Origin of the sequence: Dorea sp. AM13-35, from assembly GCF_003473885.1 — a bacterium.
Classification (GTDB): Bacteria; Bacillota; Clostridia; order Lachnospirales; family Lachnospiraceae; genus Dorea_D; species Dorea_D hominis.
Genome location: NZ_QUCZ01000001.1, coordinates 1 through 461,373, shown reverse-complemented (window position 1 = coordinate 461,373; position 461,373 = coordinate 1). Strand labels below are relative to the sequence as shown.

The window sequence follows — 461,373 nt, the reverse complement described above, 5'->3', positions numbered from 1 at the left end:
GCGCGGATCTGATGCGTCCGTCCGGTGATCAGATGCACTTTCAAAAGTGTTATTTCCTGATTCCATGCAACCGGAACATATTCTGTCTCGATTGGAACTGCATCAGCGCCGGCCTGTTTTGAAATTCGCACCTGGTTGGTCGCTTTGTCTTTCTGTAAATAGCCGCAGATATGTGCTCTTTTATCGATTGTTCCTTTCACAAGACAGAGGTAATATTTTTTCAGTGTCCTGTCTTTGAAAAGTTCTGAAAGCTTCTGTAATCCCGCCAGACTTTTTCCGGCAGTAATAAGGCCGCTCGTATTCCGGTCCAACCGGTTGCAGATGGATGGTCTGAATGTCTTAAGTTCATCTTGCCTCAAGGCTTTCGTTTCAAGCAAATGTTCCATTAAATATTCGACAACCGATACATCCGAAGACTTTGCTTTCTGGGATAGCACCCCGGCCGGTTTGTTATAAAAAACAACATCTTCATCTTCGTACACAACAGGCATCTGGATCTTTGGAAGCTTTTTCTTACTATGTGCAGGTTCCTGCTTTCCGGTAAATTTCTCCAGTGTTTCATCAGCAAGAAACAGTTTCACCTGATCCCCTTTTTTTAACTTTTCACTACCTGTTGCCTTTCTGCCGTTCAGCACAATATTCTTCTTACGCAGCATTTTATACAGGAAACTTCCCGGAGCTTCACTTAAATATTTCTTTAAAAATTTATCGAACCGCTGTCCGGATTCATTTTCCTTAATATATATTTCTCTCATACACGATTCCTTATATAAATATTTTACATGGATGTTGTCAGAAGGAGATGCCGTATCCGCCGTTCTCTTCTCCGGTTATCCGGCTTCTCGATTGCTGCAATACTGTTCATTCCCTCCGCACGTGATAAAAACGCAACATAATCATGAAAAACTTTTACAGTAACTTTCTCATATTTATGGTTGTGAAGCATTTCCTTAATATATCTTGCCGCCTTTGTCTCATCCGTTTTTTCATTGCTGGTGTAGCCGCACACCGTATGTCCGGAAATGACGATTGCATCTACCTGCATGACTTTTTCCGGACTTGTAATGACAAGATCATAGACTCTTGTCAGAAGGGGTGCTTTTTCTTCAATCTCTTTGCACTTGTCCGACGCAATGCTCTGATAAGGAGCCATTGTAATATACTCAACAAGCATCTTTGCAGCCGGAAGACATCCGACAACTGCTACTACAGTGAGCAAGTTCATGCGGGAACCACTCTGTACAATACCGATCACAACAAGCGCTATGACCACTGCAAATTCAATGACCGCCCAGAGCAGATATTTTGTTTTGCGGAAACGGATATATCCCGGACGTCCTTTTTCAATCTTCATTTATTATTATCCTTCTTTCCTGTTATTCTATCCTCTTTTATCAATCAGCATGCCTGATACGAATCAGATTCCATTTAACTTACGCATCAAATATGCGCTAAGAACATCCGGCAGCAATTTTCCTGCAATTCTGGCAACTTTCATAGATGTGCCGTATACAGAAACACATCTATGATCCACCGCATCCAGCAATGCTTTTCTGGCAACCGCTTTTGGATCCACTTTTGTAACTTTGTTACTTTTTCCAAGAAGTTCACCGCTGTGTGCAAAAAATTCCGTGTCCACAGGACCCGGGCACACCACTGTCACAGATATCTCCGCCGGTTTCCATTCCTCGCGGATCGCCATGGACAGACGGTAAACATATGATTTTGACGCAGCATATATTGCAAATCCCGGCTGTGGTGCGAATGCCGCTGCACTCGCCAGATTGATCACACGGCTTCCTCTGCCAAGAAACGGCCGGCAGAGCAGAAGCATTCTTGTAAGACTCTGACAATTCAGTTTTACCATGCGAAGTTCTGTATCCTGCTCTCTTTCTCCGAAACAGCCGGACAGTCCGCAGCCCGCGCTGTTAACAAGTATCCGGATCTCTGCATTTTTACGTTCCAGCTCTTTTTCGATTCTTTCATAAATATAATCTCGGTTCAGATCTCCGTCAAAGATCCGTACCGGAACAGAAAATTCCTTTTCCAGTTCCTGCAGGCGCTCTGTTCTTCTTGCCACAAGCCAAATCTCATCCAGATTCCGATACAGTTTTACAATCTGTCTTGCAAATTCTCTGCCAATGCCAGAAGAAGCTCCTGTTACTAATGCAATTTTCATAGGATCATCTGCCTTTCTTTTTGTGTACGTTACGGATTGCTTTCTTTTTATACGGGCGCTTTCCGCCAGAAGCATTTCCACTACCAGATGTATTTCTGTGACCGGAATCATTTCCCCGCTCCGGCGCACGGCTCTTACTATAGGATGTCCCCTGATTCTTCCCACCGTGCCGTTTTGGGCGCAGCAAACAGTGTTTATCATAACCTACCAGATCCATACGTCCCGCTTTCTTAAGCGCTTCCAGCACGATATCATAATTCTGCGGATTGCGATACTGGATCAAAGCACGCTGCATCGCCTTTTCGTGCGGATTCTTCGGAACATACACCGGTTTCATCGTCCTTGGATCCACACCTGTATAATACATACAGGTAGAAATCGTTGACGGTGTCGGATAAAAATCCTGTACCTGTTCCGGCATATACCCAAGGTCTCTCAGATATTCCGCAAGCTCAACAGCTTCTTTTAATGTCGATCCCGGATGGGAAGACATCAGATAGGGCACAAGGTACTGCTTCATACCAAGCTGTTCATTGATTTTTTTATATTTCTCAGTAAATTTCTGATAAACTTCATTCCGCGGCTTACCCATACAGGTAAGTACCGCATCTGAAACATGCTCCGGCGCTACCTTAAGCTGACCGCTCACATGATATTTACACAGCTCTTTAAAAAATGTATCATCCTTATCTGCAAGCACATAATCAAATCGGATTCCCGAACGGATAAAGACTTTTTTTACTTTTGGAATCTTCCGCAGTTTCCTGAGAAGCGATACATAATCTTTGTGATCCGCTTTAAGGTTCTTGCAAGGTGTCGGGAACAAACACTGCCTGTTCTTGCAGACTCCATATTTTAACTGTTTCTCACAGGATGGATGTCTGAAATCAGCCGTTGGTCCGCCCACATCATGGATATAACCTTTAAAATCCTTATCCTGTGTGATATGTTCTGCTTCTTCCAGCAGGGATTCATGACTTCTCGTCTGTATGATGCGTCCCTGATGGAACGTAAGCGCACAGAAATTGCAGCCGCCAAAACATCCTCTGTTGCTGATCAGGCTGAATTTGACTTCCGAAATAGCCGGGACGCCACCATCTTTCTCGTAAGACGGATGATAAGTCCGCATGTAAGGATAGCTGTATGTCTCGTCCATCTCCTGTTGGGAAAGAGGCTTTGAAGGCGGATTCTGTACGATATACATATGTTCGCCGTACGGCTCTACCAGTCTCTTTCCGGTAAATGGATCTGTATTACAATACTGCGTATAAAAACTTCTGGCATAGTTGAGCTTGTCCGCTTTTAAATCCTCAAAAGCCGGCAGCATAACTGCATCATACACACTGTCCAGACTCTTTACTCTGCAGACTGTTCCATCAATAAAAGTAATATCTTTCACATCGATCCCACTGTCCAGAGCCTCAGCGATCTCGATGATCGAACGCTCTCCCATTCCATAAGAAATAAGATCTGCGCCGGAATCTAAGAGTACGGATCGTTTTAATTTATCTGACCAGTAATCATAATGCGCCATACGCCTGAGACTCGCTTCAATTCCCCCCAAAATGATCGGCGTCTTCTTATAGACCTGCCGGATCAGATTACTGTAAACGATTGTCGCATAATCCGGTCTTTTTCCCATTACGCCGCCCGGAGTAAAGGAATCTTTGCTTCTTCGTTTTTTTGATACAGAATAATGATTGACCATCGAATCCATATTGCCCGCAGACACAAGGAAACCAAGCCTTGGTTCTCCATATATCATTATACTGTTTTTATCTTTCCAGTCCGGCTGTGCAATGATCCCGACTTTGTAACCAAAAGCTTCCAGTTCTCTCGTAATAATTGCATGTCCGAAAGACGGATGATCTACGTAAGCATCACCGGAAATATATACAAAATCCACCTGCTCCCATCCACGGTCGATCATGTCTTGTCTGCAGATTGGCAAAAATTGCTGTTTCATTAATCGTTATACCTCTTATCTATCTCTTCTGAGATTCATGTTTTCTCATATTAATTACTAGTTCTCTTACTAAATTATAGGATACTCTTCAATTCGCTGTCTGTAAGTTTCCGGTATTCTCCCGGAGCAAGCTCTTCATCCAGTACAAGTGCACCCATACGTTCCCGTTTCAGATAGACAACTTCCTTACCAACAGCCAGAAACATACGTTTTACCTGATGAAATTTCCCCTCCCGGATTGTCAGCCGGATACGTGAAACCGTGCCTTTTTCCAGAATCTTCAGTTCCGCAGGCATTGTCCACTCTGGTTCTTCCTGAGTACCAATATTGATTCTCTCTTTGAATACACGGACATCATCCTCTGTCACGCCACCGCTGATCTCCGCATAATAGCACTTATCGACATGTTTTTTGGGCGATAACAGTCTATGTGCCAGTGCTCCATCATTTGTTATAAGAAGAAGCCCCTCTGTATCTTTATCCAGACGACCGACCGGAAATAAATCTTTACGTTTTTTCTCTTTTATGAGATCCAGAACTGTTTTATCTCTTTTGTCTTCTGTTGCAGATATCACACCAGCCGGCTTATTCAGCATATAATATTCAAATGTTTCATAAGCAACCGGTGCACCGTCAAACGTAATTTTATCTTCGTCTTCCCGGATCTTATATTCCGGCTTCTTTATAATATCTTCATTTATCTTCACGCGTCCCTGACGGATATATTTCTTTACTTCCTGGCGTGTACCGATACTCATATCTGCCAGATATTTATCCAGTCTGATCATTAGCAAAGCCTCCATCCCGGAAGATATTTATTTTTCAGCGTCTGTCCTGATAATTTACCAAATCCAAGCGGATAGCCGTCTACGCAAACCAGATACCAGCCTTTTTCCTTTGATCCGGTCATATCTTCTACATCCAGTGTCTCCCCTTTCAGATAACGTTTCACGCGCTCATCTGATACCGGGAAATCTAATACTTTTTTGTACTCGTCCTTTTTCAGGCACATAGCAAGCGCCTGACTTGGTTCAAACCGTTTTTTCTTAAGTTCGCCAAGCAACAGCCCTGTTCGCAGGAAACGAATGCCACATACATCCGGCAGATCTTCCGGCATGTAGTAAACCCTTTCTCCATGGACATCCAGCCTTGCTGCATCCAGTTCCCACGTAGTATCCTCAAGGAACACTTCCAGATCTTCCGGTAATTTCTTTTTGCTTTTCTTACCAGGAAGCAGTTTCTTATCGGTTGCAGGGAGTGGCTTTCCTTTTCTCAGAAGCGCAAGGTAGTGTCCTTCCCCTTTCATCTTATGAGGAAAGATACGGACTGTTTTTGCAAATTCTTCAGACTTTGAAGCTGTAAGCTCCGGCATCCCTTTTTCAAATCCTTCGTAGCCTTTTATACCTAATATCTCAAATTCCGGATATTTTTTCAATAAATATTCAATTGTCCCTTCATTCTCCCTGCCATCAAAGGTACAGGTAGAATAGAGCAGCATACCACCAGGTTTTAACATTCTCGCTGCCTGCGTAATAATACTTTTCTGGATATTAGCAAAAAATTCAGGGCCATGTTCTTCCCATGCCTTCACCATTTTTTTATCCTTCCGGAACATACCTTCGCCGGAGCACGGTGCATCGATCAGAATTTTATCAAAATATTCCGCAAAATAATCTTCCAGCTTTCCAGGCTCTTCGCTCAGCACCAGAACATTGCCAATACCAAATACTTCTATATTTTTCAACAATCCTTTTGCTCTGGAATTGCTGATATCATTGGCTATCAGAACTCCCTCTCCTTTTAGCTTTGCACCTAATTCTGTCGCCTTGCCACCCGGAGCTGCACAAACGTCCAGCACCTTATCGCCCGGTTCTACCGGCAGACGATTGGCAGGTGTCATGGCACTTGGTTCCTGAAGGTAATACAATCCAGCAAAATAATATGGGTGTCTGGATGGTGTTACCTTGTCTCCATCGTAATAAAACCCATTTTCAATCCACGGAATCGGCGTGATCTCAAATGGACAGATCTTCTTAAAATCTTCTACAGATATTTTATTTGTATTTACACGCAAGCCGTAATATCTCGGCTCATCATAGCAGGACAAATACTCCGGAAATTCATCTCCTAAAAGTGCCTGCATCTTTTCTTCAAATTTATCGGGCAGTTTCATGTCTTACCTTCCTTATGTTCTTTGCAAAATATACGCATAACATATCGCTGATTCATCATCCGTTTCGCAAATGCCTATACGCTTTTTTAGTATAACATATAACAATACTGATTGCAAAATCGGCACCGTCAAAAATGATATTTAAGCTTTTGTCGTTTGCATTTTTGTAAAATGTAATATGGATTTACACTGATTTCCATTCCTTTATCGTATTTATAAATTCCGACATGCAGATGTACTGGGAATTTTCCTGTTTTCCCCTCTTCCCCATAACCGGAATCCCCCATAAACCCAATCACCTCTCCCGCTATAACTGTATCCCCTCTTTTCTTATTGCCAAAGCTATGCAAATGTGCGTAGTAGTAATAAGTACCACTGTCAGAAGTTACGCCGATTCTATATCCGCCTTTTTCTGTCCACCCAAGATTCGTAATCGTCCCATCCGTCATACTTACAACCGGACGCGTTCCCGCTTTACTGTTCGCAACCATAAGGTCGCAGCCTTCGTGTCCTCTTTTCCCACCATAAGTGCGTTCCAACATCCAGGAGTTTTCAAAAGTGATTTTAAATTTTGCATTATCTACCGGTTCGGGCAGTGGAAAATACACCACTTCTTTTTTTACCTGTTTCGTCCACCTGTGGTATTTTTGCAGGACATCTGTATTTTTGCTACTGGATTTTTCAAGTTTTTCCGACGCGAATCCCGCGCGTATTTCTTCAACAAGCATATTCTTTTCTATGCTTTTATTCGCGCTATTATCATAGGTGGTTTTAATTAGAACCACTATCAGCATTATCAAAATATACATTCCCACTTTTCGGCAGTTATTTCTTTTTGTTTTGAATCTTCGTTTCATTTCGCATTTATTATTAGTTCTTTTTAATACCACTATATGTATTTTAAGCATATCATTATGCCCTGGCGTATCATACAACATAATTCTTTATATAATCTTCTGTTATAGCGACTCTGCTTTCGATTAATGATTGAAAAAGCAAAACACAGGCACTACAGATCGTTATGATCCACAGTGCCCGTGTTTTATTTTTCTTATTCAATTATTAAACTTATTAAACTGCTAATTAAACATCCTTCAGCGTTCTGTATTATTACTCTTCAGATACTGCGTATTATTTTAATTTCGCAAGAATTGCTTTCAGATAATCCCATGTTCTCTCTGTAGAAGCAATATCCAGTTTTTCATTGAAAGAGTGTACATCCAGCATATCCGGTCCCATAGATACGCAATCCAATCCCGGACACTTATCCATGAAGAAACCACATTCCAGCCCACTGTGCGTAGCAAATACAACCGCTTTCTTTCCATACATATCTTCGTATATATCAGACATCAATTTCTGTAATTTAGATTCCGGATTGTACTGCCATGCCGGATACTCTCCGTTGATAACAGCTTCCGCTCCGACTGCTTTACAGCACCGTTCGATTTCTGCACGCATCTCCTGCTTCTTGGATTCGAAAGAGCTTCGCATCTGGTATCTTACTTTTACATGATCTTCATCCGTGCTGACAACACCCATATTCAGGGAAGTCTCTACAAGACCTTTCAGGGAACGGCTGAATTCAACCAATCCGTTTGGCGAAATTATAATATATGTAATAATATGATCTGTTGCTTCATCATCAAAAGCATCCATCGTTGTCTGACCTTTGACTTCTACATCCAGTTCCAATGTTGGTTCTTCACCGACAAATTCAGCTGTCCAGATTTCTCTCATCTGATCTGTACATTTTTTTACTTTCTCAATATCACTCTCAGCTACAAGTAAAACTGCCTCACAATTCCGAGCAATAACATTATCCTTGGATCCTCCATTGATGGATACCATATGGAATTTAACTTCTTTGGAAACGGCATCCAGAAGACGTCCCATCATCTTATTTGCATTACCGCGCTGTTTGTCAATCTCCATACCGGAGTGTCCCCCAAGCAGTCCGTGAACTTTCACCAACACCTCTGTTCCATCCATCTTTTCTCTGTGGAATGGAATTCTTGCTTCAATGTTAATTCCACCTGCACATCCAGTTGTCAGAATGCCTTCAATCTCAGAATCCACATTGATCAGTGTCTTGCCTTTTAAGTTACTGAAATCTAAAGCAATCGCACCATACATGCCTGTTTCTTCATCAATTGTAAAAACTGCTTCGATCGGTGGATGTGGAATATCGTCACTGTCTAATAATGCCATTGCCATCGCAACCGCAATACCATCATCAGCACCAAGCGTTGTATCTTTGGCTTTTACAAAACCATCTTCTACATAAAGCTCCAGTCCATCTTTTTTGAAATCATGTGTACTTCCCGGTCTCTTCTCGCAGACCATATCCAGATGTCCCTGAATGATCACCGGATCGCTGTTCTCATATCCTGCTGTTCCCGGTTTCTTGATAATTACATTGTTCGTGTCGTCCTGAATGTACTCAAGATTTCTTTCTTTTGCAAACTCAACGCAAAAGTCACTGATCTTCTTCGTATCAAATGTTCCCCTCGGAACTTTGCTGATTTCCTCAAAAAAGTGAAATACTTTCTTAGGTTCTAAATTTTCTAATACTGCCATTTTTCTTACCTCTCTTTTCGACAAATTCTATCTATATTATGGTATACAAATCATAAAAAATCAACTTAATTCATAAAATAAATTAAGAATCTTCTTACGAAAGTCTGAATTATGGATTGTTATTTTTTTATCGTAGTTACAATTATCATTTTTTTCCTGATGCTGTTTTTTCCGCAGACTGCGATCTGTGGGGCAAGCCTTGGTCTGATGCTCTGGTTTCAGACAGTCCTTCCTGTATTGCTGCCATTTTTAATACTGACAGCCCTGCTTTTAAAAAGCAACGGATTCTTCTTGATCTCCAGACTTGTCCGTCCCATACTCCGTCCTCTGTTCGGTATCTCCGACTATGGTTCTTTCGCACTGCTTGTCGGTTTCTTATGCGGCTATCCGATGGGAAGTAAAGTCACGGCTGATTTAAAAAGAGAAGGTAAAATCACAGTAAACGAAGCCTCTTATCTGCTTTCTTTCTGCAACCAGACAAGTCCAATGTTTCTGATCAGTTACATTTTCTACATTCATTTAAAGCGTCCGGATCTTCTGTTCCCCGGTATGCTCCTGATCGAGGGCGTTCCTATCCTTATGAGTATTCCGTTCCGCAAAATATACTGCCCCGCTGTCACATCCAGCGCTTCTTCTCCTTCACCTCATTTTACCTGGAATATGCTGGATGACTGCATCATGCAGTCTTTTGAGACAATCACAAAAATTGGCGGTTATATTATTATCTTTTCCGTTTTTCTGCAGTTTGGTAAAGAATTGCCATTTACACATCCGTTGTTGACCTTCCTATTTCTTCCTTCCCTTGAAATTACAAATGGTATTGCTTTAATCTGTAATTCGGGAGTTCCGACAGACCTGGCTTTTGTACTTGCAACCGGACTGGCTTCGTTTGGAGGCTGGTGTTCCGTGGCACAGACGTACAGCATGATCCGTGGAAGCGGTCTTTCTATTGGCGATTACATAGCAAAAAAGCTGATCATCACAGGGATAACCAGCTTGCTTGCTTACATATATATCTTTTGTTTTTAAAACAGGATCTATATTATATTCTGTTTTATACAGAAATTATTCCTTGTATTCAACATTCTCTGCCTCTTCATAGACCGGTTCTTCTACTTCCGGAATCTCTTCCGCCTCTTCGTAGACCGGTTCTTCTTGAACCATATTCTGATCCGGAACTTCTAATTCTTGACGATTGTTATGTACGCGGTCATAACACTCCTGCAGAGAATTGACAAGCCCATCATATTTTGTAGTGTAGCTGTCCAGTGTATGTCCAATAATGCTCTCTGCATTGGCAAGCAGATCATCAGTATAACGGATCGCTCCGATACGGATATCATTCGCATCTCTTGTCGCATTATCCAGAATCTCCTGTGCCTGGTCAGTTGCTGCGGTTACGATTTCATTTGCCTGGGCATATGCCTGCTGCATGATCTCGTGCTCACTGACAAGTTCATTCGTCTGAATGTGCGCTTCCTCGATCATATTGTCTGCTTTGTTCTGTGCATCAGCAAGGATTGCATCTTTATTTGCAATAATCTTCTGATAACGCTTGATCTCTTCCGGCGTACGCATACGCAGTTCACGAAGAAGCTCGTCCATCTGGTCTTTATTTACAATAATCTTCGTTGTAGATAACGGCTGAAATTTACAACTGTCGATATACTCCTCAATTTCTTCAATAATCTGCTCAATACGGCTGCTCATTATTCACACTCTCCTTTTTTCGTGATCTTCGATTTTATTTTCTCCTCAACATGTTCTGGAACAAATTGAGATATATCCCCTCCAAAAGCTGCCACTTCCTTTACTATCGTGGAACTGAGATAAGAATATTCCAGACTTGTTGTTAAAAACACTGTCTCAATATCCTCTGCCAGCTTGTGATTCGTCTGTGCCATCTGCAATTCATATTCAAAATCTGTCACAGCACGCAAGCCACGCACGACCATCTTCGCTGACATCTCTTTCGCAAAATCGATCAGAAGTCCTTCAAATGGTACAATCTTCACTCCCGGCAGTTCTTTTGTAACTTCTTTTAACATTTTAACACGTTCTTCTACGGAAAACAACGGGGTTTTTGCCTTATTATTCAGCACTCCGACAATGAGTTCGTCAACAAGTCCGCTTGCTCTTCTGATCACATCCAGATGTCCGTTCGTCACCGGATCAAAACTTCCCGGATAAATTGCTCTTAACATACCGTTCCTCCTGTTTTCTCCAAAAATACATGTTTATTTGTCTTATATAATTTCTCCTTGATAATCGAATAACCGAGTGCTTCTACATCGTCAAACGTTGTCTCTTTGGACGCTTCTACGATCAGCAGTGTATCTTCATCCACCAGATTTGAATCATTCAGACTCGCAAGTACTTGTTTCTCCAGATTATGGTTATACGGCGGATCCATGAAAATAATGCCAAACGCACTGGTTCCGCGAAGTCTTGCCAGTGCACTTAATACATCTGTTGCCACTACCTGTGCATTGGAATCCAGTTTTGTATATTTTAAATTCTCTTTGATACATGAAACTGCTTTCGGATTTTTCTCAACAAACACGGCTTCCTTCGCGCCACGGCTTAAAGCCTCGATTCCGATACCGCCGCTTCCGGCAAACAGATCCAGAAACCGGCAGTCATAAAGGCTCGGTGTAATCATATTAAATAATGTCTCTTTGATCCGGTCGGTTGTCGGACGTGTGTCCATTCCTTCAATCGTTTTCAGTTGTAATCTTTTGGCAGATCCTGCTATTACTCTCATAACATCCTCACTTGCTTCGCTTATTATATAGTTCTTCTATTAATATTTCTTCTTTCAGCAAAATATCTTTTTCCCGTTCATTATACGTATTTACTATATAAAAGTCAAATCGGCACACAGCATTTTCTGCCATGCGCCGATTTTTCTTTTCCTTATTTACCGGACATCTGTTTTTCCTGTTCTTCGATCATTTTCTTAACCATATAACCACCAACAGATCCGTTCTGTTTTGATGTCAGGTCTCCGTTGTACCCGTCTGATAATGGTACACCAAGTTCACTTGCTACCTCGTATTTGAATTTGTCTAATGCTCCTTTTGCCTCCGGTACGGCGGCTCTGTTTGATGAACGATTTGCCATTTTATACTCCTCCTTTTAATCTCTGTGTTGTTCTGTAACCTTTTGTAATATTTGTTTTGGTTACAATCCTAGTATATGGAGGAATTAAATTATTACACTAGAAGTTCTTTCATAATCTGGAATTTTTTTCAACCATTCCGGATATTCTTCTAAAATCCAGTCTGCCGCTTCATTTGCCATTTGCAAGATTGCCGCATCCTGATAAATATCTCCGATTTTAAAATCCATAAGACCGCTTTGACGGATGCCAAACAGATCACCCGGACCACGAAGCTTCAGATCTTCACTTGCAATTTTGAAACCATCGTTGGAATGATTCAGAATATCCAGTCTTTTTTTCGTCTCTTTTGCATCAGAACCGGTCATAAAAATGCAATAAGACTGATATGCACCTCTTCCGACACGTCCCCGGAGCTGATGGAGCTGGGCAAGTCCAAAACGTTCCGCGTTTTCAATCAGCATAACTGTCGCATTCGGCACATCGATTCCGACTTCAATTACCGTAGTGGATACAAGGATCTGAATCTGATTTTCTGCAAATTGCTGCATGATCTCATCTTTGTATACCTGTTTCATCTTTCCATGCAGGCAGCCCACCTGCACATCTGCGCCCATCTCATCCTGAAGCATCCTGCTGTAGTCCGTGACATTTTCTGCTTCCATGTTCTCACTCTCTTCGACCATCGGACAGATAACATAACACTGTCTTCCTTCTGCGATCTGTTTTTTCATAAACTGATAGGCAGTCTGCCTGTATCCGGTATCTACGACGCAGTTTTTGATCGGGATACGATTTGCCGGAAGCTCATCGATCACCGATATGTCCAGTTCACCGTATAAAATGATTGCAAGCGTGCGCGGAATCGGTGTCGCACTCATAACAAGCACATGCGGTGTACCGCCTTTCTGCGCGAAACTCTCTCTCTGCTTCACGCCAAAACGATGCTGTTCATCGGTCACAACAAGCGCCAGATTATCATAATTTACCGCATCCTGTATAAGCGCATGGGTTCCGATGATAATCTTCGCAAATCCGCACTCTATCCGGTCATAGGCACGCCGTTTTTCCTTTGCGGTCATGGAACCTGTCAGGAGCACTGCTTTCACTGGAATATCATAGGTTTCCAGCATATTACATATTGACGCGTAATGCTGTCTTGCAAGAACTTCTGTCGGAGCCATCATTGCGCCCTGGCATCCTGAAAGCGCTGTATTAAAAAGCGCCAGAACTGCAACGATCGTTTTTCCGGAACCGACATCCCCCTGCACCAGACGTGACATGGTCATCTCTCCCGCCATATCTGCTGCAATCTCTTTCCAGACTTTCTTCTGTGCATTTGTCAGTTTATATGGAAGCTTCGCTATAAATGCATCTATATCCGGGTGTACCGGGATCACATATTCATTTTCCAGTTTTTCATTCTTATCTTTTAATTTTCGGATTGCAAGAATAAACTGAAGAAATTCTTCAAATACAAGACGCTTTCTTGCATGCATGAAAACAGCTTTGTCCTCTGGAAAATGAATTCCCCGGACCGCATAATTGTACTCTGCAAGTTCATAACGCATACGCAGTTCCTTCGGCAGACGTTCTCTGGTCAGATCCATCCCGTCAAGCGCCTGATGCATTGCTTTCATAATGGCATGATTGGAAAGTCCGGCTGTCAGACCATAGATTGGCTGCAGCGTATTTTTTTTCCCGTCATACTGTTCCGGCGGATAAAAGACCTCCGGATGTTCCATGACAAGTTCGTTTCGTTTTCGCACAATCTTACCGCGGAGCGTAACTGCACCGCCTTTTTGAAATGTATTACGAAGATACGGCATCCGGAACCAGATAACCTTAATCGTTCCGGTCAGATCTTTCACATGCATCGTCGTCACCTGCAGGCTGCGGCTCCCGGATACCTGAACACGGCCAAAAATCATGCCGTTTACTGCCACTATCTGTCCTTCTCTTACATCGCTTATCGGCACCGGCTCTTCATATATATCATAGCCTCTCGGATAATAACGGAGCATATCTCCTACCGTAGAAATACCAATCTTCGCAAACAGTTTTTCTGTTTTCTCTCCGATTCCTTTTAATTCTTTAATACTTGTTTCTGTGATCATAACTGCTCCTGCGTAGTAACATCAATAACAAAAAGAGGACCGCTTAAAGTCCCCTTTTATCCTGCTTTTTTTCTATTCAACTGCCAATACGTAATAATAGATCGGCTGTCCACCAAACTGCGCATCAACATCTACATCCGGATATTTCTCCGTTATTTTCTCTGTAAATGCGTCTGCATCTTCTTCTGATACATCAGCTCCATAATACAGGCTGATCAGTGCCGAATCATCATCTACAAGCTGCTCCAGCATATCCAGCGCTGTTGCCTCCACTTCCGTTCCAACAGAAAGGATTCCGCTGTCACCGATTCCCATGATATCTCCTTCATGGATCTCTTTCTCATCAATCTTCGTATCACGGACTGCATATGTGATCTGTCCGGTCTTAACATTCTTAATCTCTTCCAGCATCGTCTCTTCGTTGCTCTTCGCATCTGCGTCCGGCACAAAATTGATCAGTGCTGTGATTCCCTGTGGTACTGTCTTTGTCGGAATTACAATGATCTCTTTATCTTCCACAAGCGCTTTTGCCTGATTTGCAGCAAGGACAATATTCTTATTGTTCGGAAGGATAAATACACTGTCTGCATTCACTGCATCAATTGCCTTGAGCATATCTTCCGTACTCGGATTCATTGTCTGACCGCCTTCGATAATATAATCAGCTCCAAGTTCTTTGAAAATGGAATTCAGTCCTTCACCAATTGATACCGTAATAAATCCCATTGGTTTTCTAGGCTCTTTGGCCTTCTCTTCTTCCTGTGCTGCCGCAAGTTTCTCGGCATCACGGATCAGTTTTTCCTGATGCTCCTCGCGCATATTGTCAATTTTCATGCGGGAGAGCTGTCCGTATGTCAACGCTCTCTGAATCGCAAGTCCCGGATCATTTGTATGCACATGGATCTTCACAACATCGTCATCTGCAACACATACGATAGAATCGCCGATGGATGACAGATATGCTTTAAAATCATGTTCATCTGCTTCTGTAAATTCTTTCTCTGTAAGGATAATGAACTCTGTACAATATCCGAACTTGATATCTGCCGTATCTTCTGCATTCACTTTCGTTACAGTCACACCGCCGGCAGGCTGGATCGCACTGTAATCTACTTCTTTTCCAAGGAATGCATCATATGCTCCTGAAATCACTTCCAGAAGTCCCTGTCCGCCGGAATCTACAACGCCGGCTTCTTTAAGAACCGGAAGCATCTCCGGAGTCTTTGCAAGCACTTCTTTTGCATGTTCGATCACTGCCGGGATGAACTCTTCGAGATCATCTGTCTCCTGTGCCAGCTCAGAAGCCTTCTCAGCAATACCGCTGGCAACTGTAAGAATTGTTCCTTCCTTCGGCTTCATAACTGCTTTATAAGCTGTATCACGCGCTCTTGTGCATGCTGCTGCAAGTGCGATCACGTCAATCTCTTTCTCTTCGCGGATTGACTTGGTAAATCCTCTTAAAAGCTGTGACAGGATAACACCGGAGTTACCTCTTGCGCCACGCAGGGAACCGGATGAGATTGCTTTTGCAAGCTCTTTCATACCCGGATTCTCAAGTGCTGTTACTTCCTTTGCTGCAGACATAATTGTCAGTGACATGTTCGTTCCTGTGTCTCCATCCGGAACCGGAAAAACATTCAGCTCATTGATAAATTCTTTCTTTGCCTCTATATTCTGTGCACCTGCAAGAAACATCTTTGCAAGCATGTCCACATTAATTGTCTTTGTAGCCACTTCTTATGTTCCTCCTTAACTAATCGATGACTCTTACACCTTCGATATAGATATTGATCTTATCAACCGGCATACCTGAAAATTCTTCTACTTTATACTGTACATTGCTGATCAGGTTCTCTGTTACTGCAGAGATACTGACACCATATGCGACGATCGCATGAAAATCAAGACTGATGTGATTGTCATCAGAAATGTGAACCTGAATACCACGTGTCAGGCTCTCTCTTTTAAGCAAATGTACAAAACCATCCTTCATATTAACAGCAGCCATACCAACGATACCAAAGCATTCTACTGCAACGGTTCCGGCATATTTTGCAATAACCTCAGGATCAATTGTAATAATTCCAAGATCTGTACTAACGCATCCCTTCATACTGCAACCTCCACTTCTTCTATTTATCATTTTAAGTATAGTCTAATCTTCTATATTATACCCTGTTTGCTCATTTATTACAAGTCACGCATAGCAGACAGCGCCTGTTCTGTCATAAAAATGTAATTTTTTGTCATATAAAAAACTCAGATTCCAAATCGAACCTGAGTTTTTAATTCCAATCACATTCTTGATTAAGCACGTTCAACTTTGCCTGATTTTAAGCAAGAAGTACAAACATACATTTTCTTTGTAGCTCCGCCTTCTGTCTTAACACGAACTGATTTTACGTTTGATTTCCACATCTTTGGTGATCTTCTATGTGAGTGACTTACATTGTTACCAAAGTGAGCACCCTTTTCACAAATAGCACATTTAGCCATGACTGCACCTCCTAACGCTCATAATAAGTCTGTTCTCCAGACTCGCAACATTGACATTGTAACAGACTTGTTATCTAATTGCAAGTATTTTTTATAAAAATGTAATCTTAAGATGAAAATATGTTTTCAAGGCGGCAAAAGTGTTCTCTCCTGTCTGCACCGCCTGCTAGCAGCAGAACAGATTATACCCTGCCAGTATACATAAAATAATACAGATCACTTCTATAAAAGCATTCGGTAAGATCATAGACAGAATAAGCCCGACAGCAACCCAGAACAAAGCAAATCCGATTACTTTCTTCATAATTCTCACTGCCTTTGTCAATTCTTTTCATATTATTTTATGCAAATTTGCCGGAAAACATTACAAAGTTCTCTGCCTGGTTATTCCTCGTCAAGAATATCCATAACATCTTTCTCCGTCATCTTGTCATCTTTATCGCCGGTAAACTTGTCGATGGCATCCGGAATCATATCCAGGATCTTCGTCATCGTATCCTGATTCTTGATATTTACAAGTTTTGTTTTACCATTCTGGATCACAAGCACCGCACACGGAGACATCTTACCGCCGACACCTCCTGCCCCTTTTTCCTTCTTATCGCCGCTGAATGCGCCGGCTCCGATACCAAAAGAGACATCTACAAGTGGAAGAATGATCGTATCTCCGATGTGAATTGCATCTCCGACAACTGTCTTTGATGAAACAACACTATCCATTCCCCGGAACAATGCTTCTACTGTTCCTTTAAAATTATTGTCTGCCATATTATTTCCTCCTGACTTTATCTTTCATAATTTTTTATATCCCGATAGGTCGTTCTGATATTCCGGTTCCAGAACAATACCCATGCAAGTCTCGCAAGATGATTTAACCGTAAGTTTCCTTTGCAGAGAAGGCTTCCTCCAAATACTGCCTGTTCAAAATCCGGATGCACTTCAAATGCCGACCCAAAGAGCGGATAAAATACACTTAATACAGCCAGCACTTCACCGGTATAAGCCGGATCTTCAAATCCAAATCTTATCTTTCCTTCCAGCTTCTTTGGTTTCCACGCTTTCAGAAAACGGAAAAGCTCTTTTTTAGCTTTTTCAAATGCAGCTTTATGCGTCTCGTCCCGAAGAAAGGACATCAATTGCTCTTTCTTATCCACAACTGTCTGCTTCTGCTCACGCATCTTATCGCGCGTTCTCTTTATCTTCTTTACAATCCTCTGAATGTAAGATTCTTTTTTATCCGGATTCTTCCGTTTAGATTTTTTCTTTTCAGTTTTTTCAGGATCTTCTGAAATTTGTCCAGATTTTTCTTTATCTTCTTCACACTGTACCGTCTGCGGAAGTCTCTTAACATCTTGTGCTTTTTCAGCCACCTGTAATTCTTCTTCCACTTCTGGCTCTTCATACGCTTCAACAGACCTCTTTTTCTCTGGCTCTTCATGCGTTTCATCAGTTTCTTCCACTGCTGTATCCGGTTCTTCGTTAACAGACCGTTCTTTTTCGTCATCTTTCTCATCGGCTTTCTCCTCCTTTATTTCTGCGCTTCGCTTCTTTGCAGATCTTCGTTTCCAGAACACAATCCGTAATTTCCATATCAGATGGCTGTCCTTATACAGCAGATCGATTCTGAACAAATGTAAAAGCCACGTTATGCACACCTTTCCTTTCAAGCTGTCTGTAGTCCCTCTGCATACGCCCTGTGCTTTGTAACGAACAGGAACAAACAGCAGGATCAGAATCAGCAATAGCAGTATTCCCAGTATCACTGCGATTATGATTCCTATTATTTTCAAGATCAACAACAATATATGTAGCATCTTAACCTTCCCGTTCTTTTTCTAAAATATAGGAACGGATATCCGCACCTTTGGTTTCATTATACACTTCCTGTGTGATTCCTTCCACTATTTCCAGCGCATCCTCAAAATCTTTTGTAAGACCCACGACAAGCGGCAGCTCCTCCGGATAATTTTTCTGCCTGCGGATACATGCCGGGAAAATATCCAGCTGGTTCTGATCTGTCGATGCAAGTGTGATCAGATAAACTCCGGGTAATAATTTCCCGTTTTTCAGTTTTTTAATCAGATTTTCTTTTTTCTTCTGCAGGCCTTCCGGCACATATAAATATTTATAAATATGCATATGCCGCCCTCTTTCTTTAATAATAGGCATCAAAAACTTTCCTTGCCACATTAACTGCTTTCGCATTACCGTCTGCTGCTTCGATCACAACGCTGACAACAAGATCCGGATCATCCACGTTCGACATACCGATAAACCAGGAGTGGTCTTTGTTCTTATCCGAACTGTACTCTGCTGTTCCGGTCTTTCCTGCTGTTGTATAACTTGTTCCGCTCATTGCTGATGCTGCTGTTCCGTATTTTGTTACACTGGACATATAATCCTTTAACATGGAAGCTTCTTTCGCTGTCATCAGTTCTGCATATTTTTCCGGTTTCGTCGAGCTTATCACAGCGCCTTTGTAATTTGTCACAGAATCCACAAGGTACGGCTTCATCAATGTTCCGCCATTTGCAATTGCCGAAGTAATGAGTGCCATATGATATGGACTTACCTGTGTCTTTCCCTGTCCGATCGCTGTCATCATACGTTCCGCGATTCCTGCCTGGTCACTTAATGCAAAATGACTTTCTTTATAAGAAATATTCCCCGGAAGTTTTGAATCAAACAGCAGCTTCTTTGTAGTCTTCTTAAAATCCGGGATCTTCAGTCCCTGTCCGATATTACTGAAAGAGGTATTGCAGGAATAAGCAAGGCTGTCTCTGAAACTTACCTGTCCGTGCACTTTTCCGCCAAAGCAGTGGATCGTATTCGATCCAGCTTCGATCTGTCCCTGGCACACATAAGAATAATCATCCGGATTGCCATGTTCTCTTATATACTCCAGTGCTGTTATCACTTTAAATGTAGATCCCGGCGGATACTGTCCCTGTGTTGCACGGTTTAACAGTCTTGCCGATGAATCCGTATTGAGTGTCTGCCATTTGTCTTCCACTGTCTCCGGATTGAAGTCCGGCTTTGATACCATGGCAAGAACTTTGCCTGTCTTCGGATCCATGACAACAACCGCACCCTTTCGGTCTCCCAGCGCATCATACGCTGCTCTCTGTAATTTCACATCCAGTGTTGTGACAACATTGTCTCCCGGATTCTTCTTATCCTGAAATTCATTCGTTAGCTTCTCCAAAAAAAATGCATTTGACGACAGAAGTTCGGAATTCATTCTGGATTCCAGACCGTATTTCCCTTTTGCCGTATACCCGACTACATGGGCAAATTCTCTTCCATACGGATATTCCCTCGTCTCGCTTCCATCTGCGGAAGTTGTCGTCTGAGCAAGTACTTTCCCTCTTTTGTCCAGAATCTTACCTCTTGTAACACGTTTGGCAAGCGTATCTGATCTCCGGTTGTACGGACTGCTTATGAAATCTTTACTTTTTACAACATTAAAATAGGATATATATCCCATCATGACTAAGAAAAGTGTGACAAAAACATATGTTACTCTAGCGAACTCTTTGTTGCGGGCGCGTTTGCGCTTTGCGCGGCGCTTTTCTTCCCTGCGGGCGCGCCTGCGATCTCTGGCGGTCATATGCCGGCGTTCTTCTCTGCGGCGCATGTTCCTGTCTGCTTCTCTTTGCTCGTAACCGTTCCTTCTTCTTTCTTTCAATGTCCTCTTCCTCGTCTTCTCTTAAAATATAAAGTCCCTGAATAATCGCAAACATGATCACTGTACTGAACAGTGAACTACCACCATAGCTGACCAGAGGAATGGTCACACCGGTGGATGGAATAAACTTGGTCACACCTCCGATGGCAAGAAACACCTGGAAAATATAACAGGTTCCAAGCCCCAGCGCTACCAGCTTGTAAAATCCGTTGTGAAGCTGCATTGCAATATTTAAAAACATAATATAACAGCTCACACAGATCAGTATCATACAAAGTCCGTAGATCAGTCCCATCTCTTCACCGATCGCTGCAAAAATGAAATCGGATACTGCAACCGGGATCGTATTCGGCACTCCCTCAAATAAACCAAGTCCGAACCAACTTCCGGTGCCGATTGCAAATAAAGACTGTGCTACCTGCTGTCCGCCATTCGCGTATACAGCAAGCGGATCTTTCCATACGATGACACGCACACGCACATGGTTGAACAGATAATATGCCGCCACGGACGCCAGACTCCCGGCACCCAGTCCGGCAAATATATACAGAGGCTGTCTCGTTGCCACATAGAGCATAACGAGATATACAACAAATATGATGAGTGCCGCACCAAGGTCTTTGGATGCAACCAGAATCAGCACATGGAATGCTGCCAGCGCTGTCGTGATCACAATATTCTTAAATTCCAGTGAAAGCTTAAAACTGGAGGCAACAAAGAATACAAAAACAATCTTCACAAGCTCTGACGGCTGGATATTCGCAACCTTTGTTGAAAATCCAAGCTTTGCACCTCCGGATACGCCTCCCCAGACAACAACTGCCGCCAGTGAAAAGATACCGATCACTGCGTAAAATTTTCTCCATTCTGCCAGAAACTTGAATTTCCGGATGATCACTGGTACAACCAGACTGCATGCAATACCTGCCGCCGCGATCATAAACTGCTTGATCGCATAAGAATAATTCAGCCTCGTCAGCATGATAAATCCAATGCATAACAGCATACACATATTATTGACGACCAGTCTGGACACCTTTGGATATAGCAATGTGTACAAAATGATCGTAGCTCCAAACAATACTACCTGCATCAGATAAAACGCCAGCATTTTGATGTCATCCGTCTGTAAATACATCACTGCAAATGCGATCGCATGCATCAGAAACATTAATATATTCTGTCGGCGCAGAAGATAACGTTTTCTGTCCGGGTCCTGATAACCAAATATGCTGAAACATAAGAATGTGTACATAATGATCAGCAGAATCATCACATATTTGGATAGTTGTACGATTATATTTACCAATCTCTCACCTACTTCACTCCTCGTTTAAAATGTCCTTTTGTATAGGAGGCTTCCGGAAGCTGTGCATTTCTTCCCCGTAAAAATACATCTCCATATACATTTATAATATCCCGCGTTTCTTTTCCGGATTCCATCGTGAAATCCAGCCGCAGTGCCGATGGCTGTAAATTCCGGATCTCTTTATGCTGTTTCATAAGCATAAGCGGAACCGGGTTATAAATAATATTATAGCAGAAACTGCACTCATTCCTTACCGGAAATCTGTTCTGATAACGGTCCGTCAAATATAAAAGTGACGGCTTTCTCTCACAGCTCCTCGTATTCTTCTGTATACAGTTTGCCGTGATCATCACCGGCTGGTATCCGTAAATACTCAGCATACCGCCCAAAAGACCGCAGTCTTTTAATTCTCTGCCATTGAGTTCAACAGATGCCGTAAACCGGGAAATGCCTTCCTGCTTCAGAAAAGCTTTTCCGCTGTGGTTAAATACATACATATTGTAATCTGTCAGAATCTCATCCGTGTAATTTTTCTCTTTCAACCATGCAAGGCTCTCGAAATTGCGGATCATCACGCCATCAAAACTCTTCTTAAGTTCTGCATAGTACTGTTCAAACAGCTTAACTGCACGTTTCCGGAAAATATATGGCATAGCAAGATATAGTTTCTGATCATCAGAGAGCTTCTCTCTGAGATTTTTCCATTCTTTCGCCTCACAAAGTGTACTTTCTGCCAGGATCACTGCAACATCTTCTCTGCCTGCTGCGGCTTCAAACTGTTCCGGTGTGCATACGCGCACTGTAAATCTCTCATCCGCCGGAACATTATTATATTCGTGGCAGATCTCATCCTGTCTCTCAAAAAATGTTTCGACACATTCCGATGACTCTGAAGTTCTGCGATATGGTTCTAATAATTTTTCTTCTAATAATCCCAGACTTTCCCGTCGCAGTTCATTGATTGCCTGCATTGGTAGAAAAATACTGCCTTCCGTATGGATTTCCAACTCATCAAATGTAAATGGCGTCTGACCTGTCTTGCGCATCTGCTTATCAATACGCTTCTCATCTAACGGCTGCTTCAGTGCTTTCTGCACTTCAGCGCCTTCACAAGAAACAGATACCTCCCGACAGCATAAGTCTATTTTAGCACGACTTCCTTCGGAAAGTGTGAAGACTCCCTTAATTTTTTCTTGCTTTTTTGAAAATTCCGGAAGCGTCTCTACCTGTTCTTCTCCTTTTGGCCGTTTTAGTGATAACATCGATCTGCCATTTTCGCATTGATAATAACCCTTCATATAGCCTCTTCTTCTGTAGGCATTCTCCAGAGTTTTAAGATCTTCCGGCTTCACACGGAAACCATCGCGCCCTTTCTGCAAATAAAGATTCACGTATTTGCGGTACATCCGTACAACCGTATAGACATATTCCGGCTGCTTCATCCTGCCTTCAATCTTAAAAGAGTCAATTCCGGCTTCGATCAGATCCGGGATCATCTCTATTGTGCACAGATCCTTAAGGCTCATCAGATCCTGCGGTTTCTTTCCCTCTACTGAATATGGAAGACGGCACGGCTGTGCACACTGTCCCCGGTTACCACTTCTTCCGCCAATCATACTGCTCATCAGACACTGGCCGGAATAACAGTAACACATTGCACCGTGAACAAAGCATTCCATCTCCAGACCTGTTCGTTCTTTCATCCGACGCACTTCCTCAAGACTGATCTCTCTTGCCGGAACAATACGCGTTGCACCCTTTCTGCCGAAAAATTCTGCTCCGTACTCGCCTGTCACTGTCATCTGCGTGCTGACATGCACCGGCAGATCCGGAAAAACCTTACGGATAAACGAAAAAACACCCAAATCCTGAACAATTACGGCATCCAGCCCTTGACGGTAATATGGCAACAGATACTCATACAATTCTGCAAGTTCATAATCCTTCAGCAGCGTATTCACCGTCATATAAATCTTCCTCTGCTGTAAATGTACCTCATCAATGGCACGCAGATACTGCTCTTCATCCAGATTGCCTGCATATGCCCTTGCGCCAAAACGCATCCCGCCGGCATAAATCGCATCCGCTCCGGCGGCAAGTGCCGCAGTCAGACTTTCATAGGAACCTGCCGGTGCCAGTATCTCTATATGATTGTGTCTATTCTCCGCCTCTCTGTTCATCCAACTACTCCTTGTTCTATAATATCTGCCCTGTCAGATACTTCACATCTCATCTGAATATCTCTGGCAGCGAAGTTTCCTTTTAAACAAATAAATTGTGTCCTGGCATATTTCCGCACCGAGCGCGTTGCTGAGCGCCTGCGACGCTCGTTTAGCAACGACCGGAGTGAAACGTAGACAGTTTACAACAATCTACCTCTTCGTGCGAGTGCGCATCCCGCCGGAGGTTTTTCATGTAACAGAAAATGCAATTTCCTGTTACATGAAAAAGGCTGTCACTCGACAGCCCTTACTTATTTTTATTCTCTGTCTCCAACTGAACGATCTTAAGCTGAAGTTCTTTGTTCTCTTCTTTTAACTTATCCATCGCTTTCTCAGCATTCTCAAGCTTGATCTGCACGGATATCAAGTCATGTTTCAGTTCGTACATGTCCTTGTCTTTCTCCTCGATATCGTTTTCCAGTGAAGTCCCCTGCTTCTTTGCTTTGAAATAATCATCCGCAATATTAAGTGCCAGAAGGATACTTCTTGTCTCAGCGTTCTGCTTGCGATATCCGTCGCTTGCTCCGAGCTCGTCCAGTTTATGATTCAGATAAGTAGATACTTTCTGCAGATAGTCTTCGCTCTCAAATCCGCTCAGTGTAAATACCTTTCCTCCGATTAATACTTCTGTAAAATTCTTTGATGATGCCATAAATGCCTCCCGCATACGTTCATAATCTTTTTACCATTATAAACTAATCTGTGCAAAAAACCAACCTTTTTTTCATCTGCTGATTTTTCTGCCGATTTTTCAGACTTCCATATTCATCTCAATGCCAAGATGTATATATGCTTTTTCTGTGACAATTCTTCCCTTCGGAGTACGCTGGATAAATCCATTTTTCAGCAGATACGGTTCGTATACATCCTCGATCGTTCCTGCATCTTCTCCGACAGAAGCTGCCAGTGTGTCCAGCCCTACCGGGCCTCCGGCAAATTTATTCACAATCGTAAGCAAAAGTTCCCTGTCTGTCTGATCAAGACCTTCTTTATCTACATCCAGAAGATCCAGTGCATAGTCTGCAACTTCCTTTGTGATATCTCCGTCATACTTTACCTGTGCAAAATCCCGCACACGCTTTAACAGACGGTTTGCCAGTCTCGGTGTTCCTCTGGAACGTCTCGCCAGCGCCAGAGCGCCCGCTTCATCGATTCCTACTTCCAGTACTCTCGCTGAACGCTTGATGATCGTCATCAGTTCCTCAGTTGTATAATATTCCATCCGGTGTACAACTCCGAAACGGTCCCGGAGCGGCGCTGTCAGCATACCTGCTCTCGTCGTTGCACCTACCAGTGTGAATTTTGGAAGATCCAACCGAATAGATCTTGCAGTTGCGCCCTTTCCGATCATGATATCAATCGCATAATCTTCCATCGCAGGATAAAGTACTTCTTCTACCTGCCGATTCAGCCGATGGATCTCATCTACAAAAAGAACATCCTTCTCCTGCAGATTATTTAAAATTGCTGCCATCTCACCCGGTTTTTCAATTGCCGGTCCGGATGTGATCTTAATATTCACGCCCATCTCATTGGCAATGATCCCGGCAAGTGTTGTCTTTCCAAGTCCCGGCGGGCCATAAAACAGGACATGATCCAGTGCATCTCCTCGCTCTCTCGCCGCACGGATATATACATTCAACATCTCCTTCGCCTTTGCCTGTCCGATATAATCGTCCAGAAGCTGCGGGCGGAGATTGTTCTCGATCTTCGCATCTTCTTCCAGATTCTCTGTTGTTATGATTCTTCTGCTCATCTTTATCGATCCTTTACAGCATCTGTTTCAAAGCCTGTTTTAATACAGCTTCGACATCCATTGCTTCTGTTATTTCTATTTTCTTCACAGCTCTTAAAGCCTCTGTACTGCTGTAGCCAAGCGCTGTCAGCGCCTGAACAGCTTCGCTCTGGACTCCGGACGGATCGCCGCAAGAAATATCCCCGGCGTCTCCGGTCATCGTATGCTCTAACGCATCCTCAAGGCTTAGCTTGTCCTTAAGCTCTAAAATGACCTTTTCTGCTGTCTTCTTGCCGATTCCCGGTGCCGCGCAGATTGCTTTCACATCACCGGATAATACTGCAAAACGCAGATCATCCGGGCTTAATACAGACAGTACTGCCTGACCGCCTTTTGGTCCGATCCCGTTCACACCGATCAACAACTTGAATACCTGCAGATCATCTCTTGTCAGGAATCCAAATAACTGCATCGCGTCTTCTTTTACATTAAGATAAGTATAAATACGCACCTCATTGCCGACCGGCGGCAGCTGGCTGATCGACTCTACCGGCATGAAAATACCATAGCCGACGCCACCGACATCTACGATCACGCGATCTGCTTCCACAACCGCAAGTTCACCTCTGATATATTGAATCATCTGTTCCTCCATTTACCTAAAACTGTATATTCACAAGCCTCTTAAGCATCATCTCCGCAACAATGCCGATCACAAGTCCGGTAAGCAGCCCTGCTACCAGAAGTACCGGGAAATAATAAGTAACGCTGAATGTCTCTACCACAACAGCCGCAACAATAAGCTGTCCGATATTGTGGAAGACGCCGCCTGCAATACTGATTCCCTGCAAGCTGAATCCTCCCCACTTCTTAAGAAGCGCCATTACAGTCAGACTTAAAAGTCCTCCGGCAAGGCTGTATATAATACTGAAATAATTTCCAAAAATAAATCCTGCCAGCAATACACGCACGACAGAAAGAAGATACGCCTCTGAAAGGCGCATCTTATATAAGGCAACAACAATGATCAGATTCGCAAGTCCAAGTTTCACACCGGGAATCCCGAGGTTGACCGGAATCAATGTCTCTACATAACTAAAAATCAATGCCAATGCCGTAAACACTCCAAAATATGCTACTCTGCTCTTCACGTACTCCTTATCTTCCTTCCTGATACAATACCTTAATTTGATACAGCATCAAATTCACTGTTCTCACTGCTCTCAACTTCAACAACTACTTTATTCGGAAGACAGATAATGCTCTCATTGTTTTTTGAAATTGCTTTCTGGTTCACGCAGAGTTGATCCGGGCAGTCTGCCTCTTTCATCTTCGCTCTGTTATTTTTGATCACAAGTGTATTCGTTCCACCATTGATGGAAATCTCCTGATCCTCTCCAAGAGAATAGGTTCCCTCAATCTTCCCGTCTACTTTCACCACAACGCAATTCGCACCTTTGGCGCCAAGAAGGTTATGGAGAAAGAAGGCAAGACCCGCTACAACAATGATAATCGCAATTAAAACCCAGTCTTTTTTCTTCAAATGCATCTTTTCTTTCATATACACCGTTCCTCTCTGCGTTACATTCTAACACAAGAAATCAAACACTGCAATCACATGTTCGATTGCATATCTTATTTTTCATGGTATAATAACTTAAGATTATGACTGCCGACCTGGAGGTGTATTATGAAACTAAAAAAAATCACGGCAGCAGCCATGTGTGTTTCACTTCTTCTGACCGGTTGTTCCGGACTTTCCGGAAAACGCGGGCTAACTTACAGTGACACATTATTTGACACCACAATTAAGGTGCAGATCCTGGATTCTGCCAATACTTCTGTCATCAAGGGCTGCGAAACATTATGTAAGAAATACGACGCTATGTTCTCACCGGACAACAAAAAAGGCGATGTATATAAGATTAATCATGCAAAAGGAAAAGCTGTTACCGTTTCGGACGATACGATCAGTCTGATCAAAAAAGGGCTTTATTATGGAAAGTTCTCGAAAAGTGAATTTGATATTACCATCGGTTCTGTTTCCCGGCTGTGGGATTTCCGTTCCGGCAAGAAAAAGGTACCATCTTCCGCAAAAATCGACAAAAAGCTTTCCCACGTCAATTATCACGATGTAATAATAAATGGCAATGCTGTTACGCTGGCAGACAAACATGCGAAAATTGACCTCGGAGGAATCGCCAAAGGTTATATTGCAGACCGCGTAAAAGACTATCTGAAAAAGAAAGGCGTGAAACACGCGACGATTAATCTCGGCGGCAATGTACAGACGATTGGTACCAAGCCGGATGGTTCGGATTATCACATCGGCATCCAGAAGCCATTTGGAAAAAACGGCGAAGCGATCGCTTCTGTAAAGATTGATGACCAGTCTGTTGTCACCAGTGGCATTTACGAACGATATTTTGAAAAGAACGGAAAGATTTATCATCACGTGCTCTCGCCTTCAACCGGAAAGCCATGCAAGACAGATCTGTACAGTGTATCTGTTATCACAGATTCATCACTAACAGCAGATGCGCTGAGTACCATCTGTCTGATGATGGGATATGACCGCGCACTGAATATGGTAAACCAGTTAGATAATGTTGACGCCATTTTTATTACAAATGATGGCGAACTTCATTATTCGAATAATTTCCAAAAAAATCACTAGTAGCTGGTATTCTTTAGATGTTTCAGCTGACGATCACAGATAATTGAATAAAGCAAAAGAAAGACGATCACTTTACTGCGATCGTCTTTTTATTGCTTTATTCCATTCATATGTGCCACCAAGTATCCGCGAATGGCACATATTGTCGTCCAGTCTTGATTGTCCCAGCTACCTATACTTCTATATATTTACTGCAGGCAACCGCCATTGCTCCAGGACCGATATGACATGCCACGCTCAGAGATAATTTTTCTGTGCGAATCTCATAATCAGGAAATCTCACCTGTAACTCCGCGATCCATTTGTCTTTTTCTTCTTCTGAGCATGTATATGCAGCTTCCAGATGAACCTTTTCTCCTGCGAAACGGGAATGAATATCCTTGTCAATTGCATCCAGCATTGTCTTTTTTGCAGCCTTCCATCCGCGCACTTTTGCAAATGCATCCAGTTTCTCGCCTTGGATCTGGAGTACCGGTTTCAGATTCAGTACCGTTCCGATTGCTGCGGCAGCAGGTGTGATTCTTCCACCTTTTTTCAAATATTTCAAAGTATCAACTGTAATATAAATGCTGGATTCCAGCTTTTCACGCATCAGAACATCGACGATCTCTTCACCGGACATTCCTTTATCGCGCATCATCATGGCGTCTTCCACAGATTGGCGTTGTGTTACGGAAATACGCTGGTTATCCACAACATGTACTTTTCCTTCAAATTCTCTGGCGAGCATGATCGCGTTCTCGCAGGAACTGCTCAGTCCGCTGGACATCGGAATATGAATGACTTCATCATACTCCTCTAGCAGTTCTTCCCACAGTTCCATAACATCTCCCGGTGACGGTTGAGATGTTGAAATATCCGCACCGGTTTCCAGTTTTTCATAAAATTCATCCTGTGTCAGTGTAATATCTTCGTAATACAGTTCCCCATTGATATAAAATGGCATCGGCACAACACGGATTCCCAGTTCCTTTGCTTCTTCCTGTGTAATACCACTGTTGCTGTCTGTTACAATTGCTATTTTTCCCATTACCTATACCTCACTAATTTTTAAAGCTGTGGATCGGTGCCGGAATACGTCCTTTCCTGTTCACAAATGAACTGCAGTCGTATTCGTTTACCGGCATGATCGGTGCATAGCCTAACAACCCACCGAACTGCGCCACATCTCCTACATCTTTTCCAATAACCGGAATGAGACGAACCGCTGTCGTCTTCTGGTTCACCATTCCGATTGCCATCTCATCGGCAATGATCCCGGAAATGGTTGTTGCTTTTGTCTTTCCAGGTATTGCGATCATATCTAACCCAACGGAGCAGACACATGTATATTCGCACCGGCAATATAAGCCGTTACTTTTGCGATAATTCCGACATTGTCTTTTCCAACTACTGTAATGATACATTTCTTCATATGCGAGTCCTCCTTCAAAGCCTGTTCATCTCTTCCTACAGCTGAATAATGTTAGAAACGGATGTTCTTTTTGCAACTGTGATCGGAAGTTCTTCTCCCTTGTACGGATTGTCTCCCATCGTAACTTCCAGTTTCACAGTTTCATAAGCAAGACTTTCATAATTATTTTCCTTGCTCAGATGTCCGAGTACAACTGCGGACATATCATCATGCAGTATATCACAAAGAAGGCGCCCTGACAATTCATTTGATAAATGTCCTTTGTCGCCCATAACTCTTCTTTTCAGAGGATAAGGATATGGACCGACTTCTAGCATATGTATGTCGTGGTTCGCCTCCAGTACAATGCCATTCAGATTTTTAAGGTTCTCAATGGTATAGTCATCATATATTCCAAGGTCTGTTGCAACTGCAGCAGACTTACTGCCATTCTCAATCCGGTAACCGGACGGTTCATTTGCATCATGGGAAATTGCAAAAGGACGGATGTCCATATCTCCCAGACGAAATGTCTGATCTACCTGCACCTCATGCAGAAGACCTTCCGGAAGCCTGCCAATATTTTTATTGGCTTTGATTCCTTCAATCGTTCCATGAGTTGCATAAACAGGAACTGCATATTTTCTGCTGAATACACCCAGTCCCTGAATATGATCGACATGTTCATGTGTAATGAGAATCCCCCATAGTTCATCTCCTTTGATCTCCAGCTCTTTCAAGCCTTCTTCAATTCTCTTCTTGCTGATTCCAGTGTCTACCAGAAGATGCGTAGTATCATCTCCTATGTAAATACAGTTTCCGCTGCTTCCACTGGCAATGCTGCATAATCTCATCTGTTATTTCCACCTGTTCTTTACAATGTTATTTTTTCTATTATGTACCGTCATGCTGTCTTTTAACTGTTACAGATTCTTTACGATCTGATCGATCTGGATCATTGTCTCGGCGAAAACACCATTATTGTCAATAACTCTGTCACATTCCTTCATAAACTGCTCTTTTGTAAGCTGGGAAGCCATGATATCATCAATCTTGGATTCCTTGTATCCTCTGGAATAAAACAGACGGTTCTTACGAACCTCTGTCTTCACATATACATACCAGAGTTCGTCATAGACCTCTTCATAATGATCTTCGATCAGAAGTGCAGATTCCAGAATAAACAGATTCGTATTCTTCCGCTCTTCATGACGGATTTTTTTCTTAATCTCTTCCTTTACAGCCGGATGCACAATTGCATTGAGTGCTTCTAATTTGGCTTTGTCTGTAAATACGATATCCGCAATTTTCTCACGGTCCAGCTCTTTCTTCTCATCCAGGATGTCTTCTCCGAAATAAGCAACAATCTGATCATAACATTCTGTTCCTTTTTTCTGTAAATGCTTTGCGACTTTGTCAGCCTGACAGATGGTTGCACCATATTTGTCATTCAGATATTCCAGAATCTGTGTTTTCCCGGAACCAACGCCACCTGTTAATCCTATTATCTTCATGTCTTTTCACCTCTTATTTTGCTTCGTACCAATTCGTTCCAGTATGCATATCTATCTCAAGCGGTACCCGGAGGTCAGCCGCATGTTCCATCTCTTCTTCCAGGATTTTCTTCACTTCTTCAACTTCCGGTTCGTACGCTTCGATCAAAAGTTCATCGTGTACCTGAAGCACAAGTCTTGATTTTAAATGCTCTTCTTTCAGTCTGCGTCCCACACCGATCATGGCAATCTTCATAATATCTGCCGCTGTTCCCTGGATCGGTGCATTCATCGCCACACGTTCTCCAAATGAGCGCTGCATGAAATTGCTCGATGATAATTCCGGAACCGGACGCCGTCTGCCAAACAATGTTACTACATATCCGTTCTCTTTTGCATGTGCGACTGTATCATCCAGAAACTTTTTGATTCCCGGATATGTCCGGAAATAATCTTCGATGTATTTCGCCGCTTCTTTTCTCGTAATGCTCAGATCCTGGCTGAGGCCAAAGGAACTGATTCCATATACAATACCAAAGTTTACTGCTTTTGCATTTCTTCTCTGCAACGGTGTCACTTCATCGAACGGAATGTGAAATACCTGTGATGCGGTAATTCTGTGAATATCTGCTTCCTCCCTGTATGCCTGGATCAGCTGCTCATCCTGCGAGCAGTGTGCAAGCACACGCAGTTCAATCTGCGAATAATCAGCATCTACAAATACATATCCTTCTTCCGGCACAAATACTTTACGAATCATTCTGCCAAGTTCCACTCTGACCGGTATATTCTGCAGGTTTGGTTCCGCACTGCTCAAACGCCCGGTTGCCGTCACTGTTTGATGAAACTTTCCATGGATCCTTCCATCTTCCTGAATGTACCCCGCCAGCCCGTCTGCATACGTAGACTTAAGCTTCGTAAGCTGTCGGTATTCCAGTACTTTTGATACGACCGGATAATCCGGTGCCAGCTTGTCCAGCACATCCGCCGCAGTTGAATATCCGGTCTTTGTCTTTCTTCCGCCCGGAAGTTCCATTTTTTCAAACAGAATTACTCCAAGCTGCTTCGGTGAATTGATGTTGAACTCTTCTCCCGCAAGCTCGTAGATATCTTTTTCCAGCTCAGTAATCTTACCGACAAGCTGATCTCCGTAAGCTTTCAGCGCTTCTGCTTCCACTTTCACACCATTTTGTTCCATCTCATATAAGGTAAATACAAGTGGCATCTCAATGTTTTCAAAAAGCTCCCAGCTCTTTGTATCTTTTAAACGATTCTCCAGCGGTTCTTTCGCCGCAAATGCTGTATATGCTTCATAGCAGGCTTTCGTTCTCCCGTCTGCTTTCTCATCAATCATAAGTCCGAGCTGTTCTCTTGCGACATCTTCATACATATAATCGCTTTTCAGTGGATTCAGAAGATACGCCGCAACTGTCGCATCAAAACAATTCGCCCTGTTTTCTATCGGCAGTTCAGCTATGACATTTTTCAGATCAAATACAACAAATTGTCCGGCTTTCTGCTGAATCTGCGAGACTTGCTCTAATAACCATTCTGCGGAAATCTCTCCACCTGTAAGAATTAACGCTGTCTTTTCCTGTGATGCACAGAATGCAACTCCTCCAAGAGCTGCCTGCATGGCAAATAATGGCAATACATTTTCTGTATCTTTGTAAACAGCCGCGCCAACAACTTTTGCTTCCTCAAGCTTCTTCAGATATGTTTCTGCTTCCTTCTTTGTCTTGATCGCACAGAAAGTCTCTTCAATCGATGGCGCTTCTGGCTGTACATCAAAACGGGATAACAGGTTCTTAAACTGTAATCTCTGGAAATATGCATAAGCCTCTTCCGTATAGAGATTACCCAGTTTTGCTTCTTCAAAATCATATTCCACATCCGCATGTACTTCAATCGTCGCCAGAGTCTTACTTAATACTGCTAGATCCCAGTGTTCATTTAACGCCTTGGATGCTCGTGGTGGCTTCAGCTCTTCCACATGCTCATGTGCATTCTCAATAGAATGATATTCGGTAATGATCTTCGTCGCTGTCTTCTCACCGATGCTTGGAACTCCCGGAATATTATCGGCAGTGTCACCCATCAGCGCTTTCAGGTCGATAAATTCAACCGGATTCACCTGATAGCGTTCTTTTACATCTGCCGCATAATAATCTTCCACTTCGGTGCGTCCCTGCTTCGTCTTCGGGATTCGAATCTTCACATGCTCTGTCGCAAGCTGCAGAAGATCTCTGTCACCGGAAATCACAGATACTTCCATGCCCTGTTCTTCTGCTCTTCTCGACAGCGTTCCAAGCAGGTCATCTGCCTCCAGTCCCGGCTGCTCGATAATGCGCACTCCCATCGCCTTTAACACTTCTTTGATCACCGGAACCTGCTGACGCAGTTCCTCTGCCATAGGCTTACGCGTTCCTTTGTACGCATCGTACATCTTGTGACGGAACGTCGGTGCATGCACATCAAAGGCCACCGTCAGATACTCCGGCTTCTCTTCTTCTAATATTTTAAACATGATCGTCAGAAAACCATAAATGGCATTCGTATGAAGCCCCTCTGAATTTGTCAGATCCGGAAGCCCATAGAATGCCCTGTTCAATATACTGTGTCCGTCGATCAGAACTATTTTCTCGCTCATAAAAACAACACTCCATGTATTTTTTCGCTACCTTAATACTATACACCAAATCCTTTGATTTTAAAAGTGCTTTTCTTTTTCTTCTTTCTCTTCTTCCTCAGCCTGGATAAACATCAGGACAAATACAACAAAAAGCAGGATACACACGGTATATACAGATTTTGTGCCAACCCCCGTCGTCAATTTTGTACTGATAACTGCGCCGAAGATAAATGCTGCAATAATTCCGTAATACTGAAGACTGTTATTGCGTACTTTCCGGTCTCTGTGCACACCGGAATAAAAAAGATTCTCGGTAGCTGTCCTTAAGTTTCCGGTACACATCGTTGTTGCGTATTTCTTTCCTCCGCCAAAAGCCCTGAAACTCTCTACCTGCATAGAGCAGACGAAAGAAACTGCCGTATTGACCAGATCATTGCAAATGCCTTCCGGGACAAAAGAAACTGCCAGCAGTACAAGAATCTCCAGTGCGATAACGATCTGACGCCAGTGGATCTTTGTGCTGTAGCGGAAATTCAGTTTTACAATTTCCGTAATCATAACTCCGACCATAAACGCAAGGATCGGTAAAGTATACGTTGTTATTTTTTCAAAATTCTGCTGTGCAATATGAATCCCGAGAAGGACGATATTTCCCGTCTGTGCATTGGCAAATACGCCGCCCCGGCTTATATATGTATAGACATCCAGATAGCCTCCTGCAATCGCAAGAAGAAGTCCTATGAAATAAGACTCTGAAACCTGTCTTTTTAACTGTAGCATGAACTTACTTTCACATCCTTTATTTCTCTTTTTTCTGTAAATATGCCGCTCTTCCCTCTTCGTAAAGGTTGTTTCCCTCGCTGTCTATCACGACAACTAACGGCATCTCTTCTACATATAATCTGCGGAGCGCTTCCGCCCCAAGATCTTCATAAGCGATCAATTCTGCTTTTTTGATACATTTTGCAAGAAGTGCTCCGGCGCCTCCGATTGCTCCAAAATACACACCGCTGTATTTCTTCATTGCTTCAACAACTTCCGGAAGTCTGGCACCTTTTCCAATCATGCCTCTTGCACCTACAGACATCATCGTCGGCGCATACGCATCCATACGACCGCTTGTTGTCGGTCCCGCAGAACCGATCACATGTCCCGGTTTTGCGGGTGTCGGTCCGACATAGTAGATCGTTGCGTTTTTGGGATCAAATGGAAGTTCTTCTCCTCTTGCAAGCGCCTCACACATCCGCTTGTGTCCTGCGTCTCTTGATGTATAAATGGTTCCGGTCAGATACACGGTATCTCCGGCATGTAATGTTTTTGCAAGTTCCTCTGTCAAAGGAAGTGTGATATGTTTTTCCATTTTAGATCACCTCCGTTTTATGTCTGGTCACATGGCAGTTGATATTGACTGCACAAGGCATACCTGCGATATGCGTTGGCAATGTCTCGATATTCAGCCCGATTGCTGTCGTACGACCGCCAAATCCCTGTGGTCCGATTCCAAGCTCATTGACCTTTTCAAGCATCTCTTCTTCCAAATCTGCATAGTATGGATCCGAATTTTTGGAATCTACCGGACGCATCAGCGCTTTCTTCGCAAGAAGTGCCGCTTTGTCAAACGTACCTCCGATTCCGACACCGATCACCATTGGCGGACATGGATTCGGTCCTGCTGTCTCAACGACTTCCAGAATAAAATCTTTGATGCCCTGCAGTCCTGCAGATGGCTTGAACATACGGATCTGGCTCATATTTTCACTGCCAAATCCCTTCGGGCCTACTGTGATCTTCACCTGTTCTCCAGGAACGATCTCCGTGTAGAGCATTGCCGGTGTATTATCTCCGGTATTTCCTCTGCGCACAGGATCTTTCACAACAGATTTGCGCAGATAACCCTTGTCATATCCTCTTCTTACGCCTTCATTTACCGCTTCTGTAAGATCACCGCCTGTCAGGTGTACATCCTGTCCGATTTCAAGGAAGACACATGCCATACCGGTATCCTGACAGATCGGTACTTCCTGTGCACCTGCAATCTCATAATTCTCTATAATATTGTCTAACACGCCTTGCGCAATCTCCCAGTCTTCACATGCACGGCACTTCTCGATTGCACCTTTCACATCTTCCGGAAGAAACTGGTTCGCCTGAATGCATAATTTTTCTACAACTTCTGTAATTTTTGCTACATCAATTTCACGCATTATGCAGTACCTCCATTGCATTTTTATTCACTTTTTCTATCATATTCTCTTTTGGCAGATTTTTCAATTCTTTTTTCAGATCATACTGGGTACTCATATGCCAGAAAAATTCTCCTGTAAATAAAACTTTATGCATCCAGTCTTCTTTAAGCCATGCTCCGATCAGCCGTCTCACGGAATAAATCCGTCTGCTGGCATCTATCTGTTCAAGCTGAAGTTCGTACGGTGTCATCTGCTTTGGATAATGTACCGTATTTCCATTATATTTTGCCCAGTTTCTATGTATCAGACGGTCTTTATTTGCCTCATATGCCGGTGTCCCCGGTACAAAATACATGCTCTGGATCAGTACGCCCTGAATATGATTGCGGATCACGAAATCCGCCAGTTCTTTTCCACAACCCTTTTTCTGATTGTCCGACCCAAGAATAAATAATCCACGCACGCTCAGTCCATGTTTCTGGATATTGCGGATAGATTTTTCAATCTCTTTTCTTGTACTCTTTTTGTGATAAGTTTCAAAAGATGCATCATCAATAAACTCGATACCCATATCTAGCTCAAAAAATCCAGCTTTCTTTAACAGCTCTAACATCTCATCATCGAAACCCACTTCATATCTTGCCTGGATATTAAAACGATATTTGATTCCGCTGTCTATGATCGCATGCAGGACTTCCATTGCCCATTTCTGGTCAGCAAAGAAATTATCATCCGTGATCCACAAATCCTGCACAATTCTGTGATTTCCTTTTTCAAAAAAATCAATGGAATATTTAATATCTTCTATAATATTTTCCGGTGTACGTTTTCTGACACATCTGCCAAAATGTTTCACAAGCGCACAGTAGTCGCAGTTATGCGGACATCCTCTAGAGGCATGTACCTGCGGCCAAATCGTCATATGTTTTGTCATCTTCTTATAATTATGAATCAGACTTCTGTCCGGAATCACATCGATATTTTCCGGCGGAACCGGCTTTCCTGTGCTGTAAAATTTTCCCTCTTCCAGCCAGGCGTATCCAGCCGTATCCGGTTTCTTTTTCTCCTGTATCATTTTTATAAGTGGAAGAATCGTCTCATCACCTTCACCCAGCATCACATAGTCGCAATAATTCACTGCTTCTTTCACATTCATGGATGCATGTAACCCACCCATCACAATGGTTGCATTCGTATGCTCCTTCAAATATGTTGCGATCTGATACCCGCGAACCGCCGCATAAGTAAAAATGCTGATAAATATAATATTCGCATCCTGAAGATCCTTCATCGGAATCTTAGAAATCGACTCACTGTACATATAAGTATCCGGATACTCCCGCTTCACAATCGTCGCAAGTGTATTTAAGCCCACCGACGGTGTGCGGATATAGCGGTCATATACGAAATAATTTAAAATTGTGGGTTTATACGGGCGATTGCCCGGCTCAATAAAACGAATTTTCATCTGTTTCTTTCCTCCACCCTGTCTTTTCTCGTTTGCCGTTATTATTATAAGCCTCTTTTCTATTTTTATAAAGAATTTTCTTGACATTCGTTTCAAAATACATTATCATAATTTTGTTGCTTTGAGTAACAAGTATGCGGATATGGCGGAATGGCAGACGCACAAGACTCAAAATCTTGCGAGGGTGACTTCGTGTGGGTTCAAGTCCCACTATCCGCAGGTATTAAGAAAGCAGTAATGATTTTTTGTCATTACTGCTTTTTCTTTACATAAAGGCTTCTTGTTTTTGCATATTCCACTATTTCAAATCATTTCAATAAATCCGCTATCCGAATCTCAAATCCCGGATAAATTCCTACCAGTATCATCTCATCAAAAGAATACTGCATGAAATTCTCCTGCATGCCAAAGGAATGCGAAACAACTTCAACGATCCAGTCCGGCGCTCCATTACATCCCTTATCATCCAGTTTATCCGGATCACATATTACGGATATATCCGGTTCCACATAAGTCGTATCATCTTCGTTCAGGAACACTGCAAATGGAGCTGCATATACTTCGTTTTCCTTCCGGAAGCGCATAAATATCATGAATTGTGTAACCATGCTCTTTTTGTAATGGCATAATCCCCACCGCCTTTCTTATCTACATCGGGAACATTGCCGCATCCAGCGAAGTCAGATCTTTCTCCCGGATGGAATACACGCCATCATCGTCCTTCTCGATCTGGACTTTACGAACTTCCGCTTTCCCATACTCCGGATTTTTAAGCTTATCAGCCATGAGATCATACATTTCCTGCAGCATCAGCTCATTGAGCTTATCGTCTGACGGAATCTTCTTTAACGTCTTCATCTTCGCTTCCAGCTTCTTCGTCAGCTCGTCCTGTAATCCTGAGAAGCACTTAAGCGGTTTCACTTTTACTTTCACCGAGAACCCCTCGTCTGTTTTTTCGGCGCTCTGCACTTTGTAATTCGCGGCTTTTAAAATGTCCTGAAACAGCAGGCGGAACTTCTCTGTCATCTTTTCGGAAGCACCTATACTGTCCAGACCACTGCTCTGCATCATCGTATCAATATTTTCCTGATATAAGTTCTTTACTTCTTTCTCCGTAGCATCTGTCTGCTTCTTGTATTCCTTGAACTTCCCTTTATAACTGGCATCCAGTGTTGCCGTCACATAGGCTTTTGCGTCTTTTTCACGCATCCCGCAGCCGGACAGGAGTCCCACAAGCAGTATGCAGACAATGAAAATACTTCCATATTTTTTAAGAACCATCTTTCTACTCATATCTTTTTCCTCCATTTTCCCGTAAGCTATCGCTTATAGCCTGTCTTTACGATACCTTACAGGATGGAAGTTTTCAATATGTATCCGTTTATTTTACCAGTTTTTTTCCGATATCAAAACAGTCAAATGTCGCAAAATAGTCCTTTGGTGTCTCAGCGCGTCGAATGAGCTGTGCTGTGCCGTCTTCTTTCAGTAACACTTCTGCTGATTTTAATTTGCCATTGTAATTGTATCCCATTGCAAATCCGTGTGCGCCGGTATCATGGATTACAAGCAGGTCTCCAATATCGATCTTCGGGAGCATACGGTCGATTGCAAATTTATCATTATTTTCACAGAGAGAGCCTGTGACATCATATTTGCAGTTGCATGGTTTGTTCTCTTTGCCCATAACTGTAATATGATGATAAGCACCGTACATTGCCGGACGCATTAAGTTTACAGCACATGCATCTACACCAATGTATTCTTTGTATGTATGTTTCTCATGGATTGCTTTTGTAACAAGACAGCCGTACGGTCCCATCATGAAACGTCCAAGCTCTGTGTAAATCTCAACATCTCCCATTCCTGCCGGTGTCAGCACTTCTTCATACACACGTCTTACGCCTTCTCCGATCACACGGATGTCATTTGGCTCCTGATCCGGGTTGTAAGGGATACCGACACCACCGGATAAGTTAATAAATTTAATATGAACGCCTGTTTCTTTCTGTAATTTGACAGCCACTTCAAAAAGAACTTTCGCAAGCATCGGATAATATTCATTCGTAACGGTATTACTTGCCAGGAATGCATGAATACCGAATTCTTTCGCACCTTTTGCTTTCAAAATCTTAAATGCCTCGAAAATCTGCTCCGTTGTCATTCCATACTTGGAATCTCCCGGATTGTCCATGATGTCATTACTGATTTTGAAAAGTCCGCCCGGATTGTATCGGCAGCTGATCGTCTCCGGAATATGTCCGATTGCTTTCTCAAGAAAATCAATATGTGTAATATCATCCAGGTTGATGATCGCACCTAATTCTTCTGCTTTTTTGAACTCTTCTGCCGGTGTATCATTGGACGAAAACATGATGTCATTTCCTCTTGCTCCGATTGCCTCTGATAGCATCAACTCTGTATAAGAGGAACAGTCGCATCCACATCCATATTCTCTCAGAATATTAATCAGGAATGGGTTCGGAGTTGCCTTTACAGCAAAATATTCTTTGTATCCTTGGTTCCATGAAAATGCTTCTTTTAATGCTTTTGCATTCTCGCGGATCCCTTTTTCATCATAAAGATGAAATGGAGTCGGATATTCTTTTACAATCTCATCAAGCTGTTCTTTTGTTACAAATGGTATTTTTTTCATCGCTTCTCATTCTCCTTCTTCATTGCAAGTAATTCTATTTCATTCGCCAGTGTACGTTTATATAACTCAACAAAGTTCTTCTGTCCGGAATAGAGGCATGTATTCATACTGCCTTCCCCATATTCTCCGGTCAGTACATACTTAGAATCTGTGATCACACCGATTGATGTGCCTCGCTGTTCACCGATATAAACCTTTGCCCCTTCGTAGTTGACCGGCTGATCCGTAACGATCACAACTTTTCTCTTCGCATCAATCAGCTCTTCTAACTCTTTTACAAATAGGAGCAGATAGTTACGTGTACAGGATACGTACACCCGTTCTCTGGCATCTTCCAGCAGGTTACGCATCTTATCCAGCACATTTTCCGAACCTTCGATCGTAATATATCCTTCGACATGCTCCTTCTCCAGCGGTCTGTGCTTGCACAGCCACTTCTTGTTCTCTTCCATATGCCGGATACGGTTCTTGCAAAACTCATCCAGCACAACCGGAACATATTTCTTAGTTGTACCTTCTTCAACTAGATATGCCGCACCCTTCTCTGTCATGCTCGCCAGCGAATTGTAAGCATTCGACCGGGAAATTCCAAGCTGTTTCGCGACTTCATATCCGGTTGTTTTGCCTTCTCTGAGCAAGCACTCGTAAATACCGGCCTCCTGTCTGGTCAGTCCAAAATCCATTAATCTTTCAACAAATGATGTATGTTCCATAACTCCACCTTTATTCTTTAGTAGTTCTCCACGGGAACACTATATAGCATATTTTATCGTATGTCAACGGATACTACTGGAAAATTTTATCAAAAAAGGATAAACGATGTCGGTTACTCTGGTTACCGTCATTCGTTTATCCTTTTTCACTTCTACTTCTAAATATTTGTTATCTGAATACTTGCAGATTGCTTCACGCTTTGCTTAACTGCAATTTCCCACTTGTTCACATATAGAATAGAATATAATCTTAATCAATAATTGCAATACGCATCATATTACTGAATCCGCTCTTCTGTGCTCCAACATTTGGAGAAGGGATTCCTGCTGTCAGGATTACGATATCTCCTGTCTCTGCAAGCTGTTTTGCGCATACAAGATCAATCGCCCCTGTACAGATATCTTCTGTTGTCGTTACTTCAATAGATTTCAGTGGCTGTACACCCCAGTAAATCTGCATTCTGCGGAGAGTTGCCTCGTTCGGGCTTACACCGATAATATTTGTCTTTGGTTTGAACTTGGATACCACTCTTGCAGTTGCTCCGGATACAGTCGGAGTAATAATGCATTTCGCTCTTAAGTTCGTTGCTGTTGTAACGGTTGCATGTCCTAATGCGCTGGATGCACTCTTCATACGGTGTTCTTCAGCTTTTCTCAGAATAGAATCGTATTCCAGATGCTCTTCTGTGCTTTCTACAATATGGACCATCATCTGCAATGCCTCAACCGGATATTTACCCTGTGCAGTCTCACCGGATAACATTACTGCATCTGTTCCATCATATACAGCATTGGCAACATCTGTCACTTCCGCTCTTGTCGGACGTGGGTTACGAATCATGGAATCCAGCATCTGTGTTGCAGTAATAACCGGTTTAAAATTATCATTACATTTCTGGATCATCAATTTCTGTAAATACGGAACTTCTTCTGCCGGAATCTCTACACCAAGATCTCCACGGGCAACCATGATTCCATCTGCGCAGCGGATGATCTCATCAATATTCTTAATTCCTTCTGCGTTCTCAATCTTTGCAATGATTGGAATATAAGGTGCATTGCACTGCTTCAATACTGCTTTGATTTCCAAAATACACTCTGCATTTCTTACAAAAGAAGCTGCGATAAAATCAACACCCTGTTCTACACCGAATTTGATATCGTCTCTGTCTTTTTCTGTAATAGCCGGAAGTCTGACCGGTACATTCGGCACGTTGACTCCCTTCTTCTCACCAAGCTCACCACCGTTGATGACTTTACAGACAATCTCATCATTTCCTTTGTCTTTAACTTTCAGTTCGATCAGTCCGTCATCGATCAAAATTGTACTTCCGATCTGCACGTCATTGACAAGTCCTTCGTATGTGATGTAAGTCTTTGTCTCATCTCCAACACATTCTGTTGTTGTCAGAGTAAATGTCTCGCCTTCTTTTAAATGTACTTTCTTACCGTCTTTCAGAACACCGGTACGGATCTCCGGTCCCTTTGTATCCAGGAGGATTGCGATCGGCTTGCCTTCTTCTTCACGGATTCTCTTCAGCATATCCATACGGAACTTCTGCTCTTCATGATCTCCGTGTGAAAAATTAAATCTTGCAATATCCATTCCATTGCGTACAAGTGCACGCATTGTATCTTCGTTATTTGTATTTGGTCCCATTGTGCATACAATCTTTGTTTTCTTCATAATAAACCTCTTCATCCTTTCCCATTTACTTCATTTACTAAATTTACTATTGTTCATTTACTGAACATGTATATGTGTGAACAAATGCTCCTGGCAATATTCATAGTTGCCGTGGCATTTTGAACAATACCGAAATTCAAGATTCGGATCATCTAATTCGGTCCGCCCGCATACTGCACATCTGTGCTTTGCACCACCTGTCGCATACGAATTCTGTGTCGAACGCGCCTGTCTTACATTCTTCTGAAAATCTCTCTTGCGTTTCATCTGCTTCGGGCTGTATGCTCTTGTCTTTCTTGAACTCAAGAAAAACAGCAGGAAGTTAAGAATCGACACAAATGCAGCAAGCGCATTTGCTTTATAATAAATGCCATAACTTGGAATAAACGCCTGTGCAATCCCGTAAAGGAAAAATGCACCGTCAAGCCATGCAAGCCATTTTGCTTTTACCGGAATGACAAACCATACCAGGAACTGTACGTCCGGATACAGAAATGCGAATACAAAAAACAACGACATATTCAGATACGCTGTATCAAGATGCATGGAAATACCCGTAATCAGATAGACAAGGATCGCTGCAATCACATGGAACAGTACTCCCGCAAAGAAATATACATTAAATCGGAACGCTCCCCATGCTGCTTCAAGCTGCTTTCCAATAAAATAATACAGCATTAATGCAAATGCCACCCAGATAAGGCTTGTACTCGGCGGATCAATAATAAATGTAATAACTCTCCACACCTGACCATGTAAGATTGCCGGAGCATCCAGGCTCAGCCATGTAGAATAAAATGTTGGATTCACCATGTCAAGTATAAACCCGAAACCATACAATATTACTATGTAAAGCATCAGATTGTCAATGGCATACCTGCCAAACTTTCTCTCTAATTTATCTAACCAGTTCATAATCTAATCTTCTATACTCCTTTTTCTTATCATGACTCTCATTCTAACGGCTTCAAAAATGTTTGTCAATTCTGTCATATAAGTTTCACAGCTTTTTTACAATTCTATAACATTTGTTAATTGTCTTTTTGATTTTTTTGTCGTATAATGTTACAGTCTATTAAGCTTACATGCATTTAATAAGAAAGAATACATATATTTAACTAGATAAGGAGTACATATTATGAGCCAAAACGAAGTATACACACTGGGGATCGATATTGGTTCTACTACCGTGAAGATTGCTTTGTTAGATTCTGATAATGAAGTAGTCTTTTCTGATTATGAGAGACATTTTGCTAATATCCAGGAGACACTGTCCGATCTGTTAGGACGTGCCATTTATAAAGTCGGACCTGTTTACGCATCCCCGGTCATTACCGGTTCCGGCGGACTGACACTTGCCAAACATCTGAAAGTGCCGTTCGTCCAGGAAGTTATTGCCGTATCTACAGCATTACAGGATTACGCACCACAGACAGACGTTGCGATTGAGCTTGGCGGAGAAGATGCTAAGATTATTTATTTTGAAGGCGGCAATGTAGAGCAGCGTATGAACGGTGTCTGCGCCGGTGGTACCGGTTCTTTCATTGATCAGATGGCTTCTCTGTTACAGACAGATGCTTCTGGTCTTAATGAATATGCAAAGAATTATCAGGCGCTTTACACGATTGCCGCGAGATGCGGTGTATTTGCCAAATCGGATATCCAGCCACTTATTAACGAAGGAGCCTCCAAAGAAGACCTGGCTGCTTCTATTTTTCAGGCTGTTGTCAACCAGACCATCAGTGGTCTTGCCTGCGGAAAGCCGATTCGTGGTCACGTTGCCTTCTTAGGTGGACCGTTACACTTCCTTTCCGAGTTAAAGGAAGCATTTATCCGTACTTTAAAACTGGATGATGAGCATACGATTGCTCCTCACCATTCACATTTATTTGCAGCGATTGGTTCTGCACTGAATTCAAAAAAAGACCTGCACGTTTCCTTACAGGAGATGCAAAAGCGTCTGGAAGGCAAGATCCAGATGGAATTTGAAGTAGAACGTATGGAACCATTATTTGCAACGGAACAGGATTTCAAAGAATTTAAAGAACGTCACGACAAAGACCAGGTACCGATGGGCGACCTTGCCTCTTATAAAGGAAAAGCATTCCTGGGAATCGATGCCGGTTCAACAACTACAAAGGCTGCTCTTGTCGGCGAAGACGGCACACTGCTTTATTCTTTCTATCATAATAACGAAGGAGATCCGCTTGGTACAACAATCCGTGCGATCAAGGATATTTACAGTAAACTGCCGGAAGGTGTTGAGATTGTTCACTCCTGCTCGACCGGATATGGCGAAGCGCTGATCAAAGCTGCTCTTCTGCTGGACGAGGGAGAAGTAGAGACAGTTTCCCACTACTATGCTGCATCCTTTTTTGAGCCGGATGTAGACTGTATCCTTGACATCGGTGGTCAGGATATGAAATGTATTAAGATCAAGAACCATACAGTTGACAGTGTACAGCTCAATGAAGCATGCTCTTCCGGATGCGGTTCTTTCATCGAGACATTTGCAAAATCATTGAACTACAGTGTAGAAGATTTTGCACAGGAAGCATTATTTGCAAGAAATCCGATCGACCTCGGAACCCGCTGTACGGTATTTATGAATTCCAAAGTAAAACAGGCGCAGAAAGAGGGCGCAGAAGTTTCCGATATTTCTGCCGGTCTTGCTTATTCCGTTATCAAAAACGCATTGTTTAAAGTAATCAAAGTTTCCGACGCATCCGAGCTCGGTGAGCATATTGTTGTGCAGGGAGGAACTTTCTATAACAATGCCGTTCTCAGAAGTTTTGAGAAAATCGCAAACTGCAAAGCCGTACGTCCGGATATTGCCGGTATCATGGGAGCATTCGGAGCTGCCCTCATTGCCAGAGAACGTTATGTTGACTGTGAAGGTACTACGATGCTTTCCATTGAGGACATTGAAGCGCTAGAATACTCTACAACAATGACTAAATGTCGAGGATGTACAAATAACTGCCGTCTGACGATCAATCATTTCAGCGGCGGACGCAGATTTATTACAGGAAACCGCTGTGAAAAAGGACTGGGCAAAGAAAAATCAAAAAATAACCTTCCAAACCTTTTTGCTTACAAATTAGAACGTTATTTTAATTATGAACCATTAAAAGCCGAGGATGCAAAACGCGGTACGATCGGTATCCCACGTGTACTGAATATGTATGAGAACTATCCGTTCTGGTTTACATTTTTCAATACATTAGGATTTTCCGTTGTGCTCTCTCCTGCTTCTACACGTAAGATTTATGAACTGGGAATTGAGTCCATACCGAGTGAATCCGAATGTTATCCGGCGAAACTTGCGCACGGACATGTACAGTGGCTGATCAACCAGGGCGTACAGAATATTTTCTATCCAAGTATTCCTTATGAGCGCAATGAGTTTGAAGAAGCAAATAACCACTATAACTGTCCGATCGTAACCTCCTACCCGGAGAATATTAAGAATAATATTGATGCGATCGTCCAGGGCGAAGTGAATTTCATTCATCCGTTCCTCTCCCTGCAAAGCGAAGAGACGATCCGCTATCGTTTAAAAGAAGAACTCTGCGAAAGATTTGATATTTCCGGAGCTGAGATCGACACTGCTGTACATGCAGCATGGGAAGAATTAAAAGCATGTCGTGAAGATATGCGCAGAAAAGGCGAAGAGACAATTAAATTTCTTAAAGAGACCGGCAACCGCGGCATTGTCCTTGCAGGACGTCCATATCACATTGATCCAGAAGTCAACCACGGTATCCCGGAACTGATCAACTCCTATAACATTGCAGTTCTGACAGAAGATTCGATTTCTCATCTGAATCCTGTCGAGCGTCCATTAAATGTTATGGATCAGTGGATGTATCACTCCCGCCTTTATGCAGCCGCAAACTATGTGAAGACAGTAGATAATCTGGATCTCATCCAACTTAACTCTTTCGGCTGTGGACTAGATGCTGTTACGACAGATCAGGTTGCTGAGATCCTTACAAATTCAGATAAGATTTATACTTCTCTGAAGATTGACGAAGTAAATAACTTAGGTGCTGCACGTATCCGTGTCCGCTCTCTGCTGGCTGCGATCCGTGTCAGAGAACAGAGAAAAGACGAAAGACATATCCAGTCTTCCGCGATCAAGAAAGTTTCCTTCACAAAGGAAATGCGTAAAGACTATACGATCCTCTGCCCGCAGATGTCACCAATCCACTTTGAACTTCTGGAGCCTGCATTCCGTGCTTCCGGATATAACATCGAAGTACTTCCGAATGACAACAAACAGGCTGTTGACGTAGGACTTAAATATGTAAATAATGATGCATGTTACCCATCTCTGATGGTTGTCGGACAGATCATGGAGGCAATTCTTTCCGGCAAATACGATACTGAAAAGATTGCTGTGATCATCAGCCAGACCGGTGGTGGATGCCGTGCTTCGAACTATATCGGATTTATCCGCCGTGCCCTTAAGAAAGCCGGTTATGCACATATTCCGGTAATTTCCATCAACTTAAGCGGACTGGAAGGCAACCCTGGATTTAAGATTACACCTTCTCTCGCACTCCGTGGCGTATATGCGGCTATATTTGGAGATATTTTCATGAAATGTACTTACAGACTTCGCCCTTACGAAGCCGAAAAAGGTGCTGTAAATGCCATGCATGAGAAATGGAAGAAAGTCTGCATTGACTTTTTATCTTCCGGATATCCGTCCAGACGCAAATTCAAGAAACTGTGCCGTGAGATCATCGAAGACTTTGACAACAACATTAAACTGTTGGATATTAAGAAACCGCGTGTCGGTGTTGTTGGAGAAATTCTTGTCAAATTCCTTCCGGCGGCAAACAACTATCTTGTAGAACTTCTGGAAAGTGAAGGTGCCGAAGCTGTTGTTCCGGATCTTCTGGACTTCCTGCTTTATTGCTTCTATAACCAGAACTTCAAGGTAGAAAAACTTGGATTTAAGAAATCCAAAGCCACACTCGGCAATCTTGGTATCAAGGCACTGGAGTGGTTTCGTGCACCGGCAACAGAGGCATTCAAAGCAAGTAAACACTTCGATCCACCGGCTAAGATCGAAAATCTTGGCAAGATGGCTTCCAAGATCGTATCTCTCGGAAACCAGACCGGTGAAGGCTGGTTCCTGACCGGCGAGATGTTAGAGTTGATCCACAGTGACGCACCGAACATTGTGTGTACACAGCCGTTTGCCTGCCTGCCAAACCACGTCGTAGGAAAAGGCGTTATCAAGGAACTGCGCAGACGCTACCCACAGTCCAACATTGTCGCTATCGACTTTGATCCGGGCGCCAGTGAAGTAAACCAGCTGAACCGTATCAAACTGATGCTGTCTACGGCTAATAAGAATTTAAATCAGTAATAAAGTTTCAATATAAAAACGACACAGAGAAAAATTACTTTTAATTTATTCTCTGTGTCATTTTTTATTTCCAATTACACCAGAAATTACGGCATCATACATATTTCAGTATATCCGCAACATCTGCCTCTACATAATCGGCTCCTGCCTGTGCAAATTCTTCTTTGTCTCCGAATCCATATAAAATGCCAAGACAGTCTATTCCAATCTTATGCGCGCCGATAACATCATATTCTCTGTCTCCGATCATAAGCACATTTTTCAGATCTGTAATGCCATTTTCACGAAAAGCATATTCTATCACTTCCGCCTTCGTCCCTCTGCCACCATCCAGTTCCATTCCGGCAACGTATGTGAAATACGGCGTAAGCGAGAAATGATCCATAATCTGTTTTGCATATACTTCCGGTTTGGAAGTTACCACCAGAGCTTTTTTTCCTGCTTGTTTAACGGCTTTCAGCACATCAGGTATCCTATCATACAGCTTACACTCAAAAATGCCTTTGTCCTGATAATACTCGCGGTAAGCGTCAACCGCTTTCCAGCTTTCTTCTTCAGAAAATCCATAATATTTTGTAAAAGATTCCGTAAGCGGCGGTCCGATAAACGCATACAGTTTCTCACGTTCCGTCTCCTCGATTCCGAATTTCTTCAACGCATAAATAACTGAATTGATAATCCCTTCTGACGAATCAATTAATGTCCCGTCCAGGTCAAATAAAAATGTGTTATATTCCATGAGCTTCTTCCCCCTGATTTATTTTATCATATAGCGAATCAGACATAGAATCAGCAAATGCACCGGATAAAATATATAGAAAAACCACCGGTTCCACTTTCTGAACTTTGTCATCTGATTTCCATTATAATAGCACAAAAGTATAATCCCGGACAAGGCGATTCCAAGTCCGTTTCCGCAGGCGAGGCATGCCGCTTTAAAAATTCCATGCGCACTTATATAGGTACTGAAATTTAAAATCATAAATAAAATTATCACGATCACATAACTCTTTGCAAGCTCTTTTTTCCTACCACGATAACGGACAAATAAATACACGCCAAGTGGCGCAATTAATTTCCAACAACAAAAGAAACTGGTTGCAAAAATCAGAACCAGAGAAATCCTGTGTTCCCACTCTGCCATCGGGCGTTCTATAAGCTCCGGAACCGCCAGGCATAAAAGCAATGTAAACAGCATATTTAACTGTCCATCCCGAAACGCCATACTATATGGAATCTGCGAAAGGACTGCAAAAACAAGTAATCTTCCTGCATAATTTTTCCGGCTTCTCGTGTAATAATACCCTTCCACAAGAAAATAGCACATGGTCATTGCTGCAAAATATCCGATGTCGCTTAAGCTCTCATATAAAAAATTGCCCGGTGTCAAGAACATCCGGGCAATATGATTGCAAACCATTGTCAGAATTGCAATGTATTTACATGTATCACGGTTCATTATTTCACCAGTAAAGAAGCGCCATTCATCTCTTTTGGCTGCTCCATACCCATTAATTCGATCAGTGTTGGAGCGATATCAGCCAGGCATCCACCTTCTCTTAATTTGTAAGCCGGATCAGCATTTACAAGGATAAACGGTACCGGGTTTGTTGTGTGGGCGGTAAATGGTTCTCCTGTCTCATAATCAATGAGCTGTTCTGCATTTCCGTGATCAGCACAGATGAACATCTGTCCGTTAACTTCTTTCAAAGCTTCCACCGCCTTGCCAACACACTCATCAACTGCTTCCACTGCCTTAATCGCAGCTTCCTGTACTCCGGTATGTCCTACCATATCCGGATTTGCAAAGTTGATGATGATAACATCATACTTATCAGATTTGATCGCAGTTGTTAATTTGTCGCATACTTCGTATGCACTCATCTCCGGTTTCAGATCATAAGTTGCTACTTTTGGAGATTTAACGAGAATTCTGTCTTCGCCCTCATTCGGTTCTTCCACTCCGCCATTGAAAAAGAATGTTACATGTGCATATTTCTCTGTCTCTGCAATACGTGCCTGTTTCAGACCGTGTGCAGCCAGATACTCACCGAATGTATTTGTAATCTCTTCTTTGACAAATGCAACCAGTTTATTTTCGATCGTAACATCATATTCTGTAAAGCATACAAATGTTGTTTTTACTCTGTCGCCTCTCTCAAATCCGTCAAATGCGTCATCACAGAAAGTTCTTGTGATCTCTCTTGCACGATCCGGACGGAAGTTAAAGAAAATAACAGAATCATCATTTTTAATCGTTGCAACCGGTTTCCCGTCTTCAACAACAACGGTCGGCAGAACAAATTCATCTGTTGTATCTTTGTCGTAAGAAGCCTTGATTCCTTCCGGTCCGCTTACTGCCTGCTCGCCTTCACCGCAGACAAGTGCACGGTATGCTTTCTCGACACGATCCCAGCGGTTATCACGATCCATAGCATAGTAACGTCCCATAACCGATGCAACTTTACCTACACCGATTTCTTTCATCTTAGCTTCCAGTTCTTCTACATATTCTTTACCGGATGCCGGTGGTGTGTCACGTCCATCCAGGAAGCAGTGTACATATACTTTCTCGATGCCCTGTCTCTTTGCCAGTTCCAGAAGTCCGTAAATATGTGAATTATGACTGTGTACTCCACCATCAGATACCAGTCCGAAAAGATGCAGTGCGCTGCCATTATTCTTCACATTCTCGCACGCAGCAAGAAGCGCTTTATTTTCAAAGAAGTCTCCATCCTGGATTGCTTTTGTGATCTTTGTCAGATCCTGATATACGATTCTTCCGGCTCCCATATTCAGATGTCCGACTTCTGAGTTACCCATCTGTCCATCCGGAAGACCTACTGCCATTCCGCTTGCATTTCCTTTTACAAAAGGATATTCTGCCATTAATTTATCCATAACCGGTGTGGCTGCCTGCGCGACTGCATTACCGTTTGTATTCTCATTTAATCCATAACCATCCAAAATCATTAAAACTGTTGGTTTTTTACTCATAAAATATTGTATCTCCTTTCTCGTTTTTTGCAATTAAAAACTGCTTCGATTCCTGCATACAGAAATCGAAGCAGTCAAAATACTTATTATTTGTAATTTACAATCTTGCCAAAGTCAGCTTTCAGGGAAGCTCCACCGACAAGACCACCGTCGATATCTGCCTGTGCAAATAATTCAGCAGCATTTCCTGCATTTACAGATCCACCATACTGGATGCGGATTGCTTCTGCTGTTGCCTCGTCATATACTTCAGCGATGCATGCACGGATTCCTGCGCATACTTCTTCAGCCTGCTCTGTTGTAGCTGTCTTACCTGTTCCGATTGCCCAGATTGGCTCATAAGCGATAACTGCTGTCTTAGCCTGATCTGCTGTAACATTCTGGAATCCGACTTTAACCTGCTGGCGAATGAAATCCATTGTTACACCCTGTTCTCTCTGCTCAAGCGTCTCTCCACAACACATGATCGGTGTAAGACCATGTTCAAATGCTTTGAGGACTTTTTTATTAACAGTCTCATTTGTCTCTGCGAAATATTCTCTTCTCTCAGAGTGGCCGAGAACAACATATTTAACACCAGCGTCTGTGAGCATTGCCGGAGAGATTTCTCCTGTGTAAGCTCCGCTTTCTTCAAAATACATATTCTCTGCTCCGACTTCAATGTTGCTTCCTTTACATGCTTCTACAACCGGAATGATATCAATTGCAGGTACGCAGAATACAACATCTACTTCTTCGTTAGCAACTAATGGTTTTAATTCTTCAACCAAAGCAACTGCTTCACTTGGAGTTTTGTTCATTTTCCAGTTTCCTGCTACAATTTTCTTTCTAGCCATTTTTATCTCTCCCTAATTTTATATTTGTAAGTCTTTACTTATCATTTGCAGCTGCAACACCCGGCAGTTCCTTTCCTTCCAGGAACTCTAAGGATGCACCGCCACCAGTAGAGATATGAGTCATCTTATCACCGTATCCAAGCTGGTTAACAGCTGCTGCAGAATCGCCGCCGCCGATAATTGTAGTAGCTTCTGTATCAGCAAGCGCTTTTGCTACTGCTTCTGTTCCTTTTGCAAAGTTCGGCATCTCGAAACATCCCATTGGTCCGTTCCATACAACTGTCTTTGCGTCTTTTACTGCATCACAGAAAATCTTGATCGTTTCTGGTCCGATGTCAAGTCCTTCCCATCCGTCCGGAATCTCGCCACGTTTTACAACTTTGATATTTGCATCGTTAGAGAAATCATCTGCGATTACGTTATCTACAGGAAGAAGAAGTTTTACACCTTTTTCTTCTGCTTTCTTTTTCATGTCCAGTGCATACTGGCAGTAATCTTCTTCCAGAAGGGACTTACCAACTGTACCACCTTCTGCTTTTGCAAATGTATAAGACATTCCACCACCAATGATCAGTGTGTCAACTTTGTCAAGCAGGTTGTTGATTACAGAAATCTTGCTGGATACTTTGGCTCCTCCAAGGATCGCAACAAACGGTCTTGTCGGATTGTTTACTGCATTTCCGAGGAAATCGATCTCTTTCTGCATAAGATATCCTACAACTGCTGTATCCACATATTTTGTAACACCCACATTGGAACAGTGCGCACGATGTGCTGTACCAAATGCATCATTTACAAATACATCGCAAAGAGAAGCGAGTTCTTTGCTGAATGCATCCCCGTTCTTTGTCTCTTCTGCTCTGTAACGGGTATTCTCAAGAAGAATAACATCTCCGTCTTTCATTGCAGCTACTGCTGCTTTTGCATTCTCGCCTACGACTTCTCTGTCTGCTGCAAATTTAACTTCCTGTCCGAGCAGTTCTGATAAGCGTACTGCAACCGGTGCCAGAGACAGCTCCGGTACTGGCTCTCCCTTCGGCTTTCCAAGGTGAGAACAAAGAATAACCTTACCTCCGTCTGCAATCAGCTTCTTGATTGTTGGAAGAGCTGCTACAAGACGATTCTCATCTGTGATCTTACCATCGATAAGCGGTACGTTAAAATCGCATCTTACGAGTACCTTTTTTCCTTTTACGTTGATGTCATCAACTGATTTTTTGTTAAGCATATCGTTTACCTCCTAATATTCAAAAAAAGAGGCCCGGTCCAATAAGACCGGACCCTTTTTTGAGTCATAATTAAGCTAATTCAGAGAAGTATTTGATTGTTCTTACCATCTGGCTTGTGTAAGAATTCTCATTGTCATACCAAGATACAACCTGAACTTCTGTTGTTCCGTTGTCTAATGGCAGAACCATTGTCTGAGTAGCATCAAATAAAGAACCATATCTCATTCCTACGATGTCGCTTGAAACGATCTCATCTGTGTTATATCCGAAAGACTCTGTAGAAGCTGCTTTCATAGCTGCATTTACTTCGTCAACTGTAACTGTTCCGTCAACAACTGCTGTAAGAATTGTTGTAGATCCTGTAGGTGTTGGAACACGCTGAGCAGATCCGATTAATTTTCCATTTAATTCTGGAATAACAAGACCGATTGCTTTTGCAGCACCTGTGCTGTTAGGTACGATATTAACTGCAGCAGCACGGGATCTTCTTAAATCACCTTTTCTCTGCGGTCCGTCAAGTGTCATCTGATCTCCTGTGTAAGCATGGATTGTGCACATGATACCAGATTTGATAGATGCAAGGTCGTTCAATGCTTTAGCCATTGGAGCTAAGCAGTTTGTTGTACAAGAAGCTGCGGAAATAACTGTGTCTTCCGGTTTCAGTTCTGTATGGTTTACATTGTATACGATTGTAGGAAGATCGTTTCCTGCCGGTGCGGAAATAACAACTTTTCTTGCTCCTGCTTTGATGTGTGCAGATGCTTTCTCTTTAGATGTGTAGAAACCTGTACACTCAAGGACAACGTCTACTCCGATTTCTCCCCAAGGAAGTTCCTCAGCGTTAGCCTTTGCATAAATTTTGATTTCTTTTCCGTCAACAATGATGGAATCTTCTGTAGCTTCTACTGTATCAGCCAGTGCATATTTTCCCTGTGATGAATCATATTTTAACAGGTGAGCAAGCATCTTAGGAGATGTTAAGTCGTTGATTGCAACTACTTCATATCCCTCTGCTCCAAACATCTGTCTGAATGCCAGACGTCCAATACGTCCAAAACCATTAATCGCTACTTTTACTGCCATGATCAATTCCTCCTAAAGTTTATTCTAACTGTACTTTATTGTGAACGCTTTAACATTTTAAAGCACTCCCAACTGGCTTAATTGTACTAAATCTGGTACAAAAGTTCAAGTGTCTTCTATATTTTTATGAAAGTTGCTTAAAAACAGGCTTTCTTTGCTTAAATTCTGTATAATATGTAAAACCGCATGCCCGCAAAATGCCATTTGCCTTGTCAAAATCCCATGCAATATGCTCCGGACAGTGTCCGTCTGCACCGACTGTGATGATCTCTCCACCTAACTCCCGGTATCTTTTTAATACATCCGGGTGTGGGTGTGCATATGGAAGTCCATATTTTAATCCTGCCATATTGAGTTCAAGTCCTTTGCCTTTTGCAATGATATTTTTCAGAATCTCATCGATCAGCTCTGCATATTTCAGATACGAATATGCCTGTTCTTTATCTTTTCCATAACGGATCATATAATCCAGATGTCCGAGCACATCATAATCTTCATAAATACGGACATCTTCCAGCATCTCTTCCAGAACTTCCCGGTAAACTTCTTCATCTGTTTTTCCATCAAAGATCTCTCCGTGTGCGATATCCAGTTTATGTGTGGAATGTACGGATCCAATCACAAAATCAAATGGATATTTTTTTACAAATTCTCGGTAAAACGGTTCCAGATAAGGCTGAAGTCCGATTTCTACACCGATCCGTACATCAATCTTATCTTTGTATTTGTCCCGCAGCGGCGGCATTACTTTAAAATATTCTTCCGGCTCAAACACTTCTTCCGGTCCCCATGCAAAATCATCTTTGTCGTGGTGATCCGTAAAACAGACTGCCTGAAGCCCTTTGGCTATCGCACCAAGGATCATCTCCTCCGGTGCGGACTTTGAATCATGTGAAAAATTCGTATGCATATGCACATCTGCCCGCATCATCGCATTTCCTCCTGTCACTGTTTTTCATTTACTGTTTCGTATTCTCTAGCGGTCTCCGATGATCGTTCCACCGCCAAGCACATAATCCTGGTCATAGAGGACAACTGCCTGTCCCGGCGTAATTGCTCTCTGCGGTTCTTCAAATGTACAGAGGATCTCATCTTCCCCTGTTTTCTCTACCATGCACCAGGCGCCTCTGTGATTATAACGGATCTTCGCCCAGACGCGTTTCGGTTCTTTAAGGTTCTCCACAGACATGAAATTAACCGCATTGGCACGGACATAACGCGACATGGACTCTTCATTGGAACCAACTACTACTTCATTCGTCTCCGGTCTGATCTCAAGGACAAATACCGGATATCCGAGAGAAAGTCCGAGACCTTTTCTCTGTCCTACTGTATAATGGATGATTCCTTTATGTCTGCCTACAACAGTTCCATCACTTGTCACGAAATTGCCCGGCTGTATCTTCTCTCCGGTATACTCTTCTATATAAGAAGCATAATCTCCATCCGGAACAAAACAGATATCCTGACTGTCTGGTTTGTGCGCCACCTGAAGTGCGACTTCCGATGCAAGCTCACGGATCTGGTCTTTCGTATATTCCCCGACTGGCATAAGTGTTCTCGCAAGTTGGTCCTGCGTCAGATTATAGAGTGCATAAGTCTGGTCTTTTGCTCCGGTTGCAGATGTATGAAGCGCATAGCGTCCGTTTGGAAGCTGTTCGATCTTCGCATAGTGACCGGTCGCGATATAATCTGCTCCGATATCCAGGCTTCTCTTCAGGAGAGATTCCCATTTTACATATCGATTACAGGCAATACACGGATTCGGTGTCCTTCCGTTTTTATATTCATTTACAAAATAATCAATGACATGTTCTTTGAATTCTTCCTTGAAATTCATAACATAATAAGGGATACCGATTGCTGCTGCTACGCGTCTGGCATCGTCTACGGCGCTTAAACCGCAGCATCCGCCATTCTCTTCCTGGACAAATTCATCTTCATCCTGCCAGATCTGCATCGTTACCCCTACTACATCGTATCCCTGTTTTTTTAAAAGCCAGGCAGCCACGGAGGAGTCAACTCCTCCTGACATGCCTACAACTACCTTCTTTTTATCCATGCTTTTTTCCATGTTTGTCTCCCGGCTTTAATATTCCTCTTCTTCGTCCTCTTCACCTTCGTGAATATCAGACTTTGGTTTCTCTAATCCTTCGATCGTAATACCATTTTTTGTTGCATAGTCCCAGAGTGCTGCATGAATTGCTTCTTCTGCAAGAAGTGAGCAGTGTACTTTTACCGGCGGAAGTCCGTCCAGCGCTTCCATTACGGCTTTATTTGTTACCTCCATTGCTTCCTGGATTGACTTTCCTTTAACTAGTTCTGTCGCCATACTGCTTGTTGCTACAGCAGCTCCGCATCCAAATGTCTTGAATTTGACATCACGCACGATCTGGTTCTCATCGATATCAAGATAAATTCTCATGATATCTCCACATTTTGCATTACCAACTGTTCCTACTCCGCTGGCGTTCTCTATCTCTCCGACATTTCTCGGATGCTGAAAATGATCCATTACTTTTTCTGAATACATATTAAATTCCTCCTGTATCTTATATCTTGTCTGTGTTTTGTTATTTATTTCTGTTTCTTTACAAAATCTTCATATAATGGTGACATATTTCTTAAGTGTGCCACGATCTCTTTCAGATTATCCACAACGTAATCAATGTCTTCTTTTGTGATCTCTTCGTTGATCGTCAGTCTCAAAGAGCCATGTGCGATTTCATGAGGCAGTCCGATTGCAAGTAGTACATGGGAAGGATCAAGAGATCCGGATGTACATGCAGATCCGCTGGATGCACAGATTCCTTTCATATCCAGCATGATCAGAAGAGATTCTCCTTCTACAAACTGGAAACTGAAGTTGGCATTGTTTGGAAGTCTGTCAGTTCTGTGTCCATTTAGACGGCAGTATGGAATTTCTTTCAATACACGATCAATCAGATAATCTCTGACCTCGATCTCTTTTGCCACTCTCTCTTCTCTTGTATTCGCAGCACGTTTTGCAGCTGTTCCGATTCCGACAATTCCCGGAACATTTTCTGTACCTGCACGACGTTTTCTCTCCTGTGCTCCACCATGAACGAATGAACGGATCTTCACACCTTTACGGATATAAAGAAAACCGATTCCTTTCGGTCCGTTAAATTTATGTCCACTTGCACTGAGCATGTCAATATGACACTCGTCTACATTAATTGGAAGCTGTCCATATGCCTGTACTGCATCTGTATGAAATAAAATACCGTGCTCTTTGGCAATCTCACCGATTTCTTTGATCGGCTGGATCGTTCCGATCTCGTTATTTGCAAACATAACAGAAATCAGGATGGTTGTCGGACGGATTGCTGCTTTTAATTCATCCAGTTTTACTTTTCCGTCTTCATCTACATCTACATAAGTAACTTCAAATCCTCTTTTTTCCAGATACTGTGCAGTGTGAAGGATCGCATGATGCTCGATCTTTGTTGTAATAATGTGATTGCCTTTCCCTGCATATGCTTCTGCTGTTGCTTTCAACGCCCAGTTGTCAGATTCTGAACCACCTGCTGTGAAATAAATTTCATTTGCACTGGCTCCAAGTGTATCAGCAATTGCTTCTCTCTGTTTGCTGATCATTTCTTTATTACCGGACGAAAAGCTGTAAACGCTGGAAGGATTTCCATAATGCTCTGTAAAATAAGGAAGCATTGCATCTACGACTTCCGGTGCTGTTTTTGTTGTTGCTGCGTTATCAAGATATAACAGTTTACCCATGATAAATTCCTCCATTTTCTATTCTGAATGAGTACACTTCGTATGATCATATACACCGTGTGGATTCATTTCTTTGCTTTCTTTTACCAGTTCATCTAACATCATCTCATCAACTGCATGATTGATGCTGTCGTTGATCCTCTGCCAGACATATTTGGTTACACAGCCTTCAGAAGCCATACATCCTTCTTCTGAAAAAAAAGCTGCACATTTGACCGGTTCCAGACTTCCTTCGAGTGCCCGCAAAATATCTCCCACTGAAATCTCACTGGAATCTTTTGCCAGTACATACCCGCCGGAGGCTCCCCGGATACTCTTCACCAGACCTGCTTTCTTCATCTTAGCCACGAGCTGCTCCAGATACCGTTCGGAAATTCCCTGTCTCATTGCAATACTTCCAATAGAAACCGGTTCCTCTTCACTGTATCTGGCAAGATCTATCATTGCCCTTAAGCCATATCTGCCTTTCGTGGAGAGCTTCATCTCATCACCTTCTTTAATTCCTACCAATTCAATTCCCACTAAATTACTAGGATTTTTCCTTTTGTAGAATAGCACCCTCTTAAAGTTCTGTCAAGGACTTCATTCAAATATAATATAATAATATTTTCAGCGGTTTTCCGACCGAAAGGAGTCTGTTTATGACAGAGAAACACATCATCCTGAAAGGAACCTTTGTTCTGACCCTTGCCGCTTTTATATCACGATTCCTCGGTTTTTTCTACCGTATGTATTTAAGTCACATCTTCGGCGAAGCAAATGTCGGGCTGTATCAGCTCATTTTCCCGGTCTATACACTGGGAATTGCCATAACATGCGCCGGAATCCAGACTGCGCTTTCCCGACATGTTGCCGGTTACGTTGCTAAAGGGAAAAAAAAAGAAACAGACCTGCTTCTTTTTACTTCTATGATTTATACTGTTTTTCTCTCGGTGATTCTTATGCTTTTTACGCAGCACTATGCACATGACATCGCATGTACGCTGTTGAAAGAACCGGCATGCAAATCCCTGCTGCTCCTGCTCTCTTACTGTTTTCCTTTTGCTGCCATCCACTGCTGTATCCTCGGCTATTATTTCGGTATGAAACAGGCTAAAATTCCCGCCTGGTCTCAACTTCTGGAACAGTCTGTCCGAATTCTTTCTGTATATGCAGTCTATTCTTTTGGCATCCGACACGGGCAGCATTTTTCTGTCTCCGTTGCAGTACTTGGAATGATCGCAGGCGAAGCTGCCGCAGCATGGTATTGTCTCCACAGTTTAAATTCATATTCCGAGACATTATCATCCCGCAAATCAACAGACATCCTTTTTCTCCGAAGGCTGTGCTGTCTGGATAATTTAAAGGCATTTCTTTCACTGCTTCGTTTTTCAATTCCGCTTACCGTAAGCCGGATCATGCTTACACTGCTGCAATGTCTGGAGGCATTCTCCATTCCATGGAATCTACAATATTACGGTCTGGATCGGAATGAATCTCTTCGTATCTACGGTGTACTGACCGGAATGGCACTTCCGTGTGTCCTGTTTCCAAGTGCGCTGACCGGATCTCTTGCAACAATGATCCTGCCATCTGTTGCACAGATTGAAGCAGAAAACAATATCCGAAAATTACGTCGTCTGATACGTAAAGTGACAACTACGTGCATTTTGCTCGGAAGCACATGTTGTATCCTGCTTCTGCTTTCAAGCTCTTTTATAGGAGTATGTCTCTTTCACAGTCCTTTAGCATCCAGATACATTTTTACACTCGCATGGATCTGTCCATTTCTGTATACGAATACAACATTTATCAGTATTTTAAACGGAATCGGTAAAGCTGGCATATCCCTTTTCATCAATATGTTTACAATACTCATCCGTATTGCAAGTATCTATCTCAGCATCCCGGCATACGGAATCCGAGGATACCTGACCGGACTACTGTTAAGCCAGATATTTATGTTTTGTTTCTGTTTCATTTATCTGCATTATCATTACAGATTCAGTGCGAACCGAAGAACAGCTGGGCTCACATAGCATTCCAGGAAAATACCGATAGCAAACAGAATTAACACACCAGTTGTCTTATTTATATTCCAGCGGCTTACAACAGGATAATTCAGTAAATAGATCAATATTGCCACATATGCCGCGACATAGAAAGGCATATGTGGCAACAGTGCCAGCACGCAGATAAATATTCCTTTTATTCCAAGTTGTAAAACTGCTGCGCAGAACAATACGCCTGCCAGAAAACCTGTCCATAGAAAAAACAGTACCGCACTTGTCTTTTTCCATCTTGTTGCCCCTGCAAGCGTAAGAATGCAAAGTGGTAACAGGCGCATACGCACAATATACCATATATATTCCAGTCCAGGTACGCACACTTTCACGCTCTCTGTTAAATGTTTTTCTGCAAATATTCCCATCTGCATGATGGACTCCTGCGCAATCAAATTCGCATACAGGATTCCTGCCATCACTCCCACTGCATATACTGCTACCCAGATTTTTGTATGTTCACGCATTGCCACGCCTCCCGACCTAAAGATAATTTATTATATGTCAGGATTCTTCTTACTAATGACAGTGTTTTTCAAGAGGCTTATCTAAAATAAATACATTTAATGACAGTATTTGGATTCGTATGCCAAAATTGATGCGATTGTCTTGGAATCTTCAATCTTGCCGGTAAAGATCATCTCCCTTAACTCCTCCAATGTATATGCTTTCACCTGGATAAATTCATTCTCATCCAAATGCTGTTTCGCAGGTTTGAGATCCCTTGCTAGAAAAATCTCTACCTTTTCATCACAAAATGCGACCGTTGTACGCAGATCCATAAGCCACTCTATATTCTCCGCCCTGTAGCCGGTCTCTTCTTCCAGTTCTCTTCTTGCGCATTCGATTCCAGGCTCTCCTGGTGCATCCAGCTTTCCTGCCGGGATTTCCAGTGTATCCCGCTCCAGTGCATTACGGTACTGTGTGACCATCAGAATCTTGCCGTCATCCATAACCGGAATTACGGCAGCCGCTCCGTCATGGTGAATAAAATCCCAGTCTTCATGATTGCCATTCGAAAATTCCATACGGTCTTTGTATATTTTTAGAACTGTTCCTGTATAAGCCAGTTCTCTGCTTACTCTCTTTACTTCGTTGCTCATAATTTACCTCCTTGCCATAACAAAAGGCAGAACCGATATTCACCGATTCTGCCTATATTTTATCTTCTACTTGGCATAGTCTGTAACACGTGATTCACGGATTACATTGACTTTGATCTGTCCAGGATATTCGAGTTCAAACTCAATCTGCTTTGCTATATCTCTGGCCATTAATACCATATCTGCATCAGATACTTGTTCTGGAACTACCATAACACGAATCTCTCTACCTGCTTGAATTGCAAAAGATTTATCAACACCCTTGAACTGGTTGGTGATATCTTCTAATTGTTTTAACCTGTTTGTATATGTTTCTAATGTTTCTCTTCTCGCACCCGGTCTTGCAGCAGAAATCGTATCTGCAGCCTGTACAACACATGCAATCAGAGTTTCCGGTTCTACATCTCCATGATGTGCTTCGACAGCATTAATAACCGTTGCAGACTCTTTGTATTTTCTACAAAGATCCACACCAATCTGAATATGCGATCCTTCTACATCATGATCTATAGATTTACCGATGTCGTGCAGAAGTCCTGCTCTCTTAGCAGTACGGACATCCAGTCCGATTTCCCCTGCAAGAAGTCCGGATAACTGTGCAACTTCCATAGAATGTTTCAGCGCATTCTGACCATAACTTGTTCTGAACTTCATACGTCCAAGAAGCTTGATCAGTTCCGGATGGATTCCGTGAACACCGACTTCTAACGCTGCTGCTTCTCCTTCTTCACGAATCATCGTATCGACTTCTTTCTGTGCCTTTTCCACCATCTCCTCAATTCTTGCCGGATGAATACGTCCGTCAACAATTAATTTTTCAAGTGCAATACGTGCAACTTCTCTTCTTATTGGATCAAATCCGGATAAGACAACTGCTTCCGGTGTATCATCAATAATCAGTTCAACACCTGTCATCGTCTCCAGTGTACGAATATTACGTCCCTCTCTACCAATAATTCTGCCCTTCATCTCATCACTTGGAAGCTGTACTACGGAAATCGTAGTCTCAGCAACATGATCCGCGGCACAGCGCTGAATAGCAGTTACTACATATTCCTTTGCTTTCTTGTCCGCTTCTTCCTTTGCCTGGGCTTCCAGTTCTTTTACCATCTTGGCAGTGTCATGTTTCACATCTTCTTCAACAGTTTTCAACAAATATTCTTTTGCTTGTTCGGAGGTAAGTCCTGAGATTCTTTCTAGTTCCTGTACCCTTTGCTTACTCAGCTCGTCTACTTTAGTTTCACGCTGTCTGAGCTGTTCTTCCTTTGCTGCAAATCCTGCTTCACGCTTTTCTATAGCATCTGCTTTCTTGTCCAAAGTCTCTTCCTTGGAAAGTACACGCTTCTCATAACGCTGTAATTCAGCTCTGCGTTCCTTTGTCTCTTTTTCAAGTTCATTCTTGTTCTTGATAGACTCTTCTTTAATTTCCAAGAGAGACTCCTTTTTCTTTGCCTCAGCCGTCTTCACTGCATCATCAATGATCTCACGCGCCTTTGATTCTGCATTTCCGATCTTCGATTCTGCATTCTTACGCAGATTCGAAACTGTAACAAAATGACTGATGATTACACCTGCTATGACAAGCACTACTGTAACAGCAATCATAATTCCGTCCGGCACAGGAGCACCTCCTTATTTAATTTTTATTGTAAAAATACAACGTACAAATACAACACTTAAATTTTATACTGTTTTACCAAAGATGTCAAGCGCTCCCCTCAGAAACTTGTATTACTTGACGTATGTCTTCATAGCGGAATCCTTTTCTCGTCAGATAGCCCAGTATTTTGCGGGTTTGCACATGATCCGCCGTCTCCGGGTCATAATGCTTCTTTGCAAGAAGCGTCATGATCGCATGTCTGGCATCTTCATGCCCGTAACACTCTTCCATCGCCTCGTCAATCTCATCTCTTGCGATTCCCTTCTCTGCCAGCGCCGCATAAATCTCTCTCTTGCTCTTTTTATCCTTCCTGCTGTCGATAAAGCTGCGGGCATAAGCCGCATCATTGATATAGCCGAAAGACTTCACATAAGCAATTACTTCCTTCACGATATCATCCGGATAGCCTCCACGCTTAAGCTTCGTACGGAGTTGCTCCTCCGTTCTCCCCATATCTGTCAGTAAATGCATGGCTCGAAGCTTTGCACGTTTCAGTACAATCTCACTCCGGATCTTCTGATATATGTCTTCTGTTATCTCCCGGCTCTCTGCCAAATGATACCGCTTAACCTCTCCCTGATAGAGAACAAATGCCGGATGTTCATCTATATAGATGCGGAACTTTGTCTTTGTCAGTGGTTCCACTCTGGTGACTGTCATTACTCTTTCTCAGCTTTCTTTGGAGTCTCTGTCTGTTCTTCTTCCTCTTCACCGTCTTCAAATGCATAGTGCTTGCGGATCTTGTGATCCAGTTCCTCCATGATATCCGGGTGTTCTGTCAGATAGTTCTTGGCATTCTCACGTCCCTGCCCGATCTTATCACCATTATACGCAAACCAGGATCCACTCTTGCTTACCAGTCCAAGGTTTACTGCGAGATCAAGGATGTCTCCTTCTTTGGAGATTCCCTTACCAAACATAATATCAAATTCTGCTTCCTTAAACGGAGGCGCAATCTTATTCTTCACAATCTTCACTCTTGTACGGTTACCGATCATCTCACCACTCTGCTTCAATGTCTCAATTCTTCTGACATCCATACGGACAGATGCGTAGAACTTCAGTGCACGTCCGCCGGTAGTTGTCTCCGGATTGCCAAACATAACACCGACTTTTTCACGCAGCTGGTTAATAAAGATCACGACGCAATTGGACTTGCTGATTACAGGCGTCAGTTTACGCAACGCCTGAGACATCAGTCTTGCCTGCAGACCAACGTGTGAATCTCCCATATCTCCTTCGATCTCCTGTCGCGGTACAAGAGCCGCTACCGAATCAATAACAATAATATCCATAGCTCCGGAGCGCACCATCGTCTCCGCAATCTCCAGCGCCTGGTCTCCACTGTCCGGCTGTGAGATATAAAGCTCATCAATATCTACACCGATATTCTTTGCATATACCGGATCCAGCGCATGCTCTGCATCGATAAAACCGGCAATACCGCCCTGCTTCTGCACTTCTGAAATCATATGAAGCGCAACCGTTGTCTTACCACTGGACTCCGGTCCGTAAATTTCTACAATTCGTCCCTTCGGCACACCGCCCATACCGAGCGCGATATCCAGACTCAGAGATCCTGTCGGAATTGTCTCAACTGCAACCTGTGCTGCCGGATCTCCCAGCTTCATAACCGTACCTTTACCGAAATCCTTCTCCAGCTTTGCAATGGCTGCATCTAATGCCTTCTTCTTATTCTCATTCTTTGTATCATTACCTGCCATAAAAGTTATCTCCTTCTCTCGTGACGAACGCATGTTCGTTTTTCTGTTTACAATAGTAGTACACTTGTTCTGTTTTGTCAATATACTTTCGTCTCTCTCTGTGAAATAATCCGGCGAAGTGCCGATGTTGAATTACAGAATGTATTTATATATTCAGCATGCTTAAATACATTTTTACTCTAGCATACTCTCCGGAACAAGTCAAAGAGAATTTCTGATATCGCCACACTTTATTTACACACGTCGATCCATTTCTTACACTGTCCGTATCGCTCCAGTTCCGGAATCGTAAGTTGGATCATGCTGTTGCCGCTTCCTGCTGCCGGATAGACCGTTTTATAAGCTTTGAGTGATTCATCCAGATATACCTCTACGCCTTCATTGACAGCAAACGGACATACGCCGCCGACCGCATGACCTACCAGCAGTTCTACTTCCTCGAATTTCAGCATATGCGCTTTGCTTCCAAACTCTGTACGGTATTTCTTATTGTCAATCTTCTTATCTCCTGCCGTTACGATCAAGATTACTTTTTCATCCAGATGAAAAGACAGTGTCTTAGCGATTCTTCCCGGCTCGCAGCCTAATACATCTGCTGCCTCTTCCACCGTTGCACTGGAACTATCTTTCTCCATGACTCTGTCTTCCATCCCATAATTCTTAAAATATGCTTTTACTTTTTCAATTGCCATGTTTTTATTCCTCGTTTTCGTCTTTTGTCATATGTAAAACATTATACTTTTTTCTTTGCACAAGCGCAACCGTCCCATATGAAATCCTTTTACCTGCAAAACCTGCCACTGATTGCTCCATCCTAATGCTATGGTGACAAAAACAGCTTTTTCATAACAAACGCAAGACATCCTCCCGGTGAACGGGCTTCTACCGTTTCATCTGCAATAACCGGGCAGGCACACACGGCTTTTCCGTTAAGGAAATACTGTACTTCACCAATCTGTTCTCCCTTTTTCACCGGCGCATGCAGATTCTTCGGAATCTTCTTTTTTACTTCCAATTTTTCATCTTTTCTCATCAGGATTTTCTCTGTTTCTTTCTGGATATGTGCCGTCAGATGTTCCCCTTTCTGGTATGGATTTCCTTTATTTACAGCATCCTTTATATATACCTGGATTCCTTCTTCATCCGGAAACTCTGCCTTTTGATAATTTTTCAGTCCATACTCCATCAGTTTTCTCGTATCTTTCCATTTATAAGAACGGTTCCCTGGCCACCCGCAGGCAAGAAGTACCACAATAAATGTCCGGTTATCACTTTTTAACGCTCCGATATAGCAGTATCCTGCTTTCGCTGTAAATCCCGTTTTTCCGCTTAGTGCCCCATCCATCATTTTCAAAAACGCATTATGATTCCGGCAGGAAAATGTCCTTGTCTGCTCGATGTTCTGGAACGAATACATCTCCTTTCGTGTAATCTCAAGAAACTGTTCTCGTTTTGGCGATTCTGTGATGCAATATCGGAAAATCCGTGCAAGATCTTCTGCTGTCGTCCGATGTGCACCTTTTTCATCTGTTCCATCCAGACCGTTCGGTGTCACAAAGTGTGTATCTTTGCATCCAATCTCTTTCGCTTTTTTATTCATTTCCACAGCAAATTCCTGTACACTCCCGGCAACGTTTTCCGCAACCAGCACTGCACTGTCGTTATGGGACTCCAGCATCAGCGAATATAACAGATCTTTCAGTCTGTAATTTTCTCCTTTCCGCACGCCGAGACGGACCTGTGGCTGTCGGCATGCCTTTTCTGATACTTTTACTTCACTGTCTGTTTTTCCTTCTTCCAGTGCCAGAATACACGTCATAATCTTCGTTGTGCTTGCCATCGGGCGCACCGCATTTCCTTCTTTTTCAAATAAAATACGCCCACTATCTGCATCCATCAGGACTGCCGACCGGGCGTATAACTGTTCTGCAAACTGTTCTCCCTCTGCTTTAACTGCAACCGGTTTCCGGCTCCACCAACTCACAAGAAAAACGATAAGCAAAATACATGCTCTGTTTCTTCTATTTTTCATATTGCACCGCCCATACATTACTATCCTAAATGTATGCAGACAGTCCAGAATCTATACATCTAATTTTAGCTGCACTTCTTCTTCCGCTTCTGATTTGAAATGCTCCACCTGTTCCGGATTCAGAACCGGAAGATCATCTACAGACTGGATACTGAATCTGCGCAGAAATTCTTCTGTCGTTCCAAACAAAATCGGTTTACCCGGCGCATCCAGCCTTCCCACTTCACAGGCAAGGTTATATTCCACCAGTTTATTCACTGCATGATCCGACTTCACACCTCTGATCTTTTCAACCTCCAGCTTCGTCACCGGCTGTTTGTACGCAATAATCGACAACGTTTCCAGCAGGACATCTGTAAGCACATACCGTCTCGGCTGTTTGGCGATACGGATCAGATAATCATAATTTTGCTTTTTCGTACATAACTGGAAAGAATCCTCCAGTTCTACGATCTGGATTCCACGGTCTTCTGCCTGGTATTTATCCATCATCTGATGGACGATCTTTCTTGTTGTCTCTTCATCGTGTTCAATGGCAGATGCAATCTTGCCAAGTTCCACAGAGTCTCCCATTGTAAATAAAATTGCTTCTATTGCGCTTTCTAATCTATTGATCTCCACTGTCTCCATACCTTTCTTCTCCTACATGCGAAGTGATCAGAATGTCATCAAACGGCTGTTCCTGACTGATACTGATCTGTCCTTCCTTCATCATCTGCAAAATCGCAAGAAATGTTACCACAACCTGTGTTTTTGAACTTTGCTTTGTCAGAAGACTCCGGAAACTAAAGTTTCTGTGTTCCTTTGCATACTCATAAACATAGCCAAGCTTGTCTGTCAGCGTCACTTCTTCTTTTTCGATTTTACCGAATTTGCTCCGCACCGGATCGACTTTGTCCACCTGACGTCTCATGACATCTTTGAAAATACGGTTCAGTTTTGCCAGCGTAAGATCTCCTAATAGCTTGTCCAGATCGACCGGCTCCACATATTCCATGACTTCTTCCGGAATAGTTGCTTCCTTGTACAGGATTCCTTCCGAATCTGTCTCTCTGTCCTTCAACTCATAGGACATGAATTTATACATCTTATATTCCAGTAACTGTTCTACTAATTCCTGTCTCGGATCTTCCTCTTCCCCGTCTTCCGTCACTTCTTTTGGAAGTAGCATCCGGCACTTAATATCCAGAAGCGTAGCCGCCATAACGAGGAACTCACTCATAATATTCAGATCTTCCCGTTCCATGGCTTTGATGTAGTCCATGTACTGGTTTGTGATCTCTACGATTGGAATATCATAAATATCTATTTTATTTTTGTCTATTAAATGTAAAAGCAGATCCAACGGACCTTCAAACACCTGTAGTTTTACCGGAATTCCCATTTCTCATCCTCACATTATTTTCATATACCGTAACTTATTTATTATACAGAATTTTCCTGTTAATTACAAGTTTTCAAATGCAATACGATAAATTCCGCCGGATTCCACAGACGGATATGAAATGTATGCGTTCCAAGACCTTTGCTTACAACACTGATTTTGTCGCCATCCCGGTACAGATCACCTGAATATTTCGGAAATAGTTCAAATGCCGGAGAAATAACCCCTAAGATTCCCGGTATTCTCACCACACCTCCATGCAGATGTCCGGACAGCACAAGATCCGCCCCCCACTTCTGATATGTCTCCATATAAGTTGGATTATGTGCAAGCAATACCTCGTACGTTGTCTCATCTGGCTGTCCGATCCGTTCGATTATTTCTTCCACAGTAAGCGTACCTTTCCGGAAACGCCGATAACAGGCTAACGGAATCTCCAGCCCGCGAAGTGTGATATTATACTCCGCAAAACGCACTGTTTCATTTTCCAGAAAATGTACTCCGTAAGCCTCCAATACTTCTTTGTATTCCACATAAGAATATTGATAATCTTCCGGGTTCTCTTTCATACGCTGCTCGTGGTTACCACTCGCACAATAAACCGGGCAGATCCCGGTTATTTCTTTTACAAAAGAAAGCGCCGGCGTATAATCGGTATCTTCTTTTCCGATCAACATATCACCGCCAATCCAGATAAAATCCGGATCAGACTCACGGATCGCTTTTACAAGGTTCTCATTATTCTGTCCGTATTGCTGATTATGAAGATCACTTAAAAATACAATTTTCTTTTCTTTCCCTTCCGGAATATTCAGTTTTTCAGATACGATCGCATAATCGGTTCTCTTAAAACAATGTACTTCTCTGTAAATCTCGATTCCGGCAAGAATAGCCAGAACGAGAATAATTTCTGCTATGATCTGCACGGCTTACTCTCCTTTTGCCCTCTTAAATGCCTGCAACAGTGTACGAATATCTGCGAATGCATAATCCGGCATATATTCTGTCTCTTTTAAGTCTTCCGGCTTTGCTTCCCCTGTATAGACGAGTGCCGTCTGCACTCCGGCATTGATGCCACAGGCAATATCCGTATACAAACGGTCTCCGACTACCAGCACTTCTTCCGGCCTGGCATTCACCTGTTCCATACACATCCGTACAATCTCCGGATTCGGTTTCCCGACATAATAAGGCGTCCGGTCAACCGTCACTTTTAACATTTCACAGATTCCACCACAATCCGGCACAAAGCCGAACGCTGTCGGACAACGGTAATCTGGATTTGTACCGATATAATCCACTTCCGTGCGAAGAAGCAATTCACAGGCTGTCTCGATTTTTCCATAATGAAGCGTCCGGTCAAATCCTGCCACAACACAGGCAACATCCGGCTCTACCTGCTCTGTTACAAACAATCCACATTCTTCTACTTCTTTTCTGAAAGATGGTGTACCGAGAACGAAAAGCTTTTTTCCGGCATAGTGCGCTTTCAAATACTCACAGGTTGCATAAGATGCTGTCATAAACTGGGATGCCTCCGCCCGGATCCCCCAGCGGGCAAATTTTTCTATATAATCTTTTCTGCTTTTCACAGAATTATTTGTGATATAAAAGGATTTTCCTCCAATTTCCTCTATATAATCCAGCAGTTCTTTTGTTCCGTCATATAAAGTCTCGTCCACTGCCAATGTTCCGTCTATGTCAAATAAAAAATATCTTTTGTCTTTCAGCATATATGTTCTCCTTCATTTCATTCAGTAACAGTATATAATTAATGTCAGGACTTTGCAAACAGAAAAGAAGACGCAAACTCCCGGATAACATCAAATAATCTCTGTCTGCCGATACTTTCTTTCGATACAACCGGAACAGTTCCAATCGACTTTCCATCCAGTGTATATTCTATTGTTCCCACTTTGTCACCTTTCTTCACCGGTGCATGCAGATTCTTCTTTATATGAAGAGAACGCTTGATTTTGGATATATCTTCTCCCTGTGACAGGACATAGGAAAACCTTTTTTCCGTCATAATTTTAAACATATCTTTTTTGCCGCGTATCAGTTTTATCTCTTTTAATTTCAGATTTTCTTTCTCCCGGTATACTTTGCATGAGCCGAATCCATATTCCAGAAGAGAAATGGCATCTTTCATCCGCTTCTTACTGTCATCTGCCGCCATGATCACTGCGATCAGTTCTACATCGTCTTTTTTTGCAGTCGCAGAAATGCAGAATTTTGCTTTTCCGGTAGAACCTGTTTTCAGTCCGGTTGCATATGCATAATGCCTGATCAGTTTATTCGTATTGCTAAGTCCGAATGTTGTCTTTCCTTTTTTCGTCTCGTGTGTAATGTCTTCCATCCAGATTTTGCAATACTTTTCAATCTGAGGGTGTTTACGCAGCATCTCTCTCGACATTTTTGCAATATCTCTTGCTGTTGTCTCATGTCCGTCTGTATCCAGACCGTTACAGTTCTTAAAATGTGTATGCATCATTCCCAGCTCTTCTGCTCGCTTATTCATCTGTCCGACAAACACTTTCTCACTGCCTCCGACATGTTCTGCCATTGCCACTGCCGCATCATTGGCGCTTGCCACAGCAATACATTTGATCATCGTCTTAACGCTCTGTGTCTCTCCCGGTTCAAGAAATACCTGGGAACCACCCATAGATGCAGCATACTCAGAAACGGTCACCGGATCTTCCAGTTTTATTTTTCCAGCATCCAGTGCGTCAAATACAAGCAGAAGTGTCATAATCTTCGTTACGCTTGCAGGCGGGCGTTTCTCATCTGCATTCTTTTCATACAAAACTTTCCCAGTCGATACTTCCATTAAAAGAGCAGACGGAGCCGATACCATTTCTTTTGTATCCTCTGTCTCCTTCTGCTCTTTTTCTTCATTATCTGTATTTTCTGTAGTTTCCCTTTCTTCTTCCGCCAGACTTAAGATACTGCTCTGGCAGGTCATCATAACAACCGCTAGCAAAAACACTATCCCTCTTTTTATAATCTGTTTCATCCGGCATCCACCAATTTTATGTAGTTACTACTAATATAATAAATGCTTACATAAAATATGAGTAAAATCTATTTTTCCTCCGGGTTCTCCTCTTCATACTTTTCTTTGTTTGCTCTTGCTGTTTCTATCGCTCTCTTGAAATAAATGATACTGCATCTAACCGTTATCACTGTTCCAATACCTGCCGCTGCAATTCCTTCTATACCACCTGCTTTAATTCCATTTATTACAGCACCTGCGCCAACACTACAGATCATCCATGCAGCTCCCATAGTTGCATAAAACAGTTCTACTTTCTTGCTGGAATGTCTGAGATTTTTTTCCGGCAGGTAACGTTCCAGATAGGAACCACACCACATGAACACTATAATAAGACCAATCAACAATATGCTTCGTCCTTTTAGTAGCAATACATTTCCTTCTGGCCAGAACAGTACATTCAACATCCATACCGGATCCCCCCATAATATCGGCAATAATATTAATACATATGGTAAAGTCATCAACAGATAAATAATCAGCTGAAACCTGTGCATCGTATTTTCTCTTACTGTTCCCATAAGCATCTTTTCGGTCTCTTCTTTATAATGCTCCGGTTCTATCTTTTTCCCGGCCAACAGTTCACTTACTTCGATATCCAGCTCTCTGCAAATCTCCTCGATCAGATTCACATCTGGAAAGGACCTTCCGTTTTCCCATTTGGAAACTGCACGGTCTGTTACATTCAGTCTGTCTCCTAATTCTTTCTGTGTCAGATTTTTTTCATGTCTGCACTGTGCTATAAATTTTCCCGTCTTCCGTACATCAATCATATTCTGTACTCCTCTCTGATTCACTGCCCATATCATAACATAATTTCTTATTTTTCTCACCACACTGTCAGTTGAGTTATATTTTCATCCTTCAAATTGTGTATTTCGCATGATTTTTTCTTGAAAATACAAGTTTTTCGTGTCATAATATAACACAATACATCTATAAGGAATGCTTATCATTAGAGGAGGTTTTAACATGCAAAAAAGAAGTAGTTTTTCCGGCAAGCTCGGTTTCGTACTGGCAGCCGCCGGATCTGCGGTAGGACTCGGTAACATCTGGCGATTCCCCTACCTCGCTGCAAAATATGGTGGAGGAACGTTTTTATTTATTTACCTGATCTTGGCAGTCACATTTGGTTTTACACTGATGACCGCAGAGATCGCAATCGGACGTAAGACAGGACTCAGCGCCATTGGTGCTTTCACTATACTTGATAAAAGATTCAAGTTTCTCGGTATTCTGGCATCAGCAGTGCCGATCATTATTTTCCCGTATTATTCCGTTATCGGTGGATGGGTTGTCAAATACTTTTTCGTATTTGTCACTGGTTCCGGTCACGCAGCAGCGGGCGACAGTTATTTTACAGATTTCATTGGCGGAACATTCGAACCGATCGGATGGTTTTTCTTGTTTATTGCAGTTACAGCAGTTATCGTTGGTTTTGGTGTAGAGCAGGGTATCGAAAAGGTCAGCAAATTCATGATGCCGATCCTCGTTCTTCTAACTCTGTTCGTTGCCTTATATGGACTGACGATCGACGGTGCCATGGACGGACTTTCTTACTATCTGAAACCACATATGGCTGACGTATCCGCGAAGACAATCCTTGCAGCTATGGGACAGCTCTTTTATTCCATGTCACTTGCCATGGGTATTATGATCACATATGGTTCCTATATGAAGAAAGAAAATCATCTGGAAAGTTCTGTACGACAGATTGAAATATTCGATACCGGTGTTGCTTTCCTTGCAGGTCTTATGATTATCCCAGCAGTATTCTCATTTTCCGGTGGTGACAGTTCTGCACTGCAGGCAGGTCCGGGGCTAATGTTCATTACACTTCCAAAAGTATTTGGCAATATGAAATTTGGCAATGTTGTCGGAACAGTATTTTTCCTGCTTGTGTTCTTTGCGGCGCTTACTTCCGCAATTTCACTGATGGAGACGATTGTATCAATCTTAAGAGATAAACTTGGCTGGACAAGAAAAGGAACCTGTGTGTTTGTAACAATTCTGGCACTTGTTATGGGTGTTCCGTCTTCTCTCGGATTCGGTCCACTCAGTTTCATTTCCTGGATGGGAATGTCTGTACTTGATATTATGGACTTTGTCAGCAACAGCGTACTAATGCCGATCGTAGCATTCTTCACCTGTATCTTTATCGGTTTTGTAATTAAGCCATCTACGATCGCAGACGAAGTAAAAGTGACAGATGGAACGTTTAAAGGCGAAAAATTATTTGCAGTTATGATCAAATGGATCGCTCCGATCTTCCTTGTGCTGATCCTCTTAAGTTCCGTAGCAAGTGCATTAGGAATCTTTACTCTGTAAGAAGTATATTGCAACTACAGGAATACATTATACACCAACAGCAGAATATGATAATTTGGGACTTTCTTCCCAAGATAAAACGGACAGGATTTCAGTTAATATTTTCTAAAATCCTGTCCGCTGTTTATTTGATTACCAGAAGCTCGTAAAAATCGCCATTGACTGACTGCCTTTTGAATCTTTCCATCCATAGACTGTCTGGCAAGATCTGAGCAGGCTTCTTTGCCTATCTCTTTCCACCCATATGGAATACCGCCAGTACACCCGGACCGGTATGGCTTCCAATCACGGTTCCGATATTATTGATAAGAATATTCTCCACTCCCATCTTCTCACGGACAACTTTTGCCAGATATTCTGCATCTTCCGGGCAGTCTCCATGTGTGATCATGATAATCTCATTATCCCATCCTTTTGAACGCTCTACAGACATATCTACAATCTTCTGGATAGAACGTTTTCTTCCTCTCTCTTTACCGATCACCTGCAGCTTACCTTCGTCATCTACATGGATGATCGGCTTAATCTGTACCATTGTTCCGAGAACTGCCGCTGTCTTTGACACACGCCCGCCTCTCTGCAGATGATGCAGGTCATCTACTGTGACATTGTGGCAGACATGTAATTTATTCTGCTCTACCCAGTCTGCAAGTTCTTCAACGGACATGCCTTCCTTCTTATGTTTCAGTGCATAATACAGAAGAAGTCCTTCTCCCATACAAGCACACAACGTGTCAATCACGATGATCTTACGCTCCGGATATTCTTCTTTCAGCTCTTCTGCCGCAATCCGCATACTGTTATATGTACCGCTGAGTCCGGAAGAAAATGCCAGATGAAGGATATCTTTTCCCTCTCTTACAATCTTCTCCAGACCTTCTTTTGCCTGCTCCGGGTTTACCTGTGTCGTCACAGCCATCTTTCCTTCTCTTAACTTTTGGAAAAATTCCTTTGACGTAAGACCTGACATATCATCATAAGTTTCCTTATCTATCGTATATTTTAACGGAATCACCGGAACAGCTCTCTTCTCAAGCCATTCCTTTGGTAAGTCAACTGTACTGTTGACAGAAATTACATATTCACTCATCTTTCAAATCCTCCTATTTCTTAGGTTGGCTACATTATACCACCTGGAAACAGGATATGCAAAACATAATACTACACCAACTTACACCAAAATTACACCAAAATTATTACGGTTTGTTCACATTTTCCGGCGTATCAGTTTAACCGTATATGCAGATAACTCCACCCGGACAATGTCTTATTAAAACAGATACTACACACCACAACGATACATCCGATCAGAAAACCGATCCAGTTAAAGAGAGCAGTCAATATAAGCAATTGAAGCCGCATAAATTTGAGTGCATAGCCAAGTTCAAAATTCGGCTGGGTGTAATTAGCGACAGCCACAAAAGCCATGTATAACATTACCTCACTGTTAAACCAGCCGGACTTTACAGAAAATTCTCCCATCACAAGACCTGCGATCACACTGAGCGGTGTGCTTAACATACTCGGTGTATTAAGAGCTGCAAGTCTTAATCCGTCAATTGCAATCTCCAGAATCAACAATTGGAAAATAAGCGGAATATTTATCATATCTTTTACTGCCACAAACGCAAACATTTTCGGGAGCCAGTTCAAATTCTGCATAAGCAGAAGAAACACCGGTGTTAAAAAAATCGTCAAAAAGCTAATCAGCCCTCTCGCTGATTTCAGATACACTCTTGTAAGTGTTGGAAAATAATAATCATTTGCTTCCTCTATGACGTCCAGGATCGATGTCGGCAAGATCATCGCTGATGGAGAATTATCTACCAGCAGAACCACTTTTCCTTCAAAAAGACATGCCGCAGCCGTATCCGGTCGTTCTGTAAACTTAAATTTCGGAAATGGATTGTACCACTTTCTCTTCATCAGACATTCTGCAAGACTCTGTTGGTTCATTCTGAGATCATCGGTTCGGATTGAAAGGACTTTCTGTCTTAAATCGCAGAGAATCTCCTTGTTCACCCGGTCTTTCATATAGCAGATGGCAATATCTGTGCGCGAACTGTCGCCAACCTCCTGCATCTCCATTACAAGATGCTCGCTCCTTATCCTTCGTCTTATCATTGCCGTATTGCTGACAACAGTCTCGACAAAACCATCTCTGGAACCACGAAGTGATTTATCTTTATCCGGCTCTTCCACACTTCTTGCTGGATAAGTACGGCAATCGATTGCGATTGCCCCCTCATAGCCATCCACAAAAAGACAGGTAACACCAGAAAACAGATTTTTTAACACCTGGTCAAAATCTTCTATTAGCTCTACTTCCGTATAGGGAATCGCCATTTCCATAAATTGCAGAATCCCTGCCGGCATATCTTCTTTTTTGATCTTTAAAAGTGCATCCATCAGCTTTAACATATCATCGTCTTTATTCAGACCATTGATAAAATAAAAAGAAGCCATCCTTTCGCCGATCATCAGATCGCGCTGAATCAGGTCAAAGCTCTCCCTCATCGGGAGAGTCTGATTCATATAGGATGTGCTTTCTTCTCTTGAAGCGGTAATCTTTTTCCCGTCTTTCATATATGTTCACCCTCCACTGTCTTACTGACAGTTAGGATGTCCTTTTTCTTTTATCTTATTCACTCTTTGTGGTGCTTCCGAATCCTCCGTTGCGTACTTCTTCTACATCATCATCGACGGTAATTCCATATTCAACGAAAATTCCCTGCATAAATCCGGTACCTTCTTTTAATTCGACTTCTTTCCCTTCTTTTCCGTCATTTGTCAGCTTTGCGAAAATATGTCCCTCATTATCGGAGCCATAATAATCGCTGTCAATAATTCCAACTGTATTATTAAGCTGCAGACGGTATTTGAATCCAAGACCACTTCTCGGATAGCATTTCAGTACCCAGTTTTCATCCATCTTCACACGAATTCCTGTCGGAACTTTTAATGTCTCCTGCACTTTTAATGTCTTCGTCACAGGCATGAAGAAATCATATCCTGCCGAACCTGCTGTTGCTCGTCTTGGAAGTTTTATTTTTTCATAAATTCCCCGGATTTCTTCATCCGAAACATCTCCGAATGCATCTTTGTATCCTTCTTTAAACTGTACAAAACTTACTTTTTCAAACTGTGCAATTCTCTTAGCCATATCATAATTCTCCTTATTTTGATCAACTATCATATAGCATACCATTATTTAGTTCCCACATTCAATACTGATTTCATTAAACATTGTAAGAATATCATCAATAGAGGTTGCTTCTTTTTCCTCTTTCTTCTTATCTAAAACAATTTTTCCCTGATGCATCATAAGAAGCCGATTCCCATACTCTACTGCATAACGGAGATTATGTGTTACCATAATCGTTGTAAGATTTTTCTCCTTTACGATTTGATCGGTCAGTTCCATGATAAGGTCTGCCGTCTTTGGATCTAACGCTGCCGTATGCTCATCGAGGATCAGATAATCAATCGGTGTCATCGTTGACATCAGAAGTGCCATCGCCTGTCTCTGACCACCGGACAATACACCGACTTTCACACTCATCTTATCTTCCAGTCCGAGATTCAGTCTGGATAACTGTTCTCTGTAATAAGAAATGCGGTTCTTATTTGTTCCCCGCAAAAGTCCATACATTTTTCCTTTGTTGTCGGCAAGTGCCATATTTTCAAGGATCGTCATGGAAGGACAGGTTCCCATCGCTGGATTCTGGTATACTCTTCCAATCCGGAGATTTCTTTTATATTCTTTTTCTTTTGTAATATCCTTTCCATCCATCAGAATACTGCCTTTTTCCGGTGAAATACTGCCACAGATCAGATTCAGCATAGATGTCTTGCCGGAGCCGTTGCTTCCAACTACGGATACAAATTCACCTTTTCCAATCTGAAGTCCAAAATCATCAAACAGACACATCTCATTGACTGTTCCCGGATTATAATATTTGTGAATTCCTTTTAATTCTAACATCTATTTCACCTTCGTCTTTCTTTCCATACTGATGACCAAAATGATCAGGAATAATACTGCTGTGATCAGCTTCATTGCCTGCGGTTCAAAGTTACGGATTGCAACCGCCACACATGCTTTGTAAATGATCGAACCGATAATGACCGCTGTTGTCGTCTTTACATACGAGATTTTCTTGAAAATACTTGTTCCGATGATTACGCTCGCAAGTCCGATAACGATCGCACCTGTTCCCATGGAGATTTCAAACACACGCTCTTCCTGTGCAAATACACATCCTGCCAGAGATACAAGTCCATTTGCAATTGCAAGTCCTAATATTTTCACATTGCCCTGATCTTTTGCAAGTGCAGTTACGACTGTCTCGTTATCTCCGACTGCCCGGAGCAGGTATCCGGACTTTGTATTCATATAAAAATCCAGAATGATCTTGCATACAACCGCAAGGATGAGTACGACGATCAGCGTCACATAACTTTTCATACTCTCCGGTACAATTCCTGTCAGAAAATCATTTTTAAAAATACTGTCCTGAGAAAAAAGCGGTACATTCGCTGTACCTGCAATGTAAAGATTTACAGTCCACAGTGCCGTCATCATAATAATTCCGGACAGCAGATCTCTTACTTTACATTTCACATGAATCAGTCCGGTGCATACACCTGCCAGCACTCCTGCCAAAAAGGAAACCGGCAGTGTCAGATAAGGATTCATCCCTCTTGTAATGAGAGCAGCCGTTACAGCTGCTCCCAGAGGGAAACTTCCATCTACCGTCAGATCCGGAAAATCCAGTATCTTATAAGTAATATATACACCCAGTGCCAATATTGCATATATCAGCCCCTGTTCTAAAATCGTTACGATAAAATCCATGAAACTTCCTCCCAAAACATTACTTTCTTAATTCTTCTTATTTATCTGTCTTTTTGCTTGCTGTGATCTCGTCAAAACTCTCTACTGCACTCTTGGATAGTTCATCCGGAACTTTGATTCCAAGATTAGAAGCTACTTTTTTATTTACATAGAAACCAGGTTTTTTAATGGTTTCATAGTTCATTTCTTCTGCTTTCTTTTCACCTTTTAATACCTGTGCTGCCATCTTACCTGTCTGCTCTCCAAGTGCAATGTAATCCAGTCCTTCTGCTGCAAGGCATCCGATCTTAACCTGTTCGATCTCACTTCCGAATACCGGGATCTTCTTTGCATTTGCTTTGTCAAGAATTGTCGGCAGGGAAGATACGACCGTGTTGTCTGTCAGGTTTGTGATGCAGTCCACTTTGCTTAACAGATCATCTGCAGCAAGTGAAACATCTGCTGTTGTTGAGATTCCTTTCTTCACAAGTGTAAATCCATAATCTTTTACAAGGCTTTCATATTCTTTGATCGCAGATACAGAATTTGCTTCACTCGTTGTATACATGATTCCGATCTTTTTTGCATCCGGTAACATCTTACGGATCATTTCCAGCTGTTCTTTTATCGGAAGTTTGTCAGATGTTCCGGTTGTATTTCCTACGGCTTCGCCATCTTTGTCTGCAAGTTCAGCACTTACCGGATCGGTAACGGCTGTATAAATAACCGGAATGTCTTTGTCCATTGCTGCATTGTATGCACTCTGTGCACTTGGTGTTGCGATCGCACAGATCAGGTCCACTTTATCTGAAACAAAACTGTCCGAAATCTGTCCGGCAGTTCCCATATCTGCGGCTGCATTCTTATACTTAACTTTCAGATTCTTGCCTTCTTTGATTCCTTCGTCTTCCAGTCCTTTTAAGAAACCTTCCCGGCAGTTGTCCAGTGAACCGTGCTCTGCGAACTGTTCAATACCGATTGTGTAACTATCTTTCTTTGCTTCACTCTTTGTCTCTGACTTTCCACATCCTGCCATCATCGTTGCTGCCATCATTGTTGCTAATACTGCTGCTAATACTCTTTTTTTCATTGTCTTTTTCTCCTTTTTCTGTGTTTATTGATTTTTGTTTCCTGTTAGGAGAGAAAAATGATCGGGACCGACTGACAGATAAGGAAGTCTTATAAAATAAGAAAACCGCCTCAAACCTATCGGTTTGAGACGGTAATATTATTCTGAAATATTATCGCGGTACCACTCAACTTGACGAATCGTCCACTTTTCTCATGTACTAACATACACTCCTGATTGATAACGGGTTCGGTTCCCGACAAGCCCTACTCTCAAAGATTTCAGACTGCCCTCGAAAGGCCATTCAATTATCCATTCCATACGATGTTCCACCACCCATCGCTCTCTGTAATGTCATCAGATAATCTACTACTCTTTCTCAACGGTTTTGCTTATCTACAATCACTACTTTACTTCATTAAAGTATATTTGTCAAGAACAACTTTGATTAATTTTGTAACTCAAATTTTTAACTAATCTTTAATAACCGGAATTGGTGTGTCATCTTTTGCGTCGAGATCGTTGATGTATTTCTTCGTTTCACTGACGATAACATTTGACAACAACAATACTGCCACAAGGTTTGGTATCGCCATCAGCGCATTCAATGTATCTGCGATCAGCCATACAAGATCCAGCGCTACAACCGGTGCGATAACTGCAACTGCCACATACAGGCAACGATACAGTAATAATACTTTTTTGCCGGCAAAATATTCTACACAGCGTTCTCCGTAATATGCCCATCCAAGAACAGTAGAATATGCAAATGAAATAATACCAAGTGTCAGAATGATCGGTCCAAGAACCGGAATCTGACCAAATGCAAGAGATGTCAAGACACCACCATCCGGGATCTCATCTGCATTAATCGATGGGTTCTTCATAATTGTTGTTACAAGTACAAGACCTGTCATTGCACATACAACAACAGTATCCCAGAATGTTCCTGTAGAAGATACCAGAGCCTGACGGACCGGATTCCTTGTCTGTGCTGCCGCTGCTGCGATCGGCGCAGATCCAAGACCGGATTCATTGGAGAAAAGCCCTCTTGCTACACCAAACCGGAGTGCCATCATAATTCCGCTTCCTACCAGACCACCTGCTGCTGCGCCTGGTGTAAATGCAAGCCGACATATGACTCCAAGTGCTGGAATTATGTAATCATAATTCATACAGAGAATCACGATACATCCCAGTACATAGAAAATTGCCATAAATGGAACAAGCTTCTCACATACATTTGCAATCGCTTTGATTCCACCGAAAATAACAATTGCTGTTAATATTGCAACTACCACACCTACCAGCCATCTTGGAATGTGGAAGTTTGTATAGCAGACTGTTGCAATTGCGTTCACCTGCGTTGCACATCCGATACCGAATGAAGCAAATCCTCCGAAAATAGCAAACAGAAGACCTAACCACTTCATATTCAATCCACGCTCCAACGCATACATAGCACCACCCTGCATACGTCCATCGTCTGTCTTTACACGATACTTCACCGCGATCAGTGACTCTGCATATTTTGTTGCGATTCCAAAAACGCCGGTAAGCCAGATCCAGAGAACTGCCCCCGGTCCACCAAGAGCGATTGCTGTTCCTACACCTATAATATTACCAGTTCCGATTGTTGCCGCCAGAGCAGTCGTAAGCGCACCAAACTGTGATACTTCTCCTTCTGCTTCCGGATCCTTTGTTACAGATAACTTGATTCCTTTTGTTACGGACTTCCACTGGATGAATCCTGTCCGGAAAGTCATATAAAGATGAGTTCCAAACAAGAGTATGATCATCGGCCAGCCCCATACAACACCATTAATTGCGGTAACGACAGAATTAATTGCTTCTAACATAATGTGCCCCCTTTTCATGAATTCTCTGTCCTTAAGTTACTGTACATGTACTTTCTATACCGGTTATTTAGTTATTGAATACATTTTAACCGAACTTATTGAACACATCAATAATTGTTATATAATTATCGAACAATTCGGCATTTTATCTAATATTTTTAGAAAATCTTTTTTCAAATAAGTTGTCCTTGCATGTATTCGTCAATACACACTGGTATGTTTTATCCGCTGATTAGCGTTCGAGGATGCACTTGCATAAGTGCGTGTATTTTCCTCTTTGCCATAACAAAAAGACTCCGGGGAAATTCCATCCTTGGAGTCTAATTTTCGCACAACTTGTATTCATTAAACCAATTGACAAAATTATACTACCATATTTGGAATTTGCATGCAAGTATTTTTTGTATATTATATGTTTTAAATATTCCATATATGACTACAATTTAAGAAAAAAGAAGACAGCCAAAGTAGTTTTATTTCCTGTCAATGTCAGTCTGTAAAACAAGGGTTTCCAAACTGATAAATATTATCGCTCTCCAAACTGGCATGGTTATTTTTGCAATAACTGGTTCTTTATTTCAATCCAGTTTCGTTGTAAAGTTTCTACAACAAAACAAAAGAAATGAGGTCTGATAGTTATGAATTCAAATCTGAAAAAAATTGTTATGACAGCTTTATTTGCTGCTTTATCGTGTGTAGCAACCATGTCGATTCACATTCCTACTCCTGGAACCGGCGGATATATCCATCCGGGTGATGCAGTTGTGATTCTCTCCGGTGTGATCCTTGGTCCGGTATACGGACTCCTTGCCGGCGGTATCGGTTCTGCAATGGCTGATTTGATTGGCGGATATTTTATCTATGTACCGATTACATTTGTGATCAAAGGTCTGGTTGCTCTTGTAGCAGGACTGATTTACCAGAAACTTGGACATTCTTCCAAGACAAGATTTACAGCCGTTATCCTTGGCGGAGTTGCTGATATTGTACTTGTTGCCGGCGGCTACTGCCTCTGCGAGATTTTCCTTTATGGTGTATCTGGTGCACTTGCAAGTGTTCCTGCCAACATCATCCAGGGTATCGGAGGACTGGTCATTTCCGCAATCTTATATCCGGCTCTGATCGCTATCCCGGACGTAAGACAGCTTGCCGGGGAACGCGCTCATTCCTAAGTGACATTATCATTTTTGTTCAGATATTTGCCCCTCATAAAAGAACCAGCACATGAAATCATGCGCTGGTTCTTTTTAACTACTTATGTATGTTTTCTTCTTAGACGTTTATATTATATTTTAAACTTTTCACCTTATATTTATAAGATGATTTTGAGTTCTTAACAATTCGGATGAATCTTAAGTTGTTTTTTCTGTCCTTGCACAAGAACGACCTTTTTTGCTGAATCTGCCGACGCAGTTATGCAAGTTCGTCCAGATGCAAGACCTCCCACAACCAATGCAGAGAGCATGACAAGCAGGCAGCTTTGTACGACTTTTCTTTTTGATCTTTTCATTTTTCTTCTCCTTTTTCTACCGAAAATCCGGTGTTCATAACATAATATATCTCCCAATATATTAATCAAATTACTGCTTTTTTACAATCTTTAACTCATATCCTAATGCATTTAATAAATTATTAAATGCCGTTATAGTAGGAACTGTTTCCTTGCGTTCTATCTTTGAAATTGTCTGTTGTCTTTTACCGGATAATTTTGCTAATTCTTTTTGTGTTATATTTTCTTCCTTTCTCAGCATAATCATTTTTTCTATTAATTCATACTCCGCACGAGATTCATCCCATGCTTCTCTAAATTCACTGTCATCCTTTCTTTTTTCTTCAATTTCTTTTTTTATATTTGCTTGTATGAATGGCATATCTTTCACTCCTCTTTTTCTATATTTTTATATAAATTTCTTTCCCAATGCCTTTCCCAATTCTTTTGCTCTCTTTTTTATTATTTTTGAATCTCCCTTTTCCGTTTTGTTTTTTTGCTTTCTGCATGCATGTAATAAATAAATATTGTCACCGTCTGGGATAATATAAAATATGCGATTGTGTTTGTAAAAATATACTTCGTATATTTTTTCTCCCATCTTTTAATATTCAGTTTCTCGAATTCTCCATTCTCCATTTTTTCTCTGACACTATATCCATCAACCATTTCAGGGATTGTCAAAGAATCAATATATTCTTTAATTACATTCCTTCCAGAAGAAGTTTCATAATCATGTAGTATCATAATTACATATTCTCCTTTCTTCTTTTATATTACGCATAATACATCATATATGTTGTATTCATCAATGTAAAACATCTGTTTATATTATTTTTGCATTAAAAAAGGAATGCCTTAATTGGCATTCCCATTTTTTAACAATTTTTCTATTTTTGTACACCTTTTCTACACCATTTTCGTAACAAATCATACTAAATTATAATAAATTATGTGATATATAGGATACTCGTAATCCCCGTAAAATCAACGAAAATCCGGTGTTCCGATCATATCGTACGGCGTTGCCTGATATACGTAATAATTCAACCAGTTTGTATACAGGTTATTCGCAGTCGCTCTCCACTTAAGGAGCGGTGTCTTATCCGGATCATCATCCGGATAATAATTCTTCGGCATTGCAATCTCCAGGCCTTTGGAAAGATCACGTTTGTATTCGCCATCCAGAGTTACCCGGTCATATTCCGGATGTCCCATTACGAAAATCTGTCTGCCGTCATTTGCCATAGCAAGGAAAAGTCCAACTTCATCGGACTCAGCAAGCACAGTAATTCGCTCGTCATCCCTTACTGCATCCATCGGCACTTCTGTATGTCTGGAATGTGGTGCAAGGAAACAGTCATCAAATCCACGGACAAGTGGAATCTTACGGTTGAGTACTTTATGCCAGAATAATCCAAAAGCTTTCTCCGGCAACGGCTTCTTATCAATTCCGAAATGATAATACATACCTGCCTGCGCACCCCAGCACAGATGCAGTGTTGAGGTAACATGCGTCTTTGTCCATTCCATGATCTGCTTTAATTCTTCCCAATAATCTACTTCCTCAAATGGGATCTGCTCTACAGGAGCTCCCGTAATGATAAATCCGTCAAATCTCTCATCCCGAATCTCGCCAAAACGATTATAAAACTGGTTTAAATGACTGGTCGGTGTATTCTTTGCTTCATGACTGGATACCATAACAAACGTTACATCCACCTGCAACGGTGTGTTGGACAGCGACCGGAGGATCTGAAGCTCCGTATCCTCCTTAAGCGGCATCAGATTCAGAAGTCCGATCTTGATCGGACGGATATCCTGATGCATCGCACGGTGTTCATCCATTACAAATATGTTTTCACTCTCTAAGATCTCCTTTACCGGGAGATCATTCTGCACACGAATCGGCATAATTAAATTCCCCTTTATTTGTTATCTTTTTTATGATTCTCTTCCTGATCATCCTTTTTCTTTGGTCTAATTTTTGCATCAAAGGTTTCCATATGACCAAAATGCTCCATATGTACTGCGGAATGTTCCGGATACTTATATTCCTGCGTCGCATGCACATGCTCCTGTGAAGAATGTACATACTGTCCTGCATTGTCTACATAACTGTACTGATCGTAAGCTTCCGTATTTTTAGGAAGCATTTTTTGTTCCAGCTTGCTGCTTACAAGCATCTGAACAATGTAATAGATCACAGCAAATGTCGGCACTCCCATAAGCATACCCGGGAATCCGAACAAACCTCCCCCGAGAAGAATTGCAACGATTACCCAGAATGCAGACAATCCTGTGGAATTTCCAAGGATCTTCGGTCCTAATATATTACCGTCAAACTGTTGCAATACCAGTATAAATATCAGGAAATACAGTCCTTTTATCGGACTATCCAGCATGATCAGGATTGCACTCGGAACAGCTCCAATGTACGGTCCAAAGAACGGGATGACATTCGTCACACCGACGATCACACTTACTAATAACGTATATGGCATATTTAAAATTGACAATCCAAAGAAACACAGTACTCCAATAATTGCAGAATCAATGATCTTTCCAATAATAAATCCACCAAATATCTCATTACTTTTCGTTGTCAGATGCAGGAGCAGATTAGCATGTCTTATTGGCAATACTGCATAAACAATCTTCTTGCACTGTTTTGCAAACAGTTCCTTACTGAATAAAATGTAGATGGATACAATCACTCCGATCAGGAAGTTCACAACTTCACCAAGAAAATTGAGCACTCCGACTGTCAGATTCGACATCAGTTCATTGACCTTTCCAAGAAGGTCGTTGCGCAGCCAGTTCTGAAGCATTGTTGTTCCCTGCTCAATCGCTGTCTTTACAATGGAACCGGTTGTAGAATCATCCATTTTGATATTATTCAGTGATGACACCATATGGTTGAGCTGTCCCGGTAATGTATAGATCATATCACGGATACTAACATATAATTCCGGTATCAGTAGGTTGCATAAAGCAGATATCAATGCGCCCAATATAATCAGCGATGTAAACACACCGACAGATCTGGAAATATTCTGTGCTCTTCCCGGTTTTGTAACCTTTTTCTCTAATACAGGGATCAGCCTCTTGTCTACTCTTTTGACGATTGGGTTCAGCAGATATGCGATCACGGCTCCATAAATAATCGGTTTCAATACGTCGTATACCTTCCACAGCACGTTAAAAATATGCCGGAAACGCAACAGTGCAAAATAAAATGCAAGCGATGCCGCTATCACAAGAAAATATGTCATTCCTCTGTTAAACTGCTGTCTGATTTTCGAAGGACCATTTCCGCCAAGTCTTGGTTTTGAATTGTAATATGTTTCCCGTTCTTTCTTTTCATTTTCACTCATATAATTATTCCTCTTCTTTGCACAAATGCACATAAAATAATTATACTCTCCGATCTTTTATGCGTCAACTATAAAGGCGTAACAGTAAGCAATCAGCGGCACAAAAGAAAACTCCCGGAGCGAGATCTCCGGGAGTTTCCATTGTGCTATGAGAGGCACGCTTATTTTTCTTATCTGCAGCTGCAATCAAATGTTGCACATTCTGTCTGCCCACATGTGCAGGCGTTTCCACCTTCCACGCTGATCTTACCAGCCTGACAGGAACAGTTGTTATTATATTTACATTCTGTTGCCTGGCAGTCTACCTGGCTGACCGGCGATGCCTGTTTTCCTGTGCTGTTTGAATATCCGTCTTTACGTTCTTCAAAACTGTCGCAACAAGTGTCCTTCGGTGCAACTGCGGCGTCTCCGCCCACTGTGATCTTGTCAAGATCACAGTTATAATTCTGATTGTGCTTACATGTCTGTACGGTACACTTTAATTCCGGCATATTATACCCTCCTTTTCTATCCTGTTACCAGATCAAAGTTAGTATATCCGGAAATAAAATTTTTAACCGTTTGATATCATAAAAGTTTTAATCTTCTTTTTCGACTTCGCGGATTGTTTTTGTATCGATCTCTTCTTTCAAAGCATCCATAAATGCTGTCAGATCTTTCTGTCCTTCGTCACCTGCAAAACGACTTCTTACAGATACCACACCTGCTTCTTCCTCTTTTGCTCCCACAACAAGCATGTATGGAATTTTCTGCATCTGTGCTTCACGGATCTTGTATCCAATCTTCTCTGCTCTGGAATCAATTTCTGAGCGGATACCTGCATTGTATAATGTATCCTGTACTTTCTGTGCATAATCCATGTATTTATCGGAAATCGGAAGTACTTTAACCTGTACCGGTGCAAGCCATGTCGGGAATGCTCCTGCAAAATGCTCGATCAAGATACCAATAAATCTTTCGATAGAACCAAATGCAACTCTGTGGATCATGATCGGACGATGTTTCTCTCCGTCAGCTCCTGTATATTCTAATTCGAATCTCTGTGGAAGCTGCATATCAAGCTGGATCGTTCCGCACTGCCATGTTCTTCCGATAGAATCTGTCAAATGGAAATCAATCTTCGGTCCATAGAATGCTCCATCCCCTTCATTTACAACATAATCCAGTCCAAGATCGTCTAATGCTCCTCTTAAACCTTCCGTTGCAAGTTCCCAATCTTCATCGCTTCCCATACTGTTGTCCGGACGGGTAGATAACTCTACATGATATTTGAATCCGAACAGGCTGTATACTTCGTCGATCAGTGCTGCAACACCTTTGATCTCATCACGGATCTGTTCCGGCATCATAAAGATGTGCGCATCATCCTGTGTAAAGCAGCGTACACGCATCAGTCCGTGAAGCTGACCGGATTTTTCATGACGGTGTACCAGTCCAAGTTCACCGACACGGAGCGGAAGATCTTTATAAGAACGAGGCTCTGCTTTATAAACAAGCATTCCACCCGGACAGTTCATTGGTTTTATTGCAAAGTCTTCATCATCGATCACGGTTGTATACATATTTTCTTTATAGTGATCCCAGTGTCCAGATGTCTCCCACAGATGTCTGCTTAAGATGATCGGTGTGGAAACTTCCTGATAACCACAGCGTTTATGCAGTTCTCTCCAGTAATCGAGCAGTGTATTCTTTAATACCATTCCCTTTGGAAGGAAGAACGGGAATCCAGGTCCTTCTTCACACATCATAAAAAGTCCGAGCTCTTTTCCGAGTTTTCTATGGTCACGTTTCTTCGCTTCTTCCATCATATGCAGGTATTCATCTAACTGTGCTTTCTTCGGATAAGCAACACCATAGATTCTTGTCAGCATCTTATTCTTCTCATCTCCACGCCAGTAAGCACCTGCAAGGCTTGTCAGCTTAAATGCTTTTACTGTCTTGGTAGACATCAGATGTGGCCCTGCACAGAGATCTGTAAATTCTCCCTGTTTGTAAAAGCTGATCTCTGCTCCTTCCGGAAGGTCTTTAATCAGTTCTACTTTATATGGTTCCTCCTTTTCTTTGAAAAATGCAATTGCCTCTTCTCTTGATTTTGTAAATCTTTCCAGAGGAAGTGCTTCTTTTACGATTTTTTTCATTTCTTTCTCGATTTTTTCAAGATCTTCTGCTGTAAATGCAGTTTCACGATCCAGATCATAGTAAAAACCGTTAGCAATAGAAGGTCCGATTGCCAGTTTTGTCTCCGGATACAGCCGTTTTACAGCTTGTGCCATAATATGTGCTGCTGTATGATTAAATGCACCATTTCCGTCTTCTGAATCAAAAGTAAGAATTTCCAATTCGCAGTCTTTGTCAAGTACAGTACGAAGATCTACAATATCTCCGTCTACTTTTGCAGATGTTGCTACTCTTGCAAGACCTTCGCTAATTGATTTTGCAACATCAAGAACGGACATTTCCTGTTCAAATTCCATAACAGATCCATCTTTTAATGTGATTTTCATAATGTTTTCTCTCCTTTTATTTTATTATTTCGCTTTTTATTCGCTGGTAAGGGGTTAAATAGAATGTGCGAGTACACATCCTGCCGGAGGCTTTTAAAATAATAGGAAATGCGGTTTTCTATTATTAAAAAAATCCCTTACAGCAATCACTGTAAGGGACGAGTTCTCTCGCGGTTCCACCCTGTTTGAAACGATCATACTTGTATATTAAAAATATCTCTGATCGAAACCACTTCATTCATGATGATAACGGAATCACCGGGCTGTTTTACAGCCACTCCGAGGTAGTCTTCAGAAGGTTCCAAAATAAGAAGCTTGCAGCCGGTGACTTCTCTCTCTGCTATTCCTTTCCCAACTTACTCGTCTCATCTACGCATTTGGCATATGTCTTTCATACACGCTTTATATTATATCACTGTCTTTTTCTTTGTCAAGCCAGAACTTCCACATCGCCGGAACCTCACGCATCATATAATTCAAAAAGAGACTTCCTTTACATCCGGCAGAAATCGGATACACATGTGGATATCCGAGTCTATTTGCAAGAGCACATGACCTGTGTAAATGGAAATTATTTGTCACAATTCCAACCTTTACGATCTCCGGTGTAAATAATGCTTTGGAAAATCTTAAATTCTCTCTCGTCGTTGTCGATGCCGTTTCCTTTAAAATCCGTTCTTTCTCAATGCCATGCTCCCACAGATAAATCTCCATCGCTTCTGCTTCTGTAATATCTTCGCCCTTTCCCTGACCTCCGGAGACGATGACTTTAGTCATCGGATGTGATTTCAGATATTGCTCCGCTTTTCTGATTCTGCGTTCCAGTGAATCACTTGGTACCCTGCCATTCACATGCGCACCCAATATGATCAGATAGTCGCATGCATCATTTTCTTTAACAAACATCGTATACAAAATCGGTATACAGGTCAGTATGATCAATACACAGATTGCCAATATTGCCAGCATCATTACATGTGGCAGACGTCCTCTCCATTCCAGATAGGAAAAAGCCAGTAACAGGATTCCTGCTACTGGCCAGACTCTTGCAAATGTTGAATTCCATCGCCCGGTTGCCAGTCGAATCACTCCATAATAGACCAGGCACAAAACTGCGAGCATTAGCAATATTATTTTCCACAACATTTCTTATACTTCTTTCCTGAACCGCACGGGCACGGATCGTTACGTCCGATCTTCTTGCCTTTGCGGATTGTTGTAGACTCTTTCTGCTCTTTGTATAACTTTTTCAGTTCAGACTCAGAAAAAATCTCTTTCCACTGTGGAAGTTCATACAGCCAGTCGGCTCTCGCTGCAACCATGTTTTTGTAAAGTTTTTCCTTGTCAAACACAAGATTCACAACGGTATCTTCGTCCATTGTATCGATTGGGTTTGGCACAACCAGACTCTCGTCAATACCATCCAGAAATCCTACCATTGTCATGACATCCTGTCCATATCTCTCAGCCAGCTCTTTTACAGTTCCTCTGACTTCTTCATCCGGATTAGAAAGAAGCTTTTCATAAATCTCCTTCTCAATCTGGAAATAGCTTCCCCAGAAGTTCTGAAGCTGTCCTCTGTCAGCAGTCTCATCATAAGCGATGTCTTTCCACTGTTCTAATAATGTACGACTCATATCTATGTTACTCCTTCTTATGTTTCTAGTTCATTTCTCTTATATATACATCTCGGCGAACGCCCATGCAACATTCACAGGAATGGTAGTTTCCATCTTGCTACTGTTCTCAGGGGCATTCTTTTTCTGTCTTTTTCTCTTGTCTAAATACTCTTCCATCGATATCACTTCCTGATATTCTGAAGTAGTTTTCTGATTCATAAGTATACCTCCTTCTCGGTCATTCTTACTCCCGCCTTACTATTATATTCACAGATTGCTCTGTATATGACGTAATTCTTAGCGGTAAAATCATCTTATCAGCAGAATGTGTACATCCTGTGGCAGATTTCTAAAGATAAAATAACACTTTTCTTAAGAGGTATTAAGAATCTTAATTATTTATTACGATAAATAATGTCTTCTCTTCCAGGTCCGTTTGATACCATTGTGATCGGATAACCAATCTGCTCTTCTACGAACTCGATATACTTACGGCAGTTTTCCGGAAGGTCTTCATATTTCTTGATTCCACGGATATCACTGTTCCATCCCGGCAGTCTCTTAAATACCGGTTTTGCTTTCTCAAGAAGATGTGTCGGCGGGAAGTCTGTTGTAACTTCACCGTCAATCTCATATCCTACGCATACCGGAATCTCTTCCAGGTATCCAAGGACATCCAATACTGTAAATGCAACATCTGTTGTTCCCTGCATACGGCATCCATATTTGGAAGCTACACAGTCAAACCATCCCATACGTCTCGGACGTCCGGTTGTTGCTCCGAACTCGCCACCGTCTCCGCCGCGGCGTCTTAACTCGTCTGCTTCTTCTCCGAAGATCTCACTTACAAATGCACCTGCTCCAACTGCACTGGAGTATGCTTTGCATACTGTCACGATCTTCTGGATCTCATACGGTGGAATACCTGCTCCGATTGCTCCGTATCCAGCCAGTGTGGAAGAAGAAGTAACCATTGGATAAATTCCGTGATCCGGATCCTTCAGAGAACCTAACTGTCCTTCTAACAGAATGTTCTTTCCTTCTTTTAATGCATTGTGCAGGAACAGGGATGTATCACATACAAACGGCTCAACTTTTGCTTTGTACTCCATCAGCTCTTCATAGAGATCATCCGGATTGATCAGCGGTTTGTGATACAGATGCTTCAGAAGAACATTCTTCTGCTCTGCAACTCTTACTACTTTTTCTTTTAATAATTCATCATCAAATAACTCGCTTACCTGGAAACCGATCTTTGCATACTTATCTGAATAGAACGGTGCAATTCCGGACTTTGTAGATCCGAAAGACTTGCCTCCGAGTCTCTCTTCTTCATATGCATCAAAATCTTTGTGGTAAGACATTACCATCTGCGCTCTGTCAGATACAAGAATCTTCGGCATCGGAACATTTCTGTCAACGATAGACTGTACTTCCTTGAAAAGTACCGGAATATCTAACGCAACACCATTTCCGATGATACTTGTTGTATGATCATAAAATACCCCTGACGGTAATGTATGAAGGGCAAATTTTCCATAATTATTAACGATTGTATGTCCTGCATTGGCTCCACCCTGGAAACGTACGATAATGTCAGCTTCCTCAGCAAGCATATCTGTAATCTTTCCTTTACCTTCGTCTCCCCAGTTAGCACCTACGACTGCTTTAACCATATCAATTCCTCCTGTGTTATTATCACATATCATTCTTCATTCGGGTGTCCTAAGACACCATTCGTTATTATACTATATTTCCGTGTTTCTGTAAAACAAATTTTGTACATTTTCACTGTTTTTCCATGTTTTTTTCTATTTTTACATAAGCGGCGCTACAAGTTTTAATACCTGTCCGACAATCTTGGTCAGCAGTGACCGATTCTTTACTTCCATCAGCGTCACTTTATGACATTTCTCCAGTGTTTCCTGAAAATCACGTTCAATTCTGTCAATTTCTGAATTATTGTAAATAAAGGCTCCGCATTCAAAATGCAGATACAGACTCCGGTAATCCAGATTGATCGTACCTACACTTGCCGTATCATCGTCTGCCACAAATACCTTTGCATGAACAAACCCCGGCTCGTATTCATAAATCCGGACGCCGCCTTCTATCAGCTCTTTGTAATATGTCTTGGCCACAGCAAAAGCATACCACTTATCCGGAATATGTGGCATGATGATACTGACCTCCACGCCACTTTTTGCCACACGCGTCAACGTCGTGATCATCTCGTTATCCAATATCAGATACGGGGTCATAATATGTACATATTTTCTCGCATGGTTCAGAATATGGAAATAAACCTCTTCGCCTACATTTTCATCATCATACGGACTGTCTGCATAAGGAATTATATAGCCGTATTCCCGGTGCAATTCCCGGCGTTTTGGTGTCAGATAGCGATGATAGTTTTCTGAATATCGCTCATCTACGTTCCACATCTCCAGAAACATCATTGTAAAGCTCTGTACCGCATCCCCTTTTAACATGATTGCTGTATCTTTCCAATGGCCGAACCGTTCTTTCCGGTTAATGTACTCATCTCCAATGTTGATTCCTCCTGTAAATGCTGTTTTTCCGTCTATAACACAGATTTTCCGGTGATCTCTGTTATTCTGTGTTGTAGACAGGAACGGCTTTACTGCATTTGCCATTTTACACTGGATTCCATAGTGTTTTAATTTCTCCGGATAATCATACGGAAGCATGGAAATCGCACACATTCCGTCATACATAAAACGAACTTCCACACCTTCTCTTACTTTCTGGATCAATATCTCCAGAATCTGATCCAACATGTATCCTTCTTCGACAATAAAATATTCCATAAAAATAAATTTTCGTGCTTTCTTAAGCTCCGCAAGCAGGCAACGAAATTTGTCTTCCCCCAATGGGAAATAACGGACCTGCGTATTCCGATATGTCGGAAAGTTCAGCTGGTTTGAAAGATAATGCGACAACCTTGCATTCGCTGATCGGCTTGCCCATAGTGCATCTACTGTATCTTTATCCTGCACCATATACTGGGACATCTCTGTTTTGAGTGTATTAAGTCTGTGCTTCAGAAAGCGTGTCCCCACCTGCAGCTTCACATAAATATAAAACAGCGTTCCTACAACCGGAAACGTGATAATGCACAAAATCCATGTCATCTTAAATGCCGGATTGCCCTCCGAATTGATTACGTAAATGATTACTATAACTCGCATGCAAAGCATGATTCCGCTGATTGCTGTCGAATATGCCTGCAGCCGGGATGTAGTTATCGTAAAGACTCCGATCTGCATGAGAATCAACAGGAGCATAATACCGGAACGACTAAAAACAATACGAAACAATCCTTTTTTTGCTGTTTTTTTTGGTTCATGTTTCTTCATAAACTAACTACCAATCTCCTCTTTTACTACACTTTCTCCAAAAAATATATTTTACAGTGTATCACAATTTTGTCAAGTTTTATAGTATTTTTATAAGTCTATCCCTTTCTTTTTCTTCTGAAAAGTATTACAATACATCTATTAGAACAACACGACGAAAGGAGTATTTACTTATGAATAAATTATGGAAACGTTTATTCGGACTCGCTGCGATCGGCAGTGCTGCCGCAGGTATTTTCTATTACTTTAAGAAGACAAAAGCTGACGACGAGGACGATTTTGACGATGATCTCGACGATATCTTTGAAAATGAAGGCTTTGATCTGGACAATGATCTGAAGCCGGTCTCTGACAGAGGTTATGTACCACTTACACCAAAGACTGACAGCGAAGAAGATGCTGACTCTGATGAGGATAACTCCTCTGATAACAGTACTGAAGCTGATATAACAGAAAACGCTGACACTTCCAGCGAAGGAACTGAAACAGAAAATACTGATCCGGATAAGGAAGAACAGGAATAAATTTTCAAATCAGCATTCATTTAATAATAAACACAGATTTTGTTAAATGAGCAAAAGGGCATTACACAAATTCTAAATTTGTATAACGCCCTTTATTTTATGCCTGTGCTCTATATGCTCACATCTTGTTCATTTCTGCCATGGCAGTAACCGACAGCCGCTGAAGCTTTTTATAACTCTGTCCAGCACTGGTTCAGAAGGTTTACTGCTTCTTTGATATCTTCTTCAGACATATTCGCATATCCAAGAAGAATTGTCGCCGGCTCTTCTGTAGTTTCGATACGGTACTGGGACATTCCATACACACGGACGCCGGCTTCCTTTGCCTTCCGGATCAAAAATTCTTCTGATGTACCATCCTTGAAATTAAGTAGCAGATGCACACCTGCATGTTCCCCGGAGATCCTGCATCTGCCAAGCAGTGGCTTTAATGCCTCAATCAGCACGTCATGCCGGTTCTTATATAACGCTCGCGTCTTGTTCAGATGGCGCTCATAATATCCTTCTTCAATGAATTTCTGCACGATCAGTTGATCCACCTTCGATACGGTAGAATTAATGAACCGGTAATTTTCCCTGTATTTTTTTAGAAGCGGTACCGGCAGAACCATATAGCTCAGTCGGATCGCCGGTGCGATCGACTTTGAAAATGTTCCCAGATAAATAACTTTCTCATCGGAATCATATCCCTGTAATGCCGGAATCGGTTTCCCTTTATACCGGAACTCACTGTCATAATCATCTTCAATAATGAAACGTCCTTCCTTTTCATTTGCCCATCGCAATAATTCTAGACGGCGTTTCAACGGCATGACAATCCCTGTCGGATACTGATGAGACGGCGTTACATAAGCAATATCAGCATTTTCCATTTTCAAAGCATCCACACGCAGACCATTTTTATCTACCGGAGCAGGCACTGTCTCGTATCCCAGACCGGAAAGTACGTGGTATGCCTGTTTATAAGTCGGATCTTCAAAAGCAATCCGGTGATTCTTTCCCAAAATGATACTTAACAACATCAGAATATAATCACTTCCGGCTCCGATCAGAATTTGCTCCGGCGTACAATGCACTCCCCGCGCCTGATACAGGTAATTACAGATTGCATTGCGGAATCCATATTCTCCCTGCGAATCCCCGCTTCGGAATAATTCTGTCCGATCATCAATCAATATATCTTTGGAAAGCTTTCTCCAGACATTATAAGGAAAACTCTTAAGATCTACACCATTTGGTGTAAAATCAAACCGATATTTTTCTTGTTTTTCTTGTTTTTCTTCCACAACTGCAGGCTTTTCTGCCGACAACTGATACAATTCTTCAATCTGTGCTACAAAATAACCGCGGCACGGTTCTGATTCCAGATAACCTTCGGACAATAACTGTTCATAGGCTAGTTCAATCGTGCTGCGGCTGACTTCCAGATGTCTGGACAGCGCTCTCGTAGAAGGAAGCTTCTCCCCATAGGAGAGCTTCCCTCTGCGGATCTCTGTTTTAATATGTTCGTAGATCTGCTCATAAAGCGGAACCTTACTGTGTGTTTTTAGATCAATCGTTAATTCATTCATATCCTTTATTTTGGAAGTTTAAACGAACTCTTCAGTGAAACAATCCGGTTAAATACGAGCTGCTCCGGTGTAGAATCTTTGGAATCTACGCAGAAGTAACCATTTCTTACAAACTGAAAACTGTCAGACGGACCTGCCTCAGCGAAGCTGTCCTCTACATAACATCCCTTGCGGATCTCCAGTGAGTTCGGATTTAAATTAAGAGAACCATCTTCTTTGTTATATACACCCTTCTCTTCATCGATCAGATTCTCATAGAGACGGATCTCTGCCTGTTTCGCAAGAGGTGCATATACCCAGTGGATCGTTCCTTTCACTTTTCGTCCTGTAAATCCGGTTCCACACTTCGTCTCCGGATCATAAGTTGCATGTACAACTGTTACATTGCCATCCTCATCTGTCTCATAACTTGTACAAGTCACAAAATATGCATGCATCAGGCGTACTTCATTACCAGGGAACAAACGGAAATATTTCTTCGGAGGCTCGATCATAAAATCGTTACGCTCAATATATAATTCTCTTCCGAATGGAACTTTACGCATGCCAAGCTCCGGATTCTCCAGATTATTCTCAACATCCAGATATTCTACTTCTCCTTCCGGATAGTTGTCGATTACTAATTTGATCGGATCTAACACTGCCATCATACGTGGTTTCTTCATCTTCAGATCTTCACGGATGCAGTACTCAAGCATTGCATAATCTACAGAGCTCTGGGATTTGGAAACGCCACATAATTCTACGAACTTACGGATAGATTCCGGGGTAAATCCACGTCTGCGCAGAGCTGCAATAGAAACAAGTCTCGGGTCATCCCATCCATCTACGATTCCATCCATAACAAGCTTCTTGATGTAACGTTTTCCCGTTACAACATTTGTCAGGTATAATTTGGAAAATTCGATCTGTCTCGGTGCCGGATCAAATTCACATTCCTTTACAACCCAGTCATATAACGGCCTGTGATCTTCAAACTCCAGTGTGCAGATAGAGTGTGTGATCTTCTCAATCGCATCTTCGATCGGGTGTGCAAAATCATACATCGGATAAATGCACCACTTATCTCCTGTATTGTGGTGTGTCATATGTGCCACACGGTAAATAACCGGATCACGCATGTTGATATTCGGTGATGTCATATCGATCTTCGCACGGAGAACACGTTTTCCGTCTTCAATCTTACCTGCACGCATCTCTTCAAATAACTGTAAGTTCTCTTCTACGGAGCGATCTCTGTACGGGCTATTCTTTCCCGGTTCTGTCAACGTTCCACGGTATTCACGGATCTCTTCCGCACTCAGGTCGCAGACATATGCTTTGCCTTTTTTAATCAGCTTGATCGCGCATTCATACATTGTATCAAAATAATCGGATGCGAAATAGAGATGGTCTCCCCAGTCAGCACCTAACCACTTTACATCTTCTTTGATGGACTCTACAAATTCCATGTCCTCTTTCATCGGGTTCGTATCGTCAAAACGAAGGTGGAATGTTCCTCCATACTCCTTTGCCAGACCGGAATTTAAAATGATGGATTTAGCGTGTCCGATGTGAAGGTATCCGTTCGGTTCCGGTGGAAAACGGGTACATACTTCCTGGTAAACGCCCTCTTTCAGATCTTTATCTATCTCTTGTTCTATAAAATTCTTAGAAACTGTCTCTTCTCCCATGTTCTTCCTCCTAGTGATTATTCTGCCCCTTATCTTACCATAAAACATATGGACGAACAAGGTTTAAAACAAAAGAAAACCTCTGAAAGTCATGACTTCCAGAGGTCTTTATCTTTTGTACAAGCTGCCTAGCGGAATCGAACCGCCGACCTCCGCCTTACCAAGGCGACGCTCTACCGACTGAGCCAAGGCAGCACGCATATGTGCTATGCAACGTTAATACTATACAACACATACGCTATATTTGTCAATATGATTTTTCGTCACTCTTTAAGATTTTTTCGGTCTTATTTTTGATGCGCTGCAGTGCATTATCAATCGTTTTCGGGCTCTTATCCAGAAGCTTTGCAATCGTCTTATAGTCTGTTCCCCGAAGGTGCAGATACAATACTCTGCTTTCCAGATCACTGAGTGCTTCTTCCAGACGGCTCTCAATAAGAGTCGCATATTCCTGGCTGATAAGCAGCTCTTCCGGATTGTTCTGACCTTCCGCTTCTACTGTTTCGATCAATGGATTCTGGTCATCCGCACCGGTCTCATACAGAGAAATGTAAGAATTTAACGGGCTGTGTTTTTTTCTTCTGGATGCCGTTATTGCTGAATACAACTGTCTTGTAATACATAATTTTGCGAAACTGTAAAAGGATGAATTCTGATCCGGTGCATAGTCACGAACAGCCTTAAACAGACCGATCATCCCTTCCTGAATCAGGTCATCTGTCTCACCGCCGAGAAGATACATTGCATTGGCTTCTTTGCGGACAAGATTTTTGTATTTTTCCATAAGAAAATCAATGATCTCTTTCTCACCGCCGCGCAGCTTCTCAATCAGCAGTTCATCTGTCATCTTCTCATATTTCATGCGCTTCCATTCCTTTTGATTCTTATGACATTCTCTGTCTTACGATCTCATAAGCAAGGACACCGGCTGCCACAGACGCGTTCAGTGAATCGATATCACCGTGCATCGGAATGCTTGCTACATAATCGCAGGTTTCTTTTACGAGGCGGCTGACTCCCTCGCCTTCGTTTCCGATCACCAGTCCGATCGGTCCTTTCAGATTAAGATCATACATCTTCTCGCCGCCCATATCGGCACAGACAAACCAAAGACCTTCTTTTTTCAGTTCTTCCATTGTCTTTACCAGATTTGTAACTTTTGCTACCGGTGTATAGTTCAGTGCACCGGCAGATGTTTTTGCCACGGTTGCTGTCAATCCGACTGCTCTTCTCTTCGGGATGATCACTCCGTGTGCACCGGCAAGATTTGCCGTACGGATGATCGCGCCAAGATTGTGCGGATCTTCAATTCCATCCAGAAGAACAAGGAAAGGATCTTCTCCACGCTCTTTTGCAAGCGCTAACATATCCTCTACTTCTGCGTATTCATACGATGCAGTATAAGCAATCACACCCTGATGTCTTCCCGTCTCAGAAAGCTGATGCAGACGCTCTTTTTCTACAAACTGAATGATCGTGTCGTGTTTCCTTGCTTCTCTTATGATCGTGCGCACCGGTCCGTCCTGGCAGCCGTCCAGAACAAATAATTTGTCAACCGGTTTTCCGGAACGAAATGCTTCCAGAACCGCATTTCTTCCCTCGATTTTATTTTCGTTTGTTTTCTTATTATAATCTTCGCTCATGTCCGACTCCTTATTGTTCCTCTTCAAGGCTCTTAAGTCCCATTTTCACCAGTTCCATCATTCTTGCGTAATCCTTTTTCAGATACAGATATCCCATCACTGCTTCAAAACCGGTCGCACGTCTGTAATCGGTCACAGACTGGTTCTTCGCAGGTGATACACTCTTGGAATTCCGTCCCCTTTTGTAAATGCTGTGCTCTTCTTCTGTCAGTTCTTCCTGCAGAACACGCATCATTTTAGACTGTGCTTTTGCCTGCACATAGGTACTGGTTTCTTTGTGCAGTTTCTGTACCGGTTTGTTGCCCTGGTTTACAACTAACGTCTTCATGATCAGATCGTAAATACTGTCACCGATATACGCCAGAGTAAGAGGTGAATATTCTCTTATATCCACCTCTTTTAACCGGAACGTTTCCTGCATGCAGGAGTCAAACTCCCAGTTTATGCTCTTTTCCATTGTACTCCTTCTCTTGTATCTTTTAAAACGATACCTTTTTCTAATAACTCGTCACGGATTGCGTCTGCTCTTGCGAAATCTTTCGCTTTTCTTGCTGCCTGACGCTCTTCGATCAGTTTTTCAATATCTTCATCCAAGATGTCTTCCTTCTTGTCAACGAGCAGTCCAAGTACATCTGTTAATTTTACCAGAAGCTCAAAGAGTTTGCCAAGGTATTCTGCTGAGCTCTCACTGTCTGTATTACTGTTTGCAAATTTAACAAGGTCAAATACTGCTGCGATTGCATCTGCTGTATTGAAATCATCTTCCATTGCCCTCTCAAAATCAGCAACAAATGCATCTGTCTGTGTAAATAACTTGTTCTCTTCCTCTGTCATCTTTTCATCTGCAGCATTTTTCTTTAAGAATTTCAGATTATCTGCCGCATTGACAATACGCTCCAGACCATTCTTGGATGCTTCCATAAGATCTGCGCTGAAGTTCAGCGGACTTCTGTAATGTGCGCTTAACATAAAGAAGCGAAGCACCTGCAGATCATACTGTTCACTGATCTCACGGACAGTGCGGAAGTTTCCTAATGACTTGCTCATCTTGCGATTATCGATATTTAAAAATGCATTGTGCATCCAGTATTTAGCGAATTCTTTTCCGTTGGCAGCTTCACTCTGTGCGATTTCATTCTCATGATGTGGAAATACAAGATCTTCTCCACCGGCGTGAATATCGATCTGCTCACCCAGATATTTTTTAGACATCTCTGAGCACTCAATGTGCCATCCCGGACGTCCCTCGCTCCACGGTGCTTTCCAGAAAGGTTCTCCTTCTTTTTTCGGTTTCCAGAGAACGAAATCCAACGGATCTTCTTTTTCATCTTCGCCGCTTACAAGGAGTGATCTCTCACCGGATCTTAAATCATCCAGATTTTTATGGGAAAGCTTTCCATAGTCTTTGAATTTTCTTGTGCTGTAATATACCGTTCCGTTTTTCTCATAAGCATAGCCTTTGTCGATCAGTGTCTGGATCATCTCGATCATTCCGCTGATCTCTTCTGTTGCAAGCGGATTCTTTGTTGCCGGCTCGATGTTCATTCCATCCATATCTTTCTTACACTCTGCAATATAGCGTTTGGAAATCTCATCGGACGAAACGCCTTCTTCATTAGCTTTCTTAATGATTTTATCATCTACATCTGTGAAGTTGGATACATAATTAACATCGTATCCTTTGTACTCAAAATAACGTCTGACCGTATCAAATACAATCATCGGTCTTGCATTTCCGATATGGATAAAATTATAAACCGTTGGTCCGCAGACATACATCTTAACTTTGCCTTCTTCCAGCGGGGTAAATTCTTCTTTTTGTTTTGACAGTGTGTTATACAGTTTCATCTTTGTCTCTTCCTCTCTTTTCTTATTCTTCTCTGGAACTTTCTATGAATTCCATTTTTTCTATTTCTTTGATCAGTTCCTTCTTATCTTTACGCAGGCATTTCATATTCTTCTCCATTGCACGGATCTCTTCTCTCATGCGGAGATTTTCTTCCTGCAGGTTCTGGATATCTGCGCTGATCGGATCTGGTAAATGTACCTGATCTAGATCCATACGCGGAATCTTCTGGTCATCCATCTTCACAATTCTTCCCGGCACACCGACAACTGTACAGTTCGGCGGTACTTCTTTTAATACAACCGCTCCGGCGCCAATCTTGGAATTTTCTCCGATGGTGAAGGAACCAAGTACTTTTGCGCCGGCACTTACCATGACATTATCTTTAAGTGTCGGATGCCGCTTTCCCTGTTCCTTACCTGTTCCACCCAGGGTGACACCCTGATACAGTGTAATATTATCACCAAGCTCTGCTGTCTCTCCGATGATCACACCGCTTCCGTGGTCGATAAAAAGTCCTTTGCCGATCGTAGCTCCCGGATGGATCTCAATACCGGTTTTGCGCACGGCACGCTGTGACACCCATCTTGCCAGAAAATAATGTTTCTTTAAATATAATTTATGTGCAATTCTGTAATGTAAAATTGCCTTGAAACTGGAATATAAAAAAACTTCCATATTGGATTTGATCGCAGGATCCCGTTCACGAACAACCTGAATCTCCTCTTTTACGTAAGAAATAACTCCCATATCTATCGCTCCTTCATTATAAAAAACGCCTCTTGCTTTCGCAAGAGGCGTATATATCGCGGTTCCACTCTTCTTCCAGAATCAGACCTTCCTGCTGAAATGTCCCCCGCTTAAGGAAAATCTTCTTCTGCTTAAGTACACGTAACGTGTGTAATTCCGTACCCGGCTACCCATCTTATCTGAACGCATCAGACTACGCTCGCCGGATCAACTCCCGAATGCACTTCACGATGCTCTTTTCTGAAAACCGCTTTCAGCCGGTGACGGTTTCTCTCTGACAGTTGCAAGTATCGCTACTCTTTTCGTTCATCGTCTTTTCATATAGAATATACTATATGCGAATTATCGGCATTTGTCAATGGGAGACAAGTGGAAATCTCAATGTTATTTTGAAAAGATCTGCTTCTGTTTCAATATCCAGATGTCCTTTCTGCAATTCTGTAAAACTGCTTACAATGGCAAGTCCCAGTCCGGAACCTTCGGTTTTTCGGGATTCATCTCCCCGCACAAACCGTTCGGTCAGTTCTTCTGGTTTTACATGCAGTTCTTCTCTGGAAACATTCTTCATATACACAACCGCTTCTCCATCTTCTTCACGAATGGAAATATAGGCTCTCGTATGCGGCATCGCATATTTTGTAATATTAACAAGCAGGTTTTCAAAGATCCGGTATGTTTTCTGGCTGTCCAGATGTACGATCAGCCTTTCTTCCGGAAAATCGCAACGGAACTCCACACCGGATTTCCGGATCTGTTCATCCAGTTCCAATTTTACCTGCTTAAACAGATTTACCATATCCAGATCCAGCAGGTTCAGTTTGACAGCCTGGCTGTTCGCTTTGCTCACTTCAAACAAATCTTCGATCAGTACTTTCAGTCGCAGTGATTTTCGTTCCAGAATCTCAATGTACTCTTTCTGTTTTTCTTCATCTTTTTCATTTTTCAAAAGATCCACATAAGTAATGATCGCCGTGAGCGGTGTCTTCAGATCATGCGAAACATTGGTGATCAGCTCTGTCTTCATCCGCTGGCTCTTCACTTCTTCATCCACTGCCTTTTTAAATCCGCTCTGAATCGTTCCTAGCGCGTCACCGATCGGCTGGAACATCCTTAAATCCGTACCTATTTCTGCATCTAGATTGCCGTCTGCGATTGCTTCTGCTGCATTCAAAAGCTGCATGTATCTGCGTCTCATTCTGCGATACCAGATATTTAATACAACAAATAAAAGGACTGCATCACACAGAAGAAACCACAACATATCTCCTTGTCCGACTATAAAACAAGGCACTAATAATATGGAATTAATAAGAACAACCTTTAACATATAACGCTGTCCTCTGTCTCTAAAATCAATCTTTTCCAGCATATAGAGGGTTTTTCTGCCAGCACTTTTCACGGTGCCGCAGATTTTTCCGGAAATATTCTTTATCGTCTGCCGTTTCCTGCAGCACAGTGAATATTCTTTTATATATCCTCTGACTCCACAGGTCCAGATATGTCTGAGATTCGTCACAATCCAGTAATCCACAGCAAATACTGCCGCCCACAAAAGCGTTTCCGTGCCTTCTGACTGCAAACCGTCTGTAACACGTGCCCGGACAAGCGACGGCGCACACGTAAGCAACACAATGAATGCAGGCACAGCTACTTCCACAGGAACCTGGAAAATCCGTTCTTCTCCGGTCTGAAAGCTCTTCACTGACGGATAAACACATGCAAGAAGCGCAACTGCAGCAAGCAGTGCATAGATCATCCTGTCTGCTGAATCCGGTACTTCATCCTGTTCACTGAAATCCATTTCCGTGCTGTCTTTTAAATAAGCTTTCAGATTTTTCTCTGTAATTCCATAACGGAATGTGCAATTCTCCGGATTCTTTAATATCGTATTTGTTTTTCCGTCTGTCTGCGTATCTGCTTCATCATCTTCATAAAGAAACGCCTCATCCGGCTGTGTACTTACATCGTTCAATGCCCGCCTGAGCGCAAGAAGCTGTTTGCTTTTGTTACTTCCGGATAAAATCTGCGCCATTGGTTTTCCATTTTTATCATACTGGATAGTAAATGAAAATGCATATTTCGTCATATCATCTTCCATCGCCTGTTCACCTGTACTGACAGAACTTCTTGCTATGACCTCACCTTTTTCATTTTCCATTTCGTAATCAATATATGGATAGAGCATTTTGTAATTTGTAAGCCATTCCCAGTATGCATCCTGATCCAGCATATCCCGTAACTTCGTGCGTTCTTTTTCCGTTCCGTTTTCATTTGTATACATAATATATCCATTCTGAACGAATGGCATCATAAAATCTTCAGATGACTCGTGGCTTCTTTTTTCCTTTTCTACGTTTGCCGCGGCCTCTCTCTGATAGAGCTGATATCTTCCGACAACCATCGCAGCCGGTATCAGTATCGTAAAAAAGATTAGTATGCACGCCAGTTTATGCCTGTTTTTCAATTTTGTATCCAACTCCCCACACCACCTTCAAATATTTTGGTTCTTTCGGGTTAATTTCTATTTTCTCCCGAATATTTCTCACATGCACCATAATAGTGTCTGTATTCACCGCCTCTTCTTCCCATACCCATTCATAGATTTCATCAGCGGAAAATACTCTGCCTGGATGTTTCATTAACAGCAGAAGAATCTTATACTCTGTCGGTGTCACTTTCACGTCTTCCCCGTCTACGCTCACTGCTTTGCGGTCCTCATTCAGTTCCAGTCCACCGATTGTATAAATATGTTCCTTTTCTTCTTTTTCCTTTAATCTGCCCATAAAATTCCGGTATCTGCGAAGCTGGGAATTAACTCTAGCCAACAGTTCCATCGGTGTAAATGGTTTTGTCACATAATCATCCGCTCCCATATTTAGTCCCATGATCTTGTCTACTTCTTCTGATTTTGCGGATAAGAAGATAACCGGGAAGTCATATTTTTCTCTTAATTTTACCGTCATTGTAATTCCATCCATGCGCGGCATCATAATATCTACGATCGCGAGATGGATTTCTTCTTTTTCTATCACCTCCAGACCTTCGATTCCATCTTCTGCCTGGTACACTTCGTATCCCTGGCTTTTCAGATAGATCTCAATTCCCTGACGGATCTCCTTATCATCTTCAACTACAAGTACGTGATTCATTTCCATTTTCTTTCTCCCTGCTTCTCTCTTAAATATCATGTCGGGATAACCCCGCCCCCGATACCTGCGGACACTTCCGCACTATGTGGTATTCAAAAAAATATGTAGATACATTTTCTTTTAACTTTTGTATCATATCACATTTTCTGATTCAAAGTATAAAGATCTTTTCTTAAGAGCCGCCGGATAGCTTTCTAAAGATTTTCTAAAGAAAATACCCGGAGCATCTTTTCTTGCATACACAATATTTTTCTGTTATTTCTTACAAGAATAACAGTGATAAGCGCGATTGCCACCAACACCTTTCCTATAAAAAGTCTATATTTATTATGATTTTCTATAAATTGTTTCTATGTATTTTCACCTTGACATACAAATAAACTACCGATATAGTAGATTAAGTACTTTCTATATGTACCACAGAAAGGAGGCATTTTCAGATGTCTTTAAATGCGAATAACAGTAAGGAATTACAGAAGAAACAGAATACCATCACTTTCATCAATGCTGCGACAGAGATGATCGCTGAATTAGGGATTGAACATATTTCGATTCGAAAGATTGCAGAAAAAGCCGGATTCCACAACTCAACCATTTATCTTTATTTTAAAGACCTGGATGAACTTCTGCTCCTCGCTTCCATGAAATTTTTTCAGAAATACAGTCACTCTCTCAGTCTTTTGAGCAAGACAGCTACTACATCCGGTGAGACTTTCATTAAGATCTGGGATTATTTCCTGACAACGGTTTTCAAGTGGCCAAATCTGTTCTTTAATTTCTTCTACGGAAAGCGAAGCGACGACCTGACGCCTTATATGAACCATTATTATGAACTCTATCCGGAAGAACGTAACGAATATACGGACGATATCCACAACATGTATTACGGCAAGAATATTGAGGAACGAAGCAGCAACCTGCTCAAAACTGTCCTGAATGAAACAGATAAGGTGACTGCAGATAATATGGATATGGTAAATGAGATTATTGTCAGCTACTGCAAATACAAGCTGGAGCAGAAACGAGCGAATATGGATCTTGACAATACGAAGTTAAAAGACGAATGTCTGCATGTCATCTCCTATGTTACAGGCGTATAAATGCAGTTCATTGTGTAAGCATAAATCTGTACCTGGCTCATCGTATACCTGCAGAACTTGCCATCGGCAGCTTCCTCTGGATGCTATGGCAACACAAAAAAGTCAGCTTTCCCAAACCGGAAGCTGACTTTTTTATTTGTTATGGCGACAAGGAAAATGCGCCCTGCTTGCATGGCAGCATTTGACGACAGCTAATCAGCGATAAAATTCGCAGAGCGCATTTTATCGCTGTTATAGCGTCCGGGAAATAACTCCCTTATTTTTTCAGAATTAATGCTGCAAATACAACATCTTCTTCCCCGTCGTTGCGGATCCCGTGTCCGTCTCCGTCCTTACAGAAGAATACATCTCCCGGTTTTGCCGGAATCTTCGTGCCATTATCTTCGTAAATTCCTTCACCTGACAAAATATAATACGTTTCCGTCTCTCCATGATGTTCATGGTGCCCGAGCTCAGAATGTGGCGGCAGTGTCACTTTACTGAACATCTTACAGTGCGCACCAAGTTCCTCTGCACCAAGCAGTGCCTCCTTCAAAATATATCCTTCTCCACCACTTGGTTTTTCAACTTTTACGATCTCTCTTTCGCCTTCTCTTGTCATTTTCGTTCTGCCTCCTTCTTACGATTGCCTCTGTACCTGCTATGAAAACAGTTTTCTCAAAACTCTATAAAAACAAGATACAACCGCAGAGCCGATCCGTCAATCCACTTTTTATCAAAATACTGCTCCTTTTCACAATTTAATTTACGATCCTGTAATATTCTTTTGCAGTAAGGCTGTATACGATTGCATAAAATACTGCAAACACACCAATTGTTGTAACCGTACATCCCGCAAACAGAGCTCTGTTACTTAAATTCAGTACACGCAGAAGTTTTACCATGATCGGAAATGCCACAATTACATGCAGAATTGCCATAAAAAGCGGCAGGAAAAATACACTTAAGATCTGGCTTCTGATGGAATGACGCACTTCGCGCTTACTCATTCCGACATTCTGCATAATCTGAAATCGTTTTCTGTCTTCAAAGCCTTCGGATATCTGTTTATAATAAATGATCAGCACCGTTGCGATCAGGAACAGGATTCCCAAATAAATTCCAATGAAGAACAATCCGCCATAGAGACCATAGAAACTCTCCCTGCTCGTCTCTCTGCTTTCCATTTCTGTATAAGGAACTTTGTTTAGCCCTTTTTGTAATTTTCCCAGTATCTTTGCATTTTCTGCATTCTTTCCATTCAGGTCAAATGCTGTATAATAGCGGAGCATCTGCTGATTTTTCTTAAAAGCTTCCGGTACATTCTGCCCAGAATAATTCTGCATCTGCAAAATTTTTAAAATCGCATCTGTGTTTTTGAAAACAATATAATAATTACCATATACCGACTGTGTTTTCTCCACCTCTGCTTTCAATTTCCTGATCTGTTTTTTCACATGAAAATTCTCTTTTGCAATTTTCAGATCATAATAATTATATTTTCCATCCGGACAGTACAACAGAATTTCGTTTTCATTTAATGTTTCTGTTTTTCCTTCCATGTGATTATAATCTTCCAGCGGAAGCAAAGTCAGATAGCAGATTTTTGATGAATTATATGCATCCGCATTTATTTCAAACTGTTCGTCTTTCTGTGATGCCATAAGCTGACCGCATCGGTAAGAAATCTGTGATTGTCTCTGTAAATGCAGACGATCACATTCTTTTTCAAGGGCTTCCTGCAATTGATTTCTGGATTCTCTGCTAGTCTGATAATTTGTTACTGCCACTGCTTTCGGGAAACGTGTATGTAAAACGTCCTCCATTCCTGCATACAGTGATGTTGTTGTAGATATCATTACAAGCACCATCGTACTTAAAATACAGATATTTGCAAGCCCGACTGCATTCTGTTTCATCCGGTAGATCATCCCTGATATGGTTGTAAAATGTCCCTGTCTGTAATAATATTTTTTGTTTTTCTTTAAAATCTTCAAAAGCGCAATACTACCTGCTGTAAACAGCGCATAAGTACCGATGATGACAAGAACCACCGCCAGAAAAAAAGTTAATAAAGCTTTTAACGGCTCTTTTGTAGTCAGGGCGATATAGTATCCGCTTCCCAGTGCCAGGACTCCGACAAGGGCGAGCAGCCATCTCGTCTTCGGCTCTTTCTCTCCCTGACTGCTTCCACGCAGAAGTTCCATCGGATTCGCAAGCTGCACCTGCAGAAGGTTGTAAATAAACGTAAGCATGAAAATGATCAGAAATAAAACGAGACAGTCTTTTATTGCCGCCATGCTGACCGCAAACTTCATTTCCACTCCGCTGTGCAGGATTTTAAGCAGGATCAGATACATCATTTTTCCGAATATAATTCCAAGGATCAATCCTCCGATCATGCTGACTCCTGCAATGATCACCGTCTCTACTGCCATCATTTTCGCAATATGCCGTTTTCCCATTCCGAGAACATTGTAAACACCAATTTCATTTTTTCGCTGTTTCATCAGAAAACTGTTTGTATAAAAGAGAAAAATCATAGAAAAAATAACCATCACGCCTGTTGCGTACTGCAGGCAGAGCCGCAGCGTTTCCATTCGCAGGTCTTTGCTTTTTGTCAGTGCATCAAACATATAGAACATCATAACCATCAACATAGAGGTCAATATATATGGCATGTAAGTCTTCCGGTTATTTTTCAGGTTTGTGACGGCAAGTTTTGCATAAATGTTTCTAGCCAATGTGCTCACCTCCCGTTGCAAGAACGCTTAAGGTGTCTGAAATCTTCTGATACATCTCATCTTCGCTCAGATTTCCACGATATAACTGATGAAACACCTCTCCGTCCTTGATGAAAAGCACTCTTTTCGCTGTGCTTGCCGCACGCACACTATGTGTAACCATGACGATCGTCTGTCCGTCCTCATTGATACCGGTAAAGAGATCAAGCAGTGCTTTGGAAGCCCGAGAGTCCAGCGCTCCTGTCGGTTCGTCCGCGAGAAGGAGCTGTGGTTTGGTAACCAGCGCTCTGGCAACTGCCGCACGCTGTTTCTGTCCTCCTGATACCTCATATGGATATTTGTCCAGAAGCTGCGTGATCTCAAGCTGCTTTGCAACCGGCTGCAGCCGCTCTTCCATTTTCCCATATTTCATTCCAGACAATACAAGTGGAAGAAATATGTTGTCTCTTAACGAAAATGTATCCAGAAGATGAAAATCCTGAAATACAAATCCGAGATTCTGTCTTCGGAAAGCTGCCATTTCTTTCTCTTTTATCCCGGAAAGGTTGCGTCCTTTCAAATACACCTTTCCTTTTGTAGGTCTGTCAAGTGCTGCCAGAATATTTAAAAGTGTTGATTTTCCGGAACCGGACTCTCCCATAACTGCTACATATTCTCCCGGTTCAACTGAAAAATTAACGTTTCGCAGCGCCTCTACCTGGTTGCCTCCAAATCTGGTCGTATATACTTTTTTTACATTTCTTACTTCTAATAATGCCATTTGTTTCACCCTTTCCATATCATCTGTTTTACATCTATGATTATAGAAAAAAGGAAAATGTACAGCCATCGATTCAGGTTACATTTTCCTTCCTGTTTCTTACATTTTTGTAAGATATCTCATTTTACTTCCAGATTCTCTTTTGTATCTATTCAACCGGTAATTTTTCTCTGGACAAATCCATGCAGGCTCTTGTTCCTTTCCCCGCTTCCGATTCCAGCCACAATCCATGCTGAAGCTTATCCATTACCGATTTGCATAAATAAAGTCCGATGCCTGTCGATTTCTTATCATTTCTGCCATTATAGCCGGTAAATCCGCGTTCAAAAATCCGTGGCAGATCTTCTTCACGAATACCGATCCCAGTATCTTCCACAACAAGTATCTGACCTTTTTTATAAATATGCACACTTCCGTTTTCTGTATATTTCAAAGCATTGGAAAGCAGCTGCTCCAGAACAAACGACAGCCATTTTTCATCGGTTAATACTGTTTCCTGAATCGGCTCATATACCAGTGTGATTTTCTTTAAAATAAACATCTTGGAATACTTGCGCACTACTTGGCGGATAACCGTATCAAGATCACAGACTGCAAAGGACAGATCCGCTGACATATCTTCCATACGCAGATAAGTTAAGACCATTTCTACATACTGCTGGATTTTAAATAATTCCATCTCCAGTTCTCTTACCAGAACCGGATGCTCCTCTTTTTCTGTCTGAAGCAGGAGATTCATCGCTGCGATCGGAGTCTTGATCTGATGCGCCCACATACTGTAATAATCCAGCATGTCCTGCCGCTCTATTGCCTGTTCCGACTCAGTCTCATTGATCTGCGTATATAATTTCTGTACCAGTTTCTGATAATCCTGTTCCAGAAGTGTGGTTCCTTCTGCAAATTCCAGAATCTGCTCTTTCTCACCTTTTATAACATTCTGCAGTTCTCTGTGCGTTCTTCTGTATCTTACAAATCCAAGAACCGCATAAAGCAGGCTCCACACACCTGACAGTAGAAATGCATATTCCACACATGCCAGATCGATATGATACAGATCAAATATAACGAAAAAGATTCCATACGCACCCAGATACATACAGATCTGCGTCCGATGTTCTTTTATATATGCTCTTAAGATTTTCATAGTTCCACCAAATATCCAATTCCTTTTTTCGTACGGATCACATCTGTCATTCCGATACTTTCCAGTTTTTTACGAAGTCTTGTCACATTAACTGTAAGTGTATTATCGTCCACAAACGAATCATTTTCCCAGAGTCGTTCCATGATCGTATCTCTTGAAACAATCTTTCCCGCATTTTCAAGTAATATCTGTAAAATTCTAAATTCATTTTTTGTCAGCTCGACTCTCTGCTCCTGATAAGTCAGCACTGCATCATTCAGATTCAAAAGAGCACCTTTATATTCTATAGCATTTGTCGTTCCGCCAAAAGAATAGGTTCTTCTAAGCAGTGCCTGTACTTTTGCAGTCAGAACTGTCAGATCAAATGGCTTTTCAATAAACTCGTCCGCACCCATATTCATCGCCATGACAATGTTCATATTGTCATTTGCTGAAGAAAGAAAAACAATCGGTACTTTCGACACTTCACGAATCTTCTGGCACCAGTAAAAGCCATTAAAAAACGGAAGCATAATATCCAGGATCACAAGTTCCGGTTCAAAAGCCAGAAATTCCTGCAATACATTTTTCAAATCTTCTGTCGTTTTTGTTTTGTAATTCCATTTTTCCAAATGCATTGCCACTGTCTGTGCAATCGTCTGGTCGTCTTCTACAATTAAAATCTTATACATCTTTTTCCCCACCTGCCGAGACTATGGTAGCCATCCCGCTCTGATTAGCGGTCGTCAAATGCAGCCATGCAAGCATGGTGCATTTTCCTCGTCGCCATAACAAAATGAGCAGAAACGTCCCGCCTCTGCTCTTACATCCTAATACCTTGTCCGGAAGTTGTCAATTCCAGAAATAAGACTTTTTTGCTCTATCTCTTAGTGGAAATAATGATCACCGATCTTCTTTCCGGAGCCTCCCTGATTAAAATACAGACATCCATTTATCGGATCTTTTCCTTTTAATGCATCCGCTGCTGCTTTCCAGGCGGTTTTGGTATAACTTTTATTCTGCAAAACACGATTCAGCCATCCGCTGCCTGCCGGTCCGAACTGTCCGCGCTGATAGATAACTTCCTTCATAGAATCCGGATAAGTTTTGCTTTTTATCCGGTTTAAAACAACCGCTCCCACAGCAACCTGTCCTTTATACGGCTGATTTCCCGCTTCACAGAATATAAGCGCTGCTAACAGCTCCTGCTGTTTTTTCAGTTTCTTTTGTTCCTGTTTTTTTCTTGCTTCTCTTTTTGCACGGATTTTCTGTCGTCTGATTTCCTGCTCTTTTTCCAATACTGCCTGCTTTAATCTGATCTTTTGTACTCGTATTGTCTCCCTCGTCTGAACTGCAATCGATCTGGAATGTCTGACGTTTCCCTCCACCGATGCCGCTTTCGCTGTAAATCCAGTCATACACACGGTACATATCAAAGCCGCTAAGAATAATACAATCTTTTTACTTCCCTTACCTGCAGAACCTGCCACTGGCAACTTCCTCCGGATGCTATGACAATTCATAAATATAATACCCTCCTATATGTGCCAAACCATTTTCTTTACATAAATCATACTCATTCATTTCAATTTTATTACAAATATTACAAAAATGTTACGCACAACGTCTGGTATCATATCATAATCTGGCTGTTCTGTCAAATATTACTCGAAGAATAGAAAAATCAAATAGGACAACATTCCTAATATGTAAAAAACCTGCTACAGAATCCTGTAGCAGGTTTTATCTTGACATCTTTAAATTGTGGCAATATCGATCAATGTCAGTTTCTTAATATCTGTATTCTCCAGACTGGATACAAGCGCTTTTGCTGTATCAATCGCTGTCAATACATTCACACCTGTCTCAATCGCATTTCTACGGATCACAAAACCATCTCTAGAATGTTCTGCTCCCTGATGCGGTGTATCGATAACAAGGTCGATCTTATGTCCCAAGATAAGATCCATCAGGTTCGGAGATTCCTGCTCGATCTTATTTACTGCATTTGCTTTCACTCCTGCTTCTTTCAGGATATCCGCAGTTCCTCTCGTTGCAAAGATCTTATATCCAAGTTTCTCGAATCTGCGTCCGATATCGATTGCTTCTTCCTTATCTTCATCACGAACAGTCATGATCATATTCTTATGCTTCGGCAGACGGATTCCGGCTCCGATAAATGCCTTATACAATGCTTCGTCAAATGTCTTCGCAATTCCCAGACACTCTCCGGTAGATTTCATCTCAGGTCCTAAGCTGATATCTGCACCACGTATTTTCTCGAAGGAGAATACCGGCATCTTAACAGCAAAATAATCTGCTTCCGGCTGTAATCCTGGTGTGTATCCGAGATCTTTGATCTTTGCTCCGATGATGACTTTTGTTGCAAGCGGAACGATTGGGATACCGGTTACTTTACTGATATATGGAACCGTACGGCTGGAACGAGGGTTTACCTCAATGACGTACACTTCTTCACCACATACAATAAACTGGATATTGATCAGTCCGATAACGTGCAGTGATTTTGCAAGTCTTCTTGTATATTCTGCGATCGTCTGCTTCGTCTTCTCGGAAATGCTCTGTGCCGGATATACGGAAATACTGTCTCCGGAATGGATTCCTGCACGCTCAATATGTTCCATGATTCCTGGGATCAGGATATCTTCGCCATCGCATACTGCATCGACCTCAATCTCTTTACCCTGCAGATATTTATCTACAAGAATTGGATGATCCTGTGCAATCCGGTTGATGATGCCGATAAATTCATCAATATCATGGTCGTTGATCGCAATCTGCATTCCCTGTCCGCCAAGTACATAAGAAGGTCTCACAAGTACCGGATACCCCAGTCTGTTTGCAACTTCTTTTGCTTCTTCTGCTGTAAATACAGTACCACCTGTTGGTCTTGGAATCTTACACTCTTCCAGAATCTCATCAAACAGCTCACGGTCTTCCGCTGCATCTACATTCTCGGCAGAAGTTCCAAGGATTGGAACACCCATTTTCATAAGCGACTCTGTCAGCTTGATCGCTGTCTGTCCACCAAACTGTACAACTGCTCCGTCCGGTTTTTCAAGATCAACAATACTCTCTACATCTTCCGGTGTCAGCGGTTCAAAATACAATTTATCTGCAATGTCAAAGTCTGTACTTACTGTCTCCGGGTTATTATTTACAATGATTGTCTCATAGTCTTCTTTTGCAAATGCCCATGTACAATGCACAGAACAGAAATCGAACTCAATTCCCTGTCCGATACGGATCGGACCTGATCCAAGAACAAGTACTTTCTTCTTGTCATTCGTCTCTTCAACTTCGTTCTCGCTGCCAAATACAGAATAATAGTACGGCGTTTCTGCCGCGAACTCAGCCGCACACGTATCAACCATCTTATATGCTGCCGTAATTCCATATTCATGGCGCATATCGTGAATCTGGCGCTCTGTATTGCCTGTTAATTTTGCAATAACAGAATCTGGAAATTCCATACGTTTTGCTTCTTTTAATGTCTCTGCATTCAATGTTTCATTCTGCAGCTTCTGTTCCATCTCAACAAGAATTGCAATCTTGTCAATAAACCATTTGTCAATCTTTGTGATTGCATGAATCTCATCATAGCTGATTCCCTGGCGGATCGCTTCTGCAATCTTCCAGATTCTTCTGTCATCTACAACTTTTAACTCTTCTAACAGCTCCTCACCTTTCAGATATGAAAAATCGTAAGACATCAGGCTGTCTACATGCTGCTCCAGAGAACGGATTGCTTTCATAAGTGCACCTTCAAAGTTATCACAGATACTCATAACTTCTCCGGTTGCTTTCATCTGTGTTGTCAGTGTACGTTTTGCACTGATAAATTTATCAAATGGAAGTCTCGGGATCTTTACAACGCAATAGTCAAGCATTGGCTCGAAACTTGCATAGGTCTTCTTCGTAACTGCATTCTTAATCTCATCCAGTGTATATCCAAGTGCGATCTTTGCAGCAACTTTCGCAATTGGATATCCGGTTGCTTTGGAAGCCAGTGCAGAAGAACGGCTTACACGCGGATTTACCTCGATAACACAGTACTCAAATGTGTCAGGATTCAACGCATACTGTACGTTACATCCTCCGGTAATATTCAGCTCGCTGATAATGTTCAGCGCGGAAGTTCGCAACATCTGGTACTCCTTATCACCCAGTGTCTGGGAAGGTGCAACTACAATACTGTCACCGGTATGCACACCAACCGGATCAATATTTTCCATATTACATACAGTAATGCAGTTTCCATTGCCGTCACGCATCACTTCATACTCAATCTCTTTCCATCCAGCAATACAACGCTCTACCAGTACCTGTCCGACACGGGAAAGTCTGAGACCATTTTCCAGAATCTCAACTAACTGTGTTCGGTCGTGGGCGATACCACCGCCGCTTCCACCAAGTGTGTAAGCCGGACGAAGTACAACCGGGTATCCGATCTTCTCCGCAAATGCAATACCATCTTCCACATTCTCAACAACGAGAGAAGCTGCACATGGCTCGCCGATCTTCTCCATCGTCTCTTTAAATTCCAGACGGTCCTCTGCTTTCTTGATCGTCTGGGAAGTAGTACCGATCAGGCGTACGTTATGCTCTCTTAAGAAACCATTCTCTTCCATCTCCATGGCAAGGTTCAGTGCTGCCTGTCCACCAAGCGTAGGAAGTACACTGTCCGGTTTTTCCTTTAAAATGAGCTGTTCTACAACTTCAACGGTAAGTGGTTCAATATATACACGGTCAGCAATATCTTTATCTGTCATAATCGTTGCCGGGTTAGAGTTCAGAAGAACAACTTCAAGCCCTTCTTCTTTCAGTGAACGGCATGCCTGGGTACCGGCATAATCGAACTCTGCCGCCTGTCCGATTACAATCGGACCGGAACCGATTACTAATACTTTTTTGATATCTTTAATTCTTGGCATTACTGTACCTCCTTCATCATATCCATGAATCTGTCAAATAAATATCCTGAGTCCTGTGGTCCCGGGCAAGCTTCCGGATGAAACTGTACGGTAAAGATATTCTTTCCGACATAAGACAGACCTTCATTGGTTCCGTCATTGACATTTACAAATGCTTCTGTTGCGATTGATGAATCCAATGTAGAAGCATCTACTGCATATCCATGGTTCTGAGAAGAAATGTACACACGGTTATTACTTAAATCTTTTACCGGGTGATTCCCACCTCTGTGTCCATATTTTAACTTATATGTCTTTCCACCATTTGCGAGTGCCATAAGCTGATGTCCCAGACAGATTGCAAAGATCGGGATATCACTGTCATATAACTTCTTCACTTCTTTAATAATAGAAACACAGGTTTCCGGATCTCCAGGTCCATTTGAGAGCATGATACCATCCGGTTTAGAATCAATGATTTCTTGTGCAGATGTATGTGCCGGATAAATGGTCACTTCACATCCACGCTTATTTAAAGAACGGGCAATGTTATTCTTGGCACCAAAATCCATCAATGCAACTTTTGGTCCATCACCTTCCAAGATATAAGATTTATCACAGGTTACTTCTGATACAACGTCTCCGACTACATATTCTTTTAACTTCGGAAGGATCTCATCCAGATCGTAATTCTCATTCGTTGTGATCATACCGTTCATCGTACCTTTCTCACGAAGAATCTTCGTCAGCGCACGCGTGTCAATTCCTGCAATTCCCGGAATGTCCTGCTTTTCAAGAAAATCCTGAATTGTTCCTTCACATCTGAAATTGCTCGGTACTCTGGAAAGTTCTCTGACGATATAACCTTTTGGCCAGGCTTTCTTCGATTCCATATCCGGTGTAATTCCATAGTTGCCGATCAATGGGTATGTCATAACGACTGCCTGTCCCGCATAAGAAGGGTCAGTTAATACTTCCAAATATCCTGTCATTGAAGTATTAAACACAATCTCGCTGATCATATCTTTTTTAGAGCCTATGCTGGTTCCGGTAAAGACGGTTCCGTCTTCTAATATAAGAAATGCTTTCATATATCCACCTATTCCCTTCCTGATTATCCTATTGTATCCGTGGGTTTCCAAGGTATCTTTTTCCGCCAGAGTTTTAAGCAAACGCATTCCCCGGCTTGTCGCCTCCATAAAAAAAGCAGTCTGCGTATGCACAACTGCTCTGTTATGACACTTGTTCAGACGCCTTCGTCTCCACAAATTGTAAAAATTATACTACATATTTTTTTTAATTTCAACCTCATTCCCGTAAAAATATTCATATTCTTTTTCTTATCTGCATACATTATACATGACAAAGTATTTTGAGGTATGATCCCATGCCAGAAAACGACCGTATAAATACGTCTTTGCCGGACAATTCTGCAAAAGGCAGTCTGAAAGTCAGCCTTACTTCCTCTCTCACTGCCGCCCCGGTTGCAAATGCTAAAGTATCCATCTCTTACACCGGTATACCAGACAGTACTCTGGAAGAACTGATGACTGATTCTTCCGGTCAAACAGAATCTCTTACATTAGATGCACCGCCCCTGGAATACAGTCTTGATCCCGCCTTTGACGAACAGCCTTACTCTGAATACACACTCCGCATAGAAGCCGAAGGATATGCACCAATCAGTGTTGCCGGTGCAGAAGTTCTTGCAGCGACGCTCTCTCTGCAAAATCTTGCGCTTGCACCCCTTGGCGCTGAAAACAATGATTCCGTCTATGTTATTCCTGCTCATACTCTATATGGAGAGTATCCGGCAAAAATTCCGGAAGAAGAAATAAAACCTGTTCAGGAATCCGGGGAAATTGTTTTAAGCCGGGTTGTTGTTCCTGAATATATCGTTGTCCATGATGGAAGTCCGAGAGATTCCACCGCTAAAAACTACTATGTAAAATATAAAGATTACATCAAAAATGTTGCTTCCAGTGAAATCTATGCGACCTGGCCTGCCGCCACGATCCGTGCAAATGTGCTTGCCATCATGTCTTTTACCCTGAACCGTGTCTACACAGAGTGGTACCGCAATCAGGGCTATGACTTTACGATTACTTCCTCTACGGCTTTCGATCACAAATGGATTCCGAACCGGAATATTTTCGATTCCATCTCTGTCGTAGTCGATGAGCTGTTTGCCGACTACCTCTCCAGACCAAATGTCAAACAGCCGATCCTCACGCAATACTGTGATGGGCGTCAGGTACAGTGCCCGAATTGGATGACACAGTGGGGATCTAAATCACTTGGAGATCAGGGTTACACACCAATCGAAATTCTCCGCTATTATTATGGAGATGACATGTATATCAATACTGCTGAAGCAATTTCCGGTGTTCCGGCATCATGGCCGGGGTACGATCTTAGTGTTGGTTCTTCCGGTGACAAAGTACGTCAGATGCAGGAACAACTCAATGTGATTGCCGGTGCCTATCCTGCGCTTCCGAAAGTAGATGCCGATGGAATTTACGGCACAGCTACGGAAAACTCAGTTCGGAAATTCCAGTCCATTTTTAATTTACCCCAAACCGGAGTTGTAGATTATAAAACATGGTATAAAATTTCTGAAATCTATGTCGGAGTCTCCAGAATTGCTGAATTAACATAATTATATTTTCAAAAAGCTGTCCGGGAGCAATATCATTTTCACTTCATGATATTGTTCCGGACAGCTTTCTTTTATCATCCGGGATAATAAGCACTACCTTCCGTCTGTGACGTTCTGCTAATACCGTATAATCCTAGAAGAATATTCTCTTTACATCATTAAACAATACAAACACCATCAAAAGCATCAAAAGCACGAATCCCAGTCCATGCACATAGCCTTCTTTCTCCGGTGGAATCCTCTTTCTCCGGATTGCTTCTACAAAGAGAAACACCAGTCTTCCTCCGTCCAGTGCCGGAAGTGGCAGCAAATTCATAACTCCCAGGTTTGCCGATAATAAAATTCCGATATAGAGAAACTGTTCAATTACAACAATCGCTCCATAGCTCTTCGTCTGTTGGTATGCATCTGCTACAACATTTACAATTCCGACCGGTCCGGATAACTGATCCATTCCTATCTTTCTCATAACTAACATTTTCAGGCTGTCTACCGTCGAACAGATCCAATATTTCACTTCATAAACACCATACTGGAGACTCTCTGCAAAAGAAGCTTTTGTATTACCGGCCCCAGTGATTCCATAACGATAATATCCCAGCTTCTTATCCATCTTCGGAGTCAGCTTTACAGTATAGGTTTTCCCATTTCGCTCATAGGTAACTTTGGCAGCCTCTCCCTGATGAAACTGATTGTAAGAAGTAACTTCACGAAAAATGTGAATCTTTTTATCTCCGATTTTTACAATCTTATCTCCTGCCCGAATGCCTGCCGCAGCAGCTGGATACCCCTGTTCCACAGAAGCCGCTACCGGAGCGTCATATCCTACCATCATAATCAATACTATTGATGCGATAAATGCAAGAATAAAATTAAAAACCGGTCCTGCTGCAATAACAGAAATTCTCGCCCACACAGATTTATTATTAAAGTTTCCCGGTGCATCTGACGCTTCGTCATCTTCTCCCATCATGCACAAGCCGCCAATTGGAAAAAGTTTCAGACAATATCTTGTTCCCTTATACTCTTTTGAAACAAGATTCGGTCCCATTCCGATTGCAAACTCTTCCACATCAATTCCATTTTTTTTTGCCAGTGTGAAATGTCCCAGTTCATGAAAAATTACAATAAAACTGAAGACCAGTATTGCAAATATAATACCTACTATATTACTCAATCTAATTATTACCTCCTGCTTTCGATTCGTTCATACGTCTCTGCTTCGGTCTGGAGAATCTGTTCCAGTGACGGATTCGCTATATTCTTATGTGCATTCATACAGTCTTCGATGATTTCCATAATTTCCAGATATTTGACTTCACGTTTCAGGAACTTGCTTACCGCCAGCTCATTTGCCGCATTGAGCACGGTCGGAAGACTTCCGCCTTCTCTTCCTGCCTTATATGCGAGTTTTAGACCATAAAACGTCTCCATATCCGGCTTTTCAAAATCCAGTTTTCCCATTTCCCAGAAATCCAGTCTGTCACCCGGCAGATATCTACGCTCTGGATAATAAAGCGCATACTGAATCGGCAGTTTCATATCCGGTGTCCCAAGCTGCGCCATTACGGCTCCGTCTTCATATTCAACCATGGAATGGATGACACTCTGTGGCTGTACAACAACCTGGATCTGATCCACATTTACATCAAACAGCCATTTCGCCTCAATCACTTCCAGTCCTTTGTTTACCATTGTAGAAGAATCAATGGTAATTTTCTGTCCCATCGACCAATTTGGATGTTTCAATGCATCTTCCACACGGATATTCAGAAGATCTTCTTCTTTTTTTCCGCGGAATGGACCGCCGGATGCCGTCAGAAGTATCTTGTGGATCGGATTGCCTTTATTTCCCTGAAGAGACTGGAAAATAGCACTGTGTTCACTGTCTACCGGTAAAATACGGACATTATATTCCTTTGCCATCGGCATGATCAGATGTCCGGCTGTTACCATCGTCTCTTTGTTGGCAAGCGCAATGTCTTTTCCTGCCTGTATCGCTGCGATCGTCGGACGCAGTCCGATCATTCCTACAATTGCCGTCACAAGAATCTCTGCCTTTTCAAGCGTTGCGATCTCAATAAGCCCCTCCATTCCTGTTACAACTCTTGTATCTGTATCTGCAATTTTTACTTTTAACTCTTCTGCTTTGCCTTCGCTCCATACAGCAACACACACCGGATGAAACTCCCGGATCTGTTGTTCCAGCAGTTCGATATTCTTACCGGCTGCAAGCCCAAGCACTTCAATATCTTTATTTTCTCTGACTACTTCGAGTGTCTGTGTTCCAATCGATCCGGTGGAACCAAGAATTGCTATTTTCTTCATAAAATCCCTCTCTTTAATCCTATAACCACTGTTTTATTTTACAGATTGCCGGCGAGAAATGTTGTCAGGAAATAAATGACCGGTGCTGTAAAAAGAACACTGTCAAAACGATCCAGAATACCGCCGTGTCCCGGAATCAGCGTACCATAATCTTTAATATCATGATTTCTCTTAATGGCAGAAGCTGCCAGATCTCCAATCTGGGAAATCGCTCCTCCGGCTCCGCAGATGATTGCATAATGCAACACATTTGCCTGTGCTCCGGCAAAATGATTCATTGCAGCTGCAAATATCGCGCCAAGCAACGCTGCACCTACAATTCCTCCGATTCCACCTTCTACCGACTTCTTCGGGCTTAACTTCGGCGCCATCTTATGTTTACCGATCAGCATGCCGACGCAATACGCACAGGTATCACATCCCCAGGAACTCAGGAAAATGAGCCATACTACAATGCCACCATCCTCTAACATTCTTGTCTGATATACATAAGACATCATCATTGCCACATAAAATACTCCAAAAAATACTGTTGCAACCTGATCTGCTACAAATGCAGGATACGAAAATACATAAACTGCCATCAATACGATCATAAATCCCATGATCAGTAGCGGCAAACGATTTAACTGATTCGTATACAGAAGTGCATAATAAGCTACTGCTACCAGATAACCGGCAAATGCAATTGGTTTCTTCTGCACACCCACTACCTTATACAATTCTGTCATACCGATCAGACTGATTACGCCAAGTACGCCAAAGAGTACTTCTCCTCCGCATCCAACTGTAGCGATCAGGATGATCACCAGAACAATTCCACTTAAAAGTCTTGTTTTAAACATCTTTTTTCTGTTCCTCCTTCACGCCTCCGTAGCGGCGGTCTCTTCTATTATATTGCTCAATCGCCTTTTCCAGTTCTGCTTTTGAAAAATCCGGCCACGGAACATCTGTAAAATAAAATTCCGTATATGCAAGCTGCCAGAGCAGATAATTGGATAATCTGAGTTCCCCACTTGTACGGATCAGAAGATCCGGATCCGGGATTCCATGTGTATCCAGATAGCCTGAAATAACTTCTTCTGAAATCTCTCCCGGCTTTAATTTACCTTCTGCACAGTCTGCGGAAATTCTGCGGACTGCACGCATAATCTCATCTCTGCTTCCGTAATTCAATGCAATCTGGAAATTCAGTCCACCGTTATCCTTTGTAGCTTCTTCCAGTTCCTCTATACGATTTCGGATGTCATCATCCAGTCTGGTCTTATCACCGATTACACGGACTTTCATATCATTTTTCGCTGCTGTTTTCAGGCAGGTCTTCATATAACTGCGCAACAGCTTCATCAACGCGTTCACTTCATCTGCCGGACGGTTCCAGTTCTCTGTCGAAAACGCATATACAGTCAGATATTTGATCCCCATTTTCCATGCTTCTTCACAGATTTTCTCAACATTCTTGCTTCCCTGTACATGCCCATAATTACGTGGCATTCCTTTTGCTTTCGCCCAACGTCCGTTTCCATCCAAAATAATCGCAATATGCTGCGGTACATTCATCTGGTTTCTCCTCCCACGAATGGGGGACAGTTACCAAAATCTCTTTGGCTTCTGTCCCCTCATTTATTAAACCGTCATTACTTCTTTTGATTTTGCTTCAACTGCTTTGTCAACTTCTTTGACATATTTGTCTGTCAGTTTCTGAAGATCATCTTCCATATCCTTAATCTCATCTTCAGATACATCAGAACCTTTCAGTTTCTTGAATGCATCATTTCCGTCACGACGAATATTACGGATTGCAACCTTTGCTGCCTCTCCTTTTTTCTTAACATCCTTTACCAGTTCTTTTCTTCGTTCCTCGGTCAGTTCCGGGAATACCAGACGGATACATGTTCCATCGTTTGTCGGATTGATTCCAAGATCAGAAGTCATGATCGCTTTTTCGATTACTTTTACCATCGACTTCTCCCATGGCTGGATCTGGATCATACGCGGCTCCGGTACAGATACGTTTGCAACCTGCTGGATTGGTGTCGGTGTTCCATAATAATCTACCATGATTTTATTCAAAACATTTGGATTGGCACGTCCTGCACGGATTGCTCCGAGCTCTCCATCCAGATTACCCATTGTCTTGGTCATCTTCTCTTCATATGCTTTTAATTTCTCGTTCATAAATATTTCCTCCTATTATTATACAGTTACTTTTGTACCTGTAAATGTTCCTGTCATCGTCTCAACGATACTGTTCTCCTCATTCAGTCCGAATACTAGCATCGGCATCTTATTTTCCAGGCACATGATAGATGCTGTCAGGTCAACTGCCATCAGCTTCTTATCGATGATCTCCTGAATCGAAATCTCATCATACTTCTTCGCATCCGGATTCACCTTCGGATCGCTGTCATAAATTCCATCAATTGCTTTTGCCAGAAGCATTGCATCTGCCTCGATCTCGATCGCACGGAGAACAGCTCCTGTATCTGTTGAGAAATACGGATGTCCTGTACCGCCTGCAAAGAATACAACCTTTCCTTCATTGAGTGCTTCTACTGCTGCATCTTTGGAAAATAGTGATGTAAATGCACCACATACAAATGGTGTGAAAATCTCTGTCTCCATTCCGACATAACGGAAAATATCAGATACATAAATACAGTTCATAACCGTTGCAAGCATACCGATCTGGTCAGCTTTCACACGGTCAATCGTCTCACTGGTTCTTCCTCTCCAGAAATTACCGCCTCCGGTTACGATTGCAACCTGGATGCCATCGTCTACCAGTTTCTTAACCTGCTTTGCAACGCCTACACATGTAGCTTCATCAAATCCGGTTTTTTTATCTCCTGCGAGTGCTTCCCCGCTGAGTTTTAATAATACTCTTTTCATCGGTTTTCAAACTCCTTATCTTTTCTCTTTTTATGTTTTCACATACTTGTTGTAATTATAACATAGGAATTTCAAAAAAGGAATAACTATCGCATTTCTTCTGCTTTTTGTACAACAAAAAGCTTATTTCCTTCTTTTGCTATATAATCCAGATTCCATCCGGTGCTTGCCTTTTCACCTGCTGCTCTGTACAACAACGCTGCATCGTAGCTGTATGCAACCTGATGCAACTTATAAAAAAGACGATTTGGTGCAGTCGCTGCATCCTGCATAAATCCGAACGCTGCATCATAGTCCTTATTTGCCATTGCCCTCCGGAAATTATTGCATGCACACAAATGTGCAAAAAGAGCCTGTCCTTTTTTATTTTTAGAAAGTTTTCTGCGACATGCCTGTTCCAGCTCCGGAACTTGCTGTCCCATGTCTCTCTGAAAATAGATCATGGATAATAACAGATAATAATTCAGTGCGAATTCTCTTTTTAATTTTTCTGGATTAATCGCCATCAGCGTATCATATGCTGCATCTATATTTCCCTGATAGTACCTTGCGACTGCAAGATTACAATTCACACGATCTTTGAAAAATGGCTGCTTTATACGCATTGCACATGCCTCATATAAAAACGGATCACATTCCTCAAATAAAATCTTCTCTATTTCCAGTTTCCCAAATGCTTCCAACAGACATGCCAGAACAGCAATTGCGGCATATGCTGCAAAAACAGCCACATATATCAGGAAAGTTCCAAATATTCCAAATGACCAGGAACATATATCCAGATCCAGTTTGAAAATCACCATGTAAATCAGAAACAAAATATCTATTGCAATGGCTCCATACGAAGCCCACATCTTCTTATGATATTTGTGTAACCTTTTCTGAATCTCGTTTTCTAATTCTATGTCCATCTTAAGTCCTCCATTCTTGTCTTTCTTCTTACTATTATAGAAGATATACCGGAAAATGCACTTAATTTTTTCTGAATATTTTGTGAAATCTGCTTTTTATATTCTTTATTTCCAATGGAAGTGAAACATGAATGAAATTATTCCATAAAATAAAACAACACACAGGGAGCAGTTCGTCCTGATAAACGATACTGCTCCCTGTTCTTTTCCACACAAGCACGAAAAACTCTTCGTAGCCACTTAAAGTCGATTCATAAACCCAATTTTTTTCATGGAATATCCATATTTTTTTAACAAATCGTCATAATAGCTAAATGCATTTTTTACACTTTCGGATGTCTTTGGCCATGCCCACTCTCCCGGCACTCCTTTGTCAGGATCTTCTTCTTCTCTAATAATTTCATAATACGTTAAGTCCAGACCTTTTTTGTTTTCATCACAGTTTTTCTCAACCTTGCCCTGTATGCGGGTAATAATGTCACTGTAACCGTCTTCATATACATATTTTAATTGTCCGGCCTTATCTTTTGAAACATCCAGTTTTATATCCACTCTCGTTAATTCATCCGGTTCTTCCAGATCCTCCTTAAACACAAATTGCATCTGCCATTTTTTCGGATACGCACTTATTATAACTGTACGATAATTTTCTACGTCATACTGTTTTATTTTCATTGATATGCGTCTGACATCCGATGAACCTTTTGCTCCTTTTTGTCTCACAAGCATATATAAATTTCTTCCATAATATTGCTGTTTGGAAACAACTTCCACCTTACACTTTAACTTTTTGCCCTTTACTTTTGCATAAATTGTACATTTTCCCGGCTTAACTGCTTTTACTGTACCTTTTTTACTGACTTTTGCAATTTTTTTATTACTGCTCGACCATTTTACTTTTGCCTTTGTATGATTCACTTTCAACTTTTTGCTCTGCGCCACGTACAACATAACACTTTTTTTATTGAGCTTTGGTTTCGCTGCCGCCTCTACTCTACATCCCTGTACTCCGGAAAATATAAAAATTGCTACCATTGCAACCGCCAAAAAGTTTTTTCTTATACATCTCCATATTTTTTTATCCATACGCTTTCCTTTCCAGTTATCCCTAACTTAAAGAACACATTTTTTAAAACTTCCTTTGCTTCCGGAAGCAATGTCAGAAGCATTACAAGCACGCTCGCAAAATATCTTCGTTTTCTTTCATATTTATCTCCTCCTTTTCCTTGAATTTGTACATAAGATCTCTAATTCTAGTTTCAGTTTAACAGAAGAAAAAATGTATAACATCCCTCAAAAGAGTATGTTTTTATATTTTTTCCCTTTCTAAAATCCCCGTATCACAATTCCGCTTTCTCTTGCCATTACCGCAAGCTGTGTCCGCGTTGTAAAACCAGTTTTCTGTAGCAGTGTTTTTACATATTTTTTTACTGTATGTATTGAGATATGTAATCTTTTTGCAATTTCATCATCCGTATCTCCGCTGGTCAGTTCCCGCAGTACTTCCAGCTCTCTTGCCGTAAATTCTTCGCTTGTTGCAAGTCCGATCTGCAATACAGGCAGTTTATCCGGATAAACAGATTCTCCTCTCATCGTCCGATCCATGACATCCAGCAAATGTTCTGCCGAAGGATCTTTATACCAGAAACTTTCTACTCCACTTTTTCTTGCACGCTCCACGAAATCACACTCCGGCTGACTTGTCACAATAATAATTTTCTTCTTTGGATAAATCTTTTTAATTTTTGCTGCCGCTTCCAATCCACTCGAGCGTAGCGCTGTACAGACATCCATTAAAATCAGATCCACCGTGCTCGTCATACAGTAAAATTCTGCAAGAGATGCACTCTCAATTGCCGCTGTAACTATATATCTGTCACTTTCCTGCAAAATAATCTCAAACAATTTTCTTGCCATTGGATCGTCTTCCACAATCAATACATGTATCATTCTCTCTTCCTTCCCCTGCTTTTGGCAGCCGTATTTTCAAGGAAAATACATTTTCAGCTGTAATTTTCATAGACCCGCCTGCCAGTTCTGTTTTCTGACGAAGCGTTGACAACCCTCCGCCCTCTGTAATTTTTTTCTGTGGAATCACTCCATCATTTGAACAAATAAAATATATTTCTCCCTTTTCGGTTCCTGTCTCAATCCACAAATTGTCCGCCTTTCCATGGCGAACAGCATTTGTCAAAGCTTCCGCCCCCGCTGCCAGAAACAATTCCTGAATACTTCTGTCATCTGGGATTTTTCCTGTTACTTTAAGTTTTATTCCTGCGGATGCTGCTGCATTTTTCAAATAATACAAGGCATCCTCTTGCTCTTCCTTTGTCTCTTGCTGTAAAAGCGAAATGATATGATGCCATTTTTTTAATAATTCATCCGTTTTATCTTTTACAGTTTTGCTTGAAAGAAAATATCTGGTTTCCATAAGTATTTGTCCGAACGTATCATGAATCCGGACTTTTGTATCAAGTCTTTGACGCGCACGCGTAAGTTCTTCTACCCTCTGTGCATACACTTTCAGTCTTTTGTTGATACTTTTCAGTTCTTCATTTTCTTCTTCCTGCCTCTTCAGTAATTGATATAGCATCGTTCTTTCTGAAGCTGTCACCTGTATCATTTTCTTTTTTCTCACATAGATTTCTTCCCGGTCAAATTGCCAGACTGTTTGATCCGCCATTTGAAAAATCATTGGACTCTTCCTGGACAGGCGCTTACATCCTGGCACCAAACTTCCTTCTTCTAAAAACTCCCAGAAATCTTCACCGTTTACAATTGCTTTTCCACGCAATTTATGTCCCAATTGATTCATTCTCTTATTTATAAGCTGAATCTGACCATTTGTATCATAAAAGCATAGTCCCATTGGTAACGTATCTGCAGCTTCACGTATTGTATTATTCGTTATTTCCGTTTTGCTTCTGCAAATTTGCCGGTAATAAACCTTTCCTGCCACTACACTTGCCATAGCAATATAGAGAAATATGTATATTTTCGGAATTCCAAGTACCACATTTTCTATCGCTGAAGTGGTGCTTTTATCTGCCAGCTTCTGTACCCCTGCCGCAAATATAATTAACAATCCCAGATTCAGTAAACTGCTGACTAAAAGACCTGTTCTGACTTCTCGTCTGCTCTTTTCTTTCAAAAATGCATTTGCCTGTAAAAAGAAACAAAGAAACAATAAACTACATATCATTGCGCTCATTTTTTCCTATCTCCTTTCCGGCATACAGTTGTACCTGACATTCCTCATTCTGTATTCTTTTCCTGATTTGTATATTCCCTGCCACTGCAATATCTCTTACATGAGACAGGCATCTGGTATTTCCCGCTATATTCAATTTTAATACCGCCTGCCTATTTGCCGACTGTAAATGTAACAGCACTGCATCCACATCACCAAGGATCTGTTCCATCAGCTTTTCATATGTTTCATATAATGCGATCAAATCTTGTTTTTTCAAAACTCCTTCACATTTTCCGGATAAAGATACTGCTATTTTGCATACTTTCAGATTTTCCACCGACTCCCTCAAGCAATACTCCAATTCTTTTGCCGGCAAAAAATCAGATTCTTCACAAAGTAATATTAAATTACTCATCCGTTTCACATAGGCGGCAAGTACACAGATTTTTTTCAGATTTTCCCATTTCTGTTTCTCATTTTTACTGTTTTCGAGCCAGTATTTAATCTGATCGATCTGATCTTTTGTATACTCTGTAATTTTATTACAAAACTGCATCTGCTCATCCAGTTTGCTTTGTTTTTTCTTTAAATCCACTTCCGCCTGCAAAAGACTGCGGCTGGATTCCAGTTGTTCCGCATTTGCTTCTAATTGTTTTAATACACATCTGATATCTGTTACATCTTCACACCATACAACCGCTCCTCCTCTGACCGGTGCAAGAAGCAATTGTTCTTCCCCAAGATCAATCGGTCTATTTTTTGCCTCTTCCAGTACATTTTCTGATATTTGTTTTGCATTTCCAGATGCAAAACAAACTTCCTTATTCTGATTCAGAATCTGTGCTCCGATTGTAGTTGCTTCAAACAGTTCTTCATATCCTGTATTTGACGGGATCAGACCGCTTTTTATACATCCTTCACAGATAGCAAGGATCACAAGAATCATCATCACCGTCAGATCTCCTGCATAAGTCCGAAGAAACGAAATTCCGGAAAGGTACAATCCTACATATAGAATCCCCACGCCCAACGGAATCATTGGCAACCAGATTCGTTTTTTTCTTCCGGGCACATGACTTTTTATAAACAACAATACAAAAAAGATCAAAACTTCCATACTGAGCCACGCAAGAATCATTTTGTATCCCCATCCGTAATAATAATTTCCATCACTGGAAGGCACCCCATTTTCAAAGCGAAACACACACTGATGGATATGATTCGTCAAAACAAGAAGACAGAGCACAACTGCCGGGAAAACAAGACTATACAAATACTTTGGTAACCTGTAATGCTCTGGCTGTCCAAGGCAGACTGCCAGATATAGTGCAAATAATGGTATAAATAACATCGGTATATAAAATCCATACCAGCACAGACTTTTCAGGAAATCCATATTTCCCAGGAAAAGATACTTTATTGTACGTATAAACAACCAGAAAATAAGAAGGTAACCGATCATCAACAAATATTTCCGAACTGCACTGTACAAGATCCTTTTTTTCACAGATGAAATCCAGTACAGAACCAGTTCCATGTAAATTGCAGAACGTAATACATCCAATCCCATAAAGACATCCCCTGGGAGTAAAATATTCCGTGGGAGCAGGCGAAAGACATATCCGCACAAAATTGCCAAAAAAAATATCACATATGAAAATTCTGCTCTTGTGCTTTTTTCCATCTGTCTCTCCTCCATACAATTTTTCTACATATTTTTATTATAACATGATTCCTGGATACCGTATATGAAAGAAACTTCTTTTCTGGAATGACATATCAGGAACAATCATACAACAAGAGCTATGACACCTGCGGTTTTATCGCCTGCGTCAAAGCTCTTGTCATCCTTTTATAATATAGATATTTTTGCTACCGGAAACCTTTTATCTCACACTTTTTCTCTTCCGAATTACACAGACGCCAGCAAGTCCTGCTGCCCCTGCCATAATTCCGATCAACAGTCCTGTCTGCGCCGGATCACCGGTCTTCGGCAGGATTGTAACTGTTTTTACCGGCTTCTGTGGCTGGTTTGGTTTCTGCGGGTTAGTCGGTTTCTGTGGATTTTGTGGTTCCTGCGGCTTCGTGTACACATTTGTAAATAACACTTCGTCCGGCGTTGTCTCGACCTTCGCCTGATAAGCGCCCTGCTCATTATCCGTCACCGTTATTTTGTACGTGTATACAGAAGTGTCATAGGTAATACCTTTCGCCTGCTCATGCTTCTCATTTACTGTATAAATATACGTGCCCACACGGTTAAATGTTAATTTATCAAATGTCACTCTTCCGGACGCATCATTTTTCACCGTCTGCATAACCGCGCCATTTACGTCTTTTAATTCAAACGTAAATTCTCCTTCTGCGAGCAATCTGCCTTTCAGCACTTTCACAGCGCCCGGAACCACTTCTACCGGCACTGCCTGATACTGATTGGAAAACGTCGGAATATTCACAGCATCTCCAGCATATGCATACGATGTCTCTGCTTTCAGATATCCTCCGGCATCCGTAACCTCCACTGTCACCCCATAAACAGTCTCATCATACGTAACGCCACCGGAAGTTCCTTTTGTTTCTCTCATTGTATAGCGGTAAATTCCTGCTTTTTCATAAGTCATTGCAGGGAATATGACATTTCCGTCTGCCTGGTTCCTGGTTTTTGCAACAACTGTTCCATCTTCATTTAATAGCTCAAACAAAAATTCTCCACTCTTCATATCCCGTCCATGCAACGTTTTTTTAGCGTGAATGATATTCTTTCCTTCCAGTGTTACCGGATTCGGCGCGTACTGGTTGTGGAATTCTGGATACTTTCCTTTCTGTCCGTCCGTATAGACTTCTGCCTGTAATATGCCGTCCTGATCTGTAACGACAACTTTCACAGTTGCAACATGGGAATCGTACGTGTACCCTTCCTTATCCCCCTGAACTTCAGATACCTGATAAATGTACGTTCCCGGATGTGTATAGGTAAGCTCTCCAAAATGAAAACTTCCACCCTGGCTATTTGTAACGGTTTCGTCTACATTTTCTGCCACTGCTTTTCCTGTATCATTTTGCAACTCTTCCTGCACTTCTTCCGGAATATCTTCGCTGATTGATTTCAGCCTGAACTGAAACGTTCCTTCTTCCAGTGTCCTGCCTGTCAGTTCTTTCATTCCCTGTAAAGTAACAAGTACTTTGTCCGGGTTGTATTTGTTCGTAAATAAAATGCTATCCGCTTTTTTCTGTCCTTTTTCATAAGTTACCGTTGCTTCCAATTTGCCGTTCAGATTGTCTTTTACCGTCACGATTACCGTTACCGGAACTCCGTCATAGCTGATTCCGTTTGCATTTTCCTGCTTTTCACGGATTGTATACACATATGTTCCACTTTCTGTGTACCGCATAGTATTTTCAAAACGGAACTGTCCGTCTGCATCATTTTTCACTGTGCGTGCAGCCTCTGACAATGCTTTCACCGGATCTGACTCTGGATTATTTTCAGCAGTTTCCAGTACAAATGTAAATTCTCCGCCTTTCATTGTAAACATATTATTTTCACTTGACTGTACCTGCTTTGTGCCGCGTATACCGGTTTTAAAATCAGCCGGAACAACCGGATCTGCTTTGTAGCGGTTCATAATCTTCAATGGATTTCCGTCCGGATAAATAACTTCTGCCTTTAATGCTCCTTTTCCATCATCCGTTACTTTTACTGTCACTTCGTATTTAACTTTATCATAACGGATACCCGGAATCGGATGCTCCGTGTCCTCCACTTCTTGAATCGTATATTTATAAATCCCTGCCTTCACATAAGACATCTGGAAATGGAACTTTCCGTCTACATCGTTTGTTACAACCGTTTCACCCGGAAGTGGCGCATCATTTTCTGCCTTGATCCGGAAATGGAACGTATCATCTGCTCTTAAGTCTCTGCCCTCCAGCACTTTCTTTCCATGAACAGATGTTTGCACCGGTTTTACTTCGTACCGGTTCGTAAATGTCATCACACGGTCTCCTGTAATCGACACGCCGTTTCCTTCTGTCTGATATCCGGAAGGAAGTGCTTTTGCAGTCAGTGTCCCATCCAGATTATCAGTCACGACCACTGTCACTTTTACATTTCCGTCTGCATAAGTAACACCCGGAAGACTTCCTGTTCTTTCTTTTATAACCAGTTTATAAACTCCCGGCTCTTTAAATACGATATCACCAAAATGCGCTTCCACACCATTTTTTACAGTAATCGCTTCCGGAAGCTTTACATCTTTTGCTGCATCTGGATTGTCTTTATCCCATCCGATTGCAAATGTAAACGCATCATCCGACATCCAGTCCCGTCCGATAAGTTCCTTTTTCACTTTCAGATTTGCTGCGCCCTGAAGTGTCACCGCATCGGTCTCATAGTCATTCTGAATCCTTGCAATCTGATCTGCAACTGCAAGATTTAATTCCGCGCCTTTATCATCCTTTTTCTGCCACATCGTTAATTCCGCATGCAGATTCCCCTTTCCGTCATCTGTCACTTTCACAACAACTTCATAGAGTGCCTGCGAATATTTCACACCACCGGCACGATTATTTTCTGCCGGTATCTGTTCCCGGATCTGATACTTAAATGTACCCGGTCTTGTAAATTTAATTGTTCCGAACCCAATGTTCTGTGCATTTGTTACATTTTTTGTCATGCACCGGACACCGTCTTTTTCTGTCACCTGCGCTCCTTCCGGGAACGGCGCATTTTTCTGGTCACTGCTCAGCACAATATCAAAAGACAGTCCCTGAAATGCTTCCCAGTTCGGGAACTGCTTCTGTACGCAGAAAATTCCGTTTGCAAGTTCTGCCGGATCTGCCCTGTAAACATTATGAAATACTGCTTCCATCGTTTTTCCTGCATTAATTTTTCCATTTTCTCCTGATTTTTCATCCAGCGTATATCCTCCCGGCAGATTCACTTCCTCGATGCTGTATGCCGCATTTGCTTCCAATCCGTAAATGCAGAGAGATTCTCCGTCTTTTAAGACAATGTCTGCTTTTCCATTTGCAAATGTAAGTGATATCAGATTGCCAGACTTCTGTCCATTCTGATATTTCTGCACCTGGAATGTCTGATTCGTTGCAGATGGAATCTGGATTTTAAAATGGAATTCCGTTTCACCGGCTTTTTCCGGTCCTGTAAATCCTTCTGCCACTTCCGCACATTTGCTGATCAGAAGCGCTCCCGGACACACAACCTGTAACTTTCCGTTATTACCGAGTTCTTCTTTTATCTCAGAGGCATCTCCACTTGTCCTCTTTGAACTCCAGACATTTTTTGCGGTTTCTGTCACATTTTCCTGCTTTGTTTCAGTCTCATTCTTCGCCTGCCGGTAATACGGATTTTCAGATGCCGGTGTAAATATGCACGTTGTGTCTCCGTTATCTTCTCCTTTCGTATAAACATTGCTGTAAAATGATACAATTCCATCCTTCTGGTTTTCAGCCAGATAAGACTGCATATTCTCATCCGGAACTGCCATTTTCTCTTCCACACCATCTTTCAGGCTTACACCATAACAGATGGAGATTGGTGATGCTTCTTCCACTGTCACGTTCTCTTTTCCGTTCACTTCGTTCACCTTGAAATTCAAAAGTGGCAGCAGCGATGCCGGAATCTTCACTGTGACAAGATCTCCCGTTTTTAAATCATTTGATTTTTCTACCTGAATGATCAGGTCATCAAGACTGGCATTTTCATATAAAGCATTCGCCGAAACCGTGCCGGAGAAATGATAGACATCCTTATTTCCGCTGGTTGTCTTCTCTTTCAGATCAAATGTTTTTCCTGCACAGACAATATTTGCAAAGCGATCCACTTTCATATAATCCCCAAGCCGATCTGTAAATATAACATAACCGTCTTTACTGCCGTCTGCCTCTCCTAACTCTGTTGGTACACCACTTGTTGACTGGCTGATATCCTGCGCGATTTCATCGAAAATCTTATTCAGTTCCGCCACATTGGATGCCGCCTTGTAATACTGGCTGTCTTTTGCTCTGTTGCCGAGGTTCTGATAACTCTGTGCATCCGGATAGTTACTGGAAACGCCGTGCATATATGCATTAAATGAATTTCGCGTATCTGACGGATCTGCCGAATCGAATACACCAATCGTGTAGATCCTTGTTCCATCCTTTTTCAGATCTTTCGCATAAGAAATCGCCCGATTTGCAACGTATCCGTCAAATCCGCTAAAATGATTCGGTTCTCCGTCCGTAAACAGGATGACGATCTTCTGCGATTTTTTCCGTTCTATCTGATCTATGATCTTTTTTGTATATTCCATTCCATAATCCGCTGCCGTACATCCGCTGGCATTCAGTGCATTTACATCCGCTTTCAATACAGATGCATCATCCGTCAGATTGCTGAGAATCTGCGTATGATTATACTTATAACCATTGGAAGTATATGTGGTATTTCCAATTTTATCGGATTTATTTCCTGCATATTTTACAATTGCAATCTTATGTTTTTTTGATGCATCCGTGATATTTTTATTGACTGCATCTGTTTTATCAATGAAATCATTTACCGCTGTTTTCAGCGCAGAAAGTTTAGAAGTGCTTCCATTCAGATTATCGCTCATAGATCCGGATACATCCAGTGTCAGCACGATATCTAACGGCTTATCCGAAACTGTTTTCCTGTTGGACATAGAAGAAAGTGCAGATAATGCAACGAGGAAATCAGATCCGTCATTTGATACCGTGATCTTCTTTCCTCCGTTTTCTATTTCCAGATTTTCTGTTGTAACTGTTTTGTCTGACCAGATCTTACCGGTATTTTCTATCAAATAGTTCCCGTCTCCATCCGTCAGTGCTTTTTTCCAATTGGCAATACTGGACGCATCTGCCATCGTACCCTCGCTTTGAGATGTCACTCCTGAAAGTGTACCCTCTGATGTCTGTTCTTCCGCCTGTACTGCCATACCAGAAGATAACATTCCCCAGACCAGTGCCATCATCAGCATGATCGTCAGAACTCTTCTGATCGTATTCTTACATCTGCTTCTTCCAAAAAACTGCCTTTTCATTGCTCCACTCCTTTCCAGCTTATTCTTTCTCTGGTGTGGATCATGAAATCTGCTAAAGCAGAGCTTCATTTATCGTGGCAGTCTTTCAAGCTGCTTTTTGTAAAGTACTGTAATTATATACGATTCTTATTATTGTGTCTATATCTCATTCTATTTAATTATATTTTTATTTTAGTCAGATTATTCCATTTTTTGTCAATATTTACACTATCGTCAGCTCTTTTGTCGATTCCTAAGATTTGACGGTATTCCTTTTTATAAAAATAGCTGTCACCACCAAATAAACCGCTCCCAATATCAGAATGCTCGCTGCCATAACAGCAATCATCTCCTGCGTAGAAACAACTTCGCCTCCGAACATCGGACGGCAGTCTAGACTTTTTGCAATCTCTGTGACACTCTGTTTTGGAAATCCATCCTCTTTCATCTGTGCAAACACGCCTCTTAACATATGATTTTTCAGCAGAGATGTTCCATACGTACCCGGAAGGTAAGATAAAAATTTCTGTAATCCGTCTCCGAAATTGGACACCGGCATATACGCACCACAGATAAAACCATATCCTGCGCTGACAATTGTTCCGACTGCTGACATCTGCCCCTGTGTCTTTAACGGATAACAGATAATGCTAGATAACACTGCTCCAAACAATACCAGAAGAAGTACATCCAGAACCATCCACGCAAGATCTGTTGCTGATAAGTACCAACCCATTTTCCTTATATAAAAAAGACACAGAACCAATGCCAGTACATTTACCATTAGGGAATTGAACACAGTTGCGCAGAAATATCCCAGATAGAGAACCGGTCTTTTTACCGGTGACACATCAAAATCTTTTCTTGCGCCACTTGCTTTATCCTGCACCATCGTAAGATTCACGCAAAACGTAACTGTTACACAGCTGACAGCAAGAAGCGCCGCACCAAGCTGGGACGCCACCGCACCATCGATCAGTTTTTCAGATACATGCAGGATCTTCGGCAGGTAAGACGTAAATGAGTCTTTATATACTTTTGCAAGGAACGTAGCATAAAGCACAATCAATATAACTGGTGTAATGAGCGAAGAAAATAACATTCCTCTGTCCCGGAAAAATAATTTTCGGTTACGGTTTATCAATGCCTGTAATGTTTTCATACTTCATCCCCTCCCAGTCTCTTTCCGGTAACTTCCAGAAATACATCATCCATACCGCCTTTTATCACTTCATAATCCTGGAACAGTTCCGGATGTGCCACGATCAGCTCTGTCGCCTCTTTTGTAGACCGCACCATGATCTGATAACCGTCCCGGATTATTCTATACTGTTTTCCAAGAAGCTGCACCTGTTCTTCTGTTACTCCATAAAGTGCTACCACATCATCCGCATACTGATTTTTCAGATCATGCGGTGTTCCTTCCGAAACAATACTTCCACTGTCCAGAATCACTACATAATCCGCACTTGCAGCTTCTTCCATATAATGTGTTGTCAGGAACACGGTCATCTTTTCTTTTTTCCGCAGGTTTTCTATAACATTCCATAATGTCTTACGCGTCTGCGGATCCAGTCCGGTTGTCGGTTCATCAAGGATGAGTATTTCCGGGCGGTGCAAAAGTGCTCTCGCAATATCTATTCTTCGTCTCTGTCCGCCGGAAAGCTTACCAACTGCACGGTCTGTATAATCTGCAAATCCTAACAGTTTCTCTAACTCCTGCAATCTGTTTTCAAAAGCTTTACCTGTAATTCCATATAGTGCTGCCCGGCTTTTCAAATTCTCCCGGACAGTCAGCGGTTTATCTAACACACTGTCCTGAAATACCACTCCCAGCAGATACCTTGTGTCCTGCCCGGCATGCGTCTGGTCTGCCCCGTTAATTCTTACTTCTCCGGCATCCTTAGATAGCTGCCCGCACAAGATGGAAATCGTTGTACTTTTTCCTGCTCCGTTTACACCAAGAAATGCAAACAATTCTCCCCTTTTCACCCGGAAGCTTAAATCCCGGACTGCTTTAACTTTACCAAATGCTTTATGTAAATGGCTGACTTCGATTACATTCTCTTTCATAGTTTTCCTTTCTTCACAATGCTGTTTATAATACGAAAACGGCAGGATAGACGATCTTCCTGTTCTTCTCCCGAATGAAATATATTTTGTCAAAAATTGCACACCCCTGATTTAATACATGCTCTTTAACAAATGCGTTCCCGTTGAAGTACGGAAAATATTTTTGCACGTATTTTCAATTACTTCCTCAGAATATCCGCTTTCATCGGCATTCACCAGAAAATCCGCCTCCAGCAGGATCTGATGATCCGCGCTCTTTACATCTGTATATGTATGATGATGCTCAACCAGCCATCTGATTCGTTCTACCTTCTGCTTCTCAACCGGCAATTCAGCAAAAAATGCGTCTACCAGTGGCGCGCTTTCTTTCTCCTGCATTTTGCCATTTGCATTACCGTATTTTTCTCGGCACAACGGACATGCAATATCATGTACAACAGCCGTTAATTCCAGAATCTTCTGTGTATCCTCATCCAGTCCTTCCTTTTCTCCGATCGTCTTTGCGAACGACCAGACTTTAAGAAAGTGATTGATATCGTGTCTGTTTCCCTTATAAAAATCAATCATTTTTTCAATTGCAGTCGCAACCAGCATTATATTATTTCCTCCCAGCGTATATTTTTACTTGTATGATGTTAGGGTCAAAAGATTCCATACCGTTTTAGGCTTTTGCCCCTGGCATCTTTATATGCTATTATAATATTATCTTCTGCTGTATTGCAAATACGATTTATCACCCTTCTTTTCTCGCCACAACATACGCAACTCCTGCCGGCGCCTCCATCTGACACCCTAGATTGTACTTATTATATTCCGCTGTCTTTTCTAATTCTCTTCACTCTTCCACATCATCGTAAATCCACTTTTCCCATACCCTTGTCTTTTTAATTCCGGAGTAATACAAATCGGTCCCATAGTCATAAACCGGATCATTTCGAAGCTGATGCAATACATAATGTTCATGTTACTTTTTTCAAATTGAAGACTGAACCACAAATATCAGAAAACCGAGGACTGTTCCCCGGTTTTTTTTGCTTAACTATTTATAGTCCTCTTGCAAACTTAACTGCATTTTTTATATCTTCTTCATCTGGATGCCCTTTGGCAATACCACCCACCAGTTTAAATGGACCAAATGTGTCATAACCCTTGCACCCGAATTTTCCTATCACTTTAGAATGCTTCTTGTCTAAAATCTGCTCTATGGATTTATAATTCGCATTCCCACCATAAGTACAGATCAGAAATATCTTTTTGTCATCCGGTAGATTCTTCTCTGCAAATCCCAATATCGACTGATGAAACTTTGAAAAATAGATTCCTGATGCAAACCCAATTATATCATAACTGCTCAGATCTGCATCTGGCTGTTTCACAGCATCAATCAAATCCACCTGACATTCTTCTGCTATCCTCTTTACTAATTTTTCTGTATTTCCGTGATGCACAGATGCGTATACTATCGCTGTTCTCATTTTTCTTCCTTTCTGCCTGTTCCATCAATTAGGTCATAGCTCATATCCAAAAAGTCTAATGTCTTTGCTTCACTGACTGAACCATCCAGTAAAATCGTAATCCAGTGCTGTTTATTCATATGGTATCCTGGTAAAAAACCGTAAGTCTGAATAATCATACTGGTCATTTCCGGATCGCACTTTACGTCCATGATGTCAACCAGATCATTTCCCTCTAATCCCAACTTAGATTTCTCAACTGTCATGAGTACAGCATACCATTTTCCATTTTTATGACGAAGTACAGCACTGTCTGGCGATTTACTCCATAAATATTCCGGAACTGTGCCGTACTGTTTCTGCACATATTCAAAAATTTCTTCTTTCTTCACAATCTATTCAACTCCAGATTCTTCTGATATCCTGCCCATAATCATACCACATTTTCGTATCCCGTACTACCTGCCAAATTCTTTTGCATTTCTCTTATTCTTCTGACTTTAGCTAAATAACTTGTCAGTCGTATAGATTCATAGCTTTAGGTGCATATATAATTGTAAAAAAGTATTGACTCCGACGTTACGTAATAGTTTATGCTTAGAACACAAAGTTAGATAGGAGAAAATATTAATGATGACAGTGCATGAAGTGAGCAAGCTTACCGGAGTGAGTATACGCACTCTACAATATTATGATTGTCAAGATTTTCTTTTTGCTTATATTATCTCTTTTTATAAATCAACAGCTCCGGATTTTTACCATCCTTCTCATATGTACATACGAGAATAAAATCCATACCTGCCAGAATACCGAAGCACCTGTCTCCTCCAAATTCAGACTCCAGTTGATTCCCCAGATAGGTTTTCTGATCATTAAGGAATTTCACTTTTTGACCATTAGGCAGAGTATATTCCAGATTCACATATTTCCCCACAAGTGCATTTAGTTTGTCTACCCTTGGAAGTCCGTCTATATGCAGATCATTAATTTCATTTATCAATTGCTTTTTAAACTCTTCAAACTGCCCATTGTCACTAAGCTCATCATATCTTTTCCAGTAATCTAACTTTGGAAGCATTTCTTTCAGATAAGAACGTGCTTGTTCTTCGGTAAAGTTTTCATTTACCATATTCTTTACACACACATCAATCAATTCATCCATATCATTATATGTGTATGTTCCATCTGCATAGCACCATTTACAATACTCCTCATTTAATGCGCCATCCTTATCACGTCCCAATATGGAATCATCATCAATAGGCATGCCGCAGCACTGACAGATCAGCTTTCTGGGTTCTCCCAAAAGCGTATTGATCGAGACATCAAATTCTTTCGATAAGAGCTTAAGGGTATCAGTATTCGGAACGGTATCTCCATTTTCCCAGCGTGATACCGCCTGCCTTGTTACCATAATTTTATCCGCCAGCTCGTATTGTGACATTCCTCTTTCTGTACGAAGTTTCAAAATAATATTTTTTGTTTCCATAGTCATCACCTCCATAAGCATATCATATAGATAAATTCATGTTCCGAAAAGCAACCTGCTGTTGCCATACCCTGTCTATATGATTTAATTATCACTCTTTGGTCATGACTCTTTTACAATAGAAATTAATCTTGCCATATGATTTCCTTTCCGGCATAAGAAAAACCCTTGAAAACACTGGATTTTCAAGGGTTTTATGGATCTTATTAAAGAGCAGCAAATATCAGATTATTTACCCATCTGAGCTGCAACTTCTGCTGCGAAGTCTTCGTTCTTCTTCTCAAGGCCTTCACCTGTTTCAAAACGAACAAATCTCTTCACGCTTAAGTTAGCTCCGTTCTCTTTTCCAACCTTCTCTACGTATTTAGCTACAGTAAGGTCGCTATCCTGAACGTATGCCTGGTCTAACAGACAAATCTCTTTCATCTCTTTGTTGAGACGTCCGATGATCATCTTTTCGATGATGTTATCCGGTTTATTCGGATTCTCCTGTTTAGCCTGAGCAAGAAGAATCTCTTTCTCATGGTCTAAGAAGGACTGATCTACTTCATCACGGGAAGTATATTTTGGAGACATAGCTGCTACCTGCATAGCTACGTTCTTCAGACAAGTTTTGATCTCGTCATTGATAACATCTGTATCTGCTTCAACAAGAACACCGATACGTCCGCCACCGTGAATATAAGATACTACACATCCGTCAGTAACAACTTTCTCAAATCTTCTGATGTTCAGTTTCTCTCCGATAACAGAAATCTTCTCTGTCAGAGCATCCTGTACAGTCTTAGAAGCATCTTCGTTCCAAGTTTCTGCCATAAATGCTTCCATATCTTTGGACTCAGAAGCGATTGCCTGATTAACAACAGCTTTAACAAATCCCTGGAATTCTGCATTCTTAGCAACGAAGTCTGTCTCTGAGTTAACTTCTACGATTGCTGCAGTCTTATCATCTTTGACATCAGCCATAACAATACCTTCTGCTGCGATACGTCCGGCTTTTTTAACAGCCTTAGCTTCGCCATTCTTTCTCAGATATTCTACTGCCTCGTCCATGTTTCCATCTGTTTCATTAAGAGCTTTTTTGCAGTCCATCATTCCTGCACCAGTCATCTCTCTTAATTCTTTTACCATCTTAGCTGTAACTGCCATTTTTTTATCCTCCATCATTAAAAAGAATGAATCCTACTCTTCTACTGCCTCTGCTTCTTCAGCAACTTCCTCGTATACTTCATCAGCATCAGCTGCTCCCTGATTAGCTTCTACAACAGCGTCTGCCATCTTGGAAACGATCAGTTTTACTGCACGGATAGCATCATCGTTACCCGGAATTACATAATCTAACTCTTCCGGATCACAGTTTGTATCAGCGATTCCGATAAGCGGAATACCAAGTGTATGTGCTTCCTGAACACAGATTCTTTCTTTCTTAGGATCTACTACGAAGATTGCATCCGGAATAGTCTTCATTTCTTTGATTCCGCCAAGGTTCTTCTCAAGTTTCTCCCATTCTTTCTTAAGCTGGATAACTTCTTTTTTCGGTAATACGTCAAATGTTCCATCTTCAGACATTCTCTCGATATCTTTCAGACGAGCGATTCTGCTCTTAATTGTCTTGAAGTTTGTAAGCATTCCTCCAAGCCATCTCTCGTTAACATAGAACATTCCACAACGCTCTGCTTCTACTTTGATAGCATCCTGAGCCTGTTTCTTTGTTCCAACGAACAGAATGTTTCCACCTTCTGCTGCGATATCTGCTACTGCCTGGTAAGCCTCATCAACTTTTCCTACAGATTTCTGTAAGTCGATGATGTAGATACCGTTTCTCTCTGTGTAAATGTACGGAGCCATTTTAGGGTTCCATCTTCTTGTCTGATGTCCAAAGTGAACACCTGCTTCTAAAAGCTGTTTCATTGAAATAACGCTCATGTTTCTTTCCTCCATTTGGTTCTTTACTTCCGCATATATGTAAGTCTTTGAAACCTCCTGTATCAGGCCGGCACCATCTTGGACAAATATATGCGTGTTTTTTGCGACCTTAATAGGATAGCATAAAACCCTTGCTGTTGCAAGGGTTTTCGTAAATTCTGAAATATTTAGAAAACTTCTGATCAGAACTCTTTCTGCCCCATAATTTTAACTGATTTCCGATAAGAAGAGAAATAAATCATTCCCACCACAACTGCAGATAGTAACACAGTACCTAAAAAATGTTGTATAAATATACCTCCAAATGCATCTACAAAGATGGTAATAAATGCTACCAGTATTGCGCCTATTAACATATCAAATGCTGTAAAAAGAATAATAATCCCCATTACAAGCAGCAAAATAATAATTCTTGATTTTGATACATCATATTTCAGTTCTACCGGAAATATAATTGCCTGAAGAACTAATGCAACTGCCAATATTCCAAGAAACGCACTAAAAATTTCCTGATTACTATCTGCCTGATCCGGTGTAAAGAGCATCCCGATTTTAGTAAGAATCATACTTAAAATACCACCAATACATATACTCATAAGACTCAGCAGATACTTTTCCTTCACATATTCCTTTCTTGTAATAGGCAGTGTCATAAGATAAACAATTCCCTGGTCCGCCACATCGTATTGATACATTGTCCGGGCAATCATAGATAACCCAAACATGATATATCCCATCATAAAATACCAGTTTTGAAACAAAACACCAAATAAAACACTTACACCGATGATACTAACCCACAATCTTCTCTCATTTTTTAAAGTTCTTAAATCTTTCATGAGTAATGCTTTCATATTCTCTCTCCTCCTGCCATCAAAAGGATTAATTCGTCCACGCTTCCTTTTTCTATTACAATTTCCGGATTATGCATCTGATAATATGCCTTCTGATCTGTCAGACAGCTCCATCCGAAATTTTCTTTTTTCCGGCAGATAATATGTGACTTATCCATTTTTTTATATACCTCATCTGATACTTTTAATAATCCATATGCATCTAATAGCCGATCCATTTCTTCATGAAATGTAATTGTCCCTTTTTGAATCAGATAAATATCATCACAAAATGTTTCCAGATCTCCTGATAAATGCGAACTGATCAGAATCGCCCGTCCTTCCGTCTCCATATATTCCCGCAACAGTGTCAGCATCTGTTCTCTCGCCACCACATCCAGCCCGCTGGTCGGTTCATCCAAAAGTAATAACTTCGCTTTATGTGTAATTGCTGCAAATATCTGTAATTTTCGTTTCATTCCTGTTGAAAATTCCTTTATTTTCTTATTCATTGGAAGTTTATATTCTTCGCAATACTGTAGAAATTTATCCTTTTCAAATTCCGGATATAAGTCTTCCAGAAATGGGATAATATCATGAATTGTAAAATAACTTCCAAAACCGGTTTCCGCTAACACGACTCCTGTCTGCTGTAATATTTCTTTTTCTGGCTGTTTTCCATCATTACTGCACTCTCGTTTTTTCCCCAGCACTTCCATCTCTCCTGCTTCTTTTCCAATCAGCCCGAGAATAAGTTTAAATGTCGTACTTTTTCCTTCTCCATTCGCTCCGATCAGTCCCGTAATCATTCCAGGATATACTGTCAGAGAGCAATCCATCGAAAAATTCGGATATTTCTTCTGTACATGATTTAGTTTTATCATCACATCTTTCCCCATCTCTAACCCTCCAATACAATTTCAAATAATTCCGTCAAGTCATGATCTGTCAATCCGCAGCTTCTTCCTTTATGGATTGCCGCTTCCAGTTCTGCCTCAACTTCTTTTTTCTTTTCCTCCAGCAGCATATTCTGATTGGCACATGCTACAAAACTTCCCTTTCCATGTACCGTCACAACAAATCCTTCCTCTGTTAATGCGTCATAGGCTTTTTTTACAGTGAGCGCACTGATTTTTAAATCTTTCGCCATTGTACGGACAGACGGAAGCATCATCTCTTCCGAAAATTCTCCATTTATAATCTTCTCTTTAATCTGTTCTACAATCTGTTCATAAATCGGCTGCATGGATGAGTGATTAATAATCAGATACATCTTTCGCCCTCCTTCTTTGTAAACAGTATATAACAGTATATAACTGTTGTCAACTGTTATACACTGTTTATTCACCTATAAAACATGACACCGGCAGACTTTTTCAGGATACTAAACCAATTTTTCTAGTCGCCAAAAAAATCTGTATTTACAGATATACTTTCTATAAATACAGATTTTAAATCTTGATATTGTAATTTTATTTTCAAACGACTATATGCATTTTAAAACACAACATTCAGAAGCATTTTAAATCTCTCTTCTCCGTATACAGCGTGTGGTTTCTTTGCAGGCATGATAATTGTCTCTCCTGCTTTTAGGATATATACGTCTCCCACAATTCTATCATATAAAAAGGACGGGGAATAAATCCCCGCCACATAAAGTCTTTTAAAACTTACTAACTGATGTGTAATTAGCAAACTGTATGGATCCATCCTTCCGGAGCTTCGATGTGTCCCATCTGGATTCCAGTTAATGTATCGTATAGTTTCTTTGTGATCTCACCCATCTCTTCCATTCCGCTTGGGAAGCAAATTTCTTTACCATGATCTACGATCTTGCCTACTGGAGAGATAACTGCTGCTGTTCCGCAAAGTCCACATTCTGCGAAGTCTTTTACTTCATCCAGATATACTTCTCTTTCTTCTACTTCCAATCCAAGATAATGTTCTGCGACATACATCAAAGAACGTCTTGTAATAGAAGGAAGAATTGTGCTTGATTTCGGTGTTACTACTTTCTTATCTTTTGTTACAAAAATAAAGTTAGCTCCACCAGTCTCTTCAACCTTTGTTCTTGTAGCTGCATCCAAATACATGTTTTCATCGTATCCCTGTGCGTGTGCATCTACGATTGCATGTAAGCTCATTGCATAGTTAAGTCCGGCTTTTACATGTCCTGTTCCATGCGGTGCTGCACGATCAAAATCACTAACCCTGATTGTGATTGGTTTTGCTCCGCCTTTGAAGTATGGTCCAACTGGTGTAGTAAATACACGGAACTGATACTCATCTGCCGGTTTTACACCGATAACAGCGTTAGAACCAAACATATACGGACGTACATACAAAGTAGCTCCTGATCCGTATGGTGGTACATAAGCTGCATTTGCTTTTACAACATCATGTACAGCCTGTACAAATTTATCTTCCGGGAATACCGGCATTTCCAGTCTTGCTGCAGAATCAGCAAGTCTCTTTGCATTTAAGTCCGGGCGGAACATTACAATGTGTCCATCTTCTGTCGTATATGCTTTCAGGCCTTCAAAACATGTCTGTGCATACTGCAGTACTCCGGCGCATTCACTGATGACAACCTTATCATCTTCCGTTAATACACCTTCATCCCATGATCCGTCTTTATAATTTGATACGAATCTCTTATCTGTCTTTACATAGCCAAATCCAAGATTACTCCAATCGATATCTTTTTTCTCCATTTTCTATTCCTCCGTCCTTTTACAATTAAATATATTTATGATACCACTTAACACGAAACAATCCGCAGGCATCATAGTTGAGGCTTTTGTCCCAACATCATTGTATGCAAGTATTATAATACTGTCTATATAAAAATTCAAGAGTGCACTCTGTTTTTTATGTGTACAATTTTCACAAAATTATTTATCGCTCCATCATGCTAATCGATTCAATACCGACACTTCCTCCACGGACAACTTCAATACTCTTGTACTCTTCTTTCATAAGTTTGATTACTGCATCATTCTTTGTCGCTGTCTGTACAAATTCAAGAAGCAGACTGTCTTTACCATAATCAATAACTTTTGCTTTAAATGTTTCTGCAATCTGGAACAGTTCTACCTTATCTTCCGGTGTACATTTCTGTACTTTTACATAGAGAATTTCCTTCATTCTGACAAATACATCCGTAAAATCAATGACTTTAATTACTTCTACCAGACGGTTTAACTGTTTTTTAATCTGTTCAAATGTTTCATCGTCGCTGACGGTCGCGATCGTCATTCGTGATACAGTCGGATCTTCCGTTGTTCCAACAGTCAGACTGTCCAGATTGTAAGATTTTCCCGAAAACAGCCCTGAGATTTTAGACAGGACACCGACTTGATTTTCTACATATAAAGAAATCCAGCGTTTTTTCATTTTATTTCCACTCATAATCATTCTCCTTCCTGCTTAACAATCCATGATCATATCTTCTAATGTACCGCCCGGCTGGATCATCGGATATACAAGATCCTCCGGATCAATATCAAATTCAATGATATATGGCGTCTTTTTACTCTGCATTGCTTCTCTGAATGCCGGTTCAATCTCTTCCACTTTTGAAACATGGATTCCCTTCGCTCCATAGGATTCTGCAAGTTTCAGGAAATTCGGTGTATATTCCGGGCATGGAACTTCACCGCATTTTCCCCTGCATGCTGCTCCCGCTCGCAGGCAGGTCATGGAGTAACGTTTTCCATAGAATAATTTCTGCCACTGACGAACCATTCCCAGATTATTATTATTGAAAATACAGGAAATGATCGGAAGTTCTTCCAGCACCGCCGTTGCAAGTTCTTGAATATTCATCTGCATACCACCATCACCGGAAATAGAGATAACCGGTGTATCCGGATTACCGATCTTGGCTCCGATCGCACCTGGAAGTCCGTATCCCATCGTTCCAAGTCCACCGGACATCAGTAATTGTTTCTTATGTGTAATTTCTATAAACTGCGCTGTAAACATCTGATGTTGTCCAACATCCGTTACGATAATTGCTGCATCAAATACCTTGTTGATCGTATCGATTACATCCTGTGGTGTCATGATCGGCTTTCTCTTCATCTTCATCGGATGTTCTTCTTTCCATGTTTCAACCTGTGCACGCCATTTTTCTGTGTCACACTCTGTCACGTACTCTAACATTTTATCGATTGCTTCTTTTGCGTCCGCTACGATTGGAACATCGACCTGTACATTTTTTGAAATGGCAGCTGTATCAATATCGATATGAACAATCTGCGCTTTTGGTGCAAAAGAATGTAACTTACCTGTGATGCGGTCATTGAATCTTGTTCCGATAGAGAACAGCAGATCACATTCATTTACTGACATATTGGACGCATAAGCACCATGCATACCAAGATTTCCAATATAAAGTGGGTGATTTGTTGGAATTGCTCCTCTTCCCATAACCGTTGTTACTACCGGCACATGTGTGCATTCCACAAGTTCTGTAAATGCCTTCTGTGCATGAGCAACATTAACACCTCCTCCGGCAAGAAACAGCGGTCTCTTTGCCTTTCCGAGCATTTTCAGTGCACGTTTTAACTGTCCGATATGTACATGTGTATTCGGTTTGTATCCACGGATATTTACTTCTTCTGGATACTCTGCATCTCCCAGCTCTCCCATAACATCTTTTGGAAGGTCAATTAATACCGGTCCCGGTCTTCCGGTTCTCGCAATATAAAATGCTTCTTTTAAAATACGTCCGAGATCTTCTCTTCTACGTACAGTTACTCCGTATTTTGTAATACTTCTCGTAATACCGACAATATCGACTTCCTGAAATGCATCATTTCCAATAAGATGTCTGGATACCTGTCCGGTAAAACATACAAGTGGTACGCTGTCATAATAAGCAGTCGCGATTCCTGTCACCAGGTTTGTCGCACCCGGTCCGCTTGTTACAAGGCACACCCCAACTTTTCCTGTAGATCTTGCATATGCATCTGCTTCATGCACAAGCGCAACTTCCTGTCTTGGCAGGATCACTTTCGTATAATCCTGTTTGTATAACTCATCACTGATATCAATCGTGCAGGCTCCCGGATAGCCGAATAATGTGTCTACGCCCTCTTCCTTCAAAGCCTTTACTAATAATTTGTTTCCACTGATTTTTTTCATCTGCACAACCTCCTTGGCATTAAAAAAACCCTAAGCTCTATGCTTAGGGCGAATTACTCATCCGTGTTACCACCTAAATTCAGAAACTTTTGTCTCTGCACTCTGCCGATACAGGACTCCTACATCCGATATCGTTCCCATCTAACGCTGGGACTGCGTTGAAGCCTACTTGCTTTCGCTTTCAATTCACTGCTCGGGGGCTACTTCCATAATCACTTCACGAAGATTCACACCAGCCATCTTCTCTCTGTGGATCTGTAAATTATGTACTCCTCCCTGTCATAGCATTTTCACAATTATTTATAAAATCTATCTATTGTTTCACTCATTCAAATAAGTAATACAATTATAACTTTCTGAATATCTTCTGTCAACTGATATATTTTTAACTGCAAAGAACAATATTCATCAAGCTGTATGGCACTATACCAGAACTTTCTCTGCAATTTTTCCCCAGGAGATTCGGCTTACATCAGCCGGTCTGGTACAATTTTCCTCTACACTTTCCTGCAATGATTCTGCAATGCGTTTCTCATAAGCCGGAAGTTCTTCTCTAACTGCTTCATCCACGCGGTTCATCCGTGGAAGTTCTACATATCGGATATCCGCTCCCGGCGCATATGTATCCAGCCATTCGCGGATTCCCGGAAGATCCGACATCACAACACGGTCGCCACAGGCAAGTGCTTCGATCACTGTAAGCGGCAATCCTTCCGAAAAAGATGGTAGTGCAAAGATATCGCATGTATTATATACTTTTGCCAGCTCCATCTGCTCCAGTTTTCCAAGAAAATGAACCGGATATGGTGCCTTCTCTGCCAGTCTGCAGATTCTTGCATACTCTGTCTCATTTCCTGCGCCGCCAGCCAGATATACTTCCAGTTTATCTGCTTCATACGGAAGATAAGCAAGACTTCGGATCAGACTCTCTACGCCTTTCTTCTCTGAGATTTTCCCAGCAAACACAATCTTCGTCTTTCCGGGAACCTTCCGGATATGAAGATCACGGAAAATATGACTGTTATAGCCCATTCCAGATACTTCCACCTGTTCTGCTGTTACATGAAACATCTGGCAGATCTGCGTCTTCTGCTCTTCATGCAAAGCAAAAATCCGGTTTAGCTTCGCAATCTGCGCTTTGATATACTCCTGTTTTAACACATTTTTCTGCAATTGTCTGAGATCTGTATTATGACAGAAACCATATACCGGAAGTTCCGGAAAATGTTCCCGCACCAGTGCTGTAAGCAGATACAGATGATGACTTAAGATCAGATCCGGCTGAAATTCCTTTACTGCCTGCCTGATCTTCGTCAGGAAAACATTTGCAAACTGCCCTGCCATTTCTTCTGTCATATCACAATATCTCGTGCTTTCATAAGGCATCTCATCCGACATTCCCGCAATCGGAAACGGCAGCTCCTCTGACTTGAAAATAACCGGATATACTTTTGTATTTTCCGGAACTTCTGTCTTATCTTCTTTATAAACACCGGCAACTACTGCTTGTTCATGTCCTTTTGCTGCCAATTCCTTTACAAGTTCTGTCAAAAACACGCCACTACCGGTACTGTTTGGCTTCTGTGCCGTAATACTCAGTATTCTCATCTTTCTTTTTAAATCCTCTCATATACCGTAAAATAATACTCCAGATCAAAACATGTCTGTTCTTCACTGATCTTTGTCATCTTCCACTCTGGATCTTCATCCAAACTCGGAAAATAAGTATCTGCATCATACGCATGATCAATCTTTGTAACCAGTGCTGTATCGCAGTACTTTAACATCGCACGGTAAATGCTCTCCCCACCGATTACGAATGTCTCTCCCTCGTACTTCTTCGCTTCTTCCAGTGCTTCTTCTACACTGTGTACAACAACCGCGTCTTTTACTTTGTAATCCGGATTCTTGCTGATTACAATATTCACACGGTTTTTAAGTGGCTGGCTCTGTGGAAAACTTTCCAGTGTTTTCCGTCCCATAATAACAATATTCCCCTTTGTTGTCTCACGGAAAAATTTCATATCTGCCGGAATGCTCCACATCAGGCGGTTGTTTTTTCCAATCGCCCAGTTTTTATCAACTGCAACTATTAATTTCATCTTATCTCGCCCTTTCTTTTTTTAAACTGCAACCGGAATGTTTTTAATCTGCTCATGCGTCTCATAATCGATCAGTTTTACATCATCTCTCGTAAAATCATAGAAATCTTTTACTTTCGGATTCAGCCAGAACTTCGGTGCCGGAAGCGGTTCTCTTGCGATCAGTTCTTCTATTACCGGCACGTGTCTGTCGTAAATATGCGCATCCGCGATCACATGTACCAGTTCTCCGGCTTCCATATCACACACCTGTGCCAGCATATGCACAAGCACCGCATACTGGCAGACATTCCAGTTATTTGCTGTCAGCACGTCATTCGATCTCTGATTTAAAACAGCATTCAATGTCAGCTTATCGTGTCCTTCCTTCTTCGTCACATTAAATGTCATACTGTATGCACAAGGATAGAGATTCATCTCATGAAGATCCTGATGTACATATATATTTGTCATAATTCTGCGGCTGTACGGATTATTTTTTAAGTCATAAATCACACGGTCAACCTGATCAAACAGGCCTTCTTTATACTGATGCTTCACGCCAAGCTGATATCCGTATGCTTTGCCGATTGAGCCATTCTCATCTGCCCAACTGTCCCAGATATGACTGTGCAAGTCATTGATATTATTCGATTTCTTCTGCCAGATCCACAAAAGTTCATCCGTGCAGCTCTTGATCGCTGTTCTCCTGAGCGTCAGAGCCGGAAATTCCCTTGACAAATCATAGCGGTTCACCACTCCAAATCTTTTAATTGTGTAAGCCGGCGTCCCATCCTCCCATTTCGGACGGACCTTTTCTCCCCTGGTATCTGTGCCATTGTCGATGATGTCACGGCACATATCTATAAAAACTTTGTCTGCATAACTCATAAAAATGTATCCTCCTTGCAAGCTGTCTTTTTCATATTAACATGAAAATATTATAAAAAAAAGAGAAACGTCGCAATTTGCGTTCCTCTTTTAAGCCTATACATCTCAGGCTCTTTTATTCCTGATATCCTGCTATATGCTATATATTATATTAACCACAACATTCAACGAGAACATTTTCCAGTGCATTTGCACTTGCACTGTGTGTACGCTCCACACGGATATTGTAACGCTCTGCTTCTTTCAACGCACAGTGTACCATTTTATGTGCCACTGTTGAAGTAAACAAAATGATCAGATCCGGCTGACCGATCTGTGTCTTCAGATTGCCCGCCATTCTGGTAAATACTTTTGCCTTACATTTATATTTCTTGCAGATCTGTTTATACTGATGTTCCATTCTTTCATTTCCGCCTATAATAACAACACTCATCGATTTGTCCCCTTTCTTGCTGTCTTTTGTCTTATGCTACAATTTCCCGAATTGTCTTTCCTGCCAGAAATTCATTTACTGCACAGTCCTTTGCCTTATCGTATGTCCAGAATGTAAGTTTTGCTTTTTCCGGATCATGATATACTTTCCAATATCCACAAAAGAGACTGTCCTGTCCTTTATGCTCAATAAAGCCTCTGACATCTTCCAGTGGATAGTTAAGGAAAATTCCGATTTCATGAGGAAATTCAATCTCATTTTTTGAATGTTCCCGTACTCTTAACGAAAGTCTTTCCAGCACTTTTTCCAGACTGTTTTCTTCATAACCGTAATCAGCAAGGAACGTCTTCACTTCCGGTTGTTTCAGATATGTTTTTAACTGTGCCGGGCGATATAACAACACTAGGTATTTGTCTCTGCAAAATGTAAGTGCACGGTAACAGATTCCCGTTCCATTAAGAAGCAGATGCATATTTCTCATATCCTCTCTGCGGACATTCGTAATACAGGCTACTTTATATCCTTTGAACAATGGGGCACATTGCAGGATTAACTGAAACTGTAATCTCTTCCAACTATTTTTATCTGCTAACATACATGCTACAACTTCCACTGGCATTTTGGAGTTCCCGCCTTTTCTTGTTTGATTTTGATTTTGATTATCATTTACATTTACTAATTTATCATACATGTATTAAAATTACAAGGAGACTTATTCATACCATTTTCTCATTAAGGAGGAACAAAAAGGTCCATGCTTTATTTTTGCATGAACCTTAATAACTTATACTTTATAAAATTTTCTTTCTGCCTCGATTCTTACATTGTCATCTCATCTTTGGGAAGGAAATATTTTAATGCCACTTCATTTGTAGCCGCATCAGCCAGGTTGATACAACTGTTTCCCATACGGTCAATCAAATGAAGAATATTCGTAAATGGTGTTGTCAGACTCGCTTTACATTTTCCTTTGTTGACACGCTGGATATGGGATTTTCGCATCATAATATCCAAATTGACAATCTTGTCTTTGCGCTTCATCAGCTTTTCAAGCTCTACTGTTGTATCACCGCGTAATGCCTTTGTCGCTGAATCAAACATCTTCTCCAGAGTTTTCAGACATTTTGCAAGTTCATCCATCGCTTCCTGTGAATATTTATACTGGTTTGTTTCTTTTTCTTTCATAGATAATGCAATTCCGGCACTTAAATTACCGATTCGTTCCACATCTCCCAGCACATACATCAGTCCCGCTGTCTGGGATGCCTGCTGTTCGGTCAAAAGTCCGGAAGAAAATAATCCTGCCAGATAATCTGTGATTTTATCTGTGAGCTTTGTTACTTTCGCACTCTCCTCCTGTATCTTATCTACACCTTGCATCTGATTTTCTTTTACGACAGTCACCGTATCATGCAGAACTTTTTTCACCTGATCGCTCAGATGTAAAATCTCTTTTGCGACAAGCTGCAGCGCTGCTGCCGGCTGATTTTTCACATTCTCATCCAGATATAATGTCTCAAACGGATCTGATTCGGTCTTCCTTCCATCCGGAATCAGGAACATAACAATCTTCACCATCACTCCAATCAGGCATACCCAGATCAGTGTCATTGTAATATTAAAACAAGTATGCGCATTCGCAATCTGTCTGGAAATCACTTCCACTTCCGGTCCTTTTGGTGAAATAAAACGGATCAGTGTAGCATATGGTTTCACAAACCATATAAATAAAAAACTTCCTGATATATTAAAAATGCAATGCGCCACGGCTGTTCTCTTTGCATCTTTCGTCTGTCCTATACTTGCAAGAAGTGCCGTGATCGTTGTTCCGATATTGTCTCCAAGCAGGATCGGAATCGCACCAGTAAGTCCAAGAATACTTGTCATACCGTCTGGTCCTGCCTGTGCTGCAAAATTCTGTAAGACTGCGATGGTTGCACTACTACTCTGTACGACCAGCGTCATTAATGTACCTACTCCCACTCCAAGAACCGGAATATGTTTTACACTTGCAATAAGTTGTGTAAACATCGGACTGGATGCCAGCGGTTTCATGACGTCTCCCATTGTCTCAATTCCAAGGAATAACAGACCGAATGCAAATATCGTCTGTCCTATACTTTTTGCTTTTTCTGATTTTGCAATAAATGCAATGATAAATCCCACAAAAATAATGATATATATGTAATCGCTGATCTTAAATGCAATAATCTGTGCCGTCATGGTTGTTCCGATATTTGCACCAAATATAATAGAAATTGCCTGTGGCAGGTTCATAAGTCCTGCACTGACAAATCCGATTGCCATGACCGTTGTGGCGCTGCTGCTCTGCAGAACTGCCGTTGTAAGCGCTCCGGCAAGCACACCGAGAACCGGATTCTTTGTCAGTAATGCCAAAATACTTTTCATCTTCTCTCCAGCTGCTTTCTGCAGACACTCGCTCATCATATTCATTCCATAAATAAAGATTGCAAGTCCCCCCAGCAGACCAAATACAATCTGCATATTTTCATTCATATTGATTTCTCTCCTTTTTGCTGTACAATTTACTATCGTTGCTATTTTAGCGAATGCACATGCAAATCAGATGAAATCTATGTTAAATCTATGTAAAGTCAGCTCATGTATTACAGAAAAACAATAAAAAAAGCCGGCCTCTAAGGCTCGGCTATATTATACAGTACACGATCCAGCATCTTTTTCAATGCTTCTACTTCTTTTTTATTCATTCCCAGTGTCAGCATCTTATCCAGTTTCTTCCGGTCTGTTTCCATCCTCCTCTGAATATCATATGCTTTCTCAGTCAGGTAAATGTTCTTGCAACGCTTATCTTCGTTGCTCGGTACTACAAGGATAAATCCTTTTTCATCCAGTCGTTTCATAAGTCCTGTCACAGTCGGATTACGCAGACTCAGCGCTTTTTCAATATCTCTCTGGGTTACATGCTCTTTTCTGCTTGTAAATAAATAATCCAGCACCGCACACTGTGAAGCTGTGATTCCCAGCGTACGTAGTTTGCGGTTAAATTCTTTTTCGTAAATTGTGCTGATCTGCTTAAACAAAAATCCAAGCGTCGTTCTCTCCCGCATCTTATGTTTCCCTCCTCATGAACTTCCCGGCTTTCTTATAAATATATCCGACTTTTAATACTCACGAATCACACTGCTGATTTCCTGTGTCGTATCCATCTCTCTTAAATGCATCAACGCATCCTGCATATGATACTCTTTTACTGCTTCCGTTACGATAACAAGTTCAGCGACTCCGTCTGTAATGACCTTCTGGATCACTTTGGAAATGCTGACTTTGTGCTCACCGAACATGCTGGCGATTCGTGCAAGAACGCCCGGTTTGTTTGTTACCTGCATGCGTACAAAGAATTTATTTTTCACATCATCTGAACTCTTGACCGGTGTATTCTTGTAGCAGGTACAGCTGATTCGTCCGGTACATGAGAACTGGATATCGCGGATAATGTCGATCACATCTCCCATAACAGCACTGGCTGTTGGAAGCTCTCCGGCGCCTCTTCCGTAAAACATCGCATCATCTAATGCATCTCCGTGTACAAAAACCGCATTAAAGGAATCTCTGACAGATGCAAGCGGATGATTCTTCGGCAGCATCATCGGATAAACTGCAACCTCAATACCATCTTCTCTGTTATGTGCCACTCCGAGAAGCTTGATCACACTGCCAAATTCTTTTGCATATGCGACATCCTTCGCAGATATCTTTGTAATTCCTTCTGTGTATACATCGTCAAATACAACTCTGGAATGAAATACAATGGAAGCTAAGATTGCAACTTTTCTTCCAGCATCCAGACCTTCAACATCCGCAGTCGGATCTGCTTCCGCATATCCAAGCTCTGTCGCTTTTGCCAGCGCTTCTGAAAAGTCCATGCCATCCTCAAACATCTTTGTCAGGATGTAGTTTGTTGTTCCGTTCACGATACCGATCACTTCATCAATCTCATTCGCTGCAAGACACTGTTTCAGCGGACGAATGATCGGGATACCGCCTGCAACAGCCGCCTCAAAGAGGAAATCAACCTGATTTTCCTGTGCTGCATCCAGTAATTCTCTTCCGTGCACTGCCACCAGATCTTTATTCGCAGTCACTACATTCTTCCCTGCGCAGAGTGCTTCCAGAATCATCGTCTTCGCCGGTTCGATTCCTCCCATTACTTCAATCACAATAGAAATCTCCGGGTCTTCTACTATTTCTTTCCAGTTATCTGTCAGAAGAGAGGCATCTACGCCTTCTCTTTGTTTGTTCATATTATGTACGAGGATTCTTGTAATCTCAAGATTCGCTCCTGATTTTTTTACCATTTCTTCTTTCTGTCTTTGAACCAGTTTATAAACACCGCCGCCCACGGTTCCTAATCCGAGGAGTGCTGCCTTTATTTTCTTACATTCTGCCATATATCCCTACCCTCATTCTTTCCTGTATTTTTATGACGTCTTTACAGACATCACAATCAATTTTATTATAGCATTATCTGGTGGATATAGTCAAAAATGTTCTATAATAACATCTTTTTATCATTGCATGTTTTATAAGCATTTGCGAAAATTAGAAAATTCAAAAAACTTTTTTTAAAAAAGTGTTGACAAAAACTAATTCACGTAGTATAGTATGTATTGTTCTGAGGAACACATAACACAGAACAACAACTTAAGATATGCGACAGTGGCTCAGTTGGTAGAGTACGACCTTGCCAAGGTCGGGGTCGCGGGTTCGAACCCCGTCTGTCGCTCTTGAAGAGGAATTGCAGTTTGCAGTTCCTTTTTTGCATATACGGTGAACCCAAGTACAGATTTTTGCTTGCACTGTATTTGACGAATGTGCCTCATCGAGCTCGCATTGTCCCGGAGGCTATTATTTATAATAGAAAATACAATTTCTTGTTATATAAAAAACTGCAGCAAGATGTCCATAACCAGACACCTTGCTGCAGTTTTTTATAATTCTGAATATTTACAGAATATCAATATATTCTCCTGCCAGCGCTTTATTCATACTGCGGACTGCGCAGAATTTTCCACACATACTGCATGTATCGCTGTGGTCATCTTCCGGACTTCTGCTGTCACGGATTGCTCTTGCTGTATCAGGATCCAGTGCGCATGCATACTGTGCTTCCCAGTCAAGCTTTCTTCTCGCGTCACCCATCTTATCATCAATATCTCTTGCTCCTCTGACACCTTTGGCAATATCAGCCGCATGTGCTGCGATCTTGGAAGCAATGATTCCCTGTTTTACATCATCAACATTCGGAAGTGCCAGATGTTCTGCCGGTGTTACATAACAGAGGAATGCAGCTCCGTTCATAGCAGCCACAGCGCCACCGATAGCGGCAGTAATATGATCATATCCCGGTGCGATGTCTGTAACGAGAGGTCCTAATACATAGAACGGTGCTCCCATACAAATACTCTTCTGCACCTGCATATTTGCTGCGACCTGATCAAGCGGCACATGTCCCGGTCCCTCTACCATAACCTGGACATTGTGATCCCATGCACGCTTTGTCAGTTCGCCAAGGCGTACCAGTTCTTCGATCTGGCATACATCCGTTGCGTCTGCCAGACATCCCGGTCTGCATGCATCTCCCAGAGAAATTGTAACATCATACTCTTCGCAGATGTCCAGGATCTCATCATAATATTCGTAGAACGGGTTTTCTTCTCCAGTCATGCACATCCACGCAAATACAAGACTTCCACCACGGCTTACAATGTTCATTTTTCTCTTATGCTTTTTGATCTGCTCAATCGTTTTTCTTGTGATTCCGCAATGCAGCGTTACAAAATCTACCCCGTCTTCTGCATGCATACGGATAACATCTACAAAATCTTTTGCTGATAAAGTAGCAAGGTCTCTCTGATAATGGATCACACTGTCATATACCGGAACTGTACCGATCATAACCGGACATTCACTTGTCAGTTTGCGGCGGAATGGCTGCGTATTTCCGTGGCTGGACAGATCCATGATCGCCTCTGCGCCAAGATTTACCGCACTCATGACCTTTTCCATCTCAATGTCATAGTCTTTACAGTCTCTGGAAACGCCAAGATTGACATTAATCTTTGTACGGAGCATACTTCCTACCCCTTCCGGATCCAGACAGGTATGATTCTTGTTTGCACAGATCGCTACCTTTCCTTCAGCAACCAGTTTCTGTAATTCTTCTACTGTCATCTTTTCTTTTTCTGCAACTTTTTCCAGTTCTGGTGTAACAATTCCCTTTCTTGCCGCATCCATCTGTGTTGTGTAATTTCTCATTGGATCATCCTCCTGTAAATAAAATCTTTTTTCTGCCATGTAAGCATGGCGCATTTTCCTATTCCATAAAAAAAACGCTTCTGCCACCGCAAAAAACGTTTTCGTATAAAAAGAGATGCGCAGGCATCTCTTCTCTTCCGTAATTCTTCCCTACGTTGGCATTATCCAAATCAGGTTATAGGTCGAAACAAATTATAGTTTCCTCTCAGCCAGCTTTGTACCAGCTCCCTGTAACATTAAATTGTATATTTAATTATAGTTTTGCTCTCTGTAAATGTCAACCTAAAATATCTTCGTTGTCCATTTGCTCATGTCCCAGACTTCCTGCACGACATCTTTATAAAATTCCGGTTCATGACAGATTAAAAGAATACTTCCGCGGTATTCCTGAAGTGCTTTTTTCAGTGCATCCTTGGCGTCTACGTCCAGATGATTGGTCGGCTCATCCAGAAGCAGAAAATTCGTGTCACGGTTGATCAGTTTACAAAGACGGACTTTCGCCTGTTCTCCACCACTCAGAACACGGACCTGACTTTCGATATGCTTTGTCGTAAGCCCGCATTTTGCAAGCGCAGAACGCACTTCATACTGTGTAAAAGACGGAAATTCTTCCCATAACTCTTCGATACAGGTATTTTTATTCTCCCCTTTTACTTCCTGCTCAAAATATCCAAGTTCCAGATTCTCTCCCAGTTCACATTCCCCTTTCAGAGAAGGAAGCAGTCCGAGAATACTTTTAAGAAGTGTTGTCTTTCCAATTCCGTTCGTTCCGACAAGAGCAATTTTCTGTCCCCGTTCCATCGAAAAATTCAGTTTTTTCGATAATGGTTCATCATAACCGATCACAAGATCTTTTGTCTCAAAAAGCATTTTTCCCGGCGTGCGTCCATAACGGAAATGAAATTCCGGCTTCGGCTTTTCTGCCGCAAGCTCGATCACATCCATTTTATCCAGTTTTTTCTGTCTGGACATTGCCATATTTCTTGTCGATACACGCGCTTTATTCCGTGCCACAAAATCTTTCAACTCACTAATCTCCTGCTGCTGTCTGCGGTATGCTGCTTCCAGCTGTGCCTTCTTTACTGCATAAACTTCCTGAAAATGGTCATAATCGCCCACATAACGGTTCAGTTCCTGATTTTCCATATGATAAATAATATTCACCACATCATTGAGAAATGGGATATCGTGCGAGATCAGTATAAATGCATTTTCATATTCCTGCAAATAGCGTTTCAGCCATGCAATATGTTCTTCATCGAGATAATTAGTTGGCTCATCCAGAAGCAGAATGTCTGGTTTCTCCAGCAATAATTTTGCCAGCAGAACTTTGGTGCGCTGCCCGCCACTTAAGTCTGTAACATCACGGTCTAATCCAAGATCCAGAAGTCCCAGCGCTCTTGCCACTTCTTCTACCTTTGCATCAATTGTATAAAAATCATGCAAAGTCAGCTCATCCTGAATTGTTCCAAGTTCTTCCATTAATTCTGCCATCTGTGCATCATCTGCTGTGCCAAGCAGATCGCATATCTCATTCATGCGGATTTCTTTCTGCAGAAGACTGTCAAATGCAGATTTTAGAACTTCCCGGATTGTCATGCCTTTTTTCAGCACCGCATGCTGATCCAGATATCCTGCATGTACGTTTTTCGACCATTCTACTTTTCCTTCATCCGGCGTCAGTTTTCCAGTCACAATGTTCATGAATGTAGACTTTCCTTCTCCATTGGCTCCTACCAGCCCGATATGTTCACCTTTTAATAACCGAAAAGAAACATCTGAGAAAATGGCTCTGTCTCCAAAGCCATGTGTCAGATGTTCCACGTTTAATATACTCATAGAAAATCTCCTACCCCTCCAGCAGCATTGCAATCGCTGCCGGGTCTTCCTCAGCCGAAGCCTGCACGCACAGCAGTACGTCCTGGACATACGACTGTGCGAAATCAAGCGAGCCGGCAATTTCTATTATTGTTTTGCCTTCTTTATATAATGCAAGAATCTGTTCGATTTCTTTTATCTTCTCTCTGAGTGTTTCATCAGCAATAGATGGATGTTCCATATACTCTCTACTCCTGTTCCTGGGCATTTTCTTCCACTTCAAGTCCCAGCTCATCTAACTGCTTTGCATCAACCGGTGACGGAGCTTCTGTCATAAGATCAGATGCGTCTTTTACTTTCGGAAATGCGATCACATCACGGATGCTGTCCTGCTTTGCCATAAGCATAACAAGACGATCCAGTCCGTATGCCAGTCCTGCGTGCGGCGGAACTCCGTATTTGAATGCTTCAAGCAGGAATCCAAACTGCTCTTGTGCCTGCTCCGGTGTGAACCCGAGAACTTCAAACATCTTGCTCTGAATATCCTGATTGAAGATACGTACACTTCCTCCACCGATCTCGTTACCGTTCAGCACAATATCATATGCCTTTGCACGAACTCTTCCCGGATCACTGTCAATATACTGAAGATCTTCTTCCATCGGCATAGTAAATGGATGATGCATCGCTGTAAAGCGATTCTGTTCATCGTTCCACTCAAGTAATGGGAACTCTGTTACCCAGAGGAATTTGTACTCATTCTTATCCAACAATTCCATCTGACGGGCAAGTTCCAGACGCAGTGCACCAAGAACATCCCATACAACTTTATTTTTATCTGCTGCAAACAGAAGTAAGTCTCCATTCTCTCCACCCATTGCCTGGATCAAAGAAGCCTGCTGCTCTTCTGTCATAAATTTGGCGAATGAGGATTTTACAGTTCCATCTTCGTGGATTGCAATATATGCAAGTCCTTTTGCGCCATAGTCTTTTGCAAAATCAACCAGTTTGTCAATTTTCTTTCTTGCCATGCTACCCTGTCCTTTGGCGTTGATGCCACGGACAGTTCCGCCATTTTCAATCGCACTTTTAAACACAACGAAATCAAAGTCTTTTACAACTTCTGTTACGTTCTGAAGTTCCATTCCGAAACGGATATCCGGCTTATCAGAACCGAAACGATCCATTGCTTCCTGCCATGTCATTCTCTGAATCGGCAGTGATACTTCAACACCAAGAACTTCTTTAAATAATTTTGCGAGAAGACGTTCATTTACTTCAATTACATCATCTACGTCAACAAAAGAAAGCTCCATATCAATTTGTGTAAATTCCGGCTGACGGTCTGCTCTTAAGTCCTCATCACGGAAACATTTTGCAATCTGGAAATAACGGTCACATCCGGAACACATCAAAAGCTGTTTGAAAAGCTGTGGTGACTGCGGGAGTGCATAAAAATGTCCCTGATGCACACGGCTTGGTACAAGATAATCTCTTGCTCCTTCCGGTGTACTCTTGATCAGGATCGGAGTCTCAATCTCCATAAATCCTTCTTCTGCGAGAAACTGACGGGTTAATGTCGCAACTTTGCTTCGCATCATCAGGTTCCTCTGCATATCCGGTCTTCTCAGATCCAGATATCTGTATTTCAGACGAATCTCTTCTTTTGTCTTTGAATTTTCTTCAATCTGGAACGGTGGTGTCTCAGACTCGGAAAGTACACGTAATTCTTCCGGAATGATCTCAATCTCTCCGGTTGCCAGATTTTTATTAACTGCGCCGGAACGTTTTTCCACTTTACCTACAACAGCTACTACATATTCCGAACGAAGCTTCGCGGCCTTTTCGATCAGCGCTGCATCCGTCTTGCCTTCTTCGCATACAACCTGAATGATTCCGGAACGGTCTCTGACGTCAATAAATACGAGACCTCCTTTGTTACGGTTTTTCTGTACCCAGCCCATGATTGTCACAGTTTCACCTGCATTCGCTGCAGATAACTCGGCACATCTATGAGTTCTTTTTAATCCCTGCATTGATTCTGCCATGATCCTTCTCCTTTTCTTCTCTATATTCTACAGACGGTCTGCGTAGCAGTCTACAATATCTGCATAGCCTTCCCCTGTAAGTTGTTCTTTCTGGAACTTCTTGTTTTTCTTCATATTGACGATCAGTACCTGTTTTCCTTCTTCTCTGTCTTTTTTCGCCATTGCAAGTACTTTTAACATACTTTCTTTTGGAAGCTTCTTCTCCAGAAGGTATGCCTTTTTCTCTTTTGCTGCCGGAACTTTGTAGCCATTTTCCAGAAGCAGCATAACGATTCTCTCAAATCCGATAGAGAATCCGCATGCCGGCGTATCCTGTCCGGTAAATTTACCGATCATCCTATCGTATCTTCCGCCACCTGCTACGGAACCTCCGAAGTCATCCATTGTTACTTCAAAGATTGTTCCTGTATAATAAGACTGTCCACGCACCAGTGTAGGTGTAAATTTCAGATTAAATTCGCACTCTTTTGCCTCTTCCACACTTGACATGATCAGTTCCATACTCTGTGCAGTCTCCTCCGGCAGATATTCTCCTAACTTTTCTTTCAGATAATGGATTCCTGTTACATCTGCGCTTACTTCATCAAAAAGTTTCAGATATGTCTCTACGTTTTCTTTTGCATAGCCCATCTCGATCAGCTCATTTTCTACACCTTCTGCACCGATCTTGTCCATCTTATCTAAAATAATGAAAACTTCATCGTAATCTTCCTCTTTGAATCCGCTGTATGCAGCCATTGCTCTTAAAATTCCACGATCATTGATACAAACTGTAAAATTCTTGAAATCCAGCTTGCCAAGCATTGCTGTTGTCGCAAGGATCAACTCGATCTCTGCCAGTGCAGATGCTTCACCTAAAATATCAATATCACACTGCATAAACTGACGAAAACGTCCTTTCTGCGGACGGTCAGCTCTCCATACATTACCGATCTGCAGCGCCTTGAAAGGTGCCGGAAGTTCATTGGAATGGTTAGCATAATATCTTGCAAGCGGAACTGTCAGATCATAACGCAGACCTCCGTCTGCCAGATCATTTTCCTCTTTTGCCTGATCAATCTTTAACTTCTCGCCTCTCTTCATAATCTTGAAGATCAGCTTCTCATTATCTCCGCCCTGCTTGCTGCACAAATTTTCAATATGCTCTACACATGGTGTCTCCATTGACGTAAATCCAAAACTCTTGTAAGTCTTTTTAATAAGACCGATCAGATAATCACGGATCTCCATCTCTGCAGGAAGGATGTCCTTCATGCCGGTAACCGGTTTCTTCTTTAATGCCATAGCCATTCTCCTTTTCGTTCTATCATTTCATCAATCCTCTGGATATACGCGTCGATTGCTTTTACATTCTCCAGCCGAATCAGATTTGTTTCTTTTTTCTTTTTGCTGCCCTGTACCGGCACCGGGTTCTTTAATACGATCTTCGTCGATGCGCCTGCACCTGCAGCGATAATGGATTGTTTTTCTTCCATAATAAGTATATTGTAAATTCCGGCTTTGTCAACCTTTGCATAACCTACATTTTCAAAATTTCCGGCAATATTCTTCTGTCGGTACAAATAATATGGCAAAAGTCCCATCTCTTTTGCCACGCGTCTTGCTTCATCTACCATCTCTTTTGTATCTGGGCCGACAGAAGGTTTTTCATCAGACCGTCCCATCTTTGCAGCACGCTTGATTGCAAGAGAATGTACTGTCAGGCTGTCCGGTTCCAGCTCTTTAATCTGTGAAAGCGTATCTTCCATATCCGCAAGTGTCTCACCCGGAAGTCCTGCGATCAAATCCATATTAATATTGTCAAATCCAAGACTTCTTGCCGTATGATATGCATCACGGATCTGTGAAACAGTATGTTTTCTGCCAATCAGATCCAGCGTTTTCTGCTGCATTGTCTGCGGATTAATAGAAATCCTACTGATTCCATGCTCCGCAATTACCTGTAGCTTTTCCGGTGTAATACTATCCGGTCTGCCAGCCTCTACGGTATATTCCAGAAGATACTCTCTTGAAAAATATGTATCGATACAGTCTAACAGTCTCTTCAACTGTCCGGCAGTTAGTGTAGTCGGTGTACCTCCGCCAATATAAATCGTATTTAATTTCTTCTCCACGGATACCTTTCCGATGTAAGCAAGTTCTTTGCACAGTGCATCTAAATATGCTTCCACACTGTCTTTCCAGTCAAACAGTGCGCCTGAGCTAAAGGAACAGTAGCTACAGACACTTGGGCAAAATGGAATTCCGACATACAGACTGTATCCATTTTCATAATCCAGTCTGTCAAGTAATTCTTTCTCCCGGTTTGCGATTTCCCATGCAAGAATAGTTTTCTCTTCACTCGCCAAATTTTCTTTTTGAAACCACTGGACAAAAGCGCTTTTATCCATTCCTTCCTCCAGTTTTTTCATAGCGATTTTTGTCGGACGCACTCCGGTAAGGACACCCCACGCAAGGGAACGTCCGGTTATTTCTTTCAGTTTTCTGTATAATGCACGATCAAGTTCCTTCTTTGTCAGTTCTTTTTCTCTGGAAATGGCAAGCCTGCTTCCATCCGGGAGAACCGCCTCTACATAATTAGAGGCTTTTTCGTCCACCCGGGCCACCATGTTCCCGGCTGGATAAAAAGCCTTCATAATATGATACGCATTATACGTGTATGATTCGTTACAACATATAATTTCCATCATCTTTTCTCCCATCCATCTTACACATATGGATTGTGTGTTTTCTCATGTCCGATCATCGTCTCTCCCATATGACCCGGGTACACATGTGTCTCATCCGGTAAAAGGAATAATTTTTCTCTTACAGAACGGACGATCGCCGATGTGCTGCTGTTTTCAAAATCTGTACGTCCGACAGAATTCTGGAATAGCGTATCACCGCTGAACAGCACATTCTCAGATTCTACATAGTAACAGCAACATCCCATCGTATGACCCGGTGTGTGGAGCACCCGGAAATCATATCCGGCAAATGTAAGAACGTCTCCGTCCTTCACAGTCTTCGCTCCGGCAAATGTATAACCATTGGTATAAGTCAATGACTGGTTCAGTCTTGCATCCGTCAAAAGATCCGCATCATGTTCTTCTACATAGACAGGAACATCATAAACTTTCTTAAAATCATCAATCCCCATTATATGGTCAAAATGTGCATGTGTCAGCAGAATTGCTTCCACCGTAATATTCTCTTCTTCGATATAATTCTTCAGAGCTCGCGGAAAAGCAGCCAGATCAACAATGACCGCATGCTTTGTCTCTTCATTTATCACAAGATAACAATTCGTGCTGATAATACCTGTTACAAATTTTTCTATTTTCATTCCAGTTTTACCCCGTCGTTCTTTCAATATCGATCACGCCCTCGATCTGGCGCAGTTTCTTCACAATATGCTCTAATTCGTCTCTGCCATGAACAATAAATCCTGTCTCGATCGTCGCAGTTCCCTGCTTGCTTGTACGCACATTCATAGATTTGACATCCACATCTGCCTCTGTAAAGATCTTGGACATCTCCATTAAAAATCCCTGTCTGTCATGTGCATACATCTTGATCTCTGCAAGGTACTGTCCGGTCGCTTCCTGTGTAACGTCACTTTCCCATTCAGCATCAATCAGTCTTGCACGTTCAGATTCTGTCAGATGAATCATATTGATACAGTCTGTCCTGTGGATAGATAATCCTCTTCCACGTGTAACAAAACCAACAATCTCATCACCCGGAACCGGATTACAGCATCTGGAAAAACGAACTGCAACATCATCTATCCCCTTAACCACAATTCCACTCTTGGATTTGGCAATGTGCACTTTATTCTTGGACGCTTCCGCAACCTTCTCCAGTACACTCTCATCGGTAAGCTCCTGCTTGTGTTCCTTGCTGTATTCTTCTACCAGTCGATTTACAACCTGTCCTTCTTTTAGGCCTCCATGACCAATCGCCGCAAGCACAGAATCCCAATCTTTGAAACCATATTTTCTCTGTACCGTCTCCTGGTATTTCATATTCGTAATATGGGAAACATTGATGGATTTGGCTTTACAGTAAGCAACGATCATCTCTTTTCCTTTTATGATATTGCTCTCTTTAAACTCCTTCTTGAACCATTGATTGATCTTGTTCTTCGCCTGTGTACTCTTAACGATATTCAGCCAGTCACGACTCGGTCCTTTGGAGTTCTGGGATGTCAGTATCTCAATACGGTCACCGTTCTGGATCTTATAGTCTATATTTACAAGTTTACCGTTGACTCTGGCACCGACCATCTTATTACCGACAGCACTATGAATCGCATAAGCGAAATCAATCGGTGTTGATCCGTTCGGAAGGTTTTTGACATCTCCCTGCGGTGTAAAGCAATAAACATCTTCCGCAAACAGATCCAGATCTCCTTTGATCAGATTCAAGAACTCTCTGTTATCTGACATATCTCTCTGCCATTCCAGAATCTGACGAAGCCAGCTTAACTTCTCTTCTTCCTGTGCCTCCACACTCTTCTTGCCATCGTTGGATTCCTTATATTTCCAGTGTGCTGCGATACCATACTCTGCTGTCTTATGCATCTCAACCGTACGGATCTGTATCTCAAATGGCTGTCCCACAGAACTCATCAGTGTCGTATGTAGCGACTGGTACATGTTTGGTTTTGGCATTGCAATATAATCCTTGAAACGTCCCGGAATCGGTGTATACATCTCATGGATGACACCAAGCGCCGCATAACAGTCCTTCACAGAATCTACAATAATACGGACTGCAAACAAATCGTAGATCTGATCTACGGTCTTGTCCTGATTGACCATCTTCTTATAAATACTGAAGAAATGCTTGACACGTCCGTTCACTTCACATTTGATATTGGCATTCTTCATATGTGTCGATACTTCCTGAACGATCTGATCTACAAATTCTTCACGTTCTGTTTTTCTTGCATTGATCTGATTCACCAGATCAAAAAAGACTTCCGGCTGTGAATATTTGAGTGCCAGGTCATCCAGCTCAGTCTTGATCTTGGAAATACCAAGTCTCTGGGCGATTGGTGCATATATATCCATCGTCTCTTTTGCTTTTTCCTTCTGCTTTGCAGGAGTCATAAACTGCAGTGTCCGCATGTTATGCAGACGGTCAGCCAATTTGATAATGATAACACGGATGTCTTTTGCCATGGCAAGAAACATCTTACGGAGATTCTCCGCCTGTACTTCCAGTTTATCGGAAGAATAGGATAATCGTCCGAGTTTTGTAACTCCATCTACAAGAAGTGCTACTTCATCTCCAAATTCACGTTTGATATCTTCTTCTGTATATTTTGTATCCTCTACGACATCATGTAACATTCCTGCTGCAATCGTCTCTTTATCCATCTCCAGATTTGCCAGAATGATCGCAACCCAGAGCGGATGCACAATATATGGTTCTCCGGACTTACGGCACTGGTCTCCGTGTGCCTCTTTCGCCAGAGCATATGCTTTTTCAATCATACTGACATCCGTAGACGGATGGTACTTCCGGATACGGGCAATTAACATGTCATACAGCTCGTCCGGGTTCTCATACTCACCCGGCTTCTTAATCCCATGACCATCCACAACATCCAGCCCTTTTGTAAGATCTTTGGTAAGAGTGCTTGCCGCAATCTTATTATCCAATGACTCATACGTTGTCTTTGACATATTAACGCCTCCTTCCTCTGATTTCTCTTTCCTTTATCTGTCTGTTCTACCTTATATTACGGATTACTTGCCCGGATAGCAGATTACAGACTCTACGTCATATCCTTTCAGACGCTCACGGCCTTTGAGTCCTGCCAGTTCCATCAGGAATACTGCTTTCACTACAACACCGCCAAGTCCTTCGACCAGCTTGACCATCGCTTCATTCGTTCCTCCTGTTGCAATAAGATCGTCAATGATCACAACTTTTTGCCCTGGTTTAATCGCATCTCTGTGCATCTCCAGTTCGGCGCTTCCATATTCAAGATCATACTTGATTCCTATGGTCTCGCATGGTAATTTGCCTTTTTTGCGGATTGGCACGAATGGCTTGTGTAAATTATATGCAATCGGAACACCGAAAATAAATCCCCTGGATTCCGGTCCAACAACGATATCAAAATCTAATTCTTTTAACTTCTCCTGCATCAGATCAATTGCCAAATGCAGTCCGTCTGCGTCCTGTAACACACTTGTTACATCACGGAAGATGATACCTTCTTCCGGAAAATCCTCAATACTTCTTACATATTCTTCTATCTGTTTCATAATGCATCTTCTCCGTTTCATGATAAAATACAAAATTAGTATATCATTACTTGATATGATTTTCAAATAATTCTATAGATATTCACCTATGATCCCATTTACCGATAATGCATCACTACAATCTGCAATGTTTTTCTGCCCAGATAATCGTTGATTTCCGGATAAAAGGTTGCCTGGATTGTCATCTGGCTTCTGCCGCCTGTAAGAAGCTCTGTTACTTCCTGTTTTCCATATTTTTCCTCCAGGTAACCGATAAACTTCTCTACTTCACCAAAATAAACCGCATCCAATATGACATGCTCTGCATTTTCCAGACGCATTTTCAATACATTTTTGTTGCGTCCAAGAACCCTCGCGCTGCGTATTACCAGATTTTTTTCTGCAAATACCGGCTTGGTATTACCTTTACCGAATGGCTCCAGCAATTTGATCTCATCGATAAACTTCGGCGATATCTTGGAAAATGGCAATTGCATATCAATTGTTATCTTTTCCGAAAGATCCTTCTCACTCAGCATACATTTCTCATTCAGTTTTCTGCGCAGCTTATCGATATTCTCCACCGGAAGGGACAGTCCCGCCGCCATCTTATGTCCACCATATTTATCCAGAAGTTCTTCACACTCATGAAGTTTCTCATACATATAATAAGCTTCAATCGATCTGCCGGAGCCTTTTGCTCCTTCTTTAGCGTCCGTGATAACAAAGACTGGCCTGTAGTATTTTTCCCGGATCTTTCCTGCCACAATTCCCGCCAGACTCTCATGACATTCCGGCAGATACACTACCAGTACTTTATCTTCTTTTAATGTGGAGTGTTCTATATATTCAATCGCTTCTTTCACGGCTTTCGCAGTCAGATCTTTCCGGCTGTCATTCAGTGCCTTCAGATCTCCTGCCAGAACATCTGCTTCTTTTTTGTTCTTCGCCCGCAAAAGCTCCAGTGCGCGTTTTGCCGTATCCAGCCTTCCTCCGGCATTGAGACACGGTCCGATCACAAAACCGATATGATAGGAATTCAGCCGCTCCTTTTCAATTCCATTGCATTCCATAAGCGAACGCATCCCCGGATTGGCAGTCCGCTTTAGCATTTCAAGACCTTCCCGCACAAAGATCCGGTTTTCATCTTCCAGATCCATCACATCACCAATCGTTGCCATTGCAACATTTTCTATAAGGTAATCGATATCATCCACATCATGTCCTGTCACCTCATACAATGCTTCCATCAACTTGTATGCAACTGTTGCTCCGCAGATCCCCTCATAAGGATAATTGCAGTCCGGCTGTTTCGGGTCAATGACTGCATCTGCCGGCGGAAGAATATATTTTCTTTTACCTTTATAAGTCATTTCCGCAGTCTGATCTTTTTCTTCCTGTTTTTGCTCATCTTCATAAGGCACTTCATGATGATCTGTTACGATCACAGTCATGCCAAGTTCTTTCGCATATGCGATCTCTTTCCTGGCGGCAATGCCATTGTCACAGGTGAGAATCGTATCGACTCCGGCACTTGCCGCCCGCTCGATCAGCTCATTGCTCAGACCGTAGCCATCTGTCATACGGTTTGGAATATCATAATCCACCTCTGCTCCCAGTCCTTCCAGTCCTTCCAGTAAAATATACGTTGCATTCACACCATCGATATCATAATCTCCGATCACACGTATTTTCTTCTTATCCGCAATCTTCTCTGTCAATATGTCAATGGCTCTGTTCATATCTTTTAACAGCATGCCATCATACAGATCTGAAATCGTTCCATGAAGATACTTCTCCATCGCTTCCTCTCCTATGACATTCCGATTTCTGATCAGACTTACCAGTTGTTTACTAATATGAAATTTTTCGCTCAGTTCCTCAAACTTTGCTCCTTTGCGAAGTAATACCCAGCGTTCCATCTGCTTCTCCTTTAGTTCTCTTTTTTATAAACTGCCCTCCGCTTCTGACAGTCAGATGGCAGTAAGGAAACAGCCACAACCATAGGATCTATGGTCATGGCTGCTTATGTTCTTATATCGGAACCGTATTATTTTTTCTTCTTTTTGCCTCCCGTCTGTTTTGCAGGCTGTGCTTTTGCACCGATTTTCATCTTCATGACATACCACAGTGCACCTGTAATACATACAGAAGAGTAAGCCCCCCATGCAACACCTACCATCAGCGGTGCAGCAAATTCCTTAATAGAACTAACACCAAGAATAAACAGGATTGCTACCATAACAAACGTTGTCAGAGAGGTATAAATACTTCTTGTCAAAGTCTGTGTAATGCTCTTGTTTACAAGCATATCCAGATCTGCTGCTTTCTTTCTGCCACGCAGTTCTTCACGGATTCGGTCAAAGATAACGATCGTCGCGTTGATCGAATATCCAACAATTGTAAGCACTGTCGCAATAAATGTATTACCTACAGAAATTCTTACAACACCGTAGAAGATGATTACGATTATTACATCATGTAGCAATGCAAGTACGGCACTGGTTGCAAAGCGGATATCTTTGAATCGGAACCAGATATACAACAGCATACAGATGGCTGCAATAATAACCGCAATAACTGCATCCTGACGCATCTCACTGCTTACAGTAGAGCTGATATTCTCTGCAGTGATCTTAGATTCATCTACTTTAAAGTTATCTACCATCGCTTTGTTCAGCGCTTCACGCTGTTTTAAGCTTAATGTAACGGTCTTGATGATAATCTGTTTTGTTCCGGCAACTTTCTGTGTCTGAACATTGTGATCACCGGTTGTCTTCTCTACAACAGGTACGATCTTCGCATCAATATCATTGATAGAGTAGTCCTCATTAAATGTTACATTCGTAGCTGTACCACCCTGGAAGTCCAAACCATATGCAAATGCTCCGTCTCCTTTTGATGCATGGAATCCCATGATTCCAAGTCCAATTACCATAACAGCAATTGAGAATGTAAAGAAATACTTTTTCTTTGCAAGGAAATCAATAGTCTTTCTTTCCTTCTTCCATGGACGATAGTAGAATTTTTCGTTTCTGATACCGACACCATAGAACGCATATACGATCATACGTGTGATAACAAGTGCTGTAAACATCGATACAATGATACCTATTGCAAGTGTCTGTGCGAATCCTTTTACTGTACCGGAACCCTTAAACCACAGAACTGCTGCTGCAATCAGTGTTGTTACGTTACCGTCAACGATCGCTGACATCGCTTTGTGGAATCCGGTCTTCAGTGAATTCTTCACTCCTCTGCCTGCCGTCATCTCTTCTTTCACACGAGCGAAGATGATAACGTTGGCATCCACCGCCATACCGATACTCAGGATAATACCTGCAATTCCCGGTAACGTCAGTGTAATGTCAAATGCATTCAGGATAACCATTACCAATCCTGTATAAATCAGAAGTGCAAGTCCGGACGCAAGTCCCGGCAAGTAATATACCCATAACATAAACAGGAACACAACCGCAAGTCCGATCGCACCTGCTACTAAACTTGTATGTACTGCCTGCTCTCCGAGCTGTGCTCCCACAACCTGGGAACGGAGTTCTTCCAATTCCAGTTTCAGTCCACCGATACGAATCGTAGAAGCAAGTCCGTCTGCCTCTTCAAATGTCATATTTCCTGAAATCTGTGCAGAACCATCTGTAATCTCATTCTGTACATTCGGCACACTAACAAATGCTCCGTCGTAGTAAATACCGATACTCTCGCGTGCTTTGTAAGCTTTCTTCGTAGCATCTGCAAACTTCTTCGTTCCTGCCTTTGTAAACGTCAGTGATACAATATTCTCTTTTGCTTTTGTTGTCGGATTCTCTGTCGTCTGTGCTTTTGCAGATTTGACATCTGTTCCTGTCAGAACAATAGAGCCGTCTTTCTGCATTTCTTCCAGAGATTTTGAAAGCTTGTAATCTTTCGCAGCATCTCCTGTAGAGCTGACAAGTTTATAATTGGCTTTGCCTTTGCTGTCTGTCTGTGAAATAAAATACAAAGAACCCGGTTGTCCAAGTTCATCCAGAATCTCATTTGCATTGGAAACACCCGGAATCTCAATGTTGATTCTGTCTTTACCTTCCTGGTAAACAGAAGCTTCTGTACTGTACTGTTCTACACGCTTCTGCAACTTGTAGATCGTATCATTCATCTCGCTGTCTGTCGGGTTGTCATCTTTTACTTTATATGTAATACTGACACCGCCTGCCAGATCCAGTCCGAGCTTGATATTCTGTGCCGAACCGGTATGACCTTTTCCGAATCCGACAGCAGTGGTAAATCCCAGAAGTCCAATCAGCACGATCGTCAAGATCAGACTCAGTATACCCTTCCCCTTTTTCATAATTGCTAAACCTTTCCTTTCTTTCCGACTCCATAAACTGCACTGTCTGAAATTATATGCTTTCAGCGTATACAGTCCACTTTGTTAGTTTAGCACAATTTATCCAAATTGAAAACCTTTTCCTTATATTTCACCGAACAATTCACAGGCTGCGGTAAAACATGCTTTGCGAGTTTTATCCGCTGATTAGCGGTCGTCAAATGCTGTCATGTAAGCATGACGCATTTTCCTCGTCGCCATAACAAAAAGCTTCTGATACCATGCTTTTCATCTGATATCAGAGGCTCATTTTTCCTTTATTGTATTCCGTTATCTTACTTCCGTAATTTTTATGAGATCATACCGCCTGTCATGCCGCCACCTGTACAGAGAATCCATGCCGTCAGCATATTAAGCCCATTTCCGGAAAGCGAACGATACAGTATGATCGTAATGACCAGAAGCAGAATAAAATATAAATTTCCCAGAAGGAGTCCCCAGAAAAAGCGTCTGGTTCTGACCAGCTTTCCGATCACAATTCCTCCTACAACCGTTGATAATACATATACTGCCACAATTGCTGCCGAAACAAGATGCTCATTCCATTCAAATTTGTACAACAAAACAGACAACAGCAGCAGACTGATGCCTGTTACTACATAGGAAAAAAGCAATGCCTTCAACAGCCATATGATTTTCTGATTTTTTTCCAGCCTGTTCATCTTCTTCCCTCCTCTTTATCAAAAGTATGAAAAGAAAAGGGCTTTTATTCCTGTTTCTTCCTCATTGTTCCATCTGTCTGCCGAGAAAATCTGCAACGCAGACGGCGACCTGCATTTCCAGATCGGTTAATTTCTTTCGGTTCTTTTCGCCAAGTAAAAGCACACCTCCAATCACGTCCCCTTCACACAAAATCGGGCCGATTGCTTCTCCGGTGAAAGCAGACTCTTCAACATCCACAACATTTATATAAGAAGAATCCTCCTGAAATGCAAGCAGTTTTTTCCTTTTTAACAGTATTTCTTCCAGTTCTTTACTGATAAGCTGCTCGTCCAGTTCTTTTTTACCTCCACCTGCCACCGCAACGATTTGATCCATATCGCAGATTGCTGCCGTGCAGTGCAGGCTCTGCGATAAGCTCTGCACATAATTTCCCGCCAGTGCACTCAATTCGCCGATTGGTGAATATTTCTTCAATACGATTTCACCTTCCCGGTCTGTAAATATCTCTAACGGATCTCCTTCCCGAATGCGGAGTGTTCTGCGGATTTCTTTTGGAACAACGACGCGCCCGAGATCATCTATCCTTCTGACTATTCCTGTGGCTTTCATATTCTCCTCCAATACCCAAGTTATTTTAACTGCTTTTTGATTTATAAGTTTCCTGATTTCTGTAATATTTTCTATATATAATCTGCGCAGTTAGTATATGGAAAATATGTAAAAATATTCTGTATTTCATAAAACCTGCCGAGACTGCCACTGACAGCTCCCAGCCATAGAAATATCAGGAGCTTCATACCCGCCTATGTGCGGTTATGAAGCTCCAGTGCTCTTCGATGTTCTTCTTTCTGGCTATACATACGTTTATCTGCTTCCTGGATCAGCTCATGCACCGATGCTTTCACCGGAAATTCAAAAGAATCAATAATACCAAAGCTGAAATCTTTCAGATATGGACGTTCTACTCTGGTGCGGAAAGCTTCCTGGATCATCTGCATCCGTTCTCTCAGATATGCTTTGTCACATTCTTCAATCGCAATGCAGAATTCGTCTCCACCAATCCTTGCAAACAGATCCTTCTTTCGGATTTGTTCTTGTACTATATCGACAAAATGATTCAGATACCAGTCTCCTTCTTCATGACCATAAGTATCATTGATATATTTTAAATGATCGAGATCACAGTAGCAGAACACAAATTTTTCGCTTTTTTCAAGAAATTCTTTCATCTTTCCAACCAGAAGATTACGGTTACCAATCCCGGTAAGCGCATCCAGATATGCCTTCTCTTCCAGTTTTTCCTCACGTTCCTTTTCTTCCGTGATATCACGTATAATATGTGCGTATGCTTTCTCACCCTGCCACTCCATAAATCCTGTAGCGACATAATAATAGCGATGATCGGACACCTGTTCTTCCCACTCCCATTCACACTCACAGGCATTCTCTTCCGCCTCAACCTCTGCAAGTTTTTCTGCAAGTCTTTCCCGGCAGATCTCGTAAATTTCTCTGTGTTTTGAATCTGACAGACTCTTCCCGCTGCAATACAGTGTTTCCTGTCTGTCTTTACTTAAAACAAGAATGTCTTCTTTGCTTCGCTCGATCAGCTGGATCAAAAGCTGATTGTAACTTTCTACCATATTCGCATGTGTCTTCTCACGTTCTGCTTCCTGCTTCAGATACTGTTCCCGCTCTTTTAACTGCTTTGTCATTGTATTAAACGCTTCCGAAAATTCTCCCAGATAAGAAACACTCTGGGAATAATCTCCTTTGGCAACCTGTTTTGCCTGCCAACTTAAATGGTTCAGATTTGCATGGATATTTTTGAGATTCTTACACAGGAAATTCTCACGCGGCGGCGCTTCCACCGAAAGATTTCCCACAGATATCGCCGCAGAATATTCTTTCATCTCTCGTACCGCCTGTTCCAGATACTGCATTCCTTTTCCAAGTTTCTCAAAAGCAGGTTCCAGATCATCTATCTGCAAAGCATTCACTTTATCGTCATATAAAATACTGCGAAGATATTCAAATAACTGTTCACAATTATCTTTATGTTTCATCTGTCTGTTCCCCGTCTTCTATTACATTTGCATGAAACCGGCATACACGGTCACCAGTAGCCCAGCAGTCTACTTCAATGGCTTCATATGGCCTATCTGTATATACAGATAAAATTCCGGAAATAAATCCTTCATCATAATTACATACAGTCTCGCCAAGAATCGGAAGTCCTGAACAGTCCGCATCTTCCGATACGGTCAATATGATTTTCCCGCTCTTTTCTTCTATACTTTCAATTCTTAAAACACCAATCTTAAATTCTTCCAGTTTTCGCTGTAACTCACTCAGAAATGAATCCAGTGGCTGGTCGAGATTCATCATATTCTTTGCAAAATATTCACCGGATTTGCGTCCTGCTTTCCGAAAAATCTCTATCTGCTTTTCTTTTCCGAAATTATTTACAAGCTCTTCTTTGATCGAATATTCCAACATCCGGTATACTGTTACCGGAAGCATATCCCCAAGATTGCCCCGTCCATTTTCATTAAACTGCAAATATTCTTCAAATGAAATAGGACTGCGGTCCCCCATAAAAATATTATTACTCATTGTCCTTCTGTATTTCCTCTCTAGACTCTGTGCAAATGTACATCCAGATTTAGTATATCATTATCAAAAACAAGATTCAACGTAATGTTGCCAAAAATATCATGTGAAAGATTTTACATAACTCTGGATATTTTCACCGTATTTCTGTATAATGGATAGCAGATTTAAAGAGGAGGAATGAAATATGAGTAAAATCGATGAAGTCCGCGCTGACATGGTAAAAGCTATGAAAGCCGGTGATAAAGAAAGCAAGGAAACCTTATCTATGTTACTCGCAGCTCTTAAGAATAAAGCGATTGACAAACGTTCTGACCTGACCGCCGAGGAAGAAACTCAGGTTATCTTAAAAGAAATTAAACAGACTAAAGAAACTCTGGAAATGACACCTGCCGACCGCACTGAGATCATTGACGAGTGCAACAAACGTCTCGCAGTTTTAGAGCAGTATGCTCCAAAGATGATGGATGAAGCTGAGATCCGCGCTGTCATCGACGCGACACTTTCCGAAGTCGGAATCGAAGCACCTGAAGCAAAAGACAAAGGTAAGATCATGAAAGTTCTGATGCCAAAAGTCAAAGGCAAAGCCGACGGCAAACTGGTCAATGATATTTTAATGACTTATATGAACTAACCTGTCACCTTTTTTCAAATACCGTGACCGTAAAATGATCGGTTCTTAGTTCATCGCCATAATAAAAACAGCAGATACATCCGTACCTGCTGTTTTTTGATGCCAAAGTTAAAAGCCTGAAAAAGTACGAAGTACGAAACCATTTGCATGGCATCTTTTGACTCTGATATCTTTTAATAATCAACATCTGTATTCGTCTGATCGTCCGTCTTCATATGTTCTGTATAAGGCTTCTCTTCTTTCTGCTTGATCCGCACACCGAGATTCGCATAAGAAATCGATCTCCATACTCTTTTGTGTATGCTGATATCCGCTTCCATCAGCCATTCATCTTTCGTCTGCTCATAAATCTTATTCTTTCGCTGTGCAATCAATTTTTTCTTCTTATCCGCTGTTGCTTTTCTGTCTTTCAAGCTGACAAGCTTTGCTACATAACATCCCTCTTCTGTCTCAACCACATCAGTAAGATCTCCCTTGGAAAGTTCATCTGCTGCCTTCACTAGCTTCTTGTCCGGCTTTATAGATGCGGAATCAAATGTCACTTCTTTATAAATCTTCCCGGCATCCTGTGCCGCTTTCTCAAAATCCTTCTTCTCTTTTGCATGTTCCAGAAAAGCTTCTGCATCTGCTTTTGCCTGTCTCTTCTCAGCAGCGGAAAGTTCAAGTCCTTTTCCGGTCTCTTTCGTCTCTTTATAAGGGAACAGAACATATTGCATCCGCTTCTGTTTTGCCTCTTCATTCGTGACTTTCACATCTGCTTTATCTTCTACTGCTTTTTTCACTTTACTCTCTACAGCCATCAGTGTAAGCAGGCGCTTTACTGTCTTTCTTTCACCGGACACCTGATTCTTATTATGAAGCGCATTATCTTCATCAAATTCTCTGGCTGACTTCTCAATCACATCTTTTTCTGCCTGGGAGAGCGTCACCTTATATTCTTTCATATGCTCTTCCGATAACAGCATCGTCTCCAGATCTTCTATCACCTGTTCTTTGACTGCATCTTCATAATTATTGCCCTTTTCAGCACGGGATCCCCACATATCATTTCCCATATATGCCGCATAGTAAGTCTCATATCCCGCCTGGATATATCTTGCATAAAATTCAGCAATATCAGCAGTTACATCAATCCCATTTACCGTTACTGCCGCATCTTTTCCACTCATTGATGAACTGCATCCGGTAAGCGTTGTGACTGCAAGCACTGCTGCGAGTATCACTGCTGTGATTCTTTTCTTCATATCTTATTTCCCTTCTGCATTCTGATCGTTCTCTTAAGTATAGCTTAACATACCAGAATGAGTCAACCGGCTATTCCCGAATGATTATTAAGATTTTATTAGTTTTGTACCAGAATTCTTGCAATACCATCCAGAACCTTTGCTACAATCTCTGTTGGCATCGGTGGTTTTTCTCTTTTATTCCGAATCTTGTGAACATATACAAATGTATAATTCTCTGCACGGAATGTAAGACTCCCCCGGAACAGTTCGATCAGCTTCGGAATCCTCTCTGGCTGTACTTTCGCATGTTCATACATTGTAAAGGTATACATGTCACCTTTCTGTTCAATTGTCGTCACATAAAGCTTATGTGCTCTTGCTTTCAGTGCAGCAACTTCCAGAAGGGTACCAACTTTTTTCGGCGAATCTCCAAAACGGTCGATCAGTTCTTCCTCCATATCTTCCCGTTCTTCGTCCGATTCGATTGCCGCGATCCTTTTATAAATATCCAGTTTCTGGTATTCATTCGGAATATAGGAATCCGGGATAAATGCATCTACATTCAGATCAATGGTTGTCGTAAAATCTTCTTCCTCCATCTCACCTTTTAACTGTTTGACTGCTTCGTTTAACATTTTACAGTACAGATCATAACCGACTGCTTCCATATGCCCATGCTGTTCAGCTCCAAGCAGATTTCCCGCTCCACGGATCTCCAGATCCCTCATGGCAATCTTAAAACCGGAACCCAGATCTGTAAATTCCCGGATCGCCGCCAGTCGTTTTTCTGCTACTTCTTTTAAAAGTTTATTTCTTCTGTACAGTAAAAATGCGTATGCCATGCGGTTCGACCTTCCGACACGTCCACGAAGCTGGTAGAGCTGAGAAAGTCCCAGTCTATCCGCATCATGGATGATCATTGTATTGACATTGGAAATATCCAGTCCTGTTTCAATAATTGTCGTAGATACAAGCACATCGATTTCCCCGTTAATGAAATCATACATGATCTTTTCCAGTTCATGCTCCCGCATCTGTCCATGTGCATATGCCACATTTACATCCGGTACAAGTTTCTGAATCCTACCTGCCACATCTGCAATATCTTCCACCCGATTATATACATAATAAACCTGTCCCTGTCTGGCACATTCACGCTCAATCGCCTCACGTACCATTTCATCATTATATTCCATGACATAAGTCTGGATTGGCATACGCTCTTCCGGAGCTTCTTCCAGTACACTCATATCACGGATACCGATGAGACTCATGTGCAGAGTTCTTGGTATCGGTGTCGCCGTAAGCGTCAGCACATCGACATTTTCTTTCATTTTCTTGATCTTTTCTTTATGCTGCACACCAAAGCGCTGTTCCTCATCAATAATGAGCAATCCGAGATTTTTAAATTCCACATCTTCGCTCAGCACACGGTGTGTACCGATGACAATATCAACAAGCCCTTTTTTCAGATCCTGTATCGTCTTTTTCTGCTGCGACGGTGTACGGAATCGGCACATCAGATCCACACGCACCGGAAATTCTTTCATACGCTGAACAAATGTATTGTAATGCTGCTGTGCAAGAATAGTTGTCGGGACGAGATAGACAACCTGCTTATCTTCCTGTACTGCTTTAAATGCCGCACGGATGGCAACTTCCGTTTTTCCATAGCCAACATCCCCGCAGATCAGACGATCCATGATCTTCTTGCTCTCCATGTCTTTCTTCACTGCTTCGATCGCATGCATCTGATCTTCCGTCTCTTCAAACGGGAACATCTCTTCAAATTCCTGCTGCCATACCGTATCCGGTCCGTACACATAACCTTCCTGGTTCTGTCTTACTGCATACAGTTCTACCAGATCTTTGGCGATAACCTTTACCGCACCGCGGACTCTTTTCTTCGTCTTCACCCATTCCTGGGAGCCGAGACGGTTAAGTTTCGGCTTCTTTGCATCCGCGCTGGCATATTTCTGGATCAGATCAAGCTGTGTTGCCGGAATATAAAGATTGCCGCCCTTGGCATAGGCAATTTTCATGTAATCTTTGGTAATCTTATCAACCTCAATCTTTTCGATTCCCTGATAGATCCCAAGGCCGTGATTCTCATGTACAACGTAATCTCCCGGCTTCAGCTCAGAAAAGTTCTGGATCTTCCGTCCTTCATAAATTTTTCTTTTTTTCTTTTTCTTCGCCTTTCCGAAAATATCACTCTCTGCAATGACTGTAAATTTCAGCATCGGATACTCATATCCTTCTGCAATATGTCCGTATGCTGTCATAATCTCTCCCGGTTTCACAAGCCTGTCCGAATCATCACTGTAATAACTACTCAGATCATAATCTCTTAAGTCTTCGGCAAGACGTTTGGCACGCGTTCTTGAACCGGACAATAATACAACGCGGTATTTTCCTCTTTTCAATCTTTTAAGATCCTGCGTCAGAAGTTCAAAGCTCCGGTTATATGGATTAACGCTCTTTGTCTGTAACTGGTAGGATTCCCGGAGTTCCAGCCCCGGTGCGCGCATTTCCAATGCCATAAATCCGACAGATGCATATCCATTCATCTTTTTTTTCAACTCTTCAACGGTATACATCCGCATCTCTTCATCCGAAACTTTGCAGCCATTCTCTACACGACGCTTCTGCGCTTCTACGAACTCTTCTTCCACGCCTTCGCCTTTTTCCAGAAGTCTTACTGGCTCATCCAGAAACAGGATTGTCTTTTCTTTTTCAAAATAATCAAGAAACGATACGCCTTTTTCTTCGTCAGTCGGATACTCTACTGCCGGATAAATGAACACTTCCGTCAGATTTTCGATTGAACGCTGTGTCTCCACATCGAAACTGCGGACAGAATCCACTTCATCCCCCCACAGTTCGATCCGTACAGGCAGATTCTCTGTAAGTGGATAAATATCAATAATCCCTCCCCGAACGGCAAACTGACCGGGACCTTCAATCTGTACTTCTCTGTCATATCCAATCTTCACCAGTCGGTCTTCCAGTTCCTTCAGATCCAGTGTATCCGTATTCTTTATATGAATCACACGTTCACGGATCGTCTCTTTCGGAAGCAGCACATCCATAAATGCATCAAAACTCGTAACAACCGTCACCTGCTCCTTCTGAATAACCGCCTCCAGCACCTCCATTCGCTGCTTCACCAGCTCTTTACTTCTTATATCTGCCTGATAAAACAGAAAATCCTTTGACGGATACAGATACACATCTTCCGAAAGCATCTTATACTCTTCATATAAAGCTCTCGCTTTTGACTCACCGGAACAGGCGATGACTCTGTAAGCGGAGCCATCGCCAAGTGCGTACATAAAATGTGTTTTCTGAGAAGTAACACACCCCGAAATGCGTATCATCCCGGGGTTTTCTTTTCTTTTTTTATAAATATCTTCAAATTCCGCCAGCTCTCGTAACGGTTCTGTCAGCGCCTTCATACTTTTATGCCTCCTTAGGCTTCACCTTACGGTTAAATTCATTCATAGCCGCTTCCATCTCACCGGCAAGGATCTTCTCCACAGCCTGAATTGCTTTCTGGTAGCCTTCTTCCATCTCTTTCCTCTCCGCCTTTGTAAAATGACTCAGCACATAATCGGCAAGGTCATATTTTTTCGGTTTCTCTCCCACTCCGACCTTAATCCTTGGAAATACCTGGGTTCCCAGATGGGCAATAATATTTTTGATCCCGTTATGTCCTCCGGCACTTCCTTTCTTACGGATACGGATCTGTCCCGGCGACAGACTGATGTCATCATAAATGACGATCAGATCCTGTTCTTCATCTATTTTAAAATAATCAACCAGCCCCCCAATGCTCTCACCGCTCAGATTCATGTAAGTCTGCGGTTTTACAAGGAGTACTTTCTGTCCTTCTATGATTCCTTTACCGATATAGGCTCTGTTCTTACGCCCGTCTACGGATATATTATATTTGTCTGCCAGTGCATCTATGACATCGAACCCGGCATTATGTCTGGTTCCTTCATACTGCATGGTAGGATTACCAAGTCCTGCAATTATATACATATGTTTCTCACCTTCCATTTTCTCTTTTAACATTCTACAGGAACTCTACTCATTTGTCACGGAAAAAATACATGTATATTTTTCCGTTTTTTTTCATACATTATAGAAAGCAAATAGAATCTATAATATACAGGAGGTCGCTGATGAGTTCCAAAACTAAAATAATTGTACTGCATATGAGAGAAATTATATATACAGTCGTATTTGCTGTTCTTGCACTTATACTGATTTTACTTCTTTTCTTTATGTTCGGACCAAAAAAGGAAGAAAAAAAGACTTCCGGCCAGACATATACGCCGGGAACTTATTCTTCTTCCCTCACTTTAAATAATACAGATCTGGAAGTGGAAGTAACCGTTGACAGTTCCAAAATTAGTTCAATCCGATTCACAAACTTAAGCGAATCTGTTACTGCCATGTACCCACTGATACAGCCCACTCTCGAAGAGATTGCCGACCAGGTCTACGAAAAACAGTCTTTAGAAAATATCTCCTACTCCAAAGACAATCCTTACACTTCCCAGATCATTATAAATGCAATACAAGAAGCGTTAGAAAAAGCCGCAGCATCCAAATAGCTGCGGCTTTTCCTATCCTTCTACGATCAAATAACGTCCCCCCGGAAGTACGAATACTTCAGATGCGTCTTCCAGTTCTTCAGAAGACATTCCTTCAACGTCAAGTCCCTCTTCTTCAAGAAATTCACGGACTTCATCAATATTCTCTACGATCGTTGCCATGCATTCCTCCAGAAAAGCTTCTGCTCCTTCCAGCGTCTCTGCCACCGGCTCGTCAAAAAGCTGTGACTGATTCTCCAGAAATGTTTTCAGACATTCCTCATCATACTCATACATGCTCTTTTCCTCCTTCCTCTCATAGACTTTTAAACATATGCAAGAAGATCTGCCGGCTTCGCGATCATATGCTCCGGATCTGCTTCTCTTAATTCCTGTTCGGAACGGAAGCCCCAAGTTACACTAATCGTCTTAAGACCTGCATTCTTTCCCGTTTCTATATCCACTTCAGAATCTCCCACATACAGACATTCCGATGCCTCTGCACCCAGTACCTCCAGAATATGCCATACACCATCCGGCGCGGGTTTTCTCCTAATTCCTTCCTGCTGCCCGGACACGTAATCAAACACTCCGTCACCAAAGATCTTACGCACAACCTTTACCGCCTGTGCATGTGGTTTGTTGGATAATACGGCGAGTTTGATTCCTCTGTCTTTCAATGCTTCAAGCATCTTAACAATTCCTTCGTAAGGTGTTACATGATATGTACAGTTCTCATCAAATATTCTTCCATAAACCTGCATTCCTTCTTCCAGCCGTTCTGCATTCTCATCACCGACAGCTGCCAGCGATTCTTCCATCAGACGTCTGGCACCATTTCCAACAAAAGTTCTGCACTGCTCTTTCGTAATCTCCGGCAATCCCATCTCTCTCAATGTGGCGCGTACGGAATATACAAGCGATTCCAGAGTATCTGTAAGTGTTCCATCTAAATCAAAAATACAAGCTTTCATTTTCTTATGTCCTCCATGCAATTAATATAATAGTATGACCTGTTCTAAAATGCAACTAAAAATTCCTTTCAATCTGCAATCAAAAAGGAACGGAATCATTTTCCGTCCCCAAGATAGCGCCGCATAATACGCAGTGCATTTTTTTCCAGTCTGCTGACCTGTGCCTGTGAAATTCCAATTTCATCCGACACTTCCATCTGTGTTTTTCCTTCAAAAAAGCGCAGATCAATGATATACCTCTCTCTTTCATTTAAACGGTTCATTGCCGCTTCCAGTGACAGATTCTCAATCCATCTGTCTTCTTTATTTTTATGGTCACTGATCTGATCCATCACATAAAGTGCATCTCCGCCATCGTTATACACCGGCTCCTGCAGACTTACCGGTGTCTGGATTGCGTCCATCGCAAAGACAATATCTTCTTTCGATATGCCTACTTCTTTTGCAATTTCCTGCACGGTCGGCTCTTTCTGATACTGTTTCATATAATTTTCCCTTGCGTAAATCGCTTTGTACGCTGTATCTCGCAGGGATCTGCTAACACGGATGGAATTGTTATCCCGCATATAACGACGGATTTCTCCAACGATCATCGGAACTGCATAAGTAGAAAACTTTACGTCCAATTCTGTATTAAAATTATTGATTGCTTTAATAAGACCGATACAGCCGATCTGAAATAAATCATCCGAGTTTTCACTGCTCGCAGAAAAGCGCCGGATCACACTCAGCACCAGCCTTAGATTTCCTTTGATATAAGCATCTTTCGCCTCTTCATCTCCTTCTTTTATACGCGCAAACAAAGCTTCCTTCTCCTTTTCACTCAGGATTGGAAGCTTTGCTGTATTCACTCCACATATTTCTACTTTTCCCTGTGTCATATCGAGATCCTCCTCTACCAGATGTACTTTCTTTTCTAGTAGAAATCATCTCCATATCTACACACGTTATGCGGTCTTAAGATAAAATAAAAAAACTTTTATCCCTTGACATTCTTTTCTATCTGTCCCATTTATCTGCAAGATTCTGGATCTGGGATTCTAATTTTGCAAGCTCTTTATTGGCGAGTCCCTCATTCTTATAAACGACCTCCAGCAGTCTCTTCGCAGCCGCAACCACACGTTCAAATGCGGTATGTTTCCGGATTTTCTCCGGTTTCTCAGATGCTTTCTTCGGCATCCGTATACCTTCACTTATAATCTCTCCGGTCAGCAGATTTACGCTTCCGCCGGAATAAGGTGCAAACGCCGGATAGCCAAATTTTTCCTCAATAAGAGCAGCAAATTCATCTGTTACCTGATCTTCTCCGTGTACGACAAAGACATGCCGGATATCAGAAGTAAACCCACTCATCCAGTATAGCAGTCCGTTCATATCTGCATGGCCACTGATACCTTTCAGCACTTCGATTTTCGCATTGACTTCCACATTTTCACCGAACAGTTTTACAACCTGTGCTCCCTCGATCAACTTTCTTCCCAATGTTCCCACTGCCTGATAGCCTACAAAGCAGATCGTACATTCTTTTCTCCACAGATTGTGTTTCAGATGATGTCTGATACGGCCAGCTTCACACATACCAGATGCTGACAGTATAACTTTTGGTTTTTCATCAAAATTGATCAGTTTTGACTCATCACTTGTAATCGTTGTGCGTAAGCCCGGAAATACAAGCGGGTTGATTCCCTGCTGTATCAGTTTCATTGCATCTTCATCAAAGCAGGACTGTACATTTTTCTGGAATACGTTCGTTGCTTCTATCGCAAGAGGGCTGTCTACATATACTTCAAATCCCGGATATTCCGGAAGCAGATTCTTCTCTTTGATCTCACGGATAAAATACAGGATCTCCTGTGTTCTCCCAACAGCAAAAGACGGAATTACAACATTTCCTCCTTTCGCAAATGTTTCTCGCAGGATTCTTGTAAATTCTCCTACATAATCCGGAATATCTTCTCCATGTGTACGATTACCGTACGTCGATTCGATCACAACATAATCTGCTTCTTTTACTGTTTTTGGGTCTTTGATGATCGGCTGGTTCACATTCCCCACGTCACCGGAAAATACGAGTTTTCTCGTCTCGCCTTCTTCTGTGATCCAGATTTCGATCGCTGCTGATCCAAGCAGATGCCCCACATCTGTAAAACGGATATCAATACCGTCACAGAGTGTGATCCGCTGTTCATAATCACACGGATGCAGAAGTTTGATTGCTGCCATTGCATGCTCCATCGTATATAACGGCTCATATAATGGTTCGCCACTTCGCATTGCCTTCCTGTTTCTCCACTGTGCTTCAAACTCCTGGATATGTGCACTGTCACGAAGCATGATATCGCAGAGGTCTGCTGTTGCAAATGTAGATATGATCTCTCCTCTGAAACCTTCCTTGCACAACAGTGGAATCTTTCCAGAATGATCAATATGTGCGTGTGTCAGAAGCACATAATCGATGTCTCCTGCCTTTACCGGGATTTCCTGATTCTCATACAGATCCGGTCCCTGTTCCATTCCACAGTCTACGAGAATATGTTTTCCGCATGCCTCAATCAAGTGGCAGCTTCCTGTAACTTCATGGTCTGCACCGATAAATATAAGCTTCATATCATCAGCCCCTTTTTTCTTTATTGTACCACTTTTTCATTTCTTTTTCTATATTTTCTGAATATCAGTCATTTTTCGGCATTTTTCACATGCATTAACGATCATCAAGAATACTTCAGCATTTCTTTTTTCAGTCTCTGCATGATCTTCTTTTCCAGCCTCGAAATATAAGACTGGGATATGCCAAGAATATCCGCCACTTCCTTCTGTGTTTTTTCTTCACCTTTCGCATCATTCAATCCGAATCGCATTCGTATGATCGTCTGCTCCCTTGCGCTCAGCCGGTTGATTGCCCCAAACAACACTTTCTTTTCTGCTTCCTGCTCCATATCCCGGTAAATGGTATCTTCATCCGTGCCAAGTATATCTGAAAGCAGCAGCTCATTTCCATCCCAATCCACATTTAACGGCTCATCAATCGATACTTCCATCTTTGTTTTATTATTTCTGCGCAGATACATTAAAATCTCATTTTCAATGCATCTGGATGCATATGTAGCAAGCTTGATTTTTTTCTCCGGATTGAACGTATTGATCGCTTTGATCAGTCCGATCGTTCCGATGGAAATCAGATCTTCCACACCAACTCCCGTATTATCAAATTTCTTTGCTATATACACAACCAGACGAAGATTATGTTCGATCAGAAGCTTTCTTGCTTCATTCGCATCTCCATTCTTAAGACTTCTGATCGTCGCTTCTTCCTTCTCCGGTGAAAGTGGTGCCGGAAGAATCTCCGATCCTCCTATATAATGGATTTCCCGATGATCCGGAAATAAAAATGTACGGATACCCGGAATGATTTTTAATTTGAACTGATTCGGTACTGCAACTTTAATTACCATATGATTTCCTCCTAAAAAATATCAGGATTCAGAATCATCCGACAATCTTCGCATAGGATCTTTTCCTCACTGACCGCAACTAATCCGTTCTTTATGACCATATTTTCCTTCTCTGGAAATATCATTCTTTCTATCCGGAAAGCTTTCATAACACCATTTTCTTTCCCAATACTGTGATATGCGATCTCACGCATCTGTGGAATTTCTTCTTTCAGCAGACATTCCGCTATTTCCGGATCCAGTATATTTACCGGTTCTCCACTGACCGGATCACGCAGACGGTTTCCCGTATCAATCAGTGCTTTTCCATCATAGTTCTGCCCCGCATGCTCCAGACGGATTCTGCATGTTCCGAATTTCTTTCTGAACAACTGCTGTAACATCCAGAGAATTCCACCTGCCAGGTAGTCCCCCGCAATCACACATCCAAAGAAAAGGCTGCCATAACGGATATATTGCCGAAACAGGGACAGAATACCTGCCATAAGCACTGCGCTGATTCCGAGAACGATGAACGCTCTCACAAGCTCTCTGCTTCTTCTGATTCCCAGTCCTGCCTGAATCATAACAACATTTACAAAAGTGTAGAAAAAAAGCAGTTTCAAAATTCCTGGAATACCAGGAATACTCCAGACAATACATGTCAAAAATGCTCCAAGAAATGCTCCCCACAGGATACGCATTTTTCCTACTTTACACGAAAGGATTTTCCCTGTTATCTTAAGGAGCATCCAATCCATAATGGCATTGATCAGGAAAAATACATCTATGTACAGTTCGTACTGCATTTTCCACCTTCTTTTTCCTTTGGAAACTAAATCGATTTGGTCCATGTGCAATTATTATTATAAAGATATGCCCTTTAGAATTTTGTCAGAATCTGGCGTGATTTTGTCAGTTTCTTTCGACGGAAACTGACAGCGATAAAACAAAGAAGCCTGCATCTTCATCTATCGATAAAAATGTAAGCTTCTTTGTTGCTTATGTCTTTATTTTGTTTACAAAAACACTTATTTCTTAAAGAAATCCGGAATCTTGATGGACTGTTCCTTCACCTTGCTCGTAGGTGTTCTCGGTGTCTCAAGAGTCGGTGCTGTTCCTCCCATCGATCTTCTAACCTGCTGTCCGGAAGCGGATGCACTGCTCTTTGCAGATGCCATGCCAGCATCCAGTTTCTGGGATGACTTAGCGTGCTGCTGAATATGAGACTGTGTTCTCACCGGCTGCGCAACTCTCTCTCTTTCGTATTCTCTGTTATATACGGTTCCTGCCTGCGTAGTTCTGTTCTCCAGTCTTGATTTTAACTTAGAAGCGCTTCCTTCTACATTGTGAAGACCGGTAGCGATAACTGTAATCGTTGCTTCATCAGCTCTGGAATCATCATACATAGCACCGAAGATAATATTTGCTTCTTCTCCTGCAAGGTCCTGCACAAATTCTGCCGCATCAGAAGCATCCATCAGCGTAATATCACCAGATACATTAATGATAACATGAGATGCACCCGCGATCGTTGTCTCAAGAAGTGGACTGGCAACTGCCTGTTTCACAGCTTCCAGTGCTTTGTCATCACCACGACCCTGACCGATACCGATATGTGCGATACCCTTGTCTGTCATAACAGTCTGAACATCTGCGAAGTCCAGGTTGATCAGTGAAGGAACATTGATCAGGTCGGTAATACCCTGAATACCCTGCTGCAATACTTCGTCAGCTTTCTTCAGAGCTTCCGGCATAGTTGTGCGTCTGTCAACGATCTCTAACAACTTGTCATTCGGGATAACAATCAGAGTATCTACGCTCTCTTTTAACTTTTCAATTCCGCCAAGAGCATTGCTCATACGTGTCTTGGACTCAAAACGGAATGGCTTTGTTACAACTCCGACAGTTAATGCACCCTGCTCTTTTGCAATTCTTGCCACAACAGGAGTTGCTCCTGTTCCGGTTCCGCCGCCCATACCGCAAGTAACGAATACCATGTCTGCACCTTTCAGTGCTGCGGAAATCTCTTCTGCACTCTCTTCGGCAGCTTTCTCACCTACCTCAGGTCTTGCTCCGGCGCCAAGTCCTTTTGTAATCTTGTCACCAATCTGCATAAGTGTCGGTGCCTTACATAACTGTAAAGCCTGTTTATCTGTATTAATAGCTATAAATTCCACACCGGCAATCTGTTCATCGATCATACGGTTCACGGCGTTATTTCCTCCGCCACCTACTCCAACAACAATTATCTTTGCCGCTGCTTCTGATTCATTTGTCTTAATTTCTAGCAAGGGTTTCTCCTCCTTTGTTATCCTTATTATATATATTATACATCCCATACTCTTCGAGTATCCCGCCGTGCCATCTTCCCCGATCCTGCGGCACTGCGGCACGATGCGTTATACATAAAGCAACACATACAAAAGTACAGCTTGCCATATATATTATATAATATAGGCTTTTGTATAAAATATCAATAGAATTGCGGAATTTTTCTTATTTTTATTTTGATTTTTTTGCTTTTTCAAATGTGATCGTTTCCTGCCCGTCAGCGTAATTTTCCAAATGCAGAGTTCCTTCCTGCCCGCCCAGTTTTTCGATAATTGGCGGGATCTGTGCAATCTTCTCTGCAGAAATGCTCTCTCCAAGATTTACTTTTACATTTGCGATCCGCAAATAGATCCTGTCATTCCTGCAGGTAATCTTGTCCACTGACAGATTATAATTCTGTAATTCCCGGCACGCATCCAGTACTTCCGAAAAAAGTTTTGTATCTGCACATTCCAATACCTTGTACTCACCACTGGAAGTCAACGTGATGCCTTCTACAAGAGGCACCATTTTTTTTACGGCACTTTTATCTACAACAAGTCCTTCTGAATCAAAATAAACATACTGTTCTCCCTCTTTCATACCGGCAACAATTGTCTTTTCCTTTACACGGATCTGCACGGTCCATGGATTTTTCATAGATACCTGCATACTTTCAAAACACGGGAGCACGTTTCCTTTTCCCACCCCATACTGTAATACCAGATACAGGGAATTTGTAGAAAGCCTGCCACTTTTTATGCTCTCTGCCACTTCCCTGTCCGAACAGTATTCATTTCCTTTTACTTCAATCCTCTGTATATGAAACAAAAGCAGGACCGTCATTATAATAATCGCAAGTCCGCTTATCAGAACAACCAGTGCGTAGATTCTCTGCGCATGTTTCTTTTTCTTTGCGTTCTTTCTGCGCCTTGCATTTCTTTCTCTTTCCATCTGTCTGCCTCCTAAAAGCTTTTTTCGCTTTTTTTATCTTACCATTGTTGACACATTCAGCACAAGTCCCATTTCCGCAAGAAGAAACACGATCGACGTTCCCCCATAGCTGACAAACGGCAATGTAATCCCTGTATTTGGAATCGCATTGGTGACAACAGCGATATTCAGTATGACCTGAATCATCAGATGTGCCATCGCACCCGACACGATCAGCGCACCAAACAGATCCTTCGCATGCACCGCAATCACAAAAAAGCGCCACAATAACAGTGAAAATAAAAAAATCAAAAAGCCGGCGCCTGCCAGCCCAAATTCCTCACAAATGATAGAAAAAATCATGTCATTCTGCGCCTCCGGAACAAACCCAAGTTTCTGGATTCCTCTGCCAAGCCCTCTGCCGAACAGTCCTCCGGAACCGATTGCATACAGTCCCTGCACTGTCTGATATCCTTTGGCAAACTGCTCTGGATTACGCCAGATCAGAAGGCGCTCCAGGCGATAGCTCTCAAGCATGAGAAATACCGTCATAAATCCTGTCCCGATCACTCCCATCCAGATGAACTGTACATATTTCGGACTTGCCACAAATACAAGAATCACTCCGATTCCAAGAATGATGATCGCTGTACTCAGATTACTTGCTCCGACCAGCCCTACAATTGGCAGGATACAGAACAGTACCTTGAATAATATCGTAATCTTCTCTATTTTCTTAGCATTTTTATTTACCATCCATGCAAGAAATAAAATCAGTGCGACCTTGGCATATTCAGAAGGCTGAAACGAAAAAGGGCCCAAAGACAACCATCTTTTGGACCCATTGTATTCTTCTCCTGCTAAAAGGACTAAAACGGAAAGAGCCACCGCTCCCACATAGCCAGCTACAGCAGCATATTTCCAGATATGATAATCAATACCTGCTACCAGATACATCACCGCCAGTCCCAGTGCTGTTGCAAATAATTGCTTTTTCAGATAGTACATGGCATCGTGAAACTTCACTTCGCCATTATAGACACTTGTACTGTACAGGATCACAAGTCCCGCCAGAATTAAAAGCATCAGCACAACCAGCAGTGTCAGATCATATTTTTTCACTCTTACCTTGAACGTGGTCAAACTATTTTGCACTCCTTATAAGGAATTTACAATTCTTTTAAATTCATCTCCACGTACTTCATAATTCGGGAACATTCCCCAACTTGCACATGCCGGTGACAGAAGCACTGCATCTCCACTCTCGGCTGTCTTTGCTGCAAGAAGGACTGCCTCTTCAAAAGTATCTGCAAACACATAATCATGGAAACCACATTTTTCTGCATCTGCAGCAATCTTTTCCTTCGTTGCGCCAATCAGGATCAGTTTCTTAACCTTTCCATCAAATGCATTGATCCACTCTGTAAACTCGGAGCCTTTGTCATATCCTCCGCCAAGCAGCACCGTTCTGCGGTTCATTGCCTGGATTCCTTTGATCGCAGCATCTGGATTGGTTCCTTTGGAATCATTATAATAAACAACACCGTTCTTTTCTGTTACATATTCGATACGATGTTCTACACCTTTAAATGCACGGATCACTTTGCGGATAATATCCATCGGCACACCATATACTGCTGCCATCGCAACAGCCGCCATATAATTCTCATAATTGTGCATACCGAGAAGCTGTAATTCATCTACATTGCATACAAGCACTTCTTCCGGGTTCTTATAAATCATATTCCCGTTATCCAGATATATTCCTTTTTCCAACTTCTGTCTGCTGCTGAAATAGATCACCTGTGCATCTATATGTTCTCCGAACTCTCTCGTTCTCTCGTCCTCGTAGTTCAGGATACAGTAATCTTCTGCTGTCTGGTTCTTTGCAATATTCTTCTTTGCATTCACATATGCTTCCATCGTGTGATGACGATTCAGATGATCCGGTGTAAAGTTAAGGATCGCGCTGACCTTCGGACGGAATGTTACGATGCTCTCAAGCTGGAAACTGCTCATCTCTGCAACTGCAACTGCATCTTCTTCCATCTGTCTTGCTGCCACAGTATACGGATTACCGATATTACCTACAACATATGTATGCTCTTTGTATGCTTTCATGATCTCACCGAGAAGCGTTGTTGTTGTCGTCTTACCGTTCGTACCGGTAATTGCTAGCACATCACCTTTTCCAAATGCATACGCAAGCTCTACTTCACCGATCACAGCAACCTTCTTATCACGCATTGCATTTACAACCGGAAGGTCTGTTGGTACTCCTGGGCTCAACACTGCAATATCTAATGTATCAATCAGTTTCTCCGGAAATTCACCAAGGATAATCTCTGCTTTTACTCCATCCCCAAGCTGTTCTTTCATAGCAACTTTATCCAACTTGTCATTTCCATCGTAAAGAATAACCTCTGCTCCATGATCTTCCAATAATTTTACAGCTCCGATTCCGCTGATACCGGAACCGAATACCAGTACTTTCTTTCCTGTTACTTCCATTTTCTCCTCCTACATTGCCATAAGCGCTACGAGACACAACAGAGCCGTAATAATTGAAAATACTGCGACCACACGCGTTTCTGACCATCCACACAGCTCAAAATGATGATGGATCGGCGCCATTTTAAAAATACGTTTTCCTCCAGTTTTCTTAAAATATGTGACTTGGATCATAACCGATAATACTTCTACCAGATAGATCAGTCCTACGATCAGGATGAAGATCGGCATCTGAAGCATATAAGCTGTTGAAGCCACAAAACCGCCAAGGGCAAGAGATCCTGTATCTCCCATAAATACACTTGCCGGATATACATTAAATAATAAAAATCCAAGCAGCGCACCAACAACTGCACATGTTACAGGTTCGATTCCACTTTTCGTTCCGATCGCAACAACCGTAAAAAATGTTGCAACAAGAACGGTTACGCTGGATGCCAGTCCATCCAGACCGTCAGTGAAATTGACACCGTTTACTGTACCGATCACAGCGAAAAACATCAGGACAATTGCCAGCCATCCGATATCCAGATATTTTCCTCCGGAGAACGGAATGAGCATTTTCAGAGATACATCCGTGAATTTTACCACATAAAATGCGAAGATTGCAGTAACTACGATCTGTAACGCCATCTTCTGTTTTGGATATAGACCATCGGAACGCTTCATCACAACTTTCAGATAATCATCCAGAAAACCGATCAGACCAAAGCCAACTGTCACAAACAGGATTGGGATGATCTTCGGATAATCTTTGATATAAAAGATTGAAGTAAGTACCACACTCAAAAGGATGATCACTCCACCCATGGACGGGGTTCCTGCCTTCTTCAGATGGGACTTCACACCATCTTCCCTCTCTGTCTGATTCATCTTCAATTTTCGCAGTACCGGAATAATGATCGGTCCCAGAATCGCACTGAATGCAAAGGCAATCAATACCGGCATAAATACTGTATAATTCATAATCCACCTCTTTTATCTTTTTGTCAGACTGTTAAGTCCTCGACGAACCTAGTATACTTCATTTCCTACTCTTTTTCAATGCCAAGATACGGGAATGTCTCCCGAAAAATGTTTCCGATCACCGGAGCTGCAATCGTTCCCCCGTAATAGATCCCTTTCGGATTATAGATCACACACATGCCCAGAACCTGTGGGTTTTCTGCCGGAGCTAATCCTATAAAGGAAGAAATGTATTTTCCGGCACTTCTTGGCAAAGTCTGGGAAGTCGCTGTTTTGCCTCCAATATGATATCCTTTTACATATGCCTTTTTCCCAGAGCCTTTTGCCACTACTCCTTCCAGCAGTTCCTGCATGGTCTCTGAAGTCTTCGCTGAGAGAATTCTCTTCTTTCTTCCATAAGAAAAGACTTCCGTCTTCTTTTTCTCCGAATCTGTAACTTCTACTCCAAAATGAGGTGTAATTCTCTTTCCTCCATTTATAAGAGAACTGACCGTTGCTGCCATCTGCATCGGTGTAACCTGAAAAGACTGTCCAAAACTCATAGTTGCAAGTTCTACCTGTCCTACACGATTTTTCTTATGCAGGATTGTTCCAGCTTCTCCCGGCAGATCCACACCGGTTGGTGAAAGCAGTCCAAACTTCTGGAAATATTTATAGAAATCATTTACTCCAAGTCTGAGTCCGATGTCAATAAATACCGGATTACAGGAATTCTGAATCCCTTCCACAAAATTTTCCGCACCGTGTCCTCCCACTTTATGGCAGCGGATTTTCCGGTCTTCCACAACTTTATAACCCGGGCAATGAAAATGATCCGAAAGCTTTACCACTCCTTCTTCCAGGCACGCCGATGCCGTAATGATCTTAAATGTAGAACCCGGCTCATATGTATCACTGATACATTCATTACGCCACATCCTGTTAAGTGCATCCTGTTCTTCTTCCGGCGTCAGATTTTTCTTTTCTTCACCTGGAAGCGAAAAAGGATCATTCAGATCAAATTCCGGTACATTAACCATTGCAAATATTTCTCCATTCTGCGGATTCATAAGCAGTATTGCAACTTTTTCCGCCTGTTTTTCTTCCATGACTTTTTCTGCCATCTGCTCTGCATATTTTTGAAGATTTGCATCCAGACTGATTTTCAGCGTGTCGCCTTTTACCGGTTCTTTTCGTCCTTCTGCTTCTTCGTCCAGTTCTATTCCTCTCGCATCTGTGATTGTCAAAATCTGCCCATTTATCCCTTTTAAATAATCTTCATACTGCACTTCCAGGCCAATGATTCCCTGATTATCCCCTCCTGTAAATCCAAGAACCTTTGATGCAAGTTTTCCATAAGGATAATATCGTTTAAAATCTTCGTCTACCTTAACACCATCCAGCCCAAGATTTCGAATCTTATCTCCCGTCTTTTTCTCTACATTTGACGCAATCCTCTCCATAGATGATATTTTTTTCACTTTTTTTCTCACCTGCGCTTCTTCCATGTGAAGTGCTTTTGTCAATATTTTAATTACCTTTTCCGAATCTTTCAGCTGACTGTGTATTACAGAAATTGTGCAGACTGTCCGGTTTGTTGCAAGGATTTTTCCATTCCGGTCAACGATTTCTCCTCTTGCAGCTTTAATATCGCGCTCTCTTTCATGTAACTGCTGTGCTTTCTTTTGATATTCTTCTGCGCGGAAGATCATCAGCCACGCAAGTCTTCCGAATAACAGAATAAGCAGGATGAGCGCGCAGGAGAATACAAAAAATATTTTCTTCTTATTATATGTTCTGTTCTTCAAACAAAAAAACCTCACACAAGCTTTGTAATAATCTATTACTGCTTATGTAAGGTTATTCTGTTAATTCTTGCTGTCTGAGATTTTTTCCACTCCCAGATACGGAAGAATCTCTTTCATAATATCTGCTGAGAGCTGGGTTGCCAGTCCGCTATTCGCCTGGTCACTGACGTTTGGTTCATTGATCACAACATAGACAACAACCTGCGGATTTTTCTGCGGTGCATATCCGATAAAAGATACAAGATATTTTCCATTCCTTCTTGGGAGTTTCTCCGCTGTACCAGTCTTTCCGCCCACATCGTATCCCTTAACGGCTGCCGTCTTTCCGGTTCCGTTTGTAACTACCCCGCGCATGTAATCTTTCACTACATCGCAGGTCTCCTGAGAAATCGTTTTCCGTACAAGCACCGGGTCCTTGCTCTCTGTCACATTTCCATTTTCATCTTTGATCTGTCTTACAACATGCGGTCTGTAATAACTGCCGCCATTGATCAGAGAACTGAATGAAGCTGCAAGCTGAGTCATTGTTACGTTGAAATTCTGTCCAAAAGCATTAGTTGCAAGACTGGCAGAATCCATTTTCTCCGGTGAATACAAAAGGCCTTCTGTACTTGCCTCACCCGGAAGATCTATGCCCGTCGATGTGCCAAATCCAAACAGCTTTTGATAACGGCTGAATTCGTCTTTCCCGATCTGCGCGCCGATCCGCATCATTGCAACGTTACAGGAATTTTCAAGTGTCTGCTTAAGTGTCTGCATTCCATGTCCATTACGGTGACTGCAGTGGATATCGTGTCCGCCTACTCTGAGTACACCGGTACAGTTATAACTTTCATTTCCTGTCAATACACCCAGTTCCAGTCCCGTTGCAACCGTAAATGGTTTGATCGTTGATCCTGGTTCATAAGTATCTGTCACACAAAAATTCTTCCACAGCGCGTTAAGTGTCTTGATCTTCTCTTTATCCGTCATCTTTGCAAGTTCATTTTTTGTATAATATGCTGACAGATCTCTCGGCTTATTCAGATTGTAATTTGGATAAGATGCTTCCGCAAGAATCTCTCCGTTATTTGGATTCATTACAATGACTGCCGTATCCTCACTTCCGGTTCCTTTTCTTGCTTCATTCTGATGTTTTTTATTAAACTCCAGAATATGCTTCTCCACTATACTCTGTACCTGCAAATCAATTGTAGAGACAACTGTCTTTCCATTGACCGGCTCTTTTACGGTCTGTTCAAAAGTAGAGGTTGTATCCTGATAGCCATATTCTCTTCCATCCGTACCATTCAGGACTTCGTTATAAGATGCTTCAATTCCATTGCTTCCTATGTTTCCATCTACGGTAAACCCAAGTGTATCGCTTGCCAGTGAGTTATACGGATATTTCCGTTCATAATCTTCCTCAAGCCAGATTCCCTGTACATTCGAATACTTCTCACTGTTCTTCATTATGTTGAATTTTTTCGCTTCTTTATAGCCGATTCCTTTTTTCAGAACGTTATAACGCCCGGACGGGTTGGTCTTCATCAGTTTTCGGATATCTTCTTCCTTAATATCAAAATATTTCTTCAACGCTTCAATGGTCGGTTCTATATAATCGTCCTTACTGAGCATTGCCTTCATGTCCAGAATAACATTATAAATACGTTCACTTGTCGCCATCTTGGTTCCATTACGGTCTACGATATCTCCCCGTTTAAACGGGATTGTACGGCTGTCATACTGTTGCTGGTCCAGCACCACTTTTGTATATTTGTCACCATTTGATGCATTAATATAAGTAATCCGGCCTGCAAGAAAAACAAAAGCCAGTACAAATCCCATAAAGAGCATGACTAGCTTTTTTTGCATGGCCTTATTAAATTTCCTTTTAAAAGGATTTCTCTTTCTTCTTGCCATTTATTTCTTCACCTGTTATTTACTTTTTTTCGTCTGTACTTTTGTAAGTGCACCTTCCTTTGGAATGCTTTCATATTGCTTTACATAATCCAGAGAAGGTTTTTTATATTCCACGACCTGAGAATCGGAAGCATCTACCATGCCAAGGTCTTTCTTAGCCTTTTTACGCACTTCGTCCAGATTCACAGAATCCACGATTGCATTGTATCTGGTCGTATTCTCTTCTTTCAGAGTTGCCAGTTCTTCTTCCATCGCTGAAATCTTTTTTGCGTGGCTCATATTTGCTGACTGTAAATTAACATACTTGATACATACAAGCAGCATGGCGATTGCTGCAACCGCCATGAATACAACATATCCTCGGTTCATTCGCAGAGCCTGTCTGCGGTTTTTCTTTACCTGTCTGCTTGTCCTTTTCTTTTTGGGTTCCTGCGCGCGTCTTTCCGGTTCGTATGCCGGTTGTCTTACAACATTACCGTAAACATAAGACGCTCTTTGTACATTCTGTCTTCTTCTTGTTGTCATCTGTCTGTATGCCATGCGCGCTCACCCCTTTCCCACTTTTAATTATTACATACTCATGTGTCAGCTCCGCTCAAAAATACGAAGCTTTGCGCTCTTTGCACGACTGTTTTCTTCCATCTCTTCCTTGCTCGGAAGGATTGGTTTTCTAGTGATAATACTCCCTTTTGATATTTTCCCGCATACACATACAGGAAAATCGCTTGGACATGTGCATGGATTTTCATTCTTACGAAATGCACTTTTCACGATCCGGTCTTCCAGTGAGTGGAATGTAATGATGCACAGTCTACCCCCTGGATTCAACAAATCAATCATAGCGTCCAATGAATTTTTTAGCACTTCCAGCTCCTGGTTCAATTCAATACGAATTGCCTGGAAGGTTCTTTTTGCCGGATGTCCGGACTTCTTCTGAAACTTCATCGGGATTGATGCACGTATGATCTCTGTCAGTTGTCCCGTTGTCTCAATCGGTGCTTTCTGACGCGCAGCCACAATATGCTTTGCAATGTTCTTGGCAAACTTATCTTCGCCATAATCACGGATCACACGATAAAGTTCCCGTTCTTCATAGTCATTGACGATGTCTCTCGCTGTCATCTTCTGACGTCTGTCCATCCGCATATCGAGAGGTGCATCTTCGCGATAAGAGAATCCCCGCTCTGCCGTATCTAACTGATAAGATGATACGCCCAGATCGAGCACGATCCCATCGACCTTGTCAATGCCTAACTTACCTAGCTGTGACTTCATATCACAATAGTTACTTCTTACTATTGTGACTTTCTCTCCGAAGTCTTTTAAGCGGATCCCGGCTGCTTCAATTGCAGCGGCATCCTGGTCTATTCCTATAATACTCCCCTTGTCACTGAGACGTCTTGCCACTTCACTGGCATGTCCGCCTCCACCGAGCGTTCCATCTACATAGATGCCGTCCGGTTTAATCTTTAATCCATCAATTGTTTCTTTCAATAATACTGATTTGTGTACGAATTCCATATCTTCTCCCTCTAGATACTGAACCCGCTTGCTTCCATATCGGATGCAATATCCTCAATATTCATTTCCACCTCAGCATTCTTAGCTTCCCATTTTGCCTTATCCCAGATCTCGGCACGCTTCCCCATGCCGACAAATACAACTTCTTTTCCTAGTCCGGCGAAGTCTCTGAGTGGGGCTGAAATAAGAGTTCTGCCTTGTTTGTCAAGGTCGCCGTCAATTGCACTTCCCTGGAAGAAATATGCAAATGCGCGGGCTTTTTTGTCTGTGGTCGTCGGTAAGTTGTTCAGTTTCTCTTCAAAAGCGATCCATTCTGCTTCCGGGTATACATACAGGCAGTTTTCCATTCCTTTTGTTATGACGAAATGCTCCCCTAAATCGTCACGGAACTTAGCCGGAATGATCAGTCGCCCTTTGGCGTCTATGTTATGACTGTATTCTCCTTTTAATCCCCTTAGCATAATGAACTCACCTTCTTTCAAAGTGGTCCACCACTTTCGCACCACTTTTCTCCACTTCTCACCACTTTCTACCACTTGAACTAATTGTAAAACACTTTTTCAGTGATTTCAAGCCTTTTTTGTGTGTTTTTTGTGAAATCAACATAGAATGTGACTTGACTCATCGTATACATATAAAGAGAGTTGACACTCGCAAGCCTACGCTTTTGAATATCAACTCTCTTTGATTCTTATTATTTATTTTATTCTTCTGCTTTATCCAGATTGCTCTGAAAATTCTGCAAAGCACTGTAATCAATCTCTACTTCCGGTCTTGACTGCTTCGCTTCATAAGTATGATACGCCGAATAAGTAATCCAGCCAAGTAAGATCACTCCTACAAATACTACCAGACACTTGCGCATCAGATTATATAATCTGTGCTTCCGGCGTAATCTTCGCCGGTTTGCTTTTTCTTCTTTATAATTATCAACTTTGGTCTGACTCATCAGGTATCTGTCTCCTTCTTATCGAATAACTACCGTTATTCTATCACACCTTTCCGGATTAGACAACCAGAATCACACCACCGTCTGCTGCATACATACTGCTGATCCCTGCCGTATCCAGGACGATGATGTCTTTTACCTTCATCTGTTCCTGAACCATTTTCTTCATGTCTTCAGCACGCTCCGGGCAATTACAGTGTGTAATCGCAAGAATCTTCTCTTCTGGTCGTATCGCATCTTTCTTCACCTGCGCAACCATCTTCTCGATTGCTTTCTTCATGCCTCTTCCCTGACCCAGCTGACAGATACTTCCAATCGGTGTAGAACCCATTACCGGCTTGATATTAAGCGCAGTTGCCATCATCGCTTTAATACCAGTCAGTCTTCCGTTCTTTTTCAATGTCTCCAATGTCTCCAGTACAAAATACGTGTGCTGCTCTTCTATATAAGCATCCACTGTCTTAATAATCTCTTCAAAGCTCATCTGCTTTTCTTCACACTCTGCAATCTTCAGTGCGATTAGAGTCTCTCCAACTGAAGCAGACTTAGAATTAAATACATGGATCTGTTTCTCTCCATATTCTTCTTTATAAAGGTTCTTCCCCAACTCTGCACTATTGTAAGAACCACTCAGCTCAGCCGATAATGTAACTGCATATACATGCTCAGCATCACAGTGATACATCTCCATATAACGTTCCGGTGATGGGCAGGAGGACTTCGGACACTCCGGAGCCGCTGCAACTCTTCTCAAAAAATCCTTCTGATCAAATGTTGCATCGTCAATGATATGATAACCATCTACTTCTATCTCCAGTGATGCGGTCACGAAATGCTCTGACTGTTTCATCTCTTCCGTTAATTCACCACAACTATCTACAACTACTTTATAACTCATGTCTTCCTCCCGGTAAACTTTTTATTTCCATTAAATGTAGTTTTTAATACTACGTTTAATATCATAGCACATTCACGTCGGAAAAGAAAGACTTTTATTCCGTTATTGTTCTATTTTTATTTGTTTTGAAACACTTAGCGCAATTCCCATTTCTATAGAAAGAAACAGAATTGCTGTTCCCCCATAACTGATAAATGGTAATGTAATACCTGTTGTCGGAATCAGATTTGTCACAACTCCCACATTTAAAAATACCTGTAAAGCCATGTGGGCAAATATTCCCGTCACAATCAGTGAACCATACAAATCCGGCGCATTCTGTGCAATAAACAGCAGACGGTATAATAATAAGCCAAACAGTGTCAGAACGAGAATTGCTCCAAACACGCCAAGTTCTTCACATATAATAGAAAGGATCATATCATTCTGCACTTCCGGAATGATTGTCTTCTGTGCGCTGTTCCCAAGACCTTTTCCAAAAAAGCCTCCGGAACCGATCGCATATAACGCCTGCATAATCTGGTATCCGCCTTCTGATGCATAATTTTCCGGATTCAGCCATACAAGAACCCGTCGCATCCGGAAACTCTTACTTGTCGTAAGTACCATACCCAAGATCTTCACGCCCACCAGTATCGCTGCAAGACCGCCACCTGCAGCTGCAAAGAAGATCTTTGTCTTCCGGTGAACAATAAAAATCATAATAATGCTGATGCCCATTACGATAATCGCTGTACTTAAATTATCTGTCAAAAAATATACACATGCTGCGGATAACAGTCCCCAGACCATTACATGGATAAATCCTTCTTTTGTATTAATCTTCTTTCCAAGCTTGCAGATCACTACCGGGATAAATAGTATCACCGCAATCTTTGCAACCTCCGATGGCTGAAACTGTCCGATTCCAGGTAACATGATCCATCTCTTGGCTCCCTTGGCTCCTTTTCCGATTGGGCTTTGTACAAGTGCCATCAGTATTATGGATACCCAATATAGCAGTTTTGCGCGCTTAATGTACCAGTGGTAATCAATAAAGCGGCAGATGAACCACATCACAAAAAAACCAGCCAGACAGAAAATTATCTGTTTCTTCAAATAAAATATACTGCTTTTCTGTCCGGTGATCTTCATGGAACTGTATGCACTGGTGCTGTATAACATTACCAGCCCGAAACATACAAGGCATATAAGAATTGCGACCAGACTATAATCAAAATATGGGATTGTTTTTTTCCTTTGTTCTGTAATTTCTCTTTTCACTGTCCTTGTCATTTTATTTACACTCCAATCGTATTCATTATACTCAGATATGATTCTAAAAACAACTAAAAATTCCGGTCTTTGCACCTCTTTTTGACTTCTTTCATATTATAATAATGCAAATAATTGAAAAGGAAGGTTGCTAAAAATGCCTAATTATCGCTATCAAGCTTCTAATTGCTGCGGCAACTCCATGCGGAACGTTTCCCTTGGTGTTCCTTCAGGCTCCGGCTGTCATGAGCATGCCTGCTCCGATAACACTTCCAATATTTCCATGCAGGTTCTTGCTATGGCATATGTTCCCATCCAGAAATTCCAGTGCCTGTACGATCCGCCAAAAGGGCTGCATGCAGGTACTATTTTTGCCGAACTCGATAAACCATTTCTTGGAACAGGAGGTGTTCTTCGATGAATAATGATAAAAGATTATCCCGTCAAGAACTCTTACAATGGATCAATGCCGTCAGCTTTGCAGTCAATGATGTGACTTTATTTCTTGACACACACCCTGATGACGCAGAAGCATTAGAGTATTTTGAGGAATTTCGTACGCAGCGCACACGCGCGCTTCAGGAATATTCCAGAAATTATGGGCCGCTCACGATCGATACTGCAACTGCCACTCCATGTGAACGCTGGCAGTGGAGCACGCAGAGCTGGCCATGGCAGGAAGGAGGCTGTTAATCTATGTGGAATTATGAAAAGCGTCTGCAACATCCGGTAAAAATCACCCAGACAAATCCAAAGATAGCTCAGGTGATCATATCCCAGTTCGGTGGTCCTGATGGTGAACTGGGTGCATCCATGCGGTATCTCTCCCAGCGATACACAATGCCTTACAACGAGGTCACCGGTATCCTTACGGATATCGGTACGGAAGAACACGCCCAAAAACGTTCTCGCTTATTTTTCTTCCTTATTATAATGCGTTTTTACAGCGTTTCTGCGTATTTACTGGATATCTTAATCCAGCCCTCGCTGGACTTTAATCTGCCATACGGCATCTTCTCCACGGTCTTCGTTTCCGTGATCGTATAGACCGATTCCGGGGCTTTCTTCCCAGTGTAATCTTTGCCAGGACTCTTGTAAATATTAAGTGCCTGTTTGGTCTTTACCTTGAAAGATTTATCCGCAGCTTTCTTCGCTGCCGGCTTCTCTTCTATCTTCTTTCCGATCAGACCTTCCGCAATCGCTCTGGCGCATTTCTTATAATCCCATGCATGATAATCGGTTTTATTGTCAACAAAACAACACTCCACCAGAAGTGCCGGCGCGTTCGTGTGCCGGAGAACATAAAGCTCCGGACGTATCTTCACGCCACGGTCACGGATACCTAATGCTCTGGCAATCTTCGCCGAAATCCGCGTTGCTTCTTTGTATGCTTTGGAATTTTTTGATACAACCAAAACTTCCACTCCGGTACCGCCACCGGAATTTAAGTGGATGCTGACATCCCGCGCTACTGTGTGCGCATTGCATTTCGCTACGATATATCTAAGACAACCGTTCTGGTCCGTCTTCTTATCGCAGGTGCAGTCGTATGCCGTGTGCCCTGCTGCCCGCAGGAGCCGAATCACTTCGCCTTTCACTTTTCTATCTTCTACGGATTCCTTCAAATACCCTACTGCCCCGGAAGCACCTTTGCCCTGTGGGCAGTGTCCTGCGTGTATGTTGTATTTTGCCATGTGTCTACCTCCTAATTTGTATATAAAAAAGAGAGCCTTACGACTCTCTAATCTCTTCCGTATGATCAATAGCTTCTTCTGGTAGCTCCTCCGTCATATCTTCCAGGAATTTCTGAACCCATCTCTTAAGCTTTGGCGGAACTGGAAGCCCGCATAGTGTCATATTCTTCAATACACTGACTGCTTCGTATAAAATGTATAGCAGGCAGAAAAATTCGCAGATGCCTAATTTATGTATTCCGAGCATCTGCACGTATTTATCAGCTACGAAGCTTAGCATATTAATGTTGACGATAATGTCGACCGCCATAAATAGACACACCGACAAGAGCATCGCCGCCTTTCGGATTGCTCCGTCAATGCCTACACAGCTGTTGAACTTGTGCTCTTTCATGGCTCGAAGCACTCCGAGCACGGTGTCTAACGTCACGACAAGCAAGAGAATTTTAAAAAACGAATTGCTTGCCAAAAGATACATGATTCTTTCCATCATTCTAATCATCCTTTCTTTTAATTCGCAGAGAGCTTCTTGCCCTCTGCTTTGAAATTTAGTCCAAGTCGGTTCAAAAAATCGCAAGAAATTGAATTAGTCAACTGAATAGTCAGCTATACGGCTAGAAATTAAACTAACTCGCAAAAACTCGCAAAGGCTTGGATAAACCTTGGCTTCGAAGTTGGTTCAAGTCGACTTATGGTCTACGGCATTGGTGCGCATCCTCCGCATATAAAGGCACTGTATCCCGTTTTTTCGCTTGATGTAAAATCATCGTATTTCACAAACTTGCCGAGATATGCGTTCCCACTCGACATTGCAATCTTGACAGACGGCTTATTATTCGTACTGTCCCACATGAACTTAAGGTACGCACTTAACTGCACCCGAAGAAGCAGCATCGTACCGGCACTGTTTGCATCCCGTTTCTCATTCTCGTCAGCGATACGCTTATTTCGCTCTATGGCATCCTTCTGCTGTCTCTTCTTCTGCTCCTTCAAAAGCCAGACGATATACCCAAGCACGATCGGCAGAACGATTCCATATGTCTGTAAGATGATTTCTTTCACTTTCTATTCCTGCTTTCCTTAAATTATGCAAATAAAATAAGACCGTTACGGTCTTGCTCTTGGGGTGTTCATGTAAAATTCTCCTATGAAAATGTTAAATATCCTGACCATGCAATGCCAATGGCATCATTATTGGTGACGTTAGTTGTGCTGTTGATCGTCATCCTTACTTCTATCCATGACTCTCTGACATAGCATGAATACGAAGCTGGCTTTACAAACGTACTCGCAGATGAACCGTGCGTATATTTACCGCCCTGTCTTCCTCGGAAACCATTGTTCGTAGTTGCCGTTACTGCCGATGCTCCTACAAGCGGCTTGGACAATGGGACTGAAAATATAACCTGTTTACCGCCACCGCTAACGTAACCACCAGTGCTGATCTCACATGGAATTTTATCGCCTTTTGTGTAATATGGTTTAAAGGTATCTCTGGTCGGCGGTCCCAAGTACAGATCTGTCTCATCTGAATACAACTGCCATTTTCTGGCTACTTCATCATGGAGCCCTCGGTTTACTCCTCCGGTTCCAACTCCAACACCTATGGCATTACCAGTTGAATTATGCGAAATAATAGTCACGTCATTCGAGTAGACATGCAAACGCCCATCTGCATTATTTAATAATAGCGCAATCTTATCATTCTCACTCATGACTCCCTGATGACTGATTTGCGATCTCAATAAAATTCCAGAATCCAATACACCTATATAGTTTTGTATCTGCTTACCAACTCCCGTCCCTGATGTGCCGTAATATTCTGTCAGATACTCAAGAAAAGTTACTGCATCATTTTCCGCATTAACCTCCGGGCTCATCAAGGAAAGTATTGATGCTGATGTATCCATTCCATTGTCATTTTCGTAATAATTAGTAGAATCAAGATTTATTGCTACAGGTCCGGACATATTCAGATGTGAAGCTGCATCAATTTCAACTCCATCTGCTCCCTTTATTTTTGAAAATGTTACGCTTTCTCCATCTTTTTCCTGTATAGAAGATACAATCGATGTTGTTCCACCACACATTTCCACCACAGCATCTTTACTATTCTTCCCCAGCTCCACTTTATCTGCCGCATACTTCGCCAGCACCGTATCTCCGTTTCGAATTTCCATAGAATCAGAATCTACCTTTACATTTGCTCCTAATGTATCCGCTTCCATATTTCCTACAATCAAGCCACCATCCGTTCCCTGTATATAATTCGTTGCAACTTTCGCCGCAGCGTCAGCAGCCGTCTGCGCCCGATTTGCCTTATTCCAGGCTTCCTTGGCTGCTTCGTAGCTGCTGGACTTCGATACATCCGAATAGCTGTATGTATCATTGGACATTATAGTCAAAATTACAGTGTATAGGGTGCTTGTTGATCCTGACTCGTATGTGGGTTCCGTTGTCTTCCAATTTCCACCGGGTGGGATTGCTGTCGGTTTGTTTGGCTTGGCGGCAGTTGAGGATTGCAATAAGTAATATGTTGTAACTGCTTTCACGTCTATAATCCTCGATATCGTAATATCTGCCTTTGCTAAAATTGCCATTCTCTCACTCCTTAATCTTCAAGCTGACATGTATATGCCTGTGCATTTGCAACATCTGCTGCCGATATTGTCAGTGTTTTAGCTGTTGCAATTGCTGTGTCGCTTCCCGTTTTATACCATTTGATTGAGCCAAGTGATCCACAAACTCCTGCATCTGTAATGCTCTGCTCTACCGAGCCTTTCCAGACATGGGCTGTAAGCACTGTCGAACCGGAATTGTTTTTAAATACTGTTCCATTAGATGAAGTGATTGTCAAACTGATCGCATCTGCTCCCGCCGCACCTGTGGAGCCCTGTTTTGCCACGCTATACTGCGGATTAGAGGTAGATCCATTTGTATAAGTAAATACCGTCTTCGTCCAAAGATAGTTTCCGGCCGCTACCGATGGTGGTGTGGACTGCCATCCACTGGTCGGTGCAGATGTATTAGATGAAGATGAAGCATAACTAATTTCTGCTTTTGAAACACCATTGCCTGTAGCTCCAGTATTTCCTTTGTCACCCTGAATACCTTTAATGTTTCCGGTATAAACCCATTTAGCAGCAGACGCGGCACCTGCAACTGTACACTTATAGGTATTACCAGTAGATGTATTGAGATACATATCATTAACCCGGGCATTTGCTACACCTGATCCAGAGAAAATTGTCGCAGTCGTTGATGTTCCTGTAATGCCCGTACCTGAATACCATTGGGAACCTGTTGTTCCGGTTGCACCTGTAGAGCCCTGCTTTGCTACACTATAGCTTACAGAAGTCGTATTGTCTGTATAGGTAGTTGTAACTCTTGTCCATAAATACTGCCCCTGCGTTACCGGCGGAATAGTTGTGGACCATCCACTTGTCGGAACTGTTGTATTAGAAGCAGATCCTACATATTCCGCCACCGGCTCACCCTTAATGCCTCTTCCGGCTGCGCCTGTTGCACCTGTCTTCGCAACTGCAAACGAAAACTTCTTATTTACCGTAATACCGTCTACATGAACCGGGATTGTTGCCTCACAGGCAGCACTGATCGTTGCTGTTGTTTTAAATGTAATTTTAACTCTGGATGTACCACTGTTTTCTACTGTAGCACTAATTCCGGTCGGGCATGTAATCTCTGCTGCCACTACCGTCAGCGAAGCACACTGATTTGTTCCACAGAATGCAACTGCTTCTGTAGAACACGTCTGCCCAGGAGTCGCCCCGCTGGTATTTCCGATAAATGTGTATGCTTCCGAAGTCAGCATTACCGAATACGCATCCGTAACATCTAAAATTGTCATTTGATCTGCAGCTTTAATTGCCATAATATTATCCTCCTCGTTTTTAAACAATTAATTCACATAAAAAAGTTACCTTTACATCTACATCATCTGGTGATAATGCAAATGAAAATCCATCGTTTCTGATTCTTGGATCACCGGAAGAGATAATTCCATAAGTCTCTTCCTCTAAGCGCTGCCATTTCCACTGGATATATGCACCGCTTCCAAATGTCTTTCTCAGAGTCTCTGCATCTTCTATCCGCTCCTTTCCGTGATATATAACAACCGACAATACCGTTGACACTGCATTATTCTTAAATACACTGCCCCTCGAGGATTCTATGTGAAGCAATACTGCCGCTTCTCCTTCTTCCCCTTTTACTCTCACCCATTTATACAGTTCTGGATTGGAAATATCCGGATCTCTCACAGTCTGATTCGCGCGTGTTCCGAGATATGATTTTCCAGAAGGGTCCAAGGAAATGCCGGAACCATATTCATCATCTGCGTAAGCAGTCCATGTATACAGTGTTCGATTGGCTGCCAGATTTTTAAAGTTTCCTGCCAGATCCTGCACCTGCTGCGAGATTCCGTTATCTTTGATCAGATAATCTCCAATAGTAACGCTAACGCTTCTGCCCGTTTCTGAAATCTCTGTTTTTAATATCCTTGCCGAAAAATAAACTTCACCGGATTCATCCACAATATTTACAGTATCTCCAATTTTTGTACCCTTTGGCAGTTCAAGCACATCAATCTCATAGTTCACTTCCGGTTCCCGGATCTTTTTCAGTTCTTCTATCGCTTTCTTGCATAAAAGCTCCTGGCTTACCGTATCAAAATTAAACGTTTTTACAATATCTCCTTCGCCCTGCCCGTCTGCGAAAAAACGGCTCCACTTCTGCCATGCCGTTCTGGATTTCAGAAGATTCCCATCAATGTAAAAATCTCCGTCATCGTACTTGTAGTCCCTCAGATTGATTGCAATATCGCTGTCCTCTGGTGTGGATCCATATGGCAGCAATGCTGTGGCAAGATTCGCAATTGATTTCTTTGTTACCATCCTGTCGATATCACGGTCCAAATGAAGCTGTACTCCTGCATCCTGCCCCCGCTTCTGGTAAACATCAATATACTTATGCTTTACAGCCATTCCTTCTACATCAAAGGAAAAGGCGATTTCCGCATCAAACTCTCCGGCAACACCTAATATCCGCTCCGTCACGGTCTGTTCATCATTCCAAGCAAGTTTCTTCGTCCCTGGTACCTCATTAAGCCCAATTTCAAAACCACTGTCTTCTGCAAATTTATTTATATAATAATCAATCTCATATGCCTTATCCGCAGTGTACGGAAGTGCTATTTCATTCAGCAGATCCAGTCCCGCATCTTCTGCATAAACCATAACTTCTCTGCTTTTTGTATCTGCTTCCGTTTCAATGATCGTATAAAAAGATTTTTCATCACCACTCTGGTACAGTAAATAATTTCCTACTGCAGCACATCTTTCCGCTTCTTTTCTCGTAAGCGCATCGTATGTAATATGCAGTTCCAGAACCGATACGCCCGCTTCTATCTCTTCTGTTTTTTCGTCGCCAACAATCAGCAAGCCTTCCGGGAGCGTTGTGCTTGCATTCCCTAATATGTTCATATGACGGTCAGCAAAATACACGATCATAAAAAGACCTCCCTGTATTTCAATTTAAATGTCGGCGCATATGCCTCTTCTACCCACTCTGACCAGCTAAACCCGATCTGGTTCACTCCAGGCATCAGGTAAAATTCTTCCCAGCTATTGCCGAGTGCTCCAAGATCCTGCCTGTCCAGTTCATTCAGCTTTACGGATGCACTTGCGCAGTCAATCGAAAGGACATCGTTTGCATTGAATTTATTCTGTACATCATGCCATTCCAGTACAATCTTATCTATAGTTTCCGTCACCGTCTTCTTATAGTTCTTTACCAGCTTCATTTCATACATGCCATTGTATTTCATGGCTGCCGCCGTGCGCTTCTGGAAGAAACCGGTCGTGATCTTGCTTACGGATTTCGTTGCTACGCTCTCTACTGTAAAGCTTGCTTTTATCCCGCCGAGGTCAAATGAAATTCTTGAACCTTTCTTTGTAATGCAGGATGACTTCGCAGTCTTAATGGCTGTTATTTTTTTCTTCTTATTCTCTGCCCGGTTTTCTCCAAATCTCTTGTTGTGCAATGACAGATCTATCTCTGCTTCTTTCCGGATCTTGCCATCCACGATCATCCGGTACTTTCCTTTCGTTCCGTCACCGGACTTGTAAATGTCAATGCCCGCTACAATTTTCCCGGACGCATCCGATAATATCATCTGAAAACGCCCTTTCTGCCTCTTTCCTGCACTCGTACTATCCACGCACATCTTCTGTGCGTACTGCATCTGGAAATCTGTAGCAGATTCCGAAAGAGAATATGTCGTTACAGCACCGTGCCATCCGGAACCCGAGCCATAACTTGATGCTGTAAGATAATACGTTCCCTCGCTCGTAGAATTCTGCGAATGTTTCTCTCCCATCGTTCCATTTTGTGTCACTGTTCCATACAGCACTCCACTGTTATTTTTATATTTCGTCTTTAATGTATTCCATGCGGATGATTTCTTGAATGAATGATTAACCATCACCTTCGTTGTAGGAACCTGATAAGTATTGGTTTCCTGCTCAACGACCTCAATCTGCTCTTCCGACAATTCCTCTGGATTGCCAAATTGTAATATGTGTTCTTCATCATCGAAGAAAGCTACATAACCGCATCTTCCATTGTCGTTCTCTTCGCCGCTTTCATCATTGTAAAAATCAACTTCAAACTTTGGAAATGCCCGATATGTACCGCCGTATTCAAACACAAATGCATTACCTGTCGGTTCTACCTCGTATTCTTTCACGGAATACTTAAATGGATCAGAACATTTAAAACTGAATGAACCCGTCACGGCATTCTTCCCCGGATCGATATCATCCACCGATTCCATTGTTCCGATATAATACTTGTCGGGTTCATCCATGAAGATTAATTGTGCCTCTTCTACATTCAGAAGTGCATTCAGTTCATTAAATGCCGCACGAAACCGTGCATTATTTCCGGCAATCAATTGAAACGTTACAGTAATCGTTCTTTCCGGATATCTTTTGCTCTGATATCTTGTTCCGTCATTCACAGTGCTGTCCAGTGTAGTGACTTCCGTTTCTAACAATTCCCGTCCGGAGACATGCAGTGTCCGATACTCCGGGATTTCATCCTCGATCAAGGTTCCATTTATCATCAAAGCTTCAGATGGGACATCGCGCCCCACCTGAGAATCTGTCGTATCTACAAAACTATACATACTGCCTCCTTATTTCCTTCCACGCCGTCTGTTCTCGCGGCTCTGTCTCGAATCCAGTTCGCTCTGCATATACGGCGCAGTCGTTCTCGCCACCTCACGTCCATCTACTTCTACCGGAACAACAATCGTATACTTCGCATTGCTGTAATATTCATACTCTGTTGATAGATCGCCAGTGTAATCACCTGCAAGCTTCGGAGATGCAACATCCGGAATCGTCACGATGCTTTGCGCTACATCGGCAATCTTATGCCGCATGGACTCCAACTGGTTTATGTATCCTTTTGCCGTATAAGTTGCCAGAGAAGCGAACACCCTTGACGGACTGTGAATCTTAAGCTTCTTCCGGAATGCTTTTATCACTTCATTTGCCAGTATCCGGCTTTCCTTACTCAGACTCTTTTTCTTGGATGACATTCCTGATACAAATCCACTCATCGCATTTGCGCCAATCGTGGTCATACGTTTTTTCAGTGCCTTCGCTTCTTTCGTCACCTGTGCAGAGAAATCCTTCTTAAGACTACTTAATTTCGGTGCATAGTAATTCGTTGCTGTTTTCTTTGCAGCGTTCTGGAACTTTGTATAGCTTGCACCATAAGCTTTCAGGTTTTTCGTAGACATCTTAAGCAAATTATTCGTATAAGCCAGACCTTCTGCCGTGCTGAGTCCGAGAATTTCTTCCATCAATCCATCCGGTAAAATCTTTTTCAGCTTTTCCAGATTCTTTGCATAAGCGTTGATCTGTTTTGTGCCGACATTAAAATCTTTCAATGCGATATTCCCATAATCATCCGCCGTGTAGAGACTGCTGATATTTCCAAGGTTCTCCATAAAGGACTTTCTGGCATCGATAATTGCATCGTATTTCTTCTGATACTTCTTCCCGAGCTTATCAAATGTGGAATCTGCTGCCTTGATCAGCTTCTTCACTTCAGCTTTATATGATTTTGAAAATGCACTGTTCAGATAGCGTCCGGCTTTCGTATACTTGCTGGAAGCCTTCTTATTATGCTTTTTCAGTGGCTTCACATACGCATTGATCATATTCTTGACAGACTTAAGTGCACTGTCCCGTTTCTTCTCCATCTGCGATTTGAACTTATCGCTGAGTTTTTCACCAAGCGACTCATAATTTCCTTTGTTCTTCGCAGTTTTAAATACTTTCATTGTCTCGCTCACGAGTTTCTTAGCCGCTTTTGTCGCCTCACTGATCTTGCTCAGAATTCCGTTTCCAAATCCCAAACTCATGTATCCACCATGCTTCTTCGTGAGTTTGGAAGGGCTGTGGATCTTCGCTTTTGCCCGGATAGCTGTGTCCGCAGCCGAAACCATTCTGGATGCCGCCGCTTCGATCTGCCCAAGGCAGGAACTCATTCCACTTGCGAAGCCCTGACTAACATATGAACCGGCACTGTATGCACCGGAGCGCCCGGACCGCAATCTCGTATTTACACTTGTAGCTGCCTTCGATGCTGCCGATGCAGCTTTACTAAGACCACTGCGAAGCGCAGACGCATAACCACTTCCCGCATTTCTACCTGCAGATTTCGCGGTAGATGCTACCTTGCTCATGGACTTACTTACAGCGGACAAAGAACTTGCCGCCACTGCTCCCATCGTCCCGAAACTTGCATTTACAGATACAGATGCTGACGCCAGCGTTTTTAACCCGCTTGCCGCCTGTCCTACGCCTGCTCCTTTTTTGGATATTTTTCCGAGTCCGATTGACACTGCTCCGAGAGATTTTGCTATGGATCCGATTGACAACCCTGAGATCATCTTAATCCCACTTGCCACACTCTTAAATCCCTGTCCGGCATTCTTTGCAGATGTTCCGACCGAATTAATCACTTTGGCAATTCCATTCAGCACACTTGTAAGACCGCCACTGATTGCATCCACGACTTTCGTGATTGTATTTCCAATCACCGTAAATCCGGCACTCGCCACAAGAACTGCCGTTCCAAGCACCAGCAATCCAGCTCCGGCTGCCACTGCTCCTGCGCCAACTACTACGAGCCCGGCTCCCAGTACAATACATCCGGCTCCGGCAATCGCTGCGCCCGCACCAAATACAAGCATTGCTGCTCCGAGAGCTGCGATGGATACCGCTCCTGCCGCTCCATACTGGACAACTGCTGGCAGAACACCAACAACAATCTTAAGCGCTGCTCCTGCTATCAATGCACCTGTTGCCGCCAGAACAATCGCTGCTCCAAAAGCGATAAAACCAACTGCTCCAACGGTAAGTGCCGGCGCCAGAACCGCTGCTCCTGCTGCAAGCAAGGCAACCGCTGCTACCATGCCGACCATCACACCAATTGCCACCGGTCCGGCAGATGCCAGATTCGTTGCTGCTGTTGTAAGCAATAACATCCCTGCACCTGCCAGAACAACTGCTGCACCAAAGGCTATGAATCCGGCTGCCCCTGCAGTCAAAGTCGGTGCAACTTCTTTCGCAACGACCAGCAGCCCGCCGATTGCAACAACCATTCCAAGCATGACACCTGCAGCTAAAGGACCAGCTTTTGCAAGATTGATCGCAGACAGCGTAAGCAACGCAAATCCGGCTGCAACCAGTGCGATTCCGGCTCCCATTTTCAGGAATGCCGTAGCAGACTGAACAAGGCTTCCGAAAGACTCCTTGCTTGCCGTTCCTACAGCTTTCTCTCCTGCCGCAACACCGAATAACTTACCAGCTAATGCCGCAATTCCCTTTCCGCCTATTTTCAAAAGCGCACTCGCAAATGTAGTGACTCCCGGAACAAGCGATTGAATGATTTTAAATCCTTTTATTGCCAAAAGAAGCTTCAGGATCTTTGGCGCTGCAGAAGCTATTTCATCTGAGTGATCCGCTACAATCTGTGCAAAATGCGCAATCGCATCTGATATGCCACTTACCACACTTGTAAATGTATCCAGACTGCTCTTCTTCTGTGCCAGTCCACCAAAAGATTTTCCAACAGCCGACACAGCATTTATGATTGCTTTTCTGGCTTTGGAAGTTGCATCTGAAAATGCTTTCCAGTACGGAGATACAACGGATACCGCAGATTCTACTTTCTTTGCCAGCCCGTCCGGATCTACTTTATCCAAACGTCCAATTACTTTTTCAATACCGGAAATCGCAACATCCGATGTCTTATTAAAAGTCGGCATCAGCTTTACACCAAGCGTCTCTTTCAAACCGTCCATAGCCTGTCCCGCAGTTTTGTATGACGTAGCAAGCTTGGTAAAGGACTTGTTTGTTCCGACCTTTGCTATCGCATTAAAGAAATCTTCTGTCTTAACTTTTCCGTCCTGCACATCCTGCACAAGCTGTGATGTCGTTTTCCCCATGCCTTTAGCAACAGCCGCAATACCTGCCGGCGTCTGTTCCAGCATCAATTTAAAGTCCATCCACTGGATCGTTGGCTTTGCAGCCGCCTGTGTTGCCTGCTGGCTTAATGTCTTCATTGCCTGTGTCGGATTTTCAGAAGCTGCAGCTAATCCTCCGAAACCTTTTACCAGTTTCGTACAGTTCTTTGTTCCAACGGCAGCAAGCTGGCTGTAGGTCGTTGCCATATCCGAAGCGGAATAGATTGTCTTTGTAGCAAAATCCTGTAATTCATCTCTTGTCTTCGTGATGGATTTTGTCCCTTTTCCGATCATCTGCATATTTCCGTTAAATGTCTTCCATGCCGCAGATGATTCATTTAACTCCCCTGTCACTCCGGATATTCCACTCGTTATTGCAGAGAATGCTTTCTGACCGATCCCGGTCATGATTCCAAATCCCAGACCGGACGTCAATGTACTTTTCAAACGTTCCGCACTGCTTTGCGCACTCTTGAACGCAGACGAAAATCCACGGTCGCTCGCAGACAATATCGCCTTTACTGAATAACTTTCAGCCATATTGCACCTCCTACTGTTTTTTCAGAAGCTTACCGATTCCAACAAAACGACTGTCCGTCTTATTTTTTCCGAGAACACGGTTCACTTCTTTTTCATAATCGAAGAATTTCTTAAAGTTTGCATATACCGGCCGCAGTTTGTCTTTTCCGGCTTTCTTCTTCGCCTTCGCTTTGAAGTTAAGAAATGCCTGTAAATGCAGCCGATACTCTTCATCCACTCTTCTTAGTTCAACGGATTTCATTAACAGGTTGTATTCGGGAATCGTCAGTTTATTTACTTCCTCGAAGCTTTTCATGCCCAGATAGCGAAAACAGTTTAATGCGATCTCCTTATACTTTTCTCCAAAATCTTCTAATTCTGCATCTCGGCTTCCGCCAGTTCCTTCTCCACCTGTTCCACAAGGAATTTCGTTGCTTTCTTCGTAACATTGGCTCCTAATAAAAAATCCTTCACCTTGTCAAACAGTTCATCGATATCTGTATCCGGATCTTCCACATAGCCTTCCAGAGCCGCCGGTGTGATTCGCGGATTCTGCCCCTTGTTCGCTGTGTTCAAAATCATTACAAGTGCTTCCACGTCACCACCGAGCATCTCTGCCGCATAATAATTGAATCCAACGTCCTTTTTCATGCCCGGAACTTCTTTCACCGGAACTGCGATCATTTTATTCATATCTCTTAAAAAGCCAATACCAAACTTAAACTCATATGTCTGCCCATTGATTACTAATTCTTCCATTGTCTTACTCCTTTCGCGAAAAATGAGGATACCGCAATGTGTATCCTCATGTATATTATCTTACTCATGCATATTACTCGTATATATTACGGACCTGTCTTCTGGGTATCTGCAAATACATAATTTGCAAGCTCCTGCTGTTCCTTCGTAACTGTCGCATAACCAGCTTCGCCTTTTCCGTTACATCCGAATGTAAGTGAAACTTCTACATTGTCTTCTGCATTGGATGTATATTCCAGTTCTGTAAGATACCCCTGGAAATATTTTGCTTTGAATTTTTCTGCATCTGAAGATGTTCCTTTTTCAAGCAAATTCACTTCCCAGATCTCCAGAAGTTCATCGTTGTCCAGCGCCTCTTCCAGCTTATCAATGGTTGTATCCCCTTTTGCCAGAATACTGGTCGCAGTGATTTCAACTTCCAGTGCGCCCGGTGTACGGATCGTTCCATCTTTTGTGGCAGTTGTATCTGCATCCTTGGACTTGGTACGTCCGTTTTCTGTCGTAAATGCGATTCCTTTCGCACTCTCTGTTGCCGCTTCTTTTAACAGACGGTATAAGTAAATGATTTTTTTACCCTGTACCGCCTCTGTGTTACTTTCTGAAAATACCTGCAATCCCTGCATTTCTTTCCTTCTCATTTTCATCATCCTTTCATGAAAAACTAAATTCAAACTCCAGCACACCGTGCAAGAGTGCCTGTTTCGTAGTGGTGTCCGGAAGGATCCTCTGTTCAGCAAGCTTTACTGACCAGCTAAAGTTCCGTGTGTGTTCTAAGCTCCGGCACAACTCTTTTATACTCAGCATGATCTGAGAGACCGTACCGCGCTTCCTTGGATTGTCGTGCCAAACATGGACCGTCTGACTCACCTTCCCGATGATCGCGCCCTTAGTGTCCTGATCAGACTGCATTGTTGAGCCGATGTACACGAATGGATATGCCGTACCTTCCGGCGGGAGAAACGTGTCATACACACCAATCTCCGTATTTTTATATTTTTCTTTCAGCGCAATCAGCAGTGCGCTGAATATTTCCTGCTGCGGATCCATTCTCTCACCTCACCAGTTCATTTAAATCTTTGACAAATTTCTTCTTCTGCTCATCGTAAGCGGGCTTCAGATAAGGCTGTGCTTCCATGAATCGTGTGCCGTATTCAACGTAAGCTGCGTAATCTGCCGTAGGCTCTACTTCCGCAGTCAGACCTCCGTCTGTAATATCCAGTTCAACGCTTCGCTTCAATGTTCCTCCCACGTATCCCGGTATTCCGGTACTTTGTGGAGTTCCCACTGGCGCATTCTCTTGTGCTTTGGTCTGCAGATCTGCGCCGTTCTTTCTTACGACTGTTCGCACTGCTCCAAGATTCATATTCCGTTTAAGCTTTGCCTCCAGCTTGTCAAAGCCGTCTATCCTTACTCCTGCCACTACAATACCTCCGATACGACAAAAGACTGCTTCGTCCGCAGTCTTCTGCTCATGTCAACTGTATAAATCTTCTTTCCAATCCGTATCCTGTCAAACGGATCATGGTAATGATTCTGCAGGTGGACTGTCAGGCTTCCCTGTTTCAGTCCACCGTACACTAACTGCATTGTCTCAGCTCCGGTATCCATCACAGATGCAATCTGTTCAACCTCATCAACGTGTCCGTCTTCATAATCGCCGGTATCCGGATTGTAATCTCCGGATCTGATTGTCTGCATATAAATAGGTGTATCATATCTCACAGAAACCTCACCTTGCCTTTCGTTATCTCTTTCTGGCTGTCCAGATATGAACGAATATCATCCATATATCCGGCAAAATCATTATCAGACCAGGAAAGGCTTTCTCCCTCTACGGTATGAGAAGAAAGCCCTTCTGATCCAATCCGGTTGAATCGTATGATTGCGACATCCAGAATGATATAATTCAGTTCTTCAGGAGGTTCGATCCCGCCAAGCAAAAGTTTCAGCCGGCTCTTTGCTGCATCTAAAATCAACTGCAGCTTTTTGTCCTGGCTTACATCTTCTTCCGGCAGACCGAGCAATGCTTTCAGATTATCCAGCATAGCCTGTCCCTCCAATCTTTACTCGCCTACGTTCACAACTGCATCCCCGGAACGGACTGCCTTGTAATTTTGATCACATTCAACCAGAGTGATGTGATGAGAGGCAGTTGACGCGATCTCAGATTCGCCATCCCATTTAGTCCAGTTCTTCACATCCATTCCGCAAGTTACATTTGTAGCAGATGCCGCATCCTTATATTTCCAGCTATTTCTCGGAGACATCAACTGTTCTTTCACAGACAGCTTTGTCAGTCCTGCTCCTGAACCGGCTTCTGATGTTACATCCAGCGTTCCTAATGTCTGTGTATCAGAGCTACCGACTGAAATATAAGCAATTGCATCCAGATATTCACAGAAAAGACGTAAGCCCATGATTGCAAAGTTATCAGAAATCATACGTCCGTAAGTGCCCTCTGTATGGAATCCGATAAAGCCTGTCTCCGCATCCGTTGTAAATGCAAGGCCGGCTCTTGCGAACTCTGAATCTCCCGGATCAACATAGTATGCAGCAAGGTTGTTGAGCGGTGTCGCAACTACAACATTCTGCGGAATCTCAGATGTAATAAACACAACGTCTGCTCCAAGGAAATCTGTCATATACTTAAATCCAAACGCTGTCTGCAGAGTGATGTCAGCAGCTCCAAGGTATTTATACACATCCAGCGTATTTACCCATACAGCAACACCAGTAGCTGTTCTTTTCATCTCCTGGAACTTCGCCACTACTTTACCGATAGCCATAGCAACAGCCATCTGCCAAGCTGTTTCATGTCCGGTTAAGGATCCCGCCTTTAACTGAGTGTAAAATTTGCTTGTAACTACATTCTGCAGATCAGATTTAAACTCTTCATCTGTATCCTGTACAGCTGCCTCGTATCCCTTTTCAGCGATTGCTTCCAAAGAAACACCCTTTCTGTACTTCTCGATCTTAATTGTATCGAACACAGTTTCCTCTACTTTGTACTGAGACATTGGGATCTCTTCTCCCTCTCCTACGTCTCCGGATTTCAATTCGCCTTTTACGGTCTTCGTTTTTAACGCAGAGCCATTTTCTTTCTTAATCATTCTGGTAATACCAATCACATCCAGTAATGCCTGCAGATTCTTACCAAAAGAAGTAACAAAATCAATCTCTCTTGCCCTCACCTGGATCTGCGCTTCACCTGTCATACCATCCGGCGCTGTAAACACCTGTAATCCTAATTTTCTAATATCATGCATATTTTACACACTCCTTTTACTGAAATAACTCCAGATTCTCAGCGATCAGTCTCTGTCTCTCTGTCGGATTCTTGACCGCTAATATCTGTTCCTTTGTCATTGTTCCTTTTCCTCCGGTTCCGGTCCTTGGTGGATTTCCCTTTAAAGCCTCTTTCACAGCAGCCTGTACTGCGCCTTTGTACATCTTGGAAAATGCTTCAACCGCTTTCTTTGTGCCATCTGCATCTTCTGCAACAAGATTTACCAGAAGCTCATCTGGAATATTGATTTCTTCTTCTGCCAGCATTTTACGCGCTGTTTTCGCCATGTCCGATCTGGCATTCTGACGTTTCAGCTCTTCCAGTTCTTTTTCAAGTTTGCTCGCCTTATATTCCGCTTTCTCTTCTTTGGTCATCTGCGCCAGCTTCTCTGCCTCTGACAGCTTATCATCCGTCAATGCCTTCCACTTTGCCTGCGCATTGGTCACTGCGGTATTCACTGCCTTCTGGACTCTCCGGTCAAACTCTGCCTGATTGCCTTCCCCTTTTAAAAAGTCATCAAATGTTACTGTTCCATCTGCACCGTTGCTTCTTGTTCCGGCTCCGCCATCGTCTCCATCACCTTCCGCAAACAACTGTAGATTCGCCATTGGAATTCTCCAACCGGCATACACATTGTTCATATGTTTCATAATTCGTCCTTTCCTCGCCCCGTTCCATTCTTTGTCGCCCAGACCGTTGCATATCGAATAATTGTAGTTTAACGACATCCCGGTCACATTAAGTTACATGATCCGGACATAATCCGGAAACTCATTGGCAATCATGCAGATCCCAATGAAAAAGGAATCCACCAGAGTCTTTGCTTTCTCTGACAGATTCCCATGCTGTATATCAACCCATCCGGGCGATATTTCATATTTTATTTTATCTTCGGTTAAATCCTTGATGGACTTGATCAGTGTTCGTGCCAAAGCTGTAACTCCGGCGCAGATTATATCCTGCCCGTATGCTGCATAATTTGCATGACCGGATATCGTTATTTCATCCTTGCGGACGGTTACTTCAATCAAATGCATCCATCCCTTCTGAAAAATGAGTATAAAAATAACACGCCTTTCGCGTGCTATTTTTCCTAGGCAGTAAATGTAACCACCGTCTTGCCGTTGCTATTTTTTACTACCAACGTCCCTTTTGAAATAATATCCATTCCTATAACAAAATCAACATCGTGATTTTCCAAAGGAAAACCTGCAATTTTTACATTTCTAAAGACCATTTCAGGAGTCAGAACAATATCAACAATGTAATATGTGATATCCTGTTTTCCTGTTGTACTGACACCTACACCCGTATCGACTGGACGCAAGCCAAGTTTTCTTGCCATTCGTTCAGAGATACACGAACTCGATGCTCCAGTATCCCACAAAGCTTTATTAATCCGAAAGCCTTCTGCTCCATCTGTGCATTCCCGGATGTCTAAGGATGTGATCAGTCGGTTTACAATCCCGTCATGGCGGTTTGTAATGGCACCGTCTGCATACGCTTGTGTGCTTTCAGCCTCAGCTTCTGGTCTGCTTTCGCATGTGTCCAGCAAACCTACGTATACGTTTTGCTTCATCTGTCTTTCCTCCATCGCGTTCTTAAGTAAATGGGATCATGCTAGATCACTGCCTTTTGTTCTGCAAACAACTGATTATCTGTCAGAGCCACTACGCCACTCCCATCTCTTGCTTTGGGAAGATAGGTTGTTGCGACCTTTATTTCTACAGATTGTTGCGGCTTAAGAGAAATAGTAATATCCACTCCCGTTTCAAACTCATAATCCCCTGCAATTTCTTCGGCATTATCAATCAATGATTGTCCACAACTTTTTATCGCCTCTACCCATGTTTCTTGTGTTTTGGGATTTGTTTTCATAGCTTTACCCCCTGAAATGCACATAGAAATACCACCGGTCTCATTTTGACTGGTGGTATTTATTTCCATTCATTTATCATATTCATAATACAAGCATTGTTCCCGTTATACTTCTCTGCTCCCAAAATATCAAGAGCCGCTCTCACAACGTAATTCATTGGAACGTTTAATAAGCAAATTTTATCATCCTTATGTCCTTTTACAGCATTAATAAAACGCTCGTCAGTTATTCTCTTATCGATGCCTGAAAGTATCGCTTGCATTGCAATGCCCGGTGTATCACTTTTCGCATCTTCAATAATTCTTTCGATAAAATTATTGTTCATATTTCTCGACCTCTTCATCACGAAGTTTTTCTAATCTTTTTACAATATCATTATACCCCAGCTCTTTTGCGAAGTCAATTTCTACTTGATACGCTTGCCTTTCTCTGTCTGCACACTTTGCAGGATTCTGAAATATTCTAAATCCTAAGTATCCATCTGCGCGGTCATCGCAGAAATGTTTATATTCATGCATCCACGCACTTATACTTGCGCCTTCTTCAACATTGATATTTCCTACTTTTCCAGCAGAAAGTCCAGGAAAGTATCCCATCGCACCCGCTCGCCTTGTTATATCGACTCCGCTTCGCTCCATATCTTCTTTCATTTCTCTTAACTCCTGCGGATGGGATTTTTCTGCCGCTCCGATATATTCCCTTATCGGATCATCCTTTGTATAAAATGCTTTCTCATATGAATCTGTATTTGCAACTGGGCTTCTCTGCTTCCACTCTTCAAAGCTCATCCCATGCTCTTTATATGTCTCAATCCATTCCTCATACTCTTCACTGTCCATATACGCCGCCACAGAACATCTACAGTTCGGATGCATCGGCGGAGCGTTCTCGCCTGGCATCATCTTATCGATATCGAAGTGCTTCTCATCCAATGCACGGCACGCTTCACAGGCTGTTCCGATCGCCAGAAATGTATACTGCGCAAATCCATTCCGGATAAACGACTGTTTTTGCGCTTCTGTCTGCACTCTTGCGAGTTCTGTCACCATAAGCCGATTGGCATTATAGGCGCTGACTCCGAAACGTTTCTGCAGATGTCTTGCAAGCTCTGTTGGATGCTTCCCCTGAATCAGTCCTGTTTTTAAAAGACTGTCCAGCTCTGCTTTGAGCATGCCTTGATACATCCAGATACGATCTGAATACGTGGCATTTTTGAACGATGCATTTACGACCGCATGTGCTGCCTTTTCATTATTCTGCACCGTTCTTCCTAAGATTCCCGACTGTCTTTTGAACTCATCCATTGTTCGATTCGTGAGCTTTTCTTCAAAATATTTCTGCAGTTCATCAAACCCTGCCACCAGCTCCAAACCGATATTTGCTTTCAGAAGTTCCAACCGGTTAATCTTCATCGTCGCGTTGTAAAGCCGCATCTCATCATTTGCCTGCTTGGAGAAATCCTTTGTTTTGACGTACCTTGCGGCTTTTCGTCCGTATTCCTCGATATCAAGCTTTGATACTTTTCGCTTTGCCTCTGACAAGGTTATTCCTTCTGCCCTTGCATACTTCGCATAGAATCCGTTGATTTCCTTCTGGATCTGATCCAGCATATATTTGTATGTATCATTGATCGCCTTCTCATATTCCGCTTCGGATTTCCTGCTGGCTTTCAGGTTCTCTTCTTCCCGCTTTCGCCAGTAATCGCTACTCTTCGGCACTTCCATCACCGTCACTTCCATCGGCAAACATCTGTGATACAATCGGATCTGTCTTTAACTCTTCCTGTTCCGAATTGATTTTGTCTATCTCATCCTGCGCATTATCTACGATGGACAGAACACTAAGCTGCGTCTCCTGACTGACAATTCCTTCCAGACTTTTTGCGATTTCTGCTTCTTCCTGCAGGTTCGCCGGGAAGTTCGGCGTAAAATGCGGATGTATCTTTACCCAGTCATCTTTCTTCATGCCAGACACGGGATTCGAGAAAATCAAGCGATATCTGCGGTTCATGCCGGATGTAAACTTTCTCTCCTTTGTCTTTTCCAGATTGCTCATTCCCTGCAACTTATATTTCATTGCAATGCCGGAGCTTGTCCCGAAATTTTCATCTGAGATATTTGCTACCATACTGATCTGAAATATCAGCTTCTCCAACCGGTCAATCAAATGCTCCTGCGTTGTATCACCGTTCGGCTTCTGCAGGAAGTCCACGATCAGCTTCTCTGTATCGCCATCGAAGTTAATGATCCGGTCATCCCTTATATGCTTCACATCGTCATTGTCCAGTTTAGAACCAAGTACTTTCAAATAAGCATCCGCAAAGTAATCTACATCATTTGCTTTTTCGCTGATTGCTTTATTGTACGCATCGATCATCGTAAGCACCGGCTCAAAGATGCCGATACGCTCTTTATTTTCCGAATACTCTGTAGCGGGTACACCGTCGAATCCATGTATCTTGCTTTCTTCTTCCCAGATAAGTTTTCCTTTCATGACAAACCAGCGCACTTCTGTTTCATCCGATACGCTGCCGTGTAAGACCTGGTCAGAATCTATATACAGGCGGACAAAGAACCGCTCCCGCTGCAGAACGGAATCATCATAAATCATAAACGCATCCATTGGAGGTAAATACGTGATACCAATATTTCCAAGCTCGTCCACATAGTACATCTCGTACCCTCTGCCATAAATGCTGCATATCTTGGAAAGTTCTGCATTGTTATCGTCTTGATCATTGTACTGATCCACGAACTCAATATACTTCTGGACATCCTCATTTCCATCTTCTACCTGCAACTTAATCGGATGTCCGATAAAGAACCCATTCATTGTATCTACCATATATTTCGCAAAATTCACGGCAATACGGTTGTCCGGCTTCCATTTCGGCTTAATCGGCTCATGGAATATCGGATAATCTGTCTCATATGCATCTTTTAATCTTTGATAGCGGAAAGAACACTCTGCACTGTGCTTCGTTATGAACTCTGTTAGTTTATTGTCTGTCAGTTCTTCCGTTGCCGGTAATCTATATAAGCTGTACACCTATATGCCTCCTTTCACATTCCGGTTCAATCTTGGTCGTACTTTACGCTCTTCCTCAATGGAGTAACGCAACATCGCCATTGCATCATCAAAAAATGGAACTGGCTCTTCCAGATAAGTATTGGTCTTCTCATCCTTCTTCCACTTCCATTGCTGAATTTCCTTTATGGTATTTACACAGGATGGATGGATGTGAATCCTGTGCTGTTTTAAATAATCAATCTGTGCATGGACACTGTTCGTCTCTTTATTGACACCCCTTGCCCGGTATCCGGCTTTCTGCCACATCTTGATTCGGTCCGGCTCGGCGGAGTCGCACCACATCCGGAGCTTCTTGCTGAATTTGCCTTCTGCTTCTCTGATAATCTCGTCTGTATCCATTTCATACACATACAATTCCCGGCACAGAAACAGTTCTCCGTCTTTAAAGCCAACCTCGCCAATGCAATCCGCATGGTTGAATCCGAAGTCCTGTGCATTAACCATGTAATCGAATCTTTCCGGGGAACGGTCAAATTCTTCTACAACATAATTCTTAAGAATCAGTCCGGCAACTTCGCCCCACTCACCAAGACCATAGACTCTGTATCCTTCTGGGTCTACTTCCTTGCGTCGGAGCATACGTCTGTGGTATGCTTCATCGATAAAACGGTTATTCTCATAGGTGGACTGATGCGTCAGTACATCCGGATCGGCACGATCAAAGAACACTTTCTTGATCCAGTGATGCGCCGATACCGGATTGAATGTCAACCGGATCTGATAGAACTGCCCTTCCGGAAGCTCGCCTCTGAGTCGGTCGTCTATGATCTCAAAATCTGACTGCGTAATCTCTGTTGCTTCTTCTATCCAGACATCCGTAAGCTTTCCTCGCTTGAACGTGATTGATTTTAGCTTTTCTCTCTGCTTCTCATCATTGACGCCTCGGAATATGATCTGATTGTGATTGCTCTTACATTCCAGGATCATGTTGGAGCTGTTAATATACCAGTACTTCTTGTGGTGATCGCCGAACATACGAAAAATAGCACTCTGCAATTCCGCAAAAGTGCTATCTCTATTCGTTACATCAGCTTTTCGAACACACAAAAGATTACGTCCCGGATCATTCATCAAACGAATGATATAATTCTGTGCCGTGTCCATGCTCTTTCCAGATCCGGCAGAACCTTTCATCACGATGTACCGTTTTTTACTGCGGTCAACCTCTTTAAAGCATGGATTAGCTTGAATATTTATTTTCACAGGCAATCAGCTTCTTTAAAGGCTTTGAAAAGTTTCGGTGACTGAATAGCAATCCAGTCTGTAATCTCCTCGTTCCGTCCCCAGCTTTCGGCACCGCCACTGTTATTCCATAATCCAGACTCGTACAGAAACGCGTGAATAATTTCATGCCTGAGTACCTTCTTCTTGTACTCTTTCAAATTCCTTAAAGAGTTTCTACTGGATTCTAACTTCGCGATCCTAATCTGATGAATACTCTGATCCATACATCCATCACAACCCTCTGGAAGTTTTTCATCTGGCGCATCAAAATATATCGTATATAACGTTCCTAAAATATTAACTTTCTTCATTGTCATTATCTCCATAATCAATCGTGATGTTCAAATCCATATCAACATCCGTCTCGACTTTATCCGTAAACAGTGCATATCGTTTTCCAAGCAGCTCTGCAGCTTTATTTAAATCACTTACCTTTGTTGGTACCCGAACCAGCTGTGGTACTTCTTTCTCGATAATCACCTTTTTGCCATTCTCGTCATATCTGCTACTACGCTCTTTGCAGGTAACGACCACTGTATCCATCTCCTGCCGGCGCAAAACTCTGGTCAGCGTTTGAAGCACTTCATCCTGCTTCGCAACCAAAGCATCCTCTTTTTCTTCCAATCTTTTTTCGATGTATTCCCGAATCCGAGTATTTCCGAGTAATTTTCTTGCCGCTGCATCCGCAGAACTATTTTTCTTGCAATTAGGATATGCTTCTCTGTAAGCCCGGGTGGCATTACAATCGATCAGATATTCATCACAAAATCTTTTCTGCTTTTCAGTCACTCAGACTCACCTCCACTTCTGGTTTATTCTTAATGGATCATACAGGAATCGAACCTGTGGCATTTCGCTTATGAGGCGAATGTTCTACCATTGAACTAATGATCCTGGGTATTTATTGCATACAAAAAGAGACTCATTGCTGAGTCCCTTCTGGCAATGTCCGGATTTCAACCGGAGCCTCCTCTATCAAGGCGTACTCACCCTATACTACTTGCCCTTTTTATTGTACCATGCTTTCTTAACTCTCTCAACCATTTGCTTTTCCTCTGTTGTCAAATTTGCAGCCCCTTTTGCACTATCTTTTTCGTTATGTAAATATCCATGATGTGTATGTGGTTTCATATTTTTGTGTGAATGCTGCAGGTCAATTTGTTTATTTCGTTTGTTGGCTTTATCATAATATGTTATAGCCGACAAATTATCTCTATTGTCTACGGTGACATACACTCTTCCTTTCGTCATAGTTTCCATTGGCGTCTTTGCAGACTTTGAATCATTATATCTGACATATTTAATATTTCCAGTTGTATATAGCGCGGTGTATTCTGTTCCATATGCTTTCCCTTTTACGCTCTTCCCGCTTGCCGATCCTCTACCACCCATCGCACTTCGCCTCACTGAATTTTTCCTGAAATGCTTTGACTCTAATAATGTTTCCTTTGCACTCTTCCGGTACGTTGCCGTAAAAGATAATGCTTTCCGGCTCTAACCGCCTGATCATCTCCTTGTATCCTTTCAGGAATAACTCTTTATCAATTTTATCTTTCTGTGTTCCAACGCTGGATATCGCAACTGTCCCATGCGTCGGCTCTCCGTCAAAGCACCATTCATACGAATCCGGTGTACTCCATGCGATTGTCGGGATGACATTAATTCCATGCATCTGCATATATGCTCCAATCCAGTGTTTCCGATAATGGTTGTAAATCTGTAATGTCTTTGGAAAATCAGTGTAAACGCTGAAATCTGGCGTCAGTACATACTGATATTCTCTAAGCATAGGCATATACCTGTCTGGATCATTCCACAATCTGGTAAATTGATAATCATCCACGAAGAAATGAATGCTTTTATCTTCTCTCTTCTTGCAGGAGGCAGCATAGTTAAATGGGATAAACTTTGTATTTCCAGAAAATTCAACCGGCTCGATTGTAGGTATGTCATATTCTCCCACGCCTAAAAAATCTGCTCTTTCAATGTTTTCCCATCGTTTTACCATAACCCCACCTCCTGATTTTTTTGCATTAGAAAAGCACCCCGAAGGGTGCCCTATGTTAAATATTATCTTTCTCTTCAATAACAACAATATATTTCTTTTTATTTCCTTCTTTCTGATTTATTGTGTAGTTTTCGTCATTCCAATACAGCAATGTTTTTTTATATCCATATAAAATAATTTGCAACGTAATTACAATTGCAAACACACATACGCCACAGATAAACGCTATTTCTATATTTTTTTTGGTATTTGAAAATAATAAAAAAATCAACGGAATGTAAAATCCCGTTAAAATATTATTAATGGTTTCTCCTTGATATAAATATTTTTCTATTTCCTTTCTATCTTTCCCTTTTTGTCTTCTTTTGGCTACACAGAATACAAAACAGCAACATACAATCGTTATTATCAAGAGCCCTGGCTTTACTTTTAACAAATGCGTTATGCACTTCAAAAATATCCCTCCTTAAATCACCTAAACATCTATAATGATATCCTATTTCTCGACATTACGCAACGAAAAAGACACCTGGCATCACCAAGTGTCCTCTCTCGGTTTTATTAGGTTGTGGGGAAACTAATCGAATGATTTAATATCTGTTCATCAATTCCAGTATAAGGATAACAAACTTGCATACTAAACTTCAATAAACTAACACAAATAAAGATAAATTATGTTGGCAACTTTAAATGTGCCAGCGCTCTTCCATGCAATTTATGTACCCACTGCTCACTATAATCCATTTTCTCTGCAATCTCCCAGAATCTTAAGCCTTTCACATATCGGTAAAACAACACGTCGTTCTCATCCTCGTTCTTTATCTCCTTAATCTGCTTTTCGATAGAAACATAAGATTCAACACAACTTTCCTTTTCTGCCCCAAGTTTTTCTACCAACGAATCAATCCTTGCCAGCTCATCAGATAGATCCTTCTGGTTTCCGTTTCCATGCGGCATGCCCGAATAATCAATTGCCTTCACCGATGCAGCTAATTCTTTCAGTTCAATAATTTCATCATCAATACGGTTGATACGTCTTCTACTGGTTCTGTATCCTCTCAGATATTCTTTCTTCCGGTTATTCTCATTCTTGACATTGTTTTCTTCCAGTCTCTGCTCCACCGGCAACAACCTCCTTATTTACATTTACTCCTATCTTCCGCAGGTAGTCCGTCACCGTATAGCTCTGGTACGGCTTCCTGTGAAATTCTATGCTTGCTTTCTCATCCGGCGGATGTTCTGCCAGCATGTCTCTGTGATTCTGGTTATCCAGTCTCACTTCTTTTCTGTCTCTGCCTCTTCTGCGTTTCAATTATTTATCAGCTCCTTTATACGGATCCGGTAGTGGCATCCATGCGATAACTTCACTATTTAATAATCCTAAATCTCCATACCATTCTTCTTCATCTGTCAATACCAATGGTCTTATGAATTGCTCGTCAGAAAATCTTTTTCCGTGTTGAGCTAATACCGTTACATAATGTTCTGGCAACCGCTCACTGCATGGAATCCACTGACCAAGCCTGTCCTTTTCCTCAGCATCTTCCAGTCTTGCTAACTTCTCCATAGCTTCTGCCAGTTTGTTCTTGTCTTTAATCACTGCTTTTCCAGCATGATATTCTGTGTATCGCATTTCTAAATCTTCTCTTGCTATTCCTGTTAATTTCATAATTCGTGCTCTTCTTTCCATTTCTTCTCACTGAATTCATCCGGTTCCATGTATGTATTTCCGTCACATTCGACAACTCCACGTCCGTATCTGTAAGCACATGACCTACAGAGCGGTCGGAATGCAACGAGTCCTTTATTTTTTCCTTTAGAAAATCGGAATGTTGCCGTGTATGGCATAACCTTGATTCCTGGAACATGAGATTTCATATCCCGTCCACAACACCAACATTTATACTCACGTCTATTCAATTCATGGATTTCTTTACTGTAATCTTTTAAAATTCCACCATACCGAAAAGGCTTATCTGTCAGTGTATTCTTCCCTTTCATACGATTTCTCCTTTTCTTCATCAGTTCCAGGATGCTTCCGGTTCAGCTTCAACCTCAACATCATCATCGTACATATCCATAATATCTGTGATATCGCAGAACGCTCGATCTAACCTCATTATGAAAATGTCAAATTCATCCACATGACTTAATGAATTGATGTCGAGTTCACTTTTAAATCTTACAATACTAAATCTATTGCTTTTTGATTCATACAAATGGATTACTTTTGTCAGTTTCTCATCCTCTTCACACTTAAAAACCAAATCACAAAATCTTCCTCCGAACATGCTAGTTCTTATATCCACAGTCACTTCCGCTGTCACATTCTGATACGCCGGTCTATCATCTGTATAAATTTCAAGTTCGGATGTATCAATATTCTTGCTAACATATTCCTTATATTTCTCAAATACATCTTCCAAACTGATTACATCTTTATCCGGCTCTGTCATAAGGCTTTTGAAGTTTCCTAAGATTTCCTTGTTGTCAACTAAATTCGTACTATTGATAATTTCTGCGAGAACTGCATCAAGTTTTACCACATAATCCTCCAAACTAACTCTTTCGATTGCCGGTGTCATTACTTCTTTTACTTTCTCGTCAATAACCTTTCTTGCATCACCATTCCATCTGAACTGTTCTTCGATACTACTTTTCAATGCTTTAGTCACGGCATCAGATACAAGCTCTTCAACTGTTCCGTCATTCAATTTTTCTGTTACTGCTTTCGCTATTCTTTCTTCAAATGTACTCATAATTCGTTCCTTTCTCCTTAAAAATGCGTAAAAAAATACCAACCACCGAATATTGATGGTTGGTAAGTAATTAAAACATTTTATCAATTTCTTCGTTCGTTATTATTGTCTCTACTCTGTCTTCCAGATTGCTATATGGAGTCAATATATCATTTTTATAAATCACCTTCGATACGATTATTGACATTCCCTTTTCTACTCCAATGATAACAGCTGTGCTTACTATCACAAACAAAAGAATGTAGATTTTACATTCCCCGTTTATACTTCCAAATACAGATAAAATATACCCAATCGCAATGAACAAAAAAGCCATTCTATTATCATAAATTTTTTGAGCACATATTTGTACCCTTTCTTTGTCTAATGTCGCCATATTATTTCCATCGCGCTTAGCAACATTACTGCCTGGGAAGTACTCTTCGATTATTCTTTCTCTTGTCCTTCCCAAATATTTTATAATGAGTAAAACAGCTCCGGCTACTTGAAAAGCCAAGGATAAGACATAGGTAATTACCTCTGCTTTCAATAATTCGCACTCAAACATATAATTTCTATTTCCTCCCCGTATATTTGATACGGAAATTATACCATTCCAACCATCAATATTCAATTGTCAAGGTTCGACACTATTCTACATTTCTATCTTCTTTTCTTTCTCCTCCCAGTATTCAACTATATATTCTTTCTTCCCCTTCGCATTACCTGGAATCGTCCTGTATCCGATCTTAACCGTATATCCCGCCTTCACCAGTAGCCTTGCGATCATCAACCGTTCTTCTTCATTTAAGCCAACCGTCCCGCCACGGACATTATGTATTATCGCCATCGTTTTCTCCTTCCTCTGGAATCAGTTCCGGAAAATCAAATATCGTCATTTGTCCCTCAATATTTTCAGCTTTTCTTTTTTCTTCTTCCATTCGTTTCTTTTTGTATTCGTTGTATTTCATTCGATACTCATAACTCTTTCCGAAGATATTCCATGCTGCCTTTACTACATTCGGCTCATACTTTCGAATCTTTTCAAGATCTTCTACTGCCTTATATGATATTGGACATCCGCAGCATCCTGTTCTGGTCAATCCATATACTTCATATGCATCCGAATATTTTATTTTGTAATACTCCTTATACCATGCCTTATCCTTATCGGATACATAGTAGAGCGGTCTCAACCGATACTGACCATCTGCAGTTTCCGTGAAACAAAGAGCCGTATTATCTTTTCTCGGTACCGATCTCATTCCGCCTTCATCTCTACGCTCTCCGGTTATAATCATCTCATAGCCCTTTTGCACATCATGAGCAAGCTTTTTCTTGCAATAGTAACAACATGTCGCGCTTATCATGAAGTCCGGCGGATATTCGCTAATGAAGTCTCGCATATATTTTGACGAATTGATCACCAACTGTATATTTGGTCTTGGTTCCCCTACAGAATTGCAACAACAAAGAAAATTAATCAGGCTCTCACATTTTGGATATCTTGCTTTTAACTCTTTTCTCTTCGCCGCTTTATCTTCTGCCTGATCGTATTCATCCGCTATAGACAGCGGCACACCCTTCTTTTGCCATTCTGACAAGCCTCCAGACATAATCTTCGACACAAATGGGATTCCATATGTTCTTGATGCCCGGACAATATTAATCTTCGGTCTTCTCTCCTCAATCTTCGCCTCATACTTTTCCGCAACATATTTCACATGATCTTTTGTTGCTTTCATTTCCAAACCTGTATTAAAAAATACATATTTGATTGGCGGCAGTCCAAATATCGATCTAGTCCGCTCAATCAAGTCAATCATAATGTCACTGTCTGATCCGCCAGAATATGAACATATAGCATTTGGATGTTCTCTTAATCTTTTAGCGATAATGCTTTTAATTGCTTCAAACTTTGCCGGCGAATCAAAATCCGCATAATCTGGTCTGTCTGTATAAACTTTACTTACTCCGCTTTTCATTTTCTCAAAAGGAGCCGATGCATCATTACTCCGGCCGGAGCTCCGTCTCCTTTCTGAAATTTACTTTTCTCTTTTTATCATTCTGTGTCTTTTCTTACTCCCAGTAGATCTTTCTCCAATTGCTTCATGTCATAACTACGTTCATGTGCATTGCTGAATCTGGTACTCTTCTTTCCTGTTTTCTTATTACCCTTGTCCTGATTTAGCGGAAATAGACCACTCCATCCATTCATGATCGACTGATCGATAATTGCTATCTGTTCTTCCACATCATCGGACATTTTCCGCAATTTTCCTACTGCAAGCTGTATTGCGCGATCAGTTAACGGTTTCTTGATCTGCTTCCGAAAACAAATATACTCAAAAAAAGCTGTATCAAGGCGCGAGTCGCCCGTATATGATTCGGATTCTGTATTCGGATTCGTATTCGGATTGGATTGGATTACGGGAACATTTGCTTGCATTTGATTACTTGTGTTTACATCTGCATACATATGTTTGCAACTGTTGTCAGATGTAATATCGTTCCCTTCTTCCGGACTTGGATATCTACTCTTCTTTGCACGAATGTTCTGATGCGACTGCCAAGCTGGTAACTGAAGGTACGGTTTTTCTTCTACCTCGTAGTGTCGCACCAAGCCAACCGACACCAACTTATTGAGAGCATCTTCTATATTCTTATTCGTTACATTCTTGAGCGGAAAACAGGTCCCTTTTATAATCGCTACCCTTCCATCAAATCTTCCATAATCATCACAACTTACTATCAACCGGTAAAACAGAACTTCTTCGAACCAACTGAGCTCATTAATGCTGTCGCTCGTCCTGATCGACTCTTTTAATATTCTGTTTGGCACGTTTACACCTCTTCTATTTCTACTTCTATACGCGGGCGCTCTTTGTCCACAAAGAACGCATCCTGAAACCCTGTGATATAGCTCCATCCATCGTCCCGAAGTACTTTTGTCTGCACAAGTGCATCCTGAATCACCTTTCTGCCAAAAGAACTGATATTGTCCAAATCTCTTCTCTTATTTGGCTCATACCATCGATATCTGATTATGACTGGTTTTGTAATCCGCAATCTTCCTAACTGTTCTAAAATAGCCCGGATCACAACCGCCTCGTTCTTTTGTTTCATCTTGGCACCTTTATACTGATTCGTCCGGCACGCCCTTGTATAATCATTCATGTTGTCTAATCTTCCATTAATGGTCAACAGATGCTGCACACTTTCTCCACCCTTCAAACGTCTGTATCATACAGAGTCTTTTTAATTGTATTTCTCTGGCTCTATGTAAATCCTGAGCTGTATATTTATGAAATGCAGCTTCATCCACCGGATCACCAGGAATCGGTCTGAAAATCCCTTCACCTACATTAATAATACAATCTCCATTGTTGTTTGCTTTGTTAATCATGGATCTTAAAGACCTATCAACATTTCTATCATAAGGTCTGGCAATTGCATGCTTATGACCATCCGCAATTCTATTAAAATAGCTTTCTGCTTTTTCTCGAGTCGTCATACTTCTCCTTTCTGCCAGAGCCTGGCTCTCTGGCTGTGATACAACATATTGTGCAAGAACTTCATGTCTTATACGTTACATTTCTTAGTTACAATGCCAGGTGAATCTATAGTTAACTTGTTACATCCAACTTCTTCCAAAAATCTTTATGAAGTCTTCTCTTGTCCCATGATGGCTTTCAAAATGTTCTTGTGCCATCTGTTTTAATTGCAAATCCAGTCCGCGATTCGGATTATCATGAACGGAGTTAATTCCAAATTCATGTAAATAACTTGCTATCGGAATGACGTACCCATATTTCTCCGATAATTCTCTTCTGGAGCCATAAAAAATATGATGTCTGTGCACGTACGGTGTACCAGTAAAATAGCAGTGATCCATATCGTCCGTGAACACGCTCCAAAGTTTTTTAGACATCCACACCATACCTTTCTTTCAGAAGTCTTTTTTCTTCCGGTGTTGCAATTTCGCTATCCGGAATCTGTGCATCCTTACACATAATGATCAAACCTGATATCAGTCGCGCCATTTCTTCTGAATTATATGTGTGACTACCTCGAAGCAGTCGATAAGTCCGATACAGAAGCCCATCTACTCCTTGTCGTACCTGCGATGTTGACTGCAGGTGATAATCCATAGCATTCCGCACTTTATTTTCTGCCTCTTCTGTATCTGGAATTGTAACGAATACAGCTTTATTCTCCATTATTTCCAACTGTCCATATCTTTCCAGACACATATTGTGCATTTCCGGATTGCTCAATTCCAATCTTCTGGCAAGTTTTGTAATCAGCACCCAATAATATGCATTCGCATCCAGGCTTCTTTTTTTACGATATTTCTTGATTTGAATAACAAGTTTCTCACAATCTTTCAGCTCTTGGAATGCATCTCTTGCATCCTCATTTACTTCCAATGAAAGACTCTGTTTTCTTGTAACATAGTCCATCTTTAAACCTTCGAGCTTTCCTGTAAAGTTCATTAATCATCACCATACTTTTTCTTAATCGCATTCAGCATCTTTGCACACTCTGTCTCCGTAAGCGTGTCCATTGTCTTTCCGTTTCCACACACCCAGGCTGCCAGATCAATACCGTGTGCCGTGCACTGTGTTTTCAGTGTTTTCTTTTTAGCTTCTGATGCAAGATTTTCCCCCGTTCCCGGAATTTTTGCTTCCAGTTTGTTGTATTCTTCTTTCAGCCACAAATTAAATCCAAGGCCGGTATGAATAGCCACACACTTCACAAATGCTCTGCACATGCTATTCCATACTCTCTGCTGACTCATCGAATTATCTTTTACTGGATTCGCACCATTCATTACCGGTGTCTGCATCTCGTATTCTTTATCATCGATTACAACTTTGATTCTGGTTTCATAACAACGGTTTGTATTTCCATTTTTATCCGTAAACTCAATATCGGTCTTTCTTAAGCTACTCCCAGTCTGCGGATCAGGAATAGGTTCCCAGTACACTTCAGTTGCACCATTCTTCCTCAATAGCTCAATACATTTTGCCCAGTTTAGATATGTAAATCCATCTCTATCTTCGCAGTATTGGCTTACATCAATCTTTATCAGCTCTTCATAGCTTTTAAGTGCCATCTATTCTTCCTCACTTTCTTTTTTTCGATTAATCGAATATCTGTATTCTCCAATACTATATTTATCAAACATAGAAACAATCTCACTTGCTTCATCTAAACTGTTCACTTCGAAGATCACTTTATCTTCACACTCATACACACCAACAGTCTTATACGTCCTTACAACTTCTATATTCCACATTACAATATCCTCCTGTACATATCATTCATACACACTTCACACAGATTTTCTTCATTGATATGCATATAAATTGAATCTCCTTTATACAAAGGCGCGTCACAATTATCGCAAAATGCAACCGGATCAGGATCATCTGGCGGTGTTGTCTTCCACGAATCATATCCTGGAATATTCTCCATTTGACTAATTTCCTTTCTTCGTTTAAAATACAATTGACTAATTTCTTTTGTGCCGGATTCGGGTTCTTCCCTTTCTGGCACTCTTTTTATATGCTTTTAAAATACTGTGCCTGTCCGGCTTCGACTCTTAATCCGGAAGTTCCGATCTCCAGATTGTACGGACCGGCTGCTGCATCATTGGTATATCCATACACATCACCGTCCAGAATCTGCACCGACACATGCCGGATGCCATGCTTCGCAGCCACTCTCCGGATATCTTTCAGCGCCCGGACTACATTTTCATCTGTAGCAAATCCAAGCCATTTTTCTTTCATGTTCTGCACTTTTTCACCCCTTTCTAGCAAAATGTCATAAAAATCGCCACCCAGAATCCAACTACTGACACGCCGATCAGCGCCACCAGGATTCCGAGAATCCAGCAGAATACTTTGTACGCCATCTGCTTTCTTCTTTTGTATCTTTTAATTCTCTGCTCTCTCATCAATATCCAATAAAGAGCCAGTGGAGAAACATCAATACTGCTGCCGCGTAACAGGACAGACAGATCAGCAGTGCGCTCTGTGTTGCTTCGCTCATTTTTCTCTTCTTCCTCATGCTCTATCCCCTTTCCGATCTTGTGTAGATCTTGTTTAAAAGCTTGTTTTACCTTGTATCACCTTGTTTAAAGCTTGTCTTACTTTAACCGCCTAAGCGGTTTTCTCTTTTAAGTCCTTTAATCTTCCAACGATGAAATCCGAAAAGCTCCGGACAATCCGGTTCACCTCTTCCGGTGTTTTATCCCGGTATGCATCATCGGAGATATGGCAGGTGCAGCCATTGTTGTTCATTGTTTCTACAATCATCTTCCTGCCCTCCTGTGTTCTTATTTCATGTTATGTGGTACAGTTTGTACTTGTTGCGGTTCTCTGGTATAATTTTCCTATCAAATGATGAAAGGAATGATTTCATGTCCGAGAATACTACGAATAATATAGCTTTAATCAACCTTCCTGATATGCCTGAATCCGCTGATAACGCTGTTAAAAATCTAACCGACGCTCCTACTCAGAATATAGGAAAAACCTTTGCTGATATTTGGTATCTCGTCTTTGGCGGAATCAGTCAAAAAGCTGAAAAGAAGCGTCTGCAATATGCGCACGACCTTGAAAAATTTCGCGAACAATTAGACCAATCCATCGACGAAATCCCAGATGATAAAAAGCTGGAGCCATCCCTACAAACAACTGCACAGGCTTTGGAAAACTCAAAGTACTGCGTTTCATCGGAAATCCTAAGAGAGATGTTTACAAAACTTATCAGTGGATCTATGAACTCTGATACCGCTTCTTTGGCACATCCTTCGTTCCCGGAAATATTGAAGCAATTAAGTCCATCTGACGCCTTGTTGTTACAGGATCTTTTTCTTTCCAGTCAGAGCTCTTTTCCAGTTGCTTCAATGGGTGTTAAAATTAGAGGTAATAGTTATCAAATTCTATATGACAATGTTTTTATTCCTCCGAACATATCGCTCGAAAGAGAGCAAATTTCTCTTTCGCTTGACTCATTGGAACGAGCAAATTTGATTTCTATTAACTACAACAAACAAATTTCCGGTGATAACTTTTATAATTCTTTAAAAAGAACGCCTGAATATTCAAATGTTAGTGAGTTCGCCATAGATTATTCCGTTGATCATCCTAACTCCACTTCTTATTTCAAGAAAGGACTTATACAGCTAACTTCTTTAGGCAAAACTTTTTGTTCTATTTGTATAGGAAAGCATTGATGAACTCTCTGGTCTTTTCACACATTTCATCTACATAGCCATCTACTATTTTGAAATAGTGGGTGGCTAGAATTTTTGTAATTAATGCCGAAGTTATTACTGAACAACCTATACAAATTATTATCACTAGCACACTTCTCACCTCACTTCCTGTTGCGCTTCTGTTTCATCTGTTGCGAATAAGTAATCTAATGATTTGTCTGGGAATGATTTACATTCGATTTCCGCTCATCCCATAACATACTGATTACAAATGCATTCATTGACATTCCTCTACTCTTTGCTTCCTTCTTTAATTTCTTATACAGCTTTTCCGGAAAACGGATCGTTGTCTGCACCATCTTTTCACCTCCTGACATCAAAATGATAGCAGTTTATAAGAGGTTTTCTGATGAGCGACAGCTCAGAGGTTTGTCAATACATTTTTCGACACGTTTTATTGTTACTTGCTATTCTTTTATTATTGCGCATCCAGTCACTAAGTGTGACATTTTTCATCAAAAAAAATTTCCTGTACACTTTTTTCATAGTAGTTTGCCAAATTGATTTTGATTCCGTCTCTTGGAATACGCTCACCATTCTCATACATGCTCATTGCGGATGTGCTAACTCCAACGGCTTTTGCTACTTCTTCTCTTGATCGATCTCCTCTCAGCTTCAGCAATCGTTCTCCAATATCTTTCGCATTCATTTTCTCACCTTCCATTCTCCCCGTATAGCCGATAGGACAGCTTTCTTCTTATCTTGTAAACATAATTATAAGTCCGGCAACAATTACTACCAAGACAAGAATTTTGGCAATGAGTTTCATGGTTTCCTTAAAAAGCATAGTTGTATTTCAAATGGATTTATGATAGAGTATCAAATAAGCAAGGGGAATTGCTTCCCCCGCTTATCAATCACATCAGACTTTCTACAACCATCTTTATGACGGCTAAGAGAGTTCCGATGCTTAGGGCGAGCTGAGTAAGTGCTACTACCACTTTCTCAGCTTTTTTAATTGCCCTTATCAAGTCATCCACTTTACTTTCCTCCTTTCCGTGAATCCCTGTTCCCTTGCTACGATTATAGTATATCACTTGTCACGTTACGTGTCAACACTTTTTGTGACATTTCTATTTACTTTTATCACGTTTCGTGTTAATATTATTTTAAATCAATAAGGATGGTAATAAGATATGGGAATATTTAAAACAGTAATAAAATCATTACGTACTTCACACGGATTAACTCAAGACGAGTTATCTAAACAATTAGGAATTTCACGAAGTACAATCGGTATGTACGAAAGTGGAGCTCGTGAGCCAGATTTTGAAACTCTGGAATTAATCGCCGATTATTTCAATGTAGATACAGATTACCTACTTGGACGCACAAATAAAACCACTTATATTCCATCTGCTTTTAAATCAGAAGATGAAAATAATCTACTCCAATCCTATCGCAATCTATCTGATTTAAATAAAAAGAAAAGCGTAACATATATAGAAAATCTTTTGAGCAATCAGCAGTTGGAAGAAGAGCTCGAATTAAACGCAGCACAAGCACGTACCGACATAGATATACCAGAAGGAACAGATACATCAGATGATGACATTATGGATTCCGAAGACTTCTAAGTCCTTTTTATCGAACAGGTGTTTTATTATATTTATCACGGAGGTGTTTATGATGAACGCATATGAAGCACTTTTAGATGAAGCCTGTGATATTGGATTTGAAGTAAAAGAAAAGCCATTGCGATTTAACAACGGTCGAATCAAAGGAAACCGGATTGCAATCCGACAGGATATCGATACAACAACTGAAAAAGGCTGCGTTTTGGCTGAAGAATTGGGACATTATTATACTTCCGTTGGAAACATCATTGACATGGATAGCTCTTCCAACCGGAAACAAGAGCGACAGGCAAGATTATGGGCATATAATAAACAGATCGGACTCAAAGGTCTGGTCAGAGCATACGAACATGGTTGTACTGCCAGCCATGAGATTGCAGAGTATCTGGATGTAACAGAGGAAGCTCTGCAAGAATGCATTGAATTTTATCGGGATAAATACGGGGAATACAAGACAGTTGAACATTACATCATATTTTTTATTCCGCATCTGGCAGTGTTGAAGAAAATATGATTTTATACGTATTTATACATACTTTTATTGACATACGTGTTTATACGTGTTATAATGGAGCCATGATAAGGAAAGGAGATACAGAAGATGCCATTAACACCAAAAGAGATGATTAAGCTTCTTAAGAAGAACGGTTTCATCATAGTCAGTCAGAATGGTTCTCACGTCAAATTGATGAATCCGGAAACTGGTAGGACGGTAATTGTTCCTTATCACTCAAAAGACCTGAAAAAAGGTTTGGAACAGGCAATATTAAAGCAGGCAGGACTAAAGTAGTCCTACCTGTACCACAATAAACATCACGGAGGTATTACGTATGAACAGATTATTTTACCCAGCAATTTTCCATAAAGAAGACGGAGGCTTTTGGATTTCTTTTCCGGATTTTCCAGAATGTTTTTCTGATGGTGATGATATGCAGCAGGCTTATGAGAATGCCGTTGATGCCTTAGGACTTGCAATCACAAGCAGACAGGATGAAAAAGAAGCAATTCCAGAGCCTACAGATATTAGTGAACTCAAAGTCGATGATGGCTTTCTCGTTGTTTTGGAATTCGATTTATACGCATATCTGAAAAAGCACAGTTCAAAGGCTGTTAAGAAAACTCTGACTATTCCTGAATGGTTGAATGAGTCCGCTACCGCTATGGGGCTTAATTTCTCTCAGGTTCTTCAGGAAGCATTATTACAAAAGGTACAGAAGAAACAATAATAATTTTACAAAGGAGAAATTAGAGTATGACATATACAGACGAATTGGCATTACTCAATTTATTAGATAAATTTGAAGTTCCAATTATTCCACAAAATACACATTTTTGGATGATTCGTACAAAAAAAGGTTATTTTTATAATGAATTTCTTTCAAAACGTTTTGTTGCTTTAGCATGGAATAATATCACACATAAAACTGATTTTTCAGAGTCCAATAGAGATTCATTAAAAGATGATGTGTTAATGACATTTAAGGAAATTCATCGTCCTTCAACAGTTATTAATAAATGTTATTCTTTTATTAATGAAATTCAAACCAATGATATACTTGTAATTCCTAGTGTTAAGAGCAGTTACATTACTTTCGCCCTCGCTGGTGAATATTATGAAGATGATTCGAAAACCTTAGAGCTTGAGCAGAATGTTATATATCGTATTGACAATCATGATGTTGATATAAACGATGTTTCTTGTCCCTATAAAAAACGCAGACGCATAACTTTGCTTCGAACAGTAAAGAATGAAGAATTAAATTATTCGTTATGTCGGGCAATTTCAAACTATCACGGACTTTCAAATTTAGATTCATACTCAAAACAGATACTTAATGCTTTATACAATTATTATATGTTTGGCAATGATATGTCTTTTGTTCTTAATGTTCAAAAGCAAACACCTATCGGGCCTCGTTCAATTAACAATGTTTTATACGGAACTACCGAATTATTATCCTCCATTGCTCCTGAAGAATGCATATCAACCCAAGTATCTTTAAATTCACCTGGGGATATTGTATTTTCACTAGTTAACGTTAAAGACCTTTTGGTAAATAACTGGCAATTTATTTTTGGCATGCTTGTATTTCTAGGTGGTGGTAGTGCCCTTACTTTTAAAGTTCCTGGCGCAATTGATATTATAAAAAGTATTCTTTTTGCTAAAGACGACTATCGCATCAAACACGCTGAAGCCGAAAAGGCTGAATTGGAAGTATGGGAAAAGAAAGCAGAACTTTTGCAAAAAATTAAAGACTCTGGAATAGATCCAGAATCTTTAAACGATCCAGTTAATGCATTACTTTCAGGTTGCTCTACTCTAGAAGTAGAGCCAATCATTTTAGATGATGCATCTGCAGCCAATGTTCCAGTGGCAAACGAAGTGCAAGAATCTCAAGATATAGAGGATGAGTAAATTTACCCGCAAAACAAAGTCCCACCATCCAAAGCAACACAATATAGTTATTTTCATTACCTCCAAAAGCAATTGATATTAATTTAAAAAAGATACTTAAAAGAAGGACAAATGAAAAAATAAGAATTAATAAATCTACAATTTTTAGAAACTGTTTTTTCATAACATTACCTCCTCTTTTTCGTATTATATCTGAATTTTTTGTATACAACAATAGGAAAACTTATTGAAAATAACTATATATTTAAAGAAAGGAGTCCCTATGACTACGACATTATTTATCCAATATCTATTGGAGCGTTTTAAAATTGAGCATAAAAAGCGTGATCGTTCCGGAGTTTATGGACTGACGCAACGATTAATGGCTTATAATTCAAACAAGATTGAAGGCAGCACTTTAACCGAAGACCAGACTGCTTCTCTCTTCGACACCGGTATCTTGCCAAAGACAGATGATTACTATCGCGCAAAAGATGTTGAAGAAATGAACGGGCACTTCCTGATGTTTAATAAAATGTTAGAAACTTTAGACCGTGATCTCTCACAGGAGCTGATCAAGCAGTTTCACTATGAATTAAAAAGCGGCGTATTTGAAGATCGCGCTAATGGATATGCTATCGGAGAATATAAGAAACGAGCAAATATGGTTGGGATATACAAAACTGCTTTGCCGAGTCAGGTAAATGATGAAATGGATTCGCTCTTTGCCTGGTACGATGCGCAGAATGTTTCTCTTGATACCCTTGCAGAATTCCATGCACGCTATGAAAGTATCCACCCATTCCAGGACGGAAACGGACGAACAGGGCGTCTGATCTTATTCCGTGAATGCTTGCGTCATGATATTGCTCCTTTCATTATTGAAGACAGCAATCGTCCTGAATATTTAGAAGCATTGAAAGCATTCCGTCAAAACAACTCGACCAAAGAACTGGTAGCATTGTTCGAAAAGGAACAAGATTATTATCGTCAAAGATGCCAGTACTTTTTGGAAGAATAATAGTTCAAAATAAGAAAACCGCCCCTGCTACCAACAGGAACGGCTTTTCATAGGCAATACCGAAGATGGTATCAACCAAACTTTTGACCTACATATTGTATCATCTTCGAACAGCTATCGCAAGCAGAACGCTAGTTCTCTGCTGGCTGTTATTTTTATACTCATTTTTAGTGCGACGTCGCACATATACTAAGGAAAGGTGATACATATGCAATATGAAGAATATCTTATCTATCTCCGGAAGTCCCGAAGTGATGCTTCTCTGGAAGCTATGGGCGTGGATGTCCTGGAACGGCATGAGCAGATCTTACTTGATCTTGCCAAACGAATGAACTTATCCATTGGCGGGATCTACCGTGAAGTCGTTTCCGGAGAGTCTATATCCGCGCGTCCGGAAATGCAGAAGCTTTTATCCGAAGTAGAATCCGGACGTTGGGAAGGTGTACTCGTAATGGAAGTGGAACGTCTGGCAAGAGGTGATACGGTCGATCAGGGAATTGTTCAAAGAGCTTTCCAATATTCCGGAACGAAGATCATCACTCCAACAAAGACCTATAATCCAAATAATGAATTTGACGAAGAATACTTTGAGTTCGGACTCTTCATGAGCCGGAGGGAATACAAGACAATCCGCCGCCGGATGCGCGCCGGTGTGACTGCTGCCGTGAAGGAAGGAAAATGGCCGTTCAATCAGGCACCCTACGGCTGGCAACGCGTGAAGCTCGAACATGGGCGTGGATGGGTTCTCGCTCCGGATCCGGACGAAGCTCCGGTCGTGAAACTTATCTTCCGGCTCTATACCGGTCCCGATCGCATCGGAATTACCCACATCTGCAGATATCTGGATAACCGGGGAATCAAGCCAAGGAACGGAGATACCTGGCTGGAATGCAGCGTTATGGGAATCTTGAGGAACGTTGTTAATGATCAGCGAGTCGGCATTGGGCGAAGAAAGGTTGTAAAGCAAGTCCAGAACGGCTCCGTCAGCAAAGTACGTCCTCATAGTGATTATGATTTCACTGCTCCAGGACTGCAGCCACGATTGATTGATCATGATGTATTCCTCGAAGCGCAGGAATATCTCGCCAAAAACTCTCATAAGCTGCCGGAATCCTATGGAATTAAAAACCCACTCGCCGGAATCCTGGTCTGCTCCTGCTGCGGAAAGAAAATGCAGAGAAGACCGGCTTCCAGGGACGGCTCTTCCGGAAGATGTCCATATGACGTTTTAATGTGCAATACCAGAGGCTGTCCCACCATCGGCTCAACGCTTGAGCTGGTAGAGCGTGAACTCATACAGGCACTATCCGACTGGGTAGCTGGATACCAGTTAGATCCGACTCTGGAAGTTGAGAACAAAGTTCCGGAAAAAGAACAGCTTCTCTCTTCCGCTGTCAACAATCACGATTTATTACTAAAACAAAATGGAAACTTATACGATCTGTTGGAACAGGGAGTCTACACCACCGAGATCTTTCTGGAACGTTCCCACGAATTACAGAAACGTATCAAAGAATCGGAAGCACATATAGAAATTCTGAAAAAAGATCTGAAATATGAAAAAGAGAAAATAGCAAACATAGAGAACTTTATCCCTTCCTGCAAGGAGCTTCTCTCCTGTTACTGGGACTTATCCGCCCAGGACCGGAACAAAGCTCTGAAAATGCTCCTGGAAAGTGTCGAATACACGAAAACCAAGCGAAATCGTAAGGGAGATAAGGATAATCCTACTTTTACACTGAATTTAAAGCCCCGAATCCCGCGTATTTAGGGGCTTTTTCATTAGCGACAACATTTATGGGCGCAAGAACTGGCTCACTTAGAAATCGTCTGTGCTATTGTTTATCAACTTACAAAAAATATGACAATGGAAGAATTAGAAAAATCCGGTTTTGATAAATATTATGTAGATCATACGCTTGCACTCTGGCCACAGTCTGCCGGCGGTGTTCCTTGGAGCGCCACTACTTTCCAGTCCAAAGGTGATCCCATCACCGATTTAAGCGAAGATATGGCTGCGGATGGTGCGATTGTGTAAAGACAACATTTAATGTTTTAAAGATAGTTCCCGAACATCTGGCATACTAGCTGCCAGATATGAGAACTTTAGAAATTCCAATGTATCTCAATAGGTACTTCCTTAGTTACAGGGTCTTTCTTACCGACCAATACATAATCAATCAGCTTTTCAACCGTTTCCCTGTCTAAGTGTTCAAGATTTGTATATTGCTCGATTAACTGTCGTCTGTTATCGCCAATCAGCATTTTTCTTTCAATAACATCAAGCTGTTTCTGCGTATCAATTACCAGTTTTTCGAGCCTTTCTTTTTGTGTTGAGAAGTCTTTAGATAAATCCAAGTAATCAAGTTCGGAAAGAATACCCTTTACCTTATCTAAATATAGTTCACGGATTCCTTTTGTGTATTCCGCAATCTTTTTTTGATAAGCAGCAATCTCCGTTTCCAAAGCTTCTTTTTGACCTCGCAAGTCATTATTGAATTGCACATTTTGTTCAAGCTCATCTTTATCTAGATATTCTGCGGATAACTTATTAAGTTCATCAATCACAGCTTTTTCCAATTTGTCTACTGAAATGAAAGAACCTATACAAGCGTCCTTTGCTACATGGCGGTTAGAACATTGTAAATAATGCTTACCACGATTCTTTGATGAACGCATTGTATAACCACAATTCATACAGCGAGCTTTTCTGGCAAATAAGCCGATTGTGCCAACTGTGAAAGGTTTTGCCTTTTGAGCTACCAATGCTTGAACCCTATCCCATAACTCACGGTCAATAATCGGCTCATGTGTACCCTTAACTCTGTACCACTCGTCTTTTGGTCTGGGTTTGTTTTGCTTTGTCTTATAAGAAACGCTGCCATATTTCCCTTGAACCATATTCCCGATATAGATTTCATTCACCAACATATCTGATATGGCAAAATATTTCCATAGGGTACTGTTTTTCGTTTTAGGCTGCTTGTAACGCAAACCATGAAGTCGTTTGTATTCCGTAGGGTTTGGTATTCCTCTGTCATTCAGCATACGGGCAATGGCGGTCTTTCCATATCCCTGTGAAAACAGTGTAAAAACTTCTCTGACAACTTCCGCAGCTTCTTCATCAATAATCAAATGCCCTTTTACGTCAGGGTCTTTTTTGTAACCATACAGGGCAAAAGCACCGATATGGTGTCCGTTCTTTCTTCTGTCAGTGAGAACGCTTTTAATGTTTTCTGACATATCCTCTAAGTACCACTCATTCACCAGACCATTTATCTGTCTTGATTTCTTATTTCCTTTATTAGCGGTATCTGCATTATCAACAATGCTGATGAAACGAATACCCCAAATAGGGAAAAGACCGTGGATATATTTTTCCACTAATTCTAGTTCTCTGGTAAATCTGGATTGTGTCTTACAAAGGACAATATCAAATTTACGATTCTTTGCGTCCTCCAACAACCTGTTAAATTCTGGTCGTCGTCTGTCAGAACCAGTGTAATCATCATCACTGTATATGTTGTAGACTTCCCAAGCATGCTCTAATGAGTATTGAAGTAACATTGACTTTTGATTCTGAATACTGTTACTGTCGTCTGTTTCTGATTGTTTGTTTCTATCTTCCTCTGATAAGCGGCAATAAATAGCAACTCTTGATTTTGATTCTATCATGCTTCGTTCTCCTTTTAGAGAAGACGAAACAAACTATCTCTACATAATGTTATTATAACATCTTGTAGGATAGTTTGTCTATCATCTGGCAGGAGTTGCCTTTCCTTTATTTTTTTCATATTGATTTATCAACTCTATCCATTTTAGAGTAAATGCTTTTGTAAACGCCGCTCTATCACAATTTTTAAAAACATTCTTGCAAACTACCTTTGCGTCATTTGCCATTGAACCACCTCACTACAATATATTTACAAAGTATGCAAAAATGCTTGTACATTATGAAAGAATTTGTCTATAAATAAGAAGTAATCAGATGGCTTTGGAAAGCTCCACTGGAATTTCACCATTCCCATTCTGATGGGTGAACCGTGTCATACGGGTGTATCATTATTCTGATATACAGGTCATGGCAGCAACTTTTCCAACAGTCGCTTACGGATCACTGGCATGGTCGCTCGCTTCTTTATTCCTCCTTTCGTGGGTCATGGCGTTCCAGTCCGTCGGCTCACCGTATATCAAACGTATCTGATTACTTTATTCATTTTTCAAAGAACACTTGTAAAACGGAGCTGGAATGAGGTGATAGAACACTCCGTATATATTCGCTTATTTCACTCTGACTTCAAAACCTAGAATTACTTTAATAAGAGCAGCTCTGATTCTGCCTTTCAGTTCCATGTCGACCACAATATACATATTTCCGTGTTCATCATAGAACGGGCGTAAACTTGCTTTTGATATGTAAGCGTCATAGTGATTTAATATTTTCTCTATTGCCACTTCGTCGCCATCAGCAGCTAAACTGATTGTGGAGAATAGAGGACACTTTTTTGTAGACTTCATCATGTTATAATTCCTCCTCATACATATCTCTAATGAGCTTTAGTGAACACATTCTGTTTCTATAAACAGAGTTTCTGGAAATATCCAAAATCTCTGCGATTTCTGCGTCTGGTAATTCCAGAAAATAGAACATCAACACAACATTGCGTCGTCTTTCGCTTAATTTTTTGATTGCTTCACATAATTTCTCATCATAGACACGAACTTCTGTACCAAACACATCAAAGGAAGTAAATTCAATCGGGTATTCGTCCGATACACCCAACTGGTTTAATTCCAGCTCTGGTATTTCACAGAAAGATATTTCATGCTTTGCACGTCTGGCAAGTTCTTTGTTGTAGTTCTTTACAGTTCTGCCAATCACCTTACGAGCCAGACAGTCAAATTGAAGTCTTATAGCGTTCTCAAATGAAGAAGGTTTCATAATCTCACCTCCTTTCAAGTTGAAGTTGCTAAAGCGAAAAGGCTTTTTACCTCTTTCCGCACTAACACTCAACACGGAGGGGCGATTTGTAACCCGAATCAGAAAAAAATCAAAAAATTTTTTAAAGTAGCAAAAAAGCACAAGAGCATAAAATGAATGCTGTTCTTGTGCTTTTATAGTTGTTCCTGCTATGTAATGTGAAAAACCATATTCAAGGGTATATGGTACCGCTTTAAAGGCTAAGATTTTTTTGACAATATCGGATATATCAAAGATTGTCGATTATGTAGGTTTCTCAATGCGGCTACCTCCTAAAGCCGCTAACCCCAAACCTATATACTGTTTTTCGGGGATGAAAAAAAGGCGGCTTGTCAACCGCCATCTAAACAAAGAAAATTTTTAACATGCAAAAATGCTACTGACAATAGCGGTTTTTTTTATTTACCGCAATGCAGCACTTTTTTAATGTTCCTTTTACGCAGATAGGAACTTACAAACCATACTATGCGTTTTTCTATACCTGTTAGAAAATCAACAGGAACAGTAAAATGTAGTGAGGTGATTACATATGCGTAAAAAAGAAGATAAGTATGATTTTAGAGCCTTTGGTCTTGCAATCAAAGAAGCTCGCATGAAACAAGGTCTTACCCGTGAACAAGTGGGAGCAATGATTGAGATTGACCCACGCTATTTGACGAATATTGAAAACAAAGGGCAGCACCCAAGTTTACAAGTATTTTATGACCTTGTTCATTTATTGAATGTATCAACAGACGCTTTTTTCTTGCCTGCTTCTGATCTGGTGAAAAGCACCAGAAGAATACAGTTAGAAAAGCAGCTTGATAATCTGTCCGACAAAGATTTAGTTATCATGGAAAGCGTTGTTGACGGAATCATCAAGTCTAAGGAAGTGGAGGAGTAACCCTCTGCTTTTTAGCTTTCCAATAAAATAAGCCGATAACCCAAGATAAAACTATTCTCGGTGTTATCGGCTCTGCGTCTGTGCGTCTGGCTCTTTGATTACTATTATTTGTAGATTTTTGGCTTCTATTAAGGCTTCCTGTTTACATTTCGGACAATAGAGCGGGTAATTTTTTAAAACCGTATCTTCTCTAATTCTGTCACGGGTTTTGTTGCCACAAACAGGGCAGCGTATCCATTCCGTTTTTTTCATCATTACCTCCACTTTGCTATTTCTTTCTGTTTTTCCATGCCTTATAAATCAAATTGGCAATAGGGAACAACACACAAATGACTATAAACCATTCTGGAAAATGTGGCATATCCTATATCCCCTTTCTCTAATGAATTTGCATAAACACAGCTATAAGTATGCTACCTACACCAATTAAAAATCCTATAATAATTCGTTTTACTGAATAACTGTATATTTTGTCTGGCTGGTTTCGGTCATATCGGATAGGAATATGCGTTCCTATCTCGGAGGCAAGAGAAACCTGTATGCGATTTTTTGACACAATCCGCTTGCCATTTACCAGATAGGAAACCTCTGCCAGTTTTGCATTACGCCATTTTTCGTTTGTCGGGTTTGTAGACTTTATTGAAACAATCATTCCATCTGTTTTCATTGTCTTTCCATGTTTCAAGGCAAACAAAATACAATTAAACAAGGCGAAAGTAAACGATACTCCTGCTATCAAATACAAAATAATTACATCATGTTCCATACGATACCTCCTATGCCAAATCGCTCTTTTCAAAAAACTTAATTGACAGAATAGCGGATATTGAAAAAATGATAAGACTAATTACAATACCAAAAATAATGAGCATTGTTGTGGAAACCGTATTTAAGAAATCAAACTTTATCTTATTTTCTGGTTTAAACAGAGCTGCAAACAAAATAGGGGATGCCATAATAACTAAGACAAAGACAAATTTTGTTTTTTCATATCCCAGTTTATATAAAGCAGGAAAATAAACAGATAAAAATACAGTGACCGTAAAAAAAATGATAACCGCCATCCTAATATCAAACGTTCCCAGTTTCGGAAAAATAAGTGTGTCAATTCCAAAAATCAAACAGCATACCACATAAATAACCAGACAAAATAAATATTTTGAAAGTACAATCAGCCTACGGGGATATGGCGTTGCACAAAGCAGAGTAGCTGCGTTCGGATATTGATGTTCCTTTAAGGAAACATATTGTGTCAACATGAAAATACTGAAAATAATAGTAAGTGTGAAACCCATAGCTCCAGCCGCTTCAGGTGTACGCCAAAGCATAATAGGCGGAATTAAAAAGGATACAATAAGCATAATACCCACATATTTCTTTACAATTAGAAAATCTTTTTTTACTAAGCTAAATAACATTCTTTTTTCTCCTTTCCACATTCGCAAGCATAATGTCTTCAATCGTTGGTCGTTCTATAAGAACATCCTGCATACATTCCATAACAACAGAAGCCTGTTTTGTAATTCCCGTAAAATTAAATGCACTTTCTTCTGTGCAAAGAAACATCTTTCGTGTATCTGAATTCAGTTTCTCTGCACTTCCTTTTATAATTCGATAGCTGTCAAGCAACTGGTCTTTTTCTTCTTGAAAAACAATCTGCCCACTATCAATCATAATCAGCATATCTGCAATTTTGTCTAAATCAGAGGTAATATGCGTAGAAAAAAATACACCTTTTCCATCTTTGTTCATATAATCTTTTAATATATCCAAAAGCTGGCTTCGTACCAGTGGGTCAAGTCCGCTTGTCGGTTCGTCCATAATAAGTAGCTCCGCTTTATGTGAAAGAGCTAATGCCAAAGCATATTTCATACGCATACCTTTCGACAGTGTATTGATTTTTTGCTTTGGGTTAAGCTCGAAACGTTCTAAGTAATCAATAAAATCTTGTTCACACCAGTTTTTGTAGGCAGGTGCTATGACGCTTTTCATTTCTGAAATGGTTAATTCATCATAAAAACAACCATCATCAAGCACAATACCGATACGGTCTTTTATTTCGCTTTCATTTCCCTTTATGTCCATACCAAAAAAATTTATTTTCCCCGACACATTGTTGGTAAGCCCTAAAATACTTCGTAGAGTGGTTGTCTTACCTGCCCCGTTAATTCCCACAAATCCAGTGATACATCCCTCTGGTAAATAGAACGAGATGTCCTTCAAGGAAAAATCATCATAACTTTTATTGATTCCAGATACTTCTAAAATATTGTCCATTCAGTTTTCCTCCTCGTATAGAATGTCCATCATGGCATTTAATTCCTCTTTGCTGATATTTAGTGATTTAGCTGTCTGTATCATATCAAGCATTTTTTTCTCTACAAGTCGCCGTTTGGACTCCCTTAATAATTCAATATTACTTGTAGAAACAAAAGTCCCGATACCGACTTGACTTGTAATAAATCCCTCTTTTTCCAATTCATCATATACCCTCCGTATTGTTAGGACGCTGACTTTTAAATCATTTGCAAAGGAACGGATAGACGGAAGGGCGTCGCCCTCCACTAATTCCTCTCTTAAGATAGCGTCTTTTATTTGGTCTTTGATTTGCTGGTAAAGAGGATTTTCAGATGTATTAGATATTACTATCTTCAAATATCTTTCCTCCTTTAGTGTGATGTTTGTACATGCACATTATATACACACATCACTTGTATGTCAATATTCTTTCTGATTTTTCTGGAACTAATCTTCCAAATTAAGAATGGCATTTTTTTGTAGTACAATAAGCAATAGCAGTTGAAAAAATTAAACGTGAATGAAAATGATTAAAGGGGAACGGTTTATAATGTCCATTCCCCATCTTCATTATTTTACAATCTTCCAGTTACTATCTTTTTCCAGTGTCAAATCAAACTGTGAAATCTGTGTTGCCTTTGTCCTCTGGTCGAGATACTTCACTGATACCGATACTTTCACCTGTTCTCCATCTTGTATAAAGATTGGATTTACCAGCTCCGAAAACACATAATTACAATTCACAGGTTCAAGCACATTTCCCGACACATAGTAGGTAAGCTCCTTTTCCGTTGCGGTAGGGTACAGCTTGAAGAATGTTTCCAAAAACTCTGTCACTTCTTCCGTAGTAGCAGCGTCCACCGTTCCGTCTGATTCCTTTGCTTTTGGTTCATAGGTTGATTTTGTCGGTGTGTTACTGATGGTCGGATTCTGCGTGATAACCATATTCCCGTTCCTATCTACATGAACCATTACCATGTAAGCGGAAGTATAACCGATAGAAGTTTCTCCCTCCGTTACCGTTTGTTCTACCGAGTAGACAACGGTAAACTCGTCCGTTCCAGCCGCTTCAACCTCCCAAATCTTAACGTCCGTCACCGTAGAGCTTGTAGGTATATCCATACGGACGGTATCAACATTCAAATCCTGCAAGCTCTTTGTCAGATATTGATTGATGGCTGCTGTTCTTTTCTCAATGGATTCCTGCGTGTTGCTCCAAGAATAGTAGGACTTCGCAAAGGCTTTTACGAAATTCTCTATCTTGTTGGTATCGACAATACGCTGTTCAATGACTTCTTTCTCATGTACCGTGTGCATATCAATAGCAGTGAAATTTTTATATACCCCAAAGCTGACGCTTACAACCAGCACCAGCCATAAGGCAATCACGGTTTTCTTATGTGTGCCGATTTTCATTACAGGCACTTTTTTCTCTTTTTTTGGTTTCGATTCTTTATCCTTTTTCTTAAATAGCATAGCACCATTCCTTTCTTATTTGGTTTTCACCCGTCCAGCACCAATCAAATGTTGCTGCCAGTACGAGCTTGTTAAATCTGCATATCCGATAGGGTCGCCAGCGTGATACATTCTGTTGTTTCCTGCATAGATTCCCACATGGGTAACATACGTTCCTGCGTTATAAGTTGAGTGGAAAAACACCAAATCTCCAGCTTTTGCCTGTGACAGCGGTATGTGCTGCGTAGCGTCATACTGTGCCTGTGCGGTACGGGGCAGGCTGATACCAGCTTTTCCATAGCACCACTGAACCAATCCCGAACAGTCAAAAGAAGTGTTGGGATTGCTGCCACCATACACATACTTCCAGCCTTGATATTTCAATGCTTCATTGAAGATCGCCTGTGCGGTAGCGTCACTGAAACCAGGCACAGCCAGGTACTGATTCACGAGTCGCACATAGAACATATTTCCGTACTTGTAACGCCAGCCGCCATTTTCCTTAATGGAAATCTCATTTTTATAGGTGACTTTGACACCGCCCGATTTATCCCTTGCGAAGCTGACCGCCAGTTCAAAGGTGTACTTTTTCCCATGAATGGAAACGTAATCAATGAAGCTCCCACCATAGTTATAGGCTTGTACCACCGTGTTGACGTCACAGCCTTTCACTTCTGCGGATTTTAAAAGCTCCGAGAAGTATTTACACCCCTGTTTGATGGATTCCTCCGTAGACAGGGAATTAAGCGGCAGACCGAGTGATTCACTGGCTTGCATAACGTCCGTTGTACCAGTGCCGCCAGATTCCACCTGCATAATCGCAAGCAGGCAGTTCACATAGTCAGAAATTCCGTATTCCTTTGCATACTTTTCTACCGTAGGCTGATGTTTCAAGACTTCCGCTGACAGGTTCAATCCGGAAAAATCGAAACTGGAAGTTCCGCTTTCTTCATCATCTGCGGTCACGATAAACAGGAACAGGAGCAGACAGATAACCACTGTGAAAATCCCACCGAACACAGCGAAATGTCTTAGCTTCATTTCTCGCCGCCTTTCTTACTGGTAGATTTTTTCACAGTGGATTGTGTTATATTTTTCTTCTGAACTGTCTTTGTCTGCGATTTTCTCTGTATTGTCTGTCGTGAACCATCTGTAGCAGCTCCCGAATGTTTATTTACTGCTGATGAAGTCTGTTTATCTGCCGGACGGAATTCTCTGACAACCTGCGTTCTCACATTCTCCTGCGATTTTGTCACAGGCTCTTTTGTCTTGCTTGATTGTGGCTGCTCCTTTGTCACCGTGACAGGACGCTCCTTGACGTTCTGCTCTTGTTTTGAAGCTGCCGCCTGTGAATCCGATTTTACAGGAGCAGGCGTTGTGGCTGGTCGCTCATGCACCGGGGCAGCTATCTTTGTTGCTGATCCGCTGCCTTGTTGCTCCTTATCCTTTGATTCCTGCTTGTCCTGTGCCTTATCCACAATCGGACGCTGCGGATTCTGTTTCTCTGACTGAGGCTGTTTCGATACCGATTTTTTATCCACGATTCCACGCTTTGAGGTAGACTGTGATTCCTGCGTATTGCTCTTTGAACTATGTACGGTCTGTGAGGAATCCGTCTGACTTTTCTTATCTGGCAATGCAAGCGGATTCTGTGATTTGGAATTCGGCAGAGCTGGCGGCTTGCTGTTACCTCCACTGTTAGAAGCAGAAGTATTGTGATTTGCTCTGGTATGCGTGTTACCTGTCTGTTTGGTACTGCCTGCCTTTTTCGTAGAAGCAGAAGCCGCTGCCGCACCAGCGACACCGCCAGCAGCACCAGCCGCAACGGTTCTTCCGATTTTACGTTCCAAGCGTCTTGCCCTGCGGTTAAGGAACATATACGGGTGTCGCATGATTCGTCTGCTGACTTGCTGTGTATCAGAAGATTGCAGACTGAACATTGCCATCAAGTCACCGAGCTTGAAGTAGATTCCGGCAAAGGTGACTATCTGTAAAAATGCCACCATGAAAAACGGATAGCCAGAGGAAATGGAGTAAAACATAGTCGAGATACTAAACGCTGTGGTAATAATCAGTGTGATTCCAGCTCTCATCATAACGGTATTGAACAGCTTCGTAAGAGCCTTTTTTGCCATGCCTTCATAGGTCGGTATCATGGACAAAACAAAACTAATCGGCAGAAACATGGCGTAGATGATAAATAACACCTGCGAGAAAATCATCATGCCCGTAAGCAGAAAAACAAACGCCGAGATTCCGATATTGAAGATAAACAGGAACACCACCATACCTAAACGGGTCATGGTCTTTGTGACGCTCAAATAAGCGTTGTCCTTATCTTCGATTTCTTCAATCACAACATCCTCTCTGTCGTCTGTGTCCGGGTTTGCCGATAACAGGCTTTCCACACGGTCAGAGCCGATCGTTTTTATATCCGATTCCCCGTACTGTAAAAGTAGCCACGGTTGTTTCACCTGTATGGAAAACAGGCTATCTCTTATCAAATCCACACTGTCTTTTCCTTTGCTATTGGAATCGGGCAGCACGATTTTTGTTCCGAGCGATAATGCCGAGCTGCTTATATCTGCCGAAAAGTCATTGATTTTGTTGATATAGTTTGGAGCGTAGGCAATAAAGGACGCTGACAGGATAAATACCACAAGAAAGTTAATAACTGCATGAATGGCTTTTGTGGTTTCCCTTTTTAACAGTCCTGTATAGGCGACATAGATACCCATTACCAGAATCAGAAGTAAAAGGAATCCTACATAGAATCCCTGTGTAGAAAAACCGCTGGAAGTGACACCTGCAAGTGTCTGAATGTTCTTTCCGATAGAGCTTGCGGTATCAGAGATAAAGTCTAGCTTGTAGGCTTCCGGTACCACATAGCCTGTCGCATTGGAGATATACAGGCTCACCGTCCAGACAAAGTTTGTGATAGCGTACAAGCCATACTGAATACTTTTCCCGATTCCATCAAGCCAGTTCCACGGTAGCCAATCCCAAGAGCTGTCAACGTAAAAATCAAGCTGGTAGTTTTCCAGTGGATATTGAGAGTAGGCGTTGCTGTCGCTCACCGTATTATCCACCAGTCCAGCCGCATAAGCCACCGTACCTGTGATGGATAAAAACACCAGTACGCCGAGAACCATACATAGAGCGATACCGAAGAATCGTAAGATTTTTCGTTTCCTCATAGGCTTCACCTCGTTTCTTCTGTCTGTACTGGCGGTCTGGTATCAAAGGCATGGAACAGGTCAGAGAATACAGGGTGAATCTGGATAACGCCCACACGCCCGTACAAATCTTGAAACAGGCATTGCCCATTTTCCAAATCCCTAAGTCGTTTCTGGTTTCCCTCGTCCTCCTTATCCACGCCAAAAAATTCAAGGGTATTCTTGATTTCCTTTATGTCTGTGCTTCTAAAAGCAAACTTCAATCCAATATTGTTCTTCATCTTTTCATCGTCCACATCACCAGAGTTTTGCGTGACGAAGTAAACAGCAGCGTTCATGGAACGTCCGGCACGAATCAGCTTGTTAGACAGTGCTTTCCCCTGTGCTACCTGTAGGAACGTCCATGCTTCGTCCAAGTCCACCATTTTAAAAATGCTCCTGTCGGAATGGATAAAATCAAGGGCAAAGGTACTAATGACAATCAGCATAGCCACGGACAATAATTCCATTGTGGTGTATTCTTCAAACTTCGTGTCCTTATCCGGCAGTATAAGGTCTGCCACCTGTATAATGTTGAGCTGCCTGTCTAAACTGATGGACTGCTCCACATCACCGTCCGAGAACAAAAGGTGTGCAAAGTCATAGTCGGTCATGCTCTCGATATGGTCTGCGATATTCTCTGCCACAGGAGAACCGTCTTTCCTTAATTCATCAATGACACGGAGCAGTCCTCTTTTTTTGCTCTGTGTCACAGAACGAATTGCACGCCTTAATACAGGAAACTTCTCACCGTCACGACTGCTGATTCCCGTTAAAAAGGTGAGTATGTCGATTGCCAGACTTTCAGCGTCCTTTGTTCGCTTCATAATCACATACGGGTCAAGAAGTCCTCTGTTTTTGTCCTCACTGGTAAGATTAACTATCTTGATTTCCTGTGCAATGTCGAGTAGCGTTTCCTGCCAGTTGCCACGCTCTGATTTTGGGTCTACAATGACCGCTTTTCCTCCAAACAGCACCGCATAATAGATGATAAGGTTGTTACAGAATGATTTCCCACCACCGAGCGAACCGAGAAAAGCAGCCGCAAGAGCATTTGTTACCGAACCTTTTACGCCCTGTGCCGCAAGGCTAGGTTTCAGATAGACGTTCTTTCCTGTGTCAAGGTTATAGCCGATATAGATACCGTCCGTTTCTCCAAGCTGCTGTGTCGCACCGAATCCAAGTCCGGCGAGAAAGTCAGAAGTCACATACTGGATATAATCATTGATGTAACGCTTGCTGGACGGGATAAACTCACCGTGAAGCCCAAGCATATCTCCGAATGGTCGTACCAGTTTTACATTCAAATCATCATAAAAATCCTTGACTTCATCACAGCGGCGTTTTAATTCTTCCAGATTGTCAGCAGTCACACGGATAACGTAAGACAGCTTATACATGGATTCTTTGGATTGATCTAAATTCGTTTCCAGCTCATTCACCGAATCCAGAGCGTCTATGACGTTACTTCCTGTTTCGTTGTTGGATTCCCACGCATGGTTATCTAAATCTTTCAGTTCTTTCTTTTTATTCCTAACCGTCGTCAAAGCCTTTTTATTAGTGACGATTTCCACATTCATAGAAGTGGAAACAGGGAACGTGAATTGCTGCTGTTGATAATAGAAGATTTCCGAAGATGGGAAGTCCAGCTCACCCACGATATTGTTAATCGTGAAGTAGGCAACATACATTGTCTGATCTTCACGCTCTATCTTTAGGTATCGCTGGTTTTCCTCTATCATGCAGCGTGTCGGTCGGATAAGGTCATATCGCTTCACCAGCGTTTCACGCTTTAATTTTTTTATCGGGAGGTCATAACTGTAATCACTGTAGGCAACGCCCGTATTCCCGTAGATATGTTCCAAGAGATAGCCGAAGTCGTTCTTATCCAGCCTGCGGAACTGAAAGCGGCGTGAGATTTTGCTTTCCAAGAGCTTTTCCATCTTTAGGAAACGGTTGATTTCATCATTGCTCATGGAAATAAAATCACCCATTAGCTTGTGATTGACTTCATAGATAAAGTCTGTAAAGGTCATAGCTGCTGATTTTCGCATACCCTTGAAACTGATTTCTTCCTCATTCACCAGCAGCTTGAAGCCAAGAAAAAAACGGTAGTCAATCTGATTTTCACCAATCATTTCAACCAACGCTTCTGTCTGTTCGTCTACCTTTTTACAGGCAATTTCTTTTAACCTGCCTGTGATTCCTTTTTTGGAACGCTCCTGTACCGCACGCAAGCTGTCCTCTGTGGCAATCTGTAGGGCATGGATTTTTCCGTCACGGTTCTGGGCGATTAGCTGACGGAAGTTGTCATGCACCATATATTTTTCCTCTGGTGACAGGAACGAATAATTGTAGGGTGTCAGCTCATAGTAGGCGAAACACTCACCATCATGGTTGAACACCAGATTGTTTTCTATATACTTAATCGGGAACATACATCACACTCCTAACTGTTGTAATAACGGGATTGAATCTTTCCTTTTTCAGTCTGATGGCTTTTCCGGCATAGGTTACTTTGGGTCGGAGGAAAAAGCTCACACAGGATTTTAGGAATCCAAAAGGCTTTTTTCCGTCAAAGGTCTTTTGCGATACGAACCAAGTGAACGCTACAGGGATTCCAAAGTATTTAAGGAACACCCCGTCAATCATGGAAAGTGGCGGCAGCTCCCCAAAGAGAATCACCACAAACAGCGACAGGACAAACCAAGCCATCTGGCTGAATGTGAGAGGGAACGGGAGCTGAAAGTCGTTGATTGCGTAAATGACTTTTTCCACGCTCCATATGCTTGTATAGCTTTTGATTTTCTTCAATTTTCACAGCTCCTTTCTTTGAAGATTTTTCTTTACATGGAAACAGCAGCCTGTTTTCACAAGCTGCTGCATAAAAATAACCAGTGTCATTTCACTGGCTGATGTTTTGATATTCAGTTGTAATGGTTAATACGGACATTCAAACACGCCATGATTGGTGACGACAAAACGCCCCTCTAAATCAAGGTCTCGCCCGTAGGCTTCATAGTCTATGTAATTGCGGATTCTGTCTGGTATCTCACCCAGACTTTGACATTCATCTATGAAGTAATAGGCAACATCTGTCATATCGTCACAATCGGGATAATGGATAATATCGTCTGCGTGTTCGCATAATTCCTCTATGCTGCTGAAACAGCAGAGAAGTTCTGATAATTCGTCCTGTATATCCTCTGGTAAATCTTCTACCATTTCACAAAGGCGGTTGACTTCCTCAATAGGTGTGTACTCGTCAATCGCAAAGGGCAGCTCATAATCATGAATAGCATATTCCTCGTATTCGTCATTCAAGCCGATACGTTCCGCCATTTCGTCATAATCAATGGGCGGTGTGAACCATGCACCCACAAGCTCACCCTCATTGTATTTACCGAGATTCGCGATATAAACCTGCATTTCTTCGATACTACATCTCCCCTTTACTGATAACGGAATACGCCGCTGGTTGTGAAAAGGTATCTGTCGTCCATTTCCAGCTCGTTTCCGTAGGAATGATAATCAATATGCTTTTGTAATTCGTGAGGAATCTCACCAAAAACATTTTCCTCACAGATAAGGTATTCTGCAAGAGCCGCACCGTCACCCACATCATAATAGCGTATCTCGTCCTTGTGGTCGATAAATTCCTCGAAACTGGAAAACCATTTCTGCTGAATGGCTTTCATTTCATTGCCGATAGGCGTACCCTCCAATTCAAGTACCATGCGGCAGTTGGCGTTGATTTCCCAAAGGGGCATATCACTGTGTATATCAAAGGGCAGCTCATAGTCAGCAATCTCAATCTGTTCTTCATGTTCAACACCGAGCTTCTCTCTGACTTCCTCAAAATCCACAGGACAGTTGAACCAGTCGCCAGAGTAACCGTCGTCCTCGTCATGATAAGGTTTTGTATTGTTTAAAAGGTAGATTCTCATTTCCTGCATGGTCTGTCACTTCCTTTCATTTCCAGTATTCCCATTATAACAGCATAATCTACACCAAATACATAATAAGAAAACTTTTGTAACTGTTCTTTTGGATAATCCAGTGGCGAGTGCTGCTTGATGATTTCCCACACCGCACGTTTGCGGTAGGGCAAGTCGGAAATATTTTCACAGCCAACATGTTCTTTCATATCCTCAAAAATATCTGTTTTCATGTTGTCCTCCAATCTTAAAAATTTGCATAAAAAAAGCAGCAAACCGTTAAGATTTACTGCTTGAATTGTGCTACATGTGATACTCTGGAAAAATATTTCTTATATTCTTTTCCCTCGGTATCTTTTACATATGCATAAATTTTTGTTGAACCGTCAAGTTGCATATCATATATTGCTTTTTTAAAATCATTAATGTCATAATATTGACTTGTTACCTCGCCCTGTCCAAGTATGATTTGACTTTCATGTATTGTATGTGGATTTATATATACATGCTTTTTTATTCGAAATCCAATGTTAGAAATTTTAATTTGCCTGTTTCCTACATTCGTAGCTGTGATATGTAGTCCTATTCCCCCAACACTGATAAATGAGCCACCACTTACTATCAGTTTCTTTTTATAAGGTAATCTTGCTGCATGTATTGAAACTATAATTGCAATTATGCTTACCAAAAGTGTTAAGGCTGACAGCAATATAGTAGCAAATCCATTATTTGAATTACACCAATTAATTATTTCTTTCACCATTCATACTCCTATTCTGGAATAATATCTGCTAATTCATCTTCAACGTCTATACCATATGCTTTTGCAATTTGACCTATCATCACGCCAAAAACACCTCTCAATTCGCCAACAGCAGATGTAAAAATCATGTTGTCAAGCGTTCCAGGTTGACATGCGTGACAACGAAATTCTTTTTTATCTGGACACTTATTTAGAAATTTATTACATGAGCTTCGCATAGCTCTTATATATCCATTTAAATTGGATTTTTCGTCAACATTTGGTAATTCAGAGGTTAAATAATTTTTAATTTCTGTTACAGATGTTATACAAGGGCATAAGGATTCATAATCTAATTCTCGATATAAAACTCGGCGTGGCTCAAGAAAGATAATAATTCTGCGAGCGATAGAACGCTCTGTGTCAACTGGATTCCATGAAATTCCAAAAACAGGGCAACTAATACCAGTTAATCTATTTGCTAATTCTGTAAACTTCATAATATATACTTCCTTTCATTTTTATATATATTATATCAATTTACAGTCCGGCAAGCAATCTTTCTATGCCCCGATAATCTTATTAAATAATTGTAACAGTACGTCTTTTACACCAGCGGCATTGAATACCAAGCCGACAGCGATTAAGGCAATCACCAAGAATCCGATAAGTTTGGAAAATTCACGTTTGAATCCGAGATACACGCCGATAACCGCAATCGCCATCAATACAAGGCTTTGTGCGTTAGATAAAAACCAGTTGTATAAGTTCTGTCCGAAATTCATTATTTTCTGCTCCTTTCCATCATTTCAATTTCTCTATCTGCGACTTTTGCAGTCTGCATAAGACACATAGTAACTACACCGAATCCTGCCCCAAGTGCGAACAGGAATAAATCAAATAAAATATGTTTCATGTTGTCATTCCTCCTTGTTGATGATTTCCTCTGTGGAAGTCGTCTGTTGTTCAATCAGTTTCTTGTGACGCTCCGTGAGCTTCGCATGGTCTAAAATGTCTTTGATATAGGTCGTACCATTGGTATTGTCTATCTGTTGCAAGACTTTCCATGTGGGAGCTACCTGTCTGCTTATCCAGTTGAGCGTCCGAGTGAGCGTGTAAGGTTCTGGTTTGGTCGTCAGTTTCAAACGCCCACGATCAGAACCGATAAAGTACGCCCATTTCTCATTGGTTTTCCATTCGCTGCGTCGCTTCTCCACCTCCTTGTCAGCAAATCGCATATAACGGTTGATAATATCAAAAGCGGTACGCTCTGCGTCATAGTAGGTCAGCAGGTCACGTACCGCATAATAGGCTCGCTCATTTTTAAGTCTTATTTCAAAACGGTTCTTGATTTTCGTATCTTCAATGGCTATGTCATACTTTGCGTATTGTTCATAGTCCTTTTCGTAGATACAGAAATAAACTTCTGATTTGAGCGAACCCACATACAATGTATTTCCCATACCGTATTTATCCTGTTCCATGCTTCTTACCAGCTCACCGCTGCGGTAGCTCTTGAAACTGCGGAATACGGAAATACATTCCTCATGGTTGCATTTCTCTGTCAGCTCTGGAATGTCCAATATTCCTGCCATATCGTTGATAGCAAGGTCAAGACGCTTCATTACACCTCCCTCTATCAGAGCGTCCATAAGAAAGTCATACCAGCTCCTATGCTGTGCCAGCAGGTAACTTTCCATCTGCCGACAGCCTTTGCCTTTCAGCTCCAGCAATGTGCCTTTTTCCTTATCGGGTGAAGCCAGCACGAACACATCACCCAACACATAATGTTCCGCATAGGAGTAGAACCCGTAATCCTCATGTATCATCACATCAAGCCTTAATTTGAGAATATCCTCAACAACGTGCTTAACGTCCTGTGTGGGGAATCGGATTCTGACGTAATCCAAGACCATTTCCAGCGGATTCTCTGGATTCAGTTTTTCCAGAGCGTCCGTGAATTTCACCTTGATTTCTTCCGTCAAGGCTACTTTTCCAGATTCCAAGCGGCTGACATATTCTCGGCTGACACCAGCCATGACCGCTAATCGGTTCTGGGAAACGCCGTACTGCGTCCGTTTTTCTTTAAGGTTGTTTATCCAGTCGGTATCATTCAGTTTCAATCCCTCCAATCGAAAAAGGAATGTGACATTTACCGATTTTGTCACACTCCATTGAATGTTTGAAAAGTTCACTGTTTTAGTGGCTTTTCCGATATTTGATTGACTGTTTCCAGTTAATTTGTGCCCCCCTGTTAGATAATGGGGGCTGATAGTTGGGGCGGCTTACGCCACCCCAACACAGGCTAGTCCGTACCTGCGGTTTTCGCTTCGCACGCCGCCTGTCCGTCCTGCCTGTTTTGTGACAATCTGCCTATTTCTTTTAGGAAATCGTGTCCTTTTGGTACAAGGGGAGTGTAAAACTCGGATATGACACTCGTTCCCGTATCAACGTAGCCACGCCCTTTAATCTGTTTCAGAAAAAAGTCCTTGTCTACTTCACCGAACATCATACTGTACCCAAGTTCCGACATACGCCCCAATGCCACACGGAAATTGAATTGGTCACGGATTCCATCACCGAGATACTTTGCGTCTGGTCGCTGACAGACGAGAATTAGAAAATATCCTGCCTGTCGTCCAAGCATGACTATCTGTTTCAGTTTGTTAAGGACAGCAGCATTTTCCTTTGTTGTCAGCATTTCCATGAACGCCACATATTCATCAAAGATAAGGAAGTGGGGCGATAGTCCTAAATAGGCGTAGTTTTCACCTGTCTTGTAGTTTTCCATTAGCTTCATGGCTTCACTTCTTGCCATCATACCGTCATAGAATCTGTCAATACAGGCGGTTATATCGTCCTTTTTGTAGTAGACTTCTGGCATGACGACAGATAAATCCGCAAGGTCGGCATTTTTAGGGTCTAACACATACATGACCGCATTGCAACGGAGCAGAGCTTCAATGATAGTAAGGATAAAGTAAGTTTTACCGCCGCCAGTGCCGCCAGCAATCAGCATATGGGGGAGCTTGTCATACTCCCACCATACATTTTTCATCAGACGCAGACTGCCATGTTCAGCTTGTACTTCGTCAATGCTGATACGGTTCGCAATCGTATCATAAAGCAGCACATACTCCACATAGCTGTCCTTTAATTCTTTAGAAATCAGCTCACAGTATAAGCCTGTTTCCAGCTTTTTCTCCAAATGTAGGAGCTGGTCTTGATATTTCCCCAACGTGATTTCTATACGGATATACAATAGTCCATTATCCATACGGTAATACAGTTTAGGGAAATAGGTGATTTTTTCTTTTTTCGTGCTTGCTGGTAAATCCTTGAAAAATCCGTTGCCCTGTGTCGTTTCCGATTCATACCAGCCATTTTCAAGTATCATCTTTGCCAGTTTTTGACGGTGAAAGAGCTGCTTCACTCTGTCATACTGGAAATGCTGATAAAAAAGAGCAGCAATCACACAGACCAGAGCTGACACTATGACTGTGACTATCCTATATGGCGTGACCGTAAAATGGACGCTGCCATCTTGAAAAAGAGAGATTGCTTTCCAATCAGTAGTTAGGATTGTCTTTAGATTTAACAGCATAACCACAGTAAGGAATAGCAGAAGCAGCGAACCAGCCGAGAAACAAAAAACCAGTGATTTGTCACTGGCTCTGATACGATTCCCGCGTTTATTGAATTGTGGCATATAAAATCCTCCTTTCCACGAAAAAAGCAGCAAATCTTGTAGATTTACTGCTAATGTTGTATAAGATATTAAGTTAATAGAATTAGTTTTCACTTCCGTTTAATGAATTAATCATCTCACGAATATCTGCAACCCGGTAATTGTTATCTTCTGTTGTCCAAGCAACAGTTCTGTTTAATTTTTTTAGTAATTTAATCAAATGAGTAACATCTTCAGCACTTGCATTTGTGTATAGATATAATTTTCTCAATGTTTTATCCTGTGGTGTACCAACTGATAAGTGCCTATCTCCAATCAATACTGTTTTTTCAGCTTCATCAATTACATTAAGTGTACGGATGATATCTCTATTATTTCTTAGAGTTCTTACTTTTATATCCTGTGTAATTTCCAGAGGAATATTTTCATTAAGCTGATTCAAAAAACAAATGAAATCAAATTCTCCACCATTAGGAATTAATTGCAACTCTTGAATAAATCTGTTTTTAACTTCCTCATTGATAAAAACTTTAAAATCTCCTTTTTTATGATTACCATACATTTTTATTTTTCGCAAAATCCTTGTGTTTCGCATATACACAAAGAGCATATCTTTAGACTCCTTATCTTCATCTGATAAATACATCATAAATAAGAATCTTCCTCTTCCAATTTCTATGTCAAACGCCATGGCTTTATCAAAAGAATGTAATGTCGCAATATACAAATTTTGCAGTCTATTAAAATTAAATTCTATTGCCATATTACCCTCTCCTTATATTTATAATTTTTACAATAATTATAATAGAGAATCATAAAGTATTCAAGATTGCTTGTTACCAGTTTGCTATATTTTCTTCTATAATATTTCTGGATATGAAAAAAGCAGCTAATTTGTAATAAATTAACTGCTTATAGAATGTATCATGTTAAAGAATAATACCTAGAATTGCATATCCATCTGTAATGTATTTACCAAGTGGCATTTTTTCAACCATTTGTCTTACTTCTAATTCTTTTGTTTTTATTCCTAAAGATTCAATATACTTTTTATAATCAAGGAAAATTTCATCGGAAGTAAGATTTGAATTATAGTCTTTATCTCTACCTAAGTACATTATTGTTTGAAGCGCCATAACTTCATCTAACTCCAGATTCATAAGAATCTCTGTTAGTTGGTTATCGTAAGTAACATCATAATCTGATAAGTTAAGATTCGATAATGAAAAAAATCCCTCCTGTTGATTTTGTTCCCTCGTATTCGCTATTGCGACAATTCTTTTTGCTACGTCAATCAAATTTTTATACATAATAATCCTCCATTCAATAAATTATAAGAATACATATATTATATCTCTATTTAATTCGAGTAGCAATCACATAATAAATTACTTTTTCTCCTGCGGCTGCTGGTTATGGTGCTGTGGATTTCCTGCTGACTGACCATTCTTATTCTTCAAAACAATATCATCTGCCTTGATATACCAGTCAACGTCTGCACCTTGAAATGTAGCGGTTGCCACCGTATCAGCCACAGGATTCATGATTTCCACCTCTGCGTTGTAGTCAAATTCCTTTAACGGAACAGAAGCCGGAATACTCACCTGTATCATGCGTCCTTGCTCCTTGCACTTCAAATCGTAAGTGCGTTCCTTGATTTCTTCAGAAACCGTACCGTCCTCATTCTGGATATGTACCTCTCGTCTTAATGCGGAGAATTTCAATACTCCGAAAGTTCTTTCCTTGTCAATAATGATTCCGTTTGCTAATCTCATAATGTTTTTACCTCCTTATGCTTTCACCATATCGTCAGCCGATAAGATATAATTTGTGAATCCTCTTGTACCGATTTTGTAACCCTCTGCGGTGATTTTGGGATTGATAAGTTTCACTTTTTCCTCTGATTCAAAGTTCTTCTCACCAGCAGAAGCAGGCAGCACCACGATAATATCATCTGCCCTCTGTACGTCCGAATAAAGGTTGAAGCTGCGGGAAACGACCGTCATACGTCCGTTGATCCTACGCTGTTCCACCTTATTCTCACCTGCAAATTCCAAAGTTCCGAATGTTTTTTCCATATTTGGGATAACGTGTTTTAATTCCATAAATTGTTTACCTCTTTTCTTTCTATATTTTTAATGATTGATTGTGTCATTCTGCTATCGGGATAATATCTGTCTGCCTGTGAATTATCAAGGGCAAGCGTTGTGCTGCCGCACCCTTGACAATTCCCATTCAGAAAGATAAATGTTAATCAAGCAGAATTTAGTTGAGTTGCCAGCCACGGACTGACTTTTTTATGATGGGAGGTGAACGGGGAGTTGCTTTCATAAGCCGATACCTCCCGTATTATTTAGACTTCTTTACTCTGCGGAATCTCTTATATCCAGCAAAGATAAGACCAGCAGCGGAAATTCCCATCATGGCGAATAATGCGACAAATGGTGTATTATCACCTGTTTTTGGTGAATCGCTTGTCTTTGTCGGCGTACTAGGTTCTTCTGGTGTCGTAGGGGATTCTGGTTTTTCTTTAATCGTCACAGTCTGCCCCTCGTCCTTGATATCCTTATGTTCAGCCACTTTGATAGGCTCATCTGGATTGGACGTATCGTACAATTCTTCAAACGTCACAAGCTCTTTGCCACCAAGTTCCGAAGCATTGAATGTAAATTCAATCTGAACTTCCATCTGACTGTCTGTAGCGGTGAAAGTAAGGTCATTTTCCACACGTTTACCATGCACCAGAAGTTCTGCATTTTCAGACTTCACCATTTCCCAACCTTTAAGAGTATATTTTACGCCTTTTTCCAAACCGTCTAAAGTAACCGTATCGACAATCGTTACTTTGTTGTCCGCTTCAATCGTCTTTTCACCTGTTACCTTGTCTGTGGCGGTTGTGTGCATAGTGATGATACGTTCCGTAATCGTCACCGTTTGCCCCTCGTCCTCAATGTCCTTATGTTCCGCTACCTTTGTAGGCTCGTCTGGATTGGATAAATCGTATAATTCTTCAAATGTCACAAGGTCTTTTCCAGCAAGAGAAGAAGCGTTGAATGTAAAGGCAATCTGAACTTCCATACTGGAATCTTCCGCAGTAAAGGTATAATCACTTTCTACAGGCTTACCATCTACAAGAAGCTGTGCATTTTCAGACTTCACCATCTGCCAGCCTTTGAGCTGATATGTTGTACCTTTTTCCAAGCCATCTAAAGTGACCGTATCAATGACAGTTACTTCTTTACCAGCAACAATCATCTTTTCTCCTGTGACTTTGCCGGCAGCATTGGTATGAATCGTAATCACTCGTTCTTCAATTTTCACGGTCTGTCCGTCGTCCTTAATGTCTTTGTGTTCTGCCACTTTGACAGGCTCATCTGGATTGGATAAATCGTACAATTCCTCGAATGTCACAAGGTCTTTACCGCCAAGAGCAGAAGCATTGAACGTATAGGAAACCTCAACTTCCATTTCTGCTTTTTTCGCAGTGAATGTGTAATCACTTTCCACAGGTTCACCGTCAATCAAAAGCTGTGCATTTTCAGATTTCACCATCTGCCAGCCTTTTAACTGATATTTTGTGCCTTTTGTCAGACCATCTAAAGTGACGGTATCAACGATAGTCACGCTCTTTCCGGCAACGATTGATTTTTCACCTGTCACCTTATCTGTGGCAGTCGTATGGATAATGATTTCTGGTTCATATTCATCTGTGAGTGTACCCAAGTCCACGACTACTTTATTTCTTGACACCACTACATCAAACGCCGGAATCAGCGTCATTCCTTTGTTGGAATCGCAGCGTAATTCTTCGATTGTGTAAGTATCGTAAAGCAATGCACCTTTGCTGTCGTCTGGTGTGGAAGTACCAAACCAGATACCGTCCTCACTGGTCTTTCCGGCGTTGGTATTCTGTTTATGAGATACCCAGTCAGAAGAAGTGGAGAATTGACCGTTTGCGTCCGTAACAATGATATGGCTCTCACCAGTCGTCTTGCTTGTGATCCTAAAGGGAACATTCGTAAGTCGCTTGTGAGTACCGTCACCAATTTTCACACCCTCGATATCCCCACGGATAATCTGGTTGTAGATGGAATGTGCTTCATCTGTTAAATCCATGATTTCACCGTCATTCACAATGTCAAACTCACAGTCAACCGCACCAGTTGTCAAATATCCTGTCGGATTTTTGGATTCTGAAATTTTATAGTGACCGTAAGGAAGTGTATCAGCGTCAGTTGCAGCGATACCGTCAACACCTGTATGGATTGTCTTGACGACTTCATTTTTGTTGTATAGCTTGCCATCTACCAAGACAGCATTATCATTTAAGGAAATGATTGTAAAGGCAGTATCTTTTAAAGTCGCACCGCCTTGTGCTTTCGTATCTTTTGTTTCAAGGTCACGTTTCTGGATTTTGACACCGCCACGGATAACCTTGTCTAATACGGAATACTGGTTGCTGCCGCTTAACGCTACAAGCTCACCATCTTCTGTAATCTGTGCCACATACACGCCTTTTATCTGTTCTGAACTTCCGGTAGCCTGCATATAAGCACCCTCCAATAAGTAACCGTTTGGAGCTGCCTTTTCTTCCATAGTAATAGTACCAAGTGGCAGGCAGATAGTACCGTTTTGTGTATAGAAGCTGTCACCTGATACCTTGTAGGAATCCGCTAATCTTGAGATGTAATGGACTTCATTATTGCTGTCTTTTTCAGCGACTGTCTTTGTCGTCCATGTGCGTGTTGGTTCTGATGGAAGATTGTCTTTTGTGTAGTAACCGTCATAATACTTCCAGACGAACTCTGCACCCTCCAAAGAAGCGTTACCCTGTGGAGTAGCTTTGGAAGTTTCCATATCAATCTTGAAAAGCTCAACCAAAGTGTCTGTGACTTTTGGTGTGTCGCTGACTTTCAATGTGGAAGTTTCGCCAGCCTTGACCGTCATAGTATAGACGTTCTTATCTAACTGGAATCCTTTTGGAGCTTTCGTTTCCTTTACATAGTATGTTGCGGCTCTTAATTCCACAGTATCAGTATTTCCACTGGCATTTGTCGTAAGTGTGGCAACAGATTTCGTGCAGCCTTTATCAGAATAAACACCATAAGTCGCACCAGAGAGGGAATAACAGTCGTTCCCGTTTGTGACTGTAGCATTACTGGAAGATTTCTGAATCTTGCCATTCCCGACAGCCAGCTTCGCCCAGAACTGTCCTAAGTCCTGCCCCTCGCCGACATAGATATAACCGCCGCAATCATAACGGTCTTTATTTTCTTTAGCGAAAGACTTTGCGTTCTCATAAACTTCTGACTGGATTTTTTCTGATACTTCATCATAGGCAGCTCGTACATTGTTATACCCCCAACCTAAGTGTACGCTCAATCTACGCCAGACAACGCATTGTTCCAATAGATAAACCTGCTTGCTGGAAAGACTATGAGTTTTGGAATACTGTTTGACGTATTCCAGATTCAACGCTACATCTGATATTTGGTCGTTACTCATTCTGTCTTTAGCGTCAACACGATTTTTATATCCTGATTTAAAGTCGGTGTTAATATCTACACAATAGGCAATCTGACCGTCAGCGGTCATTATGCTTTCTTCAAAACTTTTAATTTCTGTACCGCCATTATCAACCTTAACGATTGTTCCTGCTTTACCGTCAGTAGTGGTGTAAACAGAATCCGCAGCATGAATCTGCGTGACAGGTAAAGTAGTAAATACGGTTGCAAGGGTAAGGAAACCCGTAAGCAATCGCTTCATAATCTTATTCATATTTCTTGATTCTCCTTTCGTTTTGGGTAAAAAAATAGACGCTCATTTCTGAACGTCTTAGTTGTTGAAACTATTGGAACTATGCAGGATAGTTTGTTTCATCTTCATTTTTCTATGTTTTTGTTCTTATGCAACCGTAGCAGGAAAAAACTTGTCCTATACAAAATGACGTATTTTCAAGGCTTTCCAGCTATGTTGTTCTTACGAGGTCGCACCAGAGCAAAAAGCACGTACAACCTACGATAACATTCTGCGCCTTGTCAAAGATCCGGAAGTCTGCGAACCAATCCGTTTCCTGCGTGAACGCGAAATCGTACACTATCAACGTTTCGGTGAAAGTCTGCGCATCGTACAGGATCATCTGGACAGTAAAAACTTCTATGCGTTTAACCCGGAATTTGACCTCCGGGCATGTTTCAAAAACAAAAACTAAACAGAGAAAGGATTCCCGGAAAAATTCCGGAAATCCTTTTTATTATTTCAATAGCATATATACAATTACTGCTGCTACAACTACGATTGCAATTCCAAGAATGATTACAGGCGCTTTGGAAAGCTTCTCTTCTTCCTCATAAACATCATCGTAATCATAATCTTCTTCTACTCTTGCAGTTTTTTTCTTTTTCTTTCTGCCATCTTCTACTGCTAACAGTTCATCATATGCTTTGCGCATCTCATCTTCACGTTTCTTACGAACGCTCTTTGGTGGAATATTCGAATACTTCTGTTCCTGCTCTTCCTCTTCCTGACGCTGCATAGATGCTTCCTTAATAGATCTGTGCAATGTTTCCTGCGTTGCCGGTTCTCTTCTTTCCGGAGCATGCTTCTGTTCTTTCCTGTTCTGTGGTACTTTGAACTTCTTCTTGCAATTATAACATAACAGGTAATTTGGATCTTTTTTACCCGGCCGGAGCTGTTGGCCGCAAATCGGACACTTCATTGGTATATTTTGCCTCCTCATATCGTAATCTACTTAGCATTATACTACAAATCACAGAAAATGGCAAAAACATTTCTCTTACTGTGTATTTTACTTATTGTGTGCTTTTTCCAAGTGTAACTTTCACGGTACGCTCTTTATAACTTCCATTTGAATTTGGAACCTGGATCGTCACTTTAACTTTCTCGCCAACTTTGTAATACTGCAGTTCTTCTTTTAATGCAGACATACTGTCCACTGTTGTTCCTTCCAGTTCTGTGATTACGCATCCCTTTGTGATCCCTGCATTTTTTGCTCCTCCGCCAGAGATAACATTAGATACATACACACCTGTTGGCATATTATACATCTGCGAACTGTCGGAAGTCACATCCACGCCTTCAATTCCCAGATATCCCTGTTTGCCTTCTGCTACTTTTGTTTTTGTCTTCTGATTCATCAGATTTTTAATTACATCACTTGCGCTGGAAATTGGGATCGCATATCCCATGCCTTCTACTGCATCTGTCGCAACCTTAGCAGTATTAATACCAATCACTTCACCCTTTGCATTCAGAAGTGCGCCACCACTGTTACCCGGATTGATTGCTGCATCTGTCTGGATTAGTTTGCCACTAACTCCATCCAGTGTACGTCCGGTTGCTGATACAATACCTGTTGTCACAGACTGACCGTAACCAAGTGCGTTACCAATTGCAATAGCCGTCTCTCCGACCTGCACTTTTTCTGAATCTGCAAGCGTTGCAACTTTAATTTTATTTAATGTAGAATCTTTGATATCACTGAGCTTTACAGCGATAACTGCAAGGTCTCTGGAAGAATCTGTTCCCTTTACCTGTGCTTCTACACTCTTATTGTCAACAAAAGAAACTGTCAGCGTTTTATTACTTTCCACTACATGGTTGTTCGTTACAATCAGAAGTTCTGAATCTGTCTGGGAAATAATAATACCAGAGCCTACACTCTTGCTTTCCTGCTCCTGCACTCCACCAAAGAAATTCTGAACCTGCTGTACACTTAAATTGGTAATTGATACAACCGATGGCATTACATTACTTGCAACTTTGGAAATATCTGAGCTTGTTGAACTACTGTCTGAACTTGTTGTAATCTTTGCACTGTTTACAGTTGCAACTTCTTTTGTCTTACTGCCTGATGTGCTGAAAACCTTGCCACCCACAAGATTACTTGTCTGAAAAGCCGCACTTGCTGCCACACCAAATGCCAGTCCGAAACATACTGCTTTTACCCAATGTGATGTTTTCTTTTTCGGTGGTTTCTCATCCTGCGGCTGATACTGATAACCTCCCTGTCCATTTTGATTCTGATCATCCTGATCCGGTGTATAATAAGTATATTGATTTTCCATAAATCATTACTCCTTTCACTACTTCGTTTATACTAAGTAGTCTAATCTATAATTGTGTTTAAACTGTGATAAAACTATGTTTAAACCTTAAAAAACAACCTGGATCAAAAACATATATAATGCTGTACCAACACCAATACTTAACAGGTTATTACGTTTCCATACATGAAGTCCTGCCGTCACTGCCACAGCAAGAAATTCTGGTATGCCATGTGGCGATACAAAAACTGGTGTATTCTTTAGGCAGTAAACTACTAACATCCCGATCACCGCCGGAGTCAGTACTTTTCCCAGATACTGGATCACTGGCGGTATTTCTTTTCCTTCTGGAAACAAAAGAAACGGAAATACTCTTGTTCCAAAAGTTGTCAATGCAACTGCCAGAATAATAATTGCTGATAACGCTGCATTTACTGGCATGACAGGTTCACCTCCTTCTGAAGCTGTTTTTTCGATACAAATAAAATCATTACAATTAATAACATGGATGGCAGTACAAATCTGGATGCCCCGAAAATTTGCAATCCAATAAATGCTGCTGCCACTCCGATAATTTCCGGAATCCGGTTCTTTTTATCCAGCCACTGTTCAATAAAAATGACAACAAACAATGCCGTCATTGCAAAATCAATTCCTTCTGAATTAAATGGCAGTACACTTCCCGCCACTGCACCAATGATTGAACCAGCTACCCAGTACACCTGATCCAGTGAAGCAATCGCAAACAGGAATTTTCCTTCATCAATGCCTTCCGGAATCTTCGTCGTACACAAAAGGGAATATGTTTCATCTGTCAGGCTGAAAATCATATACCATTTTTTCTTTCCCATACCATTAAATCGTTCCAATAAGGAAATTCCATAAAAAACATGACGGATGTTAACCATTAATGTCATAAAGACAACCTGGAAAATTGATATTCCGGGAACAAAAAAATTCACAGCAAGATACTGTCCGGAACCTGCATATACAAGAATACTCATAAGCGCAGCCCATAAAAATGAATATCCCTTTTCTGCAAACATAACTCCGAATGCTACTCCGATAAATATATATCCGGTCAAAACCGGAATCGTATATGGGAATGCTTTTTTGTATGCCTCTCTGTATCCTTTCATCTTATTGCTCGCTCCTTTTTTCATCTTATGTATCCAAATGCCGTTTTCTTCGTTGTATAGACACAGGTAAACTTCCGGCACTGTAATGCTATACATAAAAGCCAGATCCTTTTGCAAAGATCTGGCTTCTCGCTCTCTATCAAGAATGATTCAGTGCTTTCTGTAACTCCTTTACCGATTCCGCAAGTAATGCATCCGACTTCAGTGCCGTCTGATACTGTCGGCGGCTCTTTTCAAGCAGTGCTTTCACATCATGTTGTCCGGCAAGCAATTTTATATGGTCAATCTCCTGCCTATCCAGTTGTTTCACCCTGACCTGGAAATTCTTTCCATCCTTTTCCGTAATATACAAGGTTCCTACTCCCGGAAGCTCTGTATAGACCTGCTTAATCTTCATCCGGTACATTACAAATGCTACATATGTATCTGCATATTCTCCATCTTTTATATAAATCTGGAGATGATTGTATGTTTCTACAAAGTCCGTCTTCTCTGCTATACATCTGTAATAATCTCTTACCGCCTGTCTTAATTCCGGCGATCTATTCTTACGCAGAGGATTCAGTTGTTCAACTTTACATCCCATATTTCTTGTTCTGCGCTTTTCTCTTACTATCTTTTGTGCTTTCTTCTGTGTGTTATCTCCCGTAAGTCCGATTCCGGTGCTCAACAAGATCAGGATAAAAAATAAGAAAAGCAGGCATCTTCTGCTTTTTCTCTTCTGAATATTCCTGTCTGTGAAGCCCGCTCCTAACGCACCTTTCATAAGAGTACCTCCACATACTATGCACTTTTAAAATACACACCCGGGCGGATTCGAACCGCCGCTCCCGCCTCCGGAGGGCGGTGCTCTATCCCCTGAGCTACGGGTGCATGACAATTTTCTTCAAACTGCATTATTTATACTACCATATTTTTCTTTTAAAGTAAAGGAAATGCTATAGACATTTCGTACATTTCCTTTACTTTATCATTTCTACTTTTCCTGATTCTTTTTACAATCTCAACAACTAATAAATGTTTTTTTACAGCCAATTTATACATTGGATTCTTTTATGCCTTCATATCAGCATATTGCAAGCCGGTCCTCTATTCTGTCATAATAATAGGCATGATTTTCAAGAATTTCTTCCGGCAGTACACAGGCTGCATTAATGCTTGCAACCATTTCGTTCAGATTCATGCAGTCATCGGTCTCCTTTTCGGGAACAATGATCACTTCATGCACACTGCTTGGCAAGACGTAAAAGTTTTCCTTCAGATATGTACCAATCTGATTTAAACATCCTGGATATATCATAGTTGCTGCCCCGAAACTTTTCTTTTCATTCGTCAGTACATACATTCTTGCAGCTTTATCTACAGCAATTCCTTCTTCGGAAAGCACATTCTGTATTGAATGAAATCTTGCCGGAAGGTGTTTTTTCATATTCATCATTGCAATTGCAAGAAGTTCCTTTTCATCTACGTTCCATTTTTCCATTGTTTCATTGCTGATCTGCATGGAAGCCATGCCGTCTTTGGTTATCTCTAAAAGTATGTAGAAAATAATCTCCAGATCCAGAATCGGCACATGTGGAATTTCTTTCAAAAATTCTTCATTCCTACTTCTCTGGACAAGCCTGAATACGATCTTATTCTTTATCTTTTCATAATTAAAAATCTCCGGCTCTTCCCATGACTGATCAAATTTCACTTTTTCATATACATTTAGAACTTCTTTTGCCAGCTCATCTACCTGGCTTCCAGACTGGTACTGTTCATAATAACCTTCCAGATAAATCGTCGGCGAAACATTCACACGCTGTTCTGAAATCACCAGACCGCTCCGGATGATTCCATTATTCTTTTTATTGTTGCATAATTCGACAGACAAAAGACATCCTGCCATTTCTTTCACACTTTTTTCCAATGCCTCAGTAAATTGATGATAAGTCATATTTCTCCTCTTTGGCCATTGTTGTAGTTATCTTCCGGAAATTGATGCGGGAAAATCCGCTTTTCACATCTTGTAGAAATTTAGAATAAATATTATGGTTTTATCATTATAAAAAAGCCTTGCAGAAAATGCAAGGCTTTTTTAATATTTCTTTTAACTCGAAAAGATTAGTTTGCTCTGGATAAGTACTCTCCGGAACGTGTATCGATCTTAATCTTCTCTCCCTGCTCAACAAATAACGGAACTGCAACCTGTGCACCGGTCTCAACAATAGCCGGTTTGTTTGCTCCCTGAGCTGTGTTACCTTTGAATCCAGGCTCCGTCTCTGTAACAACCAGTTCAACAGTAAGCGGTGGCTCGATTGCGAAAGGTTTCTCCTGATATAAACTTACAGTAACTTCTTCGTTCTCTTTTACGAATTTCAGAGAATCACCAACGTCTTCTGTCCCTACGGCGATTTGGTCAAATGTCTCATTATCCATGAAATAATACAGATCTCCATCATTGTACAGATACTGCATTTTCTTTCTCTCAATATATGCTTCCTGGAAAGACTCTGTAGGACGGAATGTTGTCTCTACTACACCACCGTTGATGATATCTTTTAATTTAACACGAACGAATGCTGCACCTTTTCCCGGTTTAACGTGCATGAAATCAATAACCTGACATACTTTACCATCAATCTCCAGTGTCATACCATTTCTAAATTCACCTGCTGACTTTGTTGCCATACTTTTATCCTCCTTAAATTATGTGTTTTCACACTTTATCAATTCTACTCACTTGTTCCATTCTATAATATCTGAGCGTTTTTTTCAACTATTTTTTATCTGTACAGCCCCATTTTACCGTCCTTTTCGCTCTTTTTGATAAAAATAAAGAACAATTTTCTCCAGGTAACGTTTTAATACAATCTGTATCTCTTCTTTTGGATGGATCGGCTTCACAAGAATATTTCTGATTCCGGCTCTTTTTGCTCCCCAGACATCCGTAAAAAGCTGATCTCCCACAAATACTGTATTGGAAACATCCGTTTCCATAATCTCCATTGCTTTTTTGTAATTTTTCGTTGAAGGCTTATGCGCATCACAGATATAATTCACCTGGATATCCTGATTGAACATCTTCACACGTGGCTCCTGATTGTTGGAGATCAGACAGCACTGATAACCAATCTTTTTAAGTCTCGCAAAAAGTGCTTTCGCACGGTCATCTGCCGGTGCACCATGCGGAACAAGCGTATTGTCAATATCAAAAATTACGGCACGTATTCCTTCTTCATACAGTTTCTCAAAATCTATTACATAAGTAGATGCAACATATGCATCCGGGAAAAATCTATCAAACATGTCTATTCATCCATCTCCATTAATCGTTGTACCAGTTCTTCACAGATCTGCAGAACAGTCTTATTATCTGTCTGGATAACAATATCTGCAGCCGCTTCATATTTCTCACGTCTCTGCTCCATCAGTTCGGAAATGCCTTCAACATTCTTGCGGCCGTTCAGAACCGGACGGTCATTGCTGTCCTTTACACGTTCATAGATTACCTGTGGACTTGCTGTCAGAAGTACAACTCTACCATTCTTCTTCATCTCCTGCACATTATTCTTGCGAAGGGCAGCTCCTCCTCCGCAGGAAATAACTGTATTCTTCTTCTCCTGCATTTCCACAAGAAGATTGGTTTCCAGATTACGGAAATATTCTTCTCCATACGTTTCAAAGATATCCGGAATACTCATCTCTTCTCTCTCTGCGATAACCTGATCCATCTCAACAATTTCCATCGCAAACATCGTACTTAAATAATCTGAGATCGTAGATTTGCCTGCGCCCATAAAACCAATGAGTACAATATTGTAATCAAACAGTTTTCTTGCTTGAATCCGCTTGCTGTTCTTGCGGATACAATGGAAAATGTCACAGATCTCATCCTTGTAACGATTATCTGAAAGCTTTTCTTCCAGTCTTCTTTTCTGCTTTGCTTCCTGTCCCGGCTGAAGAATCGGCATACCATATTCTTCTTTGTATGCCATGATTTTCTCTATGATCATGCTTCTTTCCACAAGGGCATCAATAATTTTATCATCACACAGAGCTAACTGCTCTCTGTACAGTTCCAAGTCGTTCATGCTTGCCTCTCCTGTTTTCCTTACGATTTCTTTCTTAATTATGTATAAATATACATACGCTTATATATTATAGCAATATCACTTTGATTTTTCCAGTGCTTTTTTTACATCTTTCCGGAACTGTTTCCAGGCATTTTCATGTTCTACAAAATATTTCGGACAGTTCTTTCCGGTGACATCATAATGCCGAATAATATCATCCGGTGACAGAGCAAACTTCAGGCAAAGCCAGGCACACAAATGTATCACTGAGCGATAAGTCGCTTTATTAAATTCCCCCGTCTTATCCGGATGGCAACACTCAATCGATACCGTATCTTTATTCCGGTTATTGGAAGCATACGCCACTTCCCATGTCGGCACGCACTGCACGATTTCTCCATCCAGCCCTACAATGAAATTACTGCTCGTTTTTGTCACATGACTGTCTTTGAGCCCCTCAAAGTAGTTTCGGTTTCCCATTGCTGTTGCACCCGGATTTGCTGTATAATGCACAACAATTCCCTTAATCTTACCGGTTTTTATCCCCGGTCTGGAATACGGATTCGGCGTCAGAAGTTTCACTGTAATATCAGGTTTAGATGCATCAACCTGTGCATTGTCTATTTCACTGTATTTTCCAGACAGCCATTCCGGATGTAAAATCCTGATTCCTGCTGCCAGAACCATAACAATCACCAATAAAAGCAGGCCCAGCCGCATCCTGCGCTGAGCCTGTTTTTTCTGTTGTATAGTTGTGAATGATTTTTTTCTGTTTTTAATCTTTTTTGTTCTCTTCATACTACACATTATTCATATGGCATATATTCTATGCCTTTTGTAAATTCTTATTGAATAGAAAACTGATATACCGTTTTGGATGTAAATAGTTCATTCGCCTTGATAACCGGCTGCGCAAACTCCGAATGATGAATGGCATCCGGGAAAAACTGTGTTTCAAAGCAGGCAGCATTGCGGATACGGTATTCAGCTCCGCCTTTGCCTTTCTCATAATCAACATAGTTTGCTGTATACAACTGCATACCCGGAAGATCTGTATATACATCCATATGGATTCCTGTCTTATCAGAATACATGGAGGCAGCTTTGCGGAATCCTTCACCTCTGATCACCCAGTTATGATCGTAACCTTTTCCATCGATCAACGGCTGGTAATCCGCTTCTATATCCTGTCCGATCGCTTTTGCTTCATTAAAATCCATCGGTGTTCCCTTTACAGGTGTCAGTTCACCTGTCGGAATACTCTGGGCATCTGCAAGAGTAAAATAATCTGCACTGATCGTTACTTTCTGATCCAGTACATCGCCACTTCCCTGTCCGGCGAGATTAAAATAACTGTGATTTGTAAGATTCAGCAGTGTATCTGCATCTGCTGTTGATCCATAAACAATTTCCAGTTCATTCTCCGGTGTAACCGTATAAGTTACTGTCAGCTTAAGATTTCCTGGAAATCCCTGGTCTCCATCTGGGCTGTCAAGTGATAAAGTCACGCTGTTATCTGTAGATTCTTCAACTTTCCACATACGCTTATTCATCATATCTCTACCACCGTGTAGTGTATTATCCCCATCATTCTTTGTCAGTTCATAAGTCTTACCATTTAATGTAAATGAACCTCCTGCAATACGGTTTGCCACACGTCCTACAAATGCGCCAAATACACGGTCGCCTTTTTCATAACCACTGACATCGTCATATCCGAGAACAACATCCGTCGGATGTCCTTCCTTATCCGGTACGATCACATTTACAATCGTTGCGCCATAATCGGAAATAGCAACTTCCATCCCTTTTTCATTCTTCAACAGATACAATTCTGCCTTTTCTTTTGTTTTCAATGTTCCAAATGCCCGCTTCATATCTTGCCTCCTGCTGTAATGTCTATTATAACGCCAAATTTCTCTGGTATTATTCTCTTTTACTCATCTACACTGTAGTTTGGAGCTTCTTTCGTAATGTGAATGTCGTGCGGATGACTTTCTTTCAGAGATGCAGATGAGATCTTTACGAACTGTCCTCTCTGTTTGAGTTCTTCAATTGTTGGAGTTCCGCAGTAACCCATACCGGAACGAAGACCTCCCATCAACTGGAATACAGTATCTTCTACAGTTCCTTTGTATGCTACACGTCCTTCTACACCTTCCGGTACTAACTTCTTCGCATCTGTCTGGAAATAACGGTCTTTGCTTCCGTTCTCCATTGCAGCAATCGATCCCATGCCACGGTATACTTTGTATTTTCTTCCCTGATATAATTCAAATGTTCCCGGGCTCTCATCACATCCTGCAAAGATTGATCCCATCATACATACATTCGCACCGGCTGCAATTGCTTTTGTCATATCTCCTGAATATTTGATACCACCATCTGCGATAATCGGAATTCCATATTTGTCTGCCGCTTCATAACAATTCATAACTGCTGTGATCTGTGGAACACCGATACCTGCAACGACACGTGTTGTACAGATAGATCCAGGTCCAATACCAACCTTTACTGCATCTGCTCCTGCTTTGATCAGCGCTTCTGCTGCTGTTCCTGTTGCAACGTTTCCTGCGATAACCTGCAGATCCGGGAATTTGGATTTGACCATATCTACGGTACGGAGTACATTAGCAGAATGTCCATGTGCAGAATCCATAACAACAACGTCTACATGTGCATTCACAAGTTCCCGTGCACGTTCCAGGCAGTTTGCGGTAATTCCAAGTGCTGCACCACAGAGCAGTCTTCCCTGGGAATCTTTAGCTGACAGTGGATATTTGATCTGTTTTTCAATATCTTTAATCGTAATAAGACCTTTCAAATTGAAATCTTTGTCTACGATCGGTAATTTCTCTTTTCTGGCTTTTGCAAGAATCTTCTTTGCATCTTCCAGCGTAATTCCTTCCTGTGCTGTAATAAGTCCCTCAGAAGTCATTGATTCTTTAATCTTCTTCGTAAAATCTTCTTCAAATTTCAGATCACGGTTCGTGATAATGCCTACCAGTTTTCCGTTTTCTGTAATTGGTACACCTGAAATGCGGAATTTTGCCATTAAATTATTGGCATCTTCCAACGTATGTTCCGGAGACAGATAAAATGGATCCGTGATAACACCGTTCTCAGAACGTTTTACTTTATCAACTTCCTCTGCCTGCTGCTCGATCGTCATATTCTTATGAATGATACCAATTCCACCCTGACGAGCCATTGCAATTGCCATACGATGTTCTGTAACCGTATCCATACCTGCACTCATCATCGGTATATTCAATTTAATATTTTTTGTTAAATACGTGGATAAATCTACTTGATTTGGAATCACCTCAGAATATGCCGGTACAAGCAGCACGTCATCAAATGTAATTCCTTCTCCAATAATTTTTCCCATGGTAAACTCCTTTCACTCTTATCCTTATTTATAGCTTATCGGGGTAAAAACTCCGTTTTGCTCTTTCCTATAATTAACTGGTATCATAACGAACTTTGCTATCGTTTGTCAACTTGTTTTTTTATACATACAAAATACATTTTTCTGACTATTTTGCAGATTTGTATGTAACTTTTCCCGGAATCATTCCGGCATACCCGTCTACAATCGTCTGATTCGGTTCAAAAATAATTTTTCTTAATTCTCCTGCCCTGGAAACAACTAGCACATAAGTCTGATCATTGCGTCTGCCCGAGCTATAATCGCTTTTCTTTGCCCGCTGGTACTGTCTGAGTTCACCTGTTCCAAATGGAGCCAGGACCTCTATTTCTTCTAACTTTATTGTACAGATTCGTCTTCTTCTCGACTTATGTATGATCTTGTCAACATCCAGTTCCCCATTCACAAATAAATATTCATATTCCGCATCAAATTCCAGATACAAATATATATCCATTACAAGTAATATAACTGTAAGCACTATAAAAAAAAGACAATGTACGACACCATATACACTCAGTAAAGTCGCTGCAAGCACCATTCCCTCCAGAAACCACTGACCTTTGCTTTTCTTCCTTTTAATAAGCTGTTCTGTACATATGTCATTCATGTCTTACATCCTCCGCTTTTCTCAATGTGTCTATTGTAGCACAAAAACAAGAAAAAAGAAAACTCCCCATACAGGGAGTTTTCTTAACTTTTTCTTACATCATGCCCATTCCGGCACCTGCACCTGCAGGCATAGCCGGTGTCTCTTCTTTGATATTAGCAACAACGGACTCTGTTGTCAGCAGTGTAGATGCAACACTTGTTGCATTCTGCAGAGCACTTCTTGTTACCTTAGCCGGATCAAGGATACCATGTTCAACCATGTCTACATATTCCTCAGCTAATGCATCAAATCCGATTCCTGGTTCTGACTCATATACTTTATTAATGATTACTGCGCCTTCCAGTCCTGCATTTGCAGCGATGCGGAGCAGTGGAGCTTCCAGAGCTTTCAGTACAACATTCGCACCTGTCTTCTCATCACCATCCAAATCAGCAACGATCTTGGCAACTTCTTTTGCACAGTGAATATAAGCAGATCCGCCACCTGCAATGATTCCTTCTTCTACGGCTGCTCTTGTTGCTGCAAGTGCATCTTCCATACGAAGTTTTGCTTCTTTCATCTCAGTCTCAGTTGCAGCACCTACACGGATAACTGCTACACCGCCTGCAAGTTTTGCAAGTCTCTCCTGCAGTTTCTCTCTGTCGAAATCAGATGTTGTCTCTTCAATCTGTGCTTTAATCTGTGCTACACGGTCTGCGATTGCCTGTTTGTCTCCGCATCCGTCAACGATAACTGTATTTTCTTTCTGAACTTTTACAGATTTTGCACGTCCAAGCTGATCCAGTGTTGTATCTTTCAACTCCATACCGAGTTCTTCTGAAATTACCTGACCGCCTGTCAGAATTGCAAGATCTTTTAACATCTCTTTTCTTCTGTCACCATATCCAGGCGCTTTAACACCTACTACATTGAATGTTCCACGCAGTTTGTTTACGATCAGTGTTGTAAGAGCCTCACCTTCAATATCTTCTGCAACGATCAGGAGTCTTGCTCCGGACTGTACGATCTGCTCCAGAACTGGCAGGATCTCCTGAATGTTAGAAATCTTCTTGTCTGTAATCAAGATATATGGATCATCCAGATTTGCTTCCATCTTATCCATATCTGTAGCCATATATGCAGATACATATCCACGGTCAAACTGCATACCTTCTACAAGGTCAAGTTCTGTCTTCATAGTCTTGGATTCTTCAATTGTGATAACCCCGTCATTGGAAACTTTCTCCATTGCATCTGCAACCATCTTTCCAACTTCTTCATCACTTGCAGAAATAGCTGCAACTTTTGCGATCTGATCTTTGTCTTTTACTTTGCTGGACATTTTAGCGATCGTCTCAACTGCTTTGTCTGTTGCTTTCTTCATTCCTTTTCTAAGGATGATCGGGTTTGCTCCTGCTGCCAGGTTCTTCATTCCTTCATGTACCATTGCCTGTGCAAGTACTGTAGCTGTTGTTGTACCATCTCCGGCAACATCATTTGTCTTAGATGCAACTTCTTTGATAAGCTGTGCACCCATATTCTCAAATGCATCTTCTAATTCAATTTCTTTTGCAATTGTAACACCATCATTAGTAATAAGCGGTGCTCCGAAAGATTTGTCAAGAACTACGTTACGTCCTTTTGGTCCTAACGTAACTCTGACTGTATCAGCCAGCTTATTAACTCCTTCTTCTAATGCTGCTCTTGCTTCTGCGCCATATTTAATTTCCTTTGCCATGATCAAATACCTCCTATAATCTTTGTTTCTCTTCTTACATCTACATCTTACTCACAAATTGCAAGGATATCGTCCTGTTTTACGATAATATATTCTTCATCATCAAGCTCTACAGATGTTCCTGCGTATTTAGAATAAATAACTTTCTGTCCTACAGTGACATTCATCTTCACTTCTTTTCCGTCAACTGTTCCACCAGGTCCTACAGCAATGATCTCTGCCTGCTGTGGTTTTTCTTTAGACTGTCCAGGAATTACGATTCCTGATTTTGTTGTCTCTTCTGCAACCAACTGTTTTAATACAACCCTGTCTCCTAATGGTACTAATTTCATATTTATTCCTCCTTAAATGATATACTTATTTATTTTGTTAGCACTCACAAAAAGAGAGTGCTAAGAAACTCTAGATATAAAATAGCACTCTCTTAATATTTTGTCAACCGCCTTTGTTTAGTTTACAGTATTTTTATAAAATCCATTTTCCACATGGAAAACAAGTACTTTTCCTCTCTTATCCCAGTACCGTTCGACAATCTTTCCTCTGCATTTGACCTCTTCTTCCTCATCCGTCATCGTGCACTCATAGATACTGTCCAAAGAAAATTCTGACAGTTCCGTCTTCCCCGTTAACAGATATATGCATTCCTCTTCTTCATTATACTTAATCATCTTACACAGATAGATATTATCGTTAAAATATCCCCCGTCAAGAATCGTTTTTATCATCTCGAGTTTCACCGTATCGTCCTGAAATTTTTCCATTATATCCTCCAGTAAAATTCATCTCATCTTCAATCAAAGAAAAGGGTACCAGTCTCCCGATACCCTTATACTTCATCTTAATTGTTGCGCTCTGCTTTGATCTTATCCAGTTCCGTAAATACATAATCATTCACAACTTTGATATAAGTCCCCTTCATACCGGAAGATCTGGATTCAATAACTCCGGCACTCTCAAACTTGCGAAGCGCATTCACGATCACAGAACGAGTGATTCCTACACGGTCTGCAATCTTGCTTGCAACCAGGATTCCTTCTGTACCATCCAGTTCATCAAAAATATGAATGATCGCTTCCAGTTCAGAATAAGAAAGTGTGCTGATGGCTGACTGTACAATGTGTTCTTTTCTTGTTTCCTCCGCACTTTCTTCATTTACAGAACGAAGCATCTCAAGACCAACAACTGTTGTTCCATATTCACTTAAAATGATATCATCAATCTCATATACTTCGTCTTTCTTATAGATGAATAATGTGCCGAGTCTCTCTCCTGCGATATCGATTGGAGTTATAATAGCCTGATAACCTTTTGAGGCTTCTTCCGAAAATCCAAGAGTCTCAAGATTCACATTTTCCTTTGTCGAAAGAATGCTGAGCAGACGTTCATTTAACATATCATCAATATGTCTGCCTACTTCCTTCTGGATCAGTTCTTCTATATACGGAACACCTGTACATTTGCTTCCTCCGAGAACTTTTCCTTTTTTGCTGACCACCAGTACATTCGATGACAGAATCTCTGTCAGAACTTCACAAATATCATTAAAGACCACTTTACTTGAATTATTGTTGTGAAGTAACTTGTTGATTTTTCTAGTTTTGTCTAATAATTGTACACTCATTTGCACTCCTCCATCCTATGAAGTTATATTATCATACAATTCACTATAATTCAACGAATATTATTGTTATTTATCAGAATTTTTCTTATTTTCTACATATCCGCACTGAGCGTCACTACAACAGATCTTATTTCCCTTTTCGACCATATAATTTCCACATCTCGGACACTTTTTCTGAACCGGTTTCTGCCATGACATAAATTCACAGTCCGGATTGTCTTCACATCCGTAATATTTTCTGCCTTTCTTTGTCTTACGAAGCACAACATCTTTTCCACAAAGCGGACAAGAAACACCGATTTTTTCCAGATAAGGCTTTGTATTTCTACACTCCGGGAATCCTGGACATGCGAGGAATTTTCCGTGTGGACCGTATTTGATGACCATGTTGCGTCCGCACTGTTCACAGACAACGTCAGTCACTTCATCTTCGATCTTGACTGTCTCTAATTCTTTCTGTGCCTTTTCCACTGCGGCTTCAATATCCGGATAGAAGTTCTCGATAATCGTCTTCCATTTTACCTTGCCTTCTGCCACACCATCAAGCAGGCTTTCCATGTTGGCTGTAAAATTCACATCTACAATACTTGGGAAGGACTGTAACATGATATTATCTACAACTTCTCCCAGTTCTGTCAGATACAGATTCTTGTTCTCTTTTGCAACATATCTTCTGGCAATAATCGTTGAAATTGTCGGTGCATACGTGCTTGGACGTCCAATGCCCAGTTCTTCCAGAGCTTTTACAAGTGTTGCTTCTGTATAATGTGCCGGTGGCTGTGTAAAGTGCTGCTTCGTATCAAAACTTTCTTTTGTGAGCTTTGAATCCATATCCAGCCCTTTCATCAATACAGATTTTTCTTCTTTCTCTTCTCCTGCTTCTGTATAAACCAGTCTGAATCCCTGGAATACAATCTTGGAAGCAGCTACTGTAAAACGATATTTTCCTGCACTGATCTTCACAGATGTTGTCTCATATTTTGCCGGCTGCATTCTGCTGGCAAGGAAACGCTTCCAGATAAGCTGATACAAACGGAACTGATCTCTTGTCAGAGATTCTTTGATTGCCGCCGGTGTTCTTGCCGGATCTGTCGGACGGATCGCCTCATGCGCATCCTGGATGATCTTGCCGCCTGTCTTTGCTTTTGTTTCTCCAACTGCAACATACTCTTCTCCGTACTGTTCTCCGATATAAGCACGTACATTTGCATCTGCTTCATCTGAAATACGAGTAGAATCGGTACGCAGATACGTGATCAGACCGACGGTTCCATTTCCTTTGATATCGACACCTTCATACAACTGCTGTGCGATCTGCATCGTTTTTCCTGTAGCAAAATTCAATGCTTTGGATGCTTCCTGCTGTAATGTACTGGTTGTAAATGGAACCGGTGCTTTCTTTGTACGTTCCCCTTTTTTAATCTCAGCGACTTCATAAGATGCACCTTCTAATTCTTTTAAGATCTTATCCAGTTCCTCTTTGGATGAAATCGTCATCTTTTTCTTATCTGTTCCGTAAAACTTGGCATTCAGGAGTTTTCTCTCGCCTTTGACTTTCAGATTCGCATCCAGGCTCCAGTATTCTTCCGGAATAAATGCATTGATCTCTTCTTCACGATCAGCAATGATACGAAGTGCTACAGACTGTACGCGTCCCGCACTTAAACCTCTTTTTACTTTCGCCCAGAGTACCGGGCTGATTTTATATCCAACCACGCGGTCAAGGACACGTCTCGCCTGCTGGGCATCTACCAGATCCATATCAATCTCTCTGGCATTTTTCAGAGATGCTTTGACTGCGTTTTTCGTAATCTCATTAAAACTGATTCGGTACGTTTTCTTGTTTTCCAGTTTCAGTGCTTTGCATAAATGCCAGGAAATCGCTTCTCCTTCGCGGTCCGGGTCAGTTGCAAGATATACTTTATCTGCTTTTTTCACTTCTTTTCGAAGATTTGCAAGAATCTCTCCCTTGCCACGGATTGTTATATACTTTGGTTCATAGTCATTCTCAGGTCCGACACCAAGCTGGCTCTTCGGCAGATCGCGCACATGTCCGTTAGACGCTACGACTACATAATTACTTCCTAAAAATTTTTTAATTGTCTTCACCTTCGTCGGTGACTCCACGATCACAAGATAACGTGCCATATATGATTTCCTCCATAAAATCCGCCCCGCTTTTTAGCGCATTTTCACATAATAATTCTTCGATATTTCTTTGACAAACCCTTGCAGTTCAAGCGTTATCAACTCTTCCATAAGTATCTCCGGAGCCAGTTTTGTCTCCTGCGCAAGCTCCTGAAGTCCCTTTGGAAACAAACCGACACAACTATACACCATATTTTCTGGACTTTCAAGTACTTTTTTCTCCGATGATTTATTTTGTCTGCTTTTTGACAAACAAATCCCCATCGTTTCCATCAGGTCTTCCGGACTTAGCAAAATCCCTGCACCTTGCGCGATCAGCCGGTGACACCCCTGACTTAAAAGGCTTGTTACAGGTCCCGGAAGTGCATAAACTTCCTTCCCCTGTTCCAGCGCCTGGTCTGCCGTAATAAGAGAGCCGCTTTTTTCTTTTGCTTCTATTACAAGTACGATATCTGCCATCCCGCTGATGATACGGTTACGCGCAGGAAAGTACCTGGCAAGAGGCGGGCTTCCCGGACTCTGTTCTGAAATCACACCGCCTTTTTTGATCAGATCCTGATATAGTCCGCGATGTTCTCCCGGATAACAGATATCCACGCCACATCCTAATATACCATATGTCATTCCCCCGGCATTTAATGCACCTCTTTGTCCGGCGCCGTCAATTCCTCTTGCCATCCCGCTGATAATACTAATCCCGTTTTCTGCCAGCTTTTCTCCATATTCTAATGCCATTCTCTCGCCATAATGCGTACAGTTTCTTGCACCCACCAAAGCAGCCGCAAGTCTGTCACTGTCCGGCAGCCTACCTCTCACATAGAGTGCATATGGAGGCGCCGGAATATTCTTAAGGCGCACTGGATATTCTTCCGAAAAATACGGAATAAAACGGATATTTTTCTCTTCCAGCATCTCCCATTTTTCTTTTATATCCTGCTGTTTTTTTGCTTTTATAAGTGCCTGGATTTCTCTGTCCGTCAGTATCCCCAGTTCTGTTAATTTTATTTCTTCTATATAATAAATCATTTCTGCTGTCTTTAAAATTTCACGCAGTTTTTTCTTTTTCATACAGTTAAGCCCGGAAATCCCCGCATACCAATATTCATAAATCATAAGCCTTTCCCCCAGTATTTTTTATCTACCGTACGGTATCCGATTGCCTCTTTAATATGCGCCGGAGTGATCACCTCACTTCCGGCAAGATCTGCGATCGTCCGTGCCACACGCAGAATCTTATGATATGTCCGCGCTGTCAGACCAAGTGTACAGAATGCCTGCTCCATAATCTGTTCCGTCACAGCGTCTAGCACACAGTGTTTTCGGATTTCCTTTGCTCCCAGCCTTGCATTTACCGAAAACGGCAATCCTTCATATCTCTTTTTCTGTATTTCTCTCGCTGCACACACGCGTGCACGTATATCTACTGAGCGTTCCTGCTTCTGTTGTGTATGGAGGGCCGCATAATCCACGCGCGGTGTTTCGATGCAGATATCCAACCGGTCTAAAAACGGCTGACTGATCCTTGCCAGATAATTCTGGATCTGCTGTGGTGTGCATGTACACGTCTGAGCCGGATAATTTCCGCAGGGACATGGGTTCATTGCCGCAACAAGCATGAAATCTGCCGGAAATGTATAATTTGCCTGATTCCTGGCGAGATGGATCTTCTGCTCTTCCAAAGGCTGGCGGAGCACTTCCAGAACAGACTTTTTAAACTCCGCAAGCTCGTCCAGGAAGAGGACGCCTCCATGTGCCAGACTGATCTCTCCCGGAACCGGGTAATTCCCGCCACCGATCAATGCCGCTTTTGTAACCGTATGATGCACCTCCCGGAACGGTCTTCCTAACATCAACGGATGGGTTTCCTCCACTTTTCCAACGACACTGTAGAGACTTGTAACTTCCATCGATTCTTCCAATGAAGGCTTCGGTAAAATGGTTGGAATTCTCTTTGCAGCCATCGTCTTTCCACTTCCCGGTGGTCCAACTAACAGCAGGTTATGTCCACCGGCAACCGCCACTGTCGCAGCTCTTTTTACAATTTCTTGTCCCTGTATCTCACTGTAATCCAAAAGTTCCGAATCCAACAGTCTCCCACATTCTCTGGCATCTTTGCACATCGCCGGTTCCAGCTTTTTTTCTCCTTTCAGATAACTGCACACTTCCTCCAGTGAATTCACACCATATACCGTGATCTTTTCTACCAGTGCACCTTCCGCCGCATTCTGCTCCGGTACAATACAGCACTTAAAGCCTTCTCTTCCTGCTTTCTGTACGATTGGTAAAATTCCGGAGACCTTTTGTACACTTCCGTCCAGCCCCAGTTCACCGGCAACCATTACATCTCGCAATCGTTCTTCTGGAAATATTTCAAGTGCTGCCATAATACTTAATGCAATAGGAAGGTCAAACGCTGTTCCTTTTTTCCTTATTGAGCCGGGCGCCAGATTTACAATGATTTTCTTCGGAGGCAGCACAATACCACTGTTACGGATCGCTGTCCGCACACGTTCTGCTGCCTCCCGTACCTCACCGGACAGATATCCCACCATATGAAACACAGGCAGACCATTGCTGACATCTGCCTCCACCTGTATCATCTTCGCTTCAACACCCTGAATCACTGCTGAATTTACTATACAAACTCCCATGTATCCACCTCTTTCTTCCTGCTTATTCCATGCGTTTACTGCTGTACCTGCAAAACTCCGCCAGCGACAGTTTCCTCCGGCCGCTATAACAGCTAAAAAAATGTACGCAGTTTTTCGATCGCACTTTTCTCAATCCGTGATACATAAGAACGAGAAATTCCAAGCTGTCCGGCAATCTCCCTCTGCGTATACTCCTCTTCCCCATAAAGTCCGTATCGCATTTTCAGAACCAGCCGTTCTCTCTGAGATAATTCCGACTCCATTTTTGCATACAAAATCCGGACCGATTCTTTTAATTCCGCATGTCTGTGCGCATCTTCTTCTTTTGTTTCGATCACATCAAAAAGCTGGATTTCATTGCCTTCCCTGTCTGTCCCGATCGGCTCGTACAGTGAAATTTCCCGGGACATTTTTTTCTTCGCACGCAGATGCATCAATATCTCATTTTCAATGCACCGCGCCGCATATGTTCCCAGACGCACACGTTTTTCCGGATCAAAACTTACAACTGCTTTAATAAGCCCGATTGTCCCGATCGACAAAAGATCTTCCACATCCTCCTCTCTGGATGGATATTTTTTCACAATATGTGCAACAAGGCGCAAATTCCGTTCGATCAGAATATGTTTTGCTTTCAGGTCGCCCTCTGTATACTTTTGCATATAATAAGCTTCTTCTGCTGCAGTGAGGGGTTTCGGAAATGATTTCAAGGAACGCACCTCTCAGGGTATTTGCTTATAGTTTATGTAAGAGTATTCTTTTTTGTGCTTTTCCATCTGTTATGATCTTTTTCTGGTATTTTGTTGGATCGTATCTGTTTATGTCTTTGTTGAAAAATTATAAGATCTGTTTATGAAAACCATCACGCATATGTGACAATTTCAGATTATAGATGTTCCGGTTAAGATCTGCCGGACTCTCTTTCTTATGTGGCTAATAGTATACTGTATCTCTATCGAAAATACAATCATTTTTTATAAAAGCGCTTTAGGACGAAGTTTTCTGGCATAGAAAAGAATGCCAGACAGAGTCCGCATATAATAGGTTTCTCTGTCTGACATCCTATATTCTCAAATCATCTGTTTTTAAGCCTCTATGTCTTCCGCTCTTCTTAAAATATCATACTTCTCTGCTTTTTTATCCAGTTCGATATAGAGAACCTGTTTGGAATGCGGGGCACTCTCCTGTGTTTCCCCGTCTTCATTGATAATCGCCCGGACAACCGTCTCTATGTTTTGTCCATCCGGCTTCATAATCTCAATCGTCTCGCCAACCGAAAATTTATTTCTCTGCTCAATGCGGTATCTTCCGTCTGACTCTTTGCCAATAATTCCAAGATATGTGTATTCTCTTACATAAGTGTTGCTGTCGTAAATCTGACTTGTCTCATCCGGTTTTCCAAAGTAAAATCCGGTTGTAAACTGCCGATATGTGCAATTGGAAATCTGATCCAGATACCACAGCATATGTTCTTCATACAGCTTCGGATCTTTCAGATAGTCATCAATCGCAAGGCGGTATGTTCTTGCAACTGTTGCGACATACAGCGCCGTCTTCATACGTCCTTCAATCTTGAAACTGTCAATTCCTGCTTCGATCATCTCCGGAATGTGCTCGATCATACAAAGATCCTTGGAATTGAAAATGTAAGTTCCTCTTTCATTTTCATATACCGGCATATACTGTCCCGGCCTTTTTTCCTCTACAACTGCATATTTCCAACGGCACGGGTGTGTACAGGCTCCCTGATTCGCATCTCTTCCGGTAAAGAAATTGCTGAGTAGACATCTTCCGGAATAAGAAATGCACATTGCACCGTGAATAAAACTTTCAATCTCCATCTCCTCCGGAATATGCTTACGAATCTCAGAAATCTCTTTCAAGGACAGTTCTCTTGCCGAAACTACTCTTTTTGCTCCCTGTTTCCACCAGAAATTGTAAGTGCCATAATTTGTATTATTCGCCTGTGTACTGACATGACGTTCAATGTCCGGGCAGATCTCTTTTGCCATTTCAAAGATTGCCGGATCTGCAATGATCAGCGCATCTGGTTTTAATTCCTTCAATTCGCAGAGATATTCCCGCACGCCTTCCAGATCATCATTATGTGCCAGAATATTTACGGTAACATGCACACGTACACCATGTTCATGCGCAAAACGGATTCCGGCAGCCATATCATCTTTGGAAAAATTCTTTGCTTTTGCACGTAATCCGAATGCCTCTCCTCCGATATAAACAGCATCGGCTCCAAACATAACCGCCACTTTGAGTACTTCCAGATTACTTGCTGGAATTAATAATTCCGGTCGTCTACCATTCATCTTACTTTTCTTCCTCCTTTTTCACACTCAGTGCCACCCCGTCTCCCAGTGGAAGAATGGATGTCTGAAGTCCTTCGTGGTGTTTCAGTTCATACAAGTATTCCCGCATGCGACTGTGAATTGTACGATTCCTTCTTTCAACAGCAAATCTTGACTGTGTTATATCGCCGTCTTGAAGTACATTGTCTGACATCAGTACTCCTTCCGGCGCCAACAGACGCAGTACTTCCGGCATATAATGAATATACTGTCCTTTCGCTGCGTCCATAAAAATAAAATCATACGGTCCTTCCAGCGTTTTCATCACTTCAAGAGCATCTCCCTCCAGCAATGTGATCTTATCTTCTTTCTCCGCCCTGGCAAAATTTGCTCTGGCAACCGGGATTCTTTTCTCATAATTCTCAATCGTGATAATATGTCCATCCTTTGGCATATAATGGCTCATTAAGACAGCCGAAAAACCTACTGCGGTTCCTACTTCCAGAATTCTTTTCGGTTTCTGTATCGTCAATAATACTTTCAGGAAACTCTGTGTCTCTTTTCGGATGATCGGCACATATGCTTCCAGCGCTTCTTTTTCAATCTCTTCGATCACCGGAATATCCGGCATTTCCAGAGAATGTAGGTAGGTTGTAATTCTGTCATCTACGATCACAAAGTCTTCCTCCTTCTGACATAATACAGGACGTAGTAAAGACTGCTCTACTACGTCCTTTTTCTTCTATACGTCCATAATGATCGGAAGGATCATCGGTTTACGTTTTGTTCTCTTCCAGATAAACTCATTCATCGTATCACGGATCACAAGCTTAATCTTGCTCCAGTCCGCATTTCTCTGATGTGTCAGACAATCTTCCACGGCATTTGTCAGAACATTGCGTGCCTCTTCCATCAATCCTTCAGATTCTCTTACATATACAAATCCTCTGGATACAATATCCGGTCCCGCAAGCAACTGATTACTTCCTTTCTCAAGCGTCAGCACAACGATCAAAATTCCGTCTTCAGCAAGGTGCTGACGGTCTCTCAACACAATATTCCCAACATCTCCAACGCCAAGTCCGTCTACAAGGATCTCGCCTGTGTGAACCTTATCCACAACTTTTGCTTCATTCTCACTGACTTCCAGCACATCTCCAGACTGTAACAGAAAAATATTTTCCTTCGGAATACCCAGGGATCTTGCTACTCCCGCATTGGCCTTCAAATGACGGTATTCTCCATGAACCGGAATCGCATATTTCGGTTTTACAAGAGAATAAATAAGCTTCAGTTCTTCCTGGCAGGCATGCCCGGATACATGTGCATCCTGGAAAATAACATTGGCACCTTTGGAAGAAAGCTCATTAATAACCTTGGAAACAGATTTTTCATTTCCAGGAATCGGATTAGAACTGAAAATAACTGTATCACCCGGCATAATTGTAACCTTCTTATGCACATCTGCCGCCATACGTGACAGTGCTGCCATGGATTCTCCCTGACTTCCTGTCGTGATCAGGACCGTCTTCTCCGGTGGATAGTTTTTCAACTGATCAATCTCAATCAATGTCTTGTCCGGTACATTCAGATAACCTAATTCCTGTGCAACCTGAATGATATTTACCATACTTCGTCCTTCTACAACAACCTTACGGTTGTATTTGCATGCAGAGTTAATGATCTGCTGAACACGATCTACATTTGAAGCGAATGTAGCAATAATAATTCTCGTATTCTGATGCTCTGCAAAAATATGGTCAAATGTAATTCCGACTGTACGCTCTGACTGAGTAAATCCCGGTCTCTCTGCATTCGTACTGTCTGACATCAGCGCAAGAACGCCTTTTTTGCCAATCTCTGCGAAACGCTGCAAATCGATTGCATCTCCGAATACAGGCGTATAGTCTACTTTGAAGTCTCCAGTATGCACAACAATACCTGCCGGAGAGTAAATTGCAAGCGCTGCTGCATCCTGAATGCTATGATTTGTTTTAATAAATTCAATCCTGAACTTGCCAAGATTAATAGACTGTCCATGTCTGACTACTTTTCTGCGCGTACTGCGGAGAAGATTATGCTCTGAAAGCTTCTTCTCAATAATTCCCATTGTCAGTTTCGTTGCATAAATCGGAAGATTCATCTCACGAAGTACATAAGATAATGCTCCAATATGATCCTCGTGTCCGTGTGTGATCACAAATCCTTTTACTTTCTGAATGTTCTCTTTCAGATATGTCACATCCGGAATAACGAGATCGATTCCGAGCATATCATCTTCTGGGAATGCAAGACCGCAGTCCACAACAATAATACTGTCTTCAAACTCAAAGGCAGTAATGTTCATTCCGATCTTCTCCAGACCTCCAAGCGGAATGATACGCAATTTTCCGTTGTTTTCTCTTTTCAATTTAACACCTCCATGTGCCTCTCCGTACTACTTTTTCCGGCATTTTTTACACTGTCCGTAGAATTTCAGCTCATGGTCCAACACATGGAATCCTGTCTCTTCCTCAATATGACGTTCTAGTCCGTCCAGCAAATCGTCCCTGAAAGGGAACACTTTTCCACATGTTTTACAGATCAGATGATGGTGATGATGGTGTGGCTCACCCTCTCCGTCATTTGCCTCACCAATCTCATATCGCACACATCCGTCATCCAGATTGATCTTATCCACCAACTGCATCTCGAGCAAAAGCTGCACTGTCCTGTATATCGTCGCCAGTCCAATCTCCGGATAGTCTTCTTTTACAAGTTCATAGATATCCTCCGCAGTCATGTGTCTGTCCCGATGTGCAGCAAGGACTTCCAGAACGAGCAATCTCTGGTTTGTAACTTTCAAACCTTTTTCTTTCAGCATTTGTTTAAACTTTTCCTGACTGATAGACATAAAGTTCTTACCTTTCAATCTCAATATCTTCCAGTAACTCCTCGAACACTTTTAAAATTGCTGACAATTCTTTCTCGTCTTCTACAATCTCATAAATGCTCTCTTTTTCTTCTTCCGCTGATGTATCTTTTAAAATTAAACACTCTGCATCGTCTTCTTCTGAATCCGTCACAAGAATGTAAGACACTCCATTTAATTTCGTCTGTTCCAGCACAAAGAATTCTGTCTCTTCCTGCAGTTCATCCGATGTAAATCTTATTTTTTCCATACAAAAAACACCTCACGACTTTACCGAGTCCAAGTATCCCTGCAAAATAAATACTGCAGCAATTTTATCGATATATTTTTTGCGGTCCTCTCGTCTGATATTGCTTTCGATCAGGGTACGTTCCGCTTCCATTGTTGTAAGTCTTTCGTCCCACATCTGCACTTCCAGACCTGTCCGTCTTTTTAACATCTCTGCGAATTCCATTGACTTCTCAGCTCTGATTCCAATGTCATTGTTCATATGCTTTGGCAACCCGATGACGATCTTCTCCACTTGATACTCTTCGATCAGAGCCTCAATTCTTGCACAGGTCTTACGCAGCTTGTTCTCATCTTTGCGTGTAATTGTCTCAATTCCCTGCGCAGTAATGCCAAGTGGATCGCTGATTGCAACGCCCACCGTCTTCGAGCCGTAATCCAGTCCCATTATTCTCATAGATATTATACCCACTTGTTGTGCTCAATATACGTCTTGAGCATCTCTTCCACCAGTTCGTCCCGCTCCATCTTCATGATCAGGCTTCTGGCTCCGTTATAACTTGTAATATAAGTCGGATCTCCTGACATAATATATCCAACGATCTGGTTGACCGGATTGTATCCCTTCTCAACCAATGCCCGATAGACAATTTCCAGAATATCTTTTGCCTGAATCTGCGGGCCGCTTTCCACCTGGAAAAACTGTGTACTGCTTAAATCTTTCATATACTCACGTCCTTCAAAAATACTTTTCATTTTATTCTAACTTATTAACACCGAAAATTCAATGTATTATTTGCAAACGGCTCTCAATTTCTACATTTATGAGCTGATTTGCCAGATTTTTTTCTGTTTTATATCCAATTTTTACATATTCCTTCGTATGCCCGATCTGCCAGATTCCGTCTTCTCTCTCTATAGCTTCTTCCATCAGCACTTCCTGTGTAGTTCCGATCAGTTCTTCCTCAAAGCGGCTCTGTTTCTCTTCACTTAATGCAATCAGTACTTTGCTTCGCTCTGCCTTAATCTGCTCCGGTACCTGATCCGGCATAACGGCAGCTTTTGTACCTTCTCTTCTAGAATATTTAAAAATATGTGTCTCATAGAAATCCATGCTGTCTACAAACGCCCTGGACTCTTCAAATTCTTCCGGTGTCTCTCCCGGGAATCCAGTGATCACATCGGTTGTAAGTGCCGGATGTGCAAAATATTTGCGCAGGAGCTGACATTTTGCAGCATATTCTTCTGCCGTATATCTACGATTCATTCTGCGAAGTGTCGCATTACATCCGCTTTGCAGAGACAGGTGAAAATGTGGGCACACCTTCGGCAGTGCGGAAATCGTCCGGACAAACTCTTCCGTGATAATCCCCGGTTCCAGTGAGCCAAGACGGATACGGTGGATTCCATCCACTTCGTGTACAGCCAGAATAAGAGAAAGCAGATTATCCTCTATATCTACTCCATAAGAGCTCAGATGGATTCCGGTCAGTACGACTTCCTTATAACCATTTGCAGCAAGTGTCTTTACTTCCTCGATCACATCTTCTTTGGCACGGCTTCGCACTCTTCCTCTTGCATACGGAATAATACAGTAAGAGCAGAACTGATTACATCCGTCCTGTACTTTGATATACGCTCTTGTGTGCTCTCCTGTGCGGCTCAGATGAAGATTCTCATACTCCTTTGTATGTCCGATATCAATAAGATCGGTTGTTCTTTCTCTCTCCTCTTCGTACTGTTTGAGGATCTCCACAATATCTTTCTTTTTATTATTACCAATCACAATATCAATGCAATCGTCCACTTCCTGATTCTCAGTCTGCACATAACAGCCAGTTGCCACTACGATTGCATCCGGATTCATCTTTCTTGCCTTGTGCAGCATCTGTCTGGACTTACGATCCGCAATGTTTGTAACTGTGCATGTATTGACTACATAAACATCTGCACCTTCTTTGAACGGCACGATCTCATAACCGTTTTTTTCCAGAAGCTCCTGCATGGCTTCTGTTTCATATGCATTTACTTTACATCCAAGATTATGCAATGCTGCTTTCTTCATAATTTTCTTTTTCCCTCTCTTTACAAATTATTCCTTGACTTTTTGACTACAAAAAACTAAGATAAACGTGTAGAAAAAAATGAAACCAAGGAGGTATATTCAATGAAAACAGTTAAAATTTCTTTGAATTCCATTGACAAAGTAAAATCTTTCGTAAATGAAATCACAAAATATGATTATGATTTTGATTTAGTATCCGGCAGATACGTGATCGATGCCAAATCCATCATGGGTATCTTCAGTCTGGATTTATCTAAGAGCATTGACCTCAACATCCATGCTGATGACAACGAAATCGACAAGATCCTCGAAACATTAAAACCATACATCGTAGAGTAATTATTTTTAACCTTTAAAAGAATGTGCCGGAGCACATTCTTTTTTGTTTTACGGTGTTACTTCAATCACTTCTACTGTATCGATTGCTTCCTGAACCATAGCATCGATCTTCTCAGCCAATTTCTCCTCTGATCTGCGAATCACTTCTATATTCGGCTTTGTAACCGGATGTTTAGCCACAAAAATCGTACAGCAGTCTTCGTACGGCTGAATCGATGTCTCATAAGTGTCGATCTTCTCTGAAATATCTACAATCTCCTGTTTGTCAAATCCAATGACCGGACGATATACCGGAAGTGTGCATACATCATTTGTCGCTGCAAGGCTATGCATTGTCTGACTTGCGACCTGACCAATGCTCTCTCCTGTGATCATTCCAAGACATCCGTCTGCTTTTGCAAAATGTTCTGCGATCCGCATCATATAACGACGCATAATGATCGTCAGCTCATCATGCGGACACTGATCATAAATATAGAGCTGGATATCTGTAAAGTTTACCACATGAAGCTTGATCGGTCCGGAATATCTTGCTACAATCTTTGCAAGGTCTACAACCTTCTGCTTTGCACGTTCACTTGTATACGGTGGTGCATGGAAATAAGTTGCTTCCAGTCCAACTCCACGTTTGGAGATCATATAACCGGCAACCGGGCTGTCAATGCCGCCTGACAGAAGAAGCATGGCACTTCCATTTGTTCCAACCGGCATTCCACCTGCTCCCGGAATGATCTGTGAATACACATAAATCTCATTACGTACTTCAACATGCAGCATCACATCTGGTTTGTGCACATCTACATGTGTCTCCGGGAATGCATCCAGAATTGCCTCTCCCAGATCACAGTTGATCTCCATGGAAGTCTTCGGGTAAGATTTTCTCGCTCTTCTTGCTTCCACTTTGAAAGAAAGCTTCTTATCCGGATATACTTCATCCATATATGCAACGACATCTTTTTTCAACTGGTCAAAGCCCTGATCTTCCATACGGACAACCGGACAGATACCTACCAGTCCGAACACTCTTTTTAAATGCTCTACTGTATCGTCATAATCATATTCACCTTCACAGTCCACATAAATACGTGCCTGTGATTTATAAACATTGAAAGTTCCTTCTACATCTTTTAAAGCGTAACGCACCTGTCTTACAAGTGCATCTTCAAAAAGATAACGGTTCTTTCCTTTAATTCCAATCTCTCCATATTTTAACAAAAAAGTATGAAATCTCATCTTATGTCTCCTTTTCGCTTCCGGACCGGTTAGTGTCTGGTATATTTTCTAAGCACCGGTACTATATTATAAAGGGTATCCAAAGTATAGTCAATCTCTTCTGATGTAGTAAATTCCGACATACTGAAGCGAAGTGTGGCATCTAAAAATTCCTGCCCTGCTCCGATTCCTTTTAACACGCCGCTCACCTGCGGATGGTTGGAAGCGCAGGCAGATCCGGAGGATACATAGATTCCCTTTTCCTCCAGTGCATGCAGGAGCACTTCGCTTCGGATACCTGCAAATCCGACACTGATAATATGCGGCGCACTCGTCTCATCATAGAGCCCATGGATCGTCGTATTTTCAATCCTGGCAATTCCTTCGATGAAATGCTCTTTCAGCTTACGCATCTTCTGCACTTTTTCATCCAGATCCTCGTAAATTGTCTTCGCTGCAAGAGACAGTCCTGCAATACCCGGAACGTTTTCCGTACCGGAGCGGATATTCTTCTGCTGTTCTCCTCCAAACAGAATTGGTTTGATCTTCACTTTGCTGTCAATATACAGCACTCCCGTTCCTTTCGGTCCATGAATCTTATGACCGCTGATGGAGCAGAGATCTACACCCAGTTTCTTCGGATGGATCCTGTATTTGCCAAATCCCTGTACTGCATCTACATGAAACAGAATATTTTTATTATATGCTTTCACAATACTTGCCGCTTCTGCGACCGGCTGTACAGAACCAACTTCATTATTTACATACATCACAGACACCAGTATCGTTTCATCACAGAGTGCCTCCTTCAATGCCTCTAACTGCACTCTTCCATAACGGTCAACCGGAAGAAATGTAACCCGGAATCCCTGTTCTTCCAGATAGCGCATCGTATTGATGATCGCAGGATGTTCAATTCCTGTCGTGATCAGATGATTACCTGCGCGTCTGTTTGCCATTGCTGTTCCGATCAGAGCCAGATTATCACTCTCTGTTCCTCCAGATGTGAAAAATATTTCTTTTTCCTGTACTTTTAAAAGTCTGGCAAATGTCTCTTTTGCATCTTTTATATATTGTTCTGCTTCAACGCCTTTTCTGTGCAGAGAAGATGGATTGCCATAATCTTCGCACATCACATGCGCAACCAGTTTTCCGACACTGTCGTAAGCTCTGGTTGTTGCTGAATTGTCCAGATAAACTTCTTTCATGTTCTTCTCTCCTGCTTATTTTCACTATTAGCTTATGTATCATTCTTCCAAATGGAACATAAGTACCGACAACGTTGTAAGTCCCGCTGTCTCCGTTCTTAAAATCCTCTTTCCCAGTGTGATCGTATGTGCGCCTGCCGCCAGTGCCTGTTCGATCTCTGCTTCTTCAAATCCGCCTTCCGGTCCGATAAATATCCCAACGCTCTGCCCCGGCCATATTTTCTCAAGAAGTGTTTTTGTCTCTTTCATACCTTCTGCACATTCATACGGTACGAGAATGACATCCAGCTGCTTTGCCTGTTCCAGTGCTTCTTTAAATGTACACACCGGTATAACTTCCGGGATTACACTCCGACCGGACTGCTTTGCCGCACTTCTGGAAATTTCCTGCCATCGTTCCTGCTTCTTTGCTGCCTTTTTCGCATCCAATTTTACAACGCAGCGCTTCATGGAAACCGGAACAATCTGATAAGCTCCAAGTTCTACCGACTTCTGCACGATCCACTCCATCTTTTCCTGCTTTGGCAGTCCCTGGAACAGATAAATTCTGGATGGAAGTTCTGTACTGCTCTCTTCCTGCGATTCTATTTTAAGTACGGCCTCCTTATCTTCATAAGAATCAATCACACACTGGTATGTCTTTCCGGCTCCGTCACTGACTGTCACACGTTTCCCCGCATGCATACGCAGAACGTTCTTCATATGATTCACATCCGAACCATTCAGACGTATCCACTCACCTTCTGCCTGGGACGGTTCAATAAAAAAATGCTGCATCTTTTTTCTCCTGTCTGAGCTGCCTGTTTTTATTTATGCATTTTTACGTGCGACAACAGAAACCCATTCCCCCTGGTGGTTCACTTCCAGGACTTCCAGTCCTGCCGCCTTTACAGCCTCTGTTACAACTGTTTCTTTGTCCTCAATGATACCACTTGTAATATATACAGCTCCCGGTTTCATCTGGTGTACGATTACCGGAGTCAGTGGCTCCAGAACATCCGCAAGGATGTTAGCAAGTACAATGTCGTATTTTTCATATCCGACAGCATCCTGCACGTCTTTATCATCAATAATATTACCGATCATAACTTCATATTGATCTTTTGCTATACCGTTTACTTCCATATTTTCATGGGTGGCATCAAGCGCACACGGATCAAGATCTGTTCCGATGGAATGTCCTGCACCAAACTTCAGTGCAAGCATACCCAGGATACCACTTCCGCATCCTACATCCAAAACAAGATCTCCATTTTTTACATATTTTCTCAGCGCACGGATACAAAGTTGTGTTGTTTCATGCATTCCTGTACCAAAAGCTGTACCCGGATCAATGTGGATCACCAGTTTATCACTGTCTTCTGCTTTTACATCTTCCCAGGATGGAATTACAAGGATATCATCAATATAGAACTGATGGAAATACTGTTTCCAGTTATTTACCCAGTCCACATCTTCTGTCTCGGATTCCTCAATCGTTGCATCTCCTACATCTACATATGCACGCATCTGTTCCATTTCTTCCCTTACCTGTGCAAGGATCGTTCCTGCATCCAGATCCGGGTCAAGATAAAATGTGAGATAGGCAACTCCGTCATCTTCCGGAATATCTGGTAATATATCCACAAACATCTGCTCTTTGTCCTGCTGTGTAAGCGGGATCTTATCTTCAATCTGCACGCCTTCGATTCCAAGATCCGCCAGCATGCTGCTAACAATATCTTCTGCTTCAGTTGTTGTTTTTAATCGGAATTGATTCCATTTCATGATTTTCTCTCCTTCATACAATATATCATCCGTTATATTAACATTGCTCAAAAGCTCCAGCTCTTCCAAACCCAGGAACAGCCAGAGCTTCACAATTAATCAAGGTCAATGAAATCCACCTTAAAGGTATCATCATCTTCCATATGCCCTCTCTTCTTTTTCGGTGTCTCTCCGAGAAGATCATCTAAATCATCAATCGTAAGTTCTTCTCTTGGAGTATATCCGGCAAATACATTTTTATCCAGATTGCCGTAATCATCCTCTTCATAAGTAATTTCTCCGAATTCGTCTTCGTCATAAGCATCGTATTCGTCTTCAAAATCATCTTCGTCATAAGCATCTTCATACGCGTCTTCTGCATCATATGCATCATAATCATCTTCTACATATGCTTCTTCAAATGCATCTCCATCATCTACATTATCAAAATCTTCTCCGTCGTAAGTTTCAAAATCATCTTCATCTGATTGTTTTTTCTTACCAAAACGAGATTCTTTTTTATTCTTCTTTTCTTTTTTGTTTTTTACCGGTACCGGCTCTTCTTCCACATCAATACCGTACTCATCATAAAGCTCATCTAACTCTGCGTTACGGTTATGCAGTTTGATACCAAGAATAATAAGGATCAGTAAAAGAACAATTGCTCCGATTCCTCCTGCAAGAATAATCATCTGTAAATGATCATTTACAAATGCCGGAAGCTTGTTGGAAGTAGTTTTACTGGATGTATCTGTCTTAGAAGTCTCAGACGGATCATCTATTCTCTGGTAAGTATTCTCCTGGGAATCATACTGATAATATCCGGTCTCGCCTTTGTTATTCATTGCATACAGGACATAATAATCTGTACTGTCACTATTCTGCCATACCGGAAATTCTTTATCATTTAAAGTCAGCTTTGCTTCCTGATAATTCGATGGAAGCTTTACTTTGGACGTATCGCTCAGCACAACAATAGATGTACTGTCAGAAATACTGACTTCCTCATATGGAGAAAAAGTTGCATCTTCTTCATTATACATGAAAAAGTCACCTTTTTTATCACTGTCCATCAAATAACCAAGTGTAATGCCACTGTCTTCATTCTTCACCATCTGACGGTCTTCTCCGTCCAGTGAAACAGTCACTCTGGAATATCCCGTCGGAACATCATTATCTGAAAATTCATCTGTCAGCGTATAAGACTTTCCATTTACTTTTACAGTCTTATCTGCTGCATTTCCAGCTTTGCTGCTCTTGGAATCACTTTTTATCTTGGATGGATCACCCGCTGCAATCTTAACTGTTGAATTCCCCTGATCCAGTGTCAGTGTCGTACCGACATCGGACGCAATCGTTGCGCCGGAAACTTCAACCTTGGTGCTTCCTTCTTTTAACGCCTGAAACTTCATTGTAAAAGAAGTTTCTGTAGAGCCGCCGGTTCCTGTATAAGTCAGTGCTCCGCCATTTTCCTTCACACCATCTCCAGATTCAAATTTCAATGAAGCCGTATCATAGCTCAACTTCACTTCCATATTTCCAAGGCTTGAACTTGTGGAGCGTACTACACATTTCACTTCTACTTCATCACCAACTGCTGTGCTTGGATCTGTAAAAGAGATTCTTCCATCTGCTGCATGTGCAACGAAAGAAAAACAAGACACGCACAGACAGAGAGTCAATAAAGCTGCACTGAGTTTCTTAAATGCTTTCATGTTCTTTCTATTCCTCCTAAATCAACTTTTATTCTGTCCCGCCACCAGTTGTATTATTATTACTTTTACTATTTCCGGAGTCACTGGTTGAGTTTGTAATCACCGGTTTATTACTGTTATTGTTATTGTTACTATTACTGTTATTATCTGTATTCGTCTCTTCTTCTGTATTCATATTCGCCGGACGTACAACATTCGTCAGATTGGAAATCTCTGTTGAAATCATCTGCACTGTAGAAGATACCGTTTTTGTCTCGTTCGGGTACAGGAACTTATGCAATTCTTCTACATTCTCAGCCAGTCCAAGCGGTACAACAACATCTCCTGCAGTCCTGTAGATAATTCCATCCGTCTTCTCAAACGGGAAGCCCTGACTGTCACCCAGCTTATAACTTGAGGCACTCGCCGCAAGCGAAAGTACTTCTTTCAGCGAAAAACTCGTAGATACCTGCGGAAATATCTTATCCACAATCTTATTAAGTGTACCAATGTCTGCTTTAATACCTTTCTCGTACAACTTCTTAATCACAAGACGCTGTCTCTCTGTACGCTTGTAATCTCCGCCTTCCAGCTTACGAAGTCTTGCATATGTTACAGCCTGCGGTCCATCCAGTGTATAGACACCACCGCCATTTAACTTATGCGCCTTCTTCTTGGATGCTTTTGCTGTCTCACCGACATACTTATTCAGCATCTTCGCTTCCGGATCGGTTACCTGTATCTTAATTCCGCCAAGCATATCTACCACATCAGACATTGCTTTGAAATCGACGGTTGCATAATCCTGAATATCCAGGTCCAGATTCTTGTTCAGCATGTTGATTGCTGCTTTCGGACCGCCTGAAAAATATGCATGATTCGCTTTATTATAGGTATTATCATCCTGCTGCAGAAGCGTATCTCGGTAAATGGACGCCATACGGATCACACCTTCTTTGTGGTCAAGCGCTACAACTATGATTGTATCCGTGCGCGTACCGGCTTCCAGTTCTCCTTCTCTGGAGTCGCCTCCGAATAACGCTACTGTTGTATATCCTTCCTTCTTCACTCCGGAATTGATTTTAATATCATCTGAGTTAATCTCTACACGCTGGAACTTGTCATACTTCGCCATGACAAAAGCTGTTGCGGACAATGCGAGCAATATGATCACTTCGATTGCCAGTACGATTGCACGCCTTCTTCTTCTGTTCCTTCGCTTTTTTCTGGCCTTGGCAGCCTGCACTGCTTTAAGGTTTCTCTGATTCCTCTTCTTTGCCATATCAAGCCTCACTTTTCTTTTTATACAAAATACTACAATATATTACTATATTTTCGCAAAAAGTGCAACCTAAATTAACTCTTCTTTCGTAACCCGAAGAGCTTCTGCTACGACATGGTGCATATCCATGTATTTATATGTTCCAAGTCTTCCTCCAAAAATGACTTTCTTTTCTTCCTTTGCAAGTTCCTCATAAGAATGATACAGCATATTATTCTTCTCATTATTTACCGGATAGTAAGGCTCATCACCTTTCTTCCATGCTGCAGGATATTCTCTGGATATGACTGTCTTATCCTGTGTGCCAAACTCGAAATGCTTGTGTTCAATGATTCTTGTGTACGGTACTTCGTATTCCGTATAATTTACAACTGCATTTCCCTGATAATTCGGCTGATCCAGTACTTCCGTTTCAAAAGAAACACTGCGGTACTCCAGTTCTCCGAACTGATATCCATAATATGCATCGATCGGGCCGGTATATACTACTTTCTCTGCAAGTGCATCCAGTTCGTCTTTGTGTTCCAGGTAATCCACACCAAGTCTTACTTCTGCCTTTGCAAGCATCTTCTCGATCATAGCTGTATATCCACCAATCGGGATTCCCTGATAAATATCATTAAAATAATTATTATCATAAATATACCGCACCGGTAGACGTTTAATAATCTCCGGTGGAAGCTCTGTTGCGCGATGCCCCCACTGCTTCTCTGTATATCCTTTGATCAGTTTCTCATAAATATCTTTTCCGACCAGGTTGAGTGCCTGTTCTTCCAAATTCGCCGGATGCTCTGTGCGATAAGCTGCTGCCTGTTCTTCAATCTTCGCTTTTGCCTCTGCCGGTGTCACAACACCCCACAGTTTATTGAATGTGTTCATATTAAATGGAAGATTATAGATTTCTCCTTTATAATTCGCTACCGGACTGTTCGTATAACGATTGAACTCTGCAAACTGCTGTACATACTCCCAGACTTCTCTGTTGCTTGTATGGAAAATGTGCGCTCCATACTGGTGAACCTGAATTCCTTCAACTTCTTTTGTATAAATATTTCCACCAATATGATCTCTTTTCTCCACTACCAGACATTGTTTTCCTTTTTTTCCCGCTTCATACGCGAAAATGGATCCGAATAAACCAGATCCGACAATTAAATAATCATACATCGTTTTTCCACCCGTTTTTCTACATTTTTTTGTGTTTATTCTAACAAAAAAAGGATGTACATGTCAATTATGTACACCCTTTCCTTATTATTTTACTTATTCTGCTTCGTTTTCACTGCTTCCGCCTCCGGTATTGCCGTCTCCGGATTCACTGCTTCCGCCTCCGGATTCACTGTTTCCATCTCCGGTGTTACTTCCAGAGTTTCCGCCTGTACTGCCTCCGGTATTTCCACCTGTGTTGCCTCCGGTATTTCCACCTGTGCTGCCTCCGGTATTTCCAGAATGATTTCCCGAATTGTTATTCTTATTGCTGTTGTTATTTTTATTACTGTTTGTACCGCTGTTTCCGTTGTTACGATTACTGTTCGTATTATTATGGTAACTGCTGTTGTTATTCTTATAAGACCTTGTCGGTGTATACTTATTCGACTCCTGTGCCTTATCTTCCGGCGCTGTCTTATATGTCTTACTGTTCAACGTCGAACTGCTTTCTGCCTGTCTCTGTCCGACTCTTGCAACAACTGCATTGCTGATTGTCTTCACTTCACTGGATGTTTTGTAATTTTCATCATCATACAGAAACTTATGCAGTTCTTTTACATTGTTGTCCAGTTTTACCGGAATAACGATACTTCCCAGTCCGGAAATCGTATCTGTCGTTTTTTCAAATGGGAATCCGGATGAGGCACCGATCTTATACTTTGTAAAATCTTTCGCATAAGAGAGGATCTCTGCTGCTGAAAAGTTTGTCTTAATTGTCGGAAGTAATTTATCAATGATCTTGTTGATCGTAGCAAAATCTGATTTCTGTGCCTTCTCAACGATCTTCTGGATAACGAGACGCTGTCTCTCCGTTCGTGTGAAATCCCCGCCCGCTGTTGAACGGATACGTGCATAGGTTGTCGCCTGCACGCCATTGAGATGCTGTTTTCCAGGCTTGGTAACTTTCTTTGCCTTTTTCTTTGCAACTCTGGCTGTCTCACCAACAAACTTATTCAGATACTGGATCTCTTCTTTTTTCACATTTATATCCAGACCACCAAGTAAGTCTATCGTTTCTGAAATAGCTGCAAAATCCACAGTTGCAAACTTTTCAATATCCAGATCCAGATTCTTATTCAGCATATTGATTGCCTGTGTCGGACCACCGAAACTATATGCTGCATTACATTTCTGCAGGTGTCCGTCTTTGATGTCCAGAAGAGTATCTCTGTAAACACTGGACATACGTACTTCTTTTGTCTTATTATTCAGACTTGCTACAATAATACAGTCTGTTCTGGTTCCTTTTTCCAGCTCACCGCTTCTGGAATCGATTCCGAAAAGTGCTACATTCGTATAACCTTCCCCGGTCTCTTCTGCTTCTTTGTTCACCTGAATATCTGCCGCATCGATTTCCTCCGTGTCAAGTTTGCCAAGCTTGGCTGCCACAAATATCACGCCGCTTGCCGCAAGACAAAGCACCAAACTTCCCATACAGAGTGCAATCTTCTTTCCTATGCTTAGACGCGAGAACCAGTTTCCTGCTCTTCTTCTGCGTCTTCTGCGCCTCTTTCCTGCCATGTTGTACCCCATTTCTTCTTAAATTTATCTTGTCATGCCATTCTTCGGATTCGAGTAAAATCCATAAACCTTTTTCGTCCCGTTCTTCTGATATGCACGTATTTTATACTTGTACTTTGTACGCTTTTTCAGTCCTTTATCCGTATAAGAAACAGTTTTTGGATTCGTGAGCGTTTTTATCTTCTTATACGCTTTTTTCTTCGTATTATAACGGACAATCTCATACCCATCCGCACCTATAATCTGTTTCCAGCTTAGTTTTATTTTACTTCTTGAAACAGCCTGTGTCTTAAGAGATGGAAAACCAATGCGTGCTCCCGCACCGGTCTTTATGTAGCTTTTCATTACATATCCCGTCTTCTTCGTTCCGTTCAGCTTCGCTGTAACTTTATACCAGCCGCCGCGTGCTCCTGTTACCGATACTGTTTTTCCTCTTGTAAGAGTTCCCTGGCTCTTATAAGAAGTAGATGGTCCTTTGCGGAAATTCACACTGGAAACGCTGACTCTTCCTGTCTCTGCTTTCTTCGTTACCGCTTTTGCTTCTGTATACCCGCTGTATCCTTTTACGCCACTTACCGATTTATATGCACGAATCCGGTATGTATAGGTCTTAGAAGCATCCAGATCCGCATCTGTATAAGATAACGTCTTCGGACTTGTAACGGTCTTTATCGTAGTATAAGACTTCTTCACAGAATCATAACGCTGTATAATATATCCGCTTGCGTCTGCTGCCTGTTCCCAGCCAAGTGAAATCCGATTCAGTGCTGTTCCTTTTGCTGAAAGTGCGGTGCCGTCAATTCCGGTTACACCTGTAGCTGCCGGTGTGAAAGGACTGTAATCTTCCCCTGCATCTTCCTCTAAAAATGCACGCACTTTATAAGTTCCCGCCTCGCCTTTTCCAAGTCCGGTATCTGTATAAGTTGTTGCATCCGCATCTTCGATCGTTGCAATCTTTACGTATTTATCTGCTGTATTTTTCTTGAAAACTTCATAGCCGGATGCATGCTCGATCGGATCCCACTGCATCGTAATACTGTCCTGTGTTGTCTTTTTTATCTTCAAAGTTTCCTGCTGTTTTACATAACGGAAATTCATATCTACATTATTATCATTGATTCCGCTTATTCTTCCAGTCGGGCTATACTGCCAGTATTCGTATGTTCTTCCATAAGTAACTTTCGTATTATACTGTGCCAGCCAGATCTTATATTTACCATCGATCTGATCTGCATACATATCATTTGTCAGCATCGAACGATTCGCATAAACCATCGGTGTGTAGCCTTTGGATGCAACTCTTGCGCAAAACGCATTGCAGATCTTCGTCTTCTTCGCTCTGCTGAGTTTCGCAGTTGCCAGTCTTCCCAGCGTCGGCGTTACATATTCGTAATCCAGGACAATCGGAAGCTTTAATTTGTATTTGCTGACTTTTGAAATAATATAATCCGCTTCTTCTCTCGCTTCTTTCTCTGTGATCGCCTGTGAGAAAATATAAGCGCCAACCGGGATGCCCGCATTGATCGCTGCCGGAATATAATTATCTACCTGCTTGTCCGGATATAATTTTCCTTCTCCGTAAGAGCGGTATCCCGCACGGATGATCGCAAACTGCACACCGGCAGCCTTTACTTTCTTCCAATCAATATTCCCCTGATGATAAGATACATCAATTCCGGTCTGGATCTCATATCCGTCTTTAAACTTAGACGCATGCTGATATTTCGAATTGTTGATCACTGCTCTTGCTTTTGCCGAAGCAGGTGTATCATAAAATTCCGGTGCAATCTTTCCGTTCAGACGATAATCTCCCGGGTCACCATCTTCAGGTATCTCTGCGGCTTTTGTACAAAACGGAAGCATGGAAATACTTACACACATTGTCAGAAGTGCCGCCAGTATTCTTGTTCTCTTTTTCATTCTCCTTTTATAATCTCCTCATATTCTGGTATTGCCTGTCATTCCATGAAAGTTAAACTAATTTTTAATTTACAATATACTTACATAACTTGTCAACATATAGCCTGTCTTTTTCTTGCCTTTTACAGAAAATGAGATTTTATACCAGCTTCCCTTTGTTCCTATCACCGAAATCTTTGTTCCTTTTGTAAGAGTTGTCACTTTTTTATAAGAAGTTCCCGGACCTTTACGCACATTGACATTCGTTGCATTTACTTTTGCCTGACGCGATGTGATCTTCACATAATCATCTAAAATATAGCCTGTTTTACTCTTTCCGTTTATACTTGCTTTTACTTTATACCAGCTTCCACTCTTCCCAGTCAGAGTAACATTTTTTCCTTTTTTCAACTGCGCGATCTTTGCTTTAGAAATTGATGCGCCTTTACGGAAATTTACATTACTGCCTTTGATTTTTCCGGAAACCGCTTTTTTCGTAGTCGCTTTCACAGCCGAAGTATAGGAACTGTACACTGTTGTTCCGTTTGCTTTCTTATATGCACGGACACGATATTTGTATGTCGTCGCTGCATTTAAACCTGTATGATTGTAGGACACTGTAGAACCATTGCTGATCGTCTTTATTGTCTCGTAGGCTTTTTTTGAGCTATTGTATTTTTGAATCTTATAACCGCTTGCTCCGTTCACTTTACTCCAGGATAATTTTACCGTATAAAAATTCTTTCCGGATGCTTTAAGAGCCGGAGTCTCCAATGTTCCGGATGCTGTTGTGTCTGAAGTATCTTTTTTTATGTAGCGGAAGTTCATATCCACCCTTCCGCTGATTCCATCCACAGCTCCGGCCGCAGAATACTGCCAGAAATTATAATCTCCGGTATACGTCGTTTTAGATGTATAATTGGCAAGCCAGATCATATAGTTTTTGCTGATATCAGATGCATTTAACTTATTTTTCAACATATCAGCATTTGCATATACCATCGGTGTGTAGCCTTTAGATGCCACTCTCGCGCAAAATGCATTGCATATGGCAGTTGCCTTTGATTTGCTTAATTTGGCATCATAGAGACGTCCTTCATTCTTCCCGCTATCACTGTAATATTCAAAATCCATCACCAGTGGCAGTGTAATCTTATATCCTTTTACCTGGGAAATCAGAAGATCTGCTTCTGCTTTTGCCTCTGCTTCCGTCGTTGCCTGTGAAAATATGTATGCCCCTACAGGAATTCCTGCTGCAAGCGCGTTTTTCAGATTTGTCACACCTGTTTCATCGATTCCCATGGATCCGGCAGAGCCATATCCGCGGTAAGCCATACGCACCAGCGCAAACTTAACTCCGGCTTTTTTCGCTCTGCCCCAGTCAATCTTTCCATTCCATTTGGATACATCGACTCCGGTCTGGATTGTATAACCGCTCTTGAACTTATCTGCATGCTCATAGTTCGCCGTTGTTCTTGCCATTGACTGTTCACCAAAAAATTCCGGTGCAATATGTCCGGCTAATCTTCCGGCTCCCGGATCGTCTGCTCCGTTCACATTAGAAGCTTCTGTATTTTCCGTTTCCTGTGTTACTGTTGTTTCTGCCGTCGCATCCTGCGCATATACAGATGCCGGAACTGCGGTCACACAAAGTGCCAGTGCTGTCATCATTGCTACAAGTATATTCCGTTTCTTCATATTTATTATCTCCTGTTCTATTTCCCTACACCCAAATCATCTGCAGAAACTATTTCTAACAATTTCTTTCAGATAATAGCTTTACTAAAACAGAATACCGTAACAATGCGGTTATTGTCAAATTTCAGGAAGCTGTATTGGCATTTTCTATAAAATATTTTAATTATAGGAAAAAGGTGGAATTTATTCTTTTCCACCTTTAAAAACTACAAATCTCTGTCCAAAATAATTCAGTCCCACAAACAGACACATTCCTGCAAACATGGCAATATTATCTTGTATCTTTGTGCCATATCCGCTGAAGATCTGATATACACATGGCTTTGCGATACCATATGCCAGAACATAACAAATTACAATATTTACAGCAAATGTTATCACTTCGCGAAGTGATTTTTCTTTACTCCGGAACGTAAAATGTTTATTCAGAAAATAACTTACAATACTTCCTATAATATAATTGCACGCGGAAGCAATCCAGTATCCGGTATGGAATCCATTATACAGCAAAAACATTACCGCTGATCCCACCAGTGTATTGATCACTCCGACGATCAAAAATTTTATTGTTACCCAATCAATTACTTTCTTCATCTTATTTTCGTTCTTCCCTCTTTTGTTTTCTTTTTCTATTGCCTTTTATTCTCTCTCATTTTACTTTTTATCAGTTCCCATATCCTGCTTGGCATCTGTATCTTTGTAAGTACGCTCACTGATAATGTAACGTGGGCGATGCTTAGTCTCCAGATAAATCTTTCCGATATATTCTCCGATCACACCAAGAAACAGCATCTGGATTCCACCAATAAAACATACAATACAGGTTACACTTGCCCATCCCGGAGTGGTCTCTCCAACCAGCGCACCGATCACTGCCCAAAGGATTCCGATAAAGCTCAGACTTGCGACAAGCAAGCCAAAGGAAGTGATCAATCGAATCGGCTTCACTGACAGACTTGTAATCCCATCAAAGGCAAGCGCAAGCATTTTCTTTAAAGGATAATGGCTTTCTCCGGCGATACGCTCTGCTCTTTCATAATATACAGACGTACTTTTAAAACCAACAAGTGGAACCATGCCACGAAGGAAAATGTTTACTTCTTTATAATTCGCAAATTCCTGTAATACACGACTGGAAATCAGGCGATAATCTGCATGATTATAAACAACCTCTGCTCCCATCCAGTTTAATAACTTATAAAATCCTTCTGCCGTAAACCGCTTAAAAACTGTATCCGTATCTCGTTTTGAACGTACGCCATACACAACTTCACAGCCATCCAGATACGCATCTACCATATGATCCATGGCGTTAATATCATCTTGTCCGTCGCAATCAATCGAAATTGTAATATCACACTGGTCTTTTGCTTCCATAAGACCTGCCAGTACAGCATTCTGATGTCCTCGGTTCCGACTCTGGCAGATTCCAATATAATGCGGATCTTCTGCTGAGAGTTTCCGGATAATATCCCATGTTGAATCTTTTGATCCATCATTTACAAATAATATCCGGCTGTCATCTGTAATCTTTTCTTCTGTTACTAACTGCTGAATCTTTGCCAGAAACTGTTTACTGGTAATCGGCAGTACTTCCTCTTCATTGTAACACGGAATCACAATATAAAGAGTTGGTGTTTTCTCTCTGATATTCTTTATTTCTATATTGTTCTCCATATTTGTTTCTGCCTTCATCTGCTATCGCTCTCCTCTCTCAACATTTTCATTGCAGCGTTTTTTAGGTATTATTACCAGAACAATTGCTGTCCACAGTAAAAAGATTCCTGCTATTACCAGCATCTGTTTTTTGTCACACCACGGCTCTTTTGTCTCTTTATACACTTGCAGATACAAATTTTCAAAATGATTTCTTCCATCTACTTCCAATTTCCCTTTATAACTGTGCATATAAAACTCTTTTCTATACCACACCCGTAATTTGCCTTTATGAGGTTTTTTATTCCAGATTCGTAAATGATAATCCTTATTCTCTTTAGTTGGTGTTACTTTTGGAAATTTAAGTATGACACTTCCATGCTCTCCCACCTTATCAGCCTGTATTTTTCCTCGGTAAATCCGGTTTCCCTTCTCATCTGTTAATTGTACCTGCAAAATATCATTAAACTCTTTTGCACGGTCTCCGGCACTTACGATCAATCCAATTCTGTTAAATGAATGTAATGCCTCAAACTTCTGATTTATATGGACTGTTTTTCCTACATCTTCCATCTTCTTTGCAGATGTTCCATTAATACAGTGCACACTCCACTGATACACAGGAATTTTAGATTTTCTCATCTGTTCTCCACTTACAAGGCAGATACAGATCACACACACAAGAAGCACCAGTTCTGTCCAGCCACATTTATATGCATATTTCTCATCCCTTTTCTGAAATAACTTTTCCTTACTCTCATCAATCCCTGCCATTCCCAATAATAGAAACAGCATCACAAATGGCATACCGTAAGAGCTTTTTATTTCCCAGATACAATAAAAAAGAATTCCACCTAATATAGATACTGCCCAGAATACCTGAAGGATATCTTCTTTTTTCCTTTTCAGCAGTCTCCATAATGCCAGACACAAAAAAGCCATATTAGAGATCCTGAATCCATAGCAGTATGCCCGGAACAGATCGAATCTGCTTCCTAATATCCATGTGTACAGCGGTGTATTCTTCTGATCCTGCGAAATTTTTTCTATCAGGTCTCCTCCATCCGCATAACACCATGAAACCATAAGTTTCTTCTGTTCAAAAGCCATCAGTTCACTGAAACTGTAACTTTTATAATTTTTTATCATCCGGTCAACTGTCGCCTGTGTTTTCTCTTCTTTTGTCCTGAACTGATGTGTATAAGCATAATCTTCTTTATTGTGCTCTCCGTCTCCATGCGACGCCATCATTAACCAATGTGTAATTGGATAATTCTGTGCTGAGACTGTTTCAAAATACGACTGGTTTAATCCCGATATGCCATGCGAAACTACAATTCCTATAAGCAGTACGATTCCAAAGCTCTGTATACTTTCTTTTATTTTCTTTTTTCCAATAAGATAATCCAAAATATAACAGAAAACAAATGCAATCATCGGAATCACTACCGTTGGACGGATATAATAACCGGTTATTCCGAATACAGCAAACAATATTGCAGAAATAACTCTGTCTTTCCATGACTCTTCTTTCAAAAGTCTGACTCCGAAATAGATTACTGCCGCCGTAAAAGGGATGGAAAATGAGCAGGTATATATCCACATTGGCAAAATATAATAAATCGGATTCAACACACATAATGTCAGAATTTTCGCTCCGCCTTTTAAACCTCCGATACGAATTCCTGTCAAATATAAAAATATCGTCGCAATAATCATTCCTGCCACAGATAAAGCTAACAGAGCAAACTGTACTTCTGTGATCCCGACACGGGACAACATATTGATAAATTTTGCAAATATAACAGTCAGGAAATAATTATTGGAAAACATTCCGAAATAAGATGCATGCGGTGCTGTATCAGAAATCGGCTTTTCTCCTGTCTTTGCGAGATACATTGCCATATCCTGCATGTTATATGCATCTGTAGACGAAAATGGAAGAAAATTACTAAGAATAACTCCGAAACCAGCTAATAATATCACAAATAATATACCCGTGTATATCCAGAGTCCCTTTTTTCCCATCTTGTCCAAACATCTGAAAAGGATGAGCAGAGAACTGCCAAGCAACAATGCAACAAGAATTGGAAACAGCAACCGCATTACCGGTGACAAAATATCTGCAAACACCTGGCTTTGTGCTGTCACGATTGTCCCTGCTTCTATAAATACAATAAAAAATAATGTTAATGCCATAACGGCTTTATATAGATTCAATTGTAATTTCATTCTAAAAGTATGCATGTCTTTCTACTCTCGTATTTTATACCTCTATGATTTGTTCTTTTCGTAGTCTAGCACACTTTTTCCATTTATATGTCCATCTTCTGTAAAGCTTCAACAATTCTTAATATTATCTTCAGAAATTGTGGAAAAGGGAGCGACTTAATCGTTCCGCTCCCTTTTTATTACATTTTCATAAAACGAATAATCTGTCGACGGTCTATCAAGATCATATCCTATTATCTCCAGCCACCATATAAATATATGAATTATAATAACCCAATCCATTTGGATGTTCAGGTTTTTCTAATTTATATATCGGCTTCCAGACATAATCTTTTTCTCCCAAATGATCTAACATTATCCGTTTTCTTTCACTTTATTCAGGCATGTTTCCGGGCAACACAAAAATACCATAGATGCAAGCACGCAAAAACATAAGCATATAACAAAAGCCGTTCTTCCAGAACACCATGCTTCCTGCTTTTCCAGATAAACACCCAGATACAGCTTTGACTTCATTTTATCGCCGGAAATTTTCATCACTCCTTTATAACTATGGAGCACACCTTCTTTCCGTTTCCAGATATTTAAATTTCCTGCGTACTCATTTTTCTTCCATATTGTTAATTTATATTTTCTTTTACCTTCTGGTGAAACTTTCGGAATTTTTAATACAACTTCCTGCTGCCTGGAAAGATTTTTTGCTGCAATTTCTCCACGATATAACAATTTTCCGGAAGTGTCCGTCAATTTCACATATATACTTGCATTATTCTCTTTGGCTTTTCCCTTTGCGCCAGCCATGAGAACGATTCTGTTATATGGTCTGTCCGCATAAAAAATCTGCTCCAGACGGAATCGTTTCTGATATCCTTTTATTTTTCTTACAGATCCTATATCTGCACAATGGACTTCCCATTCTTTATGTACCGTTACAGACTGACTGATTTCTGCATACATCATTACTGAAACACTCACGATAAATATAATTATTGTTGTTTTCTGCCAGAAGTTTTTGCCTCCCTCATTTATACAAATACATTTTTTCTTTTTTTCTTTCATCTGCTCTGCTAAATATTCCATTCCATAACTTCCAAGGAGCAAAAGAAACATAAGAAATGGCATTCCATAAGACGCTTTTATTTCCCATATACTGTAAAAACATACACCACCTAAAAATGATAATGTATAAAACACCTGATTTACATCCTGATTTCTTTTTTTCAGCATCTTCCATAATACAAGCAGAACCATCCCTATATTCGCAATACGAAAAGCATAACAATATGTTCGGAATAAATCCGATTTACTTCCAAGAATCCAGTTGTAAATAACTGTATTTTTCCGGTTCTGTGAAACCTTTTCCAAAAGATCATTTCCATCAGCATAGCACCAGGAAATATCTAATTTTTTATTTATAAAATCAAACAGCTCCGATAGCGAATATGCTTCATAATTCTCTTTTAACCGCTTTAAATCAGCCTTCTGTTTCTCCTCTTTTGACGGAAACTGTATCGTATATTTATAATCTGCAATATCAAGTTCACCAGTTCCATGAGATGCCATCATCATCCAGTGTGTAATTGGAATATTCTGATCAGATACCTTCGAAAAATATCTGTGATTTATCTTTGAAATTCCACCCATTGTAATCGCTGAAACCACGATTACAATTCCAACACATTCTCCTACCTCTTTCCACTGACGTTTTCCTGCAATCAGCTCTACAATAAGGCATATTAAAAAAGCAATAGCCGGTATCACAACGGTCGGTCGTATATAATATCCAACTGCAAGACTTCCTGCAAATAAAGCTGCAGATATACCTCTGCCCTTTCTTCCCTTTTCATGCAACAGACGAATAGCAAAGTATACTGTAGCAGCAGTAAATGGTACTGAAAGTGCATTTGTATATGCCCACAGCGGCAATATATAATATAGTGGATTACCTGCACAAAGTGCCAAAATCTCTGCTCCACCACGAATTCCCTTCACATATACTCCTGTCAAATACAAGAACATTGTTCCAACAAGCATCCCTCCAATTGTTAATATATATAATGGAATATATATATCCTGAATTCCAAGCCACAACAAAATCCTGAAATATTTTGCTAATAAAATTGTTAAAAAATAATTATTAGCATAATATCCAAAATATTCCATTGCATGAGGCGCATCCGCAGACACTCGATGTTTCCCGGTCTTCGCCAAATAAAGTGCAAGATCCTGTACATTATAAGCATCCGATGAAGCAAATGGCTGAATATTATACAGAATTATTCCATACACAAGTAACATCATGAATACAATTACCAGCGTAGCTATTATAATTGACTTTTTTGAAGCATTTTGAAAAAAACGGAACAATAAAACATAACTGCCTATAACCGTCAAAATTAATATTATTAAAAATGCTATCCTTACCGCTGGCTGTAAAACAAACATAAACACACTGTTATGAGCATGAAAAATCGTTCCACTCCCTATCATCAACAACACGCAAAATGTTATAATCGTAATTATTTTATAAACACTCATACAAAATATTTTTTTATAATTACTCATTCCACTTTTCCTTTCTCCTAAAACATCCATTGTAGCATTTTAACACAAACCCTCTATATATTTTTTGATTTTCAGAAAATATTAAGAATAATATTTTCTGTTAGTATATTCTGACATATTTTTATTCTCATTTTGTGGTTATAACCTACAGAACCTGCCAATGGCAGCTTCCTCCGGATGCTATGACAAAAAAGACTTTTTGGACAATTAATTTTCGTCAAAAAGTCTTTCGTAATTCTCAAGCTATTTTTTTTGTAAACTCAGAAGTACTCTTTTCTCCATGAAAAGATCCAAATACTTCAAGGCAACTGCAAGAACAAATGAAATTAAAAGCATACTTACTTCATATTTTAATCGATATGTAGGATAATCCAAAGTCTTAAATACTTTTCTGAATGCAACATGTATCAAATAAATCTCTATCGTATATTTACCAAACCAGTTTAATATTGCCAAAATACCATTTCTCAACTTTAAAATCACAGAAGATTTATTCTCTGTCCATTCAAAGAGCAACATTAGAATCTCGCAGATTGTCAAATTCATCAATGCAAGTAAATATACTCCCATTATCTTTTTGTTATATAGCTGCAATGGAATCATCATCCAACATAAAAGTATCAGCTGTAACCAGACGCTCCATATGGGTTTTCCCTTCTTTTCCCAGGCTAATTTTCCAATATATACACCGATTATAAATGCCGGAACCCTCTTTGTTGCAATACTGATATTCATATACAGATCTTTTGCATACAATTGCAGCATCATTGTAACAATTGTAGCTGTCAGGCACAATACAAGTACACGCATCTTTGCTTCTGTATGATCCCGGACTTTCTCAATCACATCGAATATATATGGAAAAATAAGGTAACAAAAACCACATAATAATATATACCAGAACCATTTATTTTCTCCAGCAAAGAATGTAAGAAAAAATAGATCCGAAAACATCTGTACTAATCCATTATGTTCTTCAATCAGATCCAGCCATATCCATGCCGGTACCGCAACCAGAAAATATGGAATCAGTATTTTTACAAATCTCCTCTGATAAAACGATTTCAGCTCTGCCCTCTTCTTCCAGGAATAATAAAGTCCTAAACCTGATACCAGAAGAAATATATCTACTCCGGAACTTTTAACATAATTATAAAACCAGTAAACTATACCAGAATATCTGACGTTATATCCCTTGCAATCTTCTGTAAAATGGAAAAACACAATCAATAAAATCTGTATTCCCATAATTGCTCCCCTGTATTTCGAGAACATTTCATATGCAAAATAATGTTTTTTCATAATACACACCTGTTACTTTCGCATTTTGTCTATATCAATCTGTTTCTGACTCTTCATTATCTCTTTGTAAATTCTCTTACAGTTATTATGATCTTTATATACAAAGAAATCATCTGCGCGCTTTACATATTTTTCTTTCATAACACAATTGTTTTGCATATATTCACACAGCAGGTCCACAAGCTGTTCTGTCTTCGTACAAATCTCACCGAATCCCATTGTATCGTAGAAGAAGATTCCATCTTCGTAATGTGGTGGCAGTTCTTCCGGGTGGAAATAAACAATCGGCTTTCTCATGTAAGCGAAATCAAACTGAACTCCTGAATAATCCGTAACCATCAAACTAGATTCTGTCAATATCTTTTCATAGCTTAAATCTCCAACAGATGGAATTACTTCTACTTCTTCATTCGGTGTAAAATCATCTGCCTGTGAACTCAAAATCGGATGCAGTAAGAATTTAATCTTATATCCTGTCTTCTTTGCACAGTCAATCAATCGTTTATGATTGATCAGATTATTATACACCTGGTAATATGTAGAGTTTTTAAACTCCGGATTATATCCCCTCTGATCACCTTCACTCGTTGTTACCGGAAGCGCATTGTACATTCTCCAGGTTGGTGAAAGCAAAATCTGTTTCTGGTCATTACTGATCAATCCATCATATCGTCCGATTCCTGTTAATTTCAACACATCAAAATTCTGATATCCATATGCATGTTTGGAGAGATTTTCATATTCATATTTCGATGCCAGGAAATATCCTGTCGTATTATCAATAATCCTTCTCTGTGCCATTGCACACTTCTGCACAGATAATCCGTGCTGCAGACACATAGATGAAAAATTGCAAAGTCCTCTGAAATATTTGGACTTTTCTTTACGGAATCCATTAAACGGGAACAAATGTGAATTTGTGATCAATACAAGATCTGCATTTAAAAATGCAAGCTGATGCATCAGCGAATTTGTTGCCAATGGCTTATATCCGTCTTTTTTCAATTTTTTATAATCCGGCGTTTTCTTATCAATTACATAATATCTTGTAACACCATCTTCTAATTTTGCCGAATAGCGGTACAGATATTCGCAACTGTCTCCTCCTTTGTATAATTTGTCTAACATCAACCAGATTTTTTTCTTTTTAAAATATGGTCTTGTAATCCAATATAACCACCGGAGCACCAATGCATGGCGGCTGTATTTAGAATTGATCTTCAGCAGATTCAACTGGAACTGTATCTCTCTTTTCAAAACATTTACAATATTTGCTTTTTTAAATACAATCGAATTTTCCGCATGATGGCATAAATATTTATTAAAATGCCAGTAGGAATATCTTGGTATTTTACTTAATTTCGCCCAGTGATCCGAAAATGTAATTCTCAACTGATATTTGTCATTTTTATCTTTTGCATAAAACCGTACTGCCTGATTTTTCTTATTTGGATTCAACGGCAATTCCAGATGATAAGTAATTCTTCTGTAAGCCGGAACTCCAAAATATTTTGTAAGGGAATAAGAATCTGTATCCTCTACCTTTATCATCTTTCCGTTAAATTCAGCATAAAAATCAATTCCCCCTTGCGCAAATATGCTGATCAGAGAACCATCCAGCCAGACTTTGCCATCTACATAATTCATCATACCGATTGAAAAATAATGACTATTCACAGAAGAAATCCTGTTTCCATTAAAGTACATCACAAGATCCTTTTCCTCTGTCTCCGGATCAATCTCCTGTCGATACTCATATTTCACATTATCAATTCCATATTTGATTCGAAGGAACATACATAAAATCTGCGGATTTTTTGATAAATATTTATGCAGATCCTGATTCGTAAGATAATAATCATCAACAAATTCGAAAATTTCTTTTACTACCTCTAAGTATTTATCAAACTTCTTTCCAAGAAGCTGTTTTTTATTACGATTGTCAAGATTACATAAGAATCGATTCAGGATATAATATACTGCATAATTTTGTATAAACAGACTATCTTCTGAATCCCTTAATAATGGTAATAAATATTTTTCTGCCGATTCTTCATACCACTGTGGATAATGTGCCGGAATATGATATAATACCTGATTCTCCTTCGGATCAAAATAATAATACTCTGCCCTGTCTGTTACCAGATATTTTTTTTCATTATTCAAAATGCGCAGCAACACATCCGTGTCATATTCAAACATGATTTCAGTATTAAAGGTATATGTTTTTAAACATACTGTCCGTATTACCGCACCTGGCAAAGCAGTTTGCAGTGCCCAGTAATTCTTTGTAATATCTACTCCATAAGTTCCTTTAATTACTTTTTTACTTAAAATATGTTTTTTAGGCTTTTCAGAAACCAGCAGATTATCACAATACTGTACAGGGAGCAGAACAGATACTTCTCCCGGATTCATAATTTCGTTCTGTAATACTACACCTTTCGTCTTATGTTCTTCCTCATGTTCATCCTCTGATTCAATTTGTGACTCTGATTCCGCTTCCGGTTCTTCTATCTGCTGTTCTTTTTCATCTTCCATTACACTGGCTGCATGTTTCAGAAACCCTTCACCCAGCCAGTCTCCTTCTTTCATGAAAATTGTATACTGTGACTCACTTTCTCTCACACATTCATTATAAGCATCCGCAACGGTGGCTGTCTGTTTGAATGTAATCTGTTTTTTATATTTCTTAATCTCTTTTAATGATTTTATCTGTTCCAGATTACCGGTTCCAACAATTATAATTCTGTCATTCTCTAATATCTGATTTTCACAGCTTTGTACCGTTTTCTTTAATTTATCTGCATTTTCAAGAAATGTGATAATTATTTCATATCTTATTTCGTTCATAAAGCATCTCCTGTTATTTCTATAATTATTTCTCATTAGAAATGATTCTGCACATACTTTTGTATTATAATATAAATGGCTACAAACTTTCAATAGTCTGTAGCCATTTTCATATTCTTCTTTGATTCTTTTAGTGGCATCCACGAGCTTTACATTTGCTTCTTGCTGTCGGATCTGTCGGATCCCATGTATGCCATGATGCAAGTTTTGCTGCTTTCGGTTTTCCAAACGGACCAACCGAAGAGCTGTTATAAATAATTACCTTTGTTCTCAACCGGCAGTTATCATAAATCCATTTTGCATCTCCCGCTCTTAATCTTACACATCCATGCGAACAGGTTGTTCCCAGTTTATTATAAGCATTCACACTTAATGTAGAATTGCTTCTTGTACTGTAGAACACTGAATGGAATAATACACCGCCATGAATTCTTGTACACCACTGTCCATAGCATGGTCCCATCAACGTCTGCCAGCGATATTTTGCCGGTGTATAGAATGTACCTACCGGTGTTGCCGCACCGCCTGAACATACAAATGATTTTACCGGAATAATATAGCCGTTATCTCCGTCTTTTGCATAAACAGTAACAACATTCATCTTTTTATTAACTTTGATCACATAAGAGGACTGTTTTCCGATAATCTTGCTGACATCTTTTACAAGTTTTCCCTGCGCATCATAATATAATTTTAATCCGTTTATATATTTCCATCCTGCCGTTCCTTTACGGAAACGATTAGAATATCCGCCATATAATTTCTTGCCATCTACTGTACGATATGCACGAATCTTATAGTAATAATACTGTCCTTTTTTCAGGCCCGAATTAGTCCATTTTACAGTACGTCCACTTTTAATATTCTTTACAAGTGTATATTTCCCTGATTTTGACGTAGATCTGTAAATCTCATATCCACTCGCGCCATATACTTTTACCCACTTTAAATTAACCTTTGTCTGAAAGCACTCAGAACTTGCCTTAATCGTTGTTGTTCCCGGAAGTGCACGACCGGATTTTGCTTTTGATAAATCACCGTAACATTTTGTCTTTCCTGAAAGACGATATGCACGCACCTTATAGTAATAAGTAGTTCCACATGTTGTTGTCTTATCTGTATATGAGGTTGCATTTGCTACAACTTTTAATGCCTTGTAAGTTCCATTTACAGATGTACTTCTATATACTTTATAGCCATTTGCACCATTGACTTTACTCCACTTTACAGTAACTGCATTGTAAGATGTCGTAGATGCAGATGCAGTACGCTTTACTGAAGAAGTTCCTACTTTTACTTTCTGCTTCGAAACTGGTGAATACTCTCCAAATACTGCTTTATCTCCAACTATACGATATGCACGCACTTTATAATAATACGTCTGATTAAAAGTAACCTTCGTATCATTATAATTTACTGTTGCTCCGGATTTAACTGTTTTTATCGCTTTATATCCACTGTCTTTTGATGTACTGCGGTAGATTTTGTATCCGGAAGCTCCTGTAACCTTTCCCCACGAAAGACTAACCTTATTGTATACAGAACTTGTCTTGATATCAGAAGTTCCAACTACAATCGAAAATGTCGCTTTGGCAGTATCTGTATAATTACCGATTCCGGTTACGGTTATCTCCGCAGTTCCGACATTCTTATTATTCGCATAAGACACTTTATAATCGGTATTTTCTTTTAACACTTTACCACCAAGTTCTACTGTAACTGCAGGCTTCACGGCTGTTCCTGTGTATGTAGCTGACTTGTTTGCCACTGTAACCGCTGCATCTTTCAAAGATGCCGGAGAAATTGTAAATTCTTTTGTTAATTCTCCGGTAACGCCTTCATTTTCCTTTCCCTTTACAGTAACTTTGGCAGTTCCTGCATTCACATTATCAGAATATGCAGTCTCATATTTGTTCTCATCAAGAACTGTTTCTTCTTTTGATTCATCTGTTCTCACAACTTTAATCGCCGGTGTGACTTCTTTACCAGTATATGTGATACTGGCGGAATCAGCAATCTGAATCTCATATCCATCAGATTTGATATCCATCAGTGCGCTACTTTCGCCATCTGCGGCGTGTACCTGTGTAGACACTATGAAAGTGAACGCCATAACAAACGCTAAAATACGTTTTAATTGTTTTTTCATCTGCATCTTTTCTTCTCCTTTTTAATAATTTATGCACATTACTATGATTATACCATAATCTCATCTGTATTCCACACCAACTTTATGAATTATATATTAAGATACATTAGAAAATCAAAAATGACAAAGGATTTTTGGTTTCAGTCCTCTGTCATTTCTTTTTCTACTTTTTTAATAAGATAGCATCAATTGCCTTATCTGCCGCATGACCGTCATATTCATCATAGTTATCTTTTACAAACTGATGTACCTTTTCAATCTCATAATCCTTATTTCGAAGTGCGCGCATCATTTCTTCAAATGTATCACACACTTTTCCAGGTGCGCATTCCTTTACACTTCTGTGCACACCGCGTGACAATTCATAAACTTCTCTGTCCGGTGTGTAAAACAAAATCGGGCGCTCCATTAAAGAATATTCAAAATAGTTCGAAGAATAATCTGTGATCAGAATCTCCGTCACATAATACAGATCGTTAATATTCGGATAAGATGCAAAATCCATGATTCGTTTCTGATATTCCTGCGGAATCTGAATCGGATCGTCTACAAACGGGTGCATCTTTACTAAAAATACATATTCTTCTCCACAAAAATCATAAATCTCTTTCAAATCCAGCCAGTCATAATTATAATTTGCTGTTTTCTGTCCGTCGCCACGATATGTCGGTGCAAACAGAATAATTTTCTTACTCTGCAGATTTGGATATTCTTTATAAAATTCATTTTTGAAATTCTGGATTTTATTTTCATCTAAAAATCCGTCCAGCCTCGGCATTCCAACCGGGAGAAAACGATTTTCCGGAAGTCCAAATACCTCCGCATATACCTCAACCAGTTTTGGAGCACCTACCAGTACATAATCATATTGCTTATGGCAGGAACCTGCCGGAAACGGTGTGCCACTTTTACCAAAGCGGCTGTACCCAACTGATTTGAAACCTACACCTGCATGCCACACCTGAATCAACTTCGTTTTCTTACATAATTTCAAGAAACCGAATACCGGTACATAATCATCAACAAAAATATAATCCTGTTTTGCGATCTTGAATATCAGCCCTGCCCAGCTAAGTATGCTCATATGGGATCCAACAGCTCTTCTGAATGAATACGAAATATGAAATTGCTTATCCAGTCCTCTTGCATGCAGCCTTTCATCTATTGACTTCAGGTTGCCCCACAAATAATCTTTCGTTTCACTCATCAACAGAATATTTTTTCCACGTTTTGGAAAGATATGCGACCATACAACGTAAAAAGCCCGCATCAGAACAATCGCAGTATACATATTCAAACGCTTGAATTTTCCCTTTAAAGTCATCGCTTCCTGCACATAACGGCGGGTTTTCCAATGCTTATTCTGTATCATAAAATAAGAATTCATCAAAAACCAGAAATTCTTTTCGTCCTCCAAAGAGCTGAACGAAATATTATATGCATACTTTCCTTTTCCATAACGGAATATTCTCGAATAATCGTCTAAAAGATACCCCGTTTTATGAGACGTAACACATACATAATCACTATCTGCTGTATGCGCCACGATTCTCCATTTTCCATTATTGAGAAATGCATTGTCATTCATCGCGGAAATATTCAAGAAAAAATAATAACGTCCATTCTCTTTCTTTTCATAGGAAACCGGGATTTTTTCCAGAACCTCCGCACGGACACTCTCTGTGCCTTCCTGTTCTTCATGTATAATTTTTCCAATTCTTTCCAGACTGAATGTAGCATTATCCTTACAATTTGTCTGCACTTCAAGTGACAGGAAAATTCTTTCCCATTTTAAATTACAAATTTCAAAAAATACATCTGGCTTATTCATTTTCTTTTCCTTTCGCAGGACGAACCAGCTTCTTAACTTTATGCCAGCATTTTGCTGAAACAGACGGTTGCCAGATAGATTCAAATACAACAACACTTACATTTCCTGCCGGAATGTATGGAATCTTTGACTCTTCTTTAAATATATAACGTTCACCTGTTTCCGGCGTTCCTGGCTCAATTAATTTTAAAGAACCATCTGCCATGTACCAATACCATTTATCATTATCCTTTATTCGCATCTTTCTGCCTAAACATTTATAATGTGGGATAGAATAATGTTCATTAAGGAGTTCTGATGTACCATCATTAATGCCTGCTTCTGACATTCGATATTCAACAGAAAGATCATTTCTGGCAAATACTGTTCCTTTTGACTCATCGAACTGATATTGTAATTTTCGAGATTTCCTGCCTCCGTTATAAACAACATCAAAAGAATTCATTCCTTCATCCCAGATTGCCTCTGCTACAATTCCCTTTATTCCATTAAGTGGGATAAACGGAATCCGTTCACCTTCTCTGAAAATTTTTAATGGACTATATTTTTCATTATTTTCACTATATTCCGTTCTTTCAACATACGTATGATCTTCTAAGTACCAATACCAGCGTTTTCCTATTCGGAAACGAATCCTCCATCCTGCCGGAATGTGATTATGATATCCGAATCCATTGAAAAGTAATTTAAACATTCCATCATTCTCTGCATATCTTTCAGGAGTAAATTCTGTACTTCCCGACGAAAATCTCCTGGTTTTTCCCGGTACCGAAGCAAATGTACCAACTTTTACTTCATCTTTTACGCCGCTGTTATAATGAATTGGATATGTTTGTCTGCGCTTCCACCATCCATAATCTTTTTTTTGCTTTTCTTTATTCTCCATCGCATGAATTGCATTTAAAATAAATTCAGATGATTCTTTTCTCTTTTCAGCCATGATTTTTTTTACTTTTTCGTAATCTGTCTTAGGCAGTGGATTATTAATCAAATCACTTTCCCTTTCAAATTTACGTTCTAACATGTCAAACATTTCTAATACATGCGTAACTTTATCTCCCATACGAAAGCCAACGAAAAGTTCTTTCTCAAACAAAATACTAAAACAACAGCAATGGAATGAATTTGTAAACACGGCATCTGCATAGCGGATGTACCCCAGCCATTCTTCAATTCCCATGTCATAATTATAAATAACTTCTACATCAGTATACTGCTGAAGACGTCCACCTTTAATTGGACGATCTGTAATTTCGACAATCTTTAAATTATGTGCTCTGGCATATTTTACAGCCTGTTCAATCGTAGCCTCTGCTTTTTCCTGTACATAATATAAGAACAAATAATGTTCTTCTTCCGGTTTTTTCATAAAATCATAATAAAATTCTTTTTCATGTAATAGTACTGGATCCAGCACTTCCGTAACATCCTGGCTTATATTCTTTCTTAAATATTCTGCCAGAAATTTTTCACGGACGGAAACAGCATCAATGTCGTCAATATAATGAAGAAATGTCTTTTCATCCTCTTCATTTTCACTATGATATACACCTCTGCTCGCCGCATAGGAGATTTTCCATTTATTTTCCAAAGAAGAACACGCCAAAAAGAAACCGCGATCAAAACCAAAACCCGGCTCTTTCTTCCAGATAACATCTGTACAGCAGATATAACAATCAAATCCCGGATCTTCCACTTCTAACAAATCTGCATCATAAATTTTATCTGTTTTAATATAATTGGTATCAATAAAATTCTGAAATTTATCATATCTTCTTTCACGTTCATTATATAGCGCCTGATATTCGTCCCTTAATTCAGTAAAACGCTGCCAATTATCCGGATCCAATTCTTTTTTTCCGTTTTTTTCCATATTATCGCATATTTTTTTATAATACTCATATGGATGTCTGAGATTAAAATCATTAAAATATACAGGTGTATAACTGATAATTGTATTATCAATTTTATTTTTTAACAAAAACTGCTGAAAAGCAAAATTATGCAAAGGGCAAGCAAAATTTAATCCCTTCGAGAACATATTAATCGAAATAATACCTATCTTCATTTCTTCCTACTCCTACACTCCATTTTCCATGTAAATAACACAGATAAAATTACCCAAAAAGTCTGTCAAATAATCCTGGCTTTCTGTCTTTTATAATACGTTCCTTAAACTTTTCATCTCGCTCTGCTTTTTTTTGTGCCTTTGTAAGTGTATTATAAGTTTCAATGTATTCAGCATAATGTTCACACACTGTGTCAATGTCACCATATTCTCTCATTTTTCCACCTTCCAACCACATTGCTGAATCACAAAATTCCTGCACTTGTGGAAGTGAATGTGAAATAAATACAATTGTCTTTCCATCTTCTTTTAATTCCTGCATACGATCCAGACATTTTTTAGCAAAAGATTTATCACCAACAGACAATGCTTCGTCTATAATCATAATCTCTGGATTCAGACAAAGGTTAATTGAAAATCCAAGTCTGGATTTCATACCACTGGAATATTTCTTGACAGGCTGGTATAAGAAATCTCCAATCTCCGCGAATTCAATTACTCCATCTACAATTTCCTGCACTCTTTTTTTTGATAAACCAAGCAAAGCACCTTTCAGTTCTATATTTTCCAGACCTGTAAGCTGCTTATTAAGTCCTGTATTAATGGCGACCAGTGCCTGTTCACCATTGACAATGATCTCTCCTTCATCCGGAGATGCAATTCCGGATAAAACAAGTGCCATTGTAGATTTTCCGGAACCGTTCGTTCCCAGTATACCGAGAACCTGTCCTTTTTTTACCTGAAAAGACAAGTCCTTCAATGCATAGAAGAACTGTGTCTTTTCATTCTTTTTTACTTCTTTATCTTTTCGTTTTAATTTATATATTTTTGATACATTTTTAAATTCAATTGCAATATCCTGCTGTCCCATCACTTATATTCTCCTCGTAAATTAGATCAGATCAATAAAACGTGTTTTAAATTTATACATCATATAGCTTCCAAAAAAGAAGAGCACTAAAGTAATTCCCCAGAACCATCCCATAGACCAACTATATGCCATAATACCTTTGTGGTAGAAAAAGCAGTCTCTGAATCCTTGTACTACATAATAAATTGGATTACACGTCATCAGTTTCATCAAACGTCCATGTCCTAATTTGTCAATATCCCATAAAATAGGGGTTAAATACAAGAGCAGACGCATACATGCAAGAATCAGTTTTCTCGTGTCACGTGCAAGCATATTTAATACAGATGTCGTCAATGAAAGCGATACTGCAAATATAATCGCACACAGCAGATAATAAATCAGCCCGATCCAGTGCCAGGTTGGATAATAACCATATAATACAAATACTACAATCAGTATAATCATCAGGCAAAAATGATCAAACAATTTCTGTAATACAACTGTCATCGGCAGAACACTGACCGGAAACTTCATCTTCGTAATTACATCTATCTTTTTAAAGACTGCATTACATCCATCTGTAATACACGGACTGATGAAAAACCATACAACCATTCCACCAAGCATCCATACCAGATATGGAATATGTCCTACACTTTTTCTATTAAATACATAACCAAACACAAACCAATAAGTCATTACCTGAATCGCCGGATTGGCAAAATTCCAGAACCATCCAAGCTTACTGTCACGCATATCTGCCAGCAGCTCATATTTTGCGATAGAAAAAATACGATACATATTCTGCGTATTCTCTCTTATCACGTATCTAACACTTGTAAACACCGTTTTCCCTCCTAGATATTTAGACCCTATTTTCGTTTTCATGTCACTGTGCTTTTTACGCACACCTCACCTATTATAATCAAACAGGTATCGTTTGTCAAAACTTTCTTTATTTCTTTAATCCGGATGGAACTTCTCTGTTGGCAAATCCGAAAATCTGTTCGGACTCTCTGTACTGGATCATTGCGCGGAATGTGTACAGATCTTCCGGTGTTGTAACTTTGATATTACCTCTTGGTCCGGCTACAAGTGCTACCTTCTTTCCAAGCATCTTCATCATACTGCATGTATCTACGACGCCTTCATATCCCGGGTTATTCACACGCATCTGTGCATGTGCTTCCAGCACATCACCCAGATAAAAGCACTGTGGTGCCTGGGCTGTATAGAATTTGGAACGCGGTGGAACTTCATCTACTGTTTTTCCATCCTCGCTGATGACCGGTGTCTCAAATAACGGTGTACATGTAATCGCATTTCCGTGTTCTTTTACGCATGCCAGGTCATCATCAATGACTTCCTTTGAAATACATGGACGTACACCATCATGGATGAGTACAATTGAATCCGGTGTATTGTTCTCTCTTGCTGCCTGTAATGCATTGTAGATGGAATCCTGTCCGGTTGCGCCGCCCGGAACGATTTTTTTCACTTTGTCGATCATATGGCGCTGTACCATCTTCTGTAATTTGCGAATATACTCTTCTTTACATGCCACATAAATCTCGTCAATGTCCGGATGCTCTTCAAAAATATCCAGTGTATGGATAATGATTGGTTTTCCGTTTACTTCGATAAACTGTTTCGGAAGTCCGGAACCCATTCTGGCTCCCACTCCACCTGCGAATACAATTGCAATATTTTTACTCATGTCTTTTCTCCTTATTTTACCTGTTGTTTTTCTTTTTGTTCTATATTAACTATTCAACGTTTTCCAGTTCCAGATATTCCAGAGTTCTCTTGAATCCATCTTTTACAGAATACTTCGGATTCCATCCAAGTTTTCTGAGCTTCTCACTGCTTAAGATTCCCAGTGTATATGGCGCAGTTCCCTTTGTTCCGCCCTCCGGAATATCAAATACAAGTTTCAGTCCTCTCTCCGGATAAATGCTTACAAGAATCTCTGCCAGATCACGGATGGAAACTTTTCCTGCTTCATTACCAATATTATAAACAATATCTTCCGAATCTAACAGAATCCGGTACATACCTGCGATAGCATCCGCAATATAAGTATAAGTTCTGACTGCTGTTCCTTCACTCTTCAATACAATGTCTTCATTATGATATACATTTTTCAGGAAATCTGCCTGTACACGTCCATCGTAAATAGACATTCCCGGTCCGTATGTGTGTGCCAGTCTGGCAATCTTTGTATTCAGTCCATACTCTTCATGGAAGCATACGCACATCGTCTCTGCTGCTTTCTTTCCTTCGGAATAGCAGGATCTTGGATTCAACTGGTCTACAAATCCGTAAGTATTCTCATAGAAGAATTCCTGTCCTTCATCCGGCTGTCCGTAGATCTCTCTGGAGGAAATAAAGAGATATCCTTCTGCATTTTTCTCTTTTGCAAGCTCCAGTGTTTTAAATGTTCCAATTGTGTTTGCAGCAATTGTCTCTACCGGCTGGTTCTGCATAATGAGCGGACTTGCCGGACTTGCTGCATGGATAATATAATCAATATCTCCGACATCCGGGATATCTTTTGTTACATCAGCTACTACAACATTCACATCTTCACGGTTTCTGATCTCTTCCGGAAGTTTATTTACATTTCTCATAACAGCATCTACTTTAATGCCATAATGCTTCTCATCGTTGAGCATCAGGAGTACATATAACATATAAGAACCTACCATACCGCTTGCACCGGTAATCATTACGGTTTTATTTTTCAGTTTCTCCCATGAAAGATCTTCTGCAATAATTGTCTTTAAATCGTCTTCTAAAACTCTGTTCATCTTCGTTCCTCCGTTTATTTAATAAATCGAAATATAAAATCTGCAATGTCTTTTGTTGCATGTTCTGTTGGTGTTACATATTTATCTGCAAACTGCTTTAAGGCTTTCTTATCATAAGAGTCTTCTTCGATCGCACGCACGATCTCAGCTGCATCTTCGGATATCACACCCGGCAGTTCGTTTTCATAGTCAATCGCAAGTCCTCTGCCATTTTTATAAAAATCCATGTCGAAATCATAGAAATACAGCGGAATGCCGAGTACTGCTGCTTCGTATATAATACAGGAATAATCACTGACTACATAATCTGCTACAGACAGCATCTCAAAACTTGAAAATCCGTCAGCGCTCATGGTCTCATCCTGAAGCTTCATCTTCGACAGCGGATGTAATTTCACAACCAGATTATATCTGTCTGTATCGACTGCATGAATCAATTTTTCAAGTGCCGGACCAAATGCTGTCTCATCTTTCCGAAATGTCGGAATGTATAAAATCACCGGCTTCTCTTTCAGTTTCGGATATTTTGCATGTATCTTCTCTTTTGTCTTTTCCTGATAAGACCTGCTGTTTAGCAGATCCAGTCTTGGAAGCGGCATAGTGACGATTTTTTCAATCTCACAGCGGAATCCTTTTGCCAGATGATCCTTGTACGCATCTGCACTCGCAAATACATAATCATAATTCTGATGCATCTTCATCGCTTCGGCAATCTCCCGTCTGCTGCCTTCTGCTGTATCCAGTGCTGTATAGCCGAATTTTTTCATTGTTCCCATGGAATGCCACATCTGGATAACCGTCAGCGAATTTTTATGTTTTAGCAGGCTGACCGGAATACAGTAAGTATCCAGCACCGCTACCTGTGCGGTTGCAAGATGGTACATCTGCGTCAGCATATGGAAACCATAACGAATCTTTCCGACAAGGCTGGAATCCACGCCCCCATCCAGTGTTTTACACAGCAACACAACCTTAACACCTTTGTTTTGTTTTAAGAGTTCATGTTCCACCATACGGAATTCGTCCGACGGCTCATTACTCTGCCGGCTGAGCATGACAATTTTTTTCTGTGTCGGCAATAATTTCATACCATTATATAAAAGCTGCAGCCCTGCCGTACCTATTTTAATTATTTTTACCATGTTTTTTTTCTTTCCATTTTTCAAATTTATACGGACAGTGTTTGTTGTTCTTATCAAACGCCTCTGTACTGTCTGATTTCAGTAATACAATTGCCGTCTGGAAAATAAGTTGGATATCTTTCAGTATACTGAACTGTTCAATATACATCATATCCATGATCAGCTTATCTTTCGGTGTCGTATTATACTTGCCTCGGATCTGCGCATACCCGGTCAAACCGGCCTTCATGCGGAGACGGTACTCAAATTCCGGAAGTTCTTCGGTATATTCCTTTACATTTTTGATCATCTCTGGTCTCGGACCAACAAATGTCATATCACCTTTTAATACATTTAAAAGCTGTGGAAGTTCATCAATTCTTGTTCTGCGAAGAAACTTGCCCGGCTTCGTGATACGGTCATCATCCTTTGTAACGGAATGGTTATCATTATTCGGCTTCATGGTGCGAAGCTTATACACTTCAAAACGCTTGCCGTGAATGGTCGCTCTCTCCTGTTTAAAAAGAACCGGCCCTCCATCATTAAGTTTCACTGCAAGACTTCCAAGGATCCAGAACGGGGAAGATAAAATTCCCAGCACAAGCGACAGAACAATATCCATGCTCCGTTTTACAATTCTCTGCTCCATAGTAAGTGCTTTTACATTCTTGTTCAGCAGATATACATCATTCAACACATATTGTTCCGCATTCAGTTCCATAATATCTTCGATCTCCGGATTGAAATAAAGATTCACATTGTACTGATAGCACCAGCGCATAATATCTGTACGTGCTTCTACCGGCACATCATATACGAATACAGTCTGTGCTTCTTTGATATATTTTCGCTTATCCGGATTGCGATAGTCCACAACAGACGCAATCTGATATTGCTTTTTAAATTTCTGCATAGAAAATACAAGCTCGTCCAGCCTGCGCTGTGAAGATGTGATCACGCAACACTGTTCCGGCTTGTGGATCAGGAAAAACAACCAGTTTCCCGCATATGAAAAAAAGATAATGAGAACAAGCTGTACACAAAGAGCGAGTCCTAAAAGTCCCAGACTGTTCAGGCGGAATTGCCATACGCTCGGTACATTGGTTCTCATGATCATTAACTGCAGATAAGTAACAATATCTGTACAGATTACGGCAAGTGTCAGTGAATAGATGATCGGCTTACTCTTTCTGCGCCCCACATCATATTTCCCGTATACAGACAGGAACAGCAATCCAACAATCGCGAATGTTGATACGGTAATTCCAAGTGTACGGGACAATCTGGTCAGTCCGATACTCTCTCTTCCCATGATACGGACAAACGCCATCATTAAAGATATATAGAAAATAAATTTTATAAATAACCACAATGTTGTCTCAAATTTATGCAAATGCTTTTTCATTCAGCCACCTCAAAATACGCATATATTTAATATACCTGTAACATTATATACGAATATGTACGATATTTCAAGGTTTATCGGCACGACAAACGGCACCGCGCTCTCCCATGGGATTACACGATGCCGTTTCATTCCTTATTTTATGTAAATATTTTTATGCTTTTTTCAAATACTTTGACGCAATGTAATAGTTTTTGCTATTCATTTTAAAGCGATACCACGTATATCCATCTGCCTTTTTGGAATAGCCGTTTTTTACGTTAATCTTCTGTCCTTTTTTCAAAGTTCCTTTCGTCGCATACTTCGTTCCGGCTCCTGTCCGGTAATTGACACTTGTTGTTGTCACATATTTTGTATATGTTTTCTTTGCCACTGTTACCTTTTTCAGGTATTTTGAAGCAGCATAATATTTTTTACCGTTCATCTTAAAGCGATACCATGTATAACCGTTCACCTTTTTGGAATAGCCGTTTTCTATACTGATCTTTTGTCCTTTTTTCAGTGTTCCTTTCGTCGCATACTTTGTTCCGGCTCCTGTCCGGTAGTTAACGTTTGTTGTCGTCTGATATGTTGTATATGTTTTCGTCTGTGCCGGCTTTGGATCTGGTTTTGGCGCTGGTTTGTCATTCGAAGAACTGCTCTTTTTCGTCACTTCAATTCCAATAACATCAACTGCTTTTCCGGAACTTGTCACTGCATAAATCATACATTTTCCTGCTTTTTTTCCTGTGACTTTACCACTGTCATTCACAGTTGCCACTGCCGGATTGCTTGTCTCATAATAAATCTTTCCTGCTTTTGAAGATTTTGCGCTAAGCTGTTTTGTATTACCTGCCACAATCTTCGTGTTCGTATTCATCTGCAGATAACGGCTGGATACATAACCTGTCTTTCCGGCATACGTTACTTTCATCCAGTACGGATTTGCCTCCTGCGTGGAAACCGCCAGACTCTTGTCCGTATATTTTCCGCCACTGACTGTCACTTTCTTTCCTTTCGGTATCGTGCCAAGTGAAGACGTACTGGACGAAACGCCTTTGCGTAGCGTGACATTCGTTGTAACAATTCCACTCTTCACAGATTTGGAAATCGTCACGGTCGCTCCCTGTGACGGCATATTTTTATAAACCGGAATGTAAAATACATAAGCATCATTGACAATATTCATATTGTTATATGTATTATAAGTAGAATTTGCTTCCGCTGCCGCTCCCGTCAGATTCTGCATATACTGATGGCTGTAATATGGTTTTACAATTGTATTAAAGCGTTCATAATAAATCGTATTCTGTCCGCGCTTGATGAATTTTTCTGCGATCCATTGCGCCCCTCCGGTAATGGAACTGACCGGAGACATCCACGGTCTTGTATAGGAAGTGTTCTTCCCGCTCGATCCGCCCTTTGCAAAAATAAGACCATTGGCAACCGCTGAACCGGTAGCTCCTCCCGGCACTGCACCTATATTATAGTAATTATAATATCCCCGGTAAGATTTCCCGCCATAGAAATATTTTCCGGAAATACTCCCATTTGTCAGCTTAGCTCCTGTCTCCTGCCGGATCTTGGATGTCAGGAACAGTGGACTGACGCCCGCATTTGCACCGGCAGCAAGAATCGTCTCGCCATACGTCCGTTTCAAATTAAATGTTTTTCCTTTTTTGTCCAGATAACTGATCTTCTTTTTATAAAGATCTGTCCCTTTTAAAATATTTTCCACACCAGTCAATGTATGATATTTGGAATTATAATTCAACGCTTCAAACATGAAAATATATCGATCCGTCAGAAAATTCCTTGGATCTGCATAATAAGCAACTGCCGGTCTGCTTGCCGATACCCAGTTTGGTCCATCCTTTCCTATGTAGACTCCTGTAGAAGCATTATAATCTGTACTCTTTTTACTGAGCAGAAGGCTTCCTGCTGTCTTCGGCAGAAGGCTGTTATTCGTGCTGCTCTTTCCACCGGAAATACTTTCCTTAGCCACGACTTCATTCCAGTCCTGCCCTGTATTTTTCGCAATAAACACCCACTTTGGATGTGCTTTATGAAGTGTGGCAAGCAGCTCCTGATAATCAGCCGGAAATTTCTTCAGTTCACTGCTGTAAGTTCCTGTCACCGCTCTTGCTTTGTTCTCCTTGAGCCAGCCTGTATACTCCTGTACCAGCTCTTTTGTCTCCTCATCCTGCTTCGCAGGCTCTTCCGTTTTTTCTGATGTTTCCGTCTTTGCCGAATCCGGGCTCTGCATTTCCGCAGTTTCCGCCGTTTCTGTATTTTCTGCGGGCTCTGCCGCACAGACCGGCAAAGTACACAGCATCACACCTGTTAATGTCATTGCAAACATCTGTCTTATTTTCTTATTTTTCATTGCAAAGCCCTCCTCATTTTCTTTTTAATTTTTGACACAGAACTTTCATATGGAACAGTTACATATAACGCTTTTCCTTTATAAGAATAGCAATACTGTTTTCCGCTGGAATCTCCTTCCGCCGCCACAGACTGAACATCCCAGCCTTTCATTGTGCCAAGCTGCATGCGGATCAGCGACTTGATCTGATTCTCAGACATATTCGTATCTGCGCTTCCTGCCACGCTGTTGATTATACTGTTTGCATGTAAGATGATTTCCGGAGACATCGCTTCATGAATCAGTGCAGTCAGAAGCGCCTGCTGGTTTTTCCCCCTCTGATTATCTCCCGCTGCCAGGGCATGTCGTTCTCTTACAAACGCCAGCGCCTGCTTTCCATTAAAATGATTCGTTCCTTTTTTTACATCCACTACTGTTCCGGATTCTTTTCCTGTTGTAAATGCCAGTTTGGATTCTACATCTACTCCTCCCATAATATCCACGATATTTTCTACCGAAGAAAAGTTTACACGTACAAAAAACGGAATCTCTATATCATATAGATTTTCCAAAGTTGCAATCGATGTGTCGATTCCATATACTCCTGCATGCGTAAGCTTGTCCTTTTGTGTTCCGGACACCCCCGGAATCGTCACATAATAATCCCTCGGTGTTGTCGTAAGAAGAATCTTATGTGTCTGTGGATTCACAGTTGCAATCAGATTCACATCACTACGGCTCTTTTTATTAATATTACCATAAACATCAATACCGCTGATATAAACGTTGAACGGCTTTTGTATTACATCAATTGATTTTTCTTCCGTGTATTTACCGCTTTCTTCACCAATTGCGATCGTATCCAGCGCCGAATTAACTTTTAATCCATAAAAGCAGAGAATACACATCAACGCCGCCGTCACAAGAGAAATCCATTTTCCGGTTGATTTCTTTTTCCATCTGCCATTCACTCTGCGTTTCCCGTAACGCACAGCCCGCATCTGCATAATCTTAACGATACATGCAAATATCAGCAATATCGCTGCAAATCCCACCATATATGGCACCGGTAAAATTCCAAGAATAATCATGGAACCAAAAGCTGCAATGGAAGCAAGAACCTGCAGAATCCACAACAAATGAGAAACTGCACCAATCTTTACCGGTCTCCAGTCATCCCGGCGTTTTTTACGTTTTCTTCTCTTCTGATTACCGGATCTTGCTGTATACGGATCTGCATCACGGTATCTCCGTCCTGTTGTATACGGATCCGTATCGCAATATCTCTGTTTTCCAGACCGTCTGCTATATTCATCATACAGATCCTGACTGTAGAAATCATCATACAGATCTTCACTGTATCCTTTCCTGCTTCTCTTGTATTTTCGTTCCTGATTTGGCAAATGATCTAATTCATTATACAATTCATCTATATCCTTAGCCATTATTTATCTCCCTTCTGTATATCCGAGTTCCTTAACAAAAAACAGTTTTTCCTGTTGGAAAAACTGTTTTTACTTTTACTCTCCCAATCCGTCTTCTACAGCGCTGACCATCGCTTTCATTGCATCAGCTTCGTCTTCGCCGTCGCAGATTAAGACAATCTTATCCCCTTTTTTTATACATGCTCCAAGCACACTCAGCACACTTTTTGCATTTGCTACTGTCTCTTCATGTTGAAACAGCACTTTGCAGTTATAATAGCTCGCCGTATTACAGAATACCCCCGCAGGTCTCAGATGAAGCCCCGTCGGATTACTGATCGTTACTTCCTGCTTTAACATATTGTTGCCTTTCTCTTAATTGTTTTCTTTCGTTTTTTCTTCGTCCTTGACATTCGCCTTCGCTTTATTTTCAAGCACTACTTTAATGCTCATACTCTTCTCCAACGTACAATGTTCCGGAAGTGATACCTGAATTGGAACATTATAAGTTCCGGGTTCCGTATATTTTGCCAGATCAATACTTACACTTTCATCGATATCTATCTTATTGAGCGCATCTTCCGGTCCACGAATCTGAATATCCAGTGCATCTGCGGATTCATAATTGATAGACAAATCACTGTCAAGATTCAGAACCGATACAGAACCTACTGATATTTCGAAAGATTTTGTTCCGTCCTTTTCTATCAGGATCGTTACTGCCACAGAATTTGCATTCTCATCAGCCAGTACGATTCCATCCGGAAGATACTCCGAAACATCTATAACCTTTTCTGTCTTTTCTTTCAGATTTTCCATTGCCAGCGCTGACGCCGGAATCTGAATCTCTGATAGCTGCTGAAGCTTATCAACATCTCCTGACACACTGATCTCTTTCGGTTCGTATTTAATATTTGAAAATTCATAACCATTTGCTGCCTGGATCGCTGAAGTGTCAAAATTCAACGGTACGTTTTTTGTACGAAGCAGTTCAACGTGAATGTCTACACCTTCTGTACCAAGATTATTGCTCAAGAGATTCTGGTCAATCTCATTGTTATCTTCATCATATAGTTTCAGCTCAGATTCCAGCGTTGATGTCTTGGATAAACCAGACACACTGACTGTAGCTTCTACTTTACTGATCTTATCAATTACGGATTTCGGTCCACGGATCGATACTTTCTCCGGCATAGCCTCAATCTGTCCTAAAACATATCCATCACGTACCGTACCTGTTGTCTTTGGAACGATTGGGAATTTCTTTGTCTCCTCATCTTCCAGTTTCACCTGCATATTGCGTGGTGTCGCATATGCATCCGCTACTTTATAATTTTTCACCGTAACTTCAATCGGTATCTGTGTCTCCAATGTAAGTTCCTTCATATCAGCAACAGCAGTGATATCATTTGCACTTAATTTACTCAAAACAGAACGTTTTGCCTTTACCGTAACTGTAACATTCTGTGTATCATCCAGAATCTGATACGTCTTTGGAGAATCCTCTGAAGCAAGCACTTCTGTATTGATCACTGTTACAGGAATGTTACTGAAATTCTGATCCATGATCGGATCATCAATATTAACCACTATAAGCCACAACAAACCTGCAGCCAGAAAGGCTAATATCTTAAGACTAAAATTATTCGACAGTCTTGTTCTCATTCTTACGCCTTCCTTTCCGCAAAGAATACCATTTACCGGACTCCACCTTGCGGTTCTGGATCTGTTCCAGACTCGCTCTTAATTCCTCTCGTGTAATATCACGAAGAAGTTTTCCACTGTGCGCAACTGAAACAGCACCTGTTTCCTCAGAAACAACAATGATCACTGCATCACTGACTTCGCTCATCCCCACAGCTGCACGATGTCTTGTTCCCAGATCTTTGCTAAGTTCCATGTTGTCCGACAACGGCAGATAACAGGTTGCCGACACAATTCTGTCTCCACGCACAATAATCGCACCGTCATGAAGTGGTGTATTATGTTCAAAAATCTGTTCCAGAACCTGTTTGGAAATCAGGCAGTCCAAATGAATTCCTGTACTCTCGTACTCTGTCAGACGGATTGCCTGCTCTACTACGATCAGCGCACCTGTCTTCACACTTCCCATACTATAAGAAGCTTCTACAATACTTGTGATCGTATCCTCGCTGAACCGCACTCTGTCTCTTGTCGTATCAAACGGAACCATAGAAGAAAGTACACTTTTTTCTCCCAGCTTTTCCAAAGCTCTACGAAGTTCCGGCTGGAAAACGACAACTGCTGCCGTCGCCATAACCGTAACTGCGTTCTTGGCAAGGAACAAAATCGTATGCATCTGGAAAATTGCGGCAACAAGAATAAACACAGCCAGCACAAGGATTCCTTTCATCAGCATCCATGCCTTTGTATTCTTTACCCAGATCATCAACTGATAGATCAGAAATGTAAGAATCAATACTTCTACAATATCTGTAATCCTTATATTAGGAAAATACACCTCTGTTACATATTTCTGCAAAAAATGAGAAATACGCTGTTCCATTCTGTCACCTCCTTCTTTTTTTATCGCATTCTTTATTTCATATTAAGATCTTTTTTCAAACTCTGTGTCAAAAGCAGTTTATTTACTTCATCAATATCATGTTTCTTTGCAGAAGGACCTTTTTTAGCTGTCGGTCTCTTCCGTCCCTGATTGCTCTGCCTCTGATTCGGATGTACTTTTTCAGCTCTGTCATTCTTAGGCTGTCTGTTCTTGCGGATCTTATTTGTATCCATGATCTCCGTTCCATGTCTTTCATTGATCCGTTTTACGGTCTTCTCCGGTGTTGCCACTGAAAGCTTCGGAACTGCTTTTACATAATAATAGTATTCGTCATCTTCATATTGCAAATTCTCACTTTTTGCATAATCCACAGAGAAGAAAAACAATTCAAGAATCAGTCCAATGATCACCGCAAATATATTGCCAAAGATCAAACCTACATAAGAAGTATGAACTCCCAGTGCCACATCTCCGATTGCAATCACGATAATATTCGCTACTGCTCCGGCAGCAATTGCAATCTTCCATGCATGATCTGCCGCCTGACGGTGAATCGTATATACAAGGAACAAACAGATGATAAATGCTGCAATTGCAATCCACATTTCCTTATTCTGAAACACCTGCTTTACATAAGCAGTAATCTCTGTCATCATTTTTGCTTTCCCGGAACTTTCCATTCCCGGAGCTGCTTTCTTCACATATGCCATCATATAATATACAATCGTTCCACAAATTACAGCTACCAGACTGATCGGTGTTGCAACCAGACCTAATGCGATTGGAATAATGTATGGAATATTGAACGCAAATGCGATTGGTGTCAGCAATACTACAATTGCCATTTTCGGTGTCAGGCGTAAATAAAAAATATACATAACAAGAAAAATCAACGCTGTAACTGCCAGTGCCGAAACGGATGCTGCAAACATATGTACCAGAATCAGCGCTGTAGCAAGAAGTACCGTGATGATCATCGGGAAGAATGTACAGATCACAGCAAGAGCCAGCGTTGCTACCGGTGATGCCGCCGCTTTCATAAAGCCGACATTACCATTGATCAGATAAAACGTCACCAGTGCGAGCACAAATTGTATTCCCTTATCGAATACTCTGGAATGTGCTGCATACAGTTCCCGCATTTTTTCTCGTATTACAAACAGATTATCCATATTATTGTTTCTCCTTTTCATACAGTTTAAGCAGTTTTATCAGATCATGATTATACATCTTCACTCTCTGTCTTGCATCCTTATGTTTCTGATTATACACATGGCTTGTCACACCGGCATATATCGCCAGTATCACAACATATCCTACTACTGCAACAAGCATCATAATGAGCATTAACAGCAATGACATATGACCTACGATCAGGTCAAATCCCGCCAACAGTATCAGCATCCACACACAGATATATCCAACCGTAACCCACAAAAATGAGCAGATTGAATGTAAGCCGACATAATCTTTTCTATAGTATTCACTGATCTTAAAATCTTCTTTTCCCTGTGTCTGTTCATATAAAGCAAGTTTTGTCATCAACTTCACTTTGCTTCTATCTAACATAATCCACCTCAAACTTCTATTTTCTACTTTTAAACATCATTTTAAGTATAACAAATATCAGTATCCTTGTCCAATACTTATAGTTAAAAAATAGACTTTTTCAGCGCCTGCTTTTTTCAGCAGAAATGATACTGCATCGATCGTATTTCCGGTTGTATAAATATCATCTACAACAACAATCGTACAGCCTTTCCGGAAGCGGTATTTTAGTCCAAATGCCTGTTTCAGGTTCTGCTTTCTTCCTCTGTGTCCCTGGTTTTTTTGTGGCTTTGTATTCTTTGTGCGGACTACAAGATCTGTTTCCACAGGCAGGTTCATAAGTCTGCCGATCTCTGCAGCAAGAAGTTCTGCCTGATTATAGCCTCTCTTCTTTTTTCTCTTTTTATGTAACGGAACCGGTATGAGTACATCCGGATTCCATCTTCGGATCTCTTTTTCAAATTGTCCGACCAGTACTTTTGCGTATTCTTTAGCGAATGCTCTTTGATTATGATATTTAAATTGATATATAGAATTGCTCACCGGTTCTTTATGCACCCACACTGCACTTCCGGCATCAAAATAGTGCTGTCCCTCTGCACAGTCATAGCAGTATTCTTTTTCAGATACATGCAGTTTCTTTCCGCACTGTACACATCTTGGTTCAGTCACAAAAAGTGGCTTAAGCTTCTTCTGGCATTCAGGGCAGATCCCCGTTCTGTATGCCCTCATGCAGAATGGACACCTCTCCGGCCATAAAAGTTTTAACAGCCACTTCCATATTTTTTCTTTATTATCTGCTTTACTATTGCTGTCTTTATTCTTAATCAATAAACTCCTGGATTCGTTCTGCCAGGCTCGTATTCCTGTTCTGTTCGTGTGTATTACGAATCATTTCCTGAAATACGGTTTCACTCCCCACAAGTGTCACACATTGTTTTGCCCGTGTCACTGCTGTATACAAAAGATTTCTCGTATAAAGTTGTCTTGGTCCCTGCAAAAGCGGAATGACAACCGCCGGATATTCACTTCCCTGCGCTTTATGAATCGTGATTGCATATGCAAGTTCCAGTTCATCTAACAGCTGATACGGATATTTGACTTTCCGCTGTTCATCAAACTCTACCGTCACAGTTTCTTCGTATGTATTAATCTCACGGATAATTCCGGTATCTCCATTAAAAACGCCCTGCCCTTTGTCTATGGTCATTCCATATTTTGTAGATACTTCCCATTCCAGTTGATAATTATTTTTAATCTGCATAACTTTATCACCTTCACGGAAAAGCCGTTCTCCATATTCTTTTTCCTTTTTATTCTTCTGTGACGGATTCAGATATTCCTGTAAAATCCGATTCAGCCGTTCCACTCCAAGAAGACCTTTGCGCATCGGTGTCAGGACCTGGATATCATATGGTTTTGCGTGTACATATTTGGGCATCTTCTGTTGGACAAGTGTAATTGCAATACTAATGATCACATTCGGATCCTGTCTTTTCAGGAAGAAAAAATCCATACTCTTATTATCCAGTACAATCGGTTCTCCCTGATTGATCTTATGCGCATTCACTACAATATCGCTTTCTCCCGCCTGTCTGAAAATCTTTGTCAGCATAACGACCGGAAAACATTTCGAAGCTATAATGTCTTTTAAGACACTTCCCGGACCTACACTTGGAAGCTGATTCCGGTCACCCACAAGGATCAGACGGGTTCCCGGAACAATCGCACCAAGCAGTGCATACATCAGTGGCAGATCCACCATCGACATCTCATCTATGATAATTGCATCTGTTTCCAGCGGATTCTCCGCATTTCTTCCAAATCCGGATGGGGTGTCTTCCTCCTCCGGATTTCCATTCACTTCCAGCAAACGATGAATCGTCTGTGCCTCATATCCGGTTGTCTCTGTCATTCTTTTTGCAGCACGTCCGGTAGGCGCAGCCAGCGCAATCTCCATTCCTTCGCTTTCAAAAAAATGAATCATTGCATTGATGGTTGTTGTCTTTCCTGTACCCGGGCCTCCGGTCAGCACCATAATCCCGTTTCTCGCCGCCTCCATGACCGCTTTTTGCTGCATTTCATCCAACTGCATCCCTGTATTTTTTTCAATTTCATGAATGCGGTGGAGAAGGACTACATCTGCAATTTCATCCCTTGTATTCAGATCATGCAGCATCTTTGCTGTATTCAGTTCCATATAATAATAATGCGAAGCATAGATTCTGTCTTCTTTTACAACGATTTTCTTTTCCATAGAAAGATCCATCAGATATGGCTCCAGATCTGTAATTCGTACGCCAAGCAGTTCGCCCGCGCGATACAGCAGTTCCTTCTTATGCAGGTAAATATGTCCTTCCATGACACTTTCCTGCAAAGTATAAAAAATACCGCTGCGGATCCGGAAATCGGAATCTGTATGGATTCCAACTTTTGATGCGATCTCATCAGCAGTTTTAAAGCCAACACCCGGCACATGATCTGCAATCTGATATGGATTATTTTCTATCACACGGTAAACATTCTGCCCGTAATGCTGATAAATCTTTGCTGCAAGAGTCGTAGATATTCCATAATTCTGCAGGTAGATCATTGCCTCCCGCATTTCTTTTTTCTCTTCTACCTGAACAGCAATCTCTCTTGCCTTCCGCTCGCTGATTCCCTTGACTTCTGCCAGACGTTCCGGCTCTTCTTCAATGATCCGGAATGTCTCTTCCTTAAACTTCTTGACAATACGTCCCGCAAGTGCCGCTCCCACGCCTTTAATTGCGCCTGAGCCAAGATATCTCTCAATGGAAATCAGATCTTCCGGCGCACATACTCGTGAAGCCGATACCTGAAGCTGTGTTCCATACAGCTTATGTACCGTATATTCGCCTTCAAGCTCCAGAAGTTCGCCTTCTTCTATATAATGAAACTTTCCTACACAGGTCAGTTCACCATCTTCATTATTTAAATTAAAAACTGTATAACCATTTTCTTCATTCCGGTATACAATGTGTTCTACATAACCTTTTATCTCTTCCATATGTGCTTCTTCGTATTTGTATTTTAATATTCTTTCTGTCCACTCATAAATTCAACATACTGTCCGGTTCCAATAGCAACTACCTGCATCGGTTCATCAGCAGTCATTGTATTAATACCGGTACGCTCTTCAATCAGCTCTTCCAGCCCGCGGAGCATTGCTCCTCCACCGGTCAGAACAATGCCACGCTCCAAAATATCTGCTGACAGCTCCGGCGGAGTTCTCTCCAATACGTTCATAATTGATTCTACGATCTGTCCCGTTGTCTCCCTTAATGCCTGCTCCGTCTCCGACGAAGAAATTGTTACGACTTTTGGTAATCCGGTTACAAGATTACGGCCTTTCACTTCCATCACTTCGTCTTCCATCATCTGATAGGTCGTTCCGATCTTAATCTTAATATCTTCTGCTGTTCGTTCACCAATCAGAAGATTGTGTTTTTTCTTCATGTAACGGACAATGGCTTCATCAAAATCATCTCCTGCAAGTTTCAGTGAGGCACTCACAACTGTTCCCCCCAGAGAGATCACAGCTACATCTGTTGTTCCTCCACCGATATCTACGAGTAATGTGCCACATGGCTTGGAAATGTCAATTCCGGCACCAATCGCTGCCGCAACCGGTTCCTCGATCAGTTTCACATCTCTCGCACCTGCCGCATAAGTAGCTTCTTCTACCGCTTTACGCTCCACTTCTGTCACACCGCTTGGTACACAGATACTGATACGTGGCTTTTTAAATGAACGCTTTCCCATTGCTTTCTGTACAAAATATTTGATCATCTTTTCCGTCACAGTATAATCTGAAATCACACCATGGCGCAGCGGACGGATCGCTACAACGTTTCCCGGTGTTCTCCCGAGCATCAGTCTTGCTTCTTCTCCGATCGCTCTTATTATATTTGAATCTCTGTCAAAAGCCACAACAGATGGCTCTTTTAAGATAACTCCCTTTCCTTTTACATATACCAGAACACTGGCAGTGCCTAAATCAATCCCAATATCGACCGACATGTTCAATCCCCTTTCATTTCTGCATCTGGTTTTCATGCATGTATCATTATAATCAAATTCCTCTAAAATAGAAAGCCCTTTTTCCTTAATTATTTGTGAAGCAAACGTGTATCCTGTCGAATGGAACTATTATTTATCTAACACCTGTCGGATATATCTGCCTGTGTAGGAAACCGGATTGTCAGCCACCTGTTCCGGTGTTCCCTGCGCAATAACAGTTCCGCCCTTATCTCCGCCTTCCGGGCCCATATCAATGATATAATCCGCAGTCTTAATAACATCCAGATTATGTTCGATCACAAGAACGGTATTTCCATCTGCGGAAAGTCTGCGCAAAATTTCCGTAAGTTTGTGCACATCTGCAAAATGCAGTCCGGTTGTCGGTTCATCCAGAATATAGATGGTCTTTCCTGTACTTCTCTTACTCAGTTCTGTTGCAAGTTTGATTCTCTGCGCTTCTCCTCCCGAGAGCTGTGTCGAAGGCTGTCCCAAGCGGATATAAGAAAGTCCTACATCGTACAGAGTTTCCATTTTTCTGCGGATACTTGGTACATTTTCAAAAAAATGCAATGCTTCTTCCACCGTCATATTCAGCACATCATAAATACTCTTACCCTTGTATTTTACCTCCAGAGTTTCTCTGTTATACCTCTTTCCGTGACAAACTTCACAAGGCACATATACGTCTGGCAGGAAATGCATCTCTATTTTTAAAATACCGTCTCCACTGCAGGCTTCACATCGTCCGCCCTTCACATTGAAACTGAATCTTCCTTTTTTATAGCCTCTTGCTTTGGCATCCGCTGTTGACGCAAAAAGATCACGGATCAGATCAAAGACGCCGGTATACGTGGCAGGATTTGACCTCGGTGTACGCCCAATTGGAGACTGGTCAATGGCAATTACTTTGTCAAGCTGTTCCAGTCCTTCAATATTCTTGTGCTTTCCCGGAATTGTTCTGGCACGGTTCAAATCCCTGGCAAGTCTTTTATATAAAATTTCATTTACAAGAGAACTTTTCCCCGAACCTGAGACACCGGTTACACAAGTCATAATGCCAAGCGGAATCTCCACATCGATCCCTTTTAAATTGTTCTCTTCTGCATCGGTAATTTTCAGCCAGCCTGATGGCTTCTCCCGCACTTCCGGCACCGGTATCTTCTTCTTGCCACTTAAATATGCTCCTGTTATCGAATCCGGATTCGCCATGATTTCTTCAGCAGTTCCCTCTGCTACAACTTTTCCACCATGTTCTCCCGCTCCCGGTCCAATATCAACAATATAATCTGCTTCCCGCATTGTATCTTCATCATGCTCTACTACAAGAACTGAATTGCCCAGATCACGCAGATGTTTCAGCGTATTTAATAATTTATCATTATCTCTCTGATGAAGTCCGATGCTCGGCTCATCCAGAATATATGCCACACCTACCAGGCCGGAACCGATCTGTGTTGCAAGCCGGATTCTCTGCGCTTCCCCTCCGGATAACGAACCGGTTGCTCTTCCAAGTGTCAGATAATCCAGCCCAACATCCAGAAGAAACCGGATTCTTGCACGGATTTCCTTTAAAATCTGTCCCCCGATCAACATCTGCTGTTTGTCTAATTCCAATGTTTCCAGGAACTGATGCAGTTTTTCAATAGAGAGGTCTGTCAGTTCGGCAATATTGCATCCTCCGACAGTTACTGCCAGCGCTTCCGGTTTTAGCCTCTGCCCTTTGCAGGCACTGCACGGCGTAATCCTCATGAATTCTTCATATTCTGCTTTCATTGTCTGGGAACCCGTCTCTCGGTATCTGCGTTCCACGTTGCGGAGCAGCCCTTCGAAAGCGACATCATACACACCTTCTCCACGCTGACCTTTGTAATAGACTTTCACTTCTTTTCCATCCGTTCCATGGATCAATATATCGTGGATTTTTTTCGGATATTCCTCAAAAGGTGTATCCAGTGAAAATTTGTACTCCTTGCTTAAAGCATCGAGAATCGCATAGGTAAAACTCTTCTTATCGGTACACGACTGCCATCCCAGTACCGTAATCGCACCTTCGGCGATGCTCAGTTTCTTATCCGGAATCATCAGATCTTCATCAAATTCCATTTTATAACCCAGTCCGAAACATTCCGGGCACGCACCAAACGGATTATTGAAAGAAAAGCTTCTTGGTTCGATCTCATCAATACTGATTCCGCAATCCGGACATGAAAAGCTCTGACTGAAATTCATCGTTTCTCCGTCAATAATATCTACCATCATCAGGCCCTCTGCCAGGTGTAACACATTCTCCACCGAATCTGTCAGTCGTTTTTCGATTCCAGGTTTTACAACGAGACGGTCTACGACAATTTCAATGTTATGTTTGATATTCTTATCTAATTTGATCTCTTCCGAGAGTTCATACAGATTCCCGTCAATCCGCACACGGACATATCCACTCTTCTTTGCACGGTCTAAAAGTTTCTCATGGCGTCCTTTTCTGCCACGGACTACAGGCGCAAGAAGCTGGATCTTCGTCCGTTCCGGAAGTGCCATAATCTGGTCTACCATTTGATCGACCGTCTGTCTTCTGATCTCTCTTCCACACTTTGGACAATGCGGGATTCCGATTCTTGCATATAATAATCGGAAATAATCATAAATCTCCGTTACCGTTCCAACCGTAGATCTCGGATTCCGGTTCGTAGATTTCTGGTCAATAGAAATTGCTGGTGAAAGTCCCTCAATGCTCTCTACGTCCGGTTTTTCCATCTGTCCCAAAAACTGTCTTGCATAAGAAGACAGCGATTCCATGTATCGTCTCTGTCCTTCCGCATAAATGGTATCGAACGCCAAAGAAGACTTTCCCGAACCACTAAGTCCTGTAAGGACAACCAGTTTATCTCTTGGAATATCCAAATCTACATTCTTCAGATTATGCTCATTGGCTCCCCGTATTCTTATATATCGATTGTTCTCTTTTCTATCCACCGTTTTTTATGCCCCTTTATTTTAATTGTTTCTGCAACTGCTGCATTTTTTATTCTATCTGGCTTTTTATCTGCCATTTTTCTTTATTCTTCCTTCTGTAGCTTCTTTAATTCTATTAATTTATCACGCAACTCTGCTGCCGCTTCGAAATTCAGCTCTGCTGCCGCTTTCTTCATCTGCTTTGTCACATCTGCGATCAGCTTCTCCAGTTCCTTTGCACTCATAGACTCCGGATCTTTTTCCATCTTCATCTCAGATGCAGCAACTTTCTTTGAAATACTGATCAGATCACGGACGCTCTTCTGTATCGTCTTTGGTGTGATTCCATGTTCTTCATTATATTTCATCTGGATTTCACGTCTCCTTGACGTCTCATCCATCGCTTTCTGCATAGATTCCGTGATCGTATCCGCGTACATGATAACATGTCCTTCCACATTACGCGCAGCACGGCCGATCGTCTGTACCAGTGACGTCTCTGAACGTAAGAATCCTTCTTTATCCGCGTCAAGAATTGCCACAAGTGTAATCTCCGGAATATCCAGACCTTCACGCAAAAGATTGATTCCGACAAGCACATCGAAGACATCCAGTCGCATATCACGGACAATCTCTGTACGCTCCAGCGTATCAATATCCGAATGTAAATATCTTACACGGATGCCTACTTCCCGCATATAATCGGTCAGATCCTCTGCCATTCGTTTCGTAAGTGTTGTAATCAGTACTTTATTCTTTTTTGCGATCTCTTTATTCACTTCACCAATCAGATCATCAATCTGTCCTTCTACCGGACGCACTACAATCTCAGGATCCAGAAGCCCGGTCGGCCGGATTACCTGCTCTGCCCGGAGAAGTTCATGCTCTTCTTCGTAAGTGCCTGGCGTAGCCGAAACAAAAAGTACCTGGTCAATCTTATTTTCAAATTCATCAAAACTAAGCGGACGGTTATCCAGTGCCGATGGCAGACGGAAACCATATTCCACCAGGGTATGTTTTCTCGATTGGTCTCCATGATACATTCCACCAATCTGCGGAACTGTCTTATGCGACTCATCAATCATCATTACAAAATCGTCCGGGAAATAATTCAGCAGCGTATTCGGCGGCTGTCCCGGAAGCAGTCCTGCCAGATGTCTGGAATAGTTTTCAATTCCGGAACAGAAGCCAGTTTCCCTCATCATCTCAATATCAAAATTTGTCCGTTCCGCAATACGTTGTGCTTCCAGAAGCTTTCCTTCGCCTTTGAAATATTTCACCTGGCCTTCCAATTCAAGCTCAATATCATGAATTGCTTTCTCCATACGTTCCTTTGGAACGACATAATGAGAAGCCGGAAATATTGCAATGTGATTCAATGTATTTTTAATCTCACCGGTAAGCATATCAATCTCTGAAATCCGATCGATCTCATCCCCGAAAAACTCAACTCTGATCGCAGTATCCCCACGGTCTGCCGGCACAATCTCTACTGTATCTCCCCGCACACGAAACGTTCCTCGCTTGAAATCCATATCATTTCTGTCATATTGAATATCTATCAGCTGACGCAGTACTTCATCCCGGTCTTTCTCCATTCCCGGTCTTAATGATACCATCATCTGCTCAAAGTTCTCCGGTTCGCCCAAACCATAAATACAGGATACACTGGCAATTACGATTACATCTCTCCGTTCGATCAACGCCGCTGTTGCCGACAGTCTTAATTTATCAATCTCTTCATTTACAGAAGAATCCTTCGCAATGTAAGTGTCGGATGACGGAACGTAGGCTTCCGGCTGGTAATAATCATAGTAGGAAACAAAATATTCCACTGCGTTCTCGGGGAACATCTCCTTGAACTCTCCGTATAACTGAGCTGCTAACGTCTTATTATGAGCGATGACAAGCGTCGGCTTCTGTAATTGCTGAATCACATTTGCCATCGTAAAAGTTTTTCCAGAACCCGTAACCCCTAGTAAAGTCTGGCATTGATTACCTTCCTTGAACCCTTTCACAAGCTCTGCAATCGCCTGTGGCTGGTCTCCGGTTGGCTCATATGGGGCTTTTAATTTAAAAGCATGTCCACCCTGCGGGCTGCTTTTATGAGCAAATAGCTGACTATTGTCAGCGGATTGCGAATGTCCTTTTTCTGCATTCATGGTAAATCCCTCCATTCATGCTTATTGAACTACTAATGTTCAATAAGATGTGACTTTTAATCGCATTTATGCGATTGAAAAAGTTCTGTGAACTTTTTTACTATGATCATTATCAGCCAAAAATTCGTATCCGGATTCGTAACGAAAAGCTCATTTTTATAGTGAATAGATGTCCTTTTCACCTCGTTACGAATAAAAGTCACAAAACTGATTTTTACGGATAAAACAGCACTCGGAAATACCTGATGATACCAGGCTCCGGTTCTGTCATATTTTTACTGTTTGTTCTTGTAACAGTCCCTATTATATCAGACATTTTTTTGAAAGTATATAGATGAAGGTAAGAAAAAAGTACAAATGTTCGATTCTTATTTGTACTTTTCTCTCTTACTACTATTCTATTTTTTATCATGCTGCGTTGAAATATTCCTCCAGGATTAAGTCTATTTCAATCACTTCTGAATAATCATAATACTAATCTTTCCGCTCTTTTGGAATAACTTCTTCAATAACAACAAATATAATTCCAGTCCCGGAACTCTTTTGATCTGCGTCTGCGGTTCTTCTCATAAGTTTTCCGTTCTTCCAGAATTGCTTTAAATACATAATCCGATATTGGAAGTTCACGCACACCAGCAGGTGTTTTTGTTTTAATTTCCTGCTTTGTCAGCATCTTAGGTGCACAGTCTTCTGCTTTACTGTTTGGCTTAAGATGTTTCATCTTCTAAGTGCTAATAACCTACGCAACAATAGAACAATTTGAAAAGTTATCCCGCTTTTGCTTACCATATTATTTCCTTAAATTAACATTCATGTGACGCCCAATATTACGCAAATTCATAGGGTCCTCTACAAACTGAAGTTCATCCCAATATGCAGGCCTTTGATTATACACGCTTATAAATTATTGGTTCATCATATCCAAAAGTTCTCTTTCCATTAACTTCCATGCTTTCCGATACTTCCAGAAAATTGTTGGAAAACTTTTCCCAAAGTTTGAATGTCATTACCGGAGAGAACTGGCTTGTGCTGCCTCCCTCCCAGATTCCGTCCTTTTCATGATAAAGTGCCGGATTAAATTTTTCAGATTTTTCTAGTTTAGAGTAATCAACATTCTTCATAGAATCATATGAAAATGTATTTTTATCTTCTCCTTTTGGAATTTCATAAGAAGAAAGTAAAATTCCCTGTTCTATTTCCGTGATAAGGAAAAGATGTGGAGATGCATGACGTTTTCCATTAATTTCATAATAACTCTCTTCAACAACAAATTTTCCTTTGAAATCTTCAGGAAGGTTATTTATTTTGTCATTACAGATTGTATTTACATGTTCCGCATATGGATATGTTTTCCCTTCTGCCTGCATCTTATTAAATTGATCCTTATTATCAAAATGTCCTGTCATCATTCCTACAAAATTATCAAGTTTCATCATATACTTTACCTCCTGGTATTTGCCTAATCACACTATTCCTCTTTTGCTTTTGCCATACTGGCGATATCTCCCACTTCATTCAATACCATTGTCGGAAGATAAGCATAAGTTTTGAGTGTTTCTTTAGAATACACCTTGCTCTTTTCATAATAAAATAAAGCGCTATTTTTTACAAATATTTTTATATTATATCATCCACACATAAAATCAAATACATAGTACTGTGAAATCAAAGTAAATATTTCTATCAACAGAACCTTTTATGACAACATCTCTTTCACACAAATACTCCGATAATCACTCGGTGATATTTTATATTTTTCTTTAAATACTCGGTTAAATGTTCTCTGACTTTCAAATCCACTATCCAGACAAATATTTGTAATAGAATCACTCGTATTTTCCAAACGATGGCATGCATAGTTCAGCCTTGCATCGTTAAGATATTGATTAAAGTTTCTATGGAATGTTTTGGAAAAGAGTCTGGATAAAACATATTTGCTCACCCCTAGATCTTTTGCCATCTCTTCCAGCGAAAATTTCTTCTTAAAATTTGCTGATATATAGGAAACTGTCTGGTAAATAAGATCGTTGCTCCCCACATTACTCTTTTCTACCAAATTTAATTTTCCTATGCAGCGTGCCAACACAATTTGAAGATATGCCTGTGCAACAGTAATATCCGACTGTTCTGTCTCTAAAATTGCATTTATAACCCTATATACCTCCGGTTCAACCTTTTCCGCTTTGATGATTGGGTATTCAGGAGCCATGGATTGCATGACATCTGCAAATTTGGCTATCGTAAATGGCGATGCAATCAGATAAGTCGCTTTCGAAGATAACTCATTAAGTTTACCTTCTTCGCGATAAATCGCTTGGATCTGCTTGATTACCAGAAAGGCATAGATCATTATAGACAAGTTCTATTCCCGGAACTGATCTATACTTATAAATGCTCTCGTCTGCGTTATGTATAATTGATATTTAAATTTCTGGCAAGCAGCGTCAATAAAAAGATACCCGGAAACTTTTACATTTCCGGATATCCTGTCTTATATCTTATATTATTTTACATCTTAGCCGAAAGACTGCTCTGTACGGTTGATGATCTCATCCTGTAACGGTTTGCTTAAGTTACGGAAGAAGTCACTGTATCCGGCTACACGAACGATCAGGTCGCGGTAGTCATCCGGATGTTTCTGTGCTTCGATCAATGTCTGTCTGTCAATGACATTGAACTGGATATGATGTCCGTCCATTGCGAAATAGCTACGGATCAGGCTGGACATGTTCTCAAGTCCTTTTTCTCCTGCTACAACATCCGGAGTAAATTTCTGGTTCAGAAGAGTTCCTGCTGTTGCAAGGTGATCCATCTTTGAGCAGGATTTGATAACTGCTGTAGGACCGTTTGTATCAGCGGATTTCTCCGGTGAGATACCTTCAGATACCGGAACATTTGCTTTTCTTCCGTTAGCAGTTGCTCCGATTACTTCTCCGAAGTAAACGTGGCATGTTGTCGGGAGCATATCTACTCCGTATTTTCCGCCTCTCATAGTCGGACGTCCTGTAATCAAATCATGGTACAGGTTAAATACATCCTGCATGATAGAATCTGCATAGTCATCATCATTACCATACTTCGGTGTCTTATCATGTACCATACGATAAATTGCATCGTATCCTTCAAAGTTATGATCCATCGCTTCGATCAGTTCTTCCATTGTGAAGTTTTTCTTATCGAATACGTTATATTTAATTGCTGTGATACAATCTGTAACAGTTCCGATACCTACACCCTGGATATAGTTTGTATTGTATCTTGCTCCACCTGCATTGTAATCTTTTGCATTGCTGATACAGTCGTTTGTTACAACTGAAAGGCACGGTGCAGGCATGTTCTCTGCATATAATTTCTCGATTACATTATTTCCACGTACTTTGATATCGATGAAATGTTTCAGCTGTTTCTGAAATGCATCCCATAATTCTTCATATGTCTTGAAGTCTTTTGCATAACCAAGTTTCAGACCGAGCTGTTTGCCGGATTCATTGTCAAATCCATTGTAAAGTGTAAGTTGGAATACTTTCGGGATGTTCAGATATCCGGTCAGGATATATGCTTCACTTCCCCATGCTCCTGTCTCAACGCATCCTGAAGATCCGCCGCGACGTGCATCTTCCAGTGATTTACCTGCATTGATAAGCTCCATTGTCTGTGCTTCTGTATTGTAGAATGCCGGCTGTCCCCATCCTTTTCTTGAGATCTCGCATGCTCTCTTTAAGAAACGTGCCGGTGTCTTCTTGCTGATTGTTACGTTAGAGTTTGGCTGAACCAGTTTCATCTCGTCCATACAGTCAAGGATCAGATAGCTGACTGCGTTAACTCCATCGCGTCCGTCCGGCGTCACACCACCTGTATTGATATTTGCAAAATCTGTGTATGTAGCACTTTCTTTTAGTGTGATACCTACTTTTACCGGTGCCGGCTGGTTGTAGAATTTCACCCATAAGCACTCTAACAGCTCTTTTGCTCTATCATCATCCAGAATTCCTGCTTCCGTATCTGCCTCGTAGTATTTGATCAGATGCTGGTCAAGACGTCCCGGGCTGAATGCATCCCATGGGTTCAGCTCTGTTGTAACTGCCAGATGTGTGAACCAGTATAACTGGATTGCCTGCCAGTATGTCTTTGGTGCATGTGCAGGAACAACTTCCAAGTTGGCTGCGATCTGTTTTAATTCTTCTTTACGAACCGGATCATCTTCTTTCTCAGCCATCTCCAGTGCTAATTCATGATATCTCTCGCCAAGGATGATCACTGCGTCGCAGGAAATATCCATAGCTTTTAACTCTTCCATCTTGTCGTATGCTTCCGGATCATTTAAGAAATCAAGCGAATCCATTGTCTTCTTGATTTTCTCTTTGTAATCCATATATCCGGTTGTAAATACCTGTTCTCCACCACATGTATGTCCCGGTCCTCTCTGCTCCATGAACTCGGTGAACATACCTGCTGAATAACAGTCATTCCACTCCGGAGTCATAGTTGCAAGAAGTTTTTCTCTCATGCTGCGTCCCTGCCAGAATGGGATGATCTCCTCTGCCTGAAGCTTTCTGTCTTCTTCTGTTGTATGGAAAGATACAAGGTCACGCTCGCTCATAACTGTCATATCTTCTACGCTGTGGCAACAAAGTTCCGGGAATGTCGGAGATGCCTGCGGGTCTTTTCCTTTTTCACCTACGATCAGTTCTCCATCACCCAGATATAATGTCTTCTTGGAGAAATACTCTTTTAATACCATAGATCTCATTACAGGAATAGAATATTTTCCATCATTCTCTCTGTAAAAATCTGTCTCGATCTTCGCTCTCTCCAAGTCGATATGTACCGGTGTTGTTACACTCAGTTCTCTCAGTTTCTGAATTCTTTCATTCATGCCTCTTTTTGCCATTGTTTTAACCTCCTATTCTGGTATTTGAGAAGCCTTCATCCTGGAAAAGTTTTACAAAACCTTCCATCTCTTCATTTGTTGGTGCCGTTAAATCAGTTCCTTTATATTCCATATCCAGTTTTGGATACTTGCTGCTTCCTGTATTATGGTACGGCAACAAATTCACCTGTGCCGGATGGATATTGTGTTCTTTTAAGAACTGAATGGTTGCCTTCATATTCTCATCATTGCCATTCACTTCTTTGACTGTCGGAATACGGATGTAAATCCTTGCTCCTGCATCCGATAATTTCACAAGGTTCTCAAGAATCAGTCTGTTATCTACGCCTATGTACTTCTTGTGAAGCTCCGGATTCATCACTTTCACATCATATAAAAATGTATCTACATACGGTAAAACCGCTTCAAATTTATCATACGGCACATATCCGCACGTATCAATTGTTAAAGAAATCTCTTCCTTCTTAAGTGCTTTGGCAATTTCCAGCACATACTCCGTAGACATTGCCATAACTTCTCCGCCGGAAAGAGTAACACCGCCGCCGGATTGCTCGTAGAACATCAGATCCTTCATCAGTTCTTTTACCAGTTCTTTTACCGGATACTCTTCTCCCACTGTCTCACGGATTCCTTCCGGGCAGTAATTCTCACACTTTCCGCAAAGATTACACAGAGATTTGTCAAGAACCGGCTTTCCCTCCGTCATTGAAATCGCGCTCTGCGGACAGACTTTTGCACAGGCTCCGCATCCAATGCATTTTTCCTTATCGTACTGAAGTTCTCTTTCAAATCGCTGCGTCTCCGGATTGTGACACCAGACACATTTCAGTGGGCATCCCTTAAAAAAAACGGTAGTACGAATTCCATCTCCGTCATGAATAGAATACTTCTGGATATTCGTAATATAATTCATGATCTTACTCCTTCCCGTTACTTTTGTTTTACTGTTAGACTTTTGTTTGTACTTTAGTCTAATAATAGCAAAAAAAGAGAAGTTTGTCAATCTGTTATCAAACTTCTCTTTCCTTATTCTCTTATTCTCTTATTCTCTTATTCTTCGCGCTGTCTCCATGCCGTTTAATTCTTTCATGTAGGTATCAAGAAACAGCAGTTCCATAGCAGTACTGTATTCAAAAGGTTTCTTTCAATCTCTACATCTTCACAGATGACAATTTCTCTCATCCATTACTTCTCTTCATTCTTCTCCATAAATTCCGTCTCAACCAGCTCCCATATCTCATCTCTTCCCTGCTTCGTCACAGATGAAAATGGAATAACAATTGTTCCCGGAAGCAGATTTAATCCTTGGCGAATTGCTTTGATCTGCTTTTGTACCTGGCTGCGCTTGATCTTATCTAATTTAGTCGCGATAATGATCGGATTGAATCCCTGCTCCACGATCCAACTGTACATCAGTTTGTCGTTCGCAGACGGATCATGCCGGATATCAATCAGAAGAAAGACTGCCTTCAACTGTTCCGATCCATGGAGATACCGCTCAATGAGCTGACCCCATTTTGCTTTTTCCTGCTCAGATACTTTTGCATATCCATATCCCGGAAGATCTACCAGATATAATTCTTCATTAATATTGTAAAAATTAATCGTCTGTGTCTTTCCTGGTGTCGCGGAAATACGCGCAAATGATTTCCGATTCATGAGAGCATTAATGAGGGATGATTTTCCAACATTTGATTTTCCTGCAAATGCAATTTCCGGATGTTCATTTTCCGGTAATTTACTTGTAATTCCACATACTGTTTCCAGATTCAGGCTTCTTATAACCATATTCTTTTCCCCCTTTTAACGCTTTAGTGCAAGCTTCAATACTTCATCCATATGAGAAACCGGAATGATCTCCAGTCCTTTTGTAATCTCTGTTGATATCTCTTCTACATCCGCTTTATTTTCCTTTGGAACAAGAACTGTCAGGATTCCCGCATTTTTAGCAGCGAGAAGCTTTTCTTTCAGACCTCCGATTGGAAGAACCCTTCCACGCAGCGTAATTTCTCCGGTCATTGCCAGATCTGCACGGACTTTTTTCCCTGTAACAGCCGAAAAGATTGCTGTTGCCATTGTAATTCCCGCCGACGGACCATCTTTTGGCACTGCACCTTCCGGTATATGTATATGAATATCATGCTCTTTGAAAAATTTCTCGTCAATCTTATGCTCCGAGCTGACGGAGCGGATATAACTGATACCTGTACGCGCGGATTCTTTCATCACATCTCCGAGCTGACCGGTCAGCAGGATTTCGCCTTCTCCCGGCATGACATTTACTTCAATCTGAAGCGTATCGCCGCCAACACTTGTCCATGCAAGTCCCCGCACAATACCAACTTCATCCTTGTCATTTTTCATCTGATAGCTGAACAGCTCTCTTCCGAGATAATGTTCCAGATTCCTTTCTGTCACGCGTACGGCTTTCTTCTTATCTTCCAAAATCTCTCTTGCTGTTTTGCGGCAGATATCAGCAATTTTACGTTCCATCTGCCTGACTCCGGCTTCTTTTGTATAATTTCTTGCAATCTTCCACAGAGCTTTCTTGCTGATCGACAGTTGTTTTTCTTTTAAACCGTGCTTTTTCAGCTGTTTCGGGATCAGGTGTTCTCTTGCAATATGAAGTTTTTCATTTTCCGTATAACTGCTGATCTCAATCACTTCCATACGATCTAAAAGCGGTCTTGGAATCGTCTGTAATGTATTCGCTGTTGTCACGAATAATACTTCCGAAAGATCCAGCGGAACCTCCAGGTAATGATCTCTAAAATTCTTGTTCTGCTCCGCATCCAGTACTTCCAGAAGTGCTGAAAATGTATCCCCTTTATAATCATTGCTGACTTTGTCGATCTCATCCAGAAGGAGCAGTGGGTTCTTCACTCCGGCATTCTTCAAAGCCGCTGCAATTCTTCCCGGCATCGCTCCGACATAAGTTTTTCTGTGACCGCGGATCTCTGCCTCATCTCGTACGCCTCCGAGTGAAATACGCACATACGGCTTCTTCAAAGCATGCGCCAGTGATTTTGCAATGGATGTCTTACCGGTTCCCGGAGGTCCAACCAGGCAAAGGATTGGTGCATCTGTATTCTTCGTCAGAGCGCGTACCGCGAGAAATTCAAGCACACGTTCCTTTACTTTGTCCAGTCCATAATGATCTTCGTCCAGAATCTTTTTGGCATATGCAATATCTTTGTGTTCTTTGCACATGTGATCCCACGGCATATCCAGCATCGTTTCGATATAAGTACGGATAACTCCCGACTCTGCCGGATTATTCATGGAATTACGGAATCTCCGTATCTCTTTGGAAATCTTCTCTTTTACTTCATCCGGTGCCTCCAGCGCATCACACTTCTGCTGAAATTCATCCGCATCCGATAACTGATTTTCATCTCCAAGTTCTTCACGAATCAGTTTGAGTTCTTCACGCAGAATATATTCCCGCTGATTTTTATCCACACGTTCTTTAATCTTTTCCTGTAATTCTTCTTTAATATTAAGTACCTGAATCTCATTCACAAGCTTATAGGCAAGTTTGTCATACCGTTTCATAAGATTCGTTTCTTCCAGAAATTCCTGATATTCCGGATAAGACATCGGAACATTGGCATTGATCACATTTACCATTTTCTTAAGATCTGTAATCTGATCGATCTGATCTGAAAATTCCTTCGCAATCTTTGGATTCTTTGCCATGTATTCTTTGAAAATATCCCGGAGTCCCTGCACCATTGCTTCCAGATTGAGCGGTGACTGTTCTGCTCCGGTATCTTCCCATGAAGTATCCACATCCTCTCGCACTGCAACCGTTCCGCGCAGATATGGCTCTTTAAACTCCAGATCAATGAGCTCTGCTCTCTGCTCTCCGCTTACCAGAACACGGCTGATCTTCTTCGGAAGCTTCACAATCTGCTTGATTGTTGCAATACATCCGATTCTGTGTATATCTGTCACATCCGGATCTTCTGTCTCTATCTCATACTGCCCTGTCAGGAAAATCTTCTCTCCTTCTGTCATAGCCTGGTCAATTGCCTGCAGTGATTTTTCACGGCTCACATCAAAATGTGCCACCATTTCCGGCAGGATCGTCATTCCACGCAGTGCCACAACAGGCAGACTTATTCTTTCATTTTCCATATATACTCTCCTGTTTTATCTTCTTGGATCTCTTTCGTGCTTTTCTTATAAAACTGAAAGCTTCTCCGGCTCTTCTCATACAAAGTTGAAAAGCTTCTCCGGCTAATATATAAAAGCAGGCGGGCACAATTACCTGTACCCGCCCCATAATTACGCACTCTCTGAACTTATCGTCTCATGCTCACATACAGGTTCACCAATGCCTTTTACTACATCTTTCGTAATCCTGCACGTCTTCAACGTCTCATCGGAAGGTGCTTTATACATAATATCCATCATGATATTCTCCATAATTGCACGGAGTCCTCTGGCACCTGTTCTTCTCTTAAGTGACGTCTCAGCTATCTCTTCAAGCGCAGCCTTATCAAATGTAAGATCCACACCATCAAATTCCAGCATCTTCTGATATTGTTTCACAATTGCATTCTTTGGTTCTGTTAAAATAGATATCAACGCATCACGGTCTAACATCTCCAGTGTTACATTCACCGGCACACGTCCGACCAGCTCCGGAATCAATCCGAATTTTACAAGATCCTGTGGAAGGACCTGTTTCAGCAGACGATCCACGTCATCTTCATGCTTCTCTGCAATCTCTACATTGAAACCAATAGATTTCTGATCGATACGTTTCTCAATGATCTTCTCAATTCCTTCAAACGCACCACCACAGATAAACAAAATATTCGTAGTGTCGATCTGGATCAGTTCCTGATGTGGATGTTTTCGTCCGCCCTGTGGCGGAACACTTGCCACGGTTCCTTCAATAATCTTCAACAATGCCTGCTGTACACCTTCTCCGGATACGTCTCTTGTAATTGATGGGTTCTCGGATTTTCTAGTAATCTTATCAATCTCATCAATATATATAATTCCATATTCTGCGCGCTCAATATCGCCATCTGCTGCCTGGATGATCTTAAGCAGAATGTTCTCAACATCTTCACCGACATAACCGGCTTCTGTAAGTGCAGTTGCATCCGCAATTGCAAATGGAACATTCAGGATCTTTGCAAGCGACTGTGCCAGAAGCGTCTTGCCACAACCAGTAGGTCCAAGCATCAGAATGTTACTCTTTGAAAGCTCCACACCGTCTCTTCCTGCCATAATCCGTTTATAATGATTATAAACTGCTACGGAAAGAACCTTCTTTGCTTCTTCCTGACCGATCACATACTCATCAAGAAATGCTTTGATTTCTTCTGGCTTTAACAGATTGATATCTGAGAACGGATTCCATCCGGCATTACTGCCCGGATTCATCTCCTCCTCGATAATCTCTGCGCACACTTCAACACAGTCATCACAGATATATACGCCTTCCGGTCCTGCGATCAGCTTACGCACCTGCGACTGTGTCTTATTACAAAACGAACATCTCACCTGATCATCGTTTCTTCCTGCCATTTTCTCACCTCATATCCCGGAGAACCGTCTTAGCGACGTGTAATTACCTCGTCGATCAGACCATACTCCTTTGCTTCCTCAGCCGACATAAAGTTATCACGGTCTGTGTCCCGGCTGATGACTTCTAACGGCTGTCCTGTATTCTCTGCAAGGATCTGATTCAGTTTCTGGCGTGTTTTCAAAATATGATCAGCCGCAATCTGAATCTCTGTAGCCTGTCCCTGCGCACCACCGGATGGCTGATGGATCATAATCTCCGCATTCGGGAGTGCAAGTCTCTTTCCTTTAGTTCCACCGGAGAGAAGGAAAGAACCCATGCTTGCAGCCATACCAATACAGATTGTCTCGATATCACATTTGATATACTGCATGGTATCATAAATTGCCATACCTGCTGTTACAGAGCCTCCCGGACTGTTGATATACAGATGAATATCTTTCTCCGGATCCTCTGCTTCAAGGAATAATAACTGTGCTACGATCACACTTGCGGACACGTCTGTTACTTCTTCCCCTAAAAATATAATTCTGTCTTTTAATAATCTTGAATAGATATCGTAGGAGCGCTCTCCACGGCTTGTCTGTTCAATGACATAAGGTACTAAACTCATGTATATGCCTCCTCAATATAATATCTGCTGTTATTTATTTCTCTACAGCATTTTCTACAAGGAATGTAACAGCTTCCTGAACTGCCATATCCTCTTTCATCTGCTTCTTCTCAGCATCACCCATAAATTCTTTCAGCTTGTCAGCTTCCATCTTATAAGCTTCTGCCATCTTAGCGATCTCTTCGTCCAGTTTCTCATCGCTGATCTCGATGTTCTCAGCTTTTGCAATAGCTTCCAGTACAAGACGAGTCTCGATACGTTTTACAGCCTGTGGCTTGAACTCTTCGTTCATCTTCTCCTCAGTCATTCCTGTGAACTGATAGTACTGCTCCATAGTCAGTCCCTGAGACTGGATTCTCTGTGCAAAATCGTTAGCCATCTGTGAAATCTGTGTATCAACCATAGCATCCGGGATCTCATAAGAAGCATTCTTAATTGCCTGCTCTACAGCCTGATCTTCCTGTTTGCGTTTTCCGTCTGTAGCTTTCTGCTCTTTGATCTTAGCTTTTACGTCTGCTTTGTACTCATCTAATGTATCGAACTCAGAAACTTCTGCCGCGAATTCATCATCGATCTCAGGAAGCTCTTTTGCTTTGATCTCGTGTACTGTGCATTTGAATACAGCTTCTTTTCCCTTCAGCTCTTCTGCATGATAATCTTCCGGGAATGTTACTTTTACTTCTACTTCTTTTTCGGCTTCTGCTCCGACAAGCTGCTCTTCGAATCCCGGGATAAATGATCCGGAACCGATAGTCAGTGGATAGTTCTCACCTTTTCCACCCTCAAATGCTTCTCCGTCTACAAACCCTTCAAAGTCAAGGATTACTTCGTCTCCATCCTGTACTGCACGGTCTTCAACTGTTACAGTTCTTGCGTTCTTTTCAGCTTCTTCCTCGATCTTAGCTTCTACTTCTTTCTGTGTTACACGTGTAGATACTTTGTCTACTTCCAGTCCTTTGTACTCTCCAAGAGTAACTTCCGGTTTTGTAGCTACTTCTGCTGTGAAGATAAACGGTTTTCCCTTCTCAATCTGTACGATGTTGATCTCCGGTCTGGAAACGATCTCAAGCTCGCACTCATCATAAGCATCTGCATATGCTTTTGGAATGATCTCATTTGCAGCATCATCAAAGAAGATCTCTGCTCCGTACATCTTCTCGATCATCTGACGCGGAACTTTTCCTTTACGAAATCCCGGCAGACTGATTTTGTTCTTCTGCTTCTTATACGCACTCTGAAGTGCTTTTTCTAAATCACTGGCAGGTACTTCAATTGTAAGTTTTGCCATGTTCTTTTCTAATTTTTCTACCTGTAAACTCATGTTACAATTTCCTCCTGATTCTATTCTTTAATCGCGCTTTTATGCGCCTGCCCCATACGGGGTAACGATCGCCTGTTACAGGCATATCAAATAACATTCACCACAGAATTATAACACAAACATTTGCAAATATCCACCCTTAGTTTTTATCTGTGGAAAAAACTGTTTTTCCGGGAATTTCTAAACATTTTCTGCAGATATTTCTGCTGCTCCCGGTGCTTTTTATTTTTCATATACAATTGCTTCTGCAATCTCTCTTGACTTGTCTTCTCCAACAAGCACTTCGATTAGTTTCAGAGCAAATGCTATCGCCGTTCCTACTCCCCGGCTTGTAATAATATTGCCATCCACTGCTACCTGTGTGCGAAGCATAACCGCTCCCTGGATCTCTGTCTCCACCCCCGGATAGCAGGTAATTCTCTTTCCTTTTAATAATCCGAGATTACCGAGCACTGTCGGAGCGGCACAGATTGCTGCTATCGGCTTTCCTTCGGCTGCAAAATCCTTTACTACGCGTCTGACACCTTCATGTGCATTAAGATTCGTTGTTCCCGGCATTCCTCCCGGCAACACGATCATATCTGATTCCACAAAGTTCACTTCTTCAAACAGATCTTCTGTCTGTATATTAATACCATGGGCACCATGTACAGTATAATCCTCCATGATAGAAATCGTATCTACATATATCTGTGCTCTTCTGAGCAGATCAACAACGGTCAGCGCTTCGATCTCTTCAAAGCCGTCCGCCAGCAACACACTTACTTTTATCATTCCTTTTTCTTCCTTTCATCGTATTTTTTGCATTTTTCTTCCAATATAAATATTAACACCGTTTACTTTTTGTGTAAACTATATTATCATTAGTACAGAACTGTATGTCGTATCAAAAAAGGGGGACTCCTATTGGAAATCGAGCGCAAATATCTAATCCGACACTTACCGGCACATCTGCGTCTGGATTCTTTTTCTTGTCGAATCATTGAGCAGGGTTATCTAAACACAACCCCCGTCATTCGTATCCGCAAAGACAATGACAAATATGAACTCACTTACAAATCTTCCGGTCTTATGACCAGGGAAGAATACAATCTTCCGCTTACAGAAAAAGCATATCTTCATCTGTTGCCGAAGATTGACGGAAGACTGATTCGCAAGAAGCGGTATATGATTCCTTTATCCGATATTCTGACGATCGAGCTTGATCTCTTCGAAGGAGATCTTGCTCCACTCATCCTTGCTGAAGTAGAATTTCCGGATGAAACAAGTGCCAATACTTTCTGCGCACCTGACTGGTTCGGAAAGGATGTTACCTTCTCCGGTGAATACCACAACAGCAATCTCAGCAAGATGTAGCAGCAACTTTTTGTTTAAAATACACTTTTGAAACATTTCGGTGCAAACAAAGCAATTTTTTTAGTAAATTGCTATACTAACTAACATACACTCAAGCACGGAGGTGATACCATGTCCAATATACAGCTTGCTAATAACTTACGATTTTTAAGGACAAAACACAAACTGACTCAGGATGATCTGAGCAGTCTGCTGAATATCTCCAGACAGGCTTATTCAAATTATGAAACAAGCAAACGAACCCCGGATCTGGATTCGCTGTTACATATATCCAGATTTTATCGGATTTCTATCGATGAACTGGTCCTTGATAATCTTCAGAGTACTTATCACACAAGCGCTTTGAAAACCGGAGAAGAATATATTCCGTATGTAGTTATGGCAAAAGAAAAAAATACCGGCAATTCCATTTATCTTTCCAGAGAAGAGCTTGACTTTATTATTAAATATCGTGCACTCTCTGAAGAAAACAAACAGATTCTTGCCGGTTTTCTTTCAAACAAACCTTAACAGACGATTATTCCGTCATAATGAATCCATCATGTACTGCGTTCATCGCTTTCTCGATGTCTTTCTCATCTACCAGTACAGTAATTCTGATTTCAGAAGTCGAGATCATATTAATATTAACCCTTGAGTTGTAGAGAGATTCAAACATCTTGGCTGCAACTCCCGGGTTACTCATCATTCCAGCTCCAACCACTGATAATTTTGCAACATTCTTATTACAAGTAATCTCCTGAATCGTCAGACGCTCCTTGTTCTCGTTCAGTATTTCAAGTGCACGATCCAGATCATCTGATGCAACCGTAAAGGAAATATCTTTTGTTCCTTCTCTTCCTACAGACTGGAGAATAATATCTACATTAATATTGTTCTTTGCAAGTGTATTAAATATTACAAATGCCGTGCCCGGTTTATCTTCTACACCGATCACTGAAATTCTGGCTGTATTTGCATCTGCTGCGACTCCCGTTACTAACAGTTTTTCCATCTTGGCTGCCTCCTTGACTACTGTTCCTTCTGCCTCTGTCAGGCTGGAACGTACTACTAATTCTACATTATATTTCTTTGCCATCTCTACGGAACGGTTGTGCAATACTTTGGCTCCCAGACTTGCCAGCTCCAGCATCTCGTCATATGTGATGACATCGAGTTTTCTTGCATTCTTTACTACACGTGGATCTGCTGTATAAACACCTTCAACATCTGTATAAATCTCGCATTTATCTGCATGAAGAACTGAAGCCAGCGCAACTGCTGTTGTGTCAGATCCACCACGTCCCAGAGTCGTAATATCATCGTATTTGTTAACTCCCTGAAAACCGGTGACAATAACAATCTTCCGGGAATCCAGTTCATGCTGGATACGCTCTGTATCTACGCGTTTAAAACGAGCATTTCCATATCTGGATGTAGAATGCATCATAACCTGAAATGCATTCAAGGATACCGCCGGAACATCCAGTGCCTGCATCGCCATAGCCATAAGCGATACGGATACCTGCTCTCCGGTTGTCAGAAGCATATCCAGTTCTCGCTTCTTAGCATCCGGATTAATATCATGTGCCATTTCTATCAGATTATCTGTAGTATCTCCCATTGCGGATAATACAACTACTACATCATGTCCTGCTTTATAATCTTCAATGCATCGTCTGGCAACATTGAAAATACGTTCTTTATTCGCAACAGAACTGCCGCCGAATTTCTTTACAATTAACATTCGCTTGCCCTCTTTTCTTATGCTTTCTGATCTTCAATCCTTATCATATGTAAGATCTGATCTTTGTACCGGTTTGCTCTTGTATCATAATCACCTTCCATCATAACCGGCGTTACAATTCCAAATTCACCTTCTAATCCCGGAACTTTCACGATTTCGATCTCTCCAAAGGAATATTCCAGATCTTTCCGCATCTCTTCTTCATCACCTTTCATGCGGATGAAGAATCTGCGTTTGGCATCACCTTTATCTTCCAGCGTCAGTTTTTCCTGTTTCCACATTGTCATAATATTGCGGTTCAGGTGTTTTGCTGCATCTACAACATCTGCTACAACTGCACTTGCTGTCGGCAGTTTACCGGCACCGCTTCCATAAAACATTGCATCACCAAGAACATTACCATGTACAAAAATCGCATTGAACACTCCATTTACATTGTACAGTGGATGTTCCGGATAAAGCATGCAAGGCGCAACGATCGCATGCAGTCTGCTGCCGTCTCTCTTGCTGGAAGCGAGCAGCTTGATCGTTGTTCCCATTGCCTTGGCGTATTTCATATCCTCTGTCGTGATCTTCGTAATTCCTTCACAGTAAATGTCTTCAAAGTCAACCTGATTTCCACTGATCAGAGAAGATAAAATTGCAATTTTACGGCAGGCATCATATCCTTCCACATCCGCTTCCGGATTGCGCTCCGCATAACCATTCGCCTGCGCCTCTTTCAGAACCGTGTCATAATCAGCTCCTTCATAGAACATCTTTGTCAGCATATAATTTGTTGTACCATTTAAAATACCTGTGATCTCTTCAATTTCGTCCGCTGTCAGAGATGAATTGAGCGGACGGATGATCGGGATTCCGCCACCTACGCTTGCTTCAAACAGAAAATTAATGTTCTTTTCTTTTGCAATCGACAACAGCTCTGCACCGTGTTTCGCTACAAGAGCCTTGTTTGAAGTTGCAACGCTTTTTCCTGCCAGAAGACTTCTCTTTACAAATGTATAAGCAGGTTCAATTCCCCCCATCACTTCTACAACAATATTAATCTCTTCATCCTGTATGATCGTCTCAAAATCATGGACAATCTTCTCCTGCACCGGATCTCCCGGAAAATCTTTCAGATCCAGGACATACTTCACCTGAAGTTTCTCACCAATTCTCTGATTAATTCCTGCTCCATTTGTATCAATTACTTCTACGACACCGGAGCCTACGGTTCCATAACCCAAAACTGCAATATTTACCATATATCTCTCCTTTATCTTTCCGCTTTCTGTTTCAGATATGCATTAATAAATGCGTCAATATCCCCATCCAACACCGCATTTACATTACTGTTTTCCTGACCGGTTCTGTGATCCTTGACAAGTGTATACGGCTGCATTACATAAGATCTTATCTGGTTTCCAAATCCAATCTCCTTGATCTCACCACGGATATCTGACACTTTTTCTGCCTGTTCCTGCTCTTTCATAAGCTGAAGCTTTGCTTTCAGCATCTGCATCGCTTTTTCTTTGTTGTGATGCTGCGAGCGTTCGTTCTGGCACTGCACAACAATCCCAGTAGGCAGATGCGTAATACGAATTGCCGAAGATGTCTTATTAACATGCTGACCACCCGCACCGCTGGCACGGTATGTGTCGATCTTCAGATCCTCATCTGCAATGTCAATATCAATATCATCTTCTATGTCTGGAACAACATCACAGGAAGCAAATGATGTCTGCCGTTTCCCAGCCGAATTAAACGGCGAAATACGAACCAGACGGTGTACGCCTTTTTCAGATTTCAAATAGCCATAGGCATTCTCACCATTCACTTCAAACGTTACCGTCTTAATTCCGGTAATATCTCCATCCAGATAATCCAGTACTTTTAACGCGAACCCTCTCTGTTCTGCCCAGCGGTTATACATACGATAGAGCATACCTGCCCAGTCACAGGATTCGGTTCCTCCGGCGCCTGCATGAATCGTCATGATCGCATTGCAGGAATCATATTCACCTGACAACAATGTCTGGATACGAAGTTCTTCAAAAAGCGTTTCGAACTTCTTCCATTCCTGTTCAATTTCTTTCACTACAGAAGGATCCTCTTCTTCATATCCCATTTCCAGAAGAATCGCCACATCTTCATATCCGGTATAAAGCGTGCGGATCTTCTCTGTAAGTTCTTTCAGATCCTTCAGTTCTTTCATAATCTTCTGGGATTCTTCCGGATCATTCCAGAAATCCGGTTCCTCTACCTTGCGCTCCAGCTCTTCGATCCTTTTCTCCTTGCCGGCGACGTCAAAGTGAATCCCTCATCTCGGCAAGAGGTTCTTCGTAAGCATTATAAATGCTCTTAAGCTGATCTAATTCAACCACTTTTGCTTCACCTCTTTCTTTTTTATATTCTCATTTTTGTATTCTGTTTACAGGCTGTGGCTCTTACTTTCTGCCACAACACTGTTTGTATTTCTTACCGCTTCCACACGGACACGGATCGTTTGGATATACCTTTTTCTCTGCTCTCTTCTTCGGAGTATGTGCTGCGGAATCGTCTTTATTCGTTCCTGTAACCTGTGCAACCTGTTCACGTTCTACTTTTTCTTCCAGCCTTACATGGAACAGTGCACGTACGGTGTCAGCAGAGATGCTCTGTGTCATCTCGCCGAACATCTCATATCCGATCATCTTATATTCTACCTTCGGATCTCTTTGTCCATAAGCCTGCAGACCAATTCCCTGACGGAGCTGATCCATATCATCGATATGATCCATCCATTTTGCATCAATAACCTTAAGCAGGATCACACGCTCGATCTCACGTACCTGTTCTGGTTCCTGATACTCCGCCTCTTTTACTTCGTATGCTTTTGCTGCACGCTCTTTTAACAGATGTTTCAGCTTCTTCGGTGACAGTCCCTTAACATCTTCCGGTGCCAGAGGTTCCATTGGAATTGTCTCTAAGATATTGCGGTTCAGTTCTACCAGATTAAACTCTTCATAATCCTGATCCGGACTTACGATCATATCTACGGTATTCTCAATATAATCATTCATCATATGGAAAATAGAATCACGCATGTTGTCTCCATCCAGTACATGTCTTCTCTCTTCATAAATGATCTCTCTCTGCTCATTCATTACCTGATCATACTCTAACAGATTCTTACGGATTCCGAAGTTGTTACTCTCGATCTTCTCCTGTGCTTTCTGAATCGCACTGGATAACATCTTATGCTGTATCTGTTCTCCTTCTTCTACACCAAGTGCATTAAATACACTCATCAGACGTTCAGATCCGAACAAACGCATCAGATCATCTTCCAGTGAAATATAGAATCTGGATTCTCCCGGGTCTCCCTGACGTCCGGAACGTCCACGAAGCTGATTATCAATACGTCTGGATTCATGACGCTCTGTCCCGATAATCTTCAGTCCGCCTGCTTCTCTGGCTTCATCGTCCAGTTTAATATCCGTACCACGACCAGCCATGTTTGTTGCGATCGTAACTGCATCATGGATACCTGCCTGTGCAACAATCTCAGCTTCCAGTTCATGGAATTTCGCATTTAATACATTGTGCTTGATTCCACGACGTTTTAGCATACCACTGAGAAGTTCGGAATTCTCAATTGTAATCGTACCAACCAGTACCGGCTGATGTTTTGCATGCGCTTCTTCAATTGCATCACATACAGCTTTGAATTTTTCCTTTTCTGTCTTGTATACAGCATCTTCCAGATCCTTCCGGATAACCGGTTTATTTGTAGGAATCTCTACAACATCCATTCCGTAAATCTCACGGAACTCCTTCTCCTCTGTCAGAGCAGTACCTGTCATACCGGACTTCTTCTCATATTTGTTAAATAAATTCTGGAACGTAATCGTCGCAAGAGTCTTACTCTCTCTCTTAACTTTTACATGCTCTTTCGCTTCAATCGCCTGATGAAGTCCGTCAGAATAACGACGTCCCGGCATAATACGTCCGGTGAACTCATCAACGATCAGTACTTCATCATCTTTTACAACATAGTCTTTGTCACGAAACATCAGATTGTGTGCACGCAGTGCCAGAATAATATTATGCTGGATCTCCAGGTTTTCTGCATCTGCCAGGTTCTCAATATGGAAGAACTTCTCTACTTTCTTCACACCATCTTCTGTAAGGTTGATGTTCTTTTCTTTCTCGTTAACAATGAAATCTCCGGTCTCTTCAATATCTTCACCAAGGATTGCATTCATTTTGGAGAACTCACCACTCGCTTCACCACGTTCTAACTGACGTGCGAGAATGTCACACGCTTCGTAAAGCTTTGTAGATTTGCCACTCTGTCCGGAAATAATAAGCGGAGTTCTTGCTTCATCGATCAATACCGAGTCAACCTCATCGATAATGGCAAATTTCATACCTCTCTGTACAAGCTGTTCCTTGTAAATTACCATGTTATCTCTCAGATAATCAAAGCCAAGTTCATTGTTCGTTACATATGTGATATCGCAGTTATATGCATCTCTTCGCTCGTCATTGTCCATCTCATTCAGAACTACGCCTACGGTCAGTCCAAGGAACTCATGAACCTGTCCCATCCACTCAGCATCACGCTTTGCCAGATAATCATTGACTGTTACGATCTGCACACCTTCACCGGTCAGCGCATTCAGATATGCCGGCAACGTTGATACAAGTGTCTTTCCTTCACCAGTCTTCATCTCTGCGATACGTCCCTGATGCAGGACAATACCACCGATGATCTGTACTCTGTATGGTTTCATTCCCAGAGTACGGTATGCTGCTTCACGCACAACTGCAAATGCCTCTGGAAGGATATCATCTAATGTTTCTCCGCCAGCAAGTCTGTCTTTGAATTCTTTTGTCTTCGCTCTTAATTCTTCATCTGACAGGCTCTGCATCTGCGGTTCTAACGCTTCAACCGCATCTGCGATCGGATAAATTCTCTTCAGCTCATGTTCACTGTGTGTTCCAAATATTTTCTGTATAAAACCCATGTTGATATATACTCCTTATTTGTAAATTTACTCAAATTTTATTCTAGCACTATCCGAATCTCAATTCAACCAATTTATAAAGTGTTTACAAACTGGTAACACTTCCTTTACGAACGATATTTCCGGACTTTTTCATACTGAAGCGTTCCGCCAAAGAGATCAAGGGCACTGCCGATTGTAAAGTCCAGACATCCTTTTGTCAGATGCGCAAATTGCTCTAAATCCTCCATGCTTCCGATCCCCCCCGCATATGTAACCGGATTGCCATGATATCTACCGAGAAGTTCAGCCAGATGCTTGTCCACACCGGCTGCTTTTCCCTCTACATCCACACCATGCACAAGGAATTCATCACTGTATCCCGCCAGTTCCTTTAATATCTGTTCATTCAGGACAACATCTGTAAATGTCTGCCACCGGTCTGTCACAATGTAATACTGCCTATCTTTTTTCCGGCAGCTTACATCAATGACTACATGTTCTTTTCCTACTTCTCTTTTCAGCTTCTCCATCGCATCCCAGCGGATCTTACCACCTTTAAATACATAAGAAGTTACGATTACATGGCTTGCACCTTTTTCAATATAGCCGGAAGCATTCTCCGCCGTAACCCCACCGCCGATCTGCATCCCGCCGGGATATGCCCGTAATGCTTTTTCTGCCTGTTCCAGTGTCTTCTTATAATATTCGGAAGAAGGCGGATTCAGCAATATGATATGCCCGCCTTTCAAGCCATCTTTCCTATATAAATCTGCGTAATAATCCGCATCCATTTCAGACGTAAAATTTTCTGTTGCCTGATTACCTTCGTCTCTTAAGCTTCCGCCTACGATTTGTTTTACTTTTCCATTATGAATGTCAATACATGGTCTGAATCTCATAAATCTGCGTTACTCCTTCTTTACGATTACACTACTAGTGGATAAAGCCCAACTACATTTAATAATGATACCCACGAATTGTTCCGTGCTGCGCACTCTCACAATTCTGCCCACTATTCGCATATCGTGGGATCACAATCCCACTTTTATGCTCATATTGGGGCAGGTCCCAAGGTCATACAGCCACTTATGAGCAAGCTCATGCGGCTTTCGACCTTTTGACCTTGGTATCATTGCATTATTATAGCACACCGCCTTTTCAAAAAAAAGAAAAGGCGGTGCGCTGTCTCATTATTTCTTATCTTTTTTTGTTGTTTTGTCTGTCTTCTGATCCGTTGTCTTTTTGTCTGTTGCTTTATCTGTCTTCTGATCTGCATTGTTATCTGTGCCGTCAAAGCCATCTTCTACATCATCTTTGATGTCTTCAGCTCCGTCTTCAATATCATCACCAATCTCATCTGCGACTCCATCATCATTTTCCGTATCGTCTGCTGTTCCATTTGTCGCATCATTTGTACGATCACCATTGTAGTCTGTAGCCTTATTATCTGCATTGTCATTTCCACAGCCTGTCAGTGCACCCATCACGCAGACACACAACACTACCAGCATACATCTTCTCAACTGTCTCATATTTTCATTCTCCCTTTCGTTCCTGTATATTTATCTATTTATCAAGTAATACTTGTTATCATGTAATATTTACATTTTTGCAGATTCTATACTTTCACGATTCTGGGATTATTTTACATCTATGTCACAGTTTTACAATCAGCATTGTTTTCACATTACATACGCTCTGTAATCTCACCGCTTCTGTATGCCTGAAGAAGCATTTTCAGATCTTCAATCTGTTCTTTTAACTCCTGACCTATATCCGTATCTCCTACCAGCTTTCTCTCCAGCACACGTTTTACAACAACGCTGTCTGAATGGATGTCGCTTTCTTTTTCAATCGCTGCTTCTGTTGATTCAAACGGTTCATGCGCCGCAAGAATCAGTCCGTAAGAATTATAGATCAGCGTATATCCTGCAATGCCGGTCTGTTTCTGATAGGCTCTGGAAAATCCGCCATCGATCACAAGCACTTTTCCGTTACATTTGATCGGGCTTTCTCCCGTAATCGCTTTCACCGGCACATGCCCGTTAATGATATGTGCACTCTCTTCGGTCAGTCCAAATTCTTTCAGAATCATATTGATTACTTTTTCATTTTCAAGCAAATTATAATATGGGTTTTTCTTTTCTTTATGCGTCTCTTTTTCAGCAAGGAAATAACGTTCAAATGTTGCCATTTTATCTTTTCCAAACAATGGGGAATTTTCACTCAACCAGATATACCACATCATGTCCTTTCCCCGCTCTTTTTCCTTCTTATTTAATGCATAAAATCCTTTTCGCGCATAGCTTTCCAGCACTTCATACAGACTCTTTCCTTTGTAGGATCTGCCGTACAGCCGTACACTTTTCAATGTTCCGTCCTCTTTAAGCGGAACACAGCCATGATAGAGCAGATTTCCATTATAGACTTTGTAGAGTCCACCCTTGTTCAACAGAAAGCGCATATGATCCTGCAGTTTCTCACAGTTTAGAAATGCACTTTCAAGCCGCGACATGATCTCTTCCTCGTCTTTGCTGAGCGCATATGGATGTTTCGGATCGATTGTCGGAAAATTTATATCCAGCATCTCATATTCTTTTCCATCCAGAGTTATAACACCACGTTCATAATCGATCTTGTCTAACAGATTTCGATCCTCCAGATGAAATCCCGGATTCTTTTTGATAATCTGTCCTTCCACTTTAAATTGAATAACCGACATTGCTTTGTGCATCCGCATCTCAAGCTGTTTTTCATTAATGTCTCTATTCTGCTCTCCTTTTAATTTGAAACATTCACACGGATCATCCTTATATACCCGAAGTGCAAATGTCGCAAGCGGAAGCAGGTTGATCCCATATCCATCCTCCAGAATATCCAGATTGCCATATCTTGCGCAGATACGGATCACATTTGCGATACAGCCACGCTGCCCGGCAGCTGCCCCCATCCACAGTACATCATGATTCCCCCACTGAATGTCTACGGAATGATAATTCTTTAATTTGTCCATGATGATGTGTGGTCCCGGACCTCTGTCATATATATCTCCTACAATATGCAGGTGATCCACCGTCAGTCTCTGGATCAGCTCACTAAGCGCCACAATAAAAGGTTCTGCTCTGCCAATTCCGATGATCGTGCTTACAATGGAGTTATAATACGACTCTTTGTCCGAAACTTCCGGACGTACCGTGATCAGCTCCTCGATCACATAAGCAAATTCTTTCGGCAGTGCCTTTCGCACTTTTGATCTTGTGTATTTGCTTGCTGCGCATTTACACACTTCAATTAACCGGTACAATGTAATCTTGTACCAGTCCTCCATACTCTCTTCGGTCTGTCTGATCCGATCCATCTTTTCTTTTGGATAATAAATAAGAGTAGCCAGAGATTGTTTGTCTCTGCTACTCAAAGTATTTCCAAATACATCATCAATTTTACGGCGCACAGAACCTGAGCCGTTCTTCAGCACATGTGAAAACGCCTCATATTCTCCGTGAATATCCGTCAGGAAATGTTCGGTTCCTTTCGGAAGATTCAAAATTGCCTGAAGATTAATAATCTCCGTTGATGCCTTAGCGATGGTCGGGTACAGCTCAGAAAGTCTCTCCAGATAACGTTCTTTTAATTCTTTCATAAACTCCTCCCATAATTAAAACTGAATGACATCCGACATGTCATACAGCCCTGCCGGTTTACCTGCCAGAAATTTGGCAGCTTCCACGGCACCTTTTCCAAAGATTGTCTTGGAATATGCTGTATGCTTAAATTCTATTACTTCATCAGTTCCGGCAAACAGTACTTCATGTTCCCCTACAATCGTACCGCCACGGACTGCTGAAATCCCAATCTCTTTTGTATCACGTTTCTTACGCTCCTGGCTTCTGTCATATACATAATGATATGCTTCATCCATTGCTTCATTCATAGAATCCGCAAGCGCAATTGCTGTTCCGCTCGGTGCGTCCAGCTTCTGGTTGTGATGCTTTTCAACAATCTCCATATCATATCCTGCCGGTGCAAGAACTTTGGTTGCTTCTTTTAATAATTTCATCAGAAGATTGATACCAAGAGACATATTTGCAGATTTTAAAACTGCTGTTTTCTTTGCTGCTTCTGGAATCTTTGCAAGTTGTTCTTCTGAAAGACCTGTCGTACAGAGAACAACCGGCATTTTTTTCTCTTCGCAGTATGTAAGCAGAGCATCTGCTGCTGCCGCGTTAGAAAAATCAATGATCACATCTGCTTCCACGTCGCATTTTTCCAGGCTTTCAAAAACCGGATAATCATTGGCGATTCCTGTATATTTATCAATTCCTGCAACAAGCTCGATTCCTTCGTCGGCTTTAATAAGCCCCGTAATTACCTGTCCCATATGTCCATTGCATCCATGCATGATTGCTCGTACCATTTTATTTCCTCCTGTATGTTCCCACGATTGTCATAGAAAAAGGATATCACAACTGGTGCCAGTAAGCAACCAATGATATCCTTTTCACATATTCTGCACAATATGTATCTTATGCTAATTGAATTCCGAAATCTTTCATTGCTTTTGCCAGCGCCTGTTCATGCTCTTTAGAGATCTCTGTAAGCGGCATGCGAAGCGGTCCACACTCAACTCCCATAAGCTGCATTGCTTTCTTAACCGGAATCGGGTTCACTTCACAGAACAGTTGCTCAATAAGAGGCAGTGCTTTCAGCTGAAGTGCTGCACTCCCTTTTACATCTCCGTTAAAGAACTTCTCGCAAATATCATGTGTTTCCTGCGGCGCAACATTAGACAGCACAGAAATAACACCTTTGGCTCCCAGTGACAACATCGGCACGATCTGGTCATCATTACCGGAATATAAATCAATATTTCCATCTGTCAGAGCCATGATCTTCGCAACCTGTGAAATATTGCCAGACGCTTCTTTTACAGCTACGATATTATCTACATTCTTAACAAGCTCTGCAACCGTTGCCGGTTCAATATTGCATCCGGTTCTGCTTGCAACGCTGTACATGATAATCGGAGCTTTTGCTTCTTTGGCTACTGCTGTATAGTGACCGATCAGTCCTGCCTGTGTTGCCTTATTATAATAAGGTGTTACCAGTAACAGACCATCTGCACCATAATCTGCCGCCTCTTTTGACATGTCGATGGCTGTTCTTGTGCAATTAGAACCAGTTCCGGCAATTACCGGGATTCTGCCTTTCACACGGTCAATAGCAAATTTCACACACTGCATATGCTCTTCTTCCGTCATTGTAGCAGATTCTCCGGTCGTTCCGCAGATAATGATCGCATCCGTACCGTGTGTACAATGATAATCAAGCAATTCATCAAGTTTATTATAATTAATGGTTTCGTCGCTGTTAAATGGTGTAACGATGGCTACACCTGCACCTGTAAAAATAGACATACATATCCTCCTGACTGCATTTCGTTATTAACAGAATTTTATCACCATTCAAATATGATGTCAATGAAACTCTTTCCCCCTTTACAGGTATTTTGTCATTTTCTCTCATTTTCCATCAAATTCCCACACACTCCAGTTTGCTTACCGAAACTTCATATGCTATGCGTTTCTGAGTTTCTGTCTCTGAAAGTTTCTTTACATATTCCCGGCTCTGGATTCTTCCAAGGATCTGCACATGCTCTCCCACTTCAAAAGCAGAGGCAAATCTTGCATTTCTTCCCCAGCAGATACACGGTATGTAATCTGATTTTCCATATGGACGGTTCACCGCAAGCAGAAGATCTGCAATTTCTCTTCCGAGCGGAGTTTTACGGTATACCGGCAGTTTACAGATATAGCCGTCCAGCAAGATATTGTTTGTCCGCGCTCCATCCGGCTCTTCTTCAATAAATGTAACTTCTCTGGCGAACACGGACAGTACAAGTCTGTTTTTCTGTTCCTCATGGCGGTTGTAAGAGCGGAACTGTCCACAGATCATCAGATATTCTCCTTCATAATCCTGGCTCACATCGACCAGTCGTTCCGATACCATTACCGGTATCCGGTCCTTGGAATTGCTCAGACGCTTCACATCAACATCTACCATATAAAAGCCCTCACCGAACACTTCGTGGCTGAATGTAAAGCCTGATACAACTTCTCCCATAATTGTTACCTGATTGTTTTCAATAACCTTATCTGACATAATTTTACATTCTCCTTCCTCTGAATCGTATTTTGAGTCATACCATAATCTATGAAAGTCGGAATGCTTTTAGAACTAAATACTTGTAAATTCTATAAAATATGATAAACTAATAAAGTTGTACAATGAAAAATGGAAAATTATATGTTAATAGGAAGAGAAAAGGAAGGTTCGTATGAAGACAAAACGCGAAGATGTACGTAATATAGCAATCATTGCCCATGTCGATCACGGTAAAACGACATTGGTTGACGAATTATTGAAGCAAAGCGGTGTATTCCGTGAAAATCAGGAAGTGGAAGAACGTGTTATGGATTCCAACGATATTGAACGTGAGCGTGGAATCACAATCCTTTCCAAAAACACAGCAGTCTATTATAAAAATACAAAGATCAACATTATCGACACACCGGGGCATGCTGATTTTGGTGGCGAGGTAGAACGTGTTTTAAAAATGGTAAACGGTGTTGTCCTCGTTGTAGATGCATTTGAAGGTGCTATGCCACAGACCAAATTCGTTCTAAGAAAGGCACTGGAACTGGAACTTCCGGTTATCGTATGTATCAATAAGATCGACCGTCCGGAAGCAAGACCGGATGAAGTTATCGACGAAGTTCTTGAACTGTTCATGGATCTGGATGCTTCTGATGAACAATTAGACTGTCCGTTCGTTTACGCTTCTGCAAAAGCAGGTGTTGCAGTTCTGGATCTCTCTGATGAAGAGAAAGATATGAAGCCTCTTTTTGAGACAATCTTAGAGTATATTCCGGCTCCGGAAGGTGATCCGGAAGCTCCGACGCAGGTACTGATCAGTACAATCGATTACAATGAATATGTCGGAAGAATCGGTGTCGGCAAAGTTGATAACGGTACAATCCGTGTAAATCAAGATATGGTTCTTGTAAACCATCATGATCCTGACAAACAGGAAAAAGTAAAAATCAGCAAACTTTATGAATTTGACGGTCTGAACAAAGTAGAAGTAAAAGAAGCTACGATTGGATCTATCGTTGCAATCTCAGGTATTTCTGATATTTCCATCGGTGATACACTCTGTTCTCCGGAAGCTCCGAACGCAATTCCGTTCCAGAAGATTTCAGAGCCAACGATTTCCATGAACTTCATCGTTAACGACAGTCCGTTTGCCGGACAGGAGGGAAAATACGTTACTTCCCGTCACTTACGTGATCGTCTGTTCCGCGAGCTGAACACAGATGTCAGCCTTCGTGTAGAAGATACCGAGAACATGGACAGCTTCAAAGTATCCGGACGTGGCGAACTTCATTTATCCGTTCTAATTGAGAACATGCGCCGTGAAGGTTATGAATTTGCAGTTAGCAAAGCAGAAGTTCTTTATAAGAAAGACGAAAAAGGTAAATTATTAGAGCCTATGGAGGCAGCTTATATCGATGTGCCGGATGAATTTACCGGAACTGTCATCGACAAATTAAGCCAGCGTAAAGGTGAGCTGCAGAACATGGGTGCAACCGGTGGCGGATATACCCGTCTGGAATTCCGTATTCCGGCACGTGGTCTGATCGGATACCGTGGAGAATTCTTAACAGATACAAAAGGAAATGGTATCATCAATACTGCATTTGACGGCTATGCTCCGTACAAGGGAGACATCACTTACCGTAAGCAGGGCTCTCTGATCGCATTTGAGACAGGCGAATCTGTAACTTACGGACTGTTCAGTGCCCAGGAACGCGGTGTGCTGTTCATCGGTGCCGGCGAAAAAGTATATTCCGGTATGGTTATCGGAGAAAATGCAAAAACAGACGATATCGAAGTCAATGTATGTAAGACCAAACATCTTACCAATACCCGTTCCTCCAGTGCAGACGAAGCACTTCGCCTGACACCTCCGAAAGTATTAAGTCTGGAGCAGGCACTGGACTTCATCGACACAGACGAATTACTGGAAGTAACTCCGAAAAACTTAAGAATCCGTAAAAAGATTCTGGATCCAAAGATGAGAAAAAGAGGGAATCGATCATGATCTTTTTGTGGCAATTAGAAAATATTCGAACACCGTTTTTCAACGAAATCATGCAATTTGTCACTTATTTTGGTCAGGAACTATTAATCATAGCGGTTATCTGCGCACTGTACTGGTGCGCGGATAAGCGCTTTGCTTATTATCTGGGCTTTACTTATTTCACAGCAGGATTCTGCGTGCAGGCGTTAAAGATCACTTTCCGGATTCCAAGACCGTGGATTCTGGATCCAGAATTTAAAGCTGTAAAAAGTGCAATTCCTGCCGCCACCGGATATTCCTTCCCAAGCGGACATACTCAAGGGGCTACATGTCTCTTCTTCCCGTTAGCTCTCCGTGCCAAAAAAGCATGGGCAAAAATACTGTTTATACTCGCATTTTTATGTGTTGGTTTTTCCAGAATGTATCTCGGATGTCACACACCAAAGGATGTTTTCGTATCTATGGGTCTGTCCATTATCATTGCATCCGTTTTCTGGCATTTCCGTTCAAAACTTGAAAATGTTACTACTTGCACCGCACAGATTTCTGTCCTGCTCGGTATACTCGCATTCGCTCTCGCCGGCTATGCATGGTATTTATATCATGGACAGATGATTGCTTTGAAATACGCAATGGACTGCTTCAAAGCTGCCGGAGCCGGATTGGGTTTTGCCCTTGGCTGGTATCTTGAACGCACACATCTGGACTTTCAGCCGGATAGCTGCTCCGGAAAGGGTCAGATTTTGAAATTTATCATTGGTATACTACTGACACTTTGCGTAAAACTCATCATCTCTTTTATTTTCGGCTCTTCTATCTTGGCAAAATCCGCCGAATATTTTATACTGCTGTTATGGATCATTTATTTTTATCCTTATCTGTTTACCAAATACAGCAAACACTAAGAGGAGAATTTTATGCGAACAATCATTGCCAATTTTTTAAAACGACTGACCGAAATTCTGGAACTTTTCATTGCTTTGATGCTGGCTGCCGGTATTATTTTATTATGCGTGCGGATCGCCACATCACTTGCCAATGTTCCGGATCTGAATACGTGGCCAAACTATGACGATCTGCTGGAAACCTGTTTTAATCTGATCATCGGAGTGGAGCTTATCCGCATGGTTTATTATCATACACCGGCGACTGTATTTGAAGTTCTGATCTTTGCGATTGCAAGACAGATCATCATCGATCACTCTTCCAGCTATTCTAGCCTGATCGGCGTATGTGCGATTGCTGTTTTATTTGCAACAAGGAAATATCTGTTCTGTGAATTTGATATTCCAAACGAAACTATTTTGCGCGCAACGACGAAAGTAAAACTTGCTAATAAACTTCTGGGTATCTCGCTTCCTTACGAAGAAGATACTGCCACACTTCGAGATATTCTGGAAGAAAGCCTGAAAAAAGGAGAAACCGATATCGGTGTCGGTGCCTGCGCCTACTATTCAAACTGCGGACTTCGTGTTGCAAAAATGCATAATGGAAAAATTTCCAGAATTGAAGTAATTCATGCTATACAATAGTCAACAAACATGTTATACTAAATATATCAGATATATTTCTTTCTGTGTAGAAATTGTCAGATTTTATATATCTGAAAAATGTCAAAAAGGAGTTGAGCATCATGAAGTTTATCATTATCGGAAAAAACATCGATGTAACACCAGGCTTAAAACAAGCTGTAGAAAGTAAGTTAGGAAAATTAGAAAGGTACTTCACTCCAGAGACGGAAATTCACGTAACCTTAAGCGTACAGAAAGAACATCAAAAAATTGAAGTTACAATCCCTGTAAAAGGTACAATTATCCGTTCCGAACAAGTCAGCAGTGACATGTATGTATCCATCGATCTTGTCGAAGAGGTTATTGAACGCCAGCTTCGCAAATATAAGAACAAACTTGTTGCCAGACAGCAGGAAGGCGGCAACTTTAAACAGGAATTTTTCGATACCGCAGAGAATACAGATGAAGACGAGATCAAGATCGTCCGCACAAAGAAATTCGGCATCAAACCAATGTATCCGGAAGATGCATGCATCCAGATGGAACTGCTCGGACACGATTTCTACGTATTCTGCAACGCAGAGACCGAAGAAGTCAACGTAGTCTACAAACGCAAAAACGGCTCTTTCGGATTGATAGAACCAGAGTTTTCATAAAGCTACGAGCAAGACATAAGAATAAGGGAAGCGGGTGGTAATGTTCACATTACCACCCGCTTCCCTTATTCTTATGTATGGCGACAGCCATGACCGAGGAAACACCGCAGGTGGTTTCGAGGTTCTTGCTCGTTGCTTTCACTACTTCTATGCATGGCGACAGCCATGACCGAGGAAACTTTTCCCACTACTCAAGCACCTGCTCTTTTCCGTCAACTTCCGCAAAGAAACATGCCTCTCCCACTTCCATCTTTGCCTGCCCGGAAGTTCCTTCTGTAATCTCCGCCTGCACCGGCGCCAGCTGCTCATCGGACAGTAGCACTTCCAGCACAACCTGATCCGTATACTGCGTATCCAGAATCTGAATTCCGTTCTCTCCTAATATGTACTGGATTTTACCAAGTCCGGTATAATCCGTTGTAATCTGAAGTTTAGATCCTGAAATTCTGGTTACAATCTGGGAAGAAGCCAGTCCTGCCTGCACCGAAGACGAATATGCCCGTACCAGTCCTCCTGTTCCAAGAAGTGTTCCTCCGAAATATCTTGTAACAACTACTACAACCTGATGAAGTCCCGCACCAGTCAGCACATCCAGCATCGGCTTACCGGCTGTACCATTCGGCTCCCCATCATCACTGCACCGCATCAGTTCCTGCTGCTCTCCAACAATATAGGCAAAACAATTGTGTCTGGCATTCCAGTATTTTTTCTTTGTGGCTTCGATAAAAGCAAGCGCTTCCTCTTCTGTCTTCACCGGACTTACAGTTGCAATAAAACGGGATTTCTTTTCTACAATTTCGGCTTCACCGCCGGTATATACAATTTTATATTCTAATGCCATTATTTTTGTTCCTTTCTTTCCTGCACGAGCTGATAATACTTTCCTTTTACATCAGGCAGTCACTCATGATAAAACAACCCGAAAAATACACTTACTTATTATAATACCGAATTTCTTAAGATTTTCCTACCAAAATATGAAGTTTTCATTTTTTTCTTTATTTCAAAGACTATCTTTGCTATAATGACGTGGTATGAAGGAGGCAAAAACTCATGAATTATGGTAAAAGAAAGGCTGCCAGGCAGCAGAAACGAATAACATCCAAATCTGCCATGCAAGGGAAACGCGTCGGCGTCCGCCTGTTCAAAGCTTTGCTACTCTGTATTGTGCTGGTCGGAGTGATTGGTATCATCGGCGGCGGATTATTTGTAAAACGTATCATAAACAATGCGCCTGAGGTATCCCCTTCCGATGTCAAACCGCAGGGATTTACAACTTTTGTTTATGCAGATGACGGTAAAACGGAAACACACCGTTTTGTAGCTTCCGGTTCAAACCGTGTTTACAAAACAATTGATGATATTCCGGATAATCTGGCTCACGCATTTGTTGCAATTGAGGATGAACGTTTTTACAAACATAATGGTATCGACTTACAGGGTATCGCCCGTGCAGCAGTTTCCACACTGACCGGTTCCGAACAAGGTGCCAGTACACTGACACAGCAGCTCATCAAGAATAATGTTTTCCCGAACTTTGTAGACGAGAAGACATTTGCAGACAAATTAGAGCGTAAGTTCCAGGAGCAGTATCTTGCTTTACAGATTGAGAAGCAGATGAGCAAGAATGAGATTCTGGAAAGTTATATGAATACGATCAACCTTGGACAGAACTGTCTTGGTGTACAGTCCGCATCCATGCGTTATTTTGGAAAAGATGTGTCCAAGCTTACATTATCTGAATGTGCGGTTATTGCCGGGATCACTCAGAATCCATCCGGCTACAATCCGGTAACACATCCGGATGCCAATGCCAAGAGACGAGACAACGTTCTGAAAAACATGCTTGAACAGGGTTATATTTCAAAAAAAGAATATAACAAGGCAAAGAAAGACAAAGTTTATGCACGTATTCAGAAAGCCAACAAGAAAAACAGTGATAATAATAACGCTGCCAGCTATTTTGTAGATGCACTTTCTGACCAGGTTATCCACGATCTGAAAGAACAGCTCGGATACACAGATGCACAGGCATACAATGCTCTCTACAGTGGCGGCTTAAGCATCTATTCTACCCAAAACAAAAAGATGCAGAAGATCTGTGATGAAGAGATGAACAAAGACTCTAACTATCCTGGACTTAAGGAATACGGTCTGGATTATGCTCTTACCGTAACCCGTGCTGACGGTTCTGTTAAGAATTACAGCTCTGGCCATGTAAAAAAATACGTCCAGAAGAAATACGGCAAATCACAGGGGCTTTTATACTCCAGCAAAGAAGAAGCCAAGCGTATGGTAAAAGAATGGAAGAAGACCATCGCCAAAAAAGGAGACAAATATAACGAAGTAATGAACATTACTCCACAGCCTCAGGCCTCCGTTACTCTGATGGATCAGAGCAACGGCGAGATCAAAGCTATGGTAGGCGGACGTGGTGCCAAAGGTTCCAGCCTCAGTCTGAACCGTGCTTACAAGGGTGCAAAACGTCAGCCTGGATCTACATTCAAGGTTCTGGCAGCTTATGCACCTGCAATTGATGCATGTGGCAAGACACTTTCTTCTACCGTTGTTGATGAGCCTTACAGTTATAAAAATGGCAAAAGCGTGCGAAATGCCAGCCGTTCTTACAAAGGAACTGTTACTTATCGTACTGCTATCGCCAATTCCATCAATGTCTGTGCAGTCAAGGTCAGTGATGAGATCACACAACAGCTGGGGTATGAATACTGTAAAGACAAATTTGGAATCAGTACACTTGTTAAGAACAAAGAAATCAACGGAAAAATTTTCAGTGATGTTAACCAGACACTTGCACTTGGTGGTATCACAGAAGGTGTTTACAACTATCAGCTCTGCGCTGCATATGCTTCCATTGCTAACGGCGGTGAATATAACACACCTACCCTTTACACGAAAATCGTAGATCATGATGGGAATGTTCTGTTAGAGAATCCGGGTTCATCCCACAGAGCAGTCAAAGAAAGCACTGCTTCTCTTCTTACAAGCGCATTACAAAGTGTTGTTAAAGAAGGTACAGGACGTTCCTGCCAATTAGACAATATGGCAACTGCCGGTAAAACCGGTACAACAACTTCCAACAAGGACTTATGGTTCTGTGGCTTCACTCCTTATTACACCTGTGCAGTATGGGGTGGATATGATGACAACAAGGAATGCGGCTATGACACAAGCTTTCGTTTCCGTCTCTGGAAAGGAATTATGAGCCGTATCCATGAGAATCTTGAATCAAAAGATTTTGATACAAACGCAGGACTGGAAAAAGTATCTGTCTGTAGCATTACTGGTAAGCTTCCGCGTTCTGGATGTCCGACCGAGACAGAATACTTCACGGAAGACACCGTACCTACAGAGACCTGTCCGGGACATTCCAGCTACGACAGTGGATCCAATTATAACAATGATAATAACAGCAATAACGGTAACACCGGTGATACGAACAATGGTAATACCGGCAACAACTCTGGCGGTAATACTGGCGGTAACTCTGGCGGCAACTCCGGTGGCAACACTGGTGGCAACTCTGGCGGTAACTCTGGTGGCAACTCTGGCGGTAACTCTGGTGGCAACTCTGGCGGTAACTCTGGTGGCAACTCTGGCGGTAATACCGGTGGCAACACTGGTGGCAATACTGGCGGTAACTCCGGTGGTGATACTGGTGGTAACTCCGGTGACAACACTGGTGGCGGCACTGGTGGCGGCACCGGCGGACATGGTAATTAATCATCAATAAATGAATAGTAAAAAAGCATTGGGTTTGTAGAACCGAATGCTTTTTCATTTGCTCAGCTATTTTTTTATTTTATAATCTCTGCAATTTTAATTCTGCAATTTTAGTCAAGGATTAGTTTTGCAGCTCCGCATATTCCTGCATCATTTCCTAATTCTGCAAGTTTAAACTGTACATCCTGATTTGCAAAGAATGCATTTGCTCTGTAGTTCTTGACAATATAGTCAAGAAGGATCTCTCCTGCCTTTGATACACCTCCACCAATTACGATTACTGCCGGATCAACAACAACTGCAATGTTAGCAAGTGCATGTCCAAGATATTTTCCAAATTCTTCTACAATCTCTTCTGCAATTTCATCCTGTGCCTTTAATGCATCAAATACTGCTTTTGCATCTACATGTTCCTGACTGCGTAACAGGCTGGACTTTGCATCCTTTGCGAGACGCAGTGCTGCAAGTCTTGCAATACCTGTAGCGGAAGCATACTGCTCCAGGCATCCTTTTTTTCCACAGCCACAGGTTTCTGTCTCTGTTTCATTCACACAGATATGACCGATCTCCCCACCGGCACCATTCGTACCAACCAGAGGATGTCCTTCCAGGATTACGCCACCGCCTACACCTGTTCCCAGCGTAACCATGACGATATTCTTCTCACCTTTTCCAGCCCCAAGCCACATCTCGCCAAGGGCTGCTACATTGGCATCATTTCCCAGTCTGACTTTCAGACCGGTCAGCTCTTCCATTTCTTTTTTAACTTCCTTATAACCCCATCCGAGATTCGCTGTATTCTGTACAATACCCACTTCCGTCACCGGAGCCGGAACACCGATTCCTACTCCTTCGATCTGATCCTTTGCAATCTTCTTTTTCTCACAAAGTTCCTCTATAGAAGCGGCAACATCCGGAAGGATCGCAGCGCCTTCGTTTTCTGTGTGGGATGGAATCTCCCATTTTTCCAGAAGTACACCATCGATCTGGAACAATCCCATCTTCACAGTTGTTCCGCCAATATCTACACCAAAACAATATTTCATGATTATTCTCCCTGTTTCTTAGCCATATTTTCCTGCACACGTTTGTATAATTCCTGTGCAGCATTATATCCCATACTTTTCTGTCTGTGGTTGATTGCCGCAGTCTCAACAATGATAGCGAGATTACGTCCCGGACGGATCGGTAACTGATGACATACAACTTTATTGCCAAGAAATTCTGTATATTCTTCTTCCAGTCCCAGTCTGTCATATTCTTTATCACGATTCCAATCTTCTAATGTGATAACAAGATCGATATTCTGTGTCTCTCTTACACTCTGTACACCAAACAGCATCTTCACATCTACAATGCCGATTCCTCTTAACTCAATAAAATGTCTCGTAATATCCGGCGCCTTACCTACCAGTGTATCATCACTGACCTTGCGGATTTCTACAACGTCATCGCTTACAAGACGATGTCCACGCTTGATCAGCTCAAGCGCCGCCTCACTCTTACCGATTCCACTCTCTCCCATGATCAGCACACCGACACCATATACATCAACAAGTACACCATGAATCGAAATGCAAGGCGCCAGTTCTACATTTAACCAGCGGATGATCTCAGCCGTAAATGTAGATGTATTGACCCCTGTAGAAAATACCGGAATATTTGCCTTATTTGCTTTCTCAAGAAGCATTGGTTCCGGTTTTAAACCACGGCAGTATACAATACACGGAATCTCATAAGACAATAACATGTCATAGATTTTCTCTTTTTTCTCTTCTTCTATATTCTCAAGATATGTGTATTCTACATATCCGATAATCTGCACACGTTCTGATGCAAAATGTTCGAAAAATCCAGTAAGCTGCAATGCCGGACGGTTTACATCCGGAACGGAAACTCCTGTTTTTGTATAATCTACATCCGGAGTCAGATTCTTTAGGTCAAACCGCTCTACAATCTGACTTAATTTCACTTGATTTACCATACTGTTTCCTCCACCCTTTCTTTCCAGTATTTCTTAATTGTGCAAAAAATAACACACAATATTATATCATATCAATGAAAGAATTTGTATACATCTTCTGCTGATTTTTTATTCATTGATGGCAGTTTCTGAAGCTCTTCTACAGATGCTTGTTTTATTGCATCTATACTTTCAAAATGCTTCATCAGTTCTTTTCTTCTTGCCGGCCCTACTCCCGGAATGTCGTCCAGAATCGAACGTACCTGTCCTTTTCCTCTCAGTTGTCTGTGGAAGGTAATAGCAAAACGGTGTGCTTCATCCTGAATTCTGGTGATCAGCCGGAATGCTTCTGAATGTATGTCGATCGGAAGCTCCACATTTTTATAATACAGCCCTCTTGTGCGGTGATGATCGTCTTTTACCATTCCACATACCGGGATCGAAATGTCAAGTTTTTGCAATACCTCTTCTGCAATATTTACCTGTCCGCGTCCACCATCCATCAGTATAAGATCTGGAAATACCGTAAATCCTCCCAGCTTTTTTCCTTCTTCCTGTTCTCTGAGACCATGGGTAAATCTGCGCGTCAGCACCTCTTCCATACTGGCATAATCATCCGGTCCCTGTACGTTCTTGATACGGAACTTACGGTAATCGTTTTTCTTTGGCTTGCCCCGCTCGTACACAACCATGGAGCCTACCGAAGCAAAACCACTTGTATTGGAAATATCAAATGCCTCCATTCTGGAAATGCCTGACAGTCCGAGTATTTTTTCCAACTCTTTGACAGCTCCGATCGTCCGTCCTTCTTCTCTTTTCAGCCGTTCCTTGTCCTTTTGTAATACCATGGCGGCATTCTTTTCAGCCAGTTCAACAAGTTTCTCTTTCTGCCCTTTTTTCGGAATGATCAGGTGGACTCTCCGTTCCTTTTTCTTGCTCAGCCACTCTTCCAGAAGTTCCTGGTCTTCCACTTCCTGCGGAAGCATAAGCTGCGAAGGAATATACGGTGTTCCTGCATAAAATTGTTTGATAAAGCTGGTCAGTGTTTCTTTTTCTGTCTCTCCCGGCGCTGTTTTTAAATAAAAATGATCTCTTCCGATCAGTCTGCCTCCACGGATAAAAAAAACCTGCACGACCGCATCTGCATATTCTGTCGCCATAGCAATAACGTCTCTGTCTTCTCCTGCTGTGTCCGTGATCTTCTGCTTCTGCGCAATCTTCTGCACACTGAACAATAGCTCCCTGTATTCTGCTGCCTTCTCAAATTCCAGTACTTCTGCCGCATCCTGCATCTGTTTTTCCAATCTCTTTAATATAATGTCATAATTCCCATTCAGAAAATGCAGTACCTCCTGCACGGACTTCTGATACGCTTCCTGGCTTATATATCCCTGACAGGGCGCATCGCACTGATGAATGTGATAATTCAGGCATGGGCGTTCTTTTCCCGTATCCCTTGGCAGTTTACGATTGCAGCTCCGGATATGATATAATTTGCGGATCAGTTCGATCGTATCTTTTACTGCACCGGCACTTGTATATGGTCCAAAATATTTCGCTTTGTCTTTTATCATCTTTCGCGCCAGCATTATTCTTGGATATGCTTCATCCGCTGTCACTTTGATAAATGGATACGCCTTATCATCCATAAGCATCGTATTATACTTTGGATGGTGTTCCTTGATCAGATTACATTCCAGAACAAGCGCTTCCAGTTCAGAATCCGTAACGATATACTCAAATCTCCGGATATGCGTTACCATCTGCTCAATCTTTGCGCCTTTATTCCTGCTGCTCTGGAAATACTGACGCACCCGATTTTTAAGGCTGATCGCTTTTCCGACATATATGATCATATCTGTCTCATCATGCATGATATATACTCCCGGTTTTCCCGGAAGTTTTTTTAACTCTTCAGGTATATCAAACATTTGTCTTCCCTTTCTTTTTCTGATTCACATCGTAATTATTGTATCGGAAAAAAGGTCTGTAAGCAAGGTCTTGCAGAAGGCTTTTCATTATAACAGAAATCATATTTTCTCTATACAAGTAAAAAAGAGTACACAGATAAGAAAAATGGAGCAGATAAAATCTGCCCCATTTTGTATACTTACAATCTCTTATACTTCTTTCATTGCAATTCGTTCTTCGCCGGATGCCTTCTTCTCTTCCGGATCGGTTCCTTCCACTTCATGTAATATCTGCATAAATTCCTTACCTGTAATGGTCTCTTTCTCGATCAGGAATGCAGCAATCTTATCCAACGTTTCTCTGTGTGCCTGTAATAATGTCTTCGCCTGCTCGTAAGCCTCTTTTAGCATCTTCATGACTTCTTTGTCAATCTCAGATTCTGTCTCTGCTCCGCAGTTGGAAACCGGTCTTCCGTTCAGGTATCTGTTCTGTACCGATTCCAGTCCGATCAGTCCGAATTTCTCACTCATACCATACTGCGTGATCATCGCTCTTGCTACCTGTGTTGCTTTCTCGATATCGTTTGAAGCACCTGTCGTAACCGTATCAAATACAATCTCTTCTGCAGCACGTCCGGCAAGCATACCAACTAACATTGCTTCCAGTTCTTTCTTCGTATTCAAATACTTCTCTTCCTCCGGAGTCTGCATAACATAACCGAGTGCTCCCATCGTACGTGGTACGATCGTAATCTTCTGTACCGGCTCTGCATCCTTCTGAAGTGCGCTCACCAATGCATGTCCGACTTCGTGGTAGGAAACGATTCTTCGTTCCTCCTGACTCATAATACGGTCTTTCTTCTCCTTGCCGACCAGTACAACTTCTACAGCCTCAAACAGATCTGCCTGCGATACCGCATGTCTGCCATGTTTGACTGCATTAATCGCAGCTTCATTGATCATATTGGCAAGATCTGATCCGACAGCACCGGAAGTTGCCAGTGCGATCTCTTCCAGATCAACCGTCTCATCCATACGGACATCTTTGGAATGAACCTTTAATACTTCCACACGTCCTTTTAAATCAGGTTTTTCAACAATGATACGTCTGTCAAATCGTCCCGGTCTTAACAGCGCCGGATCCAAGATCTCCGGACGGTTCGTTGCCGCCAACAGAACAAGTCCTTTATTGCTCTCAAATCCGTCCATCTCTGCAAGGAGCTGGTTTAGTGTCTGTTCTCTCTCATCGTTACTTCCCATCTGGTTGTCACGGCTCTTACCGATTGCATCGATCTCATCAATGAAAATGATACACGGTGCCATCTGCTGTGCCTGTTTGAACAGATCTCGTACACGGGAAGCTCCAACACCCACATACATCTCAACAAAAGCCGAACCGCTGAGTGAGAAGAACGGTACTTTCGCTTCTCCGGCGACCGCTTTTGCAAGTAATGTCTTACCAGTTCCCGGAGGTCCGACTAACAGTGCACCTTTCGGAAGTTTCGCACCAACGCTTGTATATTTTCCCGGATTATGCAGAAAATCTACGACTTCCTGCAGAGATTCTTTTGCTTCATCCTGTCCTGCTACATCCTTAAATGTAACTCCGGTCTGCTTCTCCACATACATCTTGGCATTGCTCTTGCCGATTCCCATCATGCCGCCACCCTTAGACATACGCTTTGTCGTCCAAATGATCAGTGCCACCAGACATGCCACCGGAAGGAATGTGCCGAGAAGCTGGAGCATGACTGCGGATGTTGTATCCGGTATCTTTGCGTTATATTCTACATGCGCTTTATACAGTTTGTCAGACAGCTGATCGTCCTTGACAACTCCTGTATAATACTTCTTCGCAATCCGGTCTCCGGATTCTTTCTTCATTGTGATGATCAGTTTATCACTGTCGATCTCAACTTTGTCTACTTTTCCTGCATCGACATATTTTAAAAACTTGTCGTAGCTGATCTCTGTCTCGGATCCTTGTCCCTGAAACTGGTAAAGTGCCAGCACGAGTATCGTCGTGATCAGAGTCACTAAAATGACAAATGAAAAGCCCTGTCGGTTATTCTTTTTAGGATCTTGATTTTTCTTATTCTGGTTGTCCATATTCTTCCTCCTATTACATTACATAATTATAAGGACAGCCCACCCGGAAATCAATAAAAGATTTATGAAAAGATTGTAAACTTCCCATATCCTGTAGTATACTTGGATAGAAAATAGTTCATACAGAAATTTACACTTTTATGAAATATTTTTAATATAACGTTATTAAGAGGATTGAATAATGAACATAGGATTTGACAACGAAAAATACTTACAGATGCAGTCCGCTCATATCCGGGAACGTATCGCCCAGTTCGACAACAAACTTTACCTGGAATTTGGCGGCAAATTATTTGATGACTTTCACGCATCCCGTGTACTTCCGGGATTCCGGCCAGACTCCAAGATGCGTATGCTGATGCAGCTAAGCGATCAGGCAGAGATCGTCATTGTCATCAGTGCCGAAGACATTGAGAAAAACAAAGTCCGCGGAGACCTTGGCATTACTTATGATGTAGATGTTATGCGCCTCATGTCTATTTTCAAAGGCCACGGACTGTATGTCGGCAGTGTCGTAATTACCAAATACAGTGGACAGCAGAGTGCTGCTTTATTTAAGAACAAACTGGAAAAACTCGGCATCAAAGTTTACAACCACTATCCGATCGACGGCTATCCTTCCAATATTCCACACATTGTAAGTGACGAAGGCTATGGCAAAAATGATTATATCGAAACTTCCCGCCCGCTGATCGTCGTAACAGCGCCGGGACCTGGAAGCGGCAAGATGGCTGTCTGCCTGTCACAGCTCTACCATGAACACAAACGCGGGATCTGTGCCGGTTATGCCAAATTTGAAACATTTCCAATCTGGAATATCCCGCTCAAGCATCCGGTCAACCTCGCTTACGAGGCGGCAACAGCCGATCTCAACGACATCAATATGATTGATCCGTTCCATCTGGAAGCATATGGAAAGACAACCGTCAACTACAACCGTGACGTGGAGATCTTCCCTGTCCTGAATGCGATGTTTGAACAAATCTATGGAAAGAGTCCATACAAATCACCGACAGATATGGGCGTCAACATGGCAGGTAACTGTATCTGTGATGATGAGGCATGCAAAGAAGCTTCCAATCAGGAGATCATCCGCCGTTACTATGATTCCAGAAGACGTGCCCTTGCCGGTGCATGTTCGGATGAAGAAGTATACAAGATCGAGATGCTGATGAACCAGGCAGGCATCACCGTTCATGACCGTCCGGTTGTTGACGCTGCAATGAAACGTGCCGAAGAAACAGGTGCTCCGGCTGCTGCAATGGAACTGCATGATGGTCGTATGGTCACAGGCAAGACTTCCGATCTGCTCGGCGCATGCGCTGCTCTTCTTTTAAATGCTTTAAAAGAGCTTGCCGGCATTCCACATGATCGTCCGGTTATTTCTCCGGCAGCAATTGAACCGATCCAGACTTTAAAGACTCAGTATCTTGGAAGCAAGAACCCACGTCTTCACACAGACGAAGTGCTTATTGCGCTGTCTGTCAGTGCAGCTTCCGATCCGGATGCACAGAAAGCACTGGAACAGCTTCCGAATCTGAAGGGCTGCCAGGCTCATACTTCCGTAATGGTAGGTGATGTTGACCGCAAGCAGTTTATGAAACTTTCGGTTCAAGCAACTTTTGAAGCAAAATATGAAAATAATTCTGTATTTTTTCCGAAAAAGGGTGTATAATTTTTAAGTATTTTTTTGGAGCATACTTATTTATTTGAACGTGAAGGAGGAAATTATGGCAGTAAAATATGTATTTGTAACAGGTGGAGTAGTATCAGGACTCGGAAAAGGAATTACAGCCGCATCACTCGGAAGACTTCTGAAAGCACGCGGCTACACAGTGACCATGCAGAAATTCGATCCTTATATCAATATTGATCCGGGTACTATGAATCCGGTACAGCACGGAGAAGTTTTCGTCACAGACGATGGTGCTGAGACAGACCTTGACCTTGGTCACTACGAGCGTTTTATCGACGAAAGTCTGACAAAGAATTCCAACGTCACAACCGGTAAGATCTATTGGTCCGTATTGCAGAAAGAACGTCGTGGAGATTTCGGCGGAGGAACTGTACAGGTTATCCCGCACATCACAAACGAGATCAAGTCCCGTTTCTATCGCAATCCATCTGCTGAAAATACAGAAATTGCCATTATTGAAGTAGGCGGAACCGTCGGAGATATCGAAAGCCAGCCTTTCCTTGAGGCGATTCGTCAGTTCCAGCACGAGAAAGGACGCGAGAACGTTGTTCTGATCCATGTAACTTTAATTCCTTACCTTCGCGCTTCACAGGAGATGAAAACAAAGCCAACACAGGCAAGTGTCAAAGATTTACAGGGAATGGGAATCCAGCCGGATATCCTCGTATGTCGTTCTGAGCATCCTCTGGATGATGGCATCAAAGACAAAATCGCACTTTTCTGTAATGTACCATCTAACCATGTACTCCAGAATCTGGATGTGGAATATCTTTATGAAGCACCGCTTGCAATGGAGAAAGAACATCTTGCAGAAGTAGTATGTGAGTCACTTCATCTGGACTGCCCGACACCGGATCTCAAAGACTGGACAGAGATGGTTGAATATCTGAAGACACCAAATACAGAAGTAACTGTTGCTATTGTCGGTAAATATATCCAGCTTCATGATGCTTACATCAGTGTCGTAGAAGCATTAAAACATGGTGGTATCTTCAGCCGTGCTACTGTAAATATCAAATGGATCGATTCCGAGACGGTTACTGCTGAAAATGTAGATGAACAGTTGAAAGACGTCAGCGGTATCTTGGTTCCGGGCGGATTCGGACAGCGTGGTATTGACGGAAAACTGCAAGCTATCAAATACGCACGTACCAATAAGATTCCGTTCCTCGGTCTGTGCCTGGGCATGCAGCTTGCAATCGTTGAATTTGCAAGAAATGTCATCGGTTACCGTGATGCACACAGTGCAGAACTTGATCCGGATACAACACATCCGGTTATTCATATCATGCCGGAACAGCTTGGCATTGAGGACATCGGTGGTACTTTAAGACTTGGATCTTATCCATGTGTTCTTGATAAGACTTCTACAGCATACAAATTATATGGCACAGAAGAGATTCATGAACGTCATCGTCATCGTTATGAAGTCAACAACGACTATCGTGATGCTCTGACAGCCAACGGCATGAAATTATCTGGTCTCTCACCGGACGGACGTATTGTCGAGATGATCGAGATTCCGGAACATCCTTGGTTTGTCGCAACACAGGCACATCCGGAATTAAAGTCCAGACCGAACAGACCGCATCCGTTATTCCGTGGCTTCGTAGAAGCAGCTTTAAAATATCAGGATGATAAGGCTACAAAATAATCCTGTTTCTTCAAGCGTTTCATAAATAAGTGAATATATAAAGAATATAATTTTATATTCTGATATAGTAAAAATGTGTAAGTTCCTATGCTCAGAAACTTACACATTTTTTTATTTACTCATTTCTTAATTATCTCTTTTCTATTATCTTATCTCTATTATCTTATCTCTATGCCCAGTCGATCCTGCTTCCTTTCGCCGTTTTCTTTACGACAAGCTTCGTATCAATCTGTTCTTTTAATTCATTGACATGAGAAATAATTCCCACAAGCCGGTTTTCCCCAGCCAGTTCTACCAGCACACGGACCGCCTGTTCTCTTGTACTGTCATCGAGAGAGCCAAATCCCTCATCAATAAACATCGTATCCAAACGGATTCCTCCGACACTACTTTGTATTGTATCTGCAAGCCCCAACGCCATCGATAACGCTGCCATAAAGGATTCTCCACCGGATAGCGTACGCACATCCCTCACTGCGTCATTTACCATGCTGTACACGTCCAGATCCAATCCTGACTGTCCCTGGCTTCCCATATGCGACAAATCCTTGCACTGCAGGATAAAAGAGCCATCCGTCATCTTAATCAAACGTCGATTCGCCGCCTGAATAATCTGTTTAAAATACTGTCGCTGTACATATGTTTCAAAATCCATCTTCACATTGCCGGTCAATGTACCATTCGCAGTCTTGCTCAGATTTGAAATCCACTCGTATTTCTTCTGCTGCTCACCGATTTTTTCAAAAAAATGTTCCAGGCGCTTTTTCGTTTCCTCGTGACTCTGCACAAGATTCGTTATCAATATCTGTTCTTTTGTAAGCTTTTCTTCTTCACTGCGTCTGCTTTCCAGTTTTTTCAAAAGTTCAGAAATATCCGGGCGCTCTTCCCCCTCCAGACGTTCCCGCAGACTCTTTAATACCCCTGTATTTTCACTGACTTGTTTTTCGTATTCCCGCAGCTTGTTCTCCAAGCCCGGAAGCCTTTCTATTTGCGTACAAAACTCTGAAAACTGCTCTTCTGTCAAACTGTATTTTTCCAATGTCTCTCTATATGATTTTTCATTTTCCAGACATTGCACTTCCTGCTCTTTCTCATTTTGAAGTTCGCTTTCCAGCTTTCCTTCCCGCTGTTTCTGGTTCGCAATCTCTTCCTGAAGTATTTTCTCTGTTCTGTCAGTTTCTTCCTGCAGTCTGTTTTTCCGGCTTGTCTTTTTCTTAAGTTCCTCTTTTGCAGCCTCTCCGGACTCCCACGGCAAAGCATCTTTTCTCGTCTCATACTCCGCTTTCAAGCTTTGTCTCTCAAGGTCCAGTGCTGCTTTTTCCTTCTCTGTTTCTTCCAGTTCCCTGCTTTTTTTTCTCAGCTCCTCCTGCTTTACTGGGAGCTTTTCCACCAGTGCTTTTGCATGTGTAAGCTGTTCTTTATTCTGCTCTGCATTCTGTTCCAGTTTCTTTCGTTCTTCCCGGACTCCGGCCAGTTTCTCTTTTAACATTTTTTCCGCTTCCACCAGATCAACTACATCGGTTTCCGGGAACTCATCTTCTCCAAGAAGTTTTCTGCAGTTATCCCAGAATACCGACCGGCTGCTTTCAAATGCATTCCATTTCTCCCGATACAGGTCTGCCGCCTGATCTCTGACTTTTTCTGCTTTGTCTCGCATCTTCTTTGCGCTCTCGACTTCCTGTTCCGAAACTGCATGCAGTGATAGCTGCCTTGGATGCGGATGTTCTGTAGATCCACAGACCGGACATGGTCTTCCTGTCTCAAGTCCCGCTGCCAGGATTCCTGCCTGCTCTTCAAAAAACAGGCTGTATTTCTGTTCATAATCCTCAAAAACAGATCGGTAATTTTTCACTGCACTCTCCATCTTTTTCTGCAGTTCTTCACAGGCTTTCTTTTGAGTATCCAGCTTAGGGATCTGTGCCGTAAGGGTTATCACCCAGGATTCTTCTTCCGTTTTCTGCTCTTTTAACTGCCCGAGAAGCCTTCCGTTTTCTTCCCATCCTGCAATAGATTTCTCTGCTTTCTCCGTATTCTCTATCCATTTCTTCAATTCCGTATGAACAGCTTCTGCCTTTTCTTTCCGCACTTCGTTCTTACGGATTTCCGCTTCTGCCTCTTCCATCTTTTTCTTAAGGGCTTCCAACATTTCATACTGTTTCAGTCCTTCTGTAAGCTTCACAATCTCTCCCGATAATACAGGTTCTTCTCTCTTCAGACATTCCAGGGCAGATCTGGCGGTCTCTGTCTTCTCAGACACCCTATCCATGCCGGTTTCCAGCTCCTTTTTCAGCATTTCTATCGTCTGTCTGATCTTTAAAAGTCTCTTCGTTCCATTTGCCATATTTTCAAAAATCGGTCTGACATTTGCCGCCGCACGAATGTGCTCCGTCTGTTCTTTTTCTTCCTGATACAGTACTTTTCCCACTTCTAATTCTTCTGACTTTTTTTTCGCTTTCTCACAGTCATCAAAAAGCGCAAGCAGAAATTTGGCATTCTTCACTTCACTGTTTAACCGCTCCACTGCTTTTCTTTCCTCAGCCGCCAATTTTGTATAACTTTGCTTCTTTTCCTGCTCTGCGAAAATAATCTCCTTTAACACCTGCAGCGTCTCATCCCGCGCCGGAAATTCCTGTCCTTTTAACAGTTTCCAGTGACTGAAAAGTTCTTTCCCTGCCAGATCTGCAAGAGACTCTTCTTTCACACGTTCCATTTCCATTTGCAGATTTCTCCGGCTCTCCTGCATATCCTGCTGCATTTTCAACGCTCTCTGTCTTAAAATTTCCTGTACCTGTGCATATATTTTCGTATGGAAAATACGGGAAAAGATTTTCTTACGGTCTTTGGAATCGGCAAGCAGTAACTTCAGGAAATCGCCCTGCGCGATCATCGCCATCTGCGTAAACTGTCCGGCATCCATCCCCATGATCTCTGTGATCTTCTGCTCTGTCTCACGCTTTCTTCCCGGGAATACACTGCCATCCGGCATTGTAAGTTCTACTTTTGCGCTCTCTTTTACAAGACGTACAGAACCGTCCGACGCCTTTCTCTTTCCTGCACGCATATACTCCGGATTCCGGCGCACTTCATACCTCTCTCCATGATAATCAAACACCAGTTTGACATAAGTTTCCACGTCTTCGGATGCATACTGGCTGCGCATCATATTTCCTTCCCTGTTGCCACCGCTGGTCTGGCCGTAAAGCGCATACACAATAGCATCAAACACCGTCGTCTTTCCTGCTCCTGTATCTCCTGTGATCAAAAATAAACCTTGTCTTACACCTGTAAAATCAACCACTGTCTTACCTGCATAGGAGCCAAACGCTGACATTTCTATTGTAATCGGACGCATCTTACTCATCCTCCCTTGCTTCTTCTAATATCTGCAGGATCAATGTTTCTTCTTCCGGATCCATCGTTCTTCCCTGCATTTTTTCAAAGAAATCTGCAAAATTTTCTTCCGGTGTTTTCAGGACCAGCTCTTCAGCTTCCATCCATTTCGTTCGGGTTCTTGTATTATCAATCCTCACTTCCAGTATTTTGGAAAATACGGTTTCTAACTGTTCTTTCGGATGATAGGGATCTGTCTCATCAGTCAATGTAATACTGACATAATCTTCCGGGCTGCGTTCTTCTTTTAAAATCTCCTTAAGTTTCCCTGTGATCTTACGGACATCCCTGAGAGGATGCAGCGGATACTCTTCTATTTTCACAGATTTCCCTTTTTCTCCGAGCGTTACAACTGTCAAAGCTTTCGTATGAGAGGCTTCACTGACCGAATATTTTAAAGGTGTTCCACAATAACGGATATGCTCATCTTTTACTTTCTGCTTTCCATGCAAATGTCCCAGTGCAACATAATCAAACGGCTCCACGCCTGTTATGTCTATCTGATCAAGCCCGCCAATCGAAATCGTTTCCGAATCACAGGTTTCCGGCAGGTAGCTTCCCATATAAAACTGGTGGGATATCAACACATTTCTCTCATCCTTAAAATTAATATTTTCCCTCTTGATCAGACGGTTCACCGCATCACTGTATGTCTCCGGTGGATTCTCTTCAAATAATCTGCGCACATATGCCGGTTTTAAAAAAGGGAGCAGGAAGAAGTTCACTTCTCCCCACTCATCCTTCAATGCAACCTTTTCTATATGCTCTTCTTCCTTCTGCGGCACACTGCCAGCCAGGTATATCTTCTCTTCTTTCAAAATACCTGCTGCATACCTCAGACGATCCGCAGAATCATGATTTCCACTGATGATCATAACCGGAATCTGCGGACGTATCTTTGCTAATCTTGTAAGAAAATCATCAAATAATGTTACTGCCTCTGCAGACGGCACCGGCTTATCGTAGATATCTCCAGCGATCACAACCGCATCCGGATGTAATTTCCCGGCATATTCAATAATCTCTCCAAGAATATGTTCCTGATCTTCCTTTAGGCTGTAATGATGTAACTGTTTGCCGATATGAAGATCGGACAAATGAAAAAATCGCATATCGTCTTACACCCCTTTACATGGAAATCCATCCAAATGCATTTGCAACCGAACTTGCCAGAATAATCATAGTGAAAATCGGGCATAAGTATTTGATCATCACAACAAAAATCTTCTTTCTGCGGAAACTGTTTTCCCCATGTCTGATCTCTTCCTCAATCCGGTCAATTCCAACGACTCTTGAAACTAATAAACTTGTCATCAGCGCTGCAATCGGCATCATAACTGAATTTGTCAGAAAATCAAAGAAATCCAGGAACTGCATACCGATGATCTTTACGAACGCAAGCGGTCCATATCCCAGACAGGATAAAGTACCCAGTAAGAGCATAATTACACCTGCAACCACTGTTGCTTTCTGTCTGCTCCATCCAATCTCATCCTCGAATGTCGACACTGCACTTTCCGTCAGCGCAATCGAACTTGTAACAGCAGCAAAAAGCACCAGTAAAAAGAACAGGATACCGATAGCTGTTCCAAATCCCATATTCTGGAAAACCTTTGGAATGGTAATAAACATCAGCGACGGTCCTGCCTGAAGCGTATTCGGATCCCCGCCGGAAAATGCAAAGACTGCCGGAATGATCATAAGTCCCGCCATCATTGCGATTGCTGTATCAAAAATCTCAACATTTCTTGTAGAGTCTTCGATTGATGTTTCTTTCTTCATATAAGAACCAAATGTAACCAAAATACCCATCGCAATTGACAGGGAATAGAACATCTGTCCCATAGCTGCAACAACTGACATCCATGAGAAATTCTTAAAATTCGGTATCAGGAAATACTTCACTCCTGCCATTGCTCCCGGTCTTGTCACGGAATAAATGGCGATAATTACCGATAATACAATCAGTACCGGCATCATCAACTTGGATACACGTTCAATTCCGTTCCGCACTCCTGCATAAATAATCACCAGCGTAAACATACAGAAAACTACAAAACAGATCTCTGTAGATACTCCATTTGAAATAAAGCCGGAAAAGTACCCATCGGCTGCCAAATCTTTTCCATTTCCCATAATATATTCTTTCAGATACTTGAGTACCCATCCACCAATTACAGAATAATATGGCACGATCAGTATCGGAATGATCGCATTGATCCAGCCACCAAAAGACAACCAACCTGCTTTTTCAAATGACTTGAATGCCCCAACCGGACTTTTTCTTGTCATGCGTCCGAGTGCCGATTCTGCAACGATCATCGTATACCCGAATGTTAACGCAAGTATAACATAAATGAGAAGGAACATTCCTCCTCCGTACTTTGCTGCCAGATATGGAAATCTCCATATATTTCCCAGACCGACAGAGGCACCTGCCGCTGCCAGTACATACCCCAGTTTCCCTGAAAATGAACTTCTGTGATTCTTCATGACTTTTCCTCTCTTTTTCATTCGTTTTGCACATCGTAACATTTATTCTATCATTTTTCTCATCAAAAGTCACTACAGAGTTCCAAATATGAAAGAATCACAAATCAAAATTTCATCTTTTCATTTTATCAGTCAGTCCCAGATTAGATCGCCAGCAGATTTTTCAAAGCTTCCATATACATCAGCACTGCCTCTTCCATGTCTGAAATGCGGATAAACTCATCTGCACCATGAATACGATAATCGATCTCCGTCTTTTCCGGTCCAAATGCAATTACATTCTTCAGATATTTTGCATATGTTCCACCTCCGATTACGATCGGCTGATTCTTCGTATCACCTGTCACGTCTACATACGATCTATAGATTGCTTCTACAAGCGGAGACTCTCTTGGATAGAACAACGGCTCACCGAGCTTCTCAATCTCCATCCTGCCGTTTTCATCTTCTAATTTACCTTCACACATTTTGCGAACATCCTCCGGATGTAACGTCACAGGCACACGCACATCAATAGTACAAATAATTGTGCCATTTTCTGTCCGGACGGTTCCGTTGCACAAAGTCAGCACTCCGAATTCATCCTCAAATTTCAGACCAATCCCGGAGCCATCGCATGCCGTACCGATATGGGAATTATAATATGTAACAAAATCATCTTCGAATCCCGCTTCTGCAAGGCACGCACATGTAACACCTGCCGCATTTACTCCCTGTGTCGGCATACTTGCATGTGCCGGTACTCCTTTCGCGTAAATATGAAGTTCTCCATTTTCTTCCGTTACTTTGTACTCCGGAAGTCCAGATTCTGAAAACGCTTTTTCCAGACGTTCTTTCAGGCCTTCCTCTGCCGGAACTACCGTTGTACAAGTGTCACATACTGCATTGAATACAAATCCACCATTCATAGAAATGATCTTTGTATGTTTGGAGTAGGCATTTAACGCCATCTGTCCCATCTCTCCGTGAATACATGGGAAATCTGCGTCCGGGGTAAATCCATAGGACAGCTCTTCTGCGACTTTGTTGTAGTGTTTCATACACTCGGAGCCATTTTCCTCATTGCATCCCATAATCAGGCGCACTCTTTTATTCAGTTTTACACCGGAATCACGGAGCATCTTCATAGCATACAATCCTTCTACAACCGGTCCTTTATCATCTGTTGTTCCACGCCCGTATACATAATCGCCATCCCTTGTAAGCGCAAATGGCTCATATGTCCATCCGTCTCCTTCCGGTACAACATCCAGGTGTGCCGCAATACCTATGATTTCTTCGCCTTCACCCATCTCGGCATAACCGCAATAATTATCCAGATTCACGGTCTTAAAGCCAAGCTCGTCTGCGATCCGAAGTCCCTCTTCCAATGCTTTCGCCGGTGCTTCACCAAATGGTTTTCCTTCTATTGGTTCGCCTTCTATGGACGGAATAACTACCAGTCTTTCTAATTTTTCCAGCATTTCATCTGATAATGCGTGAATTTCTTCTTTTATATTCATTTCTCTGCCTCCTCTTCCTGCCTGGTTTCTATTATACTGCGACTCATTTTCCTAATCAATGCGCAGAATATCTCCTATCATATTCATCTTATCTTTTTTTCAGACACATATTTATATAATTGTAAAACAGAATCAACAAAATTACAAATCCCAGATATCCGATAACTGGATACAACACGCTGACAATTACAGAAAAACCAAAGTGGCTTCCGGCAAGCCCGACAAGCGACATCACCAGTACGCGGAACCAGTTCGTATTCACAATTGATTTTTTCTGCACTTTCCACTCTTCTGCTCTGGAAAGAACCGCATACATACAACCACATGCCGCTGCCCAGATGCAGATTACCATCATAATTGCATAAACCGTACCGGCAGCCGGATGCAGCTTACGCGCCATCACAAGCGTCGGAAGTTCAGCCTGATAAACATTTCCATAATTACGGATAATCGCGATCACACAGACACATATCATTGCCGCAAGTGCTCCCGCACCGAGGATTCCTCCTCGGATAATCTTCCGATTGTCTTTCGCTTTCTGCCCTAACGGAACTACAACTGCAATTCCCACCGTTGTATTATAAGAGAAATATAAAAGTGCCGCCAGAAACCAGTTTTTCATCAATCCGTTTGTCACCTGCAGACTCTGGAAATCAATTGCTTTTGCCTGCGGCTGCATACATACGCAGAGGCAGATCACAACTCCTGCAATTACAACAAATGGGATAAAAGCTGACATGGATTTTGTAAATCCTTCGGTTCCAAATAATACCGGAACTGCCACAAAACAGGTATAAACAATCGCTGCAACCTGAAAATTCATTCCAAACTGCTGTTCCAGAACCGTTGCTCCAACCGCTGTCATTGCCGGTATACATGCAATCATAAATCCAAGTGTGACAACCATGGAGAAAAGGCGGAGAAGTTTACTAAAGAAACCATCTCCCATTGGAGAAACCACTTTATCAAAATAAGGTGTATCCATTTTCTGCGCCAGACGCATCGCCATAATCACTGTAACCGCAACCAGTGTTTCACAGACAAGAACGCCTGCAACTCCAATATATCCGAAATTTCCAAAAAACTGCATTAATTCATTGCCGGATGAAAATCCCGGTCCAACCATACTCCCGATTAAAGCTGTCGCAATTCCGAGGGTTGTGATCCGTACAGATTCATTTTTTTCTTTTGTTTTCATGTTATTCTCCTAAAATTGCTTTAATATCCGCAAGATTTTCCGCGAAATAAATCTGTTTCTGCCGTTCTTCTGTCGATAATCCCATCTCAATCATATGGAAAAGCAATGCTTTCAATCCATCATAATAACCGTTCAGATTATATAAAATACATGATGCATCCAACTGCTCCAGTGCTGTCTGCGATATCACTTCTGCGATTTCTTCCAGTGTACCGGTCCCACCGGGAAATGCAATAAATGCATCGCCAAGCTCGATCATCTTACGCTTCCGCTCCGGAAAATCTTTTGTAACGATCAGCTCGGTCACGCCATCATACTGTACTTCACTTTGTATGAACATCTCCGGCTCTACACCGGTCACTTTTCCACCGGATTCCACTGCGCCTTCCGCCAGAATCCCCATAAGTCCGGTTTTTGATCCTCCATAGACGAGTGCATGTCCACTGTCGCCAATCCACTGCCCCAGTTCTTTTGCGGCTCTCTCCAAAGAATCGTCATTTCCTTTGTTCGCTCCTAAGTATACTGTAATATTCATCTCTTATGTTCCTGCCTTTTTCATTTATCTGCTATTTTTACACACATTCACCTACTACTATCTCTCGACACTCACTTATCAGTCAAACATTGTCTGCCAGTTCTCATTCTCATTTGCTTCAAAACACATCAGAATCTGTCCATTTACTCATGATTTTTTCTCCTATTGTCTTTGTCATTTTTTTGTTAGAGCCAATAGATACTATTTTATTATATAACAACCAGCCGGCACATGAACAGCTTTTATAGCAATAAAATATGCAGATAGCCTGTTTCCAGACTGTCTGCATGTGTCATATCAGAATTTCTTCTGTTCTTATTTTGTTTTAACAGACTTCTTTGCTGACCAGGAAGAATATACTTTATGATCTAAATAGTTATTGTATGCACGAACTCTTACATAGTATCTCTTCTTTGCTTTTAATCCTTTGACTGTATAAGAAGTTGAACCAAATGTCTTTGTCTTGCTTCCTTTGAAGTTGCTCTTCTCTGAATACTGTACCTGATAACCTTTTGCGGTTACTTTCTTTGCAGTTACTTTAAAGCTCTTTTTGCCACTGCTCAGTTTTGTAACGGATGTAGCTTTCGGTCTTGCAGCTTTTTCATCATTGATACGGAAATTGTATCCGCCATGTCCCTTTCCGGAGATTTTTATGTAGTAAGTACCTTTCCCAAGGGAATCCAGCCACCAATTATCGATATGGTCTCCATTGCTGTTATAAACATCCTTAGACGCCTCGCCGGAATATACCAATGCTCCTTTGGATACTACCGTAAATTTAAACCAGTCTACATCGGATCCGATTCCATTAAATCCATAATATGTCTTATTCAGACCAACTGTTCTGGCATCATATTTTTCCTCTACCTGATTTACGAAGTTTTCCGGAAAAGTCTCTTTATATCCTTTAAACTGGAAAGTAACGTTATACGGATTACTGCTTGTATCTGAGACACTGTTCTTTACCTCGATCAGATAGGTTGCTCCTTTACTCAGAGAATAGGTTTGCGTGTATTCCTGGCTTGTACTCCACCGGTCTGCCCAATTACTCAGTACATCATCAGAGAACTCTTCTACCAGACGTAAGTTTACAGCTGCTGTTTTCGCTTTTACAATTGTTTTTAAATCGCCTGCTGTTTTCGGTGTGAAACGATAACAATGTACTGCATCCTTACTGAGATTTTTCTTTGAATATTTTGCTCTTCCATTCGAATCCAGTTTGATGGTTCCCTGTGTACTTTCCGTTGCATAGGTTGCGATAGAATTATCTGCCGCCTGTACGGTTGCCGGTGACAAAGCAGCAAATCCCATTGCCGCTGTTAATAAGAATGTGATCATTTTCTTTTTCATAGTATGTCTCCTTTTCTTTTGCCTTCGCGTAATTAAAAAATTACGCTTACATTTTTGTATTATACTATATAGACAGGTCGAGTTTGAAAAAAGTTTTAAAAATTTGAAAAAAATTTTTATTTTTTTATCTTTACTTCAAAACCTGCAATCCGCTTTGATCTGTAATGCTTTTCCAGGATACTTCCTGATTGCTGTTTTCAAACTCAGAAGTCGCCGTGTCATCGATACGGAATGTCTGTTCTGCTGAACCATATACCAGTATTTTGTTCTTTACTGTAATCCGGTGAACCTCACACATTCCAGTTCCCTGTGTGATCAGATTCATGAGCAGTCCATTGCCATCTGCCGCTATATGCAGATCTTCCACATTCTCTTCACCCTGAATTGTCACCAGCTCATACCCGTTCGCTGTCTGTTCACAGGAAAACAAGCGCAGATCATAGATTTCCATCGGTGCCGCGTCCTGTTTCGGACCGACTCCCAGTTCCGGGATCTGGTCTCCATCGATATCAGTGACAAAATAATAATAGTCTGTATTATTCTCCATCTGCGTAAATTCGTATTTTCCATTCTGCACATCAGTCAGCACCTGCTCGTATAAATTCCGTATCTCTGTCTGATCTGATTGTTTTTTATCTTGTTTCTTATCCTGTTGCTGTTTGTTTTCTTTCTTTTGATGATTTTTTGTATCTGTTGTTGTATCCGTATCTTCTGTCATCTGTGCGGTTGTCGCTGCCTTGGAAAGCCGGTCTGCCATGTGATTTTCGTTATTCAACTGATACACTCCGTAACTGCCTGCTCCGACTATGCACGTTGCAACAACTGCCGCTGCGATTTTCCCGGCTGCGATCTTTCCTGCAGTGGATGCAGTGCCTTTCGCTGCTGTTTTTCCTGCCGCGGATGCAGTGCCTTTCGCTGCTGCTTTTCCTGCCGCCGAGGTACTGCTCTTCGCTGCTGTATTTCCTGCGATCGTAGAAGCTTTAGCCGTAGCTTTTTTCAAAACAACTGCTTCTACTTTTTCTCCTGCCATACGAAATGCCGGCTCTGCTGCCATGACCTTCTGATCGGTACTCAGTAAATATAACAAAAGCGGAATCGGCGCCACACTGTACAGCCGGTATCCTTTTTTCTGCATTTCCTCTGCTTTACTCTTCAGATTTTTTCTTCCATAATTTAATCTGGATTTGACTGTATTCTCTGAACAGTCCATTGTCCGGGCAATCTCGGAAATGGATATATTTTCAATATGAAACATCAGAATACACATCCGCTGTTCTTCCGAAAGCGTATCCATCATCTCATGCACCAGTTCTTTCGTCTCTTCCTGTGTATAGGCAAGTTCCGGCTGATTTTCTGGATTGTCATCCTCTACATCATACACATATTCTTCGCCTTCCCCATCCACAGCAAGCTCTGAAAACAACATCGGATTCTTCTTTGCCAGCATATTTTTCGCCGTATTTGCCACGATCATTCCAAGCCAGCCTTCAAATGCTTCTGGGTTCTGAAGCGTTGGCAGTTTCTGAAATGCTTTCAAATACGCTTCCTGCAGCACATCTTCTGCTGCCTCTTTGTTCTTCATATACTGTAAGGCCAGATAATATTTTTTCTGACAGGTCTGTTCATATAGATAGGCGAATCCTCTCTCATCGCCTTTTACTGCCTGTGCAATTGCTGTCTTAAGATCCATATTTACCCTCTTCTTAGTCGTAATTTCCTTTTATTTCGCAGATTTTAAATATTCTTCCGTCAGCTCTACTGCATCTGCGATACACTGCGGGCAGCTGCACAGGACTTTCCCTGTATCCACACCTTTTAATTCACGACAGACGCAGGAACCATTTTTCTCTTTAAACTTCTGGACATAAGTTTTAATTTTCTTATAGGTATCTCCTTTTGACGGGGAACCTTCTTCTACATTTCCTTTACTGTTATCCAGCCCAATGATCATTGCCATTCCGGAAAGCGCACCGCACATCTCCATCACGCCCATGCCAAGTCCAAAACCTTCCGCGATCCGGAACATTTCCTGCTCGTCAATTCCAAATTCTTTGCAAAATGTACAGGCTACTGCCTGTGCACAGTTGCATCCATTTTTATGTAATTTTACTGCATATTCTGTTTTTGCGCTCATTTTGTCTTCCTCCTGGTCTTTGTTGTAAGTGATTTTGCCCATTTTTCAATTTCCTGTTTATTTGCACGGTTCAGAAGCAACTCTCTTTGTTGTTCCACTTGCACTGAAATATGCAACCAGTTTCTTTGCCATTGTAATTACCTCCTTAAATTTTACATTAAAAAATGTGTAAGACTTTCTTTTTATCGTACACATTTATTATAGTTCTCTTTTTGTATTATGACTAATACTTATGTCTCCGTAGCTTTTGTAAAGTTTTGTTCTTGCGCTACGGTTAAAAAATACCGGAATACCCGAAGTTCCATAAATGTAATTCTTTCCTTTGTGTCACTACTTTATTTTCATTTATCTGTATTGGCCATTTTTGTTATATACGATTAAATCATCTGTATTTTTCTCACATATATACACCATAACGAATTACTTTTCACAAGTCAATTCGTTTTTTCCTTTTCTTCCAATCAAAAACGCTGCTATAAACGCAGTAACCGGCACTGTCAGAACAACTCCAAGGCTTCCGGACAAGCCCTGCATGATCTCGATTCCAATCACATAAGAATTTGCCAGCTGCAAATAACTCAGATCATATGCGTAATTAAGAACAAGTGTTGTCATTGCGCCACCGACATATGCAAAGATCAGTGTGTTCGTCATTGTTCCCATCATGTCCCGTCCAACATTGATGCCGGAAAGGAACAACTGCTTCATCGATAACGTCTTATCTGTCTCATATATTTCCTGTATGGTTGATGCGATAGACATTCCAACGTCCATGACTGCTCCCAGTGCTGAAATAATAATACCGGCGAAAAGCAATTCTCCAATTTTAATTTTCGTATTTTGTCCGACATAATTGAGTGCCTCTATATCTGATACATTAAAGCCTGTAATTCCTGCCGCTTTTCCAAAGATGATCGCCGCCACTGCCGCAATAATCACTCCAATGGCTGTGCCTAGAATTGCCGCCACTGTTTTCTCTGAAATTCCTCCAAGTAGCCCCAATGTTATGATTGTCGTAAGCACCGCAACAATGATTGTCAGGAAAATCGGAGAAATTCCTTGATACATAAGCGGAAACATCAGCCAGATAATGCATATAAATGCAAATACCAGACTCAGTACTGCATAAATTCCTTTTTTGCCTCCGACCAGGCATACTACCAGTGCAAAAATAAATGCAAACACATAAATCGACATTGTACGGTCCTTGCTGTATACAGTAAATCCCGCATTGTCTCCACTCTTATTCACGATCACAATAATTTTCATTCCTACTTTACAGTCCGCACCAAATAAAGTTCCACTCGGATTGATGGCTTCTTTTTTCTGTCCCTTGAATGTCCCGGATATCATTTTCACCTGGACTTTCTGCGTTCCATAACGATTTCCATCCTCTGCAAGATTATCTTCCACAATTTTTGTGACAACACCTCTTTCATAAGTCTGTCCTTTATAAGATGCCAGAGTCGCTTTTTGAAAATCATTACATTTATATAGAATCATTCCAAATATAAGAACTGTAATCCCAAGGATTACAAGTTTTTTCCATGTCATTGTTTTTTTCATTTTCTATTTTTTCATCCTTTTCTATGTAGCAAAGAAAACCCATACTTGAATCCGGTTCAAGTACAGGCTCCCTTTTTTGTAATGTTATTTGATTGTTGCTTTCTTGACTGAGCTGAATGCTCCGTAGATTTGTTTTCCAGCCACTGTCTTATAAGCACGTGCTTTTACATAATAGGTTTTTCCTGTTTTCAGTTTCTTCACTGTATAAGTTGTCGCATTTGATTTTCTTACTGTTTTTGCTTTTTTGAAGTTTTTGTTATCAGCATATACGAATTCGTATCCGGAAACCTTTTTATTTTTATCCCATTTTACGGTCAGCTGTGCTGCCTTTTTATTGTTCAGAGCAATCCTCTGTTTCTTCGGTGCAACAGTAATTGTGATTTTCTTCGTTGCTGCCTTATAAGTATCTGTTGCAGCTGCCTTCACTGTGATGGTTGTCTTACCAGGAGCTTTCACGGTTACTTTTCCATTTGCATCGACTGCTGCTACAGATTTATTAGATGTCTGGTAAGTCAGTTTACCATTTCCATTTGTCTTTGCGTTTAACTTGAATGCTTTTGAAGTCTCTGTTTTTGTATAAGAAGCTGTTGCAGTAATCTTCTGGTCTTTTGCTTCCACAACGTCTTTTTTTACAATTTTGTAAGAAGATGATCCATCCAGTTTATTTCCTGTATCTGCATCATAGACTTCTACTTCAAATGTATCATCTGTTACATTTACTACTGAATAACTTGGTGTCCATGTCTGGCTTCTCTCAGAGATGTAATCCTGTTTTGCTGTGATCAGATTGTAATATTTAGATCCGGTTGCTGAATTTGCTTCCAGATAAACCGTTCCTTCTGGATTTACAACTGTACCGCTCTGGGTTTTGTTTACAATCTCATAGCAGTTATTTTCTTTTGAATAATTTGCCGTATCTTCTGTCTTAAAGAATTTGTCGTGTGTTTTTCCATCACCCTGTAACTGATAAGTTCTGGAATAAGTATGGTCATGTCCCTGCATTACTACATCGATGTCATATTTATCCATAAGCGGTGTAAGCTGTGTTCTGAGAACCATACCGTCAGAATCAGAGTGATCATATCCTGATCCGTAAATATCATGGTGGAACATTACTACTTTCCATTTCATATCTGGATTTTCCTTAATCGCTTTGCGCATTACATTTTCATGTGTTGCACAGTTGTAATTGTTTGTGTCCAGCACGATGAATAATGTATTTCCATATGTATAGTAATAATCTGTTCCCGCTGCCGTGTGTCCTTCTGTGTACTGGGTTTTGTTTTTATAACCACTTGTATCAAATGCATTCGGGTTATTATAATGCATGCTGTACTGAGCAGAAGCAGAATCATGGTTACCGATAGTTGTTGCTACCGGAAGTGACCGGAGTGCGTCTGCGCCAAGATATGCCGCATATTGTACTTCATTATTGTTGGTATTCACCTGATCACCTGCGGAAGCGACAAAACTTAACTGTGGATTACGTTTTACTGCATTATTTAACACATTGTTCCAGTTGTATCCGTCATTTCTTGCAGCAAGATTATTATTTTTCATAACTTCGCCATCTGTACTTGTCTGTCCGGAAGAAGCTCCGATCTGTGGATCTCCTACATATAAGAAGGAATACTTTTGGAAAGACTTCGTTGCATACTTTTGTGCGTCCTGATATTTGCCATCCTGAAATACCTGATAATAATAAGTTGTATTCTCTTTTAATCCTTCTACCGTTGCTTTATTAGAATAATACTGCTCTCCATCGATCTGCACTGCCTCTGTCTGAGCGCCTTCCACTTCTTTCGCATCAGTCATATCTTTATTTGTGGCAATTTTTACTTTTGGTGTTTCTGCTGTTTTGCTATAGTAAGCAAAATTGAGCTGTGTCTCATCTGCACCAGGTGTTAAAGATACATTCTCATAATTTTTACTATATTTATCCCAGTTTTCTTTCCATAAATTCCAACTTTCAGATTTAGAAGCTGATGCATCGTTCCAGTGTTCGGTTGCCGCCTGTACGTTTGATAATGTGGATGGACATGCCATCATAACTCCACCTGCCAGCATCATAGCTGAAACTGCTGCCTTCATTGCACGTTTTTTTGCGTTTCTCTCTACGCTTCTTCGAATCTTTCTCACAATAGATTCCTCCTTTATAGTTGATCATTTTCGATGTCGAGATTCACTATAAAGGAGGATTGTAAAAATTTGATATTGAAAATCGGGAAATTTAAGTTAAAAGATTGTAAGTTTACGATATTAAAACAGATCCAGCATATTGTCCAGATAAATTTCTTCCCTGACCTTAAGCTGGTATTCCGGCTTTGTCATGTAATACAGCAGAAATTCCAGGATCAGGGCACTGCCAAGGCTTCGTCCTTCAATTTTAAAATTAGAAAATCCCATTGGCAGATATCTCTTCTGAATATCCTGGATACCAATAAATCCCTGATTCTTCATGGCTTTTGAAAATCGATACCCGCCTTCTGAATCCGGTGCATTGCAATGGAAATCGTTGCAGTCTTCCCCCAAATTTCTGCGGCTGACCGTTTCATAACACTCTTTTCTGTCTTTGCAGCCAAAATAGCAACATTCATTACAGAGAAATTCTATTTTATCCTTCTGTCCGGCAGACAGCGTATCTAACTTATCAAATGCTTTATTCAGCCGGAAATCCGGCACAACAAACTGAAATTCATCTCTTATTACTTCCTCATGCAGCTGTATGAAATCTTTCAGAACCTTTGTTGTCGAAGATACCAGGTAAAGGTCCGGATAATTTCTGCGCAGATGATCCACCAGCAAGTCTGCGTAAACGATCACTCCATTTTTCACAGCGCTGTCATGTGCAAACAATGCACAGAGTGCATTACATTTTTTATCTGTAAGATGCTCTTCTTTAAGCAGGGAATTGCTAAATGTCAAACGGGCGGATATTCCGTATTCCTTCATCAACGCCAGTACATCCTGTGGACTCCCATCTCCGAATCCGGCACGTCCACCACCCCAGAGACAGTCAGCAGGTGCCCCGTAGATGGAACCAATCTCGCACCAGTTGTAAAAATATTCTCTGTGTTCACGAAATAACGGCAGAAATACACGATAAAATTCATAAAACTCGAACAATCCCGGAAGATGATAATATGCTGTATCTTTTTTCATTTTATATGTTCCTCAACTCACTTATTTATCTGCTATTCCAACATTGTTTTTTTTGTTCATACAGATATAGTAGACCGCACTCATAACAACTCCCACCGTTGTATATACTGGTACAGCCAGTCCAATCATTGTCAGGCTTGCATTTGGTGGATACTCTTCACATATGCAAACGGCAGATGTATTTCACGGCAACTTCTTTTATTTGTTCTTCATCTGACTTTCTTCTGCAAGTTTTTTTCCCTGTGCCAGCATTTATATCTATATGTTCTAACTCAAGCAGCGCAATTTTCTTATCAATTCCTCCGGCATATCCTGTCAGACTGCCATTTGTTCCCACTACACGATGACAGGGAATGATAACAGAAATTTCATTATGTCCGACTGCACCGCCTACTGCCTGTGCAGACATATAGGAAGTATTTTTCATCTCAGCCACTTTACGGGCAATTTCTCCGTATGTGATTGTCTGTCCATATGGAATCTGCAATAAGATCTGCCATACATTATGTCTGAATTCTGTTCCTTCTGGATTAAGAGGCGGTGTAAATTCTGGTTCTTTCCCGGAAAAATAGATATCCAGCCATTTTTTTGCCTCTGTAAGAATCTTCGTTTCCTGTGAAATATGCTCATCCGAAAGTGTATTTGCAAAATGTTTCTGCCCTTCAAACCACAAACCGGTAAGACCGATTTCATCAGCTGCTAAAAGAATGTTGCCAATTGGTGACTTATATTTGCAAGTATATATCATATCAATGCTTCTCCTTTTTCGTTATTTTGAAAGCCGACATTTCAATGTTCAGGTCTGTCCTCCGGAGTTCCGTTTTTAGGACGTCCTCTAAATTTTTCTTGACTTCGTGTTGCACGAACTTGTTAGGATAAATATAGCACAGAGAGTTACTCCGAGTAAATACAATAGTGGAGGATTGAACATGGAATATTTAGCTTTAAATAACGGCATTCAAATGCCACTTGCAGGTTTCGGTACATTTATGCTTAACAAAGAAACCTGTACAAATGCAGTCACAGCAACCATCGAAACTGGCTATCGAATGACCGACACTGCTGAACAGACGGTCATGCAATCGCTTTCAAATCTTCAGACAGACTATATTGACCTGCTGCTCCTGCACTGGCCACATCACCTTTTCAACTCTGCGGAATATACTATACATCATAGAACTTATTTCATAGGGAGGAATATATGAAAAAGCATATTTCCGCATTTCTTCTGCTTCTTGCAGTATCTGTCACTACCATTTTCGGATGTGCTTCCACAAAAGAAACAACTTCAGATTCAACCAAAAGCGAAAAAACATCAACAGAAATGACTCCGGTTACTTTAAACGAAGTTGCTCATTCCATCTTTTACGCACCGATGTATGTTGCCATCGAGAAAGGTTATTTCAAAGATGAAGGAATTGCCCTTACGCTCCAGACCGGTTTTGGTGCTGACAAGACAATGACTGCTGTCATTTCCGGAAGTGCTGATATCGGATTCATGGGATCTGAAGCTTCCATCTATACCTACAACGAAGGAGCAAATGATTATGTTGTCAACTTTGCACAGTTGACACAGCGCGCAGGAAATTTCCTTGTAGCCAGAGAAAAACTGGATAATTTTAAATGGGAAGACTTAAAAGGCAAGAAAGTACTTGGCGGAAGAAAAGGTGGAATGCCGGAAATGGTATTTGAGTATACCTTAAAGAAAAATGGCATTGATCCGTCCAAAGATCTGTCCATCAATCAGAACATTGATTTTGGTTCAACTGCTGCCGCTTTCGCTGAAAAAAAGACACCGGCTGACTTTACTGTAGAATTTGAACCAGGTGCAACCAACCTCGAAAAAGAAGGCAAAGGTTACGTTGTCGCTTCTCTTGGCACTGACAGCGGCTATGTTCCATATACTGCATTCTGTGCAAAACAGTCTTATATCAAAAAGAACGCCTCTGTCATCCAAAACTTTACAAACGCACTGCAAAAAGGTATGGATTATGTACAGTCCCATTCCCCGGAAGAAATCGCAAGCGTTATCGCCCCTCAATTTAAAGAAACAGATCATGGCACCATCACTACAATCCTTACCCGCTACTATAATCAGGATACATGGAAAGATAATCTGATTTTTGAAAAGAAAAGCTTTGACCTCTTACAGGATATCCTGGAAAGCTCCGGTGAACTCACAAAACGCGCTCCATATGATGACCTTGTAACAACCACTTATGCCGAAAAAGCAGCTGAAAGATAAAATTTGTTGTCAAATACTGCATGTAAGCATAGCGCATTTTTCTCTCTGCCATAATTTGCATAACCTGCCATTGGATTCTATGACAACAGAGGCAAAATAAGCAGGAACAGTCAGAAATACTCTACTCCTTCTGACCGTTCCTGCTCTTTGAAATTATAATCATCCCCATATAAATACCAATTACAATTCTTCTCGAATTATGCTCCCTTCATCTGGCTGCTTAAGTATCCTTTCACCTCTTCACGACTCATCTCCAGCGCCACCGCCAGCTCGCCGCAGAGAAATTTCTCCGCAATTCCAAGATACCTGTCATCCACATGTGTAACTTTCTTTCCTCTGGAAAGCCGCTCCATCTTTCTTTCATAAGAGGTTTTAATAATAACGATCCATTCTCTGCACTGATTTTTCAACATTGCTTCTTTGTAAAGTCCTTCACGTTTCTTCTCATCTGTCACAGTCAGTTGTTCAATATCACCCAGCTGTGCGATCAACGTCTCCGCTTCCTGTTTTGTAATAACTTCCCGAATCTGGTTCTTCTTGTTCTCCACCGGGGTATATACCGTTCCGTCTTTATCATAAATTGGCTTTAACGTATAATACTCTTTCTCGTTGTCAGAACAACTCAAACTGATTTTTCCAATATCTACAACCTGACACACACCTTCTTTATAATGTGCTACATAATCACCTATTTTAAACATATCTTCCTCCATCTCATCATCTGACAAACTACAGCACATTTTCCCTCTTATAATACAATTATAGCAATTTTTTTCATATTATGTAAGATTTTTTTACTATTATTCATAAAATTTCTGTCTATGGCATATATCTTAATAATCAATCGGACTTTTGGAGACTCTCTATGAAAAAAACACTTTTGAAATTTGCCGGAATCGGACTCTTATTTGTCTACTCCTTCTTCTCCGGAAGATATCTCGCTTCTCTTTTCTCTCTTCCTTCTTCATCTACCGAAACTGCTGCATCATCCGAAGCTATAGAAAACTGGGGTCTCGGATTCCAGAAAGATGGAACCCGTCCCACTGCAAATGCAACTATCGATGAACTGAAAAAATATAATGCCCACTACGCAGCAGACACCAATAAAAAGAAAATCTATCTGACTTTTGATTGTGGTTATGAAAATGGAAATACAGGCAAGATCCTTGATACACTGAAAAACCATCACGCCAAAGCAACCTTCTTTGTTGTCGGTAACTTTATTACTTCCAATCCGGAGCTTGTAAAAAGAATCCATAAAGAAGGACATATTGTCGGCAATCACACGTATCACCATCCCGATATGTCTAAAATTGCCACAAAAGAGGCTTTTGAAAAAGAATTAAAAGATGTGGAAACTGCTTATAAGCAGCTCACCGGTGAGAAAATGACTCGCTTCTACCGGCCACCACAGGGCAAATACAGCATCTCTAATCTTAAGATGGCAAAGGAAACAGGTTATCATACTTTCTTCTGGAGTCTTGCCTATGTGGACTGGTATGCCGATAAACAGCCAACAAAAGAAGAAGCTTTTAAAAAGCTTCTTCCTCGTATTCATCCCGGTGCTATTGTTTTATTACATAATACTTCTTCTACCAACGGTTCCATTCTTGACGAACTGCTTACACGCTGGGAAGATATGGGATATCATTTTTATTCTTTAGAAGAATTTGCCGCTTCCTGAATCTGTTCATTCAGATCATTCAGATAAACCCACCGGTCCATTTTCTCGTCCAGCTGCTGGCTCACTTCTTCCTTTTTCTCGAGAAGTTCATTTAACTTCACAGAATTGGAGGCGTTTTCCAGCATCTGGGCATCCAGAACTTCAATCTTCTCTTCCAGTGCAGTGATCTCCTCATCGATCGTCTCAAATTCCCGCTGTTCTTTGTAGGAGAATTTTAATTTCTTATCATGTTTTTTCCATGTTACACGACTGTCCTCAGCGCTATTCTCACTTCCGGACTTCTCCGTCTGTGCTGCGGAACCGACTCCCATACTTTTAACTGTCATATCCGGCAGTCCTTCCAGTTCTTTACGAATCAGATAGTCAGAATATCCTCCTTCATACTGGCGGATCGCCCCTTCTCCCTCAAATGCAAAGATTCTTCTTACTGTCCGGTCAAGGAAGTAGCGGTCATGCGATACGACAATGATGATTCCATCAAAACCGTCCAGATAATTTTCAAGAATTGTAAGTGTCTGGATATCCAGATCGTTGGTCGGCTCATCCAGGATCAGCACATTCGGCGCACTCATCAGAATCCGCAGAAGATACAGTCTCCTCTTCTCACCACCGGAAAGCTTCTCAATCTTTGACCACTGGATCGCTCCCTCAAACAGGAAACGCTCTAGCATCTGTGATGCTGTGATTCTTCCATCCGAAGTCTGAATATACTCTCCCGCTTCTTTCACATAGTCGATGACTTTCATTGAATCATCCATGTATTCATTCTCCTGAGAAAAATAGCCGATCCGTATTGTCTGCCCGATTTCTATCGTTCCGGTATCCGGTTTCACAATTCCATTGATGATCTTAAGTAACGTTGTCTTTCCACATCCGTTCGGTCCGATAATTCCAATCCGGTCATTTTTCAGAAAAATATAATTATAATCCCGGATCAGCAGATGATTCCCATAGGATTTGGAAATATCAGAAAGTTCAATTGTTTTATTTCCCATCCGTGATGCGGTAGACGTGAGCAGTACCTGCTTTTCTTCCTGAATATCCTTCATCTCCTGCATTGCCTGAATACGGTCAATATGTGCTTTCTGTTTCGTGCTTCGTGCACGTGCGCCACGGTGCAGCCATTCAAGCTCTGTCCGAAGCAGGCTTTTTCTCTTGCGTTCTGTTGCAAGTGCCATATTCTGACGCTCTTCTTTCAGTTCCACAAACTTCGCATAATTTCCCGGATAACTGTACAGCTTTCCTTTGTCCACTTCTACAATCCTGGTTGCGATACGGTCAAGGAAATAGCGGTCATGTGTAACCATCAGAACCGCACCGCGAAATGAGATCAGATAATTTTCCAGCCACTCTGACATCGCATTGTCCAAATGGTTGGTCGGCTCATCCAAGATCAGAATGTCCGCAGGCGTCAGAAGCGCGTTGACTAACGCAACACGCTTCTTCTGTCCGCCGGACATATGCTCTACTTTTTCTTCATAATCCGCAAAACCGAGCTGGTTCAGCATGGATCTTGCATCCGCTTCTATCGTCCAGCGGTTCCATTCTTCCATATTTCCGCCGACCGCAGCCTGCAAAATCGTTGTTCCAGGTGTAAATACCGGTGTCTGCGGAAGATAGCAGATCTTCACCTGATTACCCATACTGATCTTTCCGGCATCTGCTTCTTCAATCCCTGCAACCACTTTCAACAGAGTTGATTTCCCCATTCCGTTTACACCGATCACACCGATTTTTTCATTTTCATTAATACTAAATCCTACATCATCCAGAAGTATCCGGTCTGTGTATGATTTTGTAATATTTTCCATTGTAAATAAATTCATGCTAAATCCAGCCTTTCTTTTACAGGAAGATATATTTTAATACAAATAAAACTGCAAGCACATACATCAGTGCACTGATTTTCTTCTCTTTTGCCTTACCTGTCAGAAGATTTAATACTACATATGTGATAACCCCCATAGAGATTCCTTCGGAAATGCTGTAGAAGAACGGCATAGCTCCGATACAGATGTAACATGGAATTGCTTCAGAAACATCTGAGAAATCAATATTTACAACGTTTGTCAGCATATAGAATCCAACGATGACAAGTGCCGGTGCTGTTGCAAAGGATGGGATGGCAAGGAAGATCGGTGACAGGAACAGTGACAGTCCGAAAAGGATTGCTGTTGTAACTGCTGTGAGTCCGGTTCTTCCGCCTTCTGTAACACCGGATGCACTTTCAACGAAAGTTGTTGTTGTAGAAGTACCAAGAACAGCTCCTGCTGTTGTTGCTACCGCATCTGCCATTAATGCCCCTTTGATATGTGGCAGTTTTCCATCTTCATCCAGCATGTTTGCTTTGGAAGATACACCAATCAGAGTTCCGATCGTATCAAACATATCTACAAACAGGAAGGCAAATACAACCACAATAAAGTTCAGTGAAAACATAGAATGGAAATCCAGCTTTGCAAATACCGGAGCAATACTTGGAATAGAAAGTCCGTTGCTGAAATCAGGAAGCAGACTGTAGAATCCAACATCCGGATTCGGTACATAGATTCCTGCGAACTGACATCCGATTCCTAACAGCCATGTGATCAAGATTCCCCATAAAATATTTCCCTTGATATTTCTTATAACTAAGATTCCTGTGATCAGAATACCGATAATTGCAAGAAGTACTGTGATTCCTACATCATGGAAAGTAGCTTTTACGCCATTTGCCGCATTGTAGTTATCCAGTGAATATAACTGAAGCAGTGTAGATCCTCCGATTACAATCTTAGCATTTTGTAAACCGATAAATGCGATGAACAGACCGATACCTACGCTGACTGCAGCTTTTAAGTTCTTCGGAATTGCATTGAAAATTGCTTCACGGACATTTGTTGCAGACAGAATAATAAAGATAATACCTTCTGCAAATACTGCTGTTAATGCAACTTTCCAGCTGTATCCGTAGACGCCTACAACTGTATATGCAAAATATGCATTCAGTCCCATACCTGGTGCAAGTGCAAACGGATAGTTTGCAAATACCGCCATCAGGACTGTGCCAAGTAATGCTGCCAGTGCTGTTGCTGTAAAGACTGCACCTGAATCCATACCTGCTGCTGACATAATACTTGGATTAACTGCAAGAATATATGCCATTGTCATAAATGTTGTGATTCCGGCAATAACTTCTGTCTTCACATCTGTGCCGTTCTCACGTAGTTTGAAAACTTTTTCTAACATGTGTTTTCCTCCTTGTCCTCTCATTAATTTACAAACATAGTTTCCCAGGTAACAATAACAGTTTCATTCTAACAAAATAGAGCCATAAAGTAAATGGCTCTATTTCTTGAAAACACTTTTTCATCTATATTATTTTTAGGAGGGGTTTATATTTTTTTATTTTGCTTCTAATCTGCTTCTCTTATTCGTTTGCGGAGCGGGAGAATCATTCCCGGTGCAACGGATAATTCATCAATTCCCATCTCAAGGAATGTCTCTGTCAGACTTAAGTCTGCTCCGAGTTCTCCGCAGATTCCAATCCATTTTCCTTCTGCATGTGCATTTTCTGCTGCCATACGGATCATAGATAATACTGCCGGATGATGGGAATCATAAAACGGTTCCAGCTTCTGATTCTGACGGTCGATCGCCAATGTATACTGTGTCAGGTCATTTGTTCCGACACTAAAGAAATCCACTTCTTTTGCAAGGTCACGACTTACCATGACTGCTGCCGGTGTCTCGATCATAACACCAAGTTCAACATTCTCGCGGAAATCAATTCCTTCTTCCTTAAGTTCCTGCTTTACTTCCTCAATAATCTTTTTGATCTGCTTTACTTCATCTACAGATATGATCATTGGGAACATGATTGCAATCTGACCGTAAGCCGATGCACGATACAGCGCACGGAGCTGTGTCTTAAAAATCTCCTGTCTTGTCAGGCAGATACGAATCGCACGATATCCAAGTGCCGGATTTTCTTCTTTATCCAGTCCGAAATAATCTACCTGCTTGTCGGCTCCTATATCAAGCGTACGGATAATGACACGTTTTCCTGCCATATTTTCCGCAACCTGTTTGTATACCTTAAACTGCTCTTCCTCAGTCGGGAAAGTTTCACTTTCCAGATATAAGAACTCACTTCGGAACAGCCCAATACCGCCTGCATCGTTTTTAAGAACAGCACCAACATCTGAAAGATTTCCGATATTGGCATATACCATTACTTTCTGACCGCTTTTCGTAATATTTTCTTTACCCTTAAGCTGCTCCAATAGTGCTTTCTGCTCCTGATCTTCTTTTTGTTTCTCGCGCATACGCGTAAATGTCTCTTTATCCGGATCGATGTAGATTACACCTTCCATTCCGTCTACGATTGCTTCTTTTCCGTCATATTCCTTTTTCAGGTCTTCTCCGATGCCAATCACTGCCGGAATGTTCATCGTTCTTGCCAAAATTGCAGTATGTGAATTTGCAGAACCGAACATTGTAATAAAAGAAAGAACTTTTTCTTTATCCAGCTGTACTGTCTCGCTTGGGACAAGATCATCTGCTGCAATGATCACCGGTTCATTCATTTCCATGGATGCACTGTTCTGGTCACTTAAAACCTGGATCAGACGTTCGGATACATCTTTTACATCCGCTGCACGTCCCTGCATATATGCATCATCCATCGCCGCAAACATTGCCGCAAAATTATCGGCTGTTGTCGCAACTGCATATTCTGCATTCACTTCCTGAGAAGTAATAATATTTACAATAGACTCTACATAGTCTAGATCTTCCAGCATCATCTGGTGAATTTCAAAAATCATGGCATTTGTCTCGCCAACGTCATCCAGGGCCTTGTCATGTAATTCCTGAAGCTGTGAGACTGCTTTTTCTTTTGCAGCCTCAAAACGCTTCACTTCCTGTTCGGTATCTTCTACACGGCTCCGCTTGATCTGGATTTCATTTCTTTTGTAAAATGCGATTTTTCCAATCGCAATTCCTCCAAATACACTTTTTCCTGATAAAGTAATCATAGCCTTCTACCTCTTCTTACAGGTTCTCTTTGAAAAACTGTTCCATTCCTTCGATTGCTTCTGCTTCGTCAGCACCTTCTGCTGTCATGAAGATTTCTTCTCCGTTTTTCACTCCAAGTCCCATAACACCGAAGATTCTCTTAGCGTCTGCGCTCTTTTCACCTTTGCCGATCATAATTGTTGATGCATAGGAGGCTGCCTTCTTTACTAAAAGTCCTGCCGGTCTTGCATGGATTCCTTCTGGATCTGTGATTACATACTTAAATTCTTTCATTTTTTTGTTCTCCTTTTCTCTTTATTATAATTTTTTGTTACTTACAACTAAAATACTTCTATATCAATTAATTAACTTATTTTGTCTGATCTGTCAATGGTTTCTTCAACAGTACAATTCCTGCCATCGTTATAATAGAGCCAATAACAAGTGCCAGTAAAAACATCGGTGCATGTTCCATAATACCAACTACGAAAATTCCTCCGTGAGGTGCTCGGGAACCGCATCCAAATGCCATAGATAATGCTCCTGCTACAGCAGAACCGACTACGCAAGGTGGGATGATACGAAGCGGATCGGATGCTGCAAATGGAATGGCACCTTCTGTAATAAAGGATAATCCCATGATGTAGTTTGTAATACTTGTCTGCTGTTCGCTCTTTGTAAATCTGCTCTTGAAAAATGTTGTTGCAAGTGCGATTCCGATTGGCGGAGTCATTCCTCCGATCATAACCGCTGCCATAATATCAAACTGTCCGCTTCCGATCGCCGCAGTACCAAATACATACGCTGCTTTGTTAAACGGCCCTCCGAAATCAATGGACATCATTCCTCCGAGAAGTGCTCCCAAAAGAACTTTGCTGGATTCTCCCATTCCTGCCAGTCCGTTGTAAAGCCATGTGTTAAATGCTCCAACCGGCGGATTTACGAGAAAGATCATGATTGCACCCATTGCCAGAATTCCAAAGAATGGATATAACAGAACCGGTTTGGTCCCTTCCAGTGCTTTTGGAAGTTTCTCCAGCAGTTTTTTAATCAGCAACATCAGATATCCTGCTACAAAACCTGCGATCAGTGCTCCGAAAAATCCGGATGAGATCCATTTCTCTTCCGGAAGGAAGATAGAGGTTCCTGCTTTTGCGAGCAGACCACCGACAATACCTGGCATTAGTGCCGGTCTGTCTCCGATCGCCATTGCGATATATCCCGCAAGTACCGGGAACATCATTCCAAAGGATGTATTTCCTACTGTATTCAGGAAATGTGCCAATGGAGTTCCGTTACCAAAGGTATCTGTTCCGGCGTTTCCGGCATCTACCAGGAAAGAAAGTGCGATCAGAATACCGCCGCCGATGACGAACGGAAGCATATGGGAGACACCATTCATCAAACTCTTGTAGATCTTACGTCCAAGGCTCTCACCTTCACTGCTCATGGAAGCTTCTTCGCCACCTTTGTTGTGATAAACCGGAACTCCGCCACTCATTGCCTTTGTGATAAGCTCTTCTGCTTTGCTGATTCCGTTTGCTACCTTCGTCATGATTACCGGTTTACCAGCGAATCTTGCCATTCTGACATCTTTATCTGCTGCAATGATGATACAGTCACATGCTGCGATTTCTTCTGCAGTCAACACGTTCTTATCTCCACCGGAACCATTTGTCTCAACTTTGATCGTATACCCCATCTCTTTTGCTTTATTCTCCAGACTCTCCGCTGCCATGTATGTGTGTGCGATTCCAGTCGGACATGCCGTAACTGCAAGGATCTGGTAGCCTGTTTTTTCTGCCGGTTTTTCTTCCCGCTTTTCTTCCTGTTCTGCTTCATCCGGAAATTTTGCTTTTTCTGCTGCATCAATATATCCAAGAAATTCCTCTACTGACTCTGCACTCTGCAGATTCGCGCGGAAGTCATCATCCATCAGAAGCATGGACAGACGACTCAGTACTTCCAGATGTACATTATCTTCTGTGTTCGGTGCCGCGATCAGGAAAATAAGATGTACCGGTTCTCCGTCCAGCGAATCATAATCCACACCATCTTTTACAACCATTGCTGCAAGTCCGGGCTTCGCTACTGCATCTGTCTTCGCATGCGGAATCGCAATTCCTTCACCGATACCGGTTGTTCCTTCTTCTTCTCTTAAGAAAACTCCTTCCTTATAACGCTCCACATCTGTGATGTTTCCTCCAGCTGCCATCAGAGAAACCATTTTCTCAATCGTCTCTTTCTTATCTGAGACAGTTCCGTTCAGATCAATACTTTCTTTTTTCAGCAAGTCTACGATCTTCATCTTTCTTCCTCCTATAATCCATAAGTTTCTGGTTTATCTTCCATCAATGCAACGATATCTTCTTTTGTCGCCAGCCAGTATTGAAAAGCTGTCGCACTTCCAGTCACAACACCAAGCCGGAATGCTTTTTCATATTCTCCGGTATTCAAATATCCGGTCAAAAATCCTGCCACCATAGAATCTCCTGCTCCCACTGAGTTCAGAACTTTTCCTTTTGGTGGTTTTGCTTTATATATAATGCCATCTTCTGTCAAGAGAATGGCGCCGTCACCTGCCATGGATACGAGTACATTTTCTGCTCCCATCTCCTGCAGTTTCTTCGCATAAGCCACAATCTCGTCCCTGGTCTTTAATGTCACTCCGAACATTTCGCCAAGTTCATGATTGTTTGGCTTGATCAGGAACGGATGATACTTTAATACTTTCAGGAGAAGATCCTTCGTCGCATCCACAACAAAATGAATTCCTCTTCCCTGTAAATGTTCCAGGATCCGTTCATAAATATCTGACGGAAGTGTATTCGGGATACTTCCCGCAAGTACGAGTATATCTTCTTCTTTTAATGCATCCAGCTGTTCAAACAATGCACTCTGCGCTTCTTCTGTGATCACCGGCCCCTGTCCGTTGATCTCTGTCTCTTCGCCTGCATTAATCTTCACATTGATTCTTGTGGAACCTTCCGGGAGTCTTATAAATGCAGTATCACATCCAAATTCCTTCAGCATATTTTCTAATGCCTCTCCTGTAAAACCAGCGGTAAAGCCAAGCACTTTACTGGAGTGTCCCAGATTCGACAGGATTACGGAAACATTATTTCCTTTGCCCCCCGGATAAACAGCCTCATGTGTTGTCCGGTTGATCTCACCCGGCACAAGCTTATCCACCTGGATCACATAATCCAGAGAGGGGTTAAAAGTAACTGTGTAAATCATGCCTCAACCTCCATAATATTTTTATATTTTTTATATTTTTCATCTGCTATTCCTATTGTGAGCAGCTTTGCGTCTTCAAATGCAGAAAAAGTAACCGATGAGATCTGATTGATCTTCGTCGCGTCCGCAAGAACAAAACATTCACGGCACTGCTCCATTGCTTTTTCTTTTACCATTGCTTCAGCAATATCCGGTGTGGTATATCCTGCATCCGGATGTACACCGTTTGTTCCGAAGAAACCTTTCGTAAAATTATATTTACGAAGTCCGGAAATGGCATCGGCTCCGACGATTGCTTCTGTTATCGCTTTCAGCTCTCCACCGATCAGAATGACACGAAAGCCTTTCTGCAGCAGCTTTTGTGCATGGCCAATGGAATTCGTTACATAGACTGCATCTGCCTGTGTCAGATAATCAATCATTATATCCACGCTACTTCCGGCATCCAGGTATACAAAATCATCTGCCTGAACAAGTGTCGCCGCATATTTGCCAATTTTCTGCTTTACTTCACGGTTCAGGTCTCTTCGTACAGACAACGCCGCATCCTTTGTTGTATATCCAGATTCTACTGCGGTTGCGCCACCATGTACTTTCACCAGCTCGCCCCGCTTATGAAGTGTTGCCAGATCTCTTCGTATTGTAGATTCCGAAGTGTCCAGAAGTTCTGTCAGTTCCTGGACTGTAACCGCATGTTCTTCATTTACAACACGAAGGATTTCGCTATATCTTTCTTCTGCAAGCATTCTCTTCATCCTTTCATTTTCAATCACTTTCATTCATCTTCATTCATCTTTATGCTTATACTACAATCATTTTCAGTCAAAGTCAATCATTTTCAGTCAAAAATAATCATCAAAAAAGGACCTTTATCTTCGTACAAACTGCACAAAAAACAAAAATCCTTTTATAACATCTATATATTTTTAACTGCTACGCTCCTGGCAATCATAAACTACTGGATCTCGCGGATCTTCTTACGAAGCGCCAGTACCTGCCCCGGTGCTACTGATAATTCATCAATGCCAATCTGCAGGAAAAATTCTGTCAATGACAGATCTGCCGCCATATCTCCGCAGATACTGATTGGCTTTTCTTCCAGATGAACGTTATTAGCTACAATACGCAGCATCTTAAGTATCGCCGGATGGTGCGGATCAAAATATTTCTCCATCCGCTCATTCTCACGATCCATTCCGAGTGTGAATTGCAGCAGATCATTCGTTCCGATACTAAAGAAATCAACCTCTCTTGCAAGTTCTCCGCTAATCATGACTGCCGCCGGTGTCTCTATCATTACGCCGACCTGGATTTCTTTATTATAAGCGGTCTTCTCGGCACTCAGCTCTTTTTTCGCTCTCTCTAACAGAAGCTTTGCACTTCTTACTTCTTCCACAGTAGAGATCATTGGAAACATAATTGCAACATTACCATATACAGAAGCTCTTAAAATTGCACGGAGCTGCGTCTTAAACATATCTTCTTTCTCCAGCGATACTCTGATTCCACGGTAACCCATGGACGGATTCTTCTCCGGTCCGATTTCAAAGCATGCCGCCTGCTTCTCTCCGCCAAGATCTGCTGTACGGATCACAACTCGCTTGATCCCCATTGATTCTGCTGCCAGCTTATATGTCTGGAACTGCTGCTCTTCTGTTGGCAGCTTTCCACCATTCTCCATATACAGGAACTCACTTCTGAACAGCCCGATTCCACCGGCGTCACTTCGGATTACATTCTCAATATCCTCTCTGTTACCGATATTCGCACAGATATCAATTTTCTGACCGCTCTGTGTAATATTCTCTTTTCCTTTCAGCCGTTCCAGATTCCGCGTCTTCTCATGGTTGGCGTCCTGTCGCTTCTTCATCTGCGTGATCGTTGTATAATCCGGCTCGATGTAAACCTTTCCTTCAAATCCGTCAATGATGATCGTCTTTCCATCGTACTCTTTCTTCAGCGCATCACCCAGTCCGATGACTGCCGGGATTCCTTTTGTACGGGCAATCACTGCCGTATGGGAATTGATCGTTCCATAACGCGTCACAAAACCAAGTACCTTGGACTTCTCTAACTGCATTGCCTCACTTGGATAAAGCTCTGATGCAGCCAGAATAAATGGTTCATCTGAAAGCAGACGATCCTTCCAGCTTCTGGACAGAATCCGGATCAGGCGGATCGCCACATCGCGAATATCTGCATCATGCCCTTTCAGGTAATTCTTATCTTCTTCCGGTCCGTTCTTGATCAGTTCTTCAGCTGCATGGGAGACTGCAAATTCTGCATTCAGCTTCTCTTCCAGAATGATATTCGTAATCTTTCCGACAAATTCCTCGTCCTCTAAAATCTGCTGCTGCATTTCGAAAATAGCTGCATTCGCCTCTCCCACTTCTTTGATAGAAGAAGTATGCATCACTTTCAGTTCCATAAATGCCTTATCTTTGGCTTTTTGAAAACGGGCAACTTCTTTTTCAATATCTTTTACATAAATCCGTTTGATTTCTTTAATATCACGTTTATATAAAGAAAGCTTTCCGATTGCGATCCCTTCTGAAATTTTCTTCCCCGTTAATGTAATCATACTATTATATCCTCACTTCTTCGAAATATTTGCGTAAAATCTCCTAAATATACTTTACACGTTCCATACTCTTTCGTCAAGGAAAGGATACCGGCAAATGTCGAAACGCGCTGTTGCTTTTGTGTAAAATCGCCAAAAGCCCTTTCGTTTTTGTTGACTTCTTTATCAAAACATGTTAAAGTAACGGAGTGTAATCTTGGCTGACATCAGATTACACTGGATCTATTATTTTTCATTTTATGGAGGTATCATCATGAAAGGTACAGTAAAATGGTTTAACAACCAAAAAGGCTATGGTTTCATCTCTGATGAATCCGGCAAAGACGTTTTCGTACACTACTCAGGACTGAACATGGAAGGCTTCAAGTCTCTTGAAGAAGGACAGGAAGTTGAGTTTGATGTAACAGAAGGCGCCAAGGGACCTCAGGCAGTGAACGTAACGAAGCTCTAAGAGCCAGATTTAATCGAAATTTAGATGTACCTTTTAACTATATAAAGTAACTGGATTTTAGATATTTAAAAGTAATACACGAAAAATGAGATTAAGACAGCGAAGGCGGACAGTTTCCACTGTCCGCCTTTTTGTTGCCATAGCATCCGAAAGAATCTGCCAGTGGCAGGTTCTGTAGGTTATGTCATCATTTATTCTTCTTCACTTGCTGTAGATTTTGAAATATCAAGCAGCACATTTACTCCAAATGGATTGATCGCTACACCTTCCATCCCATCCGGGAGCTGCTTTGCTACCGTCTCTGCATCCATGATCAATGCTCTGTATTTCTGTTCCTTATCAAACTTTACAAATTCCATCAGATCTGTAAAGATTGGCTGATATACTTTTCCACTTGTTCTGCGAAGTGCCGGAATCTGATTGTCTTCCTGTACTGCAACCAGATATTTTCCTTCATAGAAATGCGCCATCATCTCTTCATTCAACGCATCCATCTCTTCTGTCATCTCTTCCGGATTTCGGCGAAGCTCCTGTACAAAATAAAGCGCTGTCAGGTGAAGTTCCGGATTCTCAATTCTCGGTTCATCCTCCGGAAGATCCTCTTCTGCTGTTCTTATAACCAGATCATTTAACTGTACCTGCACTTTCTCTTCACCGGTACAAACCAGAATACAGTTTACTCCCATCGGAAACAGACCTGTGAAAAATTCCAGTCTGTGTTCCTTCTTCACATTTACAAGTCTTACCGGAATTTTGGCATCCAACATTCTGTCTGCCTGTTTTTTTGCTTCTTCTTCACTATCAAATAAGATCACTTCATCATCATAAGTCTCCGGATCACAGTAGACAAATGGCATATTCGTACAAGCCGAATATATGACATATATATCTTCTGCCTCTCTTAACATCTCCAGCACGTCCATCTTTTCCATTTTTTATTTCCTCTTCCTTTCTTCCGCCTCTTTTAAAACGATCTGACTTTCGGTCGATAGCGCATATCTGCCACTGTGTAAACCGTAACAAAAGCTTCCGGATCTTTGTGGATAATGTAATTCATTAGTTTCTGATACTCGTTTTTATCCACAATTGTAATGATTTCTCTGTATTTTTCCATATTATATGCACCGATTGCTTCATAGAATGTCGCACCACTGTGCAATTCATGCAGGATAAACTCCCGCACTTCCTGTTCATATTTTGTAATGATGCAAACACGACGTTTCACATTCTGTCCAAATATAAAATGATCCAGCACAATTCCGTTGAAGTATGTACCCAGTATACTCAAAACAACTGCTTTCTTATCATAGATCAGCGCTGAAGAAAGCGCTACACACATCCCGGAAATGGACATTGCCTTTCCCAGTTCAATATGCAGATACTTGTTCATCATCTTCGCTACGATATCCAATCCACCGGAAGATGCATTCATATTGAACAAAATGCCGAGTCCGATACTTACAACTAAAATATAACATAACACATCCAGTTCCGTACTTTCTGTCAGAGACTGAAAATCCGGAAAAATTTTCTCAAAGACTGCCAAATAAAGCGGCAGTAAAATACTGGTATATACTGTCTTCGCGCCAAATTCTTTCCCACAGGTCAGAAATCCGATCACCAGCAGAACTACATTCAGGATCATGGTAACACTCGATACCGGAAGCGGCACATAATGCGCAAGAATGATCGCCAGCGCCGATATACTGCTGATTGATGTCCGGCTCGGAATCAGGAAAAAGTAAACAGCCGATGCAATGATTCCCACGGCAACCGACATAACTGCAACTTCTTTCACATTCTCAAACGTGCAGCATATTTTCTTTTTTTCGTTCATACTCTTATCCCCACTTTTTTGAAAACTCCTCATCAAGCATACAAAAAAACAGAGAAGAAAGCAATCCTTTTATCGAAAATATTTTGTCAACCCATTGTCCTTAAAAAACACGACAACTTCTTTGTCATGAAGTCCGGTTCCTTTATCAACATAAATCTTATTTCCGTCTATGTTAATATTGATATCCAGATTCTGTCCAAAAGACTCTTCATAAATAACAGTTATTGACACCACATCCGAAGATTCTCCGTTCTTCCGGTAATTCTTCTCAAGCTTTCTCTGCTCGTTTTCAGAAACCGGTTTTAACTGTTTACATAAGCGGATGATCTCTTTCGTTTCATTTTCATCGTATTTTTCATTTAATTTTTCATCGGATGTTTTATAGAAAAAATGATCCAGCACCGCTCTGTCTTCCATGGCAGATGCCGTAAAATTACAATTTACAAAATATCCTGCAACAATCAAAGCCGTAAGGCATCCCCCTACAGCCAGCGCTGATACTGTTTTCTTAAAATCTGTTCTTTTAATAAGAAGCCGAATCGTTATCACCAGAGTCAGTACCAGCACCGTGAAAGCAAGATTCATATAACTGACCGGCTGATTTGCCGAACTGACAAACGGATTCCCATATCTCAGCATAAAACGTCCAAAAGTATCCGATAACAGATAGGAACAACTATATACAACCAAAAATGTAAGCGTCAAAAAAGTAATCTGCTCTTTTTTATTCTCTCTTTCTCGTATCATACTTTCTCCTACAGTTTCCGGAATTCCGGAATATCACCGGATATCTTATACTGTTTTACATAGTTTGCAAATTTCTTATCTACATGATAAATTGTAATGTCATTTATCACAATATAACATTTTTGCGGATTTACATAAGCATCTGTAAATCTTGTCTTATTCCCCATAATAAGCCCGATTTCTATCTCATCCTCATAATTTCTTGTGATTCTCGGATCCTTTTTCAGACCTTTCTGTAAACTATCTTTCAAAGTTTGCGCTGATTTTCCCGAAAATTCCTCACTGATCATCTGGGAACTCTGAAATACAAATGTATTGATGCCTTTCAGCTCTCCACAATCACTGACTGCCTTTTTATTAATGCCATAAGTCAGACAGATCAGCATTGCGATCACAATAATATTTCCATAAAGAAAGTGTGTATATCTCTGCAACGTAAATATTTTCTTATCTCCTGTAAAATACGCAAAGGACCCCACCAGAAATAAACCAATCAGCATAGGTGTGATCCATCTTGCCATCCCTGTGGCAATCAGACTGTGTGGAAAAAAATCCGTATTCAGATTCGCCAGAGTCTCTTCTGCGTCTGCCGCATCTGTTCCAATCATAAACTGATAGATTGCTTCACTGATCTTGTATGGAAGCCCCAGTATTCCTTTTGTTATAAAAAATGTATCTTTCTCATAAAGGTGGCTGAATAATCCGATCAGAACTCCTGCTGTACAGAAAAGCGCTACTCGGTTCGATCCCTTTTTGCCACTTATTATCTGCTGCATCTTTTCTCCCTTCTTTATGTATCCATTTTACTGGATAAACATCGCATCCCCAAACGAAAAAAATCGATATCTCTCTTTCACTGCCTCTTCATATGCCGCAAGGACATGCTCTCTTCCGGCAAGTGCTGATACAAGCATTACCAGCGTAGACTCCGGCAAATGGAAATTCGTGATCAGGCAGTCTAAAACCTTGAACTTATATCCCGGATAGATAAAAATCTCTGTCCAGCCGCTACATGCTTTTAAATGCCCGTCTTCATCTGCCGCGGATTCGATCGTACGGCAACTTGTCGTTCCGACACAAATTACTCTTCCGCCGTTTTCTTTTGCATGATTGATCTTCTGTGCTGCTTCTTCTGTAATCTGGAAAAATTCCGAATGCATATGATGTTCTGTGATCTCATCTACCTTCACCGGTCGGAAAGTTCCAAGCCCGACATGCAATGTCACACTTGCGATATCCACGCCTTTCTTCTTAATCGCTTCCAGAAGCTCCGGTGTAAAATGCAGTCCTGCTGTCGGCGCTGCTGCCGAGCCGTTATGCTTCGCATAAACAGTCTGATAACGATTCTTATCCTCCAGTTGATGTGTGATGTAAGGAGGAAGCGGCATCTGGCCAAGCTGGTCAAGGATCTCTTCAAAAATCCCGTCATAAGTAAACCGGATCAGACGATTTCCCTCCTCTACAATATCTACAACTTCTCCGATCAAAAGTCCGTCACCGAAGCTGATCTTCGCTCCGACTTTTGCCTTTTTCCCCGGTTTTACAAGTGTCTCCCAGGTGTTGTCGCTTTTTCTTTTTAATAATAAAATCTCAATCTTTGCATTTGTTCCTACTTTGGAACCAATCAGCCTTGCCGGAATTACCTTCGTGTCATTGATAACCAGACAGTCTCCCTCATGCAGATAGTCAATAATCTCTTTAAATACATGATGGGAAACAGCCCCAGACTTCTTGTCAAGGACAAGCAGCCTGGAGCTGGAACGATCCTCAAGCGGATCCTGTGCAATCAATTCTTCCGGCAGATCATAATAAAAATCCTGTGTTTTCATTTTCTATATGAATCTCCTTTATTTTCTTTGCATATACAACTCTCGTATCACTGAGTCTGTCATGCAGTCCACATTTCTGCTGATCCAATCCTGCCAGCAGATAGCCAAATCCTAACGATACGTGGCACAGAAATCGTCCTATGGTCTCTCTGTACACAATATCGAACAGACCTAATCTTTCTTCTTTTGCACTTACAACCTTAAGATGGAATATGCGCTTTCCAAAAGTTGTTCCGGTTTCGTAAGTACATATAATAAAATATAACACCTGACAAATATAAAGTGCAATATCTTTTAAGGAATATTGAAACAAAACATTCGTATTCAATATGTTAATCTCAAGAAGCCCTAATACAAATGAAGCAAGCGCCAATACCAGACGGACTCCGATAAGTCCAAAAAAGATAATCATATGATCCAGCACATATGCAGCAAACCTTACCCAGAATCCTGCGTATTCCAGATTTTCACTATTGCAATCCCTCTGCATAATACATCAATCCTCCGCTTTTACATTCTTCGGCAGTCTCTTTCAATACCTGTGCCTCTGACTTTGGAACCAGACTTCCTGCTTTCGCAAATAGTTCATCCAGCAGGTTCGTCTTACGCTCCGGCTCATAGAATTCATCCGTCTTAAGTTTGTCACTCATTTCATCCTGCATCTCATCATAACTGCTGATTTTATCGATCAGACCATTATTTTTTGCCTGCGTTGCTGTGTAAGTTCTTCCATCAGCCAGCTTTTTCACCTGTTCTTTGGACATTTTTCTTCCGTCAGCTACTTTGGATACAAACGCTTCGTAACACTCATCTACCTGTGACTGGTATATCTTCACCTGCTCTTTTGTCAGTCTGCTGGAATCTTTATTCTTACCGCTCGTAATACTCACATAGCGGATGCCCAGTTTCTTGTATAAGCCTGTCAGGTCATAACCGGACATAATAACTCCGATGGAACCGGTCACTGTATTCTTATTTGCATAGATTTTATCTGATGATACAGAAGCCATATAACCTCCCGAAGCAGCATAATGTGCCATATAAGTCCAGATTGGCTGTTTGGTTATCTTCTTGTATTCCATCAGTTTGTCATACAATTCTTCCGATTCGTAGACTGCTCCACCCGGCGAATCTACATAAAGCAAAATTCCTTTATTATTTTCGTCATCCATAAGTTCATCCAGATACTCCATTGTCGTATCATGCTGATAACCACTGTTCTGTCCGCTCAGAATATCTGTCGTGTCTGATGCCTGTTCCTGAATCGTTCCCTGCACTTTCACAACTGCAATGTAATCGTCATCCGGTGGATCAAAATTACTGCCACCTGCAAGGATCTCTTCTGCTGCATCCCCTATAATACTTTCTGCCGCTGTATTTACAAATACACTGATCACTCCGATCACAGCGAACAGAAGACCTGCTATAAGCAGGCCTATGATCTGTTTCTTTTTCATTTTGGAAATTACCTTTCCTTTCTGTGAATGAACTGTTTATTTACGAAGTTCGATTCCAAGCGCTTCCAGTCCTTCCAAAATCTTGTTCATAGCACTTGTAATCTCTGCCTCTTCCAGTGTCTTATCCTTTGCACGGAATACGATAGAATATGCTACGGACTTAAAGCCTTTCTTAATCTGTTCTCCTTCGTAAATATCAAACAGTGCATAGCTCTCCAAATAAGCGCCACCCTTCTTCTCGATAACTTCTTCTACCTGTCCGACAAGAATCTCTTTCGGCATTACCATACTAATATCTCTGGTAACTGCCGGGAATTTGGCAATTCCCGTATATTTTCTGTCAAAGGTTGCCTTCTTCACAATCTCCGGCATATCAATAACAGCAATGTAAGCTCTTGTTCCGATTCCGTAATTGTCTGCAACATCCGGATGTACTTCTCCTAAATATCCGACAACTGTTCCATCATAAATGATATTTGCCTGACGTCCCGGATGCAGATATGTCTTTCCGGCATTCGGATCGTAAGTTTCTTTTTTATGAAGTCCTACTTTTTCAAAGAACTCTTCTACAACACCTTTCATGCTGAAGAAATCTCCGTCTCCATACATTCCAAGTGTAAACTGCATACGCTCTTCCGGCAGTTCTGTAAGTGGCAGAGCCTTTGGCAGATATACATTACCAAGCTCATATAATCTTACATTTTTATTTCTTCTGTTGTAGTTTGTTGCAAGAGAAGTCAGCATACCATTTAAGGATGTTGTTCTCATTACGCTGTAATCTTCTCCCAGCGGATTCACAATGTCAACTGTCTGGCGAAGCGGTGAATCCTCCGGCAACAGTAATTTATCAAATACCTTCGGGCTTTCAAATGAATAAGTCATTCCCTGGCTGAATCCACAGAACTCCGCGATATCACGCGCAATCTCTTCCACTCTCAGCTTGAATGATAATTTACCTGTTGTTGCCTCTCCTCTCGGAAGTGTTGTCGGGATATTATCATATCCATAGAATCTTGCAACTTCTTCTGCAAGGTCAGCCATGCGGAACAGGTCATGACGGAAAGTCGGAGCGATCACTTCTCTCTTCTCTTTGTCATATTCCAGATCAATCTTCTTGAAGTATCCGAGCATATCTTCTTCTGCGATCTCTGTTCCAAGCAGATTGTTGATTGCTTCCGGATCAAATGGCACACGTACCGGCTCTTTCTTCTTTCCATATACATCTACCATACCGCCGACAACTTCTCCGGCTCCCATCTCTTCAATGAGCTGGCATGCACGGTCGATTGCAGCCTGTGCATTGTTCGGATCCAGACCTTTTTCGAATTTACCGGAAGCATCTGTACGAAGTCCGACTCTCTTGCTTGATTTGCGGATGTTTGTTCCGTCAAAACATGCTGCTTCAAAAAGCATTGTCTTTACATTGTCTGTGATCATGGAGTTCTCACCACCCATGATTCCGGCAATACCGATAGATTTCTCGCCGTCGCAAATCATCAGAACGTCTTCATCCATCTGTCTTTCCTGTCCATCCAGTGTTGTAAATTTCTCATCTGCTTCTGCAGTACGGACAATAATCTCATGATTGGCAATCGTGTCCAGATCATAAGCATGCATTGGCTGTCCGTATTCTTCCATTACATAGTTTGTAATATCTACGAGGTTATTGATCGGACGGATTCCTACGGAAGCCAGTCTTCTCTGCATCCATTCCGGTGACGGTGCAATCTTAATATTCTTTACAACTCTTGCACAGTATCTCGGGCAGAGGTCTGTATTTTTTACAGTAACTTTGATGTAATCATTGACATCTTCGTCATTTCCTGTTGCTATTACAACCGGCGGGCAAAATTCTTTGCGGAAAGTTGCTGCCGCTTCTCTTGCAATACCAACAACACTGTAGCAGTCTACACGGTTTGATGTGATCTCATATTCAAATACAACATCGTGCAGTCCCAGTACTTCAATGGCATCTGCTCCGACTTCTGTATCTTCCGGGAAAATATAGATTCCGTATTCCGGTGCATCCGGATACATGTCACGGTTTGATCCCAGCTCTTCGATCGAGCACATCATACCGTTACTCTCTACCCCACGTAATTTGCCTTTTTTGATCTTGATTCCACCGGCAACTCTCTGTCCCGGCTCATGTCCGCCTGCAACACGTCCGCCGTCCAGAACAACCGGTACTTTGTCACCTTCTTTTACATTCGGTGCACCCGTTACGATCTGAATGGATTCTGTTCCGATATTTACCTGACAGATAATCAGCTTGTCAGCATCCGGATGCTTCTCGATCTTATCAATCTGTCCGACTACGATCTTGTCCAGATCTGCATCCATCTTTTCAAATCCTTCTACTTTTGTTCCGGTCAGTGTCATTGCATCGGTATATTCCTGTGCTGTCACGTCAAGATCCGGAACATATGCTTTTATCCATGATAATGATGTATTCATCTTATTACTCCTTTCGCGTCCTTCATCTATCGTTTAAAACTGTTTTAAGAATCGGATATCATTTTCATATAACAGTCTCATGTCATCAATTTCGTATTTTAACAGTGCAATACGTTCCAGACCTACACCAAATGCAAATCCTGTATATTCATCCGGATCAATTCCACACATTTCCAGTACATGTGGATGTACCATACCACAGCCAAGAATCTCAATCCATCCGGATCCTTTACAGAAACGGCATCCTTTTCCGCCGCATTTGAAGCAGGTAACATCAACTTCTGCACTTGGCTCTGTAAATGGAAAATGATGCGGACGGAATTTCGTCTTTGTCTCTGGTCCGAATAACTCTTTTGCAAATACTTCCAGTGTACCTTTCAGGTCTGCGAAAGAAATATTTTTGTCAATAACAAGTCCTTCGATCTGATGGAAAGAAGGAGAATGTGTTGCATCTACTTCGTCAGAACGGAATACACGTCCCGGTGCGATCATACGGATTGGGAGTTTTCCCTGTTCCATTACTCGTGCCTGTACCGGCGATGTCTGGGTACGAAGTACGATATCTTTATTAATATAGAATGTATCCTGCTCATCTTTTGCCGGATGATCTGCCGGAATATTCAGTTTTTCAAAGTTGTACAGATCGTATTCTACTTCCGGTCCTTCTACAACTTCATATCCCATACCAACGAAAATTCTCTCTACTTCTTCCAGTGCAATCGTGTTCGGATGTCTGTGTCCGACCATATTCTTCTTGGACGGCAGTGTTACATCGATTACTTCCTGTTTCATCTTCTCTTCACGGATCGCACGCTCCATTTTGCTCTTGCTTTCCTCTAATATCTTCTCAATTGCTTCTCTTGTCTCATTGACCATCTGACCAACCTTCGGTCTGTCTTCTTTGGCAACATCTTTCATACTCTTTAATACGGCTGTCAGCTCTCCCTTTTTACCAAGGAATTTTACGCGGACATCATTCAGTTTTTCAGGCATATCTGCCTGTTCGATTGCTTTTAATGCTTCTTCTCTGATGGCTTTAAGCTTCTCCTGCATCTCTTTTCTCCCTTTCTTCATCAATATATCTGTCCATATTCAGACACCTGCAGAACCTGCCGACGGCAACTTCATCCAGATGCTGTGGCAATAAAAAAAGAACTTCATCCCCTAGGGACGAGGTTCTACCCGTGGTACCACCCTGATTCCTGCAGCATATTACTTGCGGCAGGCACTTATCTTCTGCGTAACGTGCAGGTTACGTTTTCTCTTACTTACAGATTATCTCCGTTTCAAAGAAACAGCTTACGTGGGAAATTCAATCCTTATCTGAACCGAAGAAGACTTCCAGCCTGCGATCTTCTCTCTCTGTCGGAAAATAATTCTCTACTTACACGGTCATTGCTTTTTCCAAAAATAGATTGAGTTCTAATACTTCATTATTGTATCATACAGCCCGGAGATGTCAAGTTCTATTCTCCAAAAATCTCATCTGATACCATCACATTCACTACACCGCCAAGCAGAATCGTATACATACAAAAATACATCCAAAGCATAATCAACACGATTGTTGTCAGACTTCCGTACATATCCGAAAATCCCTGAAATACATCTACATACACAGAAAAAATCCAGGATATGATCATCCAGCCGATTGCTGCAAATACCGCACCCGGAATCTGTCTTTTTAAATTTGTCCTGCGGTTTGGCAGAAACTTATAGATCAAAAGGAAGAATATCATCAATGTGATAGGCGTAATGATCGTACGCGTCTTAATCAGCCAGTCAGCAATCTGTTTCATGATCGTTACATGATTTGTGATAAATATATTTATTGTATTACCAAACACAGACAACAGCAGCAGGAATATGATCACGATCAGGAACATCACTGTATAGATCGTTGCCCGCAGACGGAGATAAAAATAGTTACGTGTCTCATGGCATTTGTAAATGCAGTTCAGTCCGGAAGACATCGCAAGTACACCTTTTCCTGCTGACCAGAGCGCTACAACTACCGTGATCGGGATGATGCTCATTGACTGGTTGTAAACCTGATTCACGATCGATGTGATCAGTGTCTCCACAGATGACGGGAACACCTGGATCACTGCCGCCATAACATCTGCTTTCGTCACTGGTGTATAACGCACCAGTGTCAGAAGAAGCAGAATGATCGGAATCAGACACAGCATAAAAAAGTATGCCGACTGTGCAGCATACGCACCTACATGATCATGGGATATATCTGTTGTTATCTGTATTATTTTTGAACTGATTTCTTTTATTTTCTTCATAGTTCTCTCCTGACATTCGCACCCCATTTTAACTGATTTCATGCGCTTTGTCTACGATTATCTGTCTTTTATCGTACCGGCAGACATTTTCTTAGATGTTTTTCTTCATATTATTAATTTTCTACCGTAATGTCAGAATAAAACAGTTTCAATATTTCTTTGTAAGTTTTCCCCTGTTTTGCCATTTCATTGGCTCCTGTCTGGCTCATTCCGATTCCATGTCCGAATCCGCCTCCCCGGATGTGGATCTGGCTCTTTTTTTTCGTAATTGTAATAAACGCACTTGGAAGCAATGTTCGAAACTTCACCTTACTTCCGTCCTGCTTCCGGATATCATAATCTCCCGCAAGCGCTGACCGGATTTTATTCTCTGTTTTTATAGTCAGATTTCCTTTGTCTCCCTTTACTTTAAGTTCCAGCGCTACTTTTCCCGGACCTCTTTTTGAAATATATATCTTGCGGATACTTCCGACATCTTTTCCGGTATTTTTATAAAGAATCGTTGACAATCTTGCTGCCGTTACGTCCACTGTCCACCGGTACCATGGAAGATTTTTCTCATAATCCCCATTTTTTCCACTGACTCTGACGGATTTCAGATAGCCGGTAGCTGCTGATGAAGTGCTTCCCCACGCTGCAGTTGTCGTCGTTCTTCCGGAAGATGTCGAATAATAGTATGTTGTTGCAATTTTCCCTTTATACTTTGCAGTTTCTCCGGCTGTCTGCCTGACCGCTTTCACAGCAGAATCCGCCTGCTTTGAATTGCCATATACCTGATAATCTGTACTGTCATTGACATGCGCCCGGTATTTCGGATAAGCATAGTTCTCCATCTGCCGGTAAGCATAGCTTCTCGCGCAGACAGCCTGCGCTTTTAATGCTTCCAGTTTATATGACACCGGCATCTCGCTCGGAACAACCGCACAGAGATAATCTTCTACCGTAAGTTCATTGATCAGTGCGATCTTCTTTCCGGCAGGCTTAAGTTCCAGTGTCCCGCTGTAAGACGGCGTTCCATAACCTCTTCGTATGCTCTTAACCTGTACCGTACCTTTTCTTGCACGAATTTTTATTGTATGTTTTTTCAGTCGCCGATTTGAAGCTTTTATCGTCACAGTTTTTCCGGCAGGTACGGAAACTTTTTTCGCTCCTATTCTTAATATCAAGCCTTCTTTTCCCGAAACTTTCACTTCCGTATGAAACGCCCGGGTATATCCTGTTGTCATCAGGAGAACACGGATCTTTGGATTCTTTTTCGCTATTTTCGTATTATCCGTCTGTTTTTTTGACACATCTTTTTCATATGTATTGTTGTATGTCTGTTTCTGCCTGTCACTTTCACGTACTTGTCTTCTCCTCGCTACTTCCGGCAGTTTTCCACTGAGTAACACAATAAAAAAAGCGGCAATGAGAATACAGCCACACAAACGAATACTCTTTTGATGTTTTCTGTTTTTCTGACATTTCAACTGAATCCCTCCATATACATTCGTAACATTCGTAAAGCCACACGTTTCTTGTACTTTTCGCTGCATTAACAGCTCCTTTTTGTTCACATATGGATAAAAAGAAGATGCCGCATCGGATTATCACTAATCGTTCTGCGGCATCTGCCTTATCTTCTGTATTCCCCAAAATGCCGGTTTCTGTATTTTGACTCCTAGCCATCCGCTAGGTGGGTGTCCGCATCTGCTTTTCTGCCTTCCCCTGCATAAATGAGGGCTTGACATATTACAGAGATAATAAGAGTCCCGTTTAAAGTATTGTAGGTTCAAAATAACAGAAGTTATCGAACATTTCAGGTTTCCAACTGAGATTATTATACTCCAATAATCTCTATTTTACAACTGTTTTCTTATAACTGTGGTCCGGCAGATACAAGTGCCTTACCATCTTCGTTACCTTCATATTTAGCAAAGTTCTTAACAAATCTTCCTGCGAGGTCTTTTGCCTTTGTCTCCCACTCTGTTGCATCGGCATAAGTATCTCTTGGATCAAGGATTCCTGTATCAACGCCCGGAAGCTCTGTCGGAACTTCGAAGTTGAAGTATGGAATTGTCTTTGTCGGTGCATTCTTAATATCTCCGCTTAAGATTGCATCAATGATTCCACGAGTATCTTTGATAGAGATACGTTTTCCTGTTCCATTCCATCCTGTATTAACAAGATATGCTTTTGCTCCGTTAGCTTTCATCTTTTTAACTAATTCGTGAGCATATTTTGTCGGATGCAACTCCAAGAATGCCTGTCCGAAACAAGCTGAGAATGTCGGTGTAGGCTCTGTGATTCCACGCTCTGTTCCTGCAAGTTTTGCTGTAAATCCTGACAGGAAGTAATATTCTGTCTGTTCCGGAGTTAATACAGATACCGGAGGAAGTACTCCAAATGCATCTGCTGACAGGAAGATTACATTCTTAGCTGCCGGTGCTGCTGATATCGGACGTACGATCTTCTCAATGTGATCGATTGGGTAAGATACACGCGTATTCTCTGTCACGCTCTTATCTGCGAAATCAATCTTACCATCTTTGTCCAGTGTGACATTTTCAAGAAGTGCGTTACGTTTGATTGCATTGTAAATGTCCGGCTCAGACTCTTTATCCAGGTTGATAACTTTTGCGTAACATCCACCTTCAAAGTTAAATACTCCATTATCATCCCATCCGTGCTCGTCATCACCGATCAGAAGTCTCTTCGGATCAGTAGAAAGCGTTGTCTTACCTGTTCCGGAAAGTCCGAAGAAGATTGCTGTATTCTCTCCGTTCATATCTGTGTTTGCTGAGCAGTGCATAGATGCAATACCTTTTAATGGCAGATAGTAGTTCATCATAGAGAACATACCTTTCTTCATCTCTCCACCATACCATGTATTGATGATTACCTGCTCACGGCTTGTGATGTTGAATACTACTGCTGTCTCAGAATTCAGTCCTAATTCTTTGTAGTTCTCAACTTTTGCTTTTGACGCATTGTAAACAACGAAGTCCGGCTCAAAATCCTTCAGTTCTTCTTCTGTTGGTTTGATAAACATATTTGTTACAAAATGTGCCTGCCATGCAACTTCTACGATAAAGCGGATTGCCATACGTGTATCTTTGTTTGCACCGCAGAATGCATCTACAACATAAAGTTTCTTGTCGGAAAGTTCTTTCTGTGCAATCTCTTTTACAGCTTTCCATGTCTCTTCTGATGCCGGGTGGTTATCATTTTTATACTCATCAGAGGTCCACCATACCGTATCTTTGGAATTTTCATCCATTACGATATATTTATCTTTTGGCGAACGACCGGTATAGATACCTGTCATTACATTCACTGCTCCGAGTTCGCTCTCCTGTCCTTTTTCATAACCTTCAAGTTCAGGTTTTGTTTCTTCTTCAAATAACATCTCATAAGAAGGATTATAAACAATCTCTGTAGTTCCTGTAATTCCATACTTGCTTAAATCGATTTTTGCCATTTTACATTAACCTCTTTTCTTCATTATTTACATTGTCCTGTCTGTGCACGACAACATTTGCTCCTATTATCTCATTTATTTCAAAAAAAGTCAAGACTTTAACAATCTTTTTTCGAAAGTTTTAGACATTTTTTATGCATTTATCTTCCTTTTTTCGTTAAATCCTTGTCTATGGTATTCAAAAAATGCAAGATTGCATGCGCAATCTTGCATTTCCTTATGCTTTAAAATATTTATTATTGATTTTTTTAATCATTACAGCGTAAATCACAAGCGCAACGATCGTAATGGTCATGAAAACATAAAATACCGTCTTCGCTTCTCCGATATAAGTGTTATAAAGATCGGAAGCACCATATAAAGTTGCTGCAATACCAAGTATTAAAAGTGGCGGCAATGCCTCCTTACAGTATCCATCCAGATCTTTGCACTTTTTAATATTCACGTTTTTCGGAAGTAAGATCGTCCGGTTGATCTCATGTTTGAATCTCAGCATGTAACATCCATACAGACAATACAATCCGAGTCCCAGACCTATTACTCCAAATACACCTTCCATTCTTCGTTATCCTCCGTATCTCCTGTATTTCTCTTCTTTTGACTAACGGTTCAGAATCTGTTTTACAGTCTCTTCCATCTGATCTACATCACATTCGATATTATGCAGGACATTTGCATCCAGAATGTCTTTGATTGCCTGCGGCATATCGACCTGTGAAAGCTCCTGCAATTTCGGAAGCAGTGCAAATTCATCTTCTTCTGCATATTTTGCATCAATTGCTGTCATAACGCTCTTCACGAATTTGTATGGGCTTGCTGTGGACGCGATCAGATATTTCTTGCCTGTCTTTTCTGACTGTTCATACCGGCTGCATACATAAGATGCAACTGCTGTATGTGTATCCATCACATAACCGGTCTTATCATAGACATCATGGATCTGCTCTGCCGTCTCGTCCTCTGTGGCATATCCTGCAGCAAAATCAGACAGTTTTGCTTTCATATCTTCCGAAACCGTATACGTTCCATCTTTTTTCAAAGCTTCCATCAGTTCTTTTGTCTTATCGCTGTCCTCTCCTGCAATTACATAGATCAGACGCTCCAGATTGCTGGAAATCAGGATATCCATAGATGGCGATGTTGTCAGCACAAATTCACGGTTCTTATCATAAGTTCCTGTCTGGAAGAAATCAAACAATACTTTATTTTCATTCGATGCACAGATCAGTTTACCAATCGGCACACCCATCTGTTTTGCATAGTAAGCTGCAAGAATATTTCCAAAATTACCTGTCGGAACGACAACTTGTAATTCTTCTCCGTTCGCAAGTTCTTCATTTTCCAGAAGTTTTGCATATGCATATACATAATAAACAACCTGCGGAACCAGGCGTCCGATATTAATAGAGTTGGCTGATGAAAACTGATATCCCTTGCCGGCAAGTTCTTCTGCAAGTTCTTTGTCTTCAAACATTGCTTTGACACCGCTCTGCGCATTGTCAAAATTGCCGTGGATCGCAACAACATCTACATTGCTTCCCTTCTGCGTTACCATCTGAAGTTCCTGTACTTTACTGACACCGTTCTTCGGATAGAACACGATGATCTGTGTTCCTTCCACATCTGCAAATCCTGCCATTGCAGCTTTTCCGGTATCTCCGGATGTCGCTGTCAGGATCACGATCTTATTCTCTACGTGATTCTTCTTCGCAGAAGTCGTAAGGAGATGTGGCAGAATGGAAAGTGCCATATCTTTAAATGCGATGGTTGCACCGTGGAATAACTCCAGATAGTAAGTATCCGATACCTTTACCAAAGATGCAATCTCTTCCGTATCAAACTTGCTGTCATATGCTTTCTCAATGCACCCTTTCAGTTCTCCCTCTGTAAAATCGGCCAGAAACAGCTTCATTACTTCATAAGCAATCTCCTGATAGCTCATACTTTTTAACTGCTCCATAGAAACATCCAGTTTTGGAATCTCTTCAGGTACAAATAAACCGCCATCCGGAGCAAGCCCTTTTAAAATTGCTTCAGATGCAGTTACCTTTAACTCGGAATTCCGGGTACTTTTGTAATGTAGACTCATATTTCCACCTTTCCTTTGGTCTTTCTTGCTATTATTTCTTCTTGCTGTTTGTATATTTTACAAGACCGCCTGCTGCAATCAATTTCTGCATGAATTCCGGGAATGGCTGTCCCTGGAATTCTGTTCCTTTTGTACGGTTGTAAATCTTACCACTGTCGAAATCTACTTCCACTTCATCGCCTGCTTCGATTCCTCTTGCAGCTTCCGGACATTCGATGATCGGCAGTCCGATATTAATAGAATTACGGTAAAAAATTCTTGCAAATGTCTCTGCGATCACGCAGCTTACTCCTGCAGTCTTAAGACAGAGCGGTGCATGCTCTCTGGATGAGCCACATCCGAAGTTCTTATTTGCCACGATCAGATCTCCCGGTTTTACTTTATTCACAAAGTCCGGATCAATGTCTGCCATTGCATGACTTGCCAGCTCCTGCGCGTCAAATGAATTCAGGTATCTTGCCGGAATGATTACATCTGTGTCTACGTTGTCTCCATATTTAAATACATGTCCTAATGCCTTCATTATCTGTCACCCACTTTCTCCGGATTTGCAATACATCCTGCGATCGCACTTGCTGCTGCTACTTCCGGCGATGCAAGATAAATCAAGGAATCTACATGTCCCATTCTTCCTACAAAATTACGGTTTGTTGTAGATACACACTTTTCTCCTGCTGCCATAACGCCCATATGTCCGCCCATACACGGTCCACAGCTTGGTGTGTTCACGGCACAGCCCGCATCTACGAAAATATCAAGAAGTCCTTCTTTGATACACTGTTTGTAAATTTTCTGTGTTGCCGGAATTACCATTACACGCACATCTTCATGTACTTTATGTCCTTTTAAAATAGCTGCTGCCTTACGCATGTCTTCCATACGTCCATTTGTACAGGATCCGATTACAACCTGATCGATCTTGATCGGTTCCATTGCTTCAATCTCATCGATTGTCTTAGCATTACCCGGAAGGTGTGGGAATGCAACGGTCGGACGTACTTCGGAAAGATTGATCTCAATCACTTCGTCATACTCTGCATCCTCATCCGCTTCATAGACCTGATATGCTTTCTTCGTATGCTCATTAAGATAAGCTTTTGTCTGATCATCTACCGGGAAGATTCCGTTCTTTGCGCCTGCTTCAATCGCCATATTCGCCATTGTAAAACGGTCATCCATGGAAAGAGCTGCAATTCCTTCACCTGTGAATTCCATAGATTTGTAAAGCGCTCCGTCCACACCGATCTTACCAATGATATGAATAATAATATCTTTACCGCTCACATAAGGTCCCGGCTGTCCTTTCAGGACAAATTTTAATGCACTTGGCACTTTGAACCAGAGTTCTCCGGTTGCCATACCTGTTGCAATATCAGTTGTTCCGACACCGGTAGAAAATGCACCCAGTGCTCCATATGTACAGGTATGTGAATCTGCACCGATAATACATTCACCTGCTGCTACAACACCTGCTTCCGGAAGAATCGCATGCTCTACACCGGATTTTCCCTGTTCAAAATACCAGGAAAGTCCTTGATCTTTTGCAAATTCGCGGATTGATTTTGAATTCTCTGCGGATTTAATATCTTTATTCGGCGTAAAATGATCCGGTACAAGTACTACTTTATCTTTGTCAAATACCTTCTCTGCCATCTGTCTGAAAATCGGCAGTGCCATTGGCCCGGTAATATCATTTGCCATAACTACGTCTAACTTCGCTTCTATCAACTGTCCTGCCACAACATGATCAAGACCTGCATGGGCAGCTAATATTTTCTGCGTCATTGTCATTCCCATCACGACAACCTCCTATTCTTCTACTTAGTCTTACGAGCTATTCTACCACAGGTAAATATTACAGTGCAAGAAAGAATACATAAGACCGTAAGAAGTATCAAATCTTGTTCGTCTCCGGTTTTTACAATCTCTTTCTTCTTCACTAACGGTTTTTCTGCCTTTTTCTCTACTTTCACAATCTCAGGTTTCTTCTTTTCTGCCGGTTTTTCCGGTTTCTCCGGTTTCTCCGGTTTTTCTGGTTTCTCTGGTTTTTCCGATTCTTCCACAGTCACGATTTCCGTATCATCCACATCTTCCGCATTATCGGCACGGACGATTACTTCATTTTCAATCTCTTTTCCGAGCAGTTTCTCATCCAGAATTTCCACCTGATAAGTCACTGTGTATTTGTCACCGGAATGAATACTTTCCAGAAAATGTTTTGTTTCAATTGTATATGTGTTCTCTTTTACAGAAATAACCGCGTCAGATACAACGCTTTGATCTTTGTCATACAGAATAATAGAATCCGGAAGAAGTCTCACTCCTTCCGTTAGAATCCGGTCTGTGATCGTAACGCCTGAGGCAACCGCCTTCTCAATCTGCTGCGTCACATCAACCGTATATGTAATCCTGTCACCAACTTTATATTTTTTATCTTCCCGGTCAGCGCTCTTTTCCACTTTAAGTTCCGGCTTTTCAATCCATTGCACCGCAAGACTGGTTGGAATATTATCCGCACTTACCAGTTCCCCGACTCCCAGGTGCTGTCCGCCTGCTCCGGTATTAATCACCAGACTTCTCCAATTCTGTCTGTTTTTCCCATAAATGTTTCCTGTTTTCCACGTCTGGGCATTCCATTTTCCCACCGGACACTTCAAATAAAAACGATCGCCGCCGTAAACCGTCACATTTCCTGTCTTTTTTGTCCCTTTTGTTTCATTTACCAGTATTACATCCGCAGGCAGTTTCAGGACAATTGAATTATCTTCATCGCCCTTGCAGGTGATAGTTTTTGTCTTTTGCACTTTTTCATTTTTATCATAAACAGCCGTCAATGTCTTCTCTGAAAAAGCAATATCCGGATCCGGTATTTTCGGAAATGTCTTAATCTTCGCCGTACAGCTTTTCACTTTCTGCTTCATTGTGTCACTTAATCCCAGAAATGCATCACTTGAATCTTTGCATTCGTCATATACATAGGACAAAATACAATGCGACAGACTGTAAGCTTTTTTCTTCTCCTGCCAGTTTTCTCCAAATACAGGTTTCAAATACTTCTGATACCCCGGATTGCCATACGCATAATACAGTGTTTTACTTAAAAGCGTGTCATTCGTCAATTGTTTTGACGTATAGGTTCCGTCATGCGGAGAACTTCGTTTTGGTTCCAGACAATATCCAAGGGTTCCGTCAATATAATAGTAAAACGTTGAATACCCTTCATAAAATACTTCTTCGCCTCTTCTCAGCGACACATCTTTCGCCTCACTTTTTACTGCCGGCACGCAACAGAAAACCAGACAAAGCACCGCCAGAAACCGCACAAAAGGACTCCATGGGAAATTTCTTTTTTTCATAAGCACTACTCCTTCTTCAATTGTAAAATTAAATTGCTAAAACCAGTTACTGTAACTGCCCTCCTTTCCTTTTATGATTTCTCGTTTTGTGAAATTCGGGAAGATCATTTCCCTGTCGGGGGATTCCCCGTACGAATATTGATTATAAAGAATCATCAGAACTTCTTAAGACGAGTGTATTAATCATATAGACGTTTTACACATTTGTCAATACTTTTCAGATTGATATATTCTCTAAAAAATGATATTATAAAAGAATTATTATAGATAATATTTATCATTAACATTAGAGAGGAATACATACATGACATTAAAACAGGGAAACAGTAATACTTCCTATCAGGTTGTTTCCATTCAACTGGAAGAAAAACTGGAACGCCGTCTGGAAGCCTTAGGACTTACGGAAGGCAGTACCATCACAATAATGAATAATCAGAAAAAAGGCTCACTCACTGTGAAATTCCGCGGAACACGTTTTGCTCTCGGAAAAAGAATTGCCAATCATATTGAAGTAAAGGAGCAAAACTGACATGGGACTTGCAGACACAAGAGAAAAAAATAACCAGACTAATAACAACAGCGAAATTATCAATGTCGGATTCATCGGGAATCCAAACTGCGGAAAGACAACGCTTTTTAATGCGTACACAGGCGCGAATTTAAAAGTTGCAAACTGGCCCGGCGTAACTGTTGAAAAGAAAGAAGGAAAAACCTTTTACAAAGGGCAGGAATTTCGTCTGATCGATCTTCCCGGCATTTACAGTCTCTCATCTTATACGATGGAAGAAACCGTATCCAGAGACTGTATTTTAAGTGATGAAGTAGATGTCATTGTAGACGTCATTGATGCTTCCAGTCTTGAACGCAATCTCTATTTAACATTGCAGCTTCTTGAACTTGGCAAGCCGGTTGTACTGGCGCTCAATATGATGGATATCGTTGAAGAACGCGGGCTGGAATTAGATCTTCACCGGCTTCCGGAAATGCTCGGCATACCAGTCATTCCGGTTTCTGCACGCAAACGCACCGGACTATCTATCTTAATGCATGCTGTAGCACATCATAATGATCCTGATGTTCAGGATCCGTTGATTCATCATCACACCGGGAAGTCTTCTCATCACCGACATGATCACCATTCTGAATATGCAATGGTTTACAACGATGAAATCGAAGACAAAATTGATCTCCTGATCAGCCGTCTTTCAAAAAAATATCCGGATATGACAAACAAACGCTGGCATGCGATCAAACTTCTCGAAAACGATCCTGATATCCGCAAACGTCATCCAATTGACTGCGCCGATATTATTGAGCGAAGCTACGAAAAAGATATGATCAATCAGAAATATGATTTTATCGAAGAAGTGATCGGTGAAGTCCTCGTTGGTAAATCAAAAAAAGAGGCAGCTACAGATAAGATAGATTCTTACCTGACGAATCGGTTTCTGGGACTTCCAATCTTCCTTGGCATTATGGCAATTGTATTTTTCCTGACATTTACAATTGGTGATTTTCTGAAAGGATATTTTGAAATTGCATTAGACTACCTGACATCCGGTGCATCTGCCCTTTTACAGGCACTACATGTACACCCGATGCTTTCATCGCTCATCACGGACGGAATCATTTCCGGTGTAGGCGGGATCTTAACTTTTTTGCCAAATATTTTTATTCTCTTCCTGGCACTGGCGTTTTTGGAGGACAGTGGCTATATGGCAAGAGTTGCTTTTGTAATGGATGATATTATGAGCCATCTCGGACTGTCCGGAAAAGCTTTTCTGCCATTACTTCTGGGATTTGGCTGTTCCGTTCCCGCTGTTATGGCATCCAGGGCTTTAGAGCATCCGAAAGACCGGTTCAAAACAATTTTGATCACACCATTTATGTCCTGCAGTGCAAGACTTCCGATTTACGTCCTGTTCTCATCCATGTTTTTTGGAGAACACGCAATGCTCGCCTGCTACTCTTTGTACATACTTGGAATTTTGATTGCGATCACAACCGCCTACATCCTTTCACGTATAGACGGTTCAAAAGCCGATCATGCACTGTTGATCGAGCTTCCGGAATACAAGTCACCAAATGCACACACCATTGCAATTTATGTATGGGAAAAGATCAAAGACTACCTGACAAAAGCTGGAACCGTTATTTTCCTGGCATCTGTTCTGATGTGGATTATTTTAAATTTCGGTCCGACCGGATATGTAACAGATATCAGTCTGAGTTTCGGATCCTATATTGGGAAAGCAATCGTCCCGCTCTTTCGGCCTGTCGGTCTTGGATACTGGCAGATCATTGTCGCACTGATTGCCGGAATTGCCGCAAAAGAAGTGGTTGTGTCCAGTTGCAGTGTCCTTTTCGGGATACAGAATATTACAACCGCACATGGCATGACAACCATGTCTGCCACTCTGGGTACTCTTGGATTCGGTCCTGCAAACGCATACGCTCTTATGGTTTTTTGTTTGCTTTATGTACCATACACTGCTACCATCGCAACGATTCATAGAGAATTGAACAGTTGGAAATCTACTATATCTATTCTTCTCTATCAATTAGTTACTGCATGGACATGCAGCTGCATTGCTTACCACGTCTGCTCTTTATTATTTTAATCTTGTCTGCGTAAGATTGAAATTTAAAATACTGCACTGACAGGCTTTCCATTAATAGTATTACAGTTGCAAAGGCACATATACGGATTCTTTAATCTTGTATATGTGCCTTTCTCTTTCTCTCAGAAATATCTAAGAATTATGCTCTTTTAAATATTGAATCTCGATTGGATCGATCGGATCCATTGGATTTTCAATCTTACCTTTTTTCCGTCTCTTTCTTCTCTTCAGCAATTCGCCGCCTTTGTTATAAAACCAGAATGAATATGCCAAAAGCTTGCTTGCTTTTCCAATTCTGTCTTTCGTTGTCTTATCGTACAGTTTTCCTCCTGCTTCTATCGGTACTTTCTTCCGTATCAGTGCAATCAACTCTGTTTCACAGGTGACACGCTCCGGAAGAATCGTATATCCCATGGAAACACAATTCAGCTTATGAGAATCACTTCCTCCAATCCCCGGTTTCTTATACTTCTGCGCCAGCTTCCTTGCACCTTCATTCGATGCTTCCGGTTCGCAGGCGTTAAATGCTTCAATAAAATCAAAACGCTTGATAATCTCCGGTGAACGATAATATCTCTTTGTATTCGTAAAGCTCATATATTTCTCGCCACACGGATGTGCCGGTCCTAAAATTCCGCCATGCCTATGCACAAAATCGATCAGCATAGCCACTGGCATTCCACGCATCTCAAGCAAACGCATCTTCACACCTTCCGGCATAATGCAGATGATATGTCCTGCATCACAGGTGTCATACTCGATGCCTTTGAGTACAACAAAATCTTCGTACACCTTGCCTTTCATCTCGTTCTTCCAGTATCTGTATCCTTTATACGTATCATGGTCGGTGATCAACATTCCGTCAAATCCGTGTGCTTTCAGTTTTGTAATATATTCGTCCAGACTCACTCTGCTGTCAACAGAACCTTCCTTCACATGACAATGCATATCCAGCTTCATAAACAAGCCTCCTTTGCATGAACTTGATTTTATTATATCACATATCATGCAAAATACAACTGATCCGGACTTCTGCCTGTATTTCCCTCAAAACGCTTTTTTTGATTCTTTCGTTCCTGTCACACTACAGCAGAGAATAAGACCTGTACACCAGATCAGAAAATATAGATAGTTCGGCAGCTCAACTGCTGTGAAACCAAATAAAAAAGCTGCCATCATCTGAACAAGCACGCCTGTTATCATCTTGCTGTTTTGTAAAAATCTCCTTATAATTCTTCTCATAAAAAAGCACCTCTCCTTCTATAATTCAATACTATAGCAGAAGAGGTGTCTCATAAAACGGACTACTTACTCATCATCTTCATCCGTATCATCATCAAAATCATCCAGTATCATTCTTGCTTTCTCAACTTCTGACTCCACAGAATCCTGTTCTTTTATTTTTTCTGAGAATTTCTTCTCTTTTTTGCCAAGTTTTCTTGACTGCATCATAAACTGTACAATCATGCCGATAATTGCAACAACAACACCGATCACCAGTCTTGCCACTCCTGCAAACGGAAGATCCACAAGCATTACAACTGCTGTTCCAACACTCATTCCGCCGGCAAATGCTGTTACAACGATCATCAGTGGTTCCGTGAAAATCACCGCAAGTATTGCAAGTATCAGAGATACCACGACATAAATTCCGGCGATCAGTAAACTGTGTGGCATATTCGCCGTCACCGCAATCGCCATAGATACTATAAACACCGTGATAAATATACCCAGTTTATGTAGGAAAAACGCAAGCACAGCCATAACGACAGCACAGCCAAACAGAATAATCATCCCTGTCATCTGAGACGGATGCATAACCTGTACAACTCCGGCTCCGATTGCTGCACCAATGCCGAAGCCACAAAGCGCCGTAAATAATTTTACCAGTTTCAGTCCAAACAGTGCAAGCAGCACTCCAACAATGATCATTGCACCAATAATTCCCATATTCATCCGGCTGTTCGGTGCAAGATCGATAAATGCCTGTTTCATATCGGATGTTTTACTTAAAACGTTCTCTAATAATGTCTTTATTTCATCCATATTCGTCTCTCCTTTTGTCCCTTATCTTCTAATCCCCTGTCTTTCACAATTTAATATTCTACTGCGCCGGTCTCCTCACTGTTGATTACATAATAAACAGCGCCTTCTTCCGGTTTGACATATAGTTCCAGTGTCTTAATCTCCCCGACTCTCTTTCCCTTTTTCGTCCACGCCTTCTTGACTCTGGCGATCATTTCTTTTTCCTCGACCTGCTTGCCATAATATTCCACAAATGTACGGACTTTCATATCCTTCTTAGATGGTCTCTTTGCAGCAGTCTTCTTCACTGCTTCTTTGGCTCCCTTCACTTCTTTGGCTGCTGTCTTTTTTACAGTCTCTTTAGCTGCTTTCGCCTCTTTTACAGCTGTTCTGGCTGCTGTTTTTGCTGTTGCCTTTATTTCTTTCGCAGTATCGCTGACTTTCTCTGCTACTTTTTCTTCTGCAGACTGTGTCTTCTTCTCCTCTGTAAGCTGCGCTTTTTCTGCCGCTTTTTTTTCCTCTGTAAGCTGCGCTTTTTCTATTGCCGCTTTCATTGCTTCTTTTTTCTTTATTACTCGTTTTCTAGCCATGATATTCCTCCTTACATCGCTACACCAATTTTTTGGTCGCAACTATTATACCATAGCCAGTCATAATTGCAAATTTTTCCTTCGACACATTTCTCATATCTCTGTCTTAATCTGTCGGTTTCTGGTAGAAACGTCCGGATAGCTGCTCTGTCTTCATTACATTGACAAAAGCATGCGGATCGGCTTCTTTGATTGCTTTCATAACCTTTTTGATCTCAGCGCTTGATATAACAGAATAAACGACCTTACGTTCACGGTGTTCATAAGATCCTTCACCTTCCATGATCGTAGCACTGTGATTGCACACTCTTGCAATTGCTTCATAAACATCTCTTGCGTGATTCGTTACAACAAGCACTGTATTCTGCTGATATTTTTTATACAGCTCATGAAGCACCTGCGTTGACGCATACTGGAAAATAATCGAATACAGCGCTTTATCCCATCCGAACAGTACACCTGCTGCCGCAAGGATGATCACATTCAGTCCAAGAACCATATTCCAGGAATCGATTCCTTTCTTATCTGACAGATAAATTGCAATAAAGTCAGTTCCTCCACTGGTCGCATTGACCGCAAGACACAGGCTGATTGCCAGTCCATTGATCATTCCTCCAAAAATACTGATCAAAAGTGTATCATACGTGATCGCATATCCCGGCAACATATCTGTCAGCACACTGGTCAATACGATCATCAGACAGGAATACAATGTAAACTTTTTACCGATAAAGCGAAATCCGATATAGATCGGCACTGCATTCAGCAGCACATTGACAAGTGTATATGGAATCGCAATATGGAAAAACAGTTTTGCACTTCGCTGAACAAGAAGTGTAAGTCCTGTCGCACCGCCCGGATACAGTCCTCCGGCACGCACAAACGTCTTAATGTTTAATGCCATCATCAACGCCGCAAAACATACAACTACAATTCGCTTCAAATCTTTTTTTGCTTCAAATTTCATTTTCCCTCTTCCCCTTGAGGTACAACATCTGTCGATGTCTTTAGTCCTCAACTAAATATCCTTTCTCTCTTAACATATTTTCTATCATGTCCAGTGTCTCTTCACTATCTGCATGCACCTCATGGTAATGATAGTTTGATGTGATATTCTTAAGCGGACTGGATTTGCCACTCCTTATATCTTCCAAAAATTCCCACGCAAGTCTCCGAGACGTAATATGAAGCTTCGCCTCCATCCGTCCATATACTTTATGATTCACAATAACTGTCTCCACGCAGCCTCCCAGATCCACAATTGAATAGAGCTCATCTTCCATCTGTTCATCTGTATGCTGCACTTTAAAAATACGTTTTACACTCTTCGGACTGTTCAGAATATATCCTCTGTTCGTAGATATGATATCATATCCGGCTGCACGCATCAGAGCAATATCCTGAACGATCACCTGACGGCTTACATTGTAAAAGGACGCCAGTTCCTTCCCCGGAACCGGCATCCTGTTTTCCTGCATTGTGGCAATTATCTTATCTCTTCTTTCAGAACCGGTCATACTTTCGTGTTTTCCTCCCACTGCACTATGATAGTTCTATTATACTACAAATATTTTCTGATTCAAACCTTATTCTACATTTTTTAATGCTTCATCCATCGGAACCTTCTGAATCTTTCTGTATTCCAGCGCTGCAACTACTGCATAAGTTACTGCTCCGATTACGAACATTTCTACATAAATCTTCGGATCTATCCACAGTGTGATCCAGCCGGAAATGCTGGCTAGCATCATCTCCCGGAAGATTATTTTCATAAATGTTTCTTCTATCGGAAAACTGAACAAAAGGCAAAGTATTACAACGATCGATGTTGATAATATATATAACCTGCCAATCTCTCCATCTGTGTATCCAAGAATTTTCGCCATAGATATCGACTGTGCATTTTTCTCTATAATGATCTTGGACAGCAGATAAATGAGTACAAGGAAAATTGCAACTGCAAATCCGTTGACCAGTCCCATCATATTTCCCATCGACACATCCAATTGTCTGGATACTTTTGTAAGTGCACTCAAATCAATGACAGAACCGATATATTTTTCATCAATATCCGTAATCTTTGTTTTTGAAAAATAACCACTGTAATAATCGGTTCCCAGATCAAATGTTTTATTCAGCTTCTGCTGATCCATAAAGACACAGAGTGCACCGCTGTATTGGTAGATTCCTTTTACTTTAAAAGAATAAGTATCTTTTTCGTATTTCTCTTTTAACTTGATCATGTCACCTTTTTTAATCTGGAATTTATCCGCATAGGCGCTTGAAATATAAACGCCATCTTTCGTGTCAACTTTCACATAGTCACTGTCCGGATCCACACCATAAAGCATGATTTCTTCTGTTTTATATTTTCCCGGGAGTGTATCCAGACTGTAAGCACTGAATTCTTCCGCATCCGGATTGTCCGTCTTTGTTCCAGCTGAAAACTCCAGCATGGAAATCAGTCTGTCCAGTTCATTTCCACTTGCCGCTGACACCGGCGCTTCTAACAGATACTGATATTTTGCCAGAAGCCCGTTCTGGATCTCCACCTGATAATGACTCAGTACTGACGGAAGCAGCAGTCCGAAGAACAGCAAAAGATTTGCAAATAATATACCTGTAAATAATACCAGATAATTACTCTTGTTCTGGAAAATAATTCGCAGCCTGAAGCGATGGAAAATGCTTGTTTTCGGGCTTAAATACATCGCCTTTTTCTTCTTTTTACCAGACAGATCTCTTCTTAAAAACTGTAACGGAGATAATTTTAATTTGTGATGCAATACCATATAATTAATCAGCAACATGATCAACACCGGCACAACCGTTGTCAGCAGAAATGCTTCTCCGTTCCATACAGTTACATAAGTCGGCAGACTGTAACTGCCGTAATACATCCCTGCACATACATTTTTCAGCACCGTATATCCAAGTATATTTCCAATCAATGCGCCAGCCAGCGTCACGCATATCGGAAGAACCATATAATGATGTATCAGTTCTTTTCTTGTGTAGCCGGATGCCCTGAGCGTTCCGATGACAGCTGCTTCATTTCGTATCGTATTGCTGATCGTCACGCCAAATACAAATGCCATGATCACAATAACCATGTAGAGAAGTACGATGATCATCGCACGGTCACTTCCCATGTCCTCTCCGGTGAAATTAATCGCCTGATTCTGATATCTTGGAACGAAGCTCTCCAGCGTAACTTCTTTGCCAATGTTTTCCATCAGGTCTTCCGCTACCTCTTTTTCCGATTTCTCATTCTCTGGTTCTTTGTTGTAAGTCCATGAATAGTTGTATTGACATGCCTTTTTATCCAATGTCTGAAATCCTTTATCCGTCACTATCGCAACACCGAATTTCACTGCATCAAACATCGTATCACTGTTATTCTGGAACAGACAGCTATAATCAGAAAGTGCCACCAGCCCCGTAATCTTCCATATCTTGCCTTTACTCTTCATTGTATCGCCAACAGCGAGCTTATTGTTATCCGCATACATACGGTCGATTGCCATCTCGTCCGCCTTCTTTGGAAGACTTCCTTTCATAAGACAAACTTTGTTGACCTGTTTCCGATTTTTGAAGAAACGTATGGTGCTTTTGTTGGACATTGTCTGCTCGATATAATAATTTTCATAAAGCTTTATGTCATTTTTTTCTATTTCTTCTTTCTGTGCCTGGTAAATCTTTTCTTTGACACGGAAATTTCCATTTTCAATATTATATTTAGCGAATCCTTCATTATATGCTTTCAGCATACTTCCATCTGCTACAAGGAAGCCGGATACAAATCCGATCGTAGCTACCATCAGAAGGAATACAACCAGGTATTTTCCCAACTCTCCCTTTAATTCCCGCGGGAGTCTTTTACGCAAAGGACTCTTCATCTGTTCGTCCTCCTTACCATTCCAGTTCTGCTGCCGGAATCTTATTCTTATTTAATATATTGCTCCGGATACCACCATCTTTTAATTTTACAACACGGTCTGCCATATCCTTGATCGCATCATTGTGTGTTACCATGATAATGGTATTTCCGTATTTCAGATTCACCTTCTCAATCAGTTTCAATATCTCTTTTGACGTATGATAATCCAAAGCTCCGGTCGGCTCATCACAGAGCAGGATATCCGGATTTTTTACAATGGCACGACCGATCGCGGTACGCTGCTGCTGTCCGCCGGACAACTGATTCGGCAATTTCCTCTGGTGTTCTGTCAGTCCTAGTATATTTAAAAGATCATCCACCGGAAGCGGCTGATCGCTTAAGTACGCTCCTACTTCAATATTTTCCCGCACAGTCAGATTCGGGATCAGATTGTACATCTGGAAAATGTATCCAAGGTGCTTTCTGCGGTACAGCGATAATCGTTTCTCCGACATATCTTCCAAACGTTCACCTTCAATTGTGATGCTTCCGTCATCTGCTCCGTCGATTCCTCCGATAATATTAAGAAGTGTGGACTTTCCAGAACCGGACGGTCCTAAAAGCACACAGAATTCGCCTCTCTCAATCTCCAGATTCAATCCTTTTAATACTTCTACCCGGTTCTCCCCGTAACCAAAAGATTTTTTTATTCCCTCTATTTTTAAAAACATCTCATTCCTCCCTGGATTTTGATTTTGTTTCTCATTTTCATGTTAGTTCACACTAACTTTTTTGTCAAGTATAAAGATTGTGTCTCGGCACAATCTTTTCCAGAAAGCTTTCTATGTCACAGGAACATTACGGAGTAATTTCCTATGGCATAGGAAAAGGTCTGTGAAAATATATATTTTCACAGACCTTTTCTTCTTATCCGATACCTCCAAGTGCAATTCCAAGAATCAACACAATGAAACACACCGGTACATATACATATTTACAAATTGTATAGAAAGAAGCGCGATAGTCCTTCTCTCTTCCAAGGTTCACCTGGGCTTCTACATATTTCTTACCGCATACCCAGAAGAACATGATGCCTGCAAGTCCTGCTCCGAGCGGACAGATATATACGGATAAAACGTCCATCCACTGTGACACAATTCCCTGGATTACCAGCGAAACAATCACACCGACCACTGCGATCACACCGCATGCCGGAACACGTGACAAATGCAGTTTCTCCTGCACGGTAGCAATCGGTGCTTCGTAGAGATTGATCAGCGATGTCATACCTGCAAGCAATACTGCCACGAAAAAAATAATTGCGATCACCGGTCCGCCCGGCATGGTCTTAATCAGATTCGGCAGGAAAATAAATAATAGTCCCGGTCCGCCTTGATTCAGCTGTGCACCTGTTGTTGCCATCGCCGGAATGATCACCAGCGCCGCAAGAATTGCCGCAATCGTATCAAAGAATGCTACTCTTCCCGCAGATGCCGGAATGTCTTCTTCATCTGACAGATACGATCCATAGATCAACGTTCCGTTTCCTGCTACAGACAGGGAAAAGAACGCCTGTCCCAATGCAAAGATCCATGTTGCCGGATCACTGAATGCTTTTGGATCGATCCGGAATATGTAATGGTATCCGGCTGATGCACCCGGCTGAAATGCTACATAAATCCCAAGTATCACAAACAATGCGAAGAATATTGGCATCATAACTTTGTTTGCTTTTTCAATTCCACTTCCGACGCCAAGCATCAGAATCAGCATACATGCAGCCAGTGCAATGATCTGCCATAAATTATTTCCAAATGCAGATGCCATCTGTCCAAACTTTGCACCAAATGCCTCTACATTTTCCGGCTCTAACGTTGCTCCGGTAAATGTTCCTACAGCGTATTTCAAAATCCAGCCCATAACAACCGTATATCCGATTGCCATAGCAAGAGATCCGATCACCGGGATCATTCCCAGTGCTTCTCCGCTCTTCCTTCTTCCTCTTTTCTCACATGCGATTCCAAATGCATCGATCGGTCCGGACTTTGCAGCCCTTCCAAAACTCATCTCACCGATCACGCCGGTAGAACCGATCAAAATCACAAATAGAAAATACGGAATCAGGAAAGATCCTCCACCGTACAGCGACACTCTGGTCGGAAACATCCAGATATTGCCCATTCCTACGGCAGAGCCAATGCAGGCGCAGATAAATCCCCACCTACTGCTAAACGACTCTCTCTTATTCATACCTCATTCCCTAATCCGTGCATTACTCTGCACGGAACATCTTTCCGGCATAAATTTTGTCATCCGGTGTTGCTGCACCGACTTCTTCATTCCATTTCTTCGGATCTACATCCTCTACAGAAACTGACAGGTTCTCTGCCGGAATCTGAAGTTCCTCTGCTGCAGTCTTTAATAACTTCTCTGCAAGATTCTTCTTAATTTCATCATTTCTTCCCGGAAACATTTTAACATCGATATGTGGCATAATATTATCCTCCTTGTTTTTTTATTCTTATACCCATTTTGCATGTAAGCAAACGATATCGTCTGCTTTCTATTGTGCCTAATTTTGCGGGGAATGTCAATCTGTTTAGATATTATTCTGCAATAGAATAAACAATTTCAACCTTATATTTTGTAATTGTCATTTTGCAAAACACCGCTGAATATCAGTCATTAACCTCATATTCAGCGGTATTCTTATTTCCATCTATTTTTTACTAACTCATCATATCTAAAAATCCATTGCTATATTACCAACATTTTTTTGAACGTGTATTAGACCAGGGTCCATATACTGAAATTCCATTTACCTTTTTATAAGCACGAACTTTGAATTTAACTTTCTCAATATCAGATCCTTCTACACTGGCGGATCTATGCGATGTTGATCTTTTAACATACATGTTCCACCATTCACCAGCTAAAGCCGATACCTTACACTGATACCCTTTTGCTCCAGATACTTTACTCCATGTCACTGAATATATCACACCATCCCCATATGGATATGGACCTTTTTCTTTTATCGCTGATAATTTAGGAGCTTTGATTACATTATAAACTTTGTACACACCGTTGTATTTCTTCTGTGACTTTTTGGAAAACTTCGCTTTGATCTTATTAATCTTCCCTGATTTATAATAAATCTTAACTGTTTCTTCGCCATTTTTATCTTCCCACCACATATGACCTTGAAACCGTGTTCCGTATAGTTTTGTCTTCATAATATGAGAGCTGTTGCTTTTCCGGAAAGCTGCTGTCATTGTCCATCCATCTTTTGAAATATTCACAGCAGCGGTATTGCTTCCTTTCTTTAACGCAGCAGACTCTGCATGAACATTTAGTCCACATATCCCAAATATTCCAATCGCCAAACATAAAGTTGCTAAACACTTTACAACTTTTAAATGCATCTTCTTTTTCACTTTTCCTTCCTCCCATTTCTTGTAATATTATTTTTTGTGATTGCATTACCACGTAATAATTATAGAATGCACTTTTTAACTTGCATTCAAATTATATTTTTGATCATTCAATGCATAACACAATTGTCTAACCAGATGTATTGTGTCATCTGCAAAGCCATTTATCGCATGGACCTCAAAATTATTCTTATCTGTCCATACCATTCGAATAGTTTCTCCTGCATCAAGCTTAAAATCGACCGTTTTTGAATTTATTACATTTCCATAATACTCAAAATCATCATAGTCCGGAATATGAATATCAATTTTAACTTCTTTTTCTAAAGTAGGAGTCACTCTGATAGTTGTATGATCATTTTCTGTGTCCAGATTAAGATATTCTGTACTGTATTTTAAAATAAATCCATCCTGCTGTTGCTTCTGCTTAGCTGCAGCTTCCTTTCTTTGTTTTTCCTTTGCTTTTTCTTCAAGTGCTTCCTTATTTTGCGAGGTCTCACATGAAGAATTTTGATTATCGTTTACTTCCTTTTCCAAATCATCTTTTTTATCATCCGATTTATTACTTGTCTCATCCTTTTCTTCCGTAGAATAATCCGGTTTGTATTTGTTTAGATAATTATATAATTTATTCCATTTTTCACCTTCAAAATAATAATTATCCTCTTTATCAATATAAACCAGCAAATCTAAACAATGTTCTTTTTGTGAGGCCTGAAATACTGCATGCGTATCTTCGCCATCAATTGAACTACACATAATATATTCATTTCCCTTATCATCCGATGCAAATCCATCGATAAATGAATCTTTATTTTTATTCTTAATGGCATCAAACACTATTACATCTTTATTCTTTCGCATTGTGTAGGTGCTATATTTGTTATCTGATTCGGTATCAAATGGCCATTCCGCAGTTTTTATAAACTTTGTCAAATTTTCTCTTTCTTCAGCTTTTAATTTCTTCTTTTGAAAAAAAGTCAGACATACAAGAAGAATGATCCCCATAATAATTAAAATAAGGATAAATATCAACCTTCCTTTTTTTGTTGATTTTTTCCCAGTTTCTTTCTTTTCTACATTTTCACTGATACTATCTGCATCCTGTTTTGCTCCACATTTCGAGCAATACTTTTCTTCATCTTTTAATTGTGCTCCACAATTCGTACACCATTTCATTTTACTTTGTCTCCTTTTCTATCTTTGTTCCACAGAAGGTACAAAATGACGCATTCTCCAAAACTTTCTTTCCGCAATTAGGGCATACATTAGCGTCTATATATTCTTCAATCGGTGCACCACAATCTGAACAGAACTTATCTTTTGCTGTTGCCGGTTTTCCGCAACCGGAACATTTATATTTTTTTATCACTTTTTCTTCTACGGCCACTTTTTCTCCACAATTAGAGCAAAATTTTTTTCCACGAGGGATTTTATTTCCACACTTTTTACATTCAACAAATGCTGAAGACTGTATTGTAGCTCCGATTTCATGTGCAGCATTTGAAATACTTTCCATATTAATATTCTTCAAATTCACATTTTTTAAATTTACATTCGATTGCCCGGATGAACTTGCAGATTTATTTCGCAATAATGTTATGGCAAAAATTAAAACATTACAGATCAATGCTATCCAAAATCCCAATAATTTAGGAATATGAACGGATGCTGATACTGCTCCATCATAGGACGCTTCTGTTGATGCCAGCAAAGAACATGTAATAAACATACATAAAATTGACCAAATTGAAAGTACCAGATAAATTTTCTTCGCGTATTCTCGCAGGCTCTCAATAAAAGGTAACGCTACAATAAAAACAGGGACTACATAAAAAGCAATTCCTAAAACAGAATAAGATATCATCCCAAACCCTGTAACTTTAGTTGAACTACTGTATCCGGCAACCGATGCATCAAATGATACCCATGGCAGAAAGAAACTTATAAAGTTTACTATTGCAATAATTGACCTTGGTTCTTTTGTAATTTTTTTAATCATTTCCATTTTCTTTTCCCTCTCTTTTCTCTTTCGTGCATTACATACATCCATCTCTGTATCTCATGTGTACATTATATATCTTGTACATAAGTTATTCAATAAAAAAATTTTTTATATAATTATAGAATAACAGGAGGAAAATCATGGTACAGTTACGCGTTTTAGATATATTAAAAGAACAAAATCACACAAAATACTGGCTTTATAAGCAAATGAACCTAAGTTATCAAAATTTTAATCGCATGGTAACAAATCAAACCAGCTCTATCCGTTTCGAAAATCTTGATGCGTTAAGCCGTATTCTTGATTGTCCGATCGGTGATTTATTTGAAAAGACAGATTTTCCTGAACAGAAACCTTAATTTCATCCACTTCTATTTTTTCTTATCATACCAGGTTACCCGGACAGTTTCTGTCTGATTAAAATTAAATGTGTTTTTTCCGGATACTAAGGCACCAAAAAAGGAGCTATACTTTTTGTATTATGCTCCTCTCTTTTTACAATATATTATTTATACATCTCATGCATCTTCTTAATTTCCAGCTTCATTTCTTCCACAAATTCGTCCGGCGCCAACACTTTCACCCATGCTCCCTGACTTAGCAAAAACATTTTTATTCCCGAACCGAATACTTCCGCTTCAATTATAGTTTTACCTGCATATTTATCTATTATTTTTGCAGTAGGTATCCGATCAAGAATTGCCTGCACTGACGGGCCTGAAAATTCGAAACGAATTTTTCGTGTCGGACCGGGCCACATAAATTGACTTTTTCTTCTAAGCATTCCTTCATCTATATTCTGCTCTTTTAACAGGACGTATTTTTCACGGTGAACTATTATGTCTACAATTCGATCAACTCGAAAATATATTGGCGTATTAGACACATCTGTTTCATACCGATATCCTATTAAATAAAAATAATATTCGCTAAACATAATGGAAACTGGTTTTATTTTTCTTTTAACCAAATCCCGGTTCATCTTGTAATATGTAATAGTAATCACATACTTCTGGCTTTTCTTTTTTCACAGTTGTTAATTGTTCATCCACTTTAATCAATGATTCATCTATTTCTGTTGCTTTCACTTTATAAGATTTCTTATCAATCTGTCCATCCAACATAAAATCTATCAATTGACTTTTCCGTCTTTCAAGGCGTTCTTTTTCTCGTTCAAGAGACTCAATTGTGATATCGGTTTCCGAAGAATCTTTTACCATGTTCTTTTCGATTACTTGTATCAACTCATTAATATCTTCATTCTGCGTTGTCCATAATCGCGAAACAATATTTCTACACATAAAATCCAATTTCCACTGACATATTGCTGGTATGTCACAATAACCTTCTCCATCTAATCCTTGTTTTAAATAGAATGATTTCTTACGATTACGAATTTGATTAAAGCACTGATATCCCCATGCTACTGTTCCATTGTTATTTGTTCTCCACCGATATCTATGGTAAGTACTCCCACACTCACAAACAAGTTTTCTTGACCATGGATCTTTAGACCGTCTCCTTCCATTCGTGACTTTTTGCACTTTTATAGTTTTCTGTTGCTTTATTTTTTGTACTTCATTCCATTGTTCTTCACTAATGATTGCCGGGAAGTTTCCTTTCATATATACATACTGTGATGAATCTCTAATACACGTTCTACTCTTATCCAAAAAGTCCTTTTTCTGTGACTTGTTGTACCCTATATAACCACAATAGCTTTTATTGCTGAGAATCCTTAGGATATCCGTGCTACACCATCGCATACCTCCCATTGCCTTTTTTCTTCTTCGTTCAACTAATATTCTTGCTATTTTCTTTGCACCATATCCTTTCAAATAAAGATCATAAATCATACGTACTGTTTCAGCCTGTTCTTCTATAATCTCATATGTATTATCTGTGGACTTAGCTCCACGAACTAAACGATATCCAAGAATATTTCCATTTCCATATAACACTCCGTTTTCTCTTGATATCTTCTGTCCTGACTTTACCCTTGTACTGAGTTTGCTTGATTCCTCCTGACTCATTGCACTCATTATAGTTAATCGAAATTCGCCATCTTTATCAAACGACCATATATTATCGTTATAGAAAAAGACTTCAACACCATTCATTTTCAACATACGTGTGTACATTAAACTATCAATTGTATTCCTTGCGAAGCGACTAACTTCTCTTGTGACTATCAAAGTAAATTTTCCCTTTTTTGCATCTTCGATCATTTTCATAAATCCAGGACGTTTTTCTGCTTGTGTTCCGGTAATTCCTTGGTCTGTATAAATCTTTACCTTATTCCAATTCGGATGTAGTTTAAGAAGATCATCATACCATTGAATTTGATTTTCTAATGCATTGATTTGTTCTTCATGTTCCGTACTAACTCTTGCATAAAACGAAATATTTATACTTTTATCCATAATATCCCGATGAGAACAACTGGTTTTATTCCATTTCTCCATTAAGTATCTCTCCCTCCAAAATTTGATTTACTTTTTCATATGTAGATTGATTTACAATACCTTTTACTAACATTCGATACAACATTACTTTTTTCATATGACAATTAAGCACAGGTTGTACATCTATTGTCTCTCTCAATTCATCTTCATTACTATAATATGAATCTGAAAGTTTGGTTTGATACTCTTTCCGTTCCATAAGATTGCTCCTTTTCCTTCACATATAATATTTAGTGAATATTACGGTGCGGCAGAGCCGCCAGTCCGGTGTGGCGAGAGCCACCTG

General features: G+C 41.4%; 439 protein-coding genes, 5 tRNA genes, 1 other RNA gene, 5 pseudogenes, 1 riboswitch and 3 other annotated features (1 of these 454 only partly in view). Of the genes and pseudogenes, 45 read left to right on the top strand and 405 right to left on the bottom strand.

The window, feature by feature from the left end:
* The 8 genes from DW152_RS02225 to DW152_RS02190 form a co-directional block, all read right to left on the bottom strand.
* A protein-coding gene (locus DW152_RS02225; protein ID WP_021860460.1) for an RluA family pseudouridine synthase crosses the window boundary here: on the bottom strand, nucleotides 1-755 show its 5' portion. The gene continues 268 nt to the left of window position 1, outside the view; 755 of the gene's 1,023 nt are visible here — the first part of the coding sequence; its start codon is at nucleotides 753-755; its stop codon lies off the left edge, out of view.
* Between the two features lie 23 nt (nucleotides 756-778).
* Complete coding sequence (locus DW152_RS02220; RefSeq protein WP_021860461.1) at nucleotides 779-1,354, bottom strand: hypothetical protein; 576 nt, start codon at nucleotides 1,352-1,354, stop codon at nucleotides 779-781.
* Nucleotides 1,355-1,417: 63 nt separating this feature from the next.
* The gene (locus tag DW152_RS02215; RefSeq protein ID WP_021860462.1) at nucleotides 1,418-2,179 is read right to left on the bottom strand and encodes an SDR family NAD(P)-dependent oxidoreductase; all 762 of its coding nucleotides are present in this window, start codon (nucleotides 2,177-2,179) and stop codon (nucleotides 1,418-1,420) included.
* 4 nt (nucleotides 2,180-2,183) lie between these two features.
* Nucleotides 2,184-4,145, bottom strand: a complete 1,962-nt coding sequence (locus tag DW152_RS02210; RefSeq protein ID WP_021860463.1) for a YgiQ family radical SAM protein — start codon at nucleotides 4,143-4,145, stop codon at nucleotides 2,184-2,186.
* 74 nt (nucleotides 4,146-4,219) lie between these two features.
* Nucleotides 4,220-4,933, bottom strand: coding sequence for a pseudouridine synthase (locus DW152_RS02205; protein WP_021860464.1), 714 nt, complete (start codon nucleotides 4,931-4,933; stop codon nucleotides 4,220-4,222).
* Nucleotides 4,933-6,318 carry an RsmF rRNA methyltransferase first C-terminal domain-containing protein gene (locus DW152_RS02200; protein WP_021860465.1) on the bottom strand — a complete coding sequence of 462 codons (1,386 nt, stop codon included), beginning with the start codon at nucleotides 6,316-6,318 and terminating at the stop codon, nucleotides 4,933-4,935. The genes DW152_RS02205 and DW152_RS02200 overlap by 1 nt, the downstream gene beginning before the upstream one ends.
* A gap of 128 nt (nucleotides 6,319-6,446) precedes the next feature.
* The gene (locus tag DW152_RS02195) at nucleotides 6,447-7,046 is read right to left on the bottom strand and encodes a M23 family metallopeptidase (RefSeq protein ID WP_243059753.1); all 600 of its coding nucleotides are present in this window, start codon (nucleotides 7,044-7,046) and stop codon (nucleotides 6,447-6,449) included.
* Between the two features lie 403 nt (nucleotides 7,047-7,449).
* Entirely contained in the window at nucleotides 7,450-8,898 is a 1,449-nt protein-coding gene (locus DW152_RS02190) for an aminoacyl-histidine dipeptidase (RefSeq protein ID WP_021860467.1), read from the bottom strand.
* A gap of 111 nt (nucleotides 8,899-9,009) precedes the next feature.
* On the opposite strand from DW152_RS02190, the gene DW152_RS02185 reads away from it, so the two are divergent.
* On the top strand, nucleotides 9,010-9,927 hold the full coding sequence (locus tag DW152_RS02185; RefSeq protein ID WP_021860468.1) for a nucleoside recognition domain-containing protein: 918 nt from the start codon (nucleotides 9,010-9,012) through the stop codon (nucleotides 9,925-9,927).
* A gap of 36 nt (nucleotides 9,928-9,963) precedes the next feature.
* On the opposite strand, the gene DW152_RS02180 is transcribed toward DW152_RS02185, so the two are convergent.
* The 20 genes from DW152_RS02180 to DW152_RS02090 all read right to left on the bottom strand — a co-directional run bounded on the left by DW152_RS02180 (nucleotide 9,964) and on the right by DW152_RS02090 (nucleotide 27,147).
* Nucleotides 9,964-10,608 (bottom strand): hypothetical protein, encoded by a 645-nt coding sequence (locus tag DW152_RS02180; protein WP_021860469.1) that lies wholly within the window; start codon nucleotides 10,606-10,608, stop codon nucleotides 9,964-9,966.
* Nucleotides 10,608-11,102, bottom strand: a complete 495-nt coding sequence (gene coaD, locus DW152_RS02175; protein WP_021860470.1) for a pantetheine-phosphate adenylyltransferase — start codon at nucleotides 11,100-11,102, stop codon at nucleotides 10,608-10,610. Before coaD ends, DW152_RS02180 begins: the two co-directional genes overlap by 1 nt.
* Entirely contained in the window at nucleotides 11,096-11,662 is a 567-nt protein-coding gene (gene rsmD / locus DW152_RS02170; protein WP_021860471.1) for a 16S rRNA (guanine(966)-N(2))-methyltransferase RsmD, read from the bottom strand. Before rsmD ends, coaD begins: the two co-directional genes overlap by 7 nt.
* A gap of 152 nt (nucleotides 11,663-11,814) precedes the next feature.
* Nucleotides 11,815-12,021, bottom strand: coding sequence for an alpha/beta-type small acid-soluble spore protein (locus tag DW152_RS02165; protein ID WP_021860472.1), 207 nt, complete (start codon nucleotides 12,019-12,021; stop codon nucleotides 11,815-11,817).
* An 84-nt stretch (nucleotides 12,022-12,105) separates the two neighbouring features.
* On the bottom strand, nucleotides 12,106-14,136 hold the full coding sequence (gene recG, locus DW152_RS02160) for an ATP-dependent DNA helicase RecG (RefSeq protein WP_021860473.1): 2,031 nt from the start codon (nucleotides 14,134-14,136) through the stop codon (nucleotides 12,106-12,108).
* Nucleotides 14,137-14,208: 72 nt separating this feature from the next.
* Nucleotides 14,209-15,870: a DAK2 domain-containing protein gene (locus tag DW152_RS02155; RefSeq protein ID WP_021860474.1), complete on the bottom strand. Its 1,662-nt coding sequence runs from the start codon at nucleotides 15,868-15,870 to the stop codon at nucleotides 14,209-14,211.
* Between the two features lie 19 nt (nucleotides 15,871-15,889).
* Complete coding sequence (locus tag DW152_RS02150) at nucleotides 15,890-16,249, bottom strand: Asp23/Gls24 family envelope stress response protein (RefSeq protein WP_021860475.1); 360 nt, start codon at nucleotides 16,247-16,249, stop codon at nucleotides 15,890-15,892.
* A 194-nt stretch (nucleotides 16,250-16,443) separates the two neighbouring features.
* Entirely contained in the window at nucleotides 16,444-16,632 is a 189-nt protein-coding gene (rpmB, locus tag DW152_RS02145; protein ID WP_021860476.1) for a 50S ribosomal protein L28, read from the bottom strand.
* Between the two features lie 166 nt (nucleotides 16,633-16,798).
* Nucleotides 16,799-16,936, bottom strand: coding sequence for a hypothetical protein (locus DW152_RS13305; protein ID WP_186855190.1), 138 nt, complete (start codon nucleotides 16,934-16,936; stop codon nucleotides 16,799-16,801).
* Nucleotides 16,937-17,016: 80 nt separating this feature from the next.
* Nucleotides 17,017-17,400, bottom strand: a complete 384-nt coding sequence (locus DW152_RS02140; protein ID WP_021860477.1) for a GerW family sporulation protein — start codon at nucleotides 17,398-17,400, stop codon at nucleotides 17,017-17,019.
* A 17-nt stretch (nucleotides 17,401-17,417) separates the two neighbouring features.
* Complete coding sequence (locus DW152_RS02135) at nucleotides 17,418-18,446, bottom strand: DUF2953 domain-containing protein (protein WP_021860478.1); 1,029 nt, start codon at nucleotides 18,444-18,446, stop codon at nucleotides 17,418-17,420.
* 1 nt (nucleotide 18,447) lies between these two features.
* Nucleotides 18,448-18,771, bottom strand: coding sequence for a hypothetical protein (locus tag DW152_RS02130; RefSeq protein ID WP_021860479.1), 324 nt, complete (start codon nucleotides 18,769-18,771; stop codon nucleotides 18,448-18,450).
* Between the two features lie 16 nt (nucleotides 18,772-18,787).
* The gene (locus tag DW152_RS02125; RefSeq protein WP_199663793.1) at nucleotides 18,788-20,119 is read right to left on the bottom strand and encodes a peptidoglycan D,D-transpeptidase FtsI family protein; all 1,332 of its coding nucleotides are present in this window, start codon (nucleotides 20,117-20,119) and stop codon (nucleotides 18,788-18,790) included.
* A 37-nt stretch (nucleotides 20,120-20,156) separates the two neighbouring features.
* The gene (locus tag DW152_RS02120) at nucleotides 20,157-21,629 is read right to left on the bottom strand and encodes an FtsW/RodA/SpoVE family cell cycle protein (RefSeq protein WP_021860481.1); all 1,473 of its coding nucleotides are present in this window, start codon (nucleotides 21,627-21,629) and stop codon (nucleotides 20,157-20,159) included.
* A gap of 8 nt (nucleotides 21,630-21,637) precedes the next feature.
* Entirely contained in the window at nucleotides 21,638-23,809 is a 2,172-nt protein-coding gene (locus DW152_RS02115) for a peptidase U32 family protein (RefSeq protein ID WP_118287864.1), read from the bottom strand.
* 289 nt (nucleotides 23,810-24,098) lie between these two features.
* Nucleotides 24,099-24,503: a cell division protein ZapA gene (gene zapA, locus DW152_RS02110; RefSeq protein ID WP_021860483.1), complete on the bottom strand. Its 405-nt coding sequence runs from the start codon at nucleotides 24,501-24,503 to the stop codon at nucleotides 24,099-24,101.
* Between the two features lie 99 nt (nucleotides 24,504-24,602).
* Nucleotides 24,603-25,607 (bottom strand): Holliday junction branch migration DNA helicase RuvB, encoded by a 1,005-nt coding sequence (ruvB, locus tag DW152_RS02105; RefSeq protein ID WP_118287863.1) that lies wholly within the window; start codon nucleotides 25,605-25,607, stop codon nucleotides 24,603-24,605.
* Between the two features lie 13 nt (nucleotides 25,608-25,620).
* Nucleotides 25,621-26,229 carry a Holliday junction branch migration protein RuvA gene (ruvA, locus tag DW152_RS02100; protein WP_021860485.1) on the bottom strand — a complete coding sequence of 203 codons (609 nt, stop codon included), beginning with the start codon at nucleotides 26,227-26,229 and terminating at the stop codon, nucleotides 25,621-25,623.
* Between the two features lie 16 nt (nucleotides 26,230-26,245).
* Complete coding sequence (locus DW152_RS02095) at nucleotides 26,246-26,737, bottom strand: Gx transporter family protein (protein WP_118287862.1); 492 nt, start codon at nucleotides 26,735-26,737, stop codon at nucleotides 26,246-26,248.
* 32 nt (nucleotides 26,738-26,769) lie between these two features.
* Nucleotides 26,770-27,147 carry a NusG domain II-containing protein gene (locus tag DW152_RS02090; RefSeq protein ID WP_021860487.1) on the bottom strand — a complete coding sequence of 126 codons (378 nt, stop codon included), beginning with the start codon at nucleotides 27,145-27,147 and terminating at the stop codon, nucleotides 26,770-26,772.
* A 129-nt stretch (nucleotides 27,148-27,276) separates the two neighbouring features.
* Between DW152_RS02090 and DW152_RS02085 the strand changes: the two genes are divergently transcribed.
* Entirely contained in the window at nucleotides 27,277-28,263 is a 987-nt protein-coding gene (locus DW152_RS02085; RefSeq protein ID WP_021860488.1) for an FAD:protein FMN transferase, read from the top strand.
* Between the two features lie 172 nt (nucleotides 28,264-28,435).
* Here the strand turns inward: DW152_RS02085 and DW152_RS02080 are convergent, their stop codons facing one another.
* The 9 genes and pseudogenes from DW152_RS02080 to DW152_RS02035 all read right to left on the bottom strand — a co-directional run bounded on the left by DW152_RS02080 (nucleotide 28,436) and on the right by DW152_RS02035 (nucleotide 37,435).
* Nucleotides 28,436-29,293 carry a DegV family protein gene (locus DW152_RS02080; protein WP_021860489.1) on the bottom strand — a complete coding sequence of 286 codons (858 nt, stop codon included), beginning with the start codon at nucleotides 29,291-29,293 and terminating at the stop codon, nucleotides 28,436-28,438.
* Nucleotides 29,294-29,306: 13 nt separating this feature from the next.
* Nucleotides 29,307-29,591: pseudogene (locus DW152_RS02075) on the bottom strand (DUF711 family protein); the annotation flags it as partial.
* A 121-nt stretch (nucleotides 29,592-29,712) separates the two neighbouring features.
* Nucleotides 29,713-30,510 carry an MBL fold metallo-hydrolase gene (locus DW152_RS02065; RefSeq protein WP_118287861.1) on the bottom strand — a complete coding sequence of 266 codons (798 nt, stop codon included), beginning with the start codon at nucleotides 30,508-30,510 and terminating at the stop codon, nucleotides 29,713-29,715.
* Nucleotides 30,511-30,579: 69 nt separating this feature from the next.
* Nucleotides 30,580-31,170, bottom strand: a complete 591-nt coding sequence (gene coaE / locus DW152_RS02060) for a dephospho-CoA kinase (RefSeq protein WP_021860493.1) — start codon at nucleotides 31,168-31,170, stop codon at nucleotides 30,580-30,582.
* 13 nt (nucleotides 31,171-31,183) lie between these two features.
* On the bottom strand, nucleotides 31,184-33,799 hold the full coding sequence (gene polA, locus DW152_RS02055; RefSeq protein WP_118287860.1) for a DNA polymerase I: 2,616 nt from the start codon (nucleotides 33,797-33,799) through the stop codon (nucleotides 31,184-31,186).
* Between the two features lie 60 nt (nucleotides 33,800-33,859).
* Complete coding sequence (locus DW152_RS02050) at nucleotides 33,860-34,561, bottom strand: YoaK family protein (protein ID WP_117537179.1); 702 nt, start codon at nucleotides 34,559-34,561, stop codon at nucleotides 33,860-33,862.
* 19 nt (nucleotides 34,562-34,580) lie between these two features.
* Nucleotides 34,581-35,141, bottom strand: coding sequence for a Fe-S-containing hydro-lyase (locus DW152_RS02045; RefSeq protein WP_117537178.1), 561 nt, complete (start codon nucleotides 35,139-35,141; stop codon nucleotides 34,581-34,583).
* Between the two features lies 1 nt (nucleotide 35,142).
* Nucleotides 35,143-35,985 carry a fumarate hydratase gene (locus DW152_RS02040; RefSeq protein ID WP_117537177.1) on the bottom strand — a complete coding sequence of 281 codons (843 nt, stop codon included), beginning with the start codon at nucleotides 35,983-35,985 and terminating at the stop codon, nucleotides 35,143-35,145.
* On the bottom strand, nucleotides 35,978-37,435 hold the full coding sequence (locus DW152_RS02035; RefSeq protein WP_118287859.1) for a B12-binding domain-containing radical SAM protein: 1,458 nt from the start codon (nucleotides 37,433-37,435) through the stop codon (nucleotides 35,978-35,980). The genes DW152_RS02040 and DW152_RS02035 overlap by 8 nt, the downstream gene beginning before the upstream one ends.
* Before the next feature lie 136 nt (nucleotides 37,436-37,571).
* Here DW152_RS02035 and DW152_RS02030 point away from each other — a divergent pair.
* Nucleotides 37,572-37,654 (top strand) — tRNA-Leu (locus DW152_RS02030).
* An 89-nt stretch (nucleotides 37,655-37,743) separates the two neighbouring features.
* On the opposite strand, the gene DW152_RS02025 is transcribed toward DW152_RS02030, so the two are convergent.
* From DW152_RS02025 to DW152_RS02000, 6 genes are all read right to left on the bottom strand, one after another.
* Entirely contained in the window at nucleotides 37,744-38,043 is a 300-nt protein-coding gene (locus DW152_RS02025) for a Uma2 family endonuclease (RefSeq protein ID WP_330416706.1), read from the bottom strand.
* A 40-nt stretch (nucleotides 38,044-38,083) separates the two neighbouring features.
* Entirely contained in the window at nucleotides 38,084-38,728 is a 645-nt protein-coding gene (locus DW152_RS02020) for a hypothetical protein (protein ID WP_118287858.1), read from the bottom strand.
* A gap of 88 nt (nucleotides 38,729-38,816) precedes the next feature.
* A complete protein-coding gene (locus tag DW152_RS02015) occupies nucleotides 38,817-40,088 on the bottom strand; it encodes a diaminopimelate decarboxylase (protein ID WP_021860504.1) in 1,272 nt (423 codons plus the stop codon).
* Complete coding sequence (locus tag DW152_RS02010; RefSeq protein WP_021860505.1) at nucleotides 40,085-40,801, bottom strand: TrmB family transcriptional regulator; 717 nt, start codon at nucleotides 40,799-40,801, stop codon at nucleotides 40,085-40,087. Before DW152_RS02010 ends, DW152_RS02015 begins: the two co-directional genes overlap by 4 nt.
* A gap of 250 nt (nucleotides 40,802-41,051) precedes the next feature.
* Nucleotides 41,052-42,488: a pyruvate kinase gene (gene pyk / locus DW152_RS02005; protein WP_021860506.1), complete on the bottom strand. Its 1,437-nt coding sequence runs from the start codon at nucleotides 42,486-42,488 to the stop codon at nucleotides 41,052-41,054.
* A 57-nt stretch (nucleotides 42,489-42,545) separates the two neighbouring features.
* Nucleotides 42,546-43,403 (bottom strand): hypothetical protein, encoded by an 858-nt coding sequence (locus DW152_RS02000; protein WP_118287857.1) that lies wholly within the window; start codon nucleotides 43,401-43,403, stop codon nucleotides 42,546-42,548.
* Nucleotides 43,404-43,626: 223 nt separating this feature from the next.
* Between DW152_RS02000 and DW152_RS01995 the strand changes: the two genes are divergently transcribed.
* Complete coding sequence (locus tag DW152_RS01995; protein WP_118287856.1) at nucleotides 43,627-47,871, top strand: 2-hydroxyacyl-CoA dehydratase; 4,245 nt, start codon at nucleotides 43,627-43,629, stop codon at nucleotides 47,869-47,871.
* Between the two features lie 94 nt (nucleotides 47,872-47,965).
* Here the strand turns inward: DW152_RS01995 and DW152_RS01990 are convergent, their stop codons facing one another.
* From DW152_RS01990 to DW152_RS01940, 11 genes are all read right to left on the bottom strand, one after another.
* A complete protein-coding gene (locus DW152_RS01990) occupies nucleotides 47,966-48,610 on the bottom strand; it encodes an HAD family hydrolase (RefSeq protein ID WP_118287855.1) in 645 nt (214 codons plus the stop codon).
* 18 nt (nucleotides 48,611-48,628) lie between these two features.
* Nucleotides 48,629-49,330: a TraX family protein gene (locus tag DW152_RS01985; protein WP_118287854.1), complete on the bottom strand. Its 702-nt coding sequence runs from the start codon at nucleotides 49,328-49,330 to the stop codon at nucleotides 48,629-48,631.
* Nucleotides 49,330-50,868, bottom strand: coding sequence for a 2,3-bisphosphoglycerate-independent phosphoglycerate mutase (gene gpmI / locus DW152_RS01980; protein ID WP_118287853.1), 1,539 nt, complete (start codon nucleotides 50,866-50,868; stop codon nucleotides 49,330-49,332). The genes DW152_RS01985 and gpmI overlap by 1 nt, the downstream gene beginning before the upstream one ends.
* Nucleotides 50,869-50,954: 86 nt before the next feature.
* On the bottom strand, nucleotides 50,955-51,704 hold the full coding sequence (tpiA, locus tag DW152_RS01975; RefSeq protein ID WP_021860512.1) for a triose-phosphate isomerase: 750 nt from the start codon (nucleotides 51,702-51,704) through the stop codon (nucleotides 50,955-50,957).
* Nucleotides 51,705-51,738: 34 nt separating this feature from the next.
* Nucleotides 51,739-52,932 carry a phosphoglycerate kinase gene (locus DW152_RS01970; RefSeq protein ID WP_021860513.1) on the bottom strand — a complete coding sequence of 398 codons (1,194 nt, stop codon included), beginning with the start codon at nucleotides 52,930-52,932 and terminating at the stop codon, nucleotides 51,739-51,741.
* A 70-nt stretch (nucleotides 52,933-53,002) separates the two neighbouring features.
* A complete protein-coding gene (gene gap / locus DW152_RS01965) occupies nucleotides 53,003-54,016 on the bottom strand; it encodes a type I glyceraldehyde-3-phosphate dehydrogenase (RefSeq protein ID WP_021860514.1) in 1,014 nt (337 codons plus the stop codon).
* Between the two features lie 124 nt (nucleotides 54,017-54,140).
* Complete coding sequence (locus DW152_RS01960) at nucleotides 54,141-54,944, bottom strand: histidinol-phosphatase HisJ family protein (RefSeq protein ID WP_117537403.1); 804 nt, start codon at nucleotides 54,942-54,944, stop codon at nucleotides 54,141-54,143.
* Nucleotides 54,945-54,992: 48 nt separating this feature from the next.
* Nucleotides 54,993-56,078, bottom strand: a complete 1,086-nt coding sequence (gene mnmA, locus DW152_RS01955) for a tRNA 2-thiouridine(34) synthase MnmA (protein ID WP_118287927.1) — start codon at nucleotides 56,076-56,078, stop codon at nucleotides 54,993-54,995.
* A 27-nt stretch (nucleotides 56,079-56,105) separates the two neighbouring features.
* Nucleotides 56,106-56,549, bottom strand: coding sequence for a Fe-S cluster assembly scaffold protein NifU (gene nifU / locus DW152_RS01950; RefSeq protein WP_021860518.1), 444 nt, complete (start codon nucleotides 56,547-56,549; stop codon nucleotides 56,106-56,108).
* A 44-nt stretch (nucleotides 56,550-56,593) separates the two neighbouring features.
* On the bottom strand, nucleotides 56,594-57,775 hold the full coding sequence (nifS, locus tag DW152_RS01945; RefSeq protein ID WP_118287852.1) for a cysteine desulfurase NifS: 1,182 nt from the start codon (nucleotides 57,773-57,775) through the stop codon (nucleotides 56,594-56,596).
* A gap of 18 nt (nucleotides 57,776-57,793) precedes the next feature.
* On the bottom strand, nucleotides 57,794-58,258 hold the full coding sequence (locus DW152_RS01940; RefSeq protein ID WP_021860520.1) for an RrF2 family transcriptional regulator: 465 nt from the start codon (nucleotides 58,256-58,258) through the stop codon (nucleotides 57,794-57,796).
* A gap of 158 nt (nucleotides 58,259-58,416) precedes the next feature.
* Between DW152_RS01940 and DW152_RS01935 the strand changes: the two genes are divergently transcribed.
* Entirely contained in the window at nucleotides 58,417-59,793 is a 1,377-nt protein-coding gene (locus DW152_RS01935; protein ID WP_118287851.1) for a polysaccharide biosynthesis protein, read from the top strand.
* Here DW152_RS01935 and DW152_RS01930 read toward each other — a convergent pair.
* From DW152_RS01930 to DW152_RS01870, 13 genes are all read right to left on the bottom strand, one after another.
* Entirely contained in the window at nucleotides 59,751-60,284 is a 534-nt protein-coding gene (locus DW152_RS01930; protein ID WP_118287850.1) for a stage II sporulation protein M, read from the bottom strand. The two genes, DW152_RS01935 and DW152_RS01930, sit on opposite strands and share 43 nt — an antisense overlap.
* A gap of 96 nt (nucleotides 60,285-60,380) precedes the next feature.
* The gene (locus tag DW152_RS01925; protein ID WP_118287849.1) at nucleotides 60,381-60,920 is read right to left on the bottom strand and encodes an NUDIX hydrolase; all 540 of its coding nucleotides are present in this window, start codon (nucleotides 60,918-60,920) and stop codon (nucleotides 60,381-60,383) included.
* 66 nt (nucleotides 60,921-60,986) lie between these two features.
* Nucleotides 60,987-62,525 (bottom strand): ribonuclease Y, encoded by a 1,539-nt coding sequence (rny, locus tag DW152_RS01920; protein WP_207722368.1) that lies wholly within the window; start codon nucleotides 62,523-62,525, stop codon nucleotides 60,987-60,989.
* Nucleotides 62,526-62,625: 100 nt separating this feature from the next.
* On the bottom strand, nucleotides 62,626-63,240 hold the full coding sequence (locus tag DW152_RS01915) for a regulatory protein RecX (RefSeq protein WP_118287848.1): 615 nt from the start codon (nucleotides 63,238-63,240) through the stop codon (nucleotides 62,626-62,628).
* The gene (gene recA / locus DW152_RS01910; RefSeq protein WP_021860526.1) at nucleotides 63,240-64,304 is read right to left on the bottom strand and encodes a recombinase RecA; all 1,065 of its coding nucleotides are present in this window, start codon (nucleotides 64,302-64,304) and stop codon (nucleotides 63,240-63,242) included. Before recA ends, DW152_RS01915 begins: the two co-directional genes overlap by 1 nt.
* A gap of 230 nt (nucleotides 64,305-64,534) precedes the next feature.
* Entirely contained in the window at nucleotides 64,535-64,996 is a 462-nt protein-coding gene (locus DW152_RS01905; protein WP_021860527.1) for a YbaK/EbsC family protein, read from the bottom strand.
* Between the two features lie 128 nt (nucleotides 64,997-65,124).
* Nucleotides 65,125-66,336, bottom strand: a complete 1,212-nt coding sequence (locus DW152_RS01900) for a D-alanyl-D-alanine carboxypeptidase family protein (RefSeq protein ID WP_186855200.1) — start codon at nucleotides 66,334-66,336, stop codon at nucleotides 65,125-65,127.
* Between the two features lie 51 nt (nucleotides 66,337-66,387).
* Complete coding sequence (gene scpB, locus DW152_RS01895; protein ID WP_021860529.1) at nucleotides 66,388-66,966, bottom strand: SMC-Scp complex subunit ScpB; 579 nt, start codon at nucleotides 66,964-66,966, stop codon at nucleotides 66,388-66,390.
* Nucleotides 66,944-67,720, bottom strand: coding sequence for a segregation and condensation protein A (locus tag DW152_RS01890; protein ID WP_021860530.1), 777 nt, complete (start codon nucleotides 67,718-67,720; stop codon nucleotides 66,944-66,946). The genes scpB and DW152_RS01890 overlap by 23 nt, the downstream gene beginning before the upstream one ends.
* Nucleotides 67,721-67,779: 59 nt before the next feature.
* Nucleotides 67,780-68,646 carry a metallophosphoesterase gene (locus DW152_RS01885; protein ID WP_330416704.1) on the bottom strand — a complete coding sequence of 289 codons (867 nt, stop codon included), beginning with the start codon at nucleotides 68,644-68,646 and terminating at the stop codon, nucleotides 67,780-67,782.
* A gap of 3 nt (nucleotides 68,647-68,649) precedes the next feature.
* Entirely contained in the window at nucleotides 68,650-69,453 is an 804-nt protein-coding gene (locus tag DW152_RS01880) for an HAD-IIA family hydrolase (RefSeq protein WP_117537160.1), read from the bottom strand.
* Between the two features lie 44 nt (nucleotides 69,454-69,497).
* Nucleotides 69,498-70,739 carry a D-alanyl-D-alanine carboxypeptidase family protein gene (locus DW152_RS01875; RefSeq protein ID WP_330411786.1) on the bottom strand — a complete coding sequence of 414 codons (1,242 nt, stop codon included), beginning with the start codon at nucleotides 70,737-70,739 and terminating at the stop codon, nucleotides 69,498-69,500.
* Between the two features lie 68 nt (nucleotides 70,740-70,807).
* Nucleotides 70,808-71,551 carry a helix-turn-helix domain-containing protein gene (locus tag DW152_RS01870; protein ID WP_158570014.1) on the bottom strand — a complete coding sequence of 248 codons (744 nt, stop codon included), beginning with the start codon at nucleotides 71,549-71,551 and terminating at the stop codon, nucleotides 70,808-70,810.
* 199 nt (nucleotides 71,552-71,750) lie between these two features.
* On the opposite strand from DW152_RS01870, the gene DW152_RS01865 reads away from it, so the two are divergent.
* On the top strand, nucleotides 71,751-73,106 hold the full coding sequence (locus DW152_RS01865; protein ID WP_118287845.1) for a sodium-dependent transporter: 1,356 nt from the start codon (nucleotides 71,751-71,753) through the stop codon (nucleotides 73,104-73,106).
* 226 nt (nucleotides 73,107-73,332) lie between these two features.
* Here the strand turns inward: DW152_RS01865 and DW152_RS01860 are convergent, their stop codons facing one another.
* The 7 genes from DW152_RS01860 to DW152_RS01830 form a co-directional block, all read right to left on the bottom strand.
* A complete protein-coding gene (locus DW152_RS01860) occupies nucleotides 73,333-74,196 on the bottom strand; it encodes a DegV family protein (RefSeq protein ID WP_118287844.1) in 864 nt (287 codons plus the stop codon).
* 134 nt (nucleotides 74,197-74,330) lie between these two features.
* Complete coding sequence (locus DW152_RS01855) at nucleotides 74,331-75,692, bottom strand: spore germination protein (protein ID WP_021861039.1); 1,362 nt, start codon at nucleotides 75,690-75,692, stop codon at nucleotides 74,331-74,333.
* Between the two features lie 55 nt (nucleotides 75,693-75,747).
* Complete coding sequence (locus DW152_RS01850) at nucleotides 75,748-76,269, bottom strand: dUTP diphosphatase (protein WP_021861040.1); 522 nt, start codon at nucleotides 76,267-76,269, stop codon at nucleotides 75,748-75,750.
* Between the two features lie 48 nt (nucleotides 76,270-76,317).
* The gene (locus DW152_RS01845) at nucleotides 76,318-77,091 is read right to left on the bottom strand and encodes an ABC transporter ATP-binding protein (RefSeq protein WP_118287843.1); all 774 of its coding nucleotides are present in this window, start codon (nucleotides 77,089-77,091) and stop codon (nucleotides 76,318-76,320) included.
* Nucleotides 77,092-77,964: an ABC transporter permease gene (locus DW152_RS01840; protein ID WP_118287842.1), complete on the bottom strand. Its 873-nt coding sequence runs from the start codon at nucleotides 77,962-77,964 to the stop codon at nucleotides 77,092-77,094.
* A 37-nt stretch (nucleotides 77,965-78,001) separates the two neighbouring features.
* Complete coding sequence (locus DW152_RS01835) at nucleotides 78,002-79,033, bottom strand: ABC transporter substrate-binding protein (RefSeq protein ID WP_118287841.1); 1,032 nt, start codon at nucleotides 79,031-79,033, stop codon at nucleotides 78,002-78,004.
* A 122-nt stretch (nucleotides 79,034-79,155) separates the two neighbouring features.
* Nucleotides 79,156-79,404 (bottom strand) — a binding site (T-box leader).
* Between the two features lie 81 nt (nucleotides 79,405-79,485).
* Nucleotides 79,486-80,871: an alanine/glycine:cation symporter family protein gene (locus DW152_RS01830; RefSeq protein WP_118287840.1), complete on the bottom strand. Its 1,386-nt coding sequence runs from the start codon at nucleotides 80,869-80,871 to the stop codon at nucleotides 79,486-79,488.
* Between the two features lie 638 nt (nucleotides 80,872-81,509).
* Between DW152_RS01830 and DW152_RS01825 the strand changes: the two genes are divergently transcribed.
* Nucleotides 81,510-82,043 (top strand): ECF transporter S component, encoded by a 534-nt coding sequence (locus tag DW152_RS01825; protein WP_118287839.1) that lies wholly within the window; start codon nucleotides 81,510-81,512, stop codon nucleotides 82,041-82,043.
* A gap of 161 nt (nucleotides 82,044-82,204) precedes the next feature.
* On the opposite strand, the gene DW152_RS13235 is transcribed toward DW152_RS01825, so the two are convergent.
* From DW152_RS13235 to cls, 12 genes are all read right to left on the bottom strand, one after another.
* Nucleotides 82,205-82,381 carry a hypothetical protein gene (locus tag DW152_RS13235; protein ID WP_021861046.1) on the bottom strand — a complete coding sequence of 59 codons (177 nt, stop codon included), beginning with the start codon at nucleotides 82,379-82,381 and terminating at the stop codon, nucleotides 82,205-82,207.
* A gap of 70 nt (nucleotides 82,382-82,451) precedes the next feature.
* Nucleotides 82,452-82,742, bottom strand: coding sequence for a helix-turn-helix domain-containing protein (locus DW152_RS01820; RefSeq protein ID WP_021861047.1), 291 nt, complete (start codon nucleotides 82,740-82,742; stop codon nucleotides 82,452-82,454).
* 27 nt (nucleotides 82,743-82,769) lie between these two features.
* Nucleotides 82,770-82,961 (bottom strand): type II toxin-antitoxin system RelE/ParE family toxin, encoded by a 192-nt coding sequence (locus DW152_RS13685; RefSeq protein WP_243059749.1) that lies wholly within the window; start codon nucleotides 82,959-82,961, stop codon nucleotides 82,770-82,772.
* A gap of 386 nt (nucleotides 82,962-83,347) precedes the next feature.
* Nucleotides 83,348-84,274 (bottom strand): homoserine O-acetyltransferase MetA, encoded by a 927-nt coding sequence (gene metA / locus DW152_RS01810; protein WP_118287838.1) that lies wholly within the window; start codon nucleotides 84,272-84,274, stop codon nucleotides 83,348-83,350.
* Nucleotides 84,275-84,288: 14 nt separating this feature from the next.
* On the bottom strand, nucleotides 84,289-85,737 hold the full coding sequence (locus tag DW152_RS01805) for an AI-2E family transporter (protein WP_226976316.1): 1,449 nt from the start codon (nucleotides 85,735-85,737) through the stop codon (nucleotides 84,289-84,291).
* A gap of 170 nt (nucleotides 85,738-85,907) precedes the next feature.
* On the bottom strand, nucleotides 85,908-86,228 hold the full coding sequence (locus DW152_RS01800) for a DUF1540 domain-containing protein (RefSeq protein WP_118287837.1): 321 nt from the start codon (nucleotides 86,226-86,228) through the stop codon (nucleotides 85,908-85,910).
* 87 nt (nucleotides 86,229-86,315) lie between these two features.
* The gene (gene thrS, locus DW152_RS01795) at nucleotides 86,316-88,241 is read right to left on the bottom strand and encodes a threonine--tRNA ligase (RefSeq protein WP_021861052.1); all 1,926 of its coding nucleotides are present in this window, start codon (nucleotides 88,239-88,241) and stop codon (nucleotides 86,316-86,318) included.
* 402 nt (nucleotides 88,242-88,643) lie between these two features.
* Nucleotides 88,644-89,387 carry a YdcF family protein gene (locus tag DW152_RS01790; RefSeq protein WP_207722364.1) on the bottom strand — a complete coding sequence of 248 codons (744 nt, stop codon included), beginning with the start codon at nucleotides 89,385-89,387 and terminating at the stop codon, nucleotides 88,644-88,646.
* Entirely contained in the window at nucleotides 89,372-89,878 is a 507-nt protein-coding gene (locus DW152_RS01785; protein ID WP_021861054.1) for an SEC-C metal-binding domain-containing protein, read from the bottom strand. Before DW152_RS01785 ends, DW152_RS01790 begins: the two co-directional genes overlap by 16 nt.
* A 39-nt stretch (nucleotides 89,879-89,917) precedes the next feature.
* Entirely contained in the window at nucleotides 89,918-90,079 is a 162-nt protein-coding gene (locus DW152_RS13230) for a hypothetical protein (protein WP_021861055.1), read from the bottom strand.
* Nucleotides 90,080-90,255: 176 nt separating this feature from the next.
* A complete protein-coding gene (locus DW152_RS01780; RefSeq protein ID WP_118287836.1) occupies nucleotides 90,256-91,536 on the bottom strand; it encodes an adenylosuccinate synthase in 1,281 nt (426 codons plus the stop codon).
* A 141-nt stretch (nucleotides 91,537-91,677) separates the two neighbouring features.
* The gene (gene cls, locus DW152_RS01775; RefSeq protein ID WP_118287835.1) at nucleotides 91,678-93,240 is read right to left on the bottom strand and encodes a cardiolipin synthase; all 1,563 of its coding nucleotides are present in this window, start codon (nucleotides 93,238-93,240) and stop codon (nucleotides 91,678-91,680) included.
* Between the two features lie 173 nt (nucleotides 93,241-93,413).
* Here cls and DW152_RS01770 point away from each other — a divergent pair, with 173 nt between their 5' ends.
* Nucleotides 93,414-93,764: a hypothetical protein gene (locus DW152_RS01770; RefSeq protein WP_199663790.1), complete on the top strand. Its 351-nt coding sequence runs from the start codon at nucleotides 93,414-93,416 to the stop codon at nucleotides 93,762-93,764.
* A gap of 170 nt (nucleotides 93,765-93,934) precedes the next feature.
* Here the strand turns inward: DW152_RS01770 and pdxR are convergent, their stop codons facing one another.
* The 10 genes from pdxR to DW152_RS01720 form a co-directional block, all read right to left on the bottom strand.
* Nucleotides 93,935-95,335: a MocR-like pyridoxine biosynthesis transcription factor PdxR gene (pdxR, locus tag DW152_RS01765; protein WP_118287834.1), complete on the bottom strand. Its 1,401-nt coding sequence runs from the start codon at nucleotides 95,333-95,335 to the stop codon at nucleotides 93,935-93,937.
* 5 nt (nucleotides 95,336-95,340) lie between these two features.
* On the bottom strand, nucleotides 95,341-97,008 hold the full coding sequence (locus DW152_RS01760; RefSeq protein ID WP_021861060.1) for a glutamine--tRNA ligase/YqeY domain fusion protein: 1,668 nt from the start codon (nucleotides 97,006-97,008) through the stop codon (nucleotides 95,341-95,343).
* Between the two features lie 122 nt (nucleotides 97,009-97,130).
* A tRNA-Thr gene (locus tag DW152_RS01755) sits at nucleotides 97,131-97,203 on the bottom strand.
* A 52-nt stretch (nucleotides 97,204-97,255) separates the two neighbouring features.
* Nucleotides 97,256-97,870, bottom strand: coding sequence for an RNA polymerase sporulation sigma factor SigH (gene sigH / locus DW152_RS01750; RefSeq protein WP_021861061.1), 615 nt, complete (start codon nucleotides 97,868-97,870; stop codon nucleotides 97,256-97,258).
* Between the two features lie 22 nt (nucleotides 97,871-97,892).
* Nucleotides 97,893-98,651, bottom strand: a complete 759-nt coding sequence (rlmB, locus tag DW152_RS01745) for a 23S rRNA (guanosine(2251)-2'-O)-methyltransferase RlmB (RefSeq protein WP_117537140.1) — start codon at nucleotides 98,649-98,651, stop codon at nucleotides 97,893-97,895.
* A 10-nt stretch (nucleotides 98,652-98,661) separates the two neighbouring features.
* Complete coding sequence (locus tag DW152_RS01740) at nucleotides 98,662-99,108, bottom strand: Mini-ribonuclease 3 (RefSeq protein ID WP_021861063.1); 447 nt, start codon at nucleotides 99,106-99,108, stop codon at nucleotides 98,662-98,664.
* Nucleotides 99,093-100,499, bottom strand: a complete 1,407-nt coding sequence (gene cysS, locus DW152_RS01735; RefSeq protein ID WP_118287833.1) for a cysteine--tRNA ligase — start codon at nucleotides 100,497-100,499, stop codon at nucleotides 99,093-99,095. The genes DW152_RS01740 and cysS overlap by 16 nt, the downstream gene beginning before the upstream one ends.
* A gap of 22 nt (nucleotides 100,500-100,521) precedes the next feature.
* Complete coding sequence (gene epsC / locus DW152_RS01730) at nucleotides 100,522-101,247, bottom strand: serine O-acetyltransferase EpsC (RefSeq protein ID WP_021861064.1); 726 nt, start codon at nucleotides 101,245-101,247, stop codon at nucleotides 100,522-100,524.
* 355 nt (nucleotides 101,248-101,602) lie between these two features.
* Entirely contained in the window at nucleotides 101,603-103,723 is a 2,121-nt protein-coding gene (locus tag DW152_RS01725) for a sensor histidine kinase (RefSeq protein WP_118287832.1), read from the bottom strand.
* Nucleotides 103,695-104,402, bottom strand: a complete 708-nt coding sequence (locus tag DW152_RS01720; protein WP_021861066.1) for a response regulator transcription factor — start codon at nucleotides 104,400-104,402, stop codon at nucleotides 103,695-103,697. Before DW152_RS01720 ends, DW152_RS01725 begins: the two co-directional genes overlap by 29 nt.
* Before the next feature lie 434 nt (nucleotides 104,403-104,836).
* On the opposite strand from DW152_RS01720, the gene DW152_RS01715 reads away from it, so the two are divergent.
* The gene (locus DW152_RS01715) at nucleotides 104,837-105,496 is read left to right on the top strand and encodes a TetR/AcrR family transcriptional regulator (protein ID WP_021861067.1); all 660 of its coding nucleotides are present in this window, start codon (nucleotides 104,837-104,839) and stop codon (nucleotides 105,494-105,496) included.
* A gap of 256 nt (nucleotides 105,497-105,752) precedes the next feature.
* On the opposite strand, the gene DW152_RS01710 is transcribed toward DW152_RS01715, so the two are convergent.
* The 8 genes from DW152_RS01710 to DW152_RS01675 form a co-directional block, all read right to left on the bottom strand.
* Nucleotides 105,753-106,097 (bottom strand): cupin domain-containing protein, encoded by a 345-nt coding sequence (locus DW152_RS01710; RefSeq protein WP_021861068.1) that lies wholly within the window; start codon nucleotides 106,095-106,097, stop codon nucleotides 105,753-105,755.
* 139 nt (nucleotides 106,098-106,236) lie between these two features.
* Nucleotides 106,237-108,228, bottom strand: a complete 1,992-nt coding sequence (locus DW152_RS01705) for an FtsX-like permease family protein (RefSeq protein WP_243059746.1) — start codon at nucleotides 108,226-108,228, stop codon at nucleotides 106,237-106,239.
* A complete protein-coding gene (locus DW152_RS01700) occupies nucleotides 108,212-108,979 on the bottom strand; it encodes an ABC transporter ATP-binding protein (RefSeq protein ID WP_118287924.1) in 768 nt (255 codons plus the stop codon). The genes DW152_RS01705 and DW152_RS01700 overlap by 17 nt, the downstream gene beginning before the upstream one ends.
* 148 nt (nucleotides 108,980-109,127) lie before the next feature.
* On the bottom strand, nucleotides 109,128-110,123 hold the full coding sequence (locus DW152_RS01695; RefSeq protein WP_021861071.1) for a sensor histidine kinase: 996 nt from the start codon (nucleotides 110,121-110,123) through the stop codon (nucleotides 109,128-109,130).
* Entirely contained in the window at nucleotides 110,120-110,794 is a 675-nt protein-coding gene (locus DW152_RS01690) for a response regulator transcription factor (protein WP_021861072.1), read from the bottom strand. The genes DW152_RS01695 and DW152_RS01690 overlap by 4 nt, the downstream gene beginning before the upstream one ends.
* A 195-nt stretch (nucleotides 110,795-110,989) precedes the next feature.
* The gene (locus tag DW152_RS01685; protein ID WP_117537135.1) at nucleotides 110,990-111,625 is read right to left on the bottom strand and encodes a cell wall hydrolase; all 636 of its coding nucleotides are present in this window, start codon (nucleotides 111,623-111,625) and stop codon (nucleotides 110,990-110,992) included.
* A 234-nt stretch (nucleotides 111,626-111,859) separates the two neighbouring features.
* Nucleotides 111,860-115,057: a carbamoyl-phosphate synthase large subunit gene (carB, locus tag DW152_RS01680; RefSeq protein WP_021861074.1), complete on the bottom strand. Its 3,198-nt coding sequence runs from the start codon at nucleotides 115,055-115,057 to the stop codon at nucleotides 111,860-111,862.
* On the bottom strand, nucleotides 115,057-116,127 hold the full coding sequence (locus DW152_RS01675) for a carbamoyl phosphate synthase small subunit (RefSeq protein WP_021861075.1): 1,071 nt from the start codon (nucleotides 116,125-116,127) through the stop codon (nucleotides 115,057-115,059). Before DW152_RS01675 ends, carB begins: the two co-directional genes overlap by 1 nt.
* Nucleotides 116,128-116,423: 296 nt before the next feature.
* Between DW152_RS01675 and DW152_RS01670 the strand changes: the two genes are divergently transcribed.
* Complete coding sequence (locus DW152_RS01670) at nucleotides 116,424-117,695, top strand: peptidoglycan-binding protein (protein WP_118287830.1); 1,272 nt, start codon at nucleotides 116,424-116,426, stop codon at nucleotides 117,693-117,695.
* A 133-nt stretch (nucleotides 117,696-117,828) separates the two neighbouring features.
* Here DW152_RS01670 and rseP read toward each other — a convergent pair whose 3' ends face one another.
* The 17 genes from rseP to DW152_RS01585 form a co-directional block, all read right to left on the bottom strand.
* Nucleotides 117,829-118,863 carry an RIP metalloprotease RseP gene (gene rseP, locus DW152_RS01665; protein ID WP_117537398.1) on the bottom strand — a complete coding sequence of 345 codons (1,035 nt, stop codon included), beginning with the start codon at nucleotides 118,861-118,863 and terminating at the stop codon, nucleotides 117,829-117,831.
* 17 nt (nucleotides 118,864-118,880) lie between these two features.
* Complete coding sequence (gene dxr, locus DW152_RS01660; protein ID WP_021861078.1) at nucleotides 118,881-120,023, bottom strand: 1-deoxy-D-xylulose-5-phosphate reductoisomerase; 1,143 nt, start codon at nucleotides 120,021-120,023, stop codon at nucleotides 118,881-118,883.
* Nucleotides 120,024-120,061: 38 nt separating this feature from the next.
* Nucleotides 120,062-120,868: a phosphatidate cytidylyltransferase gene (locus DW152_RS01655; RefSeq protein WP_021861079.1), complete on the bottom strand. Its 807-nt coding sequence runs from the start codon at nucleotides 120,866-120,868 to the stop codon at nucleotides 120,062-120,064.
* A complete protein-coding gene (locus DW152_RS01650) occupies nucleotides 120,861-121,583 on the bottom strand; it encodes an isoprenyl transferase (RefSeq protein WP_117537134.1) in 723 nt (240 codons plus the stop codon). Before DW152_RS01650 ends, DW152_RS01655 begins: the two co-directional genes overlap by 8 nt.
* 66 nt (nucleotides 121,584-121,649) lie before the next feature.
* Complete coding sequence (gene frr, locus DW152_RS01645; RefSeq protein WP_021861080.1) at nucleotides 121,650-122,201, bottom strand: ribosome recycling factor; 552 nt, start codon at nucleotides 122,199-122,201, stop codon at nucleotides 121,650-121,652.
* An 18-nt stretch (nucleotides 122,202-122,219) separates the two neighbouring features.
* Nucleotides 122,220-122,915, bottom strand: a complete 696-nt coding sequence (gene pyrH / locus DW152_RS01640; RefSeq protein WP_021861081.1) for a UMP kinase — start codon at nucleotides 122,913-122,915, stop codon at nucleotides 122,220-122,222.
* 86 nt (nucleotides 122,916-123,001) lie between these two features.
* Nucleotides 123,002-123,826 (bottom strand): hypothetical protein, encoded by an 825-nt coding sequence (locus DW152_RS01635; protein WP_021861082.1) that lies wholly within the window; start codon nucleotides 123,824-123,826, stop codon nucleotides 123,002-123,004.
* 240 nt (nucleotides 123,827-124,066) lie between these two features.
* Complete coding sequence (locus tag DW152_RS01630) at nucleotides 124,067-124,912, bottom strand: Ig-like domain-containing protein (RefSeq protein WP_021861083.1); 846 nt, start codon at nucleotides 124,910-124,912, stop codon at nucleotides 124,067-124,069.
* A 240-nt stretch (nucleotides 124,913-125,152) separates the two neighbouring features.
* Entirely contained in the window at nucleotides 125,153-125,776 is a 624-nt protein-coding gene (locus tag DW152_RS01625) for a response regulator transcription factor (RefSeq protein ID WP_021861084.1), read from the bottom strand.
* Complete coding sequence (locus DW152_RS01620) at nucleotides 125,724-127,037, bottom strand: sensor histidine kinase (protein ID WP_117537133.1); 1,314 nt, start codon at nucleotides 127,035-127,037, stop codon at nucleotides 125,724-125,726. The genes DW152_RS01625 and DW152_RS01620 overlap by 53 nt, the downstream gene beginning before the upstream one ends.
* Nucleotides 127,018-128,589 carry a hypothetical protein gene (locus DW152_RS01615; protein WP_147363193.1) on the bottom strand — a complete coding sequence of 524 codons (1,572 nt, stop codon included), beginning with the start codon at nucleotides 128,587-128,589 and terminating at the stop codon, nucleotides 127,018-127,020. Before DW152_RS01615 ends, DW152_RS01620 begins: the two co-directional genes overlap by 20 nt.
* 316 nt (nucleotides 128,590-128,905) lie before the next feature.
* Nucleotides 128,906-134,083, bottom strand: coding sequence for a Spy0128 family protein (locus DW152_RS01610; RefSeq protein ID WP_158570013.1), 5,178 nt, complete (start codon nucleotides 134,081-134,083; stop codon nucleotides 128,906-128,908).
* Nucleotides 134,084-134,315: 232 nt separating this feature from the next.
* A complete protein-coding gene (locus tag DW152_RS01605; protein ID WP_117537130.1) occupies nucleotides 134,316-135,224 on the bottom strand; it encodes an ABC transporter permease in 909 nt (302 codons plus the stop codon).
* On the bottom strand, nucleotides 135,221-136,135 hold the full coding sequence (locus tag DW152_RS01600) for an ABC transporter ATP-binding protein (RefSeq protein ID WP_117537129.1): 915 nt from the start codon (nucleotides 136,133-136,135) through the stop codon (nucleotides 135,221-135,223). The genes DW152_RS01605 and DW152_RS01600 overlap by 4 nt, the downstream gene beginning before the upstream one ends.
* A 111-nt stretch (nucleotides 136,136-136,246) precedes the next feature.
* The gene (locus tag DW152_RS01595; protein ID WP_117537128.1) at nucleotides 136,247-136,729 is read right to left on the bottom strand and encodes an HD domain-containing protein; all 483 of its coding nucleotides are present in this window, start codon (nucleotides 136,727-136,729) and stop codon (nucleotides 136,247-136,249) included.
* A gap of 449 nt (nucleotides 136,730-137,178) precedes the next feature.
* The gene (locus tag DW152_RS01590; RefSeq protein ID WP_117537127.1) at nucleotides 137,179-137,610 is read right to left on the bottom strand and encodes a flavodoxin family protein; all 432 of its coding nucleotides are present in this window, start codon (nucleotides 137,608-137,610) and stop codon (nucleotides 137,179-137,181) included.
* On the bottom strand, nucleotides 137,607-137,981 hold the full coding sequence (locus tag DW152_RS01585) for an MmcQ/YjbR family DNA-binding protein (protein WP_117537126.1): 375 nt from the start codon (nucleotides 137,979-137,981) through the stop codon (nucleotides 137,607-137,609). Before DW152_RS01585 ends, DW152_RS01590 begins: the two co-directional genes overlap by 4 nt.
* A 238-nt stretch (nucleotides 137,982-138,219) precedes the next feature.
* Here DW152_RS01585 and DW152_RS13595 point away from each other — a divergent pair, with 238 nt between their 5' ends.
* Complete coding sequence (locus tag DW152_RS13595) at nucleotides 138,220-138,378, top strand: MerR family transcriptional regulator (protein WP_330411783.1); 159 nt, start codon at nucleotides 138,220-138,222, stop codon at nucleotides 138,376-138,378.
* Here the strand turns inward: DW152_RS13595 and DW152_RS01575 are convergent.
* The 18 genes and pseudogenes from DW152_RS01575 to DW152_RS01490 form a co-directional block, all read right to left on the bottom strand.
* A complete protein-coding gene (locus tag DW152_RS01575) occupies nucleotides 138,311-139,078 on the bottom strand; it encodes a zinc ribbon domain-containing protein (RefSeq protein ID WP_117537125.1) in 768 nt (255 codons plus the stop codon). The two genes, DW152_RS13595 and DW152_RS01575, sit on opposite strands and share 68 nt — an antisense overlap.
* Before the next feature lie 228 nt (nucleotides 139,079-139,306).
* Complete coding sequence (gene tsf, locus DW152_RS01570; RefSeq protein ID WP_117538339.1) at nucleotides 139,307-140,227, bottom strand: translation elongation factor Ts; 921 nt, start codon at nucleotides 140,225-140,227, stop codon at nucleotides 139,307-139,309.
* 33 nt (nucleotides 140,228-140,260) lie between these two features.
* The gene (gene rpsB, locus DW152_RS01565; RefSeq protein ID WP_117538340.1) at nucleotides 140,261-141,004 is read right to left on the bottom strand and encodes a 30S ribosomal protein S2; all 744 of its coding nucleotides are present in this window, start codon (nucleotides 141,002-141,004) and stop codon (nucleotides 140,261-140,263) included.
* Nucleotides 141,005-141,186: 182 nt separating this feature from the next.
* Nucleotides 141,187-141,858: an ABC-2 transporter permease gene (locus DW152_RS01560; protein ID WP_117538341.1), complete on the bottom strand. Its 672-nt coding sequence runs from the start codon at nucleotides 141,856-141,858 to the stop codon at nucleotides 141,187-141,189.
* Nucleotides 141,855-142,721 (bottom strand): ABC transporter ATP-binding protein, encoded by an 867-nt coding sequence (locus DW152_RS01555; RefSeq protein WP_118287923.1) that lies wholly within the window; start codon nucleotides 142,719-142,721, stop codon nucleotides 141,855-141,857. The genes DW152_RS01560 and DW152_RS01555 overlap by 4 nt, the downstream gene beginning before the upstream one ends.
* Before the next feature lie 17 nt (nucleotides 142,722-142,738).
* Nucleotides 142,739-143,110, bottom strand: coding sequence for a GntR family transcriptional regulator (locus tag DW152_RS01550; RefSeq protein WP_021861530.1), 372 nt, complete (start codon nucleotides 143,108-143,110; stop codon nucleotides 142,739-142,741).
* A gap of 224 nt (nucleotides 143,111-143,334) precedes the next feature.
* Nucleotides 143,335-143,430, bottom strand: a pseudogene (locus DW152_RS13680) (cupin domain-containing protein); the annotation flags it as partial.
* 95 nt (nucleotides 143,431-143,525) lie between these two features.
* Nucleotides 143,526-144,551: a branched-chain amino acid aminotransferase gene (locus tag DW152_RS01540; RefSeq protein WP_021861532.1), complete on the bottom strand. Its 1,026-nt coding sequence runs from the start codon at nucleotides 144,549-144,551 to the stop codon at nucleotides 143,526-143,528.
* Nucleotides 144,552-144,735: 184 nt separating this feature from the next.
* Complete coding sequence (ilvN, locus tag DW152_RS01535) at nucleotides 144,736-145,248, bottom strand: acetolactate synthase small subunit (RefSeq protein ID WP_021861533.1); 513 nt, start codon at nucleotides 145,246-145,248, stop codon at nucleotides 144,736-144,738.
* Nucleotides 145,249-145,266: 18 nt separating this feature from the next.
* Nucleotides 145,267-146,988: a biosynthetic-type acetolactate synthase large subunit gene (ilvB, locus tag DW152_RS01530; protein ID WP_118287827.1), complete on the bottom strand. Its 1,722-nt coding sequence runs from the start codon at nucleotides 146,986-146,988 to the stop codon at nucleotides 145,267-145,269.
* A 41-nt stretch (nucleotides 146,989-147,029) separates the two neighbouring features.
* Nucleotides 147,030-147,280 (bottom strand) — a binding site (T-box leader).
* A 131-nt stretch (nucleotides 147,281-147,411) separates the two neighbouring features.
* Nucleotides 147,412-148,596, bottom strand: a complete 1,185-nt coding sequence (locus DW152_RS01525) for a glycosyltransferase family 4 protein (protein WP_117538342.1) — start codon at nucleotides 148,594-148,596, stop codon at nucleotides 147,412-147,414.
* A gap of 8 nt (nucleotides 148,597-148,604) precedes the next feature.
* Nucleotides 148,605-149,090 (bottom strand): dihydrofolate reductase, encoded by a 486-nt coding sequence (locus DW152_RS01520; protein WP_021861536.1) that lies wholly within the window; start codon nucleotides 149,088-149,090, stop codon nucleotides 148,605-148,607.
* 21 nt (nucleotides 149,091-149,111) lie between these two features.
* Nucleotides 149,112-149,960, bottom strand: a complete 849-nt coding sequence (gene thyA, locus DW152_RS01515) for a thymidylate synthase (RefSeq protein ID WP_021861537.1) — start codon at nucleotides 149,958-149,960, stop codon at nucleotides 149,112-149,114.
* A gap of 151 nt (nucleotides 149,961-150,111) precedes the next feature.
* Nucleotides 150,112-150,393, bottom strand: coding sequence for a DUF2325 domain-containing protein (locus DW152_RS01510; RefSeq protein ID WP_117538343.1), 282 nt, complete (start codon nucleotides 150,391-150,393; stop codon nucleotides 150,112-150,114).
* Nucleotides 150,394-150,424: 31 nt separating this feature from the next.
* A complete protein-coding gene (locus DW152_RS01505; RefSeq protein ID WP_021861539.1) occupies nucleotides 150,425-151,012 on the bottom strand; it encodes a DUF3793 family protein in 588 nt (195 codons plus the stop codon).
* A gap of 200 nt (nucleotides 151,013-151,212) precedes the next feature.
* Nucleotides 151,213-152,910 (bottom strand): Na/Pi cotransporter family protein, encoded by a 1,698-nt coding sequence (locus DW152_RS01500; RefSeq protein WP_117538344.1) that lies wholly within the window; start codon nucleotides 152,908-152,910, stop codon nucleotides 151,213-151,215.
* A gap of 140 nt (nucleotides 152,911-153,050) precedes the next feature.
* Nucleotides 153,051-153,482, bottom strand: coding sequence for a MarR family winged helix-turn-helix transcriptional regulator (locus DW152_RS01495; RefSeq protein WP_021861541.1), 432 nt, complete (start codon nucleotides 153,480-153,482; stop codon nucleotides 153,051-153,053).
* A 54-nt stretch (nucleotides 153,483-153,536) separates the two neighbouring features.
* A complete protein-coding gene (locus tag DW152_RS01490) occupies nucleotides 153,537-154,823 on the bottom strand; it encodes a homoserine dehydrogenase (protein WP_118287826.1) in 1,287 nt (428 codons plus the stop codon).
* Nucleotides 154,824-155,085: 262 nt separating this feature from the next.
* Here DW152_RS01490 and DW152_RS01485 point away from each other — a divergent pair.
* Nucleotides 155,086-155,158 (top strand) — tRNA-Gly (locus tag DW152_RS01485).
* A 221-nt stretch (nucleotides 155,159-155,379) separates the two neighbouring features.
* Here DW152_RS01485 and thiC read toward each other — a convergent pair.
* The 15 genes from thiC to DW152_RS01410 all read right to left on the bottom strand — a co-directional run bounded on the left by thiC (nucleotide 155,380) and on the right by DW152_RS01410 (nucleotide 174,461).
* Nucleotides 155,380-156,690, bottom strand: coding sequence for a phosphomethylpyrimidine synthase ThiC (thiC, locus tag DW152_RS01480; RefSeq protein ID WP_021861543.1), 1,311 nt, complete (start codon nucleotides 156,688-156,690; stop codon nucleotides 155,380-155,382).
* Nucleotides 156,691-156,820: 130 nt separating this feature from the next.
* Nucleotides 156,821-156,932: riboswitch (TPP riboswitch) on the bottom strand.
* A 40-nt stretch (nucleotides 156,933-156,972) separates the two neighbouring features.
* Entirely contained in the window at nucleotides 156,973-158,529 is a 1,557-nt protein-coding gene (locus DW152_RS01475) for an ABC-F family ATP-binding cassette domain-containing protein (RefSeq protein ID WP_021861544.1), read from the bottom strand.
* 10 nt (nucleotides 158,530-158,539) lie between these two features.
* On the bottom strand, nucleotides 158,540-158,749 hold the full coding sequence (locus DW152_RS01470; protein WP_021861545.1) for a hypothetical protein: 210 nt from the start codon (nucleotides 158,747-158,749) through the stop codon (nucleotides 158,540-158,542).
* 7 nt (nucleotides 158,750-158,756) lie between these two features.
* Nucleotides 158,757-160,556 (bottom strand): aspartate--tRNA ligase, encoded by a 1,800-nt coding sequence (gene aspS / locus DW152_RS01465; protein ID WP_117538346.1) that lies wholly within the window; start codon nucleotides 160,554-160,556, stop codon nucleotides 158,757-158,759.
* Between the two features lie 27 nt (nucleotides 160,557-160,583).
* Nucleotides 160,584-161,846, bottom strand: coding sequence for a histidine--tRNA ligase (gene hisS / locus DW152_RS01460; protein WP_117538347.1), 1,263 nt, complete (start codon nucleotides 161,844-161,846; stop codon nucleotides 160,584-160,586).
* On the bottom strand, nucleotides 161,831-163,246 hold the full coding sequence (gene hemZ / locus DW152_RS01455; protein ID WP_117538375.1) for a coproporphyrinogen dehydrogenase HemZ: 1,416 nt from the start codon (nucleotides 163,244-163,246) through the stop codon (nucleotides 161,831-161,833). Before hemZ ends, hisS begins: the two co-directional genes overlap by 16 nt.
* Before the next feature lie 17 nt (nucleotides 163,247-163,263).
* Nucleotides 163,264-163,884, bottom strand: a complete 621-nt coding sequence (locus DW152_RS01450; protein ID WP_118287825.1) for an MBL fold metallo-hydrolase — start codon at nucleotides 163,882-163,884, stop codon at nucleotides 163,264-163,266.
* 7 nt (nucleotides 163,885-163,891) lie between these two features.
* Nucleotides 163,892-166,234, bottom strand: a complete 2,343-nt coding sequence (locus tag DW152_RS01445; RefSeq protein WP_021861550.1) for a RelA/SpoT family protein — start codon at nucleotides 166,232-166,234, stop codon at nucleotides 163,892-163,894.
* Between the two features lie 63 nt (nucleotides 166,235-166,297).
* Nucleotides 166,298-166,822 (bottom strand): adenine phosphoribosyltransferase, encoded by a 525-nt coding sequence (locus DW152_RS01440; protein WP_021861551.1) that lies wholly within the window; start codon nucleotides 166,820-166,822, stop codon nucleotides 166,298-166,300.
* Between the two features lie 98 nt (nucleotides 166,823-166,920).
* Complete coding sequence (locus tag DW152_RS01435) at nucleotides 166,921-168,723, bottom strand: single-stranded-DNA-specific exonuclease RecJ (RefSeq protein WP_021861552.1); 1,803 nt, start codon at nucleotides 168,721-168,723, stop codon at nucleotides 166,921-166,923.
* Nucleotides 168,724-168,851: 128 nt separating this feature from the next.
* Complete coding sequence (locus tag DW152_RS01430; protein ID WP_021861553.1) at nucleotides 168,852-171,146, bottom strand: protein translocase subunit SecDF; 2,295 nt, start codon at nucleotides 171,144-171,146, stop codon at nucleotides 168,852-168,854.
* 329 nt (nucleotides 171,147-171,475) lie between these two features.
* Nucleotides 171,476-171,847, bottom strand: a complete 372-nt coding sequence (locus DW152_RS01425) for a TIGR04086 family membrane protein (RefSeq protein ID WP_021861554.1) — start codon at nucleotides 171,845-171,847, stop codon at nucleotides 171,476-171,478.
* 61 nt (nucleotides 171,848-171,908) lie between these two features.
* A complete protein-coding gene (locus DW152_RS01420) occupies nucleotides 171,909-172,457 on the bottom strand; it encodes a stage V sporulation T C-terminal domain-containing protein (RefSeq protein WP_021861555.1) in 549 nt (182 codons plus the stop codon).
* Nucleotides 172,458-172,651: 194 nt separating this feature from the next.
* The gene (locus tag DW152_RS01415; protein ID WP_021861556.1) at nucleotides 172,652-173,911 is read right to left on the bottom strand and encodes a sensor domain-containing diguanylate cyclase; all 1,260 of its coding nucleotides are present in this window, start codon (nucleotides 173,909-173,911) and stop codon (nucleotides 172,652-172,654) included.
* Nucleotides 173,901-174,461, bottom strand: a complete 561-nt coding sequence (locus tag DW152_RS01410; RefSeq protein WP_199537842.1) for a V4R domain-containing protein — start codon at nucleotides 174,459-174,461, stop codon at nucleotides 173,901-173,903. Before DW152_RS01410 ends, DW152_RS01415 begins: the two co-directional genes overlap by 11 nt.
* A 184-nt stretch (nucleotides 174,462-174,645) precedes the next feature.
* Here DW152_RS01410 and DW152_RS01405 point away from each other — a divergent pair, with 184 nt between their 5' ends.
* Nucleotides 174,646-175,092 carry a GatB/YqeY domain-containing protein gene (locus DW152_RS01405; RefSeq protein WP_021861558.1) on the top strand — a complete coding sequence of 149 codons (447 nt, stop codon included), beginning with the start codon at nucleotides 174,646-174,648 and terminating at the stop codon, nucleotides 175,090-175,092.
* 173 nt (nucleotides 175,093-175,265) lie between these two features.
* Here DW152_RS01405 and DW152_RS01400 read toward each other — a convergent pair whose 3' ends face one another.
* The 3 genes from DW152_RS01400 to pth form a co-directional block, all read right to left on the bottom strand.
* Nucleotides 175,266-176,336, bottom strand: a complete 1,071-nt coding sequence (locus tag DW152_RS01400) for a peptidylprolyl isomerase (RefSeq protein ID WP_117538349.1) — start codon at nucleotides 176,334-176,336, stop codon at nucleotides 175,266-175,268.
* Between the two features lie 98 nt (nucleotides 176,337-176,434).
* On the bottom strand, nucleotides 176,435-179,776 hold the full coding sequence (mfd, locus tag DW152_RS01395; RefSeq protein ID WP_118287824.1) for a transcription-repair coupling factor: 3,342 nt from the start codon (nucleotides 179,774-179,776) through the stop codon (nucleotides 176,435-176,437).
* Between the two features lie 4 nt (nucleotides 179,777-179,780).
* Entirely contained in the window at nucleotides 179,781-180,365 is a 585-nt protein-coding gene (gene pth / locus DW152_RS01390; RefSeq protein ID WP_117538377.1) for an aminoacyl-tRNA hydrolase, read from the bottom strand.
* 143 nt (nucleotides 180,366-180,508) lie between these two features.
* Between pth and DW152_RS01385 the strand changes: the two genes are divergently transcribed.
* Nucleotides 180,509-180,943, top strand: a complete 435-nt coding sequence (locus DW152_RS01385) for an FMN-binding protein (RefSeq protein ID WP_021861562.1) — start codon at nucleotides 180,509-180,511, stop codon at nucleotides 180,941-180,943.
* 12 nt (nucleotides 180,944-180,955) lie between these two features.
* On the opposite strand, the gene DW152_RS01380 is transcribed toward DW152_RS01385, so the two are convergent.
* The 19 genes from DW152_RS01380 to DW152_RS01290 form a co-directional block, all read right to left on the bottom strand.
* Complete coding sequence (locus tag DW152_RS01380) at nucleotides 180,956-181,219, bottom strand: hypothetical protein (protein WP_021861563.1); 264 nt, start codon at nucleotides 181,217-181,219, stop codon at nucleotides 180,956-180,958.
* A 29-nt stretch (nucleotides 181,220-181,248) separates the two neighbouring features.
* Nucleotides 181,249-181,896, bottom strand: coding sequence for an HAD family hydrolase (locus DW152_RS01375; RefSeq protein WP_021861564.1), 648 nt, complete (start codon nucleotides 181,894-181,896; stop codon nucleotides 181,249-181,251).
* A 95-nt stretch (nucleotides 181,897-181,991) separates the two neighbouring features.
* On the bottom strand, nucleotides 181,992-182,777 hold the full coding sequence (gene sigG, locus DW152_RS01370) for an RNA polymerase sporulation sigma factor SigG (RefSeq protein WP_021861565.1): 786 nt from the start codon (nucleotides 182,775-182,777) through the stop codon (nucleotides 181,992-181,994).
* 118 nt (nucleotides 182,778-182,895) lie between these two features.
* Complete coding sequence (locus DW152_RS01365) at nucleotides 182,896-184,503, bottom strand: MBL fold metallo-hydrolase RNA specificity domain-containing protein (protein WP_021861566.1); 1,608 nt, start codon at nucleotides 184,501-184,503, stop codon at nucleotides 182,896-182,898.
* A gap of 104 nt (nucleotides 184,504-184,607) precedes the next feature.
* The gene (gene sigE, locus DW152_RS01360) at nucleotides 184,608-185,348 is read right to left on the bottom strand and encodes an RNA polymerase sporulation sigma factor SigE (RefSeq protein ID WP_021861567.1); all 741 of its coding nucleotides are present in this window, start codon (nucleotides 185,346-185,348) and stop codon (nucleotides 184,608-184,610) included.
* A gap of 11 nt (nucleotides 185,349-185,359) precedes the next feature.
* Nucleotides 185,360-186,136, bottom strand: coding sequence for a sigma-E processing peptidase SpoIIGA (locus DW152_RS01355; RefSeq protein WP_158549926.1), 777 nt, complete (start codon nucleotides 186,134-186,136; stop codon nucleotides 185,360-185,362).
* A 222-nt stretch (nucleotides 186,137-186,358) separates the two neighbouring features.
* Complete coding sequence (gene ftsZ / locus DW152_RS01350; RefSeq protein ID WP_118287823.1) at nucleotides 186,359-187,621, bottom strand: cell division protein FtsZ; 1,263 nt, start codon at nucleotides 187,619-187,621, stop codon at nucleotides 186,359-186,361.
* Nucleotides 187,622-187,832: 211 nt separating this feature from the next.
* Nucleotides 187,833-188,594, bottom strand: a complete 762-nt coding sequence (locus DW152_RS01345) for a cell division protein FtsQ/DivIB (RefSeq protein WP_118287822.1) — start codon at nucleotides 188,592-188,594, stop codon at nucleotides 187,833-187,835.
* Nucleotides 188,595-188,627: 33 nt separating this feature from the next.
* A complete protein-coding gene (locus DW152_RS01340; RefSeq protein WP_264291332.1) occupies nucleotides 188,628-189,716 on the bottom strand; it encodes an FtsW/RodA/SpoVE family cell cycle protein in 1,089 nt (362 codons plus the stop codon).
* Nucleotides 189,717-189,731: 15 nt separating this feature from the next.
* Entirely contained in the window at nucleotides 189,732-191,084 is a 1,353-nt protein-coding gene (murD, locus tag DW152_RS01335; RefSeq protein WP_118287821.1) for a UDP-N-acetylmuramoyl-L-alanine--D-glutamate ligase, read from the bottom strand.
* A 9-nt stretch (nucleotides 191,085-191,093) separates the two neighbouring features.
* Nucleotides 191,094-192,050: a phospho-N-acetylmuramoyl-pentapeptide-transferase gene (gene mraY / locus DW152_RS01330; RefSeq protein ID WP_021861572.1), complete on the bottom strand. Its 957-nt coding sequence runs from the start codon at nucleotides 192,048-192,050 to the stop codon at nucleotides 191,094-191,096.
* Nucleotides 192,051-192,115: 65 nt separating this feature from the next.
* Complete coding sequence (locus tag DW152_RS01325; RefSeq protein WP_118287820.1) at nucleotides 192,116-193,837, bottom strand: peptidoglycan D,D-transpeptidase FtsI family protein; 1,722 nt, start codon at nucleotides 193,835-193,837, stop codon at nucleotides 192,116-192,118.
* A gap of 60 nt (nucleotides 193,838-193,897) precedes the next feature.
* A complete protein-coding gene (locus DW152_RS01320) occupies nucleotides 193,898-195,691 on the bottom strand; it encodes a penicillin-binding protein 2 (protein ID WP_330416702.1) in 1,794 nt (597 codons plus the stop codon).
* 63 nt (nucleotides 195,692-195,754) lie between these two features.
* The gene (locus DW152_RS01315) at nucleotides 195,755-196,279 is read right to left on the bottom strand and encodes a hypothetical protein (RefSeq protein WP_021861575.1); all 525 of its coding nucleotides are present in this window, start codon (nucleotides 196,277-196,279) and stop codon (nucleotides 195,755-195,757) included.
* A 45-nt stretch (nucleotides 196,280-196,324) separates the two neighbouring features.
* Complete coding sequence (gene rsmH, locus DW152_RS01310) at nucleotides 196,325-197,260, bottom strand: 16S rRNA (cytosine(1402)-N(4))-methyltransferase RsmH (protein ID WP_118287818.1); 936 nt, start codon at nucleotides 197,258-197,260, stop codon at nucleotides 196,325-196,327.
* 11 nt (nucleotides 197,261-197,271) lie between these two features.
* The gene (mraZ, locus tag DW152_RS01305; RefSeq protein WP_117538353.1) at nucleotides 197,272-197,721 is read right to left on the bottom strand and encodes a division/cell wall cluster transcriptional repressor MraZ; all 450 of its coding nucleotides are present in this window, start codon (nucleotides 197,719-197,721) and stop codon (nucleotides 197,272-197,274) included.
* A gap of 242 nt (nucleotides 197,722-197,963) precedes the next feature.
* The gene (locus DW152_RS01300) at nucleotides 197,964-198,209 is read right to left on the bottom strand and encodes a hypothetical protein (protein WP_021861578.1); all 246 of its coding nucleotides are present in this window, start codon (nucleotides 198,207-198,209) and stop codon (nucleotides 197,964-197,966) included.
* 58 nt (nucleotides 198,210-198,267) lie between these two features.
* Entirely contained in the window at nucleotides 198,268-199,107 is an 840-nt protein-coding gene (locus DW152_RS01295; RefSeq protein ID WP_118287817.1) for a DegV family protein, read from the bottom strand.
* 102 nt (nucleotides 199,108-199,209) lie between these two features.
* Nucleotides 199,210-200,382, bottom strand: a complete 1,173-nt coding sequence (locus DW152_RS01290) for an FtsW/RodA/SpoVE family cell cycle protein (protein WP_118287816.1) — start codon at nucleotides 200,380-200,382, stop codon at nucleotides 199,210-199,212.
* Between the two features lie 136 nt (nucleotides 200,383-200,518).
* Between DW152_RS01290 and DW152_RS01285 the strand changes: the two genes are divergently transcribed.
* The 3 genes and pseudogenes from DW152_RS01285 to DW152_RS13675 form a co-directional block, all read left to right on the top strand.
* Nucleotides 200,519-200,782 carry a spore coat associated protein CotJA gene (locus DW152_RS01285; RefSeq protein ID WP_021861581.1) on the top strand — a complete coding sequence of 88 codons (264 nt, stop codon included), beginning with the start codon at nucleotides 200,519-200,521 and terminating at the stop codon, nucleotides 200,780-200,782.
* Nucleotides 200,779-201,054: a spore coat protein CotJB gene (locus DW152_RS01280; RefSeq protein ID WP_021861582.1), complete on the top strand. Its 276-nt coding sequence runs from the start codon at nucleotides 200,779-200,781 to the stop codon at nucleotides 201,052-201,054. The genes DW152_RS01285 and DW152_RS01280 overlap by 4 nt, the downstream gene beginning before the upstream one ends.
* Before the next feature lie 3 nt (nucleotides 201,055-201,057).
* A pseudogene (locus DW152_RS13675) lies at nucleotides 201,058-201,258 on the top strand (manganese catalase family protein); the annotation flags it as partial.
* A 44-nt stretch (nucleotides 201,259-201,302) separates the two neighbouring features.
* Here DW152_RS13675 and DW152_RS01270 read toward each other — a convergent pair.
* The 48 genes from DW152_RS01270 to DW152_RS13225 form a co-directional block, all read right to left on the bottom strand.
* A complete protein-coding gene (locus DW152_RS01270) occupies nucleotides 201,303-202,055 on the bottom strand; it encodes an N-acetylmuramoyl-L-alanine amidase (RefSeq protein ID WP_118287815.1) in 753 nt (250 codons plus the stop codon).
* Nucleotides 202,056-202,092: 37 nt separating this feature from the next.
* Complete coding sequence (locus DW152_RS01265; RefSeq protein ID WP_243059744.1) at nucleotides 202,093-202,548, bottom strand: phage holin family protein; 456 nt, start codon at nucleotides 202,546-202,548, stop codon at nucleotides 202,093-202,095.
* Nucleotides 202,549-202,751: 203 nt separating this feature from the next.
* Complete coding sequence (locus tag DW152_RS13380) at nucleotides 202,752-203,117, bottom strand: hypothetical protein (protein ID WP_243059742.1); 366 nt, start codon at nucleotides 203,115-203,117, stop codon at nucleotides 202,752-202,754.
* 83 nt (nucleotides 203,118-203,200) lie between these two features.
* Nucleotides 203,201-204,655 carry a hypothetical protein gene (locus DW152_RS01255; RefSeq protein ID WP_118287814.1) on the bottom strand — a complete coding sequence of 485 codons (1,455 nt, stop codon included), beginning with the start codon at nucleotides 204,653-204,655 and terminating at the stop codon, nucleotides 203,201-203,203.
* An 11-nt stretch (nucleotides 204,656-204,666) separates the two neighbouring features.
* Nucleotides 204,667-205,947, bottom strand: a complete 1,281-nt coding sequence (locus DW152_RS13375; protein ID WP_243059739.1) for a hypothetical protein — start codon at nucleotides 205,945-205,947, stop codon at nucleotides 204,667-204,669.
* A gap of 19 nt (nucleotides 205,948-205,966) precedes the next feature.
* The gene (locus DW152_RS01245; protein WP_118287813.1) at nucleotides 205,967-207,583 is read right to left on the bottom strand and encodes a phage tail spike protein; all 1,617 of its coding nucleotides are present in this window, start codon (nucleotides 207,581-207,583) and stop codon (nucleotides 205,967-205,969) included.
* Nucleotides 207,580-209,262 (bottom strand): distal tail protein Dit, encoded by a 1,683-nt coding sequence (locus DW152_RS01240; RefSeq protein ID WP_118287812.1) that lies wholly within the window; start codon nucleotides 209,260-209,262, stop codon nucleotides 207,580-207,582. Before DW152_RS01240 ends, DW152_RS01245 begins: the two co-directional genes overlap by 4 nt.
* A gap of 9 nt (nucleotides 209,263-209,271) precedes the next feature.
* Nucleotides 209,272-213,159, bottom strand: a complete 3,888-nt coding sequence (locus DW152_RS01235) for a tape measure protein (RefSeq protein ID WP_118287811.1) — start codon at nucleotides 213,157-213,159, stop codon at nucleotides 209,272-209,274.
* A 10-nt stretch (nucleotides 213,160-213,169) separates the two neighbouring features.
* Complete coding sequence (locus tag DW152_RS01230) at nucleotides 213,170-213,454, bottom strand: hypothetical protein (protein WP_199537843.1); 285 nt, start codon at nucleotides 213,452-213,454, stop codon at nucleotides 213,170-213,172.
* A gap of 56 nt (nucleotides 213,455-213,510) precedes the next feature.
* Complete coding sequence (locus DW152_RS01225; protein ID WP_117538361.1) at nucleotides 213,511-213,897, bottom strand: tail assembly chaperone; 387 nt, start codon at nucleotides 213,895-213,897, stop codon at nucleotides 213,511-213,513.
* 86 nt (nucleotides 213,898-213,983) lie between these two features.
* Nucleotides 213,984-214,535: a phage major tail protein, TP901-1 family gene (locus tag DW152_RS01220; protein WP_118287810.1), complete on the bottom strand. Its 552-nt coding sequence runs from the start codon at nucleotides 214,533-214,535 to the stop codon at nucleotides 213,984-213,986.
* Between the two features lie 13 nt (nucleotides 214,536-214,548).
* Nucleotides 214,549-214,944 (bottom strand): DUF3168 domain-containing protein, encoded by a 396-nt coding sequence (locus DW152_RS01215; RefSeq protein WP_118287809.1) that lies wholly within the window; start codon nucleotides 214,942-214,944, stop codon nucleotides 214,549-214,551.
* Between the two features lie 4 nt (nucleotides 214,945-214,948).
* Nucleotides 214,949-215,317, bottom strand: a complete 369-nt coding sequence (locus DW152_RS01210) for an HK97-gp10 family putative phage morphogenesis protein (RefSeq protein WP_118287808.1) — start codon at nucleotides 215,315-215,317, stop codon at nucleotides 214,949-214,951.
* Entirely contained in the window at nucleotides 215,317-215,619 is a 303-nt protein-coding gene (locus DW152_RS01205) for a hypothetical protein (RefSeq protein WP_118287807.1), read from the bottom strand. The genes DW152_RS01210 and DW152_RS01205 overlap by 1 nt, the downstream gene beginning before the upstream one ends.
* The gene (locus tag DW152_RS01200) at nucleotides 215,616-215,942 is read right to left on the bottom strand and encodes a phage head-tail connector protein (protein WP_118287806.1); all 327 of its coding nucleotides are present in this window, start codon (nucleotides 215,940-215,942) and stop codon (nucleotides 215,616-215,618) included. Before DW152_RS01200 ends, DW152_RS01205 begins: the two co-directional genes overlap by 4 nt.
* Nucleotides 215,943-215,960: 18 nt before the next feature.
* Nucleotides 215,961-217,163: a hypothetical protein gene (locus tag DW152_RS01195; RefSeq protein ID WP_243059738.1), complete on the bottom strand. Its 1,203-nt coding sequence runs from the start codon at nucleotides 217,161-217,163 to the stop codon at nucleotides 215,961-215,963.
* A gap of 16 nt (nucleotides 217,164-217,179) precedes the next feature.
* A complete protein-coding gene (locus tag DW152_RS01190; protein WP_158549927.1) occupies nucleotides 217,180-217,833 on the bottom strand; it encodes a DUF4355 domain-containing protein in 654 nt (217 codons plus the stop codon).
* Nucleotides 217,834-217,926: 93 nt separating this feature from the next.
* Nucleotides 217,927-218,220 carry a ribosomal-processing cysteine protease Prp gene (locus DW152_RS01185; RefSeq protein WP_242992992.1) on the bottom strand — a complete coding sequence of 98 codons (294 nt, stop codon included), beginning with the start codon at nucleotides 218,218-218,220 and terminating at the stop codon, nucleotides 217,927-217,929.
* 56 nt (nucleotides 218,221-218,276) lie between these two features.
* A complete protein-coding gene (locus DW152_RS01180; RefSeq protein WP_158549928.1) occupies nucleotides 218,277-218,762 on the bottom strand; it encodes a retropepsin-like aspartic protease in 486 nt (161 codons plus the stop codon).
* A 41-nt stretch (nucleotides 218,763-218,803) separates the two neighbouring features.
* Complete coding sequence (locus DW152_RS01175; RefSeq protein WP_118287805.1) at nucleotides 218,804-219,061, bottom strand: hypothetical protein; 258 nt, start codon at nucleotides 219,059-219,061, stop codon at nucleotides 218,804-218,806.
* A 59-nt stretch (nucleotides 219,062-219,120) separates the two neighbouring features.
* Complete coding sequence (locus DW152_RS01170; RefSeq protein ID WP_117538369.1) at nucleotides 219,121-219,387, bottom strand: hypothetical protein; 267 nt, start codon at nucleotides 219,385-219,387, stop codon at nucleotides 219,121-219,123.
* Nucleotides 219,377-220,801: a minor capsid protein gene (locus DW152_RS01165; protein ID WP_199537844.1), complete on the bottom strand. Its 1,425-nt coding sequence runs from the start codon at nucleotides 220,799-220,801 to the stop codon at nucleotides 219,377-219,379. The genes DW152_RS01170 and DW152_RS01165 overlap by 11 nt, the downstream gene beginning before the upstream one ends.
* Nucleotides 220,767-222,110, bottom strand: a complete 1,344-nt coding sequence (locus DW152_RS01160) for a phage portal protein (RefSeq protein ID WP_199537845.1) — start codon at nucleotides 222,108-222,110, stop codon at nucleotides 220,767-220,769. Before DW152_RS01160 ends, DW152_RS01165 begins: the two co-directional genes overlap by 35 nt.
* A complete protein-coding gene (locus DW152_RS01155) occupies nucleotides 222,111-223,355 on the bottom strand; it encodes a PBSX family phage terminase large subunit (protein ID WP_118287804.1) in 1,245 nt (414 codons plus the stop codon).
* Nucleotides 223,352-223,687 carry a hypothetical protein gene (locus DW152_RS01150; protein ID WP_226976426.1) on the bottom strand — a complete coding sequence of 112 codons (336 nt, stop codon included), beginning with the start codon at nucleotides 223,685-223,687 and terminating at the stop codon, nucleotides 223,352-223,354. The genes DW152_RS01155 and DW152_RS01150 overlap by 4 nt, the downstream gene beginning before the upstream one ends.
* On the bottom strand, nucleotides 223,674-224,165 hold the full coding sequence (locus DW152_RS01145; protein WP_118287803.1) for a terminase small subunit: 492 nt from the start codon (nucleotides 224,163-224,165) through the stop codon (nucleotides 223,674-223,676). The genes DW152_RS01150 and DW152_RS01145 overlap by 14 nt, the downstream gene beginning before the upstream one ends.
* 33 nt (nucleotides 224,166-224,198) lie before the next feature.
* A tRNA-Met gene (locus DW152_RS01140) sits at nucleotides 224,199-224,270 on the bottom strand.
* 102 nt (nucleotides 224,271-224,372) lie between these two features.
* Nucleotides 224,373-224,768, bottom strand: coding sequence for a hypothetical protein (locus DW152_RS01135; RefSeq protein WP_118287802.1), 396 nt, complete (start codon nucleotides 224,766-224,768; stop codon nucleotides 224,373-224,375).
* Entirely contained in the window at nucleotides 224,758-225,384 is a 627-nt protein-coding gene (locus DW152_RS01130) for a DUF4417 domain-containing protein (RefSeq protein WP_118287801.1), read from the bottom strand. Before DW152_RS01130 ends, DW152_RS01135 begins: the two co-directional genes overlap by 11 nt.
* Before the next feature lie 55 nt (nucleotides 225,385-225,439).
* Complete coding sequence (locus DW152_RS01125) at nucleotides 225,440-225,838, bottom strand: hypothetical protein (protein ID WP_118287800.1); 399 nt, start codon at nucleotides 225,836-225,838, stop codon at nucleotides 225,440-225,442.
* A 218-nt stretch (nucleotides 225,839-226,056) separates the two neighbouring features.
* Entirely contained in the window at nucleotides 226,057-226,506 is a 450-nt protein-coding gene (locus DW152_RS01120) for a sigma factor-like helix-turn-helix DNA-binding protein (protein WP_118287799.1), read from the bottom strand.
* Nucleotides 226,469-226,696: a hypothetical protein gene (locus DW152_RS01115; RefSeq protein WP_118287798.1), complete on the bottom strand. Its 228-nt coding sequence runs from the start codon at nucleotides 226,694-226,696 to the stop codon at nucleotides 226,469-226,471. The genes DW152_RS01120 and DW152_RS01115 overlap by 38 nt, the downstream gene beginning before the upstream one ends.
* Entirely contained in the window at nucleotides 226,697-227,053 is a 357-nt protein-coding gene (locus tag DW152_RS01110) for a DUF551 domain-containing protein (RefSeq protein ID WP_158570012.1), read from the bottom strand. It lies immediately after the preceding gene.
* Nucleotides 227,050-227,385: a hypothetical protein gene (locus DW152_RS01105; RefSeq protein WP_118287796.1), complete on the bottom strand. Its 336-nt coding sequence runs from the start codon at nucleotides 227,383-227,385 to the stop codon at nucleotides 227,050-227,052. Before DW152_RS01105 ends, DW152_RS01110 begins: the two co-directional genes overlap by 4 nt.
* Nucleotides 227,386-227,405: 20 nt before the next feature.
* Nucleotides 227,406-228,143 (bottom strand): hypothetical protein, encoded by a 738-nt coding sequence (locus DW152_RS01100; RefSeq protein WP_118287795.1) that lies wholly within the window; start codon nucleotides 228,141-228,143, stop codon nucleotides 227,406-227,408.
* A gap of 70 nt (nucleotides 228,144-228,213) precedes the next feature.
* Nucleotides 228,214-228,690 (bottom strand): hypothetical protein, encoded by a 477-nt coding sequence (locus DW152_RS01095; protein ID WP_118287794.1) that lies wholly within the window; start codon nucleotides 228,688-228,690, stop codon nucleotides 228,214-228,216.
* 87 nt (nucleotides 228,691-228,777) lie between these two features.
* On the bottom strand, nucleotides 228,778-228,972 hold the full coding sequence (locus tag DW152_RS01090) for a hypothetical protein (RefSeq protein ID WP_118287793.1): 195 nt from the start codon (nucleotides 228,970-228,972) through the stop codon (nucleotides 228,778-228,780).
* Entirely contained in the window at nucleotides 228,956-230,107 is a 1,152-nt protein-coding gene (locus tag DW152_RS01085; protein WP_118287792.1) for a phosphoadenosine phosphosulfate reductase domain-containing protein, read from the bottom strand. The genes DW152_RS01090 and DW152_RS01085 overlap by 17 nt, the downstream gene beginning before the upstream one ends.
* Before the next feature lie 77 nt (nucleotides 230,108-230,184).
* Complete coding sequence (locus DW152_RS01080) at nucleotides 230,185-230,964, bottom strand: transcriptional regulator (RefSeq protein ID WP_118287791.1); 780 nt, start codon at nucleotides 230,962-230,964, stop codon at nucleotides 230,185-230,187.
* 2 nt (nucleotides 230,965-230,966) lie between these two features.
* Nucleotides 230,967-231,299: a RusA family crossover junction endodeoxyribonuclease gene (locus tag DW152_RS01075; RefSeq protein WP_118287790.1), complete on the bottom strand. Its 333-nt coding sequence runs from the start codon at nucleotides 231,297-231,299 to the stop codon at nucleotides 230,967-230,969.
* 16 nt (nucleotides 231,300-231,315) lie between these two features.
* On the bottom strand, nucleotides 231,316-231,636 hold the full coding sequence (locus DW152_RS01070; RefSeq protein ID WP_117538171.1) for a hypothetical protein: 321 nt from the start codon (nucleotides 231,634-231,636) through the stop codon (nucleotides 231,316-231,318).
* Nucleotides 231,637-231,756: 120 nt separating this feature from the next.
* Nucleotides 231,757-232,053, bottom strand: a complete 297-nt coding sequence (locus DW152_RS01065; RefSeq protein WP_117538170.1) for a phosphoenolpyruvate carboxykinase — start codon at nucleotides 232,051-232,053, stop codon at nucleotides 231,757-231,759.
* Nucleotides 232,046-232,618, bottom strand: a complete 573-nt coding sequence (locus DW152_RS01060; protein ID WP_117538169.1) for a hypothetical protein — start codon at nucleotides 232,616-232,618, stop codon at nucleotides 232,046-232,048. The genes DW152_RS01065 and DW152_RS01060 overlap by 8 nt, the downstream gene beginning before the upstream one ends.
* Nucleotides 232,618-233,241 carry a Sak single strand annealing protein gene (locus tag DW152_RS01055; protein ID WP_117538168.1) on the bottom strand — a complete coding sequence of 208 codons (624 nt, stop codon included), beginning with the start codon at nucleotides 233,239-233,241 and terminating at the stop codon, nucleotides 232,618-232,620. Before DW152_RS01055 ends, DW152_RS01060 begins: the two co-directional genes overlap by 1 nt.
* A complete protein-coding gene (locus tag DW152_RS01050; RefSeq protein WP_118287789.1) occupies nucleotides 233,242-233,424 on the bottom strand; it encodes a hypothetical protein in 183 nt (60 codons plus the stop codon). It abuts the gene before it with no gap.
* A complete protein-coding gene (locus DW152_RS01045) occupies nucleotides 233,424-233,603 on the bottom strand; it encodes a hypothetical protein (protein WP_117538166.1) in 180 nt (59 codons plus the stop codon). The genes DW152_RS01050 and DW152_RS01045 overlap by 1 nt, the downstream gene beginning before the upstream one ends.
* Before the next feature lie 86 nt (nucleotides 233,604-233,689).
* Nucleotides 233,690-233,929, bottom strand: coding sequence for a hypothetical protein (locus DW152_RS01040; protein ID WP_117538165.1), 240 nt, complete (start codon nucleotides 233,927-233,929; stop codon nucleotides 233,690-233,692).
* A gap of 363 nt (nucleotides 233,930-234,292) precedes the next feature.
* Entirely contained in the window at nucleotides 234,293-234,448 is a 156-nt protein-coding gene (locus DW152_RS13225) for a hypothetical protein (protein WP_158549919.1), read from the bottom strand.
* A 104-nt stretch (nucleotides 234,449-234,552) separates the two neighbouring features.
* Here DW152_RS13225 and DW152_RS01035 point away from each other — a divergent pair, with 104 nt between their 5' ends.
* Nucleotides 234,553-235,371 (top strand): DUF4393 domain-containing protein, encoded by an 819-nt coding sequence (locus tag DW152_RS01035; RefSeq protein WP_158570011.1) that lies wholly within the window; start codon nucleotides 234,553-234,555, stop codon nucleotides 235,369-235,371.
* A gap of 188 nt (nucleotides 235,372-235,559) precedes the next feature.
* On the opposite strand, the gene DW152_RS01030 is transcribed toward DW152_RS01035, so the two are convergent.
* The 3 genes from DW152_RS01030 to DW152_RS13540 form a co-directional block, all read right to left on the bottom strand.
* Nucleotides 235,560-235,712, bottom strand: a complete 153-nt coding sequence (locus DW152_RS01030) for a toxin-antitoxin system HicB family antitoxin (RefSeq protein WP_158570010.1) — start codon at nucleotides 235,710-235,712, stop codon at nucleotides 235,560-235,562.
* Nucleotides 235,713-235,849: 137 nt separating this feature from the next.
* A complete protein-coding gene (locus DW152_RS01025; RefSeq protein ID WP_243059735.1) occupies nucleotides 235,850-236,077 on the bottom strand; it encodes a helix-turn-helix transcriptional regulator in 228 nt (75 codons plus the stop codon).
* Nucleotides 236,078-236,270: 193 nt separating this feature from the next.
* On the bottom strand, nucleotides 236,271-236,393 hold the full coding sequence (locus DW152_RS13540; protein WP_279209050.1) for a hypothetical protein: 123 nt from the start codon (nucleotides 236,391-236,393) through the stop codon (nucleotides 236,271-236,273).
* A 156-nt stretch (nucleotides 236,394-236,549) separates the two neighbouring features.
* Between DW152_RS13540 and DW152_RS01020 the strand changes: the two genes are divergently transcribed.
* From DW152_RS01020 to DW152_RS00985, 8 genes and pseudogenes are all read left to right on the top strand, one after another.
* On the top strand, nucleotides 236,550-236,990 hold the full coding sequence (locus tag DW152_RS01020; protein ID WP_118287786.1) for a helix-turn-helix domain-containing protein: 441 nt from the start codon (nucleotides 236,550-236,552) through the stop codon (nucleotides 236,988-236,990).
* 49 nt (nucleotides 236,991-237,039) lie between these two features.
* The gene (locus tag DW152_RS01015) at nucleotides 237,040-237,504 is read left to right on the top strand and encodes an ImmA/IrrE family metallo-endopeptidase (RefSeq protein ID WP_330416701.1); all 465 of its coding nucleotides are present in this window, start codon (nucleotides 237,040-237,042) and stop codon (nucleotides 237,502-237,504) included.
* 87 nt (nucleotides 237,505-237,591) lie between these two features.
* Nucleotides 237,592-237,780 carry a type II toxin-antitoxin system HicA family toxin gene (locus DW152_RS01010; protein WP_117538160.1) on the top strand — a complete coding sequence of 63 codons (189 nt, stop codon included), beginning with the start codon at nucleotides 237,592-237,594 and terminating at the stop codon, nucleotides 237,778-237,780.
* Between the two features lie 40 nt (nucleotides 237,781-237,820).
* Nucleotides 237,821-238,216 carry a type II toxin-antitoxin system HicB family antitoxin gene (locus tag DW152_RS01005; protein ID WP_117538159.1) on the top strand — a complete coding sequence of 132 codons (396 nt, stop codon included), beginning with the start codon at nucleotides 237,821-237,823 and terminating at the stop codon, nucleotides 238,214-238,216.
* Nucleotides 238,217-238,242: 26 nt separating this feature from the next.
* Nucleotides 238,243-239,406: a hypothetical protein gene (locus DW152_RS01000; protein WP_117538158.1), complete on the top strand. Its 1,164-nt coding sequence runs from the start codon at nucleotides 238,243-238,245 to the stop codon at nucleotides 239,404-239,406.
* Between the two features lie 262 nt (nucleotides 239,407-239,668).
* Nucleotides 239,669-240,406, top strand: a complete 738-nt coding sequence (locus DW152_RS00995) for a Fic family protein (RefSeq protein WP_117538157.1) — start codon at nucleotides 239,669-239,671, stop codon at nucleotides 240,404-240,406.
* A gap of 208 nt (nucleotides 240,407-240,614) precedes the next feature.
* Entirely contained in the window at nucleotides 240,615-242,177 is a 1,563-nt protein-coding gene (locus tag DW152_RS00990) for a recombinase family protein (protein ID WP_118287784.1), read from the top strand.
* 33 nt (nucleotides 242,178-242,210) lie between these two features.
* A pseudogene (locus DW152_RS00985) lies at nucleotides 242,211-242,479 on the top strand (manganese catalase family protein); the annotation flags it as partial.
* A 33-nt stretch (nucleotides 242,480-242,512) separates the two neighbouring features.
* On the opposite strand, the gene DW152_RS00980 reads toward DW152_RS00985, so the two are convergent.
* The 4 genes from DW152_RS00980 to DW152_RS00970 all read right to left on the bottom strand — a co-directional run bounded on the left by DW152_RS00980 (nucleotide 242,513) and on the right by DW152_RS00970 (nucleotide 245,348).
* Nucleotides 242,513-244,081 carry a recombinase family protein gene (locus tag DW152_RS00980; RefSeq protein WP_118287783.1) on the bottom strand — a complete coding sequence of 523 codons (1,569 nt, stop codon included), beginning with the start codon at nucleotides 244,079-244,081 and terminating at the stop codon, nucleotides 242,513-242,515.
* Between the two features lie 81 nt (nucleotides 244,082-244,162).
* Nucleotides 244,163-244,306 (bottom strand): hypothetical protein, encoded by a 144-nt coding sequence (locus tag DW152_RS13300; protein ID WP_016440029.1) that lies wholly within the window; start codon nucleotides 244,304-244,306, stop codon nucleotides 244,163-244,165.
* Between the two features lie 381 nt (nucleotides 244,307-244,687).
* Nucleotides 244,688-244,927 (bottom strand): helix-turn-helix domain-containing protein, encoded by a 240-nt coding sequence (locus tag DW152_RS00975; protein ID WP_118287782.1) that lies wholly within the window; start codon nucleotides 244,925-244,927, stop codon nucleotides 244,688-244,690.
* Nucleotide 244,928: 1 nt separating this feature from the next.
* Entirely contained in the window at nucleotides 244,929-245,348 is a 420-nt protein-coding gene (locus DW152_RS00970; protein ID WP_016440028.1) for an RNA polymerase sigma factor, read from the bottom strand.
* Between the two features lie 568 nt (nucleotides 245,349-245,916).
* On the opposite strand from DW152_RS00970, the gene DW152_RS00965 reads away from it, so the two are divergent.
* Nucleotides 245,917-246,270, top strand: a complete 354-nt coding sequence (locus tag DW152_RS00965; RefSeq protein WP_118145195.1) for a helix-turn-helix domain-containing protein — start codon at nucleotides 245,917-245,919, stop codon at nucleotides 246,268-246,270.
* A gap of 63 nt (nucleotides 246,271-246,333) precedes the next feature.
* On the opposite strand, the gene DW152_RS00960 is transcribed toward DW152_RS00965, so the two are convergent.
* The 24 genes from DW152_RS00960 to DW152_RS00845 all read right to left on the bottom strand — a co-directional run bounded on the left by DW152_RS00960 (nucleotide 246,334) and on the right by DW152_RS00845 (nucleotide 267,384).
* Entirely contained in the window at nucleotides 246,334-246,522 is a 189-nt protein-coding gene (locus DW152_RS00960) for a cysteine-rich KTR domain-containing protein (RefSeq protein ID WP_117597773.1), read from the bottom strand.
* Nucleotides 246,523-246,649: 127 nt separating this feature from the next.
* Nucleotides 246,650-247,036, bottom strand: a complete 387-nt coding sequence (locus DW152_RS00955) for a hypothetical protein (protein ID WP_118287781.1) — start codon at nucleotides 247,034-247,036, stop codon at nucleotides 246,650-246,652.
* 10 nt (nucleotides 247,037-247,046) lie between these two features.
* Nucleotides 247,047-247,688 carry an ABC-2 transporter permease gene (locus tag DW152_RS00950; protein WP_118145193.1) on the bottom strand — a complete coding sequence of 214 codons (642 nt, stop codon included), beginning with the start codon at nucleotides 247,686-247,688 and terminating at the stop codon, nucleotides 247,047-247,049.
* Nucleotides 247,678-248,547 (bottom strand): ABC transporter ATP-binding protein, encoded by an 870-nt coding sequence (locus tag DW152_RS00945; RefSeq protein WP_118287780.1) that lies wholly within the window; start codon nucleotides 248,545-248,547, stop codon nucleotides 247,678-247,680. The genes DW152_RS00950 and DW152_RS00945 overlap by 11 nt, the downstream gene beginning before the upstream one ends.
* Nucleotides 248,548-248,925, bottom strand: a complete 378-nt coding sequence (locus DW152_RS00940; RefSeq protein ID WP_117579310.1) for a GntR family transcriptional regulator — start codon at nucleotides 248,923-248,925, stop codon at nucleotides 248,548-248,550.
* 213 nt (nucleotides 248,926-249,138) lie between these two features.
* On the bottom strand, nucleotides 249,139-250,044 hold the full coding sequence (locus tag DW152_RS00935) for a conjugal transfer protein (RefSeq protein ID WP_118287779.1): 906 nt from the start codon (nucleotides 250,042-250,044) through the stop codon (nucleotides 249,139-249,141).
* A gap of 15 nt (nucleotides 250,045-250,059) precedes the next feature.
* Nucleotides 250,060-251,064: a bifunctional lytic transglycosylase/C40 family peptidase gene (locus tag DW152_RS00930; RefSeq protein WP_118287778.1), complete on the bottom strand. Its 1,005-nt coding sequence runs from the start codon at nucleotides 251,062-251,064 to the stop codon at nucleotides 250,060-250,062.
* Nucleotides 251,061-253,220: an FUSC family protein gene (locus tag DW152_RS00925; protein ID WP_118287777.1), complete on the bottom strand. Its 2,160-nt coding sequence runs from the start codon at nucleotides 253,218-253,220 to the stop codon at nucleotides 251,061-251,063. The genes DW152_RS00930 and DW152_RS00925 overlap by 4 nt, the downstream gene beginning before the upstream one ends.
* A 5-nt stretch (nucleotides 253,221-253,225) precedes the next feature.
* Entirely contained in the window at nucleotides 253,226-255,676 is a 2,451-nt protein-coding gene (locus DW152_RS00920; RefSeq protein WP_118287776.1) for an ATP-binding protein, read from the bottom strand.
* Nucleotides 255,663-256,052 (bottom strand): conjugal transfer protein, encoded by a 390-nt coding sequence (locus DW152_RS00915; protein WP_118287775.1) that lies wholly within the window; start codon nucleotides 256,050-256,052, stop codon nucleotides 255,663-255,665. Before DW152_RS00915 ends, DW152_RS00920 begins: the two co-directional genes overlap by 14 nt.
* 126 nt (nucleotides 256,053-256,178) lie before the next feature.
* Nucleotides 256,179-256,667, bottom strand: coding sequence for an antirestriction protein ArdA (locus DW152_RS00910; protein WP_117533896.1), 489 nt, complete (start codon nucleotides 256,665-256,667; stop codon nucleotides 256,179-256,181).
* Between the two features lie 23 nt (nucleotides 256,668-256,690).
* A complete protein-coding gene (locus tag DW152_RS00905; protein WP_147621156.1) occupies nucleotides 256,691-257,185 on the bottom strand; it encodes an antirestriction protein ArdA in 495 nt (164 codons plus the stop codon).
* Nucleotides 257,182-257,409: a hypothetical protein gene (locus tag DW152_RS00900; protein WP_118287773.1), complete on the bottom strand. Its 228-nt coding sequence runs from the start codon at nucleotides 257,407-257,409 to the stop codon at nucleotides 257,182-257,184. The genes DW152_RS00905 and DW152_RS00900 overlap by 4 nt, the downstream gene beginning before the upstream one ends.
* 53 nt (nucleotides 257,410-257,462) lie before the next feature.
* Complete coding sequence (locus DW152_RS00895) at nucleotides 257,463-257,939, bottom strand: hypothetical protein (protein ID WP_118287772.1); 477 nt, start codon at nucleotides 257,937-257,939, stop codon at nucleotides 257,463-257,465.
* An 8-nt stretch (nucleotides 257,940-257,947) separates the two neighbouring features.
* On the bottom strand, nucleotides 257,948-258,418 hold the full coding sequence (locus tag DW152_RS00890) for a DUF6650 family protein (RefSeq protein WP_117533888.1): 471 nt from the start codon (nucleotides 258,416-258,418) through the stop codon (nucleotides 257,948-257,950).
* A gap of 63 nt (nucleotides 258,419-258,481) precedes the next feature.
* Entirely contained in the window at nucleotides 258,482-258,703 is a 222-nt protein-coding gene (locus tag DW152_RS00885) for a hypothetical protein (protein ID WP_005363222.1), read from the bottom strand.
* Nucleotides 258,703-258,834 carry a DUF3789 domain-containing protein gene (locus DW152_RS00880; RefSeq protein WP_117533886.1) on the bottom strand — a complete coding sequence of 44 codons (132 nt, stop codon included), beginning with the start codon at nucleotides 258,832-258,834 and terminating at the stop codon, nucleotides 258,703-258,705. The genes DW152_RS00885 and DW152_RS00880 overlap by 1 nt, the downstream gene beginning before the upstream one ends.
* A gap of 4 nt (nucleotides 258,835-258,838) precedes the next feature.
* Nucleotides 258,839-260,086, bottom strand: coding sequence for a MobT family relaxase (gene mobT / locus DW152_RS00875; protein ID WP_118287771.1), 1,248 nt, complete (start codon nucleotides 260,084-260,086; stop codon nucleotides 258,839-258,841).
* A 137-nt stretch (nucleotides 260,087-260,223) separates the two neighbouring features.
* Entirely contained in the window at nucleotides 260,224-261,627 is a 1,404-nt protein-coding gene (locus tag DW152_RS00870; RefSeq protein ID WP_118287770.1) for a helicase HerA domain-containing protein, read from the bottom strand.
* Nucleotides 261,628-261,709: 82 nt separating this feature from the next.
* Nucleotides 261,710-262,369, bottom strand: coding sequence for a hypothetical protein (locus DW152_RS00865; protein ID WP_117579315.1), 660 nt, complete (start codon nucleotides 262,367-262,369; stop codon nucleotides 261,710-261,712).
* A gap of 166 nt (nucleotides 262,370-262,535) precedes the next feature.
* Complete coding sequence (locus DW152_RS00860; RefSeq protein ID WP_118287769.1) at nucleotides 262,536-262,916, bottom strand: DUF3775 domain-containing protein; 381 nt, start codon at nucleotides 262,914-262,916, stop codon at nucleotides 262,536-262,538.
* 78 nt (nucleotides 262,917-262,994) lie between these two features.
* The gene (locus tag DW152_RS00855) at nucleotides 262,995-263,381 is read right to left on the bottom strand and encodes a YdcP family protein (RefSeq protein ID WP_117533876.1); all 387 of its coding nucleotides are present in this window, start codon (nucleotides 263,379-263,381) and stop codon (nucleotides 262,995-262,997) included.
* 15 nt (nucleotides 263,382-263,396) lie between these two features.
* Complete coding sequence (locus DW152_RS00850) at nucleotides 263,397-263,711, bottom strand: YdcP family protein (protein WP_008393072.1); 315 nt, start codon at nucleotides 263,709-263,711, stop codon at nucleotides 263,397-263,399.
* Between the two features lie 244 nt (nucleotides 263,712-263,955).
* A complete protein-coding gene (locus tag DW152_RS00845; RefSeq protein ID WP_118287768.1) occupies nucleotides 263,956-267,384 on the bottom strand; it encodes a VaFE repeat-containing surface-anchored protein in 3,429 nt (1,142 codons plus the stop codon).
* A 205-nt stretch (nucleotides 267,385-267,589) separates the two neighbouring features.
* Between DW152_RS00845 and DW152_RS13670 the strand changes: the two are divergent.
* Nucleotides 267,590-267,817: pseudogene (locus DW152_RS13670) on the top strand (manganese catalase family protein); the annotation flags it as partial.
* 42 nt (nucleotides 267,818-267,859) lie between these two features.
* Here the strand turns inward: DW152_RS13670 and DW152_RS00835 are convergent.
* The 30 genes from DW152_RS00835 to mtaB all read right to left on the bottom strand — a co-directional run bounded on the left by DW152_RS00835 (nucleotide 267,860) and on the right by mtaB (nucleotide 294,556).
* Nucleotides 267,860-268,324 (bottom strand): hypothetical protein, encoded by a 465-nt coding sequence (locus DW152_RS00835; RefSeq protein WP_021861584.1) that lies wholly within the window; start codon nucleotides 268,322-268,324, stop codon nucleotides 267,860-267,862.
* 94 nt (nucleotides 268,325-268,418) lie between these two features.
* Complete coding sequence (locus DW152_RS00830; protein WP_118287767.1) at nucleotides 268,419-269,693, bottom strand: S1C family serine protease; 1,275 nt, start codon at nucleotides 269,691-269,693, stop codon at nucleotides 268,419-268,421.
* 87 nt (nucleotides 269,694-269,780) lie between these two features.
* Entirely contained in the window at nucleotides 269,781-270,113 is a 333-nt protein-coding gene (locus DW152_RS00825) for a branched-chain amino acid transporter permease (protein ID WP_118287766.1), read from the bottom strand.
* On the bottom strand, nucleotides 270,104-270,811 hold the full coding sequence (locus tag DW152_RS00820; RefSeq protein WP_021861586.1) for an AzlC family ABC transporter permease: 708 nt from the start codon (nucleotides 270,809-270,811) through the stop codon (nucleotides 270,104-270,106). Before DW152_RS00820 ends, DW152_RS00825 begins: the two co-directional genes overlap by 10 nt.
* 139 nt (nucleotides 270,812-270,950) lie before the next feature.
* Nucleotides 270,951-271,577 carry a hypothetical protein gene (locus tag DW152_RS00815; RefSeq protein WP_118287765.1) on the bottom strand — a complete coding sequence of 209 codons (627 nt, stop codon included), beginning with the start codon at nucleotides 271,575-271,577 and terminating at the stop codon, nucleotides 270,951-270,953.
* A 35-nt stretch (nucleotides 271,578-271,612) separates the two neighbouring features.
* Nucleotides 271,613-271,684 (bottom strand) — tRNA-Arg (locus DW152_RS00810).
* Between the two features lie 193 nt (nucleotides 271,685-271,877).
* Nucleotides 271,878-272,750: a DUF5688 family protein gene (locus DW152_RS00805; RefSeq protein WP_118287764.1), complete on the bottom strand. Its 873-nt coding sequence runs from the start codon at nucleotides 272,748-272,750 to the stop codon at nucleotides 271,878-271,880.
* A gap of 167 nt (nucleotides 272,751-272,917) precedes the next feature.
* Nucleotides 272,918-273,484, bottom strand: a complete 567-nt coding sequence (gene efp / locus DW152_RS00800) for an elongation factor P (RefSeq protein ID WP_021861589.1) — start codon at nucleotides 273,482-273,484, stop codon at nucleotides 272,918-272,920.
* 114 nt (nucleotides 273,485-273,598) lie between these two features.
* On the bottom strand, nucleotides 273,599-274,102 hold the full coding sequence (locus DW152_RS00795) for a YqeG family HAD IIIA-type phosphatase (RefSeq protein WP_118287763.1): 504 nt from the start codon (nucleotides 274,100-274,102) through the stop codon (nucleotides 273,599-273,601).
* A gap of 2 nt (nucleotides 274,103-274,104) precedes the next feature.
* Nucleotides 274,105-274,887: a shikimate kinase gene (locus DW152_RS00790; protein WP_117538152.1), complete on the bottom strand. Its 783-nt coding sequence runs from the start codon at nucleotides 274,885-274,887 to the stop codon at nucleotides 274,105-274,107.
* A gap of 78 nt (nucleotides 274,888-274,965) precedes the next feature.
* A complete protein-coding gene (locus tag DW152_RS00785; protein WP_408640160.1) occupies nucleotides 274,966-275,676 on the bottom strand; it encodes a peptidoglycan recognition protein family protein in 711 nt (236 codons plus the stop codon).
* A 38-nt stretch (nucleotides 275,677-275,714) separates the two neighbouring features.
* Complete coding sequence (locus DW152_RS00780; protein ID WP_021861593.1) at nucleotides 275,715-276,746, bottom strand: aldose epimerase family protein; 1,032 nt, start codon at nucleotides 276,744-276,746, stop codon at nucleotides 275,715-275,717.
* Nucleotides 276,747-276,805: 59 nt separating this feature from the next.
* A complete protein-coding gene (gene guaB / locus DW152_RS00775; RefSeq protein WP_118287762.1) occupies nucleotides 276,806-278,260 on the bottom strand; it encodes an IMP dehydrogenase in 1,455 nt (484 codons plus the stop codon).
* Between the two features lie 148 nt (nucleotides 278,261-278,408).
* Nucleotides 278,409-278,909, bottom strand: coding sequence for a DUF6106 family protein (locus tag DW152_RS00770; RefSeq protein ID WP_021861595.1), 501 nt, complete (start codon nucleotides 278,907-278,909; stop codon nucleotides 278,409-278,411).
* Between the two features lie 94 nt (nucleotides 278,910-279,003).
* Nucleotides 279,004-280,629, bottom strand: coding sequence for a chaperonin GroEL (gene groL, locus DW152_RS00765; protein WP_021861596.1), 1,626 nt, complete (start codon nucleotides 280,627-280,629; stop codon nucleotides 279,004-279,006).
* Nucleotides 280,630-280,676: 47 nt separating this feature from the next.
* On the bottom strand, nucleotides 280,677-280,961 hold the full coding sequence (locus DW152_RS00760; protein ID WP_021861597.1) for a co-chaperone GroES: 285 nt from the start codon (nucleotides 280,959-280,961) through the stop codon (nucleotides 280,677-280,679).
* Between the two features lie 117 nt (nucleotides 280,962-281,078).
* Entirely contained in the window at nucleotides 281,079-281,390 is a 312-nt protein-coding gene (locus DW152_RS00755) for a hypothetical protein (protein ID WP_021861598.1), read from the bottom strand.
* A gap of 77 nt (nucleotides 281,391-281,467) precedes the next feature.
* A complete protein-coding gene (gene codY / locus DW152_RS00750) occupies nucleotides 281,468-282,250 on the bottom strand; it encodes a GTP-sensing pleiotropic transcriptional regulator CodY (RefSeq protein ID WP_021861599.1) in 783 nt (260 codons plus the stop codon).
* Nucleotides 282,251-282,316: 66 nt separating this feature from the next.
* Nucleotides 282,317-284,398 carry a type I DNA topoisomerase gene (gene topA / locus DW152_RS00745; RefSeq protein ID WP_118287761.1) on the bottom strand — a complete coding sequence of 694 codons (2,082 nt, stop codon included), beginning with the start codon at nucleotides 284,396-284,398 and terminating at the stop codon, nucleotides 282,317-282,319.
* A 33-nt stretch (nucleotides 284,399-284,431) separates the two neighbouring features.
* Nucleotides 284,432-285,511, bottom strand: a complete 1,080-nt coding sequence (gene dprA, locus DW152_RS00740) for a DNA-processing protein DprA (protein WP_118287760.1) — start codon at nucleotides 285,509-285,511, stop codon at nucleotides 284,432-284,434.
* Entirely contained in the window at nucleotides 285,508-287,049 is a 1,542-nt protein-coding gene (locus DW152_RS00735) for a YifB family Mg chelatase-like AAA ATPase (protein ID WP_117538149.1), read from the bottom strand. The genes dprA and DW152_RS00735 overlap by 4 nt, the downstream gene beginning before the upstream one ends.
* A 92-nt stretch (nucleotides 287,050-287,141) precedes the next feature.
* Nucleotides 287,142-287,759: an RNA polymerase sporulation sigma factor SigK gene (gene sigK / locus DW152_RS00730; protein WP_117538148.1), complete on the bottom strand. Its 618-nt coding sequence runs from the start codon at nucleotides 287,757-287,759 to the stop codon at nucleotides 287,142-287,144.
* Nucleotides 287,760-288,134: 375 nt separating this feature from the next.
* Nucleotides 288,135-289,373 (bottom strand): peptidase U32 family protein, encoded by a 1,239-nt coding sequence (locus tag DW152_RS00725; RefSeq protein ID WP_021861604.1) that lies wholly within the window; start codon nucleotides 289,371-289,373, stop codon nucleotides 288,135-288,137.
* 1 nt (nucleotide 289,374) lies between these two features.
* Entirely contained in the window at nucleotides 289,375-290,028 is a 654-nt protein-coding gene (locus DW152_RS00720; protein WP_118287759.1) for an O-methyltransferase, read from the bottom strand.
* A 66-nt stretch (nucleotides 290,029-290,094) separates the two neighbouring features.
* Nucleotides 290,095-291,762: a ribonuclease J gene (locus DW152_RS00715; protein WP_021861606.1), complete on the bottom strand. Its 1,668-nt coding sequence runs from the start codon at nucleotides 291,760-291,762 to the stop codon at nucleotides 290,095-290,097.
* 27 nt (nucleotides 291,763-291,789) lie between these two features.
* Nucleotides 291,790-292,245: a Fur family transcriptional regulator gene (locus DW152_RS00710; RefSeq protein ID WP_021861607.1), complete on the bottom strand. Its 456-nt coding sequence runs from the start codon at nucleotides 292,243-292,245 to the stop codon at nucleotides 291,790-291,792.
* Between the two features lie 7 nt (nucleotides 292,246-292,252).
* Nucleotides 292,253-292,513 carry a DUF1292 domain-containing protein gene (locus tag DW152_RS00705; RefSeq protein ID WP_117538145.1) on the bottom strand — a complete coding sequence of 87 codons (261 nt, stop codon included), beginning with the start codon at nucleotides 292,511-292,513 and terminating at the stop codon, nucleotides 292,253-292,255.
* A gap of 12 nt (nucleotides 292,514-292,525) precedes the next feature.
* Complete coding sequence (gene ruvX, locus DW152_RS00700; RefSeq protein ID WP_117538144.1) at nucleotides 292,526-292,948, bottom strand: Holliday junction resolvase RuvX; 423 nt, start codon at nucleotides 292,946-292,948, stop codon at nucleotides 292,526-292,528.
* Nucleotides 292,949-292,953: 5 nt separating this feature from the next.
* Nucleotides 292,954-293,217: an IreB family regulatory phosphoprotein gene (locus DW152_RS00695; RefSeq protein ID WP_021861610.1), complete on the bottom strand. Its 264-nt coding sequence runs from the start codon at nucleotides 293,215-293,217 to the stop codon at nucleotides 292,954-292,956.
* A 58-nt stretch (nucleotides 293,218-293,275) separates the two neighbouring features.
* Complete coding sequence (mtaB, locus tag DW152_RS00690) at nucleotides 293,276-294,556, bottom strand: tRNA (N(6)-L-threonylcarbamoyladenosine(37)-C(2))-methylthiotransferase MtaB (protein WP_118287758.1); 1,281 nt, start codon at nucleotides 294,554-294,556, stop codon at nucleotides 293,276-293,278.
* Between the two features lie 102 nt (nucleotides 294,557-294,658).
* Here mtaB and DW152_RS00685 point away from each other — a divergent pair, with 102 nt between their 5' ends.
* Nucleotides 294,659-294,895 (top strand): HPr family phosphocarrier protein, encoded by a 237-nt coding sequence (locus DW152_RS00685; protein ID WP_118287757.1) that lies wholly within the window; start codon nucleotides 294,659-294,661, stop codon nucleotides 294,893-294,895.
* Between the two features lie 48 nt (nucleotides 294,896-294,943).
* Here DW152_RS00685 and thiI read toward each other — a convergent pair whose 3' ends face one another.
* The 48 genes from thiI to DW152_RS00440 form a co-directional block, all read right to left on the bottom strand.
* Complete coding sequence (thiI, locus tag DW152_RS00680; RefSeq protein ID WP_118287756.1) at nucleotides 294,944-296,128, bottom strand: tRNA uracil 4-sulfurtransferase ThiI; 1,185 nt, start codon at nucleotides 296,126-296,128, stop codon at nucleotides 294,944-294,946.
* 29 nt (nucleotides 296,129-296,157) lie between these two features.
* Nucleotides 296,158-297,315 (bottom strand): cysteine desulfurase family protein, encoded by a 1,158-nt coding sequence (locus DW152_RS00675; RefSeq protein WP_117538141.1) that lies wholly within the window; start codon nucleotides 297,313-297,315, stop codon nucleotides 296,158-296,160.
* Nucleotides 297,316-297,354: 39 nt separating this feature from the next.
* Nucleotides 297,355-298,092 carry a 16S rRNA (uracil(1498)-N(3))-methyltransferase gene (locus DW152_RS00670; protein ID WP_118287755.1) on the bottom strand — a complete coding sequence of 246 codons (738 nt, stop codon included), beginning with the start codon at nucleotides 298,090-298,092 and terminating at the stop codon, nucleotides 297,355-297,357.
* 33 nt (nucleotides 298,093-298,125) lie between these two features.
* Entirely contained in the window at nucleotides 298,126-299,082 is a 957-nt protein-coding gene (gene prmA, locus DW152_RS00665) for a 50S ribosomal protein L11 methyltransferase (RefSeq protein WP_117538187.1), read from the bottom strand.
* Between the two features lie 95 nt (nucleotides 299,083-299,177).
* On the bottom strand, nucleotides 299,178-300,776 hold the full coding sequence (locus DW152_RS00660) for a cohesin domain-containing protein (protein WP_118287754.1): 1,599 nt from the start codon (nucleotides 300,774-300,776) through the stop codon (nucleotides 299,178-299,180).
* A 28-nt stretch (nucleotides 300,777-300,804) separates the two neighbouring features.
* Nucleotides 300,805-302,037 carry an LCP family protein gene (locus tag DW152_RS00655; RefSeq protein WP_118287753.1) on the bottom strand — a complete coding sequence of 411 codons (1,233 nt, stop codon included), beginning with the start codon at nucleotides 302,035-302,037 and terminating at the stop codon, nucleotides 300,805-300,807.
* Between the two features lie 69 nt (nucleotides 302,038-302,106).
* Nucleotides 302,107-303,204: a UDP-galactopyranose mutase gene (gene glf, locus DW152_RS00650; protein ID WP_118287752.1), complete on the bottom strand. Its 1,098-nt coding sequence runs from the start codon at nucleotides 303,202-303,204 to the stop codon at nucleotides 302,107-302,109.
* 96 nt (nucleotides 303,205-303,300) lie between these two features.
* The gene (locus tag DW152_RS00645) at nucleotides 303,301-304,767 is read right to left on the bottom strand and encodes an LCP family protein (protein ID WP_118287751.1); all 1,467 of its coding nucleotides are present in this window, start codon (nucleotides 304,765-304,767) and stop codon (nucleotides 303,301-303,303) included.
* A 24-nt stretch (nucleotides 304,768-304,791) separates the two neighbouring features.
* Entirely contained in the window at nucleotides 304,792-306,687 is a 1,896-nt protein-coding gene (locus DW152_RS00640; protein ID WP_118287750.1) for a GH25 family lysozyme, read from the bottom strand.
* Between the two features lie 69 nt (nucleotides 306,688-306,756).
* Entirely contained in the window at nucleotides 306,757-308,364 is a 1,608-nt protein-coding gene (locus tag DW152_RS00635; protein WP_118287749.1) for a GH25 family lysozyme, read from the bottom strand.
* Nucleotides 308,365-308,547: 183 nt separating this feature from the next.
* Nucleotides 308,548-308,958 carry a GtrA family protein gene (locus tag DW152_RS00630; protein ID WP_021861623.1) on the bottom strand — a complete coding sequence of 137 codons (411 nt, stop codon included), beginning with the start codon at nucleotides 308,956-308,958 and terminating at the stop codon, nucleotides 308,548-308,550.
* Nucleotides 308,959-309,018: 60 nt separating this feature from the next.
* Entirely contained in the window at nucleotides 309,019-310,041 is a 1,023-nt protein-coding gene (locus DW152_RS00625) for a glycosyltransferase family 2 protein (RefSeq protein ID WP_118287918.1), read from the bottom strand.
* A gap of 21 nt (nucleotides 310,042-310,062) precedes the next feature.
* The gene (locus tag DW152_RS00620; RefSeq protein WP_147363192.1) at nucleotides 310,063-312,267 is read right to left on the bottom strand and encodes a hypothetical protein; all 2,205 of its coding nucleotides are present in this window, start codon (nucleotides 312,265-312,267) and stop codon (nucleotides 310,063-310,065) included.
* A 339-nt stretch (nucleotides 312,268-312,606) separates the two neighbouring features.
* Nucleotides 312,607-314,541 carry a hypothetical protein gene (locus tag DW152_RS00615; protein ID WP_147363191.1) on the bottom strand — a complete coding sequence of 645 codons (1,935 nt, stop codon included), beginning with the start codon at nucleotides 314,539-314,541 and terminating at the stop codon, nucleotides 312,607-312,609.
* 519 nt (nucleotides 314,542-315,060) lie between these two features.
* Nucleotides 315,061-316,065, bottom strand: a complete 1,005-nt coding sequence (locus tag DW152_RS00610) for an acyltransferase family protein (RefSeq protein WP_158570009.1) — start codon at nucleotides 316,063-316,065, stop codon at nucleotides 315,061-315,063.
* Nucleotides 316,066-316,131: 66 nt separating this feature from the next.
* The gene (locus tag DW152_RS00605) at nucleotides 316,132-318,972 is read right to left on the bottom strand and encodes a CDP-glycerol glycerophosphotransferase family protein (RefSeq protein ID WP_243059732.1); all 2,841 of its coding nucleotides are present in this window, start codon (nucleotides 318,970-318,972) and stop codon (nucleotides 316,132-316,134) included.
* Nucleotides 318,973-319,102: 130 nt separating this feature from the next.
* Nucleotides 319,103-321,127 (bottom strand): L,D-transpeptidase family protein, encoded by a 2,025-nt coding sequence (locus tag DW152_RS00600; RefSeq protein WP_243059730.1) that lies wholly within the window; start codon nucleotides 321,125-321,127, stop codon nucleotides 319,103-319,105.
* Between the two features lie 157 nt (nucleotides 321,128-321,284).
* Nucleotides 321,285-322,952 carry a CDP-glycerol glycerophosphotransferase family protein gene (locus tag DW152_RS00595; RefSeq protein ID WP_118287745.1) on the bottom strand — a complete coding sequence of 556 codons (1,668 nt, stop codon included), beginning with the start codon at nucleotides 322,950-322,952 and terminating at the stop codon, nucleotides 321,285-321,287.
* A complete protein-coding gene (locus DW152_RS00590) occupies nucleotides 322,945-324,993 on the bottom strand; it encodes a polysaccharide pyruvyl transferase family protein (RefSeq protein WP_279209056.1) in 2,049 nt (682 codons plus the stop codon). Before DW152_RS00590 ends, DW152_RS00595 begins: the two co-directional genes overlap by 8 nt.
* Nucleotides 324,994-325,069: 76 nt before the next feature.
* The gene (locus DW152_RS00585) at nucleotides 325,070-325,891 is read right to left on the bottom strand and encodes an ABC transporter ATP-binding protein (RefSeq protein WP_118287743.1); all 822 of its coding nucleotides are present in this window, start codon (nucleotides 325,889-325,891) and stop codon (nucleotides 325,070-325,072) included.
* Between the two features lie 21 nt (nucleotides 325,892-325,912).
* Nucleotides 325,913-326,719, bottom strand: coding sequence for an ABC transporter permease (locus tag DW152_RS00580; RefSeq protein ID WP_118287742.1), 807 nt, complete (start codon nucleotides 326,717-326,719; stop codon nucleotides 325,913-325,915).
* Between the two features lie 109 nt (nucleotides 326,720-326,828).
* Complete coding sequence (gene ispD, locus DW152_RS00575; RefSeq protein ID WP_118287741.1) at nucleotides 326,829-327,590, bottom strand: 2-C-methyl-D-erythritol 4-phosphate cytidylyltransferase; 762 nt, start codon at nucleotides 327,588-327,590, stop codon at nucleotides 326,829-326,831.
* Nucleotides 327,591-327,639: 49 nt separating this feature from the next.
* Nucleotides 327,640-328,683, bottom strand: coding sequence for an NAD-dependent epimerase/dehydratase family protein (locus DW152_RS00570; RefSeq protein WP_021861636.1), 1,044 nt, complete (start codon nucleotides 328,681-328,683; stop codon nucleotides 327,640-327,642).
* Nucleotides 328,684-328,697: 14 nt separating this feature from the next.
* Nucleotides 328,698-329,825 carry a CDP-glycerol glycerophosphotransferase family protein gene (locus tag DW152_RS00565; RefSeq protein WP_118287740.1) on the bottom strand — a complete coding sequence of 376 codons (1,128 nt, stop codon included), beginning with the start codon at nucleotides 329,823-329,825 and terminating at the stop codon, nucleotides 328,698-328,700.
* Entirely contained in the window at nucleotides 329,809-331,209 is a 1,401-nt protein-coding gene (locus DW152_RS00560) for a sugar transferase (RefSeq protein ID WP_118287739.1), read from the bottom strand. The genes DW152_RS00565 and DW152_RS00560 overlap by 17 nt, the downstream gene beginning before the upstream one ends.
* Nucleotides 331,210-331,363: 154 nt before the next feature.
* Nucleotides 331,364-333,574, bottom strand: coding sequence for an SH3 domain-containing protein (locus DW152_RS00555; protein WP_118287738.1), 2,211 nt, complete (start codon nucleotides 333,572-333,574; stop codon nucleotides 331,364-331,366).
* Nucleotides 333,571-334,998, bottom strand: a complete 1,428-nt coding sequence (locus DW152_RS00550) for an LCP family protein (RefSeq protein ID WP_021861640.1) — start codon at nucleotides 334,996-334,998, stop codon at nucleotides 333,571-333,573. The genes DW152_RS00555 and DW152_RS00550 overlap by 4 nt, the downstream gene beginning before the upstream one ends.
* A 75-nt stretch (nucleotides 334,999-335,073) precedes the next feature.
* Complete coding sequence (locus tag DW152_RS00545) at nucleotides 335,074-335,337, bottom strand: HPr family phosphocarrier protein (protein WP_021861641.1); 264 nt, start codon at nucleotides 335,335-335,337, stop codon at nucleotides 335,074-335,076.
* 15 nt (nucleotides 335,338-335,352) lie between these two features.
* Complete coding sequence (locus tag DW152_RS00540; protein ID WP_117538127.1) at nucleotides 335,353-336,642, bottom strand: CdaR family protein; 1,290 nt, start codon at nucleotides 336,640-336,642, stop codon at nucleotides 335,353-335,355.
* Complete coding sequence (cdaA, locus tag DW152_RS00535; protein ID WP_021861643.1) at nucleotides 336,620-337,504, bottom strand: diadenylate cyclase CdaA; 885 nt, start codon at nucleotides 337,502-337,504, stop codon at nucleotides 336,620-336,622. The genes DW152_RS00540 and cdaA overlap by 23 nt, the downstream gene beginning before the upstream one ends.
* Before the next feature lie 32 nt (nucleotides 337,505-337,536).
* On the bottom strand, nucleotides 337,537-338,676 hold the full coding sequence (locus DW152_RS00530) for a hypothetical protein (RefSeq protein WP_021861644.1): 1,140 nt from the start codon (nucleotides 338,674-338,676) through the stop codon (nucleotides 337,537-337,539).
* A gap of 1 nt (nucleotide 338,677) precedes the next feature.
* Nucleotides 338,678-339,073, bottom strand: coding sequence for a hypothetical protein (locus DW152_RS00525; RefSeq protein ID WP_021861645.1), 396 nt, complete (start codon nucleotides 339,071-339,073; stop codon nucleotides 338,678-338,680).
* Between the two features lie 57 nt (nucleotides 339,074-339,130).
* On the bottom strand, nucleotides 339,131-339,883 hold the full coding sequence (locus DW152_RS00520) for a ComF family protein (RefSeq protein WP_279209049.1): 753 nt from the start codon (nucleotides 339,881-339,883) through the stop codon (nucleotides 339,131-339,133).
* Nucleotides 339,876-342,080, bottom strand: a complete 2,205-nt coding sequence (gene recD2, locus DW152_RS00515; protein ID WP_117538126.1) for an SF1B family DNA helicase RecD2 — start codon at nucleotides 342,078-342,080, stop codon at nucleotides 339,876-339,878. Before recD2 ends, DW152_RS00520 begins: the two co-directional genes overlap by 8 nt.
* A gap of 23 nt (nucleotides 342,081-342,103) precedes the next feature.
* Entirely contained in the window at nucleotides 342,104-343,093 is a 990-nt protein-coding gene (locus DW152_RS00510) for a rod shape-determining protein (protein WP_021861648.1), read from the bottom strand.
* A 129-nt stretch (nucleotides 343,094-343,222) separates the two neighbouring features.
* Nucleotides 343,223-346,063: an excinuclease ABC subunit UvrA gene (uvrA, locus tag DW152_RS00505; protein WP_117538125.1), complete on the bottom strand. Its 2,841-nt coding sequence runs from the start codon at nucleotides 346,061-346,063 to the stop codon at nucleotides 343,223-343,225.
* Nucleotides 346,064-346,146: 83 nt separating this feature from the next.
* Nucleotides 346,147-348,219 (bottom strand): excinuclease ABC subunit UvrB, encoded by a 2,073-nt coding sequence (gene uvrB / locus DW152_RS00500; protein ID WP_118287737.1) that lies wholly within the window; start codon nucleotides 348,217-348,219, stop codon nucleotides 346,147-346,149.
* 490 nt (nucleotides 348,220-348,709) lie between these two features.
* Nucleotides 348,710-348,925 (bottom strand): hypothetical protein, encoded by a 216-nt coding sequence (locus DW152_RS13295; RefSeq protein ID WP_199663788.1) that lies wholly within the window; start codon nucleotides 348,923-348,925, stop codon nucleotides 348,710-348,712.
* A 166-nt stretch (nucleotides 348,926-349,091) separates the two neighbouring features.
* Nucleotides 349,092-349,640, bottom strand: coding sequence for a hypothetical protein (locus DW152_RS00490; RefSeq protein ID WP_117539071.1), 549 nt, complete (start codon nucleotides 349,638-349,640; stop codon nucleotides 349,092-349,094).
* A 260-nt stretch (nucleotides 349,641-349,900) separates the two neighbouring features.
* The gene (locus DW152_RS00480; protein ID WP_334294643.1) at nucleotides 349,901-350,554 is read right to left on the bottom strand and encodes a helix-turn-helix domain-containing protein; all 654 of its coding nucleotides are present in this window, start codon (nucleotides 350,552-350,554) and stop codon (nucleotides 349,901-349,903) included.
* A gap of 165 nt (nucleotides 350,555-350,719) precedes the next feature.
* Complete coding sequence (gene hypD / locus DW152_RS00475; protein WP_021859592.1) at nucleotides 350,720-353,095, bottom strand: trans-4-hydroxy-L-proline dehydratase; 2,376 nt, start codon at nucleotides 353,093-353,095, stop codon at nucleotides 350,720-350,722.
* Nucleotides 353,096-353,099: 4 nt separating this feature from the next.
* Nucleotides 353,100-354,008 (bottom strand): trans-4-hydroxy-L-proline dehydratase activase, encoded by a 909-nt coding sequence (locus DW152_RS00470; RefSeq protein WP_021859591.1) that lies wholly within the window; start codon nucleotides 354,006-354,008, stop codon nucleotides 353,100-353,102.
* A 272-nt stretch (nucleotides 354,009-354,280) separates the two neighbouring features.
* Nucleotides 354,281-354,883: a ribosome biogenesis GTP-binding protein YihA/YsxC gene (gene yihA / locus DW152_RS00465; protein WP_118287735.1), complete on the bottom strand. Its 603-nt coding sequence runs from the start codon at nucleotides 354,881-354,883 to the stop codon at nucleotides 354,281-354,283.
* A 15-nt stretch (nucleotides 354,884-354,898) separates the two neighbouring features.
* The gene (gene lon / locus DW152_RS00460; RefSeq protein ID WP_118287734.1) at nucleotides 354,899-357,235 is read right to left on the bottom strand and encodes an endopeptidase La; all 2,337 of its coding nucleotides are present in this window, start codon (nucleotides 357,233-357,235) and stop codon (nucleotides 354,899-354,901) included.
* A gap of 150 nt (nucleotides 357,236-357,385) precedes the next feature.
* Nucleotides 357,386-358,642, bottom strand: coding sequence for an ATP-dependent Clp protease ATP-binding subunit ClpX (clpX, locus tag DW152_RS00455; protein WP_118287733.1), 1,257 nt, complete (start codon nucleotides 358,640-358,642; stop codon nucleotides 357,386-357,388).
* Nucleotides 358,643-358,671: 29 nt separating this feature from the next.
* A complete protein-coding gene (gene clpP, locus DW152_RS00450) occupies nucleotides 358,672-359,253 on the bottom strand; it encodes an ATP-dependent Clp endopeptidase proteolytic subunit ClpP (protein ID WP_021859587.1) in 582 nt (193 codons plus the stop codon).
* Nucleotides 359,254-359,287: 34 nt separating this feature from the next.
* Nucleotides 359,288-360,574: a trigger factor gene (tig, locus tag DW152_RS00445; protein ID WP_021859586.1), complete on the bottom strand. Its 1,287-nt coding sequence runs from the start codon at nucleotides 360,572-360,574 to the stop codon at nucleotides 359,288-359,290.
* 222 nt (nucleotides 360,575-360,796) lie between these two features.
* Nucleotides 360,797-361,348, bottom strand: a complete 552-nt coding sequence (locus DW152_RS00440; RefSeq protein WP_118287732.1) for a DJ-1 family glyoxalase III — start codon at nucleotides 361,346-361,348, stop codon at nucleotides 360,797-360,799.
* A gap of 132 nt (nucleotides 361,349-361,480) precedes the next feature.
* Here DW152_RS00440 and DW152_RS00435 point away from each other — a divergent pair, with 132 nt between their 5' ends.
* Together DW152_RS00435 and DW152_RS00430 are read left to right on the top strand one after the other, a co-directional pair.
* Nucleotides 361,481-361,930, top strand: a complete 450-nt coding sequence (locus tag DW152_RS00435) for a CYTH domain-containing protein (protein WP_021859570.1) — start codon at nucleotides 361,481-361,483, stop codon at nucleotides 361,928-361,930.
* A 111-nt stretch (nucleotides 361,931-362,041) separates the two neighbouring features.
* The gene (locus tag DW152_RS00430) at nucleotides 362,042-362,440 is read left to right on the top strand and encodes a helix-turn-helix domain-containing protein (protein WP_021859569.1); all 399 of its coding nucleotides are present in this window, start codon (nucleotides 362,042-362,044) and stop codon (nucleotides 362,438-362,440) included.
* A 7-nt stretch (nucleotides 362,441-362,447) separates the two neighbouring features.
* Here DW152_RS00430 and DW152_RS00425 read toward each other — a convergent pair whose 3' ends face one another.
* The 10 genes from DW152_RS00425 to DW152_RS00380 all read right to left on the bottom strand — a co-directional run bounded on the left by DW152_RS00425 (nucleotide 362,448) and on the right by DW152_RS00380 (nucleotide 374,791).
* Nucleotides 362,448-363,656 (bottom strand): aspartate kinase, encoded by a 1,209-nt coding sequence (locus tag DW152_RS00425; protein ID WP_021859568.1) that lies wholly within the window; start codon nucleotides 363,654-363,656, stop codon nucleotides 362,448-362,450.
* Nucleotides 363,657-363,673: 17 nt separating this feature from the next.
* Entirely contained in the window at nucleotides 363,674-364,903 is a 1,230-nt protein-coding gene (locus DW152_RS00420) for a homoserine dehydrogenase (RefSeq protein WP_117538114.1), read from the bottom strand.
* An 11-nt stretch (nucleotides 364,904-364,914) separates the two neighbouring features.
* Nucleotides 364,915-366,022 (bottom strand): peptide chain release factor 2 gene (gene prfB, locus DW152_RS00415; protein ID WP_118287731.1). Its coding sequence is split into 2 segments (ribosomal slippage): nucleotides 364,915-365,946 and nucleotides 365,948-366,022, totalling 1,107 coding nucleotides; the frame shifts between segments, so codons are not numbered across the junction.
* Between the two features lie 63 nt (nucleotides 366,023-366,085).
* Nucleotides 366,086-368,650: a preprotein translocase subunit SecA gene (gene secA / locus DW152_RS00410; RefSeq protein ID WP_117538112.1), complete on the bottom strand. Its 2,565-nt coding sequence runs from the start codon at nucleotides 368,648-368,650 to the stop codon at nucleotides 366,086-366,088.
* 107 nt (nucleotides 368,651-368,757) lie between these two features.
* Nucleotides 368,758-369,531, bottom strand: coding sequence for a phosphoribosylformimino-5-aminoimidazole carboxamide ribotide isomerase (gene hisA, locus DW152_RS00405; RefSeq protein WP_118287730.1), 774 nt, complete (start codon nucleotides 369,529-369,531; stop codon nucleotides 368,758-368,760).
* A gap of 291 nt (nucleotides 369,532-369,822) precedes the next feature.
* Nucleotides 369,823-370,164, bottom strand: a complete 342-nt coding sequence (locus tag DW152_RS00400; protein ID WP_118287729.1) for a hypothetical protein — start codon at nucleotides 370,162-370,164, stop codon at nucleotides 369,823-369,825.
* A gap of 155 nt (nucleotides 370,165-370,319) precedes the next feature.
* A complete protein-coding gene (locus DW152_RS00395) occupies nucleotides 370,320-372,272 on the bottom strand; it encodes a fructose-1,6-bisphosphatase (RefSeq protein WP_118287728.1) in 1,953 nt (650 codons plus the stop codon).
* A gap of 15 nt (nucleotides 372,273-372,287) precedes the next feature.
* Nucleotides 372,288-373,046, bottom strand: coding sequence for a 4-hydroxy-tetrahydrodipicolinate reductase (gene dapB / locus DW152_RS00390; RefSeq protein WP_021859561.1), 759 nt, complete (start codon nucleotides 373,044-373,046; stop codon nucleotides 372,288-372,290).
* 109 nt (nucleotides 373,047-373,155) lie between these two features.
* Nucleotides 373,156-374,046 carry a 4-hydroxy-tetrahydrodipicolinate synthase gene (gene dapA / locus DW152_RS00385; protein ID WP_021859560.1) on the bottom strand — a complete coding sequence of 297 codons (891 nt, stop codon included), beginning with the start codon at nucleotides 374,044-374,046 and terminating at the stop codon, nucleotides 373,156-373,158.
* A 115-nt stretch (nucleotides 374,047-374,161) separates the two neighbouring features.
* On the bottom strand, nucleotides 374,162-374,791 hold the full coding sequence (locus DW152_RS00380; protein WP_118287727.1) for a single-stranded DNA-binding protein: 630 nt from the start codon (nucleotides 374,789-374,791) through the stop codon (nucleotides 374,162-374,164).
* Between the two features lie 175 nt (nucleotides 374,792-374,966).
* Here DW152_RS00380 and typA point away from each other — a divergent pair, with 175 nt between their 5' ends.
* The 4 genes from typA to hpf all read left to right on the top strand — a co-directional run bounded on the left by typA (nucleotide 374,967) and on the right by hpf (nucleotide 378,939).
* Nucleotides 374,967-376,793 carry a translational GTPase TypA gene (typA, locus tag DW152_RS00375; protein WP_021859558.1) on the top strand — a complete coding sequence of 609 codons (1,827 nt, stop codon included), beginning with the start codon at nucleotides 374,967-374,969 and terminating at the stop codon, nucleotides 376,791-376,793.
* A complete protein-coding gene (locus DW152_RS00370; RefSeq protein ID WP_021859557.1) occupies nucleotides 376,790-377,677 on the top strand; it encodes a phosphatase PAP2 family protein in 888 nt (295 codons plus the stop codon). Before typA ends, DW152_RS00370 begins: the two co-directional genes overlap by 4 nt.
* 12 nt (nucleotides 377,678-377,689) lie before the next feature.
* Nucleotides 377,690-378,304: a phosphate-starvation-inducible PsiE family protein gene (locus DW152_RS00365; RefSeq protein ID WP_021859556.1), complete on the top strand. Its 615-nt coding sequence runs from the start codon at nucleotides 377,690-377,692 to the stop codon at nucleotides 378,302-378,304.
* Between the two features lie 101 nt (nucleotides 378,305-378,405).
* Nucleotides 378,406-378,939 (top strand): ribosome hibernation-promoting factor, HPF/YfiA family, encoded by a 534-nt coding sequence (gene hpf, locus DW152_RS00360; protein WP_021859555.1) that lies wholly within the window; start codon nucleotides 378,406-378,408, stop codon nucleotides 378,937-378,939.
* Between the two features lie 187 nt (nucleotides 378,940-379,126).
* On the opposite strand, the gene DW152_RS00355 is transcribed toward hpf, so the two are convergent.
* On the bottom strand, nucleotides 379,127-379,780 hold the full coding sequence (locus DW152_RS00355; RefSeq protein WP_117538105.1) for a YigZ family protein: 654 nt from the start codon (nucleotides 379,778-379,780) through the stop codon (nucleotides 379,127-379,129).
* Nucleotides 379,781-379,992: 212 nt separating this feature from the next.
* Between DW152_RS00355 and DW152_RS00350 the strand changes: the two genes are divergently transcribed.
* A complete protein-coding gene (locus DW152_RS00350; protein ID WP_118287726.1) occupies nucleotides 379,993-382,680 on the top strand; it encodes a transglycosylase domain-containing protein in 2,688 nt (895 codons plus the stop codon).
* 110 nt (nucleotides 382,681-382,790) lie between these two features.
* On the opposite strand, the gene DW152_RS00345 is transcribed toward DW152_RS00350, so the two are convergent.
* The 4 genes from DW152_RS00345 to ftsH form a co-directional block, all read right to left on the bottom strand.
* Nucleotides 382,791-383,726: an ROK family glucokinase gene (locus DW152_RS00345; protein WP_118287725.1), complete on the bottom strand. Its 936-nt coding sequence runs from the start codon at nucleotides 383,724-383,726 to the stop codon at nucleotides 382,791-382,793.
* A gap of 2 nt (nucleotides 383,727-383,728) precedes the next feature.
* Entirely contained in the window at nucleotides 383,729-384,664 is a 936-nt protein-coding gene (gene hprK / locus DW152_RS00340) for an HPr(Ser) kinase/phosphatase (protein WP_118287724.1), read from the bottom strand.
* Between the two features lie 71 nt (nucleotides 384,665-384,735).
* Nucleotides 384,736-386,574 carry an excinuclease ABC subunit UvrC gene (gene uvrC, locus DW152_RS00335; protein ID WP_118287723.1) on the bottom strand — a complete coding sequence of 613 codons (1,839 nt, stop codon included), beginning with the start codon at nucleotides 386,572-386,574 and terminating at the stop codon, nucleotides 384,736-384,738.
* Between the two features lie 189 nt (nucleotides 386,575-386,763).
* Complete coding sequence (ftsH, locus tag DW152_RS00330) at nucleotides 386,764-388,662, bottom strand: ATP-dependent zinc metalloprotease FtsH (RefSeq protein ID WP_021861290.1); 1,899 nt, start codon at nucleotides 388,660-388,662, stop codon at nucleotides 386,764-386,766.
* Nucleotides 388,663-388,843: 181 nt separating this feature from the next.
* Here ftsH and DW152_RS00325 point away from each other — a divergent pair, with 181 nt between their 5' ends.
* Both DW152_RS00325 and DW152_RS00320 read left to right on the top strand, forming a co-directional pair.
* Nucleotides 388,844-390,337, top strand: coding sequence for a DUF1846 domain-containing protein (locus tag DW152_RS00325; RefSeq protein ID WP_118287722.1), 1,494 nt, complete (start codon nucleotides 388,844-388,846; stop codon nucleotides 390,335-390,337).
* Nucleotides 390,338-390,392: 55 nt separating this feature from the next.
* Nucleotides 390,393-392,012 carry a CTP synthase gene (locus tag DW152_RS00320; RefSeq protein ID WP_117538100.1) on the top strand — a complete coding sequence of 540 codons (1,620 nt, stop codon included), beginning with the start codon at nucleotides 390,393-390,395 and terminating at the stop codon, nucleotides 392,010-392,012.
* 169 nt (nucleotides 392,013-392,181) lie between these two features.
* On the opposite strand, the gene DW152_RS00315 is transcribed toward DW152_RS00320, so the two are convergent.
* The 14 genes from DW152_RS00315 to DW152_RS00255 all read right to left on the bottom strand — a co-directional run bounded on the left by DW152_RS00315 (nucleotide 392,182) and on the right by DW152_RS00255 (nucleotide 410,090).
* Nucleotides 392,182-395,364, bottom strand: coding sequence for an AAA family ATPase (locus DW152_RS00315; protein WP_158549916.1), 3,183 nt, complete (start codon nucleotides 395,362-395,364; stop codon nucleotides 392,182-392,184).
* Nucleotide 395,365: 1 nt separating this feature from the next.
* Entirely contained in the window at nucleotides 395,366-396,514 is a 1,149-nt protein-coding gene (locus DW152_RS00310) for an exonuclease SbcCD subunit D (protein WP_021861286.1), read from the bottom strand.
* Nucleotides 396,515-396,530: 16 nt separating this feature from the next.
* Nucleotides 396,531-397,895, bottom strand: a complete 1,365-nt coding sequence (locus tag DW152_RS00305; protein WP_199537836.1) for a sodium-dependent transporter — start codon at nucleotides 397,893-397,895, stop codon at nucleotides 396,531-396,533.
* A 143-nt stretch (nucleotides 397,896-398,038) separates the two neighbouring features.
* A complete protein-coding gene (locus tag DW152_RS00300) occupies nucleotides 398,039-399,397 on the bottom strand; it encodes a M20 family metallopeptidase (RefSeq protein WP_199537835.1) in 1,359 nt (452 codons plus the stop codon).
* Nucleotides 399,398-399,485: 88 nt separating this feature from the next.
* A complete protein-coding gene (locus DW152_RS00295; protein WP_117538098.1) occupies nucleotides 399,486-400,595 on the bottom strand; it encodes a YkvI family membrane protein in 1,110 nt (369 codons plus the stop codon).
* Nucleotide 400,596: 1 nt separating this feature from the next.
* Nucleotides 400,597-401,130 carry a TIGR00730 family Rossman fold protein gene (locus DW152_RS00290; RefSeq protein WP_117538097.1) on the bottom strand — a complete coding sequence of 178 codons (534 nt, stop codon included), beginning with the start codon at nucleotides 401,128-401,130 and terminating at the stop codon, nucleotides 400,597-400,599.
* A gap of 315 nt (nucleotides 401,131-401,445) precedes the next feature.
* Nucleotides 401,446-402,480 carry a fibronectin type III domain-containing protein gene (locus DW152_RS00285; RefSeq protein WP_117538096.1) on the bottom strand — a complete coding sequence of 345 codons (1,035 nt, stop codon included), beginning with the start codon at nucleotides 402,478-402,480 and terminating at the stop codon, nucleotides 401,446-401,448.
* Nucleotides 402,481-402,610: 130 nt separating this feature from the next.
* Entirely contained in the window at nucleotides 402,611-404,170 is a 1,560-nt protein-coding gene (locus DW152_RS00280; protein WP_117538095.1) for an RNA polymerase sigma factor, read from the bottom strand.
* 30 nt (nucleotides 404,171-404,200) lie between these two features.
* Complete coding sequence (locus tag DW152_RS00275) at nucleotides 404,201-404,614, bottom strand: C-GCAxxG-C-C family protein (protein ID WP_117538180.1); 414 nt, start codon at nucleotides 404,612-404,614, stop codon at nucleotides 404,201-404,203.
* Nucleotides 404,615-404,671: 57 nt separating this feature from the next.
* The gene (locus DW152_RS13220; RefSeq protein ID WP_158549915.1) at nucleotides 404,672-404,809 is read right to left on the bottom strand and encodes a hypothetical protein; all 138 of its coding nucleotides are present in this window, start codon (nucleotides 404,807-404,809) and stop codon (nucleotides 404,672-404,674) included.
* A gap of 225 nt (nucleotides 404,810-405,034) precedes the next feature.
* Nucleotides 405,035-406,180 (bottom strand): YibE/F family protein, encoded by a 1,146-nt coding sequence (locus DW152_RS00270; protein WP_117538094.1) that lies wholly within the window; start codon nucleotides 406,178-406,180, stop codon nucleotides 405,035-405,037.
* An 84-nt stretch (nucleotides 406,181-406,264) separates the two neighbouring features.
* The gene (locus DW152_RS00265) at nucleotides 406,265-408,319 is read right to left on the bottom strand and encodes a metallophosphoesterase (RefSeq protein ID WP_021861275.1); all 2,055 of its coding nucleotides are present in this window, start codon (nucleotides 408,317-408,319) and stop codon (nucleotides 406,265-406,267) included.
* A 120-nt stretch (nucleotides 408,320-408,439) separates the two neighbouring features.
* The gene (locus DW152_RS00260; protein WP_021861274.1) at nucleotides 408,440-409,342 is read right to left on the bottom strand and encodes a hypothetical protein; all 903 of its coding nucleotides are present in this window, start codon (nucleotides 409,340-409,342) and stop codon (nucleotides 408,440-408,442) included.
* Nucleotides 409,343-409,499: 157 nt separating this feature from the next.
* Entirely contained in the window at nucleotides 409,500-410,090 is a 591-nt protein-coding gene (locus tag DW152_RS00255) for a methylated-DNA--[protein]-cysteine S-methyltransferase (RefSeq protein WP_021861273.1), read from the bottom strand.
* 181 nt (nucleotides 410,091-410,271) lie between these two features.
* Here DW152_RS00255 and DW152_RS00250 point away from each other — a divergent pair, with 181 nt between their 5' ends.
* Both DW152_RS00250 and DW152_RS00245 read left to right on the top strand, forming a co-directional pair.
* Entirely contained in the window at nucleotides 410,272-410,547 is a 276-nt protein-coding gene (locus DW152_RS00250) for an aldo/keto reductase (RefSeq protein WP_117538092.1), read from the top strand.
* The gene (locus DW152_RS00245) at nucleotides 410,544-411,587 is read left to right on the top strand and encodes an ABC transporter substrate-binding protein (RefSeq protein ID WP_021861271.1); all 1,044 of its coding nucleotides are present in this window, start codon (nucleotides 410,544-410,546) and stop codon (nucleotides 411,585-411,587) included. Before DW152_RS00250 ends, DW152_RS00245 begins: the two co-directional genes overlap by 4 nt.
* Before the next feature lie 197 nt (nucleotides 411,588-411,784).
* Here the strand turns inward: DW152_RS00245 and DW152_RS00240 are convergent, their stop codons facing one another.
* Nucleotides 411,785-412,288: a CarD family transcriptional regulator gene (locus DW152_RS00240; protein ID WP_021861270.1), complete on the bottom strand. Its 504-nt coding sequence runs from the start codon at nucleotides 412,286-412,288 to the stop codon at nucleotides 411,785-411,787.
* 164 nt (nucleotides 412,289-412,452) lie between these two features.
* Here DW152_RS00240 and DW152_RS00235 point away from each other — a divergent pair, with 164 nt between their 5' ends.
* The gene (locus DW152_RS00235) at nucleotides 412,453-413,271 is read left to right on the top strand and encodes a polysaccharide deacetylase family protein (protein ID WP_117538090.1); all 819 of its coding nucleotides are present in this window, start codon (nucleotides 412,453-412,455) and stop codon (nucleotides 413,269-413,271) included.
* Here the strand turns inward: DW152_RS00235 and DW152_RS00230 are convergent.
* The 8 genes from DW152_RS00230 to ptsP (DW152_RS00195) form a co-directional block, all read right to left on the bottom strand.
* Complete coding sequence (locus DW152_RS00230; RefSeq protein ID WP_021861268.1) at nucleotides 413,241-415,097, bottom strand: ABC-F family ATP-binding cassette domain-containing protein; 1,857 nt, start codon at nucleotides 415,095-415,097, stop codon at nucleotides 413,241-413,243. The two genes, DW152_RS00235 and DW152_RS00230, sit on opposite strands and share 31 nt — an antisense overlap.
* 19 nt (nucleotides 415,098-415,116) lie before the next feature.
* Complete coding sequence (locus DW152_RS00225; RefSeq protein WP_021861267.1) at nucleotides 415,117-416,499, bottom strand: NCS2 family permease; 1,383 nt, start codon at nucleotides 416,497-416,499, stop codon at nucleotides 415,117-415,119.
* Between the two features lie 167 nt (nucleotides 416,500-416,666).
* A complete protein-coding gene (gene ptsP / locus DW152_RS00220; RefSeq protein WP_117538273.1) occupies nucleotides 416,667-418,289 on the bottom strand; it encodes a phosphoenolpyruvate--protein phosphotransferase in 1,623 nt (540 codons plus the stop codon).
* A 16-nt stretch (nucleotides 418,290-418,305) separates the two neighbouring features.
* Nucleotides 418,306-418,563, bottom strand: a complete 258-nt coding sequence (locus tag DW152_RS00215; RefSeq protein WP_021861265.1) for an HPr family phosphocarrier protein — start codon at nucleotides 418,561-418,563, stop codon at nucleotides 418,306-418,308.
* A gap of 76 nt (nucleotides 418,564-418,639) precedes the next feature.
* A complete protein-coding gene (locus DW152_RS00210; protein WP_117538272.1) occupies nucleotides 418,640-420,577 on the bottom strand; it encodes a PTS fructose transporter subunit IIABC in 1,938 nt (645 codons plus the stop codon).
* Nucleotides 420,578-420,588: 11 nt separating this feature from the next.
* On the bottom strand, nucleotides 420,589-421,509 hold the full coding sequence (gene pfkB, locus DW152_RS00205) for a 1-phosphofructokinase (RefSeq protein WP_118287721.1): 921 nt from the start codon (nucleotides 421,507-421,509) through the stop codon (nucleotides 420,589-420,591).
* The gene (locus DW152_RS00200) at nucleotides 421,506-422,255 is read right to left on the bottom strand and encodes a DeoR/GlpR family DNA-binding transcription regulator (protein WP_118287914.1); all 750 of its coding nucleotides are present in this window, start codon (nucleotides 422,253-422,255) and stop codon (nucleotides 421,506-421,508) included. The genes pfkB and DW152_RS00200 overlap by 4 nt, the downstream gene beginning before the upstream one ends.
* Nucleotides 422,256-422,464: 209 nt before the next feature.
* Nucleotides 422,465-424,090 (bottom strand): phosphoenolpyruvate--protein phosphotransferase, encoded by a 1,626-nt coding sequence (gene ptsP / locus DW152_RS00195; protein WP_021861261.1) that lies wholly within the window; start codon nucleotides 424,088-424,090, stop codon nucleotides 422,465-422,467.
* Nucleotides 424,091-424,343: 253 nt separating this feature from the next.
* Between ptsP (DW152_RS00195) and DW152_RS00190 the strand changes: the two genes are divergently transcribed.
* On the top strand, nucleotides 424,344-424,541 hold the full coding sequence (locus tag DW152_RS00190) for a cold-shock protein (RefSeq protein WP_021861260.1): 198 nt from the start codon (nucleotides 424,344-424,346) through the stop codon (nucleotides 424,539-424,541).
* Nucleotides 424,542-424,732: 191 nt separating this feature from the next.
* Here DW152_RS00190 and DW152_RS00185 read toward each other — a convergent pair whose 3' ends face one another.
* The 18 genes from DW152_RS00185 to DW152_RS00100 form a co-directional block, all read right to left on the bottom strand.
* The gene (locus tag DW152_RS00185) at nucleotides 424,733-425,473 is read right to left on the bottom strand and encodes an SseB family protein (protein WP_021861259.1); all 741 of its coding nucleotides are present in this window, start codon (nucleotides 425,471-425,473) and stop codon (nucleotides 424,733-424,735) included.
* Nucleotides 425,474-425,505: 32 nt separating this feature from the next.
* Nucleotides 425,506-426,321, bottom strand: a complete 816-nt coding sequence (locus DW152_RS00180; RefSeq protein WP_442873188.1) for a YitT family protein — start codon at nucleotides 426,319-426,321, stop codon at nucleotides 425,506-425,508.
* 126 nt (nucleotides 426,322-426,447) lie between these two features.
* Nucleotides 426,448-427,125 (bottom strand): hypothetical protein, encoded by a 678-nt coding sequence (locus DW152_RS00175; RefSeq protein ID WP_021861257.1) that lies wholly within the window; start codon nucleotides 427,123-427,125, stop codon nucleotides 426,448-426,450.
* Between the two features lie 8 nt (nucleotides 427,126-427,133).
* A complete protein-coding gene (locus DW152_RS00170; RefSeq protein ID WP_117538270.1) occupies nucleotides 427,134-427,901 on the bottom strand; it encodes a hypothetical protein in 768 nt (255 codons plus the stop codon).
* 27 nt (nucleotides 427,902-427,928) lie between these two features.
* Nucleotides 427,929-428,954, bottom strand: a complete 1,026-nt coding sequence (queA, locus tag DW152_RS00165; RefSeq protein WP_021861255.1) for a tRNA preQ1(34) S-adenosylmethionine ribosyltransferase-isomerase QueA — start codon at nucleotides 428,952-428,954, stop codon at nucleotides 427,929-427,931.
* Nucleotides 428,929-429,444: an RDD family protein gene (locus DW152_RS00160; protein ID WP_118287719.1), complete on the bottom strand. Its 516-nt coding sequence runs from the start codon at nucleotides 429,442-429,444 to the stop codon at nucleotides 428,929-428,931. Before DW152_RS00160 ends, queA begins: the two co-directional genes overlap by 26 nt.
* Nucleotides 429,425-430,411 (bottom strand): signal peptide peptidase SppA, encoded by a 987-nt coding sequence (gene sppA / locus DW152_RS00155; RefSeq protein ID WP_118287718.1) that lies wholly within the window; start codon nucleotides 430,409-430,411, stop codon nucleotides 429,425-429,427. Before sppA ends, DW152_RS00160 begins: the two co-directional genes overlap by 20 nt.
* A 36-nt stretch (nucleotides 430,412-430,447) precedes the next feature.
* On the bottom strand, nucleotides 430,448-432,868 hold the full coding sequence (gene pheT, locus DW152_RS00150) for a phenylalanine--tRNA ligase subunit beta (RefSeq protein ID WP_118287717.1): 2,421 nt from the start codon (nucleotides 432,866-432,868) through the stop codon (nucleotides 430,448-430,450).
* Between the two features lie 33 nt (nucleotides 432,869-432,901).
* Nucleotides 432,902-433,921 (bottom strand): phenylalanine--tRNA ligase subunit alpha, encoded by a 1,020-nt coding sequence (gene pheS, locus DW152_RS00145; RefSeq protein ID WP_021861251.1) that lies wholly within the window; start codon nucleotides 433,919-433,921, stop codon nucleotides 432,902-432,904.
* A gap of 110 nt (nucleotides 433,922-434,031) precedes the next feature.
* Nucleotides 434,032-434,273 (bottom strand) — a binding site (T-box leader).
* Between the two features lie 61 nt (nucleotides 434,274-434,334).
* Nucleotides 434,335-435,162 (bottom strand): YihY/virulence factor BrkB family protein, encoded by an 828-nt coding sequence (locus DW152_RS00140; protein WP_118287716.1) that lies wholly within the window; start codon nucleotides 435,160-435,162, stop codon nucleotides 434,335-434,337.
* A 113-nt stretch (nucleotides 435,163-435,275) separates the two neighbouring features.
* The gene (locus tag DW152_RS00135; protein WP_226976529.1) at nucleotides 435,276-436,631 is read right to left on the bottom strand and encodes a SpoIID/LytB domain-containing protein; all 1,356 of its coding nucleotides are present in this window, start codon (nucleotides 436,629-436,631) and stop codon (nucleotides 435,276-435,278) included.
* A 155-nt stretch (nucleotides 436,632-436,786) separates the two neighbouring features.
* Nucleotides 436,787-436,970, bottom strand: a non-coding RNA gene (ssrS, locus tag DW152_RS00130) — 6S RNA.
* A 47-nt stretch (nucleotides 436,971-437,017) separates the two neighbouring features.
* A complete protein-coding gene (pckA, locus tag DW152_RS00125; RefSeq protein WP_118287715.1) occupies nucleotides 437,018-438,622 on the bottom strand; it encodes a phosphoenolpyruvate carboxykinase (ATP) in 1,605 nt (534 codons plus the stop codon).
* Nucleotides 438,623-438,839: 217 nt separating this feature from the next.
* Nucleotides 438,840-439,181 (bottom strand): hypothetical protein, encoded by a 342-nt coding sequence (locus tag DW152_RS00120; protein ID WP_021861247.1) that lies wholly within the window; start codon nucleotides 439,179-439,181, stop codon nucleotides 438,840-438,842.
* Between the two features lie 42 nt (nucleotides 439,182-439,223).
* Nucleotides 439,224-440,711 carry a threonine synthase gene (thrC, locus tag DW152_RS00115; protein ID WP_118287714.1) on the bottom strand — a complete coding sequence of 496 codons (1,488 nt, stop codon included), beginning with the start codon at nucleotides 440,709-440,711 and terminating at the stop codon, nucleotides 439,224-439,226.
* A gap of 31 nt (nucleotides 440,712-440,742) precedes the next feature.
* Complete coding sequence (locus tag DW152_RS00110) at nucleotides 440,743-441,234, bottom strand: 3-isopropylmalate dehydratase small subunit (protein WP_117538267.1); 492 nt, start codon at nucleotides 441,232-441,234, stop codon at nucleotides 440,743-440,745.
* On the bottom strand, nucleotides 441,234-442,508 hold the full coding sequence (gene leuC, locus DW152_RS00105) for a 3-isopropylmalate dehydratase large subunit (protein WP_117538266.1): 1,275 nt from the start codon (nucleotides 442,506-442,508) through the stop codon (nucleotides 441,234-441,236). The genes DW152_RS00110 and leuC overlap by 1 nt, the downstream gene beginning before the upstream one ends.
* 20 nt (nucleotides 442,509-442,528) lie before the next feature.
* Complete coding sequence (locus DW152_RS00100) at nucleotides 442,529-444,067, bottom strand: isopeptide-forming domain-containing fimbrial protein (protein ID WP_118287713.1); 1,539 nt, start codon at nucleotides 444,065-444,067, stop codon at nucleotides 442,529-442,531.
* A 304-nt stretch (nucleotides 444,068-444,371) separates the two neighbouring features.
* Between DW152_RS00100 and DW152_RS00095 the strand changes: the two genes are divergently transcribed.
* Nucleotides 444,372-444,596, top strand: a complete 225-nt coding sequence (locus DW152_RS00095) for a FeoA family protein (RefSeq protein ID WP_021861242.1) — start codon at nucleotides 444,372-444,374, stop codon at nucleotides 444,594-444,596.
* Between the two features lies 1 nt (nucleotide 444,597).
* Nucleotides 444,598-446,688, top strand: coding sequence for a ferrous iron transport protein B (gene feoB / locus DW152_RS00090; RefSeq protein WP_118287712.1), 2,091 nt, complete (start codon nucleotides 444,598-444,600; stop codon nucleotides 446,686-446,688).
* Nucleotides 446,689-446,820: 132 nt separating this feature from the next.
* Here feoB and DW152_RS00085 read toward each other — a convergent pair whose 3' ends face one another.
* The 13 genes from DW152_RS00085 to DW152_RS00025 form a co-directional block, all read right to left on the bottom strand.
* Complete coding sequence (locus DW152_RS00085) at nucleotides 446,821-447,648, bottom strand: PHP domain-containing protein (protein ID WP_021861240.1); 828 nt, start codon at nucleotides 447,646-447,648, stop codon at nucleotides 446,821-446,823.
* A gap of 87 nt (nucleotides 447,649-447,735) precedes the next feature.
* Entirely contained in the window at nucleotides 447,736-447,930 is a 195-nt protein-coding gene (locus tag DW152_RS00080; RefSeq protein WP_021861239.1) for a hypothetical protein, read from the bottom strand.
* 66 nt (nucleotides 447,931-447,996) lie between these two features.
* Nucleotides 447,997-448,734, bottom strand: a complete 738-nt coding sequence (locus DW152_RS00075; RefSeq protein WP_021861238.1) for a transmembrane protein — start codon at nucleotides 448,732-448,734, stop codon at nucleotides 447,997-447,999.
* Nucleotides 448,735-448,784: 50 nt separating this feature from the next.
* Nucleotides 448,785-449,303, bottom strand: a complete 519-nt coding sequence (locus DW152_RS00070) for a DUF6465 family protein (protein WP_021861237.1) — start codon at nucleotides 449,301-449,303, stop codon at nucleotides 448,785-448,787.
* 106 nt (nucleotides 449,304-449,409) lie between these two features.
* The gene (locus DW152_RS00065) at nucleotides 449,410-450,270 is read right to left on the bottom strand and encodes a YitT family protein (protein WP_118287711.1); all 861 of its coding nucleotides are present in this window, start codon (nucleotides 450,268-450,270) and stop codon (nucleotides 449,410-449,412) included.
* Between the two features lie 40 nt (nucleotides 450,271-450,310).
* On the bottom strand, nucleotides 450,311-450,820 hold the full coding sequence (locus DW152_RS00060; RefSeq protein ID WP_117538259.1) for a transcription repressor NadR: 510 nt from the start codon (nucleotides 450,818-450,820) through the stop codon (nucleotides 450,311-450,313).
* A 69-nt stretch (nucleotides 450,821-450,889) separates the two neighbouring features.
* Complete coding sequence (locus tag DW152_RS00055) at nucleotides 450,890-453,202, bottom strand: ABC transporter permease (protein WP_021861234.1); 2,313 nt, start codon at nucleotides 453,200-453,202, stop codon at nucleotides 450,890-450,892.
* Nucleotides 453,203-453,215: 13 nt separating this feature from the next.
* Complete coding sequence (locus DW152_RS00050) at nucleotides 453,216-453,914, bottom strand: ABC transporter ATP-binding protein (RefSeq protein ID WP_118287710.1); 699 nt, start codon at nucleotides 453,912-453,914, stop codon at nucleotides 453,216-453,218.
* Between the two features lie 196 nt (nucleotides 453,915-454,110).
* The gene (locus tag DW152_RS00045; RefSeq protein ID WP_021861232.1) at nucleotides 454,111-455,433 is read right to left on the bottom strand and encodes a sodium-dependent transporter; all 1,323 of its coding nucleotides are present in this window, start codon (nucleotides 455,431-455,433) and stop codon (nucleotides 454,111-454,113) included.
* Between the two features lie 22 nt (nucleotides 455,434-455,455).
* Nucleotides 455,456-455,677: a tautomerase family protein gene (locus DW152_RS00040; protein ID WP_021861231.1), complete on the bottom strand. Its 222-nt coding sequence runs from the start codon at nucleotides 455,675-455,677 to the stop codon at nucleotides 455,456-455,458.
* Between the two features lie 268 nt (nucleotides 455,678-455,945).
* Nucleotides 455,946-456,620, bottom strand: coding sequence for a hypothetical protein (locus DW152_RS00035; RefSeq protein WP_117538255.1), 675 nt, complete (start codon nucleotides 456,618-456,620; stop codon nucleotides 455,946-455,948).
* A 75-nt stretch (nucleotides 456,621-456,695) separates the two neighbouring features.
* Entirely contained in the window at nucleotides 456,696-457,796 is a 1,101-nt protein-coding gene (locus DW152_RS00030; protein WP_118287709.1) for a zinc ribbon domain-containing protein, read from the bottom strand.
* Nucleotide 457,797: 1 nt separating this feature from the next.
* Nucleotides 457,798-458,670: a zinc ribbon domain-containing protein gene (locus DW152_RS00025; protein ID WP_118287708.1), complete on the bottom strand. Its 873-nt coding sequence runs from the start codon at nucleotides 458,668-458,670 to the stop codon at nucleotides 457,798-457,800.
* A 92-nt stretch (nucleotides 458,671-458,762) separates the two neighbouring features.
* Between DW152_RS00025 and DW152_RS00020 the strand changes: the two genes are divergently transcribed.
* Nucleotides 458,763-458,981, top strand: coding sequence for a helix-turn-helix domain-containing protein (locus DW152_RS00020; RefSeq protein ID WP_021861226.1), 219 nt, complete (start codon nucleotides 458,763-458,765; stop codon nucleotides 458,979-458,981).
* A 146-nt stretch (nucleotides 458,982-459,127) separates the two neighbouring features.
* On the opposite strand, the gene DW152_RS00015 is transcribed toward DW152_RS00020, so the two are convergent.
* From DW152_RS00015 to DW152_RS00005, 3 genes are read right to left on the bottom strand one after another with little or no spacing between them, the layout of a single operon-like run.
* Entirely contained in the window at nucleotides 459,128-459,592 is a 465-nt protein-coding gene (locus DW152_RS00015) for a helix-turn-helix transcriptional regulator (protein WP_243059727.1), read from the bottom strand.
* Nucleotides 459,585-461,087, bottom strand: coding sequence for a recombinase family protein (locus DW152_RS00010; RefSeq protein ID WP_118287706.1), 1,503 nt, complete (start codon nucleotides 461,085-461,087; stop codon nucleotides 459,585-459,587). Before DW152_RS00010 ends, DW152_RS00015 begins: the two co-directional genes overlap by 8 nt.
* The gene (locus DW152_RS00005) at nucleotides 461,071-461,286 is read right to left on the bottom strand and encodes a hypothetical protein (RefSeq protein WP_118287705.1); all 216 of its coding nucleotides are present in this window, start codon (nucleotides 461,284-461,286) and stop codon (nucleotides 461,071-461,073) included. The genes DW152_RS00010 and DW152_RS00005 overlap by 17 nt, the downstream gene beginning before the upstream one ends.
* Between the last annotated feature and the right edge of the window lie 87 nt (nucleotides 461,287-461,373).

Excerpts from the sequence above, each read along its gene's own strand:
- DW152_RS02220 (WP_021860461.1), bottom strand. The coding sequence starts at position 1,354 with ATGAAGATTGAAAAAGGACGTCCGGGATATATCCGTTTCCGCAAAACA.
- DW152_RS02215 (WP_021860462.1), bottom strand. The coding sequence starts at position 2,179 with ATGAAAATTGCATTAGTAACAGGAGCTTCTTCTGGCATTGGCAGAGAA.
- DW152_RS02210 (WP_021860463.1), bottom strand. The coding sequence starts at position 4,145 with ATGAAACAGCAATTTTTGCCAATCTGCAGACAAGACATGATCGACCGT.
- DW152_RS02205 (WP_021860464.1), bottom strand. The coding sequence starts at position 4,933 with ATGATCAGACTGGATAAATATCTGGCAGATATGAGTATCGGTACACGC.
- DW152_RS02200 (WP_021860465.1), bottom strand. The coding sequence starts at position 6,318 with ATGAAACTGCCCGATAAATTTGAAGAAAAGATGCAGGCACTTTTAGGA.
- DW152_RS02195 (WP_243059753.1), bottom strand. The coding sequence starts at position 7,046 with ATGCTTGTTGAAGAAATACGCGCGGGATTCGCGTCGGAAAAACTTGAA.
- DW152_RS02190 (WP_021860467.1), bottom strand. The coding sequence starts at position 8,898 with ATGGCAGTATTAGAAAATTTAGAACCTAAGAAAGTATTTCACTTTTTT.
- DW152_RS02185 (WP_021860468.1), top strand. The coding sequence starts at position 9,010 with ATGGATTGTTATTTTTTTATCGTAGTTACAATTATCATTTTTTTCCTG.
- DW152_RS02180 (WP_021860469.1), bottom strand. The coding sequence starts at position 10,608 with ATGAGCAGCCGTATTGAGCAGATTATTGAAGAAATTGAGGAGTATATC.
- coaD (WP_021860470.1), bottom strand. The coding sequence starts at position 11,102 with ATGTTAAGAGCAATTTATCCGGGAAGTTTTGATCCGGTGACGAACGGA.
- rsmD (WP_021860471.1), bottom strand. The coding sequence starts at position 11,662 with ATGAGAGTAATAGCAGGATCTGCCAAAAGATTACAACTGAAAACGATT.
- DW152_RS02165 (WP_021860472.1), bottom strand. The coding sequence starts at position 12,021 with ATGGCAAATCGTTCATCAAACAGAGCCGCCGTACCGGAGGCAAAAGGA.
- recG (WP_021860473.1), bottom strand. The coding sequence starts at position 14,136 with ATGATCACAGAAACAAGTATTAAAGAATTAAAAGGAATCGGAGAGAAA.
- DW152_RS02150 (WP_021860475.1), bottom strand. The coding sequence starts at position 16,249 with ATGAAGGGATGCGTTAGTACAGATCTTGGAATTATTACAATTGATCCT.
- rpmB (WP_021860476.1), bottom strand. The coding sequence starts at position 16,632 with ATGGCTAAATGTGCTATTTGTGAAAAGGGTGCTCACTTTGGTAACAAT.
- DW152_RS13305 (WP_186855190.1), bottom strand. The coding sequence starts at position 16,936 with ATGAAGAAAGTAATCGGATTTGCTTTGTTCTGGGTTGCTGTCGGGCTT.
- DW152_RS02140 (WP_021860477.1), bottom strand. The coding sequence starts at position 17,400 with ATGGCAGACAATAATTTTAAAGGAACAGTAGAAGCATTGTTCCGGGGA.
- DW152_RS02135 (WP_021860478.1), bottom strand. The coding sequence starts at position 18,446 with ATGCTACATATATTGTTGTTGATCTTGAAAATAATAGGAATCATAATC.
- DW152_RS02130 (WP_021860479.1), bottom strand. The coding sequence starts at position 18,771 with ATGCATATTTATAAATATTTATATGTGCCGGAAGGCCTGCAGAAGAAA.
- DW152_RS02125 (WP_199663793.1), bottom strand. The coding sequence starts at position 20,119 with ATGGGATATATATCCTATTTTAATGTTGTAAAAAGTAAAGATTTCATA.
- DW152_RS02115 (WP_118287864.1), bottom strand. The coding sequence starts at position 23,809 with ATGAACAGAGAGGCGGAGAATAGACACAATCATATAGAGATACTGGCA.
- zapA (WP_021860483.1), bottom strand. The coding sequence starts at position 24,503 with ATGGCATCATCAAAGAATTTTACAGAAGTATTAATCGGAGGAAAGGTA.
- ruvB (WP_118287863.1), bottom strand. The coding sequence starts at position 25,607 with ATGAGCAGAAGAATCATAACAACAGAGAATCTGGAAGAAGATGCGAAG.
- ruvA (WP_021860485.1), bottom strand. The coding sequence starts at position 26,229 with ATGATTCAATATATCAGAGGTGAACTTGCGGTTGTGGAAGCAGATCGC.
- DW152_RS02090 (WP_021860487.1), bottom strand. The coding sequence starts at position 27,147 with ATGAAAGAAAAGATGCATTTGAAGAAAAAAGACTGGGTTTTAATTGCG.
- DW152_RS02085 (WP_021860488.1), top strand. The coding sequence starts at position 27,277 with ATGAAACTAAAAAAAATCACGGCAGCAGCCATGTGTGTTTCACTTCTT.
- DW152_RS02080 (WP_021860489.1), bottom strand. The coding sequence starts at position 29,293 with ATGGGAAAAATAGCAATTGTAACAGACAGCAACAGTGGTATTACACAG.
- DW152_RS02065 (WP_118287861.1), bottom strand. The coding sequence starts at position 30,510 with ATGAGATTATGCAGCATTGCCAGTGGAAGCAGCGGAAACTGTATTTAC.
- coaE (WP_021860493.1), bottom strand. The coding sequence starts at position 31,170 with ATGAAGATAATAGGATTAACAGGTGGCGTTGGTTCCGGGAAAACACAG.
- polA (WP_118287860.1), bottom strand. The coding sequence starts at position 33,799 with ATGAGCGAGAAAATAGTTCTGATCGACGGACACAGTATATTGAACAGG.
- DW152_RS02050 (WP_117537179.1), bottom strand. The coding sequence starts at position 34,561 with ATGCTACAGTTAAAAAGACAGGTTTCAGAGTCTTATTTCATAGGACTT.
- DW152_RS02045 (WP_117537178.1), bottom strand. The coding sequence starts at position 35,141 with ATGGAAAAACATATCACACTTCCTTTGACAGAGGAACTTGCAAAAACA.
- DW152_RS02040 (WP_117537177.1), bottom strand. The coding sequence starts at position 35,985 with ATGCGTGAAATTGATGTAGCAAAAATTACAGAAGTTGTAGAAAAATTA.
- DW152_RS02035 (WP_118287859.1), bottom strand. The coding sequence starts at position 37,435 with ATGAAAATTCGTTTTATTGAGCCGGGCAATCGCCCGTATAAACCCACA.
- DW152_RS02025 (WP_330416706.1), bottom strand. The coding sequence starts at position 38,043 with ATGGTTACACAATTCATGATATTTATGCGCTTCCGGAAGGAAAACGAA.
- DW152_RS02020 (WP_118287858.1), bottom strand. The coding sequence starts at position 38,728 with ATGAGTAGAAAGATGGTTCTTAAAAAATATGGAAGTATTTTCATTGTC.
- DW152_RS02015 (WP_021860504.1), bottom strand. The coding sequence starts at position 40,088 with ATGAAAAAAATACCATTTGTAACAAAAGAACAGCTTGATGAGATTGTA.
- DW152_RS02010 (WP_021860505.1), bottom strand. The coding sequence starts at position 40,801 with ATGGAACATACATCATTTGTTGAAAGATTAATGGATTTTGGACTGACC.
- pyk (WP_021860506.1), bottom strand. The coding sequence starts at position 42,488 with ATGAAGAAAACAAAGATTGTATGCACAATGGGACCAAATACAAATAAC.
- DW152_RS02000 (WP_118287857.1), bottom strand. The coding sequence starts at position 43,403 with ATGAACTGGTTAGATAAATTAGAGAGAAAGTTTGGCAGGTATGCCATT.
- DW152_RS01995 (WP_118287856.1), top strand. The coding sequence starts at position 43,627 with ATGAGCCAAAACGAAGTATACACACTGGGGATCGATATTGGTTCTACT.
- DW152_RS01990 (WP_118287855.1), bottom strand. The coding sequence starts at position 48,610 with ATGGAATATAACACATTTTTATTTGACCTGGACGGGACATTAATTGAT.
- DW152_RS01985 (WP_118287854.1), bottom strand. The coding sequence starts at position 49,330 with ATGAACCGTGATACATGTAAATACATTGCAATTCTGACAATGGTTTGC.
- gpmI (WP_118287853.1), bottom strand. The coding sequence starts at position 50,868 with ATGAGTAAAAAACCAACAGTTTTAATGATTTTGGATGGTTATGGATTA.
- tpiA (WP_021860512.1), bottom strand. The coding sequence starts at position 51,704 with ATGGCTAGAAAGAAAATTGTAGCAGGAAACTGGAAAATGAACAAAACT.
- DW152_RS01970 (WP_021860513.1), bottom strand. The coding sequence starts at position 52,932 with ATGCTTAACAAAAAATCAGTTGATGACATCAACGTAAAAGGAAAAAAG.
- gap (WP_021860514.1), bottom strand. The coding sequence starts at position 54,016 with ATGGCAGTAAAAGTAGCGATTAATGGTTTTGGACGTATTGGACGTCTG.
- DW152_RS01960 (WP_117537403.1), bottom strand. The coding sequence starts at position 54,944 with ATGCGGGCAGATGTGCATATGCATACGAATTTTTCACATGATTCAAAG.
- mnmA (WP_118287927.1), bottom strand. The coding sequence starts at position 56,078 with ATGGATAAAAAGAAGGTAGTTGTAGGCATGTCAGGAGGAGTTGACTCC.
- nifU (WP_021860518.1), bottom strand. The coding sequence starts at position 56,549 with ATGTATTCAGAAAAAGTAATGGATCATTTTCAGCATCCGAGAAATGTC.
- nifS (WP_118287852.1), bottom strand. The coding sequence starts at position 57,775 with ATGGGTAAACTGTTATATCTTGATAACGCAGCAACAACAAAAACAGCA.
- DW152_RS01940 (WP_021860520.1), bottom strand. The coding sequence starts at position 58,258 with ATGAAGCTCTCCACGAAAGGCAGATATGGCTTAAGGGCAATGATAGAT.
- DW152_RS01935 (WP_118287851.1), top strand. The coding sequence starts at position 58,417 with ATGACAGAGAAACACATCATCCTGAAAGGAACCTTTGTTCTGACCCTT.
- DW152_RS01930 (WP_118287850.1), bottom strand. The coding sequence starts at position 60,284 with ATGCGTGAACATACAAAAATCTGGGTAGCAGTATATGCAGTGGGAGTG.
- DW152_RS01925 (WP_118287849.1), bottom strand. The coding sequence starts at position 60,920 with ATGAGCAACGAAGTAAAGAGAGTAAGCAGAGAACTGGCTTATACAGGA.
- rny (WP_207722368.1), bottom strand. The coding sequence starts at position 62,525 with ATGATTGCTGTTACAGTAGTGCTTGTCATAGCAGGTGTAATCATCAGT.
- DW152_RS01915 (WP_118287848.1), bottom strand. The coding sequence starts at position 63,240 with ATGACAGTCACCAGAGTGGAACCACTGACAAAGACAAAGTTCCGCATC.
- recA (WP_021860526.1), bottom strand. The coding sequence starts at position 64,304 with ATGGCAGGTAATGATACAAAGAATGAGAATAAGAAGAAGGCATTAGAT.
- DW152_RS01905 (WP_021860527.1), bottom strand. The coding sequence starts at position 64,996 with ATGGCAATTGAAAAAGTAAAAGCATATTTTAAGAATTATGGGATGGAA.
- DW152_RS01900 (WP_186855200.1), bottom strand. The coding sequence starts at position 66,336 with ATGAAAAATAGAAGAAACAGAGCATGTATTTTGCTTATCGTTTTTCTT.
- scpB (WP_021860529.1), bottom strand. The coding sequence starts at position 66,966 with ATGGAGACAGTGGAGATCAATAGATTAGAAAGCGCAATAGAAGCAATT.
- DW152_RS01890 (WP_021860530.1), bottom strand. The coding sequence starts at position 67,720 with ATGGGAATTCCGGTAAAACTACAGGTGTTTGAAGGTCCGTTGGATCTG.
- DW152_RS01880 (WP_117537160.1), bottom strand. The coding sequence starts at position 69,453 with ATGCTGAAAGACAAAAGATATTTTTTATTTGACATAGACGGAACATTG.
- DW152_RS01875 (WP_330411786.1), bottom strand. The coding sequence starts at position 70,739 with ATGAAACAGATTATAAAAAGAGGGATAGTGTTTTTGCTAGCGGTTGTT.
- DW152_RS01870 (WP_158570014.1), bottom strand. The coding sequence starts at position 71,551 with ATGATTGATGTACGGAAGACGGGAAAATTTATAGCACAGTGCAGACAT.
- DW152_RS01865 (WP_118287845.1), top strand. The coding sequence starts at position 71,751 with ATGCAAAAAAGAAGTAGTTTTTCCGGCAAGCTCGGTTTCGTACTGGCA.
- DW152_RS01860 (WP_118287844.1), bottom strand. The coding sequence starts at position 74,196 with ATGAGTGAATATGTAATTTCTGTCAACAGTACAGTTGACTTACCAAAG.
- DW152_RS01855 (WP_021861039.1), bottom strand. The coding sequence starts at position 75,692 with ATGAAAGACGGGAAAAAGATTACCGCTTCAAGAGAAGAAAGCACATCC.
- DW152_RS01850 (WP_021861040.1), bottom strand. The coding sequence starts at position 76,269 with ATGGCTAAGAGAATTGCACAGTTTGAAAAAGTAAGTTTTGTACAGTTT.
- DW152_RS01845 (WP_118287843.1), bottom strand. The coding sequence starts at position 77,091 with ATGTTAGAATTAAAAGGAATTCACAAATATTATAATCCGGGAACAGTC.
- DW152_RS01840 (WP_118287842.1), bottom strand. The coding sequence starts at position 77,964 with ATGGATTTTATCGTAACGATTTTAGAACAGGGGCTGATATATGCAATA.
- DW152_RS01835 (WP_118287841.1), bottom strand. The coding sequence starts at position 79,033 with ATGAAAAAAAGAGTATTAGCAGCAGTATTAGCAACAATGATGGCAGCA.
- DW152_RS01830 (WP_118287840.1), bottom strand. The coding sequence starts at position 80,871 with ATGTTAGAAGCAATTAATTCTGTCGTTACCGCAATTAATGGTGTTGTA.
- DW152_RS01825 (WP_118287839.1), top strand. The coding sequence starts at position 81,510 with ATGAATTCAAATCTGAAAAAAATTGTTATGACAGCTTTATTTGCTGCT.
- DW152_RS13235 (WP_021861046.1), bottom strand. The coding sequence starts at position 82,381 with ATGAAAAGATCAAAAAGAAAAGTCGTACAAAGCTGCCTGCTTGTCATG.
- DW152_RS01820 (WP_021861047.1), bottom strand. The coding sequence starts at position 82,742 with ATGCCATTCATACAAGCAAATATAAAAAAAGAAATTGAAGAAAAAAGA.
- DW152_RS13685 (WP_243059749.1), bottom strand. The coding sequence starts at position 82,961 with ATGGGAGAAAAAATATACGAAGTATATTTTTACAAACACAATCGCATA.
- metA (WP_118287838.1), bottom strand. The coding sequence starts at position 84,274 with ATGCCGATTCGTGTGCAGAATGATCTCCCGGTAAAGGAGATCTTAGAG.
- DW152_RS01805 (WP_226976316.1), bottom strand. The coding sequence starts at position 85,737 with ATGAGTGAAAATGAAAAGAAAGAACGGGAAACATATTACAATTCAAAA.
- DW152_RS01800 (WP_118287837.1), bottom strand. The coding sequence starts at position 86,228 with ATGCCGGAATTAAAGTGTACCGTACAGACATGTAAGCACAATCAGAAT.
- thrS (WP_021861052.1), bottom strand. The coding sequence starts at position 88,241 with ATGAAAATCACATTAAAAGATGGATCTGTTATGGAATTTGAACAGGAA.
- DW152_RS01790 (WP_207722364.1), bottom strand. The coding sequence starts at position 89,387 with ATGTTGTGGAAAATAATATTGCTAATGCTCGCAGTTTTGTGCCTGGTC.
- DW152_RS01785 (WP_021861054.1), bottom strand. The coding sequence starts at position 89,878 with ATGAGTCGTACATTATTAGAACAGTGGAAAGACATCGCTTATGATGAG.
- DW152_RS13230 (WP_021861055.1), bottom strand. The coding sequence starts at position 90,079 with ATGAATCAGAAAACTACTTCAGAATATCAGGAAGTGATATCGATGGAA.
- DW152_RS01780 (WP_118287836.1), bottom strand. The coding sequence starts at position 91,536 with ATGGTTAAAGCAGTCGTAGGTGCTAACTGGGGAGACGAAGGTAAAGGA.
- cls (WP_118287835.1), bottom strand. The coding sequence starts at position 93,240 with ATGAAGAAACATGAACCAAAAAAAACAGCAAAAAAAGGATTGTTTCGT.
- DW152_RS01770 (WP_199663790.1), top strand. The coding sequence starts at position 93,414 with ATGAATAAATTATGGAAACGTTTATTCGGACTCGCTGCGATCGGCAGT.
- pdxR (WP_118287834.1), bottom strand. The coding sequence starts at position 95,335 with ATGAATGAATTAACGATTGATCTAAAAACACACAGTAAGGTTCCGCTT.
- DW152_RS01760 (WP_021861060.1), bottom strand. The coding sequence starts at position 97,008 with ATGGGAGAAGAGACAGTTTCTAAGAATTTTATAGAACAAGAGATAGAT.
- sigH (WP_021861061.1), bottom strand. The coding sequence starts at position 97,870 with ATGAAATATGAGAAGATGACAGATGAACTGCTGATTGAGAAGCTGCGC.
- rlmB (WP_117537140.1), bottom strand. The coding sequence starts at position 98,651 with ATGAGCGAAGATTATAATAAGAAAACAAACGAAAATAAAATCGAGGGA.
- DW152_RS01740 (WP_021861063.1), bottom strand. The coding sequence starts at position 99,108 with ATGGAAAAGAGCATAAACTGGGAGTTTGACTCCTGCATGCAGGAAACG.
- cysS (WP_118287833.1), bottom strand. The coding sequence starts at position 100,499 with ATGAAACTGTATAACACACTGTCAAAACAAAAAGAAGAATTTACCCCG.
- epsC (WP_021861064.1), bottom strand. The coding sequence starts at position 101,247 with ATGGGAGTTATTTCTTACGTAAAAGAGGAGATTCAGGTTGTTCGTGAA.
- DW152_RS01720 (WP_021861066.1), bottom strand. The coding sequence starts at position 104,402 with ATGGAAATGAATCACGTACTTGTAGTTGAAGATGATAAGGAGATCCGT.
- DW152_RS01715 (WP_021861067.1), top strand. The coding sequence starts at position 104,837 with ATGTCTTTAAATGCGAATAACAGTAAGGAATTACAGAAGAAACAGAAT.
- DW152_RS01710 (WP_021861068.1), bottom strand. The coding sequence starts at position 106,097 with ATGACAAGAGAAGGCGAAAGAGAGATCGTAAAAGTTGAAAAACCAAGT.
- DW152_RS01700 (WP_118287924.1), bottom strand. The coding sequence starts at position 108,979 with ATGGCATTATTAGAAGTAAGAAATGTAAAAAAAGTATATACGACCAGA.
- DW152_RS01695 (WP_021861071.1), bottom strand. The coding sequence starts at position 110,123 with ATGAAAATCTTAAGAGCATATATAAAAGAACATCGGACGCAGATCTGT.
- DW152_RS01690 (WP_021861072.1), bottom strand. The coding sequence starts at position 110,794 with ATGTATAAGATTTTAATTGTAGAAGACGACCAGACGATTGCACAGACA.
- DW152_RS01685 (WP_117537135.1), bottom strand. The coding sequence starts at position 111,625 with ATGAATTGTCATAGCATCCGGAGGAAGTTGCCAGTGGCAGGTTCTGCA.
- carB (WP_021861074.1), bottom strand. The coding sequence starts at position 115,057 with ATGCCAAGAATTAAAGATATCAAAAAAGTATTAGTAATCGGTTCCGGT.
- DW152_RS01675 (WP_021861075.1), bottom strand. The coding sequence starts at position 116,127 with ATGAAAGCATTTCTTATATTAGAAGACGGAACCGTCTTTACCGGAACC.
- DW152_RS01670 (WP_118287830.1), top strand. The coding sequence starts at position 116,424 with ATGCCAGAAAACGACCGTATAAATACGTCTTTGCCGGACAATTCTGCA.
- dxr (WP_021861078.1), bottom strand. The coding sequence starts at position 120,023 with ATGAAGAAAATAGCAATTCTTGGTTCCACCGGATCGATTGGAACACAG.
- DW152_RS01655 (WP_021861079.1), bottom strand. The coding sequence starts at position 120,868 with ATGTTTAAAACAAGACTTTTAAGTGGAATTGTTCTGGTGATCATCCTG.
- DW152_RS01650 (WP_117537134.1), bottom strand. The coding sequence starts at position 121,583 with ATGAATGTACCGCAGCATATTGCGATTATTTTGGATGGAAACGGACGT.
- frr (WP_021861080.1), bottom strand. The coding sequence starts at position 122,201 with ATGAACGAGAAATTAAAAGCATATGAAGAGAAGATGACCAAGACAATG.
- pyrH (WP_021861081.1), bottom strand. The coding sequence starts at position 122,915 with ATGAAAAGAGTATTATTAAAACTCAGCGGGGAAGCACTCGCAGGAGAT.
- DW152_RS01635 (WP_021861082.1), bottom strand. The coding sequence starts at position 123,826 with ATGGACATAGAATTAGAAAACGAGATTCAGAAAAGGTTACACAAATAT.
- DW152_RS01630 (WP_021861083.1), bottom strand. The coding sequence starts at position 124,912 with ATGGATAAAAAAATATGGAGATGTATAAGAAAAAACTTTTTGGCGGTT.
- DW152_RS01625 (WP_021861084.1), bottom strand. The coding sequence starts at position 125,776 with ATGATACATGTATTGATTGTGGAAGACGATCCAATGGCAAGAAAATTG.
- DW152_RS01620 (WP_117537133.1), bottom strand. The coding sequence starts at position 127,037 with ATGAGCGCAATGATATGTAGTTTATTGTTTCTTTGTTTCTTTTTACAG.
- DW152_RS01615 (WP_147363193.1), bottom strand. The coding sequence starts at position 128,589 with ATGGGATTGGATGTATTACGTTCTGCAATTTACATGGAACTGGTTCTG.
- DW152_RS01610 (WP_158570013.1), bottom strand. The coding sequence starts at position 134,083 with ATGAAAAGGCAGTTTTTTGGAAGAAGCAGATGTAAGAATACGATCAGA.
- DW152_RS01605 (WP_117537130.1), bottom strand. The coding sequence starts at position 135,224 with ATGAAAACATTACAGGCATTGATAAACCGTAACCGAAAATTATTTTTC.
- DW152_RS01600 (WP_117537129.1), bottom strand. The coding sequence starts at position 136,135 with ATGAAAGAGAATGTAATCGAAGTCAGCCATTTACATAAAGCATTTGGT.
- DW152_RS01595 (WP_117537128.1), bottom strand. The coding sequence starts at position 136,729 with ATGCTGGTTGCGACTGCAATTGAAAAAATGATTGATTTTTATAAGGGA.
- DW152_RS01590 (WP_117537127.1), bottom strand. The coding sequence starts at position 137,610 with ATGAGAACAGCGATAGTATACGCATCTGTGCATCACGGAAATACAGAA.
- DW152_RS13595 (WP_330411783.1), top strand. The coding sequence starts at position 138,220 with ATGATGACAGTGCATGAAGTGAGCAAGCTTACCGGAGTGAGTATACGC.
- DW152_RS01575 (WP_117537125.1), bottom strand. The coding sequence starts at position 139,078 with ATGGAAACAAAAAATATTATTTTGAAACTTCGTACAGAAAGAGGAATG.
- tsf (WP_117538339.1), bottom strand. The coding sequence starts at position 140,227 with ATGGCAGTTACAGCTAAGATGGTAAAAGAATTAAGAGAGATGACTGGT.
- rpsB (WP_117538340.1), bottom strand. The coding sequence starts at position 141,004 with ATGAGCGTTATTTCAATGAAACAGCTTTTAGAAGCAGGTGTTCACTTT.
- DW152_RS01560 (WP_117538341.1), bottom strand. The coding sequence starts at position 141,858 with ATGAAAGCATTACTCATGAAAGATTTAAGAACTTTAAAAAATGAGAGA.
- DW152_RS01555 (WP_118287923.1), bottom strand. The coding sequence starts at position 142,721 with ATGATAAAACTAAATCATGTACAGAAGAAATATCCGAATTTTTCGATG.
- DW152_RS01550 (WP_021861530.1), bottom strand. The coding sequence starts at position 143,110 with ATGTATCTGATTATTAATCACTCATCCATGCAGCCGATTTATGAACAG.
- DW152_RS01540 (WP_021861532.1), bottom strand. The coding sequence starts at position 144,551 with ATGGAGAAAAAAGATATCGATTGGAGTAATCTTGGATTTGGCTATGTA.
- ilvN (WP_021861533.1), bottom strand. The coding sequence starts at position 145,248 with ATGAGTGGAAATAAAATGAAAAAACGCTGGATTTCTTTATATGTAGAA.
- ilvB (WP_118287827.1), bottom strand. The coding sequence starts at position 146,988 with ATGAAAAAAATCAGTGGAAACAAATTATTAGTAAAGGCTTTGAAGGAA.
- DW152_RS01525 (WP_117538342.1), bottom strand. The coding sequence starts at position 148,596 with ATGAGAATACTGAGTATTACGGCACAGAAGCCAAACAGTACCGGTAGT.
- DW152_RS01520 (WP_021861536.1), bottom strand. The coding sequence starts at position 149,090 with ATGAAATTAATAGTTGCAGTTGATAAAAACTGGGCGATTGGAAAAAAC.
- thyA (WP_021861537.1), bottom strand. The coding sequence starts at position 149,960 with ATGAGTTATGCAGACAAAGTTTTTATAGATATGTGCCGTGACATCATC.
- DW152_RS01510 (WP_117538343.1), bottom strand. The coding sequence starts at position 150,393 with ATGAGTGTTGTTATTATAGGCGGAAATGAAAGAATGGAACATCAGTAT.
- DW152_RS01505 (WP_021861539.1), bottom strand. The coding sequence starts at position 151,012 with ATGCCAGTGGAAGTTGTAGCATGTATGTTAGCAGATAAAAATAGTTGG.
- DW152_RS01500 (WP_117538344.1), bottom strand. The coding sequence starts at position 152,910 with ATGAATGAAAATATGCAGATTGTATTTGGTCTGCTGGGGGGACTTGCA.
- DW152_RS01495 (WP_021861541.1), bottom strand. The coding sequence starts at position 153,482 with ATGCGGGAGAGAACGACGCTTGGATTTTTGTTTAAGCAGATCAGCACA.
- DW152_RS01490 (WP_118287826.1), bottom strand. The coding sequence starts at position 154,823 with ATGGCAGAATGTAAGAAAATAAAGGCAGCACTCCTCGGATTAGGAACC.
- thiC (WP_021861543.1), bottom strand. The coding sequence starts at position 156,690 with ATGAGAAATTACACAACACAGATGGATGCGGCAAGAAAGGGAATTGTT.
- DW152_RS01475 (WP_021861544.1), bottom strand. The coding sequence starts at position 158,529 with ATGAGTATATTAAACGTGGAACATCTGACACATGGCTTTGGAGACAGA.
- DW152_RS01470 (WP_021861545.1), bottom strand. The coding sequence starts at position 158,749 with ATGGAACATCCATCTATTGCTGATGAAACACTCAGAGAGAAGATAAAA.
- aspS (WP_117538346.1), bottom strand. The coding sequence starts at position 160,556 with ATGGCAGAATCAATGCAGGGATTAAAAAGAACTCATAGATGTGCCGAG.
- hisS (WP_117538347.1), bottom strand. The coding sequence starts at position 161,846 with ATGGCTATGGCATTAAAGAAGAAACCGGTTACCGGCATGAAGGACATC.
- hemZ (WP_117538375.1), bottom strand. The coding sequence starts at position 163,246 with ATGATGGAAATTATATGTTGTAACGAATCATACACGTATAATGCGTAT.
- DW152_RS01450 (WP_118287825.1), bottom strand. The coding sequence starts at position 163,884 with ATGAAAATAGAAAAATTTGTAACAGGTATTATCAGCACGAATTGTTAT.
- DW152_RS01445 (WP_021861550.1), bottom strand. The coding sequence starts at position 166,234 with ATGTCAAAGACAACGTATGAGTCATTGGATAATAAGATTGCGGCAAGC.
- DW152_RS01440 (WP_021861551.1), bottom strand. The coding sequence starts at position 166,822 with ATGAAACAGATAGAAGAATATGTAAGAAGTATTGAGGATTTTCCGGAA.
- DW152_RS01435 (WP_021861552.1), bottom strand. The coding sequence starts at position 168,723 with ATGGAACGCTGGGTATTACTTCGCAAAGGAGCAAAGTTTGAGGAACTG.
- DW152_RS01430 (WP_021861553.1), bottom strand. The coding sequence starts at position 171,146 with ATGAAAAAGGGGAAGGGTATACTGAGTCTGATCTTGACGATCGTGCTG.
- DW152_RS01425 (WP_021861554.1), bottom strand. The coding sequence starts at position 171,847 with ATGAACAGGCTGGAAAAAAATCAGAAAATCATATGGCTGTTGAAGGCA.
- DW152_RS01420 (WP_021861555.1), bottom strand. The coding sequence starts at position 172,457 with ATGAAAGCCACAGGAATAGTCAGAAGGATAGATGATCTCGGGCGCGTC.
- DW152_RS01415 (WP_021861556.1), bottom strand. The coding sequence starts at position 173,911 with ATGAAACATAAAGATAATTGTGAACAGTTATTTGAATATCTTCGCAGT.
- DW152_RS01410 (WP_199537842.1), bottom strand. The coding sequence starts at position 174,461 with ATGAGTAATAATATTTTTATGGGGGACCGCAGTCCTATTTCATTTGAA.
- DW152_RS01405 (WP_021861558.1), top strand. The coding sequence starts at position 174,646 with ATGAGTAAAATCGATGAAGTCCGCGCTGACATGGTAAAAGCTATGAAA.
- DW152_RS01400 (WP_117538349.1), bottom strand. The coding sequence starts at position 176,336 with ATGAAGAAAAGAATCACAGCAGTGATACTCGCAGCAGTGCTTGCAGTC.
- mfd (WP_118287824.1), bottom strand. The coding sequence starts at position 179,776 with ATGAAGGCGCTGACAGAACCGTTACGAGAGCTGGCGGAATTTGAAGAT.
- pth (WP_117538377.1), bottom strand. The coding sequence starts at position 180,365 with ATGTATATAATTGCAGGACTTGGTAATCCTACCATGCAGTATGAAGGA.
- DW152_RS01385 (WP_021861562.1), top strand. The coding sequence starts at position 180,509 with ATGAGTTCCAAAACTAAAATAATTGTACTGCATATGAGAGAAATTATA.
- DW152_RS01380 (WP_021861563.1), bottom strand. The coding sequence starts at position 181,219 with ATGTATGAGTATGATGAGGAATGTCTGAAAACATTTCTGGAGAATCAG.
- DW152_RS01375 (WP_021861564.1), bottom strand. The coding sequence starts at position 181,896 with ATGAAAGCTTGTATTTTTGATTTAGATGGAACACTTACAGATACTCTG.
- sigG (WP_021861565.1), bottom strand. The coding sequence starts at position 182,777 with ATGACACAGGGAAAAGTAGAAATATGTGGAGTGAATACAGCAAAGCTT.
- DW152_RS01365 (WP_021861566.1), bottom strand. The coding sequence starts at position 184,503 with ATGAAGCTTATATTTATCGGTGCAGACCATGAAGTTACAGGAAGCTGC.
- sigE (WP_021861567.1), bottom strand. The coding sequence starts at position 185,348 with ATGGTAATTAAAGTTGCAGTACCGAATCAGTTCAAATTAAAAATCATT.
- DW152_RS01355 (WP_158549926.1), bottom strand. The coding sequence starts at position 186,136 with ATGCAGTACGAACTGTACATAGATGTATTTTTCCTGATCAATGCCATT.
- DW152_RS01345 (WP_118287822.1), bottom strand. The coding sequence starts at position 188,594 with ATGGAAAGAGAAAGAAATGCAAGGCGCAGAAAGAACGCAAAGAAAAAG.
- murD (WP_118287821.1), bottom strand. The coding sequence starts at position 191,084 with ATGGAAGTAACAGGAAAGAAAGTACTGGTATTCGGTTCCGGTATCAGC.
- mraY (WP_021861572.1), bottom strand. The coding sequence starts at position 192,050 with ATGAATTATACAGTATTTATGCCGGTATTGATTGCCTTTGCATTCAGT.
- DW152_RS01320 (WP_330416702.1), bottom strand. The coding sequence starts at position 195,691 with ATGCAAAAAAAGCTAGTCATGCTCTTTATGGGATTTGTACTGGCTTTT.
- DW152_RS01315 (WP_021861575.1), bottom strand. The coding sequence starts at position 196,279 with ATGGCATACAGACAGATGACAACAAGAAGAAGACAGAATGTACAAAGA.
- rsmH (WP_118287818.1), bottom strand. The coding sequence starts at position 197,260 with ATGGAATTCGTACACAAATCAGTATTATTGAAAGAAACAATTGATGGA.
- mraZ (WP_117538353.1), bottom strand. The coding sequence starts at position 197,721 with ATGCTAAGGGGATTAAAAGGAGAATACAGTCATAACATAGACGCCAAA.
- DW152_RS01300 (WP_021861578.1), bottom strand. The coding sequence starts at position 198,209 with ATGAGTCAGACCAAAGTTGATAATTATAAAGAAGAAAAAGCAAACCGG.
- DW152_RS01295 (WP_118287817.1), bottom strand. The coding sequence starts at position 199,107 with ATGAGTTATAAAGTAGTTGTAGATAGTTGTGGTGAATTAACGGAAGAG.
- DW152_RS01290 (WP_118287816.1), bottom strand. The coding sequence starts at position 200,382 with ATGACAAGGACAGTGAAAAGAGAAATTACAGAACAAAGGAAAAAAACA.
- DW152_RS01285 (WP_021861581.1), top strand. The coding sequence starts at position 200,519 with ATGCCTAATTATCGCTATCAAGCTTCTAATTGCTGCGGCAACTCCATG.
- DW152_RS01280 (WP_021861582.1), top strand. The coding sequence starts at position 200,779 with ATGAATAATGATAAAAGATTATCCCGTCAAGAACTCTTACAATGGATC.
- DW152_RS01270 (WP_118287815.1), bottom strand. The coding sequence starts at position 202,055 with ATGGCAAAATACAACATACACGCAGGACACTGCCCACAGGGCAAAGGT.
- DW152_RS01265 (WP_243059744.1), bottom strand. The coding sequence starts at position 202,548 with ATGATGGAAAGAATCATGTATCTTTTGGCAAGCAATTCGTTTTTTAAA.
- DW152_RS01255 (WP_118287814.1), bottom strand. The coding sequence starts at position 204,655 with ATGGCAATTTTAGCAAAGGCAGATATTACGATATCGAGGATTATAGAC.
- DW152_RS13375 (WP_243059739.1), bottom strand. The coding sequence starts at position 205,947 with ATGGCAATTAAAGCTGCAGATCAAATGACAATTTTAGATGTTACGGAT.
- DW152_RS01245 (WP_118287813.1), bottom strand. The coding sequence starts at position 207,583 with ATGATCGTGTATTTTGCTGACCGTCATATGAACATATTAGGGAATGCA.
- DW152_RS01240 (WP_118287812.1), bottom strand. The coding sequence starts at position 209,262 with ATGTATAGTTTTGTAGATACGACAGATTCTCAGGTGGGGCGCGATGTC.
- DW152_RS01235 (WP_118287811.1), bottom strand. The coding sequence starts at position 213,159 with ATGGCTGAAAGTTATTCAGTAAAGGCGATATTGTCTGCGAGCGACCGT.
- DW152_RS01230 (WP_199537843.1), bottom strand. The coding sequence starts at position 213,454 with ATGAAAAGCTTCGAGGAAGTAAATAAACTGACGATTCCCGAATACAAC.
- DW152_RS01225 (WP_117538361.1), bottom strand. The coding sequence starts at position 213,897 with ATGGAAGAATTAGTAATCAATGGGCAGACATATGAGTTTAAGTTTGGT.
- DW152_RS01220 (WP_118287810.1), bottom strand. The coding sequence starts at position 214,535 with ATGAGAAGGAAAGAAATGCAGGGATTGCAGGTATTTTCAGAAAGTAAC.
- DW152_RS01215 (WP_118287809.1), bottom strand. The coding sequence starts at position 214,944 with ATGGATCCGCAGCAGGAAATATTCAGCGCACTGCTGATTGCGCTGAAA.
- DW152_RS01200 (WP_118287806.1), bottom strand. The coding sequence starts at position 215,942 with ATGCTGGATAATCTGAAAGCATTGCTCGGTCTGCCGGAAGAAGATGTA.
- DW152_RS01195 (WP_243059738.1), bottom strand. The coding sequence starts at position 217,163 with ATGCATGATATTAGAAAATTAGGATTACAGGTGTTTACAGCGCCGGAT.
- DW152_RS01190 (WP_158549927.1), bottom strand. The coding sequence starts at position 217,833 with ATGAAACATATGAACAATGTGTATGCCGGTTGGAGAATTCCAATGGCG.
- DW152_RS01185 (WP_242992992.1), bottom strand. The coding sequence starts at position 218,220 with ATGCATTTGATTGAAGTAACCGTCCGCAAGGATGAAATAACGATATCC.
- DW152_RS01180 (WP_158549928.1), bottom strand. The coding sequence starts at position 218,762 with ATGAAGCAAAACGTATACGTAGGTTTGCTGGACACATGCGAAAGCAGA.
- DW152_RS01175 (WP_118287805.1), bottom strand. The coding sequence starts at position 219,061 with ATGAAAACAAATCCCAAAACACAAGAAACATGGGTAGAGGCGATAAAA.
- DW152_RS01170 (WP_117538369.1), bottom strand. The coding sequence starts at position 219,387 with ATGAACAATAATTTTATCGAAAGAATTATTGAAGATGCGAAAAGTGAT.
- DW152_RS01165 (WP_199537844.1), bottom strand. The coding sequence starts at position 220,801 with ATGGAAGTGACGGTGATGGAAGTGCCGAAGAGTAGCGATTACTGGCGA.
- DW152_RS01150 (WP_226976426.1), bottom strand. The coding sequence starts at position 223,687 with ATGAAGAAAGTTAATATTTTAGGAACGTTATATACGATATATTTTGAT.
- DW152_RS01135 (WP_118287802.1), bottom strand. The coding sequence starts at position 224,768 with ATGGGTGGTAGAGGATCGGCAAGCGGGAAGAGCGTAAAAGGGAAAGCA.
- DW152_RS01130 (WP_118287801.1), bottom strand. The coding sequence starts at position 225,384 with ATGGTAAAACGATGGGAAAACATTGAAAGAGCAGATTTTTTAGGCGTG.
- DW152_RS01110 (WP_158570012.1), bottom strand. The coding sequence starts at position 227,053 with ATGAAATTAACAGGAATAGCAAGAGAAGATTTAGAAATGCGATACACA.
- DW152_RS01105 (WP_118287796.1), bottom strand. The coding sequence starts at position 227,385 with ATGAAAGGGAAGAATACACTGACAGATAAGCCTTTTCGGTATGGTGGA.
- DW152_RS01100 (WP_118287795.1), bottom strand. The coding sequence starts at position 228,143 with ATGAGTACATTTGAAGAAAGAATAGCGAAAGCAGTAACAGAAAAATTG.
- DW152_RS01095 (WP_118287794.1), bottom strand. The coding sequence starts at position 228,690 with ATGTTTGAGTGCGAATTATTGAAAGCAGAGGTAATTACCTATGTCTTA.
- DW152_RS01090 (WP_118287793.1), bottom strand. The coding sequence starts at position 228,972 with ATGGCGATAATACATAATGTCCGTGGCGGGACGGTTGGCTTAAATGAA.
- DW152_RS01085 (WP_118287792.1), bottom strand. The coding sequence starts at position 230,107 with ATGAAAAGCGGAGTAAGTAAAGTTTATACAGACAGACCAGATTATGCG.
- DW152_RS01075 (WP_118287790.1), bottom strand. The coding sequence starts at position 231,299 with ATGAATGATTATACAAGGGCGTGCCGGACGAATCAGTATAAAGGTGCC.
- DW152_RS01070 (WP_117538171.1), bottom strand. The coding sequence starts at position 231,636 with ATGACGACTCGAGAAAAAGCAGAAAGCTATTTTAATAGAATTGCGGAT.
- DW152_RS01065 (WP_117538170.1), bottom strand. The coding sequence starts at position 232,053 with ATGTCTAAAAAACTTTGGAGCGTGTTCACGGACGATATGGATCACTGC.
- DW152_RS01060 (WP_117538169.1), bottom strand. The coding sequence starts at position 232,618 with ATGAACTTTACAGGAAAGCTCGAAGGTTTAAAGATGGACTATGTTACA.
- DW152_RS01055 (WP_117538168.1), bottom strand. The coding sequence starts at position 233,241 with ATGGCACTTAAAAGCTATGAAGAGCTGATAAAGATTGATGTAAGCCAA.
- DW152_RS01050 (WP_118287789.1), bottom strand. The coding sequence starts at position 233,424 with ATGTGGAATATAGAAGTTGTAAGGACGTATAAGACTGTTGGTGTGTAT.
- DW152_RS01045 (WP_117538166.1), bottom strand. The coding sequence starts at position 233,603 with ATGGAGAATATTCCAGGATATGATTCGTGGAAGACAACACCGCCAGAT.
- DW152_RS13225 (WP_158549919.1), bottom strand. The coding sequence starts at position 234,448 with ATGATTGTAGAAACAATGAACAACAATGGCTGCACCTGCCATATCTCC.
- DW152_RS01035 (WP_158570011.1), top strand. The coding sequence starts at position 234,553 with ATGTCCGAGAATACTACGAATAATATAGCTTTAATCAACCTTCCTGAT.
- DW152_RS01030 (WP_158570010.1), bottom strand. The coding sequence starts at position 235,712 with ATGGTGCAGACAACGATCCGTTTTCCGGAAAAGCTGTATAAGAAATTA.
- DW152_RS01025 (WP_243059735.1), bottom strand. The coding sequence starts at position 236,077 with ATGGAAGGTGAGAAAATGAATGCGAAAGATATTGGAGAACGATTGCTG.
- DW152_RS01020 (WP_118287786.1), top strand. The coding sequence starts at position 236,550 with ATGGGAATATTTAAAACAGTAATAAAATCATTACGTACTTCACACGGA.
- DW152_RS01015 (WP_330416701.1), top strand. The coding sequence starts at position 237,040 with ATGATGAACGCATATGAAGCACTTTTAGATGAAGCCTGTGATATTGGA.
- DW152_RS01010 (WP_117538160.1), top strand. The coding sequence starts at position 237,592 with ATGCCATTAACACCAAAAGAGATGATTAAGCTTCTTAAGAAGAACGGT.
- DW152_RS01005 (WP_117538159.1), top strand. The coding sequence starts at position 237,821 with ATGAACAGATTATTTTACCCAGCAATTTTCCATAAAGAAGACGGAGGC.
- DW152_RS01000 (WP_117538158.1), top strand. The coding sequence starts at position 238,243 with ATGACATATACAGACGAATTGGCATTACTCAATTTATTAGATAAATTT.
- DW152_RS00995 (WP_117538157.1), top strand. The coding sequence starts at position 239,669 with ATGACTACGACATTATTTATCCAATATCTATTGGAGCGTTTTAAAATT.
- DW152_RS00990 (WP_118287784.1), top strand. The coding sequence starts at position 240,615 with ATGCAATATGAAGAATATCTTATCTATCTCCGGAAGTCCCGAAGTGAT.
- DW152_RS00980 (WP_118287783.1), bottom strand. The coding sequence starts at position 244,081 with ATGATAGAATCAAAATCAAGAGTTGCTATTTATTGCCGCTTATCAGAG.
- DW152_RS13300 (WP_016440029.1), bottom strand. The coding sequence starts at position 244,306 with ATGGCAAATGACGCAAAGGTAGTTTGCAAGAATGTTTTTAAAAATTGT.
- DW152_RS00975 (WP_118287782.1), bottom strand. The coding sequence starts at position 244,927 with ATGATGAAGTCTACAAAAAAGTGTCCTCTATTCTCCACAATCAGTTTA.
- DW152_RS00970 (WP_016440028.1), bottom strand. The coding sequence starts at position 245,348 with ATGAAACCTTCTTCATTTGAGAACGCTATAAGACTTCAATTTGACTGT.
- DW152_RS00965 (WP_118145195.1), top strand. The coding sequence starts at position 245,917 with ATGCGTAAAAAAGAAGATAAGTATGATTTTAGAGCCTTTGGTCTTGCA.
- DW152_RS00960 (WP_117597773.1), bottom strand. The coding sequence starts at position 246,522 with ATGAAAAAAACGGAATGGATACGCTGCCCTGTTTGTGGCAACAAAACC.
- DW152_RS00955 (WP_118287781.1), bottom strand. The coding sequence starts at position 247,036 with ATGGAACATGATGTAATTATTTTGTATTTGATAGCAGGAGTATCGTTT.
- DW152_RS00950 (WP_118145193.1), bottom strand. The coding sequence starts at position 247,688 with ATGTTATTTAGCTTAGTAAAAAAAGATTTTCTAATTGTAAAGAAATAT.
- DW152_RS00945 (WP_118287780.1), bottom strand. The coding sequence starts at position 248,547 with ATGGACAATATTTTAGAAGTATCTGGAATCAATAAAAGTTATGATGAT.
- DW152_RS00935 (WP_118287779.1), bottom strand. The coding sequence starts at position 250,044 with ATGCTATTTAAGAAAAAGGATAAAGAATCGAAACCAAAAAAAGAGAAA.
- DW152_RS00930 (WP_118287778.1), bottom strand. The coding sequence starts at position 251,064 with ATGAAGCTAAGACATTTCGCTGTGTTCGGTGGGATTTTCACAGTGGTT.
- DW152_RS00925 (WP_118287777.1), bottom strand. The coding sequence starts at position 253,220 with ATGAGGAAACGAAAAATCTTACGATTCTTCGGTATCGCTCTATGTATG.
- DW152_RS00920 (WP_118287776.1), bottom strand. The coding sequence starts at position 255,676 with ATGTTCCCGATTAAGTATATAGAAAACAATCTGGTGTTCAACCATGAT.
- DW152_RS00910 (WP_117533896.1), bottom strand. The coding sequence starts at position 256,667 with ATGCAGGTTTATATCGCGAATCTCGGTAAATACAATGAGGGTGAGCTT.
- DW152_RS00905 (WP_147621156.1), bottom strand. The coding sequence starts at position 257,185 with ATGAGAATCTACCTTTTAAACAATACAAAACCTTATCATGACGAGGAC.
- DW152_RS00900 (WP_118287773.1), bottom strand. The coding sequence starts at position 257,409 with ATGAAAACAGATATTTTTGAGGATATGAAAGAACATGTTGGCTGTGAA.
- DW152_RS00895 (WP_118287772.1), bottom strand. The coding sequence starts at position 257,939 with ATGGTGAAAGAAATAATTAATTGGTGTAATTCAAATAATGGATTTGCT.
- DW152_RS00890 (WP_117533888.1), bottom strand. The coding sequence starts at position 258,418 with ATGAAGTTTACAGAATTAGCAAATAGATTAACTGGTATTAGTTGCCCT.
- DW152_RS00885 (WP_005363222.1), bottom strand. The coding sequence starts at position 258,703 with ATGAATTTCGGACAGAACTTATACAACTGGTTTTTATCTAACGCACAA.
- DW152_RS00880 (WP_117533886.1), bottom strand. The coding sequence starts at position 258,834 with ATGAAACATATTTTATTTGATTTATTCCTGTTCGCACTTGGGGCAGGA.
- DW152_RS00870 (WP_118287770.1), bottom strand. The coding sequence starts at position 261,627 with ATGCCACAATTCAATAAACGCGGGAATCGTATCAGAGCCAGTGACAAA.
- DW152_RS00865 (WP_117579315.1), bottom strand. The coding sequence starts at position 262,369 with ATGGCAATAGAATTTAATTTTAATAGACTGCAAAATTTGTATATTGCG.
- DW152_RS00860 (WP_118287769.1), bottom strand. The coding sequence starts at position 262,916 with ATGTATAAAAATTTGATTGACGTAGCAAAAAGAATTGTCGCAATAGCG.
- DW152_RS00855 (WP_117533876.1), bottom strand. The coding sequence starts at position 263,381 with ATGAGATTAGCAAACGGAATCATTATTGACAAGGAAAGAACTTTCGGA.
- DW152_RS00850 (WP_008393072.1), bottom strand. The coding sequence starts at position 263,711 with ATGGAATTAAAACACGTTATCCCAAATATGGAAAAAACATTCGGAACT.
- DW152_RS00845 (WP_118287768.1), bottom strand. The coding sequence starts at position 267,384 with ATGAATAAGATTATGAAGCGATTGCTTACGGGTTTCCTTACCCTTGCA.
- DW152_RS00835 (WP_021861584.1), bottom strand. The coding sequence starts at position 268,324 with ATGAAGTGTCCGATTTGCGGCCAACAGCTCCGGCCGGGTAAAAAAGAT.
- DW152_RS00830 (WP_118287767.1), bottom strand. The coding sequence starts at position 269,693 with ATGGAAAATCAATATACTTATTATACACCGGATCAGGATGATCAGAAT.
- DW152_RS00825 (WP_118287766.1), bottom strand. The coding sequence starts at position 270,113 with ATGCCAGTAAATGCAGCGTTATCAGCAATTATTATTCTGGCAGTTGCA.
- DW152_RS00820 (WP_021861586.1), bottom strand. The coding sequence starts at position 270,811 with ATGAAAGGATACAGAGAGGCATACAAAAAAGCATTCCCATATACGATT.
- DW152_RS00815 (WP_118287765.1), bottom strand. The coding sequence starts at position 271,577 with ATGAAAGGTGCGTTAGGAGCGGGCTTCACAGACAGGAATATTCAGAAG.
- DW152_RS00805 (WP_118287764.1), bottom strand. The coding sequence starts at position 272,750 with ATGACTTATCATCAATTTACTGAGGCATTGGAAAAAAGTGTGAAAGAA.
- efp (WP_021861589.1), bottom strand. The coding sequence starts at position 273,484 with ATGGCAACAAAGTCAGCAGGTGAATTTAGAAATGGTATGACACTGGAG.
- DW152_RS00795 (WP_118287763.1), bottom strand. The coding sequence starts at position 274,102 with ATGTTTGATAGATTTTTCCCGGATGCATATGTTGCATCTACTTATGTA.
- DW152_RS00790 (WP_117538152.1), bottom strand. The coding sequence starts at position 274,887 with ATGAACGACTTGGAACTGTACAGAGAGCAGTTAGCTCTGTGTGATGAT.
- DW152_RS00785 (WP_408640160.1), bottom strand. The coding sequence starts at position 275,676 with ATGTGTAGTATGAAGAGAACAAAAAAGATTAAAAACAGAAAAAAATCA.
- DW152_RS00780 (WP_021861593.1), bottom strand. The coding sequence starts at position 276,746 with ATGAAGCGGGCATTTGGAACATTGAAAACAAAAGAAAAGGCAGAATTG.
- guaB (WP_118287762.1), bottom strand. The coding sequence starts at position 278,260 with ATGGGAAAAATTATTGGAGAAGGAATTACATTTGATGACGTGCTGCTT.
- DW152_RS00770 (WP_021861595.1), bottom strand. The coding sequence starts at position 278,909 with ATGAATGACATATGTACAGAACAGCTTATTAAAAGGAAGAAAAGCAAA.
- groL (WP_021861596.1), bottom strand. The coding sequence starts at position 280,629 with ATGGCAAAGGAAATTAAATATGGCGCAGAAGCAAGAGCAGCATTAGAA.
- DW152_RS00760 (WP_021861597.1), bottom strand. The coding sequence starts at position 280,961 with ATGAAATTAGTACCATTAGGAGACAGGGTTGTATTAAAACAGTTGGTT.
- DW152_RS00755 (WP_021861598.1), bottom strand. The coding sequence starts at position 281,390 with ATGGAAAAATTTCAGGACGATACGGTGAAACTCGAGATGATAAAAACG.
- codY (WP_021861599.1), bottom strand. The coding sequence starts at position 282,250 with ATGAGTGTACAATTATTAGACAAAACTAGAAAAATCAACAAGTTACTT.
- topA (WP_118287761.1), bottom strand. The coding sequence starts at position 284,398 with ATGGCACGTTATCTTGTGATCGTGGAGTCACCGACGAAGGTGAAGACA.
- dprA (WP_118287760.1), bottom strand. The coding sequence starts at position 285,511 with ATGATTTATGAATATTGGTATGCGGGGATTTCCGGGCTTAACTGTATG.
- DW152_RS00735 (WP_117538149.1), bottom strand. The coding sequence starts at position 287,049 with ATGGGAGTTTGTATAGTAAATTCAGCAGTGATTCAGGGTGTTGAAGCG.
- DW152_RS00725 (WP_021861604.1), bottom strand. The coding sequence starts at position 289,373 with ATGAATGGTAGACGACCGGAATTATTAATTCCAGCAAGTAATCTGGAA.
- DW152_RS00710 (WP_021861607.1), bottom strand. The coding sequence starts at position 292,245 with ATGTCTATCAGTCAGGAAAAGTTTAAACAAATGCTGAAAGAAAAAGGT.
- DW152_RS00705 (WP_117538145.1), bottom strand. The coding sequence starts at position 292,513 with ATGGAAAAAATAAGATTTACATCGGATGAACTGCAGGAAGAGACAGAA.
- ruvX (WP_117538144.1), bottom strand. The coding sequence starts at position 292,948 with ATGAGAATAATGGGACTGGATTACGGCTCGAAGACGGTGGGCGTTGCA.
- DW152_RS00695 (WP_021861610.1), bottom strand. The coding sequence starts at position 293,217 with ATGAAAGATTTAAGCAGTACACAGTTTTTCCAGGTGGAAAGCGGCCCG.
- mtaB (WP_118287758.1), bottom strand. The coding sequence starts at position 294,556 with ATGAAGAAAGCAGCATTGCATAATCTTGGATGTAAAGTAAATGCATAT.
- DW152_RS00685 (WP_118287757.1), top strand. The coding sequence starts at position 294,659 with ATGAAAACAGTTAAAATTTCTTTGAATTCCATTGACAAAGTAAAATCT.
- thiI (WP_118287756.1), bottom strand. The coding sequence starts at position 296,128 with ATGAGATTTCATACTTTTTTGTTAAAATATGGAGAGATTGGAATTAAA.
- DW152_RS00675 (WP_117538141.1), bottom strand. The coding sequence starts at position 297,315 with ATGAAAGAAGTTTATCTGGACAATTCAGCAACAACCAGAGCTTACGAC.
- DW152_RS00670 (WP_118287755.1), bottom strand. The coding sequence starts at position 298,092 with ATGCAGCATTTTTTTATTGAACCGTCCCAGGCAGAAGGTGAGTGGATA.
- prmA (WP_117538187.1), bottom strand. The coding sequence starts at position 299,082 with ATGAAATGGAATCAATTCCGATTAAAAACAACAACTGAAGCAGAAGAT.
- DW152_RS00660 (WP_118287754.1), bottom strand. The coding sequence starts at position 300,776 with ATGAAAGCATTTAAGAAACTCAGTGCAGCTTTATTGACTCTCTGTCTG.
- DW152_RS00655 (WP_118287753.1), bottom strand. The coding sequence starts at position 302,037 with ATGGCAAAGAAGAGGAATCAGAGAAACCTTAAAGCAGTGCAGGCTGCC.
- glf (WP_118287752.1), bottom strand. The coding sequence starts at position 303,204 with ATGTATGATTATTTAATTGTCGGATCTGGTTTATTCGGATCCATTTTC.
- DW152_RS00645 (WP_118287751.1), bottom strand. The coding sequence starts at position 304,767 with ATGGCAGGAAAGAGGCGCAGAAGACGCAGAAGAAGAGCAGGAAACTGG.
- DW152_RS00640 (WP_118287750.1), bottom strand. The coding sequence starts at position 306,687 with ATGAAAAAGAGAACAAGAATACTGGCGGCACTTCTGACAATGTGTGTA.
- DW152_RS00635 (WP_118287749.1), bottom strand. The coding sequence starts at position 308,364 with ATGAAGAAACGGAATATACTTGTAGCAATGATGACAGCACTGGCACTT.
- DW152_RS00630 (WP_021861623.1), bottom strand. The coding sequence starts at position 308,958 with ATGAAGAAAGTAATTGATTGGGTAACAATAAAATTTTTGATCGTCGGA.
- DW152_RS00625 (WP_118287918.1), bottom strand. The coding sequence starts at position 310,041 with ATGGAGAACAATATAGAAATAAAGAATATCAGAGAGAAAACACCAACT.
- DW152_RS00620 (WP_147363192.1), bottom strand. The coding sequence starts at position 312,267 with ATGCATACTTTTAGAATGAAATTACAATTGAATCTATATAAAGCCGTT.
- DW152_RS00610 (WP_158570009.1), bottom strand. The coding sequence starts at position 316,065 with ATGGGAATACAGATTTTATTGATTGTGTTTTTCCATTTTACAGAAGAT.
- DW152_RS00605 (WP_243059732.1), bottom strand. The coding sequence starts at position 318,972 with ATGAACGAAATAAGATATGAAATAATTATCACATTTCTTGAAAATGCA.
- DW152_RS00600 (WP_243059730.1), bottom strand. The coding sequence starts at position 321,127 with ATGCAGATGAAAAAACAATTAAAACGTATTTTAGCGTTTGTTATGGCG.
- DW152_RS00595 (WP_118287745.1), bottom strand. The coding sequence starts at position 322,952 with ATGAATAAGCCAGATGTATTTTTTGAAATTTGTAATTTAAAATGGGAA.
- DW152_RS00590 (WP_279209056.1), bottom strand. The coding sequence starts at position 324,993 with ATGTTCTCGAAGGGATTAAATTTTGCTTGCCCTTTGCATAATTTTGCT.
- DW152_RS00585 (WP_118287743.1), bottom strand. The coding sequence starts at position 325,891 with ATGGGACAGCAGGATATTGCAATTGAATTTAAAAATGTATCAAAAATA.
- ispD (WP_118287741.1), bottom strand. The coding sequence starts at position 327,590 with ATGAGTAAAAATATTGCAATTGTATTCGCAGGTGGAGTGGGAGCCAGA.
- DW152_RS00570 (WP_021861636.1), bottom strand. The coding sequence starts at position 328,683 with ATGAACAGAGTTTTAGAAGACGATTTAAAGACAATTATTGCAGAAGAT.
- DW152_RS00565 (WP_118287740.1), bottom strand. The coding sequence starts at position 329,825 with ATGGTAAAAATAATTAAAATAGGTACGGCAGGGCTGCAGCTTTTATAT.
- DW152_RS00560 (WP_118287739.1), bottom strand. The coding sequence starts at position 331,209 with ATGAAAAAGCATTTGCATAAATTTGAGACAACATTGTGGTTATTTATA.
- DW152_RS00555 (WP_118287738.1), bottom strand. The coding sequence starts at position 333,574 with ATGAAAAATAAGAAAATAAGACAGATGTTTGCAATGACATTAACAGGT.
- DW152_RS00550 (WP_021861640.1), bottom strand. The coding sequence starts at position 334,998 with ATGGCTAAGGATATAGATGAATTGTATAATGAATTAGATCATTTGCCA.
- DW152_RS00545 (WP_021861641.1), bottom strand. The coding sequence starts at position 335,337 with ATGTTAAAGCAGGAAGTAACGATCAGTAATCCGACGGGGCTTCATCTG.
- DW152_RS00540 (WP_117538127.1), bottom strand. The coding sequence starts at position 336,642 with ATGAGAACAAGACTGTCGAATAATTTTAGTCTTAAGATATTAGCCTTT.
- cdaA (WP_021861643.1), bottom strand. The coding sequence starts at position 337,504 with ATGGAACAGCGTATTTCTCATTTTTTGCAGAAATATGTAACAGAGGTG.
- DW152_RS00530 (WP_021861644.1), bottom strand. The coding sequence starts at position 338,676 with ATGGATAATCTGTTTGTAATACGAGAAAAAATGCGGGAACTGTATGCA.
- DW152_RS00525 (WP_021861645.1), bottom strand. The coding sequence starts at position 339,073 with ATGTTAGATAGAAGCAAAGTGAAGTTGATGACAAAACTTGCTTTATAT.
- recD2 (WP_117538126.1), bottom strand. The coding sequence starts at position 342,080 with ATGGAAGAGATAAAAGGTTATGTAGAACACATTGTATACCGGAATGAA.
- DW152_RS00510 (WP_021861648.1), bottom strand. The coding sequence starts at position 343,093 with ATGTCGGTCGATATTGGGATTGATTTAGGCACTGCCAGTGTTCTGGTA.
- uvrB (WP_118287737.1), bottom strand. The coding sequence starts at position 348,219 with ATGGAGGGATTTACCATGAATGCAGAAAAAGGACATTCGCAATCCGCT.
- DW152_RS13295 (WP_199663788.1), bottom strand. The coding sequence starts at position 348,925 with ATGAAACATCTTAAGCCAAACAGTAAAGCAGAAGACTGTGCACCTAAG.
- DW152_RS00490 (WP_117539071.1), bottom strand. The coding sequence starts at position 349,640 with ATGATGAAACTTGATAATTTTGTAGGAATGATGACAGGACATTTTGAT.
- DW152_RS00480 (WP_334294643.1), bottom strand. The coding sequence starts at position 350,554 with ATGATCTATGCCTTTCTGGTAATCAAGCAGATCCAAGCGATTTATCGC.
- hypD (WP_021859592.1), bottom strand. The coding sequence starts at position 353,095 with ATGGCAAAAAGAGGCATGAATGAAAGAATTCAGAAACTGAGAGAACTG.
- DW152_RS00470 (WP_021859591.1), bottom strand. The coding sequence starts at position 354,008 with ATGAATTATATTACGAATATCCAGAAGTATTCTATTCATGACGGAGAT.
- yihA (WP_118287735.1), bottom strand. The coding sequence starts at position 354,883 with ATGGTTATAAGAAGCCTGAATCTGGAAACAGTATGTGGAATTACAAGT.
- lon (WP_118287734.1), bottom strand. The coding sequence starts at position 357,235 with ATGGAAAATGAAAGAATAAGTCTGCCTGTTGTGGCACTGCGTGGAATG.
- clpX (WP_118287733.1), bottom strand. The coding sequence starts at position 358,642 with ATGGCAGGAAGAAACGATGATCAGGTGAGATGTTCGTTTTGTAATAAG.
- clpP (WP_021859587.1), bottom strand. The coding sequence starts at position 359,253 with ATGAGTTTAGTACCTTATGTCATTGAACAGACAAGCCGTGGAGAGCGC.
- tig (WP_021859586.1), bottom strand. The coding sequence starts at position 360,574 with ATGAGTTTACAGGTAGAAAAATTAGAAAAGAACATGGCAAAACTTACA.
- DW152_RS00440 (WP_118287732.1), bottom strand. The coding sequence starts at position 361,348 with ATGATAAAAGTAAGTGTGTTGCTGGCGGACGGCTTTGAAGAGATCGAA.
- DW152_RS00430 (WP_021859569.1), top strand. The coding sequence starts at position 362,042 with ATGTCCAATATACAGCTTGCTAATAACTTACGATTTTTAAGGACAAAA.
- DW152_RS00425 (WP_021859568.1), bottom strand. The coding sequence starts at position 363,656 with ATGTTAATTGTAAAGAAATTCGGCGGCAGTTCTGTTGCGAATAAAGAA.
- DW152_RS00420 (WP_117538114.1), bottom strand. The coding sequence starts at position 364,903 with ATGGTAAATATTGCAGTTTTGGGTTATGGAACCGTAGGCTCCGGTGTC.
- secA (WP_117538112.1), bottom strand. The coding sequence starts at position 368,650 with ATGGGTTTTATACAGAAAATATTTGGAACACACAGTGAACATGAGCTG.
- hisA (WP_118287730.1), bottom strand. The coding sequence starts at position 369,531 with ATGAGATTCAGACCATGTATTGACATTCATAATGGAAAAGTAAAACAA.
- DW152_RS00400 (WP_118287729.1), bottom strand. The coding sequence starts at position 370,164 with ATGAGACAGTTGAGAAGATGTATGCTGGTAGTGTTGTGTGTCTGCGTG.
- DW152_RS00395 (WP_118287728.1), bottom strand. The coding sequence starts at position 372,272 with ATGAAAGAATTAAAAGAACGTTATCTGGAGAGACTTTCTGAGCTGTAC.
- dapB (WP_021859561.1), bottom strand. The coding sequence starts at position 373,046 with ATGGTACGAGCAATCATGCATGGATGCAATGGACATATGGGACAGGTA.
- dapA (WP_021859560.1), bottom strand. The coding sequence starts at position 374,046 with ATGTCTATTTTTACAGGTGCAGGTGTAGCCATCGTTACACCATTTAAC.
- DW152_RS00380 (WP_118287727.1), bottom strand. The coding sequence starts at position 374,791 with ATGTCAGATAAGGTTATTGAAAACAATCAGGTAACAATTATGGGAGAA.
- typA (WP_021859558.1), top strand. The coding sequence starts at position 374,967 with ATGAAGACAAAACGCGAAGATGTACGTAATATAGCAATCATTGCCCAT.
- DW152_RS00370 (WP_021859557.1), top strand. The coding sequence starts at position 376,790 with ATGATCTTTTTGTGGCAATTAGAAAATATTCGAACACCGTTTTTCAAC.
- DW152_RS00365 (WP_021859556.1), top strand. The coding sequence starts at position 377,690 with ATGCGAACAATCATTGCCAATTTTTTAAAACGACTGACCGAAATTCTG.
- hpf (WP_021859555.1), top strand. The coding sequence starts at position 378,406 with ATGAAGTTTATCATTATCGGAAAAAACATCGATGTAACACCAGGCTTA.
- DW152_RS00355 (WP_117538105.1), bottom strand. The coding sequence starts at position 379,780 with ATGGCATTAGAATATAAAATTGTATATACCGGCGGTGAAGCCGAAATT.
- DW152_RS00350 (WP_118287726.1), top strand. The coding sequence starts at position 379,993 with ATGAATTATGGTAAAAGAAAGGCTGCCAGGCAGCAGAAACGAATAACA.
- DW152_RS00345 (WP_118287725.1), bottom strand. The coding sequence starts at position 383,726 with ATGAAATATTGTTTTGGTGTAGATATTGGCGGAACAACTGTGAAGATG.
- hprK (WP_118287724.1), bottom strand. The coding sequence starts at position 384,664 with ATGGTAAATCAAGTGAAATTAAGTCAGATTGTAGAGCGGTTTGACCTA.
- uvrC (WP_118287723.1), bottom strand. The coding sequence starts at position 386,574 with ATGTTTGATATACCTGAAGAGTTAAAAAAACTTCCGGGAAAACCGGGA.
- ftsH (WP_021861290.1), bottom strand. The coding sequence starts at position 388,662 with ATGGACAACCAGAATAAGAAAAATCAAGATCCTAAAAAGAATAACCGA.
- DW152_RS00325 (WP_118287722.1), top strand. The coding sequence starts at position 388,844 with ATGAACATAGGATTTGACAACGAAAAATACTTACAGATGCAGTCCGCT.
- DW152_RS00320 (WP_117538100.1), top strand. The coding sequence starts at position 390,393 with ATGGCAGTAAAATATGTATTTGTAACAGGTGGAGTAGTATCAGGACTC.
- DW152_RS00315 (WP_158549916.1), bottom strand. The coding sequence starts at position 395,364 with ATGCGTCCGATTACAATAGAAATGTCAGCGTTTGGCTCCTATGCAGGT.
- DW152_RS00310 (WP_021861286.1), bottom strand. The coding sequence starts at position 396,514 with ATGCGATTTTTTCATTTGTCCGATCTTCATATCGGCAAACAGTTACAT.
- DW152_RS00305 (WP_199537836.1), bottom strand. The coding sequence starts at position 397,895 with ATGAAGAATCACAGAAGTTCATTTTCAGGGAAACTGGGGTATGTACTG.
- DW152_RS00300 (WP_199537835.1), bottom strand. The coding sequence starts at position 399,397 with ATGAATATAAAAGAAGAAATTCACGCATTATCAGATGAAATGCTGGAA.
- DW152_RS00295 (WP_117538098.1), bottom strand. The coding sequence starts at position 400,595 with ATGAAAACAAAAGAAAAAAATGAATCTGTACGGATCACAACCCTCGGA.
- DW152_RS00290 (WP_117538097.1), bottom strand. The coding sequence starts at position 401,130 with ATGAATATTACAGTATACTTAGGAGCGAACAAAGGAAATGACGATTCT.
- DW152_RS00285 (WP_117538096.1), bottom strand. The coding sequence starts at position 402,480 with ATGAAAAAGAAAATGATCACATTCTTATTAACAGCGGCAATGGGATTT.
- DW152_RS00280 (WP_117538095.1), bottom strand. The coding sequence starts at position 404,170 with ATGGATCTTAAGACAGCAATTGCACAGGCAGTAAAAGGCGATGAGAGA.
- DW152_RS00275 (WP_117538180.1), bottom strand. The coding sequence starts at position 404,614 with ATGAGCGCAAAAACAGAATATGCAGTAAAATTACATAAAAATGGATGC.
- DW152_RS13220 (WP_158549915.1), bottom strand. The coding sequence starts at position 404,809 with ATGTGTACGATAAAAAGAAAGTCTTACACATTTTTTAATGTAAAATTT.
- DW152_RS00270 (WP_117538094.1), bottom strand. The coding sequence starts at position 406,180 with ATGAAAAAAACAATGACATGGAAAAAACTTGTAATCCTTGGGATTACA.
- DW152_RS00260 (WP_021861274.1), bottom strand. The coding sequence starts at position 409,342 with ATGAAAAAAGATACAGCATATTATCATCTTCCGGGATTGTTCGAGTTT.
- DW152_RS00255 (WP_021861273.1), bottom strand. The coding sequence starts at position 410,090 with ATGATATATACTTGCAAATATAAGTCACCAATTGGCAACATTCTTTTA.
- DW152_RS00250 (WP_117538092.1), top strand. The coding sequence starts at position 410,272 with ATGGAATATTTAGCTTTAAATAACGGCATTCAAATGCCACTTGCAGGT.
- DW152_RS00245 (WP_021861271.1), top strand. The coding sequence starts at position 410,544 with ATGAAAAAGCATATTTCCGCATTTCTTCTGCTTCTTGCAGTATCTGTC.
- DW152_RS00240 (WP_021861270.1), bottom strand. The coding sequence starts at position 412,288 with ATGTTTAAAATAGGTGATTATGTAGCACATTATAAAGAAGGTGTGTGT.
- DW152_RS00235 (WP_117538090.1), top strand. The coding sequence starts at position 412,453 with ATGAAAAAAACACTTTTGAAATTTGCCGGAATCGGACTCTTATTTGTC.
- DW152_RS00230 (WP_021861268.1), bottom strand. The coding sequence starts at position 415,097 with ATGAATTTATTTACAATGGAAAATATTACAAAATCATACACAGACCGG.
- DW152_RS00225 (WP_021861267.1), bottom strand. The coding sequence starts at position 416,499 with ATGTTAGAAAAAGTTTTCAAACTACGTGAGAACGGCACAGATGTGAAG.
- ptsP (WP_117538273.1), bottom strand. The coding sequence starts at position 418,289 with ATGATTACTTTATCAGGAAAAAGTGTATTTGGAGGAATTGCGATTGGA.
- DW152_RS00215 (WP_021861265.1), bottom strand. The coding sequence starts at position 418,563 with ATGAAAGAATTTAAGTATGTAATCACAGATCCAGAAGGAATCCATGCA.
- DW152_RS00210 (WP_117538272.1), bottom strand. The coding sequence starts at position 420,577 with ATGAAGATCGTAGACTTGCTGAAAAAAGAAAGTATTGATCTGAACGGA.
- pfkB (WP_118287721.1), bottom strand. The coding sequence starts at position 421,509 with ATGATTTACACAGTTACTTTTAACCCCTCTCTGGATTATGTGATCCAG.
- DW152_RS00200 (WP_118287914.1), bottom strand. The coding sequence starts at position 422,255 with ATGCTTGCAGAAGAAAGATATAGCGAAATCCTTCGTGTTGTAAATGAA.
- ptsP (WP_021861261.1), bottom strand. The coding sequence starts at position 424,090 with ATGATTACATTAACGGGGAAGAAAATTTCAGAAGGGATCGCAATCGGA.
- DW152_RS00190 (WP_021861260.1), top strand. The coding sequence starts at position 424,344 with ATGAAAGGTACAGTAAAATGGTTTAACAACCAAAAAGGCTATGGTTTC.
- DW152_RS00185 (WP_021861259.1), bottom strand. The coding sequence starts at position 425,473 with ATGGAAAAGATGGACGTGCTGGAGATGTTAAGAGAGGCAGAAGATATA.
- DW152_RS00180 (WP_442873188.1), bottom strand. The coding sequence starts at position 426,321 with ATGTCGGTTGCCGTGGGAATCATTGCATCGGCTGTTTACTTTTTCCTG.
- DW152_RS00175 (WP_021861257.1), bottom strand. The coding sequence starts at position 427,125 with ATGATACGAGAAAGAGAGAATAAAAAAGAGCAGATTACTTTTTTGACG.
- DW152_RS00170 (WP_117538270.1), bottom strand. The coding sequence starts at position 427,901 with ATGCAGCAGATAATAAGTGGCAAAAAGGGATCGAACCGAGTAGCGCTT.
- queA (WP_021861255.1), bottom strand. The coding sequence starts at position 428,954 with ATGAAAACACAGGATTTTTATTATGATCTGCCGGAAGAATTGATTGCA.
- DW152_RS00160 (WP_118287719.1), bottom strand. The coding sequence starts at position 429,444 with ATGCAGAGGGATTGCAATAGTGAAAATCTGGAATACGCAGGATTCTGG.
- sppA (WP_118287718.1), bottom strand. The coding sequence starts at position 430,411 with ATGAAAAAGAAACAGATCATAGGCCTGCTTATAGCAGGTCTTCTGTTC.
- pheT (WP_118287717.1), bottom strand. The coding sequence starts at position 432,868 with ATGAATACATCATTATCATGGATAAAAGCATATGTTCCGGATCTTGAC.
- pheS (WP_021861251.1), bottom strand. The coding sequence starts at position 433,921 with ATGCAGGAGAAGCTTAAAGCCATCAGAGAAGAAGCATTAAAAGCAATC.
- DW152_RS00140 (WP_118287716.1), bottom strand. The coding sequence starts at position 435,162 with ATGAAGAAAATAAAAGAAATCAGTTCAAAAATAATACAGATAACAACA.
- pckA (WP_118287715.1), bottom strand. The coding sequence starts at position 438,622 with ATGGCAAAAATCGATTTAAGCAAGTATGGAATTACAGGAACTACAGAG.
- DW152_RS00120 (WP_021861247.1), bottom strand. The coding sequence starts at position 439,181 with ATGGAAGGTGTATTTGGAGTAATAGGTCTGGGACTCGGATTGTATTGT.
- thrC (WP_118287714.1), bottom strand. The coding sequence starts at position 440,711 with ATGAGTCTACATTACAAAAGTACCCGGAATTCCGAGTTAAAGGTAACT.
- DW152_RS00110 (WP_117538267.1), bottom strand. The coding sequence starts at position 441,234 with ATGAAGGCATTAGGACATGTATTTAAATATGGAGACAACGTAGACACA.
- leuC (WP_117538266.1), bottom strand. The coding sequence starts at position 442,508 with ATGGGAATGACAATGACGCAGAAAATATTAGCTGCCCATGCAGGTCTT.
- DW152_RS00100 (WP_118287713.1), bottom strand. The coding sequence starts at position 444,067 with ATGAAAAAAAGAAATTTCCCATGGAGTCCTTTTGTGCGGTTTCTGGCG.
- DW152_RS00095 (WP_021861242.1), top strand. The coding sequence starts at position 444,372 with ATGACATTAAAACAGGGAAACAGTAATACTTCCTATCAGGTTGTTTCC.
- feoB (WP_118287712.1), top strand. The coding sequence starts at position 444,598 with ATGGGACTTGCAGACACAAGAGAAAAAAATAACCAGACTAATAACAAC.
- DW152_RS00085 (WP_021861240.1), bottom strand. The coding sequence starts at position 447,648 with ATGAAGCTGGATATGCATTGTCATGTGAAGGAAGGTTCTGTTGACAGC.
- DW152_RS00080 (WP_021861239.1), bottom strand. The coding sequence starts at position 447,930 with ATGAGAAGAATTATAAGGAGATTTTTACAAAACAGCAAGATGATAACA.
- DW152_RS00075 (WP_021861238.1), bottom strand. The coding sequence starts at position 448,734 with ATGGATGAAATAAAGACATTATTAGAGAACGTTTTAAGTAAAACATCC.
- DW152_RS00070 (WP_021861237.1), bottom strand. The coding sequence starts at position 449,303 with ATGGCTAGAAAACGAGTAATAAAGAAAAAAGAAGCAATGAAAGCGGCA.
- DW152_RS00065 (WP_118287711.1), bottom strand. The coding sequence starts at position 450,270 with ATGAAATTTGAAGCAAAAAAAGATTTGAAGCGAATTGTAGTTGTATGT.
- DW152_RS00060 (WP_117538259.1), bottom strand. The coding sequence starts at position 450,820 with ATGACCGGTTCTGAAAGAAGAGATAAGATAATTGCCACAATGCAGGAA.
- DW152_RS00055 (WP_021861234.1), bottom strand. The coding sequence starts at position 453,202 with ATGAAGAGTCCTTTGCGTAAAAGACTCCCGCGGGAATTAAAGGGAGAG.
- DW152_RS00050 (WP_118287710.1), bottom strand. The coding sequence starts at position 453,914 with ATGTTTTTAAAAATAGAGGGAATAAAAAAATCTTTTGGTTACGGGGAG.
- DW152_RS00045 (WP_021861232.1), bottom strand. The coding sequence starts at position 455,433 with ATGAATAAGAGAGAGTCGTTTAGCAGTAGGTGGGGATTTATCTGCGCC.
- DW152_RS00040 (WP_021861231.1), bottom strand. The coding sequence starts at position 455,677 with ATGCCACATATCGATGTTAAAATGTTTCCGGGAAGAAATGATGAAATT.
- DW152_RS00030 (WP_118287709.1), bottom strand. The coding sequence starts at position 457,796 with ATGAAATGGTGTACGAATTGTGGAGCACAATTAAAAGATGAAGAAAAG.
- DW152_RS00025 (WP_118287708.1), bottom strand. The coding sequence starts at position 458,670 with ATGGATGTATGTAATGCACGAAAGAGAAAAGAGAGGGAAAAGAAAATG.
- DW152_RS00020 (WP_021861226.1), top strand. The coding sequence starts at position 458,763 with ATGGTACAGTTACGCGTTTTAGATATATTAAAAGAACAAAATCACACA.
- DW152_RS00010 (WP_118287706.1), bottom strand. The coding sequence starts at position 461,087 with ATGGAGAAATGGAATAAAACCAGTTGTTCTCATCGGGATATTATGGAT.
- DW152_RS00005 (WP_118287705.1), bottom strand. The coding sequence starts at position 461,286 with ATGGAACGGAAAGAGTATCAAACCAAACTTTCAGATTCATATTATAGT.